We start from the raw sequence: 451,976 nt of genomic DNA, 5'->3' as shown, positions 1-451,976 counted from the left end.
TGATGCAGGAACCGCGTCAGCGGTTGCGTACGGTGTAGTGCAGAACGTCGTCGAGGAACGGGATCTCCAGCCACGGCTGGGGCTGGGCCATCAGCCCCAGCAGCACGATGGCCAGGCCCAGCACGCCGTAAGTGACGATGTCCGTGAAGCGGGAGCGGACGGCGAGCATGCCGACCCGGGGCAGCAGCCAGCGCAGCACGGCGCCGCCCAGCAGACCGATGCCGACCAGCAGCAGCCCCACCCGGAACGCGTCCAGGGCGATCACCAGCAGGCCGGCGCCGACCGTGATCAGGACGGACAGCAGCGGCCACTGCCGGGCGGGCGCCGGGGCGTCGCCGGGAGCGGCCCGGCCGCCGCCCTCGGGGCGCGCGGTGTCCCGGGTGAACAGCGGGAAGCGGCGCGTGCCGCGCGGGCGGCGCCCCTTCCCGGCCGCCCCGCCGGGCCCGCCGTCCGTGCCGTCCGCGTTCTGGCCGGTCCGCCCCCGGCCCGCCCGGCGCAGCCTGCCGCGTACGGTGCCGCTCGCCTCAGCCGACACTGCGCTCCGCCGCCTCGACCACGTTGACCAGCAGCTGGGCCCGGGTCATCGGGCCGACACCACCGGGGTTCGGGGAGAGCCAGCCGGCCACCTCGGCGACGTCCGGGTGGACATCGCCGACGATCTTGCCCTCGGCGTTGCGGGAGACGCCCACGTCGAGGACGGCGGCGCCCGGCTTGACGTCCTCGGCACGGATCAGGTGCGGGGAACCGGCCGCGGCCACGATGATGTCGGCCCGCTTGAGGTGGGCGGACAGGTCGCGGGTGCCGGTGTGGCACTGGGTGACCGTGGCGTTCTCGCTGCGCCGGGTGAGCAGCAGCGGCATCGGGCGGCCGATGGTCACCCCGCGTCCGACGACCACGACCTCGGCGCCCTTGATCTCCACGCCGTGGCGGCGCAGCAGGGTCAGCACGCCGTTGGGCGTGCAGGGCAGCGGGGCGGGCTCGTTGAGGACGAGGCGGCCGAGGTTCATCGGGTGCAGCCCGTCGGCGTCCTTGTCCGGATCCATCAGTTCGAGGATGCGGTTCTCGTCGATGCCCTTGGGCAGCGGCAGTTGGACGATGTAGCCGGTGCAGGCCGGGTCCTCGTTCAGCTCGCGGACGGCCGCCTCGATCTCCTCCTGGGAGGCGGTGGCGGGCAGCTCGCGCTGGAGGGAGGAGATGCCGACCTCGGCGCAGTCGCGGTGCTTGCCCGCGACGTACTTGCGGCTGCCGGGGTCGTCCCCGACCAGGATGGTGCCGAGGCCGGGCGTGACGCCCTTCTCCTTCAGCGCCGCCACCCGGGCGGTCAGATCGGACTTGATCGCGGCTGCGGTGGCCTTGCCATCGAGAATCTGGGCGGTCATGGCCCCATCCTCGCGGATGACCCGCCCGCTGTTCCAATCCGGTGTGCCGAACCGGGTGGCGGCGCCGTTCGCATCCGCACGCCCCGCCGTCCGCCCGCCCGTCGCGTCCATGATCAGTGATGTTGCACTTGCACAACACCCGCCGGATACGACTGGACAAGTAAGCATTCGGTCAAGAACGATGGACGGCACAGTGCCGCGGGCAGCTCATCGGGGGGACGGACCGCTTTCTGTAGAACTCTCCTCCGTACGGTGCCGCGCGTCGTCCCCGCACTTGATCCACGGAGGAACCACCGCCATGAGTTACGGCGACCCGAACAACCCCTACGGCGCCCCGCAGCAGCCCGGATACGGCCAGCCCCAGCAGCCGGGCCAGGCCCCCGGCTACGGCTACCCGCAGGCCCCGCCGCTGGGCCAGCAGCCCTACGGCGGCGGCGCCCCCCTGACCATGCCGGGCAACGTGAGCGCCGCCCGCGTGATGCTGTGGGTGATCGTCGGTCTCCAGGTGATCGGCGCGGGCCTGTTCGCCGTCTCGGCCGCGACCATCAACGCCGCCCAGAAGGACGACAGCCTCAAGGACAACTCCGCCTTCCAGCAGCTGGCCGACTACTCGACCGGCAAGCTGTGGGCGCTGGTGGTCTTCGCGGTGGTCTGGGGTGTGCTCGCGGCCGTGCTGGCCACCAAGTTCACCTCCGGCGGCAACGGCGTGCGGATCACCATCCTGGTCTTCGGCATCATCACGGCGGTGCTCGGCCTGTACCCGTTCACGCTGGTGGGCATCGTGCACCTGGTCCTCGCCATCCTGATCGCCTGCTTCGTCGGCGGCTCCAAGGGCAAGGCGTGGTTCAACCGCCCGCGTTACTGAGATCCGGCCGCCGTACCGAGCGGTTCCCGCGATTCACCCCCAGGGCCGTGTCTCACCCTCACGAGGGCGGGCACGGCCCTGGTGCGTCGCCCTAGTCTGGGATCCGTAGCCGTCAGGCACGGGGAGACGCACCTTGTACAGCATCATCGTGGTACCTCCGCCGACCACGGAGGACGAGCGGACCGGCGGCCAGTTGCAGCTGGCGCCCGGCGACCATCTGGCCTTCGGGCGCTCCGCCCCGGACAACGACCTGGTGATCGGGCACGACGGGGTCTCCCGCCGGGCCGGACGGATCACCGCGCACGGCGCCTTCTGGATACTGAGCAACCTCTCGGCCCGCCAGACCTACGTCGTGGAGAATCCCGAGGGCGCGGGCGAGCACATCAAGGTGGGGCCGGGCCGCCTGGACGCGCCGGTGCCCTTCGAGTTCTCCCGGATCGTGCTGCCCGCCGCCGGTGATCTGCTGCCCATCGAGGTGTGGGCGCCGCGCCACGACTATCTGCACGGTGCGGGCGGCCCGGACGGCGAACCCACCGTGCCCGCCTTCTCCGTGGACCGCGCCAAGCGCTACTTCGCGGTGCTCGCCGCCCTGTGCGAGCCGCGCCTGCGCGGCGACCCGCACGCGCCGCTGCCCACCGTCGACCAGGTCGTGGAGCGGCTGCGCCCGCTCTGGCCGGCCGCCTCGCGCACCTCGGTGCAGTGGAACATCGACTACCTGGCCGTGAAGCTGCGCCTCAAACCCGGCCCGGACACCGCCGAGTCCGGCCCGCGGCTCAACGGCAAGAAGGAGTCGCTGGTCTCGCTCGCCCTCCGCTTCGACCTGGTGCGCGAGGACGACCTGGTGGTGCTCGCCGGGCCGGGCCGCACGGTGCTCCCGGCCGCCCCGGGCCCGGTGGAGCGGTGACCGAGCCGTACGCCGTGCCGGTGCCGCGCGGCTACCGGGTGGGCGTCTGGGAGGTGCGGCGGCCCCTGGCGACGGGCGCCTTCGGCAGCGTCTACGAGGCCCGGCGGACCGGCGGCGGCCACGGCCCGCTGCCGCAGAGCGCCGCCCTGAAGTTCCTGCCGACCGGCACCGGCACCCCGCGCCGCCTCACTCATCTGCGTGAACTCGTGGACCGCGAGGTGGCGTTGCACCGCCGACTGCGCCGGCCCCGGCTGATCCGGATGTACGAGACGCTGACCGTGGACGATCCCGCATGTCCCGCCCTGGACGGCGCCACCGTCCTCGTCCTGGAGAAGGCGGAGGGCTCGCTCGCCGCGCTGCTCGCCTCGTGTCCCCGGCCCGCCGACGGCCCCGCGCTGCTCGCGCAGATCTGCGAGGGCCTGGCGCAGTTGCACCGGGCCGGCTGGGTGCACGGTGACCTGAAACCGGCCAACGTACTGCTGATGCGGGACGGTTCGGCGCGGCTGGCCGATTTCAACATGGCCGCCGAGCTGGAGGGCACCCACGCCTACTCCCCCGGCTTCTCCACCTCCGACTACACCCCGCCCGAGCTGCTGTGGTCCGAGATCGGGGAGCGCGGGCGGCGGATCCGCCCGTCCGCCGACGTCTGGGCGTTCGGCGTCCTCGCCCATCTGACCCTCACCGGCGCGTTCCCGCTGCCCGGCGGTATCCCCACCGCCCGCCGGGACGCGGCCGTCGCCTACGCGCGCGGCACGGCGGGCCTGTGTCTGTCCCCCGGACTCCCGGACGCCTGGCGGGCGCTGCTGCCGCTCTGCCTGACCCGGACGCACGCCGACCGGATCGGCACCGAGGCGCTGCTGCGCCGCGTCACCGCCGCGGCCGGCACCGCACGCCCGCCGCGCGTGCTGCGGCTGCCCGCGCGCGCCGCCGGGCACCGGCACCGCACCCGCCTGCTCACCGGCGGTCTGCTCGCCACGGCCGCCGTCGCCGCCCTCGGCTACGGCATCGGCACCCTGGCACACGAGCCGCCGCCCGCCGAGACCTCCGCCGCGCTGCCCGGCACCTCGGCCGCCCCCGCCACCTACGGCGCCCCCGAACTCCGTACCGACCAGGGCGTACCGCCCTCCTACCGGCCCCTCATCGTCGACGCGGCGCACGCCTGCCCCAGCGCGGACGTCACCCCCGCGCTGGTCGCCGCCATGCTGAAGGCGGAGAGCGACTTCGACCCCAACCTGTCCGATCCCGCCAAGGACGAGTACGGCATCGCCCGCTGGACGCCGCGCGTGCTGCGCTGGTGGATCCGCCCGGACGGGCAGCCGGAGGCGACGGTCCCCCGGCCGCCGTTCCCGGCCCGGGTCTCCATCCCGGCGATGGGCCGCTACCTGTGCTTCATCGCCCCGAACCTGGCCCCTGGCCTGCCCGGCGACCGGCGCGTTCTGATCGCCGCCGCCTACCGGACCTCGTTCCGCAAGGTGAACGACGCGGGCGGAGTTCCCCCGAAGTACCGCGACTACTGCGCCCGCGTCGCCCACTACCTCAAGGAGTACACGCCTCCGGGCCGCAGGTGACCCTGAGAACTCCGAGGTACCGCCCGCGGCCGGAGGCGTCCTCAGCGGTGGGCGCGCCGGGACCGGCGGCTCATCCTCGTGTTCTGGAACGCCACGCACTCCCAGAGTCCCTCGCGGCGGTGCAGCGTGAAGGTCTGGAACTTGTCGAAGCCGATCCGGCCGCGCTTGCCGATGCCGCCGACGGTGGTCACCACCGCCGTGGACTCGTCCGGCATCCGCACGTCGACCGGCCTGACCGCCATGCGCGTGCCCTTCTGCCACCGGGCGAACACCTCGCGGTGTGTCCGCTCGATGGCGGCACGCCCGAACAGGGCGTCCCCCATGAAGATCACATACGAGGCGTCCTCCGCGAACTGCGCCGCGTAGCCGGTCGCGTCCCCCGCGTCCCAGGCGTCCCGGATCCGGCCGAGGAACTCCTCGACCGTGTCGTCGCTCGTGACCGTCATCGCCGTCTCCCTGTGGTCGGGTGCCGCGCGGCAGCGCCGCGCCTCACTTCGTTCTCACTGAAACTATTCCCACTGAAACGAATTTGGCAAGCCCCGCCACCGACAGGAACAGGACAGCCACCGGAGGACCGGAAGTCCGCTCACCACACCCGGGCGGGCCGTCCCCCGGGCTCGGCGGCGACATTGGCGTGGACGATGCCGAGCAGCCGGCGCAGTTCGGCCTTGTCCCCGGCCGTCAGCCCCGCGGTCAGCCGCCGCTCCGAGGCGCCCGCGAGCCGGATCAGCCGCTCCAGTTCGGCGCGGCCCTCCGCCCGCAGGCGGACCAGTTTCACCCGCGCGTCGGCCGGCGACTCGCGCCGCTCCACCAACTCCCTGTCGATCAGCAGCGCGAGCAGCCCCACCAGACGGCTGGCCGGGATGCCCAGCGAGGAGGCGAGCTGCTGCTGGCTGTGCTCCTCACCGTCACGCAACCCGCGCAGCACGGCGAAGTGCCGCGGATGCAGGCCCTCCACGGCCAGGGCGGACTCGAACGCGAGAGCCGCCGCGTTGCCCACCGAGGCGATCACGAAGCCGAGCGGCTCGTCCGCCCCGGCACTGCGCGTGGCAGGTCCTTTCCTCATCCGGGCAACGTAGCAGCCGGCCGTTCCGACAGGAGCTGCCAGCTTCCTTCACACGTCTCTTGATCATGGAATGCCGGAGACATCGTCTCGACTGCGACAGGGTGGCAGCGGGTGCCTCATGCGCTCCCCGCGTGCACGGCCGCAGCCAGGTGGCGGACGCTCGCGGTGCGAGGGTGGCGTTCGGCCAGCTTGGTGACGATGGCGCGCATGCTGGGGCGGTCCCGGACCTCCGCCGGCGCTTCCCGGTGAGCGGCGGCCAGGGCGACCGCGGTCTCCTCCGGCTTGCCCCACTGCCACCAGGCCCGCGCCATGTCCGTGTGCAGCCGACCCCGGCGTTCGGCGGCGCGGAACTGGCCAGGGTGGACGTTCCTGCCCGCGTGGACAGCGGCGCCGGCATCGCCGAGTCCCCACAGGACCCCGACCTTGTACAGAGCGACGGACGCCGGCGTCACGCTGAACGCCTGCGACTGCCCTTGCCGGTCGGGAAGGAGTTTCACGGCGCGTTCGGCGTCACCGATCATCTCCAGGGCACGGTCACGGTCACCGGCCTGCGCGGCCGCGTACGCCACGGTGCAGAGCATCTGCGCGAACGTCGCGGCCTGCGCGAGCGGGACGGCGAGGCCCGCGGCTCGGAACAGAGAACGGCGTCTCATCGGGTCCTCTTCGGCTTCGGTGTGCCTTCCAGCAGTGGCGGCAACCTTGGGGACGGGGCGTCCCGGACTCGCGGGCTGCTTGAGGGACTACTTCGTGGCGACGACGTAGACGCTGCCCCATCGGCGCTTCGGGTTGGCCATGGTGGGGTCGAAGGTCCAGGGTTCGACGGTGGTGAAGCCGGCCTCGGTGAAGAGCTGGACGAGCTTCTCGTGGTCGTACGCCCACAGGTGCGGGGTGTACGTGGGATCGTCGTCCTGGTCGCGGAAGACGAGGTTCACGAGGTCGAGCCGGGTGTTGATGTCGTCGCGGCAGTCGCGCTTGGCGTACCAGCGCTCGATCGTCTCATCGCAGGAGTTCAAGGGGCCGGGGTACTGGCTCAGGGCGAAGGCGGCGTCGGGAACGCCGGTAATGATCCGGCCGCCCGACACAAGGACGCGGTAGGCCTCGCGGACGTAGTGCTTGGCCGAGCGCGGATAGTCGATGTGCTCCAGGAAGTGCTCGGAGAAGATCTCGTCGGTGCTGTCGTCCTGAAGCGGGATGCCCTCGCGGATGTCCCAGAGGAGGTCGGCCGGCGGAACGAGGTCGATGTTGAAGAAGCCGCCGATGCGGTGGGCTCCGCCGCCGATCTGGACCTTGGCGGGCTTGTCGTCGATCCGGCCGTTGGGCCACGCGCACCGGCTGGCGTGGTGGTAGCGGTGGAGCTCGACCTCCTTGGCGGCGGCCCGGAGGGTGTGGGCAAGGCCGTGGGTGGTGGCGGGGTCGGCGAGGACGGAGGCGATCTGCTCGCCGAGGAGGTCGACGGAGGGCATGCCGGAGGGACTCATCACGGATCTCCTGCGTGTGAGGTTGTTCGGGGTGGGGTGGGCCGCGGATGGCGGCGGCGATGATCAGGCGGCGCTGGGCGCGGGGGCGGTCCACTGGTTGTTGCGCATCAGGGTGTACTTGATGTCCACGAGCCGCGGCGCGATGGTCAGCGAAAGCTCTTCGACCGGGTGGAGGTGGCCGGCATCGTCATGCTCGGCGCGCCAGACGCGGTAGTCGAGGTCGGGGTAGGCCGGGTTGATGCCGATCTCGCCCTTGGGCATCGTGCCGTTGAACGGTGCGACGATGTCCATGTGGTTCCAGTAGTTCCAGGCTTGCAGCGCCTTGTGCTGGTCGAAGTAGAAGTAGAAGTCGGGGTAGCGGCCGAAGGTGCGCAGTTCCCGGTGGATGAGGTGACCGAGGAGCGGTCCGAGCTGTGTGGCCAGGGAGTCGAACTCCCAGCGCGTCCGGTGCCATGCCTCAGGGGCGTCGCCGGGCGCGAAGAGGCGGGCGGCGACGAGGTAGCTGATCCGCTCGACCAGGTACGCGCTCGCGTGGCTGGTGTCGATGGTCGGGTCGACTCGGTGGATGAGCGCGGCCAGCTGCTTCGGACGGGGACGGAACCTCGCGAGGTCGAACTTGCCTTCCATCGCGGGGAAGGAGGCGAACAGCATCTCCTTGTACAGCCAGTTGTTCAGCTCGCCGAGCTCGGCGAGGCGCCGGGTGTGGTGGGAGGTCGATTGCAGCATCAGGTACTCGGCGACCGCCTCGAAGTACAGGTAGCCGAGGATCGGCAGTCGGGGGATCGTCTCGTCGAGCAGCTTGAGGAACGGCTCGGCGCCGACCTGGGTGCCCTGGTAGGCGACAGCGGCAGCGGTGGTGAGGAACGCGGCCGAGTTCTTGACCCGGCTGACGACGGTCTCGCGCAGCTGGTGCCGTTCGTTCTTGCTCAGCAGGTATTCGAGGTGGCTGTAGATCTGCAGGTGGATGAGGCCCAGCCGCAGGTAGTCCACGCCGGCGAGACCGCGGTACGCCTGCGGCGGGGTGTCGATCTCGAAGATCAGCGGAGTGGGGACGCGATCGGTGACGCCGAGCTTGGCCAGGAAGGTCGGCGCCTCCTTGGTCAGGACGTAAGCGCCGAGGTTGTGCATGCGGAAGCCCTGGTCGGTCGCGGTGAGCGGCGCGCAGTAGATGCTTCCGACGAGGCAGCCGCCCGTCGGGTAGAGAACTCCCTGCCGGCTGATCTCCTCCAGAGCGTGGGTGACGTGCAGGAGGTGCAGCTTGCCGTTTCCGTTCAGGGCCTTGAAGAGGGCGTTCCGCCGCAGCAGGTGGCCGTTCGGGGTCTCCTCGGCAAGCCGTCGCTCCCAGCCCGCGGTCTGGGCAGCGAGCGGGTCGGTGTGGTCGGAGGGGCTGGGGATGAGGGCGGAGTCGAAGAAGGCGTGGGCATCGGCCCACAGGTGGTAGGCATCGAGGAAGTCCATGGTCAGACCAGGCCCTTCTCGGCGAGCGCGTAGCGGACGGCCGCGGTGCCGCTGGCCCCGGCGAGGTAGGCCCGCTCCGAGACCAGGACCAGGTCGAAGGCGAGGCCACGCAGCTGGTCGAAGGCGGGCTCCCGGACGTACAGGGACTCCGGCCACCACTTCAGCTTCGGCAGGCGGTAGCGGTCCAGGGCATCGGCAGCCTTGACCACGTCGGTGATGCGCTCGGCCTGGGCGTGGTCGGACTTGTCGTCCGCGGTGAACGCCTCGTACGGAATGTCGTGCAGTCGGACGGCAGTGGCCGCCTGCACGATCCGCCGGGGTGTGGCGGCGAGGCCGAAGTGGCCCCAGATGGCGTCGGCGTTCGCGGCCAGCCAGATGGCCGCGCGGGCGCCGTGCCCGCGGTCGTCCTGGTCGTGGCACCGCTGGCAGTCGTGTACGGCCGCGGCGAGAATCGCCGTGGCGGTGTCGGCGTCGTCGAGGCCGTTCGTCTCGGCGAGGACGGCGGCGAGCGCCGCCGTCCTCATGGCGTGCCGGACACCGTGGAGCGAGGTGTACAGGCGGGGGTCCGCCCACCACCGGGTGTGCAGAACGGCGCCCGCGAGCAGCTCCTTCGACTGCGGGCGCACGGCCGGCTGCGGCGTCGGCGGGAGGCCGGGCCTGTGGTCGCTGATCCACGCGATGGTGGCGTGGTCCATGTGCTGGTGGAGCGGGAGGTGCCCTCGGGCAGCCATGTCGATCAGACTTACGGTCAACGGAGTCGTGCTCACTCGTGCCCACCCCCTTGGTGGTTTCCGCGGTGATGTCCCCTACCGGGTCGGCGCGGCCTGCTGCTCGCGCTCTTTGCGCTCCTTCTCGGCGGCCTCAAAGGCTGCCGTGAAGTCGGCCAGCTCCTGCTCCGTCATCAGGGGCACGCCGAGCATCGTGGCGACGCCCGTGATCTTGGCCTCGGCCTTGGCGCAGGCGGCGTCCGAGGCGCCGTCTTCCAGCAGGACCTCGAACTCGGCGTGGTAGCCCCACGCCTCACTCCACTTGACCGCGATCTCCACGTCATCGAGGCGGAAGTTGTGACGGAAGTTGAACGCCTCGTGCATCGCCGCCTCGAACCCGAGCGCGTTGAACACCTTCACCGCGGCGGGAACATCGGCGGGGGCGATGGCGAACTCGGTCTCCGCGAAGGCCGCGCCCTGCCCGATCTTGTTCCGCTTGAGCGTGATCTTGGCGGTGCCGGCGGCGGTGTTGTCGCTGACCTTCAGGAGCTGGTCGGGGAGCACGTAGAAGTAGATGTGCTTGTCGTCGGGGCCCAGGTCCTCCCCGTCCGCCTTCAGGCGGGTGACGAGCTGGTCGTGGACCCCCTTGGTGAAGCGGGCGCGCATCTCGATCTCGACGGCCACGGTGCTGCTGCCTCCTCGTTTCAGGCATGGCGAAACCAGCCGGACCTGCTGCGAGGGGGCTGTCCGGTCGGGCGATCGCCATGGAGTTGGTGGTCGGGCGCGGGGTGATGCGGCCGATGCGGGGTGTCTGCCGCATCACCCCGGTGGATCGGCGGGTGTCAGCCGAGGGTGCCGAAGCGCTCCTCGACCACACCCGAGTGCAGGTACGTCGGCAGCTGGACGCCTCCCACCGACGTACGGCCGGTGGCGACCTGCTCCTCCGTCTCGCTGGGGAAGCCCTTCAGCAGACGCAGGCACTGCTGGGCCCATTCCTGCGACGCGGGCCAGTCGCCCAGGCCGCGGTGGCGCACGGCCAGGGCATACGCGGTCTCGGTGGCGGCCCACCGGTCGGTCGCCAGCTCACGCTGGAAGATCGATTCCAGCTCGTCGGTGGAGGCCAGGCGGGTCTGGTCGGTCATGGTGCCCTCTCGGTTCAAACGGTCGTGCCCCAGTGGTGATCAACGCCCCTGCGTCCCCGGGGTGACGCCGTGACCCGCTGTCAGTACGTGTAGATCTCGGCCAGCGTCTTGTAGTCCTGCAGCTCGTCCTTGTCGAACCACAGCTCCACCTCCTGCTTGGCCTCCTCCGCGTTGCCGGAGGCGTGCACGAGGTTCGCGACCGCCTTGCCCGAGGCGATACTGGCCGCCGCGCTGTAGTGCGAGAAGTCGCCACGCACCGTGCCGGCCGGAGCCTGGTTCGGGTACGTGCTGCCGACGATCTTGCGGACGGTGGCGATGGCGTCGAAGCCCTCCAGCACCAGGGCGATGACGGGCCCCTGCTGCATGAACGTCGCCGTGAGGTTGTAGACCTCAGACCCCAGTCGTTCTTCCAGGTCGAAGTAGTGCTTGCGGGTGAACTCCTCGTCCATCCATTTCATCTTGGTGCCGACGATCTTCAGCGCGGCATCCTCGAATCGCGTGATGATCCTTCCTGCCAGGCCACGCGCCAGCGCATCGGGCTTGAGCAGGACGAGCGTGCGCTCGACGGTGTGTGCCTGAACCTCGGCCATGGACTCCCTTTCGCCTTGCTGGCAACCAGATGTGACGGCCAATCAGCCGTCACCTGGTGAGGTTACCGGCGCTGGCGGGGCGATTCGGGCGTGCGGGCAGTGCCCCGGACGGGCGAACGTCGGCCAAGGTGCGGCCGATCAGCCCATCAGGATTCCCGATTCGGCCAACTTCTCTGTCTCCACTATCCGCTGGGGGTACGCACCTAGAATCTCCCTGTGGTCGTCTGGCGCTCTCACACCCCGCATACGCCTCCCAGGAACCGAGCCTTTGGCGGCTGATTCCTTGGGCCCTTGGTGACTCCGATTCTTCCGGGGCTCTTCCCGCGTGACCATGAAGTGCCAGTGCAGTGGGAGTGCACTTTCGGCGCGCGGATTCCTGCACCGGGCGGCGACGAAGGGGGCAGTCTTGTGGACGTGATCGAACGCTGGAGCGGCCTGTACGCCTGCCTGCTGCAGTCCGCTCTACGGCTCGGCAACGAACAGTTCGCCGCCCACCTCGGCATCGCCGTGAGGACGGTGGCCACCTGGCACTCCGACGCGGCCCTCGTGCCTCGCAGGGAGATGCAGCAGCTTCTCGACACGGCCCATGAGCAGGCTCCTCCGGCAGCGCGACAGCGCTTCGCACTCCTGCTGGTGAAGGAGCGAGCCCCGATGGATTCGACGCCACCCGGCGCACAGGCGCTGCGGGTGGCCATCGCGGTGGTCGTCCGCGACAGCGATGTCCTCCTGGTGTGCCGACGGGACGACGACGCTGCTGGAATCACGTGGCAGTTCCCGGCCGGCGTCATCAAGCCGGGTGGCAAGGCGGAGACCACCACCGTGCGGGAGACCTTGGACGAGACGGGTGTCCACTGCGCGGTCCGGCAGCGCCTCGGGAATCGCCTTCACCCCGCGACCGGGGTGCTGTGTGAGTACTTCCTCTGCGAGTACCTGGCCGGCGAGGCCACGAACAGTGACGCGGCCGAGAACATCGACGTCGTGTGGGTCCCCAGAAACTCGGTGCCCCGCTTCATCCCCGTCGATACGATCTTCCCACCCGTCCTGGCCGTCCTGGAGGAGCAGACGTGACGCAGCAGAACACGGACGAGTGCCTGGGCATCGCCGCCGCCGTCGTCGTGAACCAGGGGCGTGTGCTGATGGTGCGCCGCCGGGTCAGCGAGGGACAGCTCTCCTGGCAGTTCCCGGCCGGCGAGGTCGAGCCGGGCGAGGCCCGCGAGGACGCCGCTGTGCGGGAGACCCAGGAGGAGACCGGGCTGACCGTGGCGGCTGTGAAGCTGCTCGGCGAGCGCGTCCATCCGAAGACGGGCCGGCTGATGTCGTACACCGCGTGCGAGATGCTGGGCGGAACGGCCCACGTCGCGGACACCGAGGAGCTGGCCGAACTGGCCTGGGTCGCCCATGGCGAGATCCCACAGTACGTGCCGTACGGCCTGTTCGAGCCGGTACAGGACTACCTCGACACGGCCCTCCCTTCCTGAGCAGCCTCAAGCCGCAGTCGTGCATGTAGAGGAGTGCGTTGTCGGGGCTGGGACGGCAGGGCTCACCGCCGCCGACGTTCTGACTTGAGCGGGCTGTCTGACCGGACGACGGAGGGCGGCCGGTGAGCAGGAGGCCTCCCGACCACCGGCATCAGTTCGCCACGCGAGTACGTCGCACATGCGTTCCGCCGTGTCCAGTTCCCTTTGGGCGGTTGCCTGGGTGAGCAGGGTGGTGGGGTTGTGTCCGGCGGTTCGGGCTTCGTCGAGGGTGGCCGCGAGGGCAGGCCAGCCCGGCTCGGCGAAAATGCGGTCGGCCGGCTCCGGTGTTCGGGCACCAGGACGCGCAGGTGTGTTCGCCGTATGTGATTCCCCCGTGGAGCAGGTCTGTTCCGTGGTCCGCCGCCGACTCTACGCAGCGGCCACCCCGGCCACGATGGGGACAGCCCCCGCGACCCTGAGACTTCCGAGGTACCCGCGGCGGCGGCCCGCTGACACGGTGGTACCACTCCGCTTCGGCGGTACGACCACCTTCGTCACATGGGGGAACCTGTGAACGTGAAGAAGCCCGCCGCGCTGCTCGTCGCGGCCACCGCCCTGCTCGCCGGAACCTCGGCCGCGGCCTCCGCGTCCGACCCGGCCGGCACCCGGGTGACCAGCCTCCAGCAGCGGGCCGAGCAGGTCCTGGCGGGGCATCCCGAGCCCCTCCACGTCACCGCCGACGCGGTGAGGTACGACGGCCTCACCGTCACCGACGCACCCAGGAACAGGGCCGCCCTGAAGAAGGACCTGGACTGCGCCTACGGCCATCTCTGCATGCTCGTCAACGGCCAGAAGTTCGACTTCTACAAGTGCCAGACCTGGAACCTGAACAACTGGACCGGCAACGGTCCCTTCACCAACAACCAGACACCGGGCACGGTGGCGAAGTTCTTCAACAAGGACGGCAGCGTCCGCTGGACGTCCACCGCCTACCAGGCCGGTACGGCCACGTGGGACCCGATCTGGTCCCTGCGCCCCTGCTGATCCGGGCCGCCTGACGGCGATGGCCTCCGGCCCCTCCTGGGGGAGGGCCGGAGGCCGTTGCCATGCGGTCAGTCCTTGAGCGCGGAGAGGAAGGGATCCCAGGCGCTCCGCTGAAAGAGGAGGACGGGGCCGGCGGGGTTCTTGGAGTCGCGGACGGGGAGGAGAGCGGGGAAGGCGTCGGCTACTTCGACGCAGTCTGCGCCGTCGTCATTGCTGTAACTGCTCTTGCGCCACGTCAGCCGGCGCGGATCAATCACCTTGCTGTGCCTCATGTTTGTAGGTCCTCGCAGCTTCTTCGATCAGAGAAAGGGACGCATCCGGCGGAAGGGCGATGGCCCTGAGCAGATCGTAGCGACTGCGATACTCCTTCACCGTCGACGGGTAATCGATGATGTGACCGTCAAAATCGCTCTCTGTCCACACCAGTGGCGGGGCATCCGCAAAGGTCATGAGCTTGGCCATGCCATGCTTCAAGGGGTGCCACGGGATCGTTTGCGGAACGACTTGCAGAACGCTCTGCGTGGCCCGCACCAGATCCAGAACGTGCTCCAGTTGCTTAGCCATCACCGCTGGGGGAAGCGGCGTGTCCCGGACCGCCCCCTCCGTCACGATCCCCCAGTATGTCGGCCGATCCGCCCGACGCCACAGCTCCGCGCGCACCATTCGGCCACGGGCTCTTTCGTCGATCTTCTCCGGTAGCACCAACGGCCCCATGTACCGCGCGAGCCCCCGGAAGTACTCCTCCGTCTGAAGCAGACCAGGGAAGATGTCGGGATGCCATTCCTCCAGTGACGTCGCCTGCTTCTCCAGCTCCGGTACTTCGAGGAAGTACATCGGATGCCCGGTGTTCCTCGCCTTGGCGACGTCTTCACAGCGCCGCTCGAAAAACCCGTCCGTCCCCAACCGCTGGTCCGCGTGCCGTGCGAGATCCAGCGGCATCCGCCGCTCACCCCGCTCGATCTGGCTCAGGAACGAGATCCCCCGGAAGCTGCCCTCGGCCAACTGCTCCAGCGTGAGGCCCGCCGCCTCGCGCTTGAAGCGCAACTCCGCGCCGTAGAAGGAGGGGACGCTCGTCGAGGCGTCGGGATCCTTGCGAGCGGGCATCGCTCATCACCACCGTTTACCAGTCACCGTGCGCAACCCGAACCCCTGGCACGGTACGCCGCGTTACGCCACTGTGTGAGCCATTCGTCACGCATCGCACACAGAAAGGTGTACGCCCGTGCCGCACCCCCACATCAGGGAAGCCGAGGCCCACTTGGCGGAACTGCGCGCCGCGCTCCTGGCGCACGGCATCACGCTGCCCTCGCTGGGACTCGAACTCCCCTCGCTGGCCGCGTCGTACAGCGCCCCGCTCGTCGCGCTCGGGAACTGCAATCAGGCCACCGCCCAGGCACTGACGGCCGCGCTGCGGAAGGGAGCGGCGGGGTGAGGACGTCACCGCCACCGCTGGCACTGGAACTGGCGGCGTACCCAACGGCCGTGGCGGAGGTGCGCCGGGCGGTGCGCGAGCACCTGGGCGTGCCGTGCGGCGATGTGCAGCTCTGCGTCAGCGAGTTGCTGACGAACGTGATCCTGCACGTCGGGGAGGGCGCCCTCGTGTCCGTACGGGTGCGGTGCCCGGACGGGGAGGACGGCCCGGTCCGCGTCGAGGTGGGCGACCGGGAGCCGCACGCGTGGCTGGTGGTGCGCCACGCGGACGAGGAGGAGGAGGAGTCCGGGCGCGGACTCCTCCTCCTCGACGCGGTGGCGCTGCGCTGGGGCGTCACCCAGAACGGCCACGGCAAGACCGTCTGGTGCGATGTGCCCCTGGGCCCGGGGAGCGGGTGAGGGTCAGTGGAAGAAGTGGCGCGTGCCGGTGAAGTACATCGTCACGCCCGCCTTCTTCGCGGCCTCCACGACCTGCTCGTCGCGGATCGAGCCGCCCGGCTGCACGATCGCCTTCACCCCGGCCGCGATCAGGATCTCGGGGCCGTCCGGGAAGGGGAAGAACGCGTCCGAGGCGGCGTAGGAACCGCGTGCCCGCTCCTCGCCGGCCCGCTCGACGGCGAGCTTGCAGGAGTCGACGCGGTTGACCTGGCCCATGCCGACGCCGACCGAGGCGTTGTCCTTGGCGAGCAGGATCGCGTTGGACTTGACGGCCCGGCAGGCCCGCCAGGCGAAGGCGAGCTGGGCCAGCTCGTCGGCGGACAGCGCCTCGCCGCTGGCGAGCGTCCAGTTGGCCGGGTCGTCGCCGTCGGCCTGGAGCCGGTCGGTGACCTGGAGCAGCGCACCGCCGTCGATGGGCTTGACCTCGGCCGGGTGGGAGGGCGCGCCCTGCGCCTTCAGCACCCGGATGTTCTTCTTCCTGGCGAGGGCCTCCAGCGCGCCGTCCTCGTAGTCCGGGGCGACGATGACCTCGGTGAAGATGTCCGCGACCTGCTCGGCCAGCTCCTTGCTGACCGGGCGGTTCACGGCGATCACACCGCCGTAGGCGGAGACCGGGTCGCAGGCGTGCGCCTTGCGGTGCGCCTCGGCGACATCCGCGCCGGTCGCGATGCCGCACGGGTTGGCGTGCTTGATGATCGCCACGCACGGCTCGTCGTGGTCGTACGCGGCACGGCGGGCGGCGTCCGTGTCCGTGTAGTTGTTGTACGACATCTCCTTGCCGTGCAGCTGCTCGGCCTCGGCGAGACCGGCGCCGGTGCCGTCGGTGTAGAGCGCGGCGGGCTGGTGCGGGTTCTCGCCGTAGCGCAGGGTGTTCTTGCGCTCCAGCGTGGCGCCGAGGAACTCGGGGAAGGCCGAGTCGTCGGCGGGCGCGTAGGACGCGGCGAACCAGCCGGCCACCGCGATGTCGTAGGACGCGGTGTGCTGGAACGCCTCGGCGGCCAGCCGCTTGCGGGCGGCCAGGTCGAAGCCGCCGTCGCGGACCGCGGCCAGCACGTCGGCGTACCGCTCGGGGCTGGTGACGACCGCGACCGAGGGATGGTTCTTGGCGGCGGCGCGCACCATGGAGGGGCCGCCGATGTCGATCTGCTCGACGCACTCGTCGGGCGACGCGCCGGAGGCGACCGTCTCGCGGAACGGGTAGAGGTTGACGACGACGAGACCGAAGGGCTCCACGCCCAGCTCGTCGAGCTGGCGCCGGTGGTCGTCGAGGCGCAGGTCGGCGAGGATGCCCGCGTGCACCTTGGGGTGCAGGGTCTTGACCCGGCCGTCCAGGCACTCGGGGAAGCCGGTCAGCTCCTCGACCTTGGTGACAGGGACCCCGGCGGCGGCGATCCTCGCGGCGGTGGAGCCGGTGGAGACCAGCTCGACCCCGGCCTCGTGCAGCCCGCGGGCCAGCTCCTCCAGACCGGTCTTGTCGTAGACGCTGACGAGCGCGCGCCGGATGGGCCGCTTGTTGCTCTCGGCGGTCACAGGATTACTACCTTTCGTCCCTCGATGCGATAGCCGTGGCGGGCGAGCCGGCTCACGACCTCGACGAGCAGCCTTCGCTCGACTTCCTTGATGCGCTCGTGCAGCGCACTCTCGTCGTCCTCGTCCCGGATCTCGACCACGCCCTGGGCGATGACCGGACCGGTGTCGACGCCGTCGTCGACGAAGTGGACGGTGCAACCGGTGACCTTGGCGCCGTACGCGAGCGCGTCACGGACGCCGTGGGCTCCCGGGAAACTGGGCAGCAGGGCCGGGTGCGTGTTCACGAACCGCCCGCCGAAGCGCGCGAGGAACTCCTTGCCCACGATCTTCATGAACCCGGCGGAGACGACGAGATCGGGCTCGTGGGCGGCGACCGCCCCGGCGAGCGCCGCGTCCCACTCGTCGCGGGTGGCGTGGTCCTTGACCCGGCACACGAAGACCGGCAGCCCGGCGCGCTCGGCGCGCGCCAGCCCCTCGATGCCGTCGCGGTCGGCGCCCACGGCGACGATCTCGGCGCCGTACGACTCGGCTCCGGCCTCCGCGATCGCGTCGAGGAGCGCCTGGAGGTTGGTGCCGGATCCGGAGACCAGCACGACGAGGCGCTTGGCCACGGGCTTGGCGGCCACGGTGGGGCCCTTTCTCGGGGAGCTGTTCTTGTACGGTCGTACGAATGCTTCGGGTCCCCGGATACGGGGAACCCTACGAAGCAGCCGACCGCCAGCAACGATACCGGCACTCCTGACGGCCCCCGTGGGACGGGGGCGCGGCCGGGCGGTAGCGTCTGCACCGGCCTGGTACGGGAACGCGCCGGGGACACCCGGGGAACGCAGTGTGCGCTCCGGGCGTTCAAGGGGTGAGGGACGTGCCGGACACCGGTCCGACCAGTTGTGACTCACCAAGGGGAAGACGCTCACTTGATGCCCGACCGCAGCCTGCGCCTCCGCATCCTCCCAACGCTGTCGGCGCGGGGAGGGGAGCGCGGCACCGTGCTGCTGCGGGAGCGCCCCTCCACACCGCCGGACGCGCCCTCGGGCGACGGCGGCGGCCGGGGCGGCGCCGCCCCCGGCACCCCCGGCACCCCCGAGGACAATCCCTTCGCTCCGCCCGTCGAGGGCACGCCCGACCAGCCGTGGCGTCCCCGGCACCCGGGCGGCCAGGGCTCCGGCGAGGGCCACGGTCAGGGGCAAGGGCAAGGGGACGGTGGTCAGGGGCAGGGGCCCGGTGGCGGGCCTTCGCCCTGGGGCAGCCAGTGGAGCGACCGGCAGCCCGGCCGCTCCCCCGGCGGCTTCGGCGAGCGGCCCCAGCGTCCCGGCGGACCCGAGCAGCCGGGCGGCGGACCGGGCGGACCGGGCGGTTCCGGCCGGGGCTCCGGCATGCGCTGGGACCCCACGGACCCCGCCCAGCGCCGCGCCCGTTTCTCCCTGCTCGCCGGTATGTGGGCCGTCTTCTTCGTCCTGTTCGGCTGGTCGCCCGTCGCCCTGCTGCTCGGTGCGCTCGCCCTGTACTGGGGCATCAGCGCACTGCGGTCCGAGCCGCGCCGAGCCGGTGCCGGGGCGGGGACCGGTCAGGCGGGGGGCGGCGCGGGGCGGCCGCAGGTTCCGGGGCAGTTCCCGGGGCAGGCGCCGGGACAGCTGCCTGGGCAGGTACCGGGGCAGGTCCCGCCGCAGGGGCAGCTGCCTCCGGCTGTGCCCCAGGCGGGTCCCGGGGCAGGCGCGGGGGCCGGTACGGGGGCCGATACGGGGGGCAACCGCCCGCAGCTCACGGCGGCGATCAGCGGCCTGGTCACGGCGTCCCTCGCCCTCGCCCTGGTCCTGGCCGGTTTCGCCGCGCAGTTCGTCTACCGCGACTACTACTCGTGCGTGAACGACTCGCTCACGCACCAGGCCCAGCAGTCCTGCGACCGGCATCTGCCGCAGGAGCTGCGGGGCATGCTCGGCACGGACGACTGAGACCGCGGGCCGCCCGGCCCTTCAGGTAGACGGGGGCGGCGGGGCGGCCGACGTCGGCGGTGCGCTGGGCGCGGGTCCGGCGTCGTCCGGGTCCGGCGGCTCCGGTCGGCCGCTGTCGTCGGTACTGGTGATGCCGGTGGTACCCGTAGTTCCGGTGGTACCCGTGGTTCCGGTGGTACCGCTGCCGGTGTTCTCCGGGCTGCCGGTCTCGGTGGCCGCGGGTGCCGTGGGCTCCCAGGTGACCTCCCCGGCGGCCGGCGGATCCAGCGGCAGCACGTCGTACGGTTCGAGGGCGGCGTCGTAGCGCGCGGGCAGCAGCCGCCCGCCGGTGTCCGCGCCCCGCGCCCCGCTCGCGACGGCCCTGCCGCCCCCGGTGTTCCCGTCCTTGCCGCCGTCGCGCGGCCTCCCGCCCTCGCGGGGCCTGCCGATGCGCTGCCCGGCCGTCTCCGCCACCACCTGGACCCGTACACCGTGGCAGCGCCAGGCCCGGACGAGCACCGCCGTGGGCACCGCCGCCACCGAGGTCCACAGCAGCGCGGCCCCCGCGACCTGCCAGCCCACGGGGCCGAACGCGTCCAGGGTGCCGTTGCCCAGCGGGCCGCCCGCCAGTTCGGCGAGCACTCCGAGTCCGGTCGCGCACAGCAGGCACGCCAGGGCCGCCCCGCCCGCCGCCCGCCGCCACGGCCAGGCCCGCACCCCGGTCAGGGCGCCCGTGGCGTCCGGCACCTCCCGCACCGCCGCGCCCGCCACGAACCAGCCGATGACCAGCCCGGCCGCCACCGGCACCGCGGCCGTCAGCAGATGCAGCGGCGTACCCGGGCCCGCGTCCGGCACCGCCGCCAGCAGCGGGAAGGGCGGCAGCAGCGGCGCCGGGTCGGAGGCGAACGGGCCGACGGTGTGCCCGACACCGAGCGCGAAACCGGGCCCGAGCGTGTACGCCGCCGCCCACAGCACCGCGTTCGGCAGCAGCGCCAGACAGAGCAGCAGGATCGCGAACCGGCCCGACCAGCCCTCCGTCAGCCGCAGAAAGGCGCCCTGCGCGGCCCCGCCGTGCCCCACCAGCGACACCCCGAGCACCAGCGCGCCGCCGCCGACGAACACCACGGCACCGGCACCGGCCGCCCGGGAGGCGGCGCCCAGGCGCGCGCGGGGCCCGGGAGCGAGCAGCAGGCGCCGCACGCCGGGTGAGAACCGGCGCAGCGCCTGCTCCAGGGGCGCGCGCGGGCAGCCGTACGCCGCCCAGACGCCGCTGCCCGCCGCCGCCGCGACGGTGCACGGCACCCACAGCAGCGTCGAGAACCACGCCGGGTGCAGCGACCCGCCCGCCGCGTAGACCACCGCGCCGACCGCGACCGCCAGATAGCCGCCGACCACACCGGCCCAGGCGGTGCGCGGGGGCACGAGCGGCCCGCCGTCGCCGCTGTCGGTCGCGTCCCGCGCCGCCCGGTGCACCAGCACCAGCGGCGCCACGGCCAGCAGCAGCGGGATCAGCCCGATGGGCGCGGGCGCACCGGTGAGGGTGTCGGCGCGGACCAGTCCGGCGCCGTGCGCCAGCAGCCACAGCGCGGTGGCCGTGTGCAGCGCGCCGCCCGGCCCGCTGTCGGGGTACGGCGAGCTGATCCACAGCACGATGCCGAGGACGGCGAACGAGCCGAGACCGAGCCCCGCTGCGACCACCCCGCCCAGGAAACCGGCGCCGAGTCCGGGCGAGCGGTCCCGCACCCGGGCGCGCAGGCGTGGCAGCGGCGGACGTCCATGGGTCGTCTGGATCACGCCCGCCATGCTCCCAACGTCACACGCATTCCCGGCGCAACAGGCGAACCTCCGCTGTGTCGCTCAATATACGTTTATGTGCCTATTCACACGGAGGGACGCACTGTGACGAACAGTCATACGAAGCCGCTGCCCCCGCCCCCGCCCCCGGACGCCCGACACGCCGGTCCCGACGCCGCTCTGACGCGCACTCAGGGAACTGCGAAAGCGGGCGCGGGCACGGGCGTAGGCGCGGGGAAGCCCCTGACGCCCGCTCAGGCCTTCGACGCGCTGTACGCCTTCTGCGCTCCCGCCCTCGTCCGCCAGTCCTACCTGCTCACCGGCCGCCGGGACCGCGCCCGCGAGGCCGTGGAGCGCGCCTTCCAACTGGCCTGGCAGCGCTGGCCCGAAGTGGCCCACGACCGCGACCCGGCGGGCTGGATGCGCGCGCTGGCGTACGACTGCGCCCTCTCCCCCTGGTACCGCTTCCTGCCCCGCAACAGGATCCCCGACCCGCCCCCCGAGCCCGCCGACCGCGCCCTCCAGCACGCGCTGCTGCGCCTCCCGCCGTCCTACCGGCGCACGCTCGTCCTCTACGACGGTGTCGGCCTCGATCTGCCGGAGACCGCGGCGGAGACCGAGGCGAGCACCCCGGCGACGGCCAACCGGCTGATGCACGCCCGCGAGGCCGTCGCCGCCTGCCTGCCCGAACTGGCCGACCCGGCGGAACTCCACCGCCGTCTGGTACGGCTCGGCTCCGCCTGGCACCTCGCCGCGACCGGCCCCGTCATGGGGCCCGGTGTGGCGGTGGCCGCGGGCGCGGGGGTCGCGGTGGGGAGCGTGGTGGGCGCGGGCGCCGCGGTGCGCGCCGGGGTCCCGGGCGGCGGGGTCCCGGCGGGGCCTGGGGCGGCTCCGGGCGGTGGGTCCGGAATCTGGGCGGGGACCGGGGCGGGGACCGGGACCGAGGTGTCTGCCGGGCCGGCGGCTCCGGTGGCGGTGCGCACCGCCGGGGAGCGCAGCACCCGCTTCTGGACGCGGTCCGCCATCGCGTTCACCGTCACCATCATCGGCGCCACGGCGCTCACCCTGCATACCGCGCCCACCCGCTACTTCGCACCGGTCTCCCCCGGCCACGCGGTCCAGGGCCTCCCGGCGCCGGGCGCGCTCGGCCCGCTGTCGCAGCAGGAGCAGCGACTGCGGGCCGCGCTGAAGAAGCAGGCCGACGCCGGACCGGAGCGGCTGGCGCCCGAGGCCCGGTGACCCGGCCGCCCACGCGGCTTCGGCCCCGGATACGGCGGTGGGCCCGCACCCGGCATGTCGCCGGGCGCGGGCCCACCGCTGCTCCGCTTACGCGGAGGCGCTTTCTCCGGCGCTTTGTCAGGCGCTGAGGATGGCGCGGGCCAGCTTGGCCGTCTCGGTCGGGGTCTTGCCGACCTTGACGCCCGCGGCCTCCAGGGCCTCCTTCTTCGCCTGGGCGGTGCCGGACGAACCGGAGACGATGGCGCCGGCGTGGCCCATGGTCTTGCCCTCGGGCGCGGTGAAGCCCGCGACGTAGCCGACGACCGGCTTGGTCACGTTGGCCTTGATGAAGTCGGCCGCGCGCTCCTCGGCGTCGCCGCCGATCTCACCGATCATGACGATCAGGTCGGTGTCGGGGTCGGCCTCGAACGCGGCGAGCGCGTCGATGTGCGTGGTGCCGATGATCGGGTCACCGCCGATGCCGACGGCCGTCGAGAAGCCGATGTCCCGCAGCTCGTACATCATCTGGTACGTCAGCGTGCCGGACTTCGAGACCAGGCCGATGCGGCCCGGCTTGGTGATGTCGCCCGGGATGATGCCGACGTTCGACTGGCCCGGGGTGATGATGCCGGGGCAGTTCGGGCCGATGATGCGGGTCTTGTTGCCCTTCTTGCCGGCGTACGCCCAGAAGGCCGCCGAGTCGTGCACGGCGATGCCCTCGGTGATCACGACGGCCAGCGGGATCTCGGCGTCGATGGCCTCGACGACCGCGTCCTTGGTGAACTTCTCCGGCACGAAGATGACGGAGACGTCGGCGCCGGTCTTCTCGATGGCCTCGGCGACGGTGCCGAACACCGGTACCTCGGTGCCGTCGAAGTCCACGGTCTGACCCGCCTTGCGCGGGTTCACGCCGCCCACGACGTTGGTGCCGTCGCCCAGCATGAGCTTGGTGTGCTTCATGCCCGTGGAGCCGGTCATGCCCTGGACGATGACCTTGCTGTCCTTGTTGAGCCAGATAGCCATGGTGTGTTGGTGTCCTCGTCCTGAGTGCTTACTTGGCGGCGTGGGCCAGCTCGGCTGCCTTGTCGGCCGCGCCGTCCATGGTGTCGACGCGCTGCACCAGCGGGTGGTTCGCGTCGGTGAGGATCTTCCGGCCCAGCTCGGCGTTGTTGCCGTCGAGGCGGACGACCAGCGGCTTGGTGACCTGCTCGCCGCGGTCCTCCAGGAGCTTCAGCGCCTGGACGATGCCGTTGGCGACCTCGTCACAGGCGGTGATGCCGCCGAAGACGTTGACGAAGACGGACTTGACGTCCGGGTCGCCCAGGATGATCTCCAGGCCGTTCGCCATGACCTGGGCGGAGGCGCCACCGCCGATGTCCAGGAAGTTGGCGGGCTTGACGTTGCCGTGCTGCTCACCGGCGTACGCGACGACGTCCAGGGTGCTCATGACGAGACCCGCGCCGTTGCCGATGATGCCGACCTCGCCGTCGAGCTTGACGTAGTTGAGGTTCTTCTCCTTGGCGGCGGCCTCGAGCGGGTTGGCCGCGGCCTTGTCGTGGAGCTCCTCGAAGTCGGGGTGACGGAACTCGGCGTTGTCGTCCAGCGACACCTTGCCGTCGAGGGCGATGACCTCACCGGAGGCGACCTTGGCCAGCGGGTTGACCTCGACCAGGAGGGCGTCCTCCTTGATGAAGGTGTCCCACAGCGTGACCAGGACGTTCGCGACCTTGTCCGCGACCTCGGCCGGGAACTTCGCGGCCTCGACGATCTCGCGGGCCTTCTCCGGGGTCACGCCGTCGATGGCGTCGATCGGGGTCTTGGCGACGGCCTCGGGGCGGGTGGCCGCGACCTCCTCGATCTCCATGCCGCCCTCGACGGAGGCGATGGAGAGGAAGGTGCGGTTCGCGCGGTCGAGGAGGAAGGAGACGTAGTACTCCTCGACGATCTCGGGGGCCGTCTCGGCGATCATCACCTTGTGGACCGTGTGGCCCTTGATGTCCATGCCGAGGATGTCCGTCGCGCGCGCGACGGCCTCGTCCGGGGTGGCGGCGAGCTTCACACCACCGGCCTTGCCGCGACCACCGACCTTCACCTGCGCCTTGACGACGGACTTGCCGCCCAGACGCTCGGTGATCTCGCGCGCCGCCTCAGGCGTGTCGATGACTTCACCGGCCAGCACCGGTACATCGTGCTTGGCGAAGAGGTCCCTCGCCTGGTACTCGAACAGGTCCACGCGCTTCCGTCCCTATCAGTGATCTCGCGGTTCGTTGGATGCGTGGGCGTGCCGCGAAGGGCAACGTGACGTCCGCTTGTCACAAGGGGGGCGCACACGGTGTCCGAGCGCGCGGCATGTCCATCTCGCAGGTTATCGCCGCTTGCCGGGGCGCCATAAATCCAGGGTCACACGTGAGCGGTGATACCTGTCACATGATGCCGTCCCACCTGGCACCGCGTGCCGCGCGACGGCCGGTCCCGCGAGGTCTCACCGGGCTGGGGTTGACCCGGTGAGACCCCTGGAAGAGCCCCGAGGGGGCTCGGGCCGGCTGGTCCCCACCCCAATGGGGACCAGCCGGTCCTCCCGCAGGTTCCGAGGAGACGACCGGAGAAACCGACGGCTTTCGGCCATCCGGGTCCGCTGGGCCCGCGGAGGTGTCCGTGCGAGGGGCACCGATACTCGCACGCGCCTCCCGTCGCCGCGCAAGCCCCTGTTACTGATGAGTAGGACGGGTCTCTCCCTTGTCCGGCCTTGTCCGTTTTCATCCGGCCCCGCCTTCCGCTCAGGGCGCTTCACGCCGTCGCGGGGACGGGCAGCGGGCGCTTCTCGATCGCCGCGGCCATCACCTCCGGGAACAGGTCGGGCGTGCAGGCGAAGGCCGGTGAGCCGAGCGCCGCCAGCGCCGCCGCGTGCTCCCTGTCATACGCGGGCGCCCCCTCGTCGGAGAGCGCGAGCAGCGTCACGAACTGCACCCCCGACGCCTGCATCGCCGCGACCCGCTTCAGCATCTCGTCGCGTATGCCTCCCTCGTACAGGTCGCTGATCAGCACCACGACCGTCTCGGCGGGCCGGGTGATCTGCGACTGGCAGTACGCCAGCGCCCGGTTGATGTCCGTGCCGCCGCCGAGCTGGGTGCCGAAGAGCACGTCGACCGGGTCGTCGAGCTGGTCGGTGAGGTCCACGACCGCCGTGTCGAACACGACGAGCCGGGTGCTGATCGACCGCATCGACGCCAGCACCGCCCCGAACACCGAGGCGTAGACCACCGAGGCCGCCATCGACCCGGACTGGTCGATGCAGAGGACGACCTCCTTCTTCACCGACTGGGACGCCCGCCCGTAGCCGATCAGCCGCTCCGGCACGATCGTGCGGTACTCGGGCAGATAGTGCTTGAGGTTGGCCGCGATGGTGCGGTTCCAGTCGATGTCGTGGTGGCGGGGCCTGCTGATGCGGGCGCTGCGGTCCAGGGCGCCGCTGAGCGTGGCCCGGGTGCGCGTGGCGAGCCGCTTCTCCAGGTCCTCCACCACCTTGCGCACCACGGCCCGCGCCGTCTCCTTCGTCGTCTCGGGCATCGCCTTGTTGAGAGACAGCAGCGTGCCGACGAGGTGCACGTCCGCCTCCACCGCCTCCAGCATCTCCGGCTCCAGCAGCAGCGCGGACAGGCCGAGCCGGTCGATGGCGTCCCGCTGCATGACCTGGACGACGGAGGAGGGGAAGTACGTCCGGACGTCCCCCAGCCAGCGCGCCACCGAGGGCGCCGAGGCGCCCAGACCCGCCGAACGGTCCCGCGCGCCCCGGCCCTGCGGCCTGTCCCCCTTGCCGTAGAGCGCGGCCAGGGCCGCGTCCATCGCCGCGTCCCGCCCGGTCAGCGCGCGGCCGGTGCCGTCCGCCGCGTCCCCGCCGAGCACCAGCCGCCACCGCCGCAGCCGCTCCTGCCCGGGGTCCCCCGCACCTCGGGCCGTCCCCGTCACATCCGCCGCGCCCGTCACTCCAGCCGCTCCGGTCACGTCAGCCGCGTCCGCCACTCCGGCCGACCCGGTCAGGTCCCCCGCGCCCGCCACTCCGGTCTTGTCCGTCATGGTCCCCATATCCCTCACGTCCCCCTTGGCCCTACCGTCCCCCATGCCCCCGCCGCCCTCGCCGTCTCCGCCGTCCCCCATGACCCCGCCGCCCTCGCCGTCTCCGCCGTCCCCCGTGACCCTCACGCCTGCCGCGTCCCGGCCGGTCGTCTCTGTCGTCCCGGTCGCCTCGCTCCCCTCCGCCGGTGTCATCGCGCCGCCCCCGCGTACGCGTCACCGGTCTTCTCCGCGGCTCCCGGGCCGGAACCCGCCGCCGCCCCCGCCACGGCTCCGCTCTCGTCCAGGCCGAGCAGCAGCCGCACCACCGGCAGCACCGCTCCGGCCCGGTCGGGGTCGAGGTCCGCGGCGAAGCCGGGCGTCCCCGCCGCGGTGCTCCCGGCCGGGCCGCCCCCGCCGTGGGCCGGGCCGCGCCGCACCAGTTCCCCGAGGGTTCTGCGCACCCCGGACTCGTACGCCGAGAAGGTGCGCCGCAGCAGCGGCAGCACGTCCGTGAAGGCGTCCGCCGGGACTCCGGTCAGCCAGGCGTCCACCAGCCCGAGCAGCCGCTCGTCGTGCACGAGCAGCATCCCGCCCCCGCCGCCGACGAAGCCCTCGATCCACGCGGCGGCGTCCGGCGGCGGTGTGCCCGGCGAGAGGGCGAGCCCCATGAACAGGGCGGCCCGGTCCGGGGCGATCTCCCCCTCGTCGAGCAGCAGCCGCACCGCCCGGCCCCGCACGACGCCGGGCACGGTGTCCCGGCCGGCCAGGGTCCTGAGCACGCCGTGCCAGCGGGCGCGCAGATCGCCGTGGCGGGCGTCGAGGGTGTCCCCGAGCAGGCCCACCGCCGTGTGCGCGGCGTCCACATGACGGCGCATCTCCTGCGCCGCGTCCGTGTCCAGGCCGACGCAGGCCGGGGGCAGCCCGACGAAGACGCGCTCGGCCAGTCCCGCGGCGACCCCGGCCAGGGCCTCGGTGTCCGTGCCGCGCACATCGCCGTAGCGCAGCGAGCGGACCAGGGCGGGCAGCGCCTGCGCGAGGTGCCCGACGTCCGCGTCGAGCGCCGCGCGGTCCGCGAGCACCCGCATCACCACGGGCAGCGCGTCCGGCAGTTCGGCGAGCAGGCAGCGCTCGGCGAGGGCGGTCACCTCGGCGAGGACGTCCGTGCCCACGGCGTCCGCCTCCGCCTTGGCGGTGGCGGCGGAGAGCACCGTGGTCCCCCACACCCCGGCTTCCGCCACCCGCACCGACAGCTCCGGCTCCCAGCGCAGCCGCCAGGTCTCGCGGAAGGTTCCGGTGCTGCCCCGGGAGACGGCGGGTTCGCCCCAGTCGACGCCCAGCAGCCGCAGCCGGTGCAGCAGTCGGCTGCGGCCGGCGTCGGTCTCCTTGCGCAGGTCGAGTTCGAGCTCGCGCTCCAGCGCCTCCGGCTTGAGCCGCAGCCGGCGCTGAAGGCGGGTCAGGTCCCGCTGCAACGGCACCGCTGGCGCCGCTTCCGGCACCTCGCCCAGGACGTCCCCGACGACGAGCCGGTCGCGCACCAGGGCCAGCGGGACGTCCGATCCCTCGCACATCACCGCCCGCACCGCGTCGGTGGTCTCGCTCAGCCCCGGCAGCGGACGGCCCCGCATCGCCGCGAGCGTCCCGGCCAGCCGTACCGCCTCGATGACATGCGCGGAGGAGACGATCCGGTCCTCCTCGCGCAGCAGCCCGGCCACCTTCGTCAGCCACCGCTCGACCGGCCGGTCCGGCACCCCGAACAGGTGCGCGTACCAGCCCGGCGCGTCGATGCCCGCGCCGTACCCGCTGAACCGGGACAGCCTGCGGTGCGTCCACGGCACCCAGGTCATGTCCGTCTTGATCTTGGGCAGCCCCTTGAGCAGCGCCCGGTCGGCGGTGACGGTGGCCCGCTGCCGCAGCGCGGGCACGTGCCAGGCCCCGCACACCACGGCCACGCCGTCCCCGAACTCCCGCTGCGCCGCCCGCACCTGGAGCCGCATGTGCGCCTCGCGCACGAGGTCACGGTCCCGGCTCCCGTACGTCTCGCGCAGCGCGCCCATGGCCTCCTCCAGCACCAGGAACGGGGCGAACGCGTCCTCGCTCCCCGGGCCCCGGTGCTCGACGACGTCCTCCCACCAGCGCTCGGGGTCGTCGTATCCGGCCGTCGCGGCGAGCACGGCGAGCGGATCGACCCGCACGTCGGCGCCGGGGGCCGGGACGGAGCCGGGACCGGTGGTGGTCTCCCTGCCCGGTTCGGCGGGGTCGGCTCGGTTGTTGAGATCGGCGGAATCGGCGGGTTCGGCGGCGCCCGTGTCGGCGTCGTCCGTGGGGCCGGTCTCCGCCTCTTCCTCTTCCGCCTGCCACGCCAGGGTGTGGGTGGCCGGGAGGTCGATGAAGCGGGCGGGCACCCCGTGCTCCAGCGCCCAGCGCAGGGCGACCCACTCCGGGGAGAACTCGGCCAGCGGCCAGAAGGCGGAGCGGCCGGGCTCGTCCACCGCGTGGGCGAGGAGGGCGACCGGCGGCCGCATGTCCTCGTCGGCGGCGAGCGCGATCAGCGCGTCCGCCTCCGGCGGGCCCTCGATCAGCACCACCGGGGGCCGGGCGGCATCCAGCGCCGCCCGCACCGCCCGCGCGGAACCGGGCCCGTGGTGCCGCACCCCGAGCAGCAGCGGCCCCGCCCCCGCCCCGCGGCTCTCCTTCTCTCCCCTGCGGCCGTTCTCCGTCTCGTCCCTGCGGCCGTTCTCCTTCTCGACGTTCTGCCCGTCGCTCCGCTCAGCGCCTGTCACGCCGTCCCCCCTGTGCGCGTCGTCCCCGTCCGCCCGTCCAGCTCGGCTCCTCGTCGGCGCCGGCCCGCACGGCGCCGTCCCCCGTGCCGTGCCCCATGACTCCCGTCCCGGTCACGCGCTCACCTCCCGGCAGGCCCGGTAGAAGTCCTTCCAGCCGTCGCGCTCGCGGACGACGGTCTCCAGGTACTCCTGCCAGATGACGCGGTCGGCCGCCGGGTCGCGGACGACGGCGCCGAGGATGCCCGCGGCGACGTCCCCGGCCCGCAGCACACCGTCGCCGAAGTGCGCCGCCAGCGCGAGCCCGTTGGTGACGACGGAGATCGCCTCGGCAGTGGACAGCGTGCCGCTGGGCGACTTCAGCTTCGTACGCCCGTCCGTGGTGACGCCGTCGCGCAGTTCGCGGAAGACGGTGACGACCCGGCGGATCTCGTCCACGCCGTCCGGGACGGACGGCAGGTCGAGGGAGCGGCCGATCTGGTCGACGCGGCGCGAGACGATGTCGACCTCGGCGTCGGGGGTCTCCGGCAGCGGCAGCACCACGGTGTTGAACCGCCGGCGCAGCGCGCTGGACAGGTCGTTGACCCCGCGGTCGCGGTCGTTGGCCGTGGCGATCAGGTTGAAGCCGCGGACCGCTTGCACCTCCTGGCCCAGCTCCGGTATCGGCAGGGTCTTCTCCGACAGGATCGTGATCAGCGTGTCCTGCACGTCGGCGGGGATGCGGGTCAGCTCCTCGACGCGGGCGGTCATGCCCTGCGCCATGGCCCGCATGACCGGGCTGGGCACCAGGGCGTCGCGGCTGGGGCCGTGCGCGAGCAGCCGCGCGTAGTTCCAGCCGTAGCGGATGGCCTCCTCCGGGGTGCCCGCCGTGCCCTGCACCAGCAGCGTGGAGTCGCCGCTGACCGCGGCGGCGAGGTGCTCGGAGACCCAGGTCTTGGCGGTGCCGGGCACACCGAGCAGGAGCAGGGCGCGGTCGGTCGCGAGCGTGGTGACGGCGACCTCGACGATCCGCCGCGGGCCGACGTACTTCGGCGTGATCACCGTGCCGTCCGGCAGGGTCCCGCCGAGGAGATAGGTCGCCACGGCCCACGGGGACAGCTTCCAGCGGGCCGGGCGCGGACGGTCGTCCTGCGCAGCCAGCGCGGCCAGTTCGGCGGCGAAGGCGTCCTCGGCGTGCGGGCGCAGCGACTGCGTGCTCTGTTCCTCGCCCGTGTTCGCGGGCGCGGAGTTCTCGTGGCTCGGTTCGACGGACGTCGGTTCAACGGTCACAGACATGGCTGAGGCCCCCTCCAGCTCGGCCGGTTCGGATCTGCCACCAACCGTGCACCACCCCACTGACAATGCGTTCCGACCTGCGGAAACGCCCTCGCGAGGCCGATTGTCAGTGGGGGGATCTACCTTCGATGGCATGACTCAGCAGGGGGCGCGCTGGACCGCGGACCAGGTGCTGGCACTGGCACCTGACCCCGCGTCACGCAAAGCGGGAAGCAAACTCGGCACGGCGGGACCGTGGTCCGAGACGGGGAGTGCGGACGAAGGGACGGTGTGGGGGCTGTGCAAGGGCAGCGGCAGCAAGCCGTATCAGACGGTCGTGGACCTCGCCGACGCGGCGGGTCCCGCGTACAAGTGCAGTTGTCCGAGCCGTAAGTTCCCGTGCAAGCACGCGCTCGGGCTGCTGCTGGTGTGGGCGGGCGGCGAGAGCGCGCTCGCGACCGTGCCCGAGGAGCGGGCGCCCGAGTGGGCCGCGCAGTGGCTGGCGGGCAGACGCAAGCGGACCGCGGACAAGGCGGAGCAGCGGGCGGGGCAGGAGGCCCGGAGCGCCGCCGATCCGGAGGCGGCGCGGCGGCGGGCGGAGCGCCGGGCCGAGCGGATCAGCGCCGGGGCGGCGGAGCTGGAGCGGCGGCTGTCCGATCTGCTGCGCGGCGGCCTGGCCGCGGCCGAGCAGGCGGGGTACGGGCTGTGGGAGGAGACCGCGGCCCGCATGGTCGACGCGCAGGCGCCGGGGCTCGCGGCCCGGGTGCGGGAGCTGGGCGCGATCCCGTCGTCCGGACCGGGCTGGCCGGCGCGGCTGCTGGAGGAGTGCGCGCTGCTGCATCTGCTGGACCAGGGCTGGCTGCGCCACGAGCGGCTGCCCACCGAGCTGGCGGCGACGGTCCGGTCCCGGGTGGGCCTGCCCGCTTCGGCGGACGGCCCGCCGGCGCGCGACAGCTGGCTCGTCCTCGCCCAGTACGACACGGCGGACGCGAAGCTGACCACCCGCCGCATCTGGCTGCACGGCGCCGCGTCCGGGCGTACGGCGCTGCTGCTGTCCTACGGCGCGGCCGGCCGGGCGCCGGAGATGTCGCTGCCGGTCGGCCTGGCGCTGGACGCGGAGGTCGCCGCGTACCCGGGCGACGGGCGGCAGCGCGTGGCCCTGGGCGAGCGGTTCGCCGCCCCGGCGCCCACCCGAATACGCCCGCCCGGGGTGACGACGGCCGAGGCCGCGGCGCGCTATGGCGAGGCGCTGCGGCACGACCCCTGGTTGGAGTCGGTCCCGGTGACGCTGCGGGACGTGGTGCCGGTACCGGCCGGGGACTCCTGGCAGCTGGCCGACGCCGGGACGGACCGGGCGCTGCCCGTGACCGCGGCGGCCGGCGGGCGCCCGGGACTGTGGCGGCTGGTGGCCCTGTCGGGCGGTGCGCCGGTCACGGTGTTCGGCGAGTGCGGGCACTGCGGCTTCACCCCGTTGACGGTCTGGCCGCAGGGCGACGGCGAAGCGGTGACGCTGTGCTGACGACCTGTACACCGTCTGCGACATCCGCCCCGGTCGGAGGGGTCCCGGTGTCCGGCATCGGAGTGACGTCGGGGCCGGCCGCGGGGCGTGCGGAGCACAGCGGGAAGTCTCACCCGAAAGGCGCACCCCGGCACCCGAAAGGCGCGCCCCGGCCCCAGCAGCCCCGGCAGCACCTCACGAGCCCGCCCTTCCTCCTCAGACGCACGCATTTCTCCCGGCACACGCATTTCTTCCGTACCAGGGGAAACCCGGACCGGGTGACCCTCCGAGCACCCTCAGGCACCCGGCAACGGAAAGGACGCTCATGATCAGGACCTCCGCCCCGGTGGAAGCGCCCGCAGCGGGCGCCTGGGAGGAGTCGGTCACCACCGCCCTGCTCGGCACCGACCGGCGCAGGCCCCCGGCCGGCACACCCGGCCGGGACGCTCCGACGGCCCTGCTGGACGCGGCGGCCGAACAGACCGTGGCCCGGCGCGCGGGACTGCTCCCGGCGCCCGCCGCCGAGCGGATCCCGCAGGCCCCCGCCGACCCGCGCCCTGCCCTGCCGCCCGCCGCCGCCGACCGGCTCGCCATGCTGCTGGCCGACCGCCCCGGCGCGGGCGGCGGCGGACGCAGGGGCACCGCACCGGACCTCATGGAGCTGCTGCCCCAGTGGCTCGCGGCGGCCAACGCGCACGGGTACGCGGCGCCCGCGCCGACGCTCCCGGCGCTGCTGGACGCGGCCCGGGGGCGTACGGATCTGCGTCCCGCCGCGCTGGCCTTCGCCGGTCCGCGCGGACTGTGGCTGGCCCGGCTGAACCCGGAGTGGCGGTTCGCGCTGCGGGCGGCCTCCGGCGGCGGTGCCGCGCTGCCCGGCCCCGAGGACGCCGACGAGGTCCGCCGCCTGTGGGAGGAAGGCCTGTTCGCCGAACGGGTCGCGCTCCTCACAGCGGTACGGCGGCAGCAACCGGACGCGGCCCGCGACCTGCTCGCCACCACGTGGGCCACCGAGCGGGCCGAGGACCGGCTGATGTTCCTGGACTCGCTGCGCACCGGACTCGGCCCCGCCGACGAGCCGTTCCTGGAACAGGCCCTCGGCGACCGGAGCCGCAACGTCCGGTCGACCGCCGCGGAGCTGCTGTCGGCGCTGCCCGGGTCGGCGCTGGCCGCGCGGATGGCGGACCGGGCCGCCGCCTGCGTCGCCGTCGACCGCACGGGCGGCACCCCGGCGATCGCCGTTGAGGCCCCTCACGAGTGCGACGCGAGCATGGAGCGCGACGGTGTCGTCCCCAGGGCTCCGTCGGGGAGGGGTGAGCGGTCGTGGTGGCTGGGCCAGCTGCTGGAGGCGGCCCCGCTCGGCACGTGGTCCCCGCGCCTGGGCGGCCGCACGCCGCAGGAGATCGTGGCGCTGCCGGTGGCGGACGACTGGCAGGGCGAACTGCACGCGGCCTGGTGCCGGGCCGCCGTACGGCAGCGGGACGCCGTGTGGGCGCGGGCGCTCCTCGGGGAGCCCGCGGCACCCGAGGCCGGCGGGCCCGGCGCGGTGTCCCTGGCCGAGCGCGCCAAGCTGCTCGGCACGCTGGGCGCCGCCGAACGGGCCGACTGGGTCGCCGGGTTCATCGCGGCGCACGGTCTGTCCGAGGCGTTTCAGCTGCTCGGGATGTGTGCGGTGCCGTGGGCCGGACCGCTCGGACGGGCGGTGGTCGACGCGCTCGACATCGCGCGGGACGCAGGGAGCTACCCATGGAGTTTCAGTGGTGTGATGGGACTGGCCGAGCGCTGTCTGGACCCGGTGGAGGCGGCCCGGCTCGACGGGCTGCTGGCGGTGCCGGACGAGACGGAGGACACCTCGCCCGGCGCCGGGGGGTACTGGGCGGAGGCGTTCCAGCGGCTGGTCACCACCTTGCGCCTGCGCCGGACGATGGCCGAGGAACTGGCGCCCGCCCCCGGCTGAGCACCGCCCCGCCCCCGTACGGCACCCCGCTCGGGACGCCGGGCGCGCAGGGACGGCGCGGGAGCCGGTGGCCCGGCGGCGGGCCGGGGCCGTGCGTCGAGGTCGGACCGGTCCGGGGCGCGGCGCCAGGGCCCGAAGGCCCGGCCCGCTCCCGGCGGGAGGCCCTGTCCGAATGGGAAGCCGGGTCCGGGCGGGAGTCCTCGTCCGGACGGGAAACGCCGTCCGGACGGGACGCCCTACGCCTGGGCGGGCTGGCGGACGTTGGCGCGGACCCAGTCGACGATCGACTGGGTGGTGGCGCCCGGGGTGAAGATCTCCGCGACACCCTTCTCCTTCAGCGGCGCGATGTCCGCCTCGGGGATGATGCCGCCGCCGAAGACGACGATGTCCTCGGCCTCACGCTCGCGCAGCAGGTCGATCACGGCGGCGAACAGCGTGTTGTGCGCGCCGGAGAGGATGGACAGGCCGATCGCGTCGGCGTCCTCCTGGATCGCCGTGCCGACGATCTGCTCCGGGGTCTGGTGGAGACCCGTGTAGATGACCTCCATGCCGGCGTCGCGCAGCGCCCGCGCGATCACCTTCGCACCGCGATCGTGGCCGTCGAGCCCCGGCTTGGCCACCACCACGCGGATCGGACCGGCTGCCACACCCATCACTGCCTCCATGAAGCGACTTCCTACGCCCACCACGGGACGGACGCCCCGCACCACGTCGTCCGGGGAAGTGAACGAACGTTATCTCCAGCATCCCGCACCCGGCAGTTTCACGGCACGGAGCGAGGGGGAAATCACACGCAGGGACAGCCGCTCGGCCACGTCGGGCAGGAGCGGATACACGAGCGACGGCACGGAGCGGAACACGCCGCGGACGGGGCACCCGCGGACCGCCTCCCCGCATACCGCGCACCGTTCCCCGCCGCCCCGGTCCGGAAACCGCGGCGGGACCACGGGCGGGACCACCGGCAGGACCCGTGCCGGAGCGGGCACCGGGACAAGCGGCGGAGCGGGGCGGCAGCGGCGCGGGAGTCGCGGCCGGTCCCCCGCGCCTTCGGGACGCGGGCCGTGGCGGGGCGCGGTCGCCCGGCGGCGCCCCGGCGAGAGCACCAGGGACGGACCGGCGGGCGCGCGCGGCGCCTCACCGCGACCGCCCACGAGAGCACCGGGGGGACAGAGCCGTCCTCCCGCGTGCCGACAGGAGGTCGGCCATGAAGGTCACCAGCGTCGCAGACCCGATCCTGCCGTTCTGCCAGCGTCTGCTCCCGGCCAGAGTCGCGGGCCTCTCACTGGACCTGCTGAAGGCCACGGCCCTGGAGCTGGCGATCCTCGCCGGGCACGTCCTCCTCTATCCCTCGGGGATCGTCCAGGAGCGCCGCGCCGCCGCGGGCCAGGTGCCCGCCCCGGACGCCGCCGCCCGACTGCCCACCGAGGCCAAGCCGCCGGTGGTCCTGCTGCACGGCTTCATCGACAACCGCTCGGTCTTCGTCCTGCTGCGCCGCAGCCTCGCCCAGCACGGACGACATCAGGTGGAGTCCCTCAACTACTCGCCGCTGACCTGCGACATCCGCACCGCGGCCGAACTGCTCGGCCGGCACATCGAGGAGATCTGCGAGCGCACCGGCAGCAGCCGGGTGGACGTCGTCGGCCACAGCCTCGGCGGCCTGATAGCCCGTTACTACGTGCAGCGGCTCGGCGGCGACCGGCGCGTGCGCACCCTCGTCACCCTGGGCACGCCGCACGCGGGCACCCGGGTCGCCCCGCTGGCCAACGCGCATCCCATCGTCCGCCAGATGCGCCCGGGTTCGGAGCTGATCGAGGAGCTGTCCCGTCCGGCACCCGGCTGCCGTACGTACTTCGTGAGCTTCTGGAGCGACCTCGACCACCTGATGGACCCGCTGGAGTCGGCCTGCGTCGAACATCCGGACCTCAGCGCGGAGAACGTCCGGGTGAGCGGCATCGGCCATCTCGCGCTCTGTGTGCACCCCGCCGTGGCCGGGGGGATACGCGAGGCCCTGGACACCGTGCGGCCGGGCGATCCGTCCGCCGCCCGGAGCGGGGAGCGGGGCGGGGACGGAGGCGCGGGCGGGAACGGCGGGGTCACCGTGGCCTGACCCTCCCCCGCCGGGCACCGGCGGCCTCCGCAGGGCACCGACCGCCCGCTCCGGGAGCGGCATTGGCCCATCAGGGTCGAACATCACCTCGAACACAGGGCCAAGCCTCTGTCCGCAGTCCGCCGAATCACGGCCGATTGCCCGTTTCCCGACGGCGGGAAACCTGCCGAAGATTGTCGCGCCCGCGTACCGCCGGGTACAGTCGCCGCACTGCTCTGGCAGCCCCTGTTGTCGAGGCGAAAGAGAAGTTGGTGAACGACCGCCACCCGTCGGGGACCGCGACGCCCCCGGCTCCGGCCTCCGACGACGCCCCGGCGCCCTACGCGCCGTACGGCGGACAGGAAGCCGCCTACGGCGACTTCACCACGTACGGCGACCACGGCACCACCGGTTTCCACACCGGCGCTCACAGCACGGCCGGCTTCCCGGCCGACCCGCTCTTCGGCGAACTCCCCGACGGCGGCCGGACGGACGGCGGCGGCACGACCGGCGCGTACGACACCACCCAGTGGTCCACCGGCAGCCACCAGACCGTGCACCACGACCTGTACGCGGCCCAGCACCACGCCGCGTACGACACCGGCGCCTACGACACGACCGCCTGGGCCACCGGCTACCAGCACCTGTCGGCCGTACCGCAGCAGTCGGGCTCCCCCGAGGCCACCGGCCAGTGGGACACGGGCGCCTGGCTCCAGGGCGCGCCCGCCGCGGCCCCGGACGACCGGACCCAGCAGGCCGCCGACCGGACCCAGCAGTGGGACTGGGGCACCCAGACCTTCGACACCGGCGCCTATGACGCCACCCTGTGGAACACCGGCGCCCCGGCGGCCGACGACACCGCCCCCGCCCCCGGGGACTTCCCCGCGCAGCGGACCTACGACGAGAGCGCCACGTACGAAGCGGCCGGTACGTACGACGAGACGGGTACGTACGAGGAGACCGGTGCGTACGAGGAGCACCGGCCCCACGACGAGACCCGGACGTTCGACCGGCTCGACCCGTACGCCGCCGCCCCCGGCGGCCCGGACTCCGGTACGGAGGGCAGTGGCCCGGCCGACACCGGTGAACTGCCCGTCGCCGCCCTGCTGGAGGAGCAGGAAGAGATCACTCCGGTTCCGTCGTCGCGTGCGGCCTCGCGCGGCCAGGGCCGTTCGCGGCGCCGCCCCCCGGCCCGGCGTTCGGCGCTGCTGACCGTGGCGGTGCCCTCGGTGTGCGTCGTGGGTGTCGCCGGTATCGCCGCGGCCTCCGTCGGCAGCTTCACCGACGACGGCAAGGACACCGCGGCCGCCTCCGCCTCCGAGGCGCACCCCGTGCAGCCGGCCACCGCCAACAACAAGCTGGACACCCAGCTCCAGAGCCTGTCCGCCGGTGCCGACGACTTCGCCGACCGGGCCAGCCGAACCCAGGAGCGCATCGACCTCAAGGCGCAGCAGGAGGCCGACCGGAAGAAGGCGGCCGAGGAGGCGGAGCGCAAGGAGCGGCTGCGCCCCAAGTTCGCGCTGCCGGTGGCGCAGAAGGGGCTCAGCGCCTACTTCGGGCAGGCCGGCGTGAACTGGATGTCCGTGCACACCGGCATCGACTTCCCCGTCTGGTACGGGACGACGGTCATGGCGGCCACCGACGGCACCGTGCGCACCCAGTTCAACAGCGCCTACGGCAACATGCTGATCCTCACCGCGAAGGACGGCACGGAGACGTGGTACTGCCACCTCTCCCGCTACCAGGTCGTCACCGGCGCCACCGTCAAGGCCGGGCAGCCGATCGCCTTCTCGGGCAAGTCCGGCAACTCCACCGGTCCGCACCTGCACTTCGAGGTACGGCCCGGCGGCGGCGCGCCGATCAACCCGCTGCCGTGGCTGCGCAGCCACGGCCTGGACCCGACGTAGCGGCACGGCGCCGCGCGGCGCGTACCGCGTACCGTCGAGCCCCCACCTGACCGGCGGGGGCTCACGGCTTCTCCGGGCGGAAGAGCCCTACAGCTTCTCGACCGGCGCGTACCGCAGCAGCAGCCGCTTGGGCTTGGTGTCGCCGAAGTCGATCGTCGCCTCCGTGTTGCCACCGGTGCCCTTGACGGCGACCACCGTGCCCAGGCCGAACTGGTCGTGCGTGACCCGGTCGCCGACGGCGAGGGCCACCACCGGCTTCTCCGCGCTCCGGCGGGTGGCGAACCCGGAGGCGCCGGACGCCGACGAACGCGAACGGGACGACGACAGCGACGCCGCGACACCGGAGGCGGACCCGGAGGACATGGGCGCGGAACCACCCGTGCGCTTCCAGTCCACGTGCGCCTCCGGGATCTCCTCCAGGAAGCGGGAGGGCGGGTTGTACGACGGCTGCCCCCACGCGCTGCGCATCGCCGAGCGGGTCAGATACAGCCGTTCCCGCGCGCGGGTGATGCCGACGTAGGCGAGCCGGCGCTCCTCCTCCAGCTCCTTGACCTGGCCGAGGGCCCGCATGTGCGGGAAGACGCCGTCCTCCATGCCGGTGAGGAAGACCACCGGGAACTCCAGGCCCTTGGCGGTGTGCAGGGTCATCAGGGTGATGACGCCGTCGCCGTCCTCCTCGTCGGGGATCTGGTCGGAGTCGGCGACCAGGGCGACCTGCTCCAGGAACTCGGAGAGCGCGACCGACTCGCCCTCCTCACGCCCCTGCTCGAACTCCAGCGCGACGGCGGCGAGTTCCTGGAGGTTCTCGATCCGGGTCTCGTCCTGCGGGTCGGTGGAGGACTGCAACTCGGCCAGATAGCCCGTGCGTTCGAGGACGGCCTCCAGGACCGTGGCCGGGCCGGCGCCCGACTCGACGATGGTGCGCAGCTCCTCCATCAGCGTGTTGAACCGCTTGACGGCGTTGGTCGAGCGCGCGGCCATGCCGTACGCCTCCTCGACCCGGCGCAGCGCCTGCGGGAAGCTGATCTTCTCCCGCTGGGCGAGCGCGTCGATCATCGCCTCGGCGCGCTCGCCGATGCCCCGCTTGGGCACGTTGAGGATGCGGCGCAGCGGGACGGAGTCCTCCGGGTTGGCCAGGACCCGCAGGTAGGCGAGGACGTCCCGGACCTCCTTGCGCTCGTAGAAGCGGACCCCGCCGACGACCTTGTAGGGCAGGCCGACGCGGATGAAGATCTCCTCGAAGACACGGGACTGCGCGTTGGTGCGGTAGAAGACGGCGACGTCGCCCGCCTTGGCCTCGCCCGCGTCCGTGAGGCGGTCTATCTCCTCGGCGACGAACTGGGCCTCGTCGTGCTCGGTGTCCGCGACATAGCCGGTGATGCGGGCACCGGCGCCGGCGTTGGTCCACAGGTTCTTCGGGCGGCGCGACTCGTTGCGCTCGATGACCGCGTTGGCGGCGGTCAGGATGGTCTGCGTGGAGCGGTAGTTCTGCTCCAGCAGGATCGTCGTCGCGTCCGCGTAGTCCTCCTCGAACTGGAGGATGTTGCGGATGGTCGCGCCGCGGAAGGCGTAGATCGACTGGTCGGCGTCACCGACCACGCACAGTTCGGCGGGGCCGAGGTCGTCCGGGCCCGGCGGGACGTCCTCGGGGTGGGCGGCGGTGCCGACGAGCTCCCGTACGAGGGCGTACTGGGCGTGGTTGGTGTCCTGGTACTCGTCGACCAGGACGTGCCGGAAGCGGCGGCGGTAGTGCTCGGCGACGTCCGGGAAGGCGCGCAGCAGGTTGACCGTCGTCATGATCAGGTCGTCGAAGTCGAGGGCGTTGGCCTCGCGCAGCCGCGACTGGTAGAGGGCGTACGCCTGGGCGAGGGTCTTCTCGAAGCCGTCGGTGGCCTGGGCGGCGAAGTCCTCCTCGTCGATCAGCTCGTTCTTCAGATTGCTGATCTTCGCGCTGAAGGACTTGGGCGGGAAGCGCTTGGGGTCGAGGTCCAGGTCGCGGCAGACCAGGGCCATCAGGCGCTTGGAGTCGGCGGCGTCGTAGATCGAGAAGGAGGAGGTGAAGCCGAGCCGCTTGGACTCCCGGCGCAGGATGCGCACGCACGCGCTGTGGAAGGTCATCACCCACATCGCGTTGGCCCGCGGGCCGACGAGCTGCTCGACGCGCTCCTTCATCTCACCGGCGGCCTTGTTGGTGAAGGTGATCGCCAGGATCTGCCCGGGGTGGACACCCCGCGCGCCCAGCAGGTGGGCGATGCGGTGGGTGAGCACCCGGGTCTTGCCGGAACCGGCGCCGGCCACGATGAGCAGCGGGGAGCCGGAGTGGACGACGGCCGCGCGCTGGTTCTCGTTGAGCCCGTCCAGGAGGGCGGCCGGGTCGACGGCCGGACGCGGGGCGCCGTCGCGGTAGTAGGAGTCCGCGCCGCGGGAGCCCTGGTCCGGGGACACGTCGAACTTCCCGCCGAACAGATCGTCCGGAACCGGCTCCGGAGCGTGCTCGTCCTCGGGGGGCGGGGGTTCCTCCTCGTGGCCGCGGGGGGCCTGGAGGTCCGCCAGGAAGCTGTCGTCAAAGAGGCTGCTCATCGCTCTCCGAGTCTAGGGCTCCCCACCGACAACCCGGGGCCGCCCCGGAAACTTCACCGCGGCCGGACGGGGACGTGCGTCACGCACAGGGGATGCATGTCACGGGGCCGTGGGATACGGGGGTGCCTCTATGTCCTTCGTCAAGCGAGGCGAGGGCTGCGGGGTTCGTAGAAGGTTCCGTCGCGGAGCATGGCGAACAGGACGCTGATGCGGTGGCGGGCGAGTCGGAGGAGGGCCTGGGTGTGGGTTTTGCCGCGGGCTCGGCAGCGGTCGTAGTAGGTGCGGGAGGCGGGATCGTGGAGGGCTGCGAACGCGGAGAGGAACATCGCTCGTTTCAGCTGCCGGTTGCCGCCTCTGGGGGCGTGCTCGCCGTGGAGCGACGTGCCGGACTGGCGGGTTGCCGGGGCAAGGCCGGCGTAGGAGGCCAGGTGGGCGGCGGTGGGAAAGCTGCTGCCGTCGCCGATGGTGGCCAGGAGGACTGCGGCGGTCCTGACGCCGATGCCGGGCATCGAGGTCAGGACCTGGGAAAGAGGGTGGGCCTCCAGCAGTGCCTCGATCCGCGTTTCCAGGGCCCGGCGTTGTTCGTGGACGGCGGCCAGCGACTTCGCCAGCGACGGCACGATCACGTCGAGGGTGCCGGTGCCCGGGACGACGACGGTCTGCTCGTCGAGCGCGTCGAAGATGTCGTCGATCAGCCGGACGGCCATGCGTGGAGCCTTGGGTCTGACCACCTCGACGAGTCTGCGGCGGCCGGCTTTCCGCAGCGCGGCCGGGGAGCCGTAGCGTTCCAGCAGCCAGGTCAAGGCGGGGTGGTCCAGGCGTGGTCCGACGACGCGCTCCAGCGAGGGGTGGAACTGGGTGAGCAGGCCGCGTATCCGGTTGGAGGTGCGGGTGGCCTCGGCCGCGAGGTCCTGGTCGAAGCCCGCCAGCACGGTCAGCTCGGCGGTGATCTCGTCGGTCAGCTCCAGCGAGCGCAGCGTATGCGGCATGGTGCGGGCCGCGTCAGCGATCACCGCGGCGTCCTTCGCGTCGGTCTTCGCCTCACCCGGATACAGGTCGGCGATCCGCCGCATCGCCAGGCCGGGCAGGCAGGCGACCTTGCAGCCCGCATCCCTGGCCACGGTCAGCGGGAGGGCGCCGATGGAGGCGGGCTGGTCCACGATCACCAGGACGGTGCCGAACTTCGTGGTCAGCTTGTCGAAGACCGCCCGCAGCTTCGGCTCGCTGTCGGGCAGCTGCTTGTCGAAGACCTTCTTCCCAGCCAGGGTGAGCCCGTGGCCGTGATGAGCGGTTTTGCCGACGTCCAGGCCGAGGAACACGCCCACGTCGCCGGTGTCGAACATCGTGCCTTTCCAGAGAGTTGATCGTGCCGGCCTCGGCAGTGGTGTCGTACGCGCGCATCCACGTTATGCAGACCTGCCGCCCACGAGCTGTCCGGCGTTGCGCCGGACCGGGCGGTGGCCGGACCTCTCATCAGCGTCTCCGACGGCACCTCCCAGGCCCGGTGACACCACCCCCCAGGTCATGCCTTCGACAGGGGGCAACAGCCATGCCGGGCCCGGAGGCCAGCGGCCCCATTGCGGAACCGCGAAGAAGATAACGGGGGAGCCGGGGGCGCGCGGGCCGGACGCGACGGCGCGCGAGGCGTGGATCCCGGCAGGCGCACGGGGGCGGCAGGGCCAGGAGCCTGGCCGGGCCAGAGCGCCGAGGCGGGGGAGCGCGACCGGCGCGGGGACGGGCAGGCGCGCGTGGACGCGGCCCGGCGCCGGAATCGGGGCGCGGCGGGCGCGAGGCCGACGGGCGGGCACGGCGAGCGGGCGGGCGCGATCGGCGTACGCCGCCAGCAGGCGCGCGCGGGTCCCGGCCGTCGGGAGGCCGCCAGGCGTGCGCGGGTACCGCCTGCGTAAGCGCGTACGGCATGCGTACGCGGGCGCAACCGACGTACGCGGACGCTGCGGGCGTACGCGGATGCCGCGGGAGGCGGCGGGCGCCCAGGCGCCCGCCGTGCGCGTCCTACGCCGGTGCGCCCAGTTCCGCCCACACCTTCTTGCCGGCGACGCCCGGGACCCGGACCACGCCCCAGTCCAGGCACAGGCGCTGGACGATGAACATGCCGTGACCACCGGGGCGGCCCGCGCGGTGCGGGGTGCGGGGTGCGGGCTGGCCGGCGCCGAGGTCGGAGACCTCGATGTGGATCACCTTGTTGTCACAGGTGATCTCCAGCCGGTCCGGGCCCTCGGCGTGCAGGCAGGCGTTGGTGACCAGTTCGGAGACGACGAGGAGGACGTCCTCGGCGGCGGCCCGCTGGTCGGCCGACGCGGCGGGCAGCCAGCCCCACGCGTACAGCGCCTGACGGGCGAAGTCGCGGGCGAGCGGCACGACGCCGCTCGTGCCGTCGAAGCTCAGTCTGCGGACCTGGCGGCCTGCCGACGGGGTCGCCGGCACGGCCGTCACACCCCCTGGGGAGGCGTCGTCGGCCGGCGCATCCCCCTCGGACGCCCCGGAAGCGCCGCTGGTCTCCGGGCCACGGTCGCCCGGCGAACAAGGCCGGGTGGTGCTCATCAGCGCTTCACCTCACCGATTCACCAGTTCACGATTCAAAAGTCACCACGCTCGTACATGGCCGGTACGCCACCGGTCGATCCGCTTCCGCATGTCTCCTGCCCGACCGATCCCGCGGAACACCCCCTGTTTCGTGCCACGCGGGAAAGAAAGGAAGGGAAGGAGTCCGCGGAAGGGGGCAGGCTGACGCCACCGCCGTCGGTTCAGCCGGTCTCCCCGGCCCTCCCGGCAGCGCCGGGTCCGCCCCGCTCACCGGCCAGCGCGTCGTCGAGCGTGGCGTGCACGGTGAACACCGCGTCCGCCCCCGTGATCTCGAACACGCGCGCCACCACCGGCAGCATCCCCGCGAGATGCACACCTCCCCCGGCCGCCTCCGCCTTCAGCCGCGCCCCCAGCAGCACGTTCAGCCCGGTGGAATCGCAGAAGTCCAGGCGCGAGCAGTCCACCACCAGACGTGAGCGCCCCTTGTCGAGGCACTCTTCCAGCGGCTCGCGCAGAAGGTCGGCCGTGTGGTGGTCCAGTTCACCCGCCGGTGTCACGACGGCACTGGAGCCCTCTTGCCGCACCTCCACCAGAAGCCGGCCCGACTGTGCGCTGCCGACCGTCCCGCGGTCCATGCCGTCTCTCTCCCAGGAGTCGTGGCTGCTGACTGACGCCCTCGAACACTACGCCTTCCCCGACCGCCCCAACACCCGAACAACCGCACACAAACGGACATATACCGACAGAACGCACTTGCGATCGCCTCGGGAAAGCGGGTAGGGCTAGTAGGGACACGTAACCGACACGGCCGGCTTTGGAGGCGCCGCACACCGCAGTGCACGAATTGGCTTCGGCAGCCATATGCCGAGAACGATGGAGGACATCATGTCACCCCGGCTCGACGCCTCGCATACCCAGACGGCGACGTCGACACCCGCTCCGGAGTACCTGGACCCCCTCGCCGCGCTGGCCGGCCTCCCGGACATCCCGCCGTACGACGAAGTGGCCCCGGACGACGCCAGGGCCCTGTCCAAGACCCTCTTCGAGCGACTGGAGTGCCTTGAGGAAGGCACCCACGAGTACGCGTACGTACGCAACACGCTCGTCGAACTCAACCTGGCGCTGGTCAAGTTCGCCGCCTCCCGCTTCCGCTCCCGCAGCGAGCCGATGGAGGACATCATCCAGGTCGGCACCATCGGCCTGATCAAGGCGATCGACCGCTTCGAACTGTCTCGCGGCGTCGAGTTCCCGACTTTCGCGATGCCTACCATCATCGGCGAGATCAAGCGCTTCTTCCGGGACACCTCGTGGTCCGTGCGCGTGCCGCGCCGGCTCCAGGAGCTGCGGCTCGACCTGGCCAAGGCCGGTGACGAGCTGGCCCAGCGCCTCGACCGCGCGCCCACGGTGGGCGAGCTGGCCCGCCACCTCGGTCTGACCGAGGACGAGGTGGTGGAGGGCATGGCGGCCTCCAACGCGTACACCGCCTCGTCGCTGGACGCCCAGCCCGAGGACGACGACTCCGAGGGCGCCCTCGCGGACCGCATCGGCTACGAGGACCACGGGCTCGAAGGCATCGAGTACGTCGAGTCGTTGAAGCCGCTGATCGCGGAACTGTCCGCCCGGGACCGGAAGATCCTCTCGCTGCGGTTCGTGGCCAACATGACCCAGTCGGAGATCGGCGAGGAGCTGGGCATCTCCCAGATGCACGTCTCACGGCTGCTGTCGCGCACGCTGGTGCGGCTGCGCAAGGCGCTGACGGTCGAGGAGTGAGCCCCGGGCGGGAGGGCCCGGCCAGTAACCTGCGGCCCGGGGCCTTCCCGCCTGTCTCCCGCCTGACGCCTCGGTGTCTCAGACCTCGCGCACGCCCCGGCGCCACACCTGGTCCACCAGCGGCACGCCCGGCCGGTAGGCCAGGTGGACATGGCTCGGGGCGTCCAGGACGACCAGGTCGGCGCGGGCGCCGGGGGTGAGCCGGCCCACGTCGGTGCGGCGCAGCGCCGCCGCCCCGCCCGCCGTCGCCGACCAGACGGCCTCATCGGGCGTCATGCCCATGTCCCGCACGGCCAGGGCGACGCAGAACGGCACCGAGGACGTGTACGAGGACCCCGGATTGCAGTCGGTGGACAGGGCCACCGTGGCGCCCGCGTCCAGCAGGCGGCGGGCGTCCGGCCACGCGGCCCGGGTGGAGAACTCGGCGCCGGGCAGCAGCGTGGCGACCGTGTCGCTGTGCGCCAGCGCGTCGACGTCCGCGTCCGTCAGATGCGTGCAGTGGTCCGCGCTGGCCGCGTCCAGCTCCACGGCGAGCTGCACCCCGGGGCCGTAGGAGAGCTGGTTGGCGTGGATGCGCGGGTGCAGGCCCCTGGCCCGGCCCGCGGTGAGGATCGCGCGCGCCTGGTCGCCGTCGAAGGCGCCCTGTTCGCAGAAGACGTCGATCCAGCGGGCGTGCGGGGCGCAGGCGTCCAGCATCTCGCCGGTAACCAGGGCCACATAGGCCGCCGGGTCGTCGGCGTAGTCCGGGGAGACGATGTGGGCGCCGAGGTAGGTGACCTCATCGGTGTGCGCGGCGGCGACGCGCAGGGCGCGGGCCTCGTCCTCGACGGTCAGGCCGTAGCCGGACTTCGTCTCGAACGTGGTGGTGCCCTGCCGCAGGGCCTCGGCGAGATGGCGGGTGAGGTTGGCCTCCAGTTCCGCGTCGGTGGCGGCGCGGGTGGCGGCGACGGTGGTGCGGATACCGCCCGCGCTGTAGGCCCGGCCGGACATCCGGGCGTTGAACTCCTCGGTGCGGTCGCCCGCGAAGACCAGGTGGGAGTGGGAGTCGACGAAGCCCGGGAGCACCGCGCGGCCACCGGCGTCGAGGCGGTTGTCAGTGGCGGGTGCTTTGCTTGATTCACCGGTCCACGCGACGCGGTCGCCGTCGATGACGAGCGCCGCGTCCCGGATCAGTCCGAGAGGGGAGTTGTCGCCGAGGGAGGGGTCGTTGGTGACCAGCGTGGCGATGTTGGTGATGACGGTGCTGGTGCTCATGGTGTCCTCGTGGGGGGCGATGGGGGTCGGCGCAGGGCTTCGACGGCGGCGGCCAGCGCCCGCGGCACGTCCGGCACGAGCGTGTGCGCGCCGTCGCGCACGACCTGCCGGCCGCCCACGACCGTATGCCGTACATCGGCCGCGCCCGCCGCGAATACGGCCGTCTCGGCGCCCAGCCGGGGCTCCGGTCCCGCTGTCCTGACGGAGTCCAGCGCGACGGTGGTCAGATCGGCGAGCGCGCCGGGTTCGATCCGGCCGGCCTCCGCCCAGCCGAGGGCCGCGTGGCCGTCGGCGGTGGCGGCGCGCAGCAGGGCGGCGGCCGTCCAGTGGCCGCGGGTGCGGGTGCGCAGCCGTTCGTCCAGCTCCATCGCGCGGGCCTCTTCGAGCAGGTCGATGACGGCGTGGCTGTCGGAGCCCAGGGAGAGCGGGGAGCCGGCCCGCTGGAGGGCCGCGGCCGGTCCGATGCCGTCCGCGAGGTCCCGTTCGGTGGTCGGGCACATGCAGGTGCCGGTGCCCGCGGAGCCGAGCAGCGCGATGTCGTCGTCGGTCAGGTGCGTGTTGTGCACACCGGTGGTGCGCGGGCCGAGGACGCCGTGGTCGGCCAGCAGCCGGGTGGGGGTGCACCCGTGGGCGGCGAGGCAGGCCTCGTTCTCGGCGGTCTGCTCCGAGAGGTGCACATGCAGCGGGGCCCGCCGCTCCTCGGCCCACCGCGCCACGGTCGCCAACTGCCCGGCGGGCACCGCCCGTACGGAGTGGACGGCGGCACCGATCCGCGCGTGATCCCGTTCCTTGAGAACTGCACAGCGTTCGGCCCAGGCTTCGGCGCTGGTGTCGGAGAAGCGGAGCTGGTGGGCGTTGGGCGGCTCCCCGAAGCCCGCGGCGAGATAGCAGGTGTCGAGGAGGGTGATCCGGATGCCCGCCTCGGCGGCGGCCGCGATCAGGGCCTCGCCCATGGCGTTGGGGTCGGTGTAGCGGGCGCCGCCGGGGGCGTGGTGCACGTAGTGGAACTCACCGACGCAGGTGATCCCGGCGAGGGCCATCTCGGCGTACACCGCGCGGGCGAGCGCGTGGTAGGTGTCCGGGGTCAGCCGGTCGGCCACGGAGTACATGACCTCGCGCCAGGTCCAGAAGGTGCCGGAGCCGACCTGGACGGTGCCGCGCAGCGCCCGGTGGAAGGCGTGGCTGTGCGCGTTGGCCAGGCCCGGCAGGGTGAGCCCGCGCAGCACCTCGGCGCCGGGCGGCGGGGCGGCGGCGCCCGTGCGCACGGCGGTGATCCGTCCGTCCGCCGTCTCGACCAGCACGCCCGGCTCGACGCGCGTGCCGAGCCAGGCGTGCTCCAGCCAGTAGGTCGCCTCGGTCACGCGCACGCCAGTCCTTCCAGTACGTCGGCCAGTGCGCGCACCCCGGCCGCGCAGTCGTCCTCGGCGGCGGACTCGGCCGGGGAGTGCGAGACACCGGTGGGGTTGCGCACGAACAGCATGGCGGTCGGGACACTCCCCGAGAGGATCCCGGCATCGTGTCCGGCGCCGGTGCCGAGCACGGGCACCCGCAGTCCGGTGTCCCGGCCCAGGATGCGTCCGAGTTCGTCGCGCAGGGCGTGGTCGAACTCCACGACGGGCGTGAAGGACTCCCGGACGACGTCGAGGTCGATGCCCTGGGCGTCCGCGTAGGCGCGGGCCGCCTTCTCGATGCCGCCGACCACCGTGTCCAGGGTCTCCTGGTCGGCGGCGCGTGAGTCGAGCCAGCCGCGCACCAGGGACGGGATCGCGTTGACCCCGTTCGGCTCCACGGCGATCTTGCCGAAGGTGGCGACGGCACCGGCGAGTTCGGCCTCGCGGCGGGCGGCGAGCACCGTCTCGGCGTAGGACAGCATCGGGTCGCGGCGGTCGGCCAGGCGGGTGGTGCCCGCGTGGTTGGCCTCGCCGCGGAAGTCGAACCGCCACCGCCCGTGCGGCCAGATCGCGCTGGCCACGCCGACGGCGTCGCCGGTGAGGTCGAGGGCGCGGCCCTGCTCCACATGGAGTTCGACGAACGCCCCGATGCGGGCGAGCCGCTCCGGGTCGGGGCCGATGGCGTCCGGGTCATACCCGGCGGCCTCCATGGCCTTCGGCAGGGTGGTCCCGTCGCCGTCGGTGAGCCGGTGCGCCTGTTCGACGGTGAGCTGCCCGGCACTCAGCCGTGATCCGACGCAGGCGAGTCCGAACCGGGCGCCCTCCTCGTCGCCGAAGTTGACGACGGCGAGCGGTCTGGTGAACCGCGCTCCCCGGTGGCGCAGTTCGTCCAGTGCGGCGAACGACGAGACCACGCCGAGGGGTCCGTCGAAGGCCCCGCCGTCCGGTACGGAGTCCAGGTGCGAACCGGTGACGACGGCGTCCCCGGCGGCCGGGTCGCCGAGCCAGGCCCACTGGTTCCCGTTGCGGTCGGTCTCGTAGGCCAGGCCGCGGTCCTCGGCCTGCTGCCGGAACCAGGCCCGGCAGTCGGCGTCCGCGCCGGTCCAGGCGTAGCGGCGGTAGCCGCCGGAGGCGGAGCTGCGGCCGACCGGCAGCAGCTCCGCCCACATGCTGTGGAAGCTCACGCCTGGTCACCCTCGCGCATCGGGATCCGCACGCCCCGCTCGCCGGCCACCGACTCGGCGATGTCGTACCCGGCGTCCACGTGCCGGATGACGCCCATCCCGGGGTCGTTGGTGAGCACCCGGCGGATCTTCTCGCCCGCCAGCGCGGTGCCGTCGGCGACGGTCACCTGCCCGGCGTGGAGGGAGCGGCCCATGCCGACGCCGCCGCCGTGGTGCAGGGAGACCCAGGAGGCGCCGGAGGCGACGTTCACCATGGCGTTCAGCAGCGGCCAGTCGGCGATGGCGTCGGAGCCGTCGAGCATGGCCTCGGTCTCGCGGTACGGGGAGGCGACGGAGCCGCAGTCGAGGTGGTCGCGGCCGATGACGACCGGCGCCTGGAGCTCGCCGCTGGCGACCATGTCGTTGAACCGCTCACCGGCCTTGTCGCGCTCGCCGTAGCCGAGCCAGCAGATGCGGGCGGGCAGCCCCTGGAAGTGGACGCGCTCACCGGCCATCTTGATCCAGCGGGCCAGCGACTCGTTCTCCGGGAACAGGTCGAGGATCGCCTTGTCGGTCCTGGCGATGTCGGACGCCTCGCCGGACAGCGCGGCCCAGCGGAAGGGGCCCTTGCCCTCGCAGAACAGCGGCCGGATGTAGGCGGGGACGAAGCCGGGGAAGGCGAAGGCGCGCGCGTATCCGGCCAGTTGCGCCTCGCCGCGGATGGAGTTGCCGTAGTCGAAGACCTCGGCCCCGGCGTCCTGGAAGCCGACCATGGCCTCGACGTGCTTGGCCATGGACTCGCGGGCGCGGGTGGTGAAGCCGGCCGGGTCCTTGGCGGCGGCGTCCGCCATGTCCTCGAGGTCGACGCCGAGCGGCAGATAGGCCAGCGGGTCGTGCGCGCTGGTCTGGTCGGTGACGATGTCGATGGGCGCGCCCATGGCGAGGAGCTGCGGGACCAGTTCGGCGGCGTTGCCGAGGACGCCGATGGACAGCGGCCTGCGCTGGTCGCGGGCCTCGGTGGCGAGCTGGAGGGCGTGGTCGAGGGAGTCGGCGCGTACGTCGAGGTAGCGGTGCTCGATACGGCGGTCGATGGCGCGCGGGTCGCAGTCGACGCAGATCGCGACGCCGTCGTTCATGGTGACGGCCAGCGGCTGGGCGCCGCCCATGCCGCCGAGGCCGGCGGTGAGGGTGATGGTCCCGGCGAGGGTGCCGTCGAACTTCTTCGCGGCGACGGCGGCGAAGGTCTCGTAGGTGCCCTGGAGGATGCCCTGGGTGCCGATGTAGATCCAGGAGCCCGCGGTCATCTGCCCGTACATGGTCAGGCCGAGGGCCTCCAGGCGGCGGAACTCCTCCCAGTTGGCCCAGTCGCCGACGAGGTTGGAGTTGGCGAGCAGGACGCGCGGCGCCCATTCGTGGGTCTGCATGACGCCGACCGGGCGGCCGGACTGGACGAGCATGGTCTCGTCGGCCTTGAGGGTGCGCAGCGTGCGGACCATGGCGTCGAAGGAGCGCCAGTCGCGGGCGGCCTTGCCGGTGCCGCCGTAGACGACGAGCTTGTCGGGGTGTTCGGCGACCTCGGGGTCCAGGTTGTTCTGGAGCATCCGCAGGGCGGCCTCCTGCTGCCATCCCAGGGCGCTCAGTTCCGTACCGCGCGGTGCTCGAACAGGGCGGGGTCCTGACATGGGCTGCCTCCTGGCGGTTGCTCCCGACGGATGTGTTACGGCTTCTATTCACATCCTGGACCGCTGAATAGAGCTAGTCAATACGCCGCGGTGACGCGGTGGCGGCGAAGGGGGTGACGGGGCGCACCCCGGGACCCGGCGAAGGGGCGGGCGGGGCTCAGCCGACCCACATTAGTTCCCGGGACGCATGTTCCACCGGAAAATGCCAGAACCCTCCATCGCTCCCGCACACCCTGCGTAGCGTCCCCATCACTCAGCCGAAACCCCAGGCGGGAGGGGAACGAGCGTGCCCGGAATCGACGAGTGCCTGTTGGAAGCCATGCGGCTGCCCGGTGCGCGGGGTGCCGCGCTGGTCGACTGGACGAGCGGACTCGCCCTGGGCGCGGTCGGCGAGCCGCCGGGCGGCGACCACGAGACCACGGCGGCCGAGGCGGCGGAACTGGCGCGGCTGGCCGCCGAACACGGCGCGTTCGCCGCCACCGGCACCGGCACCGGCACCGAGGACGACGGACGCCCGCCCGTCGAGGACCTGATCGTCAGCAACCGGGACAGCTACCACCTGCTGCGGTTCGTGGACACCGGCTTCGACAGCACCGTGTTCCTGCACCTGTGGCTGACCCGCGCCGAGGGCAACCTCGCGCTGGCCCGCATACGCCTGGGCGAGATGGCCGAGCGGCTGGTGCTGGGATGACCGCGGTCGACACCCCCGCTGCACCCCCGCCCCCGCCCCCGCTGCCGGTGCGGGACCGGACCCGCGGCGAGCGCGCCCCGGCCGGCCTCTCCCCGATGCTGACCCGCCTGGCCGCCGAACGGGCCACCGGTGTCCTCGTCCGCGAACGCGGCACGCTCCACCTCGACGAGGGCCGTGTGGCGTACGCCGAGAGCCCGCTTGCCCCCGGCCTCGGCGTCCTGCTCACCACCCACGGCACACTGCGGCACGAGATCTGGCAGGACGCGGTCTCCCGGGCCGGCGGCCAGGGCGGCGCCGCGCGGGCCCTGCTGGCCGACGGCCGCCTCGCCGAGGGCGCCCTGCACCTGTGCCATCTGAGCGCGCTCTACGACGCCGCCTACTTCGTCCTCGCCCCGAGCAGCACCCCCGGCCGGTTCCGCTACGGCACCGGCCACCGGTCCGGCCCCTTCCCGCCGGTCCCGGTCGACGCCCTGGAGCGGGAGACCCTGCGCCGCCGGGCGCTGCTGGACCGCGTCTGGCCCGACGCCCGGCCGGACAGCGCCCCGCTGCTGCGCACGCCCACCGCCGCCGCGCCACGGCCCACCGCCCGCCGGCAGGCCCTGCTGGACCGGGCCGACGGCGACCGCACCGCCGCCGACCTGGCCCGGGACCTGGGGCGGCAGGCGTTCCACACCCTGGTGGACGTGCGGCGCCTGGCCGCCGCGGGCCTCCTCGCCCCGCGCCCGGGGCCGGAGCCGCCGCCCGCGCGGGACCTCTCGCCGCCCCCTCCCGCCGCGTACGGCCGGAGAGACCGGGGGACCGGCCCCGCACGCGCGGACCCCTGGCCCCCCGCGCCGGACCACGGCGCCGAAGACCCCCACATCACGCTGCTGAAGAGGCTCAGGGATGCGCTGGAGGCCCTTTGAGAGGAGACACCGGATGGCGGCCGAGCCCGAGATCCTGGAGGAGCTGCGGCGGGTGCGGGTCCGGGTGCCGCAGCTCACCGGCGCCCTGGCCGCGAGCGTCGACGGCCTCGTCCTGGCCCACGACACCCCGGGCGTGGAACCGGAGGGCCTGGCGGCGCTCACCGCGACCGCGCTCGGCGTGGCCGTGCGCATGGCGGACGTGACCGGCCGGGGCGAGCTGCGCGAGGTGCTGCTGCGCGGCGTCCACGGATACGTCGCCACCTACGCGGCGGGCCGCGGTGCCGTGCTGACCCTGCTCGCCGAGGACCGCGTCAACGTCGGCCGCCTCCACCTGGAGGGCCGCCGGGCGGGCGCCCGCATCGGCGAACTCACCGACGCCCCGCGCGCCACCGGCGGCGGGCCCCCGTCCGCCGGGCCCGACCACCGGCACCCGAGAAGAAGCCAGAGCAGCTGAAGAACCAGAGAAGCAGAGAAGCAGAGAACCAGAGAAGCTGAAGGAGACCGACCGGCCATGGCCAACACCGAGACCTGTCTGAAGGAAGCGCTCGCCTCGATCGAGGGCGCCACCGGAGTCGCGCTCGTCGACTACACCAGCGGTATGGCGCTGGGCACGATGGGCGGCAGCAAGACCTTCGACCTGAACGTCGCCGCGGCGGGCAACACCGACGTCGTACGGGCGAAGATGCGCACCATGGAACACCTGGGCCTCAAGGGGGAGATCGAGGACATCCTGATCACCCTGAGCGACCAGTACCACGTGATCCGCCTGCTCGGCGGCCGCAGCGGGAACGGCCTCTTCCTCTATCTGGTCCTGGACGCGAAGCGGGCCAACCTGGCGATGGCCCGCCATCAGCTGAAGCGGATCGAACAGGACCTGGAGGTCTGAACCGCGGCCGCCCCGGCGGGCGGTGACGGCGGATCAGACGAGCGCGGCGGTGCGGCGGCGGGCCCCTCCGGGGGCCGCGTCGCCCGCCGCGATGCCCGTACCGCGGTACGCCTTGACCGCCTTGCCCGCCGGACTCCCGCCGCGCGGGCCGAGCCAGTCCACCCGCACCCACAGCAGCACGTCCCCGGACCGCTCCAGCCGCCCGAGCCAGGCGGCCTTGAGCCGCAGCCCCGCCCCGGCGCCCGCCAGGAGCATGCCGCCCGCCGCCGGCAGGGCGAAGGAGCAGCCGAGCGCGGCCGCGAACGCCGCCAGCAGCCACCAGCGGTGCCCGCGGCGCCAGGCGCGGGCGCTGACCGCCCGGTCCTGGAGCACGTCGTGCCGTCCGGCGCGGGCGGCCGAGCGGGCGAGGCCGGTGTAGCGGCGGCGCCGGACGCAGGCGACGACGGCCGCGGCCACCAGGAACAGCGCGGCGCCCGCGAGGACGCCGATCCGCCGCCCGGTCAGCCCCGGCACCAGCACTCCCGCTCCCGCCGCGACCACCCCGAGCCACCACATCGGCGCCGCCCCGGCCCGTACGACGACGGCCACCCGGGCCAGTCCCCTGCCTCCGCGGTTGCCCCCACGGTTGCCTCCACGGTCCTCGCGCGTTCCGCGTGCCACGTGCTGCCTCCTCCGCTTCCCGGCACACTGCTGTCCGTCCGGGCGGGAGGCTAGCGAGCGTTCGTGAGACGAGTCTGAGAGCGCGTCCGAGTGCCGTCCGGCCCTCGGATCAGTCCTCGAAGAGGCCGCGCGCCGCCGCCTTCGCGTCGAACTCCTCCAGGCGTGCCTGCGCGTCGGGCAGGTCGTCGCACATGGCCTCCAGGAGCACCCGGCCCAGCAGCATCGGCGCACAGGCGGTGTCGAAGGCGAGCCCGGTGCCGACGGCGGCGGGCAGCAGCAGGTCGCTGTGGCGGGCGACCGGGGCGAACGCCGAGTCGGCGACGGTGACGACGGCCAGCCCGGCCTCCTTGGCGTGGGCGAGGGTGTCCACCACCTCCCGCGGATGGCGCGGCAGCGCGAAGCACAGCAGCGCCGACGCCCCGGCCCGTACGGCGCCGTCGATACGGTCCTCGATCATCGATCCGCCCTCGTGGAGCAGCCGTACGTCCGGGTGCACCTTGGCCGCGAAGTACGCGAAGCCGTACGCCTGGGAGGCCGCGGCGCGCAGGCCGAGGACGGGCAGCGGGCGCGAGGCGGCGAGCAGGCGCCCGGCCTCCCGCACCGGGCCCGGATCGGCCAGCGCCTCGGCCAGGTGCCGCAGGTTCTCGATCTCCGCCTCGACGGCCTGCTGGTACTCGTTGGCCGACTCCGCGCGCGCCACCGGCTCGGCGGGCGCGACCTCGCGCAGATGGCGGCGCAGCGCCGGGTAGCCGTCGAAGCCGAGGGCGACCGCGAAGCGGGTGACCGACGGCTGGCTGACCCCGGCCAGTTCGGCCAGCTCGACGCTGGACAGGAACGGCACGTCGGCGGCGCGCCGCACCATGCTGTGCGCGATGCGCCGCTGGGTCGGTGTCAGCCGGTGCCCTTCGAAGAGCGCCTGCAACCGCGCGGCAGGACTCTCGGTCACGCTCATGACGTGCTCCCCCTCCAGAAGTCGTCGACGCCCCGGGAGAGTACTCCCCGACCAGTTCCTATTCAGACACCAAGAACTCTGCATGACCCCATACAGACGAGGCAAGGGAACCGCCAAGTGTCGCCCTATCGGCACGGAACGCGACCGTCGGCGTGCTAATCGTGACCGTACGCGGTGCACGCGACCCCTGTGCCCGCGCTCCGGCCCCCACCCGGGGCCGAGGTGACGGCCGCCGCCGTCGGTGCGCCCGCCGCAGCCGCAGTCCGGGTGGCACCGGCGGCGGACGGCCCCCGGACGGGGCGGGGGGTTAGCACCAGTGCGGGCGGGCGGGCGGCTCTCTAGCCTGGTGCGCATGAGCGGAATGGACGCGCGGGACACCGACCTCAAGAAGGAACTCGACGCCACCTTGCAGGCTCGCAGGGAGCTGGGTTCGGAGTACGAGTCGGAGCTGGTCGACTCGTTCCTGGAGAAGGTCGACCAGCGCATCGACGGCGCCGTCGAGCGGCGGATGCGGCGCCATGTGGCCGAGCAGCAGATGGCGGCGACCCGCGGCGCCCGCTCGCCCCGGCCCACGGACTCCTTCGGCGAGCGGTTCGGCTTCGGGATCGTCTCGCTGGTGCTGGCCGTGCCGCTCTCCGCGATCGGCGGCGGGCTCGCCCATCTGCCCGGCCTGATCGCCGCCTGGGCCGGGATCGTCGGCGTCAACGCCGTGCAGGCGGCCCGGACCAATCCGGACCTGTTCCGGCGGCGCCGGCCCTCCTCGGACGACTGGAACGACTGACCGGCCGACCGGCCGGGACCCCTGAGCGAGGGGAGCCCTCGGCAGGCGCCGTACGGGGCACGCCGTACGGCGCGAGAGGTGTGCGCGGGGACCGCCGCACCCCCAGCACTGGGGGGCGGGACGACGGCGGTCCCCGCGAGGGACGCGGGCCGGGTCAGGCCGGGCCCCGCGTCCTGGGCGTCCATGGAGGTCCGGGAGCCGCTCCGGTTGTCCTTGACGCCGCTCGGTCGCCGGCCAGGAGGAGAGGTCCGGGGCGTGAATCCCGGGGGGCTCCGCCTCCCTGCCGACGACCATCACTGTGGCGGACGCGTGTTAAGCGGGTGCTGCGGGCACGTGACACGCGCGTACCACTTGTACGACAGGTGCTCGGCCGCAGGTCACCGCGTGTTCCCGCAGCGCGCGGCGGACACCGGGCGGCGGCCGGGCGCTACTGCTTGCCGCCCTTGGCCAGGAAGGCGAGCAGGTCCTGCCGGCTGACCACACCGGTCGGCTTGCCCTCCACCAGCACGATGGCCGCGTCGGCGGTGCCGAGCACGGTCATGAGGTCGGCCACCGGCTCACCGGAGCCGACCTGCGGCAGCGGGGCGCACAGGTGCTTCTCCAGCGGGTCCTCCAGCGAGGCCCGCTGGGTGAACAGCGCGTCCAGCAGCTCCCGTTCGACCACGGAGCCGACCACCTCGGCGGCCATGACGTCGGGGTGGCCCGCGCCCGGCTTCACGACGGGCATCTGCGAGACGCCGTACTCGCGCAGCACCTCGATGGCCTGGCCGACGGTCTCGTCCGGGTGCATGTGGACCAGCGAGGGGATGGTGCCGCCCGCCTTGTCCTCCAGCACGTCGCCGACGCGGGCGCTGGGGCCCTCGTCCTCCAGGAAGCCGTAGTCGGCCATCCACTCGTCGTTGAAGATCTTCGAGAGGTACCCGCGCCCGCTGTCCGGCAGCAGCACCACGACGACGTCGTCCGGGCCGAGCCGCTCGGCCACCTCCAGGGCCGCGACGACCGCCATGCCGCAGGAGCCGCCGACCAGCAGGCCCTCCTCCTTGGCGAGGCGGCGGGTCATCTGGAAGGAGTCCTTGTCGGAGACGGCGACGATCTCGTCGGCGACGTCCCGGTCGTAGGCGGTGGGCCAGAAGTCCTCGCCGACGCCCTCGACCAGGTACGGCCGCCCGGAGCCGCCGGAGTAGACCGAGCCCTCGGGGTCGGCGCCGACGACCTTGACCCGGCCGTCGCTGGCGTCCTTCAGATAGCGGCCGGTACCGGAGATGGTGCCGCCGGTGCCGACGCCCGCCACGAAGTGGGTGATCCGGCCCTCGGTCTGCTCCCACAGCTCGGGGCCGGTGGAGTGATAGTGCGAGAGCGGGTTGTTGGGGTTGGAGTACTGGTCGGGCTTCCAGGCGCCGGGGGTCTCACGCACGAGGCGGTCGGAGACGTTGTAGTAGGAGTCCGGGTGCTCCGGTGCCACGGCGGTCGGGCACACCACGACCTCCGCGCCGTACGCGCGCAGCACGTTGATCTTGTCGGTGGAGACCTTGTCCGGGCAGACGAAGATGCACTTGTAGCCCTTCTGCTGGGCCACGATCGCCAGGCCGACCCCGGTGTTCCCGCTGGTCGGCTCGACGATGGTGCCGCCGGGCCGCAGTTCGCCGCTCCGCTCGGCGGCCTCGATCATGCGCAGCGCGATGCGGTCCTTCACCGAGCCGCCCGGGTTGAAGTACTCGACCTTGGCCAGGACGGTCGCCTTGATGCCCTTGGTGACGCTGTTGAGCCGTACCAGCGGGGTGTTGCCGACGAGGCTGATCATCGAGTCGTGGAATTGCACCGTTGTCTCCGGTCGCTGCACAGATGGGTCGGGATGTGCCGCCAGCCTAAGGCCCGGGGACCGCCCGCGACGGGTGTTCACTCCCCGTCGCGATTGGACGACGGTCGGTACGGGGCAAGGACTGGGTGGACGGCTATGCGGGAGGTGGCGGCGGCATGACGAGCATGTCGAGGGCGCGGGTGGCCCGGCGGATCGCGGCCGGCGCGGCGTACGGCGGCGGGGGGCTCGGGCTGGCCGGCGCCGCCGCGCTCGGGCTGCTGGTGGCCGAGGCGCAGCTGGCCAGACGCCAGGTGGCGGGCGGAACGGACCACCATGTACCGGCCGCGGCCGGGCTGTACGGCAGGGAGTACGAGGCGCCCGGCCAGGAGCCGCTGCTGCTGGCCATGGCCGGGGACTCCACGGCGGCGGGGCAGGGCGTGCACCGGGCGGGCCAGACGCCGGGCGCGCTGCTGGCGTCCGGACTCGCCGCGGTCGCCGAGCGTCCGGTGCGGCTGCGCAACGTGGCGGTGCCCGGCGCCCGTTCGGACGATCTGGACCGGCAGGTGGCGCTGGTGCTGGCCGAGCCCGACCAGGCCCCCGACATCTGCGTGATCATGATCGGCGCCAACGACGTGACCCACCGGATGCCGCCGACGCGCTCGGTGCGCCATCTGTCGGCGGCGGTGCGGCTGCTGCGGACGGCCGGTGCCGAGGTGGTGGTGGGCACCTGCCCCGACCTGGGCACGATCGAGCCGGTGCAGCAGCCGCTGCGGTGGCTGGCCCGCCGCGCCTCCCGGCAGCTCGCGGCGGCGCAGACGATCGGGGTGGTGGAGCAGGGGGGCCGCACGGTGTCCCTGGGCGATCTGCTGGGGCCGGAGTTCGCGGCCAACCCGCGCGAGCTGTTCGGTCCCGACAACTACCACCCGTCCGCCGAGGGGTACGCCACGGCGGCGATGGCGGTGCTGCCGACGGTGTGCGCGGCGCTGGGCCTGTGGCCGGCGGAGGAGGAACGGCCGGACGTGTCGCGGCGCGAGGGGTTCCTGCCGGTGGCGCGGGCGGCGGCGGAGGCGGCGTCCGAGGCGGGTACGGAGGTGACGGCGGCGATGCCGACCGGGCCGCGCGGCCCGTGGGCGCTGCTCAAGCGGCGCCGCAGGCGGCGGGTGCCCGAGCCGCAGCCGGACCAGATCACCCCCTCGCCCTGACACCGCCCGCGGCGGCCCGGCGGCGGCCCGTCCCGGCGGGCCAAGCAAGCGCTTAGAAAACTGCGGCCAGGGTCACACCGCGATCCCCGTGACCCGGGCCATACGGACCGGTAACTTCCCATCCAGCCCTGCCCGCCCTCCCCCTCGTGGAGCCGTGATGCCCGAAGCCGTCATCGTCTCGACCGCCCGCTCCCCCATCGGCCGCGCCGGCAAGGGGTCCCTCAAGGACCTGCGCCCCGACGACCTGACCGCGACGATCGTCCAGGCGGCACTGGCCAAGATCCCCGAGCTGGACCCGCGGGACATCGACGACCTGATGCTCGGCTGCGGACTCCCGGGCGGCGAGCAGGGCCACAACCTCGGCCGGATCGTCGCCGTGCAGATGGGCATGGACCACCTGCCGGGCTGCACGATCACCCGCTACTGCTCCTCCTCGCTGCAGACCTCCCGGATGGCGCTGCACGCCATCAAGGCGGGCGAGGGCGACGTCTTCGTCTCGGCCGGTGTCGAGATGGTCTCCCGCTTCGGCAAGGGCAGCTCCGACGGCCTGCCGGACACGCACAACCCGCTCTTCGCCGAGGCCGAGGCCCGTACCGCCGCCGTGGCGGAGTCCGAGGGCTCCACCTGGCACGACCCGCGCGAGGACGGCCTGCTCCCGGACGCCTACATCGCGATGGGCCAGACCGCCGAGAACCTGGCCCGCGCCAAGGGCGTCACCCGCCAGGACATGGACGAGTTCGGCGTGCGCTCGCAGAACCTCGCCGAGGAGGCCATCAAGAACGGCTTCTGGGCGCGGGAGATCACGCCGGTGACGCTGCCCGACGGCACCGTGGTCAGCAAGGACGACGGCCCGCGCGCCGGGGTCACCATGGAGGGCGTGTCCGGCCTCAAGCCGGTCTTCCGCCCCGACGGCCTGGTCACCGCGGGCAACTGCTGCCCGCTCAACGACGGCGCCGCCGCGCTGGTCATCATGTCCGACACCAAGGCCCGCGAGCTGGGCCTGACCCCGCTCGCCCGGATCGTCTCCACCGGGGTGTCCGCCCTGTCCCCGGAGATCATGGGCCTCGGTCCGGTGGAGGCGAGCAAGCAGGCGCTGAGCCGGGCCGGCCTCACCGTCGGCGACATCGACCTGGTGGAGATCAACGAGGCGTTCGCCGCCCAGGTGATCCCCTCCTACCGCGACCTCGGCATCGACCTGGACCGGCTGAACGTCAACGGCGGCGCCATCGCGGTCGGCCACCCCTTCGGCATGACCGGCGCGCGCATCACCGGCACGCTGATCAACTCGCTCCAGTTCCACGACAAGCAGTTCGGCCTGGAGACGATGTGCGTGGGCGGCGGCCAGGGCATGGCGATGGTCGTCGAACGCCTCAGCTGACCCTCGCGCCCCGCGCGCCCCACCAGTTGAGGCACCGTCAGTGCCCGGCACGGCACCCAGCGTGAACGAGCGGCCCGGAATCCGGAAAACCCCTGGATTCCGGGCCGTTCTGTGATCCAATCTCCCCCAGAGTGTGACCTATCTCCCTCGGGGAGGAGATCTCCGCAGGTCAGCGATAGCCCCACAGGGGGCGCAAGCGCCTCTCACGCCACATTCCTGTCCGTTTCGTGACGTTACGCACTGACAGCTTGATAGTCCACCCTTCAAGCTGATGTAGGAAGTCGGGGGTCGACCTTGAACCCGGGAGTACGTCAGTGAGCGCCATGCCCATCGCCCTGCTGCTCACCACGGCCGCCACCGGCGCCGTGGGCGTCGCCGTCCTGCGCACCCTCTTCGCCCTGCGCCGCCAGGTCACGGCTCTGGAGCGGCAGCTCGCCGAGAACCACGCCGCCACCGCGCGCGCCCTGCTGCCCGCCGCCCGCGGCCACGCGGACGCCGAGCAGATACGCACCGCCGTCGTGCAGGCACTGGCCGAGGAGCGGGAGCGCGAACTGGCCGAGGCGCGCGCCTTCTGGGCCGCCCAGGAGGCCCGGGACGCAGCCGACACGCCCTCCCTGCTCGGACTGCCCGACAGCGAACTGTTCCTGCCGCGCCAGGCCGATCTGGCCGGTCTCGAACACCTGGAGCCGGTGACCGAGTCCGGCGCGGAGGCCGACGAGTTCTCCGGTCTGCCCGGCAAGGACACCGCGGGCGGCGCCGCCGGCGACTCCCCCGAACTGGCCGCGGCCCGCCGCCGCCACCCCTCGCACCCGGACTTCACCCCGCACCCGTCCCCGGTCGTGGGCGACCACGAGCGCACCGTCGCCGCGCTGGAGGAACTGGCCGACGCCCGGGTGGCGCTGGCCGACGTACGGCCCGGCCCACTGGGCACCCTCGACGTGTACGTCTTCTCCGACGGCACGACCCTGTGCATGACCCCGGGCCACCGCGAGACCGCCGAACGGCTGGCCGCGGCCCTGCACGCGGGCGAGACCCCGGTGCTGCTGGGCGGTTCGGGCGTGTCCGGCGCCTACACCCTGACCTTCGCCTGCGGCGAGGAGAACGTGTACATCCTGGCGGACCGCGTCATCGCCTCGCTCTGACCCTCCGGTCCGGGCCCGCGCCCCGGCTCTTCGGTCCGGGCCCGCTCAGGCCCGTCGGCCGACCCGGCGTACAGGCCGCTTCCCGCGCGCGGGCGCTCACACGCCCGCGCGTTTCTGCGCCTCCTCCACCAGCCGTACCGCCTCCTCGACCTCGGCGTCGGTGGTGAGGACGAGCGCGAGGTCGTGTCCGGCGACGGTGATCTGGTCCGCGGCGGCGAACATCCCGGCGTCGGGCATCTCGCGCGGTTCGGCCGCGGGGTCCTCCAGCAACTGCGCCCGCCGGGACAGCTCCCGGGCCAGCCCCAGCGCCTCGGTGGCGCCCGCCCGTTGCAGCCGGCTCTGCGGCGCCGCCCTCAGACGGTCGGCGAAGTGATCCACTGCCCGGGTCAGAGATGTCGTGTCAACCACGCCGCGAGACTACGCGTCGTCCCCGGACTGTTGCCAACGCGCCGACGCTCAGGCACGGTGACGTGAAGGACCGGCTTCACAGCGTCCGGAGGCGCCGATGTCCCAAGTCTTCTCCGAAGAGACCCACCGCAACCTGCTCGCCCGCATTCCCCAGTGCACCGGCCGTGAGCTCGCCGACTGGCTGCGCACCGTCGACGAAGGGCCCGCGCTCTGCTTCGAGGAGCGGCTCAGCTGGCTCCGGCAGGAGCACAACCTCGCGTACGGGCACGCGAAGGCGATCATCCACGAGTACGACCTGCGCCGGGCCGCGCGCAGGCTGCTCTAGCCGCCGCACCGGCCGCACCGCCGCACCGGCCCCGAGATGCCGCCGCACACGCAAGGGCCCCGGCCGGAGCCGGGGCCCTTGCGTACGCGGGCGTATCGCGCGCGGTGCGATGCGGTGACCGCCGGTCGCCGCCGCTCCCGCTAGTCGTTGCTGTTGAGGATCGCGATGAGCCGCAGGAACTCCAGGTAGATCCACACCAGCGTCAGCGTGAGGCCGAAGGCGGCGAGCCATGCCTCCTCGCGCGGGGCGCCGTAGGCGACACCGTCCTCGACCTGCTTGAAGTCCAGGGCGAGGAAGCAGGCGCCGAGCAGCACGCCGACGATGCCGAAGACGATGCCCAGGCCGCCGCTGCGGAAGCCGAGGCCGTCACCGCCGCCGAACACGGCGAACAGCGTGTTGACCACCATCAGCAGCACGAAACCGAGCGCGGCGGCCATCACGAAGCCGTAGAAGCGCCGGTTGACGCGGATCCAGCCCGCCTTGTAGGCGACCAGGACGGCGGCGAAGACCGCCATCGTGCCGAGCACGGCCTGCATGGCCGCGCCGCTGGCGATGCGGTTGTCGACGACGCTGGAGAACATCCCGAGGAAGACACCCTCGAAGGCGGCGTAGCTCAGGATCAGCGCGGGCGAGGCCGTGCGCTTGAAGGACTGGACGAAGCCGAGCACCATCGCGATCAGCGCGGCACCGATCCCGATGCCGTAGGAACGGCTGAGGTGCGCGTCGTCGACCGGCAGCAGCGCCCAGGCGAGGGCGGCCGTGACGACCAGCACACCGAGCGTGGACGCGGTGCGCGCGACGACGTCGTCCATCGTCATCCGGCCGGGAGCGGCCGGGGCCTGCGGCGGCGTGCCGGTCTGCACGTCCTGCTGGCCGTAGGGGTTCTGAGCGTAAGGGTTCTGCGCGTAGGGGTTGCCGCTCGGCTGGGCGTACGGATTGCCCTGCGCGTACGGGTTGCCCTGCGTGCCGACTGCGGGGCCCCCGGCCTGCGGCGCGGTGTTGAAGCCCGCGTAGCCGTTGTCGCGGCTGAACCCCCGTCGCGAGAAGACCGGGTTTCTGCTCCTCATCTCACTCCTCCATGGCCGCACGTCGCGGCCTTGGCTCAAGAGTAATGGAAAGGCAAAGGATCGACCCTACTACCTGGGAAGGATCTTTCCCTCCTTCTGCTGCCGAACACGCTACGCGGACAGGTGATTCCCGGCCATGGCCGGGGCCTTTCCTGACCGAGCCGCGACCTGCCCGGAACCGGCCGGAGATCATCGGGCGCGCCGGCGGCCGGAAGGCCCGCGCGTGTCAGCCGACCGGGAAGCCCGTGTACGCCTCGGCGAGATCCGCCCCGGCGGACCGGCAGGTGGCGATCCGGTCGAGCCGGGCCAGGTGCAGCCGCTCCTCGAAGCCGTCGGCCTCCGGCGAGCGGTGCAGCATCGCCGTCATGTCGTAGCTGAAGCGCTCGGCCTGCCAGACGCGCCGCAGACAGGTGGCCGAGTAGGCGTCCAGCAGTTCGTCGGAGCCGGTGTCGCGCCGGTGGACCAGCGCCCGTGCGAGGGTGACGACGTCGCCGACGGCGAGGTTGAGCCCCTTGGCGCCGGTGGGCGGGACGATGTGGGCGGCGTCACCGGCCAGGAAGAGGCGGCCGTGGCGCATCGGCTCGTGGACGTAGGACCGCATCGGGGTCACCGACTTCTGCGTGATCGGCCCGCGCTCCAGGCGCCGGCCGCCGGGGGTCTCCAGGCGGCGGTCCAGCTCGTCCCAGATCCGCTCGTCCGGCCAGGCGGCCGGGTCGGTGTCCGCGGGCACCTGGAGGTAGAGGCGGGAGACGGCGGGCGAGCGCATGGACAGCAGGGCGAAGCCGCGCTCGTGGCGGGCGTAGACCAGCTCGTCGTGCGAGGGGGCGACGTCGGCGAGGACGCCGAGCCAGGCGAAGGGGTACGTCCGTTCGAGCACCTGGGAGAGCGCGGCGGGCACGGCCCTGCGCGCCACCCCCCAGAAGCCGTCGCAGCCGACGACGTGGTCGCACTCCAGCACGGACTCGCGGCCCTCGTGCCGGAACCGTACAAAGGGACGGTCGCCCTCCGCCCCCTCCACGGCCAGCGCCTCCGCCTCGAACAGCAGCGGGCCGCCGTCCTCCAGCCGGAGCGCGACGAGGTCCTTGCACACCTCCGTCTGCGCGTACACCAGCACGGACTTCCCGCCGGTCAGCGCCGGGAAGTCGACACGGTGGCGGCGCCCGGCGAACCGCAGCTCGATGCCGTCGTGCCGCAGCCCCTCCCGGTCCATCCGCTCCCCGGCCCCGGCGGCGCGCAGCACGTCCGCGGTGCCCTGCTCCAGGATCCCGGCGCGCTGGCGCTGCTCGACGTAGGCGCGGTCGCGGCTCTCCAGGACGACCGAGCCGATCCCGGCGTTGTCGAGCAGCCGGGCCAGGAGGAGACCGGCAGGACCGGCTCCGATGATGCCGACGGTGGTGCGCATCGGTCGTCCTCTCGGGTGGGCGTCGTTGCCGCGGGGCGTGTCCTCGTGCCCTCGACGGGCGCTTCTGTTCGCCTGGTGAAGCTTCCTTCACCGATGCGGGACCGAGTTTCCGCCCGCCCCGAGGCGATGTCAATGGCCCCGGGGCGGGCGCGGACGGCTCCCCCGGTGGGCGTCGGCCGTCACCGGACGGCGCTCACCCGGCGACGATCACGTGCCGGCCGGACACGTCCACGGCGGGTCCGGGCAGCGGGACGCGCACCGGCACGGCGGTGCCGCCCGGGGCGTTCGGGGCGAGGGCCAGGCCGGAGCCCCAGCCCCACAGCCCGCCCTCGGTGTCGATGGCGTACGCGGTGAACTGGTACGCGGCGATCCGGCTGATCCGGGGCAGGCCGGCCACCCGCAGCGGCCGCGCGGAGACATGGCCGGAGGTGTCGCCGTCGCCCAGTGAGCCGCTCGCGCCCCGGCCCCACGCCCACACCGCGCCGTCGCGGTCCAGGGCGTACGCCACGTTCTCCCCGCCCGCCACCTGCACCGCCCCGCGCACGACCGGCACCCGCACCGGCCGCCCGCTCTGGCCGCCGCGCGGCTCGACGCCCAGCAGCCCGTGCGCGTTGTTCCCCCAGGCGCAGACCCGGCCGTCCGCCTTCACCGCGACCACAGCCTCGCCCGCCGAGGCGACGCCGACGGCGCCGGAGACACCGCGCACGGCCGTGAGGCGGGTGCCGTCCGTGTCACCGAGCACGTCGGTCAGGTTGACGCCCCAGCCCAGGACGCGCCCGTCGCCGCGCAGGGCGAAGGAGTTGAGCAGCCCCGGGCCCATCGCGACCACGCCCTTCACGCCGGGGACCAGCCGCGGGACGCTCACCCCGTCGTGGCCGCGCCGCCGCCCGGCCTCCACCAGGAACCGGTCGGCACCCCAGCCGGCCACGCGGCCGTCGCGCAGGACGGCGTAGAACGTCGAGCCGCTGTTGTACACGGCGCGCGCCGGGCCGATCCCGGTCACCTGCCGGGGCGTCGCCTCGTACACGCGTTCGCGCGCGCCGTGCCCCAGGGAGCCTTCGACGTTGACGCCGTAGGACCAGACGGTCCCGTCCGCCCGGACGGCCACGGTGGTGTATCCGCTGTCCGCTACCGAGACGACGTCGCTCCAGCCGGGCACCGCCCGGCGGGCGGGGGTGCCCCCGGGTGCCTGGAAGTGCGGCGCCCAGGTCCACACGGTCCCGGCCCGCGCCGGTGCCGGTGCCGGGCGCGCGGCCGGTCCCCCCGGGCAGCCCGGCGCGCCGAGCACCGCGCGGTCGGCCTTGCTGCACCCGGCCAGCGCGAGGACGGCGGCACCGGCGACGAGCACACGCAGCCAGGACATGGCAGCCATGGGACGCTCCTGTCTGGATCCTGGCCCGCACGGCGCGTCCCGGGCGGACCGGGGCGACCGCTCGCCCCTGTGCCCACGGTGCCGTCCCCGGCCTGCCGGGCGGCAGCCGTACACCCGCTCATTCGCACCGGCCCGGTGCCCAGGCGGAGCTGAGCAGGTGCGCGGGGGTGCGCCGGGGCCGGTCTGAGTACGGCGACTCAGAAGCCGGGGCGGGAGCCCGTCAGCAGCCCGTCAGTGTCCGCCGCCGGTACGGTCGGCGCCGGTACGGGGGCGTTCCGGCCCGGGGCGGGTGCGGCCGAAGCGGGCCCCGAGAGCGGCCCCGATCTCTTCCGGCGTGCGGTCCTTGGTCTCCGGGACGAACCGGGCCACGAACAGCAGGCCGAGGAAGCAGATGACGGCGAAGACGAGGAAGGTCTCGCCCTACCCGATGACGGCGACCAGCGGCAGGAACGCCTGGCTGACGACCCGGACGCGTTCCCGCCCGGCGGACGGTCCCGGGGCGGGTGCGGGCCGGGTCCCGGTTCTTTCTGATATATGTGATTGGCATATGCACGCGCCGTGTGCACGCCAAAGGCGGCCCGGAGGGGCCGGTGACACGTGTGAGGGACAGCACCGACCGGTCGTTCCACCGTGTCGACGCCGCTGCTGCGGTGGTGTCCGGAACCGGACTTGAACCCGTATGAGTGACCTCGCCGACCTGCGACGACGCCGCGACCTGCGGATTCGATCCCGCCTGAGCGCGCCTCGGTGCACCTGAGACCACCTGAGCGACCCCTCGGTGCACCCATGAGCGCACCCTCGGGCGCGCGCCGCTTTGGCGCCTCAGCCCCCTGAGACAAGAAGGTGGGCCCGACAGCCACTCTGCCGGACCCACCTACGCCTGCCGCACTTGCGGAGTAAGGACGGGCGCCGCCTCGCCGCCCGCACGGGCTGACGGCGAGATGGGGAACTCCCACCCGTCGATCATCTCTGACGCCCAGACCGATGGTGCGCGTAGGCAACGAATTGCACGCCATCGACTGCTAAATACGACTATTGCATACAACAAATGTCGGAGGTTGTACATCACTATGGGGATACCGAGCTGTCAGCCTGCCGGTGATCGTGCTGCGCGCGCGGGCGGCGTGCATCGCGTCGAACACCGCTGCGTACTGGCGGCGGTCCGCCGCCCGATGGGCCCGGTCTCCTCTCTCTACGGAGACCTGGCTCATCGACTTGTCCCTGCGGGATCAGGGGCCTTCCGGCTGGTCGTAGTCGCGTGCCCCGAGGAGCATCATCCCGCCGTGCAGGGTCGACACGCAGACCTCTTTCACCACTCCCAGGTGCCCCTCCTCCATCGCCACCACGGGCAGCTCACCCGTCTCGGGGGAGTCCGTGAAACGCGCTTCGAGCTGGGTCACGAGTTCGCGCGCGGTCAGCCCCTTGACGGCGGTCCCGGAGTCGATCTGCCCAGCCGGGAGGACACGGTCCACCAGCGCGTTCAGGCGGTCCCTGAACACCTGGTTGGCGTCCGGCGTGATCGTGGCCAGGGCCACCATGGAGGTGACGATGACGTCGACCAGCTCCTTCTGGACGTCGTCCCAGTCGTGCGAGTGGCCCTTCCGCGGGTTGGACCCCAGCGCGCCGTGCAGCGCCTCCGAGACCTCTCCCAGCTCCTCGCCGATCTTCAGCACGCGCAACAGCCGCACGTCCGCCGGTGCTGCTCCCGCGGCCTCGTCGTCCAGCCACTTCCGCAGTCGGCCTACCTGCTCCCAGGTGCGGTCCTGCATTCGGGGATCTCCTTGTTCGGTCGGTTAGAACAGAGGGGTGGACTCGGTGACCAGCTCCGGGGTGGTCACGTCCAGCGGGTCATACGGCTGTACGGCCATCGACACTGTCAGCGCGGAGTGGTCGGTCAGGCGGGGGAACAGGTGGTCGGCCGTGGTGCGGACCTCGTGGACGTACTCGCAGGCGCGTAGTTCGCGCGCCAGGTCGCGGGAGGCGTGCGCGTGGTCGTAGCGGTAGCCGTCGCCGGTCCGGCCGACCCATGAATACTCAGCCGCGTCCGGGTGCAGGGCCCGGAAGGCGTCCTGGTACTCGGCCTTTCCCAGCCCCTGGTAGAACTCGTACTCGAAGTGCTGGAAGAAGCGATAGCGGGGGACGTGGTCGGGCTCCAGGATGTTGAAGTCGCCCACGACCAGGCGCAGCATGCCGTCTCCGCCCGGGGGAAGGTGCGCCAGGCACTCGTCGAGGAACTTCTCCTTCCGGGCCTTCTTCGCCTCCGTGGCGTCGCGTGAGGGCACGTACAGGCCGATGACTTCCACGCGGCCCCGGTCGGTGTCGACCCACACGGACACGTACCGGTGCGGCAGGTAGGTGGCCCGGGTCCTGCCGCGCTTCACATCGAGCCGGGAGACGACCATCACGCCACGCTCCCCCTGGCCGGGCCGGGGGTAGGCCACGCTGAAGCCGGCCGCCTCGAACCGGGAGGCCAGCAGGTCGCATCCGGCGCTGTCGGCGGTCTCCGTGAGGACGAGCACCTGTTCCGGCCGGGCTGCCAGGTAGGCGAGCTGCCGTGCCGCCCGTTCCCGGCCGGGATTGTTGAGGTTGAACGTCAGTACGTCCAGCGTGCTCATGATGATCGGCCCTTCGTCGGTTCCGTGATCGCCCCGACGATCGCTCGGGCGATCTCCTCAGGGCCGTCTGTGGACGCGTCGAGCAGGAGGACGCGGACGCCGGCGGCCATCAGGAACCTAGCGGCCTCGTAGTACAGGGCGCATTCCCGCTCGGTGCCGCCCGGCTCCCGTTCGAAGCGGCTGTGCGCACCGCGGGCCTCCAGCCGCCGGGCGACGACGCCGGCGGTCGCGTTGATGATGACCGCCAGGTCCGGCATGTCGGCGTGCCGGGACAGCTCCCAGACCACATCGCGCGGTGTGCCGTCCATGACCTGGAGGACGAGGGAGGAGGGGACGTAGCGGTCGCAGACGACCACGTGACCGTGGGCGAGCGCGGGCCGGATCTCCTCCTCGACGTGCCGGTACCGGTCGGCGGCGATCAGGCAGGCCATGCTCATCCCCCGGTACTCGTCGGTCCCGTGGCGGGCGAGCTGCCCGATCGGGCTGTCGCTCGGCTCTCTGGTGGGGTGCACCTTGCGGCCCTCGGCGCGCAGCAGCTTCGCGACGGCGGCGGTCACGGTCGACTTCCCGACGCCGCCGGGCCCGTCGATGGTGATGAACCGGGGGGCGTTCACGAGACACCGACCACGGGGAGCATGCGGGACTGCTCGGGGATGACGGGGCACAGCTCGGTGTCCACGGCCCCGATCCGCTGCCCGGAGGCGACGACGGCGGCCGGGCAGCCCTTGCCGCACCCGTCGCCGAGGGGGCAGGTGCCGCAGGTGGGGTTGTCCCCGACCTTCCACCGCTCGTGGAAGTTGTAGGCGTCCAGCCGGGCGGCGATGTCGTCGTCCTCCCAGACGTTCCCGACGATGAAATCCGTGTCCGGGTGCTGGCCCACCCTGGTCCGGGCGGCGAAGACGAGGTAGGGGCAGACGGTGACCTCGCCCTTGGTGAAGACGTAGATGATGGTCCCGGCCTCGCACCCGGCCAAGGGCTTGTCCTCGTTGGGGAACCGGATGTGCACCAGCTCCAGGTCCTCGTCCGCGAACGGTACGGTGAGCTGCTGGATGTGCCGCATGTGGTCGTCCGGCCGCCTGAGCTTCTGCGCCCCGGCGGCGGCGCCGCGGCCCATCTCCCCGAGCGGGTTCATCAGTACGTACCGGGCGCCCTCCTCCTTCGCGAAGGCGCACAGCCGGGCGTACTCCTCGTCCTCGGCAAGGTTGTTCGGGGTGCACAGCAGGCCCTGGAGGATCCCGGCCCGGCCGAACCGGCGGACCGTCTCCACCGTCTCCGCGAAGCCTTCCGGCCGGCCGCGGAAGACGCCGTGCGACTCGGCGGAGAACCCGTCGAGGGACACGTTCATGTGGACCTCCAGCGCCGCTAACGCGGTGATCTGCTCATCGGTGACCATCGTCGCGTTCGTGCAGATCCCGACGCCCATACCGGCGTCACGGAACGTGGCGGCGACCTCGACCAGGTCTCCGTGCATGAACGGCTCACCGCCGGTCAGGGTGACGCGGTTGACGCGGGCCTGCGCGAGCTGCGGGACCAGACGCTCCCGGACCTGCTGGAGAGGCATGTACTGCCCGCGCTTCGTCGCGGATACGAAGCAGTGCCGACAGCTCTCGTTGCAGGGCTCGCAGATCTGGATGAGCGCTTTGCGGTGCGGGAGGTCCACCGACGTGCGGAAGTAGCACGACGTGGCCTGTGCGGACGTTATGAGCGTGCGAGCGGTCAACGGGACCTCCCAGGTAGAAGGGGCGGGTGGGTCCCGGCCGTCTGACGGCGCAGACAGACGGCCGGGACCGCCCCGGCCGGTGCATCGGCCGGGGCCCCTCCTGGCTGCGTGACCGGGCGATCCGCAGCCAGGGGCCCCGCCGACACCGGGGAACAGTTCCGGCGCCGGTGGGCGGTCCCCGGCTGCGGCCACCCGTAGAACCGGGCAGCCAGGGACCAGTCAGTGGCCCGCCCGGACCGAACCCGGGCGGGGTGAAGCAACTACAGGAGATCCGCGGCGAATTGGTCGATCGCCTGGTCGCGGTACCCGTAGAAATGGCCTTGCACGTAGTCGCCCCAGCAGCCGGGCGGCTCATCGCCCCACCTCACGGCGTGGAACTCCGCTCTCGTCGACGGCAGGACCACGCGGACGTCGGGGAAGCCGGCCATCCCGTCGAGGACATCGCGCAGGCACTGGGCAGTCCTCCGCCTGGTCATGATCAGGTAGCCGCCGCGCCGTCCGCCGGTCTCGGACACGGGCACCGCGAGGAAGCGCGTCCGGTCCACGACGAGGGCCACGGCGGCGTCCAGGATCGTGAGGTCGGCCAGCCGCTCCCGGTACCAGGACAGCTCCCACTCGTCACGGCGGCACGGCCGCCGGACCTCCACGGCCGGGCGGACCGGCCTGAGCCGGATGGCAACCAAGGTTCCTCCTGCGCGCTGACGGGCTCGGGTGTCCCGGTGACCGGCGCTCCCCAACGCGCGGCCACTGGGACGTTCTTGGACCTGCTCCAGGCCGGGCACCGCACCCGTCGCGGTGCAGTGGCGGCCCCAGAGCCAGGAGTGCCGCGCCGCCGGGACCGGCCCGGAGCAGGGGTCAGGCGGCGACGGCAAGCCGCGATATCCGCTCGAACTCGCGCTCCAGGCGGTCCCGGCCGAGGCGGGCCCACTCGGCCTCCAGGTCCGCCGCCGTCAGCGGAGTCACGCCCTGGAGTTCGACCACGGTGCTGCTGGCGATGATCCAGCGGCGGTAGGGGGATTCGAGCGGGACGGCCGCGTCGGCCTGGTGGAGGTCCAGCGTCTGCGGGTGGTAGATGGCTCCCTTCACTCCCCAGGTCGGCACGTGCTCGACCCAGGCACCGGCGAAGCTGCCCCGCAGCCGCGGGCAGAGCTGGACGGAGATCCCGGCGCACACCACATGGACCGGTGGCTTGTCCGTCCTCTCGCCCTCCGCAAGCGGTTCGCCCTCGGCCCGGTGGAGGAAGAGGTACGGGCCGCCGTAGTCGGGGTCGACCGGTCTCTTGCAGATCTGGCACCAGAGGTCGAGCATCGCCCGCCGCTGCCGGTACGGATGCACTTCCTCGGGCCGCGGGTCCCCGCGCTGTCCCTTCGGGGGCAGCGCCACGCGTTCCCACAGGGTTCCCCAGTGGTCCCGGTCGAGGCGCGTCTCGTCCGCGTAGCGCAGACGGCCCCGGACCCTGTCCCGGGCGAGCCGGACCGGGAGCGGCACCTCGCCGCTGTACCGCACGATGAACGGCATGATCCCGGCCGGGGCCGGCGGCAGCACCGAGGACACAGCGGGCTGGGTCACCTCAGCCCCCGCACGAGCAGCAGCACGCCGACGGCGGCCAGGACGGCGGCGTACGCCGCGGCGGCGCGCGCCACCCGCGGGTGCTGCTGCCGGATGACCCGCCACGCCGCCCGGCCCGTCGCGCCTTCGGCCGAGGCCCGGACGCCCAGCGCGCTGATCTTGATTCTCACGGACGTCCCGGGCGGGGGCAGTTGAGGTAAGACGTGTTCCATCGCATTCCTCGTGAGGGTGATCGGGGCGGCAGCCGGAAAGTGCTGCCGGAAGGTGGCCGGAGCATCGGGGTCCGGCCGGTGCAGCAGGAAGTGCCGCTGGGCCCGGCCTTCGATGGCGGCGAGACACGGTTCGCAGACGCAGAACGGGGCGTGCTGGCCGTCCCAGGTGACGGGCCCCAGCCACGTCACCGGCACGTCCTCCGTGTCGCAGCGCCAGCAGACACCGTCAGTCCAGCGCAGCAGCACAGCGTGCCGTCGTCACAGGACCGGGCTCGGCGAAGGCGGCATGATCAGGGCTCGGACAAGGTGCTGAGCCCACAGGTCCGCCATCACCACCTCGCTCCCGCTCCCGGCGTAGAGCGCGCACTCCGCACAGGTCTCACCATGGGGCTCAGGCACCGTGTCGTGGTGGTGGGCCACCACGCGCTTGACCAGAGCGATCCGGTCGCAGTCCAGTGCGCCCCCTCGCTCACCGCGAGCTGGAGATCCGACAGCTCATAGCTGCACCTCCGGCACTGCGCCACGAAGGAGGGCGGCGCCGGCCAGCCGTGCTCCGCCTCCCGGAGCGGAGGAAGCGGGAAGTCGTTCTCGAACGTGACCTCGTCGGACTCGGCCGTGATGTTGAGCCGGGTGACTCCGCTGTGCATGTAGCTGTAGAACGTCCTGTCGTTCTCGGCCCCCATCCACGCGTGCGGGACGACCCGGGGCTGCGCCACCGGCTCCTTCACACGGCAGCACAGGCAGACGAGGAGGTGATCCTTACCCGCCCGCTGCCGCGCCTCCTCGTGGGCCCGCGCGAACGGGCCGCCGACGGCACAGCGCACCCCGGAGCGACAGGCGTCGCAGCCCTTGACGTGCGACAGCCACTCCTCGTAGGTGTTCAGGGATTCGAGCCGGGCGAGACAGCACGCCACGCACGCGGAGAGCCCGTATTGCCTGATGCGGAGGAGTTCGACGAGCGGACTGTCCCGCGTCGACACGGAGCACCACAGGCAGCTCTTGCCCAACCGCATCGCGGGCGTCATCTCCGCGTCGGTGGTCCTTTCATGGTCGAGGAGTCGGTCGATCGACTTCTGGTCCACCAACGCCGTCTGGTCTGTCATCGGTCTTCTCCTGGGAGATCGCCTCCCGGCCGCGCGCGGCGGGAGGGACCCGCTCCGCCAGTCACGGGGGGAACCAGCGGAGCGGGAGCTTTACGGGTGGTACGGCCCTGACCCGTACGGCCGTCTGGGGCCCCGTACGCCGGGGCGGGCGGCCCGCTACGCGGACGCGTTCACAGCCCGGGGATCCTCGACCAGCGAGAGAGCGGGCCGCACGACAATGCTCAGATCGTGCAGTCGGCTCGCCAGGTCCCAGGTGGTGGCGGGCTCGCTCAGCGCCTCGTCGATGTGCCGCAGGACCACCGCGGCGGCAGCCTTCCACTCCCCGTGCATCAGGGGCGTGAGCTCGGCGAGCCGGGGCCGGAGCTGCCGTGCGTAGCCCTCAATGGTCGCCACCAACCCGGCCAGTTCCGACGAGTCGGCCGGCGGCGGCTCCCACAGCGCCCGGTGCACCGCCGCCCGGATAGCCCCCGGATCCGCCAGCGACCCGCACTCGGCCTCCGCGGGCCCGGCGGCGAGCCGACTCCGGCCGCACCGGGCCAGCGCCCAGACCATGTCCGGGTCGCACAGAGTCCCGGCCCGGGTGACGGGAACGCACCAGGCCCGGCGTCGGCCTTCCATCCGGGAGATGGCCGGGACCCCGAGGCACCAGTTCTCGTCCAGGACCTCCAGGCCGTGACGGTCGATGTACGGGGCCCACGTAGTGCCTCCGGGCACCAGGGCGTAGTACTGGTCGGAGCCCGTGTCCCGGAAGACCGGGCCGCCGGCGAGCACCTGGTAGAGGTACGCGATCACGGCCGCCTCACTGTCCGATCCGGCGGCGGCACGGACCATCGCTCCGGACACCCGGATCGCGCTGAACACCGTGCCGCACTCCAGCAGCGCAACGCCCTCGTCCAGCCACGAGTGAATGGCCTGCTCCCGGTCGACGGCGGCGGCCAAGAGCCACTGGTAGACATCGACTGCGGGGAGCATCGAAGCCGTGACGGCCGCCGTCGGCCTCGGACAGATTTCCGTGCTGCTCATCAGGCGGCCTCCGGTCCCAGCGAGTCCACCGGCACGGGGGCCGACCGCATGGTCAGCGGCTTTGAGGGGGCGGTTGGAAAAGGGAGGATCGGCCCTCGTACCTCTCCTGCCCGATCACCGCTGGCCAATTCGCGACTCAACCGCGTTCCATTCCACGGAACTTGGGTACGCTCCAGCATGGCGACTCCTCACAGTCGTCCATGCCCCGGGCAGGCCGAACCAGTCAACGGCCGCCGGGGCTCTGTCACGTACAGGGTGCTTTTTCCCGTAACTGGCCACATCCCAGCAGCAGGTATACCCATCATGGGTACACCTTCGAGGAAGCCGTCCCCCACACTCGGGTGAGCAGGAAGTACCGCATGACCTACCAGCCACCGACCGCCTTACCACAGGAAATCCTCAACTCTGAGGAGATGCTGCGCGCCCTCGCCGCCCACGACTTCGGGAAGGTGTTCCGCCTCGCGCGCAGCGCAGCAGGCATCAGCTATTCCAAGATCGCTTCAGCTTGCGACATCAAGCCGGAGCGGGTCGGGCAGCTCGCTCGGGGCAAAGGCCGGATCACCAGCTTCGACAAGATCGTGGAAATCGCTGACGCGCTCCGTATCCCCGGGGACCTGGTAGGACTCGCCATCCGCCCGTGGGAGGAGGGCGGTTCTCCCACGCTCCAGCACTCAACAGAGATCGGAACTGGTTTGCGTCGCCGTACCGTCCTCCAAGTCGCTTCTACAGCTGGGTTGGCTGCCGCCATACCGGCTCTCCACCGGGCTCCTGCCCCCCAGCGGGTCGCCACCAGCGACGTCGATCAACTCAAGGCGCGCACAGCGCGACTCCGGCGCCTTGACGACATTCTGGGCGGTGGGGACACCTACCGCGTCTACGTGGGTGAGTACCAGCAGACCAAGAGGGCCTTGCGGGAAGCCACCTTCACCCCAGAGTCCCGCCGCCGCATGGTCGCGCTCCTCGCCGAACAAGCCCAGCAAGCAGGGTGGGCCGCCTTCGACGCTGGCCAGATGACGGATGCGGAAGCACTGTACGAGGAGAGCCGGACTGCGGCCAACGAAGCTGGCGACAGCGATCTCCTCGGCAATGCGCTCGCCTTCCTCGCCTATCAGGCCGCAGACCGAAACGCCGCCGTGGAAATTGCTGCCAACGCCTGCGCCACCATCACTCCTGAGACTCCGGCCGGTGTCCGCGCTCTCCTCCATGAGCGCCTGGCCTGGGCCTGCGCGGTCGCGGACCAGCCGGCTCAGACGGAGCAAGCCCTTGCCACGGCACGCGCGGCCCTGGAGGCACAGCAGGACGGCGAGCCACAACCGGACTGGGCAGCGTGGGTCGACCAGACCGAACTGGACATCATGACCGGCCGCTGCTGGACAGTGCTACGTCGCCCCCTGCGCGCTGTCCCTGTCCTTGCTCGTGCGCTCGACCAGTACCCTGACCCTCATGCTCGGGACAAAGCCCTCTACATGACGTGGCTTGCCGATTCCTACCTGGTCGCTGGCGAAATCGAAGCAGCGGCCACGGTGACCGGCCGCGCCCTCGACCTGGCCGCCGGAGTCGCATCCGTACGCCCCCGCCAGCGTCTTGTCCCCGTGCTGCACCAGCTTCGTCAGCACCGAGACCTGGACAGGGTGCGGGATGTCTTGGAGAAGGTCACCGTCTAGTCCGGAGAGACGTTCTCCGAGATCCACTTGAGACACTGGGTGGCTCCGTCGACTGAGACGGCAATGACTTCAGGGTTGTCCCATGGGTGGTTGTCCAGGATGTACCGCTCCAGCTCCGCGTACCGTCCTCTGGTCGTGGTGAGCAACAGCCGCCATTCCTCCCCCTCGCCGAACTCGCCCAGGTGCCAGAACACCGAGGTGACAGGCCCGATGATCTGGGAACCGGCCGCCAGACGTGCCCGGACGGCACCCTTGGCGAGATCAACGGCGTGATGGCGCTCCGGCGTGGCGGTGGACACCTGCACATGCTCAGTCATGGTCGGAGGGTAGCGAGCCGACCACAGTTGAGCCTACGGCCGGGTACTCACGAACTTCACGCTGTCGCCCCAGCGCTTCTGCACGGCTGCCATGCGCCACTGGCACAGCGGGGAGCCCGCAGGGCGGTACCGGTGCGTGGGCCGCTGGCACCCGGCGCACGGTCCGACGAGCCCCGGCGCCCGTCCAGCCGAGGGGTCCGGCTCCGTCGCTGGGGCGCTGAGAGAACCGTGCTGAGAGAACCATAAGGACGTCTGCGCGTCGGCCGGCGCCATCAATGCGGCGATCCGGCGCTTCAGGCTCTGCCCGCCGGTCAGCCCTGGGCAGAGCAGTCCCGGGTACCGCTGGAGATATCTGCCGCCACCTGCCGCCGGGGTGCCACCCTCTGGAACAACCAGCGCCTGACCATGGATGTGAGTGCGCTCTGCCCGGCATTGGACGCCGGGCAGAGCGCTTCACCTGCGCCCGGGTGGCCCGCCTCACCCTGCGACGGAGACCCCACAGCACCGTCGGGCTGCGACCCTACGGCTGCCGAACGGTGGGCACCGGGCACCCGATCCGCAGCGGCGCTGCCGCCGTGTGCGTGAGCGACCCAGCCATGCGTGTGAGACCGAAGGCGATGACGCTCACCCGGTGAGGCTGCCCTGGCAGCGTGCCGCAGTCCCGGCAGGACCGCTCCTCGCACCCTTGGGCACACGCGCTCTCTGTCCTGCACATCGTCGGCCGGGAGCGGATGTGCGCACCACAGGCACGCGTCCGCGTGCGTCACTCGTGCGAGTCGCCGGCCGAACAGGAAACGGTGCCCGTGGCGCCCGGCAGGTCGTCTCTTTTTCCCTGCCTGCGATTCCTCCAATCCATTGCTCCCGAAGCCGTGTGCGTTCACGACATTCGTCGGTAAGATCAAATGGCACGGGGGCCGAGTTCCCGGAGGTTTCATGCACGCCTTCGACTCCCCTTTAAATCGCACGCTCTGACCAGGTGCGCGTACCACTGGAAGGCCCGCAGAGCGAAGAACGTAAAGCGATCCGTGGGAATAGCCGCTTCTCTGACTTCCCTTCTGGGGGCGACCGTGACTCTGGCGACGTCCGCTTCTGCCACACCTGACGGCTGCGGTGAATTCACAAACGGGCACCTCTGTAACACCAGGGGCACCGTCGGCAAGGCAGGCACCTTAGACCTGGACGGTCTGCCGACCTACTACGGTGAGGCCACGACCAGTTCGGTCAGCGGCGTCGCCACCCTGCGCAACAAGCACGGCATCAACGCCGACGACTGCATCCGCGGCATCATGGAGTACAAGGGCACGACCTACATCACGAAGTGGCGCTGCCCCTGACAGTAATCTCCGGGTGCCGCGCCGCGCGTGCGGCACCCGGAGCCCTGCCCAGCGTCCGAGGGAACATCAGATGTGGAAAGTAATCCTCTACATGAACACCGTCACCGTGGCGGTGTTCATGGTGGCCTGCGTGATCGCCCCTTGGGGAGCCGCCGCACTGGAGACCCGAACGAGGGAGGTAATTCCGAAGCTGGCACGAGCGCTTCTCGCCGCCTACCTCTTCTTAATTCTTGTCGCAACGCTGATGCCAACCCAATCATTGAACAGCGGGGGACCTCGCTTTATTTCCTGGGAACCCGGCCAGGGACTGTGGGACGACGGATTTCATTCCGTGGGCGCGATGGAACAAGAAATGGCCCCGCGACTGCAATTGGCCAATGCCTTGATGTTCGTCCCGTTCGGGATTTTGCTCCTATTCGTTACACGGCAGCCCCGTTTGGGTCGGAGTGCTGCCCTTTGTCTGGCGCTGAGCGTGATGATCGAAGCAGCGCAGTACGCCATGAACGCCGGCCGCACGGCCGACATTGACGACGTCATGTTCAACACGCTCGGCGGTCTCCTCGGCGGTGTTCTGGCTTTCATCCCCCGCCACGCGCTCCAGAGCCCCCGAGCCGACAGGCATGTGAAGCCCCTGCCGGATCACGCACGGTCAGCACCTCTGCCACGACAGTGATCACACCGCCCCGCATCAGGACCGCGTCCAGCGCGGGGCTTCCGGTCGCATCCACGCTCACCCGCCGGTACCCGGGGAACTGTTGCGGGGCGTATGCCTGGCCTTCCAGTCTGACACTGCGGTGATCGCGGTGGGGACGAGCACGCCGAGGAGGGCGGCGGAGCCGACGTATGCCGCAGCGGCGGCGGCCCCGACGTTCTGCTCGATCGGTTCCGTCATCGTGATCGGTCCTCTCAGGCGACGACTCGAAGCCGTGCTTCGCGCCGAGACGGATCAGGGAGTCGCGGCCGGGGATGCCGTCGGCGCCCTGGCCGGGCATACGGCCTCGGTACCCAGGCTGCTCCTACCACTCGCTGGTGGCCGTGATCGTCGTGGTGCCGAAGTGGCCGCCGCGGTGCCGCTTCGCCGACAGGCCCTCGTCGACGAGCGCGGTCTCGTGCGTCAGAACGCCGGTGCCCGTGGCGGGCTGACCAGCCATCGACGGGTTCGAGCGTGCGGCAGCAGCGAGGAGCGGCAGGGAGACCTTCGGGCGCACGGGCGCCGGGAGCGGTCCCGGCTCGGGCTGGCTGGGCCGTCCGGCGGGTTCGGCATACGCCATGCTCGGCACATTACGGGCACCGTGCGCCCACGGTGCGCCCAAGCCAGAGGGGAATGGTGCCGCCGAGAGCCCGTCCCGGCAGGTCAGGAGCGGCATGGGTGTGGTGCCCGGAACCGGACTTGAACCGGTACGCCCGCGAGGGGCAGCGAGGTTTAAGCTCGCCGTGTCTGCATTCCACCATCCGGGCAGGCCATGGGCACCGCGCTGAGGTTCCGAGCCTATCGGGGAGCACCCTTCGGGCATCGGGCAGGCGGACCGATGTTGTCTTATTTTATTGGCGTCTGAGGGTGCATCAGCACACGGAAGAAGCCATCGGCACTTGCCAACAGCGTTACGGCCGACAAGCGCCGGTGCATGCGGAATGACGGGATTTCACCGTCCGAACAAGGACGCTCCACCTGTTCCTGACCTCCCCCTTCCGGGGGAAGCGTCCGGGTCACTCTCAGGGGCCGGCGTCATCCCCAGGTATGACGCGGGCGACCGCGGTGCGACCCGAGTCGCCCCCCGGAACCGGAACAGCGGCTGACTTCACGGACCGGATCGGCGGGAACCATGGAAGACATCCCCGGGAACGGGGAAGCCGAGAACCCACAGCCGAGAACCCACAGCCGAGTACATCCGTCCTGACAGGAGCAGCCCCCGTGACCACCTCTTCCATCGCCGGACGCGCCACCGCAGTGGCCGCGCGCGCCACGGATCTGTCGAAGATCTACGGACAGGGCGAGACCCAGGTGGTCGCCCTCGACCGGGTCTCCGTCGACTTCGCGCAGGCCGAGTTCACCGCGATCATGGGCCCCTCCGGGTCCGGCAAGTCCACGCTGATGCACTGCGTCGCGGGCCTGGACACCTTCTCCTCCGGTTCGGTGCGCATCGGCGACACCGAACTGGGGTCCCTGAAGGACAAGCAGCTCACCAAGTTGCGCCGGGACAAGATCGGGTTCATCTTCCAGGCGTTCAACCTGCTGCCGACGCTGACGGCGCTGGAGAACATCACGCTGCCCATGGACATCGCGGGCCGCAAGCCGGACAAGCAGTGGCTGGACACCGTCATCAACATGATCGGGCTGTCCGGGCGCCTGAGCCACCGTCCCTCGCAGCTCTCCGGCGGCCAGCAGCAGCGGGTCGCCGTGGCGCGCGCCCTGGCCTCCAAGCCGGACATCATCTTCGGTGACGAGCCGACCGGGAACCTCGACTCGCGCTCGGGCGCCGAGGTCCTCGGCTTCCTGCGCAACTCCGTGCGCGAGCTGGGCCAGACCGTGGTGATGGTCACCCACGACCCGGTGGCGGCGGCGTACGCGGACCGCGTGGTGTTCCTGGCCGACGGCCGGATCGTCGACGAGGTGTACGGGCCGACGGCGGACTCCGTGCTGGACCGCATGAAGCAGTTCGACGCCAAGGGCCGCACCAGCTGACGCGCCCCGCCCCCGGCCGGACCGGCTGAGAAGCCCAAGGCCGCACCCCGCCGACCCGCCCGGGGCGGCGGGCGGCACGGTCCCGCCCGCGGCCCCGCCGCACCCCCACCTCGTACACCTGGACTGGACAACCATGTTCCGCACCGCCTTGCGCAACGTACTCGCGCACAAGGCCCGGCTCCTCATGACCGTGCTCGCCGTGATGCTCGGCGTCGCGTTCGTGTCGGGGACCCTGGTCTTCACCAACACCATCTCCGACGCCTACCAGAACAGCTCCGCCAAGGGCTTCGGCCATGTCGACGTGGCCGTCGAGCCGAAGCACCAGGACAGCGAGGGCGACCGGGTCGGCACGACGCCGGACCTGACGCAGGCGCTGCTCGACCGGAGCGCCCGGGTGCCGGGCGCGGACTCGGCGCTCGGCGTCGTGCACGGCTTCACCGCGATCGCCGACAAGGACGGCAAGCTGATCGGCGGCGGCTACCAGTCCCAGGGCGGCAACTACTGGGGCGCGAAGGACCCGCGCTACCCGCTGGTCTCCGGCACCGTCCCGCACGGCAAGGACCAGGTGCTGATCGACTCCGAGACCGCCCGCCGGGCCGGCTACAAGGTCGGCGACACCGTGCGCGTCTCCGTCGACGGCCCCGTCCTCACGCCCACCGTCAGCGGCATCTTCACCACCGACGACGGCAACGTCGCCGCCGGCGGCAGCCTCGCCCTGTTCGACACGGCCACCGCGCAGCAGCTGTTCGGCAAGCCGGGCACGTACGACGAGATCGACGTGAAGGCGAAGGCCGGTGTCAGCCAGAGCACACTGAAGGCGCAGCTGGACGCGGTGCTGCCGAAGGGCAGGACCGAGACCACCACGGCCGAGAAGCTCGCCGACGACCAGGCGAAGGCGATCTCCTCGGCGATGAGCAGCATGAAGCAGGGCCTGCTGGTCTTCGCCGGGATCGCGCTCTTCGTCGGCACCTTCATCATCGCCAACACCTTCACCATGCTGGTCGCCCAGCGCACCAAGGAGCTGGCACTGCTGCGCGCGGTCGGCGCCTCGCGCCGCCAGGTCACCCGCTCGGTGCTGATCGAGGCGTTCGTGGTGGGCGCGGTGGCCGCCGTGACCGGTCTGCTGGCCGGTATCGGCATCGGTGCGGGCCTGAAGGGCCTGATGGGCACGTTCGGCGCCACCGTGCCCGACGGGCCGCTGGTCATCACGCCCGGCACGGTCGTCGCCGCGCTCGCCGTCGGCGTCCTCGTGACCATGCTGGCCGCGTGGCTGCCCGGCCGCCGGGCCGCGAGGATCCCGCCGGTGGCGGCGATGAGCAGCCTGCACGCGCAGGCCACCACCAAGTCGCTGGTGCTGCGCAACACGATCGGCGCGCTGTTCGCCGCGGCCGGCATCACGGTGGTGATCGCGGCCACCACGATGGACGCCGACGCCGCCCAGGCCCCCATGGGACTCGGCGCGGTGCTGCTGATCATCGGCGTGTTCGTCCTGACCCCGCTGCTGTCCCGGCCGCTGATCGCCGCTGCGGCCCCGGTGCTGCGTCTGTTCGGTGTCTCGGGCAAGCTGGCGCGGCAGAACTCGGTGCGCAACCCGCGCCGCACGGCGGCGACCGCGTCCGCGCTGATGATCGGGCTGACCCTGATCACCGGGATGACGGTGATGGCCGGCAGCCTCCAGCACGCGATCGACAAGCTGGCCGCGTCCGCGATCCGCGCCGACTACGTGGTGTCCATGGCCAACGGCAACGGCCTCTCCCCGGACGTCGACAAGAAGCTGAGCCGCGCCGAGGGCGTCACCGCGACCAGCCCGCTGCGCAACGCGCCCTCCCGGATCGGCGGGCAGACCGAGTACCTGACCGGCGTCAACGGCTCCGTCATCGGCAAGCTGACCGACCTGGACGTCAAGGAGGGCGCGTTCACCGTCGGCGGCGACCGGGTCGTGGTGGACGACAGCACCGCCAAGGACCACCACTGGGGCGCGGGCTCCGCCTTCACCGTCTCCTACGAGGACGGCAGGAAGCAGCAGCTCACCGTCGCCGGGGTCTACGAGGGCAATGCCATGATCCGCGGGATCATGCTCGACAACGCCACCCTCGCCCCGCATCTGCGGGCCGACGCCACCGACATGCAGGTCATGGTCAAGACCGCCGACGGCACCTCCGCCGCCGCCAAGGACAAGCTGGTCAAGGCGCTCGGCTCCAACCCGGCCATCAAGATCCAGGACAAGAAGGACATCTCCAGCGAGATCGCCCAGATGTTCACGCTGATGCTGAACATGCTCTACGGCCTGCTCGCCATGGCGGTGATCGTGGCGGTCCTCGGAGTGATCAACACCCTGGCGATGTCGGTCTTCGAGCGCTCGCAGGAGATCGGGATGCTCCGCGCGATCGGCCTGGACCGCAAGGGCGTCAAGCGGATGGTCCGCCTGGAGTCCCTGGTGATCGCCCTGTTCGGCGGTGTCCTCGGCATCGGTCTCGGCGTGTTCTTCGGCTGGGCGACCGGTCAGCTGGTCGGCTCCAAGATGGCGACGTACGAGCTGATCCTGCCGTGGGGCCGGATGGCGCTCTTCCTGCTGCTGGCGGCGCTGGTCGGGGTGCTGGCCGCCCTGTGGCCCGCCCGCCGCGCGGCCCGGCTCAACATGCTCGAGGCCATCAAGGCGCAGTGATCCGCCCCGCCGACAACCGCGGGAGGGGCCCGTTCCGGCACGGAACGGGCCCCTCCCGCGTCCAGCGGAGCCCTAGGCGGCGCCCCAGGTGCGGGCGCGCAGCGGCATCCCCGACGCACCGGAGTCGGGGGTCCTCACCGCGAGCACCTGGTTGACGCCGATGCGGTTGCGTTCGAAGGCGAGCGCGGAGGCCGCCATGTACAGCTGCCAGACGCGGGCGCGGCCGGGGCTGGTGAGCCGTACGGCACGGTCCCAGTGCTGCTCCAGGTTGGCGACCCAGCGGCGCAGGGTGAGCGCGTAGTGCTCGCGGATCGACTCCACGTCGCGCACCTCGAACCCGGCGCGCTCCAGCTGCGTGACGGTGGTGCCGATGGGCGCGAGTTCGCCGTCCGGGAAGACGTAGGCGTCGATGAACTCGTCCACCCGGTACGCCGACTCGTCGCGCTGCGGGCGGCGGCCGATCTGGTGGTTGAGCAGCCGCCCGCCGGGCTTGAGCAGGGCGTGAAGGACGCCGGCGTACTCCAGATAGCGTTCGGCGCCGACGTGTTCGGCCATGCCGATGGAGGAGATGGCGTCGTACGGTCCGTCGCTCACGTCCCGGTAGTCCTGGACGCGGATCTCCACCCGGTCGGTCAGCCCCTCGTCGGCGACGCGCTTCCTGGCGTAGGCAGCCTGCTCCTGGGAGAGGGTGACGCCGACGACGCTCACGCCGTGCTCGCGGGCCGCGTGGACGGCCATGGAGCCCCAGCCGCAGCCGACGTCGAGCAGGCGCTGACCGGGCTTCAGGTCCAGCTTGCGGGAGATGAGTTCGAGCTTGTCGTGCTGCGCCTGTTCGAGGGTGGCCCCGGGCTCGGGGGCCGGCCAGTAGGCGCAGGAGTACACCATGGACGGGCCGAGGACGAGCTCGTAGAAGTCGTTGCCGACGTCGTAGTGGTGGCTGATGGCGCGCTTGTCGGTGCGTTTGGTGTGCAGGTGGCCGGGGCGGCGGACCTCCTCGGCGGGCGGGGCGGGCGGCAGCGGCGGGCCCGCCATCCTCACCAGGCCCGCGACCGCGGAGCGCACCGACGGGTCGCGCAGGGCGGCGGCGAGGCCGCGGCTGTCCTCGCCGCGGTCCCAGATCAGGCCGGAGAGCAGGCCGAGGGCGGTGTAGAGGTCACCGTCCACGGTGAGGTCACCGGCGACCCAGGCGCGGGCCAGGCCCAGTTCGCCGGGTTTGAACAGCAGGCGGCGCAGGGCGCGGCGGTTGCGGACGACGAGCACGGGGGCGCCGGGCGGGCCCGCCTCCGTTCCGTCCCAGGCGCGGACGCGCACCGGGAGCGGTGCTCCCAGCAACTGTTCGAGGAGTCTGGTGAGCCGCAGCGCGGCGTCGGGCATGGTGCACACCTCCGTGACGGCGAACGCCGGATGTCATCCACCACGTAAACACCGCGCGGGCCCTGGCGCAGTCCCGCACGCGGGTCATGAACGGGCAAAGTAGTTGCAGCAACCACGTATTTGGGGCGGCGCCGGGCGGCCCGGAGGCCGGACACGCCGAAGGGGCCGCCCGCACCACGGATGGCGGGCGGCCCCTTCAGAAGAGGGTGCTCGGGCCGGGCGTCAGGACGCCTTGGCCTTCTCCTCGGTCTTCTGCGCGGGGACCGGGGCGGGCTTGGCGGCCTCGTAGAACTCCTCGCGGGGGTTCTCCATGGCGCCCAGCGAGACGACCTCGCGCTTGAGGAACATGCCGAGGGTCCAGTCCGCGAAGATGCGGATCTTCCGGTTCCAGGTCGGCATGGCCAGACCGTGGTAGCCGCGGTGCATGTACCAGGCGAGACGGCCCTTGAGCTTGATCTTCATCTTGCCCATGACGATCATCGCGACGCCCTTGTGCAGGCCGAGGCCCGCGACCGCGCCCTTGTTGGCGTGGCTGTAGTCCTTCTGCGGGAAGCCCCGCATACCGGAGACCACGTTGTCGCCGAGGACCTTGGCCTGGCGCAGCGCGTGCTGGGCGTTCGGCGGGCACCAGGCGTTCTCGTTGCCCGCCTTGCGGCCGACCAGGTCCGGCACCTGGGCGTTGTCGCCCGCGGCCCAGATGTAGTCGGTGCCCTGCACCTGGAGGGTCGGCGCGCAGTCGACGTGACCGCGCGGGCCGAGCGGCAGACCGAAGCGGGACAGCACCGGGTTGGGCTTGACGCCGGCCGTCCAGACGATGGTGTTGGAGTCGACCTCCAGCCCGTTCTTCAGCACCACGTGGCCGTCGACGCAGGAGTCCATGGAGGTGGAGAGGTAGATCTCCACACCGCGGCTCTCCAGGTGCTCCTTGCCGTACTGGCCGAGCTTGGGGCCGACCTCGGGGAGGATCTTGTCGGCGGCGTCGACCAGGATGAAGCGCATGTCCTCGCGGGACACGTTGGTGTAGTACTTGGCCGCGTCCCGGGCCATGTCCTCGACCTCGCCGATGGTCTCCGCGCCGGCGAAGCCGCCGCCGACGAAGACGAAGGTGAGCGCCTTGCGGCGGATCTCCTCGTCGGTGGTCGAGTCGGCCTTGTCGAGCTGCTCGAGGACGTGGTTGCGCAGGCCGATGGACTCCTCGATGCCCTTCATGCCGATGCCCTGCTCGGCGAGGCCGGGGATCGGGAAGGTGCGGGAGACCGCGCCCATGGCGATGACCAGGTAGTCGAACGGCAGCTCGTACGCCTCGCCCACCAGCGGGGCGATCGTGGCGACCTTGCGGTCCTGGTCGATGGTCGTGACCCGGCCGGTGAGGACCTCCGCCTTGGGAAGCACGCGCCGCAAGGGGACGACGACGTGCCGCGGGGAGATGCTGCCGGCGGCGGCTTCGGGGAGGAAGGGCTGGTAGGTCATGTACGACCGGGGGTCGACGACCGTGACGGTCGCCTCTCCGTAGCGCATCTTCTTGAGAATGCGCCGAGCTGCGTACAGGCCTACGTACCCACCGCCTACTACGAGGATCCTGGGACGCTCCGTGGTGCTCATGGCATCGAGTATCCACCCGTTCCCGGGGGGTGCCTCGTGCGCCCCTTCACAAGCTTCGGGAGGGCCTGTGTTAAACTCCGCGCCCCTCGTGATGCAGATCATGATCGCGGAAGCGAATCGATGGGCGACTTGGGACGTTGTCAAGGGCGCGTGAGCTGCCGCTCCGATCCCCGGAAGGCTCCGGAGGACCGCCGCAGGACCCTCTCACGGGACCCCGTCCGGACACTCCCCCGAACACCTTCCGCGCCCCGCAAACCCCTTCCGCGGGGCCGCCGGAGGGCCCGGATCGCCCTGCCGGACCGAATTCCTTGTGAAGAACTTCACGAAGTTTTCCGACGGCGCGTCATCCGTCCGCCCGGAACCCCCGTCCCGGCCCGCTCATGCGTTGTCGCGCCTGCTCAGCAGAGGTTACCCATGGGTAGGAACGGGGGTGCGCCGGGCCGCCCCGGACGGTGCGCGCGGTGCCCCGGCGGCCTCCGCCGCCGGGATCGCGGTCCGGCCGGGCTACGCCACGGACCAGGCGATCCCGTCGAGGATGTCGTGCTCGCTCACCACGACCTCCGTGGCGCCGACGCGCTCCATCACGGCCAGCAGGACCAGGGCGCCCGCGCCGATCACGTCGACGCGGCCCGGGTGCAGCGAGGGGATGGCGGCGCGCTCGGCGTGGGTGGCGCAGAGCAGCGCACTTGTGATCTCGCGGACCCGCTCCAGGGAGACGCGGGAGTGGTGGATGCGGGCCGAGTCGTAGGCGGGCAGTTCCTGCGCGACGGCCGACACCGTGGTCACCGAGCCGGCCAGGCCCACCAGGGTGCGCGCCTCGCGCAGCGGCACCGACCGCTCGGCCAGGTCCAGGGCCGCCTCGATGTCGGCCCGTATGGCGGCGATCTGCTCCTCGGTGGGCGGGTCGGTCACCGCCCCGTCGCGGACCAGGTGACGCTCGGTCATCCGCACACAGCCCACGTCCACCGAGCGGGCGGCGCGCACCCGGTCGTCGCCCACGACGAACTCCGTCGAGCCGCCGCCGATGTCCACGACCAGGAACGGGGTGGCCAGATCGGTACGCCCCGTCAGCTCCTTCGTCGCACCCGTGAACGAGAACTCCGCCTCCTGGTCGCCGGAGATCACCTCGGGCTCCACGCCCAGGATGTCCACCACGCCGCGGACGAACTCGTCCCGGTTCTCCGCGTCCCGGGAGGCGGAGGTGGCCACGAACCGCAGCCGCTCGGCTCCGTACTCCTTGATGACCTGCGCGTACTCCCGGCAGGCCGCGAAGGTGCGCGCCAGCGCCTCGGGGGCGAGCCGGCCGGTGCGGTCGACACCCTGGCCGAGCCGCACGATCGTCATGCGCCGGTCCAGGTCGATCAGTTCGCCGGTTTCCGGATTCGCGTCCGCGACGAGCAGACGGATGGAGTTCGTGCCGCAGTCGACGGCGGCCACCCTGGTCATGCGTCCCCCTCCGTGCGGTCCGTGAGGTCCGTGTGATCCGTGTGATCCTTGGGCACGGTCACGCACGGGCCCTTGCGCCACCACTCGGGCAGCATCGCGATGGCCTCGTCGCCCAGCGGGTTCACGCCGGGCCCGGCGGCCAGCGAGTGGGCGACCAGGACGTGCAGGCACTTGACCCGGTCGGGCATGCCGCCCGCGCTCGGAAAGCCCGTCAGCTCCTCGATCTCGTCCCGGCGCCGGATGTAGTCCTCGTGCGCCGCCCGGTAGGCCGCCGCCAGCTCCGGGTCGCTCGCCAGCCGCTCGGTCATCTCCTTCATGACGCCGTCGGCCTCCAGCGTGCCGATCGCCGAGGCGGCGCGCGGGCACGTCAGGTAGTACAGCGTCGGGAAGGGCGTGCCGTCGGGCAGCCGGGGGGCCGTCTCCACGACGTCCGGCTGACCGCACGGGCAGCGGTGCGCGATGGCGCGCAGTCCGCGCGGCGGCCGGCCGAGCTGCTGCCGGAAGGCCGCGACGTCCGCGTCGGTGGGTTCGGTGCGCTCGGTGGGCGGCGGGGGCGTTTCCATGCCTGTGGGGAAGTCTCTCTGTCGGTTCACTGGCGGGCGGCGTCGGACTTGTCGACCCCGTACCAGACGTTGGTGTACCAGGGGCGGCGGGCCGGCCCCTGCTCGGCGCGGGACTGCTTGGCCGGGCCCGGGTCGACCACGGTGAAACCGGTCTCGCCGGGCAGTACGTAGTGCAGCCGCTGCCGGATCTGCTGCTGGGCGTAGGCGTCGTCCTGCCAGCGCGCCTTCTGGTCGCGCAACTGCTCGACCCGCTCGCGGGCCTGCTGCTTCTGCCGCCTCAGATCGGCGATGTCAGCGCGCTGGGCGACGTACTGGCGCATCGGGTACGCCAGGGCGACCACCAGCGAGCAGACGACGAGCGCGAGCAGCGCGGCGCGCCCGGTGAGCCGGGAGCGGCGGGCCTGCCGCCGGGTCTGGGAGCGGTAGACCCGGGCCGCGGTCTGCTCACCGAGCAGCCTGAGCCTGGTCGCGGTGGAGAACCGGTCCCGGTCCTTCACGGCCATCGTCGCGCCTCCCGTTCCTGCCCCGCGCATGCCGTCCATGCCCGCTCACACGTGCGTACGTCCCCGGACACGGTACGGGACCGGGTGCGGGGACGTACGGACGACTGGCTTCGGCCTCACCTTTTTACGGGCTCGGCCGGCGCGCGGCTCAGCCCTTGAAGCGCGGGAACGCGCTGCGGCCGGCGTACACCGCGGCGTCGTCGAGGATCTCCTCGATGCGCAGCAGCTGGTTGTACTTGGCGACGCGCTCGGAGCGGGCCGGGGCGCCGGTCTTGATCTGGCCGCAGTTGGTGGCGACGGCGAGGTCGGCGATGGTGACGTCCTCGGTCTCGCCGGAGCGGTGCGACATCATGCACTTGAAGCCGTTGCGCTGGGCCAGCTCGACGGCGTCCAGGGTCTCGGTGAGCGAACCGATCTGGTTCACCTTCACCAGCAGGGCGTTGGCGCTGCCCTCCTCGATACCGCGGGCCAGGCGCTCGGGGTTGGTGACGAACAGGTCGTCACCGACGATCTGGACCTTCTCGCCGAGGCGGTCGGTGAGGACCTTCCAGCCGGCCCAGTCGTCCTCGAACAGCGGGTCCTCGAGGGAGACCAGCGGGTAGGCCGCGACCAGCTCCTCGTAGTACTCCGTCATCTCGGCGGCGGAGCGCTCCTTGCCCTCGAAGAGGTACTTGCCGTCCTTGTAGAACTCGGAGGCGGCGACGTCGAGCGCGAGGGCGATCTGCTCGCCGGGGGTGTAGCCGGCTTCCTTGATCGCTTCCAGGATCAGGTCCAGGGCCTCGCGGTTGGAGCCGAGGTTCGGGGCGAAGCCGCCCTCGTCGCCGAGACCGGTGGCCAGACCCTTGTTCTTCAGGACCTTCTTGAGGGTGTGGTAGACCTCGGCACCCCAGCGCAGGGCCTCGGAGAAGGACTCCGCGCCGATCGGGGCGATCATGAACTCCTGGATGTCCACGTTGGAGTCGGCGTGCGAGCCGCCGTTCAGGATGTTCATCATCGGCACCGGCAGCAGGTGCGCGTTGGGGCCGCCCAGGTAGCGGAAGAGCGGGAGGTCGGACGCCTCGGAGGCGGCGTGCGCGACGGCGAGGGAGACGCCGAGGATGGCGTTGGCGCCGAGCGAGCCCTTGTTGTCGGTGGCGTCCAGGTCGAACATGGCCTGGTCGATCAGGCGCTGCTCGGTGGCGTCGTAGCCGACGAGCTCCGGGCCGATCTGCTCGATGACGGCGAGGACGGCCTTCTCGACGCCCTTGCCCTGGTAACGGTTGGGGTCACCGTCACGCAGCTCGATGGCCTCGAAGGCGCCCGTGGAGGCGCCGGAGGGGACGGCGGCACGACCCGTGCTGCCGTCGTCGAGGCCGACCTCGACCTCGACCGTGGGGTTGCCTCGGGAGTCCAGGATTTCCCGGGCTACGACGACGTCGATGGACGGCACGAGCATCTCCTTCGTGGATGTGACGCTGAAAGTGCGGGGCTTGTGAGCCGTGCGACTAGAGCCTAACCGTCCCGGGCCGCCGACCGGCCGACCGACCGTCCCGTGGACAGAGTGACGGTACACATTGTTTCAGCACGGAACAAAGAAGACGGGAACGGGGGTCCGAACGGAAGGTGAAATGCCCCCGCCCCGGCGCGTACGGGGGAGAACGCGCCGGGGCGGGGAGCCCGTGGGGACGGGGGGGTGGGGCGGTGGCCGCCGCGCCTTACTTCAGGTGCAGCTGCTGGCCCGGGTAGATGAGGTCGGCGTCGTCGACGATGTCCTTGTTCAGCTGGAAGAGCTTCTCCCAGCCGCCCTGGACGTGGTGGGCGGCGGCGATGGAGCTGAGCGAGTCGCCGGCGGTCACCTTGTACTCGCCGTCGCCCTTCTTCACCTTCTTGCCGGTGGGGGTGGTGACGGTCTTCTTCGGGGCCGGGCGGTCGGCGGAGCGGCCCGCGGCCTGCTGCTCGGTGGAGCGGGTCGTGGTGCTGCTCTTGGAGCTGCCGGCGCCACTGCTCTTCTTCGCCGAGGACGACGAAGAGGAGGAGGACGACGACGAGGACGACGAGGACGAAGAAGAGGAGGACGACGAGGAGCTGCCGCCCGAGTACGCGGCGCCGGACAGGCCCTTGCCGCACACCGGCCAGGCGCCCTTGCCCTGGCCCGCGAGGACCTTCTCGGCGATGGCGATCTGCTGGGACTTGCTGGCCAGGTCGGCACGCGGTGCGTAGGCGGTGCCACCGAAGGCGGCCCAGGTGGAGTTGGTGAACTGGACGCCGCCGTAGAAGCCGTTGCCGGTGTTGATCGACCAGTTGCCGCCGGACTCGCACTGGGCGACCGCGTCCCACTCGGAGGCGGTGGCGGCGGAAGCGTTGCCGGCCGCCATCAGCGGGCCGGCGACGGCGACGCCGGTGACACCGGCGAGTGCGATGGCGCGAGTGGCCTTGGACGGACGGCGGTGCTTGCCCTTGCCGGAAAACAGCATGGAAGGATCCCCTCACCGACGCCTGCGAGGTGAGCTGTCGGGTTCGGGCCGGTTGAGTTGCCCGGCCGTGCCTTCCGAGAGGCACGGCTTCACCCCCAGCCGCTCCGGTCAACTGCCCGGTGCGGCACTTACCTTGGGTCCCCCGCTCCTGCCTGCGGCGCTTGACGCGACGACTGTTCCCGTACGGCCGCTGGCAGGATTCGGCGTTGCGGCAGCCGGGGCTCGCGGTGGCGAGCGGTCATGACCGTAGACAGGTGATCCGCCGGATTTCAAAGACGATCAGGGCTTCTGAGACTCATCCCACACTTTCACCGAATAGGACATACAAGGCGAAGTGTGACGTGAACTCCCGCTACTTTTGGGCGTTTTCGGCGGGGACATCCAGGCTCTGACCGGCGACGATGTGGTCCGGGTCGGCCCCGATGGCGCCCTTGTTGGCGTCATAGAGCGCGTGCCACCCGCCGTGCAGGTCGAAGGAGTCGGCGATGGACGTGAGCGAGTCGCCGGTGCGCACGGTGTAGGAGCCGGCGGACGAGGCGTGTGCGCCGCCGCCCCGGGAGGCGTGCCGGCCGCCCGCGGCGCCGTCCGCCGTGCCCTCGTCGGCACTGCCGCCGCGGTGGCGGCCGCCGGAGCCGAGCGCGCCGGTGTCGACGAGCGCCGAAGAGCCGACATCCTGGACGTAGTTGTCCGCATCGCCGGAGTTGTCACGGTCCTGGTCCGGGGCGCCCGTGCCCGTGCCCGTGCCCGTGGACGAGGTGGCGTCGGGCGTGCCCGCACCGGACTCGGCCGGGCCGTCCGTCTTCCCGGGCACAGAGGGACCGTCGGACGGTCCGGTGGTGGCGCCGTGCGAGGCGCCGGTCCCGTGCGAGGCTCCGGGCGTTTCGGTGGCGTCCGGCGAAGAGCCGGACGAACCGGAAGAGTTGTCGGCGTCCTGGGGCGAGTCGGACAGACCGCCCTCACCGGTACGGGGCTTCCCGGACGCGTCGGAGCCGCCGGAACCGTCGGAGTCGCCACCCTTGCCCGTGGAACCGGATGTTCCGGACGAGGCGGAGCCCTTGTCGTCCTTGCCGCTCTTGTCACCCTTGTCCGTCGAGGTGGATCCGTCCGCGCCGGACGCCGAGGAGTCGCCGCCCACGCCCGTGTCGACGTCGGCCGTACCGGAACCCTTGGTGAGCCCGGCCAGCAGCCCGCAGGTGTGCCAGGCGCCGGGCCCCTTGTCGGCGAGGATCTTCTCGGCCACGGCTATCTGCTGGGAGCGGCTGGCCTGGTCGGCGCTGGCCGCGTAGGAGAGGCCGCCGTACGCCTCCCAGTCGTCCTGGGTGAGCATCAGGCCGCCGTAGTAGCCGTGGCCGTTGTCGGCGCTCCAGGAGCCGCCGGTCTCGCACTGCGCCACCTTGTCCCAGGTGGTGCCGTCGGCGGCGCTCGCGCCGGATGCGGCGACCAGCGGGATGGCGATGGCCGAGCCGGTCACTCCGGCGGCGACGAGGAGGGCCGGAGCCTGGCGGGGGCGACGGTGACGACCGTTCCCGGAGAGCATCTGGAGACCTTTCGCACGACGGCAGTGACGGCGCGGCGGCGGGACGGGAGGGCCCCGGCGTCACGCTGATGGGTGAAAGTATCGGGTGACGATCACTTGTCACAAGTTCATGCCGCGCAGATCACATGAACATCACATAGTTGAACACGCGTCATGTTTGCCGCCGTCAGCGCCCGGGGGCGGGGCCGTTTTCGGTGGTCGTCCCGGGGGCCGGGGCGGAGGGAGAGGCTGAGGCAGAGGGGGGAGCCGGGGCGGGAGCCGGGGCGGGGGTGAAGCCGACCGGGAGAGTCCGTAGCCCGCGCATGATGAGCCCGCCGCGCCAGCGCAGTTCGGCCGGTTCCGCGTCGAGACGCAGGTCGGGCAGCCGCGTCAGCAGGGTGGCCAGCGCGGTCTGCCCCTCCAGGCGGGCGAGCGGGGCGCCCAGGCAGTAGTGGATGCCGTGCCCGTACCCCAGGTGCTGGTTGTCGCGGCGGGCGAGGTCGAGCGTGTCGGGGTGGGCAAACCGCTCCGGGTCGCGGTCGGCGGCGGCCAGCACCACCAGCACCGGATCGCCCGCGGCGATGTCCTGCCCGCCGAGCGTGAGCGTCCGGGTGGCGAACCGCCAGGTGGCCAGCTCCACCGGCCCGTCGTAGCGCAGCAGCTCCTCGACGCCGGTCTCCAGCAGCCCGCTCTCCCCCGCGGCCAGCGACTCCTGGAGCCGCGCTCGCTGGCCGGGGTGGGTGAGCAGGGCGTACATGCCGTTGCCGATGAGGTTGACGGTCGTCTCGAAACCGGCGAAGAGAAGGATGAACGCCATCGCGGCGACCTCGTTCTCCGTGAGGTGCTCGCCGTGGTCGGAGGCGCGGATGAGTCCGGAGACGAGGTCCTCGCCCGGGACCGGTTCGGCGGGCAGGGCGGCGCGCTTGCGGTGGATCAGCTCGGCCAGATAGCCGCGCATCTTCTTCACCGACCGGGCCACTCCGCCCCGGGGCCCCTTGCCGTGGCGGATCATCATGCCCGCCCAGTCCCGGAAGTCGTCCTGGTCCTCGCGCGGGACGCCGAGCAGGTCGCAGATGGCGTAGATGGGCAGCGGGAAGGCGAACTCGTGGATGAGGTCGGCGGTGCCGCGCCCGGCGAAGGACGCGATGAGGCCGTCCGCCAGCTCCTGCACGCGCGGCGCGAACTCGGCGACCCTGCGAGGGGTGAACGCCTTGCTGACCAGCCGCCGCAGCCGGGTGTGGTCCGGCGGGTCGATGTTGAGCAGATGCGTCATCAGCTCGGCCTTGCGCTCGCCGGGGATGCCGGTCTTGCCCTTGGCGTGCGCGGGCTCGTCGTGGTGGGCCGGGTTCTTGGAGAGCCGCGGGTCGGCCAGGGCCTGCCGGGCGTCGGCGTACCGGGTGACCAGCCATGCCTCCACTCCGCTGGGAAGCCGGGTGCGGTGCACGGGGGCGTGCTCACGCAGCCAGGCGTACGCCGGGTACGGATCGCTCGCGAACTCCCAGGTGAACAGCGGTGGCGGGAGATCGGGCGAGGGGGCGGCGCCGGGAGTGCCGGGGGCGCCGGGGGCGCCGGGGGCGCCGGGGGCGCCGGGGGGATCGGACGGGGCGGAGGAGGAGTCGGGCGGGGCGGAGGAGGAGTCGGGCGGGGCGGAGGAGGGGTCGGGCGGGGCGGAGGAGGGGTCGGGAGGGGTGGAGGAGGCGGGCGGCTGGTCGTGCATGGGGCGACAGTAGCCGCCGGGGGCGAGTGGAGGCGGGCGGGGTGGAGGCGGGGAGACCCGGGGCCCGGAAGCCGGTGGCCGAGGCGCGGTCGGCGGCGGGCGGGGGCGGGGCCGGGCCCGGTGAGCGGAGCGTGGAGCAAGCGGAGCGAGGAGCGAAAGGAGTAGGGAGTGGGGAGTGGGGAGTAAGGAGGGGCACGCGTCGTGGGGCTGTCGGGGCCGGGGCCTCAGGCGGTCTCCTTCTGCTTGATGGCGTCCCGGTACGCTCGGGCCGCCGCTCTCAGGGCCGCCTCCGGATCGACGCCCTCCGCCTCGGCGCGGGCGGCCAGGGCCAGCAGCTCATAGCCGATGCCCTCGCCCCGGGGCAGCGGCACGTCCAGACCCGCGGTGCGCACCCGGGACGCCAGCTTCGCCGCGAGGGCCAGGCCCGGCTGGTGGAGGGGGACGCCCTCCGTGACGGAGGTGCGCTGCTTCTCCTCGGCCTTGGTGCGCAGCCAGTGCTCCTTGACCTCCTCCGGGGTCGCGGCCGTCTCCTCGCCGAAGACATGCGGATGGCGGTGGATCAGCTTGGCGACGATCCCGCCGGCCACGTCGTCGACGGAGAAGGGCTCCTCCGGGTCCTCCTCGGCGATCCGGGCGTGGAAGACGACCTGGAGCAGGACGTCGCCCAGCTCCTCGCGCAGCTCGTCGCGGTCGCCGTCCTCGATCGCCTCGACCAGCTCGTACGCCTCCTCGATGGCGTACTTGGCCAGACCCCGGTGGGTCCGCTGCGCCGACCAGGGGCACTCCACGCGGATGCGGTCCATGACCTGGACGAGGTCGAGCAGCCGGGCGCCGGGCAGGTCGTAGGAGGCGGGCAGCAGCTCCAGCTCCGGCATGGAGACACGGCCGGATCCGGCGAGCCGGGCGAGCCCGTCGGTGAGCGCGGGCTCGCCCTCACCGGTGGCGACGACCACCGCCGTACGGCCGCCGGCGCAGGCGGCCACCAGCTCCTCGGCGGTCGGGGACGCCTCGGACACGGTGATGCCCGCCTCGCGCAGATACGGCAGCTGCGGGTGCGCCGCGTCCGCGCACAGCACCCGGTCGGCCGTGCGCAGCGCCTGCCAGGCGGGCCAGGACAGCAGTCCGGGGGCGACCCGGTGGCTGGTGGTCAGCAGGACAATGCGGCCGGGTGCGGCGGCGGCCGGCTCGGCGGCGGAGGCAGAGGTCGTGTTCACGCTTCGAACGTAACGCACCCCGCCGACGCCCCCGGAAGTTGTCCACAGGCGGTTGTCCACAGGCCCGCGGGTTCCGTCGGCGCCCGTCCCGTCGGCGGGCGCCGGGCCGGTCCCGGGATCAGGCCGGCTGCTGGGCGGCGGGCGCCGAGACGACCCGCAGCCACGGGGTCTTCGCGGCGACGCCGCCCTTCTTCACGTCCCAGGCCCCGTAGCGCGGATTCAGGTCGACGCCCAGTTTCCCGGAGGTGGCGGACAGCGCGTTCCAGAACTCGGGGCGGCTGGGGTCCGTGTGCAGCTTCGCCGCCACCTTCTGCGCCTCCACCTGGAGGCGCAGGTTGTCGTCCAGGCGCCGCGGCGGCACCCCGTACTGCTGGAGCCAGGCCGTCTCCAGCGCCTTGGCGCCGCCCGCCTGCTGTTCGAGCCCGGAACGCAGCTGCTGCACCTCCCGCGGGGTGACGGTGACGCCCTCGTCCCGGGCCGTGCGGTCCAGGACCCGGTCGAGCACCATCTGGTGCAGGGTGTCCCGGTTCAGCGTGCCGGTGCGGGCGACGGCCTGCTGGTACTGCGTCTCGTCGGCCACCGCCGCCCGCTGCGCCCGGCGCACCTCGTCCACCCGGCTCTGGAGCTGTGCGACGGTGATCCGCTGCCCGCCCACCACGGCCGCGGCGCCGGGATGCGCCTCGCTGCCGCAGGCGGTGAGGACGGGGGCCGCCGCGACGATCGCGGCGGACAGGGCGAGCGCGGTGCGACGGCGGCGGTGCAAGGGGGCCTCCCTGGGTGGGGATTGTGCGACGGTGCACAAAGTCTTGCGGTGATCGATAGTAGGCAGCGGCCGTGCTCCGGCCAAGCCATTGGACCAACGATTCACCGCCACTTCGGGCACCGTCGCGCCGCACTCCCCCGGCCGGGCGGGTCAGCCGGTGATCGCCACCGGCGCGTCCCACGCGTTGCTGTCGACGGTGAGGGTGAACCCGCGGCGTGTCTCCTTGCTGTTCACCTTGTACTGGTGGCCCCGGCTGTGGTCCGTGAACTGGTTCTTGCCGAAGGGCCAGTCCGCTGTGGTGGTCTCCTTGTTGTCCCACAGCGCGTACCAGAGGTTGCCGGGCAGGTCGGTCTTGTCGCTCGCGTCGGCGATCGCCTTGGCGCTGGAGCTGCTGAAACCGTAGAAGCCCGAGCGGTACGTCTGGGCGCGCAGCTGCTTGCCGAAGGCGCGCACGTAGGCCAGCACCGCGTCGTTGCACGCCTTGTCCGTGATGGCGTACGGCTCCATGTCGAGGTAGACCGCGCTGCCGGCCTTCATGCCGAGGGCCTTCGCCTTGGCCACGGCGTCCTTGGCGTCGGCGGTGCCCAGCGTCCTGGCGTTGGCGGCGGTGAGCTTCTCCGGGTTGGCGCTCTTCTGGCAGGGCGGCTGGGCGCCGACGTAGAGCGGGATGAGCTTCCAGCCCATGGAGCTGACCGACTTCACCCAGGAGGCGGTGAGGTTGGGCTGGGCGCAGCCGCGGTTCTTGCCGCCGATGTAGACGGCGGCGGCGCCGTAGTACCCGTTGCTGCGCCAGCCCGTCATGGCGTTCAGCGAGGGCGCGGTGCAGGTGTCGAAGGCGCGGCCGGTGTACGTCTTCTGCGCGGGCCAGCTCGTCGCGGCCATCGAGGTCTGCGCCGCGATCCCGCCGCCCGCGACGACGGCGGCCCCCGCCACCGTCCATGTGAGGTATCTGCGCTTCCTGGACTGCCGGTGTCCGGCCATCCCCCACCCCTGTTCTGCTGTTCTGCGCGCGGGCGCGTGCGTGCCCGGACCGCGCGTGTGTGTGTCTTGCGGAGCAGAGTACGGGTGCCGTTCCGTGGCTTAATCTTGCCCCCTGCTTCGTGGCCGCCCGATCGCGGCGGATGTGTGGGGGGTTGGGATGGAAAAGCGTCTGGAGGCGGGCTGGCTCCAGCGGATCGCCTGGTCGGTCCTGGTCTGGGGTTCGCTGGGTCTGCTGGTGTGGGTGCCGTTCCTGTATGTGGCGATCCGGCGGCGGCGCGGGTCGGACTGGGGCGCGTTCGCCGCGTTCGTCCTGTACGAGGGGGTGACGGTGACCTGGATGAGCGTCCTGCCCGACCAGGACGACGGCGACGCGGTGCTCGGCATCGTCATCATCCTGTGCCTGCTGGCGGCGACGCTGATGCTGCTCCTCGCGATGTTCGACCGGCGGGCCGCGGGCGCGGCTGCGGCACCGCAGGCGCACGGGGCCGGGTCCGGGGCGTACGGGGCGGTGCCGGGGAGCGCCGCGTCCCCGGGCCCGTACGGGAATCCCTACCGCAGTCCGTACGGGCCCTGAGTCCGCGTCACGCGCCGGCCCCGGCTCCCGGGGCCGGGGCGCGGGCGCTCATGCGGCCGGACTCAGCCGCCGCACTGCTTCAGCATCATCTGCTTGTCGGCGGTCGTCACCGGCAGCTTGTACTTCAGGGAGACCTGCGCGAACCGCACGCTGTACGAGCACCGGACGTCCTTGCTCGGCGGCAGCCAGGTCGCCGGACCGGAGTCGCTCTTGGCGGAGTTGGCCGGGCCGTCGGCCGGAATGAGGTTCAGCGGGTCGTTGGCGATCTGCTCGCGCTTGTCCTTCGTCCAGTGCGCGGCGCCCATCTGCCAGTCGTAGGACAGCGGCATCACATGGTCGATCTGGACGGTGGTGGCGTGCGCCTTGGTCCACTGGATGGTCTTGCCCGTGTACGGGTCGTGCAGGGTCATGGAGACGACCACGCAGTTGGAGCCCTTGCGGTAGCTGAGGTTCTGGCCGTCGCGCTTGAGCAGGTCGTTGCGCGTGTCGCAGCCGTTGCGCGACCAGGGGACGCCGTCGGCGGTGTCCATCCAGGCGTACCCGAACTTGTCCCGGGAGTAGCCGGTCTTCGGGCCGCGGCCCTTCGTCGTCACGGTCTGGATGAGCTTGCGGGCCGCGGCCCGGTCGCTGTCGCTGGTCAGCGGCGCCAGGCCCGGCTTGGTCCCGTCCGGGTTGGCCAGCGGACTGACGGAGTGTCCGTCCGACGACGGGGCCGGGGCCGGGGCCGCCGGTGCGCCGCTGCGCGTGGCGGACCCGGCGCTGTGCGCGTCGTCGCTCTTGCATCCGGCGACGAGGGTGAGAGCCGCGACGGCGCACACCGCCGCGCCGCCGCGCGCGAGCGGACGGGATATCGCCCGGCCCGCTCCCCTCCGACCGGCTTCCCGACACACCTCTACGCCCATGGGCCCTCCCCTTGCCTTGTCCTGCGCGGCCCGCCCCTGGTGCGTGCGGGCCTGACTTGTCTGTGCCCAACGTAACCAGGAAGATGTGCGCCCCACTTGGGGCGCACAGAGGCAAAAGGAGCAGATGGGGCGTATCGAGTGTTACGACCCGAGCACGGAGGTCAGGAACTCGCCCACCCAGGCCAGCAGTTCCCGGCCGACCAGCGGCTTGCCGCCGACCTTCGCGGTCTTGGGGCGCGGGACGAGCACCTGGTGGGCGGCCGGCTTGAGCAGCGCGCCCGGGTAGAGCCGCTTCAGGCGCAGCTCCTGGGACTCGCGCAGCTCCACCGGCGCGAAGCGGATGTTGGCGCCCTGGAGCACGATCTCACCGACCCCGCAGGCGCGGGCGAACATCCGCAGCCCGGCCACCAGCAGCAGGTTCTCCACCGGCTCGGGCAGCTTGCCGTAACGGTCGGTCAGCTCCTCGCGGACGGCCTTGATGTCCTCCTCCGAATTGGCCGAGGCGATGGCCCGGTACGCCTGGAGGCGCAGCCGCTCGCCGGGCGCGTAGTCGTGCGGGACGTGCGCGTCGACCGGGAGCTCGATCTTGACCTCCAGCGGCGCCTCCTCCTCGATCTCACCGGTCTCCAGCTGCCGCCGGTAGTCCGCCACCGCCTCGCCGACCATCCGCACGTACAGGTCGAAGCCGACGCCCGCGATATGGCCGGACTGCTCGCCGCCCAGCAGGTTTCCGGCGCCGCGGATCTCCAGGTCCTTCATCGCCACGTACATGCCCGCGCCCATCTCGGTGTGCTGGGCGATGGTCGCCAGCCGCTCGTGCGCGGTCTCGGTGAGCGGCTTCTCCGGCGGATAGAGGAAGTAGGCGTAGCCGCGCTCGCGGCCGCGGCCCACCCGGCCGCGCAACTGGTGCAGCTGGGAGAGGCCGAAGTTGTCGCCGCGCTCCACGATCAGGGTGTTGGCGTTGGAGATGTCGATGCCGGACTCGACGATCGTCGTGGAGACCAGCACGTCGAACCGCTTCTCCCAGAAGTCCACGACGACCTGTTCCAGGGCCTGTTCGGACATCTGGCCGTGGGCGGTGGCGATCCGCGCCTCGGGCACGATCTCGCGCAGCCGGGCGGCGGCCCGGTCGATGGACTCCACCCGGTTGTGGATGTAGAAGACCTGGCCCTCGCGCAGCAGTTCGCGGCGGACGGCCGCGCCGATCTGCTTCTCCTCGTACGGCCCGACGAAGGTCAGCACCGGGTGGCGCTCCTCGGGCGGGGTGGTGATCGTGGACATCTCGCGGATGCCGGTGACCGCCATCTCCAGGGTGCGCGGGATCGGGGTCGCGGACATCGTCAGCACGTCGACGTTGGCGCGCAGCTTCTTCAGCTGCTCCTTGTGCTCGACGCCGAAACGCTGCTCCTCGTCGACGATGACCAGGCCCAGGTCCTTGAACCTGGTCTCGGAGGCGAACAGCCGGTGGGTGCCGATGACGACGTCGACCGAGCCCTCGCGCAGCCCTTCGAGGACCGCCTTCGCCTCGGTGTCGGTCTGGAAGCGGGAGAGCGCCTTCACCTTCACCGGGAACTGCGCGTAGCGCTCGGAGAAGGTGCCGAAGTGCTGCTGGACCAGCAGGGTGGTGGGGACCAGGACCGCGACCTGCTTGCCGTCCTGGACGGCCTTGAAGGCGGCGCGGACCGCGATCTCCGTCTTGCCGTACCCCACGTCGCCGCAGATCAGGCGGTCCATCGGGACCGACTTCTCCATGTCCTCCTTGACCTCGGCGATGGTGGTCAGCTGGTCGGGCGTCTCCGCGTACGGGAAGGCGTCCTCCAGCTCGCGCTGCCAGGGTGTGTCGGTGCCGAAGGAGTGCCCGGGGGCGGCCATCCGGGCGGAGTACAGCTTGATCAGGTCGGCGGCGATCTCCTTGACCGCCTTCTTCGCGCGCGCCTTGGTCTTGGTCCAGTCGGCGCCGCCGAGCCGGTGCAGCGTGGGGGCCTCGCCGCCGACGTACTTGGTGATCTGCTCCAGCTGGTCGGTGGGGATGTAGAGGCGGTCGCCGGGCTGGCCGCGCTTGGCCGGGGCGTACTCCACCACCAGATACTCGCGGGTGGCGCCCTGCACGGTGCGCTGCACCATCTCGATGTAGCGGCCCACGCCGTGCTGCTCGTGCACGATGTAGTCGCCCGCCTCCAGGGTGAGCGGGTCGATGGTCTTGCGGCGGCGGGCCGGCATGCGGGCGCCGTCCCGGCCGGCGGTGCGCTGTCCGGTCAGGTCGGTCTCGGTGAGCACGGCCAGCTTCAGGCCGGGGTCGACGAAGCCGTGGTCGATGCAGCCGCACGCCACGTGCACCACGGACGGGGACACCGCCCCGAGGTCCGTGTCCAGGCGGGCGGCGATGCCCTCGCCGCCCAGCACCTCCACCGTGCGGGCGGCCGGGCCGTGGCCCTCGGTGACGAAGACGGTGCGCCAGCCCTCGGCCAGCCAGCCCTTGGTGTCGGCGAGCGCCTTGGCGGTGTCGCCGCGGTAGGTGTCGGGCGCGTGCATGCCCAGCTTGAGGGTGTCGCCGTCGCCCTCGGTGCCGTAGGCGCTCTCGTCGGCCGCGAAGGGCGAGACGGACCACCACATCATGTCCAGCTCGCGCGCCCGGTCCCGGACGTCGGCGATGGACCACAGGGAGGCCGCGCCGACGTCGATGGGGGCCTCGCCGCCGCCCGCGGTGGCCGCCCAGGACGCCTGGAGGAACTCCTGCGAGGTGGCCACCAGGTCGGAGGCGCGGGTGCGCACCCGCTCCGGGTCGCACACCACGGCCAGGGCGCCCTTGGGCAGCACGTCCAGCAGCAGTTCCATGTCGTCGACGAGGACCGGGGCCAGGGACTCCATGCCCTCCACCGCGATGCCCTCGGCGAGCTTGCCGAGCAGCTCGCCCAGCTCCGGGTGGCGCTCGGCCAGGGCACGCGCGCGGGCGCGGACGTCCTCGGTGAGCAGCAGCTCGCGGCAGGGCGGGGCCCACAGGCCGTGCTCGGCGACCTCCAGGGAGCGCTGGTCGGCGACCTTGAAGTAGCGGATCTCCTCGATGTCGTCGCCCCAGAACTCGATGCGCAGGGGGTGTTCCTCGGTGGGCGGGAAGACGTCGAGGATGCCGCCGCGCACGGCGAACTCGCCGCGCTTCTCGACCAGCTCCACGCGCGCGTACGCGGCGGCGGCCAGGGCTTCCACCACCGCGTTCAGATCGGCGCTCTCGCCGGTGCGCAGGGAGACAGGCTCCAGGTCGCCCAGGCCCTTGACCTGCGGCTGGAGCACCGAGCGCACGGGGGCGACGACGACGGAGACCGGGCCGGTCTCGGGGTCGTCGGGCCGCGGATGCGCCAGGCGGCGCAGCACGGCCAGGCGGCGGCCCACGGTGTCGCTGCGCGGGCTGAGCCGCTCGTGCGGCAGTGTCTCCCAGGAGGGGTACTCCGCGACGCCCTCCTCCGGGAGCAGCGAGCGCAGGGCGGCCGCCAGGTCCTCGGCCTCGCGGCCGGTCGCCGTCACCGCGAGCACCGGGCGGCCGGACTCGCGGGCCAGCGCGGCGATCGCCAGGGGGCGGGCCGCGGGCGGGCCGACGAGGTCGACGTGCATGCGATTGCCGTCCGTGGCCGCGGTGATCGCTTCCGCGAGGGCGGGGTCCTTGACGACGGCGTCGAGCAGACCGTGCAGGCTCATGGAGGGGCTTTCCGTCCTGGGGTGGGCAACACGAAGGGCCCGGCTCGGGGGACGGGCCGGGGATTCCTTCAGCGTACGTCGCCGGGGCGGGGGCGGTCGGGCCTGTGGACAACGTGGCGGATATCGAACGGGTGTATGACACGAGCAACGGGCGTACGACACGGACGGGGTCCGCGGGCGGCGGGCGCACGCACCCGGGGGCGGGAAGCCCCCATGGCTTCCCGCCCCCGGGCGGCTCTCCCCGTGACCCCCGTGCACGAGGGGTCCGGTGCGCGGCCGTCAGGATCCGTGTCCGTCCTGGTCGGTCGCGATCATCTGTAGCTGTCCTAGTCGGTCGCGATCGCGTTGAGCACGTTCATCCGGCCCGCCCGGAAGGCGGGGACCAGCGCGGCGAACAGGCCCACGAAGGCCGAGCCGACGAAGACCGCGATGATCGTCGGCCAGGGGATGTCCAGGACGCCCAGGCCCTCCAGGGCCAGCAGCTTCTGGGCGGTGGCACCCCAGCCCATGCCCAGGCCCAGGCCGAGCAGCGCGCCGAACAGGGCGATCACCACGGACTCCATGCGGATCATGCGCCGCAGCTGCCGGCGGGACAGGCCGATCGCCCGCATCAGGCCGATCTCCCGGGTCCGCTCGACCACGGAGAGGGCGAGGGTGTTCACCACGCCCAGCACCGCGACGATGATCGCGAGGGCGAGCAGGCCGTAGACCATGTTCAGCAGCTGGCCGATCTGGTCCTTCAGCTCCTGCTTGTAGTCGGTCTGGTCGCGCACCTGGTACTGCGGGTACTGCTCCAGGGACTTCTTCAGGGCGGCGTACGCCTGCGTCTCCTGGCCGTCCTCGGCCTTGGCGAACATGATCATGTTCGGCGGGACGCGGTCCGCGGGGACGTACTTCTCCATGGTGGCGATGGACAGGTAGCGGGCGCCCTGGTCGATGGCGGTGTCGTCGCTGGTGATGGCGGCGACCTTCAGCCGGGCCGTCTTCCCGCCCTTGAAGGCGACGCTGAGGGTGTCGCCGACGTGGACGTGGTGCTTGTCGGCGTAGTCGGAGCCGACCGACATGGCACCGGGGGCGTAGGCGTCCTTCAGGTTGCCCGCGGTGACCGGGCGGCGCAGGTCGTCGGCGTAGGACGGGTCGGCGGCCGTGACACCGTCCTTGTCGGCCTGGCCGTCGGGCGAGGTCAGGGTGGCGTCGAGGTCCTTGTAGCGGGTGACGTGCGCCAGGCCGGGCGACTGCCGCATGGCCTGCTCCGCCTGCGGGACGATGCGCTGGTTGCCCTGGACGATGAAGTCCGCGCCGACCGACTTGTCCAGCTGGTCGGTGGCCGAGGCCACCATCGAGGAACCGACCACCGACAGGCAGGCGACCAGGGCGAGGCCGATCATCAGGGCGGCGCCGGTGGCGCCGGTGCGGCGCGGGTTGCGCAGCGCGTTGCGCTCGGCCATGCGGCCCACCGGGCCGAAGGCCCGCAGCAGCACCGCGCTGATCACCCGGACCACCCCGCCCGCCAGCAGCGGGCCGATCACGACGAAGCCGATCAGGGTGAGGACCACGCCGAGACCGAGGACGGCCGAGCCGTCGCTCGCCTTGTCCGCGGTGGCCGCCGCGTACAGGGAGGCCGTACCGGCGCCGGTGAGGACCAGGCCGATCGCCGCGCGCACCCAGCCGGCCCGGCCGTCGGCCGGGGTGCCGGCGTCGCGCAGCGCGGCCATCGGGGAGATCTTGCCGGCGCGGCGGGCCGGCAGGTAGGCGGCCAGGACGGTGACGACGACACCGAGGACGAGACCGGCCACCGGGGTGGTCGCCTTGATCGTCAGGTCCTTGGTGGACAGGTCCATGCCCGCCGCGCCCATCAGCTTCATCAGGCCGATCGCGATGCCGACGCCCGCGCCGACGCCGAGCACCGAGCCGACGAAGCCCAGCAGCAGTGCCTCGACCAGCACCGACCGGTTGACCTGCTTGCGGGAGGAGCCGATGGCCCGCATCAGGCCGATCTCCCGGGTGCGCTGGGCGACCAGCATGCTGAAGGTGTTGATGATCAGGAAGATGCCGACCAGGAAGGCGATCCCGGCGAAGCCGAGCATGGCGTACTTGATGACGTCCATGAACGACCCGACGTCCTTGCGGTTCTCGTCGGCGTTCTCCTTGGCGGTCTGGATCTTGTACGCGCCGGCCTTCGCCCCGGTGGCTGCGGCCAGGGTCCGCGTCACGTTCTGCTTGAGCTGCTCGTCCGAGACGCCGGGGGCTGCGGTGACCGAGATCTGGGTGAACCGGCCGGTCGTGCCGAGCAGTCCGCGCTGGGCGGTGGCGGTGTCGAAGTAGACGACGGAGGCGCCCGGGTTGGTCACCTTGAAGGCGGCGATGCCGACGACGCGCGCCGTGAGGTCGCCGGTCTGCGCGATGGTGCGCAGCTCGTCGCCGAGCTTCAGGTCGTGCTTGTCGGCGGTGTCGGCGTCCACCAGCATCTCGCCCGGCCCGTGCGGGGCGTGGCCGGAGGTGATCTCCATCGACCGCAGGCTGCCGGAGGTCCAGTTGCCCGCGATGGTCGGGGCGCCGTTGGAGGAGCCCATGTTCTTGTTGTGCCGGTCGACGACCGTCACGTTCGGCGAACTGACGCCGCCCTCGACCGACTTGACGCCCTCGGCCTGCCGGACCCGGTCCAGGGTGGCGGCCGGCAGCGTCTCGGGGACGCCGTTCTGCGGGGTCTCGCTGTTCTTGGCGGTCTTCGGCGCGACGGTCACGTCGGACGCGGTCACCGCGAACAGCTTGTCGAAGGTGGTGTTCATGGTGTCGGTGAACACCAGCGTCCCGCAGACGAAGGCCACCGAGAGGAGCACCGCGACCGCGGAGAGGGCCATCCGGCCCTTGTGCGCGAAGAAGTTGCGCAGGGAGGTTCTCAGGACGGTCATGACGTGCGCCCCCGGGCGTCGAAGTCCTTCATGCGGTCCAGGACCTGCTCGGCCGTCGGCTGGTACATCTCGTCGACGATCCGGCCGTCGGCGAGGTACAGCACCCGGTCGGCGTAGGAGGCGGCCACCGGGTCGTGCGTGACCATCACGATGGTCTGGCCCAGCTCGTCGACGGAGCGGCGCAGGAAGCCCAGCACCTCGGCGCCCGCCCGCGAGTCCAGGTTGCCGGTCGGCTCGTCACCGAAGATGATCTCCGGGCGGGCCGCCAGCGCGCGGGCCACGGCGACGCGCTGCTGCTGGCCGCCGGAGAGCTGGTTGGGCCGGTGCTTGAGCCGCCCGGCCAGGCCCACCGTCTCCACCACCCGGTCCAGCCAGGCCCGGTCCGGCTTGCGGCCGGCTATGTCCATGGGCAGGGTGATGTTCTCCAGCGCGCTCAGCGTCGGCAGCAGGTTGAACGCCTGGAAGATGAAGCCGATCCGGTCCCGGCGCAGCTGGGTGAGCTTCTTGTCCTTCAGACCGGTGATCTCGGTCTCGTCCAGATAGATCTGACCGCCCGACACGGTGTCGAGACCGGCGAGGCAGTGCATCAGCGTGGACTTGCCGGACCCCGAGGGGCCCATGATCGCGGTGAACTGGCCACGGGCGATGTCCACGTCGACGTGGTCGAGGGCGACGACCCGGGTCTCTCCCCGGAGCCGTACGCCTTGACGACCTGCCGCGCCCGTGCGGCGACGGCCGTCGGCCTTCCAGTGCCCCCGTGCCTGGGAATGGTCACAGCCGTTGTCACGGTAAATCTCCTATGTCGGTCCTGCTGCGGGCGGAGCGGTGCCCCGCGGGGTGAGCCGCGGTGGCGGGAACGGTGCTCTCGGGTACGGGGACGAGTCTGCTGTGCGCGGGCCCCCGGGCGCGCTGGTGCTCAGCGCAGTCTTCCGCTGGGGAAAACCCCACCCCCGTCGGTGCGGTCCACCGCCCCCCAGCGGCGTAAAGCCAGACTAAGGACGGCTCGCGGCCGTCTCGTCCTCCGCCGGTACGAGCCCTCCCCGACCCCGAGTACGGAGCTACCCCTAGGGGCCGTCCCCCGGCAGGCGGAGACCGTCTCAGGGTTGTCTCCACCCACCGGCCCACCGAGCCTCCACCCTCCCGCCGCGTGAGGGGCAAGCCGCCGACCCCGCGCCACCCGTGCGGGACGGGCCCCTACTCCACCCGAGCCCGGCCGGTCAGCGTGGTGATGTCGCTCTGGACGGTGTCCATCTGGGCCCTGACGTCGTCCCAGAGTTCACCGTGCTCGCGCAGCACCCGCTCCGTCTCCCGGGCGATCCGCTCCGCGCTCAGCCGGGCGGCGTCCAGCACCTCGGCGGCCCGCGCCCGCGCCTCCCCCGGCGCCCGGCGGGCCGCGTCCTGAGCCTCCGTCAGCGCCCGCTCCGCCGCGGCCAGCGCCGCTTCGGCGGCCGACAGCCGCCGGGTGTGGTCCGCCTCCAGCGCCGCCCGCCGCGCGTTCTCCTCCCGCTCGGCCGCGGCCAGCCGGACCGTGTGCTCGCGGGCCTGTCCGGCGAGCGCCCCCTCGGCGCCGCGGCGCGCCTCGCGCAGCGCGGCCAGCGCCCCGCCGCGGGTCTGCTTCACCTCGCGGCGGACCGCGATGCGCAGCGCGTCCGCCTCGGCCCGCGCCGCCTCGGTCCGCCGCCGGGCCTCCTCCTCCGCCGCCCCGCACACCGCGTCGGCGTACGCCCGCGCGTCCTGGAGCAGGCCGTCGGCGTACGCCCGCGCCGCCTCGTACTGCTCGCGCGCCTCCCGGAGAGCGCGTTCGCGCACCGCCCGCGCCTCCTGCTGCCCGTGCTCGTGCAGGCTCCGGGCGCCCTCGCCGAGCGAGGCGTAGGTCTGCTCGCCGAGTCCGGCGGCCCGCTCGCGCAGGGCCGTCAGCTCCGCCTCCATGTTCCGGGCCAGGACCGTCAGCCGCGCCGCGCGCTCCCAGGCCGCGTCCCGGTCGGCGAAGAGGGCGTCCACCTGGGTGTTCACCTGATCGGGGCGGTAGCAGCGCCCCCGTACGACCGCGAAGCCGTGGAGCGAGACCGATGACGCCGTGCTGCCCATCCTGAACCCCTCTCCGTCGTGCACCGCCGGACACCGCCGAATGGATGCGACACGATGATTGCGGGCACATCCTCAGCTATAGGGACGAGATGTTCATAACGCGACACTCCGGGTGCGGGTCCGGTCAGGAGTGAACGAAAGAGGGCCGGGCCCGGTCACGCGACCGGGCCCGGCCCTCATCCGCCCTCATCCGCCGTCAGGCGCTCACGCACTCACAGCAGTCCGTCCCACATCTGCTCCAGCAGCACCGACCACCAGCTCTCCGGCGAACCGAGCGCCGCCGGGTCCAGGGCGACGAGCTGGGCCTGGAAGTCCACGGTCCAGCGGCCCGCCTGCTCCTGGTTCAGACCGTGCCGCAGCCGCCACATCCGGCCCAGCAGCGCCAGGCAGCGCGCGAACTCCGGCAGCCCGGTGTTCACGAACTGCGGCGGCACGGACGTACCGCCGGGACCCGCCTCCACCGGCACGGCCACGATGTTCGCCGTGCCGTACTGGACGCAGAGCGCCTTGCCGAAGTCACTGCCCATGACGAGGTACGAGCCCGCGTCCGGGGCCGGCTGCACCCCCCGCTCGGCCGCCAGCTCCGCCAGCGTCGGCACCGGGCGGCCCGGCTGGGCCTGCGCCCAGAAGAAGGGCCCCATGTCCATCGGCAGGCCCGCCACCACCAGCGTGTGCGCCACGACCGGCGGCACGCCCTGGCGGGACACGGCCGCCTGCTCGAACCGGAACACCCCCGGGCCGAAGGCCGCGCCCAGTTCCTGGGCGATGCCCTCCGGCGGGAGCGGCGGCGCGGGCTGCACCGGCGGCAGCGGCGCGCGCACCGGCGCCGGGCGCGCGGGACCGTCCGCCACCTGGTGCAGCTCCCCCTGGTGCGCCAGGAGTTGCCGCATGCCCTGCTGGCGGCTGGCGTGATCGGTGCCGTACGGCGCGATCGAAGTGATCCGCGCCTGCGGCCACTGCTCGCGGATCATCCGCGCGCAGTAGGCGCCCGGCAACTGGCACGACTCCAGCTCCGTGTGCAGCTCCAGCACCTGGTCCGGCGGCACGTTCATGCCGCGCAGCTCGTGGAAGATCTGCCACTCCGGGTGCGGGGTGCCCGGCGCCGAACGCCGGATCAGCTGCTGCTCGGAGCCGTCCTGCGCGCGGTAGCGCAGCACGGCCTGGTAGCCGGGACCCACGGTCGGCTGCCCCTGCGGGGGATAGCCGTAGGCCGGGGGCTGCGCGCCGGGCACGGGCGGTCCGGGCACGGGGGGCTGACCCGGCGGCGGGGTCGCGCCCGGGGGCGGGGGCGGCGGCGGGGGCACGGCCGGACCGCCTGGCGGAGGCGGGGCCAGCATGGTCGCCGCGTGGTGCACACCGCCCTGCCCGCCGCCGGGCACGCCGGGCGCACCGGGAGCGGCGGGCGCCTGCGGCGGACCGGGCACGCCCGGCGCGGCGGGGGCGCCCGGCGCGGGCGGCGGCTTGGGCGCGCCCGGGGCACCGGGGGCGCCGGGAGGACCCGGAGGCTGCGGGGCGCCGCCGCCGGTGCGGCCGGGGTCGGCCAGCATCGTGGCGGCGTGGTGGACACCGCCCGGGGGCGTCGTACCGGCGGGGGTGCCGGGGGCGGCCGGGGGCTGCGGGGCGCCGGGGGGCTGCGGGGCGGCCTCGGGGCCGTCCGGACCCAGGGACGAGACGAGCTGCGTCGGCGCGTAACCGCCCGGTGCGGCCGGTGCGCCCGGCGGCGGTACGGCGGGGTCCGGGCCGCCCGGACGCGCTCCCGGGGTGCCGGGCGCGCCCGGCGGCGGAGGCGTCGGCGCGGCGGAGTGCCCGCGGCGCGGCGGGGGCCCGGCCTTGCTGGTCGCCGCGTCGGCGATGTCACCGGCGTTGGGCGCGAGCGGGCGCCCGGGGGCGGGGGCCGCGGGGGTGTACGGCGCACCGCCCGGCGGCGGAGGCGGCGGCGGGGCCGGGACCCCGGGGTTCTGCGGATGGCCGTACGGCGCTCCCGCCTGCGGCGGCGGAGGAGGCGTACCGCCCGCGGGCGGGGGCGTGCTCCCCGGAGGCGGAGGCGGCGGCGGAGGCGCGACTCCGGGACCCGCCGGAGCACCGGGCGCACCGGGCGCACCGGGCGCCGCCGGATAGCCGTACGACGCACCGGGCGGCGGAGGCGGAGGCGGGGCCGCCGGACCGGCGGCCGGGGACGGCGGGGGCGTGCTGCCCGGAGGCGGTGTGCTGCCCGGGGGCGGTGTGCTGCCCGGGGGCGGTGTGCTGCCCGGGGGTACCGGCGCGGGGGCGCCGGTCGCGTCGAGTGCCGGGGTCACCGCCGTGCGGGGGAGCCGGCTGCCGCCCTCCATCAGCGCCGTCTTGGCGTCGGACGCGGCGGACGGCGGCGGCGGGGTGTCGTCGGCGCCGCTCAGCGGCGGTGCGAACACCGTCACGGGCAGCGGGACCGAACGGTCCTCCTCCGCGTCCGCGTTGGTGTCGGTCCCGGCCCACGGGGTGGCACCGGGCGGGACGTTCGGCGCCCCGGGAGCCCCGGGCCCCGTCCCGCCGGCCGCGCCCACCGGCACCCCGGCCTGCGTCTGCGGCAGCGACTCGTCCCGCGCCGGGCCCACGCCGGGACCGGGACCCGCGTCCGCACCGGCACCGGCGGCCGGGCCGCCCGGCGTGCCGCCGCTCTCGCCCCGGCGGTCCGGAATGCCCAGCTTGTCCGCCGCTTCCTGGAGCCATTCCGGCGGACTGAGCAGGAACGACGTCTGGTTCAGATCCACCCGGGCGGGCGGGGCCGCCGCGGCGGGCTCCGCCGCCGCCTCCGGACGGCCGTACTCCTCCTCGTACCGGCGGATCACCTCGCCCACCGGCAGCGCGGGCCACAGCGTGGCCTCCCCGCTGTCCCGGGCGATGACCAGCCGCTGCCGACCGCCGTCCGAACGCGGCCCCTCCGCGCGGTCCTCGGCCCACACCACGAAGCCCAGCTCGAACTCCCGTACCCGCACCTCCCGGTGCTGGTACGACGGCACATCGCCGTTGATCCACTCCTCCGCGCGCTCCTGCGCCTGCGCGTACGTCACCATCGCCGAGTCACTCCCCCACGGAAGAGGCCGGAACGGCATGCGCGAATCCGCCGTCCACCATCAGGTTCGCCACCGTCTCCAGCTCCGGCGGGGAGCCCGCCAGCCGGGACAGGAAGGCGTCGAAGTCCTCACCGCACGGCAGCAGCAGCCGCTCGACGCGCTCCGGCTGCGGCCACGCCGGATCCACGTCCCGTACGTCGTCGTACGCGCAGAACCACACCGAACCGATCCGCTCGCCCTTCACCTTCACCGCGAGCAGGCCGCCCTGGACGAAGCCGACGCCCAGGTAGTCCTTGGTGAGGTGGTCGCGCAGGCACTTGTTGACGTACACGAGGTCGTTGACCGCGGCCTCCTCGCGCACCGTGAAGAACGGCTGGTCGACCAGGAGTCCCAGTTCCGCGTCGAGCGCGGTGCCCACCGGGGCGCAGCCGCCCGCCGCCTTCAGGAAGGAGCGGTAGGCGCCCGGCAGCCGGTACCCGAGGTCCTCCTCGACGCCCTGCACCTGCTGCTCGGAGACCGCGGCGCCGGACTTGGGCAGCCCGAAGTGCGCCGGGCGGGTCTCCTGGAGCGGCCGGGTGCCGCGCTTGGCCTGGTCGACGTTCGCGGTCGCGATCCCGCCGTGGTGGCGCAGCAGCGCCTTCACCTCCACCGGGACCAGTTCGAGGCGGCGGCCGCCCGCCACGTGGTGCCAGGTCCAGCCGTGCGGGGTCGCCACGCTGGGCACCGTGTCCCACAGTTCGTGGCCGGTCGCCGCCAGCGCCGCGTTCGCCGAGACGTAGTCGGTCAGCCGCAGTTCGTCCACGCCGAAGCCCTCCGGCGGGTCGGCGATCTGCGCCGCGGCCCGCGCGTACGGCGAGAAGTCGGGGTAGCCGTGCTCGTCCACCCGCACCCCTCGCGGGTGGCGGGCGGCCCGGACCGGGTCCGGGAAGTGCACGACCTGTCCGGCGTAGGCCGCGTTGGGCGGCGCGGCACCCTGCCCACCACCCCGGCGGCCGGGTGGTACCCCCAGCCCGAGCCGACCTGTCGTCATGGCGGTTGCCCCCTGCGGCACTCTGTACGGCCCGCGGCGCGGCGGCTTCCTGTGCCGTCCGCCGGGATCCGTATCGACTACTTCTCTCCAACGCGTCGGCTTCTCTCCAACGCGTCGGCCGCGCGAGCGCGGCGTGCCGACAGCCTATGCGGTAGCGCGACACCGGTCACCGGGCCACCGCGCACCGCCCGCACCCGCCCCCGATGCCGCCGCCCGGCCGTCCCCGCCCGGCCGTGACCTGGCGTCACCCTGCCGTGACGCACCGCCCTCCACCGGGCGTGTCGCGCCGCCCCAGCTTCCACACGGGGCATGCGATTTGGCACTCTGTGTCCTTCGGGGGGATGCTCGGGAGGGGAATGATGATCATGAACGCGACGCAGACGGGACCGCACACCAGCGGCTCCGGCGACCCGCGGATCGGCTGGAGCAGCAGCGAGGGACCGCTCGCGCCCACCCTCCGGCACCGCCGCGACGGCATACTCCCGACCATCGCCGCCGCCCTCTCCGTACGCGGCGCCACCCTCACCGGCACGGCCGCGCGCAGCGAAGAGCCCCCGGCCCTGCACCCGCTCGTCCAGGACTTCCTGGACACGCTCACCAGCGCCCAGCGGGACCGCTTCACCGGCCGCTGCGCCGAGACCATCCTCATCTCGCGGCACATCAGCGCCGTCGACGCCACCCGCAGCAAACGCGCCTCGCGCAAACCGATGACCAACGGCGAAGCCCGCAAAGCGCTCAAACAGGCCAAGCTCACCGCCCGCCGCATCCGCGAGGACGGCGACCCGCTGCACGGCAGCTTCGCCGCGCCGTGCCGCGCCTGCACCGCGCTCAGCGCCCACTTCGGCGTCTACATCGTCGACCCCGCCGGCGGCAGGGCCTGACGGCCGCGCACCCGACCCGCACGCCATCCGCCCGCACACCTTCCGCCCGCGCACACCATCCGCGCACGCCATCCGCGCACGAGACGAACAGGACGAACGAAGGGCCCATGCAAGCCGACCGCCGCGCCGCCGCCAAGCGCCCCACCAGACTCTCGGCGAAGCTCTCCTCCCCGGCCGCACCCGCCGAGCCCGAGGAAACCCCCGGGGACGCCCGCTTCGCCGCCCCCGTCGACGCCGCCCTGCGCGCCGCAGGCTGGCAGCCCGGACGCTGGGACATAAAGCAGGCGGAGTTCTGGGCCGACGCCCTGCGCGAGCACTCCTCCCCGGCGGGCCACCGGCACAGCGTCTTCCCGGCCGCCGTCGAGGCCTGGGCGGAGTTCGGCGGGCTGCGCGTCGCCCCCGGCGGGCCCGGCCGCCAGATCGCCCCGGCCGCACTCGACCTCGACCCGCTGCACGGCCTCCACCTGGCCCGCACCCTCGGCGACCTCGGCCGCGCCCTCGGCACCGACGTCTGCCCGCTCGGCGCGGAGAGCGACACACAGGCGCTGCTCGCCATCGACGCCGAGGGCCGCGTCTACGCCCTGGACCACACCGGCGACTGGTACCTCGGCCCCGGCATCGACCAGGCCCTGACGGCACTGGTCTCCGGCCTGACACCGGTACGCCTCACCACGGCCGCGGTCTGACACGACCACGTACCGCCCGCCCCGGACCGGGAGTTCCGCAGGGGTGACGGGACGGCGGCTCCCGGCCCGCCGTGCCCGGCCCGGACCGCCGCTGACCTCCCGACGCGATCCGACACCGCCGGGCGCCGCCGCACCCCGAGGTCCGCGCCCCGGCCCGTGCCCCGAGGCCGGCGGCCACAGCACGAGTTCCGTGACGGCCCGGCCCGCCACGCCGGGACCACCGCTGACCTCCCGGGCCTCAAGTCCCCGGGTCCGTGCGCCTGGGGCCGGTGGCCGCCTACGCGTCACGAGCGGCGGCAACGACCCGCCACGCCGGGGCCATCGCCACGCCCTCGCGCTCCTACGCCCTCAAGCCCACGGCCAACGGCCCCAGGACCAACGCCCTCTGCCCCTGGAGCGACCACACCCCGAGCCACCGACGGCAACCCCGGGCTCCCGCGACACCCCCACAGCCTCAAGACCGACCAGCGGCCAACGGCCGACAGCCCCAAGCCCAGCGCCCCAGCCCGTGGCCCGTGGCCCGTGGCCCGTGGCCAACGACCGGTGACCGCCCCGAGCCACGCACAACAGCCCCCGGCCCGTCCCGCCGCTACGCCGGAATGACCGCCGACACCCGGAAACCCCCCGCGTCCGTCGGCCCCGACACGAACACGCCGCCCAGGGCCACGACCCGCTCCTTCATGCCGAGCAGGCCGTTCCCGCCGGACGGCAGCCCCGCCGCCGACGCGGTCGCGGGCTCGGGCGGCGGGCCGTTCTCCACCTGCATCGCGATCTCCGCACCCCGGTGCGCGAGCCGCACCCGCGTCTTGGCGCCCGCCGCGTGCTTGTGGACGTTCGTCAGAGCCTCCTGCACCACCCGGTACGCGGTCTGCTCGATCTCCGCCCCGTACGGGCGCGCCTCGCCCTCGACCGACAGGTCCACCACCATGCCCGCGGCGGCCGACTGGCCGACCAGCTCCTCCAGCTCCGCCAGGCACGGCCCGTCACCGCCCGGCTCACCGGCGGCGCGGGACGCCGCAGCGGCCGCCGCGACCCCCACCGCGACCAGCGGCAGGGCCGCCGGATCACGCAGCGGGGCAGGGCGCTCGGGCACCTCACCGCTGCGCAGCACACCCAGCATCTCGCGCAGCTCGGTCAGCGCCTGCCGGCCCATGTCCCCGACCAGCGCCGCGTTCTTGACGGCCTTCTCGGGATCCTTGCGGGCCACCGCCTGCAACGCGGCGGCGTGCACCACCATCAGACTCACCCGGTGCGCGACGACATCGTGCATCTCCCGGGCGATCCGGGTGCGCTCCTCGCCGCGCGCCCACTCGGCGCGCTCCTCCGCCCGCTCCGCGAGCAGCTGCAACTCCCGCTCCAGGCTGTCCGCACGCTCCCGCAGCGACTCCATCAGCCGCCGCCGGGCGCCGACGTACAGGCCCAGCAGCAGCGGGGGCGCGGTGAGACCGAGCGAGGTGGTGACCGCGGCGAACGGGACGAACCAGTCACCGATGGTGAAGTCGCCGCGTGCCATGTCCTGCCGCACCCGCACGAACGTCACGATCATCGTGCCGAGCAGCGACATCCCGGCGAGCGCCCCGATGATCCGCCGGGGCAGCTCGCACGTGGCGAGCGTGTAGAGGCCGACGATCCCCATGAGGAAGCCCATCTGGGCGGGCGTGACGGCGATCGCGACCAGCACGACGGCGATCGGCCACCGCCGCCTGACCAGCAGCACCGACCCGCACAGCAGCCCGAAGAGCACCCCCGCGACCAGCGGCACCCCGGCGTCCCGGGCGAACGGCACCCCTTCCGCCGCGCACTCCGCCGCCGACGCCAGCGCCAGGCTGCCGTCGAACAGCGCACTGCGCCACCGCGCCCACCACCACGGCCCACTCACCGCCGCGGCGCGCTCTTCCCCCGTCGTGGTCATGTCTCCAGCCTACGGGCGCGCGACGGCGCTTTTCCGGCGAGTTTCGCGTACCTGGATCCGACCACACACCGTGATCGACGCATCGCCGAACCGGTCGATTTCCCTCGAACTGGTGAACATCTCTTGTTCGGGCCCGGAGGCTCCCATTCCGGCCGGACGGTATGCGCATGGCACACGCACAGCACAAGTACGCCGACTTCGAGGGCCTGCGGGAGCGCGCGGTGGCGCTGCGGCGGGCAGGGCTCAGCCGACGGCAGATCCGCGACCGTCTGCACATCGACAACAACGACATCCTCAACCGTCTCCTGGAAGGCGAACCGGCCCCCGACTGGACAAAACGCCCGAACGCCAAGGACGACCTGCGGGACAGGGCCCGAGAACTGCGCCTCCAGGGCTGGACGTACGACCAGATCCAGGTGGAGCTGGCGTGCTCCAAGAGCTCGATCTCGCTGTGGGTGCGGGATCTGCCGAGGCCGGAGCGCAAGCGCAGCGGCGAGGAGGCGGCGGCCATCGCCCGGAGGGGCTGGGAAGCGAAACTGCGGGTGCGCGACGAGGAGCGGCAACGCGCGAAGGAGACCGCCAGGCGGGCTGTCGGCAACCTCACCGACCGGGAGTTGTTCCTCGTGGGCGTAGGGCTCTACTGGGCGGAGGGCGCCAAGGACAAGCCGTACGCCCGCCGCGAGAGCGTCGCGTTCGTCAACAGCGATCCGAGCATGGTCAAGATCTTCCTCGCATGGCTCGACCTTCTCGGCGTGGACCACGGACGGCGCCGCTTCGCGGTGATGATCCACGAATCCGCGGACGTGACCGGCGCCGAACAGTTCTGGGCCGACCTCGTCGGCGCGGGCCGCTCGTCGTTCACCAAGACCACACTCAAGAAGCACAACCCCAGGACACCCCGCAAGAACACCGGTGACGCGTACCGGGGATGCCTGGTGATCAAAGTCCTCAAGGGGGCCGAGCTGTACCGTCGCATCGAGGGCGCGTGGTACGGCATAGTAGAGGCGGCAACCTCAACGGAACAATGAAATGTCCGTTTTGGTGAGCTTCACACTCCCCTGTGGTGTAATCGGCAACACGGGTCACTTTGGATGATTTGTTCCAGGTTCGAGTCCTGGCAGGGGAGCAAACTCGATTCGGGTCCTGGCCGCACACGCCAGGACCCGCTCTCGTCTCCCCCCTCAACCGCCCCGGTATCCTGCGGATGTCCACCCCACCCAAAAGCCGAAGGGCATCCCGTGAGCGCCATTCGCCCGGCAGCCGTCGTCGTTCTCGCAGCGGGTGAGGGCACCCGTATGAAGTCGGCCACACCGAAGGTCCTGCATGAGATCTGCGGCCGTTCCCTGGTCGGTCATGTGCTGGCCGCCGCACGGGAGTTGAAGCCCGAGAACCTGGTCGTCGTGGTCGGGCACGCGCGGGAGCAGGTGAGCGCGCACCTCGCCGAGGTGGACGCCGCGGCGCGGACCGCCGTGCAGGAGAAGCAGAAGGGCACCGGGCACGCGGTCCGGATGGGGCTCGACGAGCTGGGCGGTGCCGTCGAGGGCACCGTCATCGTGGTCTGCGGGGACACGCCGCTGCTGACCGGGGGGACCCTCGCCGCCCTGGCCGCCGCGCACACCGCCGACGGCAACGCGGTGACCGTGCTGACCGCCGAGGTCCCGGACGCCACCGGGTACGGCCGGATCGTGCGCGACGCCGACGGCGCGGTGACCGCGATCGTGGAGCACAAGGACGCCGACGCGGAGCAGCTCGCGATCCGGGAGATCAACTCCGGGGTGTTCGCGTTCGACGGGCGGCTGCTCGCCGAGGCGCTGGGCCAGGTGCGCACGGACAACAGCCAGGGCGAGGAGTACCTGACGGACGTGCTCGGGATCCTGCGCGGGGCCGGGCACCGGGTCGGTGCCTCGGTGGCCGGTGACCACCGGGAGATCGCGGGGATCAACAACCGGGTGCAGCTCGCCGAGGCGCGGCGGACCCTGAACGACCGGCTGCTGACGGCGGCCATGCTCGCCGGGGTGACCGTGGTGGACCCGGCGACGACGTGGGTCGATGTGACGGTGACCTTCGAGCAGGACGTGATCGTGCACCCGGGTACGCAGCTGCACGGCGCGACGCATCTGGCCGAGGGCGCGGAGGTCGGGCCCAACACCCGGCTGACCGACACCCGGGTGGGCGCGGGGGCGCGGGTGGACAACACGGTGTCCGTGGGCGCGGTGGTGGGTCCGCAGGCGTCGGTGGGTCCGTACGCGTATCTGCGTCCGGGCACGCGCCTCGGGGTGAAGTCCAAGGTGGGCACGTACGTCGAGACGAAGAACGCGCGCATCGGCGAGGGCACGAAGGTGCCGCACCTGTCGTACGTGGGCGACGCGACGATCGGCGAGTACTCGAACATCGGCGCCGCGAGCGTGTTCGTGAACTACGACGGCCAGGACAAGCACCACACCACGATCGGGTCGCACTGCCGCACCGGTTCGGACAACATGTTTGTGGCGCCTGTCACGGTCGGGGACGGCGCCTACACCGCCGCCGGGTCGGTGATCACGCGTGATGTGCCGCCCGGTTCGCTGGCCGTGGCCCGCGGCCAGCAGCGGAATATCGAGGGCTGGGTGGCGCGCAAGCGCCCCGGGAGCACGGCCGCGAAGGCGGCCGAGGCGGCGTCACCGACGACGGAGAGCAAAGACTGACCGGAAACAGGCGCGTCGAACACGGCGTACCGTGATAAGTGCACACCCGCACCCCACCAGCTGAGACGGCCTCTCGCGCACGGTTGACACGGTTGACGAGGTCTTCTCGACATCCAGCTGCGTACACCCTCTGAGGAGACAGTGCTGTGACCGGGATCAAGACGACCGGCGAGAAGAAGATGATGTTCTTCTCCGGCCGCGCCCACCCCGAGCTTGCCGAGGAAATCGCCCACGAGCTGGGTGTCGGGGTCGTCCCGACGAAGGCGTTCGATTTCGCCAACGGTGAGATCTACGTCCGCTACCAGGAGTCGGCCCGTGGCGCGGACTGCTTCCTGATCCAGAGCCACACCGCTCCGATCAACAAGTGGATCATGGAGCAGCTGATCATGATCGACGCGCTGAAGCGTGCGTCGGCCCGTTCGATCACGGTCATCGTGCCGTTCTACGGTTACGCGCGGCAGGACAAGAAGCACCGCGGGCGTGAACCGATCTCGGCGCGTCTGGTGGCGGACCTGATGAAGACGGCCGGTGCGGACCGGATCCTCACGGTCGACCTGCACACGGACCAGATCCAGGGCTTCTTCGACGGCCCGGTGGACCACCTGTTCGCGCTGCCGCTGCTGGCGGACTACGTGGGCGCCAAGGTGGACCGCGCCAAGCTGACCGTGGTCTCGCCGGACGCCGGCCGGGTGCGGGTGGCGGACCGCTGGTGCGACCGCCTCGGCGCGCCGCTGGCGATCGTGCACAAGCGCCGGGACAAGGACGTGGCGAACCAGGTCACGGTGCACGAGGTCGTCGGTGATGTGGAGGGCCGCATCTGCGTGCTGGTCGACGACATGATCGACACCGGCGGCACCATCTGCGCGGCGGCGGACGCGCTGTTCGCGCACGGCGCCGAGGACGTCATCGTGACGGCGACGCACGGTGTGCTGTCGGGTCCGGCGGCCGACCGGCTGAAGAACTCGAAGGTGAGCGAGTTCGTGTTCACGAACACGCTGCCGACGGCGAGCGAGCTGGAGCTGGACAAGATCACGGTGCTGTCGATCGCGCCGACCATCGCGAGCGCGGTGCGCGAGGTGTTCCAGGACGGTTCGGTGACGAGCCTCTTCGACGAGCAGTAACGATCATTCCGGCGCCCGAGCGGATCAGCGCGGACCGCCGGAGATCATCAGGGATCACCGGAGATCACCGGAGATCGTTTTGGGTTCGGCCTCCCTCGCCGAGTAGACTGCACCAGTTGCTCGGCGAGGGAGGCCGTAGCCGTTCTCGGACGGATACGGCGGTCCGTTATCGACGCGCTCTTCGTAGCAGGCCGTTCGTGTGGCCGGGTGACCACCATCCCCTAGTTCTACGAGGAGTGAAGAGCATGTCCGAGGTGAAGATCTCCGCCGAGACCCGCAGCGAGTTCGGCAAGGGTGCCGCCCGCCGCGTCCGCCGCGAGAACAAGGTCCCCGGCGTCCTGTACGGCCACGGCACCGACCCGCTGCACCTGACGCTCCCGGGCCACGAGCTGCTGCTCGCCCTGCGTACGCCGAACGTCCTGATCTCGCTGGACATCGACGGCAAGTCCAACGAGCTGGCGATCCCGAAGGCGGTGCAGCGCGACCCGCTGAAGGGCTTCTTGGAGCACGTCGACCTGCTGCTGGTCAAGCGCGGCGAGAAGGTCAACGTCGAGATCCCCGTGCACACCGAGGGTGAGCTGGCCGCCGGCGGCAACCTGCTGGAGCACGTCCTGTCCGCGCTGCCGGTCGAGGCCGAGGCCACGCACATCCCCGAGCAGGTCACCGTGTCCGTCGAGGGCCTGGAGGCCGGTGCCTCCGTGCTCGCCAAGGACATCACCCTGCCCAGCGGTGTGACCCTGGCCGTCGAGGACGACACGGTCGTCCTCCAGGTCCTGGCCGCGCAGGCCGAGGAGGCCGCCGAGGGCGGCGAGGGCGAGGGCGAAGAGGCCGCCGAGGCCTGATCCTCACCCCCCGCGCAGTTCGCCGGCCGCCGCTTCCCCTGGGGGGCGGCGGCCGACGCATACCAAGGAGAGATGGACGTGACCACCCCGGCGACTTCCACGAGCGCGCCCTGGCTGATCGTGGGCCTCGGCAATCCCGGACCGGAGTACGCCATGAACCGGCACAACGTCGGCTTCATGACGGTGGATCTGCTGGCCAGCCGTATCGGGGGCCGGTTCAAGCGGGCGAGCAAGGCGCAGGCGCAGGTGGTCGAGGGCCGGATCGGCGCGCCCGGCCCGGACAGCCGCCGTGTCGTGCTGGTGAAGCCGATGTCGTACATGAACCTGTCGGGCGGTCCGGTGAACGCTCTGCGGGACTTCTACAAGGTGCCGCTCGGCCATGTCGTGGCGGTCCACGACGAGCTGGACATCGACTACGGCACGCTGCGGCTGAAGCTGGGCGGCGGCGACAACGGGCACAACGGCCTGAAGTCGATGACGAAGGCGATGGGCGCCGACTACCACCGGGTGCGGTTCGGGATCGGGCGTCCGCCGGGCCGGATGCAGGTGGCCGACTATGTGCTGAAGGACTTCTCGTCCGCGGAGCGCAAGGAGCTGGACTACTTCGTGGACCGTACGGCGGACGCGGTGGAGTGCCTGCTGGCGGAGGGCCTGGAGCGGGCGCAGAGCGCGTACAACTCCTGACTTGTCCGGCCGCCGCACGCCCAGGAGTTGACCGGTCGTAGGGGCATGGCCAATGATCCCGGCCATGCCTGCCGCCGCCAGCGCCCCGAATTCCCGTCAGGCCCGTGCCTCCCGCCAGGCCCGCCGGGCCTCCCGGGCCGCGCTGCGGTTCGGGCGGGTGGCCGCGATGGGGACGGTCGCGGTGCTGATCCTGGTCGCCGGGGTGTGGGCGTCGTGGAGCACCGCGCCGTACGTGATGCTCACCAAGGGCCGCGAGCACGGGTCGGTCGAGGTGACGCGGTGCGGCGGCGACACGTGCAGCGGCCCGTACACGCCGGTCTCGGCAGGGTCGGCGGCGCGCGGCCGGGTGGAGATCGCGCACACGGTGGCGGTGCGCAAGGGGCGGACGTACAGCGTCGTGGTGAAGCCGGGCACGGACGAGGTGCTGCGGGCGGGACCGGCCGGGATCCTGTACGCGTGGGCGCCGCTGGGCGGCGCGCTGCTGCTGGCCTCGGTGGTGGTGGCCGGCGGGCTGCGCCGGGTGCGGGCGGCCTGGGTGCTGGCGGGAGCGGGGATCGCGCTGCTGACGGCGGCGTTCGTCGCGTTGTGAGGCGTACGGCGGCGCCCCCGGTCCGTGGGAACCGGGGGCGCCGTCGCGTGTGTGCCGCTCAGCCGGTGTTGCGCAGGCCGGCCGCGACTCCGTTGACGGTCAGCAGCAGCGCCCGCGAGAGCAGCGGGTCGGCCTCCTGCTCCGCCGCCACCGCGTCGCGCTGCCGCTTGAGCAGGGCGACCTGGAGGTAGGAGATCGGGTCCAGATAGGCGTCGCGGATGGCGAAGGTCTGCTTCAGGACGGGTGCGGCGTCCAGGAGTTCGCTCTCGCCGGTGATGCGCAGCACCTCGGCGACGGTCAGCTCGTGCTCCGCCTGGATGGCCTCGAAGACGTGCTTGAGGTGGTCGGGGACGAGCGTGTCGACGTAGTGCCCGGCGATGCGCAGGTCGGTCTTGGCGAGCGTCATCTCGACGTTGGAGATGAAGTTGCGGAAGAAGTGCCAGCGCTCGTGCATCTCCTCCAGCACGGTCTCGCCCTCCTGCCGTACGCCCGCCTCGCGCAGCGCCCTGAGGCCGGAGCCGACCCCGAACCAGCCGGGGACGATCTGCCGCGACTGGGTCCAGCCGAACACCCAGGGGATGGCGCGCAGCCCGTCGAGTCCGGCGCCGGAGTCGGGGCGGCGCGAGGGCCGGGAGCCGATGTGCAGGTCGGCGAGCTGGTCGACCGGGGTGGAGGCGAAGAAGTACGCGGGCAGGTCGGGGTCCTCCACCAGCCTGCGGTAGGCGGCGTGGGCGGCGTCGGAGACGATGTCCATGGCCGCGTCCCAGCGGGCCAGCGCCTCGCCGGACTGGCGGGGCGCGGTGTGCAGGGCGGACGCCTGGAGGCTGGCGGCGACCGTCAGTTCCAGGTTCTCCCGGGCCAGGGAGGGGATGAGGTACTTGTCGGAGATGACCTCGCCCTGCTCGGTCACCTTGATCTCGCCCTCCAGGGTGCCCCAGGGCTGGGCGAGGATGGCGTCGTGGGTGGGGCCGCCGCCGCGGCCGACGGTGCCGCCGCGGCCGTGGAAGAGGCGCAGCCGCACGCCGTAGCGGTGGGCGACGTCGCGCAGTCGGCGCTGGGCGCGGTGGATCTCCCACTGGGAGGTGGTGATGCCGCCGAACTTGGAGGAGTCGGAGTAGCCGAGCATGACCTCCTGGACGTCCCCGCGCAGCGCGACCAGGCGCCGGTAGGACGGGTCGGAGAGCATGTCCTCCAGGATGGTGTCGGCGGCCTTCAGCTCGTCGGTGGTCTCCAGCAGCGGCACGATGCCGATCTTGGCCCAGCCGGCGTGCAGGTCGAGCAGTCCGGCCTCGCGGGCGAGGACGGCGGCGGCGAAGACGTCGTCGGCGCCCTGGCACATGGAGATGATGTACGACTCGACGACCTCGGGCCCGAAGACGTCCAGGGCCCGCTTGACCGTCTCGAACACGCCGAGCGTCTTCGCGCCGGCCTCGTCGACGGGGGCGGGCGTCGGGGCGAGCGGCCGGCGCGAGCGGAGTTCCTTGGCGAGCAGCTTGGTGCGGTACTCGCGGGGCATGTCGGCGTAGCGCCAGGACTCCTCGCCGAGCCGGTCGAAGAGCTGGCCGAGCGCGTGGTGGTGGGCGTCGGCGTGTTCGCGCACGTCCATGGTGGCGAGCTGGAGGCCGAAGGCGGCCAGGGTGCGGATGGTGCGGGCCAGGCGGCCGTCGGCGAACAGGCCGCCGCGGTGCTCGCGCAGCGAGTCCTGGATCAGCCGCAGGTCGGCGAGGAGCTGGGCGGTGCCCAGGTAGTCGTGGCCGGCCTGGTGCGGGGTGCCCTTGGCCAGGCGCTCCTTGGTGTTGACGAGCTTCTGCCGGATGCAGGTGGCCTTGAGCCGGTAGGGCTCCTCGGCGTTGAGCCGCTTGTAGCGGGGGCTGATCTCGGGCAGGTTCTCCAGGTCGGTGTCGAGGGAGCGCAGGAGTTCCTCGGTGGCGCCGCTGTAGCGGATGGAGTTGGACAGGAAGGCGCGCAGCTCGTCGATGGTGTCGAGGGCGTCGTTGATGCCGTGCTCGTGCTGGAGGATCAGCACGTCCCAGGTGACGGCCGGGGTGACGTTGGGGTTGCCGTCGCGGTCGCCGCCGATCCAGGTGCCGAAGCTGAGGGGGCGGGTCTCGTCGGGGAGTCTGACGCCGACGCGCTCCAGTTCGGCGGTCAGGTCCTCCAGGACGTCGCCGACGGCGCCGGCGTGCAGCTCGTCCAGGTAGTAGATGGCGTTGCGGGCCTCGTCGGTGGGTTCGGGGCGTACGACGCGCAGTTCGTCGGTCTGCCAGACGAGGTCGATGTTCTCGGCGAGGCGGGTGTCCAGGCGGCGGCGGTCGGACTCGACGACCGGGGTCTCCAGGAGGGCGCCGATGCGGCGGAGCTTGTTCAGGACGGAGCGGCGGGCCGCCTCGGTGGGGTGCGCGGTGAACACCGGGCGGACGTTGAGGTGCCGGACCGTCTGGCGCAGGTGCTCGGGGTCGGCGTCCTTGAGCTGGTCGGCGGTGCGGGCCAGCAGGCCGCCCTCGGCGGCGCGGCGGGCGCGCAGCTCGCGGCCGCGGTGGACCTGTTCGGTGACGTTGGCGAGGTGGAAGTAGGTGGAGAAGGCGCGGACCAGCTTGGCCGCGGTCTCCAGTTCGGTGCCGCGCAGCAGTTCGGCCGCTGCTTCGCCGTCCTCCCGGGTGAGGCGGCGCACCTTCTCCACCAGGTCCAGGAGTTCGGGACCTTCCTGCCTCACCAGGGTCTCCCCCAGGAGGTCACCCAGTCGGCGGATGTCGGCGCGCAGCTCGCTGCTGGTCGTCGTCTGGTCGTCGGCACTGCTCACAGGTGCGGCTCCTTGCAGTAATCCGGAGTACGTCGCGCCAGCGACTCGCTGGAGGGGCGGTGGTGGGCGACGGGTGGGCTCTTCTGAGAGGGGACCCGGACGGGTGCCGCGCGGCGGGTGCCGCATACGGGCCGGGCATCCGGGAAGGAATCTTCTTCAGCGGACCGCGCTGTCCGACCGGGCTTCAGTCTAGGTGCCGGGTGGGACGCGCAGGCCAGGGGCTCTTGCCGCGCGGCGACGCACTGCCATACTTACGTCGCCGTAGGTTACGGAACCGTAGGGAGCTGGAAGGTTCCGGAGCCCGCCGCACCTGTCTGAACCCTCGACCCCACAGGGGACGCCCATGACCTCAAGCTCCTCCGACGTGATCGACGACGCCCCGGAAGCGGCCGTCGGCGCGCTGCCCTCCGCCACCCTGGGCGGCGAGCAGAAGCGTTCGATCGAGCAGATCACGCTGCTGCTCTTCATCACCGTCCCGTTCCTGGCGCTGCTCGCGGCGGTGCCGCTGGCCTGGGGGTGGGGGGTGAGCTGGCTGGACCTCGGTCTGCTGGTCTTCTTCTACTTCCTCGGCTGCCACGGCATCACGATCGGCTTCCACCGGCACTTCACGCACGGCTCCTTCAAGGCGAAGCGCCCGTTGAAGATCGCGCTGGCCGTCGCCGGGTCGATGGCGGTGGAGGGGCCGCTGGTGCGCTGGGTGGCCGACCACCGCAGGCACCACAAGTTCTCCGACCACGAGGGCGACCCGCACTCGCCGTGGCGGTACGGGGAGACGGTCCCGGCGCTGATGAAGGGCCTGTGGTGGGCCCATGTCGGCTGGATGTTCGACGAGGAGCAGACCCCGCAGGAGAAGTACGCGCCGGATCTGGTCAAGGACCCGGCGCTGCGGGCGGTCTCGCGCCAGTTCGTGCTGTGGACGCTCACTTCGCTGCTGCTGCCGCCGCTGATCGGCGGTCTGGTGACGATGTCCTGGTGGGGCGCGTTCACCGCGTTCTTCTGGGGTTCACTCGTGCGGGTGGCGCTGCTGCACCACGTGACCTGGTCGATCAACTCCATCTGCCACGCGGTCGGCAAGCGCCCGTTCAAGTCGCGCGACCGCTCGGGCAACGTGTGGTGGCTGGCGATCCTGTCCTGCGGCGAGTCCTGGCACAACCTGCACCACGCCGACCCGACCTCCGCCCGGCACGGCGTGGAGCGCGGGCAGCTCGACTCCTCGGCGCGGATCATCCGCTGGTTCGAGAAGCTGGGCTGGGCCTACGACGTGCGCTGGCCGTCACGCTCGCGTATCGATTCGCGGCGCAACCCGGAGGAAGGCGGCTCCCGGCGCCGGAAGGAAACCGCCGAGGCGGCATGATTGACGCCGTGGCGACCGACTCCAGCACCCCCAGCAACGACAAGCCGCGACGTGCGCGTCGCACCCGGATGACCGGTGCCGAGCGCCGCCAGCAGCTGCTGGAGATCGGTCGCACGCTGTTCGCGGCGAAGGGCTTCGAGGGCACGTCGGTGGAGGAGATCGCGGCGAAGGCCGGGGTGTCCAAGCCGGTGGTGTACGAGCACTTCGGCGGCAAGGAGGGGCTGTACGCGGTGGTCGTGGACCGCGAGATGCGGCGGCTGCTGGACATGGTGACCGGGTCGCTGACGGCCGGCCATCCGCGGGAGCTGTGCGAGCAGGCGGCCTTCGCCCTCCTGGACTACATCGAGGAGTACACGGACGGCTTCCGCATCCTCGTCCGCGACTCGCCCATCCCCCAGTCCACGGGCACCTTCGCCTCCCTGATCTCCGACATCGCCACCCAGGTGGAGGACATCCTGGGCCGCGAGTTCAAGTCCCGCGGCTTCGACCCGAAGCTGGCCCCGCTGTACGCCCAGGCGCTGGTCGGCATGGTCGCCCTGACCGGCCAGTGGTGGCTGGACGTGCGCCGCCCCAAGAAGGCGGAGGTCGCCGCCCACCTGGTGAACCTGGCCTGGCACGGCCTGGACGGCCTGGAGCCCAAGCCGCGGCTGATAGGGCACCGCAAGAGCTGAGATCACTCCGCCGAGTGAGGGAATGGACCGCGGGAGTCGTCGTGCGTCACGATGCGCGCATGACTGCGATCCCGATCAGCGAGGCCGCTTCCCGACTCGGCGACCTGGTGCGCCGCGTGGCCGACGGCCGCGAGACCATCGCCCTGACCGACCACGGGCAGGCGGCCGCGCTGCTGGTGTCCCCGCGCGTGATCGAGGGACTCGAGGACGCCCTGGCCGTCGCCGGTCACCGGCTGCGCACGGCGGAGGGAGCGCCCGGACCGGGCACCCCCACGGCGGAAGCAGGCAGGCGGCCGGGGCCCGGACAGAAGTGAGCGCACCCCTTCCCGGGATCAACCGGCCGGCTCCAGGAACTCCAGCCGGTTGCCCACCGGGTCCTCGGAGTAGAAGCGGCGGTGGCCCGGGAGGGTGTCGTCCCAGGTGACCGGGGCGCCGTGGGCGGTCAGGCGGGCGGCGCAGGCGTCGAGGTCCGTGACCCGCAGGCCGGGGTGGGCCTTGCGCGCGGGCCGGAAGTCCGCCTCGACGCCCAGATGGAGCCGGACGGCCCCGGCCCCAAACCAGCAGCCGCCGCGGGCGGCCAGGACCGGCGGCTTGGGGGTCTCGGTCATGCCGAGGACACCGGCGTAGTAGGCCCGCAGCACGGGCTCGGACCCCGGCGGGGCGGCGAGCTGGACGTGGTCGATCGCGGCGAGCACCGCTCAGCCCTCCTTGACGGCGACGGCGAAGACACGCCGGAAGGGGAACGGGGTGCCGTGCGGCCCGGCCGGGTACGCCTCGCGCAGCGCGGCCCGGTACTCGGCGAGGAACGCCTCGCGGGCCTCCGGGTCGTCGGCGAGCGCGGTGAGCACGGGCCGCAGCCCGGTGCCCTTCACCCAGTCCAGCACCGGATCCTCGCCGGGCAGCAGATGCAGGTACGTCGTCTCCCAGACGTCCGCCGCGCAGCCGAGGCCGCTCAGCCGCTCCAGGTACGCGCCGGGCGTGTCCACGGCGTCGTCGTGGCGCAGGATGTCGCCGAGCCGGCCGCGCCAGCGGGCCGAGTGGGCGAGGGCGCGCATCAGCCGGTGGCTGGGGGCGGAGAAGTTGCCCGGGACCTGGAAGGCGAAGGTGCCGCCGGGCCGGAGCGCCGCGATCCAGTCGGCGAACCGGGCGGTGTGCCCCGGCACCCACTGGAGGGTGGCGTTGCTGACGATCAGGTCGCAGGGCTCGCCGGGCGTCCAGGTGCGGGCGTCGGCGGGGAGGAAGTCGAGCCGGCCGCCGCCGGGGGTGGGGCCCGCGTGCTCCACGGTGGCCCGGTCCAGCATCTCGGGCGAGTTGTCGTACCCTGTGATGCGGGCGGTGGGCCAGCGGCCGGCGAGCAGCACGGTGACGTTGCCGGGGCCGCAGCCGAGGTCGGCGATGCGGGGCGGGTCCGAGGGCAGGCCGGGGATCCGGGCGAGCAGGTCGGTGAAGGGGCGGGCGCGGTGCCCGGCGTGGCGCAGGTACTGGGCGGGGTCCCAGGTGGGGCTGCTGCTGTCCTGGGTGCGGTCGGGCGCGGGCATGGGGCCTCCTTGAGGCGATCGTCCTGGTCCTCGGTCCTGGCGTTCCTCGGTGTTCCTCGGCACCGCCGAAATTTCTCTCGATGCCAAGATAGTTGATATCAAGAGACTTCACGTCGACACAACCACTACACTGATCGCATGGAGGACGAGGTCGATCGGCTGGTCGCAGCGTGGCGCCGGGAGCGCCCGGACCTCGACGTGGAACCGCTGGAGGTGCTCAGCCGGGTGAGCCGGCTGGCCCGGCATCTGGACCGGGCCCGGCGGCTGGCCTTCTCCGAGCACAGCCTGGAGCCCTGGGAGTTCGACGTGCTGACCGCGCTGCGCCGCGCGGGCGCGCCGTACCAGCTCTCGCCCGGACAGCTGCTGACGCAGACCCTGGTCACCTCGGGCACGATGACGAACCGCATCGACCGGCTGGCCAAGAAGGGCCTGGTCGAGCGGCTGCCCGACCCCAGTGACCGGCGGGGCGTGCTGGTCCGGCTCACGGAGGACGGCCGGGACCGCGCCGACCGGTCGCTGTCCGGCCTGCTGGACCAGGAGCGGGCCATCCTCGGCGAGCTGTCCGCCGCGCAGCGCGGCGAACTGGCCGCCCTGCTACGCCAGTTGACCGCCCCGTTCGACAACATCCCCGGCTAGCTCCCGGCGGGCGGGAGCTGGCTCCGCCGGACCCACGCCGGCCCTGCGGGCGAGGGCGACCGCGGCCAGCGTGGAGTGCACACCGAGCTTGCCCAGGACGTTCTGCATATGGGTGCGCACGGTGTGCGGGGAGAGGAACAGCCGCTCGGCGACCGCCTTGCGCCCGAGCCCGGCGACCATGCAGCGCAGCACCTCCCGCTCGCGCGGGGTCAGCGACTCCACCAGCCGTTCGCTCTCGGTGCGGTGCTTGCGGGCGGCGGTCAGCTCGCGCAGGACACCGGTCAGCAGCGCGGGCGGCAGATGCGTCTCGTCGCGCAGCACCCCGCGGATGACGGTGAGCAGCCGGGACAGCGAGCAGTCCTTGGCGACCCAGCCGCAGGCGCCCGCCTGGAGGGCCAGCGCGGCCCGGCGCGGGTCGTCCTTCTCGGCGAGGACCACGGTCCGTACGCCGGACTGGGCGGCGCGCACCCCGGCCACCAGGGAGATGCCGTCCACCAGACCGTCCGCGTTGGCCTCCTGGACGGGGACGGCGGCCCGGCCGCCGGGCACCTTGCCGCCCAGGTCCGCGTCGACGAGCAGCACGTCGTAGCGGCGGCCCTCGGCGGCGGCCCGCTCCAGACAGCGCAGGGCCGCCGGTCCGGACCCGGCCGCCGAGACGTCGACGTCCGGCTCGGCGGCCAGGGCCGCGGCCAGGGACTCGGCGAAGATGCGGTGGTCGTCGACGACCAGGACGCGTACACGAACCACTGGAACCCCCTTCCCCACGCTCCTGGAGAGCAGGGGATCTCCGTCATCGAGGACGACGGCCGGCCGTGTCCGGGGGCGGCCGCGCGGGCACGACGCCCGGGGCCGCGGGATCCGCACGGCCGCCGCCATGCGGAAGTGCTACCCCCACGTCGGGCGTCGTACCCGGCTGTCTCGCCCCCTGATCGGCGCCGGCCCCCACCGGTACCGCTTCTCAGCGTACGGACGGAGACCGGGAGGGGAAGCCAATTCGCAGAACTGACCGGCGGGCGCGTCTAGGGTGTGCCGCATGTTTCGTATTGAGGCAGAAGTAGACAAAGAGCGCCGCGATCTGCTCCGCTCCCGCCTCCGCGACGCGAACACGGCCGCCTCGTCCATGCTGGCCGCCCTGCGCACCTCCCCCACCGCCCACGAACTCCCGCTGCACCTGTGGGCCATGGACGAGTCCGGCGCCCTGGCCGGCGGTCTGGTCGGGCACACCTGGGCGACCTGGCTGCACATCACCTACCTGTGGGTCGACGACCGCCACCGCGGCGCGGGCCTCGGTTCCCACCTGCTGCGGCGCGCCGAACGCATCGCCCGCGACCAGCGCGACTGCTGCGCCGCCCGCCTGGAGACCTGGGACTTCCAGGCCCCCGGCTTCTACCGCCGCCACGGCTACAAGGTGATCTGCGCCCTGCCCGACTATCCGCCGGGCATCACGGAGTACACGCTGGTGAAACCGCTGCGCTGAGCGGGCCGCCCCGTGGCGCGGGTATCACGCGTGCGCCAGCGCCTCCCCCACCGCCCGGTGGACCGCTCGGGCCAGCCGGGCGCCCCAGAGGGAGCGGGGTCCGGCGAAGGCGTGCGGGGGTTCGGCGGGGGCGGGCAGGCGGGCGGCCACGCAGACGGCGTCGGTGGGGGTGCCGGTGCAGGCGTGGCCGGCCTCCAGGAGGGCCTGGACCTTGGCCTCGGTGGCGGTGGTGGCCGCGTTGACCAGGGCGGCGTCGGTCAGGGCGGCGGGGACGGCGACGACGATGTTGATCGTGCCCGGCTGGGCGGGGACGGCAGCGGCCTGTGCCGGGGCAGCGGCCCAGCCGCGGACGCTGATGCCCGCGGTGACGACCGCCTGCGCCCCGCCGTCCTCGGCGCGGGCGTGCCGGGTGACGTCGGCCGCCGTCATCAGGCCGACACCCGCCCCGGTCAGACCGGCCCCGGCCGCCAGCTCGGCCAGGTGGCGTTCCGGGTCGGTGCGCCGGTAGCCGTGGGCCACCTGGGCGTTGAGGACCCAGTCGCGCTCGCCGATGCCGCCGCCGAGCACCGCGCTGCTGATCATCCGCCACCCCGGGCCCGCCCGCCACACCAGCGCGTGCAGCCGCTCGCCGTCCTCGGTGCGGGCCAGCAGGCGCGCCGAGCGCAGCGCGGTGGGCGGGGCGGGCACGGGCGGGGCGGTGGACACCGGCGGGACTCCTCGGGACGGGGACCGGCCGATCTTAGGCCCTCGTTCGGATCATGCCGGGCGCGCGGTGCCCCGACCCGGACGAAAGACCCTGGTGCCCTCCCGGTCAGAGCAGCCGTCGCGCCCCCGCCGACGGCACCGCCTCGAAGACGCGCGGCGCGGTGAATCCGCCCTCGGCGAAGGCCGCCTCGACGGCCTCGGTGAGCGCGGCCACGGCGCCCTCCTCGGCGAGGACGATCGCGGAGCCGCCGAAGCCGCCGCCGGTCATCCGGGCGCCCAGCGCGCCCGCGGCGAGGGCCGTGTCGACGACCAGGTCCAGCTCCGGGCAGGAGATGCGGAAGTCGTCGCGCAGGGAGGCGTGGCCCTCGGTCAGGACCGGGCCGATCGCGCGCGCCCCGGCGGACGACGACAGGAGCGAGATGACGCGCTCCACCCGGGCGTCCTCGGTCACCACATGGCGGACCAGGCGGCGGATCTCCTCCTCGTCGCCGAGCTGTGCGAGCGCCGCGTCCAGGCCGTCGTGGGGCACGTCCCGCAGGGCGTCGACGCCGAGCAGGGCCGCGCCCTTCTCGCAGCCGGCCCGGCGCTTGCCGTACTCGCCGTCGCTGTGGGCGTGCTTGACGCGGGTGTCGACGACCAGCAGGCGCAGCCCCTCGCGGGCCAGGTCGAAGGGGACCTGGCGCTGCGACAGGTCGCGGGTGTCGAGGAAGAGCGCGTGGCCCTCCTCGCAGCAGGCCGACGCCGTCTGGTCCATGATGCCGGTGGGCGCGCCGACGTAGACGTTCTCCGCGCGCTGGCACAGGCGGGCCAGCTGCCAGCCCTTCAGGCCCAGCGCGTACAGGTCGTTCAGGGCGAGGGCGACGACCACCTCCAGGGCGGCCGAGGAGGACAGGCCCGCGCCGGAGGGCACCGTCGACGTCAGGTGCACATCGGCGCCGGGCACCGGGTGGCCGGCCTCGCGCAGCGCCCAGACGACGCCCGCCGGGTACGCCGTCCAGCCGTCGTCGGTGCCGGGCGCCAGGTCGGCGACGCGCAGTTCGACGGGGCCGCCGGGCATGTCGGCCGAGTGCAGCCGCAGCACGCCGTCGTCGCGGCGGGCGACGGCGGCGAGCGTGACGTGCGGCAGGGCGAACGGCATCACGAAGCCGTCGTTGTAGTCGGTGTGCTCACCGATGAGGTTGACGCGGCCGGGGGCCGCCCACACTCCCTCGGGCGCGGTGCCGTACAGCTCGGCGAACCCGTCCCGAACCTGCTGTGCCCCCACTACTGCTCCCTTGCGATGTGCTGCGCGAAGCGCCAGGCGTCCGCGACGATCCCCGCGAGGTCCGCGCGGGACGGGTTCCAGCCGAGCCGGTCGCGGGCGGCGGCGGCCGAGGCGACGAGCACCGCCGGGTCGCCGGCCCGGCGCGGGGCCACGGCCTCGGGGATCGGGTGGCCGGTGACCCGGCGGACGGTCTCGACGACCTCGCGGACGGAGAAGCCGTTGCCGTTGCCCAGGTTGCAGATCAGGTGCTCGCCCGCGGTGGCGGCGTCCAGCGCGAGCAGATGGGCCTCGGCCAGGTCGGCGACGTGGATGTAGTCGCGTACGCAGGTGCCGTCCGGGGTCGGGTAGTCGTCGCCGAAGACGCTGATCGCCTCGCGGCGGCCCTGGGCGACCTGGAGGACCAGCGGGATGAGGTGCGACTCGGGCGCGTGGCGCTCGCCGTACGCGCCGTAGGCGCCGGCCACGTTGAAGTAGCGCAGGGAGACCGCGCCCAGGCCGTGCGCCGCCGCCTCGCCGGTGATCATGTGGTCGACGGCGAGCTTGGAGGCGCCGTAGGGGTTGGTGGGCTTCGTCGGGGCGGTCTCGACGATCGGCGTGCGCTCCGGCTCGCCGTAGGTCGCGGCGGTCGAGGAGAAGACCAGCTTCCGCACCCCGGCCTCGCGCATCGCGGCGAGCAGCGCCATGGTGCCGCCGACGTTGTTGTCCCAGTACTTCTCCGGCTTCACCACCGACTCGCCGACCTGTGAGAACGCGGCGAAGTGCAGCACCGCGTCGAAGGAGGGGTCGAGCCACTTGGCGGCGTCGCGGATGTCGCCCTCGACGAAGGCGGCTCCGGCGGGCACGCCCGCGCGAAAGCCCGTGGAGAGGTTGTCGAGGACGACGACCTCGTGGCCGGCCTCCAGCAGGTGCTGGGCGACCACGCTCCCGACGTAACCCGCCCCACCTGTGACCAGGTACTTCCCGCTCATCAACTCGCTACCTCTCGCAGTCGCTGGGCCGCGCGCTCCGGAGGCACGTCGTTGATGAAGACGTCCATGCCGGACTCGGAGCCCGCGAGGAACTTCAGCTTGCCGGACGTGCGGCGGATGGTGAAAAGCTCCAGGTGCAGGGCGAAGTCCTCGCGGACCACCCCGTCGAACTCCTCCAGCGCGCCGAACGGCGCCTGGTGCCAGGCCGCGATGTACGGCGTCGGCGGCCCGCCCGCGGTGCCTTCCCCACCCTCCCCTGCGTCGAAGATCCGGTCGAAGCGCCGCAACAGTTCCAGATAGACCTGGGGGAACTCTGTGCGCGCGGCCTCGTCCAGGCCGAGCAGGTCGGGGACGCGGCGCTTGGGGTAGAGGTGCACCTCGTAGGGCCAGTGCGCGGCGTAGGGCACGAAGGCCGCCCAGTGCGCGGTCTCCAGGACGACGCGCTCACCGGCCAGTTCGCGGGCGAGGACCGCGTCGAAGAGGTTCTCCCCGCCGGTGGCGTCCTTGTGGGCGGCCAGCGAGCGCAGCATCAGCGCGGTGCGCGGGGTGGTGAAGGGGTAGGCGTAGATCTGGCCGTGCGGGTGACCGAGCGTCACACCGATCTCGGCGCCGCGGTTCTCGAAGCAGAAGACCTGCTCGACGGAGGGCAGATGGGACAGCTCCAAGGTGCGGTCGGTCCAGGCGTCCAGGACCAGCCGGGCCTGCTCCTCGGTGAGCGCGGCGAAGGAGGAGTCGTGGTCGGAGGTGAAGCAGACGACCTCGCAGCGGCCCGAGTCGCCGGCCAGCGACGGGAAGCGGTTCTCGAAGACGGCCACGTCGTAGGAGGAGTCGGGGATCTCGGTGAGCCGCTCGCCCCGCGTCGGGCACAGCGGGCACTCGTCGGCCGGCGGGTGGTAGGTGCGGCCCTGGCGGTGGGAGGCCACGGCGACCGCGTCACCGAGCAGCGGGTCCCGGCGGACCTCGGAGGTGGTGACGGTCGGCTCCAGCGGGCGCCGGTCGACGGCGTCGCGCACGGTGTCGTCCCGCAGGTCGTAGTAGATCAGCTCACGACCGTCGGCCAGCCGGGTCGAGGTCTTCTTCACTGGCGGACTCCCTGTTCGTCCGAGCCCCGGGCCGCGCCCGGCACTCGATCACCCACCCAACAGAATCAAACATAACACATCACAACCAACCATTGGAGGCTACCGGCGGCACCCGGGGACGCGCCATGGAACGCACATCACGATCAAACAAAGACAACCAACAAAAGTGTTCAATTCCTGAACGCGAAGGCGTAGGTTCCCCGCTGGATCCGTTCGCGCAACGAAGCGAGTTCACATGCAGACCCCCACATCCCCCACCGGCGCGTCCGCGTACCTGGCGGCCGAGCTGCGGCTGCCGACCAACGCCCTCGACTACACGATCCTCGGCATCTACTTCGTCGTCGTCCTCGGCATCGGCCTCGCCGCCCGCCGCTCGGTCAGGACCAGCCTCGACTTCTTCCTCTCCGGACGCTCACTGCCCGCCTGGATCACCGGCCTCGCGTTCATCTCCGCCAACCTGGCCGCCACCGAGATCCTCGGCATGGCCGCCAACAGCGCCCAGTACGGCGCCTACACCGTGCACTGGTACTGGATCGGCGCCATCCCGGCCATGGTCTTCCTGGGCCTGGTGATGATGCCCTTCTACTACGGCTCCAAGGTGCGCTCGGTCCCCGAGTTCCTGCTGCTGCGCTTCGACCGCGGCGCCCACCTGCTGAGTTCGGTCCTGTTCGCCTTCGCGGCCATCCTGATCGCCGGGGTGAACCTCTACGCCCTCGCGATCGTCGTCGAGGCGCTGCTCGGCTGGCCGCAGTGGGTGGCGATCGTGGTCGCCGGCTTCTTCGTGCTGGCGTACATCACCCTCGGCGGACTGTCCTCCGCGATCTACAACGAGGTGCTCCAGTTCTTCGTGATCCTGGCGGCCCTCATCCCGCTGGTGGTGCTCAGCCTGAAGAAGGTCGGCGGCTGGGACGGCCTGACCCACAAGCTGCACGCCACCCACGGGGAGAACTTCACCACCGCCTGGGGCGGCACCGGCATCGGCCACGCCAACCCGCTCGGCGCCAACTGGCTGACCATCGTGCTCGGCCTCGGCTTCGTCCTCTCCTTCGGCTACTGGACGACCAACTTCGCCGAGGTGCAGCGCGCCCTGTCCGCGAAGAACCTCTCCGCCGCCCAGCGCACCCCGCTGATCGCCGCGTTCCCGAAGATCTTCATCGTCTTCCTGGTGATGATCCCGGGCCTGGTCGCCGCCGCGCTGGTCCCGAACATCGGCAGCTCCGCCTCCGGGCTCCAGTACAACGACGCGATCCCCTACCTGATGCAGGAACTGCTGCCCAACGGCGTCCTCGGCATCGCGGTCACCGGCCTGCTCGCCGCCTTCATGGCCGGCATGGCGGCCAACGTGTCGTCCTTCAACACCGTGTTCACCACCGACATCTGGGCCAAGTACGTCGTCAAGGACCGCGAGGACTCCTACTACGTGCGCTTCGGGCGGCTCATCACCGCCATCGGTGTGCTCGCCTCGGTCGGCACCGCGTTCCTCGCCTCGTCGTTCTCGAACATCATGAGCTACCTCCAGACGCTCTTCTCCTTCTTCAACGTGCCGATGTTCGTCGTCTTCATCGTCGGCATGTTCTGGAAGCGCGCGTCGATGAAGTCCGGCTTCTGGGGCCTGCTCGCCGGCACCACGGCCGCGATGGTCAACTACTTCGTCATCTACAAGAAGGGGATCATCGACATCCCCACCGACCAGGGCGCCAACTTCGTCTCGGCCATCGCCGGGTTCGTGGCCGGCGCGGTGGTCATGGTCGCCGTCACGCTGTTCACGAAGCCCAAGCCGGAGGCGGCGCTGCAAGGACTCGTCTACGGCACCAGGTCGCCCGGCATGACCGAGGCGGCCGCCCCCGGCGACGAGGCCTGGTACCGCAAGCCCGCCCTGCTCGGCTGGGGCGCCGTCGTCCTCGCCGCCGCCTGCTACATCCCGTTCTCGTTCTGACCGCGGGAGGATGGAGAAACCATGTCACAGCCCCAGAACCCCGGCCGGGACGAGCACTCCGGCCCGCACACCGGCTACTCCGAGCACGACGTGCAGCGCGAGGTGACCGAGCTGGAGGGCAGGTCAGCGACCGCCGCGCGCATCTTCGACCTGCGGCGGATCATCGGCGGCCTGTTCGTCCTCTACGGCGTCATCGTCACGATCACCGGCATCACCGACTCGCAGGCCGCCATCGACAAGGCGCAGGGCGTCAACATCAACCTGTGGACCGGGATCGGGATGCTGGTCCTCGGGGTGTTCTTCCTGGTCTGGCTGAAGCTGCGGCCGGTGGCGGCGCCCGAGGACCCGGACGACACCGGCACCGAGTGACGCCCTGAGGCCGACCGGGCGACACTCCGAGGTCAGGTGGGCCCCCGAGATCAGGTGCGGCCCGCGCGGTCCAGCAGACCCGTGCGGGCCGCCAGGGCGGCCGCCTCCAGGCGGGAGCCCACGCCCAGCTTCATCAGCACGCGCTGCACATGGGTGCGGGCGGTGCTCGGGGCGATGCCCATGCCGGCCGCGATCAGCCGGGTGTCCTCGCCCTCGGCGACCCGCACCAGCACCTCCACCTCGCGGGGCGTGAGGACCGCCAGCAGCCGCTGCCCCTCGTCGTCCGGCTGGGCGGCCGGGTTCAGCAGATCGGCGAAGGCGCCCTGGAGCAGTTGCGGCGCCACCGCCGCCTCACCGGCGCGCGCCTTGGTGATCGCCCGCTCGACGCCCTCTATCCGCTCGTCGTGCCGGACATAGCCCGAGGCGCCGGCGGCGAAGGCCGCAGCGATGCCCCGGGGCGAGGGGACGGGGCCCAGCACCACCACCGCCACCTGCGGGCGCTCCTGCTTGATCCGCACGACGGGGTCGAACGCGCCCGGCTCGGCCGGTGCCGCCGTACCCAGCAGGCACACCTCCGGAGCACGGCTGATGACCAGCTCCGCCGCGCCCGCCGCGGGCGCCGCCGCGGCCAGCACCCGGTGCCCCCGCAGCTTCAGCGCCGAGGCCAGCGCCTCGGCGAGCAGTCGGTGGTCGTCGACCACCATGAGCCGCGCTCCCATCGGCAACCCCCCAGTTCCCCCCGGAAGCTACACGCTCGCCCCGTACCGCGCTGCCCCTACCGGCGAGAAGTGCCCCGGATCGCCGAAAACACCCGGCGCGCGGAAGCGCCCCCGGAGCGCGGCCCGGTACGCGCGCGGCCCCGCCCCCCGAACCACCGGGGGGCGGGGCCGCGCACCGTGCGGGCGGCGCCGGTCAGCCGGACGTGCCGAAGACGAGCGCCAGGTACTCCTTGCCGTAGGCCGACGAACGCGGCTTGTGGGCGTAGACCGCCGACATGTACAGACGGCCCTGGCCGTAGAGGATCTCCGCGTAGTCCGGGGACATGGCGGTCTCCGCGGACCGCACGTCCCGGTCGGCCGGGTTCTCCAGCAGGACGGTCTCCTTGAAGCTGTTGCCGTCGATGCTCACCACCTGGCCGCCCTTGTCGTAGGGCGGGCGCTTGTAGGCGAGCAGGGCGCCGCCGTCCATGCGCAGCGGGTAGATCTGGTAGCCGTCGCCCGCGTCCGCGCGCTGGCCGGTCTGGCGCCCGGTGGCCAGGTCGAACGCGACGATCTCGTTGGTCTGGCCGTGGTCGCCGCTGCCCGCGTGCTGCTCGGTCCCCAGGTAGAGCCGGTCGTTGCCGACCACCATGCCCGAGCAGTACTCGATCCGGCTGATGGCGTCGCAGCGGCCGCCGTACTGGTCGCCGGGCGCGGTGATGTGCGAGCGCAGCTTGCCGGTGGCGCCGTCGAGGGCGAAGAAGTCCGAGATGCCGTGGTCGCCGCCGAGGTCGGCCGCGACGACGAGCGGGTCGGTGGAGACGATGCCCGCGTACTCGATGCCCTGCGCCAGCTTGTAGTCGGAGAGGACCTTGCCCGAGGCCGGGTCGATGCTCTGGATGTGCAGCTGGCGCTGGCCGTAGGTGCCGCACTTGCGCACCGCGACCAGCTTGTCGCCGCCGCCGTAACCGGCGTCGTAGCAGGTGTCGTCCGGCTTGGGGGACCACAGGGGCTTGCCGTCGGCGACGGTGAAGGCGGCGCCGCCGTTGGTGCTGCCGACGGCGACGGTGCCGCCGCCGATGGTCACGTTGCTGAGGTTGACCGACTGGTCGCCGGACTTGACCTCGCGGGTCCACAGCTTCTTGCCGGCCGTGAGGTCGATCACCGCGAGCTGGCTGCAGCCGTGCGAGGGCTTGGCCTTGGTCGGCATGGCCGGCTCGTACAGGATCGCCGTCCTGCCGTCCGCCGTGATGTGGCGGGTCGTCTGGCAGACCGGGCCCGGCAGCTTCAGCGACCACAGCTTGGTGCCCTTGGCCGGGTCGTAGCCGGTGATGTCGCCGAACCCGGACTTGGCGTACACCTTGTCGGTGAGCCAGGAGCCGGTGGTGGCGGCCGTGTCGGTGACGACCGGCATCGGCACCTGGTAGAGGACCTTGGCCGCGGTGTCGGCGGGGGCCTTCTCCTTGCCGCCGGCCGAGGTACCGCCGGTGCCGGTGCCGGACTTGCCGCCCGCGTCGCCGCCGCCGGTGGTGCCGCCGCTGGACGCGGTGTCCTGCTTGCCGTCGCCGTCACCGGACTTGGCGTACCAGACGCCGCCGCCGACGATCAGCGCGATGGCGGCGACGGCCGCCACGACGATCAGCAGCTGCTTGTTCCTCCCGCCGCCCGCGCCGCCGCCGGGCACCGCGGTCTGCGGCTGCGTCACGGCGGGCGGCCGGCCGGGGTATCCGTAGCCGGGCTGGGTGGGCTGCCCCGGCCGGCCGTACCCGTAGCCGGGCTGCGGTGCGCCGTACGTGTTCGGGGCGGGCGTCGGGGCCGACGGCTGGCCGGGGTAGCCGTAGCCCGCCGGGGGCTGGGGCTGCTGCGGCGGCTGGGGCGCCTGCGGGTAGCCGTACCCGGGCGGGGACTGCGGCGGGCCGGTGGGCGGGGGCGTCTGCGGGGCGCCGAAACCGGGCGCGGTGGGCGGGGGCGTCTGCGGAGCGCCGAAACCGGGCGCCGGCTGCGCGGGCGACTGCGGGGGCGACTGCGGCGGGACGCCCGGCTGCTCGGGCTGCTGGTCCTGGGGCTGCCCGCCGGGGGGCGGGCCGAACCCGCCCTGGTGCGGCGGCTGCTGGGGCGGCGGGGGCGGCGGCTGGGTCATGAGCGGATGCACCTCTGGACGACAGGGGACGACGGGGGCAAGGAGGACGGCACCGGAACGGCGCCCGGCACACGGACGGCGTGCCGGGCGGTGCGGCGCCGGCCTACTTGGCGAAGGCGAGCATCAGCTTCTCCTTGGCCTTGTCGCTGCCGTTCAGGCGGGTGGTGGAGAGGTAGAACCGGCCGTCGACCCAGTCGATGTCACGGGAGAAGAAGCCGTTCTCGATCTCCGCGGTGCCCTGCGGGTTCTGGAGCAGCGTGACCGGAGTGTGGGTGGTGCCGGCGGTCGGCAGGGACACGACCCGGCCGCCCTGGTCGTAGGACGGCTCGACGTACGCGACGAGCTGTCCGTTCTCCGCCCTGACCGGCAGCATCGTGGTGTCCGAGGGGGACTTGACCCGCCACTTCTCCTTGCCGGTGGAGAGGTTGACCGCGACGACCTCGTTGGGCCCGGTGGTCGCCTTGGTGGGCAGGTAGAGGGTGTCGGCGTCGGCCGCCACGCCCTGGCAGCCCTGGAGTTCGCGGTTGAGGATGGCCCAGCCGCACTCGGGCGCGAAGGTCCCCTTCACATCGGCCTGCGAGCGCACCGACCCGTCGTTGTTCAGGGTCGAGAGGTTCCAGTGCTTCTTGTCCTCGTCGGTCGAGTACAGGACGAGCGGATCGACGGAGTAGGTCCGCTGGACCGTCCAGCCCTTGGGGATCTTCCGCGTCCACCTGGCCTTGCCGGTGGCCGGGTCGAGCTCCTGCACCTCGTCGTGGGCGTTGGCGCCGCCCGCCCCGCAGGAGGCGACCGAGACCAGCTTCGGGCCGCCCGCGAAAGCGGTCGGGAAGCACGCCTCGCCGTACTTCGTCTTCTCGTACATCTTGGCGCCGGTGTCCACGTTGTACGCGACGCCCGACTGCGAGCGGCCGACCATCAGCGTCTTGCCGGTGACGGACAGCTCGATGGTGAGCGCGCTGTCGAACAGGGCGCCGTCGCCGATCTGCGCCTTCCAGCCCAGCTTGCCGGTGTTGAGGTCGAGCTGCTGGAGCTGGTTGCACTTGGCGCGGTCGCTGCTGCCGCTCATGTACGCGATGACGGCCTTGTCGTCGGCCGTCTTCTGCTCGGTCACCGCGCAGATCTTCTGCGGGAAGGTGACCGGGGCCCAGGTGGGGTTGCCGTCGCCGACGTTGTACGCGAAGACCTGCTTGTACGCCGCCTTCACCGCCGCCTTGCCGGTGATCCACATGCCGGGGGCCTCGGCGCCGCCGTTGGGGGCGTCCGGGGCCTCCTTGTACCAGAGCACCCGGGCCTCGCCCGCCTTGCGGCCGGCGTTGAGGTCGCTGGAGTCCTTGCCGTCGCCGTCGCCCTCGCCGTCGCCCGGGTTGACCGGGGCGTCGGACGCGGGGCCGGCCGAGCCCGACGCCTTGGCGTCGCCGCTCTTGTCCGCGACCGGCTTCTTGCCGCCGTCACCGTCTCCGCCGCCGGTGACGGCCCACACGGTGCCGCCGACCACGAGCAGCGCGGCCACCGCGGCACCGATGATCACCGCGGGCCTGCCCTTGAAGGGGTTGCGGGAGCCACCGCCGGGCGGCGGGGTGCCGGGCCCTCCGGGGAACTGCGGCGGCGGATAGCCGTATCCCGGCTGCTGCCCGTAGGGGCCCGGCTGCTGCGGCGGCCCGTACGGTCCGGCCGCAGGGGCAGCGGGCACGGTGGGGGCGTTGTAGGGGCCGGGCTGGGCGCCGTACGGACCCGGCTGGCCGTACGGGCCGGGCTGCTGCGGGTAGCCGTACCCCGGCTGGGGCGGCTGCGGGTAGCCGTAGCCGGGAGCGGGCTGCGGCGGGCCGGACGGCGGCTGCGGCGGGGCGGCGGGCGGCGGGGTCTTCGACAGCTGCGGCGCGCCGGCGGGCTGCTGGGGCTGCTGGGACGGCTGGTCCGGAGGCGGGGGTGTGGCCTGCCGCGGATCGCCCGCGGGGCCGGACCCGCCGCTCTGCGGTGGTTGCGGCTGCGAAGCGCCGTCCTGTGGCGGCGGTGCTCCGAAGCCGCCCTGCGGCGGCTGACTGGGCGGCTGAGCCATCAGCGCGTTCCCCCCTCGTTCACTGATTTTTAGCCACGCCCTGAGATCCGTGGTGGACGCAGAGTCGTACGCGGACGTGTCCGGACAGGGTCCGGACGGCCCTTTCTATCACTGGCCGCCGACACCCCACCGTGTCGTACCCGTCCCTGTTCCCAAGGGAGAACCGGCCTGTGATGGCCTCGTTACGCGCCCGCGCACGCCTTCACGCGCCGTTCACACGGCGCGCGTGCGCCGTCACACCCGCTATGCGTCCTCGGCGAGTTCGAGCCAGCGCAGTTCCAGTTCCTCGCGCTCCCCCACCAGATCGCGCAGCTCGGCGTCGAGTTCGGCCACCTTCGCGAAGTCGGTGGCGTGCTCCGCGATCCGGGCGTGCAGGGTGCTCTCCTTCTCGGAGACGCGGTCCAACTGCCGCTCGATCTTCTGGAGTTCCTTCTTCGCGGCGCGCAGTTCGGCGGCGCTCTTCTCGGGGGCGGCGGCGGAGGCGACCGGGGCCGGGGCGGAGGCCGCGGCGGCCTGCTGCTCCATGCGGTGGCGCCGCTCCAAGTACTCGTCGATGCCGCGCGGCAGCATCCGCAGCGTGCCGTCGCCCAGCAGCGCCTGCACCGTGTCGGTGGTGCGCTCGACGAAGAACCGGTCGTGGGAGATCACGATCATCGAGCCGGGCCAGCCGTCGAGCAGGTCCTCCAGCTGGGTCAGGGTCTCGATGTCGAGGTCGTTGGTGGGCTCGTCGAGGAAGAGGACGTTGGGCTCGTCCATGAGCAGGCGCAGCAGTTGCAGCCGGCGCCGCTCACCGCCGGACAGGTCGCCGACCGGCGTCCACTGCTTCTCCTTGCCGAAGCCGAACGTCTCGCACAGCTGTCCGGCGGTCATCTCCCGGCCCTTGCCGAGGTCGACGCGCTCGCGCACCTGCTGCACGGCCTCCAGCACCCGCCAGGAGGGGTCGAGTTCGGCGACCTCCTGGGAGAGGTAGGCCAGCTTGACGGTCCGGCCGACGGCGATCCGGCCGCCCGCGGGCTGCACCTCGCCCTCGGTGCGCGCCGCCCGCTCCATGGCCCGCAGCAGGGACGTCTTGCCCGCGCCGTTGACACCGACCAGGCCGATGCGGTCGCCGGGGCCGAGCTGCCAGGTGACGTGTTCGAGGAGCACCTTGGGCCCGGCCTGGATCGTCACGTCCTCCAGGTCGAAGACGGACTTGCCCAGCCGGGACGACGCGAACTTCATCAGCTCGCTGCTGTCGCGCGGCGGCGGCACGTCCTTGATCAGCTCGTTGGCGGCCTCCACCCGGAAGCGCGGCTTGGACGTACGGGCGGGGGCGCCGCGGCGCAGCCAGGCCAGCTCCTTGCGGACCAGGTTCTGCCGCTTGGTCTCCTCGGTGGCGGCGATGCGCTCGCGCTCGGCGCGCGCGAAGACGTAGTCGGAGTAGCCGCCCTCGTACTCGTATACGGCGCCGCGCTGCACGTCCCACATGCGGGTGCAGACCTGGTCGAGGAACCAGCGGTCGTGGGTGACGCAGACCAGCGCGGAGCGGCGCTCGCGCAGATGGGCGGCGAGCCAGGCGATGCCCTCGACGTCGAGGTGGTTGGTGGGCTCGTCCAGGACGAGCAGGTCCTGCTCCTCGATGAGCAGCTTGGCCAGCGCGATCCGGCGGCGCTCACCGCCGGAGAGCGGGGCGATCACGGTGTCCAGGCCCTTGGGGAAGCCCGGCAGGTCGAGCCCGCCGAACAGCCCGGTCAGCACGTCGCGGATCTTCGCGTTGCCCGCCCACTCGTGGTCGGCGAGGTCCCCGATGACCTCGTGCCGCACGGTCGCCTCCGGGTCCAGCGAGTCGTGCTGCGTGAGCACGCCGAGCCGCAGCCCGCCCGCGTGCGTGACCCGCCCGGAGTCGGCCTCCTCCGCCTTGGCCAGCATCCTGATCAGCGTCGTCTTGCCGTCCCCGTTGCGCCCGACGACCCCGATCCGGTCCCCTTCGGACACGCCGAGCGACACCCCGTCGAGCAGCGCACGCGTCCCGTACACCTTGCTGACGTTCTCGACATTGACCAGATTGACGGCCATTTCACTCCTGCCCGGGGGGATGCATCGACTGTCAAGCGTAGGGCCTGCGGAACGGGGGCCGGGCGTGGGAGTGTCATCACTCGTTGTGATGACCTGATCGGGAACGAGCGGCTACGGTGGTGACGCAGACAGCAGGATCCCGCCCATGGGAGGAACTATGACTGCCGAGCCTGTGCAGCAGTACGGCCACTGGCCGCTGCCACCGCTGGACGGCTACACCGTGGACGACCTGTTCACTCTGCACGGACTCCCGCCGCACACCGAGTTGCTCGACGGGAGCCTGATCTTCGTGAGTCCGCAGCGGGAGTTCCACACCGTCGTCATGGACCTGCTGGTGACCGGGCTGCGATGCACCGCCCCGGAGGATCTGCGGGTCCGGCGTGAGATGACCGTGGTACTGGACGATCGCAACGCGCCCGAACCCGACGTCAGCGTGCTCCGCGCCGCAGGAGCGGGAACCGACAGGACGCGGTACAAGGCCGAGGACGTGGTCCTCGCTGTCGAAGTCGTCTCCCCGGAGTCCGAGTCCCGCGACCGCACGACCAAGCCGTACAAGTACGCGTCAGCGGGAATCCCCAACTACTGGCGCGTCGAACGAGGCGGTAGCGGAGGAGGCCCGGTTGTCCACGTCTACGAGCTCGATCCCCTCACCAGGTCGTACGTGCACATGGGGATGCACCGGGACCAGATCAAAGTCACCGTGCCCTATGACATCGAGATCGACCTGACAGCCTTCGACCGGATCTGAGCCCCCTCACACCAGCACGGCTCCCGCCGCCGGGGACCGCGTGACCCGGGCGGCGCGGCAGGTGTCCGAGGCGAGGAGGGCGTCGGCGACGCGCGCTGCGGTCTGCTCGTCGGGGGCCAGGAAGGCCGTCGTGGGGCCCGAGCCGGAGACCAGGCCGGCCAGGGCTCCGGCGGCGCGCCCTGCGGCCAGGGTGGCGGCGAGGGAGGGGCGCAGGGAGAGGGCGGCGGGCTGGAGGTCGTTGGCCAGGGTGGCGGCGAGGGCGTGCGGGTCGCCCTTGGCGAGGGCGGCCAGGAGGGCGTCGGAGGCGACCGGTTCCGGGATCCGTACGCCTTCGTTGAGGCGGTCGAACTCGCCGTAGACCGCCGGGGTGGACAGCCCGCCGTCGGCGACGGCGAAGACCCAGTGGAAGGTGCCGCCCACCTCCAGCGCCGTCAGCCGCTCCCCGCGCCCGGTGCCCAGCGCGGCCCCGCCGACCAGGCTGAAGGGCACGTCGCTGCCGAGTTCGGCGCAGATGCCGAGCAGTTCGTCGCGGGAGGCGCCGGTCTCCCACAGCGCGTCGCAGGCCAGCAGGGCGCCCGCGCCGTCCGCGCTGCCGCCCGCCATGCCGCCGGCGACCGGGATGTCCTTGGCGATGTGCAGATGGACGGCGGGGCTGCGGCCGTACCGCTCGGCGAGCTTCTCGGCGGCGCGGGCGGCCAGGTTCGTACGGTCCAGCGGGACCTGGGCGGCGTCCGGGCCCGCGCAGGTCACGCGCAGCTCGTCGGCCTCGGTGGCGGTGACCTCGTCGTACAGGCCGACGGCCAGGAAGACGTTCGCCAGGTCGTGGAAGCCGTCGGGGCGGGCCGCGCCCACCGCGAGCTGGACGTTGACCTTGGCGGGGACGCGGACGGTGACGCTCACTGGTTTCCGGGCTCCTTGTGTTCCGCGGGCCGTCGCTCGGGGCGCCGCCCGTACTGCCGGACGGTCGTTACTCGGGCTGCTGCTCGGCGGACGGCCGCTCGGGGCCCTGCCGCTCCGGGTGCGGCGCCCGCGGCCCGTGCTCCGCGATGCGCGCGAACTCCGCCACGGTCAGCGACTCGCCGCGCGCCTGCGGCGACACCCCGGCGGCCACCAGCGCCGCCTCCGCCGCCGCGGCGGACCCGGCCCAGCCGGCGAGCGCGGCCCGCAGCGTCTTGCGGCGCTGCGCGAAGGCCGCGTCGACGACCGCGAACACCTCGCGCCTGGTCGCGGTGGTCTTCGGCGGCTCGGCGCGGCGGACCAGGGACACCAGGCCGCTGTCGACGTTCGGCGCGGGCCAGAAGACATTGCGGCCGATGGCACCGGCCCGCTTGACCTCGGCGTACCAGTTCGCCTTGACGGACGGCACCCCGTACACCTTCGAGCCGGGGTCGGCGGCGAGCCGGTCGGCGACCTCGGCCTGCACCATGACGAGGGTGCGCTCGATGCTCGGGAAGGTCTGGAGCATGTGCAGCAGCACGGGCACGGCGACGTTGTACGGCAGGTTCGCCACCAGCGCGGTCGGGGCGGGCCCCGGCAGCTCGGTGACGTGCATCGCGTCGGAGTGCACCAGCGCGAACCGGTCGGCGCGCTCGGGCAGCCGGGCGGCGACGGTCGCGGGCAGCGCGGCGGCCAGCACGTCGTCGATCTCGACGGCGGTGACCCGGTCGGCGGCCTCCAGCAGGCCCAGCGTGAGCGAGCCGAGTCCCGGCCCGACCTCGACGACCACGTCCTCGGAGGTGACGTCGGCGGTGCGGACGATACGGCGGACCGTGTTCGCGTCGATCACGAAGTTCTGGCCGCGCTGCTTGGTGGGGCGGACACCGAGGGCCGCCGCCAGCTCGCGGATGTCGGCGGGGCCCAGCAGGGCGTCGGGGAGGGGGCTGCTCACCGCACCAGGGTACGGGGCGCGGGCACCTGCTCCGTCGGCCGCCCGCACCCCGGCGGCGCCCCGGCCGCTAGGGCCGCAGCCGGTCCCCGCACTGCGGCCAGGGGGCGGCGCCGCGCTGCACGTAGAGCTTCTTGGCGCGGTACGTCTGCTCCTCGGGCGGGGCGTCCTGGGGACGGCCGGCGCCGCCGAGGCTGTGCCAGGTGTCCTGGTCGAACTGGTACAGGCCGCCGTACGTGCCGGACGGGTCCTCCGCGTCCGGGCGGCCGCCCGACTCGCACTGCGCCAGCCCCTGCCAGTCCAGCCCGTCGGCGCCGCGCACCGACGGCGGATGCGGCCGCGTGCCGACCTTCACGATCTGCGTGCGCGGCGCGCGCACCACCTCCGACGCCAGCTGCCGCGGCCGCTGGCGTACGCCGTTGACGCTGCGCAGGGAGTACGTGACCCGGCGCACCCCGGGCCGCCCGGCGCGCTCCACGACCTCGGTGCCGCGGAAGAGCGCGGGGTCGGCGACCCGGCGCACGACGAACGGGATCTGCTCCTCGCGCACCTCCCGTCCGCCGGTGATCCGCAGCACGGTGACCGTCTGCCCGTCGCGCGGGAAGCTGTCCTGCGGAACGGAGGTGGTGTCCTGGCCGCGCAGCGTGACCCCGGCCTCCTCGACCGCCTCCCGCACGGTCGCCGCGTTGGTGCGGACGGTGCGCGGGCGGCCGTCCGCCATGATGGTGACGGCGCGTTCGGTGCGGACGTCGAGCGTGAGCCCGGTGCGTCCGATGCGCTGGGAGCGTGCCGCCGACAGATACGCGCCCTCCGCGCGCACCCCCCACTCCCTGAGCGCTCCGCCGACCGTGCGCGCGGTCGTCCACGCCGCGTGCCGCTGCCCGTCCAGCGTGAGCCGCACCGGGCGCCCGTACCGCACCTCGACCGCGTCACCGCTGCTGAGCGCCGTACCGGGGGCCGGGGCCACGGTGTCGTGCGCGCCGACCCGCAGGCCCTCCTCGGCGAGGAGTTCCGTCACGTCGTCGGCGAAGGTGTGCAGATTGCGCGGGCTGCCGTCGACATCGAGCTCGACCGCCTTGTCGTGGGCGACGAACGCGGTGGTGCCCCCGGCCAGGAACGCGACCACCAGCGCCTGCGGCAGCAGCCTGCGCAGCCCTCCGGTCTCCGGCAGCCGCGCGGGCCGCGGACCGCGCCGCCGCGCCCGCCGGCGCCCGCCGGTGCCGCCCTGCACGACGGGTGCGGCCGGACCGGCCGCCTGCCGGGGTAGCACCGGCTGCACGGCCGGCCGCCGGGCCCCGGACCGCTCGGCGGCGGCTTCGTACGCGGGCCGGTAGGTGTCCTGATACGGGGGCGAGGGCACGTACGGGGACGAAACCTCCTCGGGCAGGACGGCCGCTCCGTACGCCCCTGACCCTCCGTGTCCGTATGTCTCGTAGGGCGCGTGAGGCGCGTAGGGCGCGTACGTCGTCCCGCACGTCTCCTCGTACCGCGCGTACGCCTCGTACGTCTCGTACGGCGATCTGCTCACACCGACACACTCCTGGAGGCCGAGGTCCGGGCCCGGGGCGACCGGGCCCCGGTACCTGATCGGGCCCCCAGAACCTAGCGGAGCGCCCGTCACTCTCCAAAGCGACGCGACTACGCTCAGTGCCCGACGGGTGTCGGTGCGCGCCGGTGCGCGCCCGCGGCGTCAGTAGCCGAAGGCGCGGGCGGTGTTGGCGGCGAGCGCCGTGGCCAGCGTGTCCTCGTCGGTGCCGCGCACGGCCGCCATCGCACGCACCGTCACCGGCACCAGATAGGGCGCGTTGGGCCGGCCACGGTAGGGCGCCGGGGTGAGGAAGGGCGCGTCGGTCTCCACCAGGACCAGCTCCAGCGGGGCGACGGCGAGGGCGTCCCGGAGGTTCTGGGCGTTCTTGAAGGTGACGTTGCCCGCGAAGGACATGAAGTAGCCCGCGCGAGCGCACACCTCGGCCATCTCCGCGTCGCCCGAGTAGCAGTGGAACACCGTCCGCTCGGGGGCGCCCTCCTCCTTGAGGACGCGCAACACGTCGGCGTGGGCGTCCCGGTCGTGGATGACGAGCGCCTTGCCGTGCCGCTTGGCGATCTCGATGTGGGCGCGGAAGGACCGCTCCTGCGCGGCGACGCCCTCCGGGCCGGTGCGGAAGAAGTCGAGGCCGGTCTCGCCCACACCCTTGACCTGGGGCAGCGCCGCCAGCCGGTCGATCTCGGCGAGTGCCTCGTCGAGGGCGGCGTCCCCGCCCGGCCGCCGTGCGCCCTGCCGGGACCAGCCGTCCGGGTCGCCGTGGACGATCCGGGGCGCCTCGTTGGGGTGGAGGGCGACCGCCGCGTGGACGTTCGCGTGCGCCGCGGCCGTATCGGCGGCCCAGCGGGAGCCGTTCACGTCGCAGCCGACCTGGACGACCGTGGTCACGCCCACCGAGGCGGCCTTGGCCAGCCCCTCCTCGACCGTGCCGGACTGCATGTCGAGGTGGGTGTGGGAGTCGGCGACCGGTATCCGCAGCGGCTCGGGGAGCGGGGGCGCGGTGTTCTTGTCGGCCTTGCCGGCGTCGCCGCTGTGGGCTTTCGAGGACATGCCCCGATCCTACGAAAGGGGCGTGTCGCCGAAAGGGGCGTGTCATCGAAAGAGGCGTGCCGTCGCGGATCCGTCTGCGCGCGCCCCTCCCGGGCGCCGGTGCCGTCAGCCGGCCTTGCGGTGGAACGGGTGCAGCAGGTCGGACAGGTGCCAGTGGTGCTCGTGGCCGACCGCGTGCCCCTGGCCTTCCCCGTCCGGCTTCCGGTCCGCCGCCTCCTCCCCGGGCGCGGACTCGGACCCGGACCCGGATCCTGGACCCGTCGCGGGCCCCGCGGGCGACTGCTGCTGACGGGGGTGGTGCTCGCGCTCGTGCAGATGGCTCTGCGCGGACGAGACCCGCCCGGCCCTCATGATGCGGACGACGTGCCCGTCGCAGTTCTTGCAGGTGGGCTTCGTCAGCGGCGACGGCACCACCCGGCCCTCCGCCACGTACAGCACGAACTCGCCGCCGTCGGCGTCCGTGTGGTGCTCTATCTCGTACGACTGCTCCCAGCCGTGCCCGCAGCGCATGCAGGCGAAGGAGTACGACTCGTTGACGACGGCGGTGGCCGTACCGCGGTGGCCGGTCTGTCCTGCGATCTCGCTCATGCCAGCTCCTCGTGTCCGCTGGACGTGGGGACGGTGCGTCCCTTCCTCCAGTTGACGCCTCCACCAGCGTGAACGCACCGGGCCTGTCGAGTGTTGGATCCGATTTGGGGGTTGCTTGCCCAAGGCTCCCCTGAACGGCCGGTCTCGCTTTGCGTTCCCGAAACGCCGCTTTACTCCCGCATGGGGCGCGCGCTCATGGGAGATACGCCCTGCTCAGAGGGGGTGTGAGCAAGATCTCGCAGCACCCGCCGCCGTCAAGGCGCGGCCGCGCGCTTCACCCGGCGCAACCGAACCGCGAGCACCGCGCCGACGCCCCACAGGTCCCTTCGGTCTCACCTGTCCCTGCGAGTACCTCGACTGTCCCTTCGGGGACCTCAGCCGGAGTGCTTGGCCGCCACCACCGCGTCGAACACCTCGCGCTTGGGCAGCCCGGCCTCGGCGGCGACCGCCGCGATGGCCTCCTTGCGCCGCTCGCCCGCCTCCTCGCGGACCCGTACCCGCCGCACCAGCTCCTCGGCGCCGATCTCCGCCGGCCCGGTCTCGGGCGCGCCCTCGACCACGACGGTGATCTCGCCGCGCACCCCGCCGTTCTCCACCGCCCAGGCGGCCAGCTCGCCGAGCCCGCCGCGCCTGACCTCCTCATAGGTCTTGGTCAGCTCCCGGCACACGGCGGCCCGCCGGTCGGCGCCGAACTCCTCGGCCATCGCCGCCAGGGTGTCCTCGATGCGGTGCGTGGACTCGAAGAAGACGAGGGTGCGCCGCTCGGCGGCGACCTCCCGCAGCCGCGAGCGCCGCTCGCCCGCCTTGCGGGGCAGGAACCCCTCGAAGCAGAACCGGTCCACCGGCAGCCCGGACAGCGCCAGCGCGGTGAGCACGGCGGACGGTCCGGGCACCGCGGTGACCCGTACGTCCCGCTCGACGGCCGCCGCGACCAGCCGGTAGCCCGGGTCGGACACGGAGGGCATGCCCGCGTCGGTGACCAGCAGCACCCGCGCCCCGCCGGTCAGCTCCTCGACCAGCTCCGGGGTGCGGGCGGACTCGTTGCCCTCGAAGTACGACACGACACGCCCGCGCGGGGTCACACCGAGCGCCTGGGCGAGCCGGCGCATCCGCCGGGTGTCCTCGGCGGCGATCACGTCCGCCTCGGCCAGCTCGGCGGCGAGCCGGGGCGGCGCGTCCTGGACGTCGCCGATGGGGGTGCCGGCCAACACAAGGGTTCCTGTCACGCCCCCATCCTCTCAAGCACGGCGACCGCCCCTCGCCCGCCCGCCGGACACCCCTGCCCCCGGCACTCGCCCACCCGCCGGACACCCCTCCCCGGCGCACCGCGTACGCCCGGCGGAGCCCATGCACGGGACTCGCACAGCGCGGTTCCCTACGATGGCGCGGTGACCAGTACCGCGTCCTCCACGGACCCACGGCAGGACCTGGCCCCGGACGACCGGAGCCCCGAGTGGCAGCGGCGGCTGCGCCGCTTCGGCCGCACGGGGGAGCCGGCGGGGCCCGCAGCCGACGTGCGCGAGCGCCTGGTGCCGCCGTTCGCCCGGCCCGGCGCACGGCTGTGGACGGCCCTCGGCGTCCCGCTCGCCGCCGGCGCGCGTCTGGCCCGCTGGTCGGAGTGGGGCGGCCCGCTGCTGGTCACGCTGTTCGCCGGGGTGCTGCGGTTCTGGAACCTGGGCAGCCCGAAGGCGGTGATATTCGACGAGACGTACTACGCCAAGGACGCGTGGGCGCTCGTCCACCGCGGCTTCGAGGTCAACTGGGACAAGAACGCCAACGACCTGATCCTCGGCACCGGCGGCCATGTCCCCGTGCCCGCCGACGCGGCGTACGTCGTGCATCCGCCGGTCGGCAAGTACGTGATCGGGCTGGGCGAGCTGATGTTCGGGTTCAACCCGTTCGGCTGGCGCTTCATGACCGCGCTGCTGGGCACGCTCTCGGTGCTGCTGCTGTGCCGGATCGGCCGCAGGCTGTTCCGCTCCACCTTCCTCGGCTGCCTGGCGGGCACGCTGATGGCGGTGGACGGACTGCACTTCGTGATGAGCCGCACCTCGCTGCTCGACGGGGTGCTGATGTTCTTCGTGCTCGCCGCCTTCGGCTGCCTGCTGGTCGACCGGGACCGGGCCCGCGCGAGACTGGCCGCCGCACTGCCCGTCGGCGCGGACGGCCGCGCCCGGCCCGACGCGGACGTCGCGGACACCCTCCGCCTCGGGGCGCGCCCCTGGCGCTGGCTGGCGGGCCTGATGCTGGGCCTGGCCATCGGCACCAAGTGGAACGGCCTGTACGTCATGGCCGCGTTCTGCGTGCTGACCGTGCTGTGGGACGTCGCCGCCCGCCGCACGGCCGGCGCCCGCAGCCCCTACCGCGCCGTCCTCCGCCTCGACCTGGGCTGGGCCTTCCTCGCCACGGTCCCGGTCGCCATCGTCACCTACATCTGGTCGTGGGCGGGCTGGATCTTCTCCCCCACCGACGGCACCGGCGGCTACTTCCGCGACTGGGCGGCCACGGACGGCCGCGGCAGCTCCTGGTCCTGGCTCTTCCCGGACTGGTGGCGCAGCCTGTGGCACTACGAGCACGAGGTCTACAAGTTCCACGTCGGCCTGTCCTCGCCGCACACCTACCAGTCCAACCCGTGGAGCTGGCTCGTCGACGGCCGCCCGGTCTCCTACTTCTACGAGTCCCCCTCCCCCGGCACCGCCGGCTGCCCGGCCGACGCCGGCGACAAGTGCGCCCGCGAGGTCCTCGCCCTCGGCACCCCGATGCTGTGGTGGGCGGCCTGCGCCGCGCTCGTGTACGTCCTGTGGCGCTGGTTCTTCCGCCGCGACTGGCGCGCGGGCGCGATCGCCTGCGGCGTCGCCGCGGGCTACCTCCCCTGGTTCCTCTACCAGGAACGCACCATCTTCTTCTTCTACGCCGTCGTCTTCGTCCCCTTCCTCTGCCTCGCCGTCACCCACCTCGTCGGCGCCCTCCTCGGCCCCCCCACCGCCACCGACACCCGCCGCGTGGCCGGCGCCACCGGCGCGGGAGTCCTCGTCCTCCTCATCGCCTGGAACTTCATCTACTTCTGGCCCCTGTACACGGGCACGGCGATCCCGATGGAGGAGTGGCGGGCGCGGATGTGGCTGGATACGTGGGTGTAGCTGGGCTAACACATGACCAGAGCGCGGCGACCGACCTCACAGTCGTTGTCGCTCGTTGACGGCCGCTGTCGACCACCCTCGGACGGCCCGGGGACTGCCCCACTGGCTTGGCGACCCAGCAGATTTACAGTCCGCCCAAGAACACTCCCGCTGGGCCGTCCTGTCCTGCGCAGATGAGTGAGCCGAGAGGAGACTCAACCTCAGCCGACCGGGCCCGTCAGCGCTGGGTCGGGACGGCGGTGTACAGCTGCCGGAGGCCTTGCAGAGCGGCATGGAACGCTGCCGCGATCTCGCGTGCTTTCCCCTCGTTCTCGATCTCCCGCATGGAGATGTAGTCAGGCGCGATGCTGGCCTGTGTCACTGTGCCAGCAACCACCAGTGCTTCAGCCGCGGACTGCAAGACCGCCACTGCCTGGTCCGGGATGGTCGGTCCGCTGCCGGAGAAAGCGTCAAGCTGCACCATCCAACGCCGGCCCTGACGGGCGATGCACACAAAGATCGCGTCGTTGGTCTTGGCGTTTCTGTAGGCCGCGTGGCGAGCTTCCGGTTCGGTGCAGTCGGGGATGAGTGCAGCCGGGAGAGGCGTTCCGAGCGACGACATGCCCGCATCATCGCAGCCGCCCGCACTGCAATCAGGCGAACGCGCATCGCCGGAGCCGAGCCTGCCCTGCCTGTCAGTGCGACGCCCCGCAAGCGCAGTTGCAGCCACAACTGACCACCGGAGGCCGTGGACTGCGGTCGCCGAACCGATCAACGCCCTGACTGCTGTCGACCTGTCCGACGTTGGTCATCACTGAGCGCCTTCCGCGGCTCCAGGACCGCCCGTGGAGGGCGCTCGTGTGTGCAGGTACTCCTCATGAGCACAGCCTTGGGAGCAGCATTCGGCCGCCAATTGTCACTGCTGTCCGTCGTCGTTGACGTCAACGTTGGTCAGCGGAACAGCTCCGGCGCCGCGCATGCCTCCAGCGGCCGGCCCCGCCCAGTCGGCCCAGCCCTGTAACTTCCACAAAGAAGTTCTGCAAACAACTACCCAATGTCGGACTGATGCTTCAGCATGTGGAGGACGGAACGTTGCCGCCCCACCGGCAGCCTTCCATTGGAGGGGCGCAACGACTTCGTCGAAGGTTCCCCACATAAAGCGCCGTTTCAAAAAGTGGGGTATCTTGTCCGGACTGGGTTCCAGTATAGACCATTTCTTTGATGGCTATAGCCGCAAGGCGCGTCTCACTCCAGCATTCATTGCCGCTTTTCCGGTCACTCTTCTTTGCATTGCACTGATTCCTACTCTGCTCAATTGGAAGAAATTGTGGCTGCTGGCAGTAGCTAGCGGAACAGTAATACTTGTGGACCAATTAGTGAGAGACCGCGGTCGCGCTATCCAGCCCGAACTATGGGGTTCCTGGGGTGGACCGCCAGCCACTCAAGCTCTGAGGCATAGTGGCGCCAAGAACCTGACTTTGTTAGCCCGCAGGCATCAGAAACTCTCCACTCTGCTAGACCAGCCGATGCCAACCAAGAGACAGGAATTGCGCAATCCCGCCAAGGCCGACGAGACCTACGAAATGGCTGTGAAGTATCTCATCTCCCAGACGCGGGATACAGCAAAGTTCCGGCTAGTTTTTCTTGAAAATTGCCATTATGGCTTCCGGCGCAACATGCTTGGCATACGTAGCCTAGGCCTGGCTATCTCTATCTTTGTTTGCACTGTGTGCGCGGGATCTATCGCCGCTTCTTATTACGGGCTTCTCGTCTGGAAAATCGGGTTCACACTGGTGGCGATTGCAAGTATTGCACTTTCACTGTTCTGGTGGAAAATTGTGAACTCGGACTGGGTTAAGTCTGCGGCAAACGACTATGCGGAACGCCTCCTTGATGCACTGGATACACTTCCGCTTGCGAATTCCTCTGACGGTAATTCCGAGACGTAGTCGAAAAATGCAAAGGTAGACAGAGGGGGACGGCATGTATGAGATTGACTTCCTTCCCGTGGAGAGTGAGTCGGGGCAGGGTTCGAAGAGTGGTGACGCCATCGCACTGCGCTTCACCGTGGAGGCGGAGCAGAGAAATGCAGTCATGGTGATCGATGGCGGCTTCTCGCACATCGGTGAAAACCTTGCAGATCACATCGCCCAGTACTATGGGACCGATATCGTCGACCTAGTGGTATCTACCCATCCAGATGCGGATCACCTCAATGGGTTGTCGACGCTAATCGAAAAGGTGCAGGCAAAGGAGCTGCTCATTCATCTGCCAAGAATGCACACCCGGGACGCGGGAGACTTCAGCAACTTGGAGGCTCTGGATTCCCTGATCTCACTTGCTCAGTCCCGAGGTGTTAGCATCACCGAACCCTTCACAGGGCTGAGTCGATTCGGTGGGCAGGTTTCAGTACTTGGCCCCACTATGTCCTACTACGAGTCGCTTCTCGAACGACATCTATCTGATGAGCGAAGCGGGTCGACTCGTGCTTCTAAAGGTATTTTTGGCTCGGCAGTTCATGGATTGCTGTCTAAGGCACTCTCATATCTACCGATAGAGACATTGGATGACGACGGTGAAACCGGCCCGCGAAACAATTCTTCGGTAATTACGCTTCTACGCGTGGGGTCGCATCGGCTGCTGTTCACCGGAGATGCAGGGATTCCGGCCCTTGGTGACGCATGCGAAGAGTATGAGCGCACCGTCGGAAATTTTGCCGTCGCACCGCTAAGCTTTTTTCAGGTGCCGCACCACGGAAGCCGTAGGAATCTTGGGCCGACCATCCTGAACAGGATTCTTGGCGAACCGGGCGTTCCTCGTCATTCTAATGTGACGGCGTTTGTCAGCTCGGCGAAGATCTCAGAAAAACATCCGTCCCCTAAAATTGTTAACGCCTTGACTCGACGGGGCTGTCAGGTGTTCGCGACCGAGGGACGCACTATCACGCACTGGAATGGTGCTCCCGCACGAGTGAACTGGACTACGCTCACGCCGTTTGGTCCCCTTGTCGAGGAGGATGACTAGGAAGCGAAAGTTTCTGCTATTTATCAAGGTCGGTGGAGCGATTTTGGGCTGAAGCTGATTTGGGGTGACTGATCATGGCCCCGTAAGCTTCCGGCACGTCGGGCAGTCTGTGGACCTGCCCGGTAGAGCACGACGTTGAGGCCATGATCTTAGAGGCTCGCCCCAAAGTGGCTGCCTAACTGGCTGTTCTCTATCCGTGTATGGTCAGCCAGGCCTCGAACCGGGAGCTGAATCGGGTGTGTTGTCACGTGCCTCGGCATGGAGGAAGGGGCTCTTGGTAGCTCGCGGATGTCGAGTCCAGCGAGGAGCAAAAGGCCCTGTTGTCGAAGTGTTGCGTGGCGATGGTTGCCGGGCCCAGTTCGTCTACTCCTGGGTGTGACTGTCTCGTCCACATGTTCGGGAACGCGGTCGACCGGCCGGCGCGCCAGCCTCGGTACGGCTCGGACATGAGCGATGCCGAGTGGGCCCTGGTACGGGGACTTGCCGCCGGTTCGATCTACTCGATGCCGTCGGCAGCCAGGTACCTGGTGTGCTCTCTTCGATGTACCCGGGCTCAGCCAGGCGGGGACTCGCCTCGATCAACCATGCTGGGTAGTTGGTCGCCTGCCTGGGTGGGCCACTGGACGTCATCTACGTACCGGTGGCAAAAGCGCAGGGCTGTCTTGCTTCCCTCTTCGATCCTCAGACGCTCTGCGATCTCTGCGGATGCGGGCAGGATCTCGACACGGAACGTCTGGTGAGGACGTCGACCCGCGTTCGTGATGTCGAGGTTGTGGGCATCGCCGTTCTGGAAGAACTGCAGGTTCTCGAACCCGGGATGCGTTCAGCTCGAATACCTCGTGCGCCCTGACCTCGTAGCCAAGCCCTTGACTGGACGCGACTAGCCCCTCACCGACCAGCAGCGCCACGTCGGGTAGGGGCCGTTGTCGATCTCTCTGCGCAGAGCGTCAGCGACCTGGCCGTACTTCGGCTGCACCGCACCGCCGAGCGATAGCGTCGGCGCATGATCTCGGGCGCGGGAGACAGCCAGAGCAGCGCGGTGCCGGTCGCGGTGGATGCTGCCCTTAAGCGGGCGTGCCGGGAGGCTGGGCTTGATTCGGGCGGGGCCGAGTTGGTGCGGTTCGGGTCGAATGCCGTGTACCGGCTCGGGAAGGCACCTGTCATCGTGCGGATCGCCCAAGGGGCGAGCGGGATGCCCGACGCGGAGCGGTCCGTTCGGGTGGCGCGCTGGCTGGCGGAGGAGGACCTTCCCGCCACCCGTGCGCTGCCGGGTGTTCGTCAGCCGCTGCTGGTCGGTGGCCATGTGGTCACGTTCTGGGAGAGCGCCCAGGACCGCGAGGAGTACGCGACCGTGGCCGAGCTGGCTGATCTTCTGCGGCGTCTGCACGGGCTGGCGGAACCGCCGTTCCTGGGGCTTCCCCACTACGACCCGATGCCCAAGGTCCGGGAGAGCCTCCGGGGACTCGTCGGTGTCAGTGACGACGACCGGTCGTACCTCGAAGAGCGAGCCGCGCGGCTCGGCGAGGAGTACGGCCGGCTGGGCTTCGCCCTCCCCTTCGGGGTGATCCACGGGGACGCGAACATCGGGAACGTCCTGCGCCACCGGAACGGTCAGGCGATCCTGAGCGACCTCGACGGCTTCGCTCTGGCACCTCGCGAGTGGGACCTCGTGCTGACCGCGATCTACTTCGACCGGTACGGCTGGCACACGCGATCGCAGTACGAGGAGTTCGCCCGCCGCTACGGGTTCGACATCCGGAACTGGGCGGGCTACAAGGTGCTCGGCGACCTCCGTGAGCTGAGGATGACGCTCTGGATGGGGCGCCGGGCCGCCGCGAACGAGCAGGCCGCAGCGGAGTTCGCGCACCGTGTGGCGGACATCAGGAGCGGCGACGAGCGGCACGGCTGGAGCCCCTTCTGACGCGCGCTCACCGTCGCGGAGGAGACGCGTCCGTGGCGTTCCACAGCCGGTATTCCCGTGCCTGCTCCTGGAACTCCCGGACAGCGGCGACCTCGCCGAAGCGCCTCAGGTGCTCGCGGAACTCGCCCAGGTAGGCGACGCAGCGCGTGGACCTGAGCTGTTCCCCGAGGTCCAAGGCGTCGAGCGCGACACGGCAGGCCTCTTCAGGAGCCCCCGCGTGCAGGTGAGCGTCGGCCAGGACCATGGTCACGAAGAAGTCGCTGCGCACGTGGCTGCCGCTCACCGCGTTCTCGGCGTGGGTCACGGCCCGCCGGGCGCTCCTCACGTCGCGGAAGCAGTGGGCGAACTCTGCGGCCAGCTCGACCTGGTCGAAGTACGTGATCCACTCGGGTTCCTCGCCGCTGTCCGCGCTGTCCAGCGCCCTCGCCGCCGCCGCGAGGGCGAGTTCGCAGGCTCGCGTGTCGCCGGTACGGGCGAGAGCCCGTGCCTCCATCGCATGGAACTGGGCTCGGAGAGTGGCTGTGGCCACACCGGAGACGCCCATGAGGGCGCCGCGTGCGAGTGTGACCGCCTGCGTGAAGTGGCCGAGGAAGGTGGCCTGATGACTCATCGCGGACAGGATGCCTGCGGCCAGCCTGCGTTCGTCGGCGTCCTGGGCGAGGCGGAGGGCCTGAAGGAAGTAGCGCTGGGCAAGGCCGTGGTGGCAGGCGTCGTAGGCCATCCAGCCGGCCAGCAGGGTCGCCTCCGCGACGGCGGCGAACAGGGCCCGGCCGACCGGTTCCGCGTACCGGCCGCGGAGCAGGGGCACGACATCGCGACTGAGGTACTGGATCACGGAGTGGCGCGCGTGTTCGCCGCCGAACCGGTCGTCGAGCTGGGCGAAGACATCGGTCGTGGACCTGATCGTCTGCACGTCCGCGAGCCCGACGCGCAGGTCGTCGGAGCGCCGCGGGGCGGGAAGGGACGGCTCTGCCGCCACGAGCCAGCGGAGCGACGCCTCGTTCCACGCGTGCCGGGACGGCTCGGCCCGCAGCAGCGGTTCGTAGCCGTTGAGATCGGCGTGCCAGAGGCGGTCGGCATGGGTGATCGTCTCCTCCGGGCTCGCCGGGCAGCCGGCGTCCAGAAGCGTCGCGTCCCGGCCGGTGATGTGGTCGAGTCCCAGTTCCGCCGCGGTCGATCCCAACGCCTCGCAGAGCAGCGGACCGTAGAACCCGTCCGGCACGCTGTGGCCGTTCTCCCAACTCGCGATGCGGCGCTTCACGCTGGTGTCGGCGGGAAGTCCGTGGCCATGCCGGGCCGCCGTGCGCCGCAGTTCAGCGACCAGCCGAGGCTGGCTCCAGCCGCGCTTCCCGCGGGCCTCGCGGAGAAGGACGCCGATCGACCGGACCGTGCCCGTGGTCCTCGCCTCCTCGCGCTTCGCGTGCCGACGCCGTAGCCCTTCATTCTTTCTGAAGGGGGCCGGGAAGAACCTCGTTTCTCCCAGAAGGACTTCGGAACCACCACCACAGGGGTGACGGGGGATGACGCGTTCGTGCGCCTCTCGTCATCCCCCGTCACCCCCTGTCATCTGCCCGGCCCCGGCGTCCGGGGCCGATCCTGGGCGCGCGGCGGCCGAGGGGCCGTCACGCCGACAGGGGTGAGACGACGTGCAGAGAATGACAAGGCGGGGCATCGAGTGGCTGTCCGCCGCGGCAGCGGATCCGGAACTGTGCCGGGCGCACTGGGCGGACGACCCACGGCAGCCGTACGCGCTCCCGTCCGGCCGCCTCTTCGATGTCGTGGTGATCGATTAGCGGATCGGGCTGGAGACGTTCGACCACCTCGAACGGTGGCGGATGCCGGTGGGACCCGCGGTGATCGACCATGCCTCGAAGCGGACGGGGTTCTTCCTGCCGCCGCGTTCCCGTGACCGGTTCGCTCGCACCCTGACCAGGGAGACTGGTGCGACGCCCGCGTACCGGTATCTGGAGCACGGGTCGTACGTCGTGGTGCCCGGCCCCCTCCCGCTCTCCGGCGACCGCTACCAGTGGCTGGCCGCTCCTCGGCATCGTCCCGAGGCTTCGCCGCTGCGGACCGTCGCCCTGGCCGTCATGCTCGTGGCGGCCGCCGACACTGTCGCCCGCGCGGACCGGTACGGGGAGCGGTATCCGAGCACCGGGACCGCCCACGCGGCGGAGGCCGAGGCGGACGCTTCCCCCGGAAGCTGAGCATGAGCCGCCGTCCCCATGTACCCCCATACCTGGATCTGCCCGGAACAGCTGATCTCTCTTCGGACACCATCCGGCAACAGGCGCCGTCGTAGGCTTCGGTTCCGCATACAGTTCGAGGCACGCATCGCCTTTGAACGCGTTCAAGAAAGCCCGCGCGGGCGAAGGCGCCATGGGAGGGACGGGGAGGAGCGCGGTGATGCGCAAGGGGACCAAGGCCGCTGTGGTGGGCGGTGTGTGTGTCGTGCTGGTCGGTGGGGCGGTGTACGGCGGATACAACATCGTCTCGGCGCTGGAGGGGGACGCGACCGCGAGCGGGCCGGCGCCCGCGCGGACGGGGCCGCCGACGCGGGACGAGGTGAAGGACACCACGTCGAAGTTCTTCGCGGCCTGGGAGAAGGGCGACGCGACGAAGGCCGCCTCATACACCAACTTCCCGCAGGATGCCCAGCAGTTGCTGTCCTCCTACGGACACGAGGCGCACATCACGGATGTGAAGATCGCGCCGGGGGCCGCCGCCGGCACCACCGTGCCCTTCTCGGTGAAGGCCACCGTCTCCTACGGCGGAAAGACCGCGCCGCTCGCCTACAGCAGCAAGCTGTCCGTGGTGCGCGGCGAGACCAGTCACCGGGCGCTCGTCGACTGGCAACCGGTGCTCGTGCACCCGCAGTTGAAGAAGGGCGACACGCTGGTCACCGGCGACTCGGCCGCCCCGCCGATCGAGGCCGTCGACCGCGACGGCAACGTTCTCACGAAGGACAAGTACCCTTCCCTGGGCCCGATCCTGGACGCGCTGCGGTCGAAGTACGGCGACAAGGCGGGCGGTTCCCCGTCCGTCGAGCTGAGCATCCACCACGCCGACACCGACGCGGCCGAGACCCCGCTCATCACCCTCGCCGAGGGCAAGCCGGGCAAGCTGCGCACGACGCTCAGCGCGAGCGCCCAGGCGGCGGCCGAGAAGGCGGTGGACAAGTTCGCGGAGTCCTCCGTCGTGGCCGTCCAGGCGTCCACCGGCGAGGTGCTCGCGGTCGCCAACCACCGCGCGGACGGCTTCAACGCGGCGTTCCTGGGCCAGTTGGCGCCGGGGTCCACCATGAAGATTGTCACCGCCGCCGCCCTCATCGACAACGGCCTCACCAAGGCGAGCGGGCCCGCGCCCTGTCTGCCGGACGTGCTGTGGGAGGGCCAGACCTTCCACAACCTCAAGGGCATGCAACCCGACGAGCACGCCACCCTCTCGGACAGCTTCGCCCGCTCCTGCAACACCGCCTTCATCAAGTTCACCCCCAAGCTGAAGTCCGACTCCCTCACCCGGGAGGCCCAGGAACGCTTCGGGCTCGGCCAGAACAACTGGAAGACCGGCATCCCGTCCTTCGACGGCTCGGTGCCGGCCGTCGACGGCCCGGACCGGGCGGCCAACTTGATCGGCCAGGGCCGGGTGCAGATGAGCCCGCTCAACATGGCGTCGGTGACGGCCACCGCGATCACCGGGGGCTTCCACCAGCCCGTCCTGGTCTCCGCCGGCCTCGACGACCGCGAACTGGCCACGGCCAAGGGCCTCCCGGCAAGCACCGTCACCCAGCTGCGGCAGATGATGAACCGCACCGCCACCAGCGGCACCGGCGCCGCCGCGATGTCCGGACTGAGCGGCAGCATCGGCGCGAAGACCGGCTCCGCCGAGGTCGACGGGCAGGCCAAGTCCAACAGCTGGTTCACCGGGTACCGCAACGACGTCGCGGCGGCGGCCATGACCCAGGAGGGCGGCCACGGCGGCGACGCGGCCGGCCCGATCGTCGCGGCGGTGCTGCGCGCGGCGGGCTGAGGCACTCCGCCGCCCGGTCCGTCTTCCCGGAAGGGCCGCCGCGCACCTCCACTGCCCCGCCCGGCGTGCGCCCCGGCGCCGTATGTCGCAGGTTGGCTACGGACGGTCCGAGTCGGCCACCGCGACGGACCCGGACCCTAGGGTGGTCCGGGCGCGTCTCATGTACGGCAGTACGGCAGTACGGCAGTACGGCAGTACGGCAGTACGGCAGTACGGCAGTACGGCAGCACTGCCGTAGCACGACAGCACGGCAGCACGGCAGCACGGGGACGACAGGACGACGGCGGCCACGGCAGCGCGGGTGGCGCGGCGGGGCCCGGCAGCGCGGAGGACGGAAGCCAGTGGGCAGGAGAAGGCGCGTCGCCGAGCGGCGCAGAACGCGGCCCGCGGTGGTCGGAGGCGTGGTCGCCGTGGTGGTGGGCGGCGCGGCGGTCGGCGCCTACACGCTCTCCGGCGGCGGCGCCGAGGCCGAGGGCCGCACCACCTCGGCGGCCGGCACCCACAAGAAGGTGCGGACCGGGCCCGTGACGGCGCTGGAGGTCCAGACCACGGCCGGGCGGTTCCTCACCTCCTGGCAGCAGGGCCGGGCGGCCGAGGCGGCCGCCTCCACCACCGACTCCGCCGCGGCCTCCGCGCTGCTCGCCCGATACGCCAAGGACGCCCACCTCAAGGACGTCACCCTCACCCAGGGCACCCCGCGCGGCGGCACGGTGCCGTTCTCCGTGAAGGCGACGGTCTCCTACCAGGGCGTGAACAAGCCGCTGGCGTACAACAGCGCGCTGACCGTGGTGCGCCGCGCGGCGGACGGCATACCCGTCGTCGACTGGCACGCGGCCGTCGTGCACCCGGACCTGAAGGACGGCGACACCCTCGTCACCGGGGCGTCCGGCACCCCGCCGGTCAAGGCCCTGGACCGGGACGGCGGCGCGCTCACCACGGCCGCGTACCCGTCGCTGGGCTCGGTCCTGGACGGGCTGCGCGAGAAGTTCGGGAAGACGGCGGGCGGCCGGGCGGGCGTCGAACTGCGCGTGGTGCGCGGCGCCGCGTCGAAGAAGGCCGAGCTGGCGGACAAGACCCTCGTCGAGCTGAGCAAGGGCACCCCGGGCACGGTGCGCACCACCCTGAGCCCGGCGCTCCAGTCGGCCGCCGAGCAGCAGGTCGCCGGGCGGGCCCGCGCCTCGGTGGTGGTGCTGCGCCCGTCCACCGGCGAGATACTCGCGGCGGCCAACAGCGGGCACGGCTTCGACACCGCCCTCCAGGGCTCCCTGGCGCCCGGCTCCACGATGAAGGTGATCACCGCCTCGCTGCTGCTCGACAAGAAGCTGGCGGCCGTGGACAAGGAGCACCCGTGCCCCAAGACGTTCAGCTACGGCGGCTGGACCTTCCACAACGACGACGACTTCGAGATCAAGGGCGGCACCTTCAAGGCGAGCTTCGCCCGCTCCTGCAACACGGCCTTCATCAGCCAGGCGGGCAAGCTGAAGGACGACGACCTGACCCGGCAGGCCCGTGAGGTGTTCGGGCTGGCGCGGGACGACTGGTCGATCGGGGTGCCGTCCTTCGACGGCGCGGTGCCGGTGCAGTCGGCCGCGCAGAAGGCCGCCTCGCTCATCGGCCAGGGCGGGGTCCGGATGAACCCGCTCAACATGGCGTCGGTGGCCGCGACCGTCCGGGCGGGCACCTTCCACCAGCCCTATCTGGTCTCCCCGGACACCGGCAAGCGCAAGCGGGCCACGGCCTCGCGCACGCTGTCCGCGTCCACCCTGTCCCAGCTGCGGGAGCTGATGCGGTACACGGCCGCCTCCGGCACCGCCGCCCAGGCGATGGCCGGACTCGGCCCCGACTACGGCGCGAAGACGGGGTCGGCGGAGGTCGACGGGCAGGAGAAGCCGAACGGCTGGTTCACCGCCTACCGCGGCGACCTCGCCGCGGCCGGTGTGGTCCAGGCGGGCGGCCACGGCGGCGACACGGCGGGCCCGATCGTCGCCGCCCTGCTGAAGAAGGGCGGCTGAGCCGTGGGGAACGGCGGCTGAGCCCTGCCGGGACCCAGGCAGGCTCAGTGGTGCGCCATCGCCGTCGCCGCGGCGGCCGCATACGTACGCCGCAGAAATCTGAGCAGCGTCTTCGTCTCGAACTGCACCACCGAGACGCCCCGCGGCGAGTGGAACTCCACCACGGCCTGCACCCGGCCGCACGGCCACACCCGCACCTCGCCGGTGCCGGTCGGGGCCCGCAGGCCCTGTTCGAGCAGCGACCGGGAGAACGTCCGCTCGGGCAGGCCGGGCAGAGCCATCCGGACCGCGCCCGGGTCGTCCTGGGGGTCGTAGCGCAGGACGACCGGGACACCGCAGTGCTCGTCCTGATGGTCGTCCTCGGTGACGACACGGGCTCGCGCGTACTGTTCGACTGCGGTCATCGGACGGCCCCTCACACTAGGCGACCTCGACGCGAGGCGGACACCAGCGAGACGTTCACTCGCTTCTGCACTCCTCTTTACCAATGTCCCACATCTGCGGTTTCATGCCCCCGCGTCCCGATCCGCTTCCCGCGCCGGTCCCGATCCGGCCCGCACTCGCCGCAGATGCATACCACCTCGCTCTTGCAAGAGGTTCGCAACACGCCACTATCATCGAACGGTGCATGTGCCTGACGGATTCATCAACGCTCCCACGTCCGCTGTCACCGGAGTCATCGCCGCCGGTGCCGTAGCGGTGAGCCTGCGCGGCGCGCGCCGGGAACTCGACGAGCGGACCGCACCGCTCGCCGGCCTGGTCGCCGCGTTCATCTTCGCGGTGCAGATGCTCAACTTCCCGGTCGCGGCCGGAACCAGCGGCCACCTCCTGGGCGGGGCGCTGGCCGCGATACTCGTGGGCCCCTACACCGGGGTCCTGTGCGTCTGCGTGGTCCTGCTCATGCAGGGCATCCTCTTCGCCGACGGCGGCCTGACCGCGCTCGGCGTCAACATCACCGACATGGCGATCGTCACCACGGTCGTCGCCTACGCGGTCTTCCGCGGCCTGGTGAAGGTGCTGCCGCGCCGCCGCCGCTCGGTCACGGTCGCCTCCTTCGTGGCCGCGCTGCTCTCCGTCCCGGCCGCCTCCGTCGCCTTCACGCTGATCTACGCGGTCGGCGGCACCACCGATGTGGCCATCGGCAAGGTCGCCACCGCCATGATCGGCGTGCACGTCCTCATCGGCATCGGCGAGGCCGCGATCACCGCGCTCACGGTGGCCGCCGTCATCGCCGTACGCCCCGACCTGGTGTACGGCGCGCGCGGTCTTGAGCAGCGGCTGAAGCTGCGGGTCGGCGGCGAACTGGTCGACGCCCCCGCCGCCGGACCGGCCCCCGTCCCGGCCGCCGCCGCCACCGCGCGGCCGCACCGCAAGCTGTGGATCACCGGCCTGGTGACCTCGCTGGTGCTGGCCGGTTTCGTCAGCTTCTACGCCTCCGCCAGCCCCGACGGCCTGGAGAAGGTCGCCCACGACAAGGGCATCGACCAGAAGGAGGAGGCGCACGCCTCCGCGGACTCCCCGCTCGCCGACTACGGCGTCAAGGACATCTCCGACGCCCGGCTGTCCGGCGGGCTCGCCGGGGTGATCGGCGTCGGCGTGACCGTCGCCGTGGGCAGCGGGGTCTTCTGGGTCGTGCGCAGGCGCCGTACGGCCGGATCCGAGACGCCGTCCTCCCAGGCCGCGGCCTGACGTGGGAGCGGGCCACGCGCACCGGCTCTACCGGCACGGGCACTCCCCCGTGCACGGGCTGCCGCCGCACACCAAGCTCGCCGCGGCCTTCGCGTTCGTGGTGGTCGTGGTGTCCACCCCGCGCGAGGCGGTGTGGGCGTTCGCGCTGTACGCGGTGCTGCTGGCCGCCACCGCCGCCGTGGCCCGCGTGCCCGCCGGCTTCCTGCTCAAGCGGCTGCTGATCGAGATCCCGTTCGTGGCCTTCGCGGTGCTGATGCCGTTCGTCGCCGAGGGCGAGCGCGTGCACGTCCTCGGGCTCTCGCTGAGCGTGAACGGCCTGTGGGGCGCGTGGAACGTGCTGGCCAAGGGCACCCTCGGCGTCGCCGCCTCGGTCCTGCTGGCGAGCACCACCGAACTGCGCGAACTGCTGCTGGGCCTGCAACGCCTCAAGCTCCCGCCCCTGCTGGTGCAGATCGCCTCCTTCATGATCCGCTACGGCGATGTGATCACCGACGAGATGCGGCGCATGCGCATCGCCCGCGAGTCGCGCGGCTTCGAGGCGAGCGGCGTCCGGCACTGGGGCGTGCTCGCCAAGTCGGCCGGCGCGCTGTTCATCCGCTCCTACGAGCGCGGCGAGCGCGTCCACCTGGCCATGGTGAGCCGCGGCTACGCCGGTTCGATGCCGGTCATCGACGAGGCGACCGCCTCCCGGGCCCAGTGGTCGTCCGCGCTGGCCCTCCCCGGTGCGGCGCTCGTCATCGTCGTCGTGGTCTGTCTGCTGGGGTGACTCCACCCACGCATGAACGCGCGGGCTTCCTGTGCCGGTGGCCAGGCCGCCGCACAGAGGACCAGCCCGGCCCTGTCGAGGATGTTCGAAGCGCCGACGTGGTCCGCGTTCGCGGTGAAGCCGCACGCCGTGCACCGGAACTTCGCTTGAGTGACGCGGTTCTCCTTCGCGACGTGCCCGCAGCCACCGAGGCTGGGTGGGCAGGTACGGGAGGTGTTGCGGGGATCCACTGGGATCACGAGGCGACCGGCACTCTCAGCCTTGTTCGCCAGGATCGCGAGGAACTGCCCCCAACCCGCGTCGAGGATGCTCCGGTTCAGCCCGGCCTTGGCGGCGGCACCGTTCGGGAGGAACGCACCGTCGTTCCCGGGGTCTGGCTTGGGTGCCGGGCTCTTGGCCATCCCGGCGATGTTCAGCCGCTCGTGCGCGATCACGTCGTTCTCGGCGATCAGCGCGCGGGCCGTCTTGTGGTGGAAGTCCAGACGCTGCCGCCGCACCTTCGCGTGCAGCCCGGCGACCTTGCGGGCGGCGGCGCGGTGTTTCTTGGTGCGCTGCCGGGTGCGCTCGGGGAACGTCGCCAGGTGCCGCTGCGCGGCGGCCAGCTCCCCGGCCATGGCGGCGAGGAAGCGCGGATTCGTTTCGTGCTCGCCCTCGGAGGTGGTGAGGAAGTGCGTGGCGCCCATGTCGATGCCGATGACCGCGCCGGTGGGCGGCAGTGCCCCGGCGGGCACGTTGTCGCAGGCCAGAATGACGTACCAGCGGCTCCCCTCACGCTTCACCGAGACCGTCTTGACGCGGCCCTTGACGGGTCGGTGCTGGTGCACGCGGATGTGCCCGACGCCTTGGAGACGGACACGGGTCTGCCGCTCGTGGGGGGTGGAGTCCCAGCGGCAGCCGTCGCCGTCCTTGGGGAAGGTGACGTTGTCAAAGTGTCCAACACCCTTGAACCTGGGGTATCCGGGCGTCCGGCCGGCCTTCACTCGCTCGAAGAACGCCCGAAACGATTTGTCCAGGCGACGCAGGGTGGCCTGCTGGGAGGAGAACGACCAGCGGCCCTGGCGTTCCGGGTCGAACGCGCGGATGTCCTTGAGCTGGGCGGACTGGTCCCCGTAGCGGACGGTGGTCTTCGAGGCGTGCCGCCAGGCGTCCCGGCGCTCCTGCAACGCCGCGTTGTACAGCGAGCAGTGGTCCCGCAGCATCTCACCGAGCGCGACCACCTGGCGGGCTGTGGGCCGCAGGAGGAACTTGTACGCCCGGATCACGGACCTTCCCCCTTCTGCTTCTTCCACGGCCGCTCCCACTGCGTGTCAATGTGTCGGCGCACGGTGTCCGCCGACACGGCGCCGACCGACGCGGCGAAGTACGACGACGACCACAGAGTCGGCAGCTGTGAACGGAGGTGCGGGAACTCCTCACGCAGAATGCGTGAGGAGAATCCCTTGAACTGGTTCGCGACGTACGACGCAGAGGACTTCGGGTCGTGTTTGACGAACAGGTGGACGTGGTCGGGCATGACTTCGGGTGTCACGATCTCCCACCCCCGCTCGCCGGCCTTCTGCCGGATCAGTTCGTCCAGTCGTACCGCGACCCGTCCACCGGGGACCGGGCGGCGGTACTTCGGGCACCACACGAGGCAGACAGTACAGATCCGTGCACACAGCCGAGGGCAGATCGGATCAAAGAAGCAATTCCCCCGCCGGCCGAAGCCGGTGGTCCCCTTGCCAGGAGAACTGATGGACCCTGTGACTACGCCTTCGACGCCGCCCTCCCTGGAGGTCTCCGGCCTCGCCTTCGCCTATCCGGACGGCCACCAGGCCCTGTTCGGCGTGGACTTCGCCGTCGCCCGCGGGGAGCGGGTGGCGCTGCTCGGCCCGAACGGCGCCGGGAAGACCACGCTCGTGCTGCATCTCAACGGCATCCTGAGCGGCGGCGCGGGCACGGTGACGGTGGCCGGGCTGCCGGTCGGCAAGCGGCACATGGCCGAGATCCGGCAGAAGGTCGGGATCGTCTTCCAGGACCCGGACGACCAGTTGTTCATGCCGACCGTGCGCGAGGACGTCGCGTTCGGTCCGGCGGCGGCCGGGCTGAAGGGGCCCGAGCTGGAGCAGCGCGTGCGCACCGCCCTGGAGCGGGTCGGCATGGCGGAGTTCACCGACCGGCCCCCGCACCACCTCTCCTTCGGCCAGCGCCGCCGGGTCGCGGTGGCCACCGTGCTCGCCATGGAGCCGGAGATCCTGGTCCTGGACGAACCGTCCTCCAACCTGGACCCGGCCTCCCGCCGTGAACTGGCCGACATCCTGCGCTCGTTGGACGTGACCGTCCTCATGGTCACGCACGACCTCCCGTACGCCCTGGAGCTGTGCCCGCGCGCGCTGATCCTCAGCGACGGCGTGATCGCGGCCGACGGACCGACCGGGGATCTCCTGTCCGACGAGGATCTGATGCACGCCCACCGGCTGGAACTGCCCTTCGGCTTCGACCCGCGCGTGGCCTCGGCCCCTAAGGGCTGAGGCCCCCCGAGGAATCGCAGGCGACGCCTCTGTGTTGCACTCACTGTCGCAGGCTGCGGACGGATACGAGTGACGAGTGGCAGGAGTACGGGTGTGGATGTGGACGTGAGCGGTGCGGTGGCCGAGGGCTTCGGACCGGTCAGGGACGCGTTCGCCGAGAACTTCGCCGTACGCGGCGAGCGGGGCGCGGCCCTCGCGGTGTACCGGGACGGGCACAAGGTCGTCGACCTGTGGGCCGGGAGCCGGGACGTCGACGGGGACCCGCGGGACGCGCCGTGGGAGCACGGCACCGCGCAGATAGTGCGCTCCGCGACCAAGGGCGTCGCCGCCGCCGCCCTCCTGCTCCTGCACCAGCGCGGCGAACTCGACCTGGACGCTCCGGTGGGCGCCTACTGGCCCGAGTACAAGGCGGCCGGCAAGGACCGGACCACCGTGTGGCAGCTGCTCGCCCACCGCGCGGGCGTGCCGGTCCTGGACCGGCCGCTCACCCCCGCCGAGGCCGCCGACCCGGACCTGGGCGCCCGCGCGGTCGCCGCGCAGGCCCCGGTGTGGGAGCCGGGCACCGGCCACGGCTACCACGCGCAGACGTACAGCTGGCTGACCGGCGAGCTGGTGCGGCGGGTGACGGGCGAGCCGGTCGGCGCCTGGATCGCCCGGGAGATCGCCGCTCCGGTGGGCGCCGACCTGTGGGTCGGGCTGCCCGCCGCCGAGACCGGGCGCGCGGGCCGGGTCGGACCGGTCACGGCACCCGAGTCCGCGGGCGGGCTGCGGCTGCGCCCCAAGCGCGCGGTCGCCGACGCCTACGCGGACCCCGCCTCGCTCACCCGGCGCGCCTTCGGCGCGATCACCCCGCTGCCCGACGAGAACGACGCCGCCTACCGCGCGGCGGCCCTGCCCGCGTCCAACGGCATCGCCACCGCCGACGGCCTGGCCCGCTTCTACGCCGCGCTGATCGGCGAGGTGGACGGCGGCCGACGGCTGTTCGAGCCCGGGACGCTGGAGCTGGCCCGCGCCGAGCGGTCCGCGGGCGCGGACCGGGTGCTGGTGGTGGGCACCCGGTTCGGCCTCGGGTACATGCTGCACGGCGGCGCGTCCCCGCTGCTCGGCCCCGGTTCCTTCGGCCACCCGGGCCGCGGCGGCGCCCTCGGCTTCGCCGACCCGGAGACCGGCACCGCCTTCGGCTGCGTCACCAACGGCTTCCGCGGCAGCGTGACGGCGGACCCGCGCGCGCAAGCACTCGTCCGGGCGGTCCGGACGGCACTGGCGCAACCGGCCTGACGGCGACCCGCCTGACACGCCCCGCCTGACGCGACCTTCAGACGTGGATCGGCTGGGAGGTGCGGCCCGAGGCGCTGTCGATCTCCTCGTGCGCCTTCGTGAGCAGCTCCATGGCGAGTTCGTTGAGGGCGCGCGCCCCGGCGATCTCCTCGCCGACGCGCGGCTGGTCGGAGTCGGTACGGTGCCTGCTGGCCCGCCCGTGCCCACGGATCTCGCTGCCGTCGGGCAGCCGCACCATGGCCGCCGCCCGCGTGTGCTGGCCGTCCTCCTGGAACTCCAGCTCCACATGCCATCCCACGGCTGTCTTCATCATGACCATCACCTCCGGGAACACCTCCTTCCAGGGTGCTCCCTCCCGGGGCGGTACGCAGCACCAGGTGCCCGGCGGGCGCCTAACCCGCGTGCAGCATCAGGCCGATGCCCACGACCAGCAGGCCCGCCGCCGCGAGCCGGGGTGCGCCGAAGCGCTCCTTGAAGAAGACGGCGCCGATGGCCGCGCCGACCAGGATGGAGGACTCGCGCAGCGCGGAGACGGGGGCGAGGTCGGCGCGGGTCTGCGCCCACAGGACCATGCCGTACGCCGTCACGGACAGGGCGGCGCCGAGCAGGCCGAGGGCGGCGTGGGGGCGCAGCAGGGCGGCGGAGCGGCCGCGCCAGCGGGTGAGGGCGTACACCGGGACGGCCACGCCCTCGATGACCATGAGCCAGGCGATGTAGCCGAGGGACGAGCCGGAGGCGCGTACGCCCAGGCCGTCCACGACCGTGTACGCGGCGATGGACAGACCGGTCGCGAGCGCGGCGCCGACCGCCGTCCAGTTCGGGCGGCGCCCGCGCAGCCCCCACAGCGCGACTCCGGTCAGCCCGGCGCAGGACAGCGCGATGCCGCCGGTCACCCACAGGTCCGGCACCTCGTGGGCGAAGACGGCGGCCAGGACCGTGACGACGAGCGGTGCCGTGCCCCGGGCGATCGGGTAGGTCTGCCCGAAGTCACCGAGCCGGAAGGACGTCATCAGCAGGACGTAGTAGACGACGTGCAGCACCGCCGATATGCCGAGGTACGGCCACGCGCCGGCCGCCGGGAAGGCCGCGAACGGCGCCAGCGCCACGCCGATCAGCACTCCGCCGCCGGAGATCAGGGTGAACCCGACGAGCTTGTCGGGGATGCGGTGCGCGAGGGCGTTCCAGCAGGCGTGGGTGACCGCGGCCAGCAGGACGGCCGCGGTGACCAGCGGCGTCACGAAGCGCGCTCGCGCACGTCCACGAGGACGGCCCCGGCTCGCTCGGCCAGCTCCTTCGGGGCCATCGGGAAGACCGTGTGCGGGGTGCCCGCCGCGGCCCAGACCAGGTCGTGCTCCAGCAGCGAGCGGTCGGCCAGCACCCGGGTCCGCGTCCGGTGCCCGAAGGGCGGCACCCCGCCGATGGCGTACCCGGTGGTGTCCCGTACGACGTCGGCCTTGGCGCGGGTGACCTTCTGGGCGCCCAGTTCCTCGCGGACGCGTTCCACGTCCACGCGGGAGGCGCCGTCCATGAGGACGAGCACCGGCACGCCGTCCGCGGCGAAGATCAACGACTTGCAGATCTGGCTCAGTTCGCACCCGACCGCCGCCGCGGCCTCGGCGGCGGTGCGGGTGGCCTCGGGGAAGTGCCGCACCCGCCCGGCCAGCTCGTCGAGCCCCAGCTCAGTCAGGGCCGCGACGAAGCGCGGGTGGACGCCGGGGGTGCCGTTCGTCATCGTCATGCCCGGCACGGTAGCGGTGCCCGCCCGCTCCCCGCGAAGTCATTCCCCGACGTACGCGAGGAAGTCCGCCCAGGAAGCGGGGGCGAGGGCGAGGCGTGACACCTCCGGACGCTTGGAGTCACGGACGTGGATCGTGGTGGGAGTGGTGGCGACCTCGACGCAATCGCCGGGCTCGCCGCTGCTGCTGTAGCTGCTCTTGAACCAGTGCAGTTCCGGCGTGCTCATGCCGGGTGACCGCCCTCCACCGCGTGCGCGAGGAAGCTCGTCCAGGCGACGGGGGCGACGGCCAGCCAGGCGGTGTTCGGGGTTTTGGAGTCGCGGATGTGGACCAAGGTTGGTGTGGTGGCGACCTCGACACAGTCGCCGGGGTCGTTGCCGTCGCTGTAGGTGCTCTTGAACCAGTGGAGGTCCGGAGTGCTCATAGTCTCCCCAGCATCTGCTCGATGAAGGCCAGTGACCTTCTCGGTGTGAGGGCCTGCGCTCGGATCATGCCATAGCGCGATTCGAGGACACGGAGGTCTCTGGGGCTCCCGACCGGGCGACCGTGGAACGTGCCGGTGGCCCGCCCGGCCCCCGAACCATCGGCGAACTTCAGCACATGGAGCTGGCCATCTCCTGACATACCGGCGTGATCCTCCAGATCGGTCGGCATGACTTGGAGAGAGACATTCCTCAACTGGGCCACTTCCAGGATGTGTTCCAGTTGACGACGCAACACCGCCTTCCCACCGATCGGCCGCTCCAGCGTCACCTGCTCCTGCACGAAACTGATCACCGGAGCCGGGTCCCGCTTGAGCACCGCTTGCCGGTCCATGCGCCCGGCGACCTCCCGCTCGATGACGTCCTCGGAAAGCGGAGGATGGCGTACCCGGTACAGCGCCCTCATGTACTCCGGTGTCTGGAGCAGGCCGTTGATGTTGTGGGTGCTGTACAGCAGCATCTCCACCGAGCGGCCTTCCATCTCGACCAGTTCCCGGACCTTCTTCGGGTACCGCGCCCGCCTCATGTCCTCCATGAACGCGCGCAGATGACCGTGCGCGTGCAGCACCTGGTCGGCCTTGTCGAGGAACTCCGGCCGGGGAATGCGTTGTCCCCGCTCGACCTTCCGGATCAAGTCCTCGCCGTACCCGAGCACTTCCGCCAGTTCGCCGGTGCGCATCCCCGCCGCCTCCCGGCACACCTTCAGCAGCCGACCCACCGCCTGCACCAACGGTTCGATCTCGTCGCCGGGCTCCACGGACCAGCCGGACTCGTCCACATCATCAACCATGGCTCCTCCTTCGACGCGCACGCATACCCGTACAACGCGGCGAAGAGCCAGGACAGCACGGGACAGCCCCCGGACAGAACGAAAAGGGCGCGGCCCCCGCAGGAAGCCGCGCCCTCGTCCACGTATCCGGTCAGGCCAGGGCCGGTTCCCGGTCCTCCTCGCGGCCGTCCGCCGAGGACAGCGCGCGCAGGCCCTCGCCCTCGACGTCCACGTTGGGCAGCGCGCGGTCCAGCCACTTCGGCAGCCACCAGGCGCGGCGGCCGAGGAGGGCGAGGACCGCGGGGACGATGGCCATGCGGACGACGAACGCGTCGAAGAAGACCGCGACGGCCAGGCCGAAGCCGATCATCTTGATCATCGACTCGCTGGAACCGATGAACCCGGAGAAGACGGCGATCATGATGACCGCGGCGGCCGTGACGACGCGCGCACCGTGCCGGAAGCCGGTCACCACGGCCTGCCGGGGCTGCTCGCCGTGGACATACGCCTCCCGCATCCGGGTCACGAGGAAGACCTCGTAGTCCATGGCGAGGCCGAAGACGACACCCACCATGAAGATCGGCATCATCGACATGACCGGGCCGGTCTCCTCCACGCCCATCAGGCCGGACAGCCAGCCCCACTGGAAGACCGCGACGACCGCGCCGAGCGCCGCCATCACCGACAGCAGGAAGCCGAGCGCCGCCTTCAGCGGGACCAGGACGGAGCGGAACACCACGATCAGCAGCAGGAAGGCGAGTCCGACGACCAGCGCCAGATACGGGAACAGGGCGTCGTTCAGCTTCTGCGAGACGTCGATGTTCATCGCCGTGGACCCGGTGACCAGCACCTCGGCGTCCGTTGTGGCCTTGATGCCGCTGCCCGCGTCGCGGATGGCGTGCACCAGGTCCTCGGTGGTGGAGGAGGACGGCTTGGAGTTCGGGACGACGGTGATCGTCGCGGTGTCGCCGGCCTTGTTGGGCTGGGCCGGGGTCACCGTCACGACGTCCTTGAGGCCCTTGATGCTGTCGGTCACCTCGGTGAAGGCGGCCTTGGCGTCACCGCTCCCCTTGGCGTCGACGACGACCATCAGCGGGCCGTTGAAGCCGGGCCCGAAGCCCTCGGAGAGGAGGTCGTAGGCGCGGCGCTGGGTGGTGGACACCGGCTGGGAGCCGTCGTCCGGGAGGCCCAGTTCGAGGGAGGTGGCGGGCACCGCGGCGGCGCCCAGGCCGACCACGCCGAGCAGCAGCACGGCGACGGGACGGCGCACCACGAACCGGGCCCAGCGGGTGCCCATGTTGTCCCGGGCCGGCTGCTGTGCCTTCTCCGCGGCCCGGCCGCCGCCCAGCAGCCTGCTCTTCTCGCCGGTCGGCTTGATCCTGCGGCCGGCGTAGCCGAGCAGCGCCGGGATCATGGTGAGCGCGATCAGGACGGCGATGACGACCGTGCCGGCCGCGGCGATGCCCATCTTCGTGAGCATCGGGATGTTGACGACGGAGAGGCCGACCAGGGCGATGACGACGGTGAGTCCGGCGAAGACCACGGCGGAGCCCGCGGTGCCGGTGGCCCGGCCCGCCGCCTCCTCGCGGCTGTGGCCCTCGGCGAGTTCCGCGCGGTAGCGGGAGACGATGAACAGGGCGTAGTCGATGCCGACCGCGAGGCCGATCATCGAGGCGAGGATCGAGGTGGTGCTGCCCAGGTCGAGGGCGCTGGCGAGCGCGGTGACCGTGGAGACGCCGATGCCGACACCGATGATCGCGGTCAGCAGCGGCAGCCCGGCCGCCAGCAGCGAGCCGAAGGTGATGACGAGCACGACGGCGGCGATGGCGATGCCGATGACCTCGGTGGCCCCGGTCTCCGGCGCGGCGCTGAGCGCGTCACCGCCGATCTCCACGGTCAGCCCGGCGTCCCGCGCGTGCTGCGCGGCGTCCTTGAGCGCGGTGCGCGAGGAGTCCTCCAGCTCCATGCCGGAGACCTTGTACTTCACCGAGGTGTAGGCGACGGTGCCGTCCTTGCTGACGGCGTTGCCGGTGTAGGGGTCGGCGACGGAGGCGACCTCGGAGCCGTCCGACAGCTCCTTGACGGTCTTCTCGACGGTCGCCTTGTTCCCGGCGTCGGTCATCTTCCCGCTGCCGGGTGCCTTGAACACCACGCGGGCGGTGGCCCCGTCGGCGCTCGCCCCGGGGAAGCGCTGCTCCAGCAGGTCGAAGGCCTTCTGCGCCTCGGTGCCGGGGATCGAGAAGGACGTGTTGCCCGCGGGGGGCGCGGAGGCGGCGCCGACACCGGCGAGGGTCAGCAGCGCCACCCATATCAGCGCGACGAAGTGCCGTCGCCTGAAGGCGAGGCGTCCAAGTTTGTACAGGAACGTGGCCACGTGGGCGTACTCCCGGTCAGGTCGTTGGGTGGATCAGGGCAGGGGTCATCAGCCCGACGACGTGAGCGGTGACGTCAGAAGGTGGGCTTGCTGAGGAGGAGAGCTACTGAGGTGCCTGGGGAGGGCGGTTCAGGAGGTGGTGGGCACGCCGAGGGCGGGGAGCACCACGGCGTCTATGTACGACCGCAGGAAGCCCTGGGTCGGCGGCTGGTCCTCGATCAGCGCCCGGACGACGAAGCCGCCGGCCAGCATGTGCACCACGAAGTCCAGCGCCGGGCAGTCCGGACGGATCTCGCCCCGGTCGACGGCCCGCTGGAGCAGCCGCTTGAACTCGGCCATCTCCGGTTCGATCAACTGCTCCCGGAAGGCCTGTCTGAGGTCCGGGTTGGAGTGCATCGCCATGGCCAGGCCCCGCATCAGCGCGGAGTTCTGCTCCATGGTGCAGTCGTCCTCGCGGCTCGTCAGCGCGTGCAGGTCGCCGCGGAGCGTGCCGGTGTCGGTGCCCTCCAGCTTCCCGGGCTTGCCGTGCCGCACGGCCCGCACGACCAGTTCGGCCTTGCCGCCCCACTGGCGGTAGAGCGTGGCCTTGCTGGAGCGTGTACGGGCGGCCACGGCGTCCATGGTGAGGGCGTCGTAACCGACCTCGCGGAGCAGGTCGAGGACGGCCGCGTACAGCTCGGCCTCGCGCTCGGGCGTGATCCGGCTCCGGCGCACCGCCGTCATCTCGGTCATCCCGTCCGCCTTCCCGCTGTGCACGACACGGTTTCGTACGACACGAATGTAGCGCACTCAGCTATCGAAACGAAACAGTTTCGTACGTGGGTTGGGTCACTTCTGTCGGATTCCCGTAAAGGAGTCCCCTGAGGGAGCCCCATGACTGCTCCGCAGTGCTCCGGAGTGCTCCCGGCGCGGTGCTCCGGTTGCCCGGCCCGGCACCCCGGCGAAGCATGGAGGAGGTGAGCTATCTGCGTATGCCGCACCTCAGCGGCGATCTGCTGTGCTTCGTGGCCGAGGACGACCTGTGGCTGGCGCCGCTCGACGGTGCGGGCCGGGCCTGGCGGCTCACCGTGGACCGCACCAAGACCGGCCACCCCCGCTTCTCCCCCGACGGCCGCCACATCGCCTGCACCAGCTGGCGCAGCCTGGCACCCGAGATCCATCTGGTCCCGGTGGACGGCGGGCCCGCCCGGCAGCTGACGTACTGGGGCAGCTCCGACACCCAGGTGTGCGGCTGGACGCCGCCCGAGGAGGACGGGCACCGCGAGATCCTCGCCGTCACCTCGCACGGCGAGCCGTTCTCCTACTTCACCTCGGCCTACAAGGTCGCCACCGACGGCTCACCCGGCCGCAAACTGCCCTGGGGGCCGGTCGCCGACATCCAGGCCGCCGAGACCGGCGGCGAGCGCAGGACCCTGCTGCTGACCGGCACCCCGCCCCACGAACCCGCCTCCTGGAAGCGCTACCGCGGCGGCGCCACCGGCCGCCTCTGGCTGCACGGACAGCGGCTGCTGCCCGAGCTGAACGGCCATCTGGCCTGCCCGATGTTCGTCGGCGACCGGATCGCCTTCCTCTCCGACCACGAGGGCGTCGGCAACCTCTACTCCTGCGCCCCCGACGGCTCCGACCTGCGCCGCCACACCGACCACGACGCCTTCTACGCCCGGCACGCCGCCGGGGACGGCCGGCGCGTGGTGTACCAGTGCGCGGGCGACCTGTGGATCGTGGACGACCTCTCCCCCGACTCGGTGCCGCGCCGCCTGGACGTACGGCTCAGCGGGCCGCGCGCGGGCCGCCGCCGCCACCCCGTCCCGGCCGCCCAGAACCTGGACGGCCTCTCCGTGGACGAGACCGGCCGGGCCAGCGCGGTCGTCGTCCGCGGCTCCCTGTACTGGCTCACCCACCGTGACGGCCCCGCGCGCACCCTCACCGACACGCCCGGCGTCCGCGTCCGGCTCCCGGAGATGCTCGGCGCCGGCGGCCGGATCGCCTACGTCACCGACGCGGGCGGCGAGGACGCGGTGGAGATCGCCCAGCTGCCGCGCGCCACCGGGCCCCGGCCGCCGCGCCGGATCGCCCAGGGCGAGCTGGGCCGGGTGCTGGAGATGGCCGCCGACCCCGACGGCGAACGGCTCGCCCTGGCCGCGCACGACGGACGGCTGCTGCTGCTCGACGTGACGGAGGAGGACGGCACGGAGACCGCCGACGGCGGCGGGCCCGGGGAGGCCGGTACGGAGGACGGTGGCGGGACCGAAGCGCAGGCCGGCGGGGAGAACGGCACGCGGGACGAGGCGGCCCCGGCCCCCCGCGGCACCGTCACCGAACTCGTCCGCTCCGTCAACGGCCCCGTGCGCGACCTCGCGTTCTCCCCGGACGGCGCCTGGCTGACCTGGTCGCAGCCGGGGATCGGCCGGACACTGCGCCAGATCAGGCTGGCCCGCATCAAGGACGGCCTGGTCATCGACGTCACCGACGGCCGCTTCGAGGACGAGAACCCCGTCTTCACCCGGGACGGCCGCTATCTGGCCTTCCTGTCCTGGCGCGGCTTCGACCCGGTGTACGACGTGCACACCGGCGACCTGTCCTTCCCGCTCGGCTGCAAGCCCTATCTGGTCCCGCTGTCCTCCGCGACGCCCTCCCCCTTCGCGCTGAACCCGGAGGGGCGCCCGGCGGCGGGCGGGCTCGACCCGGTGGAGGACGAGGAGAACGGCGAGCCCGGCGCGGTCACCGTCGAGGTGGAGGGCCTGGAGAGCCGGGTGACGCCGTTCCCGGTCATCGCCTCCAAGTACTCGGCGCTCGCCCCGGTCGCGGGCGGCGGCCTGGTCTGGCAGCGCTGGCCGATCTCCGGCGCGCTCGGGGAGACGTTCGCCAACCCGGACGACACAACCGGCAGGCCCACCCTGGAGTACTTCCACATCAGCAAGGCGAAGAAGTCCGAACTCGTCGGCCACCTCGACTGGTTCGCGGTCAGCGGCGACGGCACCCGGCTGGTCGTGGTCGACGAGGGCGAGCTGCGCGCGGTGCCCTCCACCGAGCCGGGCGACAGCGACACCACGACCTGGATCGACCTGCGCCGGATCCTGCACGTCGTCGACCCGGGCGCCGAGTGGAGCCAGGCGTACGAGGAGGCCGGGCGGCTGATCCGGGCGTACTTCTGGGAGCCGCGGATGTGCGGCATCGACTGGGACGGGGTGCTCGCCCAGTACCGGCCGCTGGTCGAACGGGTCGCCTCCCCCGACGAGTTCGCCGATCTGCTGCGCGAGGTGCTGGGCGAACTGGGCACCTCCCACGCCTATGTCGCCGCCGCCCGCCGCAACGAGGGCCCCGCGCACTACCAGCGCTGGCAGGGCCTGCTCGGCGCCGACCTGGTGCCGCGCGAGGAGGGCTGGACCGTCCGCCGGATCCTGCCCGGCGACTCCTCCGACTCGCGCGCCCGCTCGCCGCTGGCCGGCACCGGGATCCGCGCGGGCGCCGCGCTGACCCATGTCGACGGACGGCCGGTCGACCCGGTGACGGGCCCCTGGCCGCTACTGGCCGGGTCCGGCGGTACGACGGTGGAGCTGACGTTCTCGCCCGCGGGCGGACAGGGACCGGCCCGCCGGGTCGCGATCGTCCCGCTGGTCGACGACCGGCCGCTGCGCTACCAGGACTGGGTCGCCAAACGCCGGGCGGTCACCCGTGAGTTGAGCGACGGCAGGTGCGGCTATCTGCACATCCCCGACCTGGGCGGCTCCGGCTGGGCGCAGTTCATCCGGGACGTGCGCATGGAGATGTCCCGGCCCGCGCTCATCGTGGACGTACGCGGCAACGCGGGCGGCAACATCAGCGAACTGGTCATCGAGAAGCTGACCCGGACCATCCTCGGCTGGGACCTGACCCGCGACGCCCAGCCGGTCTCGTACACCTCCAACGCGCCGCGCGGCCCGATCGTGGCCCTCGCCGACGAGGCGACCAGCTCCGACGGCGACATGATCACGGCCGCGATCAAGCTGCTGGAGCTGGGTCCGGTGGTCGGCCAGCGCACCTGGGGCGGCGTGGTCGGCATGACCGGGCGGCACCGGCTCGGCGACGGCACGGTGATCACGGTGCCGATGAACGCGGCCTGGTTCGACGCGTACGGCTGGTCCGTGGAGAACCACGGCGTCGAGCCCGACATCGAGGCGCTGCGCACCCCGCTGGACTGGGCCGAGGGCCGGCACGTCGAGATGGACCGGGCCATCGAACTGGCCCTGGAACTCCTGGCGTCGCACCCGGCCGCGACCCCGCCCGGCTACGGCGGCGTGCCCGACCTCGCCCGTCCGAAGCTGCCGCCGCGGCAGACCTGAGGTCCCGGCAGCCGCATGGGGTGCCCCGGTGCACGGGACACCCCACGGCTCAGCAACGGTCCACGGAGCGCGGCGAGTTACCGGTCGTAGTCCTCGTCGAGGCGGTCGTGGGCCTCGTCGTGCGTGTCCTCGATGCCCTGGCGGGCGCGGTCACGCTGCTGGTCACCGCGCTGCCCGGCACGCTGGCCGGCCTTCTCGCGGCCCTCCTGGACGCGCTCCTTGCCCTGCTGCTGCCACTGCTTGGCCTGCTCCTGGGACTTGTCCTTCATACCCATGCTGTGTCACTCCCGTGTGGGTGAATGCGGCCCCCAAGTGGGTGAGGGGACCGGCCTCGACCAGATTCACACGGGCGGTGACCCTGTGCATGTCGATCAGTGACGGTCGGTAGTTGACACCGTCCGGTGCTGTTCGTCGGCGGCGCCGCCCGCTCCGACGAGCCCGGTGCGCATGCCCGTCAGCCGGTCCGCGAACCGCCGCATCTCCCGCTGCCCCACCGTCCCGATGACACCCGGCAGATACCCGCGCGTCCCCTGCATCCCGCGCAGCCACCACTGCCCGTAGACATGGCCGGCGCGCCGCTCGATGCCGTCCACGATCCGGTCCACCGCCGGACCCAGCGGATACGTCTTGTTGGCCGGCCACGGCAGCCGCTGCCTCAACTCCCGCATGACGTCGTCCTGATCGGCCCCGCGCACCATGTCCGTGTCGGTCCACGACAGGTACGCCACGCCCACCCGCACGCCCCGGTGGCCGACTTCGGCGCGCAGGCTGTGCGCGTACGCCTCCACACCGGACTTGGAGGCGCAGTACGCCGTCATCATCGGCGCCGGGGTCATCGCGGCGAGCGAGGCGACCTGGAGGAGGTAGCCCCGGCTCTCGGTCAGCGCGGGCAGGAACGCCCGGCCGGTGACCGCCGAGCCGATGAGGTTGACCTCGATCACCCGCCGCCAGGACCGCGGGTCGGAGTCGGCGAACGGACCGCCGGTCGCCACACCGGCGTTGGCGACGACGATGTCCACCCGGCCGAACCGCTCCTTCACCTCGGCCGCCACCCGGGCCATCGCCTCGTGGTCGGTGACGTCGGCGTACCAGTGGCCGCTCTCGCCGTGCAGCCGCTCGGCGACCTGCTTGAGCGCGTCCGGCTCCAGGCCCACCAGCGCCACCCGCGCGCCGCGCGCGGAGAGTTTGCGGGCGAGCAGCTCGCCGACGCCCCGCGCGGCGCCCGTGACGACCGCCACCTGTCCCTCCAGCGGGAACCTGCTCATGCGCCCTCTCCGATCCGTGCGGTGTCGTTGTCGTTTCCGGTGCCGCGTGCGCGTATGTGCCCGGCGACGAGGTCCCGTATCTTCCCGGTGACCTGGTCCGGGGCCTCCATGGGGGTCATGTGGCCGCGCGCGGGCAGTTCGGTCAGGCCCACGCACTGCGGCAGCGCCGCCGCCAGCGACCGGGCGTGCACCGGCGGCGTGAGCCGGTCGGCGGTGCCCACGAGCACCGCGGCGGGCACCCGCACCTGCCGTGCGCCCGCGTCGAGCTGGAGCGAGTCCAGCACCCGCGACCAGGCGTGGCGCACCCGGCGCGGGCAGGCGTGCACGATCCGGGCGCACGCCTCGACCGCGTGCGGTGCCGAACGCGGGCCCATCGTCGCGTACTTGAGGACCCGCAGGGCGAGCGGCGTGACCGGTCCGAGCGGGGCCCGGGAGCCGAGGATCCGCCGGGTCAGCCCGGTGCGCAGGCGGCCGGCCCGCAGCAGCGGCACGACGGTGGCCTCCTCGACCAGCCGCGAACTGCCCGTGCTGCACAGCAGGACGGCCGCCGCGTGTTCCCGGAAGCCGGGCCGCCCGGCCGCGGCCAGCACCGTCATCCCGCCCATGGAGTGGCCCGCGACCACCGCCCGCTCGCCCGGGGCGAGGGTCGCGGCGAACACGGCCTCCAGGTCGTCGGCGAGCGCCTCGGTGCTGCACACCTCGTGCGCGGGGCTGCGGCCGTGGCCGCGCTGGTCGTAGGCGATCACCCGGTGGTCGGCGGCGAGTTCGCGGATCTGCGCGGCCCAGAAGGCGGTGGAGCAGGTCCAGCCGTGCGCGAGGACGACCGCGGGCGCCCCTTCGGGCCCGTGCACCTCCACGTGCAGCCGGGCGCCGCCGGTGGAGGAGACGGTGAGTTCGCGGGCGGGGACGGGCGGGGCGTACGGGCCGGCCGTGACGCGGGTCAGCCGGCTCACGCCTGCACCTCCGCGGGCCGGGACGCGGCGGGCGCGGGCGAGGGGGCCCCGCTCGCGCCGGTCCCGGGCGTCCTGGATGCCTTGGGCGCCCGTACGACCTCGTACTCGGCGAGGTCCACGCGCCGGGTGGCGCGGCGGAACTCGGTGGTGGTGCCGGGCCAGACGGTGGTGTTGCGGCCGGCCGCGTCCAGGTACCAGCTGGTGCAGCCGCCGGTGTTCCACACGGTGCGCTTCATGCGCTCCTGCACCGTGCGGTTCCAGGCGTTCACCGCGCTCTGCCGGACGTCGAGGGCGGTCCCCGGGCCGAGGACGTCCAACTGGCGCAGATAGTCGGCCATGTAGTTCAGCTGGGACTCGATCATGAGGATCATCGAGGAGTTGCCGAGGCCGGTGTTGGGGCCGATGACCGTCATGCAGTTCGGGAACCCGGCCGCGGTGGCGCCGCGCAGCGCGGCCATGCCGTTCTTCCAGGTCTCCGCCAGCGTGCGGCCGTCCGCGCCGACGACCCGCTCGGCGATCGGCATGTCCGTGACGTGGAAGCCGGTGCCGAAGATGATCGCGTCGACCTCGGTCTCGGTGCCGTCGGCGGCGACCACGGTCGAGCCGCGGATCTCGCTGAGCCCGCTGGCCACCACGTCCACGTTGTCCCGGGCGAGCGCCGGGTAGTAGGTGCTGGAGAGCAGGATCCGCTTGCAGCCGATGCGGTAGTCGGGGGTGAGCTTGGCGCGCAGCGCCGGGTCCTTGACGGCGCGGGCCATGTTGCGCTGGGCGATCTTCTCGACGAAGCCGAGTTCGTCGGGCCGCTTGGTGAACGCCTGCACCTGGAGTTCGCGGATGCCCCACAGCAGTCCGCGGCGCAGCCGGGTGGTGGCGGGCACCGCGCGGTGCAGGGAGCGCTCCAGGCCGCTGATGGCGCGGTCGACGCGGGGCATCACCCACGGCGGGGTGCGCTGGAAGAGCGTGAGGCGGGCGACCTCGGGCTGGATGGACGGCACGATCTGGATGGCGGAGGCACCGGTGCCGACCATGGCGACCCGCTTGCCCGCGAGGTCGTAGCCGTGGTCCCAGCGGGCGGAGTGGAAGACCTTGCCGGGGAAGGTGTCCAGGCCCTTGATGTCCGGGATCTTCGGGTCGGACAGCGGTCCGGTCGCGGAGACCACGACGTCCGCGCTGAGGCTGCCGCTGCTGGTCTCGATGTCCCAGCACAGCCGCTCGGCGTTCCAGGCCGCCTTCTTCACCTCGGAGCCGAAGCGCAGGTGCGGGCGGAGCCCGAAGGTGTCGGCGACATGCTCCAGATAGGAGCGGATGTGCTGCTGGCCGGAGAAGGTGCGCGGCCACTCCGGGTTGGGCGCGAAGGAGAAGGAGTAGAGGTGGGAGGGCACGTCGCAGGCGCACCCGGGATAGCTGTTGTCCCGCCAGGTGCCGCCGACGCTGTCCGCGCGCTCCAGCACGACGAAGTCGGTGATCCCCTCCCGGCGCAGGCGCACCGCGGCGCCCAGTCCGCCGAACCCGGACCCGATCACCGCCACCCGTACGTGTGCGTACTCGTGCTCGGCCATTGAGCGCCCCTCCATGCCTCGCGTGACCCACGTGCGTGCCGCGGGCCCAGCCTCCAGCGATTCTGCCAGTGAACACTGGCGCAATGGGGAGCGTAGAGGAGCGGCGTACCGATCGGTAGGGGTCGGGACCGGGAAAGTTACCGGCGGTACAACATAGGCTGCCGGTGTGGCTGAGGACGCTGGACGACCGGACGGGCGGGGCCGCGGCCCGCGCGAGTACCGCATGGAGGAGCTGGCGCGGCTGGCCGGCATCACCGTGCGCACCCTGCGCTTCTACCGCGAACGCAAGCTGATACCCCCGCCCCGCCGTGAGGGCCGTATCGCCTGGTACGACGACCATCACCTGGCCCGGCTGCGCACCATCACGGCCCTGCTGGAACGCGGCCACACGCTCAGCGGCATCGCCGAGCTGGCCGAGGCGTTCGACCACGGCCGCGACGTCGGCGACCTGCTCGGCGTGGGCGAGCCCACCGAGGAGACCCCGGTCCGCCTCACCCCCGAGGAACTCGCCGACCACTTCGCGGGCGAGGTCACCGCGGAGAACCTGGCCGCCGCCATGGACCTCGGTTACCTCGGCACCGACGGCGACGAGATCGTCCACGTCAGCCGCCGGCTGCTCGACGTCTCCGCCACCCTGGTCCGCGAGGGCATCCCGCTGGCCGCGGTCCTGGCCGCCGGCCACCGCGTCCGCGCCCACGCCGAGGCCCTTGCCGAGCTCTTCACCGACCTCATCACCCACCACGGCACCGAGAAGGACCTCCACCGCCTGCGCCCCCTGGCGAAGAGCGTGGTGGACGCGGAACTGTCGATGGCTCTGGACCGGCGGCTGAACAAGGGGGCGTGAGGGCGGCGGGGGTACTGGAGGCGTGGACGCAGCAACAACCTGCCACCGTTGCGTATGTGCCGGGCGTTCACTCCATCGAGGCACATTCCGCACAACAGCGGACGGAAGCGCGTTCGCTCTCCGAGAGTGAGAACGAAAGGCCCCGGCGACTGTGCGACCAGCCCCGGGGTACGGCCGACACTCTCCAGGAGCGCCGACATACCCGAGCATAACCGTCCACCGCACGGGGCCACTTCGGCTCGCACCGGATCGCCACGAGCTCTCGGTGCCGTACGCCTCAGCTGCCTCACGAAGGCAACCACGTCACCCGGCAGGCAGCGCGCCGCGATCCGACTGTGTGCGGAGCAGTTGAACCTGACCCTGATCGCGGAGGCCACGGACCTGGGGGTCTCCGCGCACACGACATCTCCCTTCGAGCGCCCGTCCCTGTCGCCCTGGCTGCGGCATCCCGAGAAATACGACGCTGTCGTGTGGTCGCACGTGGACCGCGCCGCACGATCCCTCGCCCATATGTCCCAGCTGATCGAGTGGGGCCGCTCCCGCACGAGGACGCTCGTCTTCGGGATGCCCGAGGAAGGCCGGCCGCTGGTGGTCACGCCGCAGGCGGACAGGCTCGTCGTCCGCCGTTGCCTGGACCTGGCCCATGCGGCCGAGCAGGAAGCCCGTGCCATCTCCGCTCGGCTCACCGGTGCCCACGAGGCGCTGCGCGCCGCAGGCCGGTACGGCGGCGGCCTCGTCCCCTTCGGCTACCGCAAGGTTCCGCACGCCTCCGGCGCCGGTTGGTCCCTGCCCCCCGATCCCGAAACCGCCGCCCTCGTCCTCTCGATCGTGGAGGACGTGCACGCGGGGCGCTCCCTGGTGGCCGTCGCACAGCGCCTGAACGACCAGGGTGTGCCGGTCCCCCGTGACCGCCACGCCCAGTTGCAGGGCCGGCCCACGGGCGGCCGGCGCCACGGGCGCGACTTCGAACGGTTCCGCTGGACGTCGGGCACGCTCTCGAAGGTACTGCGCAGCCCGTCATTGGCCGGGCACCGCACCCACCGGGGCCGGACCGTGCGTGATCACTCCGGTGCACCGGTACTCATCGGACAGCCGCTGCTGTCTGCGGAGGACTTCGATGCGCTGCAGGACGTGCTCGCAGCACGCTCGAACGGCACCCGCCGCCCGCGGAGCCGGACGACGTCGCTGCTCACGGGTGTCGTGTACTGCGCGGGCTGCGGTGGGCGCATGTACTTCGCCGCACGTAAAGGGCGGCCGTACGGCGACTATGTGTGCCGAGCGACCGCACGCGGCGACGTATGCCCCGCTCCGGGCGGAATGCGCTCCGACTGGCTCGAGAGCTACACAGCCGACCGCTATCACCAGGCGACAGCGGCGACGGCGCCCGTCTCCCGTGAGGACCTGCTCCGCGACGACGTTCGCGTCACCGTGGCGAAAGGACGATCCGGCGGTGGCCGCGAACGACTGGCCGGGCCGGACACCTCACGTCTGACGTTCGTCCTCGGAAGTTCCCTGCCGGACCGGCCACAGCGCTGAGCCGGAGCGGGCGGGGGATGCCTCGTCGGCACCCCCGCGCCGCGTTGTCACGGCTCGAAGACCACCGTCACAGGGGCATGGTCCGACCAGCGCGCCTCGTGGCTGGCGGCTCGTTCCACATACGCCTTGACCGCTCGCCGGGCGAGCCCCGGAGTGGCGACGGCGAGGTCGATCCGCCATCCCGCGTCATTGTCGAAGGCCCGCCCCCGGTACGACCACCAGCTGTACGGTCCCGCCACGTCCGGGTGCAGGGCGCGCACCACGTCGACATAGCCGCCGTCCGCCGGGTCCAGGACCCGGCTCAGCCACTCTCGCTCCTCGGGCAGGAAGCCGGAGTTCTTCTGGTTGGCGCGCCAGTTCTTCAGGTCGGCCTGCTGGTGGGCGATGTTCCAGTCGCCGCAGACCAGGACCTCGCGTCCGTCGGCGGCGGCCCGCTCGCGCAGCTCCTTGAGGTGGGCGAGGAACTCACCCATGAACCGGATCTTCTCGTCCTGCCGCTCGGTGCCGACCTCGCCGGAGGGCAGGTAGAGGGAGGCGACCGTCACACCCGGCAGGTCGGCCTCGACATAGCGCCCGCTGCCGTCGAACTCCGCCGAGCCGAAGCCGACACGGACGGCGTCCGGCTCGCGGCGGGTGTAGAGGGAGACGCCCGCGCGGCCCTTGGCGGCGGCGGGGGCGTGCACGGCGTGCCAGCCGTCGGGCGTGCGCACCTGCTCGGGCAGTTGCTGCGGCTCGGCGCGCACCTCCTGGAGGCAGAGCACATCGGCGCCGGTCAGCGCGAGCCACTCCACGAAGCCCTTCTTCGCGGCGGCACGCAGTCCGTTGACGTTGGCGGAGGTCACAGTGAGCACTCGGGCACTTTACCGGCACACTGGACGGGGTCCCGTAAGAGACCCGAGGCACCCTCTCCCGTTACCCACTGCATCGATATACGGTATCCAACATGTTCATTCGTCCTGTCGCCTTCGACCACCCCGACGCCGTCAAGCTGAACGACGAGGTCCAGGCCGAGTACCACGTGCGCTACGGCGACGGCGGCGACGCCACCCACCTGGACCCGGCCGACTTCCGCCCGCCGCACGGCGTCTACCTGATCGCCTACGACGAGGACGGCACCCCCGTCGCCACCGGCGGCTGGCGCAGCCAGGACAAGAACGCCGAGGGCAACGAGGACGGCGACGCCGAGCTGAAGCGCATGTTCGTGATCGAGTCCATGCGCGGCCGGGGCCTCGCCCGCCGCATCCTCGCCGCACTGGAGGAGGACGCCCGCGCGGCGGGCCGCGTCCGCATGGTCCTGGAGACCGGCGACCAGCAGCCCGAGGCCATCGCCCTGTACACCTCCAGCGGCTACGAGCCCTGCGCCAAGTTCGGCTACTACCGGGAGTACGAGTCGAGCCTCTGCTACGCCAAGCCGCTGCGGTGACGGCGGGCGGGCAGGCGGGAAGGAAGGGCGGCTCCGGACCCGCCAACGGCCGCCGGGGAGCGTGGCGAGCCGCGGGCGGGCGAACCTCGGGGACGGAACCCCGGCCTGTCAGTGGCGCCGTGGATGATCTGTCGCATGACACACGGTTCCGGAGATGCCCTGCGCCCTCTCGCCGGTGCGGCTGACGGCCGCGGCGCTCCCGCCTGGGGAGTCCAGTACACGCTGAGCCTGCCGGACGAGGGTGCCGCCCGCGCCGCCGCGGCTGAGCTGTCCGGGGCGGGGCACCGTCTGACGGCGGTGCGCGTCCATGATCACTTCAGGTTCGATCCGTCGAGCTTCTGGTACGGGCGCCCGTCGATGGACCCCGGTCTGGAGGGGTGGTGGCAGGTCTTCTCGCTGGCCGTCTACGGCGGCCACGAGCGCCTGGCTCTCGAACCGTTCCTCCGCAGTGAGCGGATCCGGGTGGCCCGGGTCGCCCGTGCCCACGGCGGGTTCCAGCAGGGGTACAGCGAGGGGCATGCCACGACTCTCGAAAGGGTCTTCGTACGGGACGGCCTGGTCCATGAGCGGGCCGGTGCCGACGTCGCCCTTCCGAGTCCGCTGCCCGAGGACCCCGCGCCTCCCCCGGCCGGACCGCCGTGGAAGAACAGGGAAACCGGTGAGCCCGCGACGCTGGTCCGGGCCGCGGTGGCCGTCGCCGAGCGCATGTACGGCAGCGCGGAGGGCGCGCCGGACGCCGTGGGGTGGCTGCTCGACGAGGAGTTCGCGTTCGGCGAGCCCTACGAGACGGCGGACGAGTTCCTCGGCGAGCTCGCGGACGCCGTGGCGCACCAGGGCACCTGCAGCGTCGCCACGGCCGAGGCCGTCCCGTTCCTCATGGAACTGGTCCGGGACGACGGCGTCGCGCCCGGCTGCCGGTTGATTCTGCTCGGCGACCTGCTGCGGCTCGCCGCTTCGGGACCGGCAACCGCGGTCTCCCTGGCCGACCGCGTCACCGCGCTCGGGGGTGCCCCTCAGGAGTCTGCGGCCGAGCACCTGACCCGGCGGGCCATCGGCAGCGACCTGCCGGGGCTGCTGTCCCGCTGGGACACCGAACCCGATGCCGTCCGCTTCGCCCTCACCGCCCTCGCCGCGCTCTGCGACGCTCCTGACCAGCGCGTACTCTCAGGTCTCGCCGTTCTCCCGGCGCCGCCGGGCAGCTCCCGCGCCGATGTCGTGTCGCTCATGGCGGCCCTGCTCGGCGACGACCGAGAAGGACTGGCACCCGCACTGGACCGCCTGAGCTCCTGGCTCCCTGCCGTCGTGGAGCAGGGAGCCGGCCCGAACGTGGATCTCCGGAACCTGGGACTGGCCGTCCTCCCGGACCTCGTCCTCGCAGACCTGGCACCGGGAACCACAGCGGAACGTGATCTGCCATAAGCGCTCCTCGCGGCCCCGGGACAAGCACGGGGGTGGCAGTTCTGGACGACGATGGCGGCACCGAAACGACGAAGTCCCGATCCGACGGTGACCGTCTGATCGGGACTGCGTGGGGTGTCCACGAGCGCGTCTGACCAGGCCCTTCCAGAGGCGCACAAAGATCGCTCCCCAAGCCGACGGAGATCGTTTCCCACTCCGCTCACGAAAGAGGGGGACCGGCAGCTGGTCGCCATGACGACTGTAGATACCTGGACGCTGCCGATCGAGCCCAACGGCTACCTCGGCGCCACCGAAGAACGAGCGCTGTCGGCCTCCGCCAGGGCGAGCTGGGTCTCGGACTTCTTGTCAACATCAATGGCGTCGGCACGTTCCTCTGGGCGGAGGACCACGTCCTGAGCCTGTGCTTCGACGCCATGTTCCCGGCCAACCGCGGGACACAGCGCCCGACAAACTCCTCGACGTTATGCAGCGGATCGGCTTTCACTTCGACGACGATCCGGAGACGCATCTGTCCTCACCCGCGGCGATCGCTCTCGCCGAGCACCTGACCGGCATCGCCGTCACTCCCGGGCTGCTCCAGGACACGACGTTCACCCACGAATCCGCTGACAGGCAAGCTGCGGGAGAGTCGGCCCGCCGACGAGGCGAGTCAGGGAACCACGGCAGACGAGTCCAGAAAACCGGCTCGGACCGACACATGATCGGTTCCGCCATGCCCCGTGGCAACCAACCAACGAGACGATGGTCTCGAACGGCTGCTGAGCAGTACGCAAACGGGCCCTCAACACGGCCGAGTCGTGCAGTCGCGGTCAGGGGCTACTGAGCAGACGCCGCGCGGATTCGGTGATCCATGTCCCGATCGCCACACGAAGGCTCTGGTTGTCCGCGAGATGTTCCTCGAACTGTGGCCAGTGCGCTCGGGTCTGCTCGATGGTCTGCACGGCTTCCTCGCGCAGCCGTCCATGGCTCGTACCGAGTCGATGGTCCAGGGCACGTTCAAGCCGATCGAAAGTGGCGAGCTGTACCCGTTCGAAGGACTTGCTTCCTCCAAACTTGAGCCCAAGATCCTCCGTATCGCCTCTGGGTGCGTAGGGGCTGGTAGACACCAGGTCGTACACCGGCGACAGCGATGGGACGCGGCGGTCGCGATAGATCAGGGACCAATTCTTCAGGTGGGCATCCCCATTGCCTACTACCACGGAGAATGCGATACGCCGGGCGGCCTCGCGCAGCGAATCCACGTCGTGACCGCGATAGGCAATGGCAGCGACAGTCTCGAACGCTGACTGGTACTTATCCTGCGGATACTTATCCCTGACCTGTGCGAAGTCCTCGATGTGGGTGGGGGTGCGACGCTCGTCCTGGCCCCGGTCGAAACGGCGGACGGCGTAGGCCCACTGTTCGTCGTTCGGCCACATGCGGTCTGGCAGACCCTCGAACTCGTCGCGATGCATAAGACGAATATCTGGAACCTCCAACCCTGCAGCCCGCGCCAGAGACATGATCGTGAACTCGTTGCGTGGGACATCCGGGTGGCGATAGTCCGGGAACTTGACCAGCCAGTCACCGTACTCGCCAGCAGCTGGAACGGTCAGCCGATCCCCTCTGGCCAACATGGAGAATTTGAGGGCAACTCCCGCCAAAGAAAAACGCCATGGCGAGTCGGACAAGGAAAAGTCGTGCGCCCCGCTAGGGTTCTTGGCTGCCGTCACCGACAGTTCACCGTCCGGCCACTCCCAGCCGTCGTCGGGGCCTTCGGCTCGCAGCACTTGGACGGCGCCCGGTAGATCGCGACCGACCTGAGCGAGCAGTTCCATCTCCCGGTCGAGCGAGACACCCCGGTCGTCGGCAATCCACTCCCGCAAAGGCCCCTCAGGCAGGAGGTTGGAGAACCAACGCGGCAGCCTTAGGGCTGACGCATAGGGAGCGCGCAGGTTCTCCTCGAAACGGAGCCCGAGAACTGAGCGATTCGGGGTCGGTCACATAGGACTCATTGACAATGAATCGGGTGTAGTCGCCCTTTTGACAGAGTGTGCCGACTCGATGCGAATGCAGTAGTACTGCGTAGTAATTCTCCGGAACCGTGGTCATGTGCGGCGATGTCCTGTTCAAGCGAGGGGCCGGTCAGAACCGCTCTTCGGGCTCAGCAAGTTCGTCGAGAGTGTCAAAGTCCAGAGAGTCCAACGAGGGGGTGTCCTCGTAATCCCATTCGGCCATGCGCGTGAGAAAGTCCTCCAGATGCTGCTGGATAGTCTGCTGGCGCAGGCGCAGGAAGCCCTCACGATCTCCCTCAGCGAGAGCCCGGCTCGCCCGTTCATCCATCACGTGCGAGGCCAAGACCAACTCCCAAGTCTGCTCGTCCAAGTGAGCAGGTCGATGGGCCAGCAGCGTGGCGCTCTCCGACACGGAATCTTCCTCGCTCGGCAGGAACAGGCGGTTCGCCGCGTACAGAACCTGTTGGGAGGTGAGCCCTCGAGGGAAAATCACGTGGGCTACCGTGCTCGCGGTCTTCTGGTCTGCGAGCAAGGTGGAGAGGCTCGGGAGATCGACGGGCGCCCCGGTAACAAAGGAACGAGGCCGCAGAGACCACCAAGAACTCAGGATGATCTTCGCAGCGGCCTCATTAGTCCGAAAGCGCTCGATGGTCGGGAGCGCCGGCCGTGCCTCGGCCATGGCATCCATCAGGCCCATGATCGAACCATGTTCGTCGCCCTTGCGAATACGGGCACACAGGACACGCGAAACCTGGGTGAAGCTTCCCTTGAAGACAGCGGGACCGGAAACGGCCACACGCCAATACAACCGCCGCAACAGGCGGCGCGTGTTGGGATCCGGCTCGGGGAAGTGCGCAAAGAAGCGCGTAAGGACGACGAGGAGCGCGCGATAGACGAGCAGCGCAATGTGCGGCACTTCCGCCTCAGCCTGGAGGAAACCGATTGCACGAACCAGCGCCTCTTCACCTTCACCGTACGCTGCGTACTGATCTTCATCTTCAAATTCCGGGGCCGTACGACGACCGACGGAGCTGAACTCGTTCCGGATGTCCCGGGAAGGGTCCGGTCCGCGGCGCGCGAGAATGGACGCGAGGACAGTGTCCGTATCGATAGTACCGAACCCGGTTCTCGCAGCGATGCGGTCTGCGATCCTGGACAGGTTGAGCCGCTCCTCGGCGCCTTCTTCCGGGCCAGCGTAGAGCGCGGAGAAAATCTCCGCGCGATTGAGGCGCTTCCCGTAGTTGTTCATTCGGTCGAAGATATCGGTCAGGATGTCCAGATCGTCCTGACGTACGAGATAGGCGGGCACCTTGTACTGGCGCAGAGCGGTAGCTACACGGTCGGCTTCGTCGAACAGCTCGGTGACCAGTTCACCTTCTGTACGGAACCAACCGATGAGCTTTTTCAAGTCAAAGAGGACAGGCAACGCAATATGCTGAGGCTCCCGCGACTTGGGCTGAGAAATGAACCTCTTCTCCCTGAGGTCGTAATAAATGGAGAAAGGTTCATGAAGGTGCCCCTCAGGGCTCAGTGCATTCGCGAGACTGGTAATTCGCTGTTGCCCGTCCACGACCCATAGGGCGTCTGCGGCGGCTGGCGCATCGATCCTCAACTGACCCAGAGTGAAGGAGCGCGCTGGCGTCTCACGAACCCAGAGAAGCAGGTTTCCAATGGGATAGCCCTTAACGATGCTGTCGAAGAGCCTGAGGACATCGCTAGTGCCCCAGCGAAAGTCGCGCTGAAAGTGTGGGACGTGGATTCTTCCCTTCCATGCCTGGGCCACTAGATCGCCCAGCTCGTACGTCGTCGCGCTGGGCTGGGTTTCCAGGCCCGAGGTTGTCATTTCTGAAATCCCCTGTCAGGTACTTGTGATCAGCTTCGTGTGATGACGAGCATGCGGCGTGTCGCCGACTTCCTCCCCACCCGTGAATATCTTCGCAGCTCGGCCACCGCGCTCACAGACTATTCTCACGCTGTACGCCTACGACACCCTTGGTGATGGTACTCACGGTTGGCATCGACCGCGCTCTGTTCGTCGGCTCCCGGTTCCAGGCCGCGCTCGCCGAAGTGCCACACACCCGGGGAGGGCCGAACAGCCGGTTCAGGGGCGTAGAGCCACAAAGTGGCGATCCTAAAGCGTGTTGCAGAAGGTTGTGGCCGGGCAGGTCGGGGCCGGTTTGGGGGCCGGTCTGGTCATGCGGCGAGGGCGAGGTTGTGTATGTGGGCGACGGCCTGGACCGCGTGGTGGAGGCCGTTGCCGCACTGCCGGCAGTCGCGAAGGATCTTGTAGTGCTTCATGCGGGCGAAGGCGTGCTCGACACGGGCCCGGGCCTTGCGGTGTTCGGCGTCGTCCTCCTCCTCGCCGGGAAGCAGGGTTCGCCCGGGGCGTTTGCGATGCGGTACGACGAGCCCGGTGTTGATGTAGGCGCCGTCGGCCAGCACCGTCACGCCCTCGCAGGTGGTGGCCAGGCCGGAGTCCCGCCATGCCTTCGCGTCCGCGGTGTTGCCGGGTACCGGCCGGGCCGCCGCGATCACCAGCTTCGTGTCGGCATCGATGATGACCTGCACGTTCGCCGAGAACCGGTAGTTACGTGAGGACGCGCCGGTCTTCCGGTCGCGGACCGGAACGAGGGTGCCGTCCACGACCCACAGCCGGTCGGCTGCGTCGGCCGGACGTGCTGCCGGCTCGATCGCGAGCAACGGCCACAGCCGCTGGATCACCCGGCAGACCGTCGCAGGCGAGATGCCGAACAGCGGCGCGAGCTGCCGCATCGTGAGGTTCGTGCGGTAGTAGACCGCCACCAGCAGCACCCCGTCTGCCAGCGGCAGGCGCCACGGGCGCCCGCCACCGGGCCCGTTTCCGCCCCGTTCACGCACGACTTTCAGCAGTCGCTCGAACTGCCGCATCCGCAGACCTGTAACGTCACCGCCCACAACGGCTCAACTCTCAACACCCCGCCCATACAGGGGAAATAAGCGAACTGAAGCCTTCTGCAACACGCTTTAGGGCATCAGTCCGGAGAGGGGCGATTCCACCGCTGGCACGGCTTCCCCTGCGGGTTTGGCGGGCTACCACCACTGGGTGCCCCACTACCCAGGGCAGAGGTGATCCGACTGCTGCGTGGCCGCCGCTCGTGAGGGCGCGGCCCGAGGCCAGCCAACTGGCCGCCCGTCACGCGCGGCCGCGGCTGCGGCCTGGCCAGCTCACCGAGATCCCCGACTCCAAGGTCGGCCAGTTGCTGACCGTCCTCGACCGCCCCGGCCTGCCCCAGCAGTAGGAAGACATGCTGCGCGGCCATCCCGGGCCCCCAGGCGTACGGCCGAGGACCGTGCTGGCCGACCTGATGCTCGCCGTGTACTACACGGGCCGAGCCACGGTCTCCGACGCCTGGCGGATCCTCCACTTCCGTCTCCAGCCCGCAGCCCGCGCCTGGCTCGGCGTCCCCGAGGTGCCGCCGTCCACGGCACGTGCGTGCGTAGCTGTCAGTCGTCGCCTCTACCGAGCGCTGGACCGGGATCACCACCGTGCTCGACCCGGCACGCTGTGACCGGCGCCGCCGCCTGGACCAAGCGGAGGCGGATATCCACTCCGCTGTCTCTGGGACGAGGCTGTCGGCCGCGCGGCCGCGGACCGGCTGCAACGGCTGGCGAACGATCTCGTACTGGTCCCGGTCTGGCTGGCGCAGGCACGCGGATATCTGCGGCACTGGACCGGTGACGTAGGAGTGGACGCCACCTCGATCCCGGTTCTGACCGACCCGGACAGCGACCGCTCGGGCACAGCCTCCCTCGAGATCACCGCCGGCTCGCACTTCAGCGGCGGCTCCGACAAGGGCATCTTCGGCTACAGCGCGAGCCTGCTCGTCGCCGCCCACGCTCGCACAGGCGAAGGGGCCGGGGGCGCCGCGCACCCTCGTATCCACAGCTCTGCCTCGGTCTCAGCCTGGACACTTCGACCGTCCGTACGGGCGAGAACGCGGTCACCATGCTGAAGCACCTCGCCGAGCTTCGACTGCCGACAGGCACCTGTGCCGCAGATCGCGCCTCCACCGGCTGCTCGCCGAAGAACTTTCAGATTCCGGTACGCCGACTCGGCTACCGCCTGGCCCTGGACTACAAGGCGGCCGACCGTGGCATACAGGGCAGCTGGCAAGGAGCCGTACTGATCGACGGCTCTCTCGCCTGCCCGCACATCCCCAGCGCCTCGGCGCAGGCCACTCACGGCATGGACGACAAAACCTTCCGCCGACGGCTCGATGAACTGAAGCCTCTGGTCGCCTCAGACCGTGATCAAACTGGCGGATTGCCGCTCCCGCACCAGCCACGTCTCGGCTCGCCCGACCATCCAGCTCCATGACAGAGAGTGGACGGCCCCCGGCAAGGAGGCGCTGCCCGCTGTCTGCGGGGCCTCCGCGATCAGCGTCCCCGCAGACACCGCCGGGGACCTGCAGATCGCCAAGTTCCGACAGGACAGCCACTACCTCAGCCTCGCCTGGGATCGGATCTACAAGCCGATCCGCTCCCACAACGAGGGCCTCAACGGACGCTTCAAGGGCGCCTACATGGACATCGACAACCCCATGCACCGCCAAGCACCCGGGCAGGTGGCCCAGACGATCCTGATCGCGATCATGGTGGCCATCCGAAACCTGGACATCCTGGAGACCTGGCTCTACGAGCGCACCAGCAGCCGCCCCTCCGACGCCGACTCCGAGTCCATTCCGCCTGCCCCAGGTCGCAACCGGCCGTACGTCCCCACACCACTCGACATGGCGCGGCATCCGCCAGCCAGCCTCTGATCGGGCAGCGTCACACACATCATGACCACCAGCCCCGGGCGCCGACCGGGGCCGGTTCACATGCCCTGGCAACGGCCAGGCGTCGGCCCAGTAACCCGCCAGACCCGATACGCCCCCCGAACAGGCATCGGCCGACTCCCGAAACGACGAAGATCCCGCCCGATCTTGCGATCGGGCGGGATCTCGTCACCATTCCTGAACTAACTCAAGAACAGTCGTGCGTGGACCTGAGGGGATTTGAACCCCTGGCCCCCTCGATGCGAACGAGGTGCGCTACCGGACTGCGCCACAGGCCCTTGCAACGAGTGAAACTCTAGCATCCTCATCCGGCTGGTTGGAAATCCGTTCCCGGCCTGGTCAGCGGGTGGGGCCCCGGGGGGGCGCCTGAGGCGGTGTCACCGCGGCCGGGCGGCTACTCGTTGGCCGCGCGCGGCCGGTCGCCGTCCTCGTACTGGTCGAAGAGCGGGGTGCGCCCGCGCTCGCGGGAGCGGCGGGCCGAGGCGGCGCGGCGGGCGTCGCTGCGGCCGTCGGCGGCCGGGCGGTCCTCCGTGCCCGCCGCGGCGTCCGGGGCGGGCGCCTGCGGCTCCGCGGCGGCGGGGGCGGCCTCCTGCTCGGGCAGGGCCGCGGAGGAGCGCGCCGAGCTCCAGGTGTCCGGGGCGCCGAGGTCCACGTCCGAGGTGGCGCGCGGGGCGACCGGCGCGGTCACGTACGTCGGCAGCGGCACGGGCACCGGCTCCCAGCTCTCGCCCCGGCCGGGGCGCCGCCTGCGCTCGCGCTGCTGCTGGTCGAGCCACTCGGCGTGGTCGGTCTGCTCGACCAGGGCGCGCCGGTCGGCGGCGAGCGCGGAGAGGCCGGGATCGGTCTCCGGTTCGGGGCCCGCGTCGGGTTCTTCCGTGTCCGCCTCCGTGTCCGGGCCCAGGGCGGCGCGGCGGCGCGGCTGGCGCCGGTTCTCCCGCAGGCGCTGCGCGGCGGCCTCGGCGCGGCGGCGGTCCATCTGGTAGGCGAAGCGGTTGCGCTCCTGGGTGCGCAGATAGGCGATGTACGCGCTGAGCAGCACGGCGGGCGCGGCAGGCGCCCACAGGAAGGCGAGTCCGCCGACCGCGGCGACGACGGCGCCCAGGGTGAAGGCGAGGAAGAGGACGACGGTGGTGCGGCGGCGGCGCGCGAGCACCCTCGTGCGCCGGGCGCGGGCCGCGGCGGCTTCCGCGCCGGGGGCGCGCCGGGCCGCGGGGATCCGGGTGCGGATGGGCGCGTCGTCGGCGCCGGCCGGCTGCGGCACCGGAGCGGAGTCCGGCGCACTCGCGGGCGCGGGCACCTCCGCGCGCTCGCGCGGCGGCTGCGGCCGGTTCCGGGCCGCGTGCCGCTCCCGTACCGGCTCGCGCGGCTGGTCCCGCTCCGCTGCGCGCTGCTGGTCTCGTTCCGGCGCACGGCCCGGGGGCGCGGCGAAGGCCCGGACGTCCACCGGGTCGGTGACGGCGTCCGGATCGGCGGCGCTGGGCTCCCCCTCCTCGGTGGAGCGCGCCCTGAGGTCCCTGGCGTAACGGCGCTCCATGCCCGCCCGTCCGGACAGCAGCCGGATGGCGGTGCTGAAGCGTTCCGTCGGACGGGCCTCGTTCAGCTCGTCCTGCCTACGGAGCCACATCGGCACCAAGTAGGCGGCCCAGGCCCCGACAATGACTGCGTAGATGAGGCCGCTGCTGCTCACGTCTCACACCGTAGAGGGGTTTGCATCTGGCCATCGGCCAATTGAGCCGGTGTGTCGCACGATCCGGCTGATATTTCGAGCTTTTTTTGCGACCGATGCGATCAGCAGACCGTCAAAATGGGGAAATTCCCCGCACGAGTGTGATCGCACACCGGCTAAATTCGAACACTTATTCAATTTCCGGGGCTAGTTCCGCCACCGGGCGTGTTGCCCGAGGCGCGCGCGGCGCGGGTGCGGCGCCAGCGGCTCAGCAGTCCGTCCGGCACCTCCTCGGCGGTCAGCGCGAAGACCAGGTGGTCCCGCCAGGCCCCGTCGATGTGGAGATATCGGGGCCGCAGCCCCTCCTCGCGGAATCCGAGTTTCTCCACGACCCGGCGGCTCGGGCCGTTCTCCGGGCGAATGCAGACCTCCAGGCGGTGCAGCCCGACCGCGCGGAAACAGTGGTCCACGACCAGCGCCACGGCCGTGGGCATGACCCCGCGGCCCGCCACCGCCTCGTCCACCCAGTAGCCGACGTGCCCCGAGCACATCGAGCCCCAGGTGATCCCGGCCACCGTCAACTGCCCGACCAGCCGCCCCTCGTGCTCGATGACGAACGGCAGCATCCGGCCCGCCCTGGCCTCCGCGCGCAGATGCCGCACCATCTGCCGGTAGGTCGGCCGGTGGGTGAGGGGGCCGCCGGGGGCGGGCGGCGGGATCGTCGCCTCCCAGGGTCTGAGCCAGTTCCGGTTGCGCCGGTTGACCTCGCGCCAGGCCCGCTGGTCGCGCAGTCTTATCGGCCGCAGGACGACATCGCCCTCGGCGAGCACCACGGGCCAGGCGGGGCCGTTCAGCTCGCACCCCCGGCTCCGGCGCCGGGCCGGGGATGGTCGCCGCCGCGCACCTGGTCGACCGCGTGCGTCAACAGCGGCTCCAGCACCGCCAGTCCGTCCTTCACCCCGCCGGTGGAGCCCGGCAGGTTGACGATCAGGGTCCGTCCGGCGACTCCGGCCAGCCCGCGGGACAGCGCGGCGGTCGGCACCTTCTGGCGGCCGAAGGCCCGGATCGCCTCGGCGATGCCCGGCACCTCGCGGTCGATCACCCGGCGGGTCGCCTCCGGGGTGCGGTCGGTGGGCGAGATGCCGGTGCCGCCGGTGGTGACCACGACGTCGTAGCCGGCCTCGACGGCGGCGCTCAGCGCGGCCTGCACCGGGTCGCCGTCCGGGACGACCCGCGGGCCGTCGACGGCGAAGCCGAGACGGCCGAGGGCCGCGGCGATCAGCGGCCCGCCCCGGTCCTCGTAGACCCCGGCGGCGGCCCGGTTGGAGGCGGTGACCACCAGCGCGCGGTACGGCGCGGCGGGCGCGCCGCCGGAGGGCGTGCCGCCGGGGGGCGTGTCGAGTGTCATGCCCGGCTCCAGTCGCCCGACTTGCCGCCCGTCTTCTCCTCGACCCCGACGTCCGTGATGACCGCCCCCTTGTCCACCGCCTTGACCATGTCGACCACGGTGAGCGCGGCGACGCAGACCGCGGTGAGCGCCTCCATCTCCACGCCCGTGCGGTCCGTCGTCCTCACGGTCGCCGTGATCTCCACGGCGTCGTCCGCGACCGACAGGTCCAGTTTCACACCCGACACCGACAGCGGGTGGCACAGCGGGATGAGGTCGGGGGTGCGCTTGGCGCCCATGATCCCGGCGATCCGCGCGGTGGCCAGGGCGTCGCCCTTGGGGACGCCCTCGCCGCGCAGCAGCTCGATCACGCGGGGCGCGACACGGACGCGTCCGCTGGCGCGTGCGGTGCGCGCGGTCACGTCCTTGCCGGACACGTCGACCATCCGGGCGGCGCCCGCCTCGTCGATGTGCGTGAGGCGGCCTTCGGATCCCTCAGGATGCGGCGCCGCGGCGCGGGGGTCGTGCGGGGGTCGGTCCTGCGTGCTCATGCTCGTGTGGCGCTCCCGGTCCGGGCCCGGCGCGGTGCGGCGCGCGGGCCTGCTGTGCGCGACACGCTACCGCCAATCCGGGCCGGTCAGCCGAGCAGGACCACCTCGACCTCGGTGCCGGACTCGACGGACTCGGCGTCCTCGGGGACGACGATGAGGGAGTCGGCCTGCGCGAGGGCCGCGACCAGATGCGATCCGGAGCCGCCGACCGGCCGCACCTCGCCGTCCCGGTACGTCCCGCGCAGGAACTGCCTGCGGCCCCGCGGCGAGGTGAGCGCCTTGTCGCAGACCAGCTTCGCGCGCGTGGTGGGCCGGTGGACGTCCGGCAGGCCCATCAGGGTGCGGATGGCCGGGCGCACGAACAGTTCGAAGGAGACGTAGGAGGAGACCGGATTGCCGGGCAGCGCGAGCAGCGGGATGTGGTCGGGGCCCACGGTGCCGAACCCCTGGGGCTTGCCGGGCTGCATGGCGAGCTTGCGGAACTCCACTCCGCCGCCCGGCTCGTCCTCGTCCCCGACGTGCGACAGCGCCTCCTTGACGACGTCGTACGCGCCGACGCTGACCCCGCCGGTGGTGACCAGCAGATCGGCGCGGACGAGCTGGTCCTCGATGGTGGAGCGCAGGGTGTCGGCGTCGTCGGCGACGGCGCCCACCCGGTAGCCGATGGCGCCGGCGTCGCGGGCCGCCGCGGTCAGGGCGAAGCTGTTGGAGTCGTGGATCTGGCCGCCCGCCAGCTGCTCGCCGGGTTGCACCAGTTCGCTGCCGGTGGACAGCACCACCACGCGCGGGCGCGGGCGCACGCGTACGGTGCCGCGGCCGATCGCGGCGAGCAGCCCGAGCTGCGGCGGCCCGAGGACCGTGCCGGCCTTCAGGGCGAGGTCACCGGCCTGGACGTCGCTGCCGCTGGCGCGCACGTGCGCGCGTGCCTCGGCGGGACGGTGGACGCGCACCTGCCCGGTGGCGCCCTCCGGGGCCAGGCTGCGGGCCCGCATACCGCGCACCGGGCCCGCGCCGAGCCCGCCGTCGGTCCACTCCACCGGGACGACGGTCTCGGCGCCGGGCGGCAGCGGGGCGCCGGTCATGATCCGGGCGGCCTGCCCCGGGCCGACCCGGACCGGGTCGCCCGCGCCCGCGGCGACGTCCCCGACGACCTCCAGAGAGGCCGGGAACTCCTCGCTGGCGCCGGCGACGTCGGCGACCCGCACCGCGTACCCGTCCATGGAGCTGTTGTCGAACGGCGGGAGGGACAGGGGCACCATGACGTCCTCGACGAGGACGCACCCTTGGGCGTCGAGCAGTTGCAGCTCGATGGGTTCGAGCGGGCGGACGGTGGTGAGGACGTCCTCCAGGTGCTCGTCCACCGACCACAGGCGGTCCGGGTCTGCGGTGTGGTGCGCTGCACTGCTCAACGTCGTCACATCTCCTCGGCTACGTACCGCTGAAGCCAGGTCCGGAAGCCGGGACCCAGGTCCTCACGTTCGCACGCGAGTCTGACAATGGCACGGAGGTAGTCGCCGCGGTCGCCGGTGTCATAGCGGCGGCCCTTGAAGACGACGCCGTGCACCGGGCCGCCGGCGGTCTCGGCCTCCGCCAGGTGCTGGAGGGCGTCGGTGAGCTGGATCTCGCCGCCGCGGCCGGGCTCGGTCCTGCGCAGTATCTCGAAGATGTGCGGGTCGAGGACGTAGCGCCCGATGATGGCGTAGTTCGAGGGGGCGTCGGCCGGTTCCGGCTTCTCCACCAGGCCGGTCACCCGGACGACGTCGCTGTCCGCGGTGGCCTCCACGGCCGCGCAGCCGTAGAGGTGGATCTGCTCGGGCTCGACCTCCATGAGGGCGACGACGCTGCCGCCGTGCTGCCCCTGCACCTCGATCATCCGCTGGAGCAGCGGGTCGCGCGGGTCGATCAGGTCGTCACCGAGCAGGACGGCGAACGGCTCCTCCCCCACGTGCGGGGCCGCGCAGAGCACCGCGTGCCCCAGTCCCTTCGGGTCGCCCTGGCGGACGTAGTGGATCATCGCCAGGTCGCTGGACTCCCGCACCTTGGCGAGCCGTTCGGCGTCGGCCTTCTTCTCCAGGGCCGATTCCAGCTCGTAGTTGCGGTCGAAGTGGTCCTCCAGCGGGCGCTTGTTGCGGCCCGTCACCATGAGGACGTCGTCGAGGCCGGCGGAGACGGCCTCCTCGACCACGTACTGGATCGCGGGCTTGTCCACGACCGGCAGCATCTCCTTGGGAGTGGCCTTGGTGGCCGGCAGGAACCGGGTGCCGAGGCCTGCCGCGGGAATGACAGCCTTGCTGATCCTGGGGTGCGCGTGACTCATGGCGGAAACCTTAGCCGCTGCGTTTGCGGGGGTTCCGCGCCTCCGGTTCATTGGCTCACATATGAGCACATTTACTCTTCGAGCACTCGGCGAACACTCATCGGTCACTCATCGACGAAGGGCACGGAAGCGACCTTGAGCCACATCGGACGGACCGCGGCACCCGGCAAGCGGGCCCTGCGGCAGGAACTCCTCGCGGCGCGCGACCGCCTGACCGCGGACGACGTGCGCGAGGCGGGCGAGGCACTGGCCCGGCGCGCGCTGGAGCTGCCGGAGCTGGCACAGGCGCGCACGGTGGCCGCGTACGTCTCCGTGGGCACCGAGCCGGGCACCCTGGCGCTGCTCGACGCGCTGCGCGCGCGGGGGGTGCGCGTGCTGCTGCCCGCGCTGCTTCCGGACAACGACCTGGACTGGGGCGCGTACGCCGGGGAGGGGTCCCTCGCGCGCGTGCGGCACGGCGGGCGGATGGCGCTGTTCGAGCCGGCCGGACAGCGGCTCGGCCCGGACGCCGTGACCGCCGCCGACGTGGTCCTGCTGCCCGGTCTGGCGGCCGACGGGCGCGGGATGCGGCTGGGCCGCGGCGGCGGCTCCTACGACCGGGTCCTGGCCCGGCTGGAGCGGGCACAGGCGCGGCCCGCGCTCGTGGTGCTGCTCTACGACCGCGAGGTCGTCGGACACGTCCCGGCCGAGCCGCACGACCGGCCGGTGCAGGCGGTGGTGACCCCCTCGGGGGTCCGGCGCCTGGCCTGAGCGCCGAGGCGCGGGTCCCTGGTACGGCGGAGGCCCTCCACGCGCGCGTGGAGGGCCTCCGCCGTGGCCGGGGTGCCCCGGTCAGCGGCTCACGGCTTGAGCACCAGGGTGTCGCTCGTGCTCTTGTCGACCGCGCCGGCCGAGTATGACCAGGGCAGCAGCTCGCCCTTGGCCCACTTGTCCGTCTGGTCGGTGTAGTGGGCGCTGAAGGCGTGCCCGGAGGCACCGGTGAGGTTGATCCACTTGGACTTGTCGAGGTCGGCGAGGTTGACCACCATCCGCATGGACGGCACCCACACGACGCCGTAGCCGCCCGCGGCGTTCCACCCGGAGGCGTTGACCGCGGCCTCGCCGCCACTGAGCTTCCAGGGGCCCCGGTTGAGGACGTACTTCAGGAAGCCGGGCCCCTCGGTGCCCAGGGTCTGGTTCTTCAGGAACAGGCGGTGCAGCCGGCCCCAGTTCCAGGTATCGATGTCCTTGCCGAGCTTGGAGGTCAGCTCCCAGCGGGCGTCGATCAGGGCGCGCGCGAAGAGCTGGTCGCGGTTCTCGGCCTTGGGGCGGGTACCGGAGGCCGGCACCTTCCACCAGTCGCTGTCCGGCTGCTTCACCAGGTTGCGGACCACCTCGAACCAGCGGTCGCCGCCGTCCGGCTGCGCCTGGTCGGCCGAGCGCTCGCCGCACTCGCGCACCTTGGTGGTCTCGTCCACCGGACCGGTGTTGCCGGTCGGCTCCACCCACAGGCACTGGCCCTTGACCCGCAGCTCCTTGGGCAGCTTGTTGCCGAAGGCGAGCTTGAGGATGTTGCGCCACACCGCGTTGAAGTACGCCGCCGCCGCCGAGTCGGCGTCCTGGGTGTAGTCCCAGCCCTCCAGCAGCTTCTGCGCCTGCCGGACGTCCTTGTCGCCGATGTCGATCTTCAGCAGCATCGGCACCAGCAGCTTGGCGATCTCGCTGCTGTTGTCCATCTGCATCTGGCGCATGTCGTCGGTGGAGATCTTGCCGCCGCCGTCGATCTTCGACTGGATCAGGTCGGCGATCCGCTGGCTGCGGGTGCCGTAGCCCCAGTCCGTGGTGAGCCGGTACGGATAATCGGCCGGGTCCACCACGGCCTGGTTGGCGGTGACGATGTAGCCGCGCTTCGGGTTGTACTCGTAGGGCAGCTGGCCCTGCTTGAGGTAGCCCTTCCAGTCGTACTTCGAGTCCCAGCCCGGCGCCGGGACCGAGCCGTCGTCGTTCTTGGCGCGCTTGGGGATGCGGCCGGGCAGGGTGTAGCCGATGTTGCCGCGGGTGTCGGCGTAGACCAGGTTCTGCGAGGGCACGTCGAACTTCGCCGCGGCCGAGCGGAAGCCGCTCCAGTCCTTGGCCTGGTCGATGGCGAAGACGGCGTCCATGGTGGTGCCCGCCTGGAGCGCGGTCCACTTCAGGGCGATCGCGTAGCCGTCGCCGCGGTCCGGGGCCGCGGTGTCGACCTGGGCCTTCTTGCCGACCTGCACCAGTTCGTCGTCGCGGTCGGACAGCAGCGGCCCGTTCTCCGTCTCGCGGACGACGATCTTCTTGGACGCACCGCCCGCGACCTTGATGGTCTCCTGCCGGGTCCTGAAGGGCACCGTCTTGTCGTCGCGCAGATAGCCGTCGCCGCTGAGCTTCTCCAGGTACAGGTCGGTGACGTCGACGCCGGAGTTGGTCATGCCCCAGGCGATGTCCTGGTTGTGGCCGATGACCACACCGGGCATGCCCGCGAAGGTGTAGCCGGTGACGTCGTAGGGGCACTTGCCGGACACGGCGCGGCAGTGCAGGCCCATCTGGTACCAGACGGACGGCAGCGAGGCGCCCAGGTGCGGGTCGTTGGCGAGCAGCGGCTTGCCGGTGATGGTGTGCTTCCCGGCGACCACCCAGGAGTTGGAGCCGATGCCGTCGCCGTTCACCCCGACCGCGGCGGGCAGGTTCTGCATCACGCTGCGCAGGCCCGACAGCTGGCTCTGCCCGCCCGAGCCGTCCGGGTCCGAGGTGCCGGTGCCTGTGCCTGTGCCGGTGTCGGTGGTGCCCGAGGCGGGCACTCCGGAGCCGCCGTCCGGCAGGCCCGTGCCGTCGGAGCCGGGGTCGGCGCCGGAACCGCCGGACGAGCCGGAACCGCTCGCCCCGCCGTCGAACGCGCCCTCGGACTCGTCGTACCGGCCCTGGGTGATGATCGGCTTGTTCCGGCTGTACGGGTAGTCCGGGTACAGGTCCTTGATCTGCTTGGGGCCGAGGCGGCTGGTCATCAGGGCGCGGTCGATCTCGTCCTGCATGTTGCCGCGCAGGTCCCAGGCCATCGCCTTCAGCCAGGCGACCGAGTCGACCGGCGTCCACTGGGCGGGCCGGTAGTCGTTGGTGAAGCCCAGCGCCGCGTACTCCAGGGAGATGTCCGCGGCGTCGCGGCCCTTGAGGTAGGCGTTGACGCCCTGGGAGTACGCCTGGAGGTACTTCTTGGTGGCGGGCGACAGCTTCTTGTCGTACTCCTGCTGCGCGACCCGGTCCCAGCCCAGGGTGCGCAGGAACTCGTCGTTGTCGACCTGCCCCTTGCCGAACATCTCCGACAGCCGGCCGGAGGTCATGTGCCGGCGCACGTCCATCTCGTAGAACCGGTCCTGCGCCTGGACGAAGCCCTGCGCCATGAACAGGTCCTCCGGGGAGGAGGCGTAGATCTGCGGGATGCCGTAGCCGTCCCGCTTCACGTCCACGGGCCCGGACAGGCCCTGGAGCGTGGTCGAGCCCTTGGTCTGCGGGAAGGAGGCGCGGACGGTGCTGACGGACCAGTAGGCCCCGTAGGCGATGCCTCCGATGATGGCCAGCACCAGGACAAGCACGATCAGTCGGGCTTTTCGCCCCTTCTTCCTGCCGGACTTGCCGGGCTTGTCACCCGATGTGGCGGTGGTGTTGGGGGGCATCGCTGTCCTTGCTGTCCTAACGCGAGCGGCAGGCGGTACTGGAGTGCTGGAGCAACCATAGGCGCAGGGCCCGGTGGCCCTTGACGCGGAGTCGCATCCCGGCGCGCACGAGCGTTCGATCACCGCCGCGAAGGCGTCAAGAAAGCGTCAAGAGTTAGGTAAGGTAACGAAGTAACTGGTGGAGCCCGAGAACGGCGACGCCGGAGAATGCCGAGAACTCGGGGAAGGAACCGCCACTGACTGTCCACCACCTCAACCAGCTCCTGCTCGCCTGCTCCCTCGTCCTGCTCGTCGCGGTCGCGGCAGTGCGGATCTCCTCCCGCAGCGGGCTCCCCAGCCTGCTCGTGTACCTGGGGATCGGCATCGTCATGGGTGCGGACGGCCTCGGCCACATCCACTTCAGCAACGCCGAGATGACCCAGGTCATCGGCTACGCGGCCCTCGTGGTGATCCTCGCCGAGGGCGGGCTCGGTACGAAGTGGAAGGAGATCCGGCCGGTTCTGCCGTCCGCCTCCGTGCTGGCGCTGCTCGGGGTCGCGGTCAGTGTCGGCGTCACGGCGGCCGGCGCCCATTACCTGACCGGCCTGGAATGGCGCCAGGCCCTCATCATCGGCGCGGTGGTCTCCTCGACCGACGCGGCGGCCGTCTTCTCCGTGCTGCGCCGCATCCCCCTGCCCGCGCGCGTGACGGGCACGCTGGAGGCCGAGTCCGGCTTCAACGACGCCCCGGTGGTCATCCTGGTCGTCGCCTTCTCCGCGGCGGGCCCGGTGGAGCACTGGTACGTGCTGCTGGGCGAGATAGCGCTGGAGCTGGCCATCGGCGCGGCCATCGGCCTCGCGGTGGGCTGGCTCGGCTCCTGGGGCCTCAAGCACGTCGCCCTGCCGGCCTCCGGCCTCTACCCCATCGCCGTGATGGCGATCGCGGTCACCGCCTACGCCGCCGGAGCGCTGGCCCACGGCAGCGGCTTCCTGGCCGTCTATCTGGCGTCGATGGTCCTCGGCAACGCCAAGCTGCCGCACTGGCCCGCCACCCGCGGCTTCGCCGAGGGGCTCGGCTGGATCGCCCAGATCGGCATGTTCGTCCTGCTCGGCCTGCTGGTCACCCCGCACGAACTGGTCGACGACTTCGTGCCCGCCCTGCTGATCGGCCTGGTCCTGACCATGGTCGCGCGGCCGCTGAGCGTGCTGGTCAGCCTGCTGCCCTTCCGGGTGCCCTGGTCCGAGCAGGCCCTGATGTCGTGGGCCGGGCTGCGCGGCGCCGTCCCCATCATCCTGGCCACCATCCCCATGGTGAACGGCGTCGACGCCAGCGGACGCATCTTCAACATCGTCTTCGTGCTCGTCGTCGTCTACACCCTGGTGCAGGGCCCGACGCTGCCCTGGCTGGCCCGCAAGCTCCGGCTGGGCGGCGGGGAGGAGGCCGCCGACCTCGGCATCGAGTCGGCACCCCTGGAGCGGCTGCGCGGCCACCTGCTGTCCGTCGCCATCCCCGAGGGGTCGCGGATGCACGGCGTGGAGGTGGCCGAGCTGCGGCTGCCCGCCGGATCCGCGGTCACCCTGGTCGTCCGCGACGGAAAATCGTTTGTCCCGCTGCCGACGACCGTCCTCAGGCGCGGCGACGAACTCCTCGTCGTCGCCACCGACCCGGTCCGCGAGGCCGCGGAGCGCCGCCTGCGCGCGGTCGGCCGGGGCGGCAAGCTGGCGAGCTGGCTGGGCACCAACGGGGCGGGAGCGAGCGGGCCCGGGTGACTCCCGCCCGGCGCGTTCGCGGGCCTGTGCCGTACGGGGTCCGCGCCGCGCGGGCCCGGGGTTTCGAAGGTGGGGGCGAACCGCCCGTGGTGCTCGTTTTCACAGGGGCGGCGGCCCCGCGCCCTGTACGATGAAGGCGCACCCTGATCGAACCAACTCTGCCTGACGCAGAGCTGGCGCGACCGTATGGCGGTCGGGACGCCCCCTCTCCGCGGGCGCCGGCATCTACCGCAGTCCGCGCAAGAGGACAGCTCTCGGCGCGCCCGTACCCGAGGGCCCGCGCTACCAGGCGGCAGAAAGGCACGGGCCGTGGGATCCGCGGTCACCACCACCGACCCCGCGAAGACCTCGCCGGCATCCTCCCGCCCCGGATACGGGCAACTGCTGCGTACCCGCGGCGCCTGGACGTTCCTGCTCCCCGGCTTCGCGGCACGCCAGCCGTTCGCGATGCTCACCATCTCCATCGTGCTGCTGGTGCAGCACACCACCGGCTCCTATGGCGCCGCGGGCGCCACCGCGGCCGTCACCGGTGTCTCCATGGCCGTGTTCGCGCCCTACAGCGGACGGCTCGCCGACCGCTACGGACAGCGCGCCGTCCTGCTGCCCGGCGTCCTGGTGCACGCCGCCGCCGGGCTCACCCTGACGGCGCTCGCGCTCGCGCACGCCCCGCTGTGGGCGCTCTTCGTCGCGGCCGTGCCGACCGGCGCCTCGGTGCCCCAGGTCGGCCCCATGGTGCGCGCCCGCTGGGGCGTCACCCTCAAGGGCTCACCGCTGATGACCACCGCGGCGGCCTTCGAGTCGGTCACCGACGAACTGACCTTCGTCTTCGGCCCGCTGCTCGCCACCGCCCTGTGCACGGCCGTCACCCCGGCGGCCGGTCTGCTCACGGAGTCCGCGCTGACCCTGGTCGGCGGCCTGCTGTTCGCCGCGCAGAAGCGCACCCAGCCGTCCGTCTCCGGCCGCGGGCACGCGCGCGTGGAGCACGTCCCGGCCCTGCGCGTCCCCGGTGTGCGCGTACTGGTCGTGACCTTCCTGGGCATCGGCTCCGTCTTCGGCGGTATGCAGGTCTCGCTGGCCGCGTTCACCGAGTCGATCGGCGAGCCGGGCCTGAACGGCGTCCTGTACGGGACGTTCGCCGCCGGCAACATGCTCTCCGGCATCGTCTGCGGCGCCATCGCCTGGAAGGTCGCCCCGCAGCGCCGCCTGGTCATCGGCTACGCCGCGCTGGCGGTGGCCGCGTCCGCGCTGTGGACCGCGCACTCGGTGCTGCTGCTCGCCGCGCTCGGCCTGCTGGTCGGCATGTGCATCGCGCCCGCGCTGATCACCGGCTACACGCTGGTGGAGGGCCTGGTCCCGGCGGGCGCCCGGACCGAGGCGTTCACCTGGCTCACCGGCGCGGTCGCGCTCGGCCAGGCCGCCGCCGTCACCGTGGCCGGACAGCTGGAGGACCACCTGTGGGGCGGCGCCGGCTTCCTGGTCCCGATGGCCGGTACCGTGCTGGCGCTGCTGACCCTGCTCACCCTGCGGTCACGGCTCGCCACCCGGTCCGACAGCCGCACGGTGGCACGTGGCGTCGGTCACCGCGCACCTGTCGCAGTGGACTGATCCCGGGGAATACGTCACTATGGACTGTCGTTAGCACTCATCGAGTGAGAGTGCCAGGAGGAAGACAGTGCCCACCTATCAGTACCAGTGCACCGAGTGCGGCGAGGGCCTCGAGGCGGTGCAGAAGTTCACCGACGACGCGCTCACCGAGTGCCCCACCTGCAGTGGCCGCCTGAAGAAGGTGTTCTCCGCGGTCGGCATTGTCTTCAAGGGATCCGGCTTCTACCGCAACGACAGCCGCGGCTCCTCGTCGAGCAGCAGCCCGGCGTCGTCGAAGTCGGCGGGCGGCTCCTCGGCGTCGTCGTCCGATGCGGGTTCGTCCTCGTCGGCGTCGTCGTCCGGATCGTCGTCGTCCGGTTCCGGATCGTCGTCGTCCTCGTCGTCTTCGTCGTCCTCGTCGTCTTCGGCCACGAGTTCGGCCGGCAGCTCCGCCGCCTGACATCGCTTTCGCCGAAGTCCCCGCTGTCGTACGACAGCGGGGACTTCGGCGTGCCCGCGGCGGGTGCGGGCTGGGCTGGTGAGGCCCCTCCCGGGGGCCCTGTCCTACGGGCCACCTCCCCGCTGAGCTCCCGCGGGCCCTCTCCCTCTGAGGACAACGGCCGCTCGCGCCCGTCCCGGGCGTCCTGGATGCCGCGGGCCCTCTCCCCCTGAGGGCAACGGCCAACGGCCTAGGCCGCGGCCCGCTCCGCTTCCCGCACCGGCTTCCCCTGGCCCTGGCCCGCCGTGCCCGGCCCCGCGCCCGACGGGCTCTTCAGCAGCAGAGCGCAGGCCAGCGCGGCCAGCAGGGCGAGGCCGGCGGAGACCAGCAGGCACAGCCGCATGCCGTCCAGGAAGGAGCTGCCCAGCGCGGTCAGCGCCTGACCGGTGGCGGGGCCGAGGTCGAGTCCGGCGACGGCGCCCAGGCCGTGTTCGCGCGCGGCGTCCACGACACGTGCGCCGGTCCCGGCCGGGACACCGGCGTCCGCGAGCCGCTCGGGCAGGGCGTTCAGCGCGCGGGTGGTGAGCAGCGCGCCGAGGACGGCGGGACCGAGCGCGCCGCCGACCTGGCGGATCGCGTTGTTGCCGGCCGCGGCCATCCCGGCCAGGTGGAAGGGGACGGCGGAGACCGCGGAGGCGGTCATCGGGGTGAGCACTGCGCCCATGCCGAGACCGAGCAGCACCAGCCGCCAGGCCAGCGACGCGTAGGAGGTGCCGGCGTCGACGCCGGTCATGGCGAGCAGCGCGGCGGCGATCAGCACCAGCCCGGAGGTGATCAGCACCCGCGGCGAGATCCGGTGCATCAGCCGTCCGACGGGGAGACCGGCCACCAGCGAGGTGCCGGACACCAGCACCAGCCGCAGTGCCGCCTGCATGGTGCTCAGGTGCTGGACCAGGCCGAAGTACAGGCTGAGCACGAAGAAGAAGCCGATCAGGCCGAGGAAGCTGACCATGGCGACCAGCGCGGTGGCGGTGAACGCGGGGCTGCGGAACAGCGCCGGGTCCAGCATCGGGCTGGGGCTGCGCAGTTCCACCAGGACGAAGGCCACGGCGGCGACCGCGCCGAGTGCCAGGGCGGTGATCACGGCGGGTTCGCCGAAGCCGCCCGCGCCGCCCTCGATGACGCCGTAGACCAGCGCGGTGACGGCGACGGCGGCGGTGATCTGGCCGGGCCAGTCGAGCCGGCGGCCGTGCGGGGCGCGCGAGTCGGGCAGCCGGAACGCGGCGACGGCCAGCAGGACCGCGGAGACCGGTATCGGCAGCAGGAAGATCCAGCGCCAGGCGGCGTGCTCCAGCAGGGCCCCGGCGATCAGCGGGCCGACGGCGAGCGGGGCCGTCAGGCTCATCGCCCAGAAACCGATGAACCTGCCCCGCTCGCGGTGGTCGGGCACGGCGTGGCTGATCAGCGCGAGCGTGGTGGGCAGCAGGGCGGCGGCACCGATGCCGGAGACGGCCTGCCCGACCCACAGCGCCTGCACCGAGCCGGACAGCAGCGAGATCGCGGCACCCAGCGCGCAGAACGCCATGCCGGCCTGGAAGACCTTCTTGCGGCCGTACACGTCGCCCAGGACACCGGTGGTCAGGATCAGCGCGGCCATCGGCAGCACGAACGCGTCCGACACCCAGGACAGTTCGGAGGTCGACGCGCCCAGCGCGCGCTGGATCGCCGGCAGGCTCACCGACACGGTGGTGACGGGCAGATAGGCGACGAACACACCCAGGCAGGCCACGACGAGCGTGGCGGCCCGTCCGGCCCTGGGATCCGGCGTCGTTGCGGAGTTCACGGAGTCGTTCCTTCGGCTGCTGCGGGGCGTGGCCCGCGTTCTCGGAGCGCCGCCGTCCGGCGAGCGCCCGCTCCCGGGAGCGACGGCCGGCGGCAGCCGCCCGTGGAGCCGCCGATCAGCTTCACCCGGAAGCGTCCGGAACCCGCAGCCGATCCCTCCCGGCATCACTGAAACTCCGGCCTATCGCCTCCAGATGGCAGAATTCCTCCATGCCCGACGATCTGGACCACAAAATCATCCACGGTCTGCAGTGCGCGCCACGGGTGTCGTTCCGGCGGCTCGGGGAAGTCATCGGCGTCTCCGAGCAGACCGTGGCGCGCCGCTACACCGCTCTGCGGCGGGACGGCATGCTGCGCGTCGTCGGGCTGGGCAACCTGAACGCCCGCGGCCAGGCGGAGTGGATCGCCCGGCTGCGCTGCCGCCCGGACGCGGTGGGCCCGCTGGCCCACTCACTGGCCCGCCGGTCCGAGGTGGCGTACGTCGGCATCGCCTCCGGCGGCTCGGAGATCATCTGCATCATCCGCTCCCCCGCCGGCACCGACCGCGACGACCTGCTGCTGCGCCAGCTGCCGCGGGCGGGCGCGGTCCTGGACGTCGACGTCGACCTGGTCGTACGCGTCTACGGCGGCCCCGGCACCGCGCCCTGGACCGACCCCGACGCCTCGCTCACCCCCGAGCAGGTTCGGCGGCTGACCGCCGGACGGCCCGTCCCGGCACTCTCGTCGCCGCCGCCGGGCGAACAGGACCTGCCGCTGCTGCGCGCGCTGGCCGAGGACGGCCGGGCCACCCACACCCACCTGGCCGAGGTCACCGGCTGGTCCAAGCCCCGGGTCGCCCGGCGCCTGGAGGTCCTGGAGGCGGCCGGCTCCCTCACCTACGACGTCGACACCCTGCCCGAGCGCCTCGGCTACCGGCTCAACGCCACCCTGTGGCTCCAGGTCGACCTGGAGCGGCTGCACCAGGTCGGCGAGGAGATCGGCGGCCACAACGAGTGCGCGTTCGCCGCCGCGATCAGCGGCCGGTACAACGTGATGGCCGTGGTCATCTGCCGGGACGCCCCCGGCTTCTACCGCTATCTCACCGACCGCCTGGCCCGCGTGGAGGGGATCCGCGGCTACGAGATCAGTGTGCGGGTGAACCGGCTCAAGCAGTCCGCCTCGCTCATCCATCAGGGGCGGCTGATCCATCCGTCGCTGGGATGACAGCTGTGGCGGGCCAGTGTGACGGTTGGGGGGCGTCTGTGAGGCGGGGGCGTCGGTGAGGCGGGGCGGGGCGCCGGTGAGGCGGGGCGCCGCTGAGGGGAGTCCGTTGGGGGGGCGTCCGTGGGGCGAAGTGGGGGTGTCCTCGCGTACGGGGTCACGGCCGTCTTCACCCCATCGGAAGGATGATTCGGGGGAAACGGCCTAGGGTGCGGTGCATGGCGAACGCAGAGATCGGTGTCATCGGCGGGTCCGGCTTCTACTCGTTCCTGGACGACGTGACCGAGGTCCAGGTCGACACGCCGTACGGGTCACCCAGCGACTCCCTGTTCCTCGGGGAGGTCGCCGGCCGCCGGGTCGCCTTCCTACCCCGGCACGGCCGCGGCCACCACCTCCCGCCGCACCGCATCAACTACCGGGCCAACCTGTGGGCGCTGCGCTCCGTGGGAGTGCGCCAGGTGCTCGGCCCGTGCGCGGTCGGCGGTCTGCGCCCGGAGTACGGGCCGGGCACCCTGCTGGTGCCGGACCAGTTCGTGGACCGGACGAAGTCCCGGGAGCAGACCTACTTCGACGGGCTGCCGCTGCCCGACGGCACGGTGCCGGGCGTGGTGCACGTCTCCCTGGCCGACCCCTACTGCCCCACCGGGCGGGCCGCCGCGCTGAAGGCCGCGCACGGGCGCGACTGGGCCGCCGTGGACGGCGGCACCCTCGTCGTGGTGCAGGGGCCGCGTTTCTCCACCCGCGCCGAATCCCTGTGGCACCAGGCGCAGGGCTGGTCGGTGGTGGGCATGACCGGTCATCCCGAGGCGGCGCTCGCCCGTGAGCTGGAGCTCTGCTACACCTCGCTGACCCTGGTCACCGATCTCGACGCGGGCGCGGAGAGCGGCGAGGGCGTCTCCCACGAGGAGGTGCTGCGGGTGTTCGCCGCCAATGTGGAGCGGCTGCGCGGGGTGCTGTTCGACGCGGTGGCCGCGCTGCCCGCCGACGCGGAGCGGAACTGCCTGTGCGCGGGCGCGCTGGGCGGGATGGATCCGGGCTTCGCGCTGCCGTAGGCGGCGCCGCGGGGGGTGGGTGCGGGCTGCTCTGCTCGGGAGGGAGCGAATCGGAGGGGCGAATCGGAGGGGTCAGGACGGGCTCCGGGCGGGGCCGGACGGGCGTCCGGTCAGGACGGGCGTCCGGGCAGGACGGGCGTCCGGGCGGGCCGGGACGGCTGAGTGGGCCGGGACGGCTGGGCGGGGCGGGCCGGGTCGGGTCGGGCCGGGTCGGACGAGTGGGGACGCTCGGTCGGCGGAGGCTCTCCTTCGGGTGACGGGGTTGTCCACAACCAGTCGGTAGCCCACGGGCCCCGGCGGCGTTCGGCGCGAAGCCGCATCGTGGCATCGCAAGCCGGTCCCGCACCGGTCCCCGAGCACAGGTGGTAGCTCCCATGTCCCTGTCGTCCCCGCGTCCGGCCGCAGGCCCCTCTTCCTTCCCCCATGAGTCCGGCGGCGGTCCGTTCTCCCCGTATCCGCCCGAACCGCCCACGCCGGGCCCGGTCCCGGGCGTGGACACCCCGGCGCCCTGCGAGGTGCCGCACTTCGCGCCCGTCCGGGTCCGGGGCGGGCAGTACGGGCTGCACCGGCTGCTGCGGCACCGCAGGCGCGCCGTGGCGGCCGGGCTCGCGGTGACGGCCGCCGCGCTGGTCACGGCGGGCCCGCGGCTGGCAGCGGACACCCCGCGCGGCGCTCCCGCCCGCGGACAGCCGCAGGGGGCGACCGCCGGTCTCTCCCGCGGCCCGGCCCTCCGCCCCGCCGCCCGGACGATGGCCGTCCCCGTGCGCATCGCCGACGCCGCGACGGTCAGGCTGCTGCGCCCCGGCGACCGGGTGGACGTGTTCGCCGTGGCGGACCCGGCGGCGGGCGGCCGGACCCGGATGATCGCGCGCGGGGCGCGCGTGAGAAAAGTCCCGCGGCCGGCCGGCGCCGACCCCGGCGCGAGCGCGCACATCGGTTCGACGGCGAACACCGACGAGGGCCGTTCCGCGCTGGCAGGCGGGCCGAGCGGCGGGGAGGACGCCCTGGTCACGCTGGCCGTGCCGCCCTCCACGGCGGCCCGGCTCGCCGGGGCGAGCGCGTCGGCCCGATTGGCGGTGACCCCGTGGTGAGGCTTAGGTTGCTGAGCTGTTTGTTCTACAACCTGTATGCCCGAGGAGTGTCCCGAGGTGAGTACGAAGAAGGACCCGAGCGTCTGGCAGGGCTTCAAAGCCTTCCTGATGCGCGGGAACGTCGTCGATCTGGCAGTCGCGGTGGTCGTCGGCGCCGCCTTCAGCAATATCGTCAACTCGGTGGTGAAGGGCGTGATCAACCCGGTCGTCGGGGCGATCGGCACCAAGAACCTCGACCACTACAGCTCGTGCCTCAGCTCCAGCTGCAAGAGCGACGACGGCATCCAGATCATGTGGGGCTCGGTCCTGGGCGCCACGCTCCAGTTCCTGATCACCGCAGCGGTGGTCTACTTCCTCATGGTCCTGCCCATGGCCAAGTTCCTGGCCCGCCAGAAGAAGGGCAAGGAGAGCGAGGAGGAGGCTCCCGAGGTCATCGAGAGCACGGAGCTCCAGGTGCTCAAGCAGATCCGCGACGAGCTGGTCTCGCAGCGCGGCGGCGACCACGACCGGATCAGCCGGGTCTGACGCCTGACCGGTCCCGCCCGTCTCCCACGTCTCCCACGTCTCGTCCGTCCCGCCCGCCTCGTCCGAGTACGGGACCGGGACCGGGACCGGGACCGCTCCTGTGGAGCGTGCCGGGCCCGGCCGGACGGGGCCGCCGGAGCAGGGCGCGGCGGGGCGGTCAGATGTGGTGCGGCGGCTTCTCGTCGAGGAAGCGCTTGAGGTCGGCGGCGGAGTCGCCGTCCGGGCGCTCGCCCCAGCCCCGGTCGGTGTCGTCCGTGGACTGCTGGCTCAGCGGGTCGTCGAAGATCAGCGCGGTCTTCGGGTCACGCGGCTCGGGGGCGCTACTCATGCCTCCAGGGTACGGTCCCCGGCAGGGGCGCCCGTCACGGGATTTTCCGGCCGCTTTCTGCTGTGCTGGGAACCATGACGTCCAGTTCCGCTTCCGCTCCGGGATCCGGCTCCGCGGAGCCCTCCCGCGTCCCCCGGCCGCTGCGCCCGCTGACCGCGCGCGGCCGCCACGAGGCACACCGGGTGTCCTCACCGCTCGAACTCTTCATCGACCTGTGCTTCGTCGTGGCGATCGCGCAGGCGGGCGCGGAGCTGGTCCACGCGGTGGCGGAGGGCCACGCGGGGCAGGGCATCCTGAACTACGCGATGGCGTTCTTCGCCATCTGGTGGGCCTGGATGAACTTCTCCTGGTTCGCCTCGGCGTACGACAACGACGACGTGCTCTACCGGCTCGTCACCCTGGTGCAGGTCGCCGGTGTGCTGGTGCTGGCGGCGGGCATCTCGCGGGCCTTCGCCGAGCACGACTTCTTCCTGGTCTGGCTCGGTTACGTGATCATGCGGGTGGCGATGGCCACCCAGTGGCTGCGCGCGGCGCGCAACGCCGGGGGCGCGGAGCGGCGCATGGCACTGAGGTACGCGGCCGGCGTGCTGCTGTGCCAGGTCGGCTGGCTGGGCCTGGTCCTGCTGCCGGAGCCGGACCGGCCGTGGGTGTTCCTGGTGATGGTCGTCGCGGAGCTGGCGGTGCCGGTGTACGCGGAGCGGGCGTACGCGACCTCCTGGCATCCGCACCACATCGCCGAACGGTACGGGCTGTTCACCATCATCGTGCTGGGCGAGACGGTCGCGGCGGCCACGGTCGCGGTGAAGTCGGCCGCCGACGAGGACTTCGCGCTGGGCGAGCTGCTGCCGATCGCGGCGGGCGGTCTCCTGATCGTCTTCTCCGCCTGGTGGATCTACTTCGTGGTGCCGATCCACGGCCATCTGCGTTCCAACCGCGAGTCGTTCCTGTGGGGATACGGCCACTACGTGATCCTCGCCTCGGCGGCGGCGATCGGCGCGGGTCTCGAGGTGGCGGTGGAGCAGGCCGTCGGCAAGAGCCGGCTGTCCACCCTGGCGGCGTCGGCCGCCGTGACCCTGCCGACCGCGCTGTACCTGATCACGGTCTGGGCGCTGCACGCCCGGCACTTCAAGGTGGGCATCGCCCAGCAGCTCGTCCTGCCGACGGCCGCCCTGCTGGTGATCTGCTGCACTTTCCTGGGCGAGTGGGCGGTGTTCGCCGCGGGCGTCGTCTCGGCGCTCGCGGTGGCGACGGGAGTCACCCTGACCGCGCGGATGTATGCCGGAAGCGGGGCGAGCGGAGGGAGCGGCACGGGCGGAGGGAGCGGGGCGAGCGGAGGGAGCGGGGCGAGCGGAGGGAGCGGGGCGACGCGGCGGGAGGCGTGAGGGCGGTCGGCCGCCGAGGCGGGCCGGGGCGGCGGGGAGAGACTGGCTGCCATGACAGTTGACGCGTTGACGGATGTCGCCGGGGTGCGGGTGGGGCATGCGACCCGGACCGGCGGCGGGTGGCTCACCGGTACGACGGTCGTGCTGGCGCCGGAGGGCGGTGCCGTGGCCGCCGTGGACGTGCGGGGCGGCGGGCCCGGCACCAAGGAGACCGACGCGCTCGATCCGCGCAACCTGGTGCGGACGGTGGAGGCGGTGGTCCTGACCGGCGGCAGCGCGTACGGGCTCGACGCCGCCTCCGGGGTGATGGCCTGGCTGGAGGAGCGCGGGCGCGGGGTGCGGGTCGGCCCCGATCCGGCGCACGTCGTGCCGGTGGTGCCCGCGGCCTGTGTCTTCGATCTGGGCCGGGGCGGCGACTTCCGGGCCCGGCCGGACGCGGCCACCGGGCGGGCCGCGGTGGAGGCCGCCGCCGCGAGCGGACCGGGGGCGGCCGTGCCCCAGGGTTGCGTGGGGGCGGGGACGGGAGCGGCCGTGGGCCCGCTCAAGGGCGGGGTCGGCACGGCGAGCACGGTGCTCGCCTCGGGCGTCACGGTGGCGGCGCTCGTGGTGGCCAACGCGGCCGGATCGGCGGTGGATCCGGAGACGGGGGTGCTGTACGGGGAGTTGTTCCAGGGGCGGGCCGTGTATCCCGAGGCGCGGGTGCACGAGGACGCGCGCCGCCGGATCGCTCGGGCCGCCGCGCGCAGCGCGCCGCCGCCGCTGAACACCACGCTCGCGGTGGTCGCGACCGACGCGGAGCTGTCCAAGGCCCAGGCGCAGAAGCTCGCGGGCACGGCACACGACGGTATCGCGCGGGCCGTCCGGCCGGTGCATCTGCTCAACGACGGCGACACGGTGTTCGCCCTGGCCACCGGAGTCCGGCCGCTGGAGGCCGGTCTGGGCACCGGCGGGCCGCTCGCCCTGAACGAGGTGCTGGCGGCGGGCGCGGACACCGTGACCCGCGCGATCGTCAACGCCGTCCGCGCCGCCGTACCGGTGGACGGACCGGGGGGAACATGGCCGGCCTACCGGGAGTTGTACGGACAGCGGTGAACAGGGAGGGAGCCGGGGGGACCTGAGGGACCGACGGGCCTTGTGTGCCGACGGGCTTTCGATTGTCGCGGTTCTGTCACGTGAAGGCGTTTCGGCCGACCTGCGGGAACCTCGCGGGGGCTCCGCCGACTCTCTCTCCACGCACGCAAGCCAATCACTCACTTCACACGACCTGGAGCAGCCCGTGACAACGCCGGACATAGCAGCGCGGCGCATACTGGGGGCCTGTGCCGCCCTGATGGTCGGCACCCTCACCCTCACCGGATGCGGCGGCGACGCCAAGGCCAACGACGACGGCAAGGGCGGCGGCGGCAAGGACACCGTCAAGACCTCCACGGCCAAGATCACGATCTCGGCGAAGGACGGGGCCACCGGCGCGTCGATCAACGCGACCGGGGTGAAGGTCAGCGACGGAAAGCTGACCGACGTGAAGATGACCGTCGCGGGTTCGGGCAAGGAGGTGCCGGGTTCGATCTCGGCGGACGGCGCCACCTGGAAGCCGAAGGAGCAGCTGGACCGCGGCACCAAGTACCAGCTGTCGGCCACGGCCAAGGACTCCGCCGGCCGGGTGGCCGCCGCCAACTCCATCTTCACGACCGTCACCACGTCGAACAGCTTCATCGGCACGTACACGCCGGACAACGGCACGACGGTGGGCGTCGGCATGCCGGTGTCGTTCACCTTCGACAAGGCGATCACCGACAAGAAGACCGTGCAGTCGCACATCACGGTGACCTCCAGCAGCGGTCAGCAGGTCGTCGGCCACTGGTTCGGCGCCCAGCGGCTCGACTTCCGCCCCGAGGAGTACTGGAAGGCCGGTTCCAAGGTCACGATGAACATCGACCTGGACGGCGTGCAGGGCGCGAACGGCGTCTTCGGCGTGCAGAAGAAGAGCGTGAGCTTCACGGTCGGGCGTTCGCAGGTCTCCACGGTGGACGTCAACACGCAGACCATGACGGTGGTCCGGGACGGACAGACCGTCAAGACGATCCCGGTCTCCACAGGCAGCCCGGAGCACACGACGTACAACGGGCAGATGGTGATCTCGGAGAAGTTCACCCAGACCCGGATGAACAGCCAGACCGTCGGCCTGGGCGGGGAGTACGACATCCCGGACGTCCCGCACGCGATGCGGCTGACGACGTCCGGCACCTTCCTCCACGGCAACTACTGGTACAACCCGGGCAATCCGCCCTTCGGCCAGAGCGGGACCAGCCACGGCTGCGTGGGCATGAAGGACGTGCGGGGCGCGCAGGGCGACACCCCGGCCAAGTGGTTCTACGACAGCTCGCTCGTCGGTGACGTCGTGATCGTGAAGCACTCCCCCGACAAGACGGTCGCCCCGGACAACGGCCTCAACGGCTGGAACATGTCGTGGAGCGAGTGGACCGCGGGCAGCGCCGGCTGACCACTCCTGCGCCACAAGGGGCCGCTGAACAGCGGATTCTGACGGTACGGCCGGGCCGCGCGGGAACTTCTCGTGCGGCCCGGCCGTTTTTCCGGCGTACGTTTTCTCGGTTCCCGGACATGATGTCCCGCCGAGGGGCTACGGTATGCACCCACCAGGTGACATGCAGCAACGCCGGGAGAAGCCTTGAGCGTTCCGTACGAGACGACCGCGTACGAACCACACCCGTCGCCCGAGTCTCCGGAGGAGCACCTCGCGCGACTCCTCGGCCGTGCGCTGAACTCCTTCGAGTTGCCGGACGAGACGATACGCCGGCTGGACTGCGCGCTGGCGTACGACGGCTCGCTGCACTCCGCGCACCACAGCGCGGGCCTGCACCGCGAGACGTACCGGCACACCTGGCTGCTCGCCGACGGCTCGGCCCTCACGCTCTGGGAGTTGGTGCACAACACCGCCCCGGGCGGCGAGGCGCACCACGAGGTGTATCTCGACGAGGAGGAGCTGGGCACGGCCACCGGACGGCTCCCCTTACCGCCCGACGCACCGGAGTTCGAACTGCCGGTGCTCGTCCCGCTCTCCGCGATCCCCGAGACCCGGCACGCGTACGCCCCCGGCGACGCCGCCGACCACGCGCGCCGCCTGCTGCGCCGCGCGGAGAACGCGGACCGGCCCGGCGCCGAGACCGCCTCCCGGCTGGAGACGGCGGCCGGGCACCAGATCACCCAGGCCTTCGGCCGCCCCTGCCGCGCGGGCCGCGCCGGGCTGGGTTTCTCCCTCTACGAGCACGCGTTCCTGCTGCGCGACGGCGCGGAGGTCTCCCTCTGGGAGGTGGAGCACACGGCGACGCCGGACGGCCGGCACATGTGCGAGGTGTACGCCACGGAGGACGCGGCCCGGGACGCGATGGAGCGGCGGGCGGCGCAGCTCTCCTGAGCGGGGCACCTGACGTCTTACCCCGGGCGCCGGGCGCCGGACTTCGGACACCCGGCTTCGCATGCCGCGCGAGGCTCCGGTCAGCGGCCGTCGCCGAGGCGGCGCACCAGACCGGCGAAGGCGTCTCGCTCCGCCGGGGTCAGCTCCACGTACTCCCGGTGCGGGCCGGAGCCGGAGCCCGGCTGGGACGGCAGCGCGCGCAGCACGGGCGGCTGCGGCCGGCGGCGGATCTCGAACCGGAGGCCGAAGCGGTAGCCGGCCAGGCCGACGGCGCAGGCGAGGATCAGCACGGCGGGCAGGACCACGCCGAACCAGACCAGGAACGGGACATGCTCAGGCATGCCTTCAAGTGAACACCACGGTCCGGGGCATGAGCCCCGGACCGTGACGTATCTCGCAGGTGACGTGAACTACTCACCACGCCCCAAAGGTTCAAAAGGGGCAGGCGGGTGGTGGGGCGGGAGGCGGTGCGACGGCCCTCAGGCCGCCGTCACCGGCTGTCCGGGCCGCGCCGGCGCCCCCTGCGCACCGCCCGCGCCGCCCGCACCGCCCGTGCCGTCCGTGCTGACCTCGCCGCCCTCGCCGTCCGCGCCGCCCTCGCCACCGGTGCCCGCCTCGTGCCCCGGGCCGCCGCCCGGCGCGGCTCCGCGCAGCGTCTTCAGCGCGATCACCAGCGCCGTCGTCGCACAGACACCGGCCGCGACGGCGATCAGGTAGAGGAACGGGTTGCCGATCAGCGGGACCACGAAGATGCCGCCGTGCGGGGCGCGCAGCGTGGCGCCGAAGGCCATGGACAGGGTGCCGGTGAGCGCGCCGCCGACCATCGAGGCGGGGATGACGCGCAGCGGGTCGGCCGCCGCGAACGGGATGGCGCCCTCGGAGATGAACGAGGCGCCCAGCACCCAGGCGGCCTTGCCGTTCTCGCGCTCGGTGCGGGTGAAGAGCCGGCCGCGCACGGTGGTGGCCAGCGCCATCGACAGCGGCGGCACCATGCCCGCCGCCATCACCGCGGCCATGATCTTCATCGCGGAGTCGCTCGGATCGGAGACCGCGATACCGGCGGTGGCGAAGGTGTAGGCGACCTTGTTGACCGGGCCGCCGAGGTCGAAGCACATCATCAGGCCCAGCAGCGCGCCGAGCAGGACGGCGTTGGTGCCGGTCAGCTCGTTGAGCCAGTCGGTCATCCCCTTCTGCGCGGAGGCGATGGGCTTGCCGATGACCACGAACATCAGGAACCCGACGACGGCCGAGGAGATCAGCGGGATCACCACCACCGGCATGATGCCGCGCAGCGCCGCCGGGATGCGCACCCGCTGGATCGCCAGCACCACGCCACCGGAGATCAGACCGGCCGCGAGACCACCCAGGAATCCGGCGTTGATGGTGAGGGCGATCGAGCCGCCGACGAAGCCGGGGACGAGTCCGGGCCGGTCGGCCATGCCGTAGGCGATGTATCCGGCCAGCACCGGCACGAGGAAGCCGAAGGCCACGCCGCCGATCTGGAACAGCAGCGCCGCCCAGCTGCCGGACTGGGTCCACACGAAGTGGTCCATGACCGAGGGCGCCTTGTTGATCTTGTAGCCGCCGATCGCGAAGCCGAGCGCGATCAGCAGACCGCCGGCCGCGACGAACGGGACCATGTAACTGACGCCGGACATGAGCCACTTGCGCAGCCTGGTGCCGTAGCCCTCGCCCGCCGCGCCGGTCCGCTCGACCGGAGTGCCGCCGGGTGCCGCCGCGGCGCTCGCCTCGCCGCGCGCGGCCCTGTCGCGTGCCTCGGCGATCAGTTCGGCGGGCCGGTTGATGCCCGCCTTGACGCCGACGTCGACGGTCGGCTTGCCCGCGAAGCGGTCCTTGTCGCGTACGGGGACGTCGTGGGCGAAGATCACCGCGTCCGCCGCCGCGACGACGGCCGGGTCGAGCCGGGTGAATCCGGCCGAGCCCTGCGTCTCCACGACCAGCTCGACGCCCGCCTCGCGGCCCGCGTTCTCCAGCGACTCGGCGGCCATGTAGGTGTGCGCGATACCGGTGGGGCAGGAGGTGACGGCGACGATCCGGAACGGGACGGTGGCCGGGGCGGACGCCGGGGACGCCGGGGCCTCTGAAGTGGCAGTGTCCTCCGGTTCCTGAGCGGTCTGGGCAGCCGCCTCCGCAGGCGTCCGGTCGCCGCGGACCAGCGCCGCCGCCGTCGCCGCGTCGTCCGCCGAGCGCAGCGCGGCCGTGAACTCGGCGTTCGTCAACTGCCGGGCCAGCGAGGACAGGATGGTCAGATGAGCGTCGTCGGCACCCGCCGGAGCGGCGATCAGGAAGATCAGGTCGGCGGGGCCGTCCGGGGCGCCGAAGTCGATCCCGGCCGCGCTGCGCCCGAAGGCGAGCGTCGGCTCGGTGACGTGCGCGCTGCGGCAGTGCGGGATGCCGATGCCGCCGTCGAGGCCGGTCGGCATCTGCGCCTCGCGGGCGGCGACGTCGGCGAGGAAGCCCTCCAGGTCGGTCACCCGGCCCCGGGCCGCCATCCGTTCGGCGAGGGCGCGCGCCGCCGCCTCCTTGGTGTCGGCGGACAGGTCGAGGTCGACCAGGTCCGCGGTGATCAGATCACTCATCGCGGGCTCCTTCGCACGCGTACCGTCCGAGCGACGGAATGGACGGGGGCGGGGGCGGGGGTGGGCACGGGGACAGGGACGGGGACGGGGGCGGGGGCGGGGGCGCAGCCGGGGACAGGGCGGGAGAACAGGGCAAGGGTCATGGGACCGGCTCCGTGAGGGGGCGGTCCACCGGGATCTCGGTGGTGACCGCGACCGCCGCCGGATCCAGGTCGTGCGGGCCGGGCATCACGCTGCCGGGCAGCCGGACGGCTGCCGCGCCGTGTGCGACGGCCGAGGCCAGGGCCCGCCCTCCGGTGCCGCCCGCGATGAGAAAACCGGCCAGCGAGGAGTCTCCGGCGCCGACGTTGCTGCGTACGGAGTCGACACGCGCGGCGCCGAACCAGACGCCCGCGCCGTCCACGAGGAGCTGCCCGTCGGCGCCCAGACTCGCCAGGACGGCGCGCGCGCCGAGGCCGCGCAGCTCCTCGGCCGCCCGCACCGCGTCGCCCACGGTGGCCAGCGGGCGCCCGGCGGCCTGCGCCAGCTCCTCGGCGTTGGGCTTGACGACGTCCGGCCCCTCCCGGAGCGCGGCGAGCAGCGCGGGCCCCGAGGTGTCCAGGGCGATGCGGACACCGGCGGCGTGGGCCCGCGCGACCAGATCGGCGTACCAGGACGGGGCGAGGCCGCGCGGCAGGCTGCCGCAGCAGGCGATCCAGTCGGCTCCGCGCGAGCGGCGCCGCACGGTCTCCAGCAGCGCTTCCTGCTCGGCGGCGGTCAGTTCCGGGCCCGGGGCGTTGATCTTCGTCAGGACACCGTCCGCCTCGGCGAGGGCGATGTTGGAGCGGGTGGCCCCGGCGACGGGGACCGGGGCGACCTCGATGCCCTGCGCGTCGAGCAGATCGGCGACGAGTGCGCCCGGCGCGCCGCCCAGGGGCAGTACGGCGACCGTGCGCCGTCCGGCGGCGGCGACGGCACGCGAGACGTTCACGCCCTTGCCGCCCGGGTCCACCCGCTCGCCGGTGGCCCGGACGACCTCGCCGCGGTCGAGGGAGGGGACCTCGTAGGTGCGGTCGAGGGACGGGTTGGGGGTGACGGTGACGATCATGCGCGTACCACTTCCGTGCCGCCGCGCTCGATGGCGGCGGCGTCCTCGGGGCTGAGCCCGCTGTCCGTGATCAGCAGGTCCACCTCGCCCAGGCCGCCGAAGCGGGCGAAGTGCTCCTGGCCGTGTTTGGCGGAGTCGGCGAGCAGCAGCACCCGGCGGGCGGCGGCGATCGCCGCGCGCTTGACCGCCGCCTCGGCGAGGTCGGGGGTGGTCAGGCCGTGCTCGGCGGAGAAGCCGTTGGCGGCGACGAACAGCACGTCGGCGCGGATCTCGCCGTAGGCCCGCAGCGCCCAGGCGTCCACGGCGGCGCGTGTGCGGTGCCGTACGCGCCCGCCGACGAGGTGGAGCTGGAGGCCGGGGTGGTCGGCGAGGCGGGCGGCGATGGGCAGCGAGTGGGTGACGACGGTGAGGTCCGCCTCCGCGGGCAGGACGGCGGCCAGGCGGGCCACCGTCGTGCCGGCGTCGAGGATCACCGTGCCCTCGGCGGGGAGTTCGGCGAGGGCCGCCCTGGCGATGCGGTCCTTCTCGTCGGCGGCGGTGGACTCGCGCTCGGTCAGGTCGGGCTCGAAGTCGAGGCGGCCGGCCGGGAGGGCGCCGCCGTGCACCCGGCGCAGCAGTCCGGCCCGGTCGAGGGTCTTCAGGTCGCGGCGGATGGTCTCCGCGGTCACCTGGAACTCCTCGGCGAGCGACACGACGTCCACCCGGCCGCCGTCCCGGGCGAGCCGGAGGATCTCCTGCTGCCGCTCCGCTGCGTACATGTCCGCTTGCCTCCGGCCGATGCCCGAACCTGTGGTTTCAGTCGGGAGGCTACGCCGAGAAGGCAGGGAAGTAAACAGGTACGGAAGCATACGGGCACAATCGGGCATGCGCCGTGGTACACCGGCCGGGCACGGCTAGGGCCCGGCACCGCCTTCGGTACCGGGCCCCGGACCCGCGTCCTCCCGCTCGTCCGGCGGTCGCTCAGCCGACGAGCTCCGGCTCCCGCGCCTCGGCGGCGGGCATCCCCTCGGCCGCGTCCTCCGTGTGCTGGGCCGGCCGCTTGGGCAGGGCCGCCATCAGGACGAAGATGACGGCCAGCACCCCGGCCACCCACAGCAGCGCGTGCTGGAAGGCGTCGACGAAGGCCGGACCCACCTGGGCGGGCGTCAGCCGGTCGCCGATCACCCCGAAGAAGACGACCGAGACCAGACCGAGCCCCAGCGCGTTGCCCATCTGCTGCACGGTGTTGATCAGCCCGGACGCCGATCCGGCGTGCTCGCGCGGCACCTCCGAGAGCACCGCGTCCGTCAGCGGCGCGACGATCAGCCCCATGCCCACGCCCATGACGACGAGCGGGAGCGCCATCTGCCAGGAGGTGATGCGCAGGCCGTACCGGTCGGACTCGGCGACGTAGAGCAGCACACCGGCCACCATGAGCAGGGCACCCGCCTGGAGCACCTTGCGGCCGAAGCGCGGCACCAGCTTCTGCACGGACATCCCGGCCGCCACCGACACCGCCACGGAGAACGGCACCCCGGTCAGTCCGGCGCGCAGCGGGCTCCAGCCCAGGCCGATCTGCATGTACAGCGTCCAGACCAGGAAGAACACGCCCAGCGCGACACCGAAGACGGTCTGCACCGCGATGCCCGCCGCGAAGCTCTTCACCCGGAACAGCGACAGTTCCACCAGCGGGGAGCCGTCCCGCGCCGCCTTGCGCCGCTCGTACGCCACCAGCACCCCGAAGACCACCAGCGCGCCCGCCATCGACAGGTACCCCCACAGCGGCCAGCCCAGCTCGCGACCCCGGGTCAGCGGGTAGAGCAGCATCAGCAGACCGAGGGTGACCAGGGCGACGCCGACCAGGTCCAGCTTGAGCGCGCGCGGGGCCTTGGACTCGGAGATGAAGCGGCTGCCCAGCAGCAGGGCCACCACACCGACCGGGAGGTTGATCAGGAAGATCGGCCGCCATTCGAGACCGAACAGGTTCCACTCCGTCAGCAGCGCGCCCAGCAGCGGACCGGAGACCGCGCCCAGGCCGACGATCGCGCCGAACAGACCGAAGACCTTGCCGCGTTCGCGGGCCGGGAAGGTGGCGTGCACGATCGACAGGACCTGCGGGACCATCAGCGCCGCCATGGCGCCCTGGAGGATGCGCGAGGCGACCAGCATCTCCGGGTTCACCGCGAAGCCGCACAGGGCGGAGGCCAGGGTGAAGCCGCCGATGCCGACGAGGAACAGCCGCTTGCGGCCGTGGATGTCACCGAGCCGGCCGCCGGTGATCAGCCCGGCCGCGAAGGCGAGGGCGTAACCGGCGGTGATCCACTGGATCTGGCTGAAGGAGGCGCCGGCGTCCTCCTGGATGGAGGGTATGGCGATGTTGACGATCGTGACGTCCACCAGGTCCATGAAGGCCGCGGTCATCACGATCGCCAGCGCGAACCAGCGGCGGCGGTCGGCCACCGGTGCTGAGCTGCTGACGGGGGTTTCGCTGGAGGTCATGCCGTCAGGCTAGAGGGGCTGTAGGACAGATCACGTCCTAGTGGTGCGGCATCCTCGGAGTATGACGACGGACACTCCGGCCCGGCTCCTCCAGCTCCTGTCCCTGCTCCAGACGCCCCGCGAGTGGCCCGGTGGCGAGCTGGCCGACCGGCTCGGGGTGTCCCGGCGCACCGTCCGGCGGGACATCGACCGGCTGCGCGAGCTGGGCTACCCGGTCCAGGCGACGATGGGCTCCGACGGCGGCTACCGGCTGGTCGCGGGCAAGGCCATGCCCCCGCTCGTGCTCGACGACGAGGAGGCCGTGGCCATCGCGGTCGGGCTGCGGGCGGGAGCCGGGCACGCGATCGAGGGCGTGGACGAGGCGTCCGTACGGGCGCTGGCGAAGCTGGAGCAGGTGCTGCCCGCCCGGCTGCGCCGGCGCGTCTCCACCCTCCAGGCCGCCACGACCCCGCTGACCAGCGGGGACGGCGCCCTGGTCGCCCCCGAGACGCTGACCGTGATGGCGTCGGCGGTGGCGGGCCGCGAGCGGCTGCGCTTCGCCTACCGGGCCGGGGACGGCACCGCCACCCGGCGGCTGACCGAGCCCTACCGGCTGGTGTCCACCGGACGGCGCTGGTACCTCGTCGCCTACGACCTGGACCGGGCGGACTGGCGGACGTTCCGCGTCGACCGGGTGAGCGAGCCCTTCCCCACCGGCGCCCGCTTCGAGGCGCGCGAGCTGCCCACGGGGAGCGCCGCGGAGTACCTGCGCCTCTCGATGCAGCGGCGGCAGGAGACGTACGTGTTCACGGTCGCCTTCCACGAGCCCGTCGAGACGGTCGCCGCGCGGCTGCCCTCCTGGCTCGGCCCGCTCGAACCCCTGCCGGACGGCGGCTGCCTGCTGCGCGCCGAGACCGGCGACCGGATGGAGTGGGTCGCGGTGCGGCTGGCGATGCTGGGCTGCGAGTTCACGGTGCGGGAGCCCGGGGGACTCGTGGCGTGCGTACGGGAGTTGGGGGAGCGCATGACGCGTGCGGCGGCCGGGGCCGAGGCAGGGTCCGGGTCTGGCTCCGGGACCGGCCCCGGCTTCGGCCCCGGCTCCGGCTCCGGTGAGGACGGGAGCCGTGAGGCGCCGGTACCGCGCCCCTAGGCGGCTACGGGGTGTCCCAGGCGAAGTCCCGGAGGGCGGCGAGGTTGCGCAGGGCCAGCGCGGCGGGGCCCTGGGGACCGGTGGCCGGCGCGTCTCCCGTCGCCCAGGCTTCCACGGCCACCCGGACGGCGGCGCTCGCCACGGCCGCGGAGAAGCGGAGGTCCGGCGCGATGACGGAGGGCCCGGACTCGGTCCCGGACCCGGCGTCGGTCCCGGACCCGGCCCCGGACCCGGCGTCGGCCCCGGACCCGGTGTCGGCTGCGGACTCGGCCTCGGTCCCGGTTTCGGACCCGAAGGAGCCGACCCGGCCCTCCGCCGAGGCCGGCCCCGCCGGTTCCGCCGATCCCACCGGCCCCACGGGCCCCGCCGGCCCCCGCCGCCCCCGCCGCCCGCTCGGCGAGCACCCCCGGCCAGTTCCCGTTCCGACTCCTGGCAGACCTCCGCCCAGACCTTGCGCACCGCCGGGCTGGTCCCGGCCAGGCGGATGAGGGTGCGCGCCCACTGCCAGGAGATCGCCGAGACGCCCGAGCCGCCGGGGACGAAGGTGTGCCGCACGGCGTGGGCGAGGGCCTCCGGGACGGAGAGGGCGGCCGGGGCCGTGCGGACCGCTTCCCGCCACCGCTCGGCGCCCGCCGCGTAGCAGGGCGCGACGGCCTCCTCCTTGGTGGCGAAGTACCGGTAGAAGGTGCGCGGGGCGACGCCCGCCGCCTGGGCGATGTCCTCGGCGCGGGTGGCGCGCAGCCCCCGTGTCACGAAGAGGCGCGCCGCCGACAGCGCGATCTCCATCCGGGTGGCGGCCTTGCGCCGCTCGGTCAGGGAAGGGCTCTTGGCGTCGGCGGGGGCGGGGCTCATCACCTCGGCAGGTTATGCCGGTGTGGCAGAATCTGCCATCTGGCGGGCCACCCCGGGGTTCAGGTCCGGGGTGCCCCGCCGCTTCGGCGCGCTCGGGCGGCCGCCCGCCGCCGGGGCGTACCGGCGGCCCGGGGGAGCGACCGGCCCCGCGCGTCGCGGTGACCGGTGCGATCCGGACAGCATCAGGCGGAACCGGACAGAGATGGAGCCGGACTCCGACGCCCGGGGGAAGGCGCCGAAGCCCGGCTCTGGGAAGGTCCCGGCGCCGGGGGGAGTGCGTCGGGACGTGGCTCTGATGTGGTCGTGCGCCGGGCCGGCCGGGCCCGGAAGGGTTGTTCCCGTCGCGCCGCCGGTTGAAGCGATGCTCCACGGCCATGTTCGCGCGGCCTTTCACCACCCGGCGTACGCGTCACCGCCGGGCGTACGCGGTCGGCGCTGCCCGGGAGTGTGCGCTCCCCGCGGGAACAACCGCCCCGCGGGGGCCTCGTGGCACTTCTCCGAGACGTCACGCCGCCGCGTCGAATCCGGTGTCCCGGGCCAGCTTCTTCAGCTCCAGCAGGGCGTGCTTCTCGATCTGGCGGATGCGCTCGCGCGTCAGGCCGTGCTCCTTGCCGACCTCGGTCAGCGTGCGCTCGCGGCCGTCCTCGATGCCGTACCGCATCTTGATGATGGACGCCGTGCGCTGGTCGAGGCGGCCGATCAGGTCGTCCAGCTCCTCGCTGCGCAGCAGGGTCAGGACCGACTGCTCGGGCGAGACCGCGGAGGTGTCCTCCAGCAGGTCGCCGAACTGGGTCTCGCCCTCGTCGTCCACCGACATGTTCAGCGAGACCGGGTCGCGGGCCCAGTCCAGGACGTCCACGACGCGCTCCGGGTTCGAACCCAGCTCGGCGGCGATCTCCGCGGGCTCCGGGTCGCGGCCGTGCTCGCGGTTGAACTCGCGCTGCACCCGGCGGATCCGGCCCAGCTCCTCCACCAGGTGGACGGGGAGCCGGATCGTACGGGACTGGTCCGCTATCGAGCGCGTGATCGCCTGACGGATCCACCAGGTGGCGTACGTCGAGAACTTGAAGCCCTTGCGGTAGTCGAACTTCTCCACCGCGCGCACCAGGCCCGCGTTGCCCTCCTGGATCAGGTCCAGCAGGGGCAGACCGCTGCGCGGGTAGCGGCGGGCCACGGCGACGACCAGGCGCAGGTTGGAGCGGATGAAGACGTCCTTGGCCCGCTCGCCCTCCTCGACGAGGGCCTGGAGCTCCTCGCGGCTCGCGTCCGCCGGCGTCTCCTCGTACCCGTCGAGGATCTGCCGCGCGAACACACCGGCCTCGATGACCTGGGACAGCTCGACCTCCTTGGCGGCGTCGAGCAGCGGTGTGCGCGCGATCTCGTCGAGATACATGCCGACCAGGTCACGGTCGGCGATCTCGCCGCCACGGGCGCGGACACCGCGTGCCGCGTCGGCCGTCTCTCCCCCAGAGCCGAAAGCCTGGGAGGTACCCCCATGGGCGGACTGTCGACGGGCGACGGCACGGGTTGCCATGCGTGCTCCCTTGCGATGGTTGTCAGCGGGTGGTCCACAGGACGCTCGGCACTCTCTTCGGGACTCTCCTCGGGTGCCCCGCATCCGATGGGAACAACGACTTGAAACCGGACAGAATTCCCAACCCGCCCCCCGATTTTTCTGATCATGCAGTACCCTGTGCCGCCACGGCGCCCCATACACCCTGGCCCACGACACGGAGTCGCAGGTCAGAGTGGGAGCGGAGGCCCCTTCCGGGCCCTCGCGGACCCGGACTCACCACCCTGCGCATGAGACGCCCGTCACACGGATGCCGCAGTTCTCACAGCGGGAGAGCGCCGCCCTCACTCGCTGCCCCACTCTCATGGACGGGTACCGGGGCCGGAAGGTTGCCGCAAAACCGGACTCTCAGGTGATTCCCGGCCTCCGCGGGCCCGGCCCCGGGCCCTCTCCGGCCGGTTCCGGACTTACGCACGGCCCGTACCGGCGTTCCGTACGGCGCCCGCCACCGGCACGCCCGTCTCTAGCCGAACTGAACCGACCGCTTCGCCATTCCCATCCAGAAGCCGTCGATCACCGACCGCTGCGCGTCCAGCTCGCCGGCCGCCTCCGCCGCACCCATGGTCACGAACAGCGGGGCGAAGTGCTCGGTGCGCGGGTGGGCGTACCGGCCGGCCGGTGCCTTGTCGAGGAAGTCCAGCAGTCCGTCCCAGTCGCGGGCCTCCAGGGCGCGGCGCCCCCAGTCGTCGAACTCGGAGGACCAGCTCGGCACCCCGCCGCCGACGTGGCGCAGGGCCGCGAGGTTGTGGGTGAAGAAGCCGGAGCCGACGATCAGCACACCCTCGTCGCGCAGCGGTGCCAGCCTGCGGCCGATGCCCATGAGGCGGACCGGGTCGAGCGTCGGCATGGAGACCTGGAGGACGGGGATGTCGGCGGCGGGGAACATCTCGACGAGCGGGACGTAGGCGCCGTGGTCCAGGCCCCGGTCGGGGACGTCCTGCACGGGCGTGCCGGGTCCGCGGAGCAGCTTCCTGACCCGGTCGGCGAGGCCGGGGGCGCCGGGGGCCGGGTACGTCACGTCGTAGTAGTGCCCGGGGAAGCCCCAGAAGTCGTACACCAGGGGGACGGTCTCCACGGCGCCGAGGGCGAGCGGGGCCTCCTCCCAGTGCGCGGAGACGACGAGGATCGCGCGGGGGCGGGGCAGTTCGGCGGCCCAGGCGGCGAGCTGGCCGGGCCAGACGGGGTCGTCGGCGAGCGGCGGGGCGCCGTGGCTGAGGTAGAGGGCGGGCATGCGCTCAGGTGCTGTGGTCATGGCGGCTACTCCTGCTGGGACCGCGCTCGGACTGCGGCGGGCAGGGCAAGCACGGGGGCCGAAACTTGAACTTTAAAGCTTAGAGACCACTGTACGAGGCATTTGTTTAATCTTCAATGAGCGCCCTCGTAGAGTGGATACATGAACACGGCTCCCGTTTCCGCGCCCGGCCCCGCTCAGGCCCCCGCGGCCCAAGCCCCCGCCGCCCCGGTCTCCCCAGGTCAGGCCCCCGCAGCCCAGGCCCCCGCCGCCGGTGCCCACCGCTGGCTCACCCCCGACGAGCAGCGCGTCTGGCGCGCCTATCTGCACGCCACCACCCTCCTGGAGGACCACCTCGACCGGCAGCTCCAGCGCGACGCGGGCATGCCGCACGTCTACTACGCCCTCCTCGTCCAGCTCGCCGAGGCCCCGCGCCGCCGGCTGCGCATGACCGAGCTGGCCATGAACGCCAAGATCACCCGTTCCCGTCTCTCGCACGCCGTGGCCCGCCTGGAGAAGAACGGCTGGGTCCGCCGCGAGGACTGTCCCTCCGACAAGCGCGGCCAGTTCGCGGTGCTCACCGAGGACGGCCAGGAGGTGCTGCGGCGCACCGCCCCGGGCCATGTGACCGCCGTACGGCAGGCCCTGTTCGAACGGCTCAGCCCCGAACAGCAGCAGTCCCTCGGCGAGATCATGCAGATCGTCGCCGAGGGACTGCAGCCGGACGAGGCGGGCGCGGACCTGCCCTGGCTCCGCTGAGGAGCCGGGGCGGGGGCCGCGCCGAGCGGTCGTCAGTGGGCGATGACCGGCACCGCCACCTCGTGCTCGGCGCCCTCACCGGAGGCGGAGCCCGAACCGGTGACCAGGGTGCTGCCCGGCCGCCCGGCGTTGACGAAGGTCAGCGCGATCACGGCGGCCAGCACCAGGATGCCGACGGCGAACCAGATGGCGCTGGTGTACCCGTGCACCAGACCCTGCACCTGCACCAGCTGCTGCTGCGGCCGGGCACCGTCGGCCGCGCCGATGTGGTCCTTGATGTACGACGCGGTCGCCGAGGAGGCGATCGTGTTCAGCAGGGCCGTACCGATGGCGCCGCCCACCTGCTGCGAGGTGTTGACCATCGCGGAGGCGACACCGGCGTCCCGCGGCTCGACGCCCTGGGCGGACAGGGACATGGCCGGCATGAACGCCGTACCCATGCCGAGACCGAGCAGCAGCATCGCGGGGAGCAGCAGGGCCGGGTAGGAGGTGTCGGTCTTCAGCTGGGTCAGCAGCAGCATGCCGACGGAGGCGACCAGGAAGCCGGGGCCCATCAGCAGCCGGGCCGGGACCCGGGTCATCAGCCGGGCGCCGATCTGGGTGGAGCCGGTGATCATGCCCGCGATCATCGGGAGGAAGGCGAAGCCGGTCTTGACCGGCGAGTAGCCCTTCACGATCTGGAGGTAGTAGGTCAGGAAGAGGAACAGGCCGAACATGCCGATGATCGCCAGGCCCAGCGAGAGGTAGACACCGCCGCGGTTGCGCTCGGTGACCACGCGCAGCGGCAGCAGCGGGGCCCGCACCTTGGACTCGACCAGCACGAAGGCGACCAGCAGCACTGCGGAGCCCACGAACATGCCGATGGTCAGCGCGTCGCCCCAGCCCGCGGACTCGGCCCGGGTGAAGCCGTACACCAGCGCGACCAGGCCGAGGGTGGACAGGACCACGCCGGGGATGTCGAGCGGCGAGCGGTTGCGGCCGGTGGCCGGCTCACGGATGACGAAGTACGCACCGGCCGCGGCGACCACGGCGAACGGGATGTTCACGAAGAACGTCCAGCGCCAGTCCAGGTACTCGGTGAGGAATCCGCCCAGGATCAGACCCACGGCACCGCCACCGCCGGCGATGGCGCCGTAGATGCCGAACGCCTTGGCGCGCTCCTTGGCGTCGGTGAACATCACCGCGAGCAGGGAGAGCGCGGCGGGCGCGAGCAGCGCGCCGAAGGCGCCCTGGAGCGCGCGGGAGCCGAACAGCAGCGCGCCGCTGGTGGCCGCGCCGCCCAGCGCGGAGGCCGCGGCGAAGCCGGTCAGGCCGATCACGAAGGCGCGCTTGCGGCCCCACAGGTCCGCGATACGGCCGCCGAAGAGGAGGAGCCCGCCGAAGGCCAGGGCGTAGGCCGTGACGACCCACTGCCGGTTGCCGTCGGAGATCCCCAGGTCCTGCTGGGCGGAGGGGAGGGCGATGTTCACGATGGTCGCGTCGAGCACGACCATCAGCTGGGCGAGCGCTATGAAGACGAGCGCTTTCCAGCGGTTGGCGTCACCGGACTGGTGCGGGACGCCGGGAGCCTTGAGGGCTGTTTCGGACATGGGGATACCCACTTCGGGACTTCGTGACGGAAAAAGGGTGTCGAAAGGGGCGGCCGCGGCCTGCGCGCTGCCGTGCCGGAACGTCGTAGGCGAACGAGGAGGTCGTGAACGGGGAGAACGAAAAGTCGTGCGTGAGGAGTCGTGCGTGAGCGAGGAGTCGTGAAGGAGACCGGAGTTCGGCGCTGAACTCATCGGTGCGGGCGGGCCGGCGCCTGTCGGACCCGGGCCCGCCTCACGGGTCCGCGCGCGGCGGGGAGCTGTCTGTCAGGTCGGTCAGGCCTGGCGGAGATCCTCCATGGTCATGGCCGCGCCCGGCAGGTCGGAACGGGCCGGGGCCCGCAGTCCGTCCAGGAACAGCTGAAGATGGCGGTGGACGAAGCGGTCGTGGAGGACACAGCCGGTACCGGCCGGGGGGCGGCTGAGCTGCGCGGCGGCGATCATCAGATCGCCCACGCCCACATCGGCGCGCAGCTGCCCGGCCGCCTTGGCGCGGCCCATGATCTCCTCGACGAGGTGTTCGACCCGGTGACGGGCGGCCTCCAGGTCGGGGTGGTGCTGGTCGAAGGTGCTGGAGACCATCGGACACAGCGCGCTGATCCGCTCGTCGGCGGCGGCGTGCACGAAGCGCGACAGCGCCTCGAAGGCGTCGCCGGTCTCGGTGAGCGCCTGCTCGGCCGCCTCCGCCGTACGGTCCATCACGGAGCAGACGACCTCGCGGACGAGAGCGTCGCGGTCCGTAAAGTTGCGGTACAGGGTGGCGTTGCCGACGCCGGCCCGGCGCGCGATCTCGTCGAGCGGCACCTCGGGGCCGTACTCGACGAACATCTCGCGGGCGGCGGTCACGATCCGCTCCCGGTTGCGCAGGGCGTCGGCGCGCGGCCTGGTCACCTTGCGCGCTTCGGGGTTCGCGGTCGCGGCCGGCACGGGGTCTCCTCTGATCGGTCGGTCTGGCGGACGATCCGGGGATGAAGTCCCCGTTTCGCTCGGACACAGGGCTAAACGGGGAAGAGGCCCCCGGTTATTTCCCGTCCCGGAAGAGAACTGCCGTGACCTGGGTCACATCCACCTGGCCCTGCCCATTCCCACGACCGGGCCGCGCGTCCCACGACCGGACCGCTCCAACGCGCGCCCGCCGCCCCGGCGACACAGGGTGAGCGAAAGGGTGCAGCCGGAGACGAGACCGGTGACCGCCTGGCGCGAACCGGTGCGGACCGGTGCCGCGCGGCGCGAGACCGTCGGCTGCCTGGAGCGAAGGGTCCACGCATGCAGCCGCAGCCGCCCCGCCGCCGGACAGACCGGACGCCGCACCGGACCCACCGGCCCCACGGGACGGACCGCGCCGACACCGCGCTCCCCGCACGCAGCATGCCCCCCGCGCCCCCTGCCACGACCGCCGCCACTCCTGCCACTCCTGCCACCGCGCCCACCGCCGCCTCCGCCGGAGCCCCTGCACCTGCCTCTGCCTCTGCCTCTGCCGGATCCCCCGCCGCCGCGGCAGGCGCCGGAGGAGACGACCCCCGCCCCGCGCCGGCCGCCGACCCAGGCTCCATACACACCCCCATACGCACCTCCATACGGACCCGCATACGCGCCCGGATACGTACGCGTACCCGTCGCACGGCCGCCTTCGTCTCCGTGACCGCGCTGACCCTCGCGGTCAGCACGGCGGGGGCCGCGCACCTCACCTCGGGCGCCGCGGCCTCGGGCGCCGGGGCGAACTCCCTGTCCCGTTCGCCCGCGCTCGCCCCCTGCATGATCAGCGGCGCCCGCTCCGTGCAGATGACCGAGGGCGTCCCCACCTCGACGGGCTACGCCCGCTCCACCGGCACCGTGCACGCCCTCACCCTGATGATCGACTTCTCGGACGCCCCCGGCGAGGGCACCGCGCTCGACCGCTTCCACGAGTTCTTCCCGCAGACCCAGGAGTGGTTCCGCACGGCTTCCTACGGCCGCCTCGACTACCGCCCCGAGACCCCGATCACCCACTGGCTGCGCATGCCCAAGCCGTTCAAGGAGTACGGGATAGAACGCGGCGCCCCCTTCGACCCGGGCTACCGCGACCTCGTCCAGGACATCGCGGCGGCGGCCGACTCCCAGGTCGACTTCCGCCAGTACGACCTGCTGAACGTGCTGATGACCCCGAACGCGGGCCCGTCCGCGCTGGACACGGTCCTGTCCGTCACCTTCGCGGGCAACCCCGACGCCCCGACGGCCGACGGCGTCCCCCTCGCGAACGCCTCGTTCGTCTACTCCCGCCAGGACGACGGCTCCGGCTCCTACGACCGCACCGGCTACCGCGTCCTGCCGCACGAGAACGGCCATGTCTTCGGCCTGCCCGACCTCTACACCCAGGAGGGCGGCGGCGCGGTCGGCCACTGGGACATCATGAGCGAGGACTGGGGCGCCGACAACGACCTGCTCGGCTGGCACAAGTGGAAGCTGGGCTGGCTCGACGCCGACCAGGTGAACTGCGCGAGCCGGCGCGGCTCGGCCGAGTACACCCTGACCCCGCTGGAGCGCGCCGGCGGCCCCAAGCTGATCTTCGTCCCGCTCGACGGCAGCACCGGCTACGCCCTCGAACTGCGCACCCGCGAGGGCAACGACGAGGCGGTGTGCCGGCCGGGCGTCCTCATCTACAAGGTGAACGCCGACGTGGACACCGGAAGCGGCCCCATCACCGTCTACGACGCCCACCGCGACTCCGGCGGCTGCAGCCGCAGTCCGAACGTGCAGGCGGAACTCTCCGACGCCCCCTTCGCCCCCGGCGAGACCTTCAAGGACCCGCGGTCCAAGATCCGCATCGATGTCGCGGCGGCGGACCTGGAGGGCGACTACCGGGTCCGGGTGACCCGGCAGTAGCCGGGGCCGCCACCCCCGCCCGGCCCGGACTACCGTAGGGCGCAGACCTGCCACGACCACCGACGTCCCGTACAGGAGAACCGACCGATGTGCGCGACGCCCGCGACCTCCGCGACGCCCCCGCACCCGATGGCGTCCGCGCGCCCGGCGCCGTCCGCACGCCCGGCGCCGTCCGCCGACGAGCCGGGGGCCGTCACCGGCGCGGGCGCCCCGGACCGGCCGCACGGGCCCCCGCCGGAGGCCGTCGCCCCGCTGATGCGGGGGGTGGCCGTACTGCGGGCGCTGACGGAGGCCGACGGAACCCTGAGCCCGAGCGCCCTGGAACGCGCCACGGGCCTCGCCCGTGCCACCGTGGACCGCATCACCGCGACCCTGGCCCGGATGGGGTACGTACGCCTCGCCGGCCGGGACACCGTCCTCGCCCCCCGCCTGATGGAGCTGGGCAACGCCTATCTGGCCGCCCTGCGCCTGCCCGACCTCCTCGGCGCGCGGGCGGACGCCCTCGCCGACGCGCTGGACGAGTCGGTGTCGCTGGCGGTCCGCGACCAGGACGGCATCCGCTTCGTCCACCAGGCGACGCGGCGCCGCGCCATGTCCCTGAGCTTCCGCATCGGCGACCTGCTCCCGGCCGAACGCACCGCGCCCGGAGCGCTGTTCGCCACCGAGTGGACGGCCGGCGACTGGCACCGCTGGCACGGACGCCGGGCGGCCGACCCGGAGAACCGCTCCTTCCCGGCCATCCCGCCGCACCCGCCGGGACCGGACGCGCCCCGCTCCGGCTTCGAGGAGCGCGCCGCGCGGGCGGCCCGGGAGGGCTGGGCGGCGGACGACCAGCTGATCGAACCGGGCCTGGTGGCCGTGTCCGTACCGGTGCGGGACCCGGTCACCGGCACGATCGCCTGTGCGGCGAGCGTGGTGAGCCACACCAGCCGCCACTCGGCGGAGCACCTGCGCGCCACGCTCCTGCCCCGGCTGCGCGAGACGGTCGCGGCGATGGAGGAGGACCTGCGCGCGGCATCGGCGCGGGCGCGGGCGCAGACACCGGATCCGGCCGCGGCACCGGAACCGGCATCAGTACCGGCACCGGAACCGGCTCGCCCGGACGCGGCGTCCCCGGAACTGGCGGCCTGGACGGCGGCGTCGAAGCAGGAGCTGGGCCGGGGGTTCGTCGAGTCCCTGGCGCGCGGGCTGACGGTCCTGACCGCGTTCGGCGAGGACCGTCCGGCGCTGACCCTCACACAGGTGGCGCAGGCGACGGGCCTGGCCAGGGCCACGGCACGCAGGGCCCTGATCACCCACGAGCACCTGGGCCTGGTCGCCCCCGGCCCCGGCCGCACCTTCACCCTCACGCCCCGCGTGCTCTCCCTCGGCTTCCCGCACCTGTCCCGCACCTCGCTCCCCCGGATCGCCCAGCCTCATCTGGAGGACCTGGCGGCCGAGGTGCGCGAGTCGACGGCGCTGGCGGTGCTCGCCCCCGGCGGCGAGGAGATCCAGTACGCGGCCCGCGCGAGCACGCACCACATCATGAGCGTCGACCTCCCCGTGGGCACCCGCCTCCCGGCCCGCGCCACCGCGCTGGGCCGCGCCCTGACCGGCCCGGGACCGGCCGGTTACGCGCTCGCCGACCAGGAACTCGAAGCGGGCCTGCGCGCGGTCGCCGTCCCCGTCCACGACCGGGCCGGCCGCCCCGTGGCCGCCGTGGACATCGCCCTGCACGCCGCCCGCCGCACCCGCGAGGAATGCGTCTCCGCCCTCCTGCCCGCCCTGCGCCGCACCGCCGCCCGCATCGAGGCCGACCTCCGCACGGCCACCCGCTTCACCCGCGTGCCCCTCACCTGACCGGTCCGTCACCTGACCAGGCCGTCCGGCGCGGCACCGGGCACGGTCCCGGCAGGCCGCCGGGCATGGAGGAGCCCCGGCCGGTCGGGGGCGACCAGCCGGGGCGACCAGCCGGGACGAGCAGCCGAGACGACCAGCCGGGACGGCAGGGCACGGCGGGCGGACTCCCGCCGCCTCGTCAGCCGGGGATCGACGTCGTCAGGTACCACTGCTGGTACGGATTGTCGGGGCCGTACTGGTTCAGGTACGCCTTGCCCTTGGCGTCCGAGTCCAGCGCGTTGCCTCCCGGGCTGATGAGGCGGAGCTTGCCGGAGACGAACACCTCGTCCCAGAGGTCGTTGGCGTCGATGCCGCACGGCCGCGTCTCCAGGATGAGGGAGAAGGGCGTCGACGGCTTCAGGCACCGGGCCGAGCTCGTGTTCTTGAGCTGGATCTTCCCGTTGACGACGTGGTACTCCCAGCGCTGGCTCGCCGCGGTGGTCGAACAGGACGAGGTGTAGACGCCGCCGGTGCCGTTGGCGTCGAGGCAGCGCCCGGTCTGGGCGTTCTGGAGCCGCCAGACACCGCCGCCGGGGCCGCCGGCCGCGTGGGCGGTCGCCGTCGTGCCGGTCAGCAGCAGCGCGGCCGCTCCTGCGGTGGCGGCGACGCCGCCGAGAGCCTTCCGGATGTTCATGGCCTTACTCTCCTCGGTGAGCAGTTGACGCTGAGCGTGGGAATCGGTGCGGGGGTCTTCTCCGGCCCGCGCGGTGTTCGACGGTGCCGGGCCGGTGTGCCGTCACGCGCTCGTGGCGCTGGGGAGCCACTGCTGGTAGGGATTGTCCGAGCCGTACCCCTTGGCGTAGGCGTTGCCCTTGGCGTTCGAGTCCAGCGCCTTGTTGCTGTAGGGGTCGACGAAGCGGAAAGTGCCGTCGACCACCAATTCCCACCAGAGCGAGCCGTTGGCGCAGGCCGGAGCGGTTTCGAGCTGCTTGTCCTCCGGATTGAGGGGATTCACCCAGAGGCATCGGCGGGTGGCGACATTGCGGAGCAGTACCTTGCCGTCCAGAACCGCCCGCTGCCACTTCTGGTACGGGTTGTCCGCGCCGCAAGACTTGGTGTACACGTTTCCCTTGGCATCGGAGTCGAGACAGAGCCCGGTGCGGGCGTTCCGGTACTGCCAGACATCACCGGCGGCATGGGCGGCCGGGGCGGTACCCATGGTGAGCAGAAGACTGGCCCCCGCGGTGACCAAAGCGCCCGCGAGCTTCGCGTGAGTACGCATACGACCTCTTTCTCGGGTGAATGGAAACGTTGAATACGCTGAATAGGTTGACCCCGCGCACTAACGTCTCACTAATGCTCCACGGGATGCACAAAAGGCGCTTCCGGGGCAAAGAAAACAGGCCCTGCGGCTCCCTGTGTCCGAATTCAGGGCGCTGGCTCGGAATTACCCGTCCGCTCGGGCCGGATCGCTGACCCTCCTCAGATCCAGCCGCGCTCCCGGGCGCGCAGCGCGGCCTGGAAGCGGTTGTCGGCGTCGAGCCTCGCCATGAGCCGGGCCACGTACTTGCGGTAGGTCCGCAGCGCCATGTTGAGCTGGCGGGCCCCGGTCTCGTCCTTGTCGACGAGGTAGAGGGTCCGGAGTATCTGCCGCTCGACCTCGGTGAGGGAGGGCAGGGCCTCCTCGGGGAGTTCCTGCGACGCCGCCCACATCCGTTCGAAGAGCGAGACCACGGTGCTCACCAGACCGGGCTCACGTGTCAGGAGCGCCCCGCGGGCCGTGTTCTGGGGGTCGATCGGAGTGAGCGCGACCGCCCGATCGCAGATGATCATGCGCTCGATGGGGTGCGGGGAGATACGGATCTCCGCGCCGCGGGCCACGAGTTCCCGCAGGTACACGAGGGTCGTCTCGTCCTGGAGGCAGGCCGACGCCATCAGCGTCCGCATCCGCACTCCCCGGCGCAGGATCCGCAGGTCGATCGGGCGGGAGATCTCGATCGACTCCGGGGTGAGCACCCCGACCGGGTTGGTCGTCAGGTTCTCCGTGCGCGCGAAGAAGGTCACCTCGTCGATGGCGCTCCGTACGGCCTCCAGACCCTCGATCTGCCGGACCGCCGGACCGCCCGGCCCGGACACGTCCGCTGAGGCGTCCATCGTGCTCAGGTGCTCGACCACCCCGGCGCTGCGGACGGACTCCTGGAGCTCGTCCTGGAACTGGCCCACCTGATGCTCGATCAGCCTCTCGACCGTCCGCTTCGGCGAGAGCGGCCGCAGACCGCCGGCCGGGGTGCGCACCGCGATGCCCAGCTCCAGCACCCGCGTGACCACGGCCGGATCGTGGCCGCCGGTGTCCTCGCGGTCCCTCAGGAGCGCCCGGTAGAGCTGCTCCTCCGGCTCGGAAACCCCCAGGAAACCGAGGGTGTTGGGGGTGCCGTCCGGCTTCATCGCCACCCCCGCGCAGTGGCGCACCGGCCCGCGTACGAGGGGCGCGCGGCGGTGTGGAGGACCACCTGCGAGGGCCGCGCGGCGGTGTGCAGGACCACCTGCGAGGGCCGCGCGGCGGTGCGCCGGACCACCCGCGAGGGCCGCGCGGCGGCAGGGCCCCGCGGCGGGGGTGTGCAGGAAAGTGCACGGGAACAGGGTCGTTTGCTGCACGCCCGAGGCCCGCCGGAGGCCCCTCCCGGCGGGCAACATTCTCGGTGTGAGGGCGGCCCGCCGGAACGAGAACGGCGGGCCGGACCGAGCGAAACGAACCCGCCCAGCGACATCGCCCACCCAGGAGGAAACCCGTGAACCGCATCGCGGCCCGCATCGCGTCCGGCACCATCACCGCACTCCTGGTCGTGGGCGGTGCCGGAGTCGCCCAGGCCGACGGCACCGGCGCGGACGAGGTCAGGCCGCCGGCGAGCGCCACGCAGACCGCGGTGCCCGAGCACGAGGCCGCCCCCGTCTCCCCGCTGACCAACGACTGGGGATGACCGGACCGAGGTGACGGCGGCCGCTCCGACCGGGGCGGCCCCCGCCCTCCGGACCGGCCGGCGCCTGCGGACCGCGTCCCCCGGCAGGTCTTCCCGCACTTCCCGTTCCACTCTCCACCCCTCCACCCCTCGTACGCCGGGCATCCCCATGCCCGAAACCACCTCGAAGGAGCACACCATGTCGAAGAACCTCAAGCGCGCCGCCCTCACCGTCGTCGGCGCCGTCGCCGCCTCGGCCCTGCTGCTGCCCGCCACGGCCCAGGCCGCCACGCCGGCCGCCGAGGCCCGGGTCGCCACCCAGCAGGTGGGCACCATGGACTCCGGCTGGAAGCTCGACATCGCCATCGACGCCATGGGCTACATCGGCCCGATCATCGGGAACGTCCTGAACGACATCCGCATGGAGAAGGACCGCCCCGGCTTCGTCCACCGGCAGCTGGACGACACCATGGCGGCGTACTCGGGCTACAACGTGATGGTCATCAACGACAAGCTCGACTACTCCATGGACCTGCACGGCGTGGTCGCCAACGCCCGCGTCACCCAGGGCAGCGCCACCTACCGGGTGCTCGCCTTCCAGTCGGGCACGATCGTCAACCGCGGCGACGGCGGCTGGAGCAACTGGGGCTTCGGCGGCTGGTTCACCCGCAACGGCGGCACGGTGGTCTTCACCAGCTGAGTCCGACCGCACCGTCCGACCTCCTGTATCCCACTCGGGCTTCGCCACTCACGCAGATGGGCCGGTCTCCTCACGGAAACCGGCCCATGCCGCGTCCACCCAGGGCCGCAGGGCCCACGATCCGCAGGAGACAAGACCGTGGAGAACCAGGTCCGACTCACCGGGCCGCCCGAAGCCGCCCCCGAACTGGCGTGCCTGCGCGTCATCGCCCAGCTCCCGCCCCGCTGGTCCGTCCGGATCCTGGAATGCGGAACCGGATACGCGGTCCTCGGCCTGCGCGCGGACGCCTCGGCCGAGGAGGTCACGGCGGAGATCGACGAGGCGATCACCGCGCTTCCCCTACGGGGCTGGAAGCGGAGCTGACCTGCGGACGCATCAGCTGAACTGGACGGTCACCGTCTGGTCGTTCCAGCTGCCGAGCTGGGGCTCCCAGCCCACGAGCAGCCTGTTCCCGTTCCGGTCCCGCAGCCCCATCTGACAGCCGCCCTCCATGTTCTGCACGGAAGAGACGGTCCAGCGGTACTTCTCGGGCAGCGGGAACTGGTAGTCGGGGATGTCTTCCTTGTCGCTGTTGCAGGATTCCCCGCGGAACTCGATGCGCGACCCGGAGTAATTGTTGTCCACATAGGCGATTCCGAGGGTCTTCGTGCCGTGCCCCATGGTGAGCAGATCGTACCCGGGTGCCGTCGCCGCACTGGCCGGCGCGGCGACACCGACCGACAACGTGACAGCGGCGAGAACGCCCAGAACCTTCTTGTCCATCATGCAGAACCACCCTCGCGTAACCGAGCTCGACTGACGGCGAAAGCTATCCGGTCGACTCACCCACCAGACAGCCCACTCCCCCCGGAATGGCTTATTCCGCCCAGCCCCCGCTCCATCATGACCGAATTCCACGCCACGCCAATAAAACGTTAGCGAGACGTTAGCAACACCGGTCAGAATGAAGGCTTTCACTCAATTGAATTTCCGGCCCGAAATTCGGGACCACCACGGCCGCGCATGGGATGTCCACTCGGACGGCCCCGCCCCGGCGGAACGGAAAGCCCCGGGGGCCGGTCCGACACCACGGTCACCCGCAGCACAACACGGGCATCACTGACCACACCGGACTTCGCACCGGAAACCCCAGGTCAGAACCCCTGCGACAGGCACACCATGCCCGTCAGCGGCATCAGGGGCGACCGCCCCGATCCCCATCCGCTAGGCTGTCACCGGTCAGTCGGCCCACGCCTTCGTAGCTCAGGGGATAGAGCACCGCTCTCCTAAAGCGGGTGTCGCAGGTTCGAATCCTGCCGGGGGCACAGTGTCTGAACAGCGCGTTCACCTCTCTCGGGTGGACGCGCTGTTCGTCATGGCCGTGGCATTGGCCATCAGCATGGCGAACACCAACCTCAAGCCCGTTCGGCGAGTCCGCGTCCAACGGGTCCGGGGTTCAAGGGCGGCACCGGCCGATGGCCCTGTTCGGCCGCGGTGGTGGTGTCTCCGCTGCTGGCGGTCGCAGCCCGTGGCCTGCTGCGACCGAACACGCAGCGGGCGTCTCCGCTTGATCGCGCGTCCGCTGCGGGATACCGGAGGGCCTTCTTCACGTCCATCTCGACGCAGACCCGGTTCACGCAACGCGGGCGGTCGATCCCGCGTCTGGCAGGGAGAACAGCCAGGAACCACCCCCCTGAACGGAGCGCTCGGTGCTCATAGGACTCCTGACCGCCGTCGCGGCATCGATCTGTTACGGCACGGGCTCCGTCCTCCAGGCCGTCGGCTCCCGCAAGTCGGCCCGCCGCGAGGCGGCCGCCGCCGGGCACACCACCGGACAGGTCACCGCGCATGGCGGCCCCAGTCTCTCCTCCACTGCCCAGGCCGCGATGACCTGGGAATTCATCGTCGGCACGGTCCTGGACTTCGTCGGCTTCGGGCTGGGCGCGCTCGCCGCCCGCCTGCTGCCGCTGTTCCTCTCCCAGACGGTCATCAGCGCCAACCTCGTCATCACGGCCGTCCTGAGCGTCAAGCTGCTCGGCATCCGGCTGACCCGGGCGGAGTGGGCCTCGATCGCGGTCGTCTGCTCGGCGCTGGTGCTGCTCGCGAGCGCGGCGGGCTCTGAGGGCAGCGGGCACACGCCGATCACCACCCACTGGTGGCTCCTCACGATCTCACTGCTGCTGATGGCAGGCGGCACGGTCCTGGTCCGGCTGCTCGGCGCCCAGGCCGCGATCCTGGCCGGCCTGCTCTCCGGTCTCGGCTTCGGCGCGCTCGGCGTGGGCGTGCGGGTGCTGAACGGGGTCGATCCGTTCGACCTGGGCACGCTGCTCGCCGACCCGGCCCTGTACGCCATTCTCGTCGCCGGAATCGGCGGCATGTATCTGCACACCGTCGCGCTGCAGATCGGCTCGGTGAACGGGGCGACGGCGGCGCTGGTGGTCGGCGAGACCGTACTGCCCGGCATGATCGGCGTCTGGTGGCTGGGGGACGCCTCACGCCCCGGCTTCGCCTGGCTGGCGGTGACCGGCTTCGTCCTGGCGGTCTCGGGCGCGGTCGCGGTGGCCTGGTTCGGCGCGCCGGAGAACCCCGGGAAGGACGTCCCGGCCCCCACCGACATCCCCGCCCAGAACCCGGCGCTCACCCAGAACCGAGCCCAGTAGCGTCGGGGACCGGCGCGTGGCCGCCGCTTTCCGTCCAGTCCCCGCCGCCTCACACCGTACGTGCGGTTCTCCCGCATACGGCTTTCCGGCATCGTTCACCGGCTGGCATGCCTGTCGCCCTGCGCACGGCGTTGTCACGTTGTCGAGTGCGAGGCATAGGGCGAAGACCGTATTCGAGCGACTTGTCGGACAAGCAATGGGCGTTGATCGAGCCGATAATCACGGTCGGAAACAGGACCGTGTGGGGGTAAGCGACGGGAAACCCCGGGACCTGTGATCTCCGGGAGGTCGTGAGCGCGATCTCTACCAGAACGGACGGGCTGTCAGTGGCGCTCTCTGCGCGACCCCAGGGAGGGCTCTTGCTCGGCCTCGGACTCCTCGTCCGAGGCCGTTTGCGTGAGCGGGCGGAGCGTGAAGTGGCTGCCGAGGATGGCGACAGCCGAGGCACCCATCGGCAACACACAAGACATGCATGCTTGAAGTATGGCAACTCGGAAGATCACCATCACCGTGCCGGAAGAGCTGGTGGAATCGATCAAGGAGCGCGTCGACGCGCGCGGGGTGTCCAGTTACATCGCGGCCGCCGCAGCTCATCAGGACGCCATGGACCGACTGCGCGAGCTGGCTGAACGAAGCAGGGGACCCTCGCGAAACGTCGAGGCAGGCATTGTGGAACTGGACGCTGTCCCGTATCCGCGTCCTGCACACGGATGACCAGGTGATCACCATGGCGCGCGACATGCTGAAGGCGGCTGGTCTGCATGGCCTCAAGTACGCCGTCGACGCCATTCTGGCGGCTGTGGCAGGTCGGGAAGCCGCGCAGGGAGCTGAGGCAACCGTCTTCACGTCGGACACCGACGACATGACTCAACTCCTCGCGGGACGCCCCGTGCGGGTCGAGAAGGTCTGACGAAACGCCGCTGGCGCCTCACTCCGACGACTCACCCGCTCCCCCGACTGACCGCCGGCCGTACGCCGATGGGACCCCCCGTCCAGCGGACGGGAGGGCTCCTGTGCTTGCGGAACGGAGCGACACGATCCGCCGACAGCCGTGAGCCACCGCCGCAGGGCGGGCCGGCCGAGGCCGGGCGGGGCACCCCGTCCGCGTCGGACAGGACGCCCCGCGAACCCCGGGTCAGGCAGGCCACCCCGCGGGCGGAGCCTCCGCCGTGGCCGTCTCCAGCAGCCGTTCGGCCTCCTCCGCCGTGGCGGCGGGCGGCACGACCAGCAGGTCCCAGCGGCCCTGTCCGGGGGTGAGCAGGCAGACGGTGTCCTCGGCCCGTGATGTCCCCCTCCGGCGCAGGCGCGCCCGCTGGTCCTCGACGGGCACGCCGTCACCGGACAGCGACCACCTCGCCCCGTTCACGCGAACGCTGGTGACGTGTCCCCAGCGCAGCGGCAACGCGGCGAGCAGCCCGGGGAGTTCGGCGGTCAGGTCGTACGACCGCGGCCACCAGGCTCCGTCGATGCGCCGGACGGCGTCGCCCCGGCCGGGCCGCGCGCCCAGCCTCAGCCGGGCGGCGGGCTGGTGGGACGAGGGGGTGGTGGTCATGGGGACTCCTGAGGTGAGGGAGGCCGGGGGTCCGCCACGGCCGGGGATCCGGCGGACGCCGGCCGGACCGTCGGCGTCGCGCGGGGCGCGGTCTCACCCGGATGGGTCCGGTCGGCCTGTGGCCTGCTGGCCTCCAGCCAGGAGTGGAACGGGCCGACGGCCCGCGCGGGGTCGAGCGTGAGGTGCAGACGCGTCCCGGTACCCGACGGGAATGCCGGGTAGCTGCGCTGCTCGCCCCCGGCGAACAGCAGCCGGAGCGCGTCGGCGACCTGCCGGGCCGCTTCCGCGTCCCGGGAGACGATGCGGACCTCGACCCTGCCTTCGGCCGGCGGACCGTCCGAAGCATCCTGGGTCGCGGGCGCATGCGGTGGTGGCGCGGATTCGGTGGTCATCGGGCGGAACCTGTCCCGGGCGGCGGCAGACGCGGCCCGTGTTGTCGCGCGGCCCCCGACTGCTGTGCCGCGCGCCGAGGACGAGACCAGCCCGGTCACCGGAGTACGAAGGACCCTCGACTCTGCCCACCGTACTCCCGGCGTCCTCGGGGCGGCCGTTTCCCACCGCGGGCGACGTACCGTGGAACCACCGAGGGCATCACGCGTTCCGGCCGCCATGCCGGGGTCGTCCCCGGCGAAGGACGGACTTCCGGGCCGCGCCAGTGGCCGGCACGGAGACGGGTCGGCACCATGTCCGCCGCACTCGCAGCGGCTGCACACGAACTCCTTCCGGCCGCGACCGCGGTGCGGACGGGCCCGGTCGCGCGCCCCTGCCGAGGGGAGGGGTGATGGCTCTCTCCGGGCTGGACATCCACCGGCGGAACAGGGGGGAGCAGACCCTCGTCACGCTCGCCGGGAACATCGGACCGGCCACGACACCGCTGCTGCGGGCCGCGCTGGAGCAGTGCCTGCTGGACGGCGTCACCGTGATCGACATCGACCTGACCACGGTCGGCTCCTGCGACGCCGGGGGGTCTGGACGTCCTCCTTTCGGCTTCGCGGCGGGCCGGCCGGGTGCACGCCTGTCTGCGGCTGCACCATCCGTGCGCGCAGATCACCCGCCTCCTGGCCGCCGACGCGTCCTCTCCACTCCTCGCGGCTCCTGCTCACCGGCCGGATCAGCCGGTCGTCAAGGACGGGATCCGTCTTCGCCGGCTGACCCGCCGGCAGGCCGAGGGGATGCGTGCGGACATCGTGGGCCTGGCCGCGGCGTCCGTCGCCGGCACCTCCGGCGAGACGTACCGGGCCCGTGGGCACTTCCTGCGGCGCCTGGCGGTCAGTGCCCGCCACCCCGGCTTCGCGGTGCTGGCCGCGGAGACGACCGCGCTGGTCGGCTGCGCCTTCGGCTTTCCGCTGGGTCCGGGCGGCTTCGGCGGCCGGGGGTTCGAGAGAACACTCCAGGAGAGCGTGCAACGGCTCACCGCCCATCCCCGGTGCGTCCTCCTCACCCAGGTCGTGGCCCGTCCGCACCCCCAGAACCGCGAGATCGCCCGACGTCTGCAACGGCGTCTCCTCGCCGACCTGCGCTCTCCTGTCGGAGTCGCCCTCCTGCACCCTGGCGACGAGGCGGGACAAGCCGCCTTCGCGTCCTGGGGCTGGCAGAACATGGGCGAGATCATCGGGCTGCCGGGCGCCGTGGCTCCCTGTGTGCTGGTCCTGCGCGGCGAAGGGCCGGTCCCGGCACACCGGCGGCCTGGACGCCGGTGACCCGGCGGAGGGCGACGGACCCGGGGCCGGGCCGGGCGGTGGGTGAGGGCGACAGCCGCGCGCTTCTCGGCGCAGCCGGGAGTAGCCTGGCGGGTACCGAGAGCTTTGCGGACGCACCAGCACGACGGCGTCGTTCCCGGCGAGTGACAGACGCGGGCAGCCGCAGGCCGCCCGGGACGGGATCGCACGATGGACGCCCTCACCAAGCCCCCCGCCGGAGGCGAGGGAAGCACGGCACTGGATGACACGCACACGTACCGGATGCCGCTGCCCCGGCTGCGGCTCACACCGGATGCCAGCCACGGCCCGCTGGACGGTGCGTGGTGGCCGCGCTGCGACGCGCTGGAACTGGAACTTCCCGCGCTGGTCGGCTGCCTGGACCCGGGCGTCGGCACCGTCACCCGGGCCACCGTGGGGACCGCCGTCTGGCCGGACGCCCCGCGGAGGGTGACGGCTTCGGGCCATGTGATCGAGGTGGACCTGACGGACGACGCCGCCGGTACCCACGCCATCACCGTGGACTGCGGCACCGTCGGGCGCTGGGAACTGCTCGTGGTGCCCCCGGACGAGCCGTCCGCGGCGGCCTCCCTGCTGCTGACCGCCGCCGCCGACCCCGGCAACCCCTGGCCGGCCGCGCGCCTGCTGGAACTCGCCGAGAGCGGCGCCGACGGACAGTCCGCGTGGGAGTCGGAGGGAGGAGCCGGACCCAGGTGAGCCGCCCGGTCCGGCCGGGCCCGGCGTGGCCGGCCGGCCCTGGCTCGCATGATCCCCTGATGATGGAGCGATGACAGCGACAGCCGTTCTTCGTCGTCCCGGGCCGCCTCCCGCGCGGAGCGGTTCCCGGCGGGTGAGGGGATGACGGCAGGACGACGGGCGGACCGCTCCGAGAGCTTCGGGGAAGCCCTTCTCGGAGTGATCCTCGACGGCGCGCACGAGTTGCCGCCGCATCTCATCGGTCCTCTGGTCGCCGACGTGGTGGAGCGGCTCGGCGGCCGCCGTCCGCAGGTGCTGTTGCAGGACTACGGCCAACTGCTGCTGGTGCCGCTGCCCGGTGACGGTCTCACCGGCGGGGAGCCGCAGCTGATCGACGGCTCCGAGGCGGGCCGCTGTTTCCTCGACGCGCGCCCGGTCGAGGTGGCCGGGAGCGACGGCGTACGGATCCATCTGCCGTTGCTGGACGGCGGCGACCAGGTCGGGGTCATGACGGTGACGCTGGACGGCGTCGACGACCAGGACCGCCGCATCCTGCGCAGGACGGCCGGCCTGGTCGCCGACCTGCTGGTGACCAAGCACGGCTACTCGGACCTCTTCTTCGGGGTACGACGCGGTGAACCGATGAGCGTCGCCGCGGAGATCCAGTGGGCCCTGCTGCCGCCCCTGGCGATGATCATGCCGCGGGTCGCCGTGGCGGGCATCCTCGAACCCGCCTATGACGTGGCGGGTGACAGCTTCGACTACGCCCTCAACGGGGACGTCCTGCACGTGGCCATGATCGACGCGATGGGGCACGGCCTGGACGCGGCCACGATGGCCACTGTGGCGATCGGCGCCTACCGCCACGCCCGCCGCGCCGGCACCGGGCTGCCGGAGATCTACGCCTTCATGGACCGGGCGCTGGCCGAGCAGTTCGGCTCGGAGCACTTCGTGACCGCGCAGATGCTGCAACTGGACACCGCGACAGGTCATCTCCAGTGGGTCAACGCCGGGCATCCGTCACCGATGCTCGTCCGCGACCACCGCGTCGCACTCCGGCTGACCGGTCCCACGACCCTCCCCGCCGGTCTCGGCGGCCCGGAGCCGCAGGTGAGCGAGATGACGCTGGAACGGGGCGACCGCCTGCTGTGCTTCACCGACGGCCTGGTCGAGGAGCACTCGACGGGTGCGGAGCAGTTCGGGGAGGAGCGGCTGATCGGCTGGGTGAACCAGTTGGAAAGAAGCGGCCGCGGGGTCCGGGCGGTGGCACGTTCCCTGTCCCACACGCTCAAGCGGGCACGCGGCGGACACACCACGGACGACGCGACGCTGTTCTTCGTGGAGTGGCGCGGCTGACCTCACCGTCGCCGGCCGAAGCCCGCCGGCCAGCCCGGCGACGTCCTCTGACGTCGCCGCCCCGGTGATCAGGGCGGTGCCGTCAGCCGCCGGGAAGGCATCGCCCCGACGGCCGGGGCCTCAGGCCCCGTGCGCCTCCCGGCGTTCGTGTTCCGAGGCGCTCGGGACACGGCTCCGGGGCAGCGGCGGGGCCTGGCCATGCGTCACCTCCGTGAGGAAGGCGTCGATACGGTGGGCGACGGACGCGCTGGTCGCGTCGAGCCAGGCGTCGAGGACATCGTCCCGCACAGGGGACCTGTGTTCCCGGGACCTGTCGATGTGCAGCAGGATGAGCCGCAGAACGTCGAGGTCGTCGAAGTACGAGGTATGGACCAGCGGCTTTCCCTCGATGCCGTCCACTCCCGTCTTCGCCGCGCTGTACACGCCCCGGCCGTCCAGTGCCGTACGGGCCAGGGCGTGGCGCAGGACGGGGCCGATGGCTCCGGCGTAGAGCGCGGAACGTTCTTCGAGTCGTTGTGCGGTCTTCTCCGGGAGGCCGGGCGGCAGGCCGTCCAGCGGCAGGGGCCACGCGGAGGCGTAGGCCAGCACGGTGCCGGGGATGTCGCAGCCCTGCGCACTTCTGATCAGCAGCCGGGAGACGGCGGCGGACACGCGAGGCGCGATCCACCGGTTGAACATCAGGTAGCCGGGTGTGAGGATCCGCTGCGGGGAGAAGGCCGACGCTTCCGGGATCAGATGCACGGCGCTGACCGGGAGTCCGATCCGCAGCGGCACATGCAGGGCGGAGAGACCGGACACCCCGCCTGCCGTCGCCGCGCGCGGCGTCCCGCGCAGATGACGGGGGGCCGAGAGCCAGGTGTAGTCGTGCACGGCCGGTTCCGCGAGGCACCGCAGGCCGGTGATGGCCTCGTCCGTGGGCGCCCACAGCCCCAGCCACCGGCCGCCGAACCGCTCGATCGCCAGCCGGGCTCCGTACTGGCGGCTGAGCAGCGCGGAGCGCAGACTCCACTGGGCGTTGAACCGGCCGACGGAGAAGTACACGATCAGCGCGGTGAGCGTGCCGGCGGTCCGGTACACCAGGTGATCGCCCGAGAGGACCGCCGACGGGACGAGATAGAGAATTCCGAGGACGGTGATGAACGCGGCGATGAAGGAGACGAATCTCAGCAGGTAGAGAACGCTGAAAAGCGGAAATCCCTCTTCCTTCCGCTTGCTCAGGGAGAGCGTGGGGCTGGGCCATCCGTCGGTCAGCATCCCGGTCCGGGGCAGGTAGTGCAGGAAGGGGGTACCCACGGTTGTCCAGCTCTTCAGGCGGCGCAGCGGGAAGGCCCCGCCGACGGCGCACCACCAGTCGAAGCTGCGGTGATAGCTCTTCGACCCGGAACGGCGGCGCCGCCGGAATCCCAATTTCCGCAGCTCCCACTGCAATTCGAGGGAAACTGATCTGTCGTCCATGGAGATCGCGCTGGAGATCAGCGCCTCCCAGATGATCGACCCGCCGTGGCTGTGTCCGACGAGGTGGTATCCACGCCCCTGACGTTCGAGGCTCATCATGAGGGCCAGCAGACGGGTACTCGCTTTGAGCCTCTCCACCTGGCTGTTCGTCCCGCTCCAGTGGAACAGCCTGACGTCGCCCTCGGGGAGGCTGACCCCGTCGGGCAGATGGGCCCGCAGCCATGTCCAGGTCACGCTGCCGCGCTGCCACCACCGATGGCCCTCGTCGCTTCCGTTCTTGTCCCCGGCGAAGGTCCCGTGAACAAGGATGACGAGATCGTCCGTAGCCATGACGGCACGATAGGGGCCCGCACATGTCCTGCCGGATCCGCGGCGCCCTGCCGCCTCCGCTCACGGCTCACGATGCCTCGTCAGACCACTCGTAATCCATTTGAGTGAATACGGGATCCGAGACTGACGGGGAGTCGGCCGGGCGCCGGTAGTCGATGAGGGTGTTCAGGCACGACTCGTCCGACAGGCTCCCCGCGGGCGACGCAAGGACACGCGCCGGGGCGTGAGCGTCGGCGTCGTACGCCGTGCAGGGGGACGGCGCGACCGGCCGGCGTGGTGTCGACCGCACCGCGACCACCGGTCCGGGCACGTCGGCCGCGCCGGTGCCCCGGAGGCGCCGACGCGGTGCGGCTTCCGGTACGGCAGTAGCCTCGCGGAGCCCCCGGAGGGTTGAATGATCAACATGGCCTCGCATCCTTACGACCCCGTCCAGCAACTCCAGACCAGCGCGCTCACCTTGCTCTTCGGTCTGTTGCTCATCAGTGCCGGGCGGATGCTGCGGAAGAACGGCCGGCTGCCGTGGCCCCTGGATCTCGGGCAGAAGGTCTCGGGCTCGCTGACGCCCAGGGAAGGCAGGAGCGCGGGGGTCGTCAGGCTCGGTACCGGACTGGTCGTCGCGGGAGGATTCTTCCTTTTCGGCACGGTGTGCCTGGTGAGTGGCGCGATGGGGCTCACCGGGCCCCGGTGACGCGGCGGGACGTCCGGGGTGTCCGGAGCGGCCGGCTCCCGTCTCAGCGGCCCACCCCCGCCTCCCGCTCCACCCGCCGGAGTTTCTCCGGGTTGCGGATGTTGTAGACGGCGGTGATGCGGCCGTCGGTGAGGTGGAGGGAGAGGACCGCTTCGATCTCGTCGTCGCGGCGGACGAGCAGGGCCGGGGCCGCGTTGATGTGCAGGGGCTCGGCCGACCGGCCGGCGAGGTGGGTGGACCAGCCGGTGGTCAGGAGGCGGAGCAGGTTGTCGATGCCCACCACGGGGTACGGCAGGGCCTGCCGGATTCCGCCGCCGTCGCTCAGGAGGACGACGTCCGGGGCGAGGACGTCGACCAGGCTCTGCAAGTCGCCCGTCGTGATGGCGCGTTGGAAGGCGCGCAGGGCTCGCTGCGCCTCGTCCGGGGACGGGGTGGCGCGGGGGCGGCGGGCGGTGACGTGGGAGCGGGCGCGGTGGGCGATCTGGCGGACCGCGGCGGGGGTCTTGCCGACGGCTTTCGCGATCTCGTCGTAGTCGAGGGCGAACACCTCGCGCAGCACGAAGACCGCACGTTCGGCCGGGCCCAGCGTCTCCAGGACCAGCAGCATCGCCATCGAGACGCTGTCGGCCAGCTCGATGTCGTCGGCCACGTCGGGTGCGGTCAGCAGCGGCTCGGGGAGCCAGGGGCCGACGTAGGACTCCTTGCGCCGCTGGAGGGTGCGCAGCCGTTTCAGGGCCTGGCGGGTGACGATGCGCACCAGGTAGGAGCGGTGCTCGCGGACGGCGCCGAGGTCCACCGCCGACCAGCGCAGCCAGGTCTCCTGGAGGACGTCCTCGGCGTCGGCCGCCGAGCCGAGCATCTCGTAGGCGACCGTGAAGAGCAGGTTGCGGTGGGTGACGTAGGCGTCGGTGGCGGGGTCCGGGGCGGCGGCCGGCCGCTCCGGGTGGCGCCTCGGGTCCGGTCTCGGCTGTCGTGCCGGGCTCGTCATGGCTCGTTCCCCCTCCGGCCGGTGTTCCGGCGGCTGGTCGCGGGTGTGCTCCTGCCCGCATACGATCCCGGGCCGGCGCTCCGCGTGACGCGGACTGGCGGTGATGCACGTCACAGCCGCCCCGCTGTCACAGCAGGGGTGCGGGCGGGATCTCTTGCCCGTCAGGACGCCGCGCCGATCCCCCGGGGCGGCGCCCCAGCCTCACCCCACGAAGGGACGGACCACCCATGTCCGCATCTCCTACGGCCTCTTCGCCGTCCACGGCCTCACGTGAGCGCCGGTCGCGCATGCCCGACCCGCTGCCGCTCGTGCCGGAGCTGGCCGGGATCGCCGCCGAGCTGAACAAGACGCTGCGGGACGGGCCGGTTCCGCAGACCACCGTCCATCTGCTGCACCTGCGCGCCGGACAGCTCGTCGGCAGTACGTACTTCACCGTCGGGCAGACCGGCGCCCTCCGTGCGGCCGGGGAGTCCGAGGAGCGCATCACCTCCGTGGCGACCTGGCGGGACGCCACCTGCTTCACCGACGCCGAGCGGATCGCGCTGGAGCTGGTGGAGGCCGTGCACACGCCGAACCCGTCCGGGGAGCGCGTCCCCGACGAGCTGTACGCCAGGGCGGCGGCCCTCTACGACCACCGGGCGCTGTGGATGCTCGTCATGGCCATCGCCCAGATCGGCTTCTTCACCCCGGCCGCGCTCATCGCCAAGCCGATCCCCGGCATGCCGCCCGGCCGGAACTACAGCGAGTAGCACGAGCGCCGGGGCGCGGGCCCGTCCCGCACCCCGGCGTCACGTCCACAGCAGGTCCACCACGGCGCGGAGCCTCGCACGCCAGGTGAGGCTCCGTAGCGCCGCCATACGGGAAGGGAGCGGATCCGGGTTCGGGTGCAGCCATGCGTACCGGCGGCTCGTGCCCGCGATGTCCCCGCTGCACGCGGCGGCCGCCAGGCCGGTCAGCGGCACGCCGAGTGCCGTCAGGAGCGCCGGCAGTATGCCGCCCTCCGCACCGACCACGACCTCACCGAGGAACAGCGCCCCGGCGACGACGCCCGCCAGGAGCCCGCGGGGCCACGTGCGGGAGGTCAGCCGGGCGGGCGTGAACGCCAGCACCGTGCCGAGCACCAGCCCCAGCACCGCGCCCACCGCCAGGCTGCCGCCTACGAGGGCCGCTTCGAAGAAGAGGGCCGCGGACGCCTGTCGCCAGGATCCCCGTACGGCCACCACCGCCACGCCCGCTGTCGCCACGGTGACCCAGCAGAGCGCGCACACCCCGCCGACGGCCAGCCCGAACCGCAGGCCCCGCCTCGTCACCGCCCCGCGCCGTGAGGCGGGGACGACGCGGAGTTCAGGGGTCTCGTACGGGCTGCCGCTCATGGTCGTGCAAGTGTTCAGCAATCGGCGGGCGCCGGACAAGCGGTTCCCTGCGGGCGGGCGCCCGGCCCCGGCATCCTCTTTCGCCGCGCCGCGCGCCGCGCCTCACAGGGCGCGCGGTGTGCGGTGGGCGGTCAGGGCCCAGATCACCCAGGCGTCCAGGCCGATGGAGATCAGGGCCCACAGGGGCTGGTAGGGCAGCCAGAGGAAGTTGGCGATGAGGCTGAGGCAGGCCATGAAGACGCCGAGGACGCGGGCCCAGAGGGCGTCGGTGAGGAGGCCGAGGCCGGTGATCACGGCGATCAGGCCGACGACGACCAGGACCCAGCCCCAGGCCGTCAGGTTGAAGCGGTAGACGTAGTCGCCGATGCGCGTGTAGATGGTGTCGGACGCGATGGACGAGATGCCTTTGAGGATGTCCAGCAGGCCGCCCACCAGCAGCACCACCCCGGCGAAGACCGTCCCGCCGGCCACCCACGCGCTCGGCCGGCCCTCCCCGGCGCCTCCGCCGGGGCTGCCACCGGTGCCTCCCCCTGCGGTGCCCGCCGTCCCTGCCGGGCCCGCGGGGGATCCGGGGGCGGCGGTGCGGTCCTGGGGGCGGTGGTGTCCCGGCTCACGGCCAGGAGTCGCCGGCTGCTCCGTCATGGTGTCGCCCTCCTGCGGTCGGATGCGTCCACCGTGGGCGGCGGCGGGACGCTCCACCAGCGGGGGACCGCCAGGCGGGTGAACGGCAGGAGCCGCGCCCGTGCGGTGCGCGGCCGGACCCGGCCGCCTACTCGACCTCGATGCCGTGGTCCTCGACCAGCTGGACCAGGCCGCCCGGGTAGCCCTTGCCGCCGAGGACGAAGTCCCAGTCGCCGCTGGCGCGGCGGCGGAAGGAGCCCAGGACGAGGGCGGTCTCGCCGGGGCGGCCGTCGGAGACGTCCAGGACGCCCAGCTCGGTCAGGGCCGGGTCCAGGAGCCGGATGCGGGCGTCGGTGAAACCGGTGAGGTCGGCGTGCGGGTCGGCCTCCGGGTCGACGGCGGCGACCAGGACGAGCCGGTCGGAGCGGGCCGGGAGGGCGTCGAAGGAGACCCTGATGGCCGCCTTGTCCGGGGGTGTGGCGGCGAGCGCGCCGACGGAGCCGTCGGGGGTGAACGGGTTGTTGTAGAAGACGAAGTGGTCGTCGTCGAGGACGCGGTTGCCGGTGCAGACCAGGGCGCACACGTCCAGGGCGACGTCGCCGGACCAGGACATGCCCAGGACGTTGTAGTCGTCGTGGTCGCCGGTGGGCGTGGCGGGGGCTCCGGGCGCGGGCGCGGCGGGTGGCCGGGACGCCGGGGCCGGGTTCCCGCGGGGGTCGCCGAGCCTGCCGCGCAGGCCGTGCCGGTGCAGCAGGTCGACGAGTTCGGTGCCGGAGACCAGTTCCAGCGGCTTGCCGCCCGCGAAGGTGTGCGAGCCGGGGCCGAACTTCGACGTGGTCACCAGGACGCCCTTGTTGGCGCCGGTGTCCTGGACGGTGCCGTACAGGTCGCGCACGGCCGTGGGCGGCACGGTGTTGCGGTACCGCTTCACCTGGACGACGATCTTGCCGCCGCGTATCGGCGCGGGGTCCAGCGCGTCGACGTCCACGCCGCCGTCGCCCGAGCGCTGGGTCGTCACGGCCTGCATGCCCATGGCGCGGAACAACTCGGCGACCAGGGACTCGAATGCGAGCGGGTCCATCGTGTAGAGGTCGGGTTCGTCGTCGCCGTCGCCGCCGTGGGTGACGACCCGGTCGCCGATGTCCTCCGGCCGTCTGCCCGGCCGTACGGCGGTGAGCTGGTCGGGCCGGGAGGTCAGCTGGCCCCGGAGCGCGTCGGTCAGACAGCTGACCGGGTCCACCTGGGCCAGGTGCAGCCCGCCGAACACCGGCCGCGGGGCCATGACGGTGGCGAGCGGGATGTGGCCCTGGCGTCCGGTGGCCGGGTCGTGGGCGTCCACGAAGCCGTTCAGCGCCACCGACTCCAGTGCGCCGAACTCGCTGTCCGCCGCGAAGAGTTCGTGCAGCACCAGCAGCATGCACTGGGCGACGATCTCCCGGTACAGCGTCCGGCACTGGGTCGCGGGCCGGGCGGTCTCCTTGTCCTCGTCGCTCGCGGCGACGTAGCGGACGGACCTGACCGCGGGGACGATGTCGTAGCCGGGCAGCTCCCAGTCCAGTACGAGCTGGCCCGCCGGTGCGTCGTACGCCGCCGAGAGCTGCCGGGGGAAGCCCTCGGGCCAGGCCGTGGAGGCGTAGAGCGCGGCGGAGAAGTACTCGACCACGGAGCGCGGGTCGCGCCGCCGCACCCCCTGGGTCACCTCGGTGATCCCGGCGTTGTGACGGCGCACCTCGGACAGCTGGGCGGCGGCCCACTGATCGTACTCGCGCCGGTACGCCTCCAGTTGCTCCACCCGGCGGGCCTCGGCGGCCTGGGCCGCGTACCAGTCCTGCTCGAAGCGGGCGCGGGCGTCGGCCTCGGCCTGGGCGCGGCGGCCCGCCGTCCAGCCGCCCTGCGCCTGGTACTGGTGGGGCTGGGGCATGGTGACGGGCTGGGCGAGCTGTCCCGGGGCGAAGGGCCGCACGTCCTCGGCGCGCAGCAGCGAGGCGGCCGTGAAGGCGGGGGCGAGGCAGCCCTCGGCGAGCAGGCCCTGCAACGCGGCGACCTGCGCGTCCAGTTCGTCGGTGCGCCGCCGGGCCTCCGCCTGCCGGTACTGGCGGTGGTCCTGGGCCGCCCGCCGCTGGTACGCCTGCGCCTGCCGGGCCTGGTCCCTGCGGCGCCGGTCGTCGGCCTCGCGCTGGCGCTGCTGCTGCCGCTGCGCCTCGGCCCAGACCCCGACCAAACCCGTAGAGCGACGACTCATGCTCGAAGGCCCCCTCCCCAGGACACCGCGCGCGGCCAGGCACCACCGGTCACCCCCGCGACCGGCTCATCAGGCGACTCTATCCCGCGGGGCCGGGCGGCGACCCACCCCTGTATATCCGGGTTCGTGCGAGCGGGCCGCAAGAGGGCACACCTGGAAGGGAGTCGGCGGTCACGGTGCCGGGGCCGGGCGGGGGCGGCCGCCCGCCTGCGCCGGGGCGCGCCGGGCGGCCGCCGCCAGGGCCAGGGTCACCGCGGCGGACGCCGCCGCCATGGCCGTCATCGCGACCGCCGGTGAGGTGAACTGGGCCACCGAGCCCGCCAGCGCAGCGCTGACGCCCTGGAGGGTCAGCATGCCCGCCGAGTGCAGTCCGAGGGCGTGGCCGCTGAGCGCGGCCGGGGTCAGGGCCATCAGCCGTTCCTGCTGGACCAGGTTGGCGGCGAAACCGACGGAGGCGAGCGCGGCCAGGGCGGCGGCCAGCGGCAGCGGCGGGCGCAGCGCGAAGAGCAGATAGGGCGCGGACAGGAGCAGCAGCAGCGGTGTGGCCGCGCGGCGGCGCACGGCGGGCGGCAGCAGCCGGCCGACCGTGGCGTCCCCGGCCAGCATGCCCAGCGCCGCGCAGGCGAAGAGCGGCCCGGCCGCGTCGGGGGCGTAGGAGACGTACAGCGACTCGCAGCCGACGACGAGGCCGTTGGGCAGCCACAGGCCCAGGTAGGTCAGGCGGCGCGGGCGGTCGGACCACAGCAGGGCGTTGGTGCGCCAGGTCGCCGCGACGGACGGGCGGCCGGTGGCGCGGGGCGGGCGCCGGCTCAGGCCGAGGCGGACGACGAGGCACGCGACGGCGTAGAGGACGGCGGCCAGCAGCAGCGAGAAGCGCGGGGACAGCACGGCGACCAGGGCGCCGCCCACCGCGTACCCGACGATCTGGAGGAGGCCGCCCATCATGTTGAACAGCGAACGCCCGAGCAGATAGCCGGTGTCGCCGCCGCTCCGCAGGATCTCGTTCAGCAGGCCCCAGCGGACCCCGCCGCCCAGCGAGGCGACCAGCCCCTGGACGAGGACGACGGCGAAGAGCGCGCCGAGCGGCAGTCCGGGCAGCGCGAGCACGGCCGTGGTGGCGGCGAAGACGAGCGTCACACCGGTCAGGGCCGAGCGCGGGGCCAGCCGGTCGGAGCCGGAGAGCAGCAGCGTCGCACCCAGCACCTGGGCGAGCGAGGGGCCGAACATGCTGACCGCCGACAGCAGCGGGGACCCGGTGGCCCGGTACACGAGGGTGCCCAGGGCCAGTCCGCTCATCGTCTGGGCGGCGGTCTGGGCCGCGGTGGACAGGAAGAGCGGGGTGAACTCCGGGGTGCGGAACAGGTCCTGGTAGTTGCGCATGCGCCGGAGTCTGGGGCGGTGCGGCGGCGGCCGGTATTGTTTCGCGCGGGTGCGAAACGTCTCGGGGAGGGTGGGCGGCTCCGTGGGCTGGTGGCAGGTCAACGCCGACACGCTCGCCGGGAGCCGGTTCCTCATCTCACCGCTGGCCGAGACGTTCGCGAGCCTGATCCTGCTGCACAAGGGCGCGGCCGGGCACACGGGTGGGCATCCGGGCGAGCGGGACTGGCTGCGCGTCCACCTGCCCGGCTACCGCGCGCTGCTGGCCGGGGACCCGGTCACCGCCGCGCTGGTACGGGCCGGTCTCGGCCGGGAGTGGATCGCCGACTTCCTCACGCCCACGCCCCGCGACGGGGAGTCCTTCGCCGAGGAGGTGGCGCGGGTGCGGGCCACCTGCCCGGCCGCCGCCCGCGCGCACCTGCGGACCGCGCTCGCCGGGCCCGTACCGGAGCTGCTGGAGCGGGACGACCTGCCCGAGCGGGCGGCGCGGCTGCTGGAGTACGTCTGGACGGAGACCGTACGGCCCGCCTGGGAACGGCGGCGGCGGATCCTCCAGGCCGACGTGGCGGCCCGGACCGCGCAGGCCGGCCGGGGCGGCTGGGCGGCGGTGCTGGACGGGCTGCGGCCGGGGACGCGGTGGCTGGGCGGGAGCCGCTTCCAGGTCAATCTGCACGAGTATCCGCCGCGGGAGATCTCCGGCGCCCAGCTCCTCTTCGTGCCCGTCACCCCGTACTGCGGCTGGGTGTCCTGGGAGGAGTCCGGACTGCGGTACGCCGTCGTCTACCCCTGCACGGGTGTGCTGGCCGGTTCGGACGAGCGGCGGACGGCCGTGCCCGCCGCCCTCGGCGCGCTGCTGGGCGCCTCCCGGGCGCAGGTGCTCGTCCTACTCGGCTCGCCGCTGAGCACGACCCAGCTGACCGCCGTGACCGGGCAGGCGCTGGGCTCCGTCGGCCGCCATCTGCGGGTGCTGCTGGACGCCGGGCTGGCCCAGCGCCACCGGGCGGGCCGGTCGGTGCTGTACACGCGCACGGCGGCGGGCCAGGTGCTCGTGGAGGCGGCTTCGGGGAGGACCGGGGCGGGCGCGGGGACGTGACGACGGGCGGGCGGGTGGCCCGGCGGGAACGGCGGGGCCCGTAGCCCGCAGGGGCGGGCGGGGCCCGTAGCCGGTGGAAGAGGCGGGAGGCGAGGGGTGGGACCGCCGCGGGATCGGGGCGGTCCCGGTCGGGCCGCCGCCGGGAGGGGCGGGGCCGTCCGCCTGAACGTACTGGGCCGCCGGGCGGGACGGGCCGGGAACGGGCCGGGCCAGCGCGCCACCGGGCCGGGAGCCGGACTCCGGACCTGGCGGGCCGGGACCCGGACCGGACCCCGGGACGTGGTGGGCCGGGGCCGGGGCCGGAAAGGTGTGGTGGGGCGGGGCCGGGCGGGCCGGGTTCCGGGGGCAGGGCCTAGCATCCGACGCATGACCACTTCAGACAGCAACGGCGCCCTCTCCCCCACCTCTCCGCTCGGTGTGGAGATCGGCGCGCTCCAGGGCGGGGACGCGGACCTCGCGCAGTACGCGGGACGCGTGGTCCTCGTCGTGAACGTGGCGTCCAAGTGCGGGCTCACCCCGCAGTACGCCGGACTCGAGAAGCTCCACGAGCGGTACGCGGAACAGGGCTTCACCGTGCTCGGGGTGCCCTGCAACCAGTTCATGGGGCAGGAGCCGGGCAGCGCCGAGGAGATCGCCGCGTTCTGCTCGGCGACGTACGGCGTCACCTTCCCGATGACCGAGAAGGCCGAGGTCAACGGGGACGGACGGCATCCGCTGTACGAGCGGCTGACCGGTTTCGCCGACGCCGAGGGGCACAGCGGGGACATCCGCTGGAACTTCGAGAAGTTCCTCGTCGGCCGGGACGGCGAGGTCGTCGCCCGGTTCTCCCCGCAGACCGAGCCGGACGCGCCCGAGCTGGTCGCGGCCGTCGAGGCGCGGCTCGGCTGAGCGCCCTTTGACCTTGCCCCTGGGGCAGGGGGCAGCGTCCTCGGCACCGGGCGGACAGGCCGCCCGGTGACGGAGGATGGCACGGTGGACGGGGAAGCCGGGGAAGCCGGGGAAGAAGAGGAACTGCTCACCATCGGCGCGTTCGCCGCGCGGGCCCGGCTGTCGGCCAAGGCGCTGCGGCTGTACGACCGCCTGGGGCTGCTGGTGCCGGCGCAGGTCGACGAGGCCAGCGGCTACCGCTACTACCGCGCGTCGCAGACGGAGCGGGCCCGGCTGGTGGCGCTGCTGCGGCGGCTGGACATGCCGCTGGCGCGGGTGGCCGAGGTGCTCGCGGCGGCCGAGCTGGACGGGCCCGGCGCGGCCGGGCTGCTCACCGCGTACTGGGCGGACGTCGAGCGCCGGGTGGCCGGACAGCGGACCCTCGCCGACTACCTCCGTGGACGGCTGTCCGGGAGGAGCGAGGACATGTACGGGAAGTTCGCGGTCGAGACGGTCGAGGTGCCCGCGCAGGTGGTGATCACCGAGACCCGGCACACGCTGGTGGGCGAGCTGCCCGCGTGGATCGGGGCGTCGCTGGGCCGGCTGGAGGAAGCGGCGCGGGAGTGTGGCGGGGTGGCGGGACCGCCGTTCGTGGTCTACCACGCCGAGGTGTCCATGGAGAGCGACGGACCCGCCGAGTGCTGCGTCCCGGTCGCCGACGAGCGGGCCGCGCGCGCCTGGGCCGAGGCGCGGGGGCGGTCATGGGACACGGCGGTGCGCGTCGAGCCCGTACGGCGGCTGGCGTACACCCGGATCACCAAGGCGCAGGTCGCCCACCCGCAGATCCAGACCGCCTTCGACGCCGTGGGACGGTGGATCACCGGGCAGGGGCTGGCGCCCGCCGGGCCCTGCCGCGAGGTGTACTTCGCCGACTGGGAGGCGGCCGGGCCCGAGGACCCGGTGTGCGACGTGGCCTTTCCGGTGAGGTGAGGTGAGGTGAGGTGATCCGGTGAGGTGAGCGCGCCGGGCCGCCGGGACCGCCGGGCGCGGTGAGCGGCGCGGCGGTCCCGGCGGGCGCGGCGGTCAGCGGGTCCGGGCCGGTGCCGGGGACCGGCTCACTTGCCGGGCTTCAGCTCGTCCGGGCACGGGGTGCCGCGGGGCAGGCGGTAGGGCGCCGCGAGGTGGTAGGTGCCCGTCTTCGGGGCGAGCAGGGTCGTCCACTTGTCGCCCCTGGCGTCCTGCGGGGTCTCCGCCAGACAGCCGTTGACGTTGTCGAACGTCTTCGGCGTGCCCTCCGTCCGGTGCTTGGACGCCTCCGTCTCCTGGGGCGCCTTGAGGCTCTTGCCGTGCTCGTCGACCAGGCTCAGCCAGGGCGAGTACGGGATGCGGATGAGGACCCGGCCGGGCTCGCGCACCTCGATGGTCAGCTCCCCCTGCTCGGCCCGGTCGACGACGGCGTTGGGCTCGGCGAGCGGCTTGGGGTCGGTGACCTTGAACAGCTGCCAGTTGGCGTCGCCCCAGACCTGGCTGAGGTAGGGCATGCCGCGCTGCACGAGCGCCCGCTCGCGCTGCCCGCCGTCGCCGTCCGGCTCGCCCTTGGGCAGCACCACGTAGTGCACCGCCCAGCGCTGGAGCCAGTCGTGGTAGTTGGCCGAGTTGAGCGTGTCGTCGTAGAAGAGCGGGTTGCGCTCCATGTCGGCCTGGCGGTTCCAGCCGCGGGCGAGGTTGACGTACGGCGCCAGCGCGGACGCCTCGCGGTGCGAACTGGCCGGGACGACCTCGACCCGGCCCTTCTGCGCGCCGGCCTTCTGCAACTGGTTGACCAGCGGGGCCAGCTCGCGCGACCAGGAGGCGGCGGGCGCGGTGTGCACGATGTCGTCCACCGACTTGAAGCCGATCCAGACGACGAAGCCGGTCAGCGCCAGCACGGTCGCGTACCACTTGCGCGAGCGCGGCACCGTGAACGGCAGCGCCGCCACCAGCGCCACCCCGGCGAACAGCATCGCCAGGCGGGTGATGTTGGAGCCGATCTGGGAGCTGATCACCCAGACCCCGACCACCGACAGGGCGTACACCCAGGAGGTGATCCGGACCGTCGTCCACTCCCGCGGGACGAGGACGGCCGCGAGGACGGCGTACAGCAGCGGCAGGGACGCCGAGCCGAAGCCCATCGGCTGGGTGCCGGAGAAGGGGAAGAGCAGCGCGGAGACGGCCACCACCACGGCCGGAGCCAGCCCGAGCGCCCAGGCGCCGGGGCGGCGCTTCTGGAGGAAGAGGGCGACCGCCACCAGGCCCACGAACAGGCCCGCCACCGGGGAGCCCATGGTGGCGAGCGCGGCCAGCGGCGCCGCGACCAGGGCCTTCGCCCAGCGCTTGCGGCGCCAGCGGTACGGCCAGCAGAAGACGGCGGCGACCGCGCCCAGCGCGAACATCGTGCCCAGGCCGAAGGTCACCCGGCCCGACAGCGCGTTGCACAGCAGTCCGAACACCCCGGCCAGCGCCGCCCACAGCGGGTTCCTGACCACGCGGCTGCGCAGGAGTATCAGGGTGAGCAGGCCCGCGGAGACCGTGCCCGCGATCATCATCGTCGTACGGACGCCGAGCAGGGACATCAGATACGGCGACACCATGCTGTAGGAGACCGCGTGCATCCCGCCGTACCAGGCGAGGTTGTACGCCGAGTCCGGGTGGCGGCCGACGAACTCGGCCCACGCGTCCTGCGCGGCGAGGTCGCCGCCGCTGTTGGCGAAGGCGAAGAACCAGACGATGTGCAGCACACCGGCCAGCGCGGTGATCGAGAGGACGGGATGCCGGAGCATCCGCTCGCGCAGCGCCAGGACGGCACCTCGGGCGCGCGGCCACCGGGCCGCCCAGGCGAGTTCGTCACCGCTGGCCCGCACCGTGTCACCGTCCGCCCGCGTCCGGTCGCGCTCCGTGTCAGTGGCGCGCGAACCTATTCGCGGGCCTGCTCCCGGGCCCGGATCGGCGTCGTCGGCGCGTGTCGGCTCCGCTGTGGCCACCTGAAGGCACTCCCCGTGTCCCGTCCTCTGTTCGCGGCCTCGTCCCACGACCGGTGACGTGCCCGATTCGTGACGCTAGCACGCACCCCGCCGGGGAGCGCCCCGGGTGGGGCTCCCCGACGGGGTGCGCGGACCGCTGGTGCGGGCCCGGGGCCGGGCCCGCACCGGTCAGCTGATCCGGGTCAGCTTGGCCAGGAAGTCCGGCTCGCCGAGGTCCTGGCGGAGGGCGACCGGCACCTTGATCGCGCCGCCCGCACCGCCCTCGCCCACGGTGAGCGTGCCGACCTGGGTCCCGGCCTTCGCCGAGTGGGGCACCTGGTCGGCGGCGAAGGACAGCTTCACCCGCGAACCGGCCCAGCCGACCGCGGTGACGTCCTCGGTGACCACCACGGGGGTGTGGCCGCCGAGCTTGTCGTCCACGTACCCGACGACGTCGCCCTTCTTGAGGATCTTCGCGGAGGTCAGGGCCTTCTTGGCGGCTTCGAGGGCGGTCTTGCTGACGGCGTTGGCGGTGCCGAGGATCGGATTCTTGTGCTGGCCGAGGATCGCGCCGACGACCGTGACCGTCTCCCCGCCGACCTTCTTGCGGGCGGCGAAGAGCAGGTTGCCGCCGGCCGCGGTGGTGCTGCCCGTCTTGATGCCGATCGCGCCCATGCGGTACGGCAGCTCGTTCCAGTTGGGCCAGTTCTTGCCGGACGGGTCCGTCCAGCTGGCCGCGCTGGTGATGGCCACCAGCGCCGGGTTCTGCACGACCTGGTTGCCGAGCTTCACCTGGTCCTCGGCAGTGGAGACGGTGGTCTCCTTCAGACCGGAGGGGTCGGTGTACGTCGTGTTGGTCATGCCCAGTTCCTTGGCGGTGTCGTTCATCTTCTTGACGAACGCCGCCTCGGAACCCGCGTCCCAGCGCGCCAGCAGCCGCGCGATGTTGTTCGCGGACGGGATCATGACGGCGGACAGCGCCTGCTTCTCGGTGAGGAAGTCACCGGCCTTGACCGTGTTGAGCGTGGACTCACCGCCCTTGTCATAGCCGCCCTCCTTCTCGGCCGTCGGGTCGATCTGGATCTTCGGGCCCTCCTGGCCCACCTTCAGCGGGTGGTCGCGCAGGATGATGTACGACGTCATGGTCTTGGCGACCGACCCGATGGCCACCGGCTTCTGGGCGCCGAACCGCCCCATCGCGCCGACGCCCTGCACGTCCATCCAGCCCTGGCCCTCGTCCGGCCACGGCAGGGACAGCGTGCCGCCGTCGAAGGCGTAGGTGTCCTTCGCGGTGAGGGCGAGGGCGGGCGCCGGAAGCGGGCGCAGAGCCTGTACGACCGCAAAGACGACCAGAAGCAGCAGGACCAGCGGGGTCCAGATCTTCACCCGGCGCATCGTCGTGCGCAGCGGGGTCTCCGGCGGCGGCGGGGTGTTCGTCAGCTCCGCCAGCAGGTCCAGCGGGGGCTTGGGCGGCAGCGGCTGCTGGGTGGTCCGCTCGAAGCCGGGCCGGGCGGCGGGCGTGGTGCGCGCGGTCGGCGCGGTGGGCTCCGCCTTCGGCACGGCCGGGGCGGCGGACTCCGGCTTGGGGGCGTCCAAGGGCTTGAGCGCGACGAACTTGCTGGTGCGCTCGGCCTCGGACTCCGCGGGCTTCGGGGCGGGCTTGGCGCCGCCCTTGCCCTCGCCGCCCTCGCCGGGCTCCGGGGCGGCCTTCGCGCCGTCCTTCGCCGCATCCTTCGCCGCGCCGCCCAGCTTCAGCATGGTGGTGGGCTGGTCGACGGCGGGCCTGGGCTTCTTGAAGACGGCGGTGGGCCGGTCGACGGCGGGCTCGGCTTCGACTTCGGAGGCTTCGGTCTCGGCGTCGGCGTCGGCCTTCGGGGCCTCGGACCCCGGAGTCTCGGTCTCAGGGCCCTTGGGCTCGGCGGTCTTCGCCTTCGCCTTCGCCCCGGGCTCTGGGGCGTCGGCCGTCCCGGCGTCCGCCTTCGCGTCCGTCGCGGGCTTCTCGCCGTCCTCGGCGTCGTCGGCGTCCCGGGCCTCCCGGGCTTCCTCCGCCGCCGGCCCCTCCGACTGCTCGGCGTCCTCGGCGGCGCCGCTCCTGCCGCCGCCCTCGCCCGCCTCCGGCGCTTCCGCCGGACCGTCCTCCGTCTCCGGCTCCGGCTTCGGATCCGGCTTCGGATCCGTCTCCGAGTCCGACTCCGTCACCAGATCCCGCACCGAGAACACCCGCGTGGCCGTGTCCACGCCACCGCGGCTCTCCGACGTAGACGTACCGGACCTGCCGGACGCACCGGATGTACCGGACGCTTCACCGGCCGCCGCACCGGACGCACCGGACTCCCCGCTCAGCGCGAGGCGCGGGTCGCGGGGATCCCGCGTCTCACTCCTGGCCCCGGGAACCGGGCCCGCGCTCCCCGACGTCGGTTCTGCCGACGACTCGCGCTGCTTCGACCTGTCGGGGGACTCGCCCGCCACCGATGCCTCCTCATGTGCCGCACGCCCCGCGTGCCGCTACCGAACCGTGAACCGCCACCCGCACACAGCTGTACCGGCCGGCCGTACCAGCGGAGGTACCACCGCCTGTACCACCCGGTCGTACCGCTGTCCGAACCATGTACCAGTGTCCTGTGCGCGGACCAAACCCACGGGGAAGACGAGAACGACATACCTACTGGTTCCACTACGAAGCGGTCACGCACTCTCGACAGACCAATGTGAGAGGGGTCACCCTGTCGTACATCCACGCGGGGAGGCATGGATGGGCAGGAGCCGCAGAACACTTCCGGAGGAGCTTCTGCTGCTGGCACTGGACCCGACCACGGGTACCACTGCGCAGCCGCAGTCGCTCGACCTGGGTCTGGCCGGGGCACAGCTAGTGGAGCTGGCGCTGGCCGGACGGATAGCCCCAGACGGGGATCGTATCGCCGTGGTGGTGCCACGGCCGACAGGAGATCCGACACTGGACTGCGCGTTGGAGTTGCTGCGGAGGCGCGGCGCTCCGGTACGGGCCGTCCACTGGATCGGCGGGCCGCGTCTCGGGCTCCGCCAGACCTATCTCTCGCACCTGGAGCGGTGCGGCATGGTGCATGCCGTGGCCGGCCAGATGTGCGGGGTGCTGCCGACAACTCGCTACCAGGCGACGGACAACGCGATCAGCCGGGAGATCAAGGCCCGGCTCGACTCCGCGATCCGCACCGGCGTACCGCCGGACCCGCGGACCGCGGCGCTCGCGGCGCTGGCCCACGCGGTCGGCCTCGGCAAGCACCTGTATCCGGGCAACGAGGGGCGTTCGTCCCGGTCCCGGCTGCGCGATCTGATCCGGCACGACCCCATGGGGGGTCTCGTCGCACACGCCGTGATGGACGTGCAGAACGGCGCGGCGGCCCAGCCCCGCCGCGGCCAGGCACCGGTCGCCAGGCAGGCCACCGCGGGCGGCAGGTCCGCTCCGGAACCGGCCCGCGGCGTTCCGATGCAGCCGCAGCACGGCGCCGGGGCCATGATGCGCGCGGTGGCGCACTGATCCGCCGCGGCGGCGCGGCAGCCGCCCCACCGCGAAGGCACCGCGGCGCACCCTAGAAGCACCGCACCACCGCGGAACCGCAGAACCGACGCACCACCGCAGAACCGACGCACCACCGCGCCGCAGAACCACCGCACCACGCGCACGCCGTACAGGTCGTACGACCGTGCGGGCCGTGCGCACCGCACACGCCGCACACGCCTCAGCGCAGTCCCCAGACCCGGTTCGGGAGCCGCTGGTCCGGGCGGGGTGACGGAACCCGGGGGTCCGCCCCGGGGTTCCGGCGCCCCGCCCGGCCGCTCACCAGGGCCCCCGAACCGGCTTGCGGACGCCGCATATCCGGCGTTTCCCAGCGGCGGCGCGCCTCTTGGTGGCAATCTGCTCAGCAGCAGATACGCAAAGTAGAGGCATGCAGCCGGAGGTGCGCGTCCCGTGGCGTCCAATGTCAATCCCACCGTCAGGCGGCGCCGGCTGGGCCAGGAGCTGCGCAGGCTCCGTGAGCTCAAGGGCATGACGGCGGAAGAGGTGGCGGAACGACTGCTCGTGTCGCAGTCGAAGATCAGCCGTCTGGAGAACGGACGGCGCAGCATCAGCCAGCGCGACGTCCGCGATCTGTGCGGGGTCTACGAGGTCGAGGACCACCGGATCGTCGACTCGCTGATGCAGATGGCCAAGGACTCGCGCCAGCAGGGCTGGTGGCACTCCTTCGGCGACATCCCGTACAGCGTGTACATCGGTCTGGAGACCGACGCGGCGAGTCTGCGGGTGTACGACCCGCAGGTGGTCCCGGGGCTGCTCCAGACCCGCCAGTACGCGGAGGCGCTGATCGCCGGCGCGCTGCCGGAGACGACGCCCGCGGACATCGAGAAGCGCGTCCAGGTGCGGATGCGCAGACAGGAGCGCATCGCGGCAGCCGAGAACCCGCTGCGGCTGTGGACGGTCCTGGACGAGGCCGCGCTGCGCCGGGTCGTCGGCGGTCCGGCGCTGATGCGGGAGCAGTTGGAGCACCTGGTCGAGCAGTCGCGGCTGCCGCACGTGACCGTGCAGGTGATCCCCTTCGGGATGGGCGCGCATCCGGGTCTGAACGGCCAGTACGCCATCCTGGAGTTCCCGGACACGGCGGACTCCAGCGTGGTCTACATCGAGGGTGTGACCAGCGACCTGTATCTGGAGAAGGCCAACGACGTGCAGAAGTACAGCGTGATGTACGAGCACCTGCGCGCGCAGGCCCTCAACGTGGAGCAGTCGCGGGAGTTCATCGAGAAGGTCGCGAAGGACTACGCACGCTGAGAGGCGGGCACGGTACACCGTCAACAGCCGTAGACGGAAGAGCTGTTGGAATATGCCATCCGGTCGAGTGAACGGCTCCTTCACCCGGCGAGCCCGGCGAGTAGCGTCGATCACGCCATCGAGCAACACCGTTGGCGCAGACCGCGCTGTGGGTTCCCCGAACGCGTCGTGCGGTGTCAGCCATTCAACCCCTCACTCGCAATCCGGAGCAGAAATGGCAATTCGTCAGGGTGCCACGGCGAAGTGGACCAAGTCCTCGTACTCCACGGGCAACGGCGCGTGCGTCGAGGTCAAGTCACCGGTCGTCGCGGCCATGGCGGTCCGGGACTCCAAGGTCCCCGGGGGCCCGGCGCTCGGCTTCCGCGCCGACGCGTGGAACTCCTTCGTGGCGTCGGTCAAGTCCTGAGGCAGGGACCTCAAGTCCTGAGGCAGGGACCTCCGCCGGGGCTCTCCCGTTCCTCACCCGGCACACCGCACCACAACTGAAGAGCGCACAGCAGGCGCGCACGGCAGCCCCGTGAGCGCCGCCCACAGAAGCCCCCTCGGCCGGTCCGCCGTCCTTGCCGAGGGGGCTTCGCCATGCCCGGACCGGCCTCCTCCGGGACATCGCGCCACCACCCATGAGTGTTCATATAGATGAACCAAGGTCAGCAAGCCGAACCTTTTTGCTCCGTCTTGACCTTCCGCTTTCTTGTCGTGCCCATGCGGGCGATCCCACGATGAGCGGGCACTTCGCGGCCTTCCTCGCCCCTCCCCCGTTCAGGCGAAGTGCCCACCTGCTGAGCGGAGTTCACAAGGCGGACCCTGGAAGGGGGCACATGAACAGTCTCGACTGGGCCGTGCTCATCGGCTACTTCGGTGTGATGGTGGCGATCGGCCTCTGGTCGCACCGGCGGGTGGGCGACGTGAGCGACTTCTTCACCGCGGGCGGGCGCATGCCCTGGTGGCTGTCCGGCATCTCGCACCACATGTCGGGTTACAGCGCGGTGCTGTTCACCGGGTACGCGGGGATCTCCTACACCTACGGCGTCACCTCCTTCGTCACCTGGTCGTTCCCCATCGCCCTGGGCATCGCCATCGGCTCGAAGCTGTTCGCGCCGCGCGTCAACCGGATGCGCTCCCGTCTGCACGTGGCCTCGCCGCTGGAGTATCTGAAGAACCGCTACAACCTCCCCACGCAGCAGGCGCTCGCCTGGTCCGGCATGCTGCTGAAGATCGTGGACGTGGGCGCCAAGTGGGCGGCGATCGCGACCCTGCTGTCCGTCTTCACCGGGATCAGCCTCGACCAGGGCATCCTCATCACCGGGGCGATCACCGCCGTCTACTGCACGATCGGCGGCCTGTGGGCGGACGCGCTCACCGAACTGGGGCAGTTCGTCATCCAGTTGCTCGCCGGTGTCTCCATGTTCGTGGCCGTCGTCCTCAAGCTGGACGACAAGGGCATCGGCTTCCTCGGCGCCTGGGACGAGCCCGCCCTGCACGGCCACGGCAAGCCGCTGGTCGGCCCGTACGGCACGGTGTTCCTGCTGGCCTTCCTGTTCATCAAGCTCTTCGAGTACAACGGCGGCATGCTCAACCAGGCCCAGCGCTACATGGCCACGAGCAGCGCCCGCCAGGCCGAGCGCTCGGCGCGCCTGTCCGCCGCGCTGTGGCTCGTCTGGCCGGCGGTCCTCTTCTTCCCCATGTGGATGTCGCCGCTGCTGGTGCACGCCGCCAAGCCCGACGGCTCCGACTCCTACGCCCTGATGACCGAACAGCTCCTGCCGCACGGGCTGCTGGGCCTGGTCGTCGTCGGCTTCTTCTCCCACACGATGGCCATGTGCTCCTCGGACGCCAACGCGATCGCCGCCGTCTTCACCCGGGACGTGGCACCGGTGCTGTCGCGGCGGGCGCGGGCGTGGGGCACGCGCGGCGCGCTGGTGGCCGCCCGGGTGACGACCGTCGTCTTCCTCGGCCTGTCCATGGCGGTGGCGACCCAGGTCGAGTCCCCCGCCTTCAAGGACATCATCACGGTCGTCATCAAGTGGGTCGCCGGTCTCATGGGCCCGATCGCCATCCCGATGATGCTGGGCCTGCTCCGCCCCTTCCGCCGCTCCGGACCGACCGCCGCGCTCACCAGCTGGGCGCTGGGCCTGCTGGCGTTCTGGCTGGTGAACTACCCGGTCGACGCGCATGTCGACGGCGGCGTACCGCTCCAGTACCAGGTGTCGATCCCGCTCGCGGTCTCCCTGGTCCTGTACGTCGTCATCGGCTACGTCCGCCCGGAGGACACCCCCGAACGGCTCGCCGTCATCGAGCGGGTCAACACCGACGGGGACGGCGACGGCGCCTCCTCGGCGGCTGTGCCGGCCCCGGCGGGCGCGGGCGACGACGTGGTGGGCACCCCGCCGTCGTGAGGGCCGCGCCGGGGCGGCGGACGGCTGCGGCGGCCCGCGGCCGCCCCGTCCCGGGCCCCGCCGTCCGGACCGCCCCCACAGAGCCCCTGAACACTCCGTTCCTGTTCGGCTACAGTGCCGAACGTCGTACGTGCGGACGGTGCCGTGAGGAGGTCTGGGTGGGTACGACGTCCGGGGTGGTCTGGGGGCGTGCCGAGCAGCAGGACTTCCGCAGCAGAGTGCGGGGCACCCTGCTCGGCGTGGGGCTGGGGGACGCGCTCGGGGCCCCGGTGGACGGGCTCGGTCTCGACGCGATCCGCGCGGCGCACGGCCCCGAGGGGATCGCGGACCTGGCCCCCGCGCACGGGCGGCCCGGCGGGATCACACACTTCACCCAGCTCACGCTGTTCACCGTGGACGGACTGATCCGGGCGCAGGTGCGCCGCGACACCGGGGCCTGGCATCCGCCGACCGACCTGCACCGCGCGTATCTGCGCTGGGCGGCCACCCAGCGGGACTGGGGGCCCGACGAGCGCCGCGAGGACGACGGCTGGCTGGCCCGCGAGGAGTGGCTGTACGCCCGGCGGGAGCCGACGCGGGCGCTGCTCGGCGGGTTCGGCGACACCGTCATGGGGACCCCGGAGACGCCGAAGAACCCCGGGGAGACCGGTCCGGAGGCCGCCGCCCGGTCCGCGCCGTTCGGGCTGCTGGTCGGCTGGGAGCCCCAGTTGGTCGTGCAACTGGCCGTGGAGTGCGCCGCGCAGAGCCACGGTCATCCCTCGGCGTGGCTGGCGGCCGGCGCGTACGCCGTGATCGTGCACGCGCTGACCCGCGGGGACGCGCTGGACGCCGCGGTGCAGAAGGCGCTGGCGCTGCTCGCGGTGCGGCCGGGGCACGAGCCGGTGTCGGACGCCCTCCAGCACGCGCTGGGCGCGGTCCGCCAGGGCATGCCGGGCCCGGCGCGGGTGGCGGAACTGGCCGGCCGGGGCGCGGCGGAGGGTGTGCTCGCGGTCGCCGTGTACTGCGCGCTGGTCGGCGAGGACGTACGGCACGGACTGTGCCTGGCGGTGAACCAGAGCGGCCCCTCGGGCGCGGCCGGCGCGCTCACCGGCGGGCTGCTCGGCGCCCTGCACGGCGAGACGGCCCTGCCGCCCGCCTGGCTGGCCGAACTGGAGGGCCGCCCCACCCTGCTGGCCCTCGCGGACGACTTCGCGATGGAGATGACCCAGGGCCCCGCCCTGCACGGCCCCACCGGCTCGTCCCCGGCCTGGCTCGCCCGCTACCCGAGGGGGGCCGGGGCCGCGTAGGCGTACGCCGGTCCCGCGGGGATTCCGGCCGGGGACCGGGGCCGGGGCCCGCGCGTCAGTCGACCACCACCACCCGCGTGCCCTTGCCCGCGAAGTCCCACAGGGCCGTGCCGTCCTCCTTGCCGGTGCGGACGCCGCCCGTCTTGATGCCCTCGGCGACCGGTGGCGGCGAGGAGCCGTCGACGGCGTTGCTGAAGGCGACGAAGACGCCCGACTTGCCCGCGAAGTACATGATGTGCTCGATCTCCACGCCGTCCGAGCCCTTCGTGGGGTCGGCGACCCGCTGGGAGATCGCGTAGGCGCCCGGGTCGGGGCTGACCGTGCCGGGCCAGACGGGGAACGTCCGGGAGGGCATGCCGCGTTCGTCCATCAGCCAGACGCGCTTCTGGCCGAGCGAGTAGACGACGCGGCGGCCGGTGCCCGAGCCGGTCGGGGCCGCGGGCGGCGCGGTGTGCTTGGGGGCGGCGGCCGGCGGGTGCTTGCCCGCGGAGGCCGAGGCGCTCGGGCGGGGCCCGGCGGCGACAGGGTGCGGGCCCTGGTCCGCCTGGGCCGCGAGGGCGCCGACCGCGACGACCGCCCCGACGGTGAGGCCGCTGACCCAGGCCCACGAAGGTATTCGGGCAGGCATGGGCACGCATCTCCTCGGCTACTCAGCTGTTCGGCCCCGGGAACCGTCGGCTCATCGTACTGTGGGCCGCCTCCCGCGCGGTTCAGTCCAGCACGGGCAGCAGCCGCGGCAGATGGCCGTCGGAGGCGGCCGCCGCGCGCTGCCGCTCCTCGGGGACCTCGCCGTAGAGGGTGGTGCGCGGTTTCGCGGGCCGGCCGGCCGCCGCGGCGACCTCGATCAGGTCCTTGACCGACTTGTAGGAGCCGTAGGAGGAGCCCGCCATCCGGGAGATGGTCTCCTCCATGAGGGTTCCGCCGAGGTCGTTGGCGCCGGAGCGCAGCATCTCGGCGGCGCCCTCCGTGCCCAGTTTGACCCAGCTCGTCTGGATGTTGGGGATCCAGGGGTGCAGCAGCAGCCGGGCCATCGCGGTGACCGCGCGGTTGTCGCGGACCGTGGGGCCGGGGCGGGCGATGCCGGCCAGGTAGACGGGCGCGTTGGTGTGGATGAAGGGCAGCGTCACGAACTCGGTGAACCCGCCCGTGCGCTGCTGGATCCCGGCCAGCGTGCGCAGGTGGCCGAGCCAGTGGCGGGGCTGGTCGACATGGCCGTACATCATCGTCGACGAGGAGCGGATGCCCAGCTCGTGCGCGGTGGTCACCACCTCGATCCAGGTGGCGGTGGGCAGTTTGCCCTTGGTCAGCACCCAGCGGACCTCGTCGTCCAGGATCTCCGCGGCGGTGCCGGGGATGCTGTCCAGGCCCGCCTCCTTGGCCGCCGTCAGCCACTCGCGGATCGAAAGACCGGTGCGGGAGGCGCCGTTGACCACCTCCATCGGCGAGAAGGCGTGCACATGCATGCCCGGGACACGTTCCTTGACCGCGCGCGCGATGTCGAAGTACGCGGTGCCGGGCAGGTCCGGGTGGATGCCGCCCTGCATGCAGACCTCCACCGCGCCCACCTCCCATGCCTGCTGGGCGCGGTCGGCGACCTGGTCCAGGGAGAGGGTGTAGGCGTCGGCATCGGTGCGGCGCTGGGCGAACGCGCAGAAGCGGCAGCCGGTGTAGCAGACGTTGGTGAAGTTGATGTTGCGGGTGACGATGTACGTCACGTCGTCGCCCACCGCCGACCTGCGGACGTCGTCCGCGATCCGGGTGAGGGCGTCCAGCGCGGGCCCGTCCGCGTGCAGCAGGGCCAGCGCCTCGGCGTCGGTCAGCCGCGTCGGGTCGTCGGCCGCGGTGCGCAGCGCCTCGCGTACGTCGGTGTCGATGCGCTCGGGCACCATGCCGGGCGCCGCCGCCTCGCGCAGGGCCTCCCAGTCGCCGTAGACCTCGTCGAAGTCGCCGCGCCGGTCGCCGGTGCGGCCCTCGGTGTCGACGGCGGTGTGCAGGTCGGTGCGGCCGGACGCGGTGAACGCCTCGTCGGGCTCCTGCCAGGGGCGGCCCTCGACGACGGCGTCCTCGCGGGCCAGTCCGGTCTCCGGGTCGGCGAGGGCGCGGACGTGCGGGAGCAGCCGCGGGTCGAGCCAGGGTTCGCCGCGGGTGACGAACTCCGGGTAGACGCAGAGCCGTTCGCGCAGTTCGAAGCCGGCGGCGGCGGAGCGCTCGCGCAACTGGTCGATCTGCGGCCAGGGGCGCTCGGGGTTGACGTGGTCGATGGTGAGCGGGGAGACGCCGCCCCAGTCGTCGATGCCGGCCTCGATGAGGCGTTCGTACTCGCCGTCGACCAGGTTGGGCGGGGCCTGGAGGCAGGCGGCGGGGCCCATGATGTGCCGGGCGACGGCGACGGTGGCGACCAGGTCGTCCAGTTCGGCGTCGGGCATGCCGCGCATCGCCGTGTCCGGCTTGGCGCGGAAGTTCTGGATGATCAGTTCCTGGATGCCGTGGTGGGCACGGGCGACCTTGCGCAGCGCGAACAGGGACTCGGCGCGCTCCTCGTGACTCTCGCCGATGCCGATGAGGATCCCGGAGGTGAAGGGGACGGAGGAGCGTCCGGCGTCCTCCAGGACCCGCAGCCGCACGGCGGGTTCCTTGTCCGGGGAGCCGTGGTGGGGGCCGCCGGGCTCGGACCACAGGCGGGTCGCGGTGGTCTCCAGCATCATGCCCATGGACGGGGCGACGGGCTTGAGGCGCTGGAAGTCCGTCCAGCTCATGACGCCCGGGTTGAGGTGCGGCAGCAGGCCGGTCTCCTCCAGGATGCGGACGGAGATCGCGCGGACGTAGGCGATGGTGTCGTCGTAGCCGTGCGCGTCGAGCCATTCGCGCGCCTCGGGCCAGCGGTCCTCCGGCTTGTCGCCGAGGGTGATGAGGGCTTCCTTGCAGCCGAGGGCGGCGCCCCGGCGGGCGATGTCCAGCACCTCGTCCGGGGACATGAACATCCCGTGCCCGGCCCGGCGCAGCTTGCCGGGGACGGTGACGAAGGTGCAGTAGTGGCACTTGTCCCGGCACAGCCGGGTCAGCGGGACGAAGACGCTCTTGGAGTAGGTGATGACGCCGGGCCGCCCGGCGGCGTCGAGCCCGGCGTCGCGCACCCGGGCGGCGGAGGCGACGAGGTCGCGCAGGTGTTCGCCGCGGGCCTGGAGCAGCACCGCCGCCTCGGCGACGTCGAGCGCGACCCCGTCCCGCGCGCGTTTGAGGGCGCGGCGCAGGGAGTTCTCGGTGGGGCCGGTTCCGGAGGTCGCGGAAGTCGTCATCCTCCGAGCATACGAGTGCGCTGATCACATGCGCCGATCACGGCGGGCGGGCGCGACCGCGCCGCCCGGCCCCCGGCTCACTTGATCTGGTCCGCCGCCCACTCGGCCCACTCGCGGCGCATGGCGTTGAAGCGCAGTCCGTACTCCAGGGCGATGCGGCCGTGCACGGAGAGGCTGTCGTCGCCCCAGTCGATGGACTCGGTGAGCCGGCGCAGCTCGTCGTGCTCGCGCTCGGACATCTCGGCGAGGCCGGCGAGGTAGGCGCGGCCCTGCGCGGGGGTGAGCACGCCGAGGAAGAAGACGCGCAGCAGGATGTCGCTGCGGACGGTGCGCTGGGGCTCGGTCGCGGTGAGCCAGTGGCGCAGTTCGGCCAGTCCGCCGCCGGTGAGGGCGTACTCCTTGCGGCCCCGGGGCCCTCGGCCGCCACCTCGATCAGTCCGGCGCCGGCGAGCTTGGTCAGTTCCGTGTAGATCTGGCTCTGGGTGGCCGGCCAGACGTTGGCCGTTCACCCTGGGCATCGCCAAGCGCGGCACGCCGCGCGAGGTGTGGGGACTGAAGCCGTTCATCCGGACCAACACCGTCATCACCGCCGTGTGGACCGCCGCCTTCACCGTGACCGCCGTCGTCCTCGCCCTGCTGGGCCACGCCGGGCACGCCCACTCCGCCCTCGCCACCACCGTCCAGATCGCCGGCTTCGCGATCCCGATGGCCTTCACCGTCCGCTACGTCGCCCACGTCCAGGCCGAGGCCCGCGCCGCCGGCCGGGCGACCCGGTGACCGCCCGTCACCGAGGAACCGGCCGCGTACGGCCTGCCGGTCAGTACGCCGTCGACCCCGGCCGCGACCTCGCCGCCCTGGGTCCGTACGCCCTCGGCGGGCGGCCGACCGCCGCCACGACCGCCCGCCCCAGGACGTGGCCGGACACCGGCGAACTGCCCGCCCGCCCGCGTCCCCTTCGGCCTCCACGGCAACCGGCTCGCCGGTCCCCGGCCCCGGGACGCGCCACCGGTCTACGCTGACGCACCATGACCCGTCTGACCCGTCACAGCGACCTGAAGCACCGGATGGTCACCCGCTTCCAGCGGTACGTCGCCAACCCGGTCACCCGGCGCCTCCCGCTCCAGACCCTGCTGGAGACCACCGGACGCGTCTCCGGCCTGCCCCGCCGCACCCCCGTCGGCGGGCGCCGCACCGGTGCGTCCTTCTGGATCGTCTCCGAGTTCGGCACCCGCTCCCAGTACGTGCGCAACATCCAGGCCGACCCCGCGGTCCGGGTCCGGATCGGGGGCCGCTGGCACCGCGGCACCGCGCACCTGCTGCCCGAGGACGACGCGGCGGCCCGGCTGCGCCGCCTGCCCCGGTTCAACAGCGCGGCGGTCCGCGCCTTCGGGACCGACCTGCTGACCGTCCGGGTGGACCTGGCGGACTGAGAGCGCTTGCCACCCGGGCGCGGCCCGCTCTCCGGATGCGGAGAGCATGTGTGGGCCTTGTGTCACCGGGCACCACGACCTGTGATCGCTGTCTCCCGGAGCTGACGCATCTGCCATTTAGAAGGCAAACTGACCTATCGAAGAAGGACAGTTCGGCTGGCGGCCAGGGAGCAGCGATGGACGGTGTACCCCGAGTACCTGAGCAGCGGCGTGCCGGGCGGCCGGCGGCGCTGCGCTTCTGCGTACTCGGACCGGTGCGCGCCTGGCGCGGCGAGGAGCCGCTGCCCACCGGGTCGCCGCAGCAGCGCGCCCTGCTCGCGGCGCTGCTGCTGCGCGAGGGCCGCACGGCGACGGCGGCCGAGCTGATCGACGCCCTGTGGGGCGAGGAGCCGCCCTCGCAGGCACTCGCCGCGCTGCGCACCTACGCCTCCCGGCTGCGCAAGGTGCTGGACCCCGGGGTGCTGGTCAGCGAGTCCGGCGGCTACGCCGTACGCGGCCTCGACGCGGGCGCGCTGGACCTGGCCACGGCCCAGGACCTCGGCACGGAGGCGGACAAGGCCCGCGCCGCCGGGGACCTGCACCGGGCGCGGGCACTGCTGGGCCGCGCGCTGCACCTGTGGGACGGCGAGCCGCTGGCCGGGGTGCCCGGCCCGTACGCCGAGGCCCAGCGGGTGCGCCTTGAGGAGTGGCGGCTGCAACTGCTGGAGGCGCGCCTGGACATGGACCTGGAGCAGGCCCGCCACGGCGAGGCCGTCTCGGAGCTGACCGCGCTCACCGCCGCCCACCCGCTGCGCGAACGCCTGCGCGAGCTGCTGATGCTCGCCCTCTACCGCAGCGGCCGGCAGGCCGAGGCGCTGGCCGTGTACGCGGACACCCGGCGGCTGCTCGCCGACGAACTGGGCGTGGACCCGCGCCCGGAGCTGCGCGAGCTCCAGCAGCGGATCCTGCGCGCCGACCCGGCCCTGGCCGAGCCCTCCGCCCCCGCGCCCGAGCCGGTGGCGGCGCAGGTGCGGCCTGCCCAACTGCCCGCGACCGTGCCCGACTTCACCGGCCGCGCGTCCTTCGTCAACGAGCTGAGCGACATGCTGGCCTCGGCCGAGGGCCGGGTGATGGCCGTCTCGGCGCTGGCCGGGATCGGCGGGGTGGGCAAGACGACCCTGGCCGTCCATGTGGCGCACCGGGCCCGCGCGTCCTTCCCCGACGGCCAGCTCTACGTCGACCTCCAGGGCGCGGGCCAGCGGGCGGCCGAACCGGAGACCGTCCTCGGCTCCTTCCTGCGTGCCCTGGGCACCGCCGACTCGGCGATCCCCGACTCGCTGGAGGAGCGGGCCGCCCTGTACCGCTCCGTCCTGGACGGCCGCCGGGTCCTGGTGCTGCTGGACAACGCGCGCGACGCCGCCCAGATCAGACCCCTGCTGCCGGGCACGGAGGGCTGCGCCGCGCTGGTCACCTCCCGGGTGCGGATGGTCGGCCTCGCGGGCGCCCATCTGGTCGACCTGGATGTGATGAGCCCGGAGGAGGCCCTCCAGCTCTTCGTGCGGATCGTCGGCGAGGAGCGGGTGGCGAGCGAGCGCGAGGCGGCTCTCGACGTGGTCGCCGCCTGCGGCTTCCTGCCGCTGGCCATCCGTATCGCCGCCTCCCGGCTGGCCGCCCGGCGCACCTGGACGGTCTCCGTGCTGGCCGCCAAGCTGGCCGACGAGCGCCGCCGCCTGGACGAACTCCAGGCGGGCGACCTGGCGGTGAAGGCCACCTTCGAGCTGGGCTACGGCCAGCTGGAGCCCGCCCAGGCCCGCGCCTTCCGGCTGCTGGGCCTGGCCGACGGCCCGGACATCTCCCTCGCCGCGGCGGCGGCCGTCCTCGACCTGCCCGCCGAGGACACCGAGGACCTGCTCGAAGCGCTCGTCGACACCTCCCTGCTGGAGTCCGCCGCGCCCGGCCGCTACCGCTTCCACGACCTGGTCCGGCTCTACGCCCGCGCCTGCGCCGAACGCGACGAGCAGCCGCCCGGCGAGCGGGACGCGGCGCTGTCGCGGCTGCTGGACTTCTACCTGGCCACGGCGGCGGGCGCGTACGCGCTGGAGCGGCCGGGCGACCGGCTGGTGGACCATCTGCACACCGCGCGCCACCCGGGGCTGGTCTTCGAGGACCGGCACAAGGCCCAGGACTGGCTGTACACCGAGGCGGTCTCGCTGCTGGCCTGCGTCCGCCAGTCCACCCAGCCCGCGTTCCTGGAGCGGGCCGTGGACACCCTGTGGGCGGCCGTCGACCTCGCCGAGTCGGGCACCAACTCCAAGGCGTACGAGAGCGTCGCCGCCGCACTGCGGGACGCGGCCGAACGCGACGCGGCCCCGCGGGCACAGGCCCGTGCCCTGATCTGCCTCGCCTACGTCCACAGCATCACCGGCCGCTTCGACCTCGCGGTGCGGGCCGCCGAGCACTCCGCGCGGCTCAGCTCCGGCACCGATCCGCTGGCCGCCTGCTGGGCGTACAACACCCTCGGCGTGATCGCGATCTACCAGAAGCGGTTCGAGGACGGCGAGAGCCTGCTCACCCGGGCCATCGAGGGGTTCCGCGCCTGCCAGGACCGCGCGGGCGAGGCCAGCGCGCTGTGCAACCTGTCGCGGATCCACCTGGACAGCGGGCGCACCCACAGCGCGGTGTCGCTGGCCCAGCAGGGCACCGACATGTACGACGACATGGGGCACGCGCTCAAGGGCGCCAACGGCCGCTACGCGCTGGGCCTTGCGCTCACCCAGAGCGGCCGGACGAGCGAGGCGGCGGCCCGGCTCCAGGAAGCGCTCACCGTCTTCGAGGACAGCCGCCAGCAACTGTGGGCGGGCATGACGCTGTTCCGGCTGGCCGAGGTCGACCTCGCCGCCCGGCGGCCCGCGCAGGCCGCGGCGGGCGCCGAACTGGCCCTCGGGGTGCTCCGGGACATCGGCGGCGACTGGCGGCGCGGGAACGTGCTCGTGGTCCTCGGCCGCGCCCTCAGCGGCATCGGGCAGACCGGCCGCGCCCAGGTCTGCTGGCAGGACGCCCTGGCGCTCTACGAGGCGTCGGGCGCGCCGGAGGCCGAGGCGGTCCGGGCGCTGATCAACCCGCTCGCCGTGGCCTGAGGCCACGGGCCGCCCCCGGGCCGGGCGTTCATCGTTTGTTTATCGCCGCACGGCACTCTCGACCTGTCGTTCCGTCGCGTCGGGGGGCAGGCGGAACGGATCAGGGCCGTGCCATAGGGTGAACGGCCCCGAGCAGTCCGCCCGGAGGCCCTCGGGGGAGCCTCCGGGCGGACTGCCCGGCCACCGAACGGAATCCTTGAGACGGGGAAGCGGACATGAGCGACGACGAGAAGAGCAACGGAAACATCCACGCCACCGGCACCAAGCCCGGCGGCGCGGTCAGCGCGAAGAACATCCACGCCACCAGCGAGCCGCTGACCACCCCGAACCCGCTCAAGGCGGACGAGGAAGCCGGCGAGGCGGGCACGGACAACATCCACGCGACGGACGAGAAGGCCTGAGCCGGGTCCGTTCGCACACACGGGGGATCGGCCGCGGCGGCGCGGAGGGGGAGCCGTCGCGGCCGACGTGTGTGTTCAGGCGGTGGTGCGGGCCGTGCCCGTGCCCTTCTCGGCGTCCAGGGCGTAGACGCAGCGGTCCTTGCTGCACGCGTAGACGACGCCGTCGCGGACCACCGGTGAGCCGGTGATCTCGCCGCCGGTCGCCAGCTTCCAGCGCAGCCGGCCGTCGTCGGCCTTGAGCGTGTAGAGCAGGTGGTCGGTGGAGCCGAAGTGGATACGGCCCTCGGCGACCGCCGGGGAGCCGACGATCTCGCCGCCGGACTGGAAGCGCCACTTGGGCGTGCCGGTCACCGCGTCCAGGGTGTAGAGCCCCTTGCCGCTGCCGACGTGCACATGCCCGGCGGCGACCAGGACCGGGTCGACGGAGGCCCGCGCCTCGGTGGCGATCCGCCAGCGGTCGCGGCCGTCGATGGCGTCCAGGGCGTAGACGGTGCCGAGGTAGTCGGCGAGGTAGACGCCGCCGCCGGCGACCGCCGGGCCCGGGACGAAGGCGGGCGGCGAGAGGAAGACGGCGGGCGCCTCGAAGTGCCAGCGGACATGGCCGTTCGCCACGTCGACGGCGAGGACCCGGGTGCCGGCCGAGATGTAGGCGTAGCCGTCGGGTGCCGCCGTGATGCGCACCGGGACGCCGCCGCAGGAGGCCGCGTCCCCGATCGGGTAGGACCAGCGCTCCTCGCCGGTGCGGGCCTCCAGGGCGCGCAGCCGGGCGTCCTGCCAGACGTAGACGGTGCCGTCGTGCAGGGCGGGGCCCGCCTCGGGCGACTCGAAGTCGGTCTGGCAGCCGGTGATCTCCCACAGCTTCTGGCCGCCGGCGGCCTCCCACGCCTGGACGCCGCCGCCGCGGGTGCCGGTGACGACCGTGCCCCGCTCGGTCTGGATCGTGTACACCCAGGCGTCGGTCGGCAGCCGCCACAGGTCGGCGCCGTCGCGGGCGTTCAGCGCGAACAGGGTGGGGCCGTCGGAGGCGTGCACGCGGCCGTCGGCGACCGCCATGGACCAGGCGACGTCCCGGGTCTTGAAGCGGCGGCGGCCGGTGGCCACGTCCAGGGCGTGCACCTCGAAGGAGGTGACGTAGACGAGGTCGGAGGCGACGGCCGGGGTGCCCCACACGTCGTTGGACATCCGGAAGCGCCAGGGGCGCCAGCCGGGCGCGGTCTCCGGCGGCGCGGCGGACGCGGCCGGGACGACGGGCGCGGCGCCGGGGCGAGGCTTGGACCAGGTGGCGGCGAGGCTCGCCTCCGGCGGCGGCGCCTTGACCGCGGCGGCGCGGGCGTCGGCGACGCGCGGGCCGGGGCCGATGGGCGCGGCGGCACCGGCCAGCCGCACCGGGCCGCTGTCGGGGGCGCCGACCGGCGCGGGCATCGCGGGCAGCGGCGGCGCCTGCGGGGCCGGGACGGCGGGGTCGTAGGAGGGCGGGGGCGGCGGGGCCATCGGGGGCCGGGCGCCGTTCGCCGGGCCGCCCGAGGTGGGCGGCGGCGGGAGGAGGCGTCCGCCGCGGCGGGACTCGATCAGGCCGACCGCCGGGGCGGGCAGCCAGGCGGAGGCGGTGCCGCTGTCGTCGGAGCCGGAGCCGAAGAGGTGCGGCGCGAGCTGCGACTGGAGGTCGGCGGGGGTGGGCCGGGCCGCCAGCTCCATCTGCATGCAGGACTCGATCAGCGGGCGCAGCTCGTCCGGGAGCCCTTCGAGGTCCGGGCCCTCGCGCAGCAGCATGAAGACGGTCTCGACCGGGTTGGCGCCGTGGAAGGGCGGATGTCCGGTGGCGGCGAAGACGAGCATGGAGCCGAGCGAGAACACATCGCTGGCGCCGGTGACGCTGCGCGAGTCCTTGGCCTGCTCGGGCGACATGTAGGCGGGCGTGCCCACGGCGACGTTCGTCATGGTCAGGCGGGTGTTGGAGACGCCGGAGGCGATACCGAAGTCGATCACCCGCGGCCCGTCCTCGACGACGAGCACGTTGGACGGCTTGAGATCGCGGTGCACGAGCCCGGCGCCGTGGATGGACTGGAGCGCCTCGGCGACGCCCGCCGCCAGCCAGCGCACCGCCTGCGCGGGCAGCGGCCCGCACTCGGTCACTATCTCCTCCAGCGACGGCGCGGGCACATAGGCGGTGGCCAGCCAGGGCACGGCGGCGCGCGGGTCGGCGTCCACCACCGCGGCCGTGTAGAAGCCGGAGACCGCCCGCGCCGCCTCCACCTCGCGGGTGAAGCGGACCCGGAAGAGCTGGTCCTCGGCCAGCTCGGTGCGGACCGTCTTGATCGCCACCCGCCGGCCGGACGCCGAGCGCGCGAGATAGACCAGTCCCATGCCGCCGGCGCCCAGCCGTCCCAGCACCTCGAACGGACCGATCCGCCGCGGATCGTGCTGCGTCAGCTGATCCACCACTTGCCTGCCACCTCCCCGTACGAGCCGCGCCACCTCCGTGTGTACGCGGCCCCCGTGCAGCGTCTCACCACCGCACCGCCGTGGCGGCACGCACTCCGATTCTTCCTGGCCGCGGCACTGGTTGCGAACCCGCCGACGAACCGGGATGTCCTGGTGTATTTTCGGCGCGGAATGACGGTTTCCCGCCGTGCGGACGGCGTCAGGTGTCCGACCTTCACCGCCCCGCCATTATCTTCACCGCTCCATGACGGCGAAGGACGCCCCCTGGTCGTCGGCGGCGACCGCGACCTTCCCGTACGACGTCTCGAAGAGCGGCACCTGGACCCGGCCGCCGAGCCGGACGACCGTGTCGAGGGCGGCACCGGCCTCCTCGACCAGGAAGTGGACGAGGAAGTGCGGGGGCATCTCGGCCGGGAAGACGTCCGCGACCGGGGCCCGGCCGAAGTCGGGCCGGGCCCCGGGGCCGAACAGGGCCGCGTGGAAGAGGCCGCCGTAGAAGGTGTTCGCGCCCTCGGTGTCGCGGGTGTAGAGCTGGACCCAGCCGAAGCTGCCCGGCCGGTGGCGGCGGCCGAAGCCCGCGTGCCGCCCCGCCTGCCACAGCCCGAACACGGCGCCCTCCGGACCGGCGGCCAGCACCGCGGTGCCGTACGGGCCGAGCTGCCGGGGCTCGCCGAGGAGCTGCCCGCCGCCCGCCCGGATCCGCCCGGCCAGCGCCCCGAGGTCCGGGGCGGCGAAGTACACCGTCCAGACGGTGGGCATCCGGCCGTCCGACTTCGGGGTGAGCGCCGCGACGGGCTCCCCCTCCAGCAGGGCCACGACGGAGCCGCCGTACGCCTCCTTCTCCTCGAAGGTCCACCCGAAAAGCTCACCGTAGAAGCGCCGCCCCGCGGCGGTGTCGGGGAGCTGTGCGTCCACCCAGCAGGGGACGCCCTCCGTGTACGCGGATGCCCTGTTTTCGGCCATGCCGTCAAAGTAGCCGGGACTGCCGCACCGCGCAGACCAGGCACACCAGCCTCGCAGCGCCCGCGCGACCCATTTGCAGTCGGCCGAATCGCGCTCCCATCACCCCTCGGTAAGCTGACGACATGACAGGACAAGTGCGTACCGTCGACGGCCGCGTGGCCGGCCGGCGTGGGCAGGCGACCCGGCAGAAGCTGCTCGACTGCCTCAGCGAGATGCTCAGCTCCTCCCCCTACCGGGACGTCAAGGTCATCGATGTCGCCCGGAAGGCGGGCACTTCGCCCGCCACCTTCTACCAGTACTTCCCGGACGTCGAGGGTGCCGTCCTGGAGATCGCCGAGCAAATGGCCGCCGAGGGCGCCGATTTGGCCGGGCTGCTCGAAGGCAGGTCCTGGACCGGCAAGGCGGGCTGGCAGACGGCCCAGGAGATCGTCGACGGCTTCCTGGACTTCTGGCGCCGCAACGACGCGATCCTGCGCGTGGTCGACCTCGGGGCGGCCGAGGGCGACAAGCGCTTCTACAAGCTCCGTATGAAGATCCTGAACGCGGTGAACGGCTCCCTCGCGGATTCGGTCGCCGAACTCCAGTCCAAGGGCAAGGTCGACAAGGACGTGAACCCGGCCGCCGTCGCCGGTTCGCTGGTGACGATGCTCGCCGGTGTCGCCTCGCACCAGAAGGGCTTCACCTCCTGGGGCGTGAAGCAGGCCGAACTGAAGCCGAACCTCGCGCTGTTGGTGTACCTGGGCGTCACCGGCAGGAAGCCGACGAGATAGCGGGCCCTCCGGCCCGGCGCTGTCACGGCACCTCCAGGCCACAAGTCCTGTCAGGCAGGCGGCGGTTCACCCGGGTGGACCGCCGCCTGTCGTTCTGCGGGGCGCCGGCCGGTCCGGTCCCCGCTCTTCAGGGGGCGACCGTGACGACGGCCTCGTCGTCGGCCGGGTCGGGGTCGCGGCGGCCGGTGCGCTCCCGGTCGCCGGGCGGGTCCAGCCGGCCCGGCGCGTTGTCCTCGACGCGCACGGTGCCCGTTCCCGGGCCGCCCAGGCGCAGGGTGAACACCAGGGTGTCGGACGCGCCCGGCTCCAGCGACCGCACCGGGCACCTGTAGGACGCGCCGACGTAGGCGCACAGCGGCTCGTAGGCGTCCTCGTCGATCTCCGCCATCGGCTGCGCGGTCACCCGCGCGCCCGGCGGCGGGGTGAACACCATCCGCGCCGCGGCGCCCGGATCGCCGGGACCGCCGTTGCGGACGACCAGACGCAGCTCGCGCTCGGTGCCCGGCGCCCCGTGCAGGGTGACGTCCGAGACCGCGTAGTCGGCGCCCAGCGCGAGGGTCACCGGGACCTGGACCCGGCCCTGCGCGAAGTCGCCGCCCGCGCCTTCGGTGCCGCCGCGCCCCGTGGCCCGGACGTCGGCGGTCAGGGCGGGCCCTTCGCCGCGGTCGCCGCCGGACAGCCACGCGCTGTACTCGCCAGGACCCACGTCCAGCGGCCACACCCGCTGCTCGTACCGCGCGTAGATCTTCGTCCGCGAGGCACGCATGCGCAGCGCGGGCCGTACGACGGCCGTCTGCCCCGGCGCGATCCGCAGCCCGGGGAACCGGCACACGGCGGTGCGCCCGCCGGCCGTCGGATAACGGCAGTTGGCGTACCGCTGCGCGAAGGACCACGAGTCGTCCAGGGACAGCGCGAGGCCCAGGCCCCGGACCGGCAGTTCCCCGGTGTTGCGCACGACGAACGCGCCGGCCACCTCGCTGCCGGGCCGCACGTCCCGCAGCGCTCCGGGCGTCCGCACCTCGGGCACGGGCTCACCGACGACCACCTCGGTGCGCGCCGTGAGCGGTGTGCCGTCCGAGGTCGTGTACGTGAACCGTACGAAGCCCGAGTCGCCCACCCTGCTGCCGCGCGCGGCGACCGGTGTGAACCGCACGTTCCCCGTGCGGTTGAGGGAGCCGCCGGTGACCTCGCAGGTGACGCGGGTGGCGTCGCCCGCGCAGTCCGGGTTGTGCTCGCTCAGCCGCACCGTCTTCTCGTCGCCCCGCTCCACCTCGACGGTCAGCCGGTGGGCGCCGGTGGCCGCGTACAGGTGCTGGACCTCGACGGGCAGCGGCGCCTTGTCCTCGACGCCCTTCTTGTCGCCGTAGGGGCGCAGATAGTAGACGTCCGGCGTGGACAGCGCGGCCGGATCGGCCGCGGCGTCGCAGCCGGCCGCCCCCGGCAGCACGGCCAGCAGCGCGAGGACGACGGCCGCCGCCCGCGCCCGCGTCCCGCGCCGCCGCGCCGCTCCTGCCGTGCCGGTGCCGGTGTCCGTGCCGGTGCCGTCCATGGGTGCGCCCCTCCCCCGGGTGGGTCCCGGCCCCCCGGCCGGTGGGCCAACCTACTGCTCCGCCGCGCCGCCGGGGAACCGGGGCCGGTCCGGCCGGCGGTGCCGGGGTCGGGGTCGGGGTCGGGGTCGGGCGATACTCGGGGCATGGACACCGATCTCGACGCCCTGCTGAGGTCGCTGCGCGTGTGGGACCCGGAGGTCACCCGGCTGCCCGGGTTCGATCCGCGCGAGGCGCCCGCCGACCCCCTGGACCTGTTCACCGAGTGGTTCGCGCAGGCGGTGGCGGCCGGTGAGCGGGAGCCGCACACCATGTCCCTGGCGACGGCCGACGCCGGGGGCGACCCGGACGTACGCGTGGTGATGCTGCACGGCGCCGACGCGCGGGGCTGGGCCTTCGCCACCCACGCGGGCAGCCGCAAGGGCCGCCAGCTGGCCGACCGCCCGCAAGCGGCGCTCCTCTTCTACTGGCCCGTGCTGGGCCGCCAGGTCCGGGTGCGCGGCCCGGTCACCGCCGCGCCCCGTGACGAGGCCCGGACGGATCTGCACGCCCGCTCGACGGGGGCGCTGGCCGCCGCCCTCACCGGGGCGCAGAGCGAACTCCTCGGCTCCCTCGGCGAGCTGGACCGGGCCTCGGCCGCGGCCTGGCAGCGCGCCGAGGCCGCACCGGACACGGACGCGCCCTCCTGGACGCTCTACCGGCTGCGCCCCGACGAGGTCGAGTTCTTCCAGGGCGACGCCCGGCGCCGCCATGTCCGCCTGCGCTACCGGGCGCGGGCGGAACAGGAGGAACGGGAGGAACGGGAGGAACGGGAGGAACGGGAGGAGAGCGGCTGGGTGCGGGAGCTGCTGTGGCCGTGAGGCCGCTGCCCGGACCCCGGCGCTCGCACCGGTCCCGCCACCGCCCGGCGCCTTTCGGTCGTCGTCCGGTCGTCGTCCGGTCGTCGTCCGGTCGTCAGCCAGTGAAGGCGTGCACCGCGAAGTCGGAGACCGGGCGGTAGCCGATGCGCTGGTACAGGCCGTTGCTGGTCGGGTTGGCGAGGTCGGTGAAGAGCAGCACCTCGCGGACGCCGTCCGTCCGCGCCGCGGCCCGGCTGACCTCCGCGGTGACGGCGCCCGCGTAGCCGCGGCCCCGCAGGTGCGCGGGTGTGTAGACCGCGTTGACCCGGACCTGGCCGGCGACCGGCGGCGAACTTCCGGCCATGGCGACGGGCGTCCCGTCCGGGGTCTCCCAGAACAGCACGTCACCGCGCTCGGCACGGTCGGCGGCCCAGTCCGCCGGATCGCGGACGGCCGCCTCGCCGACGGCGATGCCGAACTCCACGTACCAGCGGGCCAGCAGCTCCCGGTCCGCCGCGCCCGCGGAGCGCGCCCGGCCCGGCGGCGCGGGGCGCGGCGCGGTCAGCTCGCCCAGCCGGTACAGCCGCAGCCGCCGCTGGACGGCGGTGCGGGCGCCGGTGTGCCGCTGCCAGGCCGCGGCGAAGGCGGCGGCCGTGGCGTCGTCGGCGTTCACGCCGGTGAGGCCGCCGCTCCCGGCCTGCTCCCGCCCGGCCTGCTCCCGCCCGGCCAGTCGCGCCGCCAGTACGTCGGCCTCCTGCCCGGTCAGCGCGGTGAGCACCAGCGGATGCGGCGGCGTACGCAGGAACGCCGCCCGAGCGCCGTGCCCGTCCGCTCCCGCCAGCACCCCGAACTCGGGGTCGCTCGCGCCGTACACCCCGGACCCGCGGGTGCGCAGGGTCTCCGTCACGGTCAGGTGCACGGTGTGCTGTGCGGGGCGCGAGCGCAGGAAGTCCCCGGCGCGGTGCAGGAATTCGTCCGGGTCACGGGTGAAGTGCCAGTCGTCGTGGGTCATGCCTCATGCTCCGCCGTCGCGCCCGGAGCCGCCTGTGATTTTTCCGGCGCGGCAACGAGACGGCGGATCAGAGCAGTTCGGGCTCGGGGTCGGTGGCGAGGCGGGCGTGCAGGTGGCAGTCACGGAAGGCGTCGTGGCGGCCCGCCTCCCACATGGCGCCGCGCGCGGTGCCCTCGTACGGGTAGCCGCAGCGCTCGGCGACGCGGCAGGACGCCTCGTGCCCGACGGCGTGGTCCAGTTCCAGGCGGTGCAGGCCGAACTCGTCGAAGGCCCAGCGTCCCGCGAGGCGCAGCGCGAGGGTCGCGACGCCGCGGCCCCGGGCCTCGGGCAGCACCCAGTAGCCGACCCGGCCGGACCGCATCGGGCGGCTGAGGACGCTGATCCCGACGTGCCCCAGGGTGGCGCCGGTCGCCTCGTCCGTGACGCAGAAGGGCATGCCCATGCCGCCCGTGGCGTTGTCCAGGTGGGAGGCGAGCGACTCCCGCGCGTCGGCCGGGCCTTGCTCCCTGACCAGCGGGGTGTTCCAGCGCAGGAACTCCGGGTCCGTCCGCCCGCGCAGCCACGCCGCCAGATCGGCCTCGGACTCCAGGTCCCACAGCCGCAGCCGCAGGCCGTGGCCGCGCAGCACGGGAGCGGGGTCGACGAGGGACTTCTCAGATATCTCGGCCATCCGGCCATTGTGGCCGAATCCACCGGGTCCGACACCTGAGTTGTCGCGGGGTAGGGCGCTCCGGCCCCGCACGCGGTCGCACATGATCAAGGCGCACGTGATCAATCCGCAACCAATTCCGGTCTTGACCGAGACCCATCAACCGGGTGCGTGATTACGCTCGCGCTCATGGCCGACTCCCCGTCCACCGCTGCCGCCCCCGCTCCCCCGCCCGTGCCCGCACCCGGGCAGACCGACCGGCCCGTCTATGTCATCGGGGGCGGTCCGGGCGGCCTGGCCGCCGCGTACGCGCTGCGCGCGCGGGGCGTGCGCGCCGTCGTGCTGGAGCGGTCCGACCGGGTCGGAGCCTCCTGGCGGGGGCACTACGACCGGCTGCGCCTGCACACCACCCGCCGGCTCTCCGCGCTGCCCGGACTGCCGATCCCGCGCCGGTTCGGCCGCTGGGTGGCGCGCGACGACGTGGTGCGGTACCTGGAGAAGTACGCCGAGCACCACGAGCTGGAGATCGTGACCGGGGTCGAGGTCTCCCGCGTGGAGCGCACCGCCGACGGCACCGGCTGGCTGCTGCGCGCCACCGGCGGCCGGGAGCTGACGGGCACCGCCGTGGTCGTCGCCACCGGCTACAACCACACGCCCCGCCTGCCCGACTGGCCCGGCCGCGCCGCGTACACCGGCGAGCTGCTGCACGCCTCGGCCTATCGCTCGCCCGGCCCGTACGCCGGCCGGGACGTGCTCGTCGTCGGCATCGGCAACACCGGCGCCGAGATCGCCGTCGACCTGGTGGAGGGCGGCGCCGCGCGGGTGCGGCTGGCCGTGCGCACCGTCCCGCACCTGCTGCGCCGCTCGACCGCCGGGTGGCCCGCGCAGTACACCGGCGTGCTGTGCCGGCGGCTGCCCGTCGCGCTCGTCGACCGGCTCGCCGGACCGCTCGGCCGGCTGAGCGTGCCCGACCTGTCCGCGCACGGCCTGCCCCGCCCGGACACCGGCCTGTACACGCGGGTCGGGCAGGGGGCGATCCCGGTCCAGGACGTCGGTCTGATCGAGGCCGTGCGCACCGGCCGGGTCGAGATCACGGCCGCCGTCGACGGCTTCGAGGACGGCGAGGTCGTCCTCGCCGACGGTGAGCGGATCCGGCCGGACGCGGTCATCGCCGCCACCGGCTACTCCCGCGGCCTTGAGCCCCTGGTCGGGCACCTCGGCGTGCTGGACGAGCGCGGCCGGCCGGTGGTGAGCGGGGCGCGCGCCCCGGCCGGGGCGCCCGGCCTGTACTTCACCGGCTTCACCAACCCCATCAGCGGCATGCTCCGCGAACTGGCCCTGGACGCCCGGAAGATCGCCCGCGCGGTGGCCCGTTACCAGGCTCGTTCCCAGGCTCGTTCCCGCGCCCGCTCCTGAGCGGGGGCGGGGGCGGGCGCCGGGGCGGGCGCCGGGGCGGTACGTCCTAGGCGAGCGCCCCCGCGAGCGCGGCCGGCCGGCGCCGGATCACCAGGGCCATCAGCGCCGCCGCCGCGCACAGCGCCCCGGAGGCGTACCAGACGACGTCGTAGGAGCCGAAGACGTCACGGGCCACTCCGCCGAGGTAGGCGACGAGTGCCGCGCCGACCTGGTGCGAGGCGAGCACCCAGCCGAAGACGATCGCGCTGTCCTCGCCGTAGTGCTCCCGGCACAGGGCGAGCGTGGGCGGCACGGTGGCGACCCAGTCCAGGCCGTAGAAGACGATGAAGAAGACCATGGGCGGGTGCACGCCCGGCGCGAGCAGCATCGGCAGGAAGAGCAGGGAGACGCCGCGCAGGGCGTAGTAGACCGCGAGCAGCCGGCGCGGCTCGAAGCGGTCGGTGAACCAGCCGGAGGCGATGGTCCCGGCCACGTCGAACACCCCGATGACCGCGAGCAGCGAGGCCGCCGTGGTGACGGGCATGCCGTGGTCGTGGGCGGCGGGCACGAAGTGGGTCTGGATCAGGCCGTTGGTGGAGGCGCCGCAGATCGCGAAGGTGCCGGCCAGCAGCCAGAACGGGCCGGTGCGCACCGCCGAGAACAGCACGGTGAGCGTGCGCCGGGCGGCCCCCGGCACGGGCGGTGGCTTGGGGACGAACTCGGTCGCGCCGTAGGGCCGTACGCCCACGTCGGCCGGGTGGTCGCGGAGCAGCAGCCAGACGAAGGGGACGACGGCGAGGGCCGCGAGGCCGACCGTGACGGCCGCCGGGCGCCAGCCGTGCGACTGGACCGTCCAGGACAGGATGGGCAGGAAGATCAGCTGGCCGGACGCGGAGGCCGCGGTGAGGATGCCGCTGACCAGGCCGCGCCGCTCGGTGAACCAGCGGTTGGTGACGGTCGCGGCGAAGGCCAGCGCCATCGAACCGGAACCGAGGCCCACCAGCAGGCCCCAGCACAGCCACAGCTGCCAGGGCGCGGTCATCCACACGGTCAGGACCGAGCCGACGGCGATCACGACCAGCGCGAAGGCGACCACCCGGCGGATGCCGAAACGGTCCATCAGCGCGGCGGCGAACGGCGCGGTGAGCCCGTACAGCGCCAGGTTGAGCGAGACGGCGACGCCGATCGTGCCGCGCGACCAGCCGAACTCGTCGTGCAGCGGGTCGAAGAGCAGTCCGGGCAGGGACCGGAACGCCGCCGCTCCGATGATGGTGCCGAAGGTGACGGCGGCGACGAACCACGCGCGGTGCACGCGGGCCCGGCGGCGGGGCGGCTGCGGTTCCTCGGTACCGGCCCCGGAGGTGCCGGACGCGGGGTGCGTTGTCTGGGTCACGTCACCCAGCTTCGGGCGTACGCGTCCGCGCAACGAGTGGCCCGAAGGACAGCATTCGTTAGAATCGGGCCATGGACTCCGTCATGGACAGGAACGGCCCGAGGGAGCCGACGGACCCGGGGAAGCCGGGGGGCTCGGGGGGCCGGGGAGGGCACCCGGGCGCGTACCGCCCGCACCGCGTCGTCGTGCTCGCGCTGGACGGGCTGCTCCCCTTCGAGCTGGGCATCCCGCACCGGATCTTCGGCCGCCCCGCGGACGCCGCGGGGCGCCCGTTGTACGAGGTGGTCACCTGCTCGGTCCGGGCCCCGGGGCCGGTGCGGACGGACGCCGACTTCTCGATCGTCGTCGAACACGGCCCGGAGGCCCTGGCCGGCGCCGACACCGTGGTCGTCCCGGCCTCGTACGAGAGGGGGCCGCTGTACGAGGAGGGCAGGCTGACCGGGGAGCTGGCCGCCGCGCTGGCCCGGATCCGGCCCGGCACCCGGCTCGCCTCCATCTGCACCGGTGTGTACGTGCTGGCCGCCGCCGGTTATCTGGACGGCCGCCCCGCGACCACCCACTGGGCCGACGCCGAGCGCTTCCAGCGGCTCTTCCCGCGCGTCGACGTCGACGCGGACGTGCTGTTCATCGACGACGGTGACGTGCTGACCTCGGCGGGGGTCGCGGCCGGGATCGACCTGTGCCTGCACATGGTGCGCCGCGACCACGGCACCGCGGTCGCCAACGACGTGGCCCGGCGCACCGTCGTACCACCGCACCGCGACGGCGGGCAGGCGCAGTACATCCACCGGCCGGTGCCGGACGCGCCGGCGTCCGGCACGACCACCGCCCGCGCGTGGGCGCTGGGGCGGCTGCACGAGCCGATCCAGTTGCGCGACATGGCCGAGCAGGAGGCCATGTCGGTACGGACCTTCACCCGCCGCTTCCGCGAGGAGACCGGGGTCAGCCCCGGGCAGTGGCTCACCCGGCAGCGGATCGAACGGGCCCGGCACCTGCTGGAGTCCACGGACCTGTCGGTGGACCAGGTGGCCCAGGAGTCGGGGTTCGGCACGGCCCAGTCGATGCGGCAGCACCTCCAGGCGGCCCTCGGCGTGACGCCGACCGCCTACCGGCGCACCTTCCGGATCACGGGCAGCGCGCCCGTAGCCTCCGCCTGACCGCACGCCCCACCAGCCGCACCGACCTCACTAGCCACTCCGGCCCCATCAGCCACACCGGCCCCTCCCGCCGCCCTGCCCCCGCCGGACCTATGGCCCTTCTCACAATCCGGTCGAAACAGGGACGAGGGTGACGGGCGTCACCGCCCGCCGCCGGGCGTTCTGTTTATGTTTCGCCCCATGCCGAACCCTTCGCGCTCCCGGCAGCGCCGCCCGAAGACCGGAGCCCTGCTCGCCCTGGCCGCGGTGCTGCTGCCCGCGGGCGCGCTGGCCGTCGCCGCACCGGCCCAGGCCCGGCCCGAGACCCGGGCACAGTCGCAGCCGCAGGAACCGCGGGCGGGCACGGCCCGGGTGACGGCGGCGGTGCTGCCGCTGGACGGTTCGCGGCAGCGGCCCGCGGTGTACGGCGACGACACCGCGTACGACACGGCCAGCATCATCAAGGTCGACATCCTCGCGGCGGCGCTGCTGCGGGCGCAGGACGCCGGACGGACCCTCACCGCGCGGGAACGCGCCTACGCGGAGCCCATGATCCGGCGCAGCGACAACGCCTCGGCGAACGCCCTGTGGCGGCAGATCGGCGAGGCGCCGGGGCTCGAAGCGGCGAACCGGCGGCTGGGCCTGACCGAGACCCGGGGCGGTTCCGGCCCCCGCTGGGGTCTGACCCGGACGACGGCGAGCGACCAGATACGGCTGCTGCGCGCGGTGTTCGCCCCGGAGAGCGGCGGCACGGCGGGCGGCGGCACGGTAAGCGGCGGCACAGCGGGCGGCGGTGCGCTGAACGCGGCCTCCCGCTCCTATGTCCGCACCCTGATGAACGGGATCGCCGACGACCAGGACTGGGGTGTCTCGGCGGCCGGGTCGCCCGCGGGGGCGGCGCTGAAGAACGGATGGCTCCAGCGCAGCACCTCCGGCCTCTGGGACGTGAACAGCGTCGGGCGGGTCACCGTGGACGGGCGCCCCTATCTGGTGGCGGTGCTGTCCGACGGCAACGCCTCGATGAGCGAGGGCGTTTCGCTGGTGGAGCGCACCGCGCGGGCCGCCGTGTCGTCGACCGCCGCGCGCTGAGGGCGCGCCCGGAACGGGCCCGTCCGTCCACAGGCTGTGGACGGCCCCGGCCCCGGGGACCTCGACGTCCGGACGGCGGTACGCCCATGCCCGCCCCGAGCACGGCACCGCGCACCGCCGTCCGGCTCCGGCGCACCGGTCCCACCCCCCTCACCCCTGAAGGGACCGGTCGACGCCGACCTCACGACTCACATGCGTCGAGGGCTCCGACCCCCGGGCTCCCTCGACGTCCCCTCACGGCGAATCGCTGCCACAAGCGTGATCAAACGGACACGGACCGTCAATGGCTGCTCGGAGATTCGCCCGTTATGCCGGTATCACAACGGGCGCGCACAGAAGCACCCCCGGCGCACACCACCCCGTCCGCACCGCTCGCGGGCCCCTCCGGACCGCCTACACCGCCTGGTACCTCAACGCCCCGTGCGCCGCGCCCTCGTGGTCCGCGCCGTTCGACCCGGTGGCCGCCCGGTAGGCCGGAGCCTGCCAGGCCGCCGCGTCGAGTCCGGTGCCGTCGCACAGGGGAGCCTGGCCGCCGCAGCCCGCGGAGCGTGCCGTGACGGACGCCACCGGCGGCGGACAGCGGTCCAGTTCGCACCAGATGCGCTTGCCGGCGCCCTCCGCGCTCCAGCCCCAGCGGTCGGCCAGGCCGTCGACCAGGGCGAGGCCGCGGCCGCCCGTGGCCTCGTCGCCCGCGCAGCGCGGCACGGGCGCGCACGTACTGGCGTCGGTCACCTCAAGACGCACGGTCGCCGTCTCGGCCGCCGTACCGGGCAGGGAGAGGCGCAGCACGGCCGGACAGCCGGTGTGCACCACCGCGTTGGTGACCAGCTCGGAGACGAGCAGGACCAGCGTCTCGGCGAGCGGCTCGTCGGCCGCTATCCCCGACCCGGCGAGACGCGACCGGGCCCACCTGCGGGCTCGCCCCACTTCCGCGGGGTCGGGCCGGATCTCCAGCTGCACTTGAAGCACCTGCACCGCTCACACCATCCGAACCGGCGGACTCGCGACCCCGCACTGTGCGGGGGCCGCGAGCACAGCCATTCTCTGCATGGCCAGAACAACGGCCAGAGCAAGGGTCACGGACTGTGACTCCCTTGCCAGACAGCATGGTTGACGTACCGTCACCGCAACAAGCGCTTCGGGCATATTCCCGCGCGAAGGAGTACCCGTGCGGCATACTGTGCGACGCCCGTCACCGGGAATCGAACCCATGGGCGACACAGGCCGCCCGACCTCGCGAACAGCGGCGCGCACCGCCGGATCCGGGGCCGCCGCTCGGGCAACACCGGTACACCCGGCCCTCGGAACCACTCGCATCTCACACAAGGTACCCGAGCCGGGCGGCGACTCCGGGACGTGACGAGTCAGGTCGGCGGCCCCATCCGGCCGCGACTCTCCGTGATCATCATGTGCCGCGTTCCGGAAGAGGCGGGCGCCGGACGGCCCCTCACCGCGGTCCGGCGGTCCGTACGCCGCGCCGTGACGACCGGTCCGCTCCGGCCGGTCATCGATCACTCTCCGTGACAACGAAACGGCGGCGGATCCCTCGCGCCACCCGGCCGCCGGGGCGGGCGGACGCGTGGACTGCCTGGTGAGGGGAGTGCGCTCGGGCGCGGGGAGGCGGTCGGGGACGGTGCGCGGACGCGGGCTCACGGCCGCGCGCGCGACCCGCGCGGGGACCCGCCGGACCGACGGCGGCGCACCGCCGGGCGGGCCGTGTCCCGCCGGGCGTACGTTCCCGGCGCACCGCGCCGCCGGGGCGTGCCGCGCCGCCGTACGGGCCCCGGCCGGGTCCCGGCAGGTCATCCGAACTGCTCGCTCGTCCGGGCGTGTTGCGCCCGGCTCTCGCACACGCGCACACCACCGCCCGGCTGTTCGGACCAACGGGCGGGACGGCGGACGGGACGGCGGACGGGACAGCGAGACGGACGGCGGGCCGGGCAGTGGTGAGGGGGGCAGCGGAAGGGTGGGTGGGCCGGGGGGCGGGGAGGGCGGGGCGCCGGACGGCGCGGGCAGCGGCACAGCCGGACGGCACAGCACGGCGGCGCCTACTCGGGAACGGTGAAGTAGCGGGCGAAGGCAGGCACGATCTCGTCCTCGCCCACCCGGCCGTCCGCGTCCGCGTCGAGCGCGTCGGCGGTCGCCCGCGCGATCTCCTCGGGCACTCCCAGCACCCTGAGCACCCGTACCGTGTCCGCGACGGTCGCGGCGCCGTCGCCGTCACCGTCCGCGACGGCCAGGGCCGCGTGCAGGAAGGGCCGGGCGATCTCGGCGAACCGGTCGGGAGTGTCGCGCAGCCGTTTGACGGCGCCGGTCACGAACTCCTCCCGGGTGATGCGCTGGTCGCCGTCGCGGTCGGCGATCCCGGCCATGCCCTGCCAGAAGGCCTCCGCCCCGGCGTACAGGGCCTGGCCCTTGTCGGAGCGCGCGGGGGTGCGGAACTCGGCGAGCAGCGCCCTGGCCGCCACGCCGAAGTCCTCGCGGGCGATGTAGCCGTTGCCGTCCTGGTCGAAGGTGGCGAACCGGGCCGCGATCCTGCGCTCGTACTCGCTGCTGACCATGTCTTCTCTGGCCGCCTCACATGTGGGGGTCTGCGTCGGCTCGGAGCGTACGACGCGGGTGGCCCCCAGGGGCCGGAACGCCGTGGCTGTGCCAGGACCGGGTGAATCCCGGACACGACCGGAGCACGGAGGGCACGAACAGCGCGGGGGGAGCGCGGGGAGCGCGTGGAGCGTGCGGGACGGGTCGTGGGAAGCGCGGGAAGCCGGAGGGGGCTCGCTCAGGCGGACAGGGATTCCTCGTCGACGGCCGCCGCCAGGTCGGGATAGACGTCGAAGAGGCGGCGCACGCCGAGGGCGCCGAGCACGCGGTTGACGTGGGACCCGTCGACGGCGCCCCCGGCGGGCAGGATCAGCCGCAGCCGGCCCTGGCAGGAGCGGATCAGACGGCGGGCGGCGATGAGCACGCCGACCCCGCTGGAGTCGCAGAAGAAGACCTCCGAGAGGTCCAGCACCAGGTCGTGCCGCCCCTCGGCCACCACGTCGTGGACGCGCTGGCGCAGCAACGGCGAGGTCACCAGGTCCAGTTCGCCCGCGACCCGCAGGACGCTCCATCCGCCCTGTCCGTCGCCGGTCACGTTCAACGCCACGGCCTGCCCTCCGCTCGCCGGATCTTCCCCGGAACCGCCCGGAACCGCCCGGAAACGGAAGCAGTTCCTACGCTTCATTCCGCGCGGCTGCCCAGCGGCCGTTCCCCCAAACGCCGCACAGCAAACGACCATGGTGCCCCAGAGGACTTGTTTCAGTCACATTCGGGATCTTTTCCATCAGACCCGATCGCAGATGATCTGGAAGAGAGGGGGTAGCCGACGCTTAACACGCCCCCCTACCACCTGGGGCTCTCCAGGGGGCGCACAACGGCATAAAGGGGCGTGCGCGGGCGAATGTGCCGACTACATTCGAGGAGACCAGGCAGACACGCTGGACCGGTCACCTCCCCGGGGCAGCGCCCCGGGACGGCCGGGCGCGAAGGGGGCCGCATGGCGAAGAAGGACGCACCGCCCCGCTGGGACCGCGAGATGCGGCGGCGGCTGGCCCGCGGCGAGGCGGCGGCGCTCGGCGAGCTGTACGACCGGTTCGCCCCGCTCGTGCACGGGCTCGCGCGCCGCGTACTCGGCGTACTCGGCGACGAACAGGCGGCCGACACCATCACCCGCGAGGTCTTCCTGCACGTCTGGCAGCACCCCGGCGCCTACGAACCGGCCGAGGGCCCGCTGCGCTCCTGGCTGGCCGCGCTGGCGCACCGGCTCGCCGTGGAACGGCTGCGCACCACCGGCGCCGCCCCCGCCGCCGCCGACGCCACCGGCTCGCCCGAGAACCTTGAGCACCGGGTGCGCCGCGCCTCCGTCGCCGCCCGCGCCGACCACATCGTCCACTCCCTGCCCGCCCCGCTGCGCGCCGCCCTCGACCTGGCCTACTTCCAGCGCCGCGACTACCACCGGGCCGCCGCCGACCTCGGTGTCTCCGCGGACGAGACCCGGCGGCGCCTGCGCCTCGGACTGCATCTGCTCGCCACCGCCCACGATGCCGGCGGCCCCGGCGCCCCGCCCGGCCGCGGGGGCGCGGCATGAACGCCGGCCGTGCCGCCGGCGGCGGCCGCGCGCCCGGGAGCGGCGGACCGCCGCCCGCCCCGGCACCGGAGGCGGTACGAACGAAGGATCCGACCGTGCCGGAGCACCACGTCCTGAAGTCCCTGCTCGGCGCCTGGGCCCTGGCCGCCTGCACGCCGCAGGAGACGGCGGCCGTCGAGGAGCACCTGGGCGGCTGCGGCGACTGCGCGGACGAGGCGCTGCGGCTGCGCGGGGCGGTCGGCCTGCTGCACCGGCCCGACAGCCTGGACCTGGATCCGGGTCTGCGGGCCCGGGTCCTGGACGCCTGTCTCGAGCGGCGGCCCCCGAGCGTCCCGGTGCCCGGCTGGGTGGCGCCCTACGACGCGGAGACGGCCCGCCTGGACGCGCTGCTCCAGGACTTCGGGAACGCCGAGTGGCACGCGCCGGTGCGGCTGCGGTGGTTCGAGGACGGGCAGGCGGTGGGCCGGCGGAGCACGGTCGCCGGGGTCATCGCGCATCTGATGAGCGTCGACGGGCTGGTGGCGGTGGCGCTCGGCCTCGACGACCCGCTCGGCGGCCTGCCCGCGCGCGGACCGGCTCCGGCCGCGCGCACCGAGGCGTACTGGCGGTCGCGGCCCTACCCGCCGACCCGCGCGGTCCGCGGGCCCTGGCGGGAGCAGACCCACGCGCTCGTCCGGACCGCGTCCCTCACGGGTACGGACGACGGCCCGGCGGGGAGCCCCGTGAGCGGTGCGGGCGGTGCGAGCGGTGCGGCCGGGGCGGCTGGTGCTGCGGGCGGTGGGCCGGGCGGCCGGTCCGGTGGTCCGCCCGGTGATCCGTACGCGGTTCCGTACGCGGTTCCGTACGGTGACTTCACCCTGCCGCTGCGGGACGCGATGGTCGACCGGGCGTTCGAGTGCTGGGTGCACGCGGAGGACATCGCACAGGCCGTGGACTACCCCTACGACCCGCCCGCCCCGCGCCATCTGCACGAGATGATCGACCTGGCCGCCCGGATGCTGCCGGGCGCGCTGGCCACCCGGCGCCGGGCCGGGCTCGCCGCGCCCGCGCGGACCGGGCGGCACCTGGTGGCGGTGGGCACCCCCGCGCGCAGCGTCCGGCTGGAGATCGAGGGCCTGGGCGGCGGCGAGTGGCTGGTCCCGCTGGACGCGCCGGGCGCGGTGGGCTCGGCGGAGCACCAGGTGGCCCATGTGGCGCTGGACGGAGTGGAGTTCTGCCGACTGGCGGCAGGCCACGTCACCCCGCGCGAGGCTGCGGCCGGACAGGACGGCGACCCGGACGCGGTCAGCGACGTCCTGTGCGCGGCGGCCGCGCTGAGCCGGATGTGAGACACCGGGCCGAGCCGTGCGGGGGCTCCCGCACGGCGCCCGCGCGGCGCATCCGTCCTACGCGAAGACCACCGTGCGCCGGCCGTTGAGCAGGATGCGGTGCTCGGCGTGCCACTTCACCGCGCGCGCCAGCGCCTGGCACTCCACGTCGCGGCCGATGGCGACGAGCTGGTCGGGGGTGACGCCGTGGCCGACCCGCTCGACCTCCTGCTCGATGATCGGGCCCTCGTCGAGGTCGGCGGTGACGTAGTGCGCGGTCGCGCCGATCAGCTTCACGCCCCGGGCGTGCGCCTGGTGGTACGGCTTGGCGCCCTTGAAGCTCGGCAGGAAGGAGTGGTGGATGTTGATGATCCGGCCGCTGAGCTGCTTGCACAGGTCGTCGGAGAGGACCTGCATGTAGCGGGCGAGGACGACCAGCTCCACGTCCTGCTCGCGGACCAGTTCCAGCAGCCGCGCCTCGGCCTCGGCCTTGGTGTCCCGGGTCACCGGGATGTGATGGAACGGGATGTTGTACGAGCCCACCAGCTCGGCGAAGTCCGTATGGTTGGAGACCACTGCCGCGATCTCCACCGGCAGCGCGCCGATCCGGGCGCGGAACAGCAGGTCGTTCAGGCAGTGCCCGAACCTGCTGACCATCAGGACGATCCGCATCCTGTCCTCGGCCCGGTGGAGCTGCCAGTCCATGCTGAAGGAGTCGCCGACCGCCGCGAAGCTGGCCCGCAGCTTGTCCACGGTCACCGGCGGCTCGGCGGAGAAGTGGACCCGCATGAAGAACAGTCCCGTGTCCTGGTCGCCGAACTGCTGGCTGTCCACGATGTTGCAGCCGGTCATGAAGAGATAGCTCGACACGGCGTGCACGATGCCCTGCTTGTCCGGACAGGAGAGGGTCAGGACGTACTGGTCGGCCTCGGCCGGGGCCGTCGCGGAACGGGGGGACTGCTCAGTCATGCGGAACAGGGTCCCACACGGTCCGCCCTGCGCGGGCCGCCGTCCCGCGGGCCGGGACGGCTACGCGGCGCGCGTCATGAGGCGCAGGGTCTCCAGGCTGCGCGGCGGCGCGGCCGGGTCGTCGCCGTCGCTGGCCGCGAGGCGCAGATGCGCGTCGTGCGCCGCCCGCACCGCCTCCGGCCAGCCGTGGTGGTCGAGATAGGCGGAGACCGGAGCGTCCGGCCCCACCTGGTGCATGATCCGCAGCACCCGCAGCACGGCCGTGTCGACGAGGGCCGCCTCCTGCGAGTCGCGGAAGATCGTGCCGACGTACTTCTCGGCGGACCAGCTGTCCAGCCAGGTGTCCTCGACCAGGCGGTAGACGGCGTCGGTGACGTCGCCGTACCCTTCGACGCCCGCGAGCCAGACGTCCCGCTGGAACACCGGGTCGGAGAGCATGTGCAGCGCGGAACGCACATTGCAGCGCCAGCGCCACCACGGCATGTCGTTGAGTGGCATGCCGCCCATGGTGGAGGAGCGACGGCCACGACGGGAAGAGTTCTCCGAACCTTGCACGGTCATCGATCGTACGTTCTCCTTCCCGGTGTCCCCACCGGCCCCCCGTAATTCACCTGTGCGTCACCCATTGTCGGCCATGGATCACTCCGGGGTTAGGGATGTGCCGGAATCGTGCGGAAGCATGACCGGCAGGCGAGACAGGCACACCGCACTCCGCACCGCCGCGCGGCCCGCCGGACGGAGGAGAACCCTCCGGACCGCGGGCGCGCTGGCGGCGGCCGTCTCGCTGTCCGCCGGCTGCGGTGTCGTCCCCGGCACCACGGGGGGATCGGGGAACGACACCGTCACCGTGATGACCTGGGCCCCGGACAGCACCGCGGCGACCAACAAGCCCGGCATGCCCGCCATGGCGCGCGCCTACGCCCGCTGGGTCAACGACGCCGGCGGCATCGCCGGGCACAAGCTCAAGGTCCTCACCTGCAACGACAGCAACGACAGCGTGGCCGCGGCCAAGTGCGCCCGGCTCGCCGTCAAGGAGGACGTGGCCGCCGTCGTCGGCTCGTACAGCCAGTACAGCGACTCCTTCTTCCCGCCGCTGGAGAGCGCCGGCATCCCCTACATCGGCGGTTACGGCCTCACCACCGCCGAGTTCACCCGCGCCCTGTCCTACCCGGTCAACGGCGGCCAGCCCGCGCTGCTGGTCGGCCTCGGCCGGGAACTGGCCAAGAACTGCGGACCGGTCGCCCTGGTGCGGCCCGACAGCATCGCGGGCGACGAGCTGCCCGGACTGCTCGACGCCGGTCTGAAGGCCGGCGGCCACCGCGCCGCCCACGACCAGCCGGCCGCCGAGGACGCCACCGAGTACGCGGGCGAGGCCGACAGGGCGCTGGCGCAGGCGACCTCCGGGCCGGGGAAGAAGGGCTGTGTGATCCCGGCCCTGGGCGAGCGCACCAACATCTTCATGGACTCCTTCCGCCGCGCCCGCGCCCACTACCCGGCGGTGCGCACCGCCGCCGTGCTCGGCAACGTGGACCAGACCGTCATCGACGCCAGCGGGGGCCCGGCGGGCCCGTACGAGGGGGCGTCCGTCACGGGCTGGTACCCGGTGGCGGACGATCCGCGCTGGAACGCCATGAAGAAGGTGATCGACGAGCAGGCGTTCGGCGACAACCGCGTCGACCCGGCGGACGCCGGGGTGCAGACGACGTGGATCGCCTACACGGTGCTCCGGGCCGTCCTGGAGAAGATCGGCTCCGGGCGGGTGAACGCCGGGACCGTCCGGCGCGCCCTCGACTCCGGTCTGGCCGTCGACACGGGCGGGCTGACCCCGCGGCTGCGCTGGCCCTTGTCCGGCCCCTTCGCCCCGGCCGGCTTCGCCCGCCTGGCCAACGCCGACGTGACCCTCCAGGCCGTGCGCGCGGGGCGGCTGGTGTCGGCCACGAAGGGCTTCGTCGACGTCACCGGGCCGCTCCAGGAGACGGACACGGACTGACCCGCCCGCGCCCCGCCGCGAGGAACGGAGAACGGGGGCCGGGGAACGGGAGCCGGGGAACGGGGGCCGGGGAACGGGTCAGAGCTGGGTCGGCTGGCGCTCGGTGAGGCCGTACTTCCTGGCGATGGCGTTCCACAGCTTGGCCGCCTTGGCCTTCTGGACGCTGGCGACACCGCTCTGGTGGTTGGCGGCCTGCGTGTGGCTGGTGTTGCGGGCGTGGCCCTTGTCGCAGCCCTTCTTGCCGCGCGCCTGGTCGGCCCAGGCCGCGTAGTGCTGGTCGGCCGACTGGGACGCCTTCCAGGCGCTGGTGAGCGCGGCGGTCAGCTCCGCGTGCTGGGGCAGCTTGTCCACCGGCAGCGCGCCGAGCCTGGTCACCAGCGCGGCGCGCTGCTTGGCGGCGCTGCGCAGATCGGCGGCCGCCGCGCTGAGGTCGTCGCACTTCTTGACGTCGTCCACCGCCTTGATCACGGAGGCCCGGCTGCCGCCGCTGTCGGCCAGCAGCTTGTCCAGCGCGACCGCCTGCTCGCGGGCGGGGTCGGGCGCGGCCGGGGCCGAAGAGGCACCGCCGGTGGCCGGGGCCGCCGAGGAGACGTTCGCGGCCTTGTCGGTCTTGTCGTCGCTGCCGCCGCCCCCGCTGAGCAGCGCGCCGGCGCCCACGCCGAGGGCGACGATGCCGACGCCGACCGCCGCGATCAGCGGCATCCGCGAGCGGGGCCGCCGCCCGCCGCCGTCCTGGCCGTCCGGGCCGCCCGCGTACGGCGGGCCGGCCGGGCCGCCCGGCCCCGGCTGGAAGGTCTGCGCGGGAGGCTGGCCCAGGTTGACGGGCGCCCCGCCGGGACGCAGGCCCGGTCCGGACCGGCCGTCGCGCGGCTGGAGGTGCGGAAGCTGCTGCGTGCCCGGGGCGGTGCCGCCCGAACCGTCGCGGAACAGGTTGTCGAACTCGGCGGGCGTCTGCCGCCCGCCGCCCGCACCGGGGCCCGCGCCGAACGGCGGAGCCGGGGCCCCGCCCGGCCCGCCGGGCACCGGCGCGATGTACTGCGTGGCCTCGGCGTCCGGCCCGGCACCGGGTACGGCGGGCGGCAGGCCGCCCGACGGCACCGGGGGTATGTACTGCGTCGCGCCCTCGTCCACCGGCGCGGCGGGCACGGGCGGCAGGAACTGCGTGGCGCCCTCGTCCGCCGACCCGGCGGCGACCGGGGGCAGGAACTGGGTGGCCCCCTCGTCGGCGGGCGGCGGCGGCAGCGGGACACCCGCCGACGTGCCGTACGGGCCCGGCCCGGCGGCCGGAGGCAGGGGCGCCGCCTGGTGCTGGTGCTGGTGCGGATGCTGCGGGGGCGCCTGGTGCTGCTGGTGCTGCTGGAATCCCTGGTGCTGCTGGGGGACCTGCCCCTGGGGGCCGTGGTCCTGCGGATACCCCTGGTGCTGCTGGTACGGCGGCTGCGGGGCGCCGCCGTGGGTGCCGTGCCCGGGGGCCGGTGCGCCCTCCGGCGGCAGCGGGCCCGCGCCCGGGTGCCCGCCGGGCCCGCCGTGGGCGTCCCACTGGCCCGACGGCGCCTGCGGATACGACGGCGCGGTCCCCCACGTCTGGGTGGGCGGCGCCTGCCAGTCCTGCCCGGACTGCGGCCGCTGCTCCCCCTCCGGGCCCCAGGGCTGCCCCCAGGACTGTCCGCCGGCGGGCGGCTGGGCCGGGCCCGGTCCGGCCGGCTGCGCGGGCGGACGGCCGCCCGGTCCGCCGGTCGTGCCCGGCAGCAGGGGCTGCCCACCGTCGGAAGGCAGCACGATGCCTTCGCGCGCGGGCCGCGCCGAGGGCTCCTCGCCCTGTCCACTCTGCGTCACCGGGACTCCTACGAATGGGGGACTTGCGGAATCGTCGGCTCACGCTACCGGGTCCCCCGAGCCCGGTGCCACGCAGCACAGGGCTCGGCCGCCCTCCTCCCCACCGCGGTAACGGATCCGGGGCCGGGCGCGCTGTTGTACGGCATCCTGCGGCGCCGTACCTCCCCCGCGCGCCCGGCACTCCCCCGCTCACGCCGCCATCTGCACCTCCAGTCGCGCCCCGAACTCCCGCACCACCGGCTCGTCCCGGTACGGGTCCAGGCGCTGCTGGAAGTCCTCCAGATACTCGGCGCCCCGGTTGGACCGCAGCCGCTCCAGCAGCTCCACCGCCTTCAGGCCGGTGGCACAGGCCTGTTCGACCTCGCGCTGCTGCACCTGTGCCGTGGCGAGCAGCACATAGCCGATGGCCCGGCGCCTGGTCCGCGAGAGCGGATGCCCCGCCAGCGCCTGCTCGGCCTGGCGCGCCGCCGCCTCCGCCTGCCCCAGGTCACGGTGGCAGTGCGCCAACTCATCGGCGAGATACGCCTCGTCGAAGTGCGCGATCCAGGCCGGGTCGTCCCCGGTGTCCGGCGCGGCGCGCTCCAGCGCGCCCACCGCGCGCCCCGACGAGAGCTGGGCCGCGCGCGCGTCCCCCAGCAGGGCGTGTCCGCGCGCCTCGGCGGCGTGGAACATCGCCTCCGCGCGCGGGGTCACCCGGCCGCGCGCCCCCTCCTGCGCCGCCCGCGCCAACTGGGCGATCTCCCGCGGGTTTCCGAGCTGGGCGGCCAGATGGCTCATGGAGGCGGCCAGCACATAGCCGCCGTACCCGCGGTCCCCGGCCGCCTGGGCGAGCCGCAGCGCCTGGATGTAGTACCGCTGGGCGAGCCCCGGTTGACCGGTGTCCACGGCCATGTACCCGGCCAGCTCGGTCAAACGGGCCACGGCGCCGAAGAGATCGCGGCCCACCGCCTCCCGGTAGGACCCGGCGAGCAGTCCGGACACGACGCTGTTGAGGTAGTGCACGACCACCGGGCGCACATGCCCGCTGCCGTGGGTGTGGTCCAGGTCGACCAGCGCCTGCGTCATGGCCCGTACCGCCGCCACGTCCGACTGCCCCACCCTCGGGCCGGCCGAGCGCGCCACCTGTCCGTCCGGCGCGGTGATCAGCCAGTCGCGGCTGGGCTCCACCAGCGCCGAGGCGGCGACGGAGGAGCCGGACAGGAAGTCCCGCCGGCCCACGTCGCTGCGCCACAGCTCGCAGACCTGCTCGATGGCCCCCAGTACGGTCGGCGAGAACTGGAGACCCACGCCCGAGGCGAGGTTCTTGCCGTTGGCCATGCCGATCTCGTCGATCGTGACCGTACGGCCGAGCTTGCGGCCCAGGGCCTCGGCGATGACCGCCGGGGCCCGGCCGCGCGGCTGCTGTCCGCGCAGCCAGCGCGCCACGGACGTCTTGTCGTAGCGCAGGTCGAGGCCGTGTTCGGCGCCGCACATGTTGACCCTGCGGGCCAAGCCGGCGTTGGAACAGCCCGCTTCCTGGATGAGCGCCTGCAGCCGTTCGTTCGGCTGCCGCGCGACGAGAGGCCTGGCGGCCATGGCGTAAACCCCCTGCTTCCTGGCGGCTCGCGTGGCTGCGGTGCCCTGCCCACGCACCGACTCTGACGTGTCTTGCACGACCGGATCCCGCCCGTCACGGCCGAGTTGTCCGGTCGTGAAGATCAATGCCCCACGGACATAACGAAAATGCGGGACATGCGAAGATTGCCGGAGTACTGGAGCGGAAAAGCGAGGCGGACACCCCTGTGTCCCCTGGTACCGCCGCACCCCCGTCGCTCCCGATTCCCCCGTACGGACGCCCGTGAGCGCCCGTGGGCACCCCCGCCGCGAACTCCCCCACAACCACTACCCCACGCCCGCCGGTGCCCCTCCCGCGCGCCCCCGCACATGCACCCGTGCGCCCCGGGTACGGACCGGATGCTCCTCCCCCGCGCGCGGGCCGCCTCCCGAGCCCCCGGTGTGCCCGTAACTCCAGGTGGGCGCGGGGAGTTGAGTGGAGCGTGGAAAAGACGATCCCGGGCGCGGAAGCCGCACAGACCGCCGGTCAGATCCCCAAGCAGCGCGGAGACTCGCTGCCGGAGACCGCCGTTCGCTACACCGAGGAGCGCCACTGGGACGTGGTCCCCGGCACCTGGCTGGTGACCGCCGACGGGACCCCGCGCTGCTCCTGCGGCGACCCCGGCTGCACCGCGCCCGGCGCACACCCGGCGCACGACGACTGGGCGGCCCGCGCCACCGGCAGCGCCACCGTCGCGCGCCGGATGTGGCAGCAGCAGCCGGACGCGTCGATCCTGCTGCCCACCGGGCGCTCCTTCGACGCGCTCTGCGTCCCGGAGAGCGCCGGGTTCCTCGCCCTGGCCCGGCTGGAGCGGTGGGAGCTGACACCCGGGCCGGTGCTCCTCACGCCCGGCCGCCGGATGCAGTTCCTCGTCCTGCCCGGCGCCTGCGCCAAGCTGCCCGGCCTGGTGCGCAGGCTGGGCTGGTCGCCGGGGTCCCTGGACCTGGCGGCGCTGGGCGAGGGCGGCTGGGTCGCCGCGCCGCCCACCCGGTACGGATCGCGCGGCGCCGTGCAGTGGGCCTGCCGCCCCACCCCCGCGAACCGGTGGCTGCCGGACGCGGAGGAACTGGTGCCCGCGCTGGCGTACGCCTGCGGCCGGGACAAGTAGCCCGGACAGGGTGGCGGGACGAGGAGACGGATCGAGGAGGCGGATCGAGAAGGCGGATCGAGGGGGCGGGACGGACGTCCGGGACCGCCCCGGCGGCTCCCCCGTAGGGTTCTTCCTGACGGAGGGAGCAGCAGTGACGACTACGAGCGCCGTACGGATCCAGGGGCTGTGGAAGCGGTTCGGACAGCAGGTCGCGGTGGCCGGGATCGATCTGGACCTGCCGGCCGGCCGGTTCATCGGCCTGGTCGGGCCGAACGGAGCCGGGAAGACCACCACCCTGTCCATGGTGACCGGCCTGCTCCGCCCCGACCAGGGCACCGTGGAGGTCGTCGGCCACGACGTGTGGCGCGACCCGGTCGCCGTGAAGGCCCGGATCGGCGTCCTGCCCGAGGGACTGCGGCTCTTCGAACGCCTCTCGGGCCGCGAACTCCTCTCCTACTCCGGCCTGCTGCGCGGACTGCCCGGCGCCGAGGTGGAGCGGCGGGCCACCCAACTGCTCGACGTGCTCGACCTGGCCGGCGCCCAGCACAAACTGGTCGTCGACTACTCGACCGGCATGCGCAAGAAGATCGGACTGGCCGCCGCACTGCTGCACAACCCCGAAGTGCTCTTCCTGGACGAGCCGTTCGAGGGCGTCGACCCGGTCTCCGCGCAGACCATCCGAGGCGTCCTGGAGCGGTACACCGCCTCCGGCGCCACCGTCGTCTTCTCCTCCCACGTCATGGAACTCGTCGAGTCCCTGTGCGACTGGGTGGCCGTCCTCGCCGCGGGCCGCATCCGCGCGCACGGCCCGCTCGCCGAGGTGCGCGGCGACGCGCCCACCCTCCAGCAGGCCTTCCTCGAACTCGTCGGCGCGCGGGGGCGGGACGCCGGGTCCGACCTCGACTGGCTGGGCGGCGGCACCCGATGAGCACCGGCTCCCGGACGGACGCCGTCCCACCCGCCGCTCCTGTCGCCCCCGCCACCGCCGCCGCCCCCGTCACCGCCGTACTCGTACGGCTGAAGCTGTCCCTGCTGCGCAATGGACTGCGCCAGTCCGGCGGACGGCGCGCCGCGTACGTCGCCTCCGCCGTGGTCGCCCTGCTCTTCGGCGTCCTGCAACTGCTCGGCTTCGTGCTGCTGCGCGGCCATGAGCACGCCGCCTCCGTGGCCGTGCCGTGCGCCGCCGTGCTCGCCCTCGGCTGGGCGGTGATGCCGCTGTTCTTCCCCAGCGGCGACGAGACGCTGGACCCGACCCGCCTGGTGATGCTGCCGCTGCGCCCGCGGCCGCTCGTCCGGGGCCTGCTGACCGCCTCCCTGGTCGGCATCGGGCCCCTGTTCACGGCGCTGCTGCTGATCGGCTGTGCGATCTCGGTGGCGCACGGCGCGGGGGCGTACGCCGTCGCGGTCGTCGGCGTCGCCCTCGCGCTGCTGGTGTGCGTGGCGCTGGCCCGCACGGTGGCCGCCGCCAACACCCGCCTGCTGACCAGCCGCAAGGGCCGCGACCTGGCCGTGCTCAGCGGGCTGGTCGTCGCGGTCGGCGCCCAACTGGTCAACTTCGGCGCGCAGCGCCTCGGCTCCTCGGGGCTCGGACGGCTCGACCCGGTCACCGACGTGCTGCGCTGGGTGCCGCCCGCCTCCGCCGTGGACGCGATCGACTCGGCGAGTGACGGCTCGTACGGTGTCGCGGCGGCCCAGCTCGCCCTGGCCGCCGCCGCGCTCGCCGTCCTGCTGCGCGCCTGGTCGCGCACCCTGACCCGGCTGATGACCTCCCCCGACGCCTCCACCGTCCAGGCCCCCGACGCCGCCGCCCGCAAGCGCACCGCGGCCCCGGGCCGGCGCCGGCTGCTCCCGGCCGGCCGCACCGGCACCGTGATGGAACGCTCGCTGCGCTATGTACTGCGCGACCCGAAGACCAAGGCGGCCTGGGTGACCTCGCTGGCCATCGGGCTGATCGTGCCGGTGTTCAACGCGCTCCAGGGCACCGGCTCGGTCTACCTCGCCTGCTTCGCGGCCGGGATGCTCGGTGTGCAGATGTACAACCAGTTCGGCCAGGACACCTCCGCCTTCTGGATGGTCGCGCTCACCATCTCCTCGCCGCGCGACGCCTACCTGGAGCTGCGCGGCCGGGCCCTCGCCCTGCTGGCCGTCACCCTGCCCTACGCCACCCTCGTCACGGTCCTGACGGCGGCGCTGGTCGGCGACTGGGCCCGGCTGCCCGAGGTGCTCGGGGTGTCCTTCGCCCTGCTCGGCGCGATGCTGGCGACCGGGGCCTGGGCGTCGGCCCGCTTCCCGTACTCCATCCCGCAGGAGGGCTACAAGAACGTGGCCCCGGGACAGGCCGGGCTCGCCTGGATCGCCATCTTCGGCGGCATGCTCGCCGCGGCCCTGCTGTGCTCCCCGGTCATCGCCTTCGCCGTCTGGACCCACGTCAGCGCGACCGGCGACGGCCTCGGCTGGCTCCTCCTGCCCACCGGCGCCCTCTACGGCACCGCCGTCACCCTCCTCGGCCTGCGCCTGTCCGCCCCTCGCACGGCATCCCGCCTCCCGGAGATCCTCACAGCGGTGAGCAAGGGCTGACACCGGGCGCCGCAGATTCCGGCAGCGGATCCGCACGCCGCCCCTTCTCTTGGCAATTCCCAGGGGAGGGGCGGCCGGCGCCCGACCCCACCAGTGTCCGGGACCGCCGCCCCGAGGCGCATGACACCACCGGCCCGCGCAAACACGCTCCAGGACCGCAGCCGCGCCGGTACGGCAACCACCGGGCGGACACCGCGACCGGGAACGGCACCCGCGCGACACCCGGGCGGAGACCGCACCGGAGGCCGGACACCGGACACAGCACCACACGACCCGCGCTCCCTCCGGGTACCGGCGCCCGGCGGGCCGAGGCGCCGTCACGGCCCCGGAGCCGGGCCGGGCCGGGCCACCGGAGTGCGCGACTCAGGCGGCGCGGCGGGCCGTCGCGATGTGGACGCGGAAGCCGCACGGGACGCGGCCGTCCGCCGACGCCAGGGACTTCGCCCCGGTGAGGAAGTCCGCCCGGAGGGCGGCGACGGCGGCCGGTGCGAGCGGGCCGAGGTCGTAGATGCCGGAGACGGCCGCCCAGACCCGCTCCGCCGGGCCGCTCAGGTCGATCTCCACGGTCTCCCAGCGCGGCGGCTCGAACCCGGCCGGGGTCAGGAGCGCGGTGAGCCCGGCGCGGCTGCGGGTCCGGCGGTCGCCCAGCGCCGGTATGCGCTGCGTCTCGGGCGCCTGCCGCACGGCGGCGCCCAGCAGCGAGCCGAACAGCTCGTACGCCTCACCGCCCACGGCCCCGCCGCCCACCGCGCAGGCCAGCACACCGCCCGGCACGAGCACCCGGGCGGTCTCCGCGACAACCTTGTCGGCGTCGCCCATGAGCATCAGCGCGAGATGGCTGACGCAGGCGTCGAAAGCACCGTCGGAGAAGGGCAGCCGCTGTGCCCGCGCCTGGGCGAGCGCGGTCCCCGCGAGGGCCGGGCGGCGGCGGGCCAGGGCCAGCGAGTGGGGCGAGAGGTCGACGCCCGCCAGCCGTCGGTCCGGCGCGGCGGCCAGCAGCTCCAGCAGCACTCCGTCGCCGCAGCCGAGGTCGAGGACCCGGCGGCGGCCGGCCACCTGATCGGCGAGGATCGCGTAACTGGACCGCCCGTCCGGTGCCCGGCCACCGCCGAGGGCGTCGCCGGTGACGGCGGGGTGCTCGGCGTGGAAGGACCGCAGGAACGCCTCCTAAGGACCTGTCCGGCCGATCACGGCGAAGACGCGGGGTGTGGCACGCACATCCGCCGCGTTGTCGTCGGTTGCCGACGCTCCGCGTCGACGCCCTCCTCCGCCTTGCGCCTGCACGCACCACACCCCGCTCACCCGCGCCCACAAGGCACTGTTGCCTCCCTCCACCATGACCGGCCGGACAGGTCCTGGGCGGCGGTGGAGGGGGCCGGGACGGTGGGCGTGTTCACGGGGTGAGGACCCTTTCCAGGAACGGCGAGACGGCCGCCCGCCATGCCTCGGGCTGGTCGAAGTGGACGAGGTGGCCGGCGTCGGCGACCTCCGCGTACTCGCCGAGCGGCAGGACGCGGACCATCTCCTGCGCCTCCGCGCGGCCCAGTTCGCCGTCGAGGCCGCGGACGACGAGGGCCGGGCACCGCACCTGGGCCAGTTCCTCCCAGTGCGCGTCGTACACCCAGGTCTCGCGGGAGACGAGCATCTGCTCGGGTTCGAACACGGGGCGCCAGCCGTCCGCGTCCTCGTGCATGATCTCGGCGTAGAACGCGCCGCGGGCCGGATCCGGCCGCTCCACCCAGGGATCGTCCGCGCCGAACCACTTGCGGACATCGGCGAGGGTGGCGAACGGCGTCGGCCAGGTCTTGAACCAGTCCTCCCACTCGCGCTGGGAGGCCGCGCCGAGCGCGGAGGCGCGCATGTCGCAGATGACCAGTGCGCGCACCAGGTCGGGGCGCTTGGCGGCGAGCTGCCAGGCGGTCAGCGCCCCCATGGCGTGTCCGACGAGGACGGCCGGGCCGAGACCGAGCTGCTCCACGGCCGCCTCGGCGTCCTCGACGTAGGCCTCGCGGGTGTACGCGGGCCGCGGGGGCTTCTCGCTCTGGCCGTGGCCCCGCTGGTCCAGGGCCACGGTGCGGTGCCGCTCGGCGAGCCAGCGGGCGGTCGGCGCCCAGTGGGAGGCCCGGCCCATGAGCCCGTGCAGTAACAGCACTCCGGCGCCCCCGGCACCGGCCGCCCGCGCGTGACCGGCCGCCGGGGCCTGCGGATCAGGGGGCTCGGGCGGCTCGCTGAGCTGCCGCGGCAGCCCGCCGCGGTGGGCACCGGCCCGCGCCGGTACGTACGGCCGCTCCTTCGGGGGTTCGGCGAACTCCCAGGCGGCCAGCCGTACGCCGCCCGCCCCGGTCACGTCGATACGCCGCGCCATGTGGTCCTGGCACCCCCTAGCTCTGCCCTGGCTCCGCCACGACCGCCCGCTCGCCGCCGTCCGGCAGGTCGTCCGGCAGTTCTGCCCGGTCTGTCCGTGCGCTGTCCGTGCGGGTGCGGGAGCCGTGATTCCACTTAACAGATTATCGAATACTCATTCGAAAAAGCCGCTTGCGTCACGAACACCCCTCGTTCGAGTGACCCGCCGCAAGGAATGATCGCCGCCGCCGAGGGGAGATCTTCAACGGGAGGCGGACCACTCGGGGAAAAGCGGTCCGAGGGGACGACCCTGGGAGCTCGGGGCTCCGGGTCGCACAGGGGAGGACAGGCCCCGGCGCCGCTCAGCGCCGGGGCCCTCTCCATGTCCGCGTGGTGTGCACGGTGCGCCACATCCTCCCCCACCCCCCAGCGTCATATGCCTCACGCAACAGCGTCGCACGCCGGGCTCCCGAGCGCTCCGCTTCGACGCACGAAAACCGGACGGAGACGGCCACCGGAGAGGCCCCCCGGAAGACCGGAAACGCATCGGACGACCGGACACGACGGCCGGCACGACGACCCCGGCGGACCGGACGGACGGACCGGACCGCCACCCGGTCATCCGGGCGGCCATCCGGACCGGCGGACCGGCCGGATCAGCGCTTGGCGACGAAGACGTGCGAGGCGACCTCCGACTCCAGCTCCGCCGCCTCACCCCCGCTGCCCACCAGCACACCGCCCGCCGACTCGGTCACGCTCACCACCGAGCCGGGCTGCACACCCGCGCGCCGCAACGTGTACATCAGCTGCGCGTCCGTCTGGATCGGCTCCCCGATCCGGCGCACCACGACCGTCTTCCCCTCGGCGCCCGGATCCAGCTCGCTCAGCGCGACCAGACCCGCGTCCAAGAACGGGTCCGCGCCGTCCTTCTCGCCCAGCTCCTCAAGACCCGGGATCGGATTGCCGTACGGCGACTCGGTCGGATGCCGCAGCAGCTCCAGCACCCGGCGCTCCACCGCCTCGCTCATCACATGCTCCCAGCGGCACGCCTCGGCGTGCACCTGCTCCCACTCCAGGCCGATCACGTCGACCAGCAGACACTCCGCCAGCCGGTGCTTGCGCATCACGCGCGTGGCCAGCCTGCGGCCCTCGTCCGTCAGCTCCAGATGCCGGTCCGCGGCCACCGAGACGAGGCCGTCCCGCTCCATCCGCGCGACCGTCTGGCTCACGGTCGGCCCACTCTGGTCCAGGCGCTCCGCGATCCGGGCGCGCATGGGGACGACGCCTTCCTCCTCCAGCTCGAGGATGGTGCGGAGATACATCTCCGTGGTGTCGATCAGTCCGGACATACGTGCCCCTCGATTACCTCTGCCGGAAGCCCTGCGACTTCACGGCGCGTGCGCTGACCCTGAACTCAATTCTGACGCATACCACTGACAATCGGAGCGCTCCGCGCGAACAGCGGTCTCCGGCGGAAACGGAGTGCGACAATCCGCGCACACGCAGACGACCCGCGAGCTGGGTCCTCCGCCTGACGGCGGAGAGCCGGCCGGACGTACCGGCAGCTCGCGGGTCGGGTGACTGCTTGGGATCGGGCCGGCTGCGCGCACAACTCACACGCCGGTCCGGCACCGCGCTGAACGTGGTGACGGGCCGCTAGCCCGCAGCCACCTCACGCGTCCGGTTTCCATACATCTGCCGAACCACCTCCCTTCTCGTGTACTCCACACCCTAGGAACCGTCCGGCGCCCGATCAACCGCTTTTTCCAGGACCGCTCCCGGGGCGTTCGGGACGCTCGGGACGCTCCAGCAGACCCGCCAGGTCCAGGGCGGTCGCGATGCGGGCGGCGATGTCCTCGGCGTGGGCCGAGTCGGCGCGTTCGAAGGGGGCTCGGCCCGTGGTGCGCAGGAAGGTGACGACGCCGAGGGTGCGGCCGCGGCTGCGGAGGACCGCGCACAGGGCGTGGACGGTGTCGGTGGGCCACTGCCGGGCCTGGGCCCAGAGGCGGGCCTGGTCGGCCGGTGCGGTGCCGACGGTGGCGCGTACCGAGCCGGTGCGCTGGATGCACTGGAGGGCGGGGTGGCCCTCGGTGTAGCGGACGGGGAGTCCGGCCTGGCCGGTGAGCAGGCTGGGGCCGGGTCCTGCGGTAGGGGTGGCGGCGGCGCGGACCAGTTCGGCCGGCGGCGCGTCGGTGTCGTCCGGTGCCGGGGTGCCGGTGCCGGACGCGGGGTGGCGTACGCGGTCGACGAGGGCGTGGTCGGCGAAGCCCGCGAGGGCGAAGTCGAGGTGGACGGTGGCGGCCTCCAGCGGGTTGTCGCACTCGGCGGCGGCGCGGGCGGCGCGGTGCAGCTGGTTGGTGCGGAAGCGCAGCAGGGAGGCTTCCTGTTCGGTGCGCCGGGATTCGGTGACGTCGACGAAGAGCCAGGCGACGCCGAGCGGGACGGGTTCCTCGGCGAGGGGTGAGGCGAGCCGGACGAAGCCGCTGCGCCAGCAGCGGCGCCGTTCGCCCTCGGGGCCGCGTACGCCCACCCAGATCTCGGCGGGTGCGGGGGGTGCCCCCTCCGCCAGGACGTGGGTGAGGGCGCTCTCCAGTTCCTCGACGCCCTGGGAGAGGAGTTCGCCCAGGGGGCGGCCGAGGGGGGTGGTGCGGCCGGTGCCGAGGGCCTGGGCGGCGTGCGCGTTGACGACGGCGGGGCGCAGGTCGGCGTCGATGAGGACGACGCCCCAGGAGGCGTCCTCGAAGAGGGCCTCGCTCAGGGCGATGGAGCGTTCCAGGTCGATCTGGGCGTGCACCTCGCTGAAGGCGCAGTACAGGCCGGCGGGCCTGCCGTCGGGGCCGCGCACGGCGGCGGACTGGGTGCGTACGAGGACGCGTCCGCCGTCCTTGGTGAGCAGGGCGAACTCGTGGACCTGCCGTCCGGTGGCGTGCATGGCGGACATCAGCCGCCGTTCGACCTCCTCGGCGTCGGCGCTGCGTACGGCCCAGCCGGCGAAGCCGTGCCGGCCGACGGCCTCGGCACTGCTCCAGCCGAGGATGCGTTCGGCCTCGCGGTTCCAGTGGGTGACCACGCCGTCCGCGTCGAAGGCGCACAGGGCGGCGTCCATGCCGTCGAGGAGGGCGGCAAGCAGGTCGGAGCCGTCGGGTCCGCCGGGGACACCGGGCCTGTCGGGGCCGTCGAGGCCGTCGTCGGTCCCGGAGCCGGCCCGTCGGGGATCGGGCTCGTCCGGTCCCAGTTCGTCGGTGGCTCCTCTACGCCGGGAAGCACTCACCTGGACCCCCATCAGGCTGCGTCCGCTGGTACGGCGCGTCGGTTCGCTCTCTCACCATCATTCAACTTGAACGTGATGCAGCACACACCGGGTTCCCCGAGATTGGTCTCCCGAGCCGGTGCGCGGCGGGGAGCGCGGGGCTCTTGTGTCAGAAGGTGTCAGCCGCCGTCAGGCGCAGCGTCAGCCATACGTCGTGTTCGCCGTGCTCGTCGTGCTCGCCGTGCTCGCCGTGCTCGTCGGGGAGTACGTACCGCTCGGTCTCGGTGAAGCCGCGGGCGGCGGCGAAGCGTACGCCGTCCTCGTTGGCGGCCAGGACGACGGTCTCCACGGCGCGCGCGCCGAGCACGCGCGCGTGGGCGAGGCCCCGGGTGTACAGGGCGGTGCCGATGCCCGTGCGGCGGTGGCCGGGGAGCACGCGCGCGATGACGGTGGCGACGGCGTCCTCGCCGGCGGGCGGGCGGACGGTGGAGCAGCCCACGAGGGTGTCGCCGAGGTAGGCGTTCTCCAGCCGGTTGCGTCCGGCGCGCTCGCGGACCTCGTCGAGGGTGAGGGCGGCGGGGGGCACGATCGCGTTGTGGACGTGCCGCCACTCGCGGAGCATGGCCTCGCCGGACACGGGTTCGATACGAAGATCAGTCACGGAGGCAGCGAACCGTACCTCCGCGGGGCGGTCAACCGGATTGCGCCGAGACGCGGGCGACCGGTGCCCCGGTGTCGCGGTGGCGGCCGTCAGCGCCGGTAGAAGATGCGGTCGGCGTACTGGTCGAAGACGCGGCTGTTCCATTCGAGGCCGCCGTCGACGTTGCCGGAGCGCAGCAGCGGGGGCTCGATGCCGCGCTCGGCCAGGACTCCGGCGGCGGTCGCGAGGACGGCCTGGAGGAGGGCGGCGGTGACGACGGTGGAGGCGGGGGCGAAGGGCGCCGGGACGGTGTCGAGGGTGAGTTCGGCGTCGCCGATGGCGATCTTGGAGTCGAGGACCAGGTCGCAGTGGTCCTTGAGGTAGGTCCCCGAGGAGTGGCGGGAGCTGGTCTCGCTCGCGTAGGCGACGGAGGTCACGCCGATCACGTGGATGCCGAGGGAGCGCGCGTGCAGGGCCATGTCGACGGGCAGGGCGTTGCGGCCGGACAGCGAGACGATGACCAGGGTGTCGCCCGCGCGCAGCGGGGAGCTGTCCAGGACGGCGGCGGCGAGGCCGTCGACGCGTTCGAGGGCGGAGCCGAGGGTGGCGGGCATGACGTCGACGCCGACGGTGCCGGGGACGGTGAGCAGGTTCATCAGGGCGAGGCCGCCGGCGCGGTAGACGACGTCCTGGGCGGCGAGGGAGGAGTGTCCGGCGCCGAAGGCGAACAGCCGGCCGCCCGCGGCGACGGTGTCGGCGAGCAGGGTGCCGGCGGCCGTGACGGAGTCGGCCTCCTCGTCCCGGACCCGCTGGAGCAGGCCGATGGCGGCGTCGAAGAACTGGCCGGCCAACGTGCGGTCGCTCATGCGGGGTCCGTCCCTTCGGCAGGTCTGCGTGTCGCGGATCACGGTGAGGTCTGAACCACAGCCGTGTCAATACGGCGTGTCCGCGCGGTGAACCGCCGCGGGGAGCCCCCGGTGGACCAGGGCAGGCTCAGGGCCTCAGGGCCTCAGGGGCTCAGCCGCTCCACCCGCCAGCCGCCGTCCGCCTCGGCGACGTAGCACAGGCGGTCGTGGAGGCGGTTCTCGCGGCCCTGCCAGAACTCGACGGAGCGGGGCGCGACGCGGAAGCCGCCCCAGTGGGGCGGGACGGGGACCTCTTCGCCCTCGGGGTAGCGGGCGGCGAGTTCGGCGTAGGAGGCGTCCAGGACGCCGCGGGTGGTGATGACCGTGGACTGGGCGCTGGCCCAGGCGCCGAGCCGGGAGCCGTGCGGGCGGCTGCGGAAGTAGGCGGCGGTCTCCTCGCGTCCGGTGCGGCGGGCGACGCCCTGGACGATGACCTGGCGGGCCATGGGGTGCCAGGGGAACAGCAGGGAGATGTGCGGGTTCTCGGCGAGGTCGCGTCCCTTGCGGGAGTCGTAGTTGGTGTAGAAGACGAAGCCCTGTTCGTCGAAGCCCTTGAGCAGGACCGTGCGGGAGCTGGGGCGGCCCGCGGCGTCGGCCGTGGAGACGATCATGGCGTTGGGTTCGAACAGGTGTCCCTCGGCGGCCGCCTGCCGGAACCAGCGGGCGAACTGCGCCACGGGTGTGTCGGCCAGCTCGGCCTCGGACAGGCCCTCGGCGCGGTAGTGCTTGCGCATGGAGGCGAGGTCGAGCGGCGCTGATTCTCCGGCTTCTCGGTCGGTCACGCGGTCATCCTGCCGTATGGCGCGGCCCGTGGTCCGCAGCGTGTCCTTCGTCACTGCGTGGCACTGAGTGCCGCGCTCTCTCCCCAAAGGTGGCACTCAGGGATATCGTGCTGTTGCCGCCCCGGTGGGGTGACCGCCGACCGCGCGGGGCATGACAGGGATGACCGCCCCGGACCGCGAGTCTGCGCCACGCGACCGCGGATCCGTACGGCGCGCGCCACTTCCGACCTCCGACAGCTGGGCGTCGTCTCCGTCGCCCCGTCTGTCGCACAGACCACGAGGAGCCGCCTGATGTCCGATTTCGTGCCCGGACTCGAGGGAGTCGTCGCGTTCGAGACGGAGATCGCCGAACCCGACAAGGAGGGCGGCGCCCTGCGGTACCGGGGCGTCGACATCGAGGACCTCGTCGGCAAGGTCTCCTTCGGCAATGTGTGGGGGCTGCTCGTCGACGGCGCCTTCAACCCCGGGCTGCCGCCCGCCGAGCCGTTCCCGATCCCGGTGCACTCGGGTGACATCCGGGTGGACGTGCAGTCGGCGCTGGCGATGCTGGCGCCGGTGTGGGGCCTGAAGCCGCTGCTGGACATCGACGCCGGGCAGGCCCGCGACGACCTGGCGCGGGCGGCCGTGATGGCGCTGTCCTACGTCGCCCAGTCGGCGCGCGGGCAGGGTCTTCCGATGGTGCCGCAGAGCGAGATCGACAAGGCGGGCTCCATCACCGAGCGGTTCATGATCCGCTGGCGCGGCGAGCCCGACCCGCGGCATGTGGCGGCCGTGGACGCCTACTGGTCCTCCGCCGCCGAGCACGGCATGAACGCCTCCACGTTCACCGCCCGGGTCATCGCCTCCACCGGCGCCGACGTGGCCGCCGCCCTGTCGGGCGCGGTGGGCGCGATGTCCGGTCCGCTGCACGGCGGGGCGCCCTCCCGGGTGCTCGGCATGATCGAGGAGATCGAACGGACCGGGGACGCGGCCGGGTACGTGCGGCGCACCCTGGACCGCGGCGAGCGGCTGATGGGCTTCGGCCACCGGGTGTACCGGGCCGAGGACCCGCGCGCGCGGGTGCTGCGCCGCACCGCCCGCGAGCTGGGCGCGCCGCGCTACGAGGTGGCCGAGGCGCTGGAGAAGGCGGCCCTGGAGGAGCTGCACAGCCGCCGTCCGGACCGGGTGCTGGCCACGAACGTGGAGTTCTGGGCGGCGATCATGCTGGACTTCGCCGAGGTCCCGGCGCACATGTTCACGTCGATGTTCACCTGTGCCCGTACGGCGGGCTGGTCGGCGCACATCCTGGAGCAGAAGCGGACCGGCCGCCTGGTGCGTCCCTCCGCGCGGTACATCGGTCCCGGTCCCCGCGGTCCGCAGGAGATCGAGGGGTACGAGGCCATCGCGCACTGAGCGCACCCGCGCCGCCCGGCCGGGCGTCCGGGCCTCCGGGCCTCCGGGCCTCCGGGCCTCCGGGCCTCCGGGCCTCCGGGCCTCCGGTCAGCCCAGCGCCTCGTCGAGCATGGCCGCCCACTGGGCGACGACGCGGTCGCGGCGGGCCGCGTCGTCGGTGAGGAGGTTGGCCAGGCCCAGGCCGCGCGCCATGTCGAGGAAGCCCTGCACGCTCTCGCGGGCGCCGGGGCGGCTCTCGTCGGCGCCGAGGAGTTCCACGGCGATGCGGTGGGTCTCGCGGCCGACGCGGGCCTCCAGTTCGGTGACGCGGGCGCCGAGCTGGTCCTCGTTGGAGGCGGCCACCCACAGGTGCAGGGCGGCGCGGAAGAGCGGTCCGGTGAACAGGTCGACCAGGGCGCCCGCGACGGTCCGCCGGTCGCCGCGCGGGCCCTGGGCGCCCTGCGGGAACAGGGCGCGCAGGGCGGTGGAGCGCTCCTCGGCGACGTACTCGACGGCGGCGGTGAACAGGTCCTCGCGGGTGGGGAAGTGGTGCTGTGCGGCGCCCCGGGAGACCCCGGCGCGCTCGGCGACGACGGACACCGTGGATCCGGCCCAGCCGTGTTCGGCGAGGCAGGCGACCGCCGCCTGGAGGAGCCGCTGCCGGGTGGCCCGGCTGCGGTCCTGCTTGGGGCGGCGGTCGGCGGGGGTCACAGCACCCATGCGGCATCCCGTCGTTCGAGGAAGGCCGTCATCCCCTCCCTGGCCTGGGCGGAGGCGAACAGCCGGGCCGAGAGCGCGGTCAGGCCGTCCGCCTCCCGGTCGAAGGTCTCCAGCACCTTAGCCGTGAGCAGCCGTTTCGTCGCGGCCAGGGCCTCGGGGGCCGAGCGGCGCAGCCCGTCGAGCATGGGGGCGAGTACGGCGTCCACGTCGTCGCCCGCGGCGGTGAGCAGGCCGACGCGCGCCGCCTCGGCCGCGTCGAAGCGCTCCCCGGTGAGGTAGTAGCGGGCCAGGGCACGCGGGTCGGCGCGCGGCAGCAGCGGCAGCGAGATCACGGCGGGCGCGACGCCGATGCGCACCTCGGTGAACGCGAAGGTCGAGGTGTGCGCGCCGGCGGCGATGTCGCAGGCCGTGAGCAGGCCGAGGCCGCCGGCGCGGACGTGTCCGGTGACCCGGGCGAGGACCGGGCGGGGCAGTTCCACGATCCGGCGCAGCAGTCCGGTCAGGGCGTCGGGGGCGGGCGGGTCGCGCAGGTCGGCGCCCGCGCTGAAGGTGTTGCCGGTGTGGGTGAGGACGACGGCGCGGACGCCGGGGTCGGCGGCGCAGTCGGCGAGCGCCGCGTCGAGTTCGGCGACGAGCGCGGCGGACAGGGCGTTGCGGGTGGCGGGTGCGTCGAGGGTGAGGGTCTGCACGCCGCGGGTGCGGGTGCGGGTGACGAGCGCGGTGGTGTCGGTGGTCATGTGCGGTCCCTGAGCTGTCGTCGCAGGATCTTGCCGGAGGCGGCGCGCGGCACGGTGTCGGTGAAGGTGACGCGGCGCACGCGCTTGTAGGGGGCGACGCGCTCGGCGACGTACCGCATGACCGCTTCCTCGGAGAGTCCGGCGGCGGGGCCGCGCACCACGTGGGCGTGCGGGATCTCGTTGCCGTCGTCGTCACGGGTGCCGACCACGGCGGCGTCGGCGATGTCCGGGTGGGTGAGGAGCAGGGCCTCCAGTTCGGCGGGCGCCACCTGGTAGCCCTTGTACTTGATGAGTTCCTTGACGCGGTCGACGACGAAGAGCCAGCCGTCGGCGTCGACCCGGCCGACGTCGCCGGTGTGCAGCCAGCCGTCGGCGTCGATCAGGGCGGCGGTCTCCTCGGGCCGCCCCAGGTAGCCCTTCATGACCTGAGGGCCGCGCACCAGGATCTCGCCCGCCTCGCCGGGGCCGAGGTCGCGTGCCGGGTCGTCGAGGGCGACGATGCGCATCTCGGTGCCGGCGATGAGCTTGCCGACGGTGCCGGGGGGCGCCTCGTGCAGGGCGGTGGGCGGGACGACATGGGTGCCCGGGGACAGTTCGGTCATGCCGTACGCCTGGCCGACCGGGGGCAGGCCCAGGCGCCGTGAGCAGGCGGCGGCGAGCTGGGCGTCCAGAGGTGCGGCAGCGCTGAGGACGTACTTCAGCGACGACAGGTCGTATCCGTCGACGGCCGGGTGCTTGGCGAGGGCGAGGATGATCGGCGGGGCGGCGTACAGGATGCCGATGCGGTGGTTCTGGACGGCGGCGAGGAAGGTGTCCAGCTCGAAGCGGGGCAGGACGACAACGGTGGCGCCCCTGCGCAGCGGGGCGTTCATCAGGGCGGTGAGCCCGTAGATATGAAAAAAGGGCAGGACGGCGAGGATGCGGTCGCCGGGGCCGATGGTGACCGCCGGTTCGAGCTGGGCGAGGTTGGTGCCGATCTGCCGGTGGGTGAGCATCACGCCCTTGGGGGTGCCGGTGGTGCCCGAGGAGTACGGCAGGACGGCGACGTCCTCCACCGGGTCGATCACGACGTCCGGTTCGGGCGCGGTGGAGGCCAGCATGGCGGTCAGCGAGCGGTGCCCCTCCGCGCTGTCGCAGACCAGGATCTCCCGTACGCCGCCCGCGAGGCGGGCGGCCTCGCGGGCGGTGCCGAGCAGCGGTGAGACGGTGACGATCCAGCGGGCCGCGGAGTCCCGCAGCTGCTTGGCGAACTCCTCGGGCGTGGCGAGCGGGTGCACGGTGGTGACCGAGGCACCCGCGCGCGTGGCGGCGTAGAAGGCGAGCGGGAAGGCTATCGTGTTGGGGCTGTGCAGGGCGAGGACGTCGCCCTTGTGTACGCCGGTCTCCGCGAGCGCCGCGGCGAGGCGGCGGTGGAACCGGTCGACCTGTGCGTAGGTGAGGGTGGTGCCGTCCGTGCCGTCGATCAGCGCGGGCGTGTCGCCGAAGTCGGCGGCGTTCCCCAGGACGGCGTCGTGGATGGGCAGTTCCACGGCCGGAACGTCTGCGTACTCGCTGCGGAACACGGTTCCTCCTCGCCCCGCCGGCGGCGGGTCAGTACGACTTGGGCAGGCCCAGGGTCTGGTGGGACACGTAGTTGAGGATCATTTCCCGGCTGACCGGGGCGATACGGGCGACGCGGGAGGCGGTGATCAGGGAGGCGAGGCCGAACTCGCGGGTGAGGCCGTTGCCGCCGAGGGTGTGCACGGCCTGGTCGACCGCCTTCACACAGGCTTCCCCGGCCGCGTACTTGGCCATGTTCGCGGCCTCCCCGGCGCCGATGTCGTCGCCCGCGTCGTACAGGTGGGCGGCCTTCTGCATCATCAGGCGGGCCAGTTCGAGGTCGATGTGGGCCTGGGCGAGCGGGTGGGCGATGGCCTGGTGGGCGCCGATCGGGGTCTTCCACACGGAGCGCTCGCGGGCGTACTCCAGGGCCCGTTCCAGCGCGTAGCGGCCCATGCCGATCGCGAAGGCGGCGGTCATGATGCGTTCGGGGTTGAGCCCGGCGAACAGCTGGAGCAGGCCCGCGTCCTCGTCGCCGACGAGTGCGTCGGCGGGCAGCCGCACCTCGTCCAGGGTCAGTTCGAACTGCTTCTCGGCCGCGTTCAGTTCCATGTCGATGGGGCGGCGCAGGAAGCCCTCGGCGTCCGGCGGGACGATGAACAGGCAGGGCTTGAGGCGGCCGGTGCGGGCGTCCTCGGTGCGGCCGACGATGAGCACGGCGTCGGCGATGTCCACGCCGGAGATGAACACCTTGCGGCCGGTGAGCAGCCAGTCGTCGCCGTCGCGGCGGGCGGTGGTGGTGATGCGGTGGGAGTTGGAACCGGCGTCGGGTTCGGTGATGCCGAAGGCCATGGTGCGGGTGCCGTCGGCGATCCCGGGCAGCCAGGCGCGCTTCTGCTCCTCGGTGCCGAAGCGGGCGATGACGGTGCCGCAGATGGCCGGTGAGACGACCAGCATCAGCAACGGGGCTCCGGCGGCGCCCAGTTCCTCCAGGACGAGGGAGAGTTCGGCGACGCCGCCGCCTCCGCCGCCGTACTCCTCGGGCAGGTTGACGCCGAGGTAGCCGAGCTTTCCGGCCTCGGCCCACAGTTCGGCGGGGTGGCGGCCCTCGGCGACGGTGCGGGCGATGTAGTCGCGGCCGTAGCGCTTGCCGAGCGCCGACACGGCGGCTCGCAGGGCCTTGTGCTCTTCGGTTTCGATGACGGGGCTCATGCGGTCTCCCGGGTGCGAGTGGGCTGTGGTTGCTCACGCGGTTCTTCGTGCCCCTGGTCCTCGCGCACCACCGCCAGCAGCGCGCCGGGCTCGACCTGCTGCCCGGGGGCGGCGTGCAGGGCCGTGAGGGTGCCGGTGACGGGCGCGGAGATCTTGTGTTCCATCTTCATCGCCTCCAGCCACAGCAGGGGTTCTCCGGCCCGTACGGCGGCGCCCTCGGCGAGGCCGTCGGCGAGGCGGACGACGGTGCCGGGCATGGGGGCGAGCAGGGACCCGGGGACGCGCTGGGCGGCCGGGTCGGGGAAACGGGGCAGGGCGGTGAGAGCGGTGCCGTTCACATGGATCCGGTCGCCGTAGCGGGTGACGGTGTACGGGCGCCGTACGCCGTCCGCCTCCAGGACGACCCGGCGCGCGTCCACCTGGACCACGCGCACCTCTCCGCAGTCGGCGGCCAGCCCCGCGCGGGTGTGCCGGTAGCGGACCTCGTGTTCCTCGCCCGCCATCAGGTAGCGCTTGACCTGCGGCTGCGAGGGCACGTTGCGCCAGCCGCCGAAGCGGGAGCGGCCGTGGGCGTCGGCGAGGGCGGCGGCCAGCGGGGCGTACGGGTCGCGCTCGGGCGCGGTCAGCCCGGCCAGGTGGCGGCCGTAGAAGCCGGTGTCCATGCGGCCGGCGGTGAACTCCTCGTGCCGCAGGGAGCGGACGAGCAGGTCGCGGTTGGTGACCGGGCCGTGCACCTCGGCGCGTTCCAGGGCGCCGGCGAGGCGGCGGACGGCCTCCGCGCGCGTGGGGGCGTGGGCGACGACCTTGGCGAGCATCGGGTCGTAGTGCACGCCAATGGTGTCGCCGTCGGTGTAGCCGGTGTCCAGGCGGACGCCGTCCGGTACGGCGAGGCGGTGCAGGGTGCCGGTCTGCGGGGCCCAGTCGCGGGCGGGGTCCTCGGCGTACAGGCGGGCCTCGATCGCGTGTCCACGCGCGCGTGGCGGTTCGGCGGGCAGGGCGTGGCCCTCGGCGACGCGGAGCTGCTCGGCGACCAGGTCGACGCCGAACACGGCCTCGGTGACGGGGTGTTCCACCTGGAGGCGGGTGTTCATCTCCAGGAAGTGCGCCCGGCCGCCGGCCACCAGGAACTCGACGGTGCCGGCGCCGGTGTAGTCGACGGCGCGCGCGGCCCGTACCGCCAGTTCGCGCAGTTCCTGTTCGAGGGCGGCGGACAGGCCGGGGGCGGGTGCCTCCTCGACGACCTTCTGGTGGCGGCGCTGGAGGGAGCAGTCGCGGGTGCCCAGCGCCCACACGGTGCCGTGGGTGTCGGCGAGCACCTGCACCTCGACGTGGCGGCCGTCCTCCAGGTACGGCTCGGTGAACACCTCGCCGTCGCCGAAGGCGTGCGCGGCCTCCGCGCGCGCTGCGGCCAGTTCGGTGTCCAGGTCCGCCAGGCGCCGTACGATCCGCATGCCGCGTCCGCCGCCGCCCGCCGCGGCCTTCACCAGGACGGGCAGGTCGGCCTCGGTGACCTCGTCCAGGGGCGCGATGCCCATGAGCTGCTTGGCGCGGGTCTTGGACGCCATCGCCTCGATCGCCTCGGGCGGCGGGCCGATCCAGACCAGGCCCGCGTCCAGGACGGCGCGGGCGAATCCGGCGTTCTCGGAGAGGAAGCCGTAGCCGGGGTGCACGGCGTCCGCGCCGGCCGCGAGGGCCGCCTTCACGATCAGGTCGCCGCGCAGATACGTCTCGGCGGGGGTGTCCCCCGGCAGGCGTACGGCGGCGTCGGCCACGCGCGCGTGCAGGGCGTCCGCGTCCGCGTCGGAGTGCACGGCCAGGGTGCGGATGCCCAGTGCGCGGCAGGTGCGGAAGATCCGGCAGGCGATCTCGCCCCGGTTGGCGACGAGCAGGTGGGAAATCACAGGACGGTCCCTCACATCCGGAAGACGCCGAAGCCGCCGCGGGCGCCCTCGTAGGGGGCGGTGTGGACGGCGGACAGGCACAGGCCGAGCACGGTGCGGGTGTCGCGCGGGTCGATGACGCCGTCGTCGTAGAGCCGCCCGGACAGGAACATCGGGAGCGACTCGGACTCGATCTGCTGTTCGACCATGGCGCGCAGCGCCGCGTCCGCGTCGTCGTCGTAGGGCTGCCCCTTGGCCGCCGCCGACTGCCGGGCGACGATCGACAGGACGCCCGCGAGCTGCTGCGGGCCCATCACGGCCGACTTGGCGCTGGGCCAGGCGAACAGGAAGCGCGGGTCGTAGGCCCGTCCGCACATGCCGTAGTGCCCGGCGCCGTAGGAGGCGCCCAGGAGCACCGACAGGTGCGGGACGCGGGAGTTGGAGACCGCGTTGATCATCATGGCGCCGTGCTTGATGATGCCGCCCTGCTCATACTCGCGGCCCACCATGTAGCCGGTGGTGTTGTGCAGGAACAGCAGCGGGATGTCGCGCTGGTTGGCGAGCTGGATGAACTGCGCGGCCTTCTGCGACTCCTCGCTGAACAGCACCCCCCGCGCGTTGGCCAGGATGCCCACCGGGTAGCCGTGCAGGCTCGCCCAGCCGGTGGCCAGGCTGGTCCCGTACAGCGGTTTGAACTCGTCGAAGTCGGAGGCGTCGACGATCCGGGCGATGACCTCGCGCGGGTCGAAGGGGACCTTCAGATCGCCCGGAACGATCCCGAGAAGGTCCTCGTTGTCGTATTTGGGTGGCGGTGCGAAGGGGGGATCGGGATGGGCCTTGCGGTGGTGGAGACGGGCGACGACCCGGCGCGCCTGGCGCAGCGCGTCGCGTTCGTCGACGGCGAAGTGGTCGGCCAGGCCGGACACGCGCGCGTGCATCTCGGCGCCGCCCAGCGACTCGTCGTCGCTCTCCTCGCCGGTGGCCATCTTCACCAGCGGCGGCCCGCCGAGGAACACCTTGGCGCGCTCCTTGACCATGATCGTGTGGTCGGACATGCCGGGGATGTAGGCGCCGCCGGCCGTCGAGTTGCCGAAGACGACGGCGACGGTCGGGATGCCGGCCGCCGAAAGCCTCGTGAGGTCACGGAAGATGGCGCCCCCGGGGATGAAGATCTCCTTCTGGGAGGGCAGGTCGGCGCCGCCGGACTCGACCAGGCTGATACAGGGCAGCCGGTTGGCGAGCGCGATGTCGTTGGCGCGCAGGGCCTTCTTCAGGCTCCACGGATTGCTGGCGCCGCCGCGCACGGTCGGGTCGTTGGCGGTGATCAGGCACTCGACGCCCTCGACGACACCGATCCCGGTGACCAGCGAGGCGCCGACGGCGTACTCGCTGCCCCAGCCGGCCAGCGGCGACAGCTCCAGGAACGGCGTGTCGGGGTCGAGCAGCAGCTCGACGCGCTCGCGGGCGAGCAGCTTGCCGCGGCCGCGGTGGCGTTCGACGTACTTGGGGCCGCCGCCCGCGAGCGCCTTGGCGTGCTCGGCCTCCAGTGCGGCGAGCCGGGCGAGCATGGCCTCGCGGTTCGCCCGGTGTTCGGCGCAGCCGGTGTCCAGGGTGGTGGGCAGGACCGTCACAGCAGAGCCTCCGGAATGTCCAGGTGGCGGGCGCGCAGCCACTCCCCGAGGGCCTTGGCCTGCGGATCGAAGCGGTGCTGGGCGGCGACGCCCTCGCCGAGGATCCCCTCGACGACGAAGTTCAGGGCGCGCAGCGCGGGCAGCGCGTGCCGGGTCACGGGCAGCGTGCGGGCCTCCGGGATCAGCTCCCGGAACCGGTCGGCGGTCAGCTCGTGCGCCAGCCACCGCCAGGCGTCGTCGGTCCGCGCCCACACCCCGACGTTGGCGCTGCCGCCCTTGTCGCCGCTGCGGGCCCCGGCGACCAGACCGAGCGGCGCCCGCCGCACCGGGCCGTCCGGCAGCGGCGGCGGCAGATCCGGCGCGGGCACGTCCTCCAGGGCGCGCGCCCGGGGCGCGGGCGGCACGGTGACACGCCGGCCGTCGTGCAGGACGGCCGTGTGCGGGACGGAGTCCTGGGGCACATGGGCGGCCTCGAAGACGCCGTAGGGGGCGCCCTTGCCGGGCGGGGCGAGGACGTGGAAGCCGGGGTAGCCGGCCAGTGCCAGTTCCACGGCGGCGCCGCTGAAGGCCCGGCCCACCGCCTCCGGGTCCCGGTCGCGCACGACGAGCCGGAGCAGCGCGCTGGCCGTCTCCTCGGTGTCGGCGTCGGGCCGGTCGGTGCGCACGAGGTCCCAGCGGACCTCGGCGGGGGCGCGCTCGGCGGCGCGCAGCGCGTCGTCGAGCTGCCGCCGCACCAGCTCGGCCTTGCGCTCGATGTCGAGCCCGGTGAGGACGAAGGTGACCTCGTTGCGGAAGCCGCCGAGCCGGTTGACGCCGACCTTGAGGGTGGGCGGCGGTGCCTCCCCGCGCACCCCGTCCACCCGCACCCGGTCCGGCCCGTCCTGGCGCAGCCGTACGGTGTCCAGCCGCGCGGTGACGTCGGGCCCGGCGTAGCGGGCGCCGCCGGTCTCGTAGAGGAGCTGGGCGGTCACCGTGCCGGTGTCCACGACCCCGCCGGTGCCGGGGTGCTTGGTGAGGACCGCGCTGCCGTCGTCGTGGAGCTCGGCGAGCGGGAAGCCGGGGTGGCGCAGGCGGTCGAGGGCGTGGTCGGTGAAGAAGGCGTAGTTGCCGCCGGTGACCTGCGCGCCGCACTCCAGCAGATGCCCGGCGACGGTGGCGCCCGCGAGCCGGTCCCAGTCGTCGGGCCGCCAGCCGAAGTGGGCGGCGGCCGGACCGGTGACCAGGGAGGCGTCGGTGACCCGGCCGGTGACGACGACGTCGGCGCCCGCGCTCAGGCACGCGGCGATCCCGAAGCCGCCGAGGTAGGCGTGGGCGGCGAGGCCGCCCGGGTGGGAGGCGGTGAGGTCGTCGCCCTCGACATGGGCGACACGGACGGGCAGGCCGAGCCGGTCGGCCAGTTCCCGCACCCGTGCGGCGAGCCCGGCCGGATTCAGCCCGCCCGCGTTGGCCACGATCCGCACGCCCCGCTCGTGCGCGAGGCCGAGGCACTCCTCCAGTTGCCGCAGGAAGGTGCGGGCGTATCCGGCGGCCGGGTCCTTCAGACGGTCGCGGCCCAGGATCAGCATGGTCAGTTCGGCGAGGTAGTCGCCGGTGAGGACGTCCAGTTCACCGCCGGTGAGCATCTCGCGCATGGCGTCGAAACGGTCGCCGTAGAAGCCGGAGGCGTTGCCGATGCGCAGCGTCACGCGGCCGTCCCCCCGTCCGTCCTCGGCGCGCGCCCGGCACCCGGCGGCCCGGCGAACGCCTGTGCGATGTCCAGCCAGCGGTCGGCGTCCGGCCCCTCGGCGCGTACCGCGAGGTCGGCGCGGTGGGCGCGCTGGGTGACCAGCAGGCAGAAGTCGAGCGCGGGGCCGGTGACGCGCTGCGCGGCCCCCTCGGGTCCGTACGTCCACAGGTCGCCGGACGGCCCGCGCACCTCCACCCGGAACTCCTCCCCCGGCACGGGCAGCCCCCGCACCCCGAACGCGAAGTCCCGCGCCCGCACCCCGATGCGCACCACATGCCGCAGCCGGTCACTGGGTGCGCGCACCACACCTAGCGCGTCCGCCACGTCCTGTCCGTGCGCCCAGGTCTCCATCAGCCGCCCGGTGGCCACGGACGCGGCCGACATGGGCGGCCCGTACCAGGGGAAGCGCGCGCCGGGCGGCGCGGCCCGCAGCGCCGTGTCGAGTCCGGCGCGGCCCTCCCGCCACCGGGCCAGCAGCACATCGGACGGCAGCCCGGCACCTTCCTCCGCGCCCCGGTCCACGAACGCGTCGGGCTCGGCGAGCGCCTTCTCCACCAGCTCCCGGAACCCGTCCGCGTCGGTGACGGCGAGCAGCGCGGAACGGTCCGTCCAGGCGAGGTGCGCGATCTGATGCGCCACGCTCCACCCGGGCGCGGGCGTCGCCAGCCCCCACTCCCGCGGCACCAACCGCGCGACCAGCCGGTCGAGTTCTTCGCTTTCCTGCCGCAGATCGTCGAACACGGGTGTCGGATCGGCCATGGCAGGGAGCATGGCAGCGCCACTGGAAACAATCAAGCGCGCTTGCATGATTTTTTACCGGGCGTAGACGTGGAGCTTGGGGCTCCGGAGGCAGGAGGACTACGGGGCCCTGAGGTCAGGGAAGGGGATCGGGCGTGATCTGCCAGACGGACACAAGCTCCGTACGGGCCGTGATCATGTAGACGAAGAAGCCACCCGCGACGAACGCGTGCCTGGCCCCCTCGTCCGCGCCTTGGTACGCGGGCCCGTGCAGATAGAGCGCCTCGGCGGCCCGGACCAGTTCGTCGGCCTTCTTCTCGACCTCGGTCAGGAATCCCTGCGGCGCGCCGGCGGCGACGGTCTCCTGGTCGGGCACGTACTCCCAGCACCAGGTCACTCGGCGCGCACCGCCTTGGCGGCGTCCCGATAGATGGCACCCGCCGCCGCCAGGTGGGCGCGTGCCTGCTCGGGCTCGGTGGCGATCTGGGCGAGGTACTCGGCTCGGTGGTAGCGCTTGGCCGTCTCGGGATGACGCTCGATCTCGAGCAGTGCCGCCCAGTGGCTGAGATAGGCGTGGACCGGCGTGAGCGAGCCATGCTCCACCGCCTCCGCGAGCGCCTGCTCCTTGGCCTGGTCGTAGAGCGCCAGAAGCTGGGGTGCGACCACGGCGCACGCAGCGCGCAAAGCGGCTGGTGTCCGCTCCGGGCGCGGGATCAGCGGCCCGTCGGACGCTGCTTCCGTGTGCTGCCGACTCATTCGGCGCATCCCTTCACGCTCTTTGCCGAAGCGCCGGCCAGGCGTCGGATCCGGTTCCAGGGCACAGCCCCGACTGTAGTCGTTCTGTCCGCGGCGCAGTGCGCGTCGGGCGGAATGCCGAGGCAGGCGGATCGGTGCGGACAGAGGACGGGCCGGATCGAGCGGGCAGCAGGGCGAGACGGACCGGGGTCAGGAGTCCAGTCGGGGGGCCGGGGGCTTGCCCCGGCCTATCTGGGTGCGTACCGCGCCCATGCTCGCCGCGATGACGAGGGCTATCGCGACGAGTTCGAGGGGGGCCAGGGACTGGCCGAGGACGAGGAAACCGGCCAGGGCGGCGATGGCCGGTTCCAGGCTCATGAGGATGGCGAAGGTGGGGGCGGGCAGGCGGCGCAGGGCGAGCAGTTCCAAGGTGTACGGGAGCACGGAGGACAGCACCGCCACCGCGGCGCCCAGGCCGAAGGTCGTCGGGTCGGCCAGCTTCGTGCCGGACTCCGCGATGCCCAGCGGCAGGAACAGCACCGCGCCCACCGCCATCGCCAGGGCGAGCCCGTCGGCCTGCGGGAAGCGCCGCCCGGTGCGGGCGCTGAAGACGATGTACGCCGCCCACATCGCGCCCGCGCCCACCGCGAAGGCGGCCCCGGCCCCGTCGAGTCCGCCGAAGCCACCGCCGCCGAGGAGGAAGACGCCGACCAGGGCGAGGCCCGCCCAGACCGCGTTGACCGCCCGGCGCGAGGCCACGACCGACAGGGCGAGCGGGCCGAGGACCTCAAGGGTGACGGCGGGGCCGAGAGGGATGCGGGCGACGGCCTGGTAGAAGAGGCCGTTCATCGCGGCCATGGCCACACCGAACGCGACCACCGTGCCCCAGTCGGCCCGCGAGTGCCCGCGCAGCCGGGGCCGGCAGACCACCAGCAGCGCGAGCGCGGCGACCAGCAGCCTCAGGCTCACCACACCCAGCGCGCCCGCCCTCGGCATCAGCGTCACCGCGAGCGCGCCGCCGAACTGCACGGACACGCATCCGGCGAGCACCAGCCCCACGGGCCCGAAGGACCCGAAGCGGCCCGAGCCGCCGGGGGCACCCTGTGCGCCCTGCGCGTCCTGCGGGCCACCCGGCGCCGACGCCGACGGCAGGGGCGACGGGGACGGCGACGGGACGGAGGTCATGGGTGCGGCGTCGGGGGTGCTCACGGGCGGTCCAGGGGCTGGTGCGGGAACGGTCGGGCGGGGGTGGTGCGCGCGGGGGCTCGCCGCCGGAAGGGTGATCCGGCAGACGTTCAACGTGCTGTACTGGTACGTCGCGGTGTACTGGTACGTCCACGGTAGTGGACCAAGTCAGGCGTGTGAACCTCTTATGGAACTTACGCCCCCACCCCGGAGGCTGTCATTCCGTGGCGGCACCCGCGCCCGGGTCCGGATTCAGGTCCGGGTCCGGGTCCGGGTTCGGGTCTGAGTCCGGGGCCGCATCGTCGTCCAGTGCCGCGGCCAGCACCTCCGCCAGGTGTCTGCCGCGCACCCCGGCGAGCTGCTCCAGCTGTGTACGGCAGGAGAAGCCGTCCGCCAGGACCACCGTGCCGTCCGGGGCGCTGCGCACGGAGGGCAGGAGCTGTTCCTCCGCGCAGGCCGTGGACACCTCCCAGTGCCCCTTCTCGAAGCCGAAGTCACCGGCCAGGCCGCAGCAGCCGCCGGAGAGGTCGCCGGTCAGGCCCGCCGCCGTGCGCAGTCGGCGCTCCGCCTCGTCGCCGAGGACGGCGTGCTGGTGGCAGTGGGTCTGACCGGCGACGGGACGGTCCAGGCGGGGCGGCCGCCAGCCGGGGGCGTGGCGCTCAAGGGCCTGGGCGAAGGTCAGCACGCGGTCGGCGAGGCGCTGGGCGCGCGGGTCCTCGGGCAGCAGGGCGGGCAGGTCGGTGCGGAGCGCGGCGGCGCAGCTCGGTTCCAGGACGACGACCGGGGCGGTGGTCTCCAGGACCGGTTCCATCAGGTCGAGGGTGCGGCGCAGCACCGTACGGGCGCGGTCGAGCTGGCCCGTCGAGACGTAGGTGAGGCCGCAGCAGACGCGGCCCCGGCCCCGCAGGACGGAGAGCGGGTTCACGGCGGCCGATCTCCCGTCGCCGATGCGCGCCCCGGGCAGCCGCAGCGTCGGCGGCAGCGCCACCCGGAGCCCGGCCGCCTCCAGCACCCGTACGGCGGCGCTGCCCACGGACGGCGACAGATGCTCGGTGAAGGTGTCGGGCCACAGGACGACCAGGTCGCCGCCGCCCGCCGGGGCCGGCCGCCGCCTGGTGCGCCACCAGCGGGTGAACGGCCGCGTCGCCAGGCGTGGGATGGCACGCTCGGGCGCGATCCCGGCCAGGCGCTTGGCGACGGCGGCCAGCGGGGGGACGGCGGCGAGCGCGTTGAGGACCGGTGCCATGCGGGTGGCCGCCGCCCAGCGCAGCCAGCGCGGGAGCAGGCCCATGAAGTAGTGCGCGGCGGGGCGTCGGCGCCCGGCGTAGTGGTGGTGCAGGAACTCCGCCTTGTACGTGGCCATGTCGACGCCGACCGGGCAGTCCGAGCGGCAGCCCTTGCAGGCCAGGCACAGGTCGAGGGCGTCCCGCACCTCCGTGGAGCGCCATCCGTCGGTGATCAGCTCGCCCGCGAGCATCTCGTGCAGCAGCCGGGCCCGGCCGCGCGTGGAGTGCTCCTCGGCGCCGGTCGCCCGGAACGACGGGCACATCACGGCGGTCCCGGACGCCTCCGTCGTACGGCACTTGGCGACGCCGACGCACCGGCGGACCGCCGCGCCGAAGTCGCCGCCGTCGGCCGGATACCCGAAGGCGACGTCCACCGGTTCGCGCGGCAGCACGGCGAAGCGGAGGTTGGCGTCCAGCGGGGCGGGGCGGACCAGCATGCCCGGGTTGAGCAGGTCGTCGGGGTCCCAGACGGCCTTGGCGCGCTCGAACAGGGCGACCGTCCGCGCGCCGTACATCTTCGGCAGCAGCTCGGCGCGGGCCTGGCCGTCGCCGTGCTCCCCGGACAGCGAGCCGCCGTGCGCGGCCACCAGGTCGGCCAGCTCCTCCGAGAACAGCCGGAACCGCCCGACGCCCGCCTCGGTCAGCAGGTCGAAGTCGATGCGGACGTGGATGCAGCCGTCGCCGAAGTGCCCGTACGGAGTGCCGCGCAGGTCGTGGGCCCTGAGCAGGGAGCGGAAGTCCCGCAGATAGGGGCCCAGCCGGGCGGGCGGCACCGCGCAGTCCTCCCAGCCGGGCCATGCCTCGGTGCCGTCCGGCATCCGGGTCGCCGTACCGGCCGCGTCCTCGCGGATGCGCCACAGGGCGCGCTGCGCGCGCGGGTCGGTGACGACCAGGGTGTCCACTGCGTCGGCCGCGCCGGTGACCGCCTCGGCACGCGCGCGGGCCTCCGCCTCCGTGTCGCCGCCCGTCTCCACGAACAGCCAGGCGCCGCACCGGGGCAGCCCGGACGCCGAGGCGGGCACCAGGTCGCGGGACATGCCCTCCACCGTGAGCGGCCGGTGGGGCAGCAGGGCGGGGGCCGCCTCGGCGGCGGCGCCCTCGTCCGCGTACCCGAGCACGGCCAGCGCCCGTGCGGCCGGAGCGCGGACCAGGGACACCACCGCCTCGGTCAGCACGCCCAGGGTGCCTTCCGAGCCGCAGAAGGACCGCGCCACGTCGGCGCCGCGCTCGGGCAGCAGGGCGTCCAGCGCATACCCGGAGATGCGGCGGGGGAGGTCGGGGAAGCCGGTGCGCAGCCGGGCCAACTCGCCCTCGGCCAGCGCGCGCAGCCCGTCCGGCGCCCCGGCCCACTCCTTGCCGGGGCGCAGCCGCTCGCCGCGCGCGGTGAGCACGGACAGCTCGCGCACGCTGTCGGCGGTCGTGCCCCAGGCCACCGAGTGGGAGCCGCACGAGTTGTTGGCGATCATGCCGCCGAGCGTGCAGCGGCTGTGCGTGGACGGGTCGGGTCCGAAGCGGAGTCCGTGCGGGGCGGCGGCCTCCTGGAGCCGGTCGAGCACCAGTCCCGGCTGGACGACGGCGGTCCGGGCCACGGGGTCGAGCTCCAGCACCCGGTTCATGTGCCGGGTGAAGTCCAGCACCACGCCGGTGCCGGTCGCCTGGCCCGCGATCGACGTGCCGCCGCCGCGCGGGACCACCGGCACGCCGTGCTCCCGGCACACGGCGAGCGCCGCCGCCACGTCGTCGGCGTCCCGCGGTGCCACCACGCCCAGCGGGACCCGGCGGTAGTTGGAGGCGTCCATGGTGACCAGCGCCCGGGAGGTGACGTCGAAACCGACCTCGCCCCGGACGGCGCGCCGCAGGTCCGCCTCAAGAGCCGAGCCGGCCTGAGGCGCCGATCGGGCCGAGCGATCCGTCTGATCCGTCATGGGTCCAGAATGCATCCGGCCACGGATGGTCACCCGAAGTTGTCCACAGCGCCCCCATTCTCGTCGTACGAAATGACGAGCACACCATTAGCCCGTCTCGTCTCATCGGACGGACACGGTTACGTCCCGTTTCGCCCAGCGACTACCCTCCGATCCGTGGCCGACATCGAGATCCCCGCTGACATCAAGCCCGCCGACGGACGCTTCGGCGCGGGCCCCTCCAAGGTGCGCACCGAGGCGCTGGACGCCCTCGCCGCCACCGGTACGTCCCTCATGGGCACCTCCCACCGTCAGGCTCCCGTCAAGAACCTGGTCGGCAAGGTGCGCGAGGGCATCAGCGCACTGTTCCAGCTCCCCGAGGGCTACGAGGTGGTCCTCGGCAACGGCGGCTCCACCGCCTTCTGGGACATCGCGACCCACGGTCTGATCGAGAACAAGTCGCAGCACCTCACCTTCGGCGAGTTCAGCTCGAAGTTCGCCAAGGCAGCCAAGCTCGCGCCGTGGCTGGCCGAGCCCACCGTCGTCTCCGCCGACCCGGGCACCCACCCCGAGGCGCGGGCCGAGGCCGGCACCGACGTCTACGCCCTCACCCACAACGAGACCTCGACCGGTGTCGCCATGCCCATCCGGCGCGTGGACGGTGCCGACGACGGCGCGCTCGTGCTGGTCGACGCCACCTCCGGCGCGGGCGGTCTGCCGGTCGACGTCTCCGAGACCGACGTCTACTACTTCGCCCCGCAGAAGTCCTTCGCCTCCGACGGCGGCCTGTGGATCGGCGTGTTCTCCCCCGCCGCGATCGAGCGCGCCGAGCGCGTCCACGCCTCCGGCCGCCACATCCCGGAGTTCTTCTCGCTGCCCACGGCGATCGACAACTCCCGCAAGAACCAGACGTACAACACCCCGGCGCTGGCCACCCTCTTCCTGCTCAACGAGCAGCTGGAGTGGATGAACGGCCAGGGCGGCCTGGACTTCACCACCGCCCGCACCAAGGACTCCTCGAACCGTCTGTACACCTGGGCGGAGGAGTCCAAGTACGCCACCCCGTTCGTCGCCGACCCGGCCAAGCGGTCCCAGGTCATCGGCACGATCGACTTCGCCGACGAGATCGACGCCGCCGCCGTCGCCAAGGTTCTGCGCGCCAACGGCGTCGTCGACACCGAGCCCTACCGCAAGCTCGGCCGCAACCAGCTCCGCATCGCGATGTTCCCGGCGATCGACCCGGCGGACGTCGAGGCGCTGACGAAGTGCGTCGACTACGTGATCGAGAAGCTGTGACCGTCCGTTCACGACGGTGGCCCGTGTGACGGAGGGCGCCCCCGGAGTACGTCTCCGGGGGCGCCCTTCGCCGTGCATACGCGCGCGTGCGTGCGTGCCGCCTACGCGAACTGCTGGAGGAACGCCTGCCAGCCGTCACGGGAGACGGTGAGGAGGGGGCCGTCCTGCTGCTTGCTGTCACGGACGGCACGGCCGTGGTCCGCTCTGCGGGCGACCTCCACACAGTTGCTCTGCTGCCCGGAGTACGACGACTTCCGGAAGGGGCCTATAGCCTCGGTCACGATGAGTCTTCCTTCAAGGTCCGCAGTACACCCCGGATGAGCTTCGCACTCGCGTCCGGCGCCAGTGCCGCCGATCGTAGTAGGTCGTACATATTGGCGTAAGCAGTCAGGTCTTCCGGGTTCTCAAGGACCGACGCGCCTCTCAGGTTCTCCAGAGTCACCGCTTCGACAGCGGGCTCCAGATCGAAGCTGAAAGTGGAGAAGGCAGAGGTCACAGCTCCGAGCAAGCCTGCGCTGAACGGCAGTACTTGCACCGTGACGTTCTTCCGCTTGCCGATCTCAAGAATAGCGGCGAGCTGCTCCCGGTGAGTCTCGACGCTCACCAGGGGGTGCGTGATGACCGACTCCCAGAGGATCGCGGTGTAGGACGCCCCGCCTTCCCCGATCTTGGCCTGTCGGCTTTCGCGGACCGTCACCAACTGGGCAACGACATCAGGCGCCACATAATCAGGTCCCGCTGCCGTGACCGCCTCCGCGTAGGCCGGAGTCTGCAACAGGCCGGGCACCACCACTGGCTGCCACTCGCGGATATAGGTCGCGTCGTCCTCCAACGCGATGTGGTCGACGTAGTCCGGCCGCAAGTGCGCCGCGTGTTCGAGCCACCAGCCCCGGTTCTTCGAGTGCTTGGCCAACTCTTCGAGCTTGCGCCGCACTTCCGGGTCCACGACGCCATAAGCGTCCAGCAGCAGCCTTACTTCGATGACGCGCGCGGTGACATGTCCGCTCTCCACGCGGCTGATCCTGGCCTGACTCGCCGCGATGACCTCCGCCGCCTGCGGCTGGTCCAGCTTCGCGGCCAGCCGATATTGCCTCAGCGCCGTTCCCAGGCGCCTGCTGCGCACGGTCGGTCGTCCACCTGCGGGCATGGTGTCTCCCCTCTCCTGGCGGTCACGATGCCACAGAGGTCACCCACCCCGAGAGTCCATCACTCGATCGAGTGGACAAGTGAATGCATTCACTGAAGCCTATTGCAGGCAACCCAGATTCGCCCCTAGCTTCCGGGGCATGCCCTCCACGGAAACCTTCCGCATCCCCAAGCACCGAAGGCACGTCCCCGCCGCACGCCAACGCACCGCCAAGGCGCTCGCGGACTGGGGCATCACCGGCGAACTCGCCGACTCCGTCGCCTTATTGACGAGCGAGCTCGTCACCAACGCCGTGCTCCACTGCCGGGTCACCTACGCCCAGGTCAGGGTCACCCTCACCCTGGACGGGCCGGACCTGCTGCTGGAGGTCTCCGATCCCGACCGGGACAGACTGCCCAGGCTCCACGACGCCGCCCCGGACGAGGAGGGCGGGCGCGGTCTGGCCCTCGTGACGGCGCTGGCCGACGCGTGGGGGTGCCGACAGGAGCCGTACACGAAATGCGTGTGGGCCCAGTTCACGCTCGCCGAGGCTCGGCAGGCCGGCGTCAGGGCTTGATGCTCCGGCGGACGCGGGCGATCACCTGCTGGGCTTCGGGGCCGTAGACGGCCGACTCGGCGAGTGTGTCCCAGACCCGGCGGTAGAGAGCGATCGTTTCGGCATCGTCTAGCCAGAGTTCGGCGTGCCAGTCCTCCACCGCGACCATGCGGTTGTCCAGGATGCAGAACGCGTTCGCCGGGTTGAGGCGCAGCTCGGCGGCCAGGGGAACGATCCCCAGACGGACCGTGTCCAATCCCACCGCACCGGTGAGCCGGTCGAGTTGCGCTGTCATGACATCCGGTGGGCTCAGCCGGGCCCACAACGCACCCTCCCACAGCAGCAGGTTCAACCGCTTGCCCGGCCTGTACAGCCACTCCTGCCGTTTCATGCGAGCACGTACAGCGTCCTCCACGTCCGGAGGGGAGTGCTGGAGTCGCGAATGTCGCGCGAAGACGCCCCGGGCGTAGTCAGGGGTCTGGAGCAGTCCAGGCACGAGGCTGTTCTCCCACTCGTGCACCGTCGTGGAGTTGGAGACGACCGTGTTCCAGGATTCCTGGACCGGGCGATGGCCTGCCGCGAGCTGGCGTCGCCAGGAGCGGATCTGACTCTCGAACCCCTTGAGACGAGCACGGAGTTCACCAAAGGCCTCAGGTCGACCCGTCGCCTCGGCCCAAGCCTGGAGATCGTCGTCCGTGGGCGTCTGGCGTCCGTTCTCCAGCTTGCTGACCTTCGACTGCGTCCAGCCGAGCCGCTGGGCGAGTTCGGTGCCGGTGAGCCGGCCGGCAGGGCATTCGACGCGCAGCTCTCTGAGTCTGCTGCCCAGCTCCTGTCGGGCCCTCTGAAAATCCGTGCTCACCGGCTACCCACTCTTGCCTACGCGTCGTTCTGCATCTCCACGGCGAACTGCTCCCGCGTCACGGCGTGATGCCAAGCAGCATCCCGCACCCTGGAGCAACGCACCACCTCTGCGGGTTCGGTGATCAGGTCCACGTGCGTGAGCTGATCGTCGTCATCGAACCGGAGGAGGGCGATGAGGCGGCTGTCGAACAGCCAGAAGTCCTCGGCCGGGAGCCGGAGCCGATCGGCGTCGGCCCGCCACATGTTCCGGATGTCCTCCCCCAGGCTCATGTTCCACTTGGCGCCCTCGAAGAGGTAGCGCTGACCGGTGGTCGCGGGCCGGTCCACGATACGCACCCGCTCGATCCTCTTCCCCAGCGCGACCTGTGCACGGACCGTGTCGCGCCACCGCTTGGCCTCCGGGACATCCACGTCCTTCTCATCGAGGCTTCCGGTCTCGATGAAGCGCTTCCAGCGCTCACCGTCCTCGTCGCTCGCGTACCGCCGGCGCGTCTCGAGTCGCCAGGCGGTGTACTCGAACTTGTGGAACAGACTGCCGAACTCCTCCAGATCGATGGTCCGCACCTGCCGCGTCCGCTCCTTCGGCGTCCAGTCCACCAGCAGGTCGCGCGGCACCACTACGGCGACCTCCCCCTCGGAAAGGTGCTGGAGCTGTGCGATGTCCCCCGGGTCGGCGAGCGGAGGGCCGTGCACGATGACCTCTCCACTGTCCAGGTCCTCATGCACCGAGGGACATCCGTTGTAGCCGCTCCCCGTCCCGTTGAACCGTAACCTGCGCGCCATCCGGCCCCACTCCTCAAGCCTCGACGATGTTGGCGCGCTCAGCATGGCCGTGCCTCTGCGTGAATGTCCATGCATCCAGAGTCACCGCGCGAGAATAACGGAGAATATTCGCGCCCGAGTCGAGCCCTTCCCGCCTAGCTTCGTCACGCAGAGAAGTCAGGCCGCCACATGGCGACACGGGAAGGACAGAACCCATGCTCAACGCAGACGACGACCTCTACGCCCTCGACCTCACCGACGCCTCCTTCGTCAGGGCCTGCGGAGGCCCCTGCACCGAGGGGTGTGTGACGCTCGCCCGGATCGGGGCGGACGCCTGGGCCCTCGGGGACAGCAAGCGGCCGGATGCCGAGCCGCTGCGGTTCACCTCGGAGGAGCTGAGCGCGGCCGGGATCGATCCGACCCGGTTCGGGCTGCCTCTCTGAGCCCGGTGCACCACCACGGCTATCTGTGGTCCGGTCCGAAGGAGCGTTTCGACCAGGACGCGCTGCGGCGCCCGCCGCACCCGGAGCCGCCGCCGCCCGGCAGCCGGCCGGAGCTGGTCCAGCGGTACCGGGAGATTGCTGCCGCGTTCCCGGCCTCGGAGCTGCCGCCGCTGGAGACGGCGTACTGGCTGGTCAAGCCGCGCACGGCGGTGCGGGGGACGTGGCAGGAGCCGGAAGGGGCGGTGGACTGGCTCGGTGGGCAACTGGGCGCGTACGCGGCTCGGTTCGCGAGCGGGGCGGCTCGCGAACCGGGCCGCCTGGCCGCCCTCGTCAGCGCCGCGGCCGAGCGGCTGAGGGCGGGCGGTGACGTGGCCCTCGGGTTCTATCTGGAGCGGCCCTCGTACCTCTCCCTCGCCGTGGTGACCTGCTCGCCGAACCGGCTGCGCCCCCGCCTGCCGTGTCCGCTCACGCCGCGAACCACGGAACCCGGCAGGCATGCGGAGCATCGCCCTCCGGGCACAGGGAGGTGAGGACCTGTTTGCGGATCGACCGCCAGGTGCGCAGGGAGCAGGCCAGGCGGACGTGGAGTTCGACGGGTTCGCGGGTGCCGGCCGGGCGGCCCGGGTGCTCGTAGAACCACTGTTCCGCGAGGAAGTCGTACATCTCGGCGGTCGTCAGGCCGGTCCCGCTGCCCGGCAGTTCGCGGCGCACCTCCTGGCCCAGGAGCCGGGCCCCGCGGGCCCGCGCGGCCTCCTGGACGAGGCCGGTGACCCAGGCCAGGCCCTGCTCGTCGGCGTAGAGGCCGAACCTCAGGGTGCGTGTCCTCATGTCCGCGGTCTCCTCCGCTCGCGTGCGGCGCGGCGTCGCGCCGCCCGGCCGGTGCTCAGGCGACGCCGTCCCGGACGATACCGCGGGCCACCCGGGCGCGTGCCGTGGCGAGTTCGGCGTCGATACGCTGCTGCCGGGCCTCGCCGAGGACCACGGCGGCCGCGGCGGGCGGGCCGGCCAGGAGGCAGGCCCGCCTGAGGTGGGTCGGCGGGTGGGTGGAGTCGACGCTGTGACCGCGCCGGGCGCCCACGCGCCGCTGACGCTCGTACTCGTGCTCGGGTACGGACGCCATGTGCGCGGCCAGCCGCGTCCAGAGGCCGTCCCCGTCCCGCGCGCCCGCCGCGTTCCCGCGGGCCGAACGCGTCCCGGCCAGCGCCGCGCTGTTGGACTCGCGGCGCAGGAACACGTCGATGGAGTCCAGCACCAGCATCCGGTCCATCAGACCCACGGCGGCCTCGGTGGAGGCGGCGCGGGCGGCCTCCCGGTCGGCCAGGTACTCGGCGCGCTGCGTCGCCCGCAGGGTGAGGTGGTCGAGCAGGGTCAGCGTGCCCTGCACGAGCAGCAGGGGTACCGCGTAGACGGCGTTGACGATCATCTCGACGAGGGACGGCCGCGCGGTCGGGAGGAAGTAGTAGCGCCAGGTGGCCAGTGAGCGCAGCGCGCTGCCCACCACCCTGCCGTGCCGGGTGTCGCCGTTGCCGTAGTGGCCCAGCTCATGGCCCAGGAGCGCGACCCGCTGCTGCGGGGTGAGCACCTCCCACAGCGGCAGGCCCAGGTCCAGGGCACGGCGTCCGCGCAGGCCGCGGGACATGACACCGGCGTTGATCTCCTTGCCGACGCTGATCGTGTCCACACCGCGGGTGCCGACGGCTTCGGCGACCTCGTCGACGAGCGCGTACAGCTCCGGCGCGTCGGCGCGGCGCAGTACGGTGCCGTCGCCGAGGGGCGGGGACAGGCGCGGGCGCAGCGCCACGGCCATCGCCAGCAGCACGGCCCCCAGCAGCATCAGGCCGCTCCCCCAGCCCCACACCAGGCACGCGACCCCGCCGGCCAGCAGCGCCGCGGTGACGCCGTGCACGGCGAGGGCGATCACGTACGCGAGGACCGAGGCGCCGTCCCGCCGGGCACGCAGGTCGGCGCCGTCCCGGGTCACCTCGGCGTGCAGCCGCTCGCCGTGGCGCAGGGCGAGCGCGCGCCGGGCCTCCTCCAGCCGGCCCAGACCTGTAGGCCGCGTCCGTCTCCCCCGCCGCTCCGCCTCTTTCGCCTTCTCCTGCTTCTCCTGCTTCTCCTGGTGCTCCCCCGGATCGACGTTCCAGTCGCAGGCGGCGCACCAGACGGTGAAGCGGTCGTCGACCGGGACCCGTGCCCCGCATTCCGGGCACGGCCGGGTCGTTCCCCCCACAGCGGTGGACATGACGGTGCTGCTCTCCCCTCCTCGCGGCCCCTCCCCAAGGGCCGCCCCCATATGGCAGGGAGATCTGATCACGCCGATCCACGCCGGTACAGCGGAATTTCAGGAGCGCCGCCGGAACAGCCGCCCCAGCCCGAACACCGCGAGGGCGACGGCGAGCACCGCGACGGCACCCTTGGTGAGCTTGCCCGTGGTGCCGCTGCCCGCCGCGTCCGAGGCGCCGGACTTCCCGTCCTTGGCCGACCCGGAGCCGTCCGCCCCTCCCCCGGGCGCGTCCTCCGCCTTCACGGGGCTCTCGGCGCCCTCGCTGCCGTAGAGGAGCTTGGTGCCGTCGGCGCTGTAGGTGACCGACTCGCCCTGCCGTTGCAGGGGCATGTCGAGGGAGCCGAGGCGTTTGATCTTCCCGCCGTTCCAGTCGTAGTAGATGCCGCCGAAGTAGCCGCGCACGGCGAGCCGGGTGCCGTCGGGGGAGAACGCGGCGTCGGTGGCCCACAGGTCGACGGGGGCGATCGGCTTGAAGACGTTGGTCCCGGAGGCGGACAGGTGGGCCGGGCCCTCGAAGAGGTGGCCGCCGTCCTCCTTCTTGTCGATGATGTAGACGCGTCCCGTCTTCGGGTGCACGATCAGCGACTCGGCGTTGCGGGCGCCGTCGGAGTACTTCACGACGTACTGCGTGGCCCGGACCGTCTGGTCCTTCAGCTCCTTCGGCTCGGGCAGCCGGTAGATCCACACATGGGGCCAGGTGCCGTCGAGGTTGTCGCCGATGTCGCCGACGTAGATCTCGTTGCCGGGGCCTATGGAGATCGCCTCGACGTCGCGGGGGCGGCCGATGCCCGCGAGGGTGACCTTGGCGACGGTCTTCCCGGTGCGGCTGTCCACGGCGTAGAGGTACGGACCGTCGTCGCTGTCGTTGTGGGTCCAGTAGATCCCGGGGTGCAGATGCGAGGCGGCGAGGCCGCTGGACTCCTTGATCCTCGGGTCCGTGATGGTGAACCCGCCGTCCCCGTCGGCGGCGAGGACGGGCGAGGCGGCGGCGGGCACGGCGAACGCGCCCAAGAGCAGGGCCCCGGCAAGCAGGGCGGACGGTCGGCGCATGCCCCAAGCCTGCCATCACCCGCGGGTGTTCAGGCGGACCGGCCGTCCGGACGCCCCCGGGACACCCGTGGAGCAGCCCCGGAGCCCCCTCGGAGCACCCCAGGAACACCCCGGGCCGCCGCGCGCCGCGCCGATCGTCCATCATGAGCGGATGCTCAGGTTCATGCCCGTCGGTGACTCCATGACGATCGGGAGCGCGGGGGAGCACACCTGGCGCTACCGGCTGTGGCGGCATCTGCGCGCCACGTACGACGGCCCGTTCACCCTGGTCGGCCCGCGCGAGGCGCTGTACGACAAGGCGGCCGACGCGGCCGTGTCGTACGCGTACGCCGACCCCGACCCCGCTTTCCCGCGCGCCCACCTGGCCGGGTGGGGCGAGGGCTGGACGCACATGGCGCCGGTGATCGGCGAGGCGGTGCGCGCCTGCCGGGCGGACGTGCTGCTCGTCTCCCTCGGCCTGATCGACCTGGGCTTCTACACCGACGCCGGGCAGACGGCGGAGAACGTGCGCGCCTTCGTCGCCGGGGCGCGCGCCGCCAACCCGCGCGTCCGGGCGGTGCTGCTCCCGGTCGCCCCGAACATCCGCGCCCGCGACGACGCGCCCTTCGCCGCCCAGGTCGCCCTGTTCAACGAACTCCTCGCCAAGGCCGCCGCCGACCTCGACGAACCGCGCTCCCCGCTGCTGCTCGCCACCTGGCCGGAGGGCCACGACATCGACCGCGACACCTACGACGGCACGCATCCCAACCCCGGCGGCGAACACGTCATCGCGCGGGCGTTCGCGGACGCGATGCACCAGGGCTGGGGCATCGGACAGCCGTACGCGACAGGAACAGACTGACCGGAATGGCCGAATACCGGCGTCTCTCCGGCGCTGTGCGTGGGGTTGTACCGCGCGATGGCCGACACCGAGCAGTTGGACGCGTGGTTCGAGCGTCTTGAGCGTATGCCCGTCCCCGAAGGATTCAGGGTCGAGATCGTCCGGGGCAACGTCTTCGTCACCCCGCAGCGGGACACCCACTGGCAGATCACCCTGCGGTTCCTCAGGGCTGTCGAGAACAGGTTCGGCAGGGGGGCCATCATGTTCTCCGACGTCCGCATCGACTTCCCCGGCCACCAGAACGGCTTCTGTCCGGACGTCGCCCTGCTCCGTGAGGGCGCGAAGAAGGACGCCAAGGGCCACTGGCGCCACCAGGACGTCGTCTTCGTCGCCGAGGTCATCTCCGAGGGCACGGCACCGAACGACTACGGCCCCAAGAAGTTCGCCTACGCGGAGGCCGAGGTCCCCGTCTACGTCATCGCCGACCCCTACCAGGGGCGCTGCTTCGTGCACACCGACCCCGAGGACGGCGACTACGGCAGCAGGACCGTGGTCGACTTCGGCACCGATGTCGACCTGACCGGCACGTCGGTGGGCCTCCTCGTGCCGACCGACGAGTTCCCCCGCGACACCCCGCGCGACTGAGGCGACTCGCTCTTGCCTGGAGCGCACTCCAAGTCGTTGGCTGGAGAGTCATGAAGTACACACAGCTCGGACGCACCGGACTCAAGGTCAGCAGGCTGGTCCTCGGCACGATGAACTTCGGTCCGCAGACCGACGAGGCGGACAGCCACGCGATCATGGACGCGGCGGTGGGCGCCGGGATCAACTTCTTCGACACCGCCAATGTGTACGGCTGGGGCGAGAACAAGGGCCGTACCGAGTCGATCATCGGCAGCTGGTTCGCCCGGGGCGGCGACCGCCGGGACAAGGTCGTCCTCGCCACCAAGGTCTACGGCAACATGGGCACCGACGGCGAGCCCTGGCCCAACCACGACAAGCTCTCCGCGCTGAACATCCGGCGGGCCGTCGACGCCTCCCTCAAGAGGCTGGGCACCGACCACATCGATCTGTACCAGTTCCACCACATCGACCGCGCCACCCCCTTCGAGGAGATCTGGCAGGCCGTCGACGTCCTGGTGCGCCAGGGCAAGATCCTCTACGTCGGGTCCTCCAACTTCCCCGGGTACAAGATCGCCCAGGCGAACGAGACCGCGGCCCGGCTCGGCTCGTACGGCCTGGTCAGCGAGCAGTGCCTGTACAACCTGGTCGAGCGGCGCGCCGAGATGGAGGTCATCCCGGCCGCCCGGGACTACGGGCTCGGGGTCATCCCCTGGTCGCCGCTGCACGGCGGGCTGCTGGGCGGGGTGCTCAAGAAGCAGGCGGAGGGCGGCCGCCGCTCCGGCGGGCGCACCGTCGACTCCCTCGCCGATCCGGAGCTGCGCGGCAAGGTCCAGGCGTACGAGGACCTGCTCGACAAGCACGGCCTCGAACCGGGCGAGACCGCGCTCGCCTGGCTGCTCACCCGGCCGGGGGTGACCGGTCCGATCGTCGGTCCGCGCACCGCCGGGCAGCTCGCGTCCGCACTGCGCGCCGTCGAGCTGGAGCTGAGCGAGGAGCTGCTGACCGAGCTGGACGCGATCTTCCCGGGGCCGGGGCCGTCGCCGGAGGCCTTCGCCTGGTGAGGCGGGCCGGTCGGGTCTGGCGGGTCTGGCGGGCCGGGGGCATCTGAACGGGCGCGGGCGCGGTGGCCGTCGCCGCCGCGCCCGCGGTCACCGGCCGACCGCTGCCGCTATGGCGACGACGATCAACATCAGCACAAGCGCACCGGCCATGATCCGGTTCCGGGTTTTCGGGTCCACGCATGCGAGCCTAACCGGCGCCGCCCAGCGGCCAGCGGGCGACCGCGTCGTAGCGGGGCTGTGCGCCGGGCACCCCGGAGGCGGGCAGCAGGCTGCGTACGAGGACGATCTCGTCGACCGTCCAGGTGCGGCCGGTGAAGCCGGCCAGGGCGGCGGCGTGCGGACGGACGTCCGCCAGGGGCGGGCGGCCGCGGGCCAGGGTCAGATGGGGCCGGTAGGGGCGGTGCCCGTCCGCCGCCGTACCCGGCGCGCCCGCCCTGCGGCCGGCCGCCTGGGCGCGTCCTGCCAGCAGCCGCAGCGCCGGCAGATCGCCCTCCGCGCCGGTCCACAGCGCCTTCCCGTGCCCGAACCGGCCGCCGCCGCGCAGGGCGAGGGGGAAGGGGCGGGTGCGGTGCGCGGCCTTCGCGAGGCGGGTCTCCAGCTCGGGCACGGTCTCCTCGGCGACCTCGCCGTAGAAGGCGAGCGTGAGGTGCCACCCGGCCCGCCCGGTCCAGCGCAGCCGGTCCGCGCCGGGCAGCGCGCGCAGCGCCGCCACCTCGTCCGCCAGGACGTCCAGGACGTCCGGCGGGGGCAGGACGGCGGCGAAGAGTCTCATGGGTTCAGTGTCCCCGCTACGGTGCGTGTCGTTGTACCGCTCGGCGGCAAGCGGCCCGGCGGGAGCCGGAGAAGCGGCGCCGGGGCCGTACCACGCAGACAGGATCGATCGAGATGGCCGACCAGAGCCGCGGACTCACCCTCGACACCCTGTTCGAGCGACTGGAACGCATGCGTGTCCCCGAGGGCTTCAAGACCGAGATCGTCGGTGGGCGCATCCACGTGACGGCGCAGCGGACAACACACTGGGAGATCACCGCCGCCGTCTACGAGCAGTTGCGCGCCAGGTACCCCCGCGAGCGCGTGGTGTCCGATGTCCGCATGGACTACCCCGGGTGTCTCAACGGCTTCGCGTCCGACGTCGTGGCCCTGGGGGAGCGCGCCCAGCAGGACGAGAAGGGCCACTGGCGGCCCGAGGGCGTCGACATCGTCACCGAGGTGATCTCCAAGGACACCGCCAGGAACGACTACGGGCCGAAGAAGGACGCCTACGCCGCCGCCGGAGTGCCGGTGTATCTGATCGTGGACCCGTACACCGGCGTGTGGCACCTGCACACCCTGCCGGAGGACGGCGGGTACCGGGGCGGACTCAGCCTCGGCTTCGGCGACGACATCGACCTGACCGGCACCCCCGTCGGTCTCGTCCTCAGGACCGACGAGTTCCCCCGGGACTGACCCGGGGGAACTCGTTCACGCCGCAGCCGCCAGTTCCTCCCGGCGTTCGCGCGGGACGAGGCCGACCCTGGGGTGGCCGCGGTGCCAGCCGACCGTGAGGCGCAGGCCGCCGAGGCGGGTGAGGACCAGGCCGATGGTGACGGCCGCGGTGAGCGAGATGAGACCGCCGAGGGCGAAGCCGACCCGGGCGCCGTAGGCGTCGGTGACCCAGCCGACCAGGGGCGCGCCCAGCGGGGTGCCGCCCACGAAGACCATCATGAACAGGGCCATCACCCGGCCGCGCATGGCCGGGTCGGTGGACATCTGGACGGCCGTGTTGGCGGTGACGTTGACCGTCAGGCCGAAGACGCCGATGGGCGCCATCAGCAGCGCGAACAGCCAGTACGACGGGGCCAGCGCGGCGACGATCTCCAGCACGCCGAAGAGCGCGGCGGCGCCGACCAGCACCCGCAGCCGGGCGGTGCCGCGCCGGGCGGCGAGCAGGGCGCCGACCAGGGAGCCGACCGCCATGACGGTGTTGAAGAGGCTGTAGGCGCCGGCTCCGGCGTGGAAGACGTCGTCGGCGTAGGCCGACAGCCACACCGGGAAGTTGAAGCCGAAGGTGCCGATGAAACCGACCAGCACGATCGGCCAGACCAGGTCGGGGCGGCCCGCGACATAGCGCAGGCCCTCGCGGAGCTGGCCCTTGCCGCGCGGGGTGCGCTGGACGGCGTGCAGCTCACGGGCGCGCATCAGCAGCAGGCCGCCGATGGGCGCGACGAAGGAGAGGCCGTTGGCGAGGAAGGCCCAGCCGGTGCCGACCCCGGTGATCATGAGGCCCGCGACGGCGGGTCCGACCAGCCGGGCGGACTGGAAGTTCGCCGAGTTCAGGCTGACCGCGTTCTGGAGCTGCTCGGGGCCGACCATCTCGGACACGAAGGACTGGCGGGCCGGGTTGTCCACGACCGTGGCCATGCCGACCGCGAACGCGGCGAGGTAGACGTGCCAGACCTGGACGTGGCCGCTGAGCGTGAGCGCGGCGAGCGCCAGGCCGGTGAGGGCCATCGCGGACTGGGTGACGAGCAGGGCCGGCCGCTTGGGCAGCCGGTCGACGAGGACGCCGCCGTAGAGGCCGAACAGGAGCATCGGCAGGAACTGGAGGGCCGTGGTGATGCCCACGGCGGCGGAGGAGCCGGTGAGGCTGAGGACCAGCCAGTCCTGGGCGATGCGCTGCATCCAGGTGCCGGTGTTGGAGACGACCTGGCCCAGGAAGAACAGCCGGTAGTTCCTGACCTTCAGCGAACTGAACATCGAGGACCTGCGGGGCGAGTCGTGGGCCGTCGGTGCGGGGGCGGAAGCTGCTCCGGATCCCGTACTCAAAGTGGGTTCGCCTCCTTGCGGCTGCTGACGTGCGTTACAGATGTGCGAGTTTCTCCAGCACGGGGGCGGCCTCGCGCAGCTTCGCCCACTCGTCCTCGTCGAGCCCGTCGACCAGGCGGGCCAGGAAGGCGTTCCGCTTGCGGCGGCTCTCCTCAAGCATGGTCTCGGCCTGCTCGGTGCGGGTGACGACTTTCTGGCGCCGGTCCTCGGGGTGCGGCTCCAGGCGGACCAGGCCCTTGGCCTCCAGCAGCGCGACGATGCGGGTCATCGACGGCGGCTGCACATGCTCCTTGCGGGCCAGTTCGCCCGGGGTGGCGCTGCCGCAGTTGGACAGGGTGCCCAGCACCGACATCTCGGTGGGGCTGAGCGACTCGTCGACCCGCTGGTGCTTGAGCCGACGGGACAACCGCATCACGGCGGAGCGCAGGGAGTTCACGGCGGCTGCGTCGTCGCCATGGGTAAGGTCCGGCATGTTCTTTAGCGTAACTCATTACTCTCGCTAAAGACCACCGCGGACGCGCACACAAACCGTGACTCCGGCCACTCCCGTCCGCTCACATCACTCATATGGGTGATACGGACGGGGAACACGACACCTCCTGCGGAACGGTGCCGCGACCCTCGTCTCCATGGGGACCAGCGTGCTCAGCCTGCGCGTGGACCGCGAGCTGCTCGACCGGCTCCGGTCCCATGCCGCGAAAAGAGGAATGAGCGTCCAGGACTATGTCGTCCAGACGCTCATCCGCAACGATTTCGACGAACGGTTCCGGTCCGCCGTCGAGGAGACGGACCGGTTCTACGGGGTCACCTGAGCGCCCCGGCCGCCGTCCCGCCCCCGCCCCGCCCATCGGGGCTACCGGGCTCAGGTGAGTCCCAGGGCCGGCATCAGGTAGTAGAAGGCGAAGACCGCCGCGACCACGTACATCGCCACCGGCACCTCGCGGGAGCGGCCCGCGGCCAGGCGCAGCGCGACGAAGGTGATGAAGCCCATCCCGATGCCGTTGGTGATCGAGTAGGTGAACGGCATCATCAGCATCGTCACGAAGGCCGGGATCGCGATCGTGTGGTCGGCCCAGTCGATCTCTCGGATCGAGCCGGACAGGATCAGGAAGCCGACCGCGAGCAGCGCCGGGGTGGCCGCCTGGGACGGGACCATGGTGGCGATCGGGGTGAGGAAGAGCGCGACGGCGAAGAGCAGGCCGGTGACGACGTTGGCGAAGCCGGTCCGCGCGCCCTCGCCGACACCGGCCGTGGACTCCACGAAGCAGGTGGTGGCCGAGGCGGAGCTGGCACCGCCGGCGGCGACGGCGATGCCGTCGACGAAGAGCACCTTGTTCATGCCGGGCATCTGGCCCTGCGCGTCCGTCAGCTTGGCCTCGTCGCTGATGCCCATGATCGTGCCCATGGCGTCGAAGAAGCAGGACAGCAGCACGGTGAAGACGAACAGGATGCCGGTCAGCAGGCCGACCTTGTCGAAGCCGCCGAACAGGCTGACCTTGCCGAGCAGCCCGAAGTCCGGGGTGGAGACGGGGTTGCCCGGCCACTTGGGCGTGGTCAGGCCCCAGGACGGCACGTGCGCGACGGCGTTGATCACGACCGCGAGGACGGTCATGGCGACGATCGAGATGAGGATCGCGCCGGGCACCTTGCGCACGATCAGCGCGAGGGTGAGCAGCGCGCCCAGCACGAAGACCAGGACCGGCCAGCCGTTGAGGTGGCCGTCGGCGCCGAGCTGGAGCGGGACGGTGGTGTGGGCGGCGTCCGGCATACGGGAGACGAACCCGGAGTCCACCAGGCCGATCAGCATGATGAACAGGCCGATGCCGATGGAGATGCCCTTGCGCAGCCCGAGCGGCACCGCGTTCATCACGCGCTCGCGCAGCCCGGTGGCGACCAGCAGCATCACCACGAAGCCGGCGAGGACGACCATGCCCATCGCGTCCGGCCAGGACATGCGCGGGGCGAGCTGGAGCGCGACGACCGTGTTGACGCCGAGGCCGGCGGCCAGCGCGATCGGGACGTTGCCGATGACGCCCATGAGGAGCGTGGTGAAGGCCGCGGTCAGGGCGGTGGCGGTGACCAGCTGGCCGTTGTCGAGCTGGTGCCCGTACATGTCCTTCGCGCTGCCCAGGATGATCGGGTTCAGCACGATGATGTAGGCCATCGCGAAGAAGGTGGCGAAGCCGCCGCGGATCTCGCGGGGCAGGGAGCTGCCCCGCTCGGAGACCTTGAAGTAGCGGTCGAGGGCGCCGAAGGCGGGTGTTCCCGGCTTCTGGGGGGCGGGGACCTTGGCGGTGGCCGAGGTGGACATGCGGATGACCTCAGGGGTGCGGGAAGTACGTGAGTACCGGGCCGGGACGGGGACCAAACGTGAACGAGTCCGCCACTTCCGTCACCGGCAGGTTCCCCCCGGACTGCCCCGTTGGTGCTTTTCTACGACAAGAAGTGGCCAGACTCAGACTGTTTCAGTATGAACATATGAAGCCCGAAAAGGCCATCTCCGCGCGTAGACCCGGTGCCGGCCCCACCCCTGACCCTGCGCCGGGCCGCGCCCGACTCTCCTTCTGCCCGCCGCGCACCGGGCCGTAAGCTGGGCCCATGGCGAAGTGGACCCCCAAGCACGAGGCGCCGGAGCCCCTGGAGGGCCCCGTGGTCGCCACCATCACCGGCGGCACGATCGTGTGGTTCGTCCTCTTCCTGGTCCAGCTCCCCTTCTACGGCTGGTTCGACGACCACGGCCGCACCTGGTGGCTGTGGACCTGCCTGGCCGGCGGCGGCCTCGGCCTGATCGGCATCTGGTACGTGCGCAAGCGCGACGCGGCGATCAAGCGCGCGGCCCGGCGGCAGGACGCGGCCCCGGCGGGCCGCCCGGCCGCGGCGGAGTAACGGCCCCGGAGCGGCCAGGGCGAAGCGGTCAGGGCGGAGTGGCGTCGGCGGGGGCACGGCCCCGGAGCGGCGGCGGTCCGGCCGGGCATGGGTGCGGGGCACCAGTTCCCCCGGGCAGGGCCCCCACCGGCTACGACCCTCGCAGGACACGCGTCATCCCCTGGTCGGATCTTGCCCCCGCTCGACGAGTGAAGCCGCACATCGCCACGTACCGTCGAAAGCATGAGCCATACCGACGCGGGCGCGGAGCTCGACCCCGTACATCCCCTGCCCGTCCCGCCGGCGCGAGCGCCCGGACTGACCCATGCCGAGGTGGCCGAGCGCCTGGCCCGCGGCGAGGTCAACGACGTGCCGGTGCGCAGCAGCCGTTCCCTCGCCGAGATCGTCCGGGCGAACGTCTTCACTCGCTTCAACGCGATCATCGGCGTGCTCTGGCTGGTCACGCTGTTCGTCGCGCCGATCCAGGACAGCCTCTTCGGCTTCGTGATCATCGCCAACACCGGCATCGGGATCATCCAGGAGTGGCGGGCCAAGAAGACGCTGGACTCGCTCGCCGTGATCGGCGAGTCCCGGCCCACCGTCCGGCGCGACGGCGCCGCCACCGAGATCGCCACCTCGGAGATCGTCCTCGACGACGTGCTGGAGATCGGCCCCGGGGACAAGATCGTCGTGGACGGCACCTGTGTGGAGGCCGACGGTCTGGAGATCGACGAGTCGCTGCTCACCGGCGAGGCCGACCCGGTCGTCAAACACCCCGGCGACCAGGTCATGTCCGGCAGCTTCGTGGTCGCCGGTGGCGGCGCGTTCCGGGCGGTCAAGGTCGGGCACAAGGCCTACGCCGCCCAGCTCGCCGAGGAGGCGTCCCGCTTCACCCTCGTCCACTCCGAGCTGCGCACGGGCATCTCCACCATCCTCAAGTACGTCACCTGGATGATGGTGCCCACCGCGCTCGGCCTGGTCGTCAGCCAGCTCGTGGCGAAGGACGACGACCTCAAGGACTCGGTCGCCCGCACCATCGGCGGGATCGTCCCGATGGTCCCGGAGGGGCTGGTCCTGCTCACCTCGGTGGCCTTCGCCATCGGCGTCATCCGGCTGGGCCGCAAGCAGTGCCTGGTGCAGGAGCTGCCCGCCATCGAGGGCCTGGCCCGCGTCGACACCGTCTGCCTGGACAAGACCGGCACCCTCACCGAGGGCGGCATGGACGTCACCGAGCTGCGCACGCTCGACGGCCGGCCCGAGCCGTACGTCCGCCAGGTGCTCGGCGCGCTCGGCGAGTCCGACCCGCGTCCCAACGCCTCCCTCCAGGCGATCATCGACGCCTGCCCGGACACCGAGGAGTGGCGCTGCGTGGAGTCGCTGCCCTTCTCCTCCGCCCGCAAGTACAGCGGCGCCAGCTTCAGCGAGAGCGACGGCGAGTCCAGTACGTGGCTGCTGGGCGCCCCGGACGTGCTGCTGCCCGAGGACTCGCCCGCGCTCGCCGAGACCGTCCGCCTCAACGAGCAGGGCCTGCGGGTGCTGCTGCTGGCCCGCGCCGGGCGCGAGCTGGACGATCCGGCGGTGGCCTCGGACGTCACCCCGGCCGCGCTCGTCGTGCTGGAGCAGCGGCTGCGCCCGGACGCCGCCGACACCCTGCGCTACTTCGCCGACCAGGACGTCCACGCCAAGGTCATCTCCGGTGACAACGCGGTGTCGGTGGGCGCGGTGGCCGCCAAGGTCGGGCTCACCGGCGCCGCCGTCGACGCGCGCCGGCTGCCCGCCGAACGCGACGACCTGGCCCGGGAGCTGGACGAGGCGACCGTGTTCGGCCGGGTCACCCCGCAGCAGAAGCGGGACATGGTGGGCGCCCTCCAGTCGCGCGGGCACACCGTCGCGATGACCGGCGACGGCGTCAACGACGTCCTCGCGCTCAAGGACGCCGACATCGGCGTCTCCATGGGCTCCGGTTCGGAGGCCACCCGCGCGGTCGCCCAGATCGTCCTGCTGAACAACAGCTTCTCGGTGCTGCCGTCCGTGGTCGCCGAGGGGCGGCGGGTCATCGGGAACATCACCCGGGTCGCGACGCTGTTCCTGGTCAAGACGGTCTACTCGGTGCTGCTCGCCGTGCTGGTGGTGTGCTCGCAGGTGGAGTACCCGTTCCTGCCCCGGCACCTGACCCTGCTGTCCACGCTCACCATCGGCGTCCCCGCCTTCTTCCTCGCCCTCGCCCCGAACACCGAGCGGGCCCGGCCGCACTTCGTCCGCCGGGTCATGCGGTACGCGGTGCCGGGCGGGGTGGTCGCCGCCGTCGCGACCTTCGTGACGTATCTGCTCGCCCGCCACCACTACACCGGCCCGCAGGCCCTGGACGCGGAGACCAGCGCGGCCACCCTCACCCTCTTCCTGATCTCCATGTGGGTGCTGGCGATCATCGCCCGCCCCTACACCTGGTGGCGGGTGCTGCTGGTGGCCGCGATGGGGGCGGCCTTCCTCGTCGTCCTGGCCGTGCCCGCGCTCCAGCAGTTCTTCGCGCTGAAGCTGGTGGGGACGGCGATGCCCTGGACGGCGGTGGGCATCGCCGTGGCGGCGTCGGCCGTGCTGGAGTTCCTGTGGAAGTGGGTGGGGCGGCGCTTTCCGGTCTAGCCACGTGCCGTCAGGGGCGGGCCGGGGGCCGTGGAGCCTCAGTCGAACCAGCGGTCCCGGGCCAGCTCCTCCGTGCGGGTCGGGTCCTCCAGCAGGGCGGCGACCTCGAAGCGGCGGGGCCACTGGCCCGCCGCCCAGGCCAGCCCGGCGGCCACGCCCTCCAGGGTGGCGGCGTGCAGGACCCCGTCGTCGGTGAGGCGCCAGTTCAGCTCGGTGCCGTCCACGACCAGCTCCTCGTGCTCGACGTAGGCGGCGGGCGTGCGCGGGCCGAGCAGCACGCGTACCGGCTCCGGTACGCCGTGCTCGGTGCCCTCGGAGTCCACCGCGCCGGTGACCGACTCGCTCAGCCGCCGCACCTGGAGCAGCTCGGCCAGTTCGGCGGCGCGCGCGGGCCGTACCGGCAGCAGCGGGACGCCCGCGGTGAAGGGCAGCAGGTCCGGCGAGTCGCACACCACGGCCTCGGCCGCGTCCACCACCTCGACCCGGCCGTCCACGACGGCCCGCAGCTCGTCGGGCAGGGTGACCTGCTCCGGGTCCAGGTCGGCGAGCGCGCCGTACAGGGCGTGCAACTGGGCGGGGGCCACCGGGCGTTCGGGGTCGGCGAGCCGGTCGAGGAGTTCGGCGGCGCCGCCCGGCTCGTCCAGCAGGGCGGCCACGGAGGTGCGCACGCCCAGGGCGCGCAGCACCTGCTCGTCCTCGAAGCCGGTGGCGTCGGCCTCGTCGTACAGGCCGCGCAGCAGCGGGTCGGACCCGGCGGCGCGCAGACCGGCCGGGCGGCGCCCGCCGAGCACCGGGTGCCCGCGCAGCCACCACGCGGTGTAGGGGCGTACGACCTCGTGGGTGCCGTCCGGCAGCAGGATCCGCACCGGCTGGGTGAGCGCGTCGCGCAGCGGCGGCCGGGCGAGCAGGGCCAGCGCGCGCGGCCACTGGTCGTCGTCCACGAGGTCCAGGTCGCGCACGGCGACGAGTTCGGTGGCGACCGGCGGGACCGGGGTGTCCGGGAAGCGGTCGAGGACGTCCTCGCACCACACGTCGACCGCGTCGAGCAGCCCCGGGTCGTCGGGCTCGGGGAAGTCGGCCTCGCGCGGCTCCAGTTCGTCCGGGTCGAGGACGACGTCGGTGGCGCGGACGAGCGCGAAGTCCACGAGCACCCCGCAGGCGGCCAGCGGCTGTTCGCCCCAGCGGGCGGCCAGCTCGCCGTCCGCGGAGGGCAGTTCGCCCTCGCGCATGACCTGGGCGAACGGGCCGCCGGGGAAGACCAGTTCACCGGCCGGGGCGAGTTCGCCGTCCTCGTCGGGCAGGGCGAGCGCGCCGAGCCAGGGCTCGTCGCCCGGCTCCAGGCCCGCGTCGCGGACCAGCGCGAGGACGGTGTCGGCGAGTTCCTCGGCGTCCGGGGTGTCCGCGTCCCAGGCGCCGCCGTCCTCGTCCAGGGAGGCGGCGACCGCGGCCCGCACCTGCGGGGTGGTGAGCACCGCGCGCGCGGTGGCGGGCAGCGCGCCCAGCTTCTCCAGGATCGGGTGGGCGGCGTCCGGGTGGGCGACCTTCAGACCCAGCCGGGCCAGCACCTCCGGGTCCGCGACGGCGACGGCGTCCCCGGTGGGCAGCAGCACCTGCCGGGGGCCGAGCGTGGTGCGCCCGTCGGCCAGCGGCACGGGCAGCCCGGTGAGCCGGTCCGGGTCGACACCGGCCAGGCTGTCGTACAGCCGCCGCCACCAGCCGGGCTCCTTCTCCAGCCCGGCCAGCCGGTCCACGGCGTCGGTCAGCGGAACCCGGGCCACGCCCAGCGTGCGCAGCTCCACCCGCCGCTCCAGCCCGGCGGGCAGCAGGGTGGGCAGCACCTCGGCGAGGACCCGTACGGTCTCGGCGCCCGCGCCCTCCACCACCTCGGCGTCGCGCGGCCGCAGCGCGGCGGGCAGCTCGTCGGCGGTGTCGGCGCCATCCAGGTTGTCTGCGGTGTCGGCGGTGTCCGGTCCGTCGCGGTGGGCGGCGGCGGGCGGCAGGAAGGCGGTGCGCGGCAGCCGCTCCAGGATCGCCTGGCGCAGGGTGCCGTCCAGTTCGCCCTTGCCGAGCGGGCCGGGGACGAGTCCGATGAGCGCCTCGGACACCGGCCGCCAGTCGGCGAGGAGCCCGGCGTAGGCATCGGCGGCGCGCTGCGCGAGGAAGTCGGTGAGCGGGCCGGGCGCGGTGTGCCGACGGGTGGTGTCCAGCGGGAACGAGGCGATGAGCAGGGCGGGGACGCCCAGGGGCTCGTCGCTGGGGGTGGGCGCGTGCACGACCGGGCTGGTGCGCGGGGCGCGCGGGGACCCGTCCTCGTCCACGGGGACCGCCCAGGTCAGGGACCAGCGGGGGCGCAGCCGCTCCTCCACCGGCCGGTCGGCCAGGAGGTCGGCGGTGAGCGGCCCGTGCGCGTCGGCGGTGCGCCAGCGGGTGGTGCCCTCGCGGGTGTCCTCCACGACCGTGAGCGCGCCCTCGGCGCGGCGGCGCAGCGTGCGCGGGGCGTCGTCGCCGGTCTCGATCACGACCTCGGCCAGGCCCGGCAGGGCGAGCAGCAGGGCGTCGTCGACCGCGCGCAGCAGCCGCTCGGCGAGGTCGGCGGCGGCCGTGTCGCGCAACGGCAGGATGACGGCCGTGTCGTACGGGCCGGGCGCGGTGCCCTCGGCGGCGAACGGGAGCCGCAGCAGCGGGACATGGCCGTCGCGGCGGCGGATCTCGTCACCGAGGCCGGGGCTGTGCCGGGCGGTCTCCTCCGCCAGGTTCCGGGCCTCGGCCAGCGACCAGCGCACCCCGCCGTGCCGCCCGACGACGGCGGGCTCGTCGGTGACGGCGAGCACGGCGGCGAAGCCGACGCCGAAGCGGCCCACGGAGGCCACGCGGCCGTCCCCGGTGTCCCGCTTCGCCGAGGCGCGCAGCGTGGACAGCGACTCCACCCCGGTCGCGTCCAGCGGGGCACCGGTGTTGGCGGCGACGAGGACGCCGTCGCGCAGGGTGAGCCGCAGCCGGCCCGGTACTCCGGCGCGGGCGGCGGCGTCGGCGGCGTTCTGCGCCAGCTCGACCACGAGCCGGTCGCGGTAGCCGCCGAGGACCAGGTCCTCCTCGGCGTTGGCGTCCTCACGGAACCTGGCCGGGCTGGTCGCCCAGGCGTCCAGCACACCGCGGCGCAGGCGCGCGGTCCCGAACGGGTCTCCCCCGGCGGAGGGCTGCACCAACATGCTCACGTTCATTCTCCTCATGAGGGTGAGGAGAAGGTACCGCGCCGCCGGGAACGGGTGCGCGGGGTCCCGGGCCGGGGGCTGAAGCCCGGGTCCGGGGCCGGGGCCCGGGTCAGGCAGGCCCTACGAGTGCCCCAGTTCGGCGGTCTCGTCGTCGGTGACGGGCACCGAGCCCGAGTCGGGGGCGGGACGCAGCGGGAAGGGGTCCACGCGGGTCTCGTCGACGACCGGCGGGGCGGGCTGGGGCGGCTTCGGCATGACGGCCGCCTCGGAGTGGCCGCCGCAGCCGTACGCCAGGGAGACGACGCGGCCGTCCGCCGGGGAGAACTCGTTGGCGCAGATCCCGAAGGCCTGGCCCAGCGAGCCGCCGACGGGCACCAGGAAGGCGCAGCTCACACAGGACGCCGGGGCCGCCTGCGCCATGGGCGTCTGCGGGCCGTACGCCTCCTCCCAGCGGTCGGCGGCGGTGTGCAGGCCGTAGCGGGACAGGACGCGGGCGCGGCCCATGCCCAGTTCCTCGGCGACCGCGGCGACGGAACCGCGCGAGGGCGCGGTGGGCAGGTTCCGGGGCGGGCCGGCGGTGACGTCGGCGTCCTCGGCCTCCGCCAGCTCGGCCATCTCCTCGGAGACGGCCGAGTTCGGCGCGGGCTCGTCCTCGCCGGAGAAGCCGGGCTCCAGGCGCAGATCCTCGGCATCGGTGGGCAGCAGGTCGCCGGGGCCCATGTCGCCGGGGCGCAGCCGCTCGCTCCAGGGCACCCACTCGGGGGCGAGCAGGGCGTCGGGGCCGGGCAGCAGGACGGCCTCGTCCAGGGTGACGATCTTCGCGCGGGAGGCGCGGGCCACGGTCACCGCCCAGCGCCAGCCCCGGTAGCCCGGTTCCTTGCACTCGAAGAAGTGGGTGACGACGCGGTCGCCCTCGGACACCAGGCCCGCGTGCTCGCCGACGACGCCGGGGGCCGCCGCCTCCTCGGCTGCGGCACGGGCGAGGTCGACCGCCTCGGCGCACAGGCGGTCGGGGGTGCGGCTTCGCGTGGTCGCTGCGCTCACAGGTATCGCTTCTCTCCTACGCCGTCTCTCGGGTGCGCCGGCCTGAAGGCGGCGGGGCGGACGGAGCGGACCCTGGACCGCGTCGACGTCCGCGCCCGATCGCGCTCGGGCGCACCTACGTCATCCATTCTGCGGTATGCACGTAAGGCGCGCGGCCGAGAACGTTCGCCACGGCGCGCTACGCACGCTACCTTCTCGTCGCCGCTGGGCCTACACCGACGGTGGCTTCACGCCCGCGCGGCGACCTCCGCGGGGGCGCGCGGGGCGCCGCGGGCGGCTGTGTCGCGGGGGCGGGGGGCGCGAATTCCCGGGGCGGGCGGGGGCGCTTTCGGGGCGCGCGGGGCTTGTGGGGCGGCTTCTGCTGGGGGCTTCTGCGGGGGGACGGCTTCCGGGGTGGCGGCTTCTGGGGGATTCTCCGGGACGGCTTCCGGGGCGAGCGGAACTTCTTTCGGCGGGCGGCCGGGGCGCGGGGCGGTCCGGCATGCGGCGGAGGAGGGGGGGGCCGGTCCGGGCCGAGGTCCGGTGTCCGGGGCGCTGGGGGACCGGGAAGCCGGGCTAGCCGGGCGAGCCGGGCGAGTCGACTCCCGGTGGGCGCCACGGGGCTGGGCGGATCCGTCCCGGCGGACGGACGTACTCGGAGCCGGGCCGGTCCCGCATCCGGCGGTGAGCCGGAGTCGGGCGACTCACCCCGCCCGCCACGCGGCGCGCCGTCCCTCTGGCCCCTCCTCCCCTCGGGTCGCCCCCTCGGGTCGCGGGCCGTGCGCCGGGCCACCGGGTGTGACCGCCGCGTGCGGCCACCGGGTGCGGCCGCACGCGGCGGTCGAGGCAGCGGATGCGGGGGGTACGGCCGCCGGGGCGCCAGATGCGGGGGCGTGGTCCGGCCGTCGGGCGGCGCGTGCGGGGCCGTCGGGGCGGTCCGGGACGGGTGTTCGGGGGGTGGTGGCGCTAGGGGCGGCCGTATCGGGGCACTATGACGGAGTGGCAGCCGCGAGGACGCCCCCGGAGACCGCCGGGCTCGAAGAGCCCGAAGAGGTGACGGCGGGCAGCAGCCGGGGCAGCGGTTCGGGCCGGTTCGGCGGTTCCGTCCGCGCGGTGGGCCGTGCCCTGCGGCTGCCGTTCACCGGCACCGCGCGCGGGATCCGCCGGGTCACGCACGCGCACGGCGCGGGCGAGTCCGGCCTCGGCAAGCTGATCGAGCTGCACGCGGTGAACGGCGCCGGTGACGTGATGATCACCGTGGCGCTCGCCTCCACCGTCTTCTTCTCGGTCCCCACCGACGAGGCCCGCGGCCGGGTCGCGCTGTACCTGGCCATCACCATGGCCCCCTTCACGGTGCTCGCCCCGGTGATCGGCCCGCTCCTGGACCGGCTGCCGCACGGGCGCCGGGCCGCGATGGCCGCCGCGATGCTGGCCCGCGCCCTGCTCGCGCTGATCATCGCGGGCGCGGCGGCGGGCGGCGGGCTCGAACTGTATCCGGCGGCGCTCGGCGTGCTGGTCGCCTCCAAGGCGTACGGCGTGGTCCGCAGCGCGGTGGTGCCACGGCTGCTGCCACCGTCGTTCTCGCTGGTCAAGGCGAACTCGCGGGTCACGCTCGGCGGACTGCTCGCCACCGGGGTGGCCGCGCCCATCGGGGCCGGACTGCACCTCGTCGGGCCGGGCTGGCCGCTGTACGGCGCCTTCGTGATCTTCGTCGCGGGAACGTTCCTGTCCTTCTCGCTGCCCCGCAAGGTCGACTCCGCCAAGGGCGAGCACCGGGCGCTGCTCGCCGCCGACGCGCCGTCCCGCTCCCACGGGCCGCGCCGCAAGCCGCCCCGGCGCCCCGGGCTGCGCGGCGTCGGTACGGCCGTCACGCACGCCCTCGCCGCCAACGCGGCCCTGCGCTGCCTGTCCGGCTTCCTGATCTTCTTCCTCGCCTTCCTGCTGCGCGAGCACCCGCTGGCCGGGCAGAACGCGGCCGTCTCGCTCGGCATCGTGGGCGTGGCGGCGGGCGCGGGCAACGCGCTGGGCACGGCGGTCGGCGCGTGGCTGCGCTCGCGCGCCCCGGAGGTCATCGTGGTGACGGTCGTCGCGATCGTGCTCGGGGTGGCGGTGCTGGCGGCGGTGCTCTTCAGCGCGGTCCTGGTGGCGTGCCTGGCCGCGTTCGCCGGGTTCGGGCAGGCGCTGGGCAAGCTGTCGCTGGACGCGCTGATCCAGCGGGACGTGCCCGAGGCGGTGCGCACCTCGGCGTTCGCGCGCTCCGAGACGCTGCTCCAGATGGCCTGGGTGCTGGGCGGCGCGATCGGCATCGTGCTGCCCCTCAACGGCGTGCTGGGCCTGTCCGTGGGCGCCGCGATCGTCGCGTGCGGCTGGCTGCCCACGGCCCGGGGCCTGCTGACCTCCGCCCGCCACGGCGGCGCGCCGGACCGCCCCGGGGCACCGGCCTGAGGGCCCGCGCCACGGCCGCCGCAGCCACAGAAGGGCAGGCCGGCGCGCGGTGCGCCGCGCCGCGCCGCGGGAGTGGCCCGCGGGTGGTCGGGGCGTGCCCCGGGGGGCCGTTCGGGCGCACGCCGCACCCCCGCGTGGCCGGAGGGCTGGACGTGCCCGATAGCCTTCCGCCATGACCTCGCTGCAATCCGCCGTGCGACGCCGCCGCGCCGTCGCCGCCGCCGGCGCCGTTTCCGCCGGACTGCTCCTCCTGACGGCCTGCGACAAGCCGACGCCGATGGCCACGATCACCGTGGGCGACGACTCGGTGCACTCGGAGGCGACCTGCTACAACGACGGCAAGGCGATCAAGACCGCCGACCTGCCGAAGTGCCTGAAGTCGGACAAGTCGATCAAGGTCGATCCCGACGAGACCGTCCGCTTCGGCGTCGACCCGGACATCGCGGACAAGGGCTGGACCATCCTGATGAACGGTCAGCCGCTGACCGACTCCAGCAAGAAGTCGTACCGCACCATCCCGGGCAGCGTGTTCTTCAACGCCCAGTACGGCGCCAGCGGCAACTCGACCTGGATCGCCGTCAAGGAGGGCGACAAGGACGTGACCGGCGTGTGGTCCTTCAAGCTCGAGAAGGACTCCTGACACGTCCTCCGTACGCGTACTCGTCGCCACCGCGGTCCCGGCCGAACGGGACGCGGTGGCGCGGGCGTTCGCGTCCGCCGGGCCGCCGCGCGAGGTGCCGCTGCCCGGAGTGGCCGTGCACCGCGTCGGCGGTCCCGGCACCGGCCTCGACCTGATCGCGGCCGGCGTCGGCCCCGCCCTGGCCGCCGCGTCCACCGCCACCGCCCTCACCGCCGCCGCGCTCGACGGCGCCCCGTACGGCCTGGTCGTCTCCGCCGGCATCGCGGGCGGCTTCGCCCCCGCCGCGACGGACCTTCCCGGCCCTCCCGGCCCTCCCGGCCTTCCCCGCCTTCCCGGCGCGCCCGTCGGCTCGCTCGTCCTCGCCGACGAGATCACCGCCGCCGACCTGGGCGCCGAGACCGCCGACGGCTTCCTGCCGGTGACCGACCTCGGCTTCGGCACCGTCACCCACCGTCCCCCCGAATCACTCGTACGGGCCGCCGCGTCCGCGACCGGCGCGGCCACGGGCACGGTGCTGACCGTCTCGACCGTGACCGGCACCGCCGCCCGCGCCGCCGCCCTGCGCGCCCGCCACCCCCGTGCCCTCGCCGAGGCCATGGAGGGGTTCGGCGTCGCCGAGGCCGCCGCGGCGCACTCGGTCCCCGTGCTGGAACTGCGCGCGGTCTCCAACCCCGTCGGGCCGCGCGACCGCGCCGCCTGGCGCATCGGCGACGCGCTCGCGGCCCTGACCGAGGGCTTCGGGAAGCTCGCCCCCGTACTGGAGAGTTGGAACGCCCATGAACCCGCAGAACCCGCAGAACCCGCAGCATCCTGAGCAGGTGCGGATCGCCTACTCGCCCTGCCCCAACGACACCTTCGTCTTCGACGCCCTCGCGCACGGCCGGATCCCCGGCGCGCCCGCCCTCGACGTCACCTTCGCCGACATCGACGTCACCAACGGCATGGCCGAGCGCGGCGAGCACGACGTGCTGAAGGTGTCGTACGCGGTGCTGCCCTACGTCCTGGACGAATACGCGCTGCTGCCGTGCGGCGGCGCGCTGGGCCGGGGCTGCGGGCCGCTGGTGCTGACCCGGGAGCCGGACGCCGATCTGAAGGGGCGCACGGTCGCGGTGCCGAGCGAGCGGTCGACGGCGTACCTGCTGTTCCGGCTCTGGGCGGCGGACACGGTGCCCGGCGGGGTGGGCGAGATCGTCGTGATGCCGTTCCACGAGATCATGCCCGCGGTACGGGACGGGAAGGTCGACGCCGGTCTCGTGATCCACGAGGCCCGTTTCACGTACCAGAACTACGGTCTGCACAAGCTCGCCGACATGGGCGAGCACTGGGAGGACACCACCGGGCTGCCCATCCCGCTCGGCGCGATCATCGCCAGGCGGTCCCTGGGCACGGCGGCGCTGACCGGGCTGGCCGACGCGATCCGCGCCTCCGTGCGCGCCGCCTGGGACGACCCCGAGGCGTCCCGGCCGTACGTCATGGAGCACGCCCAGGAGATGGACCCGGCCGTCGCCGACCAGCACATCGGGCTGTACGTCAACGAGTTCACCGCGGGTCTGGGCGAGGACGGCTACGCGGCGGTCCGCGGCCTGCTCACCCGGGCGGCGGCCGAGGGGCTGGTACCGGCCCTCGGGCCCGACGCGCTGGCCTTCCCCTGAGAGGGGACCCGCGAGGCGGCCCGGCGGTTCACGCGTGACGGGCCGGCCCCGTCATCCGTCCGGGCCGGTTCAGGCGTCCGTCCGGCCCGGCGTCCGTCCGGGTCGTACGCCCGCCCGGGTCAGACGTCCAGCTGGTCGGCGACCGCGCGCAGCAGCCCGGCGACCTTCTTGCCGGAGGTCTTCTCGGGGTAGCGGCCGCGCTCCAGGGTCTGGCCGACGCTCTCCAGGAGCGTCGTCAGGTCCTGCACGATGGAGAGCAGTTCGTCCGGCTTCTTGCGCTGGGCCGCCGCGACCGAGGGCGCCGGCTCCAGGAGCGTCACCGTCAGTGCCTGGTCGCCGCGCTGCCCGGCGACCACGCCGAACTCCACGCGCTGTCCCGGCTTGAGCGCGTCTACTCCGGCGGGAAGGACCGAGGAATGGACGAAGACGTCACCGCCGTCGTCGCGGGAGAGGAAGCCGAAGCCCTTCTCGCTGTTGAACCACTTGACCTTGCCAGTCGGCAAAGCACACACTCCCTCGATCGGTCCCGGACGCCCTTGAACTGCCGTTGAACCACCTTACCGGGGCTCTCCCCCGCCGGACATGTGCTTAACCACGCCCCGTAACGGCTCCCGGCCGCCGTCCGTCCGGATCCCGACGCCCCGAAGCTCGCTTCCGCGCGCGGTGGCGCGACCGGTCACCGGCCGACCGCCGCCGGACCGCCGCCGGGACTCCGCCAGATCGCCGATGGGCTGTCGACGGGCCGCCGCCGGGCTGTCCGCGCGGGGGCCTACCCTGGTCGGGTGCGTGACAAGACCCAAGAGAATCCCGCCCCCGGCGACCGGCTGATCCGGGCCGGGGCCATCGTGTTCTTCATCGGCACGCTGGCCACCATGGTCACGGTGGCGCCCCTGTTCTTCGGGGCGAAGCCGTTCCCCACCTATATGTTCGGCCTGAGCATGCTCATGGGCGTCGGCTTCCTGGTCGCCGCCGCCGGGGTGCTCCAGTCGATCGCCGCGGGCCGCCGCCAGGCGCGCGGCGAGGCCGGGTAGCCGTCAGGCCACGGGCTCGTCAGACCACGGACTCCTCGGGCCACGGACTCGTCAGGCCACGGACTCGTTCTCGGCCGAAACGCGCGCCTGCGCGTCCGGGATCCGGCCCGCGGACCAGCCCGCGAACCACTCGGGGAACGCGGTGAGCGCCCCGAGGACCACGTCCGCGCCCGCCTCCGTCAGCTCCCGCTCGTCGCACGGCCCGGTGGCCACCGCCACCGACAGGGCACCGGCCGCGCGGGCGCCGCGCACATCGCCCACATGGTCGCCGACGTACACCCCGGCGCCGTACGCGCGCAGCGCCTCCGCCTTGCGCTCCGCCCACAGGCCGCCGATCACCGCGTCCGGCTCGATGCCCAGGTGCTCCAGGTGCAGCCGGGCGTTCGGCTCGTGCTTGGCGGTGACGACGATCGCCCGTCCGCCCGCCTTCCGCACGGCCGCGACCGCCTCGCGGGCGCCCGGGAGCGCGAGCGTGGGCGCGACGGCGACGGCCGGGTACAGCTCGCGGTACAGGTCCGCGACGGCCTCGACCCGGTCGGCCGGGAACCAGTTGACCAGCTCGTCCTCCAGCGGCGGCCCGAGCCGGGTGACCACCAGGTCGGCGTCGACGGGGGTCCCGGTCCGCGCGGACAGTTCCACGTAGCAGGCGTGGATGCCGGGGCGAGAGTCGATGAGGGTCATGTCGAGGTCGAAGCCGACGGTCAGCGGGCGCGAGGTCATGGGGCCATTGTGCCCAGGGGCGACAACAGCGGGGCGGCCGGTCCGGGATCCAGGACCTCAGCCGCGCCGCCGCTGGGAGCGCCACACCAGGAACAGCGCCGACAGCACGGCCGCCGTCCGCACCACCCAGGGCCAGGTCTGGCCGACCGCGTCGTTCATCTGGCCCTGGGCGATGGGGGCGCCCCAGCGGCCCTCGCCCCGGCCCCACAGCCACAGGAGCCCGGCGGCGAGGGCCAGTCCCGGCATCCCCAGGACGGCCCACTTGGTCTCCATGGGCGTCAGCCGCCGGGAGCCGTACGCGATGACCCAGCCGAGCAGCAGGGCGAACAGGTTGCCGGTCACCGCGCCGCCCACCAGCAGCGCGGCGGCGAGCAGGAGCAGCGGGTTGCTCCACCGGGCGCGGGCGGTCTCCTTCGCCGCCCGCCGGGGCAGCAGGCCGAAACGCCGCCGCGAGGACGGGCTCTCCGGCACGGCTTCCGTCGCGTCCGGTACCCGCGGTGCCGCGTCCGCCGCCTCGGCCGGTGCGGTGCCGGGCCCCGCCGGGCCGTCGGGCCGTCGCGGCGGCGGGGCCTTGAGCAGGTCGGGGATCTCCACCCCGCCGACGAAACCGGCCGGCACGTCGTCGCCGAGGCCGAACGGGCTGTCCTCCGTGCGCCACCAGTCGGGGTGGATCCGGGCGTCGCCCAGGTCGTCGGCGGTCGCCAGGTGCGGCGGGAGCGCGCCGCCGGGCGGGGGCACGGGGCCCGGGTGCGGGTCCGGTTTCGGGTCCGGCTCCGGCCGGGCGGGGCGCGGCCGGGGCACGACCCGGCGCAGGCTCTTCAGCAGCGACGGTTCCGCATCGTCGCCGGTCCCGCCGGAACGGCCGGAAGGACCGAAAGGACCGGGAGGACCGGGAGGACCGGAAGGACCGGACGCGGTCCCGGCGGGCCGGGCCGGGCCGGGGTCCCGCTGCACGGGCACGGCGGGCGGCGGCGGGGCGGGCGCGGCACCCGGAGCGGTGCCGAAGGCCGCGGCCGCGCCCGGGGCACCGGTGGAGCCCGTCGTGCCGCCCGCCGCCGCGACGACGTCGTCGGGGCTGCCGAGGCGGTCCAGGATGCGGCGGACGGCGGCGGGACTGTCGACGGCGGTCCTGGCCCGGCAGCGGTCGATCTCGTCGCGCAGCTGCGACACCAGCCGCATCCGGGTGGCCGAGGACAGCTGGCGCTGCTGGGCCACGTCCCCGACGCGGCTCAGATACTCGTAGACGACCTGGTCGCTCTCGATCCCCACGAACCCCTCCGGGGCGGCTGGCCGATGACCCCGTGGCACGACGGTACCGCGTGCCGGGCGGCTCCCGGGGCCGCCCGGCACGACCCGCCCGCCCGCGCCCCGCACGAGGTCCGCCCCCGGCCCGCCCGTGCTCCGCACCGGCCCGACGCCTGCCCGGCCGCCGGGGGCACCCGCTACCGTGGGTCGGATGAGCAGCGACGAGAAACCGGTGGCAGTCCCCCGCTCGCTCGCGGAGGACCTGCGCGCGCGGGACGACGCCTCCCTGACCGCGCTCCTGCGCAGCCGACCGGACCTCATCACGCCGGTCCCGGCCGACCTGACCCAGCTCGCCACCCGGGCCGGCACCCGGGCCTCGGTGGTGCGCGCGCTGGAGCGGCTGGACCGGTTCGCCCTCCAGACGGCGGAGGCGCTGGCCGTGGCGCCGGATCCGGCGGCGTACGGCGAGTTGCTGGGGCTGATGGCCGGGGACGAGGGGGACGGTGCCGTCGCCGCCGCGCTGCCCCGGGCGCTGGCCACCCTGCGCGAACAGGCGCTGGTCTGGGGCGACGACGACCGGCTGCGCCTGGTGCGCACCGCCCGCGAACTGCTCGCGCCCTCCGCGCAGCACCCCTCCCCCACCGGGCTCGGCCCGACGGTGCAGGAGGCCACGGCGGGCATGTCGCCGGGGCGCATCCAGGAGATCGTGACCGCCGCCGGGCTGCCTTCCACCCATGACTCGGTCTCGGCGGCGGCCGCGCTCACCGCCCTGTTCACGGACCGGAAGCGGATGGCCGCGCTGCTCGCGGACCTGCCGGAGGACTCCCTGGAGGTGCTGGACCGGCTGGTGTGGGGGCCGCCGTACGGGCAGGTGACCGCCGATCCGGCGCCCCGGCTGCGGCGGCTGCTCGACCGGGGGCTGCTGCTGCCCACCGCGCCCGGCACGGTCGTCCTGCCGCGCGAGGTGGCACTGCATCTGCGCGCCGGGCGCGCGCACCGGGCGCCCGAGCCGCTGCCGCCCGCCGTGGAGTCCGCCGCCGCGCACAGCGCGCAGGTCGTCGACGCGACCGCGGCCGGGCAGGCGTACACCGCGCTGGCCACCGTCGAGGAACTGCTGAAGGACTGGGACGAGGGCGGCCCGAACGTGCTGCGCGCGGGCGGTCTGAGCGTGCGCGACCTCAAGCGCGCCGCCGTCGCCCTGGACGTGGCCGAGCCGGTGGCCGCCTTCTGGATCGAACTCGCCTACGCGGCCGGGCTGCTGGCCTCCGACGGCGACGTGGACGAGCGGTACGCGGCGACCCCGGCGTACGACGAGTGGCGGGAGCGGCCCGCCGCCGAACGCTGGGCGCTGCTGGCGCAGGCGTGGCTGGCGGCGACCCGGACCCCGGGGGTGGCCGGCGGGCGCGACGCCAAGGACCGCGTGCTGTCCGCGCTCGGTCCCGGGCTCGACCGCTCGGCCGCGCCGGAGGTACGGCACCGGGTGCTGGCGCTGCTGGCGGGCCTGCCGGAGGGCACCGCGCCGGTCGCCGAATCGGTGCTCGCCCGGCTGCGCTGGGAGCGTCCGCTGCGCGGGGCGCAGCGCGATCATGAGCACGACCTGCGCGAACGCCTCGCTCGGTGGACGCTGTCCGAGGCGGAGCTGCTCGGTGTCACCGGCCGGGGCGCGCTGTCCGCGCACGGCCGGGCGCTGCTCGGGGCGCCGCCCGCGCCGGAACCGGCCCGCGCGCCCGAGCCCACCGGGCCCGGCGACAAGCTGCCCGTCCACCACCACCGGGGCGCCGACGTCCCGCAGGCCGCACAGGCCGCACCGACCGCGCGGGCCGCCGCCGCGGTGCCGCTGTCGGGGGCCGGGCGGGCCGCCGCGGCGGAGGCCGCCGCCCGGCTGCTCGCGCCGCTGCTGCCCGAACCGCTGGACCACGTCCTGCTCCAGGCGGATCTGACGGCGGTGGCGCCCGGCCCGCTGAGACGGCCGCTGGCGGACACGCTCGGTGTGCTCGCCGACGTGGAGTCCAAAGGCGGCGCGACGGTCTACCGGTTCACCCCGGCCTCGGTGCGGCGCGCCCTGGACGCCGGGCGCACCGCCGCCGATCTGCACGACTTCCTCGGCCGGCACTCCCGCACGCCGGTGCCGCAGCCGCTCGCGTACCTGATCGACGACGTGGCCCGGCGGCACGGGCATCTGCGGGTCGGCGCGGCCTCGGCCTACGTCCGCTGCGACGACGACGCGCTGCTGAACGAGATCCTGGCCGACAAGCGGTCCGCCGGGCTGCGGCTGCGCCGGCTCGCGCCGACCGTGCTGGCCACCCCCGCCGATCCGGCCGCCCTGCTGGAGGGGCTGCGGGCGATGGGCTACGCACCGGCGGCCGAGTCCGCCGAGGGCGATGTGCTGATCGCGCGCGCCGACTCCCACCGGACGCCGCCGCGCACCGCTCCCGCACCGGTGCCCGACGGTCCGCCGCTGCCCGACGCCACACTGCTGTCGGCGGCGGTGCGCGCGATCCGGGCGGGCGACCTGGCGTCCACCGCGCCGCGCAAGCCGTCCGCCACGGCCACGGCCGACGGCGAGCTGCCCCGCACCACCGCGGCCGAGACCCTGGCCACGATGCAGGCCGCCGTGCTCACCGGGGAGGCCCTGTGGATCGGCTACGTCAACGCCGAGGGCACCGCCGGTCAGCACGTCATCGCCCCGATCCGCGTCGAGGGCGGCTTCGTGACCGCGTACGACCACACGGCGGACGAGGTGCGCACCTACCCGCTGCACCGGATCACGGGGGTGGCGGAGCTGGAGGCGGACGTCGGCTGAGGACCCGTCAAGCACTCCCGACCCGGCTTTCCCGCCTGCCTTCCTGACGTCGCGCCAGGCGCAACGGGGGCCGCGAGTTCGTCCGCCCGCCGGGAATCGATTCCCTGACCGCCCGGCCCCCGTAACACCTCGCACCCAGTGTTCACCCGTCAACCAGACCCCTGACGACGGGTGCCACACATGGACCTCAGCAGACGCCGTCTGCTCGGCCGGGCAGGAGCGGGCGCCGCCACGCTCGGCCTGTTCACCGCGGGCTTCAGCACGGCGGGCGCCTGGGCGGCGCCGCGCTTTCCCGACGACCCCTTCCGGCTGGGCATCGCCTCCGGCGACCCGCACGACGACGGGTTCGTGCTGTGGACGCGGCTCGCGCCGGACCCGCTGGCCGTGGACAGCCGCGGCGGCATGCCCGAGCGGACGGTGCCGGTGCAGTGGCAGGTCGCCACCGACGAGCGGTTCCGGCACGTGGTGCGGTCCGGGACCGCAAGGGCCGTGCCCGAACTCGCCCACTCCGTCCACCCGGAGGTGCGCGGCCTGCGGCCGGGGACCGAGTACTTCTACCGCTTCCGGGCCGGGCACGCGATCAGCCAGGTGGGCCGCGCCCGGACCGCCGCCTCGCCGCACGGCCGCGGCGGCGACCGGCTCAGCATGGCCTTCGTCTCCTGCCAGTGCTGGTACGAGGGCTACTACACGGCCTACCGGCACCTGGCCGACGCCGGCCACGACCTGATCGTGCACCTGGGCGACTACCTCTACGAGAACGGCGTCGGCGCCACCGCGGGCGTGCGGGGCATGCCGGAACTCGACGCGCAGTACCGGCGCGAGACGTACACCCTGGCCGAGTACCGCAACCGGTACGCGCTCACCAAGCTGGACACCGACCTCCAGGCCGCGCACGCCTCCGCCGCCTGGGCACTGACCTGGGACGACCACGAGGTCGAGAACAACTGGGCCGGTGACTGGGCCCAGGTGGACGGCGACGGCTTCCCCGACGGCGACCCGGCCGCCTTCCGGGTCCGCAAGGCCGGCGCCTTCCAGGCCTACTACGAGCACCAGCCGCTCCGGCTGCCGCAGAAGCCGCGCGGGGCGCGGGCCCGTATGTACCGCAGGCTGACCTTCGGGCGGGTCATGGACCTGCACGTCCTGGACAGCCGCTCCTACCGCGACGACCAGGTCGGCGGCGACGGCACCAGGCCGGGTTTCGACGCCGAGCGGCGCGCCCCCGGCCGGCAGATGCTGGGCGCCGAGCAGGAGGCGTGGCTGCTGCGCGGCGCGGCCCGCTCGCACGCCACCTGGAACGTGCTCGCCAACCAGACGCTGATCGCCCAGGTCGACCAGGACCCGGACCCGGCGGTGCTCTCCTCCGGCCTGGACATGTGGGACGGGTACGTGGACGCCCGGACCCGGCTGCTGGGCGGCCTGTACGAGCGCGGTGTGCGCAACACGGTCGTCCTCACCGGTGACATCCACCGCAGCGTCGTCGCCGATCTCAAGCTCGACTTCGACGACCCGTCCTCGCCGGTGGTGGCCACCGAGTTCGCCGGTACGTCGATCACCTCGGGCAAGAACGGCTCGGCCTCCGACCAGGTCGGCGCCAACTGGCTGGCCGAGGGCGTCAACCCGCATCTGAAGTGGCACAACGCGCAGCGCGGCTACACCACGCTGCGCCTGAGCCACGACGAGCTGCGGGCGGAGTACCACGTCACGGACTTCGTGACCGCGCCCGGCTCCCCGGTCTCCACCGCCGCCGCCTTCTCCGTCGCCCCCCGCCGTCCGGGCGCCCGGCAGGTGTGACCCGCTCCCGCGGAGGGCGGGCGCGGGCCACCCCGGGCCCGCCCTCCGCGGCAGGGCCGGGCCGCGCGGGCGGTGGTGCACACTGGAGTGTTGGCCGAGCCGTCCGGCCGCGTCAGCGAAAGGGTGCCGCGCGTGAATGGTCCGTTGATCGTCCAGTCCGACAAGACCCTGCTCCTGGAGGTCGACCACGAGCAGGCCGACGACTGCCGTCGCGTCATCGCTCCGTTCGCCGAACTGGAGCGGGCGCCCGAGCACATCCACACCTACCGGGTGACCCCGCTGGGGCTGTGGAACGCGCGCGCCGCGGGGCACGACGCCGAGCAGGTCGTGGACGCGCTGGTGCAGTACAGCCGCTACCCGGTGCCGCACGCGCTGCTGGTGGACATCGCCGAGACGATGGACCGGTACGGGCGGCTGACCCTCAGCAAGCACCCGGCGCACGGGCTGGTGCTGACCACGACGGACCGGCCGGTGCTGGAGGAGGTGCTGAAGTCCAAGCGGATCGCCCCGCTGGTCGGGGCGCGCATCGACCCGGACACCGTGGCCGTGCACCCCTCCGAGCGCGGGCAGATCAAGCAGACGCTGCTGAAGCTGGGCTGGCCCGCCGAGGACCTGGCCGGGTACGTCGACGGCGAGGCGCACCCGATCGAGCTGGCCGAGGACGGCTGGGCGCTGCGGCCCTACCAGAAGCAGGCCGTGGAGAACTTCTGGCACGGCGGCAGCGGAGTGGTCGTGCTGCCCTGCGGGGCCGGCAAGACCCTGGTCGGCGCCGGTGCGATGGCGCAGGCCCGGTCGACCACGCTGATCCTCGTCACCAACACCGTCTCCGCCCGGCAGTGGAAGCACGAGCTGGTGAAGCGGACCTCGCTGACCGAGGACGAGATCGGCGAGTACAGCGGGACGAAGAAGGAGATCCGGCCGGTCACCATCGCCACGTACCAGGTGCTCACCACCCGGCGGAAGGGCGTCTACCCGCATCTGGAGCTGTTCGACTCCCGGGACTGGGGGCTGATCGTCTACGACGAGGTGCACCTGCTGCCCGCGCCGGTCTTCAAGTTCACCGCCGATCTCCAGGCGCGGCGGCGGCTCGGGCTGACCGCGACGCTGGTGCGCGAGGACGGCCGGGAGTCCGACGTCTTCTCGCTGATCGGGCCCAAGCGGTTCGACGCGCCGTGGAAGGAGATCGAGGCGCAGGGCTACATCGCGCCCGCCGACTGCGTCGAGGTCCGGGTGAACCTGACCGACTCCGAGCGGCTGGCCTACGCCACCGCCGAGACCGAGGAGAAGTACCGCTTCTGTGCGACCACCGCGACCAAGCGGAAGGTCACGGAGGCGATCGTGCGCCGCTTCGCCGGGCAGCAGGTGCTGGTGATCGGCCAGTACATCGACCAGCTCGACGAGCTGGGCGAGCACCTGGACGCCCCGGTCATCAAGGGTGAGACGTCCAACGCGCAGCGGGAGAAGCTCTTCGACGCCTTCCGCGCGGGCGAGATCACGGTGCTCGTGGTGTCGAAGGTGGCGAACTTCTCCATCGACCTGCCGGAGGCGACGGTCGCGATCCAGGTCTCGGGCACCTTCGGCTCCCGCCAGGAGGAGGCGCAGCGCCTGGGCCGGGTGCTGCGGCCCAAGGCCGACGGCCACCAGGCGCACTTCTACTCGGTGGTCGCCCGCGACACCATCGACCAGGACTTCGCCGCGCACCGCCAGCGCTTCCTGGCCGAGCAGGGCTACGCCTACCGGATCATGGACGCGGACGAGCTGCTGGCGGAGGAAGGCTGACCGGTACGGGGTCATCGCGCGTACGTCCCGGACGGCGCGGGAGGGCGGCCGCCGCGAGCAGGGCGAGGCCCAGCAGCACATACGGCGAGGCCAGGGGCTGCTGCCACCACGGCAGGCGCAGATCCAGCTCGCCCGCGTGCGGCACCAGCCACAGGGTGCGGGCCGTGAAGCAGAGCGAGGTGAGCGCCGCCGCGCCGCGGTGCCCCTCGGCCAGCAGCACGGCGACCAGGGGGACGCACCACACCCAGTGGTGGGACCAGCTGATCGGGGAGACCAGCAGCGCGGTGAAGGCGGTGAGCAGCACGGCCCACCGCTCCCGGGGCGCCCGGCGGACGAGCCAGAGTCCGGCGGCGGCCACCGCGAGGTCCGGCAGCAGCCAGGCGAGGCCGGGCTCCGGGTCCCGCAGCAGGCGGGCGATCAGTCCCTGGAGGGACTGGTTGTCGACGATCCACAGCTTCCCCACTCGGTCGGTCTCGAAGACATGGCGGGTCCAGTAGGCGACGCTCGCGCCGGGCTGGGCGAGCAGGCCCACGACGACGGTCGCGGCGAAGGCCGCCGTCGCGGTGGCCGCCTCGCGTCCGCGTCCGCGCAGCAGCAGATGGACGACGAAGAGGCCGGGGGTGAGCTTGATGCCGGCCGCGAGGCCGATCGCGGCTCCCCGGCCGCGCGCTCCGGGCGGCCGGGTGAGGTCCCACAGCACGAGGCAGGCCAGGGCGAGGTTGATCTGGCCGTAGCGGAAGGTCTGGAAGACCGGTTCGCACCACAGGGCGAGCGCGGTCGCGGTGCACAGCAGCGGCCACCCGGCCGCCCGGCCCGCGAGCCGCGCGGACAGCTGGACCAGCCGGCCCAGCAGCAGCGCGTTGCCCGCGAGGAAGACCAGCTTCAGCACCGGGGCGGGCAGCAGGGCCGTGGGGACGAACAGCACGGCCGCGAAGGGCGGGTAGGTGGCGGGCAGGCGCCCGGCGGTGACCGCGAAGCCGTACAGATCGCGGCCGTGCAGGACGGCCGCGCCCTCGGCCCGGTACACCAGCGCGTCGGGCATCGGCAGCCGCAGATGGGCGAACACGGCCGCCAGGGCGAGGAAGGAGGCGGCGAGGAGGGCCGGAGCAGCCGCCGTGTGTGACCGGAGGGCCACCGTCCGTTCTGTCACGGACCGACCCTAGTAGGTCACTTGTGGCGTATGCCCGCCTCCTCGCCGTACTCCCCGAGGATGATCACGTCGAACGCGGCGCCCGCGTACACCTTCACGGCGTGCAGGGCGTCGCCCAGGCGGTGGTGGTGGCTGCCTCGGACAGCCGTGGCACCGGCCGGGCGAGCGGCGGGTGCCGGATGGATGGTCGCTGCACTCATGACTCAATGGTGGATCTCGGAGGGCGTGGTCGGCATCGGTCTGCGGAGCCAACCTTCTTGCCCTCCGCGTACCCCTCTGGAGGGAGCACACCCCCTACACCGGACGGGCGACTCCCCCTAGGGGTCACCGGCAGAACCGGACATAGAACCGGACATAGAGGGACCGGGAGCGGGGCGGCGGGCCGGGGCACGGACGTCCGGCGGGAAAACGGTTGGCCTCCCTGGCGCCCGGCGCACTAGACTCTCCGCCCTTGCCCGCCTCCCCACGGAGTGCCGCCGGCCGGACGGAAACCGGACGGCAGATCCCGCGTGTCCGCGCCCCGCCGCACGGCGCCGCGCAGCGCGCACCGCGCCGCCCGTCCCCGCAGGTCCTCCGGAGGCACCGCCTTGTCGTCGTCCACGCCCACCGACCCCGCCGTACGTCCCGCGAGCACCCCCGCGGCCTCCGCCGCTGCCACCGCGCCCGCGGCGGACGATCCGCTCGGCCGCGAGCGGTCCCATCTGGCCGCCTCCCGCGCCGCCCTGCGGACCATGCGCGCGGACGTCGAGTCGCTCGACATCCGCGACGTCAGCGCGAACTGGGTCAACGCCGAAGTGCTCGCCCGCCAGATCGACGAGCGCATCAAGGCACTGGCCGACCTGAGCGACACCCCCCTCTTCTTCGGCCGCCTCGACTACCTGCACGCCCCGGGCGCCGACCAGGCAGAAGGGGCGGAGGGCGAGCGCTTCTACATCGGGCGGCGGCATGTGCACGACGCCGAGGGCGACCCGATGGTCATCGACTGGCGCGCGCCCGTCTCGCAGCCGTTCTACCGGGCGTCGAAGAAGGACCCGATGGACGTCGCCCTGCGCCGCCGCTTCGGCTACACCGGCGGCGACCTCACGGCGTACGAGGACGAGCACCTGTCCGACCCGGCCGACCCGGCGGGAGCCACGGTCACCAGCAAACTGCTCCAGCAGGAGATCGAACGCCCGCGCGTCGGTCCCATGCGCGACATCGTGGCCACCATCCAGCCCGAGCAGGACGAGATCGTGCGCTCCGGCCTGTCCGGCACCGTCTGCGTCCAGGGCGGCCCCGGCACCGGGAAGACCGCCGTCGGCCTGCACCGGGTCGCCTTCCTCCTCTACGCTCACCGCGACCGCCTGGCCCGCACCGGCACCCTCGTCATCGGCCCGAACCGCTCCTTCCTGCACTACATCGAGCAGGTGCTCCCGGCCCTGGGCGAGCTGGCCGTGCAGCAGGCGACCGTGGACGACCTGGTGGCCCACGCCGAGGTGCGCGGCACGGACGACGCGGCGGCGGCCCTGGTCAAGGGCGACGCGCGGATGGCCGAGGTGCTGCGCCGGGCGCTGTACTCGCACGTCACGCTGCCCACCGAGCCGGTCGTGGTGGTCCGCGGCTCCCGCCGGTGGCGCGTCGCGGCGTACGAACTGGAGGAGATCGTCAAGGAGCTGCTGGACCGGGGCATCCGCTACGGCGCCGCCCGCGAGGCCCTGCCGCAGCGCGTCGCGCACGCCGTGCTGGTGCAGATGGAGCGGGCGGGCGAGGCGCCCGACGACCGGGTGCAGGACACCGTGGCCCGCAACGCGGCGGTGAAGGCCGCCGTCAAGGCCGTCTGGCCGCCCGTCGACCCGGCCAAACTGGTGCTGCGGCTGCTCACGGACGCGGACTTCCTGGCCGCGCACGCCGAGGGAATCCTCACCGAGGAGGAGCAGAAGACGATCCTGTGGGCGAAGCCGGTGCGGTCGGTGAAGTCGGCCAGGTGGTCGGCGGCCGACACCGTGCTGATCGACGAGGCCACCGACCTGGTGGAGCGCACCCACTCCCTGGGGCACGTGGTCCTGGACGAGGCGCAGGACCTGTCCCCCATGCAGTACCGCGCGGTCGGCCGCCGCTGCACCACCGGCTCCGCGACCGTCCTGGGCGACCTGGCGCAGGGCACCACCCCGTGGGCGACCCGCACCTGGGAGGAGGCGCTGGCCCACCTCGGCAAGAGCGAGGGCGTGATCGAGGAGCTGACGGCCGGTTTCCGCGTGCCGACGGACGTCATCACGTACGCCTCCCGGCTGCTGCCGCACATCGCGCCGGGGCTCACCCCGGTCGCCTCGGTCCGCGAGAACCCGGGCTTCTTCCGGATCCGGGCGGCCGAGGGGGACACCGACGTGGTCGCCGCCTGCGAGGAGCTGCTGCGCCACGAGGGTTCGACCGGTCTGATCGCGGCCGACGCCCGGATCCCCGCCCTGGCCGACGCCCTCGCGGCGGCGGGCCTGAGCCACCTCTCCCCCGGCGAGGAGACGACGGCCGAGACCCGGCTCACCCTGGTCCCGGCCTCCCTGGCCAAGGGCCTGGAGTACGACTACGTGGTCCTGGACGACCCGCAGGCCGTGGTGGACGGCGAACCGGACGAGCGGACCGGCCTGCGCCGCCTGTACGTGGCGCTCACCCGTGCCGTCTCCGGTCTGATCGTCACCCACACGGCACCGCTCCCGCGGCAGCTGGCCTGAGCCGGCCGGCGGCCGCGCCGGTCCCCCGCCCCACGGCGGCGCGGGCCGCACCGGACAAGGGTGCGGCCCGCGCCGCCGTGCGCACGTGACGTCCCGTCCCGCGCGGAGCGCCCCGCGCCGGTCCGCCGTTCAGACCGCGAGCTGCTGCGCGCTCAGGCCGTCGAGGACCGAGCGCCACTGGGCGACCGCGTCGGCGCAGACCGCGCCGGACCAGCCGCCGGACCGGGCGGCGCCGCCGATGTGGAAGGCGTCGATCCCGGCGGTGCGCAGCGGCGGCACGTGCTCCAGACGCAGGCCGCCGCCGACCATGATCCGCTGCTCATAGCCGGGCTCCCCGGCGCGTGCCGCCTCGGCGACCAGAGTGGGCAGACCGTCGTCCACGCCGCCCGCCGCGCCCGCGGTCAGGTAGGTGTCCAGGCCCGGCAGCCCGTCCAGCTGCTTGCGCACGGCGTCGCGGTCGGCGGAGCTGTCGATGGCCCGGTGGAAGGTCCACGGGCAGCCGTCCAGCGCGGTGACCACGCGTTCCACGGCCGCCATGTCCACCAGGCCGTCCCCGTCGAGGAACCCGAACACGAACTCCCCGGCGCCCGCGGCCCGCAGGTCGCCGACCACCTCGGCCAGCCTGTCCACGCCCCCGGCCCCGCCCGAGGAGAAGCCGTCCGCGAGCCGCACCATCACGCGCAGCGGGATGTCGACGGCGGCGCGGATCGCGACGACGGTGCCCACCGGCGGGGTCAGCCCGTCGGCCGCCATGTCGGTGACCAGCTCGAGGCGGTCCGCGCCTCCGGCCTGGGCGGCGACCGCGTCCTCGGCGTCGAGGGCGATCACCTCCAGGACTGCACGCATGCTCATAGGACCCCTTTCCTCGGTTTCCCCTGGGGCTTGACAGGTCTAGTCCAATATCAGGGTACGCCGGATGGCGGCCCCGGCGCAGAACCGGTCACCCGAAGATGTTCAGCTCGGCCTGTTCCGCGCCCGCCAGCTCATAGCCCGAGGCGGGCAGCGGGCGGCCGGTGCAGAGCCGGACCAGGGTGGCCGCGTCCCCGATGTAGCGGGCCGGGGGACGCGCGGCGCGCACGTCACCGAGGCGCAGCGGCTCGTCGACGTCGTCCAGGTCGGCGTGGAGCGGCAGCCGGCGCTTGGTCCGGGTGACCCGGGCGAGCAGCGGAAGCGCGCAGGACAGGGCGGCTCCGGCGTACGCGCCCGGCGCACCGAAGGTCTCGCGCACATCACCGGCGTGCACCCACTCGCCCAGCGCGAGCCCGTCCAGCGCCCCGTCGGACCGGGCGATCACCGCACCCGCCTCCGTCATGCCGCGTTCCAGCTCGTCCACCACCCGGCCGTCCGTCCACTCCGCCCGCTCCGCGATGTCCCGCTCATTGCACTCTGGCGAGAACACGCCCTCCTCGAAACGATTCTCCACCACCCTGGTCAGCGCGGCGGAGCAGTGCGCGAGCACATCGCGCACCGTCCAGCCCGGACAGGCGGCGGTCGGCAGCGCGAAGTCCGCCGCCGGGCGCGCCCGCAGCAGCGGGATCAGCGCGTCCCGTTCCATGGCGAGCAGCCGTCCGGGCAGTTGCGGGTCCCGTACCTCGTGCAGGTCAGCAGAAGTCATGGCCCCCACGCTAGTGCCGCGACCGCAAAGGTTCACCGGCTCGCGACGCCCGGCACGGCACCAGGGGTTACGGCCGGTCCCGCGACGGGAGAATGAGCGCATGGCCGATCACGTCGACACCGAAGCCCTGCGCATCCGGTGGGCCCGCGCCCTGGAAGGGGCCCGCGGCCCCGCCGGCGGGCCGGACCCCGTCCCGTACGCCGACCGTCTGATCGCCCGCTGGCGCGAGCCGCAGCGGCGCTACCACACACTGACCCACCTCGACGCGGTCCTGGACCACGTCGACGTGCTGGAGGAGTACGCCGCCGCGCCGGACACGGTGCGGCTGGCCGCGTGGTTCCATGACGCGGTCTACCTGCCCGAGCGCTCCGAGAACGAGGAGCGCTCCGCCCGGCTGGCCGAGCGGGCGCTGCCGGAGGCCGGGGTGCCGGCCGGGACGACGGCGGAGGTGGGCCGGCTGGTGCGGCTGACCACCAGCCACGACCCGGCCGCCGACGACCGCGACGGCCAGGTCCTGTGCGACGCCGACCTGGCGGTCCTGGCCGCGCCCCCGTCCGCGTACGCCGCCTACACGGCCGCCGTCCGCGAGGAGTACCACTTCGTGCCCGCCGACGCCTTCCGCGAGGGCCGCGCCGCGATCCTGCGCCGCCTCCTCGGCCGGCCGCTGCTGTTCCGCACCCCTTACGGCCAGCGGCACTGGGAGGCGACGGCCCGCTACAACCTCGCCTCGGAGCTGGAAATGCTGTCGCTCTGAGGGCACCGCCGCCCCTACCCTGCGCCCATGGAGCCATGGGGTGGGGAACAGGTGGAGCGGGCCGTCGCCGATGCCGTCGCGATGCTGCGCACGGTGGTGGACCGCGAGTGGGACGGCGTACGCGCCGGACGGCTGGAGTGGGACTGCCGGCAGACGGCGGAGCATGTGGCGGGCGACCTCCTCGCCTACGCCGGGCAGTTGGCCGGGCGGGCGGCCGACGCGTACGTCCCGTTCGAGATCACCCTCGACGAGGGGACCGGCAACGCGGACGTGCTGGACGTGATCGTGGCGACCGGCGCGCTGCTCGCCTCGACCGTCCGCACCACCCCGGCCGACGTGCGCGCCTTCCATCCGTACCCCTTCCGCGGCGCGGACCGCGAGGGCTTCACCGCGATGGCGGTGGCCGAGGTGCTGCTGCACACCCATGACATCGCCGCCGGTCTGGGCCTCGTCCACGAGCCGCCCGCCGAGCTGGCCGAGGGCGTGCTCGAACGCCTCTTCCCGCATGTGCGGCCCGCCGAGGCCCCCTGGCCGACACTGCTGTGGGCCACCGGCCGCGGCGACCTGCCCGGCCGCGCGCCGGTGTCCGGGTGGCGCTGGATCAATCCGCCCGAGGTCGCCGCCGACCGCCTGGTCCTGCGCGGTGTCGTCCCCGCCGCCGCGCGCGATCTGGCCGCCGGGGGCGACGGCGGGTTCCGCTGGGTCGAGGACGGCCCCTGGCGCGGCACGCGCGAGGCCGCCGGGATGACCGTGAAGGCGTACGAGAGCGGGGTGCACCGGGCCGAGTGGGGCCTGTTCGTGCTGGTGCGGCGCGAGGACGGGCGCGCGGTCGGCGGCATGGGCTTCCACGGCGCGCCCGACGAGGACGGCTGCGCGGAGGTCGGCTACGACCTCGCGCCCTCCGCCCGCGGCCGGGGCTACGCCACCGAGGCGCTGCGCGCGCTGTCCGCGTGGGCGCTGGCACGTGACGGCGTACGACGGCTGATCGCGCTGATCGAGCCGGACAACGGCCCCTCGCAGCGCGTGGTGACCCGCGCCGGTTACCTGCCCGCCCAGGACGCGGACGGCCTGCTCGGCTTCGAACTGCTGCCCTGACCGGGCGGCTTCCCTGACCGGACGGCCGCCCGGCACGGCGGCCGCCCGGTACGGCACGGCACGGCACCGGCGGGACGGTGTCAGCAGATGCGCGTCGCCTCGGGCGAGTAGGTGCTGAGCGCGTCCAGCGAGGACCAGGTGTTCGGGCCGACGATGCCGTCCTGGGCGAGGTTGAAGCAGCCCTGGAACCTGACGACGGCGTTGCGGGTCAGCCCGCCGAAGACACCGTCCACCGCGAGGCCGGGACCGGACAGCGTCAGATTCAGCTCGCACTGGAGGGCCTTCACCGCGCTGCCGCTCGCGCCGTAGCTCAGCTCGGGCTCGGCGCTGGTGTACGTCCGGCCGCAGTACTCGTAGCTGTGGGCGGCGGAGGCGCTACCGGCGCCGGCCGCGGTCGCGCCGAGGACCAGGGCGGCCGTGGCGGCGAGCGTGACGAGTCTTCTGGGCATGAGGGCTCCCTTGTGCGTGGCTGGGGCTGCGCGGACCGGGGGATCCGAGGATCCGCGGTCAGACGTGAGGGCGGGCGTGAGGACGCGAGGGCGGGCACATGACCGGAAGGCGCCCTGGGGCCCTGAGGCCCTGAGACGTGAGCCGTGAGCCGTGAGCCGTGAGCGCCTCGCACGCTCGCGCGGGTGGTGACGGGGGGCGCATGACACCGCGTCACCGTCCGCCGTCGGCAGGACTGTTCCGCAGCGGGGACCGGCGGGCCATGGGCCGCCCGTCCCACGACGGGGCGCCCGGCGTCTCACGGCTCTGACCTGCTGTCATCCGGCGGCTGCCGGCGATCTCGGGACGAGTGGCGAGGGCGGCGGTGCACGGCCGCCGCCTCCGCGGTCCGCTCGCGCCGGCCGCGGGCGGCCCCGCAGGTCAGCGGCGGGATGCGTCCCAGATGGCGTCCCAGGACGCCGTTCGCACTGGTGGGACGGTGGTGCCGTGGCCAAGGATGGTCGTCGCCGGCCGGCACCCCCCACTCCTTCGTCCGTCCCTCCCGGGCCCGTCCCGGGACTTCAGGGAGAGAGTTCCCGTGCCCACAACGATCCTCCGCGCACCCGGACATGCGGGCGGCACCCGCGCCGCCGCGCTGGTGCTCGCCCTCGCCGCGGTCCTGGCCGGCCTGCTGCTCGGCCCGACGGCGGGGCAGGCCCACGCGGCGACCGACGTACGCCTGCTCCAACGCGACCTGGCCGGCCTCAGCTACGCTCCGCTCAGCGGGGTCGACGGCGTCTACGGAAGCCAGACCACGGAATCGGTGCGCCACTTCCAGCGCGACAACGGCCTGGACGCGGACGGCGACGCCGGACCCGCCACCCTCTCCGCGCTCACCGCGAAGGTGAAGCAGGTGCAGAGCAAGGCAGGCACCTCCGCCGACGGCGACTACGGCACCGCCACCCTCAGCGCGGTCAAGACCTACCAGAGCGCGCACGGCCTGGACGCCGACGGCATCGCCGGTCCCCTGACCATGGGCGCGATGAACATCGACCGCATCACCTCCAGCGGCACCGGAACCAACGCGGACACCAAGCTGCTCCAGCGCGATCTGGCGGGCCTCGGCTACCTGGCCGCGAACGGCGTCGACGGGATCTACGGCCCGGCCACCAAGGACGCCGTGCTGGCCTTCCAGAGCGACAACGCCCTGTCCGTCGACGGCATCGCCGGACCGCAGACCGACGCCGCGCTCTCCGCGAAGGTGAAGCAGGTGCAGAGCAAGGCGGGCACCCCCGCCGACGGCGACTACGGCACCGCCACCCTCGACGCGGTCAAGACCTACCAGAGCGCACACGGCCTGGACGCCGACGGCATCGCCGGTCCCCTGACCATGGCCTCCATGGGCATCGCCCGCGAGCTGGGCGGCGGCAGCCCCGGGGGCGAGAGCGGCGGCACGCCCACCGTCCCCCCGCTGTCCGGCAGCGCCCGGGACAAGATCGTCCAGGCCGCGCGCTCCCAGCTCGGCGTGCACGAGTGGGGCGCCAACTGCAACCCGTACGGCCCGTGCGAGGCGTGGTGCGCGCTGTTCGCCAGCTGGACCTGGCGGCAGGCCGGGATCAGCTTCAGCACCGCCTTCAGCGGCGACTTCTACTACTACGGACGCAACCACGGCACGCTGCACAGCGGCCTGAGCGACCCGCAGCCCGGTGACGCCATCGTCTTCGGCTCCGGCCCGCAGAACACCAGCACCAGCGTGCACGTCGGCATCATCGAGAAGGCCAACGCGGACGGCACCGTCGACACCATCGAGGGCAACTCCGACGACCAGGTGATGCGCCGCCACTTCGTCCCGGCCACGCGCGGCGCCTACGCGATCGTCTCGCCCGCCGGCGCCTGACCGCGCCTCCCGCGCCCCGCGCGGTTCCGTCCTCCGTCGCACCACCGAAGGGACCCACCCATGCGTCCGAAGCTCCTGGCCGCCACCGCCGGACTCCTGCTGATCACCGGCCTCGGCGCCGGACTCGGCGGCGCGACCAGCGCCTCCGCCGTCACCAGAGGCAACTACTGCGGCACTTACACCCTCGCCGAGCCCCAGGTGGCCTACGGCGACACGGGCGACGCCGTCAAGGCCGTGCAGTGCGCGCTGAACCGCAGCGTGCGGGGCACGAACCTCGCCGTGGACGGCATCTTCGGCAACCAGACCCACGACGCGGTCGTCAGGTTCCAGGGCTGCGCGGGTCTTTCCCAGGACGGCATCGTCGGCCCGAAGACCTGGCGACAGCTGGACATCTGGAGCGACTGGGACACCCAGGCGATCTGGATCTGCTGACCGGCCCCTCCTCACCCGGCCGGCCCCCGGGCGCGGCCCCGCTCCTCTCGGAAGGAACTCGTCCCACCATGAGCAGATTCCGCAACCGCAAGACCGCCACCGCCCTCTCGCTCGCCCTGGCCGCGGCCGGTTCGCTGCTGCTGGCGGCGCCCTCGGCCCAGGCCGGTGAATACCTCGATCCGTGCCTCAACTCGGTCGGCGGGCGCACCTCGCCCAACGGCGTCTGGACCATCCCCGCCCGCAACTTCGCCCAGGGCTCGTCGGGCGTGTGCGTGAAGGAGCTCCAGTTCGACCTCGGGTCGACCATCGGGCTCGACCCCGCCGACGGACCCGGCTTCGTCGACGGGCTGTTCGGCCCGAAGACCGACGGCTACGTCCGCCGGTTCCAGCGCGCCCACGGCCTCCAGGCCGACGGCATCGTCGGCCCGCAGACCTGGCAGCTGCTCGTCCTGCTCACCACGGACTGATCCGCGGTGGCCAGGACGGACAGAGCGTCCCTGCGCGGGCGTTCGGCCGCCGTCGCGTGCGTGCTCGCCGCGGCGGCGGCGCTGGCGGGCGGCTCCGCGGCGCCCGCCAGTGCCGGCTGGGACGGCGAACTCCGCACCTGCAAGGCGCAGTACGGCTCCGAGCGGTACCTGGGCTGGGACATCCCCACGGTGGTCCTGGCCCGGGGCTCGACCGGAGTGTGCGTGCGGGAGCTACAGGAGGAGCTGGTGGAGGCGGGCGCGGTCACCGGCACCGACCAACCAGGATTCGTCGACGGCGACTTCGGGCCGAAGACGTACGCCGCGGTGGTCGCGTACCAGAGCCGGTACGCGGTCCCGGGCGGCGCCGACGGCGTCGTGGGGCGCAACACCTGGCACAGCCTGATCGCCCACGTCTACTACGAGTGACCGTACCGTCCGGCTCCCGGGCGGCTACGACGGACCTCGCCGCCGCGACGCGCGCCGCCATGGCAGCGTGTCGCGGCGGCAGTATGCTTCCTCTCGAATTTCAGGACCGGAGCACCGGGGCTGATTCGGGGGGCAGTTCCATCAACGGACCGGCGGGGGCGCCGGTCCGCCGCTGTGCCTTCGGTCCGTCCAGGTGGTCCATCAGCGAATGGGCCCGCAGTGAGCGAGAGCGACAGAGATCTCCCCGTATCCCCGTCTTCGCCGGATCCCGCAGCCGCGCTGCACGCGGAACTGCTGTCGCTGAAACAGCGGTCGGGGCTCAGCTACGCCCGGATCGGCACCCTCACCCACTACTCCAAGTCGTCCTGGGAACGCTGGATCAACGGGAAGCAGTTCCCGCCCCGCGGCGCGGTGGAGAGCTTCGCCGGGGCCGTGCGCACGGACGCGGGTCCGCTGCTGGAACTGTGGGAGCGGGCCGAACTGCCGCGCGCCGTCGCCGAACCCGGTCCGGAACCGGAACCGGAACCGGAACCGGAACCGGATCTCGCCGAGGGAGGAGGGGAATCGGCGGCATCGGAGCCGGGAACTGAGGCAGAGCCCGGAGCTGAGGCGGCCGGGCCGGAAACAGAGGCGAAGACAGAGGCCGAGCCCGGGACGGCCGGGCCGGAAGCAGAGACGGACGCCGAGTCCGGGGCGGCCGAGCCGGAAGCAGAGACGGACGCCGAGTCAGGGGCTGCCGAGCCGGAGGCAGGCGGTGCACCGGCCTCCCACCCCGTCGCGGATTCCGTCCGCGGGCCCCGGCGGTGGCGGTCGGCGCGGCTGATCGGTGCCGTGGCCGCGGCGTGCGCGGTGCTGGCGGCCGGGGCCTTCGCGGCCGTCCACTACGCCACGGACCGCTCGGGCGGCGGGGCGGACACCGGCAGCGGGAGCACGGCCGACACCGCCATGTCCGCGTACGCCGACCCGGTCGGCTGCACCCGGGCCGGCTGCACGGCCAAGGACCCGGCGGCCATGGGGTGTTCACGGGACGGGCAGACGCTCGCCCTGATCCGCAACGAGGAGATGGTGATCGAACTCCGCTACAGCAGGGCGTGCGGCGCGGCCTGGGGGCGGATCACCTACGCGAAGCCCAAGGCGGTCGTCGACGTGAACAACTCCGAGGGCACCAGCGAGGCCAGCCCGGTGCACTGGGGCAACGACGTGTACTCCCCGATGACCGAACTGAGCGGCACCCAGACGGCCTGGGCGTGCGGCACCCAGCCGGACGGCAAGAGCCGTACCTGCACCGTGCACAGCCCGGTGCCCGCCGCGCACTGACGCCGCCGGGCGGCGGCCGAGCGGCACGGCCCCCGGATCAGAGGAGCCGCGGATCAGACGGGGCCGTGCCGCTTGCGCCGCCGCAGCCCCGAGGCGTGCAGCAGCCGCACCACCTCGCGGCTGCCGACCTCGACCGCTCCGGCGGCCACCGCGTCCGGGTAGCGGTGGGCGGGCAGGTCGTAGTGGTCGCGCTCGAAGGCGCGCTCGGGCACGCCCAGGGCGGCGGCGAAGCGGTGCAGTTCGGCGTAGGAGTCGTCGCTGACCAGGTGCGACCACAGACGGCCGTGGCCGGGCCAGGACGGCGGGTCGATGTAGACGGTCACGACGACGGCTTCCCGCCGAACGCGCGGGCCAGCGCGCCCACCGGCGCGACCTTCACGCCCGCCTGCGCGCACACCCAGTGCGGGTCGGGGCCGAGTTCGGGTTCGACGTCCAGCGCGTGCGGGTCGCCGTAGCCGCACACCGGGCACAGCGGCCAGCGGCCGTACCGCTCCAGCAGGGCGTCCTGGACGTCCTGCGCGACCAGCCCGGCCACGTACCGGGCGCCGTCCGGCCACTGCTCCACCCACCAGCGGCGCTGGACGACGGACTCCTCCACCAGCGAGACGACGTCCGCGTCGGCGACCTCACCGGCGACCAGATCGGCGAGGACCAGGGCGCGCGCGGCGTGCAGGGCCTGCTCCAGGGGGCTGAGGGATTCCATGGCTCCATTGTGCGCATCCGGGCCGCCGGAGTGCGCGGGTGCGCCGTCGCGCACTCTTGACCGCGCACCGGACAGAAAATATCTTTCATATGTGACCCAGGACGTGAAGGAAATTTTCGCAGGCTCGGGCACCCCCGCGGGCCTGGCCCCGCCCGCGCCCGCCGCCCTCGCCGCCAAGGTGCGCACGCTCGCGCCGTCCATGACCCGCTCCATGCAGCGCGTCGCCGAGGCCGTGGCGAACGACCCGGCCGGCTGCGCCGCCCTGACCGTCACCGGCCTCGCCGAGCTGACCGGCACCAGCGAGGCGACCGTCGTACGGACCGCCCGGCTGCTCGGCTACCCCGGCTACCGCGATCTGCGCCTCGCGCTCGCGGGCCTCGCCGCCCAGCAGCAGTCCGGCCGCGCCCCCGCCATCACGACCGACATCGCGGTGGACGACCCCATCGCCGACGTCGTCGCCAAACTGGCCTACGAGGAGCAGCAGACCCTCGCCGACACCGCCGCCGGACTGGACACGGTCCAGCTCGGCGCGGCCGTCGCCGCCCTGGCCGGGGCCCGCCGCACCGATGTGTACGGCATCGGCGCCTCCGGCCTGGTCGCCCAGGACCTCACCCAGAAGCTGCTGCGCATAGGGCTGATAGCGCACGCGCACAGCGACCCGCACCTGGCCGTCACCAACGCGGTGCAGCTGCGTTCGGGCGACGTGGCCATCGCGATCACCCATTCGGGTTCGACGGGTGACGTGATCGAGCCGCTGCGGGTGGCCTTCGAGCGCGGTGCGACCACCGTCGCCATCACCGGCCGCCCCGACGCGCCCGTCAGCCAGTACGCCGACCACGTGCTGACCACCGCCACCTCCCGGGAGAGCGAGCTGCGCCCGGCCGCCATGTCCTCCCGGACCAGTCAACTGCTGGTCGTGGACTGCCTGTTCGTCGGCGTGGCACAGCGGACGTACGAGACGGCGGCGCCCGCGCTCGCGGCGTCCTACGAGGCCCTGGCGCACCGGCACAGCCCACGCGGCGGATCCCAGCGCTCCTGACCGGCCGCTCCGGGCCGCGCACCACTGAGCCGGTCCCCGGCCTCGGCCCCGGATCCCGGCCCGGACCGGCCCCGCGCCCGCACTGCCGGCACCGCACGCGTCGCCCGCACCGCCGGTCCGGCGCACCCTCACCGCACCCGCACCCGCACCGCACGCACGGAGAGAGCCACCCCTCATGACCTCCACCTCCCCCTCCCCCTACGGCCGGCTGCGCGCCGAGCTGGAGTCGCTGACGACCGAGGCGTTCCGTCCCGAGCTGTCCGAGATCGACCGGCTGCCCACGCTGGAGATCGCCCGGCTGATGAACGCCGAGGACACCGCCGTGCCCGCCGCCGTCGCCGAGCGGCTGCCGCAGATCGCCGCCGCGATCGACGCGGTGGCCGAGCGGATGGCGCGCGGCGGCCGGCTGATCTACGCGGGCGCGGGCACGGCCGGGCGGCTCGGGGTGCTGGACGCCTCCGAGTGCCCGCCCACCTTCAACACCGACCCCGCCCAGGTCGTCGGGCTGATCGCGGGCGGCCGTGAGGCGATGGTGACCTCGGTCGAGGGCGCGGAGGACTCCCGGGAACTGGCCGTGGAGGCGCTGGACGCCCTCGGCCTGACCGCCGACGACACGGTGGTCGGCATCTCCGCCTCCGGGCGGACCCCGTACGCGATCGGCGCGGTCGAACACGCCCGCGCGCGGGGCGCGTTGACGATCGGCCTGGCCTGCAACGCGCACAGCGCGCTGGCCGCCGCGGCCGAGCACGGCATCGAGATCGTGGCCGGTCCCGAACTCCTCACCGGCTCGACCCGGCTGAAGGCGGGCACGGCGCAGAAGCTCGTCCTGAACATGCTGTCGACGATCACCATGATCCGGCTGGGCAAGACGTACGGGAACCTGATGGTCGACGTGCGCGCCTCCAACGAGAAGCTGCGCGCCCGTTCGCGCCGCATCGTGGCGCTGGCCACCGGGGCGCCGGACGAGGAGATCGAGCGGGCGCTGACGGCCACCGACGGCGAGGTGAAGGACGCCATCCTGGTGCTGCTCGCCGGGGTCGACGGACCGACGGCGGCCCGTCTGCTCACGGAGTCGGGCGGCCATCTGCGCGCCGCGCTTGCGGCACCGGACGCACGCGGCCCGGAGACCGGCCGCGGCGTCCCCGCGGTCTAGGGTCTGTCCGAAGACTCGATGCCCCGGCCCCGCCCCGGGGCCCGGTGCCGATCTAGGACGCGATCTGACCTATACCGGCCCTACCGTGGTGCACGCACGAGGAACACGGGACAGGACACCACGGACACCACGGAGGGCCGGCCATGACCGAGAACACGCAGAACGAGACCGCGCGCACCGACCGGACGGCCGTCACCGGCGAACGCGCGGACCTGCTGGCGGCGCTGGCCAAGCAACGCCACTTCCTGACCTTCCCCGCCCGCGGCCTCACCGACGAGGAGGCCGGGCGGCGCACCACGGTCAGCGAACTGTGTCTGGGCGGCCTGATCAAGCACGTCACCGCGGCCGAGCGCGCCTGGACGGCCTTCATCGAGCAGGGCCCCTCCGCGATGCCCGACTTCTCCGCGCTGACGGAGGCGGACTTCGCCCGGCGGGCCGACGAGTTCCGCATGCTGCCCGGGGACACGCTGGACGGGGTGCTGGCCGCGTACGCGGAGGTGGCGCGCAGGACGGACGAGCTGGTCGCGTCCCTGCCCGACCTGGACGCCGACCACCCGCTGCCCAAGGCGCCCTGGTACGAGCCCGGCGCGCGCTGGTCGGCCCGCAGGGTGCTGCTGCACATCATCGCGGAGACCGCGCAGCACGCCGGGCACGCCGACATCGTCCGCGAGGCCCTGGACGGCGCGAAGAGCATGGGCTGAGGCCGAGGGGCCGGCGCCCGGGGCCGGTGAGGTGTGCGACGCTGGCCGGTATGAACCACGCACAGCTCACCGCTCTCGGACGGGCCCTGCGGGTGATCGGGGAACACGGTGAGGAGCTGACCTCCGACACCCCGGCCGCGCGGCTGCACGAGGTGAAGGCGGATCTGCGGCGGGCGCTGGACCTGCTGGAGGAGAGCGTCTCGCAGGACCGGCCCTCGACGCGGTGCGCCGAGCATCCGACCGGGCCGGTCGACGAGGACGCCCCCGACCTGTGCCTGCTGTGCGAGACCCGCCGCCGCGCGGCCCGCCGCGACCGGTACGACGGCGGCTCACGCCCCACCTCCGGGCCGGGCTCCGGCACGGCCTCCTCCCGCTACGGCGTCCGCGAGGACCGCCCGCAGCCCCAGCAGCGCTGGCTGCCGGAGCTGTGGAACGGCCGGGAGTGGCAGCTGTGCGGCACCCCGCGCCGGGACCGGCGCGAGGCGGAGCTGTTCGTCGCGGCCCAGCGGCGCGGCCCGCACGCGGCGGCGGCCTACCGCCTGGTGCACGAGTTCACCGACTACGAGGTGGTGCGCACCTGGGGGACGCCGGTGCGGGTGGACATCGAACCGCTGGGCAACCTGTGAGGCGCCCCGGGGGCGGTCGGCCGGACAGGCCCTAGTTGTATTGATCACGAGCGTTGTTGACGCGCGTGGGTGCTTGATCATGGCGAAGACCTCCGGTGTGGTGGAGCTGTCTAGGACCGCACCACACGGAGGTCTTCGTGTCCCACCGTAATGCCCGGCTGACCGTTCACGGCAGGCGGCTGCTCGTCGAGCGTGTCCGCTGCGGCCGCCCCGTCGCGCACGTCGCCGCCGAGATGGGCGTCTCACGCGCCACAGCCCACAAGTGGATCCGCCGCTGGCGTACCGAGGGCGAGGCCGGCCTCGCCGACCGCTCCAGCAGGCCCCGAACCACCCCGCACCGCACGCCGGCCGCCGTCGAGGCCCGGGTGTGTCACGAGCGGCAGGTCCGCAAGCTCGGTCCCGCACGGCTGGGGCCGGTCCTGGGCCTGCCCGCCTCGACCGTGCACCGGATCCTGGTCCGCCACGGCCTGAACCGGCTGGCCCACCTGGACCGGCCCACCGGACAGCTCATCCGCCGCTACGAACGCGACCGGCCCGGCGAGCTGCTCCACGTGGATGTCAAAAAGCTCGGCCGCATCCCCGACGGCGGCGGCCACAGGGTACTGGGCCGCCAGGCCGGCCGCGCCCGCCGCAGCAACATGGGATTCGACTACATCCACTCCGCCGTCGACGACCACTCCCGCCTGGCCTACAGCGAGGTCCACCCGGACGAGAAGGCCGTCACCTGCGCCGGCTTCCTGCGGCGGGCCGCAGTCTTCTTCGCCACCTGCGGCATCACCCGCATCGAACGCGTCCTGACCGACAACGCGTGGCCCTACCGCAAGAGCTTCGCCTGGCGGCAGGCGCTGGACGATCTCGGCGCGGCCGGCAAGCTCACCCGCGCCTACCGGCCGCAGACCAACGGCAAGGTCGAACGCTTCAACCGCACCCTGCTCGACGAATGGGCCTACCAGCGGCCCTACACCAGCAACACCGAACGCACCGACGCCCTGACAGACTTCCTGCACACCTACAATCACCACCGCTGCCACACCGCACTCGGAGGCAAGCCCCCAATCAGCCGTGTGAACAACGCTGCGAGTCAATACACCTAGTTAGCCCTTCGGTCCGACCGCCTCGGTACCGGCGGCCCGCGCCGCCGGGTCCGCCGCGGCCGGGGCGCCCGGGGCGGGGGCGGTGCGCCGGCCCGGGATGAAGGCGGCGATGACGAAGCCGAGCAGGGCGGCGCCCGCGCCCAGCGCGAGGACGGTACGGAAGCCGTTCTCCGAGGGCAGCGCGTAGGGGCCGAACCGCGTGGTCAGATGGGCGAGGACCACACCGGCGACGGCGCTGGCGGTGGAGGTGCCGATGGACCGCATCAGCGTGTTGAGGCTGTTGGCGGCGCCCGTCTCGGAGGCGGGCACGGCGCCCATGATGAGGGTGGGCATCGCCCCGTAGGTGAAGCCGATGCCCGCGCTGATGACGCAGGGCGCCAGGACGAAGTGCCAGACCTGGTCCATCAGGACGATGTTCAGCAGATATCCGGCGGCCACGATGAGGGCGCCGGTCATCAGGGTCACCTTGGCGCCGCGGGCCCGCGACAGGGCCGCCGAGAACGGGGCCACCGCCATCATCACCAGTCCGGAGGGCGCCATGACCAGGCCGGTGGCGAGCAGCGACTTGCCGAGGCCGTAGCCGGTCTGCGAGGGCAGCTGGAGCAGCTGCGGGATGACCAGGGACATCGAGAACATCGCGAAGCCGATCGCGATGGAGGCGAGGTTGGTCATCAGCACCTGGCGGCGGGCCGTGGTGCGCAGGTCCACCAGCGGTGCCTGGACGCGCAGTTCGAAGGCGCCCCAGGCGAGCAGGATCACCACGGCGGCGGCGAGCAGGCCCAGGGTGGAGCCGCTGCCCCAGCCCCAGTCGGCGCCCTTGGAGACCGCGAGCAGCAGGCACATCAGGCCCGCCGCCATGCCGAGGGCGCCCACGGCGTCGAACCGGCCGCCGGAGCGCACCTTCGACTCCGGTACGAGCAGCAGCACGAGGACCGCCGCGACGGCGCCCAGGACCGCCGAGGCCCAGAAGAGCATGTGCCAGTCGAAGTTCTCGGCGATGACCGCGGCGGCGGGCAGGCCGAGGGCGCCGCCCACACCGAGCGAGGCGCTCATCATCGCGGTCGCCGAGCCGAGCCGCTCGGCGGGCAGTTCGTCGCGCATGATGCTGATGCCGAGCGGGATCACCCCGGAGGCGAGGCCCTGGAGGGCACGGCCGACGACCATCGGGGCAAGGGAGTCGCTGAGCGCGGCGACGACCGAGCCGGCCACCAGCATGACGAGGCTGAGCAGCAGCATGCGGCGCTTGCCGTACATGTCGCCGAGGCGGCCCATGACGGGGGTCGCGATGGCCGCGGCGAGCAGCGTGGCGGTGACGACCCACGCGGCGTCCGACGCGGAGGCGTGCAGCAGCTTCGGCAGCTCCGAGACGATCGGGATCACCAGGGTCTGCATCAGCGAGACCACGATGCCGCCGAAGGCCAGGACGGCCACGATGGCGTTGGGTCTGGGCAGGGCCTCGGCAGCGGTGGGCCGGGCGGGTGCGTCGGACATGGAAGAGGTCTCCGGGAGGGCAGGGGTACTTGACTCAAGCAACCATAATTCGACTTGATTGACTTAAGCAAGCTAAATCGGTGGCCGCCGACGGCCACCATGGGGTGGTTCGCCGGTCTGCCTATGCTCAGGCGCATGGCACTGGAATGGGAACAGATCATCGTCGACTCCGCCGACCCGGTCGCTCTGGGGCGCTGGTGGGCCGAGGCTCTCGGCTGGGTCGTGGTCGACGAATCCGAGGAGATCATCGAGATCCGGCCCGAGCCGGACCGGATGCCGGGCCTGCTCTTCGTGCCTGTCCCCGAGGGCAAGACGGCGAAGAACAGGCTGCACCCCGACTTCCGCCCCGACGACCAGGAGGCCGAGGTCGCGCGACTGCTCTCCCTCGGCGCCCGGCGCGCCGACACCGCGCAGGACGGGCAGCACTGGGTCACCCTCCTCGACCCGGAGGGCAACGAGTTCTGCGTCCTGAGCGAGCGCAGGAGCTGAGCGGGGACGCCGTCGAAGGACACAGGGACCGGCTGCGACCGCCTACGGCCGGCGGGTCCCGGCCGCAGCCGGCCGCCCCGGAAACGCCCGAGGGCGGCACCCCCTGGAGACAGGGGGTGCCGCCCTCGGCAGGGACGGGCTGATCCGCGGGCGGATCAGAAGTCCATGTCACCGCCCGGCATGCCGCCCGGAGCGGCCGCGGCGGCCTTCTCCGGCTTGTCGGCGATGACGGCCTCGGTGGTGAGGAACAGCGCGGCGATCGACGCGGCGTTCTGGAGCGCGGAGCGCGTCACCTTCGCCGGGTCGATGATGCCCTCGCCGACCAGGTCGACGTACTCGCCGGTCGCGGCGTTCAGGCCGTGGCCCGGGGTCAGGTTGCGCACCTTCTCCACCACGACACCGCCCTCGAGGCCGGCGTTGACGGCGATCTGCTTCAGCGGGGCCTCAAGAGCCAGCTTGACGGCGGCGGCACCGGTGGCCTCGTCGCCCTCCAGCTCCAGCTTCTCGAACACCTGGGAGGCCTGGAGCAGGGCCACGCCACCACCGGCGACGATGCCCTCCTCGACGGCCGCCTTGGCGTTGCGCACGGCGTCCTCGATGCGGTGCTTGCGCTCCTTCAGCTCCACCTCGGTGGCGGCACCGGCCTTGATGACGGCCACGCCGCCCGCGAGCTTGGCCAGGCGCTCCTGGAGCTTCTCGCGGTCGTAGTCGGAGTCGCTGTTCTCGATCTCGGCGCGGATCTGGTTGACCCGGCCGCCGACCTGCTCGGAGGAGCCGGCGCCGTCGACGATGGTGGTCTCGTCCTTGGTGATGACCACCTTGCGGGCCTTGCCCAGCAGGTCGAGGGTGGCGTTCTCCAGCTTGAGGCCGACCTCCTCGGAGATGACCTCGCCGCCGGTCAGGATGGCGATGTCGCCGAGCATGGCCTTGCGGCGGTCGCCGAAGCCCGGGGCCTTGACGGCGACGGACTTGAAGGTGCCGCGGATCTTGTTGACGACCAGGGTCGACAGGGCCTCGCCCTCGACGTCCTCGGCGATGATCAGCAGCGGCTTGCCCGACTGCATGACCTTCTCCAGGAGCGGGAGCAGGTCCTTGACCGAGGAGATCTTGGAGTTGGCGATGAGGATGTACGGGTCCTCCAGCACCGCCTCCATGCGCTCCATGTCGGTCGCGAAGTAGGCGGAGATGTAGCCCTTGTCGAAGCGCATGCCCTCGGTGAGCTCGAGCTCGAGCCCGAAGGTCTGCGACTCCTCGACGGTGATGACGCCTTCCTTGCCGACCTTGTCCATGGCCTCGGCGATCAGCTCGCCGATCTGGGTGTCGGCGGCGGAGATGGAGGCGGTGGAGGCGATCTGCTCCTTGGTCTCGACCTCCTTGGCCTGGTCGAGCAGGGCGGCGGAGACGGCCTCGACGGCCTTCTCGATACCGCGCTTCAGGGCCATCGGGTTGGCACCGGCGGCCACGTTGCGCAGGCCCTCGCGGACCAGCGCCTGGGCCAGCACGGTCGCGGTGGTCGTACCGTCGCCGGCGACGTCGTCCGTCTTCTTGGCGACTTCCTTGACCAGCTCGGCGCCGATCTTCTCGTACGGGTCCTCGAGCTCGATCTCCTTGGCGATGGAGACACCATCGTTGGTGATCGTGGGGGCGCCCCACTTCTTCTCGAGGACGACGTTGCGACCCTTGGGGCCGAGCGTCACCTTGACGGCGTCCGCGAGCTGGTTCATGCCGCGCTCGAGGCCGCGCCGCGCCTCCTCGTCGAACGCGATGATCTTGGCCATGTGAAGTGGTCCCTCCAGGACTGGGGGTGATTCCTTCGGACCGCGCCCGCGCCCGCGACGGACGGCTCGCCGACCTCGTGGTTCCTTGCCCCACCCGGCCTGCGGGCCTCACCGACCCGGTCCTCGTTGTCACTCTCACCTTCAGAGTGCTAACGCCAATGATTAGCACTCGGCATGCCCGAGTGCAAGGTGCGCCCGCGTAGCGGGCTCGATGAGGGGCGGTGGTCGGGTGACGGGCGGGCGCAAGCGCCTCTGGTGGGGAGGCCGCCTCCGGCCGGGATCAGCCGGAGGCGAACAGAGGGGAGGGGGCGGGGCGCGGCGGGCAGGACGAAGGGCCCACACCCCGCAAGGTGTGGGCCCTTCGTGTGATGTACGTTCAGGCGGTGACGCGAACCATGTCGGCCTGCGGGCCCTTCTGACCCTGCGAGATCTCGAACTCGACCCGCTGGCCCTCTTCCAGCGTGCGGTAGCCGTCCATCTGGATCGCGCTGTAGTGGACGAAGACGTCCGCACCACCGTCGACCGCGATGAAGCCGTACCCCTTCTCCGCGTTGAACCACTTGACGGTGCCCTGAGCCATGCCTAACTCCCCTATTACTGGCCCTTGCACAGATCCGCACTTCGCGGATCCGGGTCAGACCTCACCCCCCGTGAATCGGGGGCGTGCGCCGGAACGCGTCGACCGCGGCTGAATGTATCTGTCCAACTGCCGTCTGCAACAGGTCAATCGGACGAGAAATCCGGGCGGGAGCGGTCCGGAATGTGACGAGAATTCGGCTGAACCCTGGGCAAGTCGGGCCCCATAAACACGGCAAATGCCGCAAAATACCCGCGGATTTTGGCTGTTTCTCATCGGCGGGCGGCAGAAATCAAGGGGCGCTCGACCGGGAGATCCGGGGCGCCTTCCCCAACTCTACCGCGCTCAATCACATGGAATTGCCCCCTCCGCTTCTCCCGCGGAGGGGGCAATTCACCGGATACTCCGATCACCGTCATTACCGACGGTAATGATCAGCCGCCGGCGACCGCCGGGATGATCGAGACACCGGCGCCGTCCGGGGTGGCCGTCTCCAGGCCCTGCTCGAAACGGACGTCGTCGTCGTTGACGTAGACGTTGACGAAGCGGCGCAGCTTGCCCTGGTCGTCCAGGACGCGCGCGGCGATGCCCGTGTGGTTCTTCTCCAGGTCGGAGATGACCTCGGCGAGGGTGGCGCCGTCGGCGCTCACCTCGGCCCGCCCGCCGGTGTAGGTGCGCAGGATGGTGGGGATGCGAACGGTCACGCTCATGCGAGGCCAGCCTCTCGGAAGGAGTCCAGGGTGGGGCGGATGGTGGCGGTCAGACCGGTGCCGGCCACCGCGTCCAGGGTCTTGAGGCCGTCGCCGGTGTTGAGCACGACGGTGGTCTTCGACGGGTCGAGCAGACCGCTCTCGACAAGCTTCCTGGTGACGCCGACCGTCACCCCGCCCGCGGTCTCCGCGAAGATGCCCTCGGTGCGGGCCAGCAGCTTGATCGCGTCGACGACCTGCTCGTCCGTCACGTCCTCCACGGCGCCGCCGGTGCGGCGCGCGATGTCCAGGACGTAGGGGCCGTCGGCCGGGTTGCCGATGGCGAGGGACTTGGCGATGGTGTCCGGCTTCTGCGGGCGCACCACGTCGTGTCCGGCCTTGAAGGCGGTGGAGACCGGCGAGCAGCCCTCGGCCTGGGCGCCGAAGATCTTGTACGGCTTGTCCTCGACCAGGCCGAGCGCGATCAGCTCGCGCAGGCCCTTGTCGACCTTGGTGAGCTGGGAGCCGGAGGCGATCGGGACGACGATCTGGTCGGGCAGCCGCCAGCCGAGCTGCTCGCAGACCTCGTACGCCAGCGTCTTGGAGCCCTCGGCGTAGTACGGCCGCAGATTGACGTTCACGAAGCCCCAGCCCTCGCCGGCCGGGTCGCCGATCAGCTCGGAGCAGAAGCGGTTCACATCGTCGTAGTTGCCCTCGATGCCGACGAGTTCGCCGCCGTAGATCGCGGCCATGACGACCTTGCCCTGCTCCAGGTCGTGCGGGATGAACACGCAGGAGCGCAGTCCGGCGCGGGCGGCGGCGGCGCCGACGGCACCGGCCAGGTTGCCGGTGGAGGAGCAGGACAGGGTGGTGAAGCCGAAGGCGCGGGCGGCCTCCAGCGCCTGGGCGACGACGCGGTCCTTGAAGGAGTGCGTCGGGTTGCCGGAGTCGTCCTTGACGAACAGCTTGCCGGTGTCGACGCCGAGTTCGGCGGCGAGGCGGTCGGCCTGGACGAGCTTGGTCCAGCCGGGGTTGATGTTCGGCTTGCCGGCCACGTCGGCGGGGACGGGCAGCAGCGGGGCGTAGCGCCAGATGTTCGCGGGGCCCGCTTCGATCCGCCGGCGCAGCTCCTCGGTGTCGTAGCCCGAGAAGTCGTAGGCGATCTCCAGCGGGCCGAAACACTCCTCGCAGGCGAAGACCGGGCCGAGCGGCACGCGGTGACCGCACTCGCGGCAGCTGAGCGCCGCGGCGGGACCGAGGTCGACGGTGGAGTCGGTGCTGGTGGCAACTGTCTGCACAGCCATGGAGGCGAGGCCCTTTCTCCTCATCTTCCCCACGACGCATCTCGCCGTGAGACGGAATTGGCACCTTCCCGAGCCGGGAGCCTCGCGGTGGCGACCGCGCGACGGCGATCGGTACGAGACCGGCTGGAGGGTTGCCGGGGCTTCATCGGGCCGTGTCCCTCTGCCCCTCTGGATGAGCGGTATTCGATTGTGGGGCGCGGCGACCCCGGCATGCGACGGTCGTCCGCGTTGTTCAAGACTGTAACCGACGGCCAGGACAGCGAGAGACCGTCGTCCGAACCGCGAGACAGATCACACGATGATGTGATCCGGTCCGTACCGCAGGCCGCAGCGAGCCGCGCAGGAGTGCCGCGCAGGAGTGAGGAGCCACCGACCGTGCTGGAAGAAGTCGAGCGCTGGCTGAGGACACGTTCCTGGTCCGTCGCCGACCGGCCGCTCCCCGGCGTCCTGGCCGCCAAACGCGCGAGCGGCGCCACGGTCAGCGTGGTGCTGCCCGCGCTGAACGAGGAGGAGACGGTCGGGGACATCGTCGCCGTGATCCGGCGCGAGCTGATGGCGCGGGTGCCGCTGGTCGACGAACTCGTCGTGGTCGACTCGGGCTCCACCGACCGCACCTCGCGGGTGGCCGCCGCGGCGGGCGCGCGGGTGGTGCACCGCGACACCATCCTGCCGCGCATCCCCGCCGTGCCCGGCAAGGGCGAGGTGCTGTGGCGCTCGCTGCTGGTGACCCGCGGGGACGTCGTCTGCTTCGTCGACGCCGATCTGCGCGAGTTCTCCGCCGACTTCGTCACCGGGATCGTCGGCCCGCTGCTGACCGACCCGGACGTCCAGCTGGTCAAGGCCATGTACGACCGGCCGCTGGGCACCGCCGCCGGGCAGGGCGGCCGGGTCACCGAGCTGATGGCCCGGCCGCTGCTGAACATGCACTGGCCGCAGCTGGCCGGTTTTGTGCAGCCGCTGGGCGGCGAGTACGCGGCCCGCCGCTCGCTGCTCGAACAGCTGCCGTTCCCGGTCGGCTACGGCGTCGAGCTGGGCATGCTCGTGGACGCGCTGCACCTGGTCGGTCTGGACGCGCTGGCCCAGGTCGACGTCGGTGAGCGCATCCACCGCCACCAGGACGGGCAGGCGCTCGGCCGGATGTCCGCCGCGATCTACCGCACCGCCCAGCTCCGGCTGGCCCGCGGCCATCTGGTGCGCCCCTCGCTCACGCAGTTCGAGCGCGGCGAGGACGGCTTCGAGCCGCGCACGTACTCCGTCGACACCGAGGAACGGCCGCCGATGAGTGAGATCGCGGAGTACGCGGCACGGCGGGTCGCCTGAGCGGCGGCCCGCCGCCGGGGCCGCCCCGGCCCCGTCAGCCGGCCACGCCGTCCGACCAGCGCCAGCGGCCCGCGCCGTCCTGCGCGCAGGTCAGGTACTCGCCGCCCTTGCCGTAGGTGCTCATGCCGTGGTGCCGGTTGGCGCAGAACTGGCCGTCGGCGTAGCAGTTGCCGGCCGGGCTGGTGAGGGCGCACGCCTTGCTGCCGCTGTTCCCGCCGCCGCTGCCGCCGGTCGTGCCACCGCTGCCTCCGCTCGTGCCTCCGCTGCCGTCGCCGGAGGCGGTCTTCGCGGGGGCCGGGGTGTGCAGCGGCCGGCCGGCGCAGTCGCGGCCGTCGCGCGCCACGGTGAACGTCACCGCGCCGCCGTCGGCGCGCTGCTCGCAGACCTTCTCGGTCGCGCCCCAGGAGGAGGCGCTCCGGCCGGTGCCCTGGAGGTGGACGGCGTAGCGCAGGCCGCCGGCCCGCGCCGCGGCGACGGCCGTGCCGACGCCGGAACCGGTGTAGTCGCGCAGGGTGGCGGCCGGGGTCGCGGTGGCGGACGCGGCGGGCCGCGTACTCGCCGGCTCCGTCGCCGGTTCCCCGGACGGCTCCGGGGCGGCGCTGGTGGCCGCCGCGGTGGCCGTGGCCGGTGCCGGGTGCGCCGCCGGCGTCCCGGAGTCGTCGTCGCAGCCGGCCAGCGCCAGCACACCGGCGGCGAGCAGCGCCGCGGTGCCGGCGATCCGGCGCACGCGCAGAAGTTGCATGGAACCCCACCCCTCACAGACCGTCCCGCGCACGGCACGGGACGGAGATCACTGACATGCACCGCACATCTTCGGGGTCTTCACACTTCTCTTACAAGTCGGCGGGCGGCGAAATCCGCACCGGCCCGCCGCTGCGCACGTTTGAGCGATCGGGGGCCGGGCTAGGTTGAGGACCATGGCTGCAACGCACGGTGCCGAGGTGCTGGTCGCGTCCAATCGCGGACCCGTTTCGTACGAGCTCGGCGAGGACGGTTCGCTGCGCGCGAGACGCGGCGGCGGCGGACTCGTCTCCGGTCTGTCCGCGATCGGCCCGGACGCGGGCGCGGTATGGGTGTGCGCCGCGCTCGGCGACGCCGACCGCGAGGCCGTACGGCGCTACGAGGACGGGCGCAGGCTGCCCGCCGAGGACACCGGCGGACAGCGGGTCCGGATGCTCGACATCGCCCCGGACGTCTTCTCCGACGCCTACAACGGCATCGCCAACTCGGTGCTGTGGTTCGTCCACCACATGCTCTACCAGACCCCGCTGGAGCCCGTCTTCGACGCGGAGTTCCGGCGGCAGTGGGCGTCGTACGAGGCGTACAACCGCGCCTTCGCCGAGGCGCTGGCGGAGGAGGCCGCCGAGGGCGCTGCCGTGGTGGTGCAGGACTACCACCTGACGCTGGTGCCGGGCATGCTGCGCGACTTCCGGCCGGATCTGCGCATCGGGCACTTCTCGCACACCCCGTGGGCGCCGGTGGACTACTTCCGGATGCTCCCCGACGACATCGCCCGCCAGGTGCTGCGCGGCATGCTGGGCGCGGACCGGCTGGGCTTCCTCACCCAGCGGTGGGCGGACGCCTTCGCCCAGTGCTGCGAGGCCCTGACCGACGGGCTCGGCGGCACCCGGCTCGGGGTGCACGGGCTCGGCGCGGACGCGGAGTTCCTGCGCGAGCGCGCCCACCGCGCCGACGTCAAGGAGCGGATGGCGCTGCTGCGCGAGGAGATCGGCACGGCCCCGGACGGCGGCGCCCGCCGGACGGTCGTCCGGGTGGACCGCACCGAGCTGTCCAAGAACATCGTCCGCGGGCTGCTGGCCTACCGGCACCTGCTGGAAGAGCGCCCCGAGTGGCGCGAGCGGGTGGTGCACGTCGCCTTCGCCTACCCCTCGCGCCAGGACCTCGCCGTCTACCGGGAGTACACGGCCGAGGTGCGGCGGCTGGCCGAGGAGATCAACGAGCGGTACGGCACGCCCGGGTGGCGGCCGGTGCTGCTGCACGTCGAGGACGACTTCGCCCGCTCCCTCGCGGCGTACCGGATCGCGGACGTGGCGCTGGTCAACCCCATCCGCGACGGCATGAACCTGGTCGCCAAGGAGGTGCCGGTCGTCTCCGACGCCGGGTGCGCGCTGGTCCTGTCGCGGGAGGCGGGCGCCTGGGCCGAGCTGGGCCCGGACGCGGTGACGGTGAACCCGTACGACGTCGTCGGCACCGCCGAGGCCCTGCACACGGCGCTCACCATGCCGGTGGCGGAGCGGGCCGAGCGCTCCGGGCGGCTGGCCGCCGCGGCGACCGCCCTGCCCCCGGCCCGGTGGTTCCTGGACCAGCTGAGGGAACTGGACGCGGGCTGAGCCGCGGCCGGTCCCCGGCCGCTCACATACGGGCCGCCAGGGCGGCCAGCAGGCGCACCACTCCCTCCGGGCCCGGCACCACCAGGTCGGCCCGCGAGGAGAGTTCGGCGACCTCGCTGCTGCCGCTGCACACCAGGACGCCCGGCAGGCCCTCGGAACGGAGCTTGTCGACGGCGGTGAAGGCGGGCAGGTCCCCGAGGTCGTCACCGGCGTAGAGCACGGAGCCGGCGCCCAGGGCGCGGACGTGCTCCAGCAGGGCGACGCCCTTGTCCATGCCCGGCGGGCGCAGTTCGAGGACCATGCGGCCCGGTTCGACGATCAGTCCGTGGCGGGCCGCGAGGCCGGCGAGCGGCGCGCGCAGCGCCTCGAAGGCGGCCTGCGGGTCCTCGGCGCGCCGGGTGTGCACGGCCAGGGAGCGGCCCTTCTCCTCGATCCAGGTGCCCTGCCAGGCGCCGATCCGGTCGAGGAAGCCGGGCAGTTCGGCCCGGACGGCGGCGACCCCGGGATGCGGGTCCGGGGCGGTGACCTCCCCGGTGGCCGCGTCCCAGCGTTCGGCGCCGTAGTGGCCGAGGACGACGAGGTGGTCGAGGCCGGGGACACCGGCGAAGCCGCCGTTGCGCACGGCGACCCCGGCGGGGCGGCCGGTGACCACGACCACGGCGGCCACCTCGGGGGCGAGCGCGGCGAGCGCCGGGAGCGCCCCTGGATGCGCCCTGGCCCGGTCGGGGTCGGGCACGATCGGCGCCAGGGTGCCGTCGAAGTCGAGCGCGATCACCGCGCGCTCGGGCCGTGCCAGCAGCGCGGCCAGCCCGTCCCGCCCGGCCTGCGTGGCGGGCTCGGGCAGCGCGGGTGCGTCGGGAGCGGGGTCGGTCGAGTCCGTGTCGTGGCCCATGTGCCGAACCTATCCACACACGGCGCGGCCCACTCCTCGGCGGCGCCGGGTCTCAGCGCTCGGACCGGCGGGCGTCGCGCACCCGGCGCAGCCGGTTGACCGTCACCGGGTCGTGCTCCAGCGCGCGCACGTCGTCGAGCAGCGCGTTGAGCAGCTGGTAGTAGCGGACCGGGGAGAGGCCGAGCTCCTCGCGGATCGCGCGTTCCTTCACGCCCGGTCCGGTGAAGCCCCGGCGCTCCAGGGCGAGGATGTCCCGCTCCCGGCGCGCGAGGTGCCGCCCGGGTGCCTGCTCCGGTCCGCCGCCTGGTTCGTCGTCCGCGTCCATACGGGCACCGTAACCGCCGCCGCCGACACCCGCCGCGGCACGGCGCCGGGCGACGCGGTGCCGGGCGGCCGGGCTCAGCGCGCGTTCTCCTTGGCCTCCGCCTCCGAGGCCGCGGTCTGGAGCTGGTTGAGCACCCCGGTGGGGTCGCCGCCGGGGGCCACCGTGCCGCCGATGCGCTTCTTGACCTCGGCGCTGACCTGGGCCCAGGAGGTCTTGCCCGCCGGGTAGAGCTGGGCCAGCGACAGCTCCTGGAGGAAGGGCCACAGGTTCTTGTCCTGCGGTGCCTCGGCCATCGCCTCGGACGCGGAGGTGGTGACGGGCAGCAGGTCGTACTGGCGGGAGAAGTCGAGGACGTTCTTCTCGCTGTAGACGTAGTCGAGGAACTCGCCGATCTGCTTCTTGTGGCCGCCCTTCTTGAAGGCCATCATCCAGTCGGTGACACCCATGGTGGCCTTGGGCGTGCCGTTCTTGCCCGGCACCGGCACCATCCCGAACTTCACGCCCGCCTTGGCGGCCTTCTTCATCAGCGTGGGGTGGCCGTTGAGCATGCCGACCTGGCCCTTGGCGAAGGCGTCGAAGGCGTCCGCGCGGTTGAGCTTGCCGGGCGCGACGGGGCCGGTCAGGCCCTTGCCGACCAGCTCGTCGCGCAGCCAGGTGAAGGTCTCGGCGTTCTGCGGGGAGTTGATGGTGTACGTACCGATGTCGTCGGTGTACCCGGCGCCGCCGCTGAGCAGCCACTGCATGGTCTCGGCCTGCGCCTCCTCGGGGCCGAGCGGCAGCGCGTAGGGGTACTTCACGCCCTTGTCCTTCAGCGCCTCGGCGTCCTCGGCGAGGTCGTCCCATGTCTTGGGCGGGGTGAGGTGCGCCTGGTCGAAGAGGGTCTTGTTGTAGAAGAGCACCCGGGTGGAGGCGGCGAACGGGATGCCGTACTGCAGGTGGCGCACCTGGCCCGCGTCGGAGAGCTGGTCGAGGAAGTCGGCCTGCACGGCTATGGAGAGCAGGTCGTCGGCCTTGTAGAGCCGGTCCTGGGCGGCGTAGTCGGCGTACGCGCCGATCTGGGCCAGGTTCGGCGGGTCGCCGGCGTCGACCATCTCCTTGACCTTGCGGTCGACGTCGGTCCACGAATAGACCTTGACGTCGATCTTCACGCCGGAGTGCTGGGACTCGTATGCTCGGGCGAGCTTGTCCCAGTACTTCTGGGAGTTGTCGGCCGGGGAGTCGCCGTAGTCGGCGGCGACCAGTTTGAGCGTGACGTCGGAGGAGCCCGTGCTCCCGCAGCCGCCGAGGACCGAGGTCATGCCCAGTGCGGACACCGCCGCGATCATTCCTGCTCTACGCCGCTGCACTGTGTTCCCGCCCCAACCGTCTCGTGTTCACCATGCGGACACGATAGGTCTACACCACGTGAGTGGACTAGACCTCTCGCGGGTCAAAGGGCCACACTGTCATCTGTGAGACACGTCATCGCGCTCGATGTGGGCGGCACCGGGATGAAGGCCGCACTGGTCGACGAGAACGGCGGGCTGCTCCACCAGGCGCGCCGGCCCACCGGCCGCGAGCGCGGCCCGGACGCCGTCGTCGAGGGCATCCTCGGCTTCGCCGCCGAACTGCGCGCCCACGGCGCCGAGCGCTTCGGCGAGCCGGCCGCGGCGGCCGGTGTCGCCGTCCCCGGCATCGTCGACGAGGACGAGGGCGTCGCCGCCTACGCCGCCAACCTCGGCTGGCGCGACGTCCCCCTGCGCGACCTGCTCGGCCGGCGTCTCGGCCTGCCCGTCGCCCTCGGCCACGACGTACGCACCGGCGGGCTCGCCGAGGGCCGGATCGGCGCGGGCAAGGGCGCCGACCGCTATCTGTTCGTCCCGCTGGGCACCGGCATCGCGGGCGCCATCGGCATCGACGGCCGGGTCGAGGCCGGTGCGCACGGCTTCGCCGGCGAGATCGGGCACATCGTCGTCCGGCCCGGCGGCACCGCATGCCCCTGCGGCCAGCACGGCTGCCTGGAGCGGTACGCGTCCGCCTCCGCGGTCAGCCTGGCCTGGGCCGAGGCGTGCGGCGACGCGGACGCCGACGCGGCCGACTGCGCCAAGGCCGTGCGGTCCGGCGACACCCGGGCCCGCGCGGTGTGGCAGGAGGCCGTGGACGCCCTCGCCGACGGCCTGGTCACCGCACTCACCCTGCTGGACCCGCGCACCCTGATCATCGGCGGCGGGCTCGCCGAGGCCGGCGAGACGCTCTTCGCCCCGCTGCGCGAGGCCGTACGCCGCCGGGTCACCTTCCAGAAGCTGCCCGCCATCGTCCCCGCGGCCCTCGGCGACACCGCCGGCTGCCTCGGCGCGGGCCTGCTCGCCTGGGACCTCCTCGGCGGCACGTCCGCCGCGGCCGCACCGCACTCTCCCTCTTCCACGACTCCCCGGAGGTAGCCACCAGATGGCCCCCAGCAAGGTTCTCGACGGCGCCCGGGTGGTGCTGCCCACCGGGATCGCGGACGGCGGCCGGGTGATCGTCGACGGCACGCGGATCGCCGGGACCGCACCGGAGAACACCCCGACCGTCGATGTCAGCGGGCACTGGCTGGTCCCCGGCTTCGTCGACCTCCACAACCACGGCGGCGGCGGCGCGGCCTTCTCCGGCTCCGCCGACGACGTCATGACCGCCGTACGCACCCACCGGGCGCACGGCACCACCACCGTCGTCGCCTCCACCGTCACCGACGACATGGGCATCCTCACCAAGCAGGCCGGACTGCTGTCCGAACTGGCCGAGCAGGGCGAGATCGCCGGCATCCACTTCGAGGGGCCCTTCATCTCCCCGTGCCGCAAGGGCGCCCACTCCGAGGCCCTGCTGCGCCACCCGGACCCGGCCGACGTGCGCAGGCTGGTCGACGCGGCCCGCGGCCACGCCAAGATGGTCACCCTCGCCGCCGAACTGCCCGGCGGCCTGGACTCCGTACGGCTGCTCGCCGAGCGCGGGGTGATCGCGGCCATCGGGCACACCGACGCCACCTACGAGCAGACCGTGGAGGCGATCGACGCCGGGGCCACCGTCGCCACCCACCTGTTCAACGCGATGCCGACGCTCGGCCACCGCGCCCCCGGCCCGATCGCCGCCCTGCTGGAGGACGAGCGGGTCACCGTCGAGCTGATCAACGACGGCGTCCATCTGCACCCCGCGGCCCTGGAACTCGCCTTCCACCACGCCGGTGCGGCCCGGGTCGCCTTCATCACCGACGCCATGGACGCCGCCGGGTCCGGCGACGGCCGCTATCTGCTCGGCCCGCTGGAGGTCGACGTCACCGACGGCGTCGCCCGTCTGGTGGAGGGCGGCTCCATCGCCGGTTCGACGCTCACCCTGGACCGGGCGTTCCGGCGCGCGGTCACCGTCGACGGGCTGCCCGTCGAGGACGTGGTGGCGGCGCTGTCCGCCAACCCGGCCCGGCTGCTCGGCGTGGACGACCGCGTCGGCTCCCTGGAGCCCGGCAAGGACGCCGACCTCGTCCTGCTCGACGAGGACTTCGTCCTCAAGGGCGTGATGCGGCGCGGCGAGTGGGTGGTCGATCCCCAACTGGGCTGATCCGTCCGCCCGTCCGCCGGACGTTCCGACCCGGTGAGCGGGCCCGGGGGTGGGCGGCGCGCCGTCCGTTTGGCATGATCGGAGCTCCGGCGCACCGCCGGAGCTCCGTGCACGCGTACTACCCGGGGGAGGCCGGACCACGTGATCCTCACGGTCACGCTGAACACCGCTCTCGACATCACCTACCGGGTGCCGTCCCTGCGGCCCCATGGCTCGCACCGGGTGTCGGAGGTGACCGAGCGGCCCGGCGGCAAGGGCATCAACGTGGCCCGCGTCCTGGCGGCCCTCGGCCACCGGGTGACCGTCACCGGCTTCTCGGGCGGCGCCACCGGCGACGAGGTGCGCACCCGGCTCGCGGACGAGCCCGGTGTGACGGACGCGCTGGTCCCGGTGGCCGGCGCGACCCGGCGCACCGTCGCGGTGGTGGACGAGCAGACCGGCGACACCACCCAGCTCAACGAGCCGGGCCCGCTGGTCACCGCCGCCGAGTGGGCGGCCTTCCAGGACGCCTACGAGGACATGCTGTCCGGCGTGGCGGCGGTGGCGCTGTGCGGCAGCCTGCCGCCCGGACTGCCGGTGGGCGCCTACGCCGTCCTGGTGCGCGCGGCCCGCGCGGCGGACGTGCCGGTGCTGCTGGACACCAGCGGCGAGGCGCTGCGGCGCGGACTGGCCGCCCGCCCCGACATCATCAAGCCCAACGCCGACGAACTGGCCGAGCTGACCGGTTCCCACGAGCCGCAGCGGGCCACCCAGGACGCCCGCAGGCGCGGCGCCCGCACGGTCATCGCCTCCCTGGGCGCCGAGGGCCTGCTCGCCCGCACCCCGGACGGCATGTGGCGGGCCGCCCCGCCCGCCCGTGTGCACGGCAACCCGACCGGCGCGGGCGACTCGGCCGTCGCCGGCCTGCTCTCCGGCCTGGTGGAGAACCTCCCCTGGCCGGACCGCCTCGCCCGCGCGGTCGCCCTCTCCGCCGCGACGGTCCTGTCCCCCACGGCGGGCGACTTCGACCGGGCCGCCTACCGGGAGCTGCTGGAGCAGGTGGAGGTCAGCGGCGAGGGCGGCGCGGCCTGAGGGTCAGCCCTTGTAGTCGACCCAGCCCTTGACCAGCCAGAGCTGGTCGAGGGCGGCATCGCACTGGTCGCCCTGCTCGCAGGAGATCTTGAGGGTGTTGGTGCCCTTGTTGAGCTGGATCCAGTTGTAGGTCTTGGTCCAGCCCTTCTCGTAGTCGCCCTCGGGGGCGTTCGCCCAGTTCTTCAGCTTGACGGCGGTGGTGGAGGGGGTGCCGTTGACCGTGAGGGTGGCCTTGCCGTCCTTGCCGGGGACGCTGTAGCCCACGTAGACGCTGTACCTGCCGCTGTCCGGGATGCCGTTGACGGTCCAGGTGACCGAGGCGCCGACCTTGTTGAAGTTGGTGACGTAGACACCGCCGTCCGCCTGGGCACCCTTGATGTCCGAGGCGGTGGACGCGCCGCCGCCCAGGAGCAGGGCCTTCGCGTCGATCTTGGGGAGTTCGCCGTCGGGGGCCACGGTGCTGTTCGACGAGGGGCTGGGCGGGGCGCTCTGGGTGGACGGCGGGGCCGTGGTGCCGCCCGTGGCGCCGTCCTTGGTGTCGTCCTTGTCGTTGAGCATGGCGAAGGTGATGCCTATGACCACGGCGGCGACCACCACGACGGCACCGATCAGCAGTCCCTTGGTGTTGGGCCCGCGCCGGCCACCGCCGCCGGGGCCGCCCTGGACCGGCTGCCGGGGCGGCTGCTGGCCGCCGGGCAGGGTCTCCGGGGCCGCGTAGTGCGCACTCGGCCGGCCGTACGCGCCCTGCTGCTGAGGAGCCTGGCCGTAGGCCGCCGTGGGGGCCTGCTGCGTCTGCTGGGGCTGCTGGCCGTACTGACGCTGGCCGACGGCGCGGACCCGGTTGACCGAGCCCGGGTAGCCGTAACCGCCGGAGGGCGGCTGGGCTCCGTTGGCCTGACCGTCGGCGTACAGGTAGCCGAACGGGTCGTCGTCCTCGGGCGTGCTCGGGCCGTTGTCGCCGGGCGTCATCCCTAGGTCTCCTCAACAGGTGCGGGTCGGATGCGGTACGTCGTGAGGATGGCGAGCCTACCCGCTCCCGTGGGACCGAACGGGTGACTCACCCCGCATCAACGCGCTGACCTGCGGATCAACCGGCGCGGCGATGTTGTTTGGGACGAGATCGTTTCTCGACGTACATCCGCTCGTCGGCGGACTTCAGCACTTCGTCCGCCGTCATCCCGCAATGGGCCCAGCCGATGCCGAAGCTGGCGCCGACCCGGACGGCCCGGCCCTCGGCGCGGATGGGCTGGATGATCTCGTTGCGCAGCCGTACGGCGAGGTCCTGGGCGTCGGCGCGGCCGAGGCCGTCGGCGAGGATCACGAACTCGTCGCCGCCGAGCCGGGCCACCGTGTCACCGTCGCGGACGCCGCCCGACAGCCGCCGGGCCACCTCGATGAGGACGGCGTCGCCCGCGTTGTGCCCGAAGCGGTCGTTGATCGACTTGAAGCCGTCCAGGTCGCAGAAGAGGACCGCGAGCCCCTTGGTGCCGTCGTCCCGGTCGCCCTCGGGGGCGATGGTGTGCACATGGTGGTCGTAGCCGTCGTAGGGCTGTGGACCGGAGTCGAAGTCGAAGCCGTGGTCATGGCCGCCGTCGCCCGCCGGGTGGACCGGGTGGCCGTAGGCCGCGTCGAGCGAGGCGAGTTCCTCGGCGTGCGCCGACTGCGGGCGCCGGCACAGGCGGGCGGCGAGCCGGGAGCGCAGCTCGGCGCTGTTGGGCAGGCCGGTCAGGGAGTCGTGGGAGGCGCGGTGGGCGAGGTGCAGCTCGCGGCGCTTGCGCTCCTCGATGTCCTCGACGTGGGTGAGCAGGAAGCGGGGCCCGTCGGCGGCGTCGGCGACCACCGAGTTGCGCAAAGAGACCCAGACGTAGCTGCCGTCGCGGCGGCCCAGGCGCAGCTCGGCCCGGCCGCCCTCGGCGGAGGTGCGCAGCAGGGTGCCTATGTCCTCGGGGTGGACGAGGTCGGAGAAGGAGTAGCGGCGCATCGCGGAGGCGGGGCGGCCCAGCAGCCGGCACAGGGCGTCGTTGGTGCGCAGGATCCGGCCGTGCTGGTCGCCGCCCATCTCGGCGATGGCCATGCCGGAGGGCGCGTACTCGAAGGCCTGCCGGAAGCTCTCCTCGCTGGCGCGCAGGGCCTGCTGCTCACGCTCCAGGCGCACCAGGGCGCGCTGCATGTTCGCGCGCAGCCGGGCGTTGCTGATCGCGATGGCCGCCTGGAACGCGTACACCTGGAGCGCCTCGCGGCCCCAGGCGCCGGGGCGGCGGCCGTTGCGCGGGCGGTCCACGGAGAGCACGCCGAGCAGCTCGCCCGGGGAGCCGCCGGGCGCGCCGGGCGAGTACATCGGGGCGAAGAGCCGGTCGGAGGGGTGCCACTCGTCCTCGAAGCGGGGAGCGGGCCCGTCGGTGTACCACTGCGGGACGTCGTCGTCGTCGAGGACCCAGCCCTCGGTGTGCGGGATGAAGACCAGGTCGCCCCAGGACTCGCCCATGGTCAGCCGGCGCTCCCAGGAGGCGCGGGAGCCGACCCGGCCGGTGATCAGGGCCTCGGCGGCGGGGTTCCCGGAGAAGGCGGCGACGACGAGGTCGCCGTCGGGGCGTACGAGGTTGACGCACGCCAGTTCGTATCCGAGGCCGGTCACGACGCCGTCGGCCACGGTCTGGAGCGTGTCGGCCAGGCTGCGCGCGGTGTTCATGTCCGCCATGACCTGGTGCAGCTGCCGCAGGGTCGCAAGGCGGACGTACGGCTCCGACTCGGTCTCCATGCTCGCCCTCCCCCCGAGACCTCGCAGTGAATCAAAGGGTCTTCTTCGGCGTATCGTGCGTGCGGTCTACGCCACTGAATCACAGCGTGAAGCCCACTCGGTACACAGGGTCAACAATTCACGCTGCTTGTGACTCAAGTCACAGGCGAACGTGAACAATTGGGTAGAGTTTCTGCTTTTTCCCAAGCGTTGACGGAACGCAAACTCTCTCGTGTGCGGACATGATGCACGAGACGGCCGCCGAACGGGTCGGAATCGCTGGTTCCGATGTTTTCGCGGGGGTTCGACGGTTGCGGGGGTGGCGACGGTTGCGGGGGTTCGACGGCTGTGGGGTTCGACGGCTGCCCGCTGGGTCCGTGGACCTAGGTCCGGGCTCGGGCCATGGCCCGATGCGGGCGGCGCGGGCCGGTCATTAGCGTTGTTGTGTGCTGAACACTTCCTCCGCCCCGTCCTCCGCCCTCGCCCCGGCCTTTCCCGGGCATGCTGAGGGGGTGACCGACGACGAGTTCCGTGCCGCGATGTCCCGGCTGGCCGCGGGCGTGGTCCTGGTGACCGCGCAGGAGCCGCCGCTCGACGCGGAGGACCCGCTGGCGCCGGTCGGCGAGGACGTGGGCATGACCGCGACGGCGTTCCTCTCGGTGTCCCTGGACCCGCCGCTGGCCCTGGTCAGCCTGCGCACCGGCTCCCGCATGGACGACCTGCTCGCGGAACAGCCGCTGTGGGCGGTGTCCGTCCTGACCGGGAACCAGCGGCACATCGCCGGCCGCTTCGCGATGAAGGGCCGCATCAGCGACCGTCTGCTCTTCGCGGACGTCCCCCACACGCGCGGCGAGGTGTCCGGCGCCCCGCTGGTGGACGACGCGCTGGCCACCCTGGAGCTGCGCACCGAGCAGCGGGTCCCGGCGGGCGACCACACCCTGGTCGTCGGCCGCGTCCTGACGGCCCGCCTCCCGGGCGCCGACGACGGCCCGCTGCTGTACTTCCGGGGGCGGTACCGGCAGCTGGGCTGAGCGGGGCCTCCGGGGGCGGCAGCAACCGCCCTCCTCCCCCGGCCCCTGGGTCTCACCCCTGTCCCTCGGGCCTCGGGCCTCGGGCCTCGGGCCTCGGGCCTCGGGCCGGCCGTAATCCGGTGGCCGGGCGGCGGACGCGCCGCCTACGGTGCGCGCATGACGACCCCCGGCCCCGGCCCCGGTCCCGGCACCGGCTCAGCGCCCCGCCTCGAAGAGATCACCCCGGCGAACCTGGACGCCGCCCTCGGCATCCGGGTCCGCCCCGACCAGGAGCACGCGGTCGCGCCGGTCGTGAAGTCCCTGGCCGAGGCGTACGCGTGGCCGGGCGTCGCCTGGCCGCGCCTGATCGTCGACGACGGGCGTCCCGTGGGCTTCCTGATGGCCTTCCTCGGCATCGACTGGCACCAGGACGGCAGCGAACTGCGCTCGGGGCTGTGGCGGCTGAACATCGCGGCCGGCGAGCAGGGCCGCGGCTACGGCCGGTTCGCCGTCGGCGCCGTAGCGGCGGAGATCCGCCGCCGGGGCGAGAGGGAGATGTACGTGTCCTGGCACCCCGGTCCGGACGGCCCGGAGCGCTTCTACCTCGGGCTCGGCTTCCGTACGAACGGGGAGACGAGCGGGGGCCAGACGGTGGGCGTGCTCGGCCTGGAGGCGGTCCCGGCCGGGACGTGAGCGCGCCCGCGGGCACATGACCGCGACAGCGACCGCTGTGCCTGCCGCCTACCTCCAGTCACGACCCGTGCGGCCCCGCTTCGTCTCCGAGCGCTGCTTCTTCTCGCGCAGCCGCCGCTCGTTGATCCCGCGGGGGATGCGGGTGGGCCTGCGGGGCTTGGGCGGGGGCGCGGTCGCCTCGGCGAGGAGCGCGGCGAGGCGTACGGCGGCGGTCTCGCGGTTGCGCCACTGGGAGCGGTGCTCGGAGGCGCGGACGGTGACGACGCCGTCGACGAGCCGGCCGGCCAGCCGGTGCAGGGCGCGCTCCTTCCACACCTCGGGCAGCGCCTCGGTGTTCGCCAGGTCGAAGCGCAGCTCCACCTGGCTGTCGGAGGTGTTGACGTGCTGGCCGCCGGGCCCCGAGGACCGCGAGAAGCGCCAGACCAGCTCGGCCTCGGGGAGCACGACGGAGCCGCGGATGACATGGGGACCGGACATGTCCTCCATGGTCCCTCGCGTGTCCGGGTCACGTCACCGGAATTTCGGTACCGGAGGTACCGGTCGGGGCTGTCCGGGCTGACCGGGCGTTCGAACCCACCTTGGTAAAAAAGGTAAAGGCGTCAGGAACCATGGGGACCCTCTCGGCGTTCCTAGGGGTGGCGGTAGCTTCGTCCGCACACGCAACGAGGGAAGGGACTCCCAACAATGGCTGTAAGCCTCTCCAAGGGCGGCAATGTCTCGCTCACCAAGGAAGCTCCGGGCCTGACCGCCGTCACCGTGGGCCTCGGCTGGGACGTCCGCACCACCACCGGCACGGACTTCGACCTCGACGCCTCCGCGATCGCGGTCAACACCCAGGGCAAGGTCTACTCCGACGGCCACTTCGTCTTCTTCAACAACAAGCAGACCCCGGACAACACCATCGTCCACACCGGTGACAACCGCACCGGCGAGGGCGAGGGCGACGACGAGGCGATCAACGTCAACCTGGCCGGCCTCCCGGCCGACATCGACAAGATCGTCTTCCCGGTCTCCATCTACGACGCCGAGAACCGCGGGCAGAACTTCGGCCAGGTGCGCAACGCGTACATCCGCATCATCAACCAGGCCGGCGGCGCCGAGATCGCCCGCTACGACCTGTCGGAGGACGCCGCCACCGAGACCGCCATGGTCTTCGGCGAGCTGTACCGCAACGGCGCGGAGTGGAAGTTCCGCGCCGTCGGCCAGGGCTACGCCTCGGGCCTCGTGGGCATCGCGCAGGACTTCGGCGTGAGCGTCTGACGCGCCGCCACGCCAGGCCCGGAGCCCGGATCCGCGACGGCGGGTCCGGGCTCCGGCGCGCTCACGGCGCCGCCCGCGCGTAGGTTCCCCCTGTGATCATCGAACCTCTCGTGCTCTCCCCCGACCGCGCCCTGCCGGGCGAGCTGCTGACCGAACTCACCGCGCTCTACGCCTCCCAGCGCGACTTCCACGCCCTGAGCGGCGACTTCCCCGACCCGGACGACGTCCGCCCGGAGCAGGTCGCCGCCGCGCTCGCCGACGAGCTGGCCCATCCCGGCGCACAGGTGCTGCTGGCCCGCAGCGAGGGCGCCCTGGTCGGCGTCGCGATCACCCTGGACCACCACCCCGACCCGGCCGACCCCGACCCGTGGATCGGTCTGCTGATGGTGGACGCGGCGGCCCGCCGCCGGGGCCACGGCCGCCGCCTGGCCTCCCTCGTCGAGGACCGCTTCCGCGCGGCAGGCCGCCCCGCCGTACGCCTCGCCGTCCTGGACGGCAACCGCCCGGCCCTCGCCTTCTGGACCGCCCTCGGCTACCGCCCCCTCGCCCACCGCCGCGACCGCGAGGGCAACCGCCCGTGCACGGTCCTGCGCAAGGAACTGGGCATCGGCTCGGACCGGGCCGCGGCCGCGGGCTAGGGGCGGACGGCCTGGAGGAGGACGGGGCGGTTCGCGGACGTGTACTCGTCCGCGATGCCGAACACGCTTGCACAGCGTGGGCATTCGCCTCTGCCCCAGAGATGGGCGAGCCCGTCCGCGAGTGCCTCCTGACCGTCGCGGACGGCCGTCTCGTACATCCACCGGCCGGTACCGCAGAGGTCGCCCGGCGATGCCGGCCGCAGGTCGCGCTGGTCCACGTCACCCAGGTGCCAGTCCCGGACCGCCGAATAGCGCCCGTGGTCCCCGATGGCGATCGTCACCTCCGTGGCGCAGTGCGGGCAGGCCAGGTGGAAGAAGTCGTCCGTGAAATCCCCCAGGACGGCACTCCAGTGGTACTGCTCCCTGGCCGCCAGCAGATCGAGGAAGACCGCGAGGTAGTCGTCCGGCCGCGCTCGCAGCTGCCGGTCCAGCAGCGTACGGAACTCCGTGATCGCGTCGGCGCAGTCCGCCAGCAGATCGTCGCAGCCGTGGTGGCCTGCCGCGCGCCGCAGGATCCTCCCGGCCAGTCCGCGTGCCCGCGCACTTTCCGGGGCGAGCCGCACCAGGTGCGGGAAGACGGCGAACCCGGCGGGGAAGACCAGGTCGTGTTCGAGGACCAGCCGGTACCCGAGTTCCTCCCACGCCTCGGCGCTGTCGTCGCGTTCCACCCGCTCCAGAAGTGCGGGGACACGATCGACGTCCCCGTAGCAGTCGTACACCTGTTCCCGACCCACCCGCCCATTATGGGGCAACGCCTTGTGGGGCCACACCGATCGCCGCCCGTGGGGCCGGGCGTCAGGGCCGGGTGAAGGTCATGTGGGTGATGCCGCTGGGGGTCGTCACGGACTCGATCCGGAAGCGCTGCTCAAGCCCTTCGAGTCCGTCCCACAGGCGCTCGCCCCGGCCCAGGACGATCGGGACGACGGCGATGTGCAGATGGTCGACGAGGTCTTCGGCGAGGAACTCGCGGACCGTGGTCGGGCCGCCGCCGATCCGCACGTCCAGGCCGCCCGCGGCGTCGCGCGCCTGACGGAGCGCCTCCTGCGGTGTGGCGTCGATGAAGTGGAATGTGGTGCCGCCCTCCATCTCCACCGAGGGGCGCGGGTGGTGGGTCAGGACGAACACCGGGGTGTGGAAGGGCGGGTTGGGCCCCCACCAGCCGACCCAGTCGTCGTCCTCCCACGGCCCGCGCTGGGGGCCGAACTTGTTACGGCCCATGATCTCCGCCCCGATGCCGGCGTCCCAGGTGCCGGCGACGGCGTCATCGACTCCATGGCTCCCGTCCGGCTTGTCCTGCATCCGCCGGAAGGTACTGGTCGGGAAGAACCACTCGTGGAGCCGCGCGCCGGCGTGGCCGAACGGGGCGTCGAGACTCTGTCCCTCACCGGTGGCGAATCCGTCGACGGAGACGGAGAAGTTGTGGACCCTCACGCGGGACATTGCACGGACTCCTGCCCTCGAAGCGATGTGATTGCGAAATGCAATCACCAGCCGCGAGTGAGCCTAGACTCGGTGGTGGCGGAGTGCAATCACTGGAGGTGGGAATGCGGGACGAACCGCGGTCCGGATGCGCGATCAACGCGGCGGTGGAGGCACTCGGGGACCGGTGGAGCCTCATCGTCCTGCGCGACGTGGTCTTCGGCGGACGCAGGCACTTCCGCGAGCTGCTCAGCCACTCCGAGGAGGGGATCGCGTCGAACATCCTCAGCAGCCGCCTCAAGGCCCTCGTCGCCGGCGGACTCCTCACCCGCGAGCAGGCCGAACGAGGACACCGGGCGACCTACAGCCTCACGGAAGCGGGCATCCAGACGGTCCCCGTCATGGCCGCGCTCGGCTCCTGGGGCATGCGGCACCGCCCGACCACCCCCGAACTCACCGTCCGTGCCCGCCTCCTGGAGGAAGGCGGCCCGCAGCTCTGGCAGAACCTCATGGACGAACTCCGCGAGACCCACCTGGGCACCCCCCGCCCCGACCCCCACCAGCCACGCGCCTCCGAACTCCTCCGGACGGCCTACGAACAGGCGCTCACGGAGACCCGCTGACGGCGGAGGCGTCGGTGCCGCGCTCCCAGAGTTCCTCGGCGTGGTCGGAGAAGCGGGAGAACATGTCGCCGGGCCGGATGCCGCGCAGGTGGAGCAGGGGCGAGTCGTGGCCGACGAGCTGGGCGAGGTGGGGGGTGACCAGGGCGTCGCCGTCGAAGCGGAAGACGGAGAGCGAGACGTGGTTCATGGCGTCCTGGGGGGCGCTGAAGCGGGCTTCGAGGCCATCGATCGGGCCGAGCTTGGCGAGGTGTTCGAGGGTGATCCGGATACGGGTGGAGACGGTCAGGGCGACGTTCTCGACGGCCTCGCGCTGCCGGGTGACCTCGCCGTCGGGGTCACCGAGCAGAACACGGACGCGGACTCCTGCCCCGGCCTTGCGGCGGAGGGTCTCGACCAGGTCGGGCTGCTCCAGCCAGAGGAAGTAGTTGGTGTAGCCGCTGAGGAGGATGTCGGAGCCGGCGTCCCTGATCAGGTCCCCCCAGACCGACCTGGGGCAGGCCGACCGGTACGGGTAGGACGCGATGATCTCCTGCTCGCCACCCAGCCTGATCACATTCCGAACCGCCTTCGGCCACAGCATCGCCGCGTCAACCCCCAGAGCCTGTGAAGCGTCTTCTCGATTTCTCGCGTGCGGGATCAGCTCTCCGTCAGAGACCCACCTCTCCGCTCTCCCCAGTCTTGCCCGTCACGCCGACGCGCACGGCCGGTCGGCACGGAGTCGTTCCGGTATCGGCCAAAGCAGTGTGGTGGTCGAGGACGGCACGTTCGGCCGGGCCGGCCCGGCGGCCGCTGCGGCGCGAACTGGAGTGCTGGGGCTGGAGGCTGGAGAGTCTGGGTGAGGCCGCGGAACTGGTGCTGTCGGAGCTGGTGATGAACGCGGTGCACGACGCGTGCGACACCCGGCCGGTGCCATGTGCGGCGTCCGTAGAGGACGAGCAGGGCCGGGGACTCGCTCTGGTGGACGTGCTGACCGGCGGTCGGTGGGGGGTGCGAGAGCGGGGCGGGGTCGGGAAGGCCGTGTGGGCCCTGGTCGGCACGGAAACGGATGTCCCTGCCGTGCCGTGATGTCCGGGGCGGTGTGGGCCCCCGGACATCAGGGACGGGCCGGTTTGCCCTCGCCGTACAGCCAGTCGTGCCAGATGGGGGTGAAGTCCTTGCCGGGGGACTGTTTCTCGACGTAGGCCGTGAAGTCGGCGGTGGAGGCGGTGCCGTGGCGGTGGGTGGCGGCCCAGCCCTGGATGATGTCGTAGAAGGTGTCGTCGCCGACGGTCTGGCGGATCTTGTGCAGGACCATGGCGCCGCGCGAGTAGACGGGTTCGTCGGAGATGTGCGCGGCGCCGGAGGGGCGGGCCGGCGGGAAGGACCAGAGTTCGTCGCTGTCGACACCGCTGTCCTTGGCGCCGTCGTACAGCTCCTGGAAGGTCTCCTGGGCGCTGGGGCCGTCGTGGTCCTCGTCCCAGAGCCACTCCGCGTAGGTGGCGAAGCCCTCGTTGAGCCACATGTCCCGCCAGCTCCTGGGGGTGACGGAGTCGCCGTACCACTGGTGGGCCAGTTCGTGGACGAGGGTGGCGGTGTCGGGGGCGCCGGGGAAGGTGGGCCGGTTCTGGGTCTCCAGGGCGTAGGTGCCGTCCGGGAGCCGGTCGACGATCGCTCCGGTGGAGGAGAAGGGGTACGGGCCGAAGTTGTACTCCGCCCAGTCCATGATCTCGGGGAGCTGCCCGAGCACGGCGTCGCTCGCCTTGGCCAGGGACGGATCGACGGCCGTGTAGACCGGCAGGCCGTTCTTCAGCGTGGAGCGGCGCACGTCGAAGTCGCCGATCGCGACCGTGGCGAGATAGCTGGCCATCGGCTCCCCGGTGCGCCAGCGGTAGGTGGTGCGGCCCCCGGCGGTCGTCGTGCCCGTCAGCTCGCCGTTGGAGACGGCCGTCAGCTTCCCGTTCGCCGGCACGCTGACGGCGATGTCATAAGTGGCCTTGTCGGAGGGATGGTTGTTGGAGGGGAACCAGGCCATGGAACCGACCGGCTGGCCGAGGGCCAGCGCGCCGTCGGACGTGGGCAGCCAGCCCTCCTTGGACCCGTCGGGGTCGGTGAGGGTCTGCGGGGTGCCCGCGTAGCGGACCGTGGTGCTGAACGTCTCGCCCTTGTCCAGCCCGTCGTGCGGCCGGACCGTCAGTTCCTGCCCGGCCCGGTTGAACCGGGCGTCCCGGCCCTCCACCGTCACGCTCCGCACCTCCATCCCCTTGAGGTCGAGGTCGAAGGCGGACAGGTCCTCGGTGGCGCGGGCGGTGATCACCGCGGTGCCGGTGAGGCGGCGCGGGCCGGGGTCGTAGGCGAGCGTGAGCCCGTAGTGGGACACGTCGTACCCGCCGTTGCCCGCCTTGGGGAAGTACGGGTCGCGCAGGCCGGAGCCGCCCGGCTTGCCATGGACACCGCCGTCGCAGGCGGTCAGGGGGAGGGCGCAGAGCAGTAACGCGCCGACGGCTCGGGCAAACGGTGCGGTACGGGACACGAGTGCGATCTTATGCGGCTGCCGTGACACCATCCCTAACGTGCTCGACATCGGCTACGCGCTCTCCACCCGTTTCCCCGACCCGCCGCAGACGGACTACCGGCGCGCGGACGTCCACGCCCTGCGCCACGACCTGTTCTGCGGGGACGTCTATCTGGCGGACACCGAGACCGACCGGGAGCTGGCCACCGCGTGGGGCTGGGTGCCGGTGCTGGACTTCGCCTGGGCGCTGTGCGACATCGTGGAGCAGGTGGACCGGGACCCGGCCGGGTCGCGCGCGTCCCGCCCGCAGCGGGCGGAGCTGGACTTCACCGAGTCCACCGACCGGATGCTCTTCGAGCGCCGCTTCGGCTGGGTGGACGTCGAGGCCGACTGGATGCCGGCCGAGGAGCCGCCGCTGTCCTTCTCCCACAGCGCGCTGCGCCGGGAGGCCCGGGACTTCCTGCACGACCTGATCGCGGACCTGTGCGACCTGCACGAGGACCTCGCGGAGAACCCGGCCCTGTGGACCCTCCAGGCCCGTTTCCCCCGCCTGCCCTGAACCGCACCCGCGCCCGCGCACCGGGGCGCGCTCAGTCCTCCACCCGCACCCCCAGCTCCGCCGCCAGCACCGGCGCCAGGTCCAGCAGCTGGCCCGTACTGATCACCGCGCCCGCCAGCCGGTCCACCCCGCGGGCGATCTCCAGCGAGGCGGCTCCGCGCAGATCGACGTCGGTGAGCACCGCCCCGCCGAGATCGGCGCCCTTGAGGACGCAGTCCGCGAACGCGACCCGCTCCAGCCGGGCGCCCCCGAAGTCCGGCTCGACCAGGACGCAGCCCTCGAAGACCACGTCCCGCAGCCGGGCCGAGCGCAGGTTGAGATAGTCGATCTTGCCGCCGCGGATCCGCACCCGCTCCAGGACCGCGCCGTGCAGCTGCGCCCCGCCGAGCCGGGCGTCCGTCAGCTCCACATCGCGCAGGGTCGCGTCCGCGAGGTTCGTGCCGACGCCCCGTACGCCGGTGAGGACCGTGTCGAGGAACCGCGCGTGGCGCAGCGAGGTGTCGTCCAGGACGCAGCCGCGCAGCGCGCAGTCCAGGAAGCGGGCGCCCGCGCCGTCCTGCCCGGCGAGGTCCGTCTCGCGGAACTCCAGCCCGTCGTAGTCCCCGTCCGGCGCCAGCCCCGCACCGGCGTACGCCTCCAGGGCGGGCAGCCGCACCTCGGGCGGCCGCGGCGGCTTCACCCCGGCCCGCCCGGCGCCCGTACCGCCCGTACCGCTCGTACCGCCCATGCCGCCCGCACCACTCCCCGCCCCGCCGCCCGCTCTCCTCGCCATGCCCCCATGCTGCACCCCGCCACTGACAACCCCCCGGCGAACCCCCGGCCCCTCCCCGCTCCCCCGGCGGACAGCCCCGCCCGGTACGGCGACCGGAGATGCGACATGTCCCGATCCGTGCTCTTCTGGCGGGATGAGTATCACCCGAAAAGGTGAATCCTCCGTTCTGCACCGGCACGCTCCGCGGCATCAGCCCCGGCACGCCCGCCCCTCCGACGCGCACCGCTGGTGGGCGCTGGTGGTGATCGCGACGGCGCAGCTGATGGTGGTACTGGACGCGACCATCGTGAACATCGCCCTCCCCTCCGCGCAGCGCGCCCTGCACATGTCGGACGCCAACCGCCAGTGGGTGATCACCGCCTACACCCTCGCCTTCGGCGGGCTGCTCCTGCTGGGCGGGCGGATCTCGGACCTGGTGGGCCGCAAGCGCACCTTCGTCATCGGGCTCGTCGGCTTCGCCGCCGCCTCCGCGTTCGGCGGCGCGGCCACCTCCTCGGGCATGCTCTTCGGCGCGCGGGCCCTCCAGGGCGCCTTCGCGGCCGTGCTCGCCCCGGCCGCGCTCTCCCTGCTCACCACCACCTTCACCGACCCGCGCGAGCGCGGGAAGGCGTTCGGGATCTACGGCGCGCTGGCGGGCAGCGGCTCGGCGATCGGCTTCATCCTCGGCGGTCTGCTGACCGAGTACCTGGACTGGCGCTGGTGCCTGTACGTGAACGTGCCCATCGCCGCCGTCGCGGTGCTCGGCGCGTTCGCCCTGCTGCGCGACCGGCCCGCGCACACCGGCGTACGCCTCGATGTGCCGGGCGCCGTGCTGGGCTGCGCGGTCTGGTCGCCGTCGTCTACGGCTTCAGCGAGGCCCAGCCGCGCGGCTGGACGGACCCGCTGGTGCTCGGCCTGTTCGCGGCCGGCGTGGTGATGCTCGCCGCGTTCGTGTGGTGGCAGAACCGGGCGCCGGTGCCGCTGCTGCCCCTGCACGTGCTGCGCGAGCGCAACCGGGCCGGCTGTCTGCTGACCATGCTGCTGGCCGTGATCGGCATGTTCGGGCTGTTCCTGTTCATGACGTACTACCTCCAGGAGATCCTGGGCTACTCGCCGCTGCGGACCGGGCTCGCCTTCCTGCCGCTGACCGCCGCGATCGTCGTCGGTTCCACGCAGATCTCGGCCCGGCTGCTCCAGCACGTGGCGCCGCGCGCCCTCATGGTCCCCGGGATGCTGCTGGCAGCGGCCGGACTGCTGCTGCTGACCCGGCTGACGGTCACCTCGCGCTACCCCACCGAGGTGCTGCCCGCGCTGCTGCTCCTGGGGCTCGGCATGGGCCTGACCTTCATGCCGGTGTTCGCCACCGCCACCGCGGGCGTCGCCCCGAAGGACTCGGGCGTGACCTCCGCGACCGTGAACACCGCGCAGCAGGTGGGCGGTTCCATCGGGACCGCGCTGCTCAACACGGTCGCCATCTCCAGCAGCACCGCGTACCTCACCGCCCACCTGCGCTCCCCCGCCGACCGGGGCAGAGTGGTAGCGGAGGGTGTCGTGCACGGCTACACCGTCGCCATCTGGTGGGCCGCGGCGGTCATGCTGCTGGCCGGGCTGGTCGCGGGCCTGATGGTGACGGCCCGCGCGCCCAAGCACACCCCGGCCCCGGAGGCGGTGCCGGAGTCGGTGGTCTGAAAGAGACCCGCGAGGGGCAGAGAGGGTCCCGAGTTCGCACCCGGGACCCTCCTTCTGCGTCCAGGACGTACGTACGGGACGTACGGGGGGGCCTCAGTGCCGTCCGGCCACCCGGTCCGCGACCCGGGCCAGCCGGGAGGAGCGGGCGCTGTGGGTGAGCACCTCCCGGCGGTCGGCCGTGCGGTAGGTGGCGTACATGCCCTGCACGCCCAGCCAGCGCAGCGGTTCCGGTTCCCACTTGCGGACCTTGTGGCCGGTCCAGGGCAGCCCGGTCAGCTCGGTGGGGCCCGCCTGCCCGGAGTCGAGGCGGACCAGGTCGGCCAGGGTGCGGGCGGCGAGGTTGGCGGTGGCGACGCCCGAGCCGACATAGCCGCCGGCCCAGCCGAGGCCCCGGGACGGGTCCAGGGTGACGGTGGCGCACCAGTCGCGCGGCACGCCGAGCACCCCGGACCAGGCGTGCGCGATGCGCAGCCCGGCCAGCGAGGGGAAGAAGCCGGTGAGGATGTCGCGCAGGTCGCGGACGGTCTCCGGGCGGGTGCTGCCGTCGTTGTCGGTGCGCGAGCCGAAACGGTAGGGGACGCCGCGTCCGCCGAGCGCGATCCGGTCGTCGGCGGTGCGCTGCGCGTACATGTAGGCGTGCGCCATGTCGCCGAGGGCCTCGCGGCCGTCCCAGCCGAGCTCCTCCCACTGCGCTCCGGTCAGCGGCTCGGTGGCGATCATCGAGGAGTTCATCGGCAGCCAGGTGCGCCGCTGCCCCTTGAGGGAGGCGGTGAAGCCCTCGGTGCAGCGCAGCACGTAGGGGGCGCTGACGGTGCCGTACGGGGTGAGCGCGCGGCGGGGGCGGATCTCGGTGACCGGGGTCGCCTCGTGGATCGTCACACCGAGCGCGGCCACCGCCCCGGCCAGGCCCTTGACCAGCTTGACCGGGTTCAGGCGGGCGCCGTGCGGGGTCCAGGTGGAGCCGACCGCGTCCGCGACCCGGATGCGCGCGGCGGTCTCGCGGGCACCGTACAGCTCGCGGTCCTGCTCCCCGTAGGACAGCTCGTGCGCGTGGAAGTCCTTCAGGCGGGCCAGCTGAGCGGGGGTGCGGGCCACCTCCAGGACTCCGCCCTTGTGGATGTCCGCGTCGATGCCCTCCTCGGCGGCGACGCGGATCACCTCGTCCACGGTGTCGTTCATCGCCCGCTGGAGCCGTACGGCGGCCTCGCGGCCGTGCAGGCGCGCGTACCGGTCGCGGCCCGCGACGCCGTTGTAGAGCCAGCCGCCGTTGCGGCCAGAGGCGCCGTAGCCGCAGAACTTCTGCTCCAGGACGGTGATCCGCAGCGCGGGCGCGGCCTTCTTCAGGTAGTACGCGGTCCACAGGCCCGTGTAGCCGCCGCCGACGATCACCACGTCGGCGCTCGCGTCCCCGGTCAGCGGCTCCCGCACGGCCGGGAGGCCGTCGTCGGCGAACCAGTGGGAGATGCCGCCGTTCACGGTGCCGCCGTGCCTGCCGCCGCCCGCGGCCGTGCTTGCCGAGCTGCTCATGTCCGGGACGCTAATGCCTGGTGGCGGCCGGTGTCTCCTTCGGATTCCGTGTTTTTCCGGGGCCCGTGGCCAGCGGCCGGCAGGCCAGTCCGATCAGTACGGCGGTGAAATGCCCGAGATCGGTGAAGGTGCGCCCGGTCAGCAGCGGCACGCCGAAGAAGAGGAGCACGGCGGCGGCGTACGGATACCGCCACGGCCTGCGGATCCGGTAGGTCAGCACGGCGACCACCCCGGCCAGCGCGTAGCTGACGCCCACGTCCAGGGTGTCGACCGCGGAGGCGGGCGCCACACCGCGCCGGATCGCCCACAGCAGCGCGCCCTCGCTGATCAGCGTGGCCAGCACGTGCGCGGCCGCGCACACCGCCAGCCAGCGCACGGTGCCCGTCCACCGCTCGGCCTGCGCGTGGAAGACCGTGTAGAGCACGGCGTACGGCAGCCAGCGCCCGCTCGGGATCCACATGGCGCTGGCCACCAGGACCCGTACCGGGTTGTCCGACAGCTCGTGGATGTTCGTGGACCGCTGCCGCAGGAAGTCCGCCTCGAACGACGGCGACATGTGGTGCAGCGCGACGGTGGTGACGAACAGGACCGCCAGCCAGACGTACGTCCCCGGGGCGGCGCGCACATACGCGACCACCGCCCGCAGTCCGCGCCGAAACCGGATGACCCCGTCCACACCGGCCAGTATGGTCGGCACCGTGATCGAGGTGCCCGCCGAGCTGGCCGCTACGCAGGAGAAGTTCAACGGGGCGGCGGGCCGGGCGTTCGTCGCCGGGCTGCCCGAGCGGGCGGCCCGCTTCCTCGCGCACTGGGACCTGCGCCTGGACGGCCCGCCGATGTACGGGGTGTGCGCGCTGGTCCTTCCGGTGGTACGCGCCGGGGGCACACCCGCCGCGCTCAAGCTCCAGCCGCTGGACGAGGAGAGCGCGGGCGAGCCGGACGCGCTGCGCGCCTGGGACGGCGACGGGGCCGTACGGCTGCTGGCGCACGACGCGCCCACCTGCACCCTCCTCCTCGAACGGCTGGACGAGTCCCGGACGCTGTCGGACCTGCCGGACAGCCGTGCGGCCGTCGAGGTGATCGGCACGCTCCTCGCCCGGCTCACCTCCGTGCCCGCTCCGGCGGGCGTACGGCGACTGGGCGACGTGGCGCGGGCGATGCTGGAACAGGTGCCGCGGGCCCTGGAGCAGGTGCCGGACACCGCCGACCGGCGGCTGCTCGCCGACTGCGCGGCGGCCGTGCGCGAGGTCGCCGGCTCGCCCGGCGACCGGCTGCTGCACTGGGACCTGCACTACGACAACGTCCTGGCCGCCGGCCGCGCTCCCTGGCTCGCCATCGACCCCAAGCCGCTCGCCGGCGACCCCGGCTTCGACCTGATGCCCGCGCTCGGCGACCGCTACGACCCCGCCGAGACCCGGTGGCGCTTCGACGCGCTGACCGCGCTGCTCGGCCTCGACCGGGCGCGGGCGCGCGCCTGGACGCTGGGGCGGGTGCTCCAGAACTGCCTGTGGGAGATCGAGGACGGCCGGCCGCTGGAGACCGTGCAACTGGAGATCGGGCGCACGCTGCGCGCGTGAGGGCGGTCCCACGCGGGGACGGCTCGGCGTGGGCCGCCACCGACCGGCGGGCCCGCTCGGGTGACGGACGGCCGTCGGCAGGCTCAGCCTCACGTGGCCCGTCGGCGGCCCGGCCTCGCACGGCCCGCCGACCCCCGGCGGCCCCAACGCGCTGGGCGCACCCGGCAGCCCAGGGCCCGGCCCCCGCGCCGACACGCCGCCGGACGGCCCATCGGGCAGTCCAGCGGGTCATCAGGTCATAGCGTACAGAATATGACGAAACGCCACATCTCCCTGTTGGTCTGCGCCGCGGCGCTCGTCGGCTCCGGTGTCGCCGCCGCCGCGCCGGTCTCGGTGCCGACGACGCACCTGGTCCACGCCGGGGAATCGATCCAGAAGGCGGTGGACGCCGCACAGCCCGGCGACACCGTGCTGGTCCTGCCCGGCACCTACCGCCAGAGCGTCAAGATCACGACGCCCGGTCTGACCCTGCGCGGCAGCGGCCCCTCCACCGTCCTCACCCCGGCCGCCAAGGCCACGGACGACTGCGGCAAGCGCGGCAACGGCATCTGCGTGGCGGGCGCCAAGACGAAGCGCCTGATGGGCGTCACCGTCTCCCACCTGGCCCTGACCGGCTACTCCCGCGCCGGGATGGTCTCCGTCGGCGCCGACGGACTGACCGTGCGGCACGTGCTCTCCGACAAGAACGGCGTGTGGGGCTTCGCCGAGGAGCGCTCCGAGCACAGCACGTACGAGCACGACGCCGCCCGCGACAACGGCGACGCCGGCATCTTCCTCGCCAACACCATCACCGCCGAACAGGGCGCGGCCGACAGCAAGGAATCGCTGGTCGCGCACAACCTGCTCAGCGGCAACCGGATCGGCGTCACCGTCCGCCGGCTGCGCAACCTCACCGTCGCCGCCAACGAGGTCACCGGCAACTGCGCGGGCGTCTTCGTCGTCGGCGACGAGAACAAGCCCAAGGCCGGCGCGCTGACCGTGCGCGACAACCGCGTCGTACAGAACAACAAGTACTGCGCCAAGACCGACCGGCTGCCCTTCCTCCAGGGCTCCGGCATCGTCCTGACCGGCGCCGAGAAGACCGACGTCACGGGCAACACGGTCACCGGCAACTCGGGCACCTCCCCGCTGTCCGGCGGCATCGTCCTCTTCAAGAGCTTCGTGGGCGCCACCAGCGACGACAACCGGGTGCACGGCAACACGCTCCGGAGCAACGCCCCCGCCGACCTGGTCGACCAGGAGAGCGCCCAGCGCGGCAACACCTTCCAGGACAACTCCTGCGCGGCCTCCAAGCCCGCGGGACTGTGCTGAGCCACCCGGCACCCACCGAACACCCAAGGAAGGAAGGCGGCACATGACGACCGCTCAGACCGCCCCACCGCCGTCCATGCGGCTCAGGGAGCTCGTGTTCGGGGCGGCGTGTGCCGCCGCCCTGCGCGCCGCTGCCCGCCTCGGCGTGGCCGACGCCCTCGGCGACACCCCGCTGGCCGCGGAGGACCTCGCCGCCGCGGTGAAGACCGAACCCAAGCCGCTGCGCCGCCTGCTGCGCGCCCTGGCCTGCTACGGCGTCTTCGAGGAGCGCCCCGACGGCACCTTCGCGCACACCGACATGTCGCGGCTGCTGCGCGAGGACGACCCGAACAGCCTGCGCAACATCTCCCTGTGGTGCACCGAGCCGTGGACCTGGGACGCCTGGCCCAAGCTGGACGAGGCGGTGCGCACCGGCCGCAACGTCGTCGAGGACCTGTACGGCAAGGAGTTCTTCGTCTACCTCAACGAGGACGCCCCCGAGTCGGCGGACGTCTTCAACCGGGCGATGACCACCTCCTCCCGGCAGTCCGCCCGCGACGTGGCCGAACTGCTCGACCTGTCCGGGGCCGACTCGGTCGCCGACATCGGCGGCGGGCAGGGCCATGTGGTGGCCAGCCTGCTGGAGAAGTACCCCCGGATGCGCGGCACCCTGATGGACCTGCCGCGCGTCGTGGACAACGCCGACCCGCGGCTGCGCGAGGGCGGCGCGCTCGCCGGCCGGGTCGACATCGTGCCCGGCGACTGCCGCGAGGCCGTCCCGGTCCGGGCCGACGTCTACATCATCAAGAACATCCTGGAGTGGGACGACGACTCCACCGCCCGCTGCCTGCGCAACGTGATGGAGGCGGGCGGCCCCAAGGCCCGCGTCGTGGTCATCGAGAACCTCGTCGACGACACCCCGTCGATGCGCTTCAGCACCGCCATGGACCTGCTGCTGCTGCTCAACGTCGGGGGCGCCAAGCACACCACGAAGTCCATGGTGAGCCGCCTGGAAGCGGCCGGTCTGGTCATCGACGACATCAGCCCGGTCAACCCGTATCTGCACGCCTTCGACTGCACCGTGCCCGCCTGACACCCGGGCGCAGCGCTCACGACGACGGCCGCCGGGCCCGCGACAGTGCGGGCCCGGCGGCCGTTGTCCGTCCGCCGCACGCGGCGCGTGCGGCGCCTCCCGTGCCGCGCGGGCGTCAGCCGCGGCCGTCGCGCTCCCAGAGGTAGAAGCGCCGGGCCATCGCGTCCTTCGGCGAACGCCACGTCTCGGGGTCGTACGCGCTGACGTACGCCGACAGCCGCTCGCTGATGCCGCGGAACTCGGGGTGTCCGGCCACCTTCGCGATGGCCGGGCCCGGGTCCCGGTCGGCCTCGACGAGGTGCATGTACACATCGCCGAACTGGAAGAGGCTGCGCCGGGTGACGCCGACCAGGTGCGGCAGCTCCCCGCGGTCGGAGTCCTCGAAGACCTGCGCGATGTCCGGGGCCGAGCCCGGCGCCATCCGGGCCACGATCAGGGCCTGGTGCATGGATCCGCTCCTGTCGTCCGGTCCGGCTCAGTCGGTGGTCAGGGCCGGCTCGGGCCGCCGCCCGGACGCCGCCGCCTGCTCGACCTTGTCCCGGATCAGCGCCATCTGGACCTTGGAGTTCCGGTTGATGTTGTCGGTCATCCAGTCGTCGTCGACCGGCGCCTCCGGCTTCATCGCGAAGTCCTGGGTCCACACCATGCGGGTGCCGCCCGGGACCTCCTCGTAGCTCCAGTGGATGTCCATGTGCGCGAACGGCCCGGTCTCCACGCGCCGCGCCTTCACGGTCAGCGTGGCCCGGTCCGGCACGCGCTCGGAGACCCAGCTCCACACCGTGCCGTTCTCGTCGGGGTGCATGGTCAGCCGGAAGGTGCACCGGGCACCGTCCTGCTCCAGGATCTCGGCGGAGGCGTACTCGCTGAACAGCTGCGGCCACCTCTCCACGTCGTTGGTCATCTCCCACACCAGGTCCACCGGTGCGGCGATGGTGATCTCGTTCCGGGTGTGTCCGGCCATCTCAGGCTCCTGCCAGAAGGGTGCTGTTGACGAGGTCGAGGAACTTCCGGGGCGTCTTGCAGCGCTCCGCGTCGGCCGGCATGGGCATGCCGTGCCGGTTCTCCAGTTCGCCCACGATGCCGAGCAGGCCGAGCGAGTCGATGCCGAGCTCGTCGAAGCCGGTGTCGGCCCGGTCCGCCAGCTCCTGCGGGCTGACGGTGATACCGGCGGCCTTCTTCATGAGTTCGGACAGTTCTTCCACGGTGATTCGGTCACTCATGCGGGTTCCTCTCCTTGTTGCTCCCGGCGTGTTCCTCCCGGCGCCGCCCGGCCTGACGTCAGACCTGAGGGACGCCGGCGGTGCCGTGCCGCAGCACCAGCGCCGAGTTCGAGCCCATGAGCCCCCGGCTGAGGACCAGCGCCGTGCGCACCTGCGCGGCACGGGCGCTGCCGGTCACCAGATCGAGGTCATGGCAGATGTCGAAGACATTGGGGGTGGGCGGGATCAGACCGTGCTCCATCGTGAGCACCGCCGCCGCCGCGTCCAGCACGGGCGCCGCGCAGTACGCCCGGCCCGTACCGGTCTTGGGCGCCGTCACCGGCACCCGCCGTCCGTGCGCGCCGAGCGCGTCGGCGATCGCCAGCGCCTCGGCCCGGTCCGCCTCCGGGACGCCGAGCGCGTCCGCGAAGACCACGTCGACCTCCTCCGGGGCGCAGTCCGCCTCCGCCAGCGCCGCGCGGACCGCCTCCGCCAGACCCTCGCGCGACAGCTCCCAGCGGGAGGCACCCGTGAAGGTGGCCGCGTGCCCGGCCACGGTCGCCCGCACCGGCGCACCCCGCTCCCGGGCCCGCTCCGCCGCCTCCACGACGAGCATCGCGCCGCCCTCGGCGGGCACGAACCCGCACGCCGACTCCGTGAACGGCCGGTACGCCCGCTCCGGATCGGCCACCGGACTCAGCTCGCCGTAACCGAGCTGGCAGACCATCGAGTACGGGGCGAGCGGCGCCTCCGTGGAACCGGCCACCATCACGTCCGTACCGCGCCGCACCGCCCGCGCGGCGTGCGCCAGCGCGTCCAGACCGCCCGCCTCGTCGGCGGCCACCACCGAGCACGGCCCCTTGAAGCCGCGCCGGATGGAGACCTGGCCGGTGCTCGCCGCGTAGAACCAGGCGATCGACTGCCAGGGGCCCACATAGCGGCGGCCCTTGCCCCACAGCTTCTGCAGCTCCCGCTGGCCGAACTCGCCGCCGCCCGAGCCGGCCGCCGTCACCACACCCGCGGCGAACGGCGCCTCGTCGGTGTCGGCCCGGCCCAGACGGGCGTCCTCCAGCGCCGCGTCGGCCGCCGCCATCGCGAAGTGCGTGTACCGGTCGGTCTGCACGAGGTAGCGCTCCTCGACCGAGACCGACGGATCGAAGGCCCGTACCTCGCCCGCCACCTTCAGCGGCAGCCGCTCGCAGCCCTCGCGGGTGACCCGGTCCAGGACGCTCACACCCTGCTGGGTGGACTTCCAGAAGGTCTCGGTGCTGGTTCCGTTGGGCGCCACGACACCGATGCCGGTGACGGCCGCCCGCCGTTTCACGGGTGCGCTCATGCCCTCTCCCTCTGCCGGGTCAGGATCACCGCGGACTGGAAACCGCCGAACCCGCTGCCCACGGAGAGCACGCTGTCCAGCTTCCGCTCCCGGGCGACCCGCGGGACGTAGTCCAGGTCGCACTCGGGATCGGGGGTCGTGTAGTTCGCCGTCGGCGGGACCATCTGGCGGTCCAGCGCCAGCACGCACGCCACCACCTCGATCGCCCCGATCGCGCCCAGCGAGTGGCCCACCATCGACTTGATGGAGCTCATCGGGGTGTCGTAGGCGTGCCGGCCCAGCGCCCGCTTCACCGCGGCCGTCTCGTGCCGGTCGTTCTGCCGGGTGCCGGAGCCGTGCGCGTTGACGTAGCCGATCGCCGTGGCGTCCAGCCGGGCATGGTCCAGCGCCGTCTCGATGGCCCGCGCCATCTCCAGCCCGTCACTGGTCAGACCGGTCATGTGGTAGGCGTTGCCGAAGGTGGCGTAGCCGCTCAGCTCGCAGTAGATCCGCGCACCGCGCGCCCGAGCGTGCTCCAGCTCCTCCAGCACCAGCACCGCGCCGCCCTCGCCCATGACGAACCCGTCACGGTCGTTGTCGAAGGGCCGCGAGGCGTGCGCCGGGTCGTCGTTGTTCGGCGACGTGGCCTTGATCGCGTCGAAGCACGCCATCGTGATCGGCGATATCGGCGAGTCCGACGCCCCGGCTATGCAGATGTCGGCCCGGCCCTCCTCCACGGTGTGCAGCGCGTACCCGACCGCGTCGAGCCCCGACGTGCACCCGGTGGACACCGACTGCACGGGGCCGCGCGCCCCGAACCGCTCGGCCACCGTCGAGGCCAGCGTGCTCGGCGTGAACGCCCGCTCCAGATACGGCCGCGCCCGCTCGTGGTCCACGTCCCAGCGCTCACCGCCATGGCTGACCAGCACGTAGTCGTTCTCCAGCCGCGTGGTGCCGCCGACCGCGGTGCCCAGCGAGACCCCGACCCGCCAGGGGTTCTCCCCGGCGAGGTCGAGCCCGGAGTCCCGCACCGCCTCCAGGCCCGCGGCCAGCGCGAACTGGATGTAGCGGTCGCAGCGCGCCACCTGCTCCTCGGAAAGGCCCGCGGCCACCGGGTCGAAGTCGCACTCCGCGGCGATCTGCGACCGCAGCCCGGACGGGTCGAAGAAGGTGATGCCCCGCGTCGCGGTCCGCCCGTTCGCCAGCAGGTCGAAGAAGGCCGGGGCGCCGATACCGCCCGGCGCCACCACGCCTATGCCGGTGACCGCCACCCGCCTGGTCATGAGCGGGCCTCGGCCGCGTCCGCCGGCACCGGCTCCCCGGCCCCGGCCACGACCCGCACCGCCTCCTCCGCGGTGCCCTCCGTGTCGACATGTCCCAGCTGCGGGCGCGGCGCCAGCGGACCGAGGTGGAAGACGAGCCGCGCCTCGACATCGCCCACATTGCGGAACCGGTGCCGCATGTACGCCGGGATCATCAGCCCCTGCTCGGGCCTGAGCGGGTGGGCCTCACCGTCCAGGTCCACCTCCAGCTCACCGCACACCACGTACACGAACTCCTCGGAGTACGGGTGGTAGTGCTCACCGATGCGGTCACCGGGCTGCACCAGCGCCACCCCCATGAAGCCGCTGGTGGAACCCACCGTGGCCGGGGTCAGCATGGCGCGCAGATCGCCTCCGCGCCGGGTGTTGGGCTCGGTCTCGCCGAGTTCCACGATCTTGGGCCTGGCTTTGATCACGTCGTTCCTCCGGTGGTGTGTACGTCGGCTGAAGGGGAGCGTCAGGCGTCCGGCGCCGACCGCCGGTCGGTGACGAGGTCCATCCGGGCCAGGGCGAGCAGCCGCGTCAGATCGCCGTCCTTCTTCGCGGCGCCCTCGTCGAGCAGCGTCGTCAGCTCCGACACCTGCGCGGCGTCCGCCAGACCCAGCGCCGCCGCCGGATCCACGTCGAGACCGGCCCGTACGTCGATCAGCCGGACCACCACGTCGTCCCGCTCGAAGACCGTGCTGCGCAGGATCGGGCTGGCCGGGTCGTCCGCCACCCGCTCGTCGTGCTGGGCCAGCAGCTCCGCCAGCCGCATCCCCATCCCCGGCCGCGCCGGGTACGACAGCGCCTGCCGCTGCGCCCCCTCGTCGTCCTGACCGCGCGTCACGTGGTGCACCGCCGGGAGGGCCGCCCGGGTGAAGAACACCCGCACCGACTCCTGGTCGGCGAAGTCCCGCTCCTGCTCCAGATACGGGTTGATGGCCTCCTCCACCGCCCGGATCTCCGGCTGCCGCGCCACGTGCCGCAGCGCCGCCAGCAGGTCACCGCGCACCTCGATGGCCCGCACCACCCGGTTGCCGTGCATGAACAGCGACGTACGGCACAGCTTCGTGGTGTCGTCCACCCGCGCCTGGGGCGACTCGTAGTTCGCCAGCAGCTCGGCGACCTTCTTCTCGCTGCCCGGCTTCACCGTGAACGTCAGCGCGTGCCGGAGCACCCCGTCACCGATGCGCGGCGACGTCTGCAGCCGGCGCTCGCCCGCCGCCCGGCCCGCCTCACCGCCGGTCTCCCGGACGATGTGGAAACGCAGCGACCGCGTGTCACGGATGCAGCTGTGCATCGGCTGCACCATCCGCACGTGCTCCTCGCTGTTCACCCAGGCGAGGAACGGCGGCGCGCTCTCCCACTCGCTGGTGATCAGCCACTGCGAAGGGTTCTCGATCGACTGGCACAGCTGGTCGCTGACATGCCCGGGGACGGACGAGACCTGCTTGCCCATCTCCTCGTACGCCTCCAGGAACTGCTGCTGGGCGCCGTCGTAGACGTCCACCAGCAGGACGACCCGGAGCCGGGAACCGTCGAAGACGGACTGGGAGACACGTTTCGAGTCCTGCTGCTCGGTGGGTTCTGAAACACGCTCAGAGATGGCGGTCATCTGCGTACGTCTCCTTGACGGGGCTGAAGAGGGCTTCGCTCCGCCGACATCCCGCCGCGGGTGACGCGACGTCAGCGTGATCTCGATCCTGTGCCGGTTGTGATCAGTGCGCGACTCGTGTGCACCACGTGGGTGATCACAGGGGTGATTGCCCCCGCGAACGCACGCGGACCGCCCCCGCACCGGGCATGGAGACACCGACGGGCCCCCACCCGCCCGCACCCCCGCGCCCCCGCGCGACCCCCGCGACGCACCCGCGCCCCACCCCGCCCCTGGAGGCACCGATGCACCGAGAAGCCGACCACCGGGTACCCGTCCTCATCGTCGGCGGCTCCCTGGTGGGCCTGTCCACCTCGCTCTTCCTGGGCCGCCTCGGCGTGCCCCACCTGCTCGTCGAACGGCACTCCGGCACCTCCCACCACCCCCGCGGCCGCGGCAACAACGTGCGCACCATGGAGCTGCTCCGCGCGGCCGGCGTCGAGGACGCCGTCAAGGACGCCGCCTCCCTGCTCGCCGGCAACCACGGCATCCTCCAGACCCCCACCCTCGTCGGCGACGCCGGCGAATGGCTGTTCAAGCACATCGACCCGGGCGGCGGCATGGCCCGCTTCAGCCCCACCGGCTGGTGCCTGTGCAGCCAGAACGACCTCGAACCCGTCCTCCTCGACAGCGCCCGCGCCCTCGGCGGCGACCTGCGCTACTCCCACGAGATGGAGACCTTCGAGCAGGACGCCGACGGAGTCACCGCCACCGTCCGCGACCGCGCCACCGACGAGCGGTACACCGTCCGCGCCGACTACCTCGTCGCCGCCGACGGCCCCCGCAGCCCCGTCCGCCGCCGCCTCGGCATCGGCCAGTCCGGACCCGGCGACCTGTTCGCCAACGTCAGCGTCACCTTCCGCTCCAAACTCCTCGCCGACGTCGTGGGCGACCGCCGCTTCATCTGCTGCTACCTCACCGATCCGGAGGCCGACGGGGCACTGCTCCCCGTCGACAACAAGGAGCACTGGGTCTTCCACGCCCCCTGGCACCCCGAGCGCGGCGAGAGCCTCGACGAGTTCACCGAGGAACGCCTCCAGCGGCACATCCGCCGCGCCATCGGCGCCCCCGACCTGGACGTCGAGATCACCGGCAAGGCGTCCTGGCGCGCCGCCGAACGCGTCGCCGACCGCTACACCGACGGACGCGTCCTGCTCGCCGGCGACTCCGTCCACGAGATGTCGCCCACCGGCGCCTTCGGCTCCAACACCGGCATCCAGGACGCCCACAACCTCGCCTGGAAACTCGCCGCCGTCCTCGGCGGCTGGGCGGGCCCCGGCCTCCTGGACACCTACGACACCGAGCGCCGCCCGGTCGCCACCGCCACCAGCGCCCGCGCCTCCGCCCGCTCCGTCGAGCACAGCCACCCCGGCTTCGCGCCCGCGCCCGGCATCGGCGGCGGCAAGCGCGGCGGCATCCTCAACGTCGTCCTCGGCTACCGCTACCTCCGGGGCGCCGTCATCGGCGCCGACCCCGGCCAGGACGTCGTGCCCGACGCGCTCCGCCTCACCGGCGAGCCCGGCACCCGCGCCCCCCACCTGTGGGTGCGGCGCGACGGCGAGCGCGTCTCCACCCTCGACCTGTACGAACGCTCCCTGGTCCTGCTCAGCGACGCCCGCTCCACCACCGACTGGCACACCGCGGCCCGCCGCGTCGCGGAGACCACCGGCATCCCCCTGGTCTCCTACCGCTTCGGCACCGACCTCACCACCGAAGCCCCGCCCGCCCCGGACACCCCGGCCCCCGACTGGGCCGCCGCCCACGGCACCACCCCCGACGGCGCGGTCCTCGTCCGCCCCGACGGCTTCGTCGCCTGGCGCACCCGGACCGCAGCCCCGGACTCGGCCCCGGAGGCAACCCTGCGCGAAACCCTGACGACCCTCCTGCGCACCCCCTGACCCACTCGCCCCGGCACACAGAAAAGGCCAGGTCAGACACTGTCTGACCTGGCCTTTCACCGAGCCCCCTGTCGGATTCGAACCGACGACCTACGCATTACAAGTGCGTTGCTCTGGCCAGCTGAGCTAAGGAGGCGTACCGGGTGGTGCCCGTGCAGTGTACCCAGGTCGCGGCGGGTGCCCGTCGAGAATTTCCGCGAAGTTCACACCCCTTCAAGTACTGACAGACCAGGTGAACGCCAGGTACCGTCCTGTGCCAGTTCACTCTTGTGGACCACGCGATCACCACAGCGGACGATCCTTCGGGCATCCGTCGTGGCAACCGCCTTCCTACTCGGATCGTCCGGCACGTTCCTGCCGGTAGAAGGGGGCCCATTCATCATGGCCACTGTGCAGTTCGACAAGGCGACCCGGATCTACCCGGGTTCCGAGAAGCCCGCCGTCGACGCTCTGGAGATCGACATCGCGGACGGCGAGTTCCTCGTCCTGGTCGGCCCGTCCGGTTGCGGCAAGTCCACCTCGCTGCGGATGCTCGCGGGCCTGGAGGACGTCAACGGCGGTGCGATCCGCATCGGCGACCGTGACGTCACGCACCTGCCGCCCAAGGACCGGGACATCGCCATGGTGTTCCAGAACTACGCGCTCTACCCGCACATGTCGGTCGCCGACAACATGGGCTTCGCGCTCAAGATCGCCGGTGTCAACAAGGCGGAGATCCGGCAGAAGGTCGAGGAGGCCGCGAAGATCCTCGACCTGAGCGAGTACCTGGACCGCAAGCCGAAGGCGCTCTCCGGTGGTCAGCGCCAGCGTGTGGCGATGGGCCGCGCGATCGTGCGTGAGCCGCAGGTGTTCCTCATGGACGAGCCGCTGTCCAACCTGGACGCCAAGCTCCGTGTGTCCACGCGTACGCAGATCGCCTCGCTCCAGCGCCGCCTGGGCATCACCACCGTCTACGTCACCCACGACCAGGTCGAGGCCATGACGATGGGCGACCGGGTCGCGGTGCTCAAGGACGGCCTGCTCCAGCAGGTGGACTCGCCGCGCAACATGTACGACAAGCCCGCGAACCTGTTCGTCGCCGGCTTCATCGGCTCCCCGGCCATGAACCTGGTCGAGGTGCCGATCACCGACGGCGGTGTGAAGTTCGGCAACAGCGTCGTCCCGGTCAACCGCGACGCGCTCAAGGCCGCCTCCGACAAGGGCGACAAGACCGTCACCGTGGGTGTGCGCCCCGAGCACTTCGACGTGGTCGAGCACAACGGCGGCGCGGCCGCCTCCCTGACCAAGGACAGCGCCGACGCCCCGGCCGGCCTCGCCGTCTCGGTGAACGTCGTCGAGGAGACCGGCGCCGACGGCTACATCTACGGCACCGTCGAGGTCGGCGGCGGGACGAAGGACCTGGTCGTCCGCGTCAGCAGCCGCTCGGTCCCGGAGAAGGGCGCCACCGTGCACGTCGTGCCGCGGGCGGGCGAGACCCACGTGTTCTCCACCTCCACCGGCGAGCGCCTGTCGGACTGACACCCGGCAGCCAGGCGCATGACGCTTACGGCTGAAACCCCGGGAATGATCCGGGTGATTCACCCGAGTTGACGAGAAGGGCCCCGCGAACTGCTGCGGGGCCCTTCTCGCTGTCTCCGGACCACCCTGACACACAGGACATTTCGAGCCGTGTGCGTCAACACACCACCAGAGAAAGGGCGGTACGCCGTCGCCCGAAGGGGTGACTAAATGTCGCCAAATCATCACCGGGCGCTACCCTCACTCGCGTGAAGCACTCCACCACGCCACCCAAGCGACGCGGCCGGGGCCCCGCCCGCCGGATCGGCCGCTCCCTCGCCCTCGTCCTGCCCGTCGTCCTGGTGCTCTCCGGGACCCTCGCGGTCACCCGAGTCAACTGGTCGGGGAACCCCTCGAACTCGGTGCTCACCGCGTCCGACATGTCCGCGCCCGGGGTCGCCGCCCCTCCCCGGGCCCCGCAGGACGTGCTCCGCGACCACCTGCTGACGGAGCTGCAGGAGAAGGATCCGGGCGTCGCGCTCACCCACCTCCAGCAGGCGGTCAACGACCGGCCCTCGCTGGCCGGGCACTGCGCCTCCATCGCCCGCACCCTCGGCCGGGCCGCCGTGCGCATCTACGGCCCCACGCGCGCCCAGGCCTTCTCCCGCCCCGTCTGCGACACCTCCTTCGCCTCCGGGGTCCTCGCGGCCCAGGGCTGAGCCGGGACCGGGTCACCAGCAGAGCCCGGCAGAGTCAGGGCCCGCGCCGGACGGGCGCCGTACAGCGGCGTACCGGTCACCGGCGCGGGCCGCCGCACGGCGGCACGTAGAGTTCCGGCATGACCCATCCGAATGCGGCGTCCCGCCCCACCCAAGCCGTGGTCCTGGCCGGTGGCCAGGGCTCCCGGCTGCGCCCCTACACCGACGACCGGCCCAAGCCGATGGTCGAGATCCCCGGTACGGGCACTCCGATCATCGGTCACCAGCTCGCCTGGCTGGCCGAGGAGGGCGTCACGGACGTGGTGATCTCCTGCGGTCACCTCGCCGAGGTGCTCCAGGAGTGGCTGGAGTCGGCGGAGCTGCCCGTCCGGGTGACCACGGTCGTCGAGCCGGAACCCCTCGGCCGCGGCGGCGGCCTCAAGTTCGCCGCCGCCCGCCTCCCGCACCCCGAGCGCGCCTGGTACGCCACCAACGGCGACATCTGGACCCGTTTCTCGCTGCGGGACATGGCGGACTTCCACACCGAGCGCGACGCGGTCGCGACCCTCGCGCTGGCCCGGCCGCGCATCCCGTGGGGCGCCGTGCAGACGGACGGCTTCGGGCACATCACGGACTTCATCGAGGCGCCGCCGTCGACCTTCGAGATCAACGCGGGCGTCTACGTCTTCTCCCCCGGCTTCGCCTCCCTGCTCCCCGAGCGCGGTGACCACGAGCGCAGCACCTTCCCGCGGCTGGCCCGGGAACTGCGGCTGGCCGGCTTCCCGATCCCGCAGGGCGCCTACTGGCGTGCCATCGACACCGCCAAGGACCTCACGGAGGCCGCCAAGGAGCTGGCCGCGCTGGGCCGATGACGCCCCGGCAGGACACCTGCTCCCCTTCCCCGTACGCAGCCGAAGGGCCCCGCACCACCATGGTGCGGGGCCCTTCGGGCCGTCACGGCCCGAGCTACCCGAGCTACCCGAGCAGGCCGCCCACCAGTCCGGGCTGGCCCGTGGAGGACGAGCTGCCGCCGCCGGAGCCGGAGGGCTGGGTGTCGCCGCCGCCGGAGCCGCCGGAGCCGGAGCCGCCGGAGGCCGAGCCGCCGGAGGTCGGGCCCGCGCTGGTGCTGGGCGCCTGCTGGACGGGGGCGGAGTGGCGCGGCGGGACGTGGCCGGTGGTGCCCTGGGTCTGGCTGGGCGCGCCGCCGGTGGCGGCTCCGCTGCCGCGGGTGGCGCCCGGGGTGGCCGCGGGGCCACCGGTCGGCCCGGCGGACGTGCCGCGGTGGCTGGGCGAGGTGGAGGCCGACGGGGAGCCGCTGTGTCCGGTGCCCGTGCCGGTGCCGGGGCGGCTGGGCAGTGGCGAGCCGGGCAGTTCGTTGCGCGGGGACTCGCCGGGGCCGGGCACGACGACCCGGTCGGCGTCGCGGACCGCGCCGCCGAGCAGCGCGCCCACGAGCAGGGTGAGCCCGGCGACGACCACGGTGATCAGGGCGCCGCGGCGCAGCACGTACCGGCGCAGGTCCCACAGGTCGGCGCGGGGGCCGAGGCGGCGCCAGGCGGACGCGGCGAGCCGGCCGTCCACGGAGTAGACGGGGGCACCGGCGATGATCAGCGGGGACCAGGCGGCCAGGTAGATGATGTCCGGGGTGTCGTAGACGGCGACGGTGCGCCAGCTGACGGTGACGACGATCGCGGCGGAGAGCAGCGCGCCGACCACCGCGGCGACCCGCTGCCAGCAGCCCAGGACCGTCAGGACGCCGACGATGACCTGGAGGAAGGCGATGGAGAGGCCGGAGCCGACCGGGTGCTGGAGGGCGAACTGGCGCAGCGGCTCGGCGACTTCCCAGGGGTGCAGGGAGGTGAGCCACTTGACCATGGAGCCGCGCTTGCCGCCGTCGAAGTAGAGCGGGTCGCACAGCTTGCCCATGCCGGCGTAGAGGGAGACGAACCCGAGGAAGATCCGCAGCGGGAGGAGGACCACGCCGAGGTTCATCCGGCGGCCCGGGTAGTAGGCGTGGCGGGCCGGGTCGTCGCCGTGCCGCCTGCCGCGGCGGCGGGTGCCGGGCGCGGTGGCGTCGCGGGTGGCGCCTTCGTCGTAGCCGTAGGCGCCGGTGTCGGCGGCGAGGCCGCCGCCGGGGTGGCCGTGGGGCGGTCCGGCGGCGCCCGCGGCGGGGCGGGTGCCGTACGCGGACTCGCTGTACTGCTCCTCGTAGGCGCTGCCCGAGCTGCGCATCTGCGGGAGCAGCCGGGTCTCGCCGGGCTCCGGGGAGCGCTGGGCGCCGACGACGGGGGTCTCGACGGTGCGGTCGAGGTCGTCGTAGCCGCCGTAGCCGGGGGCGGCGTCGACGCGCGGGATGACCTGGGTGGCTCCGGCGTCGGCGGACGGGTCCTCGGTGTAGCGGACGCTGCCGCTGCGCACGGCCTGGAGCAGCCGGTGGGCGCCGGTGTCGTCGGGGGCGGAGCGGCCGCTCCACACGAGCGGCCGGCGCGGGGCGGCCCGGCCCGCCGCCCCGGCGGCGGCGGGCACGCGCACGGCAGGGTCGGTGACGCTCGGGTGCCGGGCGAGGCGGGGGGACAGGGTGCGCCGCGACGCGGCGCCCAGCTGCACGCGGAAGCTCGCGTGAGTGACGATGACCTGCGCCGGATCGCTCGGCACCTTCACCATGCTCAGCGCGGGAGCGTCGTCGTAGCCCGACGAGCGGTCCCCCGTGGGTGTGCGGGGTGTTCTGGTGTCCACACTCATCTAACCGAGTGATGGGGTGTTAGGACACTGCCTTGACCCGTCGGATCTGTCCGGACCGCGTCAAGCTTGCCCCGAACGGACGGATATGCCCGGCCGGGTGAACATCCGCACGCGCGTACGAGCACAGGCCGGGCCGGGTCCGCGTGCCTGCCGCGTCCCGGCCGGGCCCCGCGCTCAGACGCGCCTGCGGGCCGCCTCGTAGAGGACGATCCCGGCCGCGACGCCCGCGTTCAGCGACTCGGCGCCGCCCGGCATCGGGATCCGCACCCGGATGTCGCAGGTCTCGCCGACGAGCCGGGACAGGCCCTTGCCCTCGCTGCCGACGACGATGACGACGGGACCCGCCAGGGCCTCCAGGTCACCGAGTTCGGCCTCGCCATCCGCGGCCAGGCCGACGACCGTGATGCCCGCCTTCTGGTAGGTCTCCAGGGCGCGGGTGAGGTTGGTGGCGCGGGCCACCGGCGTCCGGGCGGCGGTGCCCGCGGACGTCTTCCAGGCACCGGCGGTCATCCCGGCCGCGCGCCGCTCGGGGACGACCACGCCGTGCCCGGCGAAGGCCGAGACGGAGCGGACGACCGCGCCGAGGTTGCGCGGGTCGGTGACGCCGTCGAGGGCGACGATCAGCGGGTCCTCGCCCGCGTCCGCCGCGGCCTCGGCCAGGTCCTCGGGGTGGGCGTACTCGTACGGCGGGACCTGGAGGACCAGGCCCTGGTGGTTGAGCCCGTTGGTCATGCGGTCCAGCTCGGGGCGAGGCGCCTCCATGAGGTTGAGGCCGCCGCGCTCGGCCACGAGCTGGAGCGCCTCGCGGACCCGCTCGTCGTTGTCGATGAACTGCTGGACGTACAGCGTGGTCGCGGGCACGCCCTCGCGCAGCGCCTCGACGACCGGGTTGCGGCCGACGACCAGCTCCGAGGCGGAGCGGCCGCCGCGGCGCTGCGGCGGGCGGCCCTGGCTGCGGCGCACCTTCGCCTGGGCGGCGCGCTGCTTGGCGTGTCCCTTGCGCATCTCGGCGGGGGGCGTGGGGCCCTTGCCCTCCAGGCCGCGGCGCCGCTGGCCGCCGCTGCCGACCTGCGCGCCCTTCTTGCCGGACATGCGGCGGTTGTGAGCGGCCATGACCTACCTGTCTGTCGAAAGCGTCGTGCGTACGCCTGCCGCGTACGTCTCCTACGTCTATGAAGTGTGCCGCCCGGACGGCCGGACGGCACAACGGGGTCCCCGGCGGCCGGCGCGCGGCCGGGCGGACCGGGGGCGGATCAGCGCGGGCCGAGGCTCCAGCGCGGGCCCTGCGGGCTGTCCTCGATGACCAGTCCGGACTGGCCGAGCTGGTCGCGCAGGGCGTCAGCGGTGGCCCAGTCCTTGCGGGCGCGGGCCGCCTCGCGCTGGTCGAGGACCATCCGGACCAGGGTGTCGACGACGCCGTGCAGGTCCTCGCCGCTCTCGCCGTCGCCGGCCGCCCAGTGCTCGTCCAGCGGATCGAGGCCGAGGACGCCGAGCATGGCCCGCACCTCGGCGAGCCGGGCCACCGCGGCCTCCTTGTCGTCCGCGGCGAGCGCGCTGTTGCCCTGCCGGACCGTGGTGTGCACCACGGCCAGCGCCTGCGGGACGCCGAGGTCGTCGTCCATCGCCTCGGCGAAGGCGGGCGGCACCTCGGCGGACGGCTCCACCGGGCCCGTCTTCTCCACCACGCGCTGGATGAAGCCCTCGATCCGCGCGAACGCCGACTCGGCCTCGCGCAGGGCCTCCTCGCTGTACTCGATGGTCGAGCGGTAGTGCGGGGTGCCCAGGTAGTAGCGCAGGACGATCGGGCGCCACTGGCGGACCATCTCGGAGACCAGCACGGAGTTGCCCAGCGACTTGGACATCTTCTCGCCGGCCATGGTCACCCAGGCGTTGTGCACCCAGTACCGCGCGAATTCGTCGCCGTACGCCTTGGACTGGGCGATCTCGTTCTCGTGGTGCGGGAAGATCAGGTCCAGGCCGCCGCCGTGGATGTCGAAGGCGCTGCCCAGGTACTTGTGCGCCATGGCCGAGCACTCCAGGTGCCAGCCCGGACGGCCCTCGCCCCACGGCGTGGGCCAGGTCGGCTCGCCCGGCTTGGCCGCCTTCCACATCGCGAAGTCCCGCGGGTCGCGCTTGCCGGTCTCGCTGTCGGCGGCCGGCTGGCGCAGATTGTCCAGCTCCTGCCGGGACAGCTGGAGGTAGCCGGGGAAGGAACGCACGTCGAAGTAGACGTTGCCGTCGGCCGCGTAGGCGTGGCCGCGGTCGATGAGCGCGCGCATCATCTCGGTCATCTCCGGCACATGGCCGGTGGCGCGGGGCTCGTAGGTGGGCGGCAGGCAGCCCAGCGCGGTGTAACCGTCGTTGAACGCGCGCTCGTTGGCGTACCCGATGGACCACCAGGGGCGGTCCTGCTCCCGCGCCTTGACGATGATCTTGTCGTCGATGTCCGTGACGTTGCGGATGAACGTCACCTCGTAGCCGCGGTAGGCGAACCAGCGGCGCATGATGTCGAAGTTCAGACCCGACCGGATGTGCCCGATGTGCGGGGCGGCCTGCACGGTGGCACCACACAGGTAGATCGAGACACAACCCGGCTTGAGCGGGGTGAAGTCACGGATCTGCCGGGCGCTGGTGTCGTACAGGCGAATGGTCACCACTCCAGGGTAGTGGGCGAAGGGCAGTGCCTCGCGCCCGTTTCCCGCAAGGTCCGTGCTTTTGTGACCGAGGGGAGCGGTGACCCGGTCCGCGGGGGCGGCCCGTCAGATGCCGCCGACGACCTTGCGGGGCCGGATCCGGACGACCAGGCGCTCGGCGTCCTGGGCCGCGGACGGATTGAACTCCGCGTACTTCTTGCCGGTGTACTTCACCGACAGCTCGTCGATGAGGTCCTGGCCGCCCTCGGTGCTGATCTCGGCGGTGCCGCGGATCTCGGCGTACTCGTACGGCGAGGCGGGATCCTGGACGACGACGCTGACGCGGGCGTCGCGCCGCATGTTCCGCGCCTTGCGGCGGTCGGCGGTGGTGGAGATGACGACGTCGTCGCCGTCCCGCTTCGCCCAGACCGGCGACAGCTGCGGGCTGCCGTCGGGCTGGACGGTGCCGACGACGACGAAGACGGTGCCGTCGAGGAGGTTCTTGAGACGGGGGGACAGTTCGGCGGACATGGGGCACCCTCCGGGAGGCGGACCTTCGGTCACCGCCGGCACTGCGCGGCCGGGCGGTGACTCTCCGGGTACCCTCGCACGCGCTCAGCTCACCCGCACCACGAGCGCCGTGGCCACCGCGGTCAGCCCCTCGCCGCGGCCCGGGAAGCCGAGCCCGTCGGTGGTGGCCCCGGAGACGGAGACCGGGGCGCCGGCCGCCTCGGAGAGGACCCGCTGGGCCTCCGCGCGCCGCTTGCCGATCTTCGGGCGGTCGCCGACGACCTGCACGGCCACGTTCCCGATCCGGAAACCGGCCGCGCGGACGATGCGTGCCGCCTCCGTCAGCAGGGTGACGCCGGACGCGCCCGACCACTCGGGCCGGCCGGTGCCGAAGTGCTGGCCGAGGTCGCCGAGCCCGGCGGCCGAGAACAGCGCGTTGCACGCGGCGTGCGCGACGACGTCCGCGTCGGAGTGCCCGGCCAGGCCCGGCCCCTCGCCCTCCCACTTCAGGCCCGCGCACCACAGCTCGCGGCCGTCCTCGAAGGCGTGGATGTCGGTGCCGATGCCGACCTGGGGCAGCGGGGGGAGCGCGCCGTCCGCGGGGGCAGCGGGAGCGGCCGGGGCGGTCGCCGGGGAGGCCGCGCCGGTGTCCGGGGTGGCGGCCGGTGCGGTGTCCGGGAAGCCCGGGGCGATCTCGGGGGTGGTCTCAGAAGCCATCGGTGAGCCTCCTGCGGGCCAGGACCGCCTCGGCGAGCACGAGGTCGAGCGGGCGGGTGACCTTGAAGGCCTCCTCGTGTCCCGGGACGGCCACGACCGGCTCGCCGAGCTGCTCGACCATGCTCGCGTCGTCGGTGACGTTGTCGGTGACGGTCTCGTGGGCCCGGACCAGCGTCGCCCGGTCGAAGCCCTGCGGGGTCTGCACGGCCCGCAGCCGCGAGCGGTCCGGGGTCGCGAGGACCGGCTCGGGCGCGCCCGCCACGGCGGCCGGCTCGACCTCCTTGACGGTGTCCGCGAGCGGCAGGGCCGGTACGACGGCGGCGGCGCCCTCGCGTACGGCCTCGATCACCGCGTCCACCGTCTCCACGGGGACCAGCGGGCGGGCCGCGTCGTGCACGAGGACGACGTCGTGGCCGGGCGGCAGCGCGTCGAGCCCGAGCCGGACGGACTCCTGGCGGGACTCGCCGCCGGGCACCACGAGGAAGCGGGTCCGCTCGGGGAGCGCGTGGGCGTCGAGCAGCGAGGTGACCTCGCCCGCGCCGTCGGGCGGAGCGACCACGACGACGAGGGAGACGGCGCGGGAGGCGGCCATGGCGCGCACCGCGTGGACGAGCATCGGGGTGCCGTTCAGCGTGCGCAGCGCCTTGGGGGCACCCGGACCGAGACGCACGCCCCGGCCGGCGGCCGGGATCACGACGGCGACGGGGGCCCCTGGCCGGGCGCCCGCGGGCGAAGGACGCGAATCGTCAGACATCGGTTCCTGTCAGGTTTGTGTTCCGGCTCGGCGTGGGTATGGCCTCACCGTGCCGGGCGCGGCACGGCGGCCGGACCCTTCCGTGACCCCGGCCGAGCCGACTGCATGGGCCCGGCACACAGTATCGGGGGGATCTTCCTCTCGCAGGGCCGTCCGGGTTCCGGCGGAGCGCGTCGCCGCAGGCCGTCGCCCGTGGGCGGGCGCGAGGCACGGGTGCCGCGAGGCGCGGGTGCGGGGCGGGTGCGGCCGAAGGCGGACATGCGGACATGACGAAGCCGCAGCGCCCGGCGACCTCGGTCGCCCGATCGGGCACTGCGGCATGTCATTGATGCCACTGCACTTCACTGATGCCGCACACCGTGCTGAACCGAACAGTCGCGCAGTCGTGGGCGTCCGCCTGTGTCGGGGTGCCCCGCTCCGGTGATCCGGTTCCGGTCGTCGGTCGGGAAGCCCCGCGTCAGGACGCGAGAACCTCGTCGAGCAGAGCCTCTGCCTTGTCCTCGTTCGTGTTCTCCGCGAGCGCCAGCTCGCTCACCAGGATCTGGCGGGCCTTGGCGAGCATGCGCTTCTCACCGGCGGAGAGACCGCGCTCGCGCTCCCGGCGCCACAGGTCGCGCACAACCTCCGCGACCTTGATGACATCACCGGAGGCGAGCTTCTCCAGGTTTGCCTTGTAACGACGCGACCAGTTCGTGGGCTCCTCGGCGTACGGAGCGCGCAGCACCTCGAAGACCCGGTCCAGCCCGTCCTGACCGACCACATCACGCACGCCGACGAACTCCGCATTGTCCGCTGGCACACGTACCGTCAGGTCACCCTGGGCGACCTTCAGCACCAAGTAGGTCTTGTCCACGCCTTTGATCTGGCGAGTTTCGATAGCCTCGATCAGCGCGGCCCCGTGATGGGGATAGACCACGGTGTCGCCAACCTTGAACGTCATGTGACAGGTACCCCTTCCGTGGCTATCCAGGGTAACACGGATACGGCGTCTTCTGAATGGCGTTTTCGCAGGTCAGGGCATATCTCGGGGCTTGACAACAGCAACCGGAACGTGCTTCGGAAGGGGTGCGCGGGCCGGTCACGGGCAGGTATGCGCAGGTCGGAGGGGCTCTCCGCGCGGGGCGAAACGCGTACGTTACACACTTCCGCCCGTCCGTCCAAACGGTCGAACGTCCCGTTTTGTCGGGTTTCAGATGCGCGACTTCCGCTACTCCGTTCGGTGCGGGCGGGTCGCGGGAGGCACGAATCCGGAATTGATCACGGCCGGTGGGCAACGCCCGGCGCCGCCGGTGATCAATTTCGGCCGCGGCCGCGGATTACGGCACCGGAAAATCCAGGAAGATCGGGTACGGCGGGCCGCCGCCGCTAAGACCGCGCGTAAGAGGACGCGTAAGAGAGGGGCTTAGAGGGCGCTAACCACGGTCTAAGCCGGGTCTAAGCAGGGGGTATGCGTGAGGTATCCCGGGCGGGTAAGCGGGCGGGCGTATGGCGATGCGTATGACGGCTCGTATGACCGCGCCTATGGCTCTTTGGCGCCGCGTATGACGGTGCGCGTATGGCGGGCGTCACTTATGTGAATGGCGGGCGGCGGCGCGGCCGACACGGAGGGCGGGGCCGGGGGCGGTGGGCGCGGCAGGGGCCCGGACGGGGTGTGACGAGGCTCCCTCCGGGTGCCCCCGGCGGCCGTGCGGGAGCGGTGTCCGGGTGCCTCGGGAGGCACAGGGGGCGGGTCGGGTGCGGGGCCGTGGGAACGGCTCGGTAACCTAAGGCCGCTGACAGACGCTTAGGACGGCTTTATAAGGAAGTCGCCCTGTACCGCCCACGTTCAAGGAGTTGCCGCCGCCGTGAGCAGCAGCCTTCGACGCGGCGCCCTCGCCGCCGCCGCCATCGCGTTCTCGATCGCCTCGCTCGCCGCCTGCGGCGCCGGCAACAACGCCCAGACACTCGAGGTCAAGCCGGACAACGCGGCCACCAAGGTCGGGGACATCGAGGTCCAGAACGCGGTGATCATCACGCAGCCCGGTTCCCAGACCAAGGGCCCGGCCGTCGTCTCGATGACCCTCTTCAACAGCGGCACCACCCCGCAGACGCTGGACGCGATCCGCGTCGACGGCGGCGGCACCGCGCAGATCACCCCGGCCCAGGGCTCGGGCAAGCTGACCGTCCCGGCCCAGGGCTCGGTCGTCGTCGGCGGCAAGGGCAACGCCTCCGCCGCGCTGACCAACCCCGGCCCGGGGGTCAAGGACGGCAACGCGCAGAAGATCACCTTCACCTTCAGCAAGTCCGGTGACGTGAGCCTGCGCGCCTTCGTGGTCCCGGCCACGAGCTACTTCGACAAGTGGGGCCCGAGCAACATCCCGGCCGCGCCGGGCGCCCCGGCCACGGGCACCACGGGCACCACGGGCACCACGGGCAAGCCGAACTCCTCGAAGGACCCGAAGTCCTCCGAGTCGCCGAAGTCCTCGGACTCCTCGGACTCCTCGGGCAAGGGCGACAAGACCACGGGCTCGGACTCGGGCTCGGCCGACGGGTCGGGCGAGGCGGGCACGCCGGGCGGCTCGGACTCGTAAGAGCGGCGCGACGACGTACGCCGAAGGGCGGCGCCCTCTCCGTGAGGGTGCCGCCCTTCGGCATACCGGCCTGGCGCCTGGCCGCCGTCCACGGGCCCGCGGACCGCCGACTGCCGACTACGGACCGCGGACCGCGGACCGCTGCGTCGGCCTACGGCTCGAACTTGTAGCCGAGGCCGCGGACCGTCACCAGGTAGCGCGGGGCGCCCGGGTCCGGCTCGATCTTGGCGCGCAGCCGCTTGACGTGCACGTCGAGCGTCTTGGTGTCGCCCACGTAGTCGGCGCCCCAGACCCGGTCGATGAGCTGCATCCGGGTGAGCACCCGGCCGGCGTTGCGCAGCAGCATCTCCAGCAGGTCGAACTCCTTGAGCGGCAGGTCGACCTTGGAGCCGGAGACGGTGACGACGTGCCGGTCCACGTCCATGCGGACCGGACCCGCCTCCAGGGCCGCCGGGGTGACCTCCTCCGGCTCGCCGCGCCGGCGCAGCACCGCGCGGATCCGGGCGACCAGCTCCCGGGAGGAGAAGGGCTTGGTCACGTAGTCGTCGGCCCCTATCTCCAGGCCGACGACCTTGTCGATCTCGCTGTCCTTGGCGGTCACCATGATCACCGGGACGTTGGAGCGGCCGCGCAGCTGGCGGCACACCTCCGTACCGGGCAGCCCCGGCAGCATCAGGTCGAGGAGGACGAGGTCGGCGCCGTTGCGCTCGAACTCGTCGAGCCCGTCGGGCCCGGTGGCCGCCACGGCGACCTCGAAGCCCTCTTTGCGGAGCATGTACGACAGGGCGTCGGAGAAGGACTCCTCGTCCTCGACGACGAGCACTCGGGTCACGGAAGGACCTCCGGGGCGGGAAGCGGTTCGTACGGTGATGTCTGGGACGACGACGCCTGCGTCCGCGATGACGGAGGCGCCGGGGATGAGGCCGGGGACGAGGTGGTGCCGGTGCCGGGCCGGAACCCGGGACGGGGCTCGGACGGGGACGCGGACGCGAGGTCGGTGCCGGGGCCGGCTTCGGGCCCGGTCTCCTCGTCGAGGTCGGGGTGCTGGTGCGCGCGGTCCCGGTCGCGGGCCTCGCGGGCCGCTGCCGCCTCGGGCAGCCGCAGGGTGAAGGTGGAACCCTGTCCCTCGGCGCTCCACACCGTGACCTCCCCGCCGTGCGAGGCGACCACGTGCTTCACGATGGCGAGGCCGAGGCCGGTCCCGCCGGTGGCACGCGAGCGGGCCGGGTCCACACGGTAGAAACGCTCGAAGATGCGCTCCTTGTCCTTGTCGGAGATGCCGATGCCCTGGTCGGTGACGGCGATCTCGATGAGATCCCCGCCCGGCACGGTGATCCGGCGGGCGGCGATGCCCACGCGGGTGCGGGCCGGGGAGTAGTTGACGGCGTTCTCGACGAGGTTGCCGAGCGCCGCGGCGAGCTGGCCGCGGTTGCCCCAGACTCTGAGGTCCGCGGTGCCCCCGGTGGCCATGGTGATCTGCTTGGTGCCGGCCTGGTGGCGGCACCGGTCGATGGCCTCGGCGACGAGTTCGTCGACGCGCACCGGCTCGGCGTCCTCCAGCGGGTCGTCGTTCTGCACCCGGGAGAGGTCGATCAGCTCCTGCACCAGGTTGGTCAGCCGGGTCGCCTCGATCTGCATGCGTCCGGCGAAGCGCTCCACCGCCTCCGGGTCGTCCGAGGCGTCCATGACGGCCTCGGAGAGCAGGGAGAGAGCGCCGACGGGTGTCTTCAGCTCATGGCTGACGTTCGCCACGAAGTCACGCCGTACGGCTTCGATCCGGCGCGCCTCGGTCAGGTCCTCGACGAGCAGCAGCACCAGCCGCGAGCCCAGCGGCGCGACGCGCGCGGAGACCGCCAGGGCCTCGCCGCGTCCGGTGCCGCGCCGCGGCAGGTCCAGTTCGACCTGCCGTATCTCCCCGTCCCGGCGGGTGTCCCGGGCCATCTGGAGCATGGGCTCCACGGCGAGCTTGCCGCCGCGGACCAGCCCGAGGGCGTACGCGGCGGAGCTGGCCTTGACGACGGCGTCGGCCTCGTCGAGGACGACGGCGGAGGAGCGCAGCACGGAGAGGACCGTGTCCACACCGGGCGGCAGCACCGCGTCGGTGTGCAGCGAAGTACGCGTCGGACGCTTCTGCTCCCGTTCACTGAAGCGGAACGCCAGCACGGCGATGACGCCGGTGAGCACTCCGGCGATCGCTGATGCTGCGGCGACCGCCGCGTTCACGTCCATGCGACCAGGTTAGGCATGACGGACGACGTGCCCCCACCCGTCCGGGTGCGACCTCGAACACTCGTCGCCCAGAGTTCACCTTGGAGCCAGCGACGGTTCACTTGAGGTGACGGAAACGGACGCGTACGGGCCGGACCGTGGGAGCGTGGGGTTCGCACCGCCGGTCGTCACACGGGACGGGCCGGGCGCCGCCGGCCGGACGCCGACGGCGGACCGCCGCCCCTGCACCCCCTTGCCAACCCCGACGAACACGCACGAGAGGGAACGAAGATGCGGGACGCGTACCACGAGGAACTGGACTCGATCGGCGACGGACTGGTGGAGATGGCCCGGCTGGTCGGGTCGGCCATCGGACGCGCCACGACCGCCATCCTCGACGCCGATCTGAAGCTGGCCGAGAGCGTGATCGAGGCCGACCAGAAGGTCGACGAGCTCCAGCACGACCTGGAGGCACGGGCCATCGCCCTGCTGGCCCGGCAGCAGCCGGTGGCGACGGATCTGCGGATCGTCGTCACCTCGCTGCGGATGTCGGCGGACCTGGAGCGCTCGGGCGACCTGGCCCAGCACGTGGCCAAGCTGGCCCGGCTGCGCTTCCCGGAGCGCGGGGTCCCCCAGGACCTGCACGCCACCATCCTGGAGATGGGCCAGCTCGCCCAGCGCCTGATGGCGAAGGCCGCCGAGGTGATCGTCACCAAGGACGTCGACCTGGCCCTCCAGCTGGAGCAGGACGACGACGAGATGGACCTGCTGCACCGCACGCTCTTCCAGCACCTGATCGACGACCGCTGGAAGCACGGCATCGAGACGGCCGTGGACGTCACCCTGCTCGGCCGCTACTACGAGCGCTACGCCGACCACGCCGTGGCGGTGGCCAAGCGGGTGGTCTACCTGGTCACGGGCGAGCACGCCGACGAGCTCCAGCAGGACGTCACGTCGGTGCCGAAGGTCGACGGGGCCTGAGGAGCGGCGGGGCCTGAGGGGCGGCGGGTACGGCCGGGACAGCGGCGGCACGCGGGACAGCGGGGTGAGGTACCGCGTCGGGAACGAGCCACCGTGCGCCGTTGATGCGCCCAGCGCAGCGGGCATGGAATGGGCGAAGGCACCAGCCTGAAGGAGGGACCCATGTCCGAATCCCCCAGCACCGCGCCCGACCCGACCCGGAGCCGCGAGACCGAGCAGCCCGTCGCCGAGCCACGGAGCCTTCCGCTCCTCGCCGCCTGCGGGTGCGGCTCGGGCTGCGGCTGCGGCTGCCAGTCGGGCGGCCCCTGCCAGTGCGGCTGACAGGACACCGGCGCGGGCCCCGGCGGACGACGCCGGGGCCCCGCGCCATGGATCTGGTGACTTTGGATCTGTTACTCACTTTGGAGTGACGTCCTGCGGCGCGGACCGGCCGGAGGGACCCCGCGCCGCAGGCAGCCCACCGGCACGGGACCTCCGCCACCTGCTTGGGCGCTACAGCCGAGAGTCACAGAAACGTGGCCAATCGGTAACAGGGCGCGCGTATCGCGTCGATCTCCCCGCAAACCGGACAAGGGTGTGGGTCGCGCGGCCACCCGGCCGCCGTACCGTCCCACCTCGCACCAGCAGGGAGAACCTGTGTCCGTGTCCGTCTCCGCTCCCCTCTCCTCGACCTCCCGCCGGCTGACCGCGACCGCCGCGGCGGCCGGTGCCCTGCTCGCGGTGGCCGCGCTGCCCGCCGCCGCGGCCGACCACCCCGCGCACGCGCACCGCCAGGGCGTGGTGATCAGCGACGTCCACCTCGCCGACCCGCACCAGACCCGGGGCCACCGCTCCGAGCGGGTGCTGAACACGGAGTGGGTGGAGATCACCAACAACACCCGCCGCGACGTCAACCTCGACGGGTGGACCCTGTCCGACCAGCACGGGCACACCTACACGTTCCGCCACTACCGCCTCGACGGCCGCGCCACGGTCCGCGTCCACACCGGTCACGGCCACGACACCCGCCGCGACCTCTACCAGGACCGCCGCACCTCGGTCTGGGACCGCCGCGACACCGCGACCCTCCGCAACGACCACCGCCGCTCCGTCGACTCCCTCAGCTGGGACGACACCCACCGCGGCCCCCGCCCCGGCCACCACCACCGCTGACCGGCGGCCCCGGCCCCCCGCTCGCGGCGTACCGCGGGCAGGGGGCTCGCGCATGTCCGGTGTCCGGTGTCCGGTGTCCGGGGCCCGGGGCCCGGGGCCCGGGGCCCGCGGCCCGCGGCGGGGCGGCCTCCCGAACCGATCCGGAATCGAGAAGCGCGCCCGCCGGGGCCGCGGCTACGGTGACGACGGAGCCGACGACGGACGCGGGCGCGGCAGGCACGGCGCACAGAAGGAACAGAGGGAGACGCGATGAACAGCACGGTCACGAGGACGGACGACGGCGCCACCGGTGACCGTGGGCCCGCGATATCCGCGATGCCCGTACCGCACACCGCGGACCGGCACGATCTGATCCGGGTGCACGGCGCGCGCGAGAACAACCTCAAGGACGTGAGCGTAGAGATCCCCAAGCGACGGCTGACGGTGTTCACCGGGGTGTCCGGCTCGGGCAAGAGCAGCCTGGTGTTCGGCACGATCGCCGCCGAGTCGCAGCGGCTGATCAACGAGACGTACAGCACCTTCGTGCAGGGCTTCATGCCGTCCCTGGCCCGGCCCGAGGTCGACGTACTCGACGGGCTGACCACCGCGATCGTCGTCGACCAGCAGCGGATGGGCGCCGACCCGCGCTCCACGGTCGGCACCGCCACCGACGCCAACGCGATGCTGCGCATCCTCTTCAGCAGGCTCGCGCGCCCGCACCTCGGCTCCCCGAAGGCGTACTCCTTCAACGTCGCCTCGATCAGCGGCGCGGGCGCGGTCACCGTCCAGCGCGGCGGACAGACCGTGAAGGAGCGCCGCAGCTTCAGCGTCACCGGCGGGATGTGCCCACGCTGCGAGGGCCGGGGCACGGTCTCCGACCTGGACCCCGCCCAGCTCTACGACGAGACGAAGTCGCTCTCCGAGGGTGCGCTCACCGTCCCCGGCTACAAGGCGGGCGGCTGGAACCACCGGCTCTACAGCGAGTCCGGCCTCTACGACCCCGCCAAGCCGATCCGCGAGTTCACCGCGGCCGAACTGCACGACTTCCTGCACCGCGAGCCGACCAGGATGAAGATCGCGGGCATCAACATGACGTACGAGGGCCTGATCCCGCGGATCCGCAAGTCGATGCTGGCCAAGGACCGGGAGGGGATGCAGCCGCACATCCGGGAGTTCGTGGACCGCGCGGTCGCCTTCACCGCCTGCCCCGAGTGCGCGGGCACCCGGCTCAGCGAGGCGGCCCGCTCCTCGCGGATCGGCGAGGTGAGCATCGCGGACGCGTGCGCGATGCAGATCAGCGACCTCGCGGACTGGGTGCGGGGCCTGGACGAGCCGACGGTGGCGCCGCTGCTGACCGCGCTCCAGGGCACCCTGGACTCGTTCGTGGAGATCGGCCTCGGCTACCTCTCCCTGGACCGCCCGGCGGGCACGCTCTCCGGCGGCGAGGCGCAGCGCGTCAAGATGATCCGCCACCTGGGCTCCTCGCTCACCGATGTCACGTACGTCTTCGACGAGCCCACCACCGGTCTGCACCCGCACGACATCCAGCGCATGAACAACCTGCTGCTGCGGCTGCGCGACAAGGGCAACACGGTGCTGGTCGTCGAGCACAAGCCGGAGGTCATCGCGATCGCCGACCATGTGGTGGACCTCGGTCCCGGCGCGGGCACGGCGGGCGGGGCGGTCTGCTTCGAGGGCACGGTGGAGGGGCTGCGCTCCGCCGGCACCGTCACCGGCCGCCACCTGGACGACCGGGCCGCCCTGAAGAAGAGCGTGCGCGAGCCCACCGGCACCCTCCCGATCCGCGGCGCGAGCGCGCACAACCTGCGCGAGGTCGACGTGGACGTGCCGCTCGGCGTGCTCTGCGTGGTCACCGGGGTCGCGGGATCCGGCAAGAGCTCACTCGTACACGGTTCGATCCCGGCCGGGGCGGGCGTGGTCTCCGTCGACCAGAGCCCGATCCGCGGCTCGCGGCGCAGCAACCCGGCGACGTACACCGGGCTCCTCGACCCGATCCGCAAGGCGTTCGCCAAGGCCAACGGCGTCAAGGCCGCCCTGTTCAGCGCGAATTCGGAGGGCGCCTGCCCCACCTGCAAGGGGGCCGGTGTCATCTACACCGACCTCGCCGTGATGGCCCAGGTCGCCACCGTCTGCGAGGAGTGCGAGGGCAAGCGGTTCGAGGCGTCCGTCCTCGACCACCACCTCGGCGGCCGCGACATCAGCGAGGTGCTGGCCATGCCGGTCGAGGAGGCCGAGCAGTTCTTCGCCACGGGCGAGGCCCGCACCCCGGCCGCGCACCGCATCCTCCGGCGCATGTCCGAGGTCGGCCTCGGCTACCTCACCCTCGGCCAGCCCCTCACCACCCTCTCCGGCGGCGAACGCCAGCGCCTCAAGCTCGCCACCCACATGGCCGACAAGGGCGGCGTCTACGTCCTCGACGAACCGACCGCCGGCCTCCACCTCGCCGACGTCACCCAACTCCTCGTCCTCCTCGACCGCCTCGTCGACTCCGGCAAGTCCGTCATCGTCGTCGAACACCACCAGGCCGTCATGGCCCACGCCGACTGGCTCATCGACCTCGGCCCCGGCGCGGGCCACGACGGCGGCCGAGTGGTCTTCGAGGGAACCCCGGCGGAGCTGGTGGCCGCGCGGTCGACGGTGACGGGGGAGCATCTGGCGGAGTATGTGGGGGCCTGAGTGGTCCTGGCGGTGGAGGAGGCGGCATGAACGACGCCGAGAGGAGAGGTGACGGCGAACTCATCGCCGCCATCCGCGACTTCACCCAGGCGAACGAACTGCCGCCGCCCGCACCGACCGAGGCGGCCGAGGAACTCGAAGCGGCCCTCGGGCACCCCATGCCGCCGCTCCTGCGCAGGCTCTACTGCGAGGTCGCCAACGGCGGCTTCGGCGTCGACGGCAGCGTGGTCTCCCTCACCGACGCCGGCTGGTACTTCAGCGACGAGGCGTCACTCCTCGACATCTACCGCCTCCGTTCGACGCCGACGCCGACATCCACGGACCATTTCCCCCTGCCCCTCCACATCGTCCCCCTTGCGACCCTGGGCTGCGCGATCTGGTGGTACGTCGATCTCCGCAGCCCCGAAGGCCAGATGTGGGGCTGGGACCCGCACCCTCTCTGCGAGCGGCACCGCCTGTTCAAGGAACGCTTCACCGTCGCCGAATGGCTGACCGACTGGCTGTCGGGCAACCGCACCTTCCCCCGATCCCCCGACCATCCCGACTGCCCGGACTGCACCAGCCTCCGCAGCCACTGAACGAGCCCGTTGTCAGAGCCCGCGACCGCTGCCGCCGCCGCCCGGATCGTTTGGGGCAGATCACCCTGAGGCTCGCTGGTGTCGTGCGCTCGGAGGTCGGTCGCCCCATGGCGTCGGCCAGCGGAGAGACGGTGAGCGACAAGCGGAACGTCATGCGTCCGCTTGCGGATACCAGGAAGGCGAATCCGCACTTTTCGCACGGTGCGCTTTCGTACGGTGCTCAGACACATAGCGGCGCCCTGGAACTGCTTGCCGACGTGGACGCCGACAGAGGAAGAACCTCGTATGTTCCGTGTGTACGAGCCCCGGAAGGGTGATCTATGCCGTGCGCGTGTCGACGGTCGCCCCTCGGAACGCATGATCTACGAGCTGTACCGGGACGAGAACGCCTTCCGGAAACATGAGTCGAAGGACCACATCCGCCACTTCCTCGCCGAGCGGGACCAGTATCTCTCCGCCACGGAGCCCGAGCGTGGACGCAGAGCGAGCAGCGGTGCGAGGTGGTTGATGATGCGGCCGGCTCACAGACTTCGAGACTCCGAACAGTGGAGCGAGCTGACGGAGCAGCACGTTCAGCCGCCAGCAAGCCGCAACCAGCAGAACACGATCCTCCAGAGGCAGGCCCCCGGCCGGCCTCGACGAACCGTGTCCGCTCCCTCGCGACGCAGCGCGGTCACCAGCTTGCCGAAGCAGCGCGGGTTCAGCCCCGTGAACGGGCCTCTCCAGGACGGCTGACGCCGTGATCACACCAGCCACGAGAGGATCGTGCCACCACGTTGCGAACCGCCCGACTCGGAGGCATCCATGGATAAGGACTTAGCCAGTCGTCTAGAAGAGACGGCAAATCGTTTCGTGATCGCCCTGCGCATGAACGAGGGGTTCGATGAGCAGGCGCTCCTACAGCTACAGGAGGAGATTGATCGCTGCGGGAGAGCTTGGAGGAATGAAACTCACATACCGAAGCGTGCGGCGTTGATCCTCGCCGAACTCTCTCCGGCCATCGAGGCTTGCGCCTGGCTGCACGAAGGGGGCACGCGTCAGCGGATCCAGGAAGCGGGACTGGCGGTGTCCGAGTCGGTGGTCATTGCTCTGGACTGAGCGCTTCTCCCGGCGCCCGGCGGCCCAGCCTTCGGTAAGCCCTGGAGCGAAGGGGTGCACACCGTCGCCACAGCAGGCGCTGGAAAGAAACCCGATGTTGCGGGGCAACTCTTCAAACCGTGGAGCCGACTGCCCCAGACACGACGTCCCCCTTCTCTGGCATCAGCCGACTGATCGCTGCGGGCCCGGCACCGGTACCAGCCGGACTGGGTCAGGGACGGAGACAGGAGCGCAGGCCCCCGGCCCGGGGCCGGGCGCGCGAGAAGCGGAGCGAGCCGCCTTGAGCCCGTAAAGAAGGTGGCAACGCAGTCGGTCACTCAGAGCCTAAGATCTTGACGCCGGGCGCGCACAGGGGAAGTTCGCTGCTTTGGAACGGCCAGCTTCATGTCCCCCGTACAACTCACCGGCGCCCCCGTCGGCCCGGCCAGCGACGTCTTCGCCCTCGGCGCGGTCCTGGCCTATACCGCCACCGGCGCGGGCCCGTTCGACACAGGCAGCGCACAGCCCTGCACTACCGCACCGAGCACCAGCACCCCGAGCTCCGCGCCCTCCCGCCCGAGCTGCGCGGCATCGTGGCCGCCGACGCCTACGTCCTCGCGTACCAGCTCCCCGCCACCTGACCGAAGGGGACGGCACGCAGACAGACGAAAGCCGCCTGCTCGCGGACGGCGGTTCCGTGGGCAGGCGGCTGCAGAGCAGGGGGACTACTTCTTCTTGCCCTGGGTCTTGCCGGGGATCTTGGGAACCTGCGTTTTCGCTGCTCAGAGGCGGGGGGAATCGTGCGCCTGGTGGTCGTCGTTGGTCGTCATTGGCCACTGCCGAGCGGCCTCGGACGGCCCGGGAACGGCCCAGCATGCCGCCCTCGACTGACGGCCGATGCCCTCGACGCGCCCTGTGAGCGTAAGTTGACGACAGTCAACTGCGGCGGCGAGCGCGCCATCGATCACTCGCGCGATGAAGCGCACGAGGGTGGGCTAGGCCCGCCCCCATTACGCTGCCCCCGGATGTACCCATGTCGTTGGAAGCAGTGAACCTGTTCCCGTGCCGTGTCGCCTGAGGCATACTCATCGTGGAGTTAATGGACTCTTTTGGAGTTAAGGATCGGGGCGGGAATGTCGGAATCTGGCATTGTCAAGAAGTTCAAGCAGTCTCAAGATGCTCTAGTAATCCAAGCGTCTGACCTTTCCCTGGAGACCATCTTCCAGATGGCGCAAACTGGCGCGATCGACGTTGCGCCACTTTTTCAACGCCGAGAGAGGTGGGATCAGCGTCGCCAGTCTGCTCTCATCGAGTCCTTCCTGATGAACGTCCCCGTTCCGCCGGTCTACCTGTCTGAGGATGATTACGGAAGGTATTCCGTGATCGACGGCAAGCAGCGCATCACCGCAATTCGCGACTTTATGGCAGGCAAGTTTCAGCTAACACAGCTAACTCGCTTCGAAGAGATCAACGGCTTGCGATTCTCGGACCTGCCAGGCGATCTTCAAAATGCTCTCAAAGTTAGGCCCTACATTAGGGCAATCACCATCCTGCGACAGTCGGATCGGTCAACAAAATATGAGGTGTTCCATCGCCTGAACTCCGGCGGTGAGCCACTCAACGCACAGGAGATCCGCAACGTAATCTACCGGGGCCCGCTGAATGATCTACTTATGGAGCTTTCCGAGGCGCCATTCTTGCGGCAGCAACTTAAAATTAGAGACAATAGGTCTTCTGCTTACAACCTAATGCAAGATGCAGAATCGGTGCTGCGCTACCTGGTCCTTCTGGAGCAGTGGGGAAATTTCTCCGGCGACTATCGAGTCTCCATGGATAGCTACATGGAGGCAAACATGAACATGGCTGCCCGGGAAATCGATCGACTCCGCCAAACGTTTCTACGGGCGCTCAACGCATGTGAGCAAATTTGGGGGGCACACGCCTTCAAGCGTCCCGAGGGAAACGGCTGGCGCGACCAGATGTTGGCTGGAATGTACGACGCCCAGATGGTGGCCGTAAGTTCAGTAGACGACAAGCGGCTAGCTTCGTTGATGTCAAGGAGCGGTGACGTTGTGGAAAAGACGCGCTCCCTGTTTGAAGACCGGGCTTTCAATGAAGCCGTCCGCTTGTCTACTAACACGCCTTCACGTGTAGTTTATCGCATCGGTAGGGTTTTGGAATTGGTGACGGAGTTCTAGCAGCTTGCGGGGGGGGGGGTATATATGTCTCTGTCATCGCGTGAAGCGTTCATTCAACGGATCCACACAATCGAGCAAGCTGCTAGCGAGCCGTTCCTTATCGATCGCGTGCTGACCGATGTAGCTCACAATAGCCGCGCCCGCCTGTTGCGGAATGGACTCATGGTTGTGGCTTTCACGTCTCTTGAGGATTTCATTCGCGCCAGGACAGAAGACTTGCTAGATGCGGTAAGTAGAACGGTCGTTCATTTCACAGATTTGCCGGAAATTCTGCAAAATGCTGCCACGCTGGGAGCCATGAAGGCGGCGAGATCCCGAGCGGATATAGTCAAGAACGCTGGCCAGGATCCGATAGTGCTGCTCCAGGAGGCTGCCAGGCATGTTGCCAGCACAGCCGCCGGCGCTCTTCAGCTGAGTCGGTTCAGTCTTGGCTAT

At 72.7% G+C, this 451,976-nt stretch carries 411 protein-coding genes, 5 tRNA genes, 8 pseudogenes and 2 riboswitches (1 of these 426 only partly in view); of the genes and pseudogenes, 183 read left to right on the top strand and 241 right to left on the bottom strand.

Annotated features, from left to right (window positions below):
• Positions 1-16 precede the first annotated feature (16 nt).
• The gene (locus tag R4Z62_RS20640; protein ID WP_491520576.1) at positions 17-535 is read right to left on the bottom strand and encodes a DUF3017 domain-containing protein; all 519 of its coding nucleotides are present in this window, start codon (positions 533-535) and stop codon (positions 17-19) included.
• Positions 525-1,379 carry a bifunctional methylenetetrahydrofolate dehydrogenase/methenyltetrahydrofolate cyclohydrolase gene (locus R4Z62_RS20635; RefSeq protein WP_018564921.1) on the bottom strand — a complete coding sequence of 285 codons (855 nt, stop codon included), beginning with the start codon at positions 1,377-1,379 and terminating at the stop codon, positions 525-527. The genes R4Z62_RS20640 and R4Z62_RS20635 overlap by 11 nt, the downstream gene beginning before the upstream one ends.
• Before the next feature lie 298 nt (positions 1,380-1,677).
• Here R4Z62_RS20635 and R4Z62_RS20630 point away from each other — a divergent pair, with 298 nt between their 5' ends.
• From R4Z62_RS20630 to R4Z62_RS20620, 3 genes are all read left to right on the top strand, one after another.
• Positions 1,678-2,244, top strand: a complete 567-nt coding sequence (locus R4Z62_RS20630) for a hypothetical protein (protein ID WP_382844439.1) — start codon at positions 1,678-1,680, stop codon at positions 2,242-2,244.
• Positions 2,245-2,377: 133 nt separating this feature from the next.
• Positions 2,378-3,148 carry an FHA domain-containing protein gene (locus tag R4Z62_RS20625; protein WP_491520575.1) on the top strand — a complete coding sequence of 257 codons (771 nt, stop codon included), beginning with the start codon at positions 2,378-2,380 and terminating at the stop codon, positions 3,146-3,148.
• On the top strand, positions 3,145-4,716 hold the full coding sequence (locus R4Z62_RS20620; protein ID WP_491520574.1) for a serine/threonine protein kinase: 1,572 nt from the start codon (positions 3,145-3,147) through the stop codon (positions 4,714-4,716). Before R4Z62_RS20625 ends, R4Z62_RS20620 begins: the two co-directional genes overlap by 4 nt.
• A gap of 41 nt (positions 4,717-4,757) precedes the next feature.
• On the opposite strand, the gene R4Z62_RS20615 is transcribed toward R4Z62_RS20620, so the two are convergent.
• From R4Z62_RS20615 to R4Z62_RS20575, 9 genes are all read right to left on the bottom strand, one after another.
• The gene (locus R4Z62_RS20615; RefSeq protein ID WP_491520573.1) at positions 4,758-5,162 is read right to left on the bottom strand and encodes an SgcJ/EcaC family oxidoreductase; all 405 of its coding nucleotides are present in this window, start codon (positions 5,160-5,162) and stop codon (positions 4,758-4,760) included.
• A gap of 140 nt (positions 5,163-5,302) precedes the next feature.
• Positions 5,303-5,782, bottom strand: a complete 480-nt coding sequence (locus tag R4Z62_RS20610; RefSeq protein WP_079159042.1) for a MarR family winged helix-turn-helix transcriptional regulator — start codon at positions 5,780-5,782, stop codon at positions 5,303-5,305.
• Between the two features lie 116 nt (positions 5,783-5,898).
• Positions 5,899-6,435 (bottom strand): hypothetical protein, encoded by a 537-nt coding sequence (locus tag R4Z62_RS20605; protein WP_491520572.1) that lies wholly within the window; start codon positions 6,433-6,435, stop codon positions 5,899-5,901.
• A gap of 87 nt (positions 6,436-6,522) precedes the next feature.
• Positions 6,523-7,260 (bottom strand): class I SAM-dependent methyltransferase, encoded by a 738-nt coding sequence (locus tag R4Z62_RS20600; protein WP_491520571.1) that lies wholly within the window; start codon positions 7,258-7,260, stop codon positions 6,523-6,525.
• A gap of 63 nt (positions 7,261-7,323) precedes the next feature.
• Positions 7,324-8,718, bottom strand: a complete 1,395-nt coding sequence (locus R4Z62_RS20595) for a hypothetical protein (protein ID WP_491520570.1) — start codon at positions 8,716-8,718, stop codon at positions 7,324-7,326.
• A gap of 2 nt (positions 8,719-8,720) precedes the next feature.
• Entirely contained in the window at positions 8,721-9,449 is a 729-nt protein-coding gene (locus tag R4Z62_RS20590) for a hypothetical protein (protein WP_491520569.1), read from the bottom strand.
• A gap of 75 nt (positions 9,450-9,524) precedes the next feature.
• Entirely contained in the window at positions 9,525-10,109 is a 585-nt protein-coding gene (locus tag R4Z62_RS20585; RefSeq protein WP_491520568.1) for a hypothetical protein, read from the bottom strand.
• A 158-nt stretch (positions 10,110-10,267) separates the two neighbouring features.
• Positions 10,268-10,567: a hypothetical protein gene (locus R4Z62_RS20580; RefSeq protein WP_491520567.1), complete on the bottom strand. Its 300-nt coding sequence runs from the start codon at positions 10,565-10,567 to the stop codon at positions 10,268-10,270.
• An 80-nt stretch (positions 10,568-10,647) separates the two neighbouring features.
• Complete coding sequence (locus R4Z62_RS20575) at positions 10,648-11,157, bottom strand: nucleoside-diphosphate kinase (protein WP_030344300.1); 510 nt, start codon at positions 11,155-11,157, stop codon at positions 10,648-10,650.
• 408 nt (positions 11,158-11,565) lie between these two features.
• Here R4Z62_RS20575 and R4Z62_RS20570 point away from each other — a divergent pair, with 408 nt between their 5' ends.
• The 3 genes from R4Z62_RS20570 to R4Z62_RS20560 all read left to right on the top strand — a co-directional run bounded on the left by R4Z62_RS20570 (position 11,566) and on the right by R4Z62_RS20560 (position 13,658).
• Positions 11,566-12,225 (top strand): NUDIX hydrolase, encoded by a 660-nt coding sequence (locus R4Z62_RS20570; protein WP_491520566.1) that lies wholly within the window; start codon positions 11,566-11,568, stop codon positions 12,223-12,225.
• Entirely contained in the window at positions 12,222-12,635 is a 414-nt protein-coding gene (locus R4Z62_RS20565; protein WP_491520565.1) for an NUDIX hydrolase, read from the top strand. Before R4Z62_RS20570 ends, R4Z62_RS20565 begins: the two co-directional genes overlap by 4 nt.
• Before the next feature lie 549 nt (positions 12,636-13,184).
• Entirely contained in the window at positions 13,185-13,658 is a 474-nt protein-coding gene (locus tag R4Z62_RS20560) for a hypothetical protein (RefSeq protein WP_064534775.1), read from the top strand.
• A 68-nt stretch (positions 13,659-13,726) separates the two neighbouring features.
• On the opposite strand, the gene R4Z62_RS20555 is transcribed toward R4Z62_RS20560, so the two are convergent.
• The gene (locus R4Z62_RS20555) at positions 13,727-13,930 is read right to left on the bottom strand and encodes a DUF397 domain-containing protein (RefSeq protein ID WP_491520564.1); all 204 of its coding nucleotides are present in this window, start codon (positions 13,928-13,930) and stop codon (positions 13,727-13,729) included.
• Positions 13,908-14,762, bottom strand: a complete 855-nt coding sequence (locus tag R4Z62_RS20550; RefSeq protein WP_106967163.1) for a helix-turn-helix domain-containing protein — start codon at positions 14,760-14,762, stop codon at positions 13,908-13,910. Before R4Z62_RS20550 ends, R4Z62_RS20555 begins: the two co-directional genes overlap by 23 nt.
• Positions 14,763-14,880: 118 nt before the next feature.
• On the opposite strand from R4Z62_RS20550, the gene R4Z62_RS20545 reads away from it, so the two are divergent.
• Both R4Z62_RS20545 and R4Z62_RS20540 read left to right on the top strand, forming a co-directional pair.
• On the top strand, positions 14,881-15,090 hold the full coding sequence (locus R4Z62_RS20545; RefSeq protein ID WP_064534771.1) for a hypothetical protein: 210 nt from the start codon (positions 14,881-14,883) through the stop codon (positions 15,088-15,090).
• Positions 15,087-15,488: an ATP-binding protein gene (locus R4Z62_RS20540; protein ID WP_491520563.1), complete on the top strand. Its 402-nt coding sequence runs from the start codon at positions 15,087-15,089 to the stop codon at positions 15,486-15,488. Before R4Z62_RS20545 ends, R4Z62_RS20540 begins: the two co-directional genes overlap by 4 nt.
• Before the next feature lie 3 nt (positions 15,489-15,491).
• Here the strand turns inward: R4Z62_RS20540 and purH are convergent, their stop codons facing one another.
• Positions 15,492-17,057 (bottom strand): bifunctional phosphoribosylaminoimidazolecarboxamide formyltransferase/IMP cyclohydrolase, encoded by a 1,566-nt coding sequence (gene purH, locus R4Z62_RS20535; RefSeq protein WP_064534767.1) that lies wholly within the window; start codon positions 17,055-17,057, stop codon positions 15,492-15,494.
• The gene (purN, locus tag R4Z62_RS20530) at positions 17,054-17,683 is read right to left on the bottom strand and encodes a phosphoribosylglycinamide formyltransferase (protein ID WP_064534765.1); all 630 of its coding nucleotides are present in this window, start codon (positions 17,681-17,683) and stop codon (positions 17,054-17,056) included. Before purN ends, purH begins: the two co-directional genes overlap by 4 nt.
• 291 nt (positions 17,684-17,974) lie before the next feature.
• On the opposite strand from purN, the gene R4Z62_RS20525 reads away from it, so the two are divergent.
• Entirely contained in the window at positions 17,975-19,006 is a 1,032-nt protein-coding gene (locus tag R4Z62_RS20525) for a hypothetical protein (RefSeq protein WP_491520562.1), read from the top strand.
• Between the two features lie 21 nt (positions 19,007-19,027).
• Here the strand turns inward: R4Z62_RS20525 and R4Z62_RS20520 are convergent, their stop codons facing one another.
• Positions 19,028-20,788 (bottom strand): cell division protein PerM, encoded by a 1,761-nt coding sequence (locus R4Z62_RS20520; RefSeq protein WP_491520561.1) that lies wholly within the window; start codon positions 20,786-20,788, stop codon positions 19,028-19,030.
• A 96-nt stretch (positions 20,789-20,884) separates the two neighbouring features.
• On the opposite strand from R4Z62_RS20520, the gene R4Z62_RS20515 reads away from it, so the two are divergent.
• Positions 20,885-22,018: an RNA polymerase sigma factor gene (locus R4Z62_RS20515; RefSeq protein WP_491520560.1), complete on the top strand. Its 1,134-nt coding sequence runs from the start codon at positions 20,885-20,887 to the stop codon at positions 22,016-22,018.
• Between the two features lie 117 nt (positions 22,019-22,135).
• Here R4Z62_RS20515 and sucD read toward each other — a convergent pair whose 3' ends face one another.
• The 5 genes from sucD to R4Z62_RS20490 form a co-directional block, all read right to left on the bottom strand.
• Entirely contained in the window at positions 22,136-23,020 is an 885-nt protein-coding gene (sucD, locus tag R4Z62_RS20510) for a succinate--CoA ligase subunit alpha (protein ID WP_018564906.1), read from the bottom strand.
• Positions 23,021-23,048: 28 nt separating this feature from the next.
• Positions 23,049-24,230: an ADP-forming succinate--CoA ligase subunit beta gene (gene sucC / locus R4Z62_RS20505; protein ID WP_018564905.1), complete on the bottom strand. Its 1,182-nt coding sequence runs from the start codon at positions 24,228-24,230 to the stop codon at positions 23,049-23,051.
• 554 nt (positions 24,231-24,784) lie between these two features.
• On the bottom strand, positions 24,785-26,071 hold the full coding sequence (locus R4Z62_RS20500) for a vWA domain-containing protein (protein WP_491520559.1): 1,287 nt from the start codon (positions 26,069-26,071) through the stop codon (positions 24,785-24,787).
• 188 nt (positions 26,072-26,259) lie between these two features.
• Positions 26,260-28,713: a DUF5682 family protein gene (locus R4Z62_RS20495; RefSeq protein ID WP_491521901.1), complete on the bottom strand. Its 2,454-nt coding sequence runs from the start codon at positions 28,711-28,713 to the stop codon at positions 26,260-26,262.
• A gap of 228 nt (positions 28,714-28,941) precedes the next feature.
• On the bottom strand, positions 28,942-30,102 hold the full coding sequence (locus tag R4Z62_RS20490; protein WP_382851638.1) for an ATP-binding protein: 1,161 nt from the start codon (positions 30,100-30,102) through the stop codon (positions 28,942-28,944).
• A gap of 133 nt (positions 30,103-30,235) precedes the next feature.
• Between R4Z62_RS20490 and R4Z62_RS20485 the strand changes: the two genes are divergently transcribed.
• Together R4Z62_RS20485 and R4Z62_RS20480 are read left to right on the top strand one after the other, a co-directional pair.
• The gene (locus R4Z62_RS20485) at positions 30,236-31,600 is read left to right on the top strand and encodes an SWIM zinc finger family protein (RefSeq protein WP_491520558.1); all 1,365 of its coding nucleotides are present in this window, start codon (positions 30,236-30,238) and stop codon (positions 31,598-31,600) included.
• Between the two features lie 304 nt (positions 31,601-31,904).
• Positions 31,905-33,533, top strand: coding sequence for a DUF5691 domain-containing protein (locus tag R4Z62_RS20480; RefSeq protein WP_385497126.1), 1,629 nt, complete (start codon positions 31,905-31,907; stop codon positions 33,531-33,533).
• A 236-nt stretch (positions 33,534-33,769) separates the two neighbouring features.
• Here the strand turns inward: R4Z62_RS20480 and icmB are convergent, their stop codons facing one another.
• Positions 33,770-34,186 (bottom strand): coenzyme B12-dependent isobutyryl CoA mutase small subunit, encoded by a 417-nt coding sequence (gene icmB, locus R4Z62_RS20475; protein ID WP_064534749.1) that lies wholly within the window; start codon positions 34,184-34,186, stop codon positions 33,770-33,772.
• A 551-nt stretch (positions 34,187-34,737) separates the two neighbouring features.
• Between icmB and R4Z62_RS20470 the strand changes: the two genes are divergently transcribed.
• Positions 34,738-35,640, top strand: coding sequence for an esterase/lipase family protein (locus R4Z62_RS20470; RefSeq protein WP_491520557.1), 903 nt, complete (start codon positions 34,738-34,740; stop codon positions 35,638-35,640).
• A gap of 251 nt (positions 35,641-35,891) precedes the next feature.
• On the top strand, positions 35,892-37,526 hold the full coding sequence (locus R4Z62_RS20465; RefSeq protein ID WP_491520556.1) for a M23 family metallopeptidase: 1,635 nt from the start codon (positions 35,892-35,894) through the stop codon (positions 37,524-37,526).
• 87 nt (positions 37,527-37,613) lie between these two features.
• Here the strand turns inward: R4Z62_RS20465 and pcrA are convergent, their stop codons facing one another.
• The 4 genes from pcrA to R4Z62_RS20445 form a co-directional block, all read right to left on the bottom strand.
• Complete coding sequence (gene pcrA, locus R4Z62_RS20460) at positions 37,614-40,106, bottom strand: DNA helicase PcrA (protein ID WP_491520555.1); 2,493 nt, start codon at positions 40,104-40,106, stop codon at positions 37,614-37,616.
• 140 nt (positions 40,107-40,246) lie between these two features.
• A complete protein-coding gene (locus R4Z62_RS20455; protein WP_491520554.1) occupies positions 40,247-41,449 on the bottom strand; it encodes an IS110 family RNA-guided transposase in 1,203 nt (400 codons plus the stop codon).
• A gap of 670 nt (positions 41,450-42,119) precedes the next feature.
• Complete coding sequence (locus tag R4Z62_RS20450; protein WP_491520553.1) at positions 42,120-42,668, bottom strand: ATP-binding protein; 549 nt, start codon at positions 42,666-42,668, stop codon at positions 42,120-42,122.
• Between the two features lie 203 nt (positions 42,669-42,871).
• Positions 42,872-43,285, bottom strand: a complete 414-nt coding sequence (locus R4Z62_RS20445) for an STAS domain-containing protein (protein WP_491520552.1) — start codon at positions 43,283-43,285, stop codon at positions 42,872-42,874.
• Positions 43,286-43,523: 238 nt separating this feature from the next.
• Here R4Z62_RS20445 and R4Z62_RS20440 point away from each other — a divergent pair, with 238 nt between their 5' ends.
• Positions 43,524-44,420, top strand: a complete 897-nt coding sequence (locus R4Z62_RS20440; RefSeq protein ID WP_018566966.1) for an RNA polymerase sigma factor SigF — start codon at positions 43,524-43,526, stop codon at positions 44,418-44,420.
• A gap of 78 nt (positions 44,421-44,498) precedes the next feature.
• Here the strand turns inward: R4Z62_RS20440 and hutI are convergent, their stop codons facing one another.
• The 4 genes from hutI to hutU are packed head-to-tail and all read right to left on the bottom strand — an operon-like array spanning position 44,499 to position 49,910.
• Positions 44,499-45,674 (bottom strand): imidazolonepropionase, encoded by a 1,176-nt coding sequence (hutI, locus tag R4Z62_RS20435; RefSeq protein ID WP_064533474.1) that lies wholly within the window; start codon positions 45,672-45,674, stop codon positions 44,499-44,501.
• On the bottom strand, positions 45,671-47,035 hold the full coding sequence (locus R4Z62_RS20430; RefSeq protein ID WP_491520551.1) for a formimidoylglutamate deiminase: 1,365 nt from the start codon (positions 47,033-47,035) through the stop codon (positions 45,671-45,673). Before R4Z62_RS20430 ends, hutI begins: the two co-directional genes overlap by 4 nt.
• Complete coding sequence (locus tag R4Z62_RS20425; RefSeq protein WP_064533476.1) at positions 47,032-48,249, bottom strand: allantoate amidohydrolase; 1,218 nt, start codon at positions 48,247-48,249, stop codon at positions 47,032-47,034. The genes R4Z62_RS20430 and R4Z62_RS20425 overlap by 4 nt, the downstream gene beginning before the upstream one ends.
• Positions 48,246-49,910: a urocanate hydratase gene (gene hutU, locus R4Z62_RS20420; protein ID WP_491520550.1), complete on the bottom strand. Its 1,665-nt coding sequence runs from the start codon at positions 49,908-49,910 to the stop codon at positions 48,246-48,248. The genes R4Z62_RS20425 and hutU overlap by 4 nt, the downstream gene beginning before the upstream one ends.
• Before the next feature lie 286 nt (positions 49,911-50,196).
• Between hutU and R4Z62_RS20415 the strand changes: the two genes are divergently transcribed.
• The 4 genes from R4Z62_RS20415 to R4Z62_RS20400 are packed head-to-tail and all read left to right on the top strand — an operon-like array spanning position 50,197 to position 52,392.
• On the top strand, positions 50,197-50,601 hold the full coding sequence (locus R4Z62_RS20415) for a hypothetical protein (RefSeq protein WP_491520549.1): 405 nt from the start codon (positions 50,197-50,199) through the stop codon (positions 50,599-50,601).
• Positions 50,598-51,506, top strand: a complete 909-nt coding sequence (locus R4Z62_RS20410) for a hypothetical protein (protein ID WP_491520548.1) — start codon at positions 50,598-50,600, stop codon at positions 51,504-51,506. The genes R4Z62_RS20415 and R4Z62_RS20410 overlap by 4 nt, the downstream gene beginning before the upstream one ends.
• A gap of 13 nt (positions 51,507-51,519) precedes the next feature.
• On the top strand, positions 51,520-51,960 hold the full coding sequence (locus R4Z62_RS20405) for a roadblock/LC7 domain-containing protein (RefSeq protein ID WP_064533483.1): 441 nt from the start codon (positions 51,520-51,522) through the stop codon (positions 51,958-51,960).
• 57 nt (positions 51,961-52,017) lie between these two features.
• Positions 52,018-52,392: a roadblock/LC7 domain-containing protein gene (locus tag R4Z62_RS20400; protein ID WP_064533485.1), complete on the top strand. Its 375-nt coding sequence runs from the start codon at positions 52,018-52,020 to the stop codon at positions 52,390-52,392.
• A gap of 33 nt (positions 52,393-52,425) precedes the next feature.
• Here R4Z62_RS20400 and R4Z62_RS20395 read toward each other — a convergent pair whose 3' ends face one another.
• Entirely contained in the window at positions 52,426-52,947 is a 522-nt protein-coding gene (locus tag R4Z62_RS20395) for a hypothetical protein (protein WP_237305539.1), read from the bottom strand.
• Positions 52,948-53,161: 214 nt separating this feature from the next.
• The gene (locus R4Z62_RS20390) at positions 53,162-54,004 is read right to left on the bottom strand and encodes a MurR/RpiR family transcriptional regulator (RefSeq protein ID WP_064533489.1); all 843 of its coding nucleotides are present in this window, start codon (positions 54,002-54,004) and stop codon (positions 53,162-53,164) included.
• 361 nt (positions 54,005-54,365) lie between these two features.
• Between R4Z62_RS20390 and R4Z62_RS20385 the strand changes: the two genes are divergently transcribed.
• The gene (locus R4Z62_RS20385; RefSeq protein ID WP_385504214.1) at positions 54,366-54,785 is read left to right on the top strand and encodes a hypothetical protein; all 420 of its coding nucleotides are present in this window, start codon (positions 54,366-54,368) and stop codon (positions 54,783-54,785) included.
• Between the two features lie 427 nt (positions 54,786-55,212).
• Here the strand turns inward: R4Z62_RS20385 and R4Z62_RS20380 are convergent, their stop codons facing one another.
• Positions 55,213-56,604, bottom strand: a complete 1,392-nt coding sequence (locus tag R4Z62_RS20380; protein WP_064533494.1) for a cystathionine beta-synthase — start codon at positions 56,602-56,604, stop codon at positions 55,213-55,215.
• A 155-nt stretch (positions 56,605-56,759) separates the two neighbouring features.
• On the opposite strand from R4Z62_RS20380, the gene R4Z62_RS20375 reads away from it, so the two are divergent.
• The 3 genes from R4Z62_RS20375 to R4Z62_RS20365 all read left to right on the top strand — a co-directional run bounded on the left by R4Z62_RS20375 (position 56,760) and on the right by R4Z62_RS20365 (position 60,305).
• A complete protein-coding gene (locus tag R4Z62_RS20375) occupies positions 56,760-57,785 on the top strand; it encodes an SGNH/GDSL hydrolase family protein (protein ID WP_382846747.1) in 1,026 nt (341 codons plus the stop codon).
• A 157-nt stretch (positions 57,786-57,942) separates the two neighbouring features.
• Positions 57,943-59,163 (top strand): acetyl-CoA C-acetyltransferase, encoded by a 1,221-nt coding sequence (locus tag R4Z62_RS20370; protein WP_382846746.1) that lies wholly within the window; start codon positions 57,943-57,945, stop codon positions 59,161-59,163.
• Positions 59,164-59,486: 323 nt separating this feature from the next.
• A complete protein-coding gene (locus R4Z62_RS20365; RefSeq protein ID WP_173860966.1) occupies positions 59,487-60,305 on the top strand; it encodes a hypothetical protein in 819 nt (272 codons plus the stop codon).
• A gap of 96 nt (positions 60,306-60,401) precedes the next feature.
• On the opposite strand, the gene R4Z62_RS20360 is transcribed toward R4Z62_RS20365, so the two are convergent.
• The gene (locus R4Z62_RS20360) at positions 60,402-60,713 is read right to left on the bottom strand and encodes a hypothetical protein (protein ID WP_173860836.1); all 312 of its coding nucleotides are present in this window, start codon (positions 60,711-60,713) and stop codon (positions 60,402-60,404) included.
• A gap of 97 nt (positions 60,714-60,810) precedes the next feature.
• On the opposite strand from R4Z62_RS20360, the gene R4Z62_RS20355 reads away from it, so the two are divergent.
• Positions 60,811-61,038, top strand: a complete 228-nt coding sequence (locus tag R4Z62_RS20355; RefSeq protein ID WP_018566949.1) for a DUF4287 domain-containing protein — start codon at positions 60,811-60,813, stop codon at positions 61,036-61,038.
• Between the two features lie 140 nt (positions 61,039-61,178).
• Here R4Z62_RS20355 and R4Z62_RS20350 read toward each other — a convergent pair whose 3' ends face one another.
• From R4Z62_RS20350 to R4Z62_RS20295, 12 genes are all read right to left on the bottom strand, one after another.
• Positions 61,179-62,105, bottom strand: coding sequence for a Bax inhibitor-1/YccA family protein (locus R4Z62_RS20350; protein ID WP_064533503.1), 927 nt, complete (start codon positions 62,103-62,105; stop codon positions 61,179-61,181).
• 226 nt (positions 62,106-62,331) lie between these two features.
• Positions 62,332-63,507 carry a 4-hydroxybenzoate 3-monooxygenase gene (locus R4Z62_RS20345; protein WP_491520547.1) on the bottom strand — a complete coding sequence of 392 codons (1,176 nt, stop codon included), beginning with the start codon at positions 63,505-63,507 and terminating at the stop codon, positions 62,332-62,334.
• A 193-nt stretch (positions 63,508-63,700) separates the two neighbouring features.
• Positions 63,701-64,879 carry an RCC1 domain-containing protein gene (locus tag R4Z62_RS20340; RefSeq protein WP_491520546.1) on the bottom strand — a complete coding sequence of 393 codons (1,179 nt, stop codon included), beginning with the start codon at positions 64,877-64,879 and terminating at the stop codon, positions 63,701-63,703.
• 1,229 nt (positions 64,880-66,108) lie between these two features.
• Complete coding sequence (locus tag R4Z62_RS20335) at positions 66,109-66,648, bottom strand: MazG-like family protein (RefSeq protein ID WP_491520545.1); 540 nt, start codon at positions 66,646-66,648, stop codon at positions 66,109-66,111.
• Between the two features lie 24 nt (positions 66,649-66,672).
• The gene (locus tag R4Z62_RS20330; protein ID WP_491520544.1) at positions 66,673-67,494 is read right to left on the bottom strand and encodes an endonuclease/exonuclease/phosphatase family protein; all 822 of its coding nucleotides are present in this window, start codon (positions 67,492-67,494) and stop codon (positions 66,673-66,675) included.
• Entirely contained in the window at positions 67,491-68,108 is a 618-nt protein-coding gene (gene tmk / locus R4Z62_RS20325) for a dTMP kinase (RefSeq protein WP_491520543.1), read from the bottom strand. The genes R4Z62_RS20330 and tmk overlap by 4 nt, the downstream gene beginning before the upstream one ends.
• Positions 68,105-69,214 (bottom strand): radical SAM/SPASM domain-containing protein, encoded by a 1,110-nt coding sequence (locus R4Z62_RS20320; protein WP_491520542.1) that lies wholly within the window; start codon positions 69,212-69,214, stop codon positions 68,105-68,107. Before R4Z62_RS20320 ends, tmk begins: the two co-directional genes overlap by 4 nt.
• Positions 69,215-69,474: 260 nt before the next feature.
• Positions 69,475-69,897, bottom strand: coding sequence for a DUF6302 family protein (locus tag R4Z62_RS20315; protein WP_491520541.1), 423 nt, complete (start codon positions 69,895-69,897; stop codon positions 69,475-69,477).
• Positions 69,898-70,069: 172 nt separating this feature from the next.
• A complete protein-coding gene (locus tag R4Z62_RS20310; RefSeq protein ID WP_491520540.1) occupies positions 70,070-70,783 on the bottom strand; it encodes a hypothetical protein in 714 nt (237 codons plus the stop codon).
• Complete coding sequence (locus tag R4Z62_RS20305) at positions 70,780-71,184, bottom strand: hypothetical protein (RefSeq protein WP_491520539.1); 405 nt, start codon at positions 71,182-71,184, stop codon at positions 70,780-70,782. Before R4Z62_RS20305 ends, R4Z62_RS20310 begins: the two co-directional genes overlap by 4 nt.
• 140 nt (positions 71,185-71,324) lie before the next feature.
• Complete coding sequence (locus R4Z62_RS20300; RefSeq protein WP_491520538.1) at positions 71,325-72,098, bottom strand: hypothetical protein; 774 nt, start codon at positions 72,096-72,098, stop codon at positions 71,325-71,327.
• Positions 72,099-72,254: 156 nt separating this feature from the next.
• Complete coding sequence (locus tag R4Z62_RS20295; RefSeq protein WP_491520537.1) at positions 72,255-73,121, bottom strand: hypothetical protein; 867 nt, start codon at positions 73,119-73,121, stop codon at positions 72,255-72,257.
• 359 nt (positions 73,122-73,480) lie between these two features.
• Here R4Z62_RS20295 and R4Z62_RS20290 point away from each other — a divergent pair, with 359 nt between their 5' ends.
• On the top strand, positions 73,481-74,785 hold the full coding sequence (locus R4Z62_RS20290) for a helix-turn-helix domain-containing protein (protein WP_491520536.1): 1,305 nt from the start codon (positions 73,481-73,483) through the stop codon (positions 74,783-74,785).
• On the opposite strand, the gene cutA is transcribed toward R4Z62_RS20290, so the two are convergent.
• A complete protein-coding gene (gene cutA, locus R4Z62_RS20285; protein ID WP_491520535.1) occupies positions 74,782-75,102 on the bottom strand; it encodes a divalent-cation tolerance protein CutA in 321 nt (106 codons plus the stop codon). The genes R4Z62_RS20290 and cutA overlap by 4 nt on opposite strands.
• A 1,067-nt stretch (positions 75,103-76,169) precedes the next feature.
• On the opposite strand from cutA, the gene R4Z62_RS20280 reads away from it, so the two are divergent.
• Positions 76,170-76,436, top strand: a complete 267-nt coding sequence (locus R4Z62_RS20280) for a hypothetical protein (protein ID WP_491520534.1) — start codon at positions 76,170-76,172, stop codon at positions 76,434-76,436.
• 91 nt (positions 76,437-76,527) lie between these two features.
• Positions 76,528-77,109 carry a VanZ family protein gene (locus R4Z62_RS20275; RefSeq protein WP_491520533.1) on the top strand — a complete coding sequence of 194 codons (582 nt, stop codon included), beginning with the start codon at positions 76,528-76,530 and terminating at the stop codon, positions 77,107-77,109.
• Positions 77,110-77,166: 57 nt separating this feature from the next.
• Here the strand turns inward: R4Z62_RS20275 and R4Z62_RS20270 are convergent, their stop codons facing one another.
• From R4Z62_RS20270 to R4Z62_RS20260, 3 genes are all read right to left on the bottom strand, one after another.
• A complete protein-coding gene (locus R4Z62_RS20270) occupies positions 77,167-77,328 on the bottom strand; it encodes a hypothetical protein (protein WP_491520532.1) in 162 nt (53 codons plus the stop codon).
• 124 nt (positions 77,329-77,452) lie between these two features.
• Positions 77,453-77,707 (bottom strand): hypothetical protein, encoded by a 255-nt coding sequence (locus R4Z62_RS20265; protein WP_491520531.1) that lies wholly within the window; start codon positions 77,705-77,707, stop codon positions 77,453-77,455.
• Between the two features lie 101 nt (positions 77,708-77,808).
• Positions 77,809-77,894: transfer RNA gene (locus R4Z62_RS20260), tRNA-Leu, on the bottom strand.
• A gap of 454 nt (positions 77,895-78,348) precedes the next feature.
• Between R4Z62_RS20260 and R4Z62_RS20255 the strand changes: the two genes are divergently transcribed.
• Positions 78,349-79,119 carry an ABC transporter ATP-binding protein gene (locus tag R4Z62_RS20255; RefSeq protein WP_018566944.1) on the top strand — a complete coding sequence of 257 codons (771 nt, stop codon included), beginning with the start codon at positions 78,349-78,351 and terminating at the stop codon, positions 79,117-79,119.
• Between the two features lie 133 nt (positions 79,120-79,252).
• On the top strand, positions 79,253-81,784 hold the full coding sequence (locus tag R4Z62_RS20250) for an ABC transporter permease (protein WP_491520530.1): 2,532 nt from the start codon (positions 79,253-79,255) through the stop codon (positions 81,782-81,784).
• 72 nt (positions 81,785-81,856) lie between these two features.
• On the opposite strand, the gene R4Z62_RS20245 is transcribed toward R4Z62_RS20250, so the two are convergent.
• The 12 genes from R4Z62_RS20245 to R4Z62_RS20190 all read right to left on the bottom strand — a co-directional run bounded on the left by R4Z62_RS20245 (position 81,857) and on the right by R4Z62_RS20190 (position 95,916).
• Entirely contained in the window at positions 81,857-83,158 is a 1,302-nt protein-coding gene (locus R4Z62_RS20245) for a class I SAM-dependent methyltransferase (RefSeq protein WP_491520529.1), read from the bottom strand.
• A 222-nt stretch (positions 83,159-83,380) separates the two neighbouring features.
• On the bottom strand, positions 83,381-84,760 hold the full coding sequence (locus R4Z62_RS20240) for an NAD(P)/FAD-dependent oxidoreductase (protein WP_079158931.1): 1,380 nt from the start codon (positions 84,758-84,760) through the stop codon (positions 83,381-83,383).
• 504 nt (positions 84,761-85,264) lie between these two features.
• Positions 85,265-86,206 (bottom strand): Ppx/GppA phosphatase family protein, encoded by a 942-nt coding sequence (locus tag R4Z62_RS20235; protein ID WP_491520528.1) that lies wholly within the window; start codon positions 86,204-86,206, stop codon positions 85,265-85,267.
• Complete coding sequence (locus tag R4Z62_RS20230; RefSeq protein WP_385504195.1) at positions 86,203-86,769, bottom strand: DUF501 domain-containing protein; 567 nt, start codon at positions 86,767-86,769, stop codon at positions 86,203-86,205. The genes R4Z62_RS20235 and R4Z62_RS20230 overlap by 4 nt, the downstream gene beginning before the upstream one ends.
• 26 nt (positions 86,770-86,795) lie before the next feature.
• A complete protein-coding gene (locus R4Z62_RS20225) occupies positions 86,796-87,272 on the bottom strand; it encodes an FtsB family cell division protein (protein ID WP_064533520.1) in 477 nt (158 codons plus the stop codon).
• 148 nt (positions 87,273-87,420) lie between these two features.
• Positions 87,421-88,701 carry a phosphopyruvate hydratase gene (eno, locus tag R4Z62_RS20220; RefSeq protein ID WP_216826770.1) on the bottom strand — a complete coding sequence of 427 codons (1,281 nt, stop codon included), beginning with the start codon at positions 88,699-88,701 and terminating at the stop codon, positions 87,421-87,423.
• A 265-nt stretch (positions 88,702-88,966) separates the two neighbouring features.
• Positions 88,967-89,725, bottom strand: a complete 759-nt coding sequence (locus tag R4Z62_RS20215) for a LysM peptidoglycan-binding domain-containing protein (RefSeq protein ID WP_064533524.1) — start codon at positions 89,723-89,725, stop codon at positions 88,967-88,969.
• Positions 89,726-89,729: 4 nt separating this feature from the next.
• Positions 89,730-89,895, bottom strand: a riboswitch (cyclic di-AMP (ydaO/yuaA leader).
• Positions 89,896-90,077: 182 nt separating this feature from the next.
• On the bottom strand, positions 90,078-91,262 hold the full coding sequence (locus R4Z62_RS20210; RefSeq protein ID WP_491520527.1) for a transglycosylase family protein: 1,185 nt from the start codon (positions 91,260-91,262) through the stop codon (positions 90,078-90,080).
• Positions 91,263-91,428: 166 nt separating this feature from the next.
• Positions 91,429-92,958, bottom strand: coding sequence for a cytochrome P450 family protein (locus tag R4Z62_RS20205; protein WP_491520526.1), 1,530 nt, complete (start codon positions 92,956-92,958; stop codon positions 91,429-91,431).
• Positions 92,959-93,182: 224 nt separating this feature from the next.
• Entirely contained in the window at positions 93,183-94,172 is a 990-nt protein-coding gene (locus tag R4Z62_RS20200) for a nucleoside triphosphate pyrophosphohydrolase (protein ID WP_382846724.1), read from the bottom strand.
• A gap of 118 nt (positions 94,173-94,290) precedes the next feature.
• A complete protein-coding gene (locus R4Z62_RS20195; protein WP_385504204.1) occupies positions 94,291-94,935 on the bottom strand; it encodes a SurA N-terminal domain-containing protein in 645 nt (214 codons plus the stop codon).
• A gap of 150 nt (positions 94,936-95,085) precedes the next feature.
• Positions 95,086-95,916, bottom strand: a complete 831-nt coding sequence (locus tag R4Z62_RS20190) for a glycoside hydrolase domain-containing protein (RefSeq protein ID WP_064533532.1) — start codon at positions 95,914-95,916, stop codon at positions 95,086-95,088.
• A 157-nt stretch (positions 95,917-96,073) separates the two neighbouring features.
• On the opposite strand from R4Z62_RS20190, the gene R4Z62_RS20185 reads away from it, so the two are divergent.
• Positions 96,074-96,490, top strand: coding sequence for a hypothetical protein (locus R4Z62_RS20185; protein ID WP_064533534.1), 417 nt, complete (start codon positions 96,074-96,076; stop codon positions 96,488-96,490).
• 62 nt (positions 96,491-96,552) lie between these two features.
• Here R4Z62_RS20185 and R4Z62_RS20180 read toward each other — a convergent pair whose 3' ends face one another.
• The 7 genes and pseudogenes from R4Z62_RS20180 to R4Z62_RS20150 form a co-directional block, all read right to left on the bottom strand.
• The gene (locus R4Z62_RS20180) at positions 96,553-97,392 is read right to left on the bottom strand and encodes an HNH endonuclease family protein (protein ID WP_385504206.1); all 840 of its coding nucleotides are present in this window, start codon (positions 97,390-97,392) and stop codon (positions 96,553-96,555) included.
• A 141-nt stretch (positions 97,393-97,533) separates the two neighbouring features.
• Complete coding sequence (gene mfd, locus R4Z62_RS20175; RefSeq protein ID WP_355477380.1) at positions 97,534-101,082, bottom strand: transcription-repair coupling factor; 3,549 nt, start codon at positions 101,080-101,082, stop codon at positions 97,534-97,536.
• Positions 101,083-101,408: 326 nt separating this feature from the next.
• Positions 101,409-103,994 (bottom strand): ABC transporter permease, encoded by a 2,586-nt coding sequence (locus R4Z62_RS20170; RefSeq protein ID WP_385504209.1) that lies wholly within the window; start codon positions 103,992-103,994, stop codon positions 101,409-101,411.
• A pseudogene (locus R4Z62_RS20165) lies at positions 103,991-104,781 on the bottom strand (ABC transporter ATP-binding protein). Before R4Z62_RS20165 ends, R4Z62_RS20170 begins: the two are co-directional and overlap by 4 nt.
• A gap of 407 nt (positions 104,782-105,188) precedes the next feature.
• A complete protein-coding gene (locus R4Z62_RS20160; RefSeq protein WP_491520525.1) occupies positions 105,189-106,082 on the bottom strand; it encodes a cellulose-binding protein in 894 nt (297 codons plus the stop codon).
• Positions 106,083-106,294: 212 nt separating this feature from the next.
• Positions 106,295-109,132: an SUKH-4 family immunity protein gene (locus R4Z62_RS20155; RefSeq protein WP_491520524.1), complete on the bottom strand. Its 2,838-nt coding sequence runs from the start codon at positions 109,130-109,132 to the stop codon at positions 106,295-106,297.
• A 7-nt stretch (positions 109,133-109,139) separates the two neighbouring features.
• Positions 109,140-110,162, bottom strand: coding sequence for an SMI1/KNR4 family protein (locus R4Z62_RS20150; protein WP_026252385.1), 1,023 nt, complete (start codon positions 110,160-110,162; stop codon positions 109,140-109,142).
• A 356-nt stretch (positions 110,163-110,518) separates the two neighbouring features.
• On the opposite strand from R4Z62_RS20150, the gene R4Z62_RS20145 reads away from it, so the two are divergent.
• Both R4Z62_RS20145 and R4Z62_RS20140 read left to right on the top strand, forming a co-directional pair.
• Positions 110,519-111,043 (top strand): YwqJ-related putative deaminase, encoded by a 525-nt coding sequence (locus R4Z62_RS20145; RefSeq protein ID WP_355481469.1) that lies wholly within the window; start codon positions 110,519-110,521, stop codon positions 111,041-111,043.
• A gap of 107 nt (positions 111,044-111,150) precedes the next feature.
• Positions 111,151-111,729 carry an SUKH-3 domain-containing protein gene (locus R4Z62_RS20140; protein WP_491520523.1) on the top strand — a complete coding sequence of 193 codons (579 nt, stop codon included), beginning with the start codon at positions 111,151-111,153 and terminating at the stop codon, positions 111,727-111,729.
• A gap of 589 nt (positions 111,730-112,318) precedes the next feature.
• Here the strand turns inward: R4Z62_RS20140 and R4Z62_RS20135 are convergent.
• Positions 112,319-113,641: a sensor histidine kinase gene (locus tag R4Z62_RS20135; protein WP_382844606.1), complete on the bottom strand. Its 1,323-nt coding sequence runs from the start codon at positions 113,639-113,641 to the stop codon at positions 112,319-112,321.
• A 167-nt stretch (positions 113,642-113,808) separates the two neighbouring features.
• On the opposite strand from R4Z62_RS20135, the gene R4Z62_RS20130 reads away from it, so the two are divergent.
• From R4Z62_RS20130 to R4Z62_RS20100, 7 genes are all read left to right on the top strand, one after another.
• A complete protein-coding gene (locus tag R4Z62_RS20130) occupies positions 113,809-114,669 on the top strand; it encodes a hypothetical protein (protein WP_491520522.1) in 861 nt (286 codons plus the stop codon).
• A gap of 26 nt (positions 114,670-114,695) precedes the next feature.
• Positions 114,696-114,767: transfer RNA gene (locus R4Z62_RS20125), tRNA-Gln, on the top strand.
• Positions 114,768-114,879: 112 nt separating this feature from the next.
• Entirely contained in the window at positions 114,880-116,325 is a 1,446-nt protein-coding gene (glmU, locus tag R4Z62_RS20120) for a bifunctional UDP-N-acetylglucosamine diphosphorylase/glucosamine-1-phosphate N-acetyltransferase GlmU (protein ID WP_491520521.1), read from the top strand.
• A 146-nt stretch (positions 116,326-116,471) separates the two neighbouring features.
• Positions 116,472-117,446, top strand: a complete 975-nt coding sequence (locus tag R4Z62_RS20115; protein WP_018566917.1) for a ribose-phosphate diphosphokinase — start codon at positions 116,472-116,474, stop codon at positions 117,444-117,446.
• A gap of 245 nt (positions 117,447-117,691) precedes the next feature.
• Positions 117,692-118,288: a 50S ribosomal protein L25/general stress protein Ctc gene (locus R4Z62_RS20110; RefSeq protein ID WP_491520520.1), complete on the top strand. Its 597-nt coding sequence runs from the start codon at positions 117,692-117,694 to the stop codon at positions 118,286-118,288.
• Between the two features lie 72 nt (positions 118,289-118,360).
• Positions 118,361-118,972: an aminoacyl-tRNA hydrolase gene (pth, locus tag R4Z62_RS20105; RefSeq protein ID WP_491520519.1), complete on the top strand. Its 612-nt coding sequence runs from the start codon at positions 118,361-118,363 to the stop codon at positions 118,970-118,972.
• 52 nt (positions 118,973-119,024) lie between these two features.
• On the top strand, positions 119,025-119,561 hold the full coding sequence (locus R4Z62_RS20100; protein ID WP_491520518.1) for a hypothetical protein: 537 nt from the start codon (positions 119,025-119,027) through the stop codon (positions 119,559-119,561).
• Positions 119,562-119,619: 58 nt separating this feature from the next.
• Here the strand turns inward: R4Z62_RS20100 and ppc are convergent, their stop codons facing one another.
• Positions 119,620-122,361 carry a phosphoenolpyruvate carboxylase gene (gene ppc, locus R4Z62_RS20095; protein ID WP_355481459.1) on the bottom strand — a complete coding sequence of 914 codons (2,742 nt, stop codon included), beginning with the start codon at positions 122,359-122,361 and terminating at the stop codon, positions 119,620-119,622.
• A gap of 343 nt (positions 122,362-122,704) precedes the next feature.
• Between ppc and R4Z62_RS20090 the strand changes: the two genes are divergently transcribed.
• From R4Z62_RS20090 to R4Z62_RS20080, 3 genes are read left to right on the top strand one after another with little or no spacing between them, the layout of a single operon-like run.
• Positions 122,705-123,715: an acyl-CoA desaturase gene (locus R4Z62_RS20090; RefSeq protein WP_018566912.1), complete on the top strand. Its 1,011-nt coding sequence runs from the start codon at positions 122,705-122,707 to the stop codon at positions 123,713-123,715.
• Positions 123,712-124,386 (top strand): TetR/AcrR family transcriptional regulator, encoded by a 675-nt coding sequence (locus tag R4Z62_RS20085; RefSeq protein ID WP_064533559.1) that lies wholly within the window; start codon positions 123,712-123,714, stop codon positions 124,384-124,386. The genes R4Z62_RS20090 and R4Z62_RS20085 overlap by 4 nt, the downstream gene beginning before the upstream one ends.
• A 59-nt stretch (positions 124,387-124,445) precedes the next feature.
• Positions 124,446-124,700, top strand: coding sequence for a type II toxin-antitoxin system Phd/YefM family antitoxin (locus R4Z62_RS20080; protein ID WP_491520517.1), 255 nt, complete (start codon positions 124,446-124,448; stop codon positions 124,698-124,700).
• Positions 124,701-124,718: 18 nt separating this feature from the next.
• Here R4Z62_RS20080 and R4Z62_RS20075 read toward each other — a convergent pair whose 3' ends face one another.
• Together R4Z62_RS20075 and R4Z62_RS20070 are read right to left on the bottom strand one after the other, a co-directional pair.
• Positions 124,719-125,081, bottom strand: coding sequence for a VOC family protein (locus R4Z62_RS20075; protein ID WP_491520516.1), 363 nt, complete (start codon positions 125,079-125,081; stop codon positions 124,719-124,721).
• A 3-nt stretch (positions 125,082-125,084) separates the two neighbouring features.
• On the bottom strand, positions 125,085-125,924 hold the full coding sequence (locus tag R4Z62_RS20070) for a trans-aconitate 2-methyltransferase (protein WP_491520515.1): 840 nt from the start codon (positions 125,922-125,924) through the stop codon (positions 125,085-125,087).
• A 138-nt stretch (positions 125,925-126,062) separates the two neighbouring features.
• Here R4Z62_RS20070 and tamR point away from each other — a divergent pair, with 138 nt between their 5' ends.
• Positions 126,063-126,560, top strand: a complete 498-nt coding sequence (gene tamR, locus R4Z62_RS20065) for a MarR family transcriptional regulator TamR (RefSeq protein WP_355481449.1) — start codon at positions 126,063-126,065, stop codon at positions 126,558-126,560.
• Here tamR and R4Z62_RS20060 read toward each other — a convergent pair.
• Complete coding sequence (locus R4Z62_RS20060) at positions 126,519-127,307, bottom strand: response regulator transcription factor (protein ID WP_064533567.1); 789 nt, start codon at positions 127,305-127,307, stop codon at positions 126,519-126,521. The two genes, tamR and R4Z62_RS20060, sit on opposite strands and share 42 nt — an antisense overlap.
• Positions 127,308-127,593: 286 nt before the next feature.
• Between R4Z62_RS20060 and R4Z62_RS20055 the strand changes: the two genes are divergently transcribed.
• Positions 127,594-128,037 (top strand): GNAT family N-acetyltransferase, encoded by a 444-nt coding sequence (locus tag R4Z62_RS20055; RefSeq protein ID WP_064533569.1) that lies wholly within the window; start codon positions 127,594-127,596, stop codon positions 128,035-128,037.
• 24 nt (positions 128,038-128,061) lie between these two features.
• On the opposite strand, the gene R4Z62_RS20050 is transcribed toward R4Z62_RS20055, so the two are convergent.
• The 4 genes from R4Z62_RS20050 to galT form a co-directional block, all read right to left on the bottom strand.
• Entirely contained in the window at positions 128,062-128,742 is a 681-nt protein-coding gene (locus R4Z62_RS20050; RefSeq protein ID WP_389599873.1) for an adenosylcobinamide amidohydrolase, read from the bottom strand.
• A gap of 106 nt (positions 128,743-128,848) precedes the next feature.
• Positions 128,849-130,006 (bottom strand): galactokinase, encoded by a 1,158-nt coding sequence (gene galK / locus R4Z62_RS20045; protein ID WP_491520514.1) that lies wholly within the window; start codon positions 130,004-130,006, stop codon positions 128,849-128,851.
• On the bottom strand, positions 130,006-130,974 hold the full coding sequence (gene galE / locus R4Z62_RS20040; protein WP_355481444.1) for a UDP-glucose 4-epimerase GalE: 969 nt from the start codon (positions 130,972-130,974) through the stop codon (positions 130,006-130,008). The genes galK and galE overlap by 1 nt, the downstream gene beginning before the upstream one ends.
• Positions 130,974-132,056, bottom strand: a complete 1,083-nt coding sequence (gene galT / locus R4Z62_RS20035; RefSeq protein ID WP_385503620.1) for a galactose-1-phosphate uridylyltransferase — start codon at positions 132,054-132,056, stop codon at positions 130,974-130,976. The genes galE and galT overlap by 1 nt, the downstream gene beginning before the upstream one ends.
• Before the next feature lie 235 nt (positions 132,057-132,291).
• Here galT and R4Z62_RS20030 point away from each other — a divergent pair, with 235 nt between their 5' ends.
• On the top strand, positions 132,292-133,992 hold the full coding sequence (locus R4Z62_RS20030) for a sodium:solute symporter family protein (protein ID WP_064533579.1): 1,701 nt from the start codon (positions 132,292-132,294) through the stop codon (positions 133,990-133,992).
• A 21-nt stretch (positions 133,993-134,013) separates the two neighbouring features.
• Positions 134,014-134,361, top strand: a complete 348-nt coding sequence (locus R4Z62_RS20025) for a hypothetical protein (protein WP_385503623.1) — start codon at positions 134,014-134,016, stop codon at positions 134,359-134,361.
• Positions 134,362-134,411: 50 nt separating this feature from the next.
• On the opposite strand, the gene R4Z62_RS20020 is transcribed toward R4Z62_RS20025, so the two are convergent.
• The 4 genes from R4Z62_RS20020 to R4Z62_RS20005 all read right to left on the bottom strand — a co-directional run bounded on the left by R4Z62_RS20020 (position 134,412) and on the right by R4Z62_RS20005 (position 141,310).
• Positions 134,412-135,080, bottom strand: a complete 669-nt coding sequence (locus R4Z62_RS20020; protein ID WP_064533583.1) for a helix-turn-helix transcriptional regulator — start codon at positions 135,078-135,080, stop codon at positions 134,412-134,414.
• Positions 135,081-135,273: 193 nt separating this feature from the next.
• On the bottom strand, positions 135,274-137,199 hold the full coding sequence (locus R4Z62_RS20015; protein WP_385503625.1) for an outer membrane protein assembly factor BamB family protein: 1,926 nt from the start codon (positions 137,197-137,199) through the stop codon (positions 135,274-135,276).
• A 103-nt stretch (positions 137,200-137,302) separates the two neighbouring features.
• Complete coding sequence (locus R4Z62_RS20010) at positions 137,303-139,255, bottom strand: outer membrane protein assembly factor BamB family protein (RefSeq protein ID WP_491520513.1); 1,953 nt, start codon at positions 139,253-139,255, stop codon at positions 137,303-137,305.
• Positions 139,256-139,498: 243 nt separating this feature from the next.
• A complete protein-coding gene (locus tag R4Z62_RS20005) occupies positions 139,499-141,310 on the bottom strand; it encodes an ABC-F family ATP-binding cassette domain-containing protein (protein WP_382844632.1) in 1,812 nt (603 codons plus the stop codon).
• 157 nt (positions 141,311-141,467) lie between these two features.
• Here R4Z62_RS20005 and R4Z62_RS20000 point away from each other — a divergent pair, with 157 nt between their 5' ends.
• Complete coding sequence (locus R4Z62_RS20000; protein ID WP_064533589.1) at positions 141,468-142,058, top strand: Uma2 family endonuclease; 591 nt, start codon at positions 141,468-141,470, stop codon at positions 142,056-142,058.
• A gap of 6 nt (positions 142,059-142,064) precedes the next feature.
• Here R4Z62_RS20000 and R4Z62_RS19995 read toward each other — a convergent pair whose 3' ends face one another.
• From R4Z62_RS19995 to rsmI, 6 genes are all read right to left on the bottom strand, one after another.
• Positions 142,065-142,958 (bottom strand): 4-(cytidine 5'-diphospho)-2-C-methyl-D-erythritol kinase, encoded by an 894-nt coding sequence (locus R4Z62_RS19995; RefSeq protein WP_491520512.1) that lies wholly within the window; start codon positions 142,956-142,958, stop codon positions 142,065-142,067.
• 67 nt (positions 142,959-143,025) lie between these two features.
• Positions 143,026-143,946: a 16S rRNA (adenine(1518)-N(6)/adenine(1519)-N(6))-dimethyltransferase RsmA gene (gene rsmA, locus R4Z62_RS19990; RefSeq protein ID WP_355481428.1), complete on the bottom strand. Its 921-nt coding sequence runs from the start codon at positions 143,944-143,946 to the stop codon at positions 143,026-143,028.
• 67 nt (positions 143,947-144,013) lie between these two features.
• A complete protein-coding gene (locus R4Z62_RS19985) occupies positions 144,014-145,471 on the bottom strand; it encodes a resuscitation-promoting factor (protein WP_491520511.1) in 1,458 nt (485 codons plus the stop codon).
• A gap of 162 nt (positions 145,472-145,633) precedes the next feature.
• Positions 145,634-146,536 (bottom strand): TatD family hydrolase, encoded by a 903-nt coding sequence (locus tag R4Z62_RS19980; RefSeq protein WP_491520510.1) that lies wholly within the window; start codon positions 146,534-146,536, stop codon positions 145,634-145,636.
• 105 nt (positions 146,537-146,641) lie between these two features.
• Complete coding sequence (locus R4Z62_RS19975) at positions 146,642-147,124, bottom strand: hypothetical protein (protein ID WP_382844639.1); 483 nt, start codon at positions 147,122-147,124, stop codon at positions 146,642-146,644.
• Between the two features lie 374 nt (positions 147,125-147,498).
• On the bottom strand, positions 147,499-148,350 hold the full coding sequence (gene rsmI, locus R4Z62_RS19970) for a 16S rRNA (cytidine(1402)-2'-O)-methyltransferase (RefSeq protein WP_064533599.1): 852 nt from the start codon (positions 148,348-148,350) through the stop codon (positions 147,499-147,501).
• Positions 148,351-148,512: 162 nt separating this feature from the next.
• Between rsmI and R4Z62_RS19965 the strand changes: the two genes are divergently transcribed.
• The gene (locus tag R4Z62_RS19965) at positions 148,513-150,264 is read left to right on the top strand and encodes a dolichyl-phosphate-mannose--protein mannosyltransferase (protein ID WP_491520509.1); all 1,752 of its coding nucleotides are present in this window, start codon (positions 148,513-148,515) and stop codon (positions 150,262-150,264) included.
• Between the two features lie 217 nt (positions 150,265-150,481).
• On the opposite strand, the gene R4Z62_RS19960 is transcribed toward R4Z62_RS19965, so the two are convergent.
• Complete coding sequence (locus R4Z62_RS19960) at positions 150,482-150,865, bottom strand: hypothetical protein (RefSeq protein ID WP_491520508.1); 384 nt, start codon at positions 150,863-150,865, stop codon at positions 150,482-150,484.
• A gap of 562 nt (positions 150,866-151,427) precedes the next feature.
• On the opposite strand from R4Z62_RS19960, the gene R4Z62_RS19955 reads away from it, so the two are divergent.
• Both R4Z62_RS19955 and R4Z62_RS19950 read left to right on the top strand, forming a co-directional pair.
• Positions 151,428-152,192 carry a hypothetical protein gene (locus R4Z62_RS19955; RefSeq protein ID WP_491520507.1) on the top strand — a complete coding sequence of 255 codons (765 nt, stop codon included), beginning with the start codon at positions 151,428-151,430 and terminating at the stop codon, positions 152,190-152,192.
• 34 nt (positions 152,193-152,226) lie between these two features.
• Entirely contained in the window at positions 152,227-153,267 is a 1,041-nt protein-coding gene (locus R4Z62_RS19950; protein WP_491520506.1) for a ComEC/Rec2 family competence protein, read from the top strand.
• Between the two features lie 499 nt (positions 153,268-153,766).
• On the opposite strand, the pseudogene R4Z62_RS19945 reads toward R4Z62_RS19950, so the two are convergent.
• Positions 153,767-154,210, bottom strand: a pseudogene (locus tag R4Z62_RS19945) (GntR family transcriptional regulator); the annotation flags it as partial.
• Between the two features lie 60 nt (positions 154,211-154,270).
• Between R4Z62_RS19945 and R4Z62_RS19940 the strand changes: the two are divergent.
• Positions 154,271-155,188 carry a phosphotransferase enzyme family protein gene (locus tag R4Z62_RS19940; RefSeq protein WP_491520505.1) on the top strand — a complete coding sequence of 306 codons (918 nt, stop codon included), beginning with the start codon at positions 154,271-154,273 and terminating at the stop codon, positions 155,186-155,188.
• A gap of 7 nt (positions 155,189-155,195) precedes the next feature.
• Here the strand turns inward: R4Z62_RS19940 and R4Z62_RS19935 are convergent, their stop codons facing one another.
• On the bottom strand, positions 155,196-156,566 hold the full coding sequence (locus tag R4Z62_RS19935; protein WP_491521900.1) for an NsdA family TPR-like regulatory protein: 1,371 nt from the start codon (positions 156,564-156,566) through the stop codon (positions 155,196-155,198).
• A gap of 268 nt (positions 156,567-156,834) precedes the next feature.
• Between R4Z62_RS19935 and R4Z62_RS19930 the strand changes: the two genes are divergently transcribed.
• The 4 genes from R4Z62_RS19930 to R4Z62_RS19915 all read left to right on the top strand — a co-directional run bounded on the left by R4Z62_RS19930 (position 156,835) and on the right by R4Z62_RS19915 (position 161,229).
• On the top strand, positions 156,835-156,981 hold the full coding sequence (locus R4Z62_RS19930; RefSeq protein WP_491520504.1) for a hypothetical protein: 147 nt from the start codon (positions 156,835-156,837) through the stop codon (positions 156,979-156,981).
• Positions 156,982-157,023: 42 nt separating this feature from the next.
• Complete coding sequence (locus R4Z62_RS19925; protein ID WP_491520503.1) at positions 157,024-157,395, top strand: hypothetical protein; 372 nt, start codon at positions 157,024-157,026, stop codon at positions 157,393-157,395.
• Between the two features lie 199 nt (positions 157,396-157,594).
• On the top strand, positions 157,595-159,217 hold the full coding sequence (locus tag R4Z62_RS19920; RefSeq protein WP_491520502.1) for a penicillin-binding transpeptidase domain-containing protein: 1,623 nt from the start codon (positions 157,595-157,597) through the stop codon (positions 159,215-159,217).
• A 341-nt stretch (positions 159,218-159,558) separates the two neighbouring features.
• Positions 159,559-161,229, top strand: coding sequence for a penicillin-binding transpeptidase domain-containing protein (locus R4Z62_RS19915; protein WP_491520501.1), 1,671 nt, complete (start codon positions 159,559-159,561; stop codon positions 161,227-161,229).
• 44 nt (positions 161,230-161,273) lie between these two features.
• Here R4Z62_RS19915 and R4Z62_RS19910 read toward each other — a convergent pair whose 3' ends face one another.
• The gene (locus tag R4Z62_RS19910; protein ID WP_381737581.1) at positions 161,274-161,633 is read right to left on the bottom strand and encodes an SsgA family sporulation/cell division regulator; all 360 of its coding nucleotides are present in this window, start codon (positions 161,631-161,633) and stop codon (positions 161,274-161,276) included.
• Between the two features lie 220 nt (positions 161,634-161,853).
• On the opposite strand from R4Z62_RS19910, the gene R4Z62_RS19905 reads away from it, so the two are divergent.
• Together R4Z62_RS19905 and cbiQ are read left to right on the top strand one after the other, a co-directional pair.
• Complete coding sequence (locus R4Z62_RS19905) at positions 161,854-162,918, top strand: energy-coupling factor ABC transporter permease (RefSeq protein ID WP_491520500.1); 1,065 nt, start codon at positions 161,854-161,856, stop codon at positions 162,916-162,918.
• A gap of 1 nt (position 162,919) precedes the next feature.
• Entirely contained in the window at positions 162,920-163,684 is a 765-nt protein-coding gene (cbiQ, locus tag R4Z62_RS19900; RefSeq protein ID WP_491520499.1) for a cobalt ECF transporter T component CbiQ, read from the top strand.
• Between the two features lie 44 nt (positions 163,685-163,728).
• Here the strand turns inward: cbiQ and R4Z62_RS19895 are convergent.
• Together R4Z62_RS19895 and tnpA are read right to left on the bottom strand one after the other, a co-directional pair.
• Positions 163,729-164,946 (bottom strand): annotated as a pseudogene (locus R4Z62_RS19895) (RNA-guided endonuclease InsQ/TnpB family protein); the annotation flags it as partial.
• Positions 164,943-165,356, bottom strand: a complete 414-nt coding sequence (tnpA, locus tag R4Z62_RS19890; protein WP_491521899.1) for an IS200/IS605 family transposase — start codon at positions 165,354-165,356, stop codon at positions 164,943-164,945. The gene tnpA and the pseudogene R4Z62_RS19895, both read right to left, overlap by 4 nt.
• Positions 165,357-165,417: 61 nt before the next feature.
• On the opposite strand from tnpA, the gene R4Z62_RS19885 reads away from it, so the two are divergent.
• On the top strand, positions 165,418-166,194 hold the full coding sequence (locus tag R4Z62_RS19885) for an energy-coupling factor ABC transporter ATP-binding protein (RefSeq protein ID WP_491520498.1): 777 nt from the start codon (positions 165,418-165,420) through the stop codon (positions 166,192-166,194).
• A 99-nt stretch (positions 166,195-166,293) separates the two neighbouring features.
• A complete protein-coding gene (locus R4Z62_RS19880) occupies positions 166,294-167,472 on the top strand; it encodes a serine hydrolase domain-containing protein (protein WP_491521898.1) in 1,179 nt (392 codons plus the stop codon).
• Positions 167,473-167,509: 37 nt separating this feature from the next.
• Here R4Z62_RS19880 and R4Z62_RS19875 read toward each other — a convergent pair whose 3' ends face one another.
• From R4Z62_RS19875 to R4Z62_RS19840, 8 genes are all read right to left on the bottom strand, one after another.
• Positions 167,510-167,785, bottom strand: coding sequence for a DUF1876 domain-containing protein (locus R4Z62_RS19875; RefSeq protein WP_064537477.1), 276 nt, complete (start codon positions 167,783-167,785; stop codon positions 167,510-167,512).
• 79 nt (positions 167,786-167,864) lie between these two features.
• Positions 167,865-168,710 (bottom strand): EamA family transporter, encoded by an 846-nt coding sequence (locus R4Z62_RS19870; RefSeq protein ID WP_382844664.1) that lies wholly within the window; start codon positions 168,708-168,710, stop codon positions 167,865-167,867.
• Complete coding sequence (locus R4Z62_RS19865) at positions 168,707-169,210, bottom strand: YbaK/EbsC family protein (protein ID WP_491520497.1); 504 nt, start codon at positions 169,208-169,210, stop codon at positions 168,707-168,709. Before R4Z62_RS19865 ends, R4Z62_RS19870 begins: the two co-directional genes overlap by 4 nt.
• A 39-nt stretch (positions 169,211-169,249) precedes the next feature.
• Positions 169,250-169,435, bottom strand: a complete 186-nt coding sequence (locus R4Z62_RS19860) for a DUF397 domain-containing protein (protein ID WP_382844668.1) — start codon at positions 169,433-169,435, stop codon at positions 169,250-169,252.
• Complete coding sequence (locus R4Z62_RS19855) at positions 169,432-169,632, bottom strand: DUF397 domain-containing protein (protein WP_382844670.1); 201 nt, start codon at positions 169,630-169,632, stop codon at positions 169,432-169,434. The genes R4Z62_RS19860 and R4Z62_RS19855 overlap by 4 nt, the downstream gene beginning before the upstream one ends.
• On the bottom strand, positions 169,629-170,480 hold the full coding sequence (locus R4Z62_RS19850) for a helix-turn-helix domain-containing protein (RefSeq protein WP_382844673.1): 852 nt from the start codon (positions 170,478-170,480) through the stop codon (positions 169,629-169,631). The genes R4Z62_RS19855 and R4Z62_RS19850 overlap by 4 nt, the downstream gene beginning before the upstream one ends.
• A 130-nt stretch (positions 170,481-170,610) precedes the next feature.
• Entirely contained in the window at positions 170,611-172,833 is a 2,223-nt protein-coding gene (locus R4Z62_RS19845; protein WP_491520496.1) for an MMPL family transporter, read from the bottom strand.
• A 129-nt stretch (positions 172,834-172,962) separates the two neighbouring features.
• A complete protein-coding gene (locus tag R4Z62_RS19840) occupies positions 172,963-173,565 on the bottom strand; it encodes a TetR/AcrR family transcriptional regulator (protein WP_064533631.1) in 603 nt (200 codons plus the stop codon).
• A 215-nt stretch (positions 173,566-173,780) separates the two neighbouring features.
• Between R4Z62_RS19840 and R4Z62_RS19835 the strand changes: the two genes are divergently transcribed.
• Positions 173,781-177,155: a S41 family peptidase gene (locus R4Z62_RS19835; protein ID WP_491520495.1), complete on the top strand. Its 3,375-nt coding sequence runs from the start codon at positions 173,781-173,783 to the stop codon at positions 177,153-177,155.
• A gap of 77 nt (positions 177,156-177,232) precedes the next feature.
• Here the strand turns inward: R4Z62_RS19835 and R4Z62_RS19830 are convergent, their stop codons facing one another.
• The 4 genes from R4Z62_RS19830 to R4Z62_RS19815 all read right to left on the bottom strand — a co-directional run bounded on the left by R4Z62_RS19830 (position 177,233) and on the right by R4Z62_RS19815 (position 180,932).
• Complete coding sequence (locus R4Z62_RS19830) at positions 177,233-177,430, bottom strand: hypothetical protein (RefSeq protein WP_064533633.1); 198 nt, start codon at positions 177,428-177,430, stop codon at positions 177,233-177,235.
• 96 nt (positions 177,431-177,526) lie between these two features.
• Entirely contained in the window at positions 177,527-178,420 is an 894-nt protein-coding gene (locus R4Z62_RS19825) for an SDR family oxidoreductase (protein WP_382844684.1), read from the bottom strand.
• The gene (locus R4Z62_RS19820; protein WP_382844686.1) at positions 178,417-179,373 is read right to left on the bottom strand and encodes an alpha/beta fold hydrolase; all 957 of its coding nucleotides are present in this window, start codon (positions 179,371-179,373) and stop codon (positions 178,417-178,419) included. The genes R4Z62_RS19825 and R4Z62_RS19820 overlap by 4 nt, the downstream gene beginning before the upstream one ends.
• Complete coding sequence (locus R4Z62_RS19815; RefSeq protein ID WP_491520494.1) at positions 179,370-180,932, bottom strand: flavin-containing monooxygenase; 1,563 nt, start codon at positions 180,930-180,932, stop codon at positions 179,370-179,372. The genes R4Z62_RS19820 and R4Z62_RS19815 overlap by 4 nt, the downstream gene beginning before the upstream one ends.
• Positions 180,933-181,155: 223 nt before the next feature.
• On the opposite strand from R4Z62_RS19815, the gene R4Z62_RS19810 reads away from it, so the two are divergent.
• Complete coding sequence (locus R4Z62_RS19810; RefSeq protein ID WP_491521897.1) at positions 181,156-181,776, top strand: MerR family transcriptional regulator; 621 nt, start codon at positions 181,156-181,158, stop codon at positions 181,774-181,776.
• Positions 181,777-181,830: 54 nt separating this feature from the next.
• Positions 181,831-183,312: a recombinase family protein gene (locus R4Z62_RS19805; protein ID WP_491520493.1), complete on the top strand. Its 1,482-nt coding sequence runs from the start codon at positions 181,831-181,833 to the stop codon at positions 183,310-183,312.
• Between the two features lie 47 nt (positions 183,313-183,359).
• Here R4Z62_RS19805 and R4Z62_RS19800 read toward each other — a convergent pair whose 3' ends face one another.
• Positions 183,360-184,163, bottom strand: a complete 804-nt coding sequence (locus R4Z62_RS19800) for an exodeoxyribonuclease III (protein ID WP_491520492.1) — start codon at positions 184,161-184,163, stop codon at positions 183,360-183,362.
• Between the two features lie 92 nt (positions 184,164-184,255).
• Here R4Z62_RS19800 and R4Z62_RS19795 point away from each other — a divergent pair, with 92 nt between their 5' ends.
• The 4 genes from R4Z62_RS19795 (at position 184,256) to R4Z62_RS19780 (ending at position 186,977) form a co-directional block, all read left to right on the top strand.
• Positions 184,256-184,735: a GNAT family N-acetyltransferase gene (locus R4Z62_RS19795; protein WP_355481381.1), complete on the top strand. Its 480-nt coding sequence runs from the start codon at positions 184,256-184,258 to the stop codon at positions 184,733-184,735.
• A 135-nt stretch (positions 184,736-184,870) separates the two neighbouring features.
• A complete protein-coding gene (locus R4Z62_RS19790) occupies positions 184,871-186,154 on the top strand; it encodes a hypothetical protein (RefSeq protein ID WP_491520491.1) in 1,284 nt (427 codons plus the stop codon).
• 231 nt (positions 186,155-186,385) lie between these two features.
• Entirely contained in the window at positions 186,386-186,550 is a 165-nt protein-coding gene (locus tag R4Z62_RS19785; RefSeq protein ID WP_491520490.1) for a hypothetical protein, read from the top strand.
• A gap of 67 nt (positions 186,551-186,617) precedes the next feature.
• Complete coding sequence (locus R4Z62_RS19780) at positions 186,618-186,977, top strand: DUF6461 domain-containing protein (protein ID WP_491520489.1); 360 nt, start codon at positions 186,618-186,620, stop codon at positions 186,975-186,977.
• Here R4Z62_RS19780 and R4Z62_RS19775 read toward each other — a convergent pair.
• From R4Z62_RS19775 to R4Z62_RS19760, 4 genes and pseudogenes are all read right to left on the bottom strand, one after another.
• Positions 186,964-187,971, bottom strand: a complete 1,008-nt coding sequence (locus tag R4Z62_RS19775; protein WP_491520488.1) for a type II toxin-antitoxin system HipA family toxin — start codon at positions 187,969-187,971, stop codon at positions 186,964-186,966. The genes R4Z62_RS19780 and R4Z62_RS19775 overlap by 14 nt on opposite strands.
• Positions 187,972-187,980: 9 nt before the next feature.
• Positions 187,981-188,058: pseudogene (locus R4Z62_RS19770) on the bottom strand (HipA N-terminal domain-containing protein); the annotation flags it as partial.
• A 220-nt stretch (positions 188,059-188,278) separates the two neighbouring features.
• Positions 188,279-189,991, bottom strand: a complete 1,713-nt coding sequence (locus tag R4Z62_RS19765; RefSeq protein ID WP_491520487.1) for a DUF262 domain-containing protein — start codon at positions 189,989-189,991, stop codon at positions 188,279-188,281.
• A 350-nt stretch (positions 189,992-190,341) separates the two neighbouring features.
• Positions 190,342-191,111 (bottom strand): annotated as a pseudogene (locus R4Z62_RS19760) (transposase).
• A 171-nt stretch (positions 191,112-191,282) separates the two neighbouring features.
• Between R4Z62_RS19760 and R4Z62_RS19755 the strand changes: the two are divergent.
• The 4 genes from R4Z62_RS19755 (at position 191,283) to R4Z62_RS19740 (ending at position 192,947) form a co-directional block, all read left to right on the top strand.
• Positions 191,283-191,426 (top strand): hypothetical protein, encoded by a 144-nt coding sequence (locus R4Z62_RS19755; RefSeq protein WP_491520486.1) that lies wholly within the window; start codon positions 191,283-191,285, stop codon positions 191,424-191,426.
• 6 nt (positions 191,427-191,432) lie between these two features.
• On the top strand, positions 191,433-191,696 hold the full coding sequence (locus R4Z62_RS19750) for a hypothetical protein (protein WP_491520485.1): 264 nt from the start codon (positions 191,433-191,435) through the stop codon (positions 191,694-191,696).
• Positions 191,697-192,133: 437 nt separating this feature from the next.
• On the top strand, positions 192,134-192,505 hold the full coding sequence (locus R4Z62_RS19745) for a hypothetical protein (protein WP_491520484.1): 372 nt from the start codon (positions 192,134-192,136) through the stop codon (positions 192,503-192,505).
• Positions 192,435-192,947, top strand: a complete 513-nt coding sequence (locus R4Z62_RS19740) for a hypothetical protein (RefSeq protein WP_491520483.1) — start codon at positions 192,435-192,437, stop codon at positions 192,945-192,947. Before R4Z62_RS19745 ends, R4Z62_RS19740 begins: the two co-directional genes overlap by 71 nt.
• Before the next feature lie 222 nt (positions 192,948-193,169).
• Here R4Z62_RS19740 and R4Z62_RS19735 read toward each other — a convergent pair.
• The 7 genes from R4Z62_RS19735 to galU form a co-directional block, all read right to left on the bottom strand.
• Positions 193,170-193,243 (bottom strand) — tRNA-Ala (locus tag R4Z62_RS19735).
• Positions 193,244-193,359: 116 nt separating this feature from the next.
• A complete protein-coding gene (locus R4Z62_RS19730; protein WP_491520482.1) occupies positions 193,360-194,652 on the bottom strand; it encodes a SepX/GlpR family protein in 1,293 nt (430 codons plus the stop codon).
• Positions 194,653-194,825: 173 nt separating this feature from the next.
• Positions 194,826-195,461 carry a GNAT family N-acetyltransferase gene (locus R4Z62_RS19725; RefSeq protein WP_106967344.1) on the bottom strand — a complete coding sequence of 212 codons (636 nt, stop codon included), beginning with the start codon at positions 195,459-195,461 and terminating at the stop codon, positions 194,826-194,828.
• A gap of 20 nt (positions 195,462-195,481) precedes the next feature.
• Positions 195,482-196,039 carry a MogA/MoaB family molybdenum cofactor biosynthesis protein gene (locus tag R4Z62_RS19720; RefSeq protein ID WP_064533653.1) on the bottom strand — a complete coding sequence of 186 codons (558 nt, stop codon included), beginning with the start codon at positions 196,037-196,039 and terminating at the stop codon, positions 195,482-195,484.
• A complete protein-coding gene (gene moaC, locus R4Z62_RS19715) occupies positions 196,036-196,569 on the bottom strand; it encodes a cyclic pyranopterin monophosphate synthase MoaC (RefSeq protein ID WP_355481372.1) in 534 nt (177 codons plus the stop codon). The genes R4Z62_RS19720 and moaC overlap by 4 nt, the downstream gene beginning before the upstream one ends.
• Before the next feature lie 86 nt (positions 196,570-196,655).
• Positions 196,656-197,978 (bottom strand): molybdotransferase-like divisome protein Glp, encoded by a 1,323-nt coding sequence (gene glp, locus R4Z62_RS19710; RefSeq protein ID WP_355481370.1) that lies wholly within the window; start codon positions 197,976-197,978, stop codon positions 196,656-196,658.
• Between the two features lie 5 nt (positions 197,979-197,983).
• The gene (gene galU, locus R4Z62_RS19705; RefSeq protein ID WP_064533656.1) at positions 197,984-198,886 is read right to left on the bottom strand and encodes a UTP--glucose-1-phosphate uridylyltransferase GalU; all 903 of its coding nucleotides are present in this window, start codon (positions 198,884-198,886) and stop codon (positions 197,984-197,986) included.
• 135 nt (positions 198,887-199,021) lie between these two features.
• Here galU and R4Z62_RS19700 point away from each other — a divergent pair, with 135 nt between their 5' ends.
• Positions 199,022-199,636 (top strand): 5-formyltetrahydrofolate cyclo-ligase, encoded by a 615-nt coding sequence (locus tag R4Z62_RS19700; protein WP_064533657.1) that lies wholly within the window; start codon positions 199,022-199,024, stop codon positions 199,634-199,636.
• Positions 199,637-199,725: 89 nt separating this feature from the next.
• Here the strand turns inward: R4Z62_RS19700 and R4Z62_RS19695 are convergent, their stop codons facing one another.
• Positions 199,726-202,563, bottom strand: a complete 2,838-nt coding sequence (locus tag R4Z62_RS19695; RefSeq protein ID WP_491520481.1) for a penicillin acylase family protein — start codon at positions 202,561-202,563, stop codon at positions 199,726-199,728.
• A 236-nt stretch (positions 202,564-202,799) separates the two neighbouring features.
• Between R4Z62_RS19695 and R4Z62_RS19690 the strand changes: the two genes are divergently transcribed.
• The 3 genes from R4Z62_RS19690 (at position 202,800) to R4Z62_RS19680 (ending at position 206,355) form a co-directional block, all read left to right on the top strand.
• The gene (locus R4Z62_RS19690) at positions 202,800-204,311 is read left to right on the top strand and encodes a potassium/proton antiporter (RefSeq protein WP_382845030.1); all 1,512 of its coding nucleotides are present in this window, start codon (positions 202,800-202,802) and stop codon (positions 204,309-204,311) included.
• A gap of 309 nt (positions 204,312-204,620) precedes the next feature.
• A complete protein-coding gene (locus R4Z62_RS19685) occupies positions 204,621-205,916 on the top strand; it encodes an MFS transporter (protein ID WP_355482859.1) in 1,296 nt (431 codons plus the stop codon).
• 67 nt (positions 205,917-205,983) lie between these two features.
• The gene (locus R4Z62_RS19680; protein WP_385503696.1) at positions 205,984-206,355 is read left to right on the top strand and encodes an FmdB family zinc ribbon protein; all 372 of its coding nucleotides are present in this window, start codon (positions 205,984-205,986) and stop codon (positions 206,353-206,355) included.
• Between the two features lie 229 nt (positions 206,356-206,584).
• Here R4Z62_RS19680 and R4Z62_RS19675 read toward each other — a convergent pair whose 3' ends face one another.
• Positions 206,585-208,177: an MFS transporter gene (locus tag R4Z62_RS19675; protein ID WP_491520480.1), complete on the bottom strand. Its 1,593-nt coding sequence runs from the start codon at positions 208,175-208,177 to the stop codon at positions 206,585-206,587.
• A gap of 209 nt (positions 208,178-208,386) precedes the next feature.
• On the opposite strand from R4Z62_RS19675, the gene R4Z62_RS19670 reads away from it, so the two are divergent.
• The 4 genes from R4Z62_RS19670 (at position 208,387) to mscL (ending at position 212,044) form a co-directional block, all read left to right on the top strand.
• Positions 208,387-209,379 carry an Lrp/AsnC family transcriptional regulator gene (locus R4Z62_RS19670; protein ID WP_355482852.1) on the top strand — a complete coding sequence of 331 codons (993 nt, stop codon included), beginning with the start codon at positions 208,387-208,389 and terminating at the stop codon, positions 209,377-209,379.
• 215 nt (positions 209,380-209,594) lie between these two features.
• Positions 209,595-210,428 carry an S-methyl-5'-thioadenosine phosphorylase gene (locus R4Z62_RS19665; RefSeq protein WP_382845018.1) on the top strand — a complete coding sequence of 278 codons (834 nt, stop codon included), beginning with the start codon at positions 209,595-209,597 and terminating at the stop codon, positions 210,426-210,428.
• A 374-nt stretch (positions 210,429-210,802) separates the two neighbouring features.
• Positions 210,803-211,519: an RcpC/CpaB family pilus assembly protein gene (locus R4Z62_RS19660; RefSeq protein WP_491520479.1), complete on the top strand. Its 717-nt coding sequence runs from the start codon at positions 210,803-210,805 to the stop codon at positions 211,517-211,519.
• 57 nt (positions 211,520-211,576) lie between these two features.
• Positions 211,577-212,044, top strand: a complete 468-nt coding sequence (gene mscL / locus R4Z62_RS19655; RefSeq protein ID WP_173860839.1) for a large conductance mechanosensitive channel protein MscL — start codon at positions 211,577-211,579, stop codon at positions 212,042-212,044.
• Positions 212,045-212,201: 157 nt separating this feature from the next.
• Here mscL and R4Z62_RS19650 read toward each other — a convergent pair whose 3' ends face one another.
• On the bottom strand, positions 212,202-212,372 hold the full coding sequence (locus R4Z62_RS19650) for a hypothetical protein (protein WP_173860840.1): 171 nt from the start codon (positions 212,370-212,372) through the stop codon (positions 212,202-212,204).
• A gap of 74 nt (positions 212,373-212,446) precedes the next feature.
• On the opposite strand from R4Z62_RS19650, the gene R4Z62_RS19645 reads away from it, so the two are divergent.
• From R4Z62_RS19645 to R4Z62_RS19630, 4 genes are all read left to right on the top strand, one after another.
• A complete protein-coding gene (locus R4Z62_RS19645) occupies positions 212,447-213,754 on the top strand; it encodes a low temperature requirement protein A (RefSeq protein WP_491520478.1) in 1,308 nt (435 codons plus the stop codon).
• 51 nt (positions 213,755-213,805) lie between these two features.
• Entirely contained in the window at positions 213,806-214,846 is a 1,041-nt protein-coding gene (locus R4Z62_RS19640; protein WP_491520477.1) for a P1 family peptidase, read from the top strand.
• A 184-nt stretch (positions 214,847-215,030) separates the two neighbouring features.
• Positions 215,031-216,254: a L,D-transpeptidase gene (locus tag R4Z62_RS19635; protein WP_385503708.1), complete on the top strand. Its 1,224-nt coding sequence runs from the start codon at positions 215,031-215,033 to the stop codon at positions 216,252-216,254.
• A gap of 186 nt (positions 216,255-216,440) precedes the next feature.
• Positions 216,441-217,187, top strand: coding sequence for a DUF6227 family protein (locus R4Z62_RS19630; protein ID WP_064533667.1), 747 nt, complete (start codon positions 216,441-216,443; stop codon positions 217,185-217,187).
• A gap of 80 nt (positions 217,188-217,267) precedes the next feature.
• On the opposite strand, the gene R4Z62_RS19625 is transcribed toward R4Z62_RS19630, so the two are convergent.
• The 5 genes from R4Z62_RS19625 to R4Z62_RS19605 form a co-directional block, all read right to left on the bottom strand.
• A complete protein-coding gene (locus tag R4Z62_RS19625) occupies positions 217,268-217,528 on the bottom strand; it encodes a hypothetical protein (protein WP_064533668.1) in 261 nt (86 codons plus the stop codon).
• A gap of 138 nt (positions 217,529-217,666) precedes the next feature.
• Positions 217,667-219,787 carry a PTS fructose transporter subunit IIABC gene (locus R4Z62_RS19620; protein ID WP_491520476.1) on the bottom strand — a complete coding sequence of 707 codons (2,121 nt, stop codon included), beginning with the start codon at positions 219,785-219,787 and terminating at the stop codon, positions 217,667-217,669.
• Between the two features lie 139 nt (positions 219,788-219,926).
• Positions 219,927-220,874 (bottom strand): 1-phosphofructokinase, encoded by a 948-nt coding sequence (pfkB, locus tag R4Z62_RS19615; protein WP_064533670.1) that lies wholly within the window; start codon positions 220,872-220,874, stop codon positions 219,927-219,929.
• Positions 220,871-221,632: a DeoR/GlpR family DNA-binding transcription regulator gene (locus R4Z62_RS19610; protein ID WP_491520475.1), complete on the bottom strand. Its 762-nt coding sequence runs from the start codon at positions 221,630-221,632 to the stop codon at positions 220,871-220,873. Before R4Z62_RS19610 ends, pfkB begins: the two co-directional genes overlap by 4 nt.
• Before the next feature lie 202 nt (positions 221,633-221,834).
• Positions 221,835-223,352, bottom strand: a complete 1,518-nt coding sequence (locus R4Z62_RS19605; RefSeq protein WP_064533672.1) for an MFS transporter — start codon at positions 223,350-223,352, stop codon at positions 221,835-221,837.
• A gap of 61 nt (positions 223,353-223,413) precedes the next feature.
• Here R4Z62_RS19605 and R4Z62_RS19600 point away from each other — a divergent pair, with 61 nt between their 5' ends.
• Positions 223,414-224,481, top strand: coding sequence for a helix-turn-helix transcriptional regulator (locus R4Z62_RS19600; protein WP_491520474.1), 1,068 nt, complete (start codon positions 223,414-223,416; stop codon positions 224,479-224,481).
• A gap of 4 nt (positions 224,482-224,485) precedes the next feature.
• Here the strand turns inward: R4Z62_RS19600 and R4Z62_RS19595 are convergent, their stop codons facing one another.
• The 4 genes and pseudogenes from R4Z62_RS19595 to R4Z62_RS19580 form a co-directional block, all read right to left on the bottom strand.
• Positions 224,486-224,830 carry a hypothetical protein gene (locus tag R4Z62_RS19595; RefSeq protein ID WP_491520473.1) on the bottom strand — a complete coding sequence of 115 codons (345 nt, stop codon included), beginning with the start codon at positions 224,828-224,830 and terminating at the stop codon, positions 224,486-224,488.
• Between the two features lie 359 nt (positions 224,831-225,189).
• Positions 225,190-225,267 (bottom strand): annotated as a pseudogene (locus R4Z62_RS19590) (TetR family transcriptional regulator); the annotation flags it as partial.
• Positions 225,268-225,838: 571 nt separating this feature from the next.
• Positions 225,839-226,867 (bottom strand): sigma-70 family RNA polymerase sigma factor, encoded by a 1,029-nt coding sequence (locus tag R4Z62_RS19585; protein ID WP_491520472.1) that lies wholly within the window; start codon positions 226,865-226,867, stop codon positions 225,839-225,841.
• A gap of 502 nt (positions 226,868-227,369) precedes the next feature.
• The gene (locus tag R4Z62_RS19580) at positions 227,370-228,158 is read right to left on the bottom strand and encodes a dioxygenase family protein (protein ID WP_237305358.1); all 789 of its coding nucleotides are present in this window, start codon (positions 228,156-228,158) and stop codon (positions 227,370-227,372) included.
• A gap of 141 nt (positions 228,159-228,299) precedes the next feature.
• Here R4Z62_RS19580 and R4Z62_RS19575 point away from each other — a divergent pair, with 141 nt between their 5' ends.
• Positions 228,300-228,896, top strand: a complete 597-nt coding sequence (locus R4Z62_RS19575) for a MarR family winged helix-turn-helix transcriptional regulator (RefSeq protein ID WP_385503726.1) — start codon at positions 228,300-228,302, stop codon at positions 228,894-228,896.
• Between the two features lie 32 nt (positions 228,897-228,928).
• On the opposite strand, the gene R4Z62_RS19570 is transcribed toward R4Z62_RS19575, so the two are convergent.
• On the bottom strand, positions 228,929-230,485 hold the full coding sequence (locus tag R4Z62_RS19570) for an MFS transporter (RefSeq protein ID WP_491520471.1): 1,557 nt from the start codon (positions 230,483-230,485) through the stop codon (positions 228,929-228,931).
• A 273-nt stretch (positions 230,486-230,758) separates the two neighbouring features.
• On the bottom strand, positions 230,759-231,409 hold the full coding sequence (locus R4Z62_RS19565; protein WP_491520470.1) for a TetR/AcrR family transcriptional regulator: 651 nt from the start codon (positions 231,407-231,409) through the stop codon (positions 230,759-230,761).
• A 441-nt stretch (positions 231,410-231,850) separates the two neighbouring features.
• On the opposite strand from R4Z62_RS19565, the gene R4Z62_RS19560 reads away from it, so the two are divergent.
• A complete protein-coding gene (locus tag R4Z62_RS19560) occupies positions 231,851-233,344 on the top strand; it encodes a M6 family metalloprotease domain-containing protein (RefSeq protein ID WP_491520469.1) in 1,494 nt (497 codons plus the stop codon).
• Positions 233,345-233,431: 87 nt separating this feature from the next.
• Complete coding sequence (locus R4Z62_RS19555) at positions 233,432-235,183, top strand: IclR family transcriptional regulator domain-containing protein (RefSeq protein ID WP_491520468.1); 1,752 nt, start codon at positions 233,432-233,434, stop codon at positions 235,181-235,183.
• Positions 235,184-235,361: 178 nt separating this feature from the next.
• On the opposite strand, the gene R4Z62_RS19550 is transcribed toward R4Z62_RS19555, so the two are convergent.
• The 3 genes from R4Z62_RS19550 to R4Z62_RS19540 all read right to left on the bottom strand — a co-directional run bounded on the left by R4Z62_RS19550 (position 235,362) and on the right by R4Z62_RS19540 (position 237,613).
• Positions 235,362-235,856, bottom strand: coding sequence for an RICIN domain-containing protein (locus R4Z62_RS19550; protein ID WP_064533679.1), 495 nt, complete (start codon positions 235,854-235,856; stop codon positions 235,362-235,364).
• Positions 235,857-235,958: 102 nt separating this feature from the next.
• Positions 235,959-236,444, bottom strand: a complete 486-nt coding sequence (locus tag R4Z62_RS19545) for an RICIN domain-containing protein (RefSeq protein ID WP_079158947.1) — start codon at positions 236,442-236,444, stop codon at positions 235,959-235,961.
• Between the two features lie 200 nt (positions 236,445-236,644).
• Positions 236,645-237,613, bottom strand: a complete 969-nt coding sequence (locus R4Z62_RS19540) for a helix-turn-helix transcriptional regulator (protein WP_355482822.1) — start codon at positions 237,611-237,613, stop codon at positions 236,645-236,647.
• 338 nt (positions 237,614-237,951) lie between these two features.
• Here R4Z62_RS19540 and R4Z62_RS19535 point away from each other — a divergent pair, with 338 nt between their 5' ends.
• From R4Z62_RS19535 to R4Z62_RS19525, 3 genes are all read left to right on the top strand, one after another.
• The gene (locus tag R4Z62_RS19535; RefSeq protein ID WP_385503739.1) at positions 237,952-238,140 is read left to right on the top strand and encodes a hypothetical protein; all 189 of its coding nucleotides are present in this window, start codon (positions 237,952-237,954) and stop codon (positions 238,138-238,140) included.
• Between the two features lie 178 nt (positions 238,141-238,318).
• On the top strand, positions 238,319-238,819 hold the full coding sequence (locus R4Z62_RS19530) for a hypothetical protein (protein ID WP_064533683.1): 501 nt from the start codon (positions 238,319-238,321) through the stop codon (positions 238,817-238,819).
• Positions 238,820-238,957: 138 nt separating this feature from the next.
• A complete protein-coding gene (locus R4Z62_RS19525; RefSeq protein WP_064533684.1) occupies positions 238,958-239,182 on the top strand; it encodes a hypothetical protein in 225 nt (74 codons plus the stop codon).
• 12 nt (positions 239,183-239,194) lie between these two features.
• On the opposite strand, the gene R4Z62_RS19520 is transcribed toward R4Z62_RS19525, so the two are convergent.
• Entirely contained in the window at positions 239,195-239,584 is a 390-nt protein-coding gene (locus R4Z62_RS19520; RefSeq protein WP_355482817.1) for a hypothetical protein, read from the bottom strand.
• 466 nt (positions 239,585-240,050) lie between these two features.
• Here R4Z62_RS19520 and R4Z62_RS19515 point away from each other — a divergent pair.
• The 4 genes from R4Z62_RS19515 (at position 240,051) to R4Z62_RS19500 (ending at position 242,368) form a co-directional block, all read left to right on the top strand.
• Positions 240,051-240,123, top strand: a tRNA-Arg gene (locus R4Z62_RS19515).
• A 384-nt stretch (positions 240,124-240,507) separates the two neighbouring features.
• Positions 240,508-241,458: a hypothetical protein gene (locus R4Z62_RS19510; protein ID WP_491520467.1), complete on the top strand. Its 951-nt coding sequence runs from the start codon at positions 240,508-240,510 to the stop codon at positions 241,456-241,458.
• Positions 241,459-241,941: 483 nt separating this feature from the next.
• Complete coding sequence (locus R4Z62_RS19505) at positions 241,942-242,172, top strand: hypothetical protein (RefSeq protein ID WP_389596490.1); 231 nt, start codon at positions 241,942-241,944, stop codon at positions 242,170-242,172.
• Positions 242,173-242,176: 4 nt separating this feature from the next.
• Positions 242,177-242,368 (top strand): hypothetical protein, encoded by a 192-nt coding sequence (locus R4Z62_RS19500; RefSeq protein ID WP_491520466.1) that lies wholly within the window; start codon positions 242,177-242,179, stop codon positions 242,366-242,368.
• A 225-nt stretch (positions 242,369-242,593) separates the two neighbouring features.
• Here the strand turns inward: R4Z62_RS19500 and R4Z62_RS19495 are convergent, their stop codons facing one another.
• Both R4Z62_RS19495 and R4Z62_RS19490 read right to left on the bottom strand, forming a co-directional pair.
• Positions 242,594-243,010: a DUF5994 family protein gene (locus R4Z62_RS19495; protein ID WP_491520465.1), complete on the bottom strand. Its 417-nt coding sequence runs from the start codon at positions 243,008-243,010 to the stop codon at positions 242,594-242,596.
• Positions 243,007-243,402 carry a hypothetical protein gene (locus R4Z62_RS19490; protein ID WP_355482810.1) on the bottom strand — a complete coding sequence of 132 codons (396 nt, stop codon included), beginning with the start codon at positions 243,400-243,402 and terminating at the stop codon, positions 243,007-243,009. The genes R4Z62_RS19495 and R4Z62_RS19490 overlap by 4 nt, the downstream gene beginning before the upstream one ends.
• A 780-nt stretch (positions 243,403-244,182) precedes the next feature.
• Between R4Z62_RS19490 and R4Z62_RS19485 the strand changes: the two genes are divergently transcribed.
• The 3 genes from R4Z62_RS19485 to R4Z62_RS19475 all read left to right on the top strand — a co-directional run bounded on the left by R4Z62_RS19485 (position 244,183) and on the right by R4Z62_RS19475 (position 246,759).
• Positions 244,183-244,710: a hypothetical protein gene (locus R4Z62_RS19485; protein ID WP_491520464.1), complete on the top strand. Its 528-nt coding sequence runs from the start codon at positions 244,183-244,185 to the stop codon at positions 244,708-244,710.
• A 189-nt stretch (positions 244,711-244,899) separates the two neighbouring features.
• The gene (locus R4Z62_RS19480; RefSeq protein ID WP_491520463.1) at positions 244,900-245,424 is read left to right on the top strand and encodes a DUF5994 family protein; all 525 of its coding nucleotides are present in this window, start codon (positions 244,900-244,902) and stop codon (positions 245,422-245,424) included.
• Positions 245,425-245,565: 141 nt separating this feature from the next.
• The gene (locus tag R4Z62_RS19475; RefSeq protein ID WP_491520462.1) at positions 245,566-246,759 is read left to right on the top strand and encodes a PP2C family protein-serine/threonine phosphatase; all 1,194 of its coding nucleotides are present in this window, start codon (positions 245,566-245,568) and stop codon (positions 246,757-246,759) included.
• Positions 246,760-246,879: 120 nt separating this feature from the next.
• On the opposite strand, the gene R4Z62_RS19470 is transcribed toward R4Z62_RS19475, so the two are convergent.
• Positions 246,880-248,544 (bottom strand): hypothetical protein, encoded by a 1,665-nt coding sequence (locus R4Z62_RS19470; RefSeq protein WP_491520461.1) that lies wholly within the window; start codon positions 248,542-248,544, stop codon positions 246,880-246,882.
• A 403-nt stretch (positions 248,545-248,947) separates the two neighbouring features.
• Here R4Z62_RS19470 and R4Z62_RS19465 point away from each other — a divergent pair, with 403 nt between their 5' ends.
• Entirely contained in the window at positions 248,948-249,232 is a 285-nt protein-coding gene (locus tag R4Z62_RS19465; protein ID WP_491520460.1) for a hypothetical protein, read from the top strand.
• Between the two features lie 43 nt (positions 249,233-249,275).
• Here the strand turns inward: R4Z62_RS19465 and R4Z62_RS19460 are convergent, their stop codons facing one another.
• The gene (locus R4Z62_RS19460; RefSeq protein ID WP_491520459.1) at positions 249,276-250,220 is read right to left on the bottom strand and encodes an RNA polymerase sigma-70 factor; all 945 of its coding nucleotides are present in this window, start codon (positions 250,218-250,220) and stop codon (positions 249,276-249,278) included.
• Positions 250,221-250,507: 287 nt separating this feature from the next.
• On the opposite strand from R4Z62_RS19460, the gene R4Z62_RS19455 reads away from it, so the two are divergent.
• Positions 250,508-250,969: a carboxymuconolactone decarboxylase family protein gene (locus tag R4Z62_RS19455; protein ID WP_107440631.1), complete on the top strand. Its 462-nt coding sequence runs from the start codon at positions 250,508-250,510 to the stop codon at positions 250,967-250,969.
• Positions 250,970-251,008: 39 nt separating this feature from the next.
• Here R4Z62_RS19455 and R4Z62_RS19450 read toward each other — a convergent pair whose 3' ends face one another.
• The 4 genes from R4Z62_RS19450 to R4Z62_RS19435 form a co-directional block, all read right to left on the bottom strand.
• Positions 251,009-251,593: a hypothetical protein gene (locus R4Z62_RS19450; protein ID WP_491520458.1), complete on the bottom strand. Its 585-nt coding sequence runs from the start codon at positions 251,591-251,593 to the stop codon at positions 251,009-251,011.
• Between the two features lie 102 nt (positions 251,594-251,695).
• Positions 251,696-252,235, bottom strand: coding sequence for a DUF7144 family membrane protein (locus tag R4Z62_RS19445; RefSeq protein WP_491520457.1), 540 nt, complete (start codon positions 252,233-252,235; stop codon positions 251,696-251,698).
• 127 nt (positions 252,236-252,362) lie between these two features.
• On the bottom strand, positions 252,363-254,456 hold the full coding sequence (locus R4Z62_RS19440; RefSeq protein ID WP_491520456.1) for a restriction endonuclease: 2,094 nt from the start codon (positions 254,454-254,456) through the stop codon (positions 252,363-252,365).
• 171 nt (positions 254,457-254,627) lie between these two features.
• Positions 254,628-255,836 (bottom strand): MFS transporter, encoded by a 1,209-nt coding sequence (locus R4Z62_RS19435; RefSeq protein WP_491520455.1) that lies wholly within the window; start codon positions 255,834-255,836, stop codon positions 254,628-254,630.
• A gap of 82 nt (positions 255,837-255,918) precedes the next feature.
• Between R4Z62_RS19435 and R4Z62_RS19430 the strand changes: the two genes are divergently transcribed.
• From R4Z62_RS19430 to R4Z62_RS19420, 3 genes are all read left to right on the top strand, one after another.
• Positions 255,919-256,926 carry an ArsR/SmtB family transcription factor gene (locus R4Z62_RS19430; protein WP_491520454.1) on the top strand — a complete coding sequence of 336 codons (1,008 nt, stop codon included), beginning with the start codon at positions 255,919-255,921 and terminating at the stop codon, positions 256,924-256,926.
• Positions 256,927-257,292: 366 nt separating this feature from the next.
• Positions 257,293-257,814 carry a glutathione peroxidase gene (locus R4Z62_RS19425; protein WP_355482796.1) on the top strand — a complete coding sequence of 174 codons (522 nt, stop codon included), beginning with the start codon at positions 257,293-257,295 and terminating at the stop codon, positions 257,812-257,814.
• Positions 257,815-257,880: 66 nt separating this feature from the next.
• On the top strand, positions 257,881-258,783 hold the full coding sequence (locus R4Z62_RS19420; protein WP_382844957.1) for a MerR family transcriptional regulator: 903 nt from the start codon (positions 257,881-257,883) through the stop codon (positions 258,781-258,783).
• A gap of 125 nt (positions 258,784-258,908) precedes the next feature.
• On the opposite strand, the gene R4Z62_RS19415 is transcribed toward R4Z62_RS19420, so the two are convergent.
• Both R4Z62_RS19415 and R4Z62_RS19410 read right to left on the bottom strand, forming a co-directional pair.
• Positions 258,909-260,813 carry a DUF8823 domain-containing protein gene (locus R4Z62_RS19415; protein ID WP_491520453.1) on the bottom strand — a complete coding sequence of 635 codons (1,905 nt, stop codon included), beginning with the start codon at positions 260,811-260,813 and terminating at the stop codon, positions 258,909-258,911.
• 168 nt (positions 260,814-260,981) lie between these two features.
• On the bottom strand, positions 260,982-263,030 hold the full coding sequence (locus R4Z62_RS19410; protein WP_491520452.1) for a D-alanyl-D-alanine carboxypeptidase: 2,049 nt from the start codon (positions 263,028-263,030) through the stop codon (positions 260,982-260,984).
• Positions 263,031-263,544: 514 nt separating this feature from the next.
• On the opposite strand from R4Z62_RS19410, the gene R4Z62_RS19405 reads away from it, so the two are divergent.
• The 5 genes from R4Z62_RS19405 (at position 263,545) to R4Z62_RS19385 (ending at position 269,278) form a co-directional block, all read left to right on the top strand.
• Entirely contained in the window at positions 263,545-264,306 is a 762-nt protein-coding gene (locus tag R4Z62_RS19405; protein ID WP_064533701.1) for a GOLPH3/VPS74 family protein, read from the top strand.
• Between the two features lie 432 nt (positions 264,307-264,738).
• A complete protein-coding gene (locus tag R4Z62_RS19400; protein WP_064533702.1) occupies positions 264,739-265,596 on the top strand; it encodes a helix-turn-helix domain-containing protein in 858 nt (285 codons plus the stop codon).
• Between the two features lie 214 nt (positions 265,597-265,810).
• Entirely contained in the window at positions 265,811-266,002 is a 192-nt protein-coding gene (locus R4Z62_RS19395) for a DUF397 domain-containing protein (protein ID WP_079158950.1), read from the top strand.
• Between the two features lie 412 nt (positions 266,003-266,414).
• Positions 266,415-267,992, top strand: coding sequence for a sodium:solute symporter family protein (locus R4Z62_RS19390; RefSeq protein WP_355484707.1), 1,578 nt, complete (start codon positions 266,415-266,417; stop codon positions 267,990-267,992).
• Between the two features lie 158 nt (positions 267,993-268,150).
• Positions 268,151-269,278, top strand: coding sequence for an ADP-ribosylglycohydrolase family protein (locus R4Z62_RS19385; RefSeq protein ID WP_491520451.1), 1,128 nt, complete (start codon positions 268,151-268,153; stop codon positions 269,276-269,278).
• 55 nt (positions 269,279-269,333) lie between these two features.
• Here R4Z62_RS19385 and R4Z62_RS19380 read toward each other — a convergent pair whose 3' ends face one another.
• The 3 genes from R4Z62_RS19380 to R4Z62_RS19370 form a co-directional block, all read right to left on the bottom strand.
• Positions 269,334-269,906: a L,D-transpeptidase gene (locus R4Z62_RS19380; protein ID WP_064533706.1), complete on the bottom strand. Its 573-nt coding sequence runs from the start codon at positions 269,904-269,906 to the stop codon at positions 269,334-269,336.
• A gap of 82 nt (positions 269,907-269,988) precedes the next feature.
• Entirely contained in the window at positions 269,989-272,574 is a 2,586-nt protein-coding gene (locus R4Z62_RS19375) for a bifunctional FO biosynthesis protein CofGH (RefSeq protein WP_491520450.1), read from the bottom strand.
• A 77-nt stretch (positions 272,575-272,651) separates the two neighbouring features.
• Entirely contained in the window at positions 272,652-273,083 is a 432-nt protein-coding gene (locus R4Z62_RS19370) for a virulence activator alpha C-terminal domain-containing protein (RefSeq protein WP_491520449.1), read from the bottom strand.
• Positions 273,084-273,117: 34 nt separating this feature from the next.
• Between R4Z62_RS19370 and R4Z62_RS19365 the strand changes: the two genes are divergently transcribed.
• The 4 genes from R4Z62_RS19365 to R4Z62_RS19350 all read left to right on the top strand — a co-directional run bounded on the left by R4Z62_RS19365 (position 273,118) and on the right by R4Z62_RS19350 (position 277,521).
• Positions 273,118-273,351 carry a hypothetical protein gene (locus R4Z62_RS19365; RefSeq protein ID WP_382844940.1) on the top strand — a complete coding sequence of 78 codons (234 nt, stop codon included), beginning with the start codon at positions 273,118-273,120 and terminating at the stop codon, positions 273,349-273,351.
• A gap of 248 nt (positions 273,352-273,599) precedes the next feature.
• Positions 273,600-274,004 (top strand): nitroreductase/quinone reductase family protein, encoded by a 405-nt coding sequence (locus tag R4Z62_RS19360; RefSeq protein ID WP_491520448.1) that lies wholly within the window; start codon positions 273,600-273,602, stop codon positions 274,002-274,004.
• Positions 274,005-274,180: 176 nt separating this feature from the next.
• The gene (gene afsR / locus R4Z62_RS19355; protein ID WP_491520447.1) at positions 274,181-277,120 is read left to right on the top strand and encodes an SARP-family global regulator AfsR; all 2,940 of its coding nucleotides are present in this window, start codon (positions 274,181-274,183) and stop codon (positions 277,118-277,120) included.
• A gap of 215 nt (positions 277,121-277,335) precedes the next feature.
• Positions 277,336-277,521: a hypothetical protein gene (locus R4Z62_RS19350; RefSeq protein WP_018567139.1), complete on the top strand. Its 186-nt coding sequence runs from the start codon at positions 277,336-277,338 to the stop codon at positions 277,519-277,521.
• A gap of 75 nt (positions 277,522-277,596) precedes the next feature.
• Here R4Z62_RS19350 and afsK read toward each other — a convergent pair whose 3' ends face one another.
• Together afsK and kbpA are read right to left on the bottom strand one after the other, a co-directional pair.
• Positions 277,597-279,963, bottom strand: coding sequence for a protein serine/threonine kinase AfsK (gene afsK / locus R4Z62_RS19345; RefSeq protein WP_491520446.1), 2,367 nt, complete (start codon positions 279,961-279,963; stop codon positions 277,597-277,599).
• Between the two features lie 234 nt (positions 279,964-280,197).
• Positions 280,198-280,926: an AfsK-binding protein KbpA gene (kbpA, locus tag R4Z62_RS19340; RefSeq protein WP_064533711.1), complete on the bottom strand. Its 729-nt coding sequence runs from the start codon at positions 280,924-280,926 to the stop codon at positions 280,198-280,200.
• Positions 280,927-281,060: 134 nt separating this feature from the next.
• Here kbpA and R4Z62_RS19335 point away from each other — a divergent pair, with 134 nt between their 5' ends.
• Positions 281,061-281,696, top strand: coding sequence for a TetR family transcriptional regulator (locus R4Z62_RS19335; protein WP_064533712.1), 636 nt, complete (start codon positions 281,061-281,063; stop codon positions 281,694-281,696).
• A 127-nt stretch (positions 281,697-281,823) separates the two neighbouring features.
• On the opposite strand, the gene R4Z62_RS19330 is transcribed toward R4Z62_RS19335, so the two are convergent.
• Positions 281,824-283,245, bottom strand: coding sequence for a hypothetical protein (locus tag R4Z62_RS19330; protein ID WP_491520445.1), 1,422 nt, complete (start codon positions 283,243-283,245; stop codon positions 281,824-281,826).
• A gap of 144 nt (positions 283,246-283,389) precedes the next feature.
• Between R4Z62_RS19330 and R4Z62_RS19325 the strand changes: the two genes are divergently transcribed.
• Positions 283,390-284,103, top strand: coding sequence for a pyridoxine/pyridoxamine 5'-phosphate oxidase (locus tag R4Z62_RS19325; RefSeq protein ID WP_491520444.1), 714 nt, complete (start codon positions 283,390-283,392; stop codon positions 284,101-284,103).
• A gap of 94 nt (positions 284,104-284,197) precedes the next feature.
• Here the strand turns inward: R4Z62_RS19325 and R4Z62_RS19320 are convergent, their stop codons facing one another.
• Together R4Z62_RS19320 and R4Z62_RS19315 are read right to left on the bottom strand one after the other, a co-directional pair.
• Positions 284,198-285,094: a GNAT family N-acetyltransferase gene (locus R4Z62_RS19320; protein WP_491520443.1), complete on the bottom strand. Its 897-nt coding sequence runs from the start codon at positions 285,092-285,094 to the stop codon at positions 284,198-284,200.
• Between the two features lie 67 nt (positions 285,095-285,161).
• Positions 285,162-285,764, bottom strand: a complete 603-nt coding sequence (locus R4Z62_RS19315) for a GNAT family N-acetyltransferase (protein ID WP_491520442.1) — start codon at positions 285,762-285,764, stop codon at positions 285,162-285,164.
• 168 nt (positions 285,765-285,932) lie between these two features.
• On the opposite strand from R4Z62_RS19315, the gene R4Z62_RS19310 reads away from it, so the two are divergent.
• Positions 285,933-287,159 (top strand): flavin-containing monooxygenase, encoded by a 1,227-nt coding sequence (locus R4Z62_RS19310; protein WP_491520441.1) that lies wholly within the window; start codon positions 285,933-285,935, stop codon positions 287,157-287,159.
• Between the two features lie 46 nt (positions 287,160-287,205).
• Here the strand turns inward: R4Z62_RS19310 and R4Z62_RS19305 are convergent, their stop codons facing one another.
• Positions 287,206-288,531 carry an MFS transporter gene (locus R4Z62_RS19305; RefSeq protein WP_491520440.1) on the bottom strand — a complete coding sequence of 442 codons (1,326 nt, stop codon included), beginning with the start codon at positions 288,529-288,531 and terminating at the stop codon, positions 287,206-287,208.
• A gap of 71 nt (positions 288,532-288,602) precedes the next feature.
• On the opposite strand from R4Z62_RS19305, the gene R4Z62_RS19300 reads away from it, so the two are divergent.
• Positions 288,603-289,688: a GlxA family transcriptional regulator gene (locus R4Z62_RS19300; protein ID WP_491520439.1), complete on the top strand. Its 1,086-nt coding sequence runs from the start codon at positions 288,603-288,605 to the stop codon at positions 289,686-289,688.
• A 180-nt stretch (positions 289,689-289,868) separates the two neighbouring features.
• The gene (locus R4Z62_RS19295) at positions 289,869-290,756 is read left to right on the top strand and encodes a serine hydrolase (RefSeq protein ID WP_064533717.1); all 888 of its coding nucleotides are present in this window, start codon (positions 289,869-289,871) and stop codon (positions 290,754-290,756) included.
• Between the two features lie 393 nt (positions 290,757-291,149).
• Here the strand turns inward: R4Z62_RS19295 and R4Z62_RS19290 are convergent, their stop codons facing one another.
• The 3 genes from R4Z62_RS19290 to R4Z62_RS19280 form a co-directional block, all read right to left on the bottom strand.
• The gene (locus R4Z62_RS19290; RefSeq protein ID WP_491521896.1) at positions 291,150-291,716 is read right to left on the bottom strand and encodes an ATP-binding protein; all 567 of its coding nucleotides are present in this window, start codon (positions 291,714-291,716) and stop codon (positions 291,150-291,152) included.
• Positions 291,717-292,804: 1,088 nt separating this feature from the next.
• Positions 292,805-293,317 carry an EF-hand domain-containing protein gene (locus R4Z62_RS19285; RefSeq protein ID WP_064533719.1) on the bottom strand — a complete coding sequence of 171 codons (513 nt, stop codon included), beginning with the start codon at positions 293,315-293,317 and terminating at the stop codon, positions 292,805-292,807.
• Positions 293,318-293,535: 218 nt separating this feature from the next.
• Positions 293,536-293,904, bottom strand: a complete 369-nt coding sequence (locus R4Z62_RS19280; RefSeq protein ID WP_064533720.1) for an STAS domain-containing protein — start codon at positions 293,902-293,904, stop codon at positions 293,536-293,538.
• Between the two features lie 390 nt (positions 293,905-294,294).
• Between R4Z62_RS19280 and R4Z62_RS19275 the strand changes: the two genes are divergently transcribed.
• Together R4Z62_RS19275 and R4Z62_RS19270 are read left to right on the top strand one after the other, a co-directional pair.
• A complete protein-coding gene (locus tag R4Z62_RS19275; protein ID WP_491520438.1) occupies positions 294,295-294,885 on the top strand; it encodes a sigma-70 family RNA polymerase sigma factor in 591 nt (196 codons plus the stop codon).
• A complete protein-coding gene (locus tag R4Z62_RS19270) occupies positions 294,882-296,213 on the top strand; it encodes a zf-HC2 domain-containing protein (protein ID WP_491520437.1) in 1,332 nt (443 codons plus the stop codon). The genes R4Z62_RS19275 and R4Z62_RS19270 overlap by 4 nt, the downstream gene beginning before the upstream one ends.
• A 57-nt stretch (positions 296,214-296,270) precedes the next feature.
• Here the strand turns inward: R4Z62_RS19270 and purU are convergent, their stop codons facing one another.
• Together purU and R4Z62_RS19260 are read right to left on the bottom strand one after the other, a co-directional pair.
• Positions 296,271-297,161, bottom strand: a complete 891-nt coding sequence (purU, locus tag R4Z62_RS19265) for a formyltetrahydrofolate deformylase (RefSeq protein WP_491520436.1) — start codon at positions 297,159-297,161, stop codon at positions 296,271-296,273.
• Positions 297,162-297,221: 60 nt separating this feature from the next.
• Complete coding sequence (locus R4Z62_RS19260) at positions 297,222-297,722, bottom strand: SCO4402 family protein (protein ID WP_064533723.1); 501 nt, start codon at positions 297,720-297,722, stop codon at positions 297,222-297,224.
• A gap of 118 nt (positions 297,723-297,840) precedes the next feature.
• Here R4Z62_RS19260 and R4Z62_RS19255 point away from each other — a divergent pair, with 118 nt between their 5' ends.
• Complete coding sequence (locus R4Z62_RS19255; protein ID WP_491520435.1) at positions 297,841-299,151, top strand: ABC transporter substrate-binding protein; 1,311 nt, start codon at positions 297,841-297,843, stop codon at positions 299,149-299,151.
• 78 nt (positions 299,152-299,229) lie between these two features.
• On the opposite strand, the gene R4Z62_RS19250 is transcribed toward R4Z62_RS19255, so the two are convergent.
• Positions 299,230-300,987: a hypothetical protein gene (locus R4Z62_RS19250; RefSeq protein ID WP_491520434.1), complete on the bottom strand. Its 1,758-nt coding sequence runs from the start codon at positions 300,985-300,987 to the stop codon at positions 299,230-299,232.
• 189 nt (positions 300,988-301,176) lie between these two features.
• A complete protein-coding gene (locus R4Z62_RS19245) occupies positions 301,177-302,562 on the bottom strand; it encodes an NsdA family TPR-like regulatory protein (protein ID WP_018567120.1) in 1,386 nt (461 codons plus the stop codon).
• A gap of 461 nt (positions 302,563-303,023) precedes the next feature.
• Here R4Z62_RS19245 and R4Z62_RS19240 point away from each other — a divergent pair, with 461 nt between their 5' ends.
• From R4Z62_RS19240 to R4Z62_RS19230, 3 genes are all read left to right on the top strand, one after another.
• Positions 303,024-303,689, top strand: a complete 666-nt coding sequence (locus tag R4Z62_RS19240; RefSeq protein ID WP_064533726.1) for a bifunctional DNA primase/polymerase — start codon at positions 303,024-303,026, stop codon at positions 303,687-303,689.
• Between the two features lie 133 nt (positions 303,690-303,822).
• On the top strand, positions 303,823-304,599 hold the full coding sequence (locus R4Z62_RS19235; RefSeq protein ID WP_064533727.1) for an ABC transporter ATP-binding protein: 777 nt from the start codon (positions 303,823-303,825) through the stop codon (positions 304,597-304,599).
• Positions 304,596-306,248, top strand: a complete 1,653-nt coding sequence (locus R4Z62_RS19230) for a transporter (protein ID WP_491520433.1) — start codon at positions 304,596-304,598, stop codon at positions 306,246-306,248. Before R4Z62_RS19235 ends, R4Z62_RS19230 begins: the two co-directional genes overlap by 4 nt.
• A gap of 363 nt (positions 306,249-306,611) precedes the next feature.
• On the opposite strand, the gene R4Z62_RS19225 is transcribed toward R4Z62_RS19230, so the two are convergent.
• The 7 genes from R4Z62_RS19225 to pdxH all read right to left on the bottom strand — a co-directional run bounded on the left by R4Z62_RS19225 (position 306,612) and on the right by pdxH (position 314,168).
• On the bottom strand, positions 306,612-307,406 hold the full coding sequence (locus tag R4Z62_RS19225; protein ID WP_491521895.1) for a class I SAM-dependent methyltransferase: 795 nt from the start codon (positions 307,404-307,406) through the stop codon (positions 306,612-306,614).
• Between the two features lie 235 nt (positions 307,407-307,641).
• The gene (locus tag R4Z62_RS19220; RefSeq protein ID WP_064533730.1) at positions 307,642-308,613 is read right to left on the bottom strand and encodes an alpha/beta fold hydrolase; all 972 of its coding nucleotides are present in this window, start codon (positions 308,611-308,613) and stop codon (positions 307,642-307,644) included.
• 634 nt (positions 308,614-309,247) lie between these two features.
• Positions 309,248-309,940: an iron-dependent transcriptional repressor DtxR gene (locus R4Z62_RS19215; protein WP_064533731.1), complete on the bottom strand. Its 693-nt coding sequence runs from the start codon at positions 309,938-309,940 to the stop codon at positions 309,248-309,250.
• Between the two features lie 404 nt (positions 309,941-310,344).
• The gene (locus R4Z62_RS19210) at positions 310,345-311,862 is read right to left on the bottom strand and encodes a PAS domain-containing protein (protein WP_491520432.1); all 1,518 of its coding nucleotides are present in this window, start codon (positions 311,860-311,862) and stop codon (positions 310,345-310,347) included.
• 148 nt (positions 311,863-312,010) lie between these two features.
• Positions 312,011-312,502 (bottom strand): GNAT family N-acetyltransferase, encoded by a 492-nt coding sequence (locus tag R4Z62_RS19205; protein WP_491520431.1) that lies wholly within the window; start codon positions 312,500-312,502, stop codon positions 312,011-312,013.
• Between the two features lie 89 nt (positions 312,503-312,591).
• Positions 312,592-313,347: an SIS domain-containing protein gene (locus R4Z62_RS19200; protein ID WP_064533733.1), complete on the bottom strand. Its 756-nt coding sequence runs from the start codon at positions 313,345-313,347 to the stop codon at positions 312,592-312,594.
• A gap of 143 nt (positions 313,348-313,490) precedes the next feature.
• Positions 313,491-314,168 (bottom strand): pyridoxamine 5'-phosphate oxidase, encoded by a 678-nt coding sequence (gene pdxH, locus R4Z62_RS19195; protein WP_355481699.1) that lies wholly within the window; start codon positions 314,166-314,168, stop codon positions 313,491-313,493.
• A 291-nt stretch (positions 314,169-314,459) separates the two neighbouring features.
• Here pdxH and R4Z62_RS19190 point away from each other — a divergent pair, with 291 nt between their 5' ends.
• Positions 314,460-315,560, top strand: a complete 1,101-nt coding sequence (locus R4Z62_RS19190) for a citrate synthase 2 (protein ID WP_064533735.1) — start codon at positions 314,460-314,462, stop codon at positions 315,558-315,560.
• 87 nt (positions 315,561-315,647) lie between these two features.
• Here the strand turns inward: R4Z62_RS19190 and R4Z62_RS19185 are convergent, their stop codons facing one another.
• The 12 genes from R4Z62_RS19185 to R4Z62_RS19130 form a co-directional block, all read right to left on the bottom strand.
• Positions 315,648-316,259 (bottom strand): TetR/AcrR family transcriptional regulator, encoded by a 612-nt coding sequence (locus R4Z62_RS19185; RefSeq protein ID WP_064533736.1) that lies wholly within the window; start codon positions 316,257-316,259, stop codon positions 315,648-315,650.
• Entirely contained in the window at positions 316,247-316,996 is a 750-nt protein-coding gene (locus R4Z62_RS19180; protein WP_355481695.1) for an enoyl-CoA hydratase family protein, read from the bottom strand. Before R4Z62_RS19180 ends, R4Z62_RS19185 begins: the two co-directional genes overlap by 13 nt.
• The gene (locus R4Z62_RS19175; RefSeq protein ID WP_491520430.1) at positions 316,993-318,558 is read right to left on the bottom strand and encodes a 4-coumarate--CoA ligase family protein; all 1,566 of its coding nucleotides are present in this window, start codon (positions 318,556-318,558) and stop codon (positions 316,993-316,995) included. Before R4Z62_RS19175 ends, R4Z62_RS19180 begins: the two co-directional genes overlap by 4 nt.
• 28 nt (positions 318,559-318,586) lie before the next feature.
• Positions 318,587-319,747, bottom strand: a complete 1,161-nt coding sequence (locus R4Z62_RS19170) for an acyl-CoA dehydrogenase family protein (protein WP_064533739.1) — start codon at positions 319,745-319,747, stop codon at positions 318,587-318,589.
• Positions 319,744-321,648, bottom strand: a complete 1,905-nt coding sequence (locus R4Z62_RS19165; RefSeq protein WP_491520429.1) for an acetyl/propionyl/methylcrotonyl-CoA carboxylase subunit alpha — start codon at positions 321,646-321,648, stop codon at positions 319,744-319,746. The genes R4Z62_RS19170 and R4Z62_RS19165 overlap by 4 nt, the downstream gene beginning before the upstream one ends.
• Positions 321,649-321,659: 11 nt before the next feature.
• Positions 321,660-323,258: an acyl-CoA carboxylase subunit beta gene (locus R4Z62_RS19160; protein ID WP_355481687.1), complete on the bottom strand. Its 1,599-nt coding sequence runs from the start codon at positions 323,256-323,258 to the stop codon at positions 321,660-321,662.
• Positions 323,255-324,943 carry an acyclic terpene utilization AtuA family protein gene (locus R4Z62_RS19155; protein WP_491520428.1) on the bottom strand — a complete coding sequence of 563 codons (1,689 nt, stop codon included), beginning with the start codon at positions 324,941-324,943 and terminating at the stop codon, positions 323,255-323,257. Before R4Z62_RS19155 ends, R4Z62_RS19160 begins: the two co-directional genes overlap by 4 nt.
• Positions 324,940-325,743, bottom strand: a complete 804-nt coding sequence (locus R4Z62_RS19150; RefSeq protein ID WP_491520427.1) for a TIGR03084 family metal-binding protein — start codon at positions 325,741-325,743, stop codon at positions 324,940-324,942. Before R4Z62_RS19150 ends, R4Z62_RS19155 begins: the two co-directional genes overlap by 4 nt.
• 115 nt (positions 325,744-325,858) lie before the next feature.
• The gene (locus R4Z62_RS19145; RefSeq protein ID WP_491520426.1) at positions 325,859-326,119 is read right to left on the bottom strand and encodes a hypothetical protein; all 261 of its coding nucleotides are present in this window, start codon (positions 326,117-326,119) and stop codon (positions 325,859-325,861) included.
• Positions 326,116-326,478: a DUF6247 family protein gene (locus R4Z62_RS19140; RefSeq protein ID WP_382843941.1), complete on the bottom strand. Its 363-nt coding sequence runs from the start codon at positions 326,476-326,478 to the stop codon at positions 326,116-326,118. Before R4Z62_RS19140 ends, R4Z62_RS19145 begins: the two co-directional genes overlap by 4 nt.
• Before the next feature lie 189 nt (positions 326,479-326,667).
• A complete protein-coding gene (locus R4Z62_RS19135) occupies positions 326,668-327,666 on the bottom strand; it encodes an EamA family transporter (protein WP_491520425.1) in 999 nt (332 codons plus the stop codon).
• A 193-nt stretch (positions 327,667-327,859) separates the two neighbouring features.
• Positions 327,860-330,853 (bottom strand): FAD-binding and (Fe-S)-binding domain-containing protein, encoded by a 2,994-nt coding sequence (locus R4Z62_RS19130; protein WP_491520424.1) that lies wholly within the window; start codon positions 330,851-330,853, stop codon positions 327,860-327,862.
• A 156-nt stretch (positions 330,854-331,009) separates the two neighbouring features.
• Between R4Z62_RS19130 and serC the strand changes: the two genes are divergently transcribed.
• The gene (serC, locus tag R4Z62_RS19125; RefSeq protein ID WP_491520423.1) at positions 331,010-332,128 is read left to right on the top strand and encodes a phosphoserine transaminase; all 1,119 of its coding nucleotides are present in this window, start codon (positions 331,010-331,012) and stop codon (positions 332,126-332,128) included.
• A 101-nt stretch (positions 332,129-332,229) separates the two neighbouring features.
• Here serC and R4Z62_RS19120 read toward each other — a convergent pair whose 3' ends face one another.
• Together R4Z62_RS19120 and R4Z62_RS19115 are read right to left on the bottom strand one after the other, a co-directional pair.
• Complete coding sequence (locus R4Z62_RS19120; protein WP_491520422.1) at positions 332,230-332,409, bottom strand: DUF397 domain-containing protein; 180 nt, start codon at positions 332,407-332,409, stop codon at positions 332,230-332,232.
• Positions 332,406-333,275 (bottom strand): helix-turn-helix domain-containing protein, encoded by an 870-nt coding sequence (locus R4Z62_RS19115; protein WP_381737375.1) that lies wholly within the window; start codon positions 333,273-333,275, stop codon positions 332,406-332,408. The genes R4Z62_RS19120 and R4Z62_RS19115 overlap by 4 nt, the downstream gene beginning before the upstream one ends.
• Before the next feature lie 139 nt (positions 333,276-333,414).
• Between R4Z62_RS19115 and R4Z62_RS19110 the strand changes: the two genes are divergently transcribed.
• Positions 333,415-333,831, top strand: coding sequence for an ATP-binding protein (locus R4Z62_RS19110; protein WP_389463090.1), 417 nt, complete (start codon positions 333,415-333,417; stop codon positions 333,829-333,831).
• Here R4Z62_RS19110 and R4Z62_RS19105 read toward each other — a convergent pair.
• Together R4Z62_RS19105 and R4Z62_RS19100 are read right to left on the bottom strand one after the other, a co-directional pair.
• On the bottom strand, positions 333,821-334,669 hold the full coding sequence (locus R4Z62_RS19105; protein WP_491520421.1) for a helix-turn-helix domain-containing protein: 849 nt from the start codon (positions 334,667-334,669) through the stop codon (positions 333,821-333,823). The genes R4Z62_RS19110 and R4Z62_RS19105 overlap by 11 nt on opposite strands.
• 17 nt (positions 334,670-334,686) lie before the next feature.
• Positions 334,687-335,454 (bottom strand): DUF6879 family protein, encoded by a 768-nt coding sequence (locus R4Z62_RS19100; protein WP_382843997.1) that lies wholly within the window; start codon positions 335,452-335,454, stop codon positions 334,687-334,689.
• Between the two features lie 194 nt (positions 335,455-335,648).
• Here R4Z62_RS19100 and R4Z62_RS19095 point away from each other — a divergent pair, with 194 nt between their 5' ends.
• The gene (locus R4Z62_RS19095) at positions 335,649-335,876 is read left to right on the top strand and encodes a DUF397 domain-containing protein (protein WP_381737370.1); all 228 of its coding nucleotides are present in this window, start codon (positions 335,649-335,651) and stop codon (positions 335,874-335,876) included.
• Between the two features lie 5 nt (positions 335,877-335,881).
• Positions 335,882-336,406: a hypothetical protein gene (locus tag R4Z62_RS19090; protein ID WP_491520420.1), complete on the top strand. Its 525-nt coding sequence runs from the start codon at positions 335,882-335,884 to the stop codon at positions 336,404-336,406.
• Here R4Z62_RS19090 and R4Z62_RS19085 read toward each other — a convergent pair.
• The 3 genes from R4Z62_RS19085 to R4Z62_RS19075 form a co-directional block, all read right to left on the bottom strand.
• Complete coding sequence (locus R4Z62_RS19085; RefSeq protein ID WP_064533752.1) at positions 336,342-336,704, bottom strand: hypothetical protein; 363 nt, start codon at positions 336,702-336,704, stop codon at positions 336,342-336,344. The two genes, R4Z62_RS19090 and R4Z62_RS19085, sit on opposite strands and share 65 nt — an antisense overlap.
• Before the next feature lie 55 nt (positions 336,705-336,759).
• On the bottom strand, positions 336,760-338,118 hold the full coding sequence (locus R4Z62_RS19080) for a M48 family metallopeptidase (RefSeq protein ID WP_491520419.1): 1,359 nt from the start codon (positions 338,116-338,118) through the stop codon (positions 336,760-336,762).
• A gap of 99 nt (positions 338,119-338,217) precedes the next feature.
• The gene (locus tag R4Z62_RS19075; protein WP_064533754.1) at positions 338,218-339,210 is read right to left on the bottom strand and encodes a TolB-like translocation protein; all 993 of its coding nucleotides are present in this window, start codon (positions 339,208-339,210) and stop codon (positions 338,218-338,220) included.
• 151 nt (positions 339,211-339,361) lie between these two features.
• Here R4Z62_RS19075 and R4Z62_RS19070 point away from each other — a divergent pair, with 151 nt between their 5' ends.
• The 3 genes from R4Z62_RS19070 to R4Z62_RS19060 are packed head-to-tail and all read left to right on the top strand — an operon-like array spanning position 339,362 to position 341,715.
• Positions 339,362-340,051, top strand: a complete 690-nt coding sequence (locus tag R4Z62_RS19070; RefSeq protein WP_491520418.1) for a GDSL-type esterase/lipase family protein — start codon at positions 339,362-339,364, stop codon at positions 340,049-340,051.
• A gap of 57 nt (positions 340,052-340,108) precedes the next feature.
• A complete protein-coding gene (locus tag R4Z62_RS19065; protein ID WP_491520417.1) occupies positions 340,109-340,675 on the top strand; it encodes a Uma2 family endonuclease in 567 nt (188 codons plus the stop codon).
• Between the two features lie 50 nt (positions 340,676-340,725).
• Positions 340,726-341,715 (top strand): aldo/keto reductase, encoded by a 990-nt coding sequence (locus R4Z62_RS19060; RefSeq protein WP_491520416.1) that lies wholly within the window; start codon positions 340,726-340,728, stop codon positions 341,713-341,715.
• Between the two features lie 187 nt (positions 341,716-341,902).
• Here R4Z62_RS19060 and thpR read toward each other — a convergent pair whose 3' ends face one another.
• Positions 341,903-342,487 (bottom strand): RNA 2',3'-cyclic phosphodiesterase, encoded by a 585-nt coding sequence (thpR, locus tag R4Z62_RS19055; protein WP_491520415.1) that lies wholly within the window; start codon positions 342,485-342,487, stop codon positions 341,903-341,905.
• A 113-nt stretch (positions 342,488-342,600) separates the two neighbouring features.
• Here thpR and R4Z62_RS19050 point away from each other — a divergent pair, with 113 nt between their 5' ends.
• Complete coding sequence (locus R4Z62_RS19050) at positions 342,601-343,161, top strand: Uma2 family endonuclease (RefSeq protein WP_491520414.1); 561 nt, start codon at positions 342,601-342,603, stop codon at positions 343,159-343,161.
• A 15-nt stretch (positions 343,162-343,176) separates the two neighbouring features.
• Here R4Z62_RS19050 and R4Z62_RS19045 read toward each other — a convergent pair whose 3' ends face one another.
• Positions 343,177-344,520 (bottom strand): MFS transporter, encoded by a 1,344-nt coding sequence (locus tag R4Z62_RS19045; RefSeq protein ID WP_491520413.1) that lies wholly within the window; start codon positions 344,518-344,520, stop codon positions 343,177-343,179.
• 34 nt (positions 344,521-344,554) lie between these two features.
• Complete coding sequence (locus R4Z62_RS19040; RefSeq protein WP_064533761.1) at positions 344,555-344,992, bottom strand: MarR family winged helix-turn-helix transcriptional regulator; 438 nt, start codon at positions 344,990-344,992, stop codon at positions 344,555-344,557.
• A 157-nt stretch (positions 344,993-345,149) separates the two neighbouring features.
• Between R4Z62_RS19040 and R4Z62_RS19035 the strand changes: the two genes are divergently transcribed.
• Complete coding sequence (locus R4Z62_RS19035) at positions 345,150-345,332, top strand: ribbon-helix-helix protein, CopG family (protein WP_064537497.1); 183 nt, start codon at positions 345,150-345,152, stop codon at positions 345,330-345,332.
• Positions 345,333-345,382: 50 nt separating this feature from the next.
• Here the strand turns inward: R4Z62_RS19035 and R4Z62_RS19030 are convergent, their stop codons facing one another.
• Positions 345,383-346,831, bottom strand: a complete 1,449-nt coding sequence (locus R4Z62_RS19030) for an NCS2 family permease (protein WP_064533762.1) — start codon at positions 346,829-346,831, stop codon at positions 345,383-345,385.
• A 287-nt stretch (positions 346,832-347,118) separates the two neighbouring features.
• Between R4Z62_RS19030 and R4Z62_RS19025 the strand changes: the two genes are divergently transcribed.
• Complete coding sequence (locus R4Z62_RS19025) at positions 347,119-347,406, top strand: DUF2530 domain-containing protein (protein ID WP_491520412.1); 288 nt, start codon at positions 347,119-347,121, stop codon at positions 347,404-347,406.
• A 222-nt stretch (positions 347,407-347,628) separates the two neighbouring features.
• Positions 347,629-350,025 carry a cation-translocating P-type ATPase gene (locus tag R4Z62_RS19020; RefSeq protein ID WP_491520411.1) on the top strand — a complete coding sequence of 799 codons (2,397 nt, stop codon included), beginning with the start codon at positions 347,629-347,631 and terminating at the stop codon, positions 350,023-350,025.
• Between the two features lie 38 nt (positions 350,026-350,063).
• On the opposite strand, the gene R4Z62_RS19015 is transcribed toward R4Z62_RS19020, so the two are convergent.
• Positions 350,064-353,240 (bottom strand): sacsin N-terminal ATP-binding-like domain-containing protein, encoded by a 3,177-nt coding sequence (locus R4Z62_RS19015; protein ID WP_491520410.1) that lies wholly within the window; start codon positions 353,238-353,240, stop codon positions 350,064-350,066.
• Between the two features lie 117 nt (positions 353,241-353,357).
• Entirely contained in the window at positions 353,358-354,281 is a 924-nt protein-coding gene (locus R4Z62_RS19010) for a DUF3027 domain-containing protein (protein WP_018567078.1), read from the bottom strand.
• Positions 354,282-355,259: 978 nt separating this feature from the next.
• On the opposite strand from R4Z62_RS19010, the gene R4Z62_RS19005 reads away from it, so the two are divergent.
• The 4 genes from R4Z62_RS19005 to R4Z62_RS18990 all read left to right on the top strand — a co-directional run bounded on the left by R4Z62_RS19005 (position 355,260) and on the right by R4Z62_RS18990 (position 358,997).
• Positions 355,260-356,705, top strand: a complete 1,446-nt coding sequence (locus R4Z62_RS19005) for an MFS transporter (RefSeq protein WP_491520409.1) — start codon at positions 355,260-355,262, stop codon at positions 356,703-356,705.
• 172 nt (positions 356,706-356,877) lie between these two features.
• Positions 356,878-357,345 carry a hypothetical protein gene (locus R4Z62_RS19000; protein ID WP_018567076.1) on the top strand — a complete coding sequence of 156 codons (468 nt, stop codon included), beginning with the start codon at positions 356,878-356,880 and terminating at the stop codon, positions 357,343-357,345.
• A gap of 55 nt (positions 357,346-357,400) precedes the next feature.
• On the top strand, positions 357,401-358,159 hold the full coding sequence (locus tag R4Z62_RS18995; protein ID WP_491520408.1) for a futalosine hydrolase: 759 nt from the start codon (positions 357,401-357,403) through the stop codon (positions 358,157-358,159).
• On the top strand, positions 358,122-358,997 hold the full coding sequence (locus R4Z62_RS18990; RefSeq protein ID WP_491520407.1) for a 1,4-dihydroxy-6-naphtoate synthase: 876 nt from the start codon (positions 358,122-358,124) through the stop codon (positions 358,995-358,997). The genes R4Z62_RS18995 and R4Z62_RS18990 overlap by 38 nt, the downstream gene beginning before the upstream one ends.
• Before the next feature lie 119 nt (positions 358,998-359,116).
• Here the strand turns inward: R4Z62_RS18990 and R4Z62_RS18985 are convergent, their stop codons facing one another.
• On the bottom strand, positions 359,117-359,500 hold the full coding sequence (locus R4Z62_RS18985; RefSeq protein ID WP_018567073.1) for a cold-shock protein: 384 nt from the start codon (positions 359,498-359,500) through the stop codon (positions 359,117-359,119).
• Positions 359,501-359,779: 279 nt separating this feature from the next.
• Between R4Z62_RS18985 and R4Z62_RS18980 the strand changes: the two genes are divergently transcribed.
• Positions 359,780-360,028 carry a hypothetical protein gene (locus R4Z62_RS18980; protein WP_064533768.1) on the top strand — a complete coding sequence of 83 codons (249 nt, stop codon included), beginning with the start codon at positions 359,780-359,782 and terminating at the stop codon, positions 360,026-360,028.
• A gap of 51 nt (positions 360,029-360,079) precedes the next feature.
• Here the strand turns inward: R4Z62_RS18980 and R4Z62_RS18975 are convergent, their stop codons facing one another.
• Positions 360,080-360,748, bottom strand: coding sequence for an HAD family hydrolase (locus R4Z62_RS18975; RefSeq protein ID WP_491520406.1), 669 nt, complete (start codon positions 360,746-360,748; stop codon positions 360,080-360,082).
• 57 nt (positions 360,749-360,805) lie between these two features.
• A complete protein-coding gene (locus tag R4Z62_RS18970) occupies positions 360,806-362,017 on the bottom strand; it encodes a hypothetical protein (protein WP_491520405.1) in 1,212 nt (403 codons plus the stop codon).
• 187 nt (positions 362,018-362,204) lie between these two features.
• Here R4Z62_RS18970 and R4Z62_RS18965 point away from each other — a divergent pair, with 187 nt between their 5' ends.
• The 3 genes from R4Z62_RS18965 to R4Z62_RS18955 all read left to right on the top strand — a co-directional run bounded on the left by R4Z62_RS18965 (position 362,205) and on the right by R4Z62_RS18955 (position 368,366).
• A complete protein-coding gene (locus R4Z62_RS18965) occupies positions 362,205-364,796 on the top strand; it encodes a helicase-associated domain-containing protein (RefSeq protein WP_491520404.1) in 2,592 nt (863 codons plus the stop codon).
• A 180-nt stretch (positions 364,797-364,976) separates the two neighbouring features.
• Positions 364,977-366,587 (top strand): alkaline phosphatase D family protein, encoded by a 1,611-nt coding sequence (locus R4Z62_RS18960; RefSeq protein WP_491520403.1) that lies wholly within the window; start codon positions 364,977-364,979, stop codon positions 366,585-366,587.
• A gap of 132 nt (positions 366,588-366,719) precedes the next feature.
• Positions 366,720-368,366, top strand: coding sequence for a DNA repair helicase XPB (locus R4Z62_RS18955; protein ID WP_064533773.1), 1,647 nt, complete (start codon positions 366,720-366,722; stop codon positions 368,364-368,366).
• On the opposite strand, the gene R4Z62_RS18950 is transcribed toward R4Z62_RS18955, so the two are convergent.
• Together R4Z62_RS18950 and R4Z62_RS18945 are read right to left on the bottom strand one after the other, a co-directional pair.
• Positions 368,329-369,516 (bottom strand): glycosyltransferase 87 family protein, encoded by a 1,188-nt coding sequence (locus R4Z62_RS18950; protein WP_491520402.1) that lies wholly within the window; start codon positions 369,514-369,516, stop codon positions 368,329-368,331. The genes R4Z62_RS18955 and R4Z62_RS18950 overlap by 38 nt on opposite strands.
• 17 nt (positions 369,517-369,533) lie before the next feature.
• Positions 369,534-369,716 (bottom strand): hypothetical protein, encoded by a 183-nt coding sequence (locus R4Z62_RS18945; protein WP_018567065.1) that lies wholly within the window; start codon positions 369,714-369,716, stop codon positions 369,534-369,536.
• 387 nt (positions 369,717-370,103) lie between these two features.
• On the opposite strand from R4Z62_RS18945, the gene R4Z62_RS18940 reads away from it, so the two are divergent.
• Positions 370,104-372,221, top strand: a complete 2,118-nt coding sequence (locus R4Z62_RS18940; RefSeq protein ID WP_491520401.1) for a HelD family protein — start codon at positions 370,104-370,106, stop codon at positions 372,219-372,221.
• Between the two features lie 129 nt (positions 372,222-372,350).
• On the opposite strand, the gene R4Z62_RS18935 is transcribed toward R4Z62_RS18940, so the two are convergent.
• Together R4Z62_RS18935 and R4Z62_RS18930 are read right to left on the bottom strand one after the other, a co-directional pair.
• On the bottom strand, positions 372,351-373,073 hold the full coding sequence (locus tag R4Z62_RS18935; protein ID WP_064533775.1) for a copper homeostasis protein CutC: 723 nt from the start codon (positions 373,071-373,073) through the stop codon (positions 372,351-372,353).
• Positions 373,074-373,161: 88 nt separating this feature from the next.
• Positions 373,162-373,836, bottom strand: a complete 675-nt coding sequence (locus tag R4Z62_RS18930) for a maleylpyruvate isomerase family mycothiol-dependent enzyme (protein ID WP_173860843.1) — start codon at positions 373,834-373,836, stop codon at positions 373,162-373,164.
• 100 nt (positions 373,837-373,936) lie between these two features.
• On the opposite strand from R4Z62_RS18930, the gene R4Z62_RS18925 reads away from it, so the two are divergent.
• Together R4Z62_RS18925 and R4Z62_RS18920 are read left to right on the top strand one after the other, a co-directional pair.
• Complete coding sequence (locus R4Z62_RS18925; protein WP_064533777.1) at positions 373,937-374,590, top strand: HD domain-containing protein; 654 nt, start codon at positions 373,937-373,939, stop codon at positions 374,588-374,590.
• Positions 374,591-374,641: 51 nt separating this feature from the next.
• On the top strand, positions 374,642-375,685 hold the full coding sequence (locus R4Z62_RS18920) for a GNAT family N-acetyltransferase (protein WP_064533778.1): 1,044 nt from the start codon (positions 374,642-374,644) through the stop codon (positions 375,683-375,685).
• A gap of 80 nt (positions 375,686-375,765) precedes the next feature.
• Here R4Z62_RS18920 and R4Z62_RS18915 read toward each other — a convergent pair whose 3' ends face one another.
• Positions 375,766-376,134: a peptidoglycan-binding domain-containing protein gene (locus R4Z62_RS18915; RefSeq protein WP_064533779.1), complete on the bottom strand. Its 369-nt coding sequence runs from the start codon at positions 376,132-376,134 to the stop codon at positions 375,766-375,768.
• A 575-nt stretch (positions 376,135-376,709) separates the two neighbouring features.
• On the opposite strand from R4Z62_RS18915, the gene R4Z62_RS18910 reads away from it, so the two are divergent.
• The 5 genes from R4Z62_RS18910 to R4Z62_RS18890 all read left to right on the top strand — a co-directional run bounded on the left by R4Z62_RS18910 (position 376,710) and on the right by R4Z62_RS18890 (position 380,650).
• Positions 376,710-378,008, top strand: a complete 1,299-nt coding sequence (locus R4Z62_RS18910; RefSeq protein ID WP_382849646.1) for a peptidoglycan-binding protein — start codon at positions 376,710-376,712, stop codon at positions 378,006-378,008.
• Between the two features lie 60 nt (positions 378,009-378,068).
• Positions 378,069-378,440, top strand: coding sequence for a peptidoglycan-binding domain-containing protein (locus R4Z62_RS18905; RefSeq protein ID WP_355485435.1), 372 nt, complete (start codon positions 378,069-378,071; stop codon positions 378,438-378,440).
• Between the two features lie 68 nt (positions 378,441-378,508).
• Positions 378,509-378,907 (top strand): peptidoglycan-binding domain-containing protein, encoded by a 399-nt coding sequence (locus R4Z62_RS18900; RefSeq protein ID WP_385499915.1) that lies wholly within the window; start codon positions 378,509-378,511, stop codon positions 378,905-378,907.
• A 6-nt stretch (positions 378,908-378,913) separates the two neighbouring features.
• Positions 378,914-379,333, top strand: coding sequence for a peptidoglycan-binding domain-containing protein (locus tag R4Z62_RS18895; RefSeq protein WP_385499913.1), 420 nt, complete (start codon positions 378,914-378,916; stop codon positions 379,331-379,333).
• A gap of 219 nt (positions 379,334-379,552) precedes the next feature.
• Positions 379,553-380,650, top strand: coding sequence for a DUF2690 domain-containing protein (locus tag R4Z62_RS18890; protein WP_491520400.1), 1,098 nt, complete (start codon positions 379,553-379,555; stop codon positions 380,648-380,650).
• A gap of 53 nt (positions 380,651-380,703) precedes the next feature.
• Here the strand turns inward: R4Z62_RS18890 and R4Z62_RS18885 are convergent, their stop codons facing one another.
• Positions 380,704-380,973: a DUF4031 domain-containing protein gene (locus R4Z62_RS18885; RefSeq protein ID WP_355485429.1), complete on the bottom strand. Its 270-nt coding sequence runs from the start codon at positions 380,971-380,973 to the stop codon at positions 380,704-380,706.
• The gene (locus tag R4Z62_RS18880) at positions 380,970-381,353 is read right to left on the bottom strand and encodes a DUF8819 family protein (protein ID WP_064533786.1); all 384 of its coding nucleotides are present in this window, start codon (positions 381,351-381,353) and stop codon (positions 380,970-380,972) included. Before R4Z62_RS18880 ends, R4Z62_RS18885 begins: the two co-directional genes overlap by 4 nt.
• 91 nt (positions 381,354-381,444) lie before the next feature.
• Between R4Z62_RS18880 and R4Z62_RS18875 the strand changes: the two genes are divergently transcribed.
• The 5 genes from R4Z62_RS18875 to R4Z62_RS18855 all read left to right on the top strand — a co-directional run bounded on the left by R4Z62_RS18875 (position 381,445) and on the right by R4Z62_RS18855 (position 385,966).
• A complete protein-coding gene (locus R4Z62_RS18875) occupies positions 381,445-382,392 on the top strand; it encodes a MurR/RpiR family transcriptional regulator (protein WP_018567056.1) in 948 nt (315 codons plus the stop codon).
• Positions 382,393-382,567: 175 nt separating this feature from the next.
• Positions 382,568-383,545, top strand: coding sequence for an N-acetylmuramic acid 6-phosphate etherase (gene murQ / locus R4Z62_RS18870; RefSeq protein WP_355485426.1), 978 nt, complete (start codon positions 382,568-382,570; stop codon positions 383,543-383,545).
• 143 nt (positions 383,546-383,688) lie between these two features.
• Positions 383,689-384,246 (top strand): DinB family protein, encoded by a 558-nt coding sequence (locus tag R4Z62_RS18865; RefSeq protein WP_064533788.1) that lies wholly within the window; start codon positions 383,689-383,691, stop codon positions 384,244-384,246.
• A 50-nt stretch (positions 384,247-384,296) separates the two neighbouring features.
• Positions 384,297-384,872, top strand: a complete 576-nt coding sequence (locus R4Z62_RS18860; protein ID WP_491520399.1) for a hypothetical protein — start codon at positions 384,297-384,299, stop codon at positions 384,870-384,872.
• Positions 384,873-385,009: 137 nt separating this feature from the next.
• The gene (locus R4Z62_RS18855; RefSeq protein WP_491520398.1) at positions 385,010-385,966 is read left to right on the top strand and encodes an IS481 family transposase; all 957 of its coding nucleotides are present in this window, start codon (positions 385,010-385,012) and stop codon (positions 385,964-385,966) included.
• On the opposite strand, the gene R4Z62_RS18850 is transcribed toward R4Z62_RS18855, so the two are convergent.
• Positions 385,967-387,457, bottom strand: coding sequence for an MFS transporter (locus R4Z62_RS18850; RefSeq protein ID WP_064533790.1), 1,491 nt, complete (start codon positions 387,455-387,457; stop codon positions 385,967-385,969).
• Positions 387,458-387,592: 135 nt separating this feature from the next.
• On the opposite strand from R4Z62_RS18850, the gene R4Z62_RS18845 reads away from it, so the two are divergent.
• The gene (locus tag R4Z62_RS18845; protein ID WP_216826771.1) at positions 387,593-387,946 is read left to right on the top strand and encodes a VOC family protein; all 354 of its coding nucleotides are present in this window, start codon (positions 387,593-387,595) and stop codon (positions 387,944-387,946) included.
• Between the two features lie 155 nt (positions 387,947-388,101).
• Here R4Z62_RS18845 and groL read toward each other — a convergent pair whose 3' ends face one another.
• The 4 genes from groL to thrC form a co-directional block, all read right to left on the bottom strand.
• Positions 388,102-389,724 (bottom strand): chaperonin GroEL, encoded by a 1,623-nt coding sequence (groL, locus tag R4Z62_RS18840; protein WP_018567050.1) that lies wholly within the window; start codon positions 389,722-389,724, stop codon positions 388,102-388,104.
• A 376-nt stretch (positions 389,725-390,100) separates the two neighbouring features.
• Positions 390,101-390,304, bottom strand: a complete 204-nt coding sequence (locus tag R4Z62_RS18835) for a cold-shock protein (protein WP_004986573.1) — start codon at positions 390,302-390,304, stop codon at positions 390,101-390,103.
• A gap of 431 nt (positions 390,305-390,735) precedes the next feature.
• Positions 390,736-391,011: a MoaD/ThiS family protein gene (locus R4Z62_RS18830; RefSeq protein ID WP_018567049.1), complete on the bottom strand. Its 276-nt coding sequence runs from the start codon at positions 391,009-391,011 to the stop codon at positions 390,736-390,738.
• A complete protein-coding gene (gene thrC / locus R4Z62_RS18825; protein WP_064533792.1) occupies positions 391,008-392,294 on the bottom strand; it encodes a threonine synthase in 1,287 nt (428 codons plus the stop codon). Before thrC ends, R4Z62_RS18830 begins: the two co-directional genes overlap by 4 nt.
• Before the next feature lie 17 nt (positions 392,295-392,311).
• Positions 392,312-392,473, bottom strand: a riboswitch (SAM riboswitch).
• Positions 392,474-392,669: 196 nt separating this feature from the next.
• Here thrC and R4Z62_RS18820 point away from each other — a divergent pair.
• Positions 392,670-393,614: a glucosyl-3-phosphoglycerate synthase gene (locus tag R4Z62_RS18820; RefSeq protein ID WP_064533793.1), complete on the top strand. Its 945-nt coding sequence runs from the start codon at positions 392,670-392,672 to the stop codon at positions 393,612-393,614.
• 34 nt (positions 393,615-393,648) lie between these two features.
• Here R4Z62_RS18820 and R4Z62_RS18815 read toward each other — a convergent pair whose 3' ends face one another.
• Complete coding sequence (locus R4Z62_RS18815; protein ID WP_385499803.1) at positions 393,649-394,356, bottom strand: hypothetical protein; 708 nt, start codon at positions 394,354-394,356, stop codon at positions 393,649-393,651.
• Positions 394,357-394,531: 175 nt separating this feature from the next.
• Here R4Z62_RS18815 and R4Z62_RS18810 point away from each other — a divergent pair, with 175 nt between their 5' ends.
• Positions 394,532-395,965, top strand: a complete 1,434-nt coding sequence (locus R4Z62_RS18810) for an alpha,alpha-trehalose-phosphate synthase (UDP-forming) (protein WP_079158959.1) — start codon at positions 394,532-394,534, stop codon at positions 395,963-395,965.
• A 22-nt stretch (positions 395,966-395,987) separates the two neighbouring features.
• Here the strand turns inward: R4Z62_RS18810 and otsB are convergent, their stop codons facing one another.
• From otsB to R4Z62_RS18795, 3 genes are all read right to left on the bottom strand, one after another.
• The gene (gene otsB / locus R4Z62_RS18805; RefSeq protein ID WP_064533796.1) at positions 395,988-396,857 is read right to left on the bottom strand and encodes a trehalose-phosphatase; all 870 of its coding nucleotides are present in this window, start codon (positions 396,855-396,857) and stop codon (positions 395,988-395,990) included.
• Between the two features lie 52 nt (positions 396,858-396,909).
• Positions 396,910-397,182 (bottom strand): DUF3263 domain-containing protein, encoded by a 273-nt coding sequence (locus tag R4Z62_RS18800; protein WP_064533797.1) that lies wholly within the window; start codon positions 397,180-397,182, stop codon positions 396,910-396,912.
• Positions 397,183-397,256: 74 nt separating this feature from the next.
• Positions 397,257-398,528 (bottom strand): ABC transporter substrate-binding protein, encoded by a 1,272-nt coding sequence (locus R4Z62_RS18795; protein ID WP_491520397.1) that lies wholly within the window; start codon positions 398,526-398,528, stop codon positions 397,257-397,259.
• A 105-nt stretch (positions 398,529-398,633) separates the two neighbouring features.
• Between R4Z62_RS18795 and R4Z62_RS18790 the strand changes: the two genes are divergently transcribed.
• The 3 genes from R4Z62_RS18790 (at position 398,634) to R4Z62_RS18780 (ending at position 401,823) form a co-directional block, all read left to right on the top strand.
• Entirely contained in the window at positions 398,634-399,602 is a 969-nt protein-coding gene (locus tag R4Z62_RS18790) for an ROK family protein (RefSeq protein WP_079158960.1), read from the top strand.
• Positions 399,603-399,609: 7 nt separating this feature from the next.
• Positions 399,610-400,752: an N-acetylglucosamine-6-phosphate deacetylase gene (gene nagA / locus R4Z62_RS18785; protein WP_064533800.1), complete on the top strand. Its 1,143-nt coding sequence runs from the start codon at positions 399,610-399,612 to the stop codon at positions 400,750-400,752.
• 141 nt (positions 400,753-400,893) lie between these two features.
• Entirely contained in the window at positions 400,894-401,823 is a 930-nt protein-coding gene (locus R4Z62_RS18780) for a 1-phosphofructokinase family hexose kinase (protein WP_491520396.1), read from the top strand.
• Between the two features lie 3 nt (positions 401,824-401,826).
• Here the strand turns inward: R4Z62_RS18780 and R4Z62_RS18775 are convergent, their stop codons facing one another.
• Entirely contained in the window at positions 401,827-402,792 is a 966-nt protein-coding gene (locus R4Z62_RS18775) for a CBM35 domain-containing protein (RefSeq protein WP_491520395.1), read from the bottom strand.
• Positions 402,793-402,910: 118 nt separating this feature from the next.
• Complete coding sequence (gene cdgB, locus R4Z62_RS18770; RefSeq protein ID WP_064533803.1) at positions 402,911-404,581, bottom strand: diguanylate cyclase CdgB; 1,671 nt, start codon at positions 404,579-404,581, stop codon at positions 402,911-402,913.
• 425 nt (positions 404,582-405,006) lie between these two features.
• Here cdgB and R4Z62_RS18765 point away from each other — a divergent pair, with 425 nt between their 5' ends.
• Positions 405,007-405,591 carry a flavin reductase family protein gene (locus tag R4Z62_RS18765; protein WP_355479353.1) on the top strand — a complete coding sequence of 195 codons (585 nt, stop codon included), beginning with the start codon at positions 405,007-405,009 and terminating at the stop codon, positions 405,589-405,591.
• A gap of 156 nt (positions 405,592-405,747) precedes the next feature.
• Positions 405,748-406,263, top strand: a complete 516-nt coding sequence (locus tag R4Z62_RS18760) for a GNAT family N-acetyltransferase (RefSeq protein ID WP_491520394.1) — start codon at positions 405,748-405,750, stop codon at positions 406,261-406,263.
• A gap of 48 nt (positions 406,264-406,311) precedes the next feature.
• Here R4Z62_RS18760 and arfB read toward each other — a convergent pair whose 3' ends face one another.
• A complete protein-coding gene (gene arfB / locus R4Z62_RS18755) occupies positions 406,312-406,740 on the bottom strand; it encodes an alternative ribosome rescue aminoacyl-tRNA hydrolase ArfB (protein WP_355479355.1) in 429 nt (142 codons plus the stop codon).
• 207 nt (positions 406,741-406,947) lie between these two features.
• On the opposite strand from arfB, the gene R4Z62_RS18750 reads away from it, so the two are divergent.
• Together R4Z62_RS18750 and R4Z62_RS18745 are read left to right on the top strand one after the other, a co-directional pair.
• A complete protein-coding gene (locus tag R4Z62_RS18750; RefSeq protein ID WP_018567033.1) occupies positions 406,948-407,523 on the top strand; it encodes a TerD family protein in 576 nt (191 codons plus the stop codon).
• A 92-nt stretch (positions 407,524-407,615) separates the two neighbouring features.
• Entirely contained in the window at positions 407,616-408,161 is a 546-nt protein-coding gene (locus tag R4Z62_RS18745; RefSeq protein WP_385499773.1) for a GNAT family N-acetyltransferase, read from the top strand.
• Here R4Z62_RS18745 and R4Z62_RS18740 read toward each other — a convergent pair.
• Both R4Z62_RS18740 and R4Z62_RS18735 read right to left on the bottom strand, forming a co-directional pair.
• Complete coding sequence (locus R4Z62_RS18740) at positions 408,158-408,895, bottom strand: hypothetical protein (protein ID WP_385499770.1); 738 nt, start codon at positions 408,893-408,895, stop codon at positions 408,158-408,160. The genes R4Z62_RS18745 and R4Z62_RS18740 overlap by 4 nt on opposite strands.
• Positions 408,896-408,956: 61 nt before the next feature.
• On the bottom strand, positions 408,957-409,601 hold the full coding sequence (locus tag R4Z62_RS18735; protein ID WP_491520393.1) for a dihydrofolate reductase family protein: 645 nt from the start codon (positions 409,599-409,601) through the stop codon (positions 408,957-408,959).
• A gap of 104 nt (positions 409,602-409,705) precedes the next feature.
• Between R4Z62_RS18735 and R4Z62_RS18730 the strand changes: the two genes are divergently transcribed.
• Positions 409,706-410,203: a winged helix-turn-helix transcriptional regulator gene (locus R4Z62_RS18730; RefSeq protein WP_491520392.1), complete on the top strand. Its 498-nt coding sequence runs from the start codon at positions 409,706-409,708 to the stop codon at positions 410,201-410,203.
• On the opposite strand, the gene R4Z62_RS18725 is transcribed toward R4Z62_RS18730, so the two are convergent.
• Both R4Z62_RS18725 and R4Z62_RS18720 read right to left on the bottom strand, forming a co-directional pair.
• On the bottom strand, positions 410,187-410,756 hold the full coding sequence (locus R4Z62_RS18725) for a phospholipase D-like domain-containing protein (RefSeq protein ID WP_491520391.1): 570 nt from the start codon (positions 410,754-410,756) through the stop codon (positions 410,187-410,189). The genes R4Z62_RS18730 and R4Z62_RS18725 overlap by 17 nt on opposite strands.
• Before the next feature lie 540 nt (positions 410,757-411,296).
• On the bottom strand, positions 411,297-412,745 hold the full coding sequence (locus tag R4Z62_RS18720; RefSeq protein ID WP_491521894.1) for a M1 family metallopeptidase: 1,449 nt from the start codon (positions 412,743-412,745) through the stop codon (positions 411,297-411,299).
• Positions 412,746-412,752: 7 nt separating this feature from the next.
• Here R4Z62_RS18720 and R4Z62_RS18715 point away from each other — a divergent pair, with 7 nt between their 5' ends.
• Positions 412,753-413,253, top strand: a complete 501-nt coding sequence (locus R4Z62_RS18715) for a hypothetical protein (protein ID WP_018567028.1) — start codon at positions 412,753-412,755, stop codon at positions 413,251-413,253.
• A gap of 31 nt (positions 413,254-413,284) precedes the next feature.
• On the opposite strand, the gene R4Z62_RS18710 is transcribed toward R4Z62_RS18715, so the two are convergent.
• On the bottom strand, positions 413,285-414,025 hold the full coding sequence (locus R4Z62_RS18710; RefSeq protein WP_491520390.1) for a pentapeptide repeat-containing protein: 741 nt from the start codon (positions 414,023-414,025) through the stop codon (positions 413,285-413,287).
• 133 nt (positions 414,026-414,158) lie between these two features.
• On the opposite strand from R4Z62_RS18710, the pseudogene R4Z62_RS18705 reads away from it, so the two are divergent.
• A pseudogene (locus R4Z62_RS18705) lies at positions 414,159-415,693 on the top strand (MFS transporter).
• 93 nt (positions 415,694-415,786) lie between these two features.
• On the opposite strand, the gene R4Z62_RS18700 reads toward R4Z62_RS18705, so the two are convergent.
• Positions 415,787-417,220, bottom strand: a complete 1,434-nt coding sequence (locus tag R4Z62_RS18700) for an NAD(P)/FAD-dependent oxidoreductase (RefSeq protein ID WP_064533813.1) — start codon at positions 417,218-417,220, stop codon at positions 415,787-415,789.
• A 10-nt stretch (positions 417,221-417,230) separates the two neighbouring features.
• The gene (locus R4Z62_RS18695; protein WP_355479368.1) at positions 417,231-417,896 is read right to left on the bottom strand and encodes a rhomboid-like protein; all 666 of its coding nucleotides are present in this window, start codon (positions 417,894-417,896) and stop codon (positions 417,231-417,233) included.
• A 10-nt stretch (positions 417,897-417,906) separates the two neighbouring features.
• On the opposite strand from R4Z62_RS18695, the gene R4Z62_RS18690 reads away from it, so the two are divergent.
• The 3 genes from R4Z62_RS18690 to R4Z62_RS18680 all read left to right on the top strand — a co-directional run bounded on the left by R4Z62_RS18690 (position 417,907) and on the right by R4Z62_RS18680 (position 421,180).
• On the top strand, positions 417,907-418,797 hold the full coding sequence (locus tag R4Z62_RS18690) for an aminoglycoside phosphotransferase family protein (protein ID WP_064533814.1): 891 nt from the start codon (positions 417,907-417,909) through the stop codon (positions 418,795-418,797).
• A gap of 252 nt (positions 418,798-419,049) precedes the next feature.
• Complete coding sequence (locus tag R4Z62_RS18685) at positions 419,050-420,108, top strand: right-handed parallel beta-helix repeat-containing protein (RefSeq protein WP_491520389.1); 1,059 nt, start codon at positions 419,050-419,052, stop codon at positions 420,106-420,108.
• A gap of 43 nt (positions 420,109-420,151) precedes the next feature.
• Positions 420,152-421,180, top strand: coding sequence for a methyltransferase (locus tag R4Z62_RS18680; protein ID WP_064533816.1), 1,029 nt, complete (start codon positions 420,152-420,154; stop codon positions 421,178-421,180).
• 115 nt (positions 421,181-421,295) lie between these two features.
• Here the strand turns inward: R4Z62_RS18680 and R4Z62_RS18675 are convergent, their stop codons facing one another.
• Genes R4Z62_RS18675 through R4Z62_RS18645 form a run of 7 tightly spaced genes read right to left on the bottom strand, consistent with a single transcriptional unit; the run spans position 421,296 to position 426,613 of the window.
• Positions 421,296-421,628 (bottom strand): TcmI family type II polyketide cyclase, encoded by a 333-nt coding sequence (locus R4Z62_RS18675; protein ID WP_018567020.1) that lies wholly within the window; start codon positions 421,626-421,628, stop codon positions 421,296-421,298.
• A 27-nt stretch (positions 421,629-421,655) separates the two neighbouring features.
• Positions 421,656-422,141: an SRPBCC family protein gene (locus tag R4Z62_RS18670; RefSeq protein ID WP_355479376.1), complete on the bottom strand. Its 486-nt coding sequence runs from the start codon at positions 422,139-422,141 to the stop codon at positions 421,656-421,658.
• 1 nt (position 422,142) lies between these two features.
• The gene (locus R4Z62_RS18665; RefSeq protein ID WP_018567018.1) at positions 422,143-422,400 is read right to left on the bottom strand and encodes an acyl carrier protein; all 258 of its coding nucleotides are present in this window, start codon (positions 422,398-422,400) and stop codon (positions 422,143-422,145) included.
• A 58-nt stretch (positions 422,401-422,458) separates the two neighbouring features.
• Complete coding sequence (locus R4Z62_RS18660) at positions 422,459-423,715, bottom strand: beta-ketoacyl synthase N-terminal-like domain-containing protein (RefSeq protein ID WP_064533818.1); 1,257 nt, start codon at positions 423,713-423,715, stop codon at positions 422,459-422,461.
• On the bottom strand, positions 423,712-424,977 hold the full coding sequence (locus tag R4Z62_RS18655) for a beta-ketoacyl-[acyl-carrier-protein] synthase family protein (RefSeq protein ID WP_064533819.1): 1,266 nt from the start codon (positions 424,975-424,977) through the stop codon (positions 423,712-423,714). Before R4Z62_RS18655 ends, R4Z62_RS18660 begins: the two co-directional genes overlap by 4 nt.
• Positions 424,974-425,432 carry a cupin domain-containing protein gene (locus R4Z62_RS18650; RefSeq protein ID WP_064533820.1) on the bottom strand — a complete coding sequence of 153 codons (459 nt, stop codon included), beginning with the start codon at positions 425,430-425,432 and terminating at the stop codon, positions 424,974-424,976. Before R4Z62_RS18650 ends, R4Z62_RS18655 begins: the two co-directional genes overlap by 4 nt.
• 41 nt (positions 425,433-425,473) lie before the next feature.
• Positions 425,474-426,613, bottom strand: coding sequence for a SchA/CurD-like domain-containing protein (locus R4Z62_RS18645; RefSeq protein ID WP_491520388.1), 1,140 nt, complete (start codon positions 426,611-426,613; stop codon positions 425,474-425,476).
• Positions 426,614-426,897: 284 nt separating this feature from the next.
• On the opposite strand from R4Z62_RS18645, the gene R4Z62_RS18640 reads away from it, so the two are divergent.
• Positions 426,898-428,550, top strand: a complete 1,653-nt coding sequence (locus R4Z62_RS18640; RefSeq protein WP_064533822.1) for an FAD-dependent oxidoreductase — start codon at positions 426,898-426,900, stop codon at positions 428,548-428,550.
• A gap of 62 nt (positions 428,551-428,612) precedes the next feature.
• On the opposite strand, the gene R4Z62_RS18635 is transcribed toward R4Z62_RS18640, so the two are convergent.
• A tRNA-Thr gene (locus R4Z62_RS18635) sits at positions 428,613-428,686 on the bottom strand.
• A gap of 245 nt (positions 428,687-428,931) precedes the next feature.
• Between R4Z62_RS18635 and msiK the strand changes: the two genes are divergently transcribed.
• The 3 genes from msiK to R4Z62_RS18620 all read left to right on the top strand — a co-directional run bounded on the left by msiK (position 428,932) and on the right by R4Z62_RS18620 (position 431,617).
• Positions 428,932-430,068 carry a diacetylchitobiose ABC transporter ATP-binding protein MsiK gene (msiK, locus tag R4Z62_RS18630; protein ID WP_064533823.1) on the top strand — a complete coding sequence of 379 codons (1,137 nt, stop codon included), beginning with the start codon at positions 428,932-428,934 and terminating at the stop codon, positions 430,066-430,068.
• Between the two features lie 248 nt (positions 430,069-430,316).
• Positions 430,317-430,766 carry a hypothetical protein gene (locus R4Z62_RS18625; RefSeq protein ID WP_064533824.1) on the top strand — a complete coding sequence of 150 codons (450 nt, stop codon included), beginning with the start codon at positions 430,317-430,319 and terminating at the stop codon, positions 430,764-430,766.
• Between the two features lie 119 nt (positions 430,767-430,885).
• Positions 430,886-431,617 (top strand): nucleotidyltransferase family protein, encoded by a 732-nt coding sequence (locus tag R4Z62_RS18620; RefSeq protein WP_064533825.1) that lies wholly within the window; start codon positions 430,886-430,888, stop codon positions 431,615-431,617.
• A 103-nt stretch (positions 431,618-431,720) separates the two neighbouring features.
• Here R4Z62_RS18620 and R4Z62_RS18615 read toward each other — a convergent pair whose 3' ends face one another.
• From R4Z62_RS18615 to R4Z62_RS18585, 7 genes are all read right to left on the bottom strand, one after another.
• A complete protein-coding gene (locus R4Z62_RS18615) occupies positions 431,721-433,487 on the bottom strand; it encodes a DoxX family protein (RefSeq protein ID WP_355479384.1) in 1,767 nt (588 codons plus the stop codon).
• Positions 433,488-433,661: 174 nt separating this feature from the next.
• Positions 433,662-434,600: a 23S rRNA (guanosine(2251)-2'-O)-methyltransferase RlmB gene (rlmB, locus tag R4Z62_RS18610; RefSeq protein ID WP_355479386.1), complete on the bottom strand. Its 939-nt coding sequence runs from the start codon at positions 434,598-434,600 to the stop codon at positions 433,662-433,664.
• A 140-nt stretch (positions 434,601-434,740) separates the two neighbouring features.
• A complete protein-coding gene (gene cysS / locus R4Z62_RS18605; RefSeq protein WP_385499738.1) occupies positions 434,741-436,141 on the bottom strand; it encodes a cysteine--tRNA ligase in 1,401 nt (466 codons plus the stop codon).
• 105 nt (positions 436,142-436,246) lie between these two features.
• Positions 436,247-436,651 carry a PPOX class F420-dependent oxidoreductase gene (locus tag R4Z62_RS18600; RefSeq protein WP_018568739.1) on the bottom strand — a complete coding sequence of 135 codons (405 nt, stop codon included), beginning with the start codon at positions 436,649-436,651 and terminating at the stop codon, positions 436,247-436,249.
• An 84-nt stretch (positions 436,652-436,735) separates the two neighbouring features.
• Complete coding sequence (gene ispF / locus R4Z62_RS18595) at positions 436,736-437,347, bottom strand: 2-C-methyl-D-erythritol 2,4-cyclodiphosphate synthase (RefSeq protein WP_237305366.1); 612 nt, start codon at positions 437,345-437,347, stop codon at positions 436,736-436,738.
• Entirely contained in the window at positions 437,337-438,101 is a 765-nt protein-coding gene (gene ispD, locus R4Z62_RS18590; protein ID WP_064533829.1) for a 2-C-methyl-D-erythritol 4-phosphate cytidylyltransferase, read from the bottom strand. The genes ispF and ispD overlap by 11 nt, the downstream gene beginning before the upstream one ends.
• A 457-nt stretch (positions 438,102-438,558) precedes the next feature.
• Positions 438,559-439,041, bottom strand: coding sequence for a CarD family transcriptional regulator (locus tag R4Z62_RS18585; RefSeq protein ID WP_003953493.1), 483 nt, complete (start codon positions 439,039-439,041; stop codon positions 438,559-438,561).
• Positions 439,042-439,945: 904 nt separating this feature from the next.
• On the opposite strand from R4Z62_RS18585, the gene R4Z62_RS18580 reads away from it, so the two are divergent.
• A complete protein-coding gene (locus tag R4Z62_RS18580; protein ID WP_491520387.1) occupies positions 439,946-440,671 on the top strand; it encodes a copper chaperone PCu(A)C domain-containing protein in 726 nt (241 codons plus the stop codon).
• Positions 440,672-440,822: 151 nt separating this feature from the next.
• On the opposite strand, the gene phoP is transcribed toward R4Z62_RS18580, so the two are convergent.
• A complete protein-coding gene (phoP, locus tag R4Z62_RS18575; protein WP_018568744.1) occupies positions 440,823-441,494 on the bottom strand; it encodes a two-component system response regulator PhoP in 672 nt (223 codons plus the stop codon).
• A gap of 5 nt (positions 441,495-441,499) precedes the next feature.
• Positions 441,500-442,900: a two-component system sensor histidine kinase PhoR gene (phoR, locus tag R4Z62_RS18570; protein WP_064533831.1), complete on the bottom strand. Its 1,401-nt coding sequence runs from the start codon at positions 442,898-442,900 to the stop codon at positions 441,500-441,502.
• Between the two features lie 270 nt (positions 442,901-443,170).
• On the opposite strand from phoR, the gene phoU reads away from it, so the two are divergent.
• From phoU to R4Z62_RS18545, 5 genes are all read left to right on the top strand, one after another.
• On the top strand, positions 443,171-443,860 hold the full coding sequence (gene phoU / locus R4Z62_RS18565) for a phosphate signaling complex protein PhoU (RefSeq protein WP_018568746.1): 690 nt from the start codon (positions 443,171-443,173) through the stop codon (positions 443,858-443,860).
• 162 nt (positions 443,861-444,022) lie between these two features.
• Positions 444,023-444,181, top strand: a complete 159-nt coding sequence (locus tag R4Z62_RS18560) for a hypothetical protein (RefSeq protein WP_173860845.1) — start codon at positions 444,023-444,025, stop codon at positions 444,179-444,181.
• Between the two features lie 315 nt (positions 444,182-444,496).
• The gene (locus tag R4Z62_RS18555) at positions 444,497-445,012 is read left to right on the top strand and encodes a lamin tail domain-containing protein (protein ID WP_491520386.1); all 516 of its coding nucleotides are present in this window, start codon (positions 444,497-444,499) and stop codon (positions 445,010-445,012) included.
• Positions 445,013-445,327: 315 nt separating this feature from the next.
• Positions 445,328-447,688 (top strand): ATP-binding cassette domain-containing protein, encoded by a 2,361-nt coding sequence (locus R4Z62_RS18550; protein WP_491521893.1) that lies wholly within the window; start codon positions 445,328-445,330, stop codon positions 447,686-447,688.
• Positions 447,689-447,714: 26 nt separating this feature from the next.
• A complete protein-coding gene (locus tag R4Z62_RS18545) occupies positions 447,715-448,266 on the top strand; it encodes an SMI1/KNR4 family protein (RefSeq protein ID WP_491520385.1) in 552 nt (183 codons plus the stop codon).
• Positions 448,267-448,736: 470 nt separating this feature from the next.
• Here R4Z62_RS18545 and R4Z62_RS18540 read toward each other — a convergent pair.
• Positions 448,737-449,022 (bottom strand): annotated as a pseudogene (locus tag R4Z62_RS18540) (helix-turn-helix domain-containing protein); the annotation flags it as partial.
• Between the two features lie 48 nt (positions 449,023-449,070).
• Between R4Z62_RS18540 and R4Z62_RS18535 the strand changes: the two are divergent.
• From R4Z62_RS18535 to R4Z62_RS18525, 3 genes are all read left to right on the top strand, one after another.
• The gene (locus R4Z62_RS18535; RefSeq protein ID WP_491520384.1) at positions 449,071-449,364 is read left to right on the top strand and encodes a hypothetical protein; all 294 of its coding nucleotides are present in this window, start codon (positions 449,071-449,073) and stop codon (positions 449,362-449,364) included.
• Between the two features lie 1,112 nt (positions 449,365-450,476).
• Entirely contained in the window at positions 450,477-451,541 is a 1,065-nt protein-coding gene (locus tag R4Z62_RS18530) for a GmrSD restriction endonuclease domain-containing protein (protein WP_491520383.1), read from the top strand.
• 24 nt (positions 451,542-451,565) lie between these two features.
• Positions 451,566-451,976, top strand: partial view of a hypothetical protein gene (locus tag R4Z62_RS18525; RefSeq protein ID WP_491520382.1) — the beginning only. It continues 528 nt past the right edge of the window; 411 of the gene's 939 nt are visible here — the first part of the coding sequence; the start codon lies at positions 451,566-451,568; the stop codon falls past the right edge of the window.

Source organism: Streptomyces sp. PL-25, assembly GCF_058344915.1.
Note: the sequence above shows the minus strand (reverse complement) of the source record. Positions and strands in the feature narration are given on the sequence as shown.

What these genes read in the sequence shown, in the direction of transcription:
- R4Z62_RS20635 (WP_018564921.1), bottom strand. Translation starts at nt 1,379, where the DNA reads ATGACCGCCCAGATTCTCGATGGCAAGGCCACCGCAGCCGCGATCAAG.
- R4Z62_RS20630 (WP_382844439.1), top strand. Translation starts at nt 1,678, where the DNA reads ATGAGTTACGGCGACCCGAACAACCCCTACGGCGCCCCGCAGCAGCCC.
- R4Z62_RS20615 (WP_491520573.1), bottom strand. Translation starts at nt 5,162, where the DNA reads ATGACGGTCACGAGCGACGACACGGTCGAGGAGTTCCTCGGCCGGATC.
- R4Z62_RS20610 (WP_079159042.1), bottom strand. Translation starts at nt 5,782, where the DNA reads ATGAGGAAAGGACCTGCCACGCGCAGTGCCGGGGCGGACGAGCCGCTC.
- R4Z62_RS20605 (WP_491520572.1), bottom strand. Translation starts at nt 6,435, where the DNA reads ATGAGACGCCGTTCTCTGTTCCGAGCCGCGGGCCTCGCCGTCCCGCTC.
- R4Z62_RS20600 (WP_491520571.1), bottom strand. Translation starts at nt 7,260, where the DNA reads ATGAGTCCCTCCGGCATGCCCTCCGTCGACCTCCTCGGCGAGCAGATC.
- R4Z62_RS20595 (WP_491520570.1), bottom strand. Translation starts at nt 8,718, where the DNA reads ATGGACTTCCTCGATGCCTACCACCTGTGGGCCGATGCCCACGCCTTC.
- R4Z62_RS20590 (WP_491520569.1), bottom strand. Translation starts at nt 9,449, where the DNA reads ATGGCTGCCCGAGGGCACCTCCCGCTCCACCAGCACATGGACCACGCC.
- R4Z62_RS20580 (WP_491520567.1), bottom strand. Translation starts at nt 10,567, where the DNA reads ATGACCGACCAGACCCGCCTGGCCTCCACCGACGAGCTGGAATCGATC.
- R4Z62_RS20575 (WP_030344300.1), bottom strand. Translation starts at nt 11,157, where the DNA reads ATGGCCGAGGTTCAGGCACACACCGTCGAGCGCACGCTCGTCCTGCTC.
- R4Z62_RS20555 (WP_491520564.1), bottom strand. Translation starts at nt 13,930, where the DNA reads ATGAGGCACAGCAAGGTGATTGATCCGCGCCGGCTGACGTGGCGCAAG.
- R4Z62_RS20550 (WP_106967163.1), bottom strand. Translation starts at nt 14,762, where the DNA reads ATGCCCGCTCGCAAGGATCCCGACGCCTCGACGAGCGTCCCCTCCTTC.
- R4Z62_RS20525 (WP_491520562.1), top strand. Translation starts at nt 17,975, where the DNA reads ATGCCCGACCGCAGCCTGCGCCTCCGCATCCTCCCAACGCTGTCGGCG.
- R4Z62_RS20520 (WP_491520561.1), bottom strand. Translation starts at nt 20,788, where the DNA reads ATGGCGGGCGTGATCCAGACGACCCATGGACGTCCGCCGCTGCCACGC.
- sucD (WP_018564906.1), bottom strand. Translation starts at nt 23,020, where the DNA reads ATGGCTATCTGGCTCAACAAGGACAGCAAGGTCATCGTCCAGGGCATG.
- R4Z62_RS20500 (WP_491520559.1), bottom strand. Translation starts at nt 26,071, where the DNA reads ATGACGGACAAGACCGGAGTGGCGGGCGCGGGGGACCTGACCGGGTCG.
- R4Z62_RS20490 (WP_382851638.1), bottom strand. Translation starts at nt 30,102, where the DNA reads ATGTCTGTGACCGTTGAACCGACGTCCGTCGAACCGAGCCACGAGAAC.
- R4Z62_RS20485 (WP_491520558.1), top strand. Translation starts at nt 30,236, where the DNA reads ATGACTCAGCAGGGGGCGCGCTGGACCGCGGACCAGGTGCTGGCACTG.
- R4Z62_RS20480 (WP_385497126.1), top strand. Translation starts at nt 31,905, where the DNA reads ATGATCAGGACCTCCGCCCCGGTGGAAGCGCCCGCAGCGGGCGCCTGG.
- icmB (WP_064534749.1), bottom strand. Translation starts at nt 34,186, where the DNA reads ATGGGTGTGGCAGCCGGTCCGATCCGCGTGGTGGTGGCCAAGCCGGGG.
- R4Z62_RS20470 (WP_491520557.1), top strand. Translation starts at nt 34,738, where the DNA reads ATGAAGGTCACCAGCGTCGCAGACCCGATCCTGCCGTTCTGCCAGCGT.
- pcrA (WP_491520555.1), bottom strand. Translation starts at nt 40,106, where the DNA reads ATGAGCAGCCTCTTTGACGACAGCTTCCTGGCGGACCTCCAGGCCCCC.
- R4Z62_RS20455 (WP_491520554.1), bottom strand. Translation starts at nt 41,449, where the DNA reads ATGTTCGACACCGGCGACGTGGGCGTGTTCCTCGGCCTGGACGTCGGC.
- R4Z62_RS20450 (WP_491520553.1), bottom strand. Translation starts at nt 42,668, where the DNA reads ATGAGCACCACCCGGCCTTGTTCGCCGGGCGACCGTGGCCCGGAGACC.
- R4Z62_RS20445 (WP_491520552.1), bottom strand. Translation starts at nt 43,285, where the DNA reads ATGGACCGCGGGACGGTCGGCAGCGCACAGTCGGGCCGGCTTCTGGTG.
- R4Z62_RS20440 (WP_018566966.1), top strand. Translation starts at nt 43,524, where the DNA reads ATGGAGGACATCATGTCACCCCGGCTCGACGCCTCGCATACCCAGACG.
- hutI (WP_064533474.1), bottom strand. Translation starts at nt 45,674, where the DNA reads ATGAGCACCAGCACCGTCATCACCAACATCGCCACGCTGGTCACCAAC.
- hutU (WP_491520550.1), bottom strand. Translation starts at nt 49,910, where the DNA reads ATGTCAGGACCCCGCCCTGTTCGAGCACCGCGCGGTACGGAACTGAGC.
- R4Z62_RS20410 (WP_491520548.1), top strand. Translation starts at nt 50,598, where the DNA reads ATGACCGCGGTCGACACCCCCGCTGCACCCCCGCCCCCGCCCCCGCTG.
- R4Z62_RS20405 (WP_064533483.1), top strand. Translation starts at nt 51,520, where the DNA reads ATGGCGGCCGAGCCCGAGATCCTGGAGGAGCTGCGGCGGGTGCGGGTC.
- R4Z62_RS20400 (WP_064533485.1), top strand. Translation starts at nt 52,018, where the DNA reads ATGGCCAACACCGAGACCTGTCTGAAGGAAGCGCTCGCCTCGATCGAG.
- R4Z62_RS20395 (WP_237305539.1), bottom strand. Translation starts at nt 52,947, where the DNA reads ATGTGGTGGCTCGGGGTGGTCGCGGCGGGAGCGGGAGTGCTGGTGCCG.
- R4Z62_RS20390 (WP_064533489.1), bottom strand. Translation starts at nt 54,004, where the DNA reads ATGAGCGTGACCGAGAGTCCTGCCGCGCGGTTGCAGGCGCTCTTCGAA.
- R4Z62_RS20385 (WP_385504214.1), top strand. Translation starts at nt 54,366, where the DNA reads ATGGACGCGCGGGACACCGACCTCAAGAAGGAACTCGACGCCACCTTG.
- R4Z62_RS20375 (WP_382846747.1), top strand. Translation starts at nt 56,760, where the DNA reads ATGACGAGCATGTCGAGGGCGCGGGTGGCCCGGCGGATCGCGGCCGGC.
- R4Z62_RS20370 (WP_382846746.1), top strand. Translation starts at nt 57,943, where the DNA reads ATGCCCGAAGCCGTCATCGTCTCGACCGCCCGCTCCCCCATCGGCCGC.
- R4Z62_RS20365 (WP_173860966.1), top strand. Translation starts at nt 59,487, where the DNA reads ATGCCCATCGCCCTGCTGCTCACCACGGCCGCCACCGGCGCCGTGGGC.
- R4Z62_RS20355 (WP_018566949.1), top strand. Translation starts at nt 60,811, where the DNA reads ATGTCCCAAGTCTTCTCCGAAGAGACCCACCGCAACCTGCTCGCCCGC.
- R4Z62_RS20350 (WP_064533503.1), bottom strand. Translation starts at nt 62,105, where the DNA reads ATGAGGAGCAGAAACCCGGTCTTCTCGCGACGGGGGTTCAGCCGCGAC.
- R4Z62_RS20345 (WP_491520547.1), bottom strand. Translation starts at nt 63,507, where the DNA reads ATGCGCACCACCGTCGGCATCATCGGAGCCGGTCCTGCCGGTCTCCTC.
- R4Z62_RS20340 (WP_491520546.1), bottom strand. Translation starts at nt 64,879, where the DNA reads ATGGCTGCCATGTCCTGGCTGCGTGTGCTCGTCGCCGGTGCCGCCGTC.
- R4Z62_RS20335 (WP_491520545.1), bottom strand. Translation starts at nt 66,648, where the DNA reads ATGCAGGACCGCACCTGGGAGCAGGTAGGCCGACTGCGGAAGTGGCTG.
- R4Z62_RS20330 (WP_491520544.1), bottom strand. Translation starts at nt 67,494, where the DNA reads ATGAGCACGCTGGACGTACTGACGTTCAACCTCAACAATCCCGGCCGG.
- R4Z62_RS20300 (WP_491520538.1), bottom strand. Translation starts at nt 72,098, where the DNA reads ATGACAGACCAGACGGCGTTGGTGGACCAGAAGTCGATCGACCGACTC.
- R4Z62_RS20295 (WP_491520537.1), bottom strand. Translation starts at nt 73,121, where the DNA reads ATGAGCAGCACGGAAATCTGTCCGAGGCCGACGGCGGCCGTCACGGCT.
- R4Z62_RS20290 (WP_491520536.1), top strand. Translation starts at nt 73,481, where the DNA reads ATGACCTACCAGCCACCGACCGCCTTACCACAGGAAATCCTCAACTCT.
- cutA (WP_491520535.1), bottom strand. Translation starts at nt 75,102, where the DNA reads ATGACTGAGCATGTGCAGGTGTCCACCGCCACGCCGGAGCGCCATCAC.
- R4Z62_RS20275 (WP_491520533.1), top strand. Translation starts at nt 76,528, where the DNA reads ATGAACACCGTCACCGTGGCGGTGTTCATGGTGGCCTGCGTGATCGCC.
- R4Z62_RS20270 (WP_491520532.1), bottom strand. Translation starts at nt 77,328, where the DNA reads ATGACGGAACCGATCGAGCAGAACGTCGGGGCCGCCGCCGCTGCGGCA.
- R4Z62_RS20265 (WP_491520531.1), bottom strand. Translation starts at nt 77,707, where the DNA reads ATGGCGTATGCCGAACCCGCCGGACGGCCCAGCCAGCCCGAGCCGGGA.
- R4Z62_RS20250 (WP_491520530.1), top strand. Translation starts at nt 79,253, where the DNA reads ATGTTCCGCACCGCCTTGCGCAACGTACTCGCGCACAAGGCCCGGCTC.
- R4Z62_RS20245 (WP_491520529.1), bottom strand. Translation starts at nt 83,158, where the DNA reads ATGCCCGACGCCGCGCTGCGGCTCACCAGACTCCTCGAACAGTTGCTG.
- R4Z62_RS20240 (WP_079158931.1), bottom strand. Translation starts at nt 84,760, where the DNA reads ATGAGCACCACGGAGCGTCCCAGGATCCTCGTAGTAGGCGGTGGGTAC.
- R4Z62_RS20235 (WP_491520528.1), bottom strand. Translation starts at nt 86,206, where the DNA reads ATGACCAGGGTGGCCGCCGTCGACTGCGGCACGAACTCCATCCGTCTG.
- R4Z62_RS20230 (WP_385504195.1), bottom strand. Translation starts at nt 86,769, where the DNA reads ATGGAAACGCCCCCGCCGCCCACCGAGCGCACCGAACCCACCGACGCG.
- R4Z62_RS20225 (WP_064533520.1), bottom strand. Translation starts at nt 87,272, where the DNA reads ATGGCCGTGAAGGACCGGGACCGGTTCTCCACCGCGACCAGGCTCAGG.
- R4Z62_RS20215 (WP_064533524.1), bottom strand. Translation starts at nt 89,725, where the DNA reads ATGCTGTTTTCCGGCAAGGGCAAGCACCGCCGTCCGTCCAAGGCCACT.
- R4Z62_RS20210 (WP_491520527.1), bottom strand. Translation starts at nt 91,262, where the DNA reads ATGCTCTCCGGGAACGGTCGTCACCGTCGCCCCCGCCAGGCTCCGGCC.
- R4Z62_RS20205 (WP_491520526.1), bottom strand. Translation starts at nt 92,958, where the DNA reads ATGCACGACCAGCCGCCCGCCTCCTCCACCCCTCCCGACCCCTCCTCC.
- R4Z62_RS20190 (WP_064533532.1), bottom strand. Translation starts at nt 95,916, where the DNA reads ATGGCCGGACACCGGCAGTCCAGGAAGCGCAGATACCTCACATGGACG.
- R4Z62_RS20185 (WP_064533534.1), top strand. Translation starts at nt 96,074, where the DNA reads ATGGAAAAGCGTCTGGAGGCGGGCTGGCTCCAGCGGATCGCCTGGTCG.
- R4Z62_RS20180 (WP_385504206.1), bottom strand. Translation starts at nt 97,392, where the DNA reads ATGGGCGTAGAGGTGTGTCGGGAAGCCGGTCGGAGGGGAGCGGGCCGG.
- mfd (WP_355477380.1), bottom strand. Translation starts at nt 101,082, where the DNA reads ATGAGCCTGCACGGTCTGCTCGACGCCGTCGTCAAGGACCCCGCCCTC.
- R4Z62_RS20170 (WP_385504209.1), bottom strand. Translation starts at nt 103,994, where the DNA reads ATGACCGTCCTGAGAACCTCCCTGCGCAACTTCTTCGCGCACAAGGGC.
- R4Z62_RS20160 (WP_491520525.1), bottom strand. Translation starts at nt 106,082, where the DNA reads ATGGGCAGCACGGCGTCATCGGTCTCGCTCCACGGCTTCGCGGTCGTA.
- R4Z62_RS20155 (WP_491520524.1), bottom strand. Translation starts at nt 109,132, where the DNA reads ATGGTGACGTACGCGCAGGCGCAGGAGCGCGCGGAGGAGTGGATCAAC.
- R4Z62_RS20150 (WP_026252385.1), bottom strand. Translation starts at nt 110,162, where the DNA reads ATGACGACAGGTCGGCTCGGGCTGGGGGTACCACCCGGCCGCCGGGGT.
- R4Z62_RS20145 (WP_355481469.1), top strand. Translation starts at nt 110,519, where the DNA reads ATGATGATCATGAACGCGACGCAGACGGGACCGCACACCAGCGGCTCC.
- R4Z62_RS20140 (WP_491520523.1), top strand. Translation starts at nt 111,151, where the DNA reads ATGCAAGCCGACCGCCGCGCCGCCGCCAAGCGCCCCACCAGACTCTCG.
- R4Z62_RS20135 (WP_382844606.1), bottom strand. Translation starts at nt 113,641, where the DNA reads ATGACCACGACGGGGGAAGAGCGCGCCGCGGCGGTGAGTGGGCCGTGG.
- R4Z62_RS20130 (WP_491520522.1), top strand. Translation starts at nt 113,809, where the DNA reads ATGGCACACGCACAGCACAAGTACGCCGACTTCGAGGGCCTGCGGGAG.
- R4Z62_RS20110 (WP_491520520.1), top strand. Translation starts at nt 117,692, where the DNA reads ATGTCCGAGGTGAAGATCTCCGCCGAGACCCGCAGCGAGTTCGGCAAG.
- pth (WP_491520519.1), top strand. Translation starts at nt 118,361, where the DNA reads ATGGACGTGACCACCCCGGCGACTTCCACGAGCGCGCCCTGGCTGATC.
- R4Z62_RS20100 (WP_491520518.1), top strand. Translation starts at nt 119,025, where the DNA reads ATGATCCCGGCCATGCCTGCCGCCGCCAGCGCCCCGAATTCCCGTCAG.
- R4Z62_RS20090 (WP_018566912.1), top strand. Translation starts at nt 122,705, where the DNA reads ATGACCTCAAGCTCCTCCGACGTGATCGACGACGCCCCGGAAGCGGCC.
- R4Z62_RS20085 (WP_064533559.1), top strand. Translation starts at nt 123,712, where the DNA reads ATGATTGACGCCGTGGCGACCGACTCCAGCACCCCCAGCAACGACAAG.
- R4Z62_RS20080 (WP_491520517.1), top strand. Translation starts at nt 124,446, where the DNA reads ATGACTGCGATCCCGATCAGCGAGGCCGCTTCCCGACTCGGCGACCTG.
- R4Z62_RS20070 (WP_491520515.1), bottom strand. Translation starts at nt 125,924, where the DNA reads ATGCCCGCGCCCGACCGCACCCAGGACAGCAGCAGCCCCACCTGGGAC.
- tamR (WP_355481449.1), top strand. Translation starts at nt 126,063, where the DNA reads ATGGAGGACGAGGTCGATCGGCTGGTCGCAGCGTGGCGCCGGGAGCGC.
- R4Z62_RS20055 (WP_064533569.1), top strand. Translation starts at nt 127,594, where the DNA reads ATGTTTCGTATTGAGGCAGAAGTAGACAAAGAGCGCCGCGATCTGCTC.
- galE (WP_355481444.1), bottom strand. Translation starts at nt 130,974, where the DNA reads ATGAGCGGGAAGTACCTGGTCACAGGTGGGGCGGGTTACGTCGGGAGC.
- R4Z62_RS20030 (WP_064533579.1), top strand. Translation starts at nt 132,292, where the DNA reads ATGCAGACCCCCACATCCCCCACCGGCGCGTCCGCGTACCTGGCGGCC.
- R4Z62_RS20025 (WP_385503623.1), top strand. Translation starts at nt 134,014, where the DNA reads ATGTCACAGCCCCAGAACCCCGGCCGGGACGAGCACTCCGGCCCGCAC.
- R4Z62_RS20020 (WP_064533583.1), bottom strand. Translation starts at nt 135,080, where the DNA reads ATGGGAGCGCGGCTCATGGTGGTCGACGACCACCGACTGCTCGCCGAG.
- R4Z62_RS20015 (WP_385503625.1), bottom strand. Translation starts at nt 137,199, where the DNA reads ATGACCCAGCCGCCGCCCCCGCCGCCCCAGCAGCCGCCGCACCAGGGC.
- R4Z62_RS20010 (WP_491520513.1), bottom strand. Translation starts at nt 139,255, where the DNA reads ATGGCTCAGCCGCCCAGTCAGCCGCCGCAGGGCGGCTTCGGAGCACCG.
- R4Z62_RS20005 (WP_382844632.1), bottom strand. Translation starts at nt 141,310, where the DNA reads ATGGCCGTCAATCTGGTCAATGTCGAGAACGTCAGCAAGGTGTACGGG.
- R4Z62_RS20000 (WP_064533589.1), top strand. Translation starts at nt 141,468, where the DNA reads ATGACTGCCGAGCCTGTGCAGCAGTACGGCCACTGGCCGCTGCCACCG.
- R4Z62_RS19980 (WP_491520510.1), bottom strand. Translation starts at nt 146,536, where the DNA reads ATGTCCTCGAAAGCCCACAGCGGCGACGCCGGCAAGGCCGACAAGAAC.
- R4Z62_RS19975 (WP_382844639.1), bottom strand. Translation starts at nt 147,124, where the DNA reads ATGAGCGAGATCGCAGGACAGACCGGCCACCGCGGTACGGCCACCGCC.
- R4Z62_RS19960 (WP_491520508.1), bottom strand. Translation starts at nt 150,865, where the DNA reads ATGTCGTCGCTCGGAACGCCTCTCCCGGCTGCACTCATCCCCGACTGC.
- R4Z62_RS19950 (WP_491520506.1), top strand. Translation starts at nt 152,227, where the DNA reads ATGTATGAGATTGACTTCCTTCCCGTGGAGAGTGAGTCGGGGCAGGGT.
- R4Z62_RS19940 (WP_491520505.1), top strand. Translation starts at nt 154,271, where the DNA reads ATGATCTCGGGCGCGGGAGACAGCCAGAGCAGCGCGGTGCCGGTCGCG.
- R4Z62_RS19925 (WP_491520503.1), top strand. Translation starts at nt 157,024, where the DNA reads ATGCCGGTGGGACCCGCGGTGATCGACCATGCCTCGAAGCGGACGGGG.
- R4Z62_RS19920 (WP_491520502.1), top strand. Translation starts at nt 157,595, where the DNA reads ATGCGCAAGGGGACCAAGGCCGCTGTGGTGGGCGGTGTGTGTGTCGTG.
- R4Z62_RS19910 (WP_381737581.1), bottom strand. Translation starts at nt 161,633, where the DNA reads ATGACCGCAGTCGAACAGTACGCGCGAGCCCGTGTCGTCACCGAGGAC.
- R4Z62_RS19885 (WP_491520498.1), top strand. Translation starts at nt 165,418, where the DNA reads ATGGACCCTGTGACTACGCCTTCGACGCCGCCCTCCCTGGAGGTCTCC.
- R4Z62_RS19875 (WP_064537477.1), bottom strand. Translation starts at nt 167,785, where the DNA reads ATGATGAAGACAGCCGTGGGATGGCATGTGGAGCTGGAGTTCCAGGAG.
- R4Z62_RS19865 (WP_491520497.1), bottom strand. Translation starts at nt 169,210, where the DNA reads ATGACGATGACGAACGGCACCCCCGGCGTCCACCCGCGCTTCGTCGCG.
- R4Z62_RS19860 (WP_382844668.1), bottom strand. Translation starts at nt 169,435, where the DNA reads ATGAGCACGCCGGAACTGCACTGGTTCAAGAGCAGCTACAGCAGCAGC.
- R4Z62_RS19855 (WP_382844670.1), bottom strand. Translation starts at nt 169,632, where the DNA reads ATGAGCACTCCGGACCTCCACTGGTTCAAGAGCACCTACAGCGACGGC.
- R4Z62_RS19850 (WP_382844673.1), bottom strand. Translation starts at nt 170,480, where the DNA reads ATGGTTGATGATGTGGACGAGTCCGGCTGGTCCGTGGAGCCCGGCGAC.
- R4Z62_RS19840 (WP_064533631.1), bottom strand. Translation starts at nt 173,565, where the DNA reads ATGACCGAGATGACGGCGGTGCGCCGGAGCCGGATCACGCCCGAGCGC.
- R4Z62_RS19835 (WP_491520495.1), top strand. Translation starts at nt 173,781, where the DNA reads ATGGAGGAGGTGAGCTATCTGCGTATGCCGCACCTCAGCGGCGATCTG.
- R4Z62_RS19830 (WP_064533633.1), bottom strand. Translation starts at nt 177,430, where the DNA reads ATGGGTATGAAGGACAAGTCCCAGGAGCAGGCCAAGCAGTGGCAGCAG.
- R4Z62_RS19825 (WP_382844684.1), bottom strand. Translation starts at nt 178,420, where the DNA reads ATGAGCAGGTTCCCGCTGGAGGGACAGGTGGCGGTCGTCACGGGCGCC.
- R4Z62_RS19815 (WP_491520494.1), bottom strand. Translation starts at nt 180,932, where the DNA reads ATGGCCGAGCACGAGTACGCACACGTACGGGTGGCGGTGATCGGGTCC.
- R4Z62_RS19810 (WP_491521897.1), top strand. Translation starts at nt 181,156, where the DNA reads ATGGAGGAGCTGGCGCGGCTGGCCGGCATCACCGTGCGCACCCTGCGC.
- R4Z62_RS19805 (WP_491520493.1), top strand. Translation starts at nt 181,831, where the DNA reads ATGTGCCGGGCGTTCACTCCATCGAGGCACATTCCGCACAACAGCGGA.
- R4Z62_RS19795 (WP_355481381.1), top strand. Translation starts at nt 184,256, where the DNA reads ATGTTCATTCGTCCTGTCGCCTTCGACCACCCCGACGCCGTCAAGCTG.
- R4Z62_RS19790 (WP_491520491.1), top strand. Translation starts at nt 184,871, where the DNA reads ATGACACACGGTTCCGGAGATGCCCTGCGCCCTCTCGCCGGTGCGGCT.
- R4Z62_RS19785 (WP_491520490.1), top strand. Translation starts at nt 186,386, where the DNA reads ATGACGACTGTAGATACCTGGACGCTGCCGATCGAGCCCAACGGCTAC.
- R4Z62_RS19780 (WP_491520489.1), top strand. Translation starts at nt 186,618, where the DNA reads ATGCAGCGGATCGGCTTTCACTTCGACGACGATCCGGAGACGCATCTG.
- R4Z62_RS19775 (WP_491520488.1), bottom strand. Translation starts at nt 187,971, where the DNA reads ATGGAACTGCTCGCTCAGGTCGGTCGCGATCTACCGGGCGCCGTCCAA.
- R4Z62_RS19765 (WP_491520487.1), bottom strand. Translation starts at nt 189,991, where the DNA reads ATGACAACCTCGGGCCTGGAAACCCAGCCCAGCGCGACGACGTACGAG.
- R4Z62_RS19750 (WP_491520485.1), top strand. Translation starts at nt 191,433, where the DNA reads ATGCTGCGCGGCCATCCCGGGCCCCCAGGCGTACGGCCGAGGACCGTG.
- R4Z62_RS19745 (WP_491520484.1), top strand. Translation starts at nt 192,134, where the DNA reads ATGCTGAAGCACCTCGCCGAGCTTCGACTGCCGACAGGCACCTGTGCC.
- R4Z62_RS19720 (WP_064533653.1), bottom strand. Translation starts at nt 196,039, where the DNA reads ATGACACTCGACACGCCCCCCGGCGGCACGCCCTCCGGCGGCGCGCCC.
- moaC (WP_355481372.1), bottom strand. Translation starts at nt 196,569, where the DNA reads ATGAGCACGCAGGACCGACCCCCGCACGACCCCCGCGCCGCGGCGCCG.
- galU (WP_064533656.1), bottom strand. Translation starts at nt 198,886, where the DNA reads ATGAGTCACGCGCACCCCAGGATCAGCAAGGCTGTCATTCCCGCGGCA.
- R4Z62_RS19695 (WP_491520481.1), bottom strand. Translation starts at nt 202,563, where the DNA reads ATGCCCCCCAACACCACCGCCACATCGGGTGACAAGCCCGGCAAGTCC.
- R4Z62_RS19670 (WP_355482852.1), top strand. Translation starts at nt 208,387, where the DNA reads ATGCCCGACGATCTGGACCACAAAATCATCCACGGTCTGCAGTGCGCG.
- R4Z62_RS19665 (WP_382845018.1), top strand. Translation starts at nt 209,595, where the DNA reads ATGGCGAACGCAGAGATCGGTGTCATCGGCGGGTCCGGCTTCTACTCG.
- R4Z62_RS19660 (WP_491520479.1), top strand. Translation starts at nt 210,803, where the DNA reads ATGTCCCTGTCGTCCCCGCGTCCGGCCGCAGGCCCCTCTTCCTTCCCC.
- R4Z62_RS19650 (WP_173860840.1), bottom strand. Translation starts at nt 212,372, where the DNA reads ATGAGTAGCGCCCCCGAGCCGCGTGACCCGAAGACCGCGCTGATCTTC.
- R4Z62_RS19645 (WP_491520478.1), top strand. Translation starts at nt 212,447, where the DNA reads ATGACGTCCAGTTCCGCTTCCGCTCCGGGATCCGGCTCCGCGGAGCCC.
- R4Z62_RS19640 (WP_491520477.1), top strand. Translation starts at nt 213,806, where the DNA reads ATGACAGTTGACGCGTTGACGGATGTCGCCGGGGTGCGGGTGGGGCAT.
- R4Z62_RS19625 (WP_064533668.1), bottom strand. Translation starts at nt 217,528, where the DNA reads ATGCCTGAGCATGTCCCGTTCCTGGTCTGGTTCGGCGTGGTCCTGCCC.
- R4Z62_RS19620 (WP_491520476.1), bottom strand. Translation starts at nt 219,787, where the DNA reads ATGAGTGATCTGATCACCGCGGACCTGGTCGACCTCGACCTGTCCGCC.
- pfkB (WP_064533670.1), bottom strand. Translation starts at nt 220,874, where the DNA reads ATGATCGTCACCGTCACCCCCAACCCGTCCCTCGACCGCACCTACGAG.
- R4Z62_RS19610 (WP_491520475.1), bottom strand. Translation starts at nt 221,632, where the DNA reads ATGTACGCAGCGGAGCGGCAGCAGGAGATCCTCCGGCTCGCCCGGGAC.
- R4Z62_RS19605 (WP_064533672.1), bottom strand. Translation starts at nt 223,352, where the DNA reads ATGACCTCCAGCGAAACCCCCGTCAGCAGCTCAGCACCGGTGGCCGAC.
- R4Z62_RS19600 (WP_491520474.1), top strand. Translation starts at nt 223,414, where the DNA reads ATGACGACGGACACTCCGGCCCGGCTCCTCCAGCTCCTGTCCCTGCTC.
- R4Z62_RS19585 (WP_491520472.1), bottom strand. Translation starts at nt 226,867, where the DNA reads ATGGCAACCCGTGCCGTCGCCCGTCGACAGTCCGCCCATGGGGGTACC.
- R4Z62_RS19580 (WP_237305358.1), bottom strand. Translation starts at nt 228,158, where the DNA reads ATGACCACAGCACCTGAGCGCATGCCCGCCCTCTACCTCAGCCACGGC.
- R4Z62_RS19575 (WP_385503726.1), top strand. Translation starts at nt 228,300, where the DNA reads ATGAACACGGCTCCCGTTTCCGCGCCCGGCCCCGCTCAGGCCCCCGCG.
- R4Z62_RS19570 (WP_491520471.1), bottom strand. Translation starts at nt 230,485, where the DNA reads ATGTCCGAAACAGCCCTCAAGGCTCCCGGCGTCCCGCACCAGTCCGGT.
- R4Z62_RS19560 (WP_491520469.1), top strand. Translation starts at nt 231,851, where the DNA reads ATGCCCCCCGCGCCCCCTGCCACGACCGCCGCCACTCCTGCCACTCCT.
- R4Z62_RS19555 (WP_491520468.1), top strand. Translation starts at nt 233,432, where the DNA reads ATGTGCGCGACGCCCGCGACCTCCGCGACGCCCCCGCACCCGATGGCG.
- R4Z62_RS19550 (WP_064533679.1), bottom strand. Translation starts at nt 235,856, where the DNA reads ATGAACATCCGGAAGGCTCTCGGCGGCGTCGCCGCCACCGCAGGAGCG.
- R4Z62_RS19545 (WP_079158947.1), bottom strand. Translation starts at nt 236,444, where the DNA reads ATGCGTACTCACGCGAAGCTCGCGGGCGCTTTGGTCACCGCGGGGGCC.
- R4Z62_RS19530 (WP_064533683.1), top strand. Translation starts at nt 238,319, where the DNA reads ATGTCGAAGAACCTCAAGCGCGCCGCCCTCACCGTCGTCGGCGCCGTC.
- R4Z62_RS19520 (WP_355482817.1), bottom strand. Translation starts at nt 239,584, where the DNA reads ATGATGGACAAGAAGGTTCTGGGCGTTCTCGCCGCTGTCACGTTGTCG.
- R4Z62_RS19505 (WP_389596490.1), top strand. Translation starts at nt 241,942, where the DNA reads ATGGCAACTCGGAAGATCACCATCACCGTGCCGGAAGAGCTGGTGGAA.
- R4Z62_RS19495 (WP_491520465.1), bottom strand. Translation starts at nt 243,010, where the DNA reads ATGACCACCACCCCCTCGTCCCACCAGCCCGCCGCCCGGCTGAGGCTG.
- R4Z62_RS19490 (WP_355482810.1), bottom strand. Translation starts at nt 243,402, where the DNA reads ATGACCACCGAATCCGCGCCACCACCGCATGCGCCCGCGACCCAGGAT.
- R4Z62_RS19485 (WP_491520464.1), top strand. Translation starts at nt 244,183, where the DNA reads ATGCGTGCGGACATCGTGGGCCTGGCCGCGGCGTCCGTCGCCGGCACC.
- R4Z62_RS19480 (WP_491520463.1), top strand. Translation starts at nt 244,900, where the DNA reads ATGGACGCCCTCACCAAGCCCCCCGCCGGAGGCGAGGGAAGCACGGCA.
- R4Z62_RS19475 (WP_491520462.1), top strand. Translation starts at nt 245,566, where the DNA reads ATGACGGCAGGACGACGGGCGGACCGCTCCGAGAGCTTCGGGGAAGCC.
- R4Z62_RS19470 (WP_491520461.1), bottom strand. Translation starts at nt 248,544, where the DNA reads ATGGCTACGGACGATCTCGTCATCCTTGTTCACGGGACCTTCGCCGGG.
- R4Z62_RS19465 (WP_491520460.1), top strand. Translation starts at nt 248,948, where the DNA reads ATGGCCTCGCATCCTTACGACCCCGTCCAGCAACTCCAGACCAGCGCG.
- R4Z62_RS19460 (WP_491520459.1), bottom strand. Translation starts at nt 250,220, where the DNA reads ATGACGAGCCCGGCACGACAGCCGAGACCGGACCCGAGGCGCCACCCG.
- R4Z62_RS19455 (WP_107440631.1), top strand. Translation starts at nt 250,508, where the DNA reads ATGCCCGACCCGCTGCCGCTCGTGCCGGAGCTGGCCGGGATCGCCGCC.
- R4Z62_RS19450 (WP_491520458.1), bottom strand. Translation starts at nt 251,593, where the DNA reads ATGAGCGGCAGCCCGTACGAGACCCCTGAACTCCGCGTCGTCCCCGCC.
- R4Z62_RS19445 (WP_491520457.1), bottom strand. Translation starts at nt 252,235, where the DNA reads ATGACGGAGCAGCCGGCGACTCCTGGCCGTGAGCCGGGACACCACCGC.
- R4Z62_RS19440 (WP_491520456.1), bottom strand. Translation starts at nt 254,456, where the DNA reads ATGAGTCGTCGCTCTACGGGTTTGGTCGGGGTCTGGGCCGAGGCGCAG.
- R4Z62_RS19435 (WP_491520455.1), bottom strand. Translation starts at nt 255,836, where the DNA reads ATGCGCAACTACCAGGACCTGTTCCGCACCCCGGAGTTCACCCCGCTC.
- R4Z62_RS19425 (WP_355482796.1), top strand. Translation starts at nt 257,293, where the DNA reads ATGACCACTTCAGACAGCAACGGCGCCCTCTCCCCCACCTCTCCGCTC.
- R4Z62_RS19405 (WP_064533701.1), top strand. Translation starts at nt 263,545, where the DNA reads ATGGGCAGGAGCCGCAGAACACTTCCGGAGGAGCTTCTGCTGCTGGCA.
- R4Z62_RS19395 (WP_079158950.1), top strand. Translation starts at nt 265,811, where the DNA reads ATGGCAATTCGTCAGGGTGCCACGGCGAAGTGGACCAAGTCCTCGTAC.
- R4Z62_RS19390 (WP_355484707.1), top strand. Translation starts at nt 266,415, where the DNA reads ATGAACAGTCTCGACTGGGCCGTGCTCATCGGCTACTTCGGTGTGATG.
- R4Z62_RS19380 (WP_064533706.1), bottom strand. Translation starts at nt 269,906, where the DNA reads ATGCCTGCCCGAATACCTTCGTGGGCCTGGGTCAGCGGCCTCACCGTC.
- R4Z62_RS19375 (WP_491520450.1), bottom strand. Translation starts at nt 272,574, where the DNA reads ATGACGACTTCCGCGACCTCCGGAACCGGCCCCACCGAGAACTCCCTG.
- R4Z62_RS19360 (WP_491520448.1), top strand. Translation starts at nt 273,600, where the DNA reads ATGACCCGTCTGACCCGTCACAGCGACCTGAAGCACCGGATGGTCACC.
- afsR (WP_491520447.1), top strand. Translation starts at nt 274,181, where the DNA reads ATGGACGGTGTACCCCGAGTACCTGAGCAGCGGCGTGCCGGGCGGCCG.
- R4Z62_RS19350 (WP_018567139.1), top strand. Translation starts at nt 277,336, where the DNA reads ATGAGCGACGACGAGAAGAGCAACGGAAACATCCACGCCACCGGCACC.
- kbpA (WP_064533711.1), bottom strand. Translation starts at nt 280,926, where the DNA reads ATGGCCGAAAACAGGGCATCCGCGTACACGGAGGGCGTCCCCTGCTGG.
- R4Z62_RS19330 (WP_491520445.1), bottom strand. Translation starts at nt 283,245, where the DNA reads ATGGACGGCACCGGCACGGACACCGGCACCGGCACGGCAGGAGCGGCG.
- R4Z62_RS19325 (WP_491520444.1), top strand. Translation starts at nt 283,390, where the DNA reads ATGGACACCGATCTCGACGCCCTGCTGAGGTCGCTGCGCGTGTGGGAC.
- R4Z62_RS19320 (WP_491520443.1), bottom strand. Translation starts at nt 285,094, where the DNA reads ATGACCCACGACGACTGGCACTTCACCCGTGACCCGGACGAATTCCTG.
- R4Z62_RS19315 (WP_491520442.1), bottom strand. Translation starts at nt 285,764, where the DNA reads ATGGCCGAGATATCTGAGAAGTCCCTCGTCGACCCCGCTCCCGTGCTG.
- R4Z62_RS19310 (WP_491520441.1), top strand. Translation starts at nt 285,933, where the DNA reads ATGGCCGACTCCCCGTCCACCGCTGCCGCCCCCGCTCCCCCGCCCGTG.
- R4Z62_RS19300 (WP_491520439.1), top strand. Translation starts at nt 288,603, where the DNA reads ATGGACTCCGTCATGGACAGGAACGGCCCGAGGGAGCCGACGGACCCG.
- R4Z62_RS19295 (WP_064533717.1), top strand. Translation starts at nt 289,869, where the DNA reads ATGCCGAACCCTTCGCGCTCCCGGCAGCGCCGCCCGAAGACCGGAGCC.
- R4Z62_RS19285 (WP_064533719.1), bottom strand. Translation starts at nt 293,317, where the DNA reads ATGGTCAGCAGCGAGTACGAGCGCAGGATCGCGGCCCGGTTCGCCACC.
- R4Z62_RS19275 (WP_491520438.1), top strand. Translation starts at nt 294,295, where the DNA reads ATGGCGAAGAAGGACGCACCGCCCCGCTGGGACCGCGAGATGCGGCGG.
- R4Z62_RS19270 (WP_491520437.1), top strand. Translation starts at nt 294,882, where the DNA reads ATGAACGCCGGCCGTGCCGCCGGCGGCGGCCGCGCGCCCGGGAGCGGC.
- purU (WP_491520436.1), bottom strand. Translation starts at nt 297,161, where the DNA reads ATGACTGAGCAGTCCCCCCGTTCCGCGACGGCCCCGGCCGAGGCCGAC.
- R4Z62_RS19260 (WP_064533723.1), bottom strand. Translation starts at nt 297,722, where the DNA reads ATGACCGTGCAAGGTTCGGAGAACTCTTCCCGTCGTGGCCGTCGCTCC.
- R4Z62_RS19255 (WP_491520435.1), top strand. Translation starts at nt 297,841, where the DNA reads ATGACCGGCAGGCGAGACAGGCACACCGCACTCCGCACCGCCGCGCGG.
- R4Z62_RS19245 (WP_018567120.1), bottom strand. Translation starts at nt 302,562, where the DNA reads ATGGCCGCCAGGCCTCTCGTCGCGCGGCAGCCGAACGAACGGCTGCAG.
- R4Z62_RS19230 (WP_491520433.1), top strand. Translation starts at nt 304,596, where the DNA reads ATGAGCACCGGCTCCCGGACGGACGCCGTCCCACCCGCCGCTCCTGTC.
- R4Z62_RS19220 (WP_064533730.1), bottom strand. Translation starts at nt 308,613, where the DNA reads ATGGCGCGGCGTATCGACGTGACCGGGGCGGGCGGCGTACGGCTGGCC.
- R4Z62_RS19215 (WP_064533731.1), bottom strand. Translation starts at nt 309,940, where the DNA reads ATGTCCGGACTGATCGACACCACGGAGATGTATCTCCGCACCATCCTC.
- R4Z62_RS19200 (WP_064533733.1), bottom strand. Translation starts at nt 313,347, where the DNA reads ATGAGCGACCGCACGTTGGCCGGCCAGTTCTTCGACGCCGCCATCGGC.
- R4Z62_RS19190 (WP_064533735.1), top strand. Translation starts at nt 314,460, where the DNA reads ATGTCCGATTTCGTGCCCGGACTCGAGGGAGTCGTCGCGTTCGAGACG.
- R4Z62_RS19185 (WP_064533736.1), bottom strand. Translation starts at nt 316,259, where the DNA reads ATGGGTGCTGTGACCCCCGCCGACCGCCGCCCCAAGCAGGACCGCAGC.
- R4Z62_RS19180 (WP_355481695.1), bottom strand. Translation starts at nt 316,996, where the DNA reads ATGACCACCGACACCACCGCGCTCGTCACCCGCACCCGCACCCGCGGC.
- R4Z62_RS19170 (WP_064533739.1), bottom strand. Translation starts at nt 319,747, where the DNA reads ATGAGCCCCGTCATCGAAACCGAAGAGCACAAGGCCCTGCGAGCCGCC.
- R4Z62_RS19150 (WP_491520427.1), bottom strand. Translation starts at nt 325,743, where the DNA reads ATGGCCGATCCGACACCCGTGTTCGACGATCTGCGGCAGGAAAGCGAA.
- R4Z62_RS19140 (WP_382843941.1), bottom strand. Translation starts at nt 326,478, where the DNA reads ATGAGTCGGCAGCACACGGAAGCAGCGTCCGACGGGCCGCTGATCCCG.
- R4Z62_RS19130 (WP_491520424.1), bottom strand. Translation starts at nt 330,853, where the DNA reads ATGACGGATCAGACGGATCGCTCGGCCCGATCGGCGCCTCAGGCCGGC.
- R4Z62_RS19115 (WP_381737375.1), bottom strand. Translation starts at nt 333,275, where the DNA reads ATGCCCGCAGGTGGACGACCGACCGTGCGCAGCAGGCGCCTGGGAACG.
- R4Z62_RS19110 (WP_389463090.1), top strand. Translation starts at nt 333,415, where the DNA reads ATGCCCTCCACGGAAACCTTCCGCATCCCCAAGCACCGAAGGCACGTC.
- R4Z62_RS19100 (WP_382843997.1), bottom strand. Translation starts at nt 335,454, where the DNA reads ATGGCGCGCAGGTTACGGTTCAACGGGACGGGGAGCGGCTACAACGGA.
- R4Z62_RS19095 (WP_381737370.1), top strand. Translation starts at nt 335,649, where the DNA reads ATGCTCAACGCAGACGACGACCTCTACGCCCTCGACCTCACCGACGCC.
- R4Z62_RS19085 (WP_064533752.1), bottom strand. Translation starts at nt 336,704, where the DNA reads ATGAGGACACGCACCCTGAGGTTCGGCCTCTACGCCGACGAGCAGGGC.
- R4Z62_RS19080 (WP_491520419.1), bottom strand. Translation starts at nt 338,118, where the DNA reads ATGTCCACCGCTGTGGGGGGAACGACCCGGCCGTGCCCGGAATGCGGG.
- R4Z62_RS19075 (WP_064533754.1), bottom strand. Translation starts at nt 339,210, where the DNA reads ATGCGCCGACCGTCCGCCCTGCTTGCCGGGGCCCTGCTCTTGGGCGCG.
- R4Z62_RS19070 (WP_491520418.1), top strand. Translation starts at nt 339,362, where the DNA reads ATGCTCAGGTTCATGCCCGTCGGTGACTCCATGACGATCGGGAGCGCG.
- R4Z62_RS19065 (WP_491520417.1), top strand. Translation starts at nt 340,109, where the DNA reads ATGGCCGACACCGAGCAGTTGGACGCGTGGTTCGAGCGTCTTGAGCGT.
- R4Z62_RS19060 (WP_491520416.1), top strand. Translation starts at nt 340,726, where the DNA reads ATGAAGTACACACAGCTCGGACGCACCGGACTCAAGGTCAGCAGGCTG.
- thpR (WP_491520415.1), bottom strand. Translation starts at nt 342,487, where the DNA reads ATGAGACTCTTCGCCGCCGTCCTGCCCCCGCCGGACGTCCTGGACGTC.
- R4Z62_RS19050 (WP_491520414.1), top strand. Translation starts at nt 342,601, where the DNA reads ATGGCCGACCAGAGCCGCGGACTCACCCTCGACACCCTGTTCGAGCGA.
- R4Z62_RS19040 (WP_064533761.1), bottom strand. Translation starts at nt 344,992, where the DNA reads ATGCCGGACCTTACCCATGGCGACGACGCAGCCGCCGTGAACTCCCTG.
- R4Z62_RS19035 (WP_064537497.1), top strand. Translation starts at nt 345,150, where the DNA reads ATGGGGACCAGCGTGCTCAGCCTGCGCGTGGACCGCGAGCTGCTCGAC.
- R4Z62_RS19030 (WP_064533762.1), bottom strand. Translation starts at nt 346,831, where the DNA reads ATGTCCACCTCGGCCACCGCCAAGGTCCCCGCCCCCCAGAAGCCGGGA.
- R4Z62_RS19025 (WP_491520412.1), top strand. Translation starts at nt 347,119, where the DNA reads ATGGCGAAGTGGACCCCCAAGCACGAGGCGCCGGAGCCCCTGGAGGGC.
- R4Z62_RS19020 (WP_491520411.1), top strand. Translation starts at nt 347,629, where the DNA reads ATGAGCCATACCGACGCGGGCGCGGAGCTCGACCCCGTACATCCCCTG.
- R4Z62_RS19000 (WP_018567076.1), top strand. Translation starts at nt 356,878, where the DNA reads ATGACCTCGCTGCAATCCGCCGTGCGACGCCGCCGCGCCGTCGCCGCC.
- R4Z62_RS18990 (WP_491520407.1), top strand. Translation starts at nt 358,122, where the DNA reads ATGAACCCGCAGAACCCGCAGAACCCGCAGCATCCTGAGCAGGTGCGG.
- R4Z62_RS18975 (WP_491520406.1), bottom strand. Translation starts at nt 360,748, where the DNA reads ATGACCTCGCGCCCGCTGACCGTCGGCTTCGACCTCGACATGACCCTC.
- R4Z62_RS18965 (WP_491520404.1), top strand. Translation starts at nt 362,205, where the DNA reads ATGAGCAGCGACGAGAAACCGGTGGCAGTCCCCCGCTCGCTCGCGGAG.
- R4Z62_RS18960 (WP_491520403.1), top strand. Translation starts at nt 364,977, where the DNA reads ATGGACCTCAGCAGACGCCGTCTGCTCGGCCGGGCAGGAGCGGGCGCC.
- R4Z62_RS18945 (WP_018567065.1), bottom strand. Translation starts at nt 369,716, where the DNA reads ATGAGTGCAGCGACCATCCATCCGGCACCCGCCGCTCGCCCGGCCGGT.
- R4Z62_RS18935 (WP_064533775.1), bottom strand. Translation starts at nt 373,073, where the DNA reads ATGAGCATGCGTGCAGTCCTGGAGGTGATCGCCCTCGACGCCGAGGAC.
- R4Z62_RS18930 (WP_173860843.1), bottom strand. Translation starts at nt 373,836, where the DNA reads ATGACTTCTGCTGACCTGCACGAGGTACGGGACCCGCAACTGCCCGGA.
- R4Z62_RS18925 (WP_064533777.1), top strand. Translation starts at nt 373,937, where the DNA reads ATGGCCGATCACGTCGACACCGAAGCCCTGCGCATCCGGTGGGCCCGC.
- R4Z62_RS18915 (WP_064533779.1), bottom strand. Translation starts at nt 376,134, where the DNA reads ATGCCCAGAAGACTCGTCACGCTCGCCGCCACGGCCGCCCTGGTCCTC.
- R4Z62_RS18905 (WP_355485435.1), top strand. Translation starts at nt 378,069, where the DNA reads ATGCGTCCGAAGCTCCTGGCCGCCACCGCCGGACTCCTGCTGATCACC.
- R4Z62_RS18900 (WP_385499915.1), top strand. Translation starts at nt 378,509, where the DNA reads ATGAGCAGATTCCGCAACCGCAAGACCGCCACCGCCCTCTCGCTCGCC.
- R4Z62_RS18880 (WP_064533786.1), bottom strand. Translation starts at nt 381,353, where the DNA reads ATGGAATCCCTCAGCCCCCTGGAGCAGGCCCTGCACGCCGCGCGCGCC.
- murQ (WP_355485426.1), top strand. Translation starts at nt 382,568, where the DNA reads ATGACCTCCACCTCCCCCTCCCCCTACGGCCGGCTGCGCGCCGAGCTG.
- R4Z62_RS18865 (WP_064533788.1), top strand. Translation starts at nt 383,689, where the DNA reads ATGACCGAGAACACGCAGAACGAGACCGCGCGCACCGACCGGACGGCC.
- R4Z62_RS18860 (WP_491520399.1), top strand. Translation starts at nt 384,297, where the DNA reads ATGAACCACGCACAGCTCACCGCTCTCGGACGGGCCCTGCGGGTGATC.
- R4Z62_RS18850 (WP_064533790.1), bottom strand. Translation starts at nt 387,457, where the DNA reads ATGTCCGACGCACCCGCCCGGCCCACCGCTGCCGAGGCCCTGCCCAGA.
- R4Z62_RS18845 (WP_216826771.1), top strand. Translation starts at nt 387,593, where the DNA reads ATGGCACTGGAATGGGAACAGATCATCGTCGACTCCGCCGACCCGGTC.
- groL (WP_018567050.1), bottom strand. Translation starts at nt 389,724, where the DNA reads ATGGCCAAGATCATCGCGTTCGACGAGGAGGCGCGGCGCGGCCTCGAG.
- R4Z62_RS18835 (WP_004986573.1), bottom strand. Translation starts at nt 390,304, where the DNA reads ATGGCTCAGGGCACCGTCAAGTGGTTCAACGCGGAGAAGGGGTACGGC.
- R4Z62_RS18830 (WP_018567049.1), bottom strand. Translation starts at nt 391,011, where the DNA reads ATGAGCGTGACCGTTCGCATCCCCACCATCCTGCGCACCTACACCGGC.
- thrC (WP_064533792.1), bottom strand. Translation starts at nt 392,294, where the DNA reads ATGGCTGTGCAGACAGTTGCCACCAGCACCGACTCCACCGTCGACCTC.
- R4Z62_RS18815 (WP_385499803.1), bottom strand. Translation starts at nt 394,356, where the DNA reads ATGCAACTTCTGCGCGTGCGCCGGATCGCCGGCACCGCGGCGCTGCTC.
- R4Z62_RS18810 (WP_079158959.1), top strand. Translation starts at nt 394,532, where the DNA reads ATGGCTGCAACGCACGGTGCCGAGGTGCTGGTCGCGTCCAATCGCGGA.
- otsB (WP_064533796.1), bottom strand. Translation starts at nt 396,857, where the DNA reads ATGGGCCACGACACGGACTCGACCGACCCCGCTCCCGACGCACCCGCG.
- R4Z62_RS18800 (WP_064533797.1), bottom strand. Translation starts at nt 397,182, where the DNA reads ATGGACGCGGACGACGAACCAGGCGGCGGACCGGAGCAGGCACCCGGG.
- nagA (WP_064533800.1), top strand. Translation starts at nt 399,610, where the DNA reads ATGGCCCCCAGCAAGGTTCTCGACGGCGCCCGGGTGGTGCTGCCCACC.
- R4Z62_RS18775 (WP_491520395.1), bottom strand. Translation starts at nt 402,792, where the DNA reads ATGACGCCCGGCGACAACGGCCCGAGCACGCCCGAGGACGACGACCCG.
- cdgB (WP_064533803.1), bottom strand. Translation starts at nt 404,581, where the DNA reads ATGGAGACCGAGTCGGAGCCGTACGTCCGCCTTGCGACCCTGCGGCAG.
- R4Z62_RS18760 (WP_491520394.1), top strand. Translation starts at nt 405,748, where the DNA reads ATGACGACCCCCGGCCCCGGCCCCGGTCCCGGCACCGGCTCAGCGCCC.
- arfB (WP_355479355.1), bottom strand. Translation starts at nt 406,740, where the DNA reads ATGTCCGGTCCCCATGTCATCCGCGGCTCCGTCGTGCTCCCCGAGGCC.
- R4Z62_RS18750 (WP_018567033.1), top strand. Translation starts at nt 406,948, where the DNA reads ATGGCTGTAAGCCTCTCCAAGGGCGGCAATGTCTCGCTCACCAAGGAA.
- R4Z62_RS18735 (WP_491520393.1), bottom strand. Translation starts at nt 409,601, where the DNA reads ATGTCCCGCGTGAGGGTCCACAACTTCTCCGTCTCCGTCGACGGATTC.
- R4Z62_RS18730 (WP_491520392.1), top strand. Translation starts at nt 409,706, where the DNA reads ATGCGGGACGAACCGCGGTCCGGATGCGCGATCAACGCGGCGGTGGAG.
- R4Z62_RS18720 (WP_491521894.1), bottom strand. Translation starts at nt 412,745, where the DNA reads ATGGTGTCACGGCAGCCGCATAAGATCGCACTCGTGTCCCGTACCGCA.
- R4Z62_RS18710 (WP_491520390.1), bottom strand. Translation starts at nt 414,025, where the DNA reads ATGGCGAGGAGAGCGGGCGGCGGGGCGGGGAGTGGTGCGGGCGGCATG.
- R4Z62_RS18700 (WP_064533813.1), bottom strand. Translation starts at nt 417,220, where the DNA reads ATGAGCAGCTCGGCAAGCACGGCCGCGGGCGGCGGCAGGCACGGCGGC.
- R4Z62_RS18690 (WP_064533814.1), top strand. Translation starts at nt 417,907, where the DNA reads ATGGTCGGCACCGTGATCGAGGTGCCCGCCGAGCTGGCCGCTACGCAG.
- R4Z62_RS18685 (WP_491520389.1), top strand. Translation starts at nt 419,050, where the DNA reads ATGACGAAACGCCACATCTCCCTGTTGGTCTGCGCCGCGGCGCTCGTC.
- R4Z62_RS18680 (WP_064533816.1), top strand. Translation starts at nt 420,152, where the DNA reads ATGACGACCGCTCAGACCGCCCCACCGCCGTCCATGCGGCTCAGGGAG.
- R4Z62_RS18675 (WP_018567020.1), bottom strand. Translation starts at nt 421,628, where the DNA reads ATGCACCAGGCCCTGATCGTGGCCCGGATGGCGCCGGGCTCGGCCCCG.
- R4Z62_RS18670 (WP_355479376.1), bottom strand. Translation starts at nt 422,141, where the DNA reads ATGGCCGGACACACCCGGAACGAGATCACCATCGCCGCACCGGTGGAC.
- R4Z62_RS18665 (WP_018567018.1), bottom strand. Translation starts at nt 422,400, where the DNA reads ATGAGTGACCGAATCACCGTGGAAGAACTGTCCGAACTCATGAAGAAG.
- R4Z62_RS18660 (WP_064533818.1), bottom strand. Translation starts at nt 423,715, where the DNA reads ATGAGCGCACCCGTGAAACGGCGGGCGGCCGTCACCGGCATCGGTGTC.
- R4Z62_RS18655 (WP_064533819.1), bottom strand. Translation starts at nt 424,977, where the DNA reads ATGACCAGGCGGGTGGCGGTCACCGGCATAGGCGTGGTGGCGCCGGGC.
- R4Z62_RS18645 (WP_491520388.1), bottom strand. Translation starts at nt 426,613, where the DNA reads ATGACCGCCATCTCTGAGCGTGTTTCAGAACCCACCGAGCAGCAGGAC.
- R4Z62_RS18640 (WP_064533822.1), top strand. Translation starts at nt 426,898, where the DNA reads ATGCACCGAGAAGCCGACCACCGGGTACCCGTCCTCATCGTCGGCGGC.
- msiK (WP_064533823.1), top strand. Translation starts at nt 428,932, where the DNA reads ATGGCCACTGTGCAGTTCGACAAGGCGACCCGGATCTACCCGGGTTCC.
- R4Z62_RS18620 (WP_064533825.1), top strand. Translation starts at nt 430,886, where the DNA reads ATGACCCATCCGAATGCGGCGTCCCGCCCCACCCAAGCCGTGGTCCTG.
- R4Z62_RS18615 (WP_355479384.1), bottom strand. Translation starts at nt 433,487, where the DNA reads ATGAGTGTGGACACCAGAACACCCCGCACACCCACGGGGGACCGCTCG.
- rlmB (WP_355479386.1), bottom strand. Translation starts at nt 434,600, where the DNA reads ATGGCCGCTCACAACCGCCGCATGTCCGGCAAGAAGGGCGCGCAGGTC.
- R4Z62_RS18600 (WP_018568739.1), bottom strand. Translation starts at nt 436,651, where the DNA reads ATGTCCGCCGAACTGTCCCCCCGTCTCAAGAACCTCCTCGACGGCACC.
- ispF (WP_237305366.1), bottom strand. Translation starts at nt 437,347, where the DNA reads ATGGCTTCTGAGACCACCCCCGAGATCGCCCCGGGCTTCCCGGACACC.
- ispD (WP_064533829.1), bottom strand. Translation starts at nt 438,101, where the DNA reads ATGTCTGACGATTCGCGTCCTTCGCCCGCGGGCGCCCGGCCAGGGGCC.
- R4Z62_RS18585 (WP_003953493.1), bottom strand. Translation starts at nt 439,041, where the DNA reads ATGACGTTCAAGGTTGGCGACACCGTGGTCTATCCCCATCACGGGGCC.
- phoR (WP_064533831.1), bottom strand. Translation starts at nt 442,900, where the DNA reads ATGGACGTGAACGCGGCGGTCGCCGCAGCATCAGCGATCGCCGGAGTG.
- phoU (WP_018568746.1), top strand. Translation starts at nt 443,171, where the DNA reads ATGCGGGACGCGTACCACGAGGAACTGGACTCGATCGGCGACGGACTG.
- R4Z62_RS18560 (WP_173860845.1), top strand. Translation starts at nt 444,023, where the DNA reads ATGTCCGAATCCCCCAGCACCGCGCCCGACCCGACCCGGAGCCGCGAG.
- R4Z62_RS18550 (WP_491521893.1), top strand. Translation starts at nt 445,328, where the DNA reads ATGCCCGTACCGCACACCGCGGACCGGCACGATCTGATCCGGGTGCAC.
- R4Z62_RS18545 (WP_491520385.1), top strand. Translation starts at nt 447,715, where the DNA reads ATGAACGACGCCGAGAGGAGAGGTGACGGCGAACTCATCGCCGCCATC.
- R4Z62_RS18535 (WP_491520384.1), top strand. Translation starts at nt 449,071, where the DNA reads ATGGATAAGGACTTAGCCAGTCGTCTAGAAGAGACGGCAAATCGTTTC.
- R4Z62_RS18530 (WP_491520383.1), top strand. Translation starts at nt 450,477, where the DNA reads ATGTCGGAATCTGGCATTGTCAAGAAGTTCAAGCAGTCTCAAGATGCT.